This is a genomic window from Pseudomonas sp. LB3P81 (genome assembly GCF_054897965.1).
In genome coordinates this window covers 2164490-2621764 of the sequence record NZ_JBUBVG010000001.1, presented here as the reverse complement: position 1 = coordinate 2621764, position 457275 = coordinate 2164490, and the positions used below count along the sequence as shown (strand labels likewise).

Genomic DNA, 457275 nt, shown 5'->3' with positions numbered 1-457275 from the left:
GATCCTGGGTCATGCCCAGATCGGTGTACAGCGCGTGGAAGTTCTCGGTCACATACCCGCCGAAGTACGCCGGGTCATCCGAGTTCACGGTGACTTTCACGCCACGTTCAAGCATGTCGAGAATGTTGTGCTGGGACATGTGATCGAACACGCAGAGCTTGGTGTTGGACAACGGGCACACGGTCAACGGAATCTGCTCGTCAATGATCCGCTGCATCAGGCGCTCGTCTTCGATGGCGCGCACGCCATGGTCGATGCGCTGGATTTTCAGCAGGTCGAGGGCTTCCCAGATGTACTCCGGCGGGCCTTCTTCACCGGCGTGGGCGACGGTCAGGAAGCCTTCGTGACGGGCACGATCAAACACTCGCTGGAACTTGCTCGGCGGGTGACCCATTTCCGAACTGTCCAGGCCGACGGCCACAAACGCATCGCGGAACGGCAGCGCCTGGTCGAGGGTCTTCTGCGCTTCTTCTTCGCTCAAGTGACGCAGGAAGCTCAGGATCAAACCGCTGGTGATGCCCAGTTGCTGCTCGCCGTCCTTCAACGCGGCGGCGATGCCGTTGAGCACCACTTCGAACGGGATGCCACGGTCGGTGTGGGTCTGCGGGTCGAAGAACGGTTCGGTGTGAATCACGTTCTGCGCCTTGCAGCGCAACAGGTACGCCCAGGTCAGGTCGTAGAAATCCTGGGAGGTGCGCAGCACATCGGCGCCCTGGTAATACAGGTCGAGAAACTCTTGCAGGTTGTTGAAGGCGTACGCCTTGCGCAGGGTTTCGACATCGCTCCACGGCAGGGCGATCCTGTTGCGTTCGGCCAGGGCGAACAGCAGCTCGGGCTCCAGCGAACCCTCGAGGTGCAGGTGCAGTTCTGCCTTGGGCAGGGCGTTCAGCCAATCGTACATTGTTGAAATCTCATCAGGTGCAATGACGGCATTCTACAGATGCTCGCTGCAACAATTGGTAAAACCTGACCAAGCGGTTCATCAAATCTCATCCTGTTCCCGCCGATAAGCATACGTATCGGAAAAGCGTGAAAGCAGGAACCTGGCGCAGGTGGTAGCCGGGTATTTCGCCGGGTGCAATGCATCCTGGCAACCGGGCAGGCATTCGATGCGCGTGTCGGGATGCGGCTCGGCGAAGAACGGCATCGAATATCGATCGACGCCCAGCGGGCTGATCACCCGGTGCGGCGTCGAGCGGTAACGGTCGTTGCTCCAGCGCGCCATCATGTCGCCGAGGTTAACCACGAACGTGCCTTCGATCGGCGGTGCTTCGATCCATTCGCCTTGCACGTTGCGTACTTGCAAACCACCCGCGGAGTCTTGATACAACAACGTGATGCAGCCGTAATCGGTATGCGCGCCGGCGCCTTGTTGCTCTTCGGAACTGGCGGTATGGCGCGGCGGATAGTGGATCATTCGCAACACGCTGACCGGGTCTTTGAAGCGCTTGTCGAAGAAGTCGCGCTCGATGTTCAGCGTCATCGTCATCGCGCGCAACAGGGTTTGGGCCAGAGCCTGCATGTCGATGTAATGCTGCTCCATCAACGCTTCCCAGCCGGGCATCGACGGATGACGGTTGGGACCGCGCAACGGTTTTTCCGCGAGCACTTCAGGGTGTTCGGCCGGCAGGTGCAGGCCCATGTCGAAGGTTTCTTTCAGGTCGCTGGGTTTGCTCGGGTCGAGTTGTTCGGTGGCGATGGCGCCGTAGCCGCGATGGTGTTGGGTCTGGGTGATGTCGATCTTGAGTTTTTCAGTGGTGGGCAGGGCGAAGAAACGTTGGGCTTGGTCGAGCACGGCGTCGATGCGTTCGACGGAAATCGGATGGCCCTTGATGTAGAAAAACCCCCACTCGCGGCAGGCGTGGTCGATTTGCGTAGCGACGGTTTGCCAGGCGGTTTGGTCGTCGGTGTACAGCGGGGCGATGTCGATGATGGGAAGGCTGTTCATCGTGCTTCCTGATGAAGACGCGTTGATCCTCTGTAGGAGCGAGCTTGCTCGCGATAGTGGGTCAGATACATGAGTGCTGACTGACACACCATCGCGAGCAAGCTCGCTCCTACAAGGGGTTGTGTTGGGCGCGGGCTACTTCGGAATATCGGCCTTCATGCCTTCAACGTAGTAGTTCATCGAGGCCAATTCCGCGTTGCTTGCCGTCACACCTGCCGGGATTTTCTCGACGCCGGCCTGATCCTTGATCGGCCCGGTGAACGGATGCAGCGCACCGCTCTTGATGTCTGCAATGATCTGCTCGGCCTCGGCTTTCACCGGCGCGGGCACCAGATCGCTGATCGGCAGTTCAACCGTGCCTTCCTTCAAGCCACCCCAGTAATCCTGCGACTTCCATGTGTGGTCGAGCGCACTTTGGGTCGCCTGAATGTAGTGCGGTCCCCAATCGTTGACGATTGAAGTCAGCACCGCTTTCGGCCCGAAGTGCGCCATGTCCGAAGCGTAGCCGACGGCGTACACACCGCGACGCTCGGCAGCCTGAATCGGCGCCGGGCTGTCGGTGTGCTGGAACACCACGTCCACCCCTTGGTCGATCAACGCGTTGGCGGCATCGGCTTCCTTGCCCGGATCAAACCAGGAATTGACCCACACCACTTTGATCTCGGTGCCTGGGTTGTACTTGTTCAGAGCCAGTTGAATGGCGTTGATGTCGCGGATCACTTCAGGGATCGGGAAGGATGCGACGTAGCCGACTTTCTTGGTTTTGGTCATTTTCGCCGCGAGGAAACCGCCGACGTAGCGACCTTCATAGGTGCGAGCCAGGTAAGTGCCGAGGTTCTTGTCCTGCTTGTAGCCGGTGGCGTGTTCGAAGGTCACTTTGGGAAATTGCTTCGCAACTTTCAGGGTCGGGTTCATGTAGCCGAAGGACGTGGTGAAGATCAGGTCGTACTTGTCCTTGGCCATGTTGCGGATCACCCGCTCGGCGTCAGCGCCTTCGGCGACGTTCTCCACGTAATTGGTCGTGATCTGGTCGCCGAGTTTTTCGGCCAGCGCTTTGCGTCCCTGTTCATGCTGATACGTCCAGCCGTGGTCACCGATCGGACCGATGTAGACGAAGCCGACTTTCAGCGGGTCGGTGGCACTGGCGGTCAGGCTGGCGCTCAGGCCGACGGCCACGGCGACGGCGCACAGCAGCTTCTTCAACGGACGTTTATGCATGAATTACAACTCCATTTTGTTTTGAGGTTGGAGGGGGTAATGCAAATTACTGACCAACAGGACAACAAATAAGTTGAAACCGCGGTACGGCCTTCGTCGGAACGCCGCCCGGAGCAAGCCCGCTCCCACAGGGGAATGCGATCCAATGTGGGAGCGGGCTTGCTCGCGAAGAGGCCCGTAAGACCGATAAAAGTGCATTGCATTGCCTTGCCAGGCTGCATGCCACTGGTGCGCTAAGGTGTAACGAAACGTTAGCGCCGCCCTGCAGTCAGTAGCTCATCACACTGATTGCGCTTCAGTCGGCAAAAAAGGCCCGCGATGCTCACATTTCTCAGGCAAGAAAAGTTTCTGCTGCAGGCCCTGATCGCTGCCTTCATCGCTTACCCGATGGAACACTGGATGCTGCACAGCGGCCAGCCCACAGCCCTGACCGCCGGCCTCGTGCTGATCGCCTTCATCGTCGCCGCGTCCATGCGCGTCGCCCATCACGCCGAACTGCTGGCAGAAAAAGTCGGCGATCCCTACGGCACGATGATCCTGACCCTGGCGGCGGTGCTGGTGGAAGTGGTGATCCTGGCGATCATGATGAGCAATGAAGCGTCGCCAACGCTGGTGCGCGACACGATTTACTCAGCGGTGATGCTCGTCATCAACGGCATCCTCGGCCTTGCCGCGTTGATGGGCGGGATCAAGCACGGCGAGCAGTCCTACAACGATGACTCGGCACGCAGTTACAGCGTGATGATCCTTACGGCCATGGGCGTTTCCATGGTGGTGCCGGAGTTCATTCCCGAGGCGAACTGGAAGATGTATTCCGCGTTCACCATTGGTGCGATGGTTGTGCTTTACGCCCTGTTTCTGCGCATGCAGGTCGGGCCGCACAGTTATTTTTTCAGCTACAGCTACCCGGAAAAACGCCGCAAGAAAATCCCGGAGGAAGAACCTGAGCCGGTCAACCTCGCATTGAGTATCGGCACGCTGGTATTTGGCGTGGTGGTGATCGGCGCATTGGCCGAGGTGATGTCCAAGACTCTCGACCTGGGCCTGGAAGGGACGGGCGCACCGCCGGTGATCACGGCGATTCTGGTGGCGGCGATTTCCGCGGCGCCGGAGATTCTGACCGCGTTGCGCGCGGCGCTGGCCAACCGCATGCAGTCGGTGGTCAACATCGCCATGGGCGCCTCGCTGTCGACGGTGATTCTGACGGTGCCGGTGATGGAAGCGATGGCGCTCTACACCGGCCAACCGTTTCAGATGGCGATGACGCCTGTGCAAACTGTGATGATTTTCCTCACCCTGATTGTCAGTGCGATCAACCTCAACGATGGCGAAACCAATGCCATCGAAGGCATGACGCATTTTGTGTTGTTTGCGACGTTCATCATGTTGTCGGTGTTGGGCTTTGAACACACCACAAAACCAATGTAGAAACGGAGTCAATGTGGGAGCGGCGGTGCGACGATTCGACTTGCTCGCGAATGCGGTGTATCAGTCAAAGTTGATTTCGACTGACACACCGCATTCGCGAGCAAGCCCACTCCCACATTAGATCGTGATCGACTTAGGTGCCCGCGATCAACTGCCGAGCCGCCTGACTGTGATCGGCGATCAGACCTTTGAGATCCAGCCCCTCAACCTGCCCGTCAATCACTCGCCACTTCCCGCCGACCATCACCCGATCCGCCCGGTCCGCGCCACACAACAGCAGCGCCGACACCGGATCATGGCTACCGGAGAAGCGCAGTTCATCCAGCTTGAAGAGCGCCAGATCCGCCTGTTTGCCCACCGCCAGCTCACCAATATCGGCACGCCCCAGCAAGCTCGCCGAGCCCTTGGTCGCCCAACCCAGCACCAGTTCTGGCGTGATCTTCTCCGCGCCATAACGCAGCCGCTGAATGTAAAGCGCCTGACGGGTTTCGAGCATCATGTTCGATGCATCGTTGGACGCCGAACCGTCCACACCCAGCCCCAGCAACGCACCGGCGGCGGTCAGGTCCAGTGTCGGGCAAATGCCGGAGGCCAGGCGCATGTTCGAACTCGGGCAATGGCAAATGCCGGTGCCGGCTGCGCCGAGGCGGGCGATTTCGTCCGGGTTGAAGTGGATGCCATGCGCCAGCCAGGTGCGCGGGCCGAGCCAGCCGACGCTGTCCAGGTAATCGACGGTGCGCAGGCCGAAGCGTTGCAGGCAGAAGTCTTCTTCGTCGAGGGTTTCCGCCAGGTGCGTATGCAGGCGCACATCGAGTTTGTTCGCCAGTTCGGCGCTGGCGGACATGATTTCAGGGGTGACCGAGAAGGGCGAGCACGGCGCCAGGGCGATCTGGATTTGCGCGCCATCGCCGCGCTCGTGGTATTCGGCGATCAGGCGCTGACTGTCGTCGAGAATCACTTCGCCTTCCTGCACCGTCTGCTGCGGTGGCAGGCCGCCGTCCTTTTCGCCCAAGCTCATGGAGCCGCGGGTCAGCATGGCGCGCATACCCAGTTCGCGAACGCTCTCGACTTGCACGTCGATCGCATTTTCCAGGCCTTCAGGAAACAGGTAATGGTGATCGGCCGCCGTGGTGCAGCCAGACAGCAGCAACTCCGCCAACGCGACTTTCGTGGCGAGGGCGAGTTTTTCAGGAGTGAGTCGCGCCCAGACCGGGTACAGGGTTTTCAACCACGGAAACAACGGCTGATTGACTACCGGCGCCCAGGCGCGGGTCAGGGTTTGATAGAAGTGGTGATGGGTGTTGATCAGCCCAGGCAGGATCACATGCTCACGGGCATCGAACACTTGTCCACAGGGCGCGGACGGTTGCTGGCCGGCGGCAAGCACTTCGACGATCAGACCGTCTTGCACCACGAGGCCGCCACGGGCATCGAGGCCATTGGCAGTGAAGATCGCGAGGGGATTTTTTAACCAGGTACGGGTCGCAGGCATGTTGGCCGGCTCCTCTGAAAGTGGGGTTCAGGTTAGCCAGCTCAGTGATTACCCTGTCTGCTGATCCAGGGTCGCCGCGGGGGCGAGGTGCGGAGTTTCAAACAAAACTGGCTTGCGGGCAAGCCTCCTCCGACCAGACGACGCAACTCATTGTAGGAGCGAGCTTGCTCGCGATGGACGTCAACGAATACGCGTGGTGTCTGAATGACCGCGTTGTCCGAACGTTTTTCGCGAGCAAGCTCGCTCCTACACGGGCCTGCGGTGTTACCAGGGAATGGTCTCACCCTTGTAATTCACAAAGTGATGCCCGCCCTTGCCGACATACGCATCCACCTGCTCAACCAGCCCACGCGTACTGGTTTCCACATCGATATCAGCGCCTTCGCCGCCCATGTCGGTTTTCACCCAACCCGGATGCAGCGACAGCACGGTCAGTTTCTGATCGCCCAATTGCGTCACAAAGCTGTTGGTCATCGAGTTCAATGCAGCCTTGCTCGCCTTGTACAACGCCAGCTCCGGCGCGTCCGGCATGGTCACGCTGCCCAATACCGAGCTCATGAACGCCAGCACGCCGCTGTCCGGGCGAATCTGCCCGACAAAACGCTGCGCCAGGTTGATCGGCGCCACGGCATTGGTGAAAAACAACTGACCGACTTCGGCCAGCGTCGCGCCGCCCGGCGTTTGTACTTCCGGTCCCTTGACCCCGGCATTCACGAACAACAGATCAAACACTTCACCCTTGAGTTGCTGACTCAAAGCGATGACGGCCTGCTGATCATCCATGTCGAGTTTTTCGATCCGCACGTTGCCCAGTTCCTGCAAGGCGTCGGCATTATGCGGGTTGCGCACGGTGGCGGTGACTTGCCAGCCGTCGGCCAGCAGGGTTTTCACCAGACCGAGGCCCAGGCCCCGGGAGGCGCCGATGACGAGTGCGGTTTTTGCCTTGGACATGAGTGGCTTCCTTGATAAGTGAGGATCACGGAGTTAAGGGACAACGTTGCCCGAGCCGTTGTTGCAACTCGTGTCGCAGCGCGCCAAGTTCATCCATTCGGGTTTCGATCAGTTTGAGTTTGTCTTGCAGCAGTTGCGTGACGGCGCTGTCCGGGTCGGGCGACTGCCACAACGCGGCGACGCTGTTGCCGATTTCGCCAAGAGTAAAGCCCAGCCGTTGAGCGGTCTTGATGTACAGCACCAGTTGCACCACGTCCGGCGGATAATCGCGATATCCGTTGGCGCTGCGTTGCGCGGCGATCAATCCGCGTTGCTCATAGAAGCGCAGCGTGTCACGGCTGACAGCGCTGGCCAGGGCTAATTCACCGATACGCATCCTGACATCTCAAGAGGGGCTTGACCCTGGAGCATACTCCAGGCTTTAGCCTTGTTGCTCCCTGAATTTATGGAGCAAGGCCGATGTGGACTTCAATGCAGTATCGCCAAGTGGTGCGGGGCAGCGCCTGGTATGACTTGATCGTGACGGCAGCGTTTGTCACGCCGTGGACTTTTGCGGCGTTGCACGGTGTTTTGACGAGTGTGAGCCGGGCGTTCGACTTGCCCGGAGAATTGCCGGCATTCGAGCCGATGCACATGCTGATGGCGAATCTGTTGGGGTCGATCGTGTGCGTGTGGGCCGTGCTGCGGATTCGTGATCCGCAGCAGGTTTACGGCCGTTATGACGCGGTGGGCAGGTTTCTGTTTTCTGCCTGGCAGTTGTATGCCTTGCTGCATGGCGCCAGTTCGCTGTTGGTGATTTTCCTGATCTTTGAATTGGCGTGGGGCGTGGTGCAGGTGTTGCCAGTGCGGACGCCTTCGCGAGCAAGCCCGCTCCCACAGTGATCGAGTTGCCCCCGGGATTTTCGGCCGACACAAAACCCTGTGGGAGCGGGCTTGCCCGCGAAGGGGCCCGCCCGGCTACCTAATGCCCGCCCTGCCACGGCTGCCCCAACGACACCGGCGCATACAACCGTGTGCGCAGCGCATCCCGCGACAACAGCACCAACACCACAATCGTCGCGACATACGGCAGCATCGCCAGCAGACTCGACGGAATCGCCAGCCCCAGCCCCTGCGCCACCAGGTGCAGGATGCTGGCGAGCCCGAACAGATACGCGCCGAGCAGCAACCGCCAAACCCGCCAACTGGCAAACACCACCAGCGCCAGGGCAATCCAGCCACGCCCGGCGCTCATGTTCTCTGCCCACATCGGCGTATAGGCCAGCGACAGATACGCCCCGGCCAACCCCGCCATCGCCCCGCCAAACAACAGCGCCAGCGTACGCACGCCCAACACCGGCAAACCCATCGCACTGGCAGCATCCGGGTTTTCCCCGACGGCCTGAATGATCAAACCGATGCGACTTTTCACAATCACCCACGCCACCAGCGCAAACAACGCGAACGACAGATACACCAGCAGATCCTGCGCAAACAGCATCCGCCCGACCAGCGGAATGTCACTCAGGTAAGGAATCGCCACGGGCTCGAATCCCGCCAGCGGTTTACCGACCCACGCCGCGCCGACAAACGTCGAAAGACCCACGCCGAAGATCGTCAGCGCCAACCCGGTCGCCACCTGATTGGCGTTGAACACCAGCGCTACCAACGCAAACAGCGACGACAGCAACATCCCGGCGAGCATCGCCAGCAGCACGCCGAGCCACAGGTTGCCGCTGTTCAGTGCGACGATAAAACCGATCACCGCGCCAAACAGCATCATGCCTTCCTGGCCGAGATTGAGGACGCCGCTTTTCTCGCAGATCAGTTCGCCCAGCGCCACCAACAGCAACGGCGTGCCGCAACGAACCATGGCGTAGAAAATATTACTCAGCAGATCGATATCCATCACAGCGCTCCAGCGTGTAGGGCGGTGACTGGCGCACGGCGGGCCCAGTGCAGGTTCAAACGCGGTCGATAAAGAATCAGCACATCACTGGCCAACAGGAAAAACAGCATCATGCCCTGGAACAATTGGGTGATCGCTTGCGGCAGATTCAGGCTCATCTGCGCACTTTCGCCGCCGATGTACAGCAGCGCCATCAACAGGCTGGAAAACAGAATCCCGATGGGATTGAGTCGCCCGAGAAACGCCACGGTGATCGCGGCATAACCGTATCCCGGCGAGACTTGCGGCACCAGTTGGCCAATCGGCCCGGTGACTTCACACACGCCGGCCAGCCCGGCCAAACCACCGCTGATCAGCAGCGCCAGCCAGATCAGCCGCTTCTCGCGAAAACCAACGAAGCCCGCCGCACGCTTGTCCAGCCCGAGCACTTTGATTTGGAAGCCGACAAAACTTTTCTGCAACAACACCCACACGGCGACCAAGGCCAGCAGAGCGAAATACACCCCGACGTGAACCCGACCGTCTTCCATCAACAGCGGTAAACGGCTGGCATCGCCGAACATCGCCGACTCGGGGAAGTTGAACCCGGCCGGATCTTTCAACGGCCCATGCACGCAGAACAGCAACAGGTTCAGGGCGATGTAATTGAGCATGATGCTGGTGAGGATTTCGTTGGCATTGAAGCGCGTGCGCAACCACGCTGTCAGGCCGGCCCATGCCGCGCCCGCCAACGTACCGACAAACAGGATCAACACCAGCGCCCAGCGGCTTTGCAGGTCGATGATGTTCACCGCCAATGCACTGCCGGCGAGCGCGCCGAGCAGCAGTTGTCCTTCGGCGCCGATGTTCCAGATCCGTGCTTGATACGCTACGGCCAGACCCAACGCGCAGAGCAGAATCGGCAGCGCCTTGACCAACAATTCGGAGACGCCATAGAGGTCGCTGACCGGTGCGATCAGCAACGTATGCAACGTCAACAACGGGTCGTGGCCCAGCGCGATAAACAGCAGCGAGCCGCAGCCCAATGTCAGGATCGCCGCCAGCAACGGCGAGCACCACAACATCAGGCGCGATTGCTGGCCACGGGGTTCGAGAGAAAGCAGCATGTGAAACTCCGTTAAAGCGTTGCGGGTGCGGGTGATTGAGGGGCGTCGAACTGGCCGGCCATCCAGCCGCCGACATCGATCAGGCGCGTGTCGACGGTGGCCCTGAGCGGCGACAATCGACCGCTGCACAAGGCGCCGAGCCGGTCGCTGATCTGGAACAGTTCATCGAGGTCTTCGGAGATCACCAGGATCGCCGCGCCGGCATCGCGCAAGGCAATCAGCGCGCGGTGAATGGTCGCGGCGGCGCCGACATCCACACCCCAGGTCGGGTGCGCGGCCACCAGCAGTTTTGGTTGCTGGAGGATTTCCCGGCCAAGGATGAATTTCTGCAAATTGCCGCCGGACAGGCTGCGGGCCGGTGTTTGCGCGTCAGGTGTCTTGACGCCGAAGCGGCGGATGATTTCATCGGCCAGCGCTGCGACCTTGCTGCGCTGGATCAACCCGTTGCTGACCAGCCCTTGTTGAAAGGCTGTGAGCAGGGCGTTGTCCGCCAGGCTCAATTCCGGCACCGCGCCGTGGCCAAGACGCTCGGCGGGTACGAACGCCAGACCGAGTTTGCGGCGCGCATCCGGCCTTAAATGGGCGACTGCTTGCCCGCCGAAACGGATCGTCTTGCCGTCATCACGAAGCAGGCATTCTTCGCCGCTGAGCAACGCCAGCAACTCATCCTGCCCATTGCCAGCAACCCCCGCGATGCCGACGATTTCGCCGCTGCGCACTTCAAGGTCTACGTCTTTCAGCGAGCAACCGAACGGGTCCGGGTTATGCCACGACAATCTGCTCACGTTCAAAAATGCATCACCGCCCAATACCTTCGGGTAATCGGCCATCAGCACGGCTGTTTCACCGACCATCAATGTCGCCAGTTGCTGATCCGAGCACTCGGCGGGCACACAATGCCCGGCCACCCGACCGCCGCGTAGCACCGTGGCGCTGTGGCACAAGGCGCGAACTTCACCGAGCTTGTGGCTGATAAACAGAATGCTGCAACCCTCGGCTGCCAGTCGGCGCAGGGTGATGAACAATTCGTCGGCCTCCTGCGGCGTCAGCACCGACGTCGGCTCATCAAGAATCAACAGGCGGATGTCCTGCATCAGGCAGCGAATGATTTCGACCCGCTGGCGCTCGCCAATCGACAGGCTGTGGACAAGTCGCTCCGGCTCCAGCGCCATGCCGTAGCGCCGGGACACTTCACGGATTTTGGGCTCAAGCTGTTTCGGCGTACCGGCGGCCGCGCCCATCGCCAACGCAATGTTCTGCGCCACGCTGAGGGTTTCGAACAGCGAGAAGTGCTGGAACACCATGCCGATCCCCAAGCCGCGAGCCTGAGCCGGATTGCGCATGTTGACGCGCTGGCCGTGCCAGATCATCTCGCCGGAATCGGCCTGGGTCACGCCGTAGATGATCTTCATCAACGTACTTTTTCCCGCACCGTTTTCGCCCAGCAGCGCATGAATTTCACCCGGTGCAATGCTCAGGTCGATGGCATCGTTGGCCAGACAACCTGGGTAGCGCTTGCTGATTCTGCACAGTTGCAAACGGGGTGTTTGATCGGGGATCGGCACGGGGGTGGGCATGACAAACTCGGGTCGGTTGAAGTTATGCCTGTGGATAAAGCAAGTTCCTGGCCATTGAGTCAGGAAAAATGAAAATCCAAGACGACCAAGGCGTTGAGGACGCTGCCTCGTGACATTTCGACGGTCAGTCAGGCACCACTTGAGGGCGAAGCCGTTGACCAGGCTCCACTTTTGCTCATAAAGGTTTGGTCAAAAAACGAGCAACCCATCGCAAGCCATGCCGGACATGGGGCCGCGACAGCCATGAACGGGTTATCCACAGATTGCTCCACAGTATTTGTGCGCAAGCGCAAAGCTCGGGCATAAGCACTGAGCGGCTTTCTTCTAAAGGTGATAAACCAGTCTAACTGTTTGTTTTTACGTGGATTTAGTCGTTGTGATGGCAGATTGGGCGAAAAATGAGCAATGCCTGCAAAGCCGCATGACAGAAGGGTTGCAGCGGTATGTGCTCAGGTTATCCACAGCCGGGTGCACAGTAGATGTGGGCAAGTGTGAGGCGCCTTGGAAATGCTGATGCCCCAAAAGATCGCAGCCTTCGGCAGCTCCTACAGGAAATCGCGATCACACTGTAGGAGCTGCCGAAGGCTGCGATCTTTTGATCTTCAACGTTGCAACAGAATGCGCCCGCGACTCAAATCCGCGAGCTGGGTTTGCAGGGTTTCGATCTGCGCTTCGCCCATCGCCAATTGCAGCTCTACACCGTTGGCCGTGAACGATTCTTCTACAACCAGTCCGCCAAGCTCCGCCACCCGAAGTTTCACCAGCGTCAGTTCAGCAAACCCGCAGGCGCAACTCACAGGCACTCGGCTGATCAGCTCAATCTTCGGCGCCGCTTGCAGGCACTTGTTGGCGCCGCCGCCATACGCTCGGGCGAGGCCACCGGTGCCGAGTTGAATGCCGCCATACCACCGGATCACCAGCACGGCGACCTGATCGCAATCCTGCGCATCGATCGCCGCCAGTATCGGTCGGCCAGCCGTGCCACCCGGCTCGCCATCATCGGTGCTGCGGTATTGAGCGCCGAGCTTCCATGCCCAGCAGTTGTGCGTGGCATTCAAATCACTGTGCTGTTCGATAAACGCCTGGGCTTCAGCAGGACTGCTGATCGGCGCGGCGAAAGTGATGAAGCGGCTTTTGCGAATTTCTTCGCGGAACTCGCAAAAGCCGCTGAGGGTAAAAGGCATAAGTGTCTTATATAGCTGTAGTGAGGCCGCAGCCTTTGAGAATGATGCGGATCAGGTTGTTGCCGGCGTCTTCCATGTCTTGCTTGGTCAACTTGGTGCGGCCGCTGACCCGGCAAATCTGCGTGGCGAAATCTGCGTAATGCTGGGTGCTGCCCCACAACAGGAAGATCAGGTTGACCGGGTCGATCGGGTCCATTTTGCCAGCGTCGATCCACGCCTGAAACACCGCCGCCCGGCCCTGGAACCAGACGCGATAATCCTGGTTGAAATACTCGCTCAGGCATTCGCCGCCGCTGATGACTTCCATCGCGAAAATCCGCGAGGCTTGCGGTTGGCGACGGGAGAATTCCATCTTGGCGCGGATGTATCGCGTCAGCGCTTCGGCCGGATCATCCTCGGCAGTCAGAGTGTTGAAGGTGCTGTCCCACAACTGAAGGATGTTGCTCAGCACCGCCACGTACAACCCCAGTTTGTTGGTGAAGTAGTAATGCAGGTTCGCCTTGGGCAACCCGGCATTCAGGGCGATGGTGTTCATGCTGGTGCCTTTGAACCCGTGTCGGGCGAACTCGTCTTCGGCGGCTTTGATGATGGTCTCTTCGTTCTTCTGACGAATGCGGCTGGCGGGTTTGCCGCCGTGAGCGGGGACTTCAAAGGTCATAGGCACTTCCGAACAAGTGAGTGGGTGCAACCAGTGCGTTGATAGCGCACCCACAGTTTCCAGACAAGTCCCGACACGATAAAACCTGAACACCACAAATCCCTGTGGGAGCGGGCTTGCTCGCGAAGAGGGCGTGTCAGTCGACATTCATATAGCTGACACACCGTATTCGCGAGCAAGTCGAATCGTCGCACCGCCGCTCCCACAATTTTTCACCGTGTTGCGGCCAGGCTCTCAAGGAAGCTTTCCAGCACCAGATGCGGGCGACGTCCCTTGCGTGTAACAGATGCGAGACTGAGGTCATAAAAGCGTGCTTTAGGTTTCAGTGCGCGCAAGCGACCTTGTTGAACCCAGAGGCTGGCGTAGTGATCGGGCAGGTAGCCGATATAGCGTCCGGTGAGAATCAGGAATGCCATGCCTTCACGGTCCGACGCACTGGCGGTGCAGTTGAGTGCCTGGTAATGCGCCTGGATTTCGGCCGGCAAACGGAAGGTCGGGGCGATGGCGTCCTGGCTGTTGAGGCGTTCATCGTCCAGTTGCTTGTCGTCGACGTAGAACAAGGGATGACCGACCGCGCAATACAGCAGCGAACGTTCGCTGTAGAGCGGCTGATATTCCAACCCCGACAGCGCGCTCGCCTGCGGCACCACGCCGACATGCAGGCGTCCGTCGAGCACGCCTTGTTCGACTTCATTGGGCGCGATCATGCGGATCTGGATCTGCACGTCCGGCCCACGTTCCTTCAATTGCGCCAGGGCATGGGTGATGCGCATGTGGGGCAGGGTGACGAGGTTGTCAGTCAGGCCGATGGTCAATTCGCCGCGCAGATGTTGGTGCAGACCGTTGACCTCGGTGCGGAAGCTTTCCAGCGCACTTAATAGCTGCAATGCCGACTGGTAAACCTCGCGGCCTTCCTCGGTCAGGGAAAATCCGGCGCGACCGCGTTGGCACAGGCGCAAACCGAGACGCTGTTCCAGATCGCTCATCTGCTGGCTGATCGCCGAGCGCCCGATGCCGAGCACCGATTCGGCTGCGGAGAAGCCGCCGCATTCCACCACGCTGCGGAAAATCCTCAGCAGGCGAATATCAAAGTCACTGACTTGTGCCAGCGGATCGGGGCGACGGCTGCTCATAGTTTAGTAACGACCTGACTGAACGTTAGAAAAGTTGGATTTCACCGACTTTATCCCCGTGGCAATTTAGCTGCAAGAACGCTTTTCATCTCCACGCCGCTTATTGCCCTGCGAGGTTTTGCCCATGAACGTGCCTGAAAACGCCCCGAACTCCCTGGCCAGCCAGCTCAAGCTCGATGCTCACTGGATGCCCTACACCGCCAACCGAAATTTCCAGCGCGACCCGCGACTGATCGTGGCGGCTGAAGGCAGTTGGCTGACGGATGACAAGGGCCGCAAGGTCTACGATTCGCTCTCCGGTCTGTGGACCTGTGGCGCCGGGCACACTCGCAAGGAAATCCAGGAAGCGGTCGCCAAGCAGTTGGGCACCCTCGATTACTCGCCGGGCTTCCAGTATGGCCACCCGTTGTCGTTCCAACTGGCCGAGAAAATCACCGACCTGACGCCGGGCAATCTGAATCACGTGTTCTTCACCGACTCGGGATCCGAGTGCGCTGACACTGCGGTGAAGATGGTTCGCGCTTACTGGCGTCTGAAAGGCCAGGCAACCAAGACCAAAATGATCGGTCGTGCCCGTGGCTACCACGGTGTGAACATTGCCGGCACCAGCCTCGGCGGCGTGAACGGCAACCGCAAAATCTTCGGTCAGGCGATGATGGACGTCGATCACCTGCCGCACACCTTGCTGGCGAGCAATGCCTATTCCCGTGGCATGCCGAAAGAGGGGGGTATCGCCCTGGCGGATGAACTGCTCAAGCTGATCGAGTTGCATGACGCTTCGAACATCGCCGCTGTATTCGTCGAGCCAATGGCCGGTTCCGCTGGCGTGCTGGTTCCGCCTGAGGGCTACCTCAAGCGTCTGCGCGAGATCTGCGATCAGCACAACATTCTGCTGGTGTTCGACGAAGTGATCACCGGTTTCGGTCGCACGGGTTCGATGTTTGGCGCTGACAGCTTTGGCGTGACTCCGGACCTGATGTGCATCGCCAAGCAAGTCACCAACGGCGCGATCCCGATGGGCGCGGTGATTGCCAGCTCCGAGATCTACCAGACCTTCATGAACCAGGCGACGCCTGAGTACGCCGTGGAATTCCCGCACGGCTACACCTACTCCGCGCACCCGGTGGCTTGCGCCGCGGGCCTGGCAGCCCTCGACCTGCTGCAAAAGGAAAACCTGGTGCAGAGCGTGGCCGAAGTCGCGCCGCATTTCGAAAATGCGTTGCACGGCCTGAAGGGCTCGAAAAACATTATCGACATTCGTAACTACGGTCTGGCCGGCGCGATCCAGATTGCCCCGCGTGACGGCGACGCCATCGTGCGTCCGTTCGAAGCGGGCATGGCGCTGTGGAAAGCCGGGTTCTACGTGCGCTTCGGCGGCGACACCCTGCAGTTCGGCCCGACCTTCAACAGCAAGCCGCAAGACCTTGATCGTCTGTTCGACGCGGTCGGCGAAGTGCTGAACAAAATCGACTGATTTTCCCTTCTATATAGAGGCGCTCTTTGCAGGGCGCCTGTGGACAACTTTTCAGGAGCCCCGCATGAGCCTTATCCCGCATTTGATCAACGGCGAACTGGTGACCGAAGACGGTCGCACGGCCGACGTGTACAACCCGTCCACCGGCCAGGCGATCCACAAGCTTCCGTTGGCCAGCCGCGAAACCATTCAGAAAGCCATCGATTCCGCCAAGGCTGCGTTCCCGGCCTGGCGCAACACGCCAGCGGCCAAACGTGCTCAGGTGATGTTCCGTTTCAAGCAACTGCTGGAACAGAACGAAGCACGCATCGCCCAACTGATCAGCGAAGAGCACGGCAAGACGTTGGAAGATGCCGCCGGTGAATTGAAGCGCGGGATCGAGAACGTCGAGTTCGCTTGTGCCGCGCCGGAAATCCTCAAAGGTGAATACAGCCGTAACGTCGGCCCGAACATTGATGCCTGGTCGGATTTCCAGCCGTTGGGTGTGGTTGCCGGTATTACTCCGTTCAACTTCCCGGCGATGGTGCCGCTGTGGATGTATCCGCTGGCAATCGTCTGCGGGAACTGCTTCATCCTTAAACCGTCCGAGCGTGATCCAAGCTCGACGCTGCTGATTGCTCAGCTGTTGCTCGAAGCCGGTCTGCCAAAAGGCGTACTGAGCGTGGTGCATGGCGACAAGGCTGCGGTGGATGCGCTGATCGAAGCGCCGGAAGTCAAAGCGTTGAGCTTTGTCGGTTCGACACCGATTGCCGAATACATCTACGCCGAAGGCACCAAGCGCGGCAAACGCGTTCAGGCACTGGGTGGGGCGAAGAACCACGCGGTGCTGATGCCGGATGCGGATCTGGATAACGCCGTCAGCGCACTGATGGGCGCTGCGTACGGTTCTTGCGGTGAGCGTTGCATGGCGATCTCGGTGGCTGTGTGTGTTGGCGACCAGGTGGCGGATGCGCTGGTGGCCAAGTTGGTGCCGCAGATCAAAGCGCTGAAAATCGGTGCGGGTACTTCTTGTGGGCTGGACATGGGGCCGCTGGTTTCCGGTCAGGCTCGCGACAAAGTCAGCGGCTATATAGAAGACGGCGTTTCTTCCGGTGCTTCCCTGGTGGTTGATGGCCGTGGTCTGAGCGTGGCCGGTCATGAGGAGGGATTCTTCCTGGGTGGCTGCCTGTTCGATAACGTCACACCGGAAATGCGCATCTATAAAGAAGAGATCTTTGGGCCGGTGCTGTGTGTCGTCCGGGTGAACAGCCTTGAAGAGGCGATGCAACTGATCAACGATCACGAATATGGCAACGGCACCTGCATCTTTACCCGTGATGGGGAAGCTGCGCGGTTGTTCTGCGATGAGATCGAAGTCGGCATGGTCGGCGTCAACGTGCCGTTGCCGGTGCCGGTGGCTTATCACAGCTTTGGCGGCTGGAAGCGTTCGCTGTTCGGCGATCTGCATGCGTATGGCCCGGATGGCGTGCGTTTCTACACCCGTCGCAAGGCCATTACCCAGCGCTGGCCTCAACGTGCGAGCCACGAAGCGTCGCAATTCGCATTCCCTAGCTTGTAAGTAGAAGGGAAGAAGGCCGAGCCCCTTGGGGCTCGGCCTTCGTGTTTCCGGGCTTTTTTTACCTATATGACAGAAATGTGAAAATAGGTGTTGACGGCAGATTCTGGAAGTCTATAATTCGCCCCACTTCCGGCGCAGTCGAAACGGAAAACTCCTTGGTAAACAAAGAGTTACGCAGTTTTCGACAGCGAGTTGCTTCAGATCATCGAAGCCCAGAAGGAGTTGGTAAGGCAGTGTGTTTTCGCCTTATTGACGTTTCGATTGTCTCGGTCGAAAGCGGAGAAAAAGAGGTGTTGACAGCAGCGAGTAACGCTGTAGAATTCGCCTCCCGCTAACGAGAGATCGGAAGCGCAAGTGGTTGAAGTTGCAAAGGAAACTTTGAAAACTTCTGAAAATAACCGCTTGACAGATACAGAGGACGCTGTAGAATGCGCGCCTCGGTTGAGACGAAAGATCTTAACCAACCGCTCTTTAACAACTGAATCAAGCAATTCGTGTGGGTGCTTGTGGAGTCAGACTGATAGTCAACAAGATTATCAGCATCACAAGTTACTCCGCGAGAAATCAAAGATGTAGCCAACGATTGCTGAGCCAAGTTTAGGGTTTCTTAAAAACCCAAAGATGTTTGAACTGAAGAGTTTGATCATGGCTCAGATTGAACGCTGGCGGCAGGCCTAACACATGCAAGTCGAGCGGTAGAGAGAAGCTTGCTTCTCTTGAGAGCGGCGGACGGGTGAGTAATGCCTAGGAATCTGCCTGGTAGTGGGGGATAACGCTCGGAAACGGACGCTAATACCGCATACGTCCTACGGGAGAAAGCAGGGGACCTTCGGGCCTTGCGCTATCAGATGAGCCTAGGTCGGATTAGCTAGTTGGTGAGGTAATGGCTCACCAAGGCGACGATCCGTAACTGGTCTGAGAGGATGATCAGTCACACTGGAACTGAGACACGGTCCAGACTCCTACGGGAGGCAGCAGTGGGGAATATTGGACAATGGGCGAAAGCCTGATCCAGCCATGCCGCGTGTGTGAAGAAGGTCTTCGGATTGTAAAGCACTTTAAGTTGGGAGGAAGGGCATTAACCTAATACGTTAGTGTTTTGACGTTACCGACAGAATAAGCACCGGCTAACTCTGTGCCAGCAGCCGCGGTAATACAGAGGGTGCAAGCGTTAATCGGAATTACTGGGCGTAAAGCGCGCGTAGGTGGTTTGTTAAGTTGGATGTGAAATCCCCGGGCTCAACCTGGGAACTGCATTCAAAACTGACAAGCTAGAGTATGGTAGAGGGTGGTGGAATTTCCTGTGTAGCGGTGAAATGCGTAGATATAGGAAGGAACACCAGTGGCGAAGGCGACCACCTGGACTGATACTGACACTGAGGTGCGAAAGCGTGGGGAGCAAACAGGATTAGATACCCTGGTAGTCCACGCCGTAAACGATGTCAACTAGCCGTTGGGAGCCTTGAGCTCTTAGTGGCGCAGCTAACGCATTAAGTTGACCGCCTGGGGAGTACGGCCGCAAGGTTAAAACTCAAATGAATTGACGGGGGCCCGCACAAGCGGTGGAGCATGTGGTTTAATTCGAAGCAACGCGAAGAACCTTACCAGGCCTTGACATCCAATGAACTTTCCAGAGATGGATTGGTGCCTTCGGGAACATTGAGACAGGTGCTGCATGGCTGTCGTCAGCTCGTGTCGTGAGATGTTGGGTTAAGTCCCGTAACGAGCGCAACCCTTGTCCTTAGTTACCAGCACGTCATGGTGGGCACTCTAAGGAGACTGCCGGTGACAAACCGGAGGAAGGTGGGGATGACGTCAAGTCATCATGGCCCTTACGGCCTGGGCTACACACGTGCTACAATGGTCGGTACAGAGGGTTGCCAAGCCGCGAGGTGGAGCTAATCCCATAAAACCGATCGTAGTCCGGATCGCAGTCTGCAACTCGACTGCGTGAAGTCGGAATCGCTAGTAATCGCGAATCAGAATGTCGCGGTGAATACGTTCCCGGGCCTTGTACACACCGCCCGTCACACCATGGGAGTGGGTTGCACCAGAAGTAGCTAGTCTAACCTTCGGGAGGACGGTTACCACGGTGTGATTCATGACTGGGGTGAAGTCGTAACAAGGTAGCCGTAGGGGAACCTGCGGCTGGATCACCTCCTTAATCGACGACATCAGCTGCTCCATAAGTTCCCACACGAATTGCTTGATTCATTGAAGAAGACGATAAGAAGCAGCCCTGACGGGTTGTAGCTTGGTTGGTTAGAGCGCACCCCATGCTTTGTGGTAAAGAGCAGGGTGAGGTCGGCCTGATAGCTCAAAATTGGGTCTGTAGCTCAGTTGGTTAGAGCGCACCCCTGATAAGGGTGAGGTCGGCAGTTCGAATCTGCCCAGACCCACCAATTTTTGTGTGGGAACCTGTAGCAATACGGGGCCATAGCTCAGCTGGGAGAGCGCCTGCCTTGCACGCAGGAGGTCAACGGTTCGATCCCGTTTGGCTCCACCACTACTGCTTCTGTTTGTTGAAAGCTTAGAAATGAGCATTCCATGGTGATCATGGTGAATGTTGATTTCTAGTCTTTGGCTAGATCGTTCTTTAAAAATTTGGGTATGTGATAGAAAGATAGACTGGATAGCACTTTCACTGGTGTTTATTCAGGCTAAGGTAAAATTTGTGAGTTTAATCGCGAATTTTCGGCGAATGTCGTCTTCACAGTATAACCAGATTGCTTGGGGTTATATGGTCAAGTGAAGAAGCGCATACGGTGGATGCCTTGGCAGTCAGAGGCGATGAAAGACGTGGTAGCCTGCGAAAAGCTTCGGGGAGTCGGCAAACAGACTTTGATCCGGAGATGTCTGAATGGGGGAACCCACCTAACATAAGTTAGGTATCTTAAGCTGAATACATAGGCTTAAGAAGCGAACCAGGGGAACTGAAACATCTAAGTACCCTGAGGAAAAGAAATCAACCGAGATTCCCTTAGTAGTGGCGAGCGAACGGGGACTAGCCCTTAAGTGGCTTTGAGATTAGCGGAACGCTCTGGAAAGTGCGGCCATAGTGGGTGATAGCCCTGTACGCGAAAATCTCTTGGTCATGAAATCGAGTAGGACGGAGCACGAGAAACTTTGTCTGAATATGGGGGGACCATCCTCCAAGGCTAAATACTACTGACTGACCGATAGTGAACTAGTACCGTGAGGGAAAGGCGAAAAGAACCCCGGAGAGGGGAGTGAAATAGATCCTGAAACCGTATGCGTACAAGCAGTGGGAGCCCACTTTGTTGGGTGACTGCGTACCTTTTGTATAATGGGTCAGCGACTTATTTTCAGTGGCGAGCTTAACCGAATAGGGGAGGCGTAGCGAAAGCGAGTCTTAATAGGGCGTCTAGTCGCTGGGAATAGACCCGAAACCGGGCGATCTATCCATGGGCAGGTTGAAGGTTGGGTAACACTAACTGGAGGACCGAACCGACTACCGTTGAAAAGTTAGCGGATGACCTGTGGATCGGAGTGAAAGGCTAATCAAGCTCGGAGATAGCTGGTTCTCCTCGAAAGCTATTTAGGTAGCGCCTCATGTATCACTGTAGGGGGTAGAGCACTGTTTCGGCTAGGGGGTCATCCCGACTTACCAAACCGATGCAAACTCCGAATACCTACAAGTGCCGAGCATGGGAGACACACGGCGGGTGCTAACGTCCGTCGTGAAAAGGGAAACAACCCAGACCGTCAGCTAAGGTCCCAAAGTTATGGTTAAGTGGGAAACGATGTGGGAAGGCTTAGACAGCTAGGAGGTTGGCTTAGAAGCAGCCACCCTTTAAAGAAAGCGTAATAGCTCACTAGTCGAGTCGGCCTGCGCGGAAGATGTAACGGGGCTCAAACCATACACCGAAGCTACGGGTATCACTTAGGTGATGCGGTAGAGGAGCGTTCTGTAAGCCTGTGAAGGTGAGTTGAGAAGCTTGCTGGAGGTATCAGAAGTGCGAATGCTGACATGAGTAACGACAATGGGTGTGAAAAACACCCACGCCGAAAGACCAAGGTTTCCTGCGCAACGTTAATCGACGCAGGGTTAGTCGGTCCCTAAGGCGAGGCTGAAAAGCGTAGTCGATGGAAAACAGGTTAATATTCCTGTACTTCTGGTTATTGCGATGGAGGGACGGAGAAGGCTAGGCCAGCTTGGCGTTGGTTGTCCAAGTTTAAGGTGGTAGGCTGGACTCTTAGGTAAATCCGGGAGTCTAAGGCCGAGAGCTGATGACGAGTGTTCTTTTAGAACACGAAGTGGTTGATGCCATGCTTCCAAGAAAAGCTTCTAAGCTTCAGGTAACCAGGAACCGTACCCCAAACCGACACAGGTGGTTGGGTAGAGAATACCAAGGCGCTTGAGAGAACTCGGGTGAAGGAACTAGGCAAAATGGCACCGTAACTTCGGGAGAAGGTGCGCCGGTGAGGGTGAAGGACTTGCTCCGTAAGCTCATGCCGGTCGAAGATACCAGGCCGCTGCGACTGTTTATTAAAAACACAGCACTCTGCAAACACGAAAGTGGACGTATAGGGTGTGACGCCTGCCCGGTGCCGGAAGGTTAATTGATGGGGTTAGCTAACGCGAAGCTCTTGATCGAAGCCCCGGTAAACGGCGGCCGTAACTATAACGGTCCTAAGGTAGCGAAATTCCTTGTCGGGTAAGTTCCGACCTGCACGAATGGCGTAACGATGGCGGCGCTGTCTCCACCCGAGACTCAGTGAAATTGAAATCGCTGTGAAGATGCAGTGTATCCGCGGCTAGACGGAAAGACCCCGTGAACCTTTACTATAGCTTTGCACTGGACTTTGAATTTGCTTGTGTAGGATAGGTGGGAGGCTTTGAAGCGTGGACGCCAGTTCGCGTGGAGCCAACCTTGAAATACCACCCTGGCAACTTTGAGGTTCTAACTCAGGTCCGTTATCCGGATCGAGGACAGTGTATGGTGGGTAGTTTGACTGGGGCGGTCTCCTCCTAAAGAGTAACGGAGGAGTACGAAGGTGCGCTCAGACCGGTCGGAAATCGGTCGTAGAGTATAAAGGCAAAAGCGCGCTTGACTGCGAGACAGACACGTCGAGCAGGTACGAAAGTAGGTCTTAGTGATCCGGTGGTTCTGTATGGAAGGGCCATCGCTCAACGGATAAAAGGTACTCCGGGGATAACAGGCTGATACCGCCCAAGAGTTCATATCGACGGCGGTGTTTGGCACCTCGATGTCGGCTCATCACATCCTGGGGCTGAAGCCGGTCCCAAGGGTATGGCTGTTCGCCATTTAAAGTGGTACGCGAGCTGGGTTTAGAACGTCGTGAGACAGTTCGGTCCCTATCTGCCGTGGACGTTTGAGATTTGAGAGGGGCTGCTCCTAGTACGAGAGGACCGGAGTGGACGAACCTCTGGTGTTCCGGTTGTCACGCCAGTGGCATTGCCGGGTAGCTATGTTCGGAATAGATAACCGCTGAAAGCATCTAAGCGGGAAACTAGCCTCAAGATGAGATCTCACTGGGACCTTGAGTCCCCTGAAGGGCCGTCGAAGACTACGACGTTGATAGGTTGGGTGTGTAAGCGCTGTGAGGCGTTGAGCTAACCAATACTAATTGCCCGTGAGGCTTGACCATATAACACCCAAGCAATTTGCATGCTTTGAGCTGAAAAGCAGAAGAGGCACCAGATTGCGGTGTGTGAAGACGAAACGAACCGAAAGTTCGAGTAAAAACACACAAACTATCGCATACCCAATTCGCTGGAACGTCGAAAGACGCGTCAGCTCAAGAATTTCTTGACGACCATAGAGCATTGGAACCACCTGATCCCATCCCGAACTCAGCAGTGAAACGATGCATCGCCGATGGTAGTGTGGGGTTTCCCCATGTGAGAGTAGGTCATCGTCAAGATTAAATTCCGAAACCCCTATCTGCGTATGCAGGTAGGGGTTTTGTTTTGCCCGCAGGAAAGTTCGTACAGCAACACCGGACGGCTTCCGGCTGTCACAGTCTCCCGACAATGCTAAGGTTCGGCCCTAGCTTTTGTATTTTTCCAAGGAAGCCTTTATGCCGGACGCGACGTCCCTCAGTGCTGGTTTTATGGTGGTTCACGGCAACCGCCTGGACGAATTGCGCAACCTGGTGGTCGGCTGGATGCGGCGCTACCCACTGGCACCCTTGGAAAATGAAATCGCTCTGGTACAGAGCAATGGCATCGCCCAGTGGTTGAAACTGGCACTGGCTGAGGATCCGAAAGAGGATGACATGGGTGGCTGCGGTATCGCCGCAGCGATCGATGTGCAGTTGCCGGGCAGCTTCATGTGGCAACTCTATCGCATGGTCCTTGGACGAGATGAAATTCCGGTCAAATCCCTGCTCGATAAAGCCCCGCTGACCTGGCGCCTCATGCGCCTGCTTCCGCAGTTGATCGATCAGCCACACTTCGAGCCTCTGCAACGCTTCCTTACCCATGACACCGATTTGCGCAAACGCTATCAATTGGCCGAGCGACTGGCTGACCTGTTCGACCAGTATCAGGTGTACCGAGCCGACTGGCTCGAAGACTGGGCAGACGGTCGTCATCAACTACGCAACGGCCGCGGTGAAGCGAAACCTCTGACTCCGGCCAACTGCTGGCAAGCAGAGCTGTGGCGTGCACTGTTGCTGGATGTCGGTGAACAAGGCATGGCGCAAAGCCGTGCCGGCGTCCACCAACGATTTATCGAGCGTATCAATAGCCTCGACATTGCGCCTGATGGGCTTCCTTCACGAGTGATCGTTTTCGGTATTTCTTCACTTCCCGCTCAGGCTCTGGAAGCGCTTGCCGGGCTGGCCCGTTTCAGTCAGGTTTTGCTGTGCGTTCATAACCCGTGTCGCCACCATTGGGCGGACATCGTCGCCGATAAAGACCTGTTACGGCATCAATACAAACGTCAGGCTCGCAAGAGCGGCATGCCGGCTGTCCTGGATCCGCAAACCCTGCATCAGCATGCACATCCACTGTTGGCTGCTTGGGGCAAGCAGGGGCGGGACTACATCAATCTGCTCGACAGCTACGACGATCCCAACAGTTATCGCTCGGCGTTTCGTGACGGGCGAATCGACCTGTTCAGTGACAGCCAGCCACTGAACATGCTCAATCAATTGCAGGACGACATTCTTGAATTACGTCCTCTGAATGAAACGCGTGAGCGCTGGCCGGCAGTCGATGTGAAAGCGGATCAATCAATCCGTTTTCACATCGCCCATAGCGCCCAGCGCGAAGTGGAGATCCTTCACGATCAGTTGCTCGCCCGCTTCAGTGCAAATCCCGACTTAAGGCCCCGCGATGTCATCGTGATGGTCCCGGATATCGACAGCTACGCACCGCATATCCGTGCAGTATTTGGTCAGCTTGAACGCAATGACCCGCGCTTCATTCCCTTCACGCTCGCGGACCAGGGGCAACGTGGCCGTGATCCGCTGCTGATCGCTGTCGAACATCTGCTCAAGCTGCCCGACAGCCGATTCCCCGTCAGCGAAATCCTCGACCTGCTGGATGTTCCTGCACTGCGCGCTCGCTTTGGTGTGGAGGAGCGCGACCTGCCCACCTTGCATCGCTGGATCGAAGGCGCAGGTATCCGTTGGGGTATGAACGCCGGACAACGAGCGGGCTTGGGCCTGCCTCAGGAACTGGAACAAAACAGTTGGCGTTTCGGGCTGAGACGGATGTTGCTCGGCTATGCCGTGGGAAGCGGCAGTGCCTGCGAAGGCATCGAGCCCTACGATGAGATCGGTGGTCTGGATGCTGCGCTCATCGGTCCCCTGGTTGCGTTGCTGGACGCGCTGGAGATTGCCCATCAGGAACTGTCTCAACCGGCGGCGCCCAAGCAATGGGGTATGCGGTTGCAGGCGCTGGTGCAGTTGTTTTTCCAGGCCAGTAATGAACATGACGACTACCTGCTGGCCCAGCTCGAAGAGTTGCGCGAAACCTGGCTTGAGACCTGCGAGTCCGTCGGTTTGCACGACGAATTGCCGTTGACTGTCGTTCGCGAAGCCTGGCTCGCCGGCCTCGATCAAGGTCGCTTGTCCCAGCGCTTTCTCGCCGGCGCAGTTAATTTCTGCACATTGATGCCGATGCGCGCGATCCCCTTCAAACTGGTCTGTCTGCTCGGCATGAATGACGGCGATTACCCGCGCGCGCAACCGCCCTTGGACTTCGACCTCATGGGCAGCGATTACCGACCCGGTGACCGCTCGCGCCGCGAAGACGATCGCTATCTGCTGTTGGAAGCGCTGCTGTCGGCATGTGACCAGCTCTATATCAGTTGGGTCGGCCGCAGCATTCGTGACAACAGCGAGCGCCCCGCATCCGTATTGATAGGCCAGTTGCGTGACCATCTGGCCAGTGGCTGGCGATTGCACAATGCAGATGAAGATCTGCTTGAGGCCATGACTCAGGAACATCCGTTGCAACCGTTCAGCGCCCGTTATTTCCATGAAGGCGATGAGTTGTTCAGCTTCGCCAACGAATGGCAGGTGCTTCATCAAGCTGTTGAGCCAGCAAGCGATAACAACATGCTGGACCCTTACGTTCAGGAGGAGCCGCTGAGCCTCGGTCAGTTGCAGGATTTCCTGCGCAATCCTGTGCGACATTTCTTCAGCCAGCGGCTGAAGGTGTTCTTCGAAGCCGCTGAAGTGCCGCTGGCCGATGAAGAACCCTTTGTACTCGATGCGCTGCAACGCTATAGCCTCAGCGACAGTTTGCTCGGCGCCGCGCTGGGACAGCTTGAACACGCGGATGAGGTATTGGAAGCACAGGCCAAACGCCTGCAAAACAGCGGGCTCCTGCCCATGGCCGGTTTCGGCGAATGCCTGCAACGAGAGTTGATCGAGCCATTGCCGGATCTGCTGCAACGCTATCAACAGCTTCTGGCGTTATGGCCCACACCACTCACCAGCGCGCTGCCGGTCAATCTCGAGCTTCAAGGTCTGCGTCTGGAAGGATGGCTCAGCAGTCTGCACCAACGTTCAGACGGTGGTTTGCTGTCGATCACCACGATTCCAAACAGCATCGGTTCGATCAAGTCTCGCAAATGGCATCGCCTCACTCGGCCATGGGTCAATCATCTGGTTGCCTGCGCCAGTGGCATGGCAATGACCACTGCGTTGGTGGCCAGTGACGACAGTCTGTTACTGGGTCCGATTGAAAAAGATACCGCATCCCGAATCCTGGGCGACCTGTTGATGGCCTGGCAATCGGGCATGCGCCAGCCTCTGCCCATTGCGGTGAAAACAGCGTTTGCCTGGGTCGCTCAGACAGATCCGGCGAAAGCCGATGCCGCTGCCCGCAAAGCCTATGAAGGCGACGGCATCACCACTGATGGCGAGCGTCGGGAGAGTCCCGCACTTGCCCGGCAGTTCACCGACTACGACGCACTGATGGCCGACGAAACTTTTCCCGATTGGTGCAACGCTTTATACAAGCCAATGCTTGAAGCGCCGTGGCGCTCATTGACCAGCGAGGAGGCGCGCTCATGACCGCGAAAACACCGCTGGCCCTGGCATTCCCGCTGCGCGGCAGTCAACTGATCGAAGCCAGTGCCGGGACCGGGAAGACCTTCACGATTTCCGCGCTGTATCTGCGCCTGGTCCTCGGCCACGGTGGGGAGTCGAACGAATTCGGGCGTGAATTGTTGCCGCCGCAAATCCTCGTTGTGACCTTCACTGACGCCGCGACCAAGGAGCTTCGCGAACGCATTCGAACGCGCCTGGCAGAAGCCGCGCGGTTTTTCCGCGATGAAACACCGCCGCCGGATGCCCTGATTGCGGAGTTGCGTGATCAGTACCTTCCGGAGCAGTGGCCCGGATGCGCGAACCGTCTGGACATCGCCGCTCAGTGGATGGACGAAGCGGCTGTCTCGACCATCCACAGTTGGTGTCAGCGCATGTTGCGCGAACACGCATTCGACAGTGGCAGCCTGTTTACCCAGACCCTGGAAACCGATCACAGCGATTTGCTGGGCGAAGTCCTGCGCGATTACTGGCGATTGTTCTGCTACCCGATGCAAGGCGATGCGCTGAGCTGGGTGCGCGGTAACTGGGGCGGTCCGGCGGCCCTGTTGCCACGAGTCCGTGGATTGTTCGCCAGTGAACGCAACAGCGTTGGAGGCAAAGAACCTGCCGAGCTGATCGTCGAATGCCTGCAAGAGCGACGGGCAGCGTTGATCGAACTCAAAATGCCCTGGCGTCAGTGGGCGGACGAGTTGCTTGCCATTTGTCACGAGGGTGTTGCGAGCAAAAGCGTCGATGGGCGCAAGATGCAGGCGCGCTACTTCGAACCCTGGTTCGAAAAGTTAAAGGCCTGGGCCGAAGACGAATCGCTTGAGCAGTTGGATATTGGCACCGGCTTCACCCGCCTGACCCCCGATGGCATGGCTGAAGCGTGGAAAAAGGGCGAGGTCCCCAATCATCCGGGACTGGACGCCATGCCCGGCCTCAAGGTCAGTCTCGATGGATTGCCGACTCCCGATGCCGCCGTTCTGCAACACGCCGCTCAGTGGGTAGGGGCACGGTTCGAGGCAGAAAAGCGTCGTCGCGCGGAAATGGGTTTCGATGACATGCTGCTGCGCCTCGATGCCGCGCTGCAATCCGAAGGTGGCGAACGCCTGGCGACCTTGATCCGCGAACAGTTTCCGGTGGCGTTGATCGACGAATTCCAGGACACCGACCCGGTGCAATACCGGATCTTCGAAAGCATCTATCGCATCGAAGACAACAACCCTGAATGCGGCCTGTTCCTGATCGGCGATCCAAAGCAGGCGATCTATGCCTTCCGTGGTGCCGATATCTATACCTACCTGCGCGCCCGCCAAGCCACCGCTGGCCGACTGCATACACTGGGCACCAACTTCCGTTCCAGCCATGACATGGTCGGTGCGGTAAACCATGTGTTTGCGCGCGCCGAATCGCGCGAGGCCGGTCGGGGCGCGTTCCTGTTTCGCGAAAAAAATGGCGAAAACCCCGTGCCGTTTCTGCCGGTCGCCTCTCAGGGACGCAAGGAAGTTCTGAGCATCGAGGGGCAGGTTGTGCCCGCGCTGAACATCTGGCACCTGTCCGCCGATCAGCCCCTGTCGGGCGCGGTGTACCGACAGCAATTGGCCGCTGCTTGCGCCACTGAAATCACCGCGTTGCTTAACGGCGGACAGCAAGGCAAGGCGGGTTTCATCCAGGACGGCAAGGACTTCAGAGGCCTGTTGCCGGCGGATATCGCGATTCTGGTGCGCGACGGCAAAGAAGCTCAGGCTGTACGCGCCGAACTCTCCGCCCGTGGTGTGCGCAGCGTTTATCTGTCGGACAAGGACTCGGTGTTCGCCGCCCAGGAAGCTCACGATCTGCTGACCTGGCTCAAAGCCTGCGCCGAGCCGGATGTCGAGCGACCGTTGCGGGCAGCATTAGCGAGCATCACGTTGAACCTGTCGCTGGCAGAGCTTGAGCGGTTGAATCAGGACGAGTTGGCCTGGGAAGCGCGGGTCATGCAGTTCCGTGGTTATCGCGAACTCTGGCGCAAGCAAGGCGTGCTGCCCATGCTGCGACGCTTGCTGCATGACTTCCAGCTGCCTCAGGCATTGATTGCGCGCAACGACGGCGAGCGGGTGTTGACCAACCTGCTGCACCTGTCCGAGCTGCTGCAACAGGCGGCCGCTGAACTTGATGGTGAGCAAGCATTGATCCGGCATTTGTCCGAACATCTGGCGCTGTCCGGTCAGGCGGGTGAGGAACAGATCCTGCGTCTTGAGAGTGACGAGCAACTGGTCAAGGTCGTGACCATTCACAAGTCCAAGGGGCTTGAGTATCCCTTGGTGTTTCTGCCGTTCGTGTGTTCGGCGAAACCGGTGGACGGTAGCCGTTTGCCGCTGCATTACCACGACGAAACCGGCAACGCTCAGGTGACCCTGAAGCCCACGCCCGAGTTGATCGCGCTGGCGGATGATGAACGGTTGGCCGAGGATCTGCGTTTGCTTTATGTGGCGCTGACCCGGGCTCAACACGCCTGCTGGCTCGGCGTCACTGACCTCAAGCGCGGTAATAACAACAGCTCGGTGTTGCACCTCTCGGCGTTGGGTTATCTGTTGGGCGGCGGTGCTCCATTAGCGGAGTCGCAAGGTTTGAAGCGCTGGCTGGAAGACCTGCAGCAGGATTGTCCCGCGCTGAATTACAGTGAGATGCCTGAAAAGACCGACGAGCATTACCATCCACCGCAGAACGAGGCGACATTGCTCGCTCCCCTGATCCCCACGCGCAAGGCCAGCGAAAACTGGTGGATTGCCTCCTATAGTGCCCTGCGCATCGGCGACAGCCTGAGCGTGGGCAGTGATGAGGCACCGGAAAACCCGCAGGCGCAAAAGCTGTTCGACGACGAGCGCCTCGATCCCGAAGCGCCGCGCGAAGTGGTCGCCGGCGGTGCCGATATCCATCGATTCCCTCGCGGTCCGAATCCCGGCACCTTTCTCCATGGTTTGCTTGAGTGGGCCGGTGACGAAGGTTTTGCCGCCACGCCGCAAGCCGTGGAAGATGCGATTGCCCGTCGCTGCAACCGCCGTGGCTGGGAAGGCTGGATCACCACGCTGAGCGATTGGCTTCAGCACTTGCTCAAGTCCCCGCTGCACATCGGCGCCGGACAGGCGCCCGTGATCTTCGGGCAACTGAAACAATACCGTGTCGAGATGGAGTTCTGGTTCGCCAGCCACAAGGTCGATGTACTCAAGCTCGACGAGCTGGTCCGCCAACATACCCACAACGGTGTTGCCCGTGTCGCGGCCGAACCAGTGTTGCTCAATGGCATGTTCAAAGGCTTCATCGACCTGACGTTCGAGCACGATGGTCGTTATTACGTCGCCGATTACAAATCCAACTGGCTGGGCGTCGATGACATGGCCTACACCGAGCAGGCCATGGAACAGTCGATCCTGGACAATCGCTACGACCTGCAATACGTGCTGTACCTGTTGGCCCTGCATCGCCAGCTCAAGGCGCGGCTTGCCGATTACGATTACGACCGGCATGTCGGGGGGGCGGTGTATCTGTTCCTGCGCGGTACGCGAGCGTCCAGTCAGGGCGTGTACTTTGCCCGTCCGCCAAGAGCGCTGATCGAACGTCTGGACCGGTTGTTTCAGGGAAAACCGGAACCCAAGGCTGAACCGGCCTGGGAACAGGGAGTATTGCTATGAGCCGCACCTTCGCCAATTTGTTGCCCACCCCATTGGCAGACGAAAGCCTGGCGAGTCTGGCGCCGTTGAGTCGCGCCGATGATTTGCTGTTGTTGCTGACGCGCTGGGTCGAGCGTGGCTGGTTGCGAGCGCTGGACAAAGCCTTCGTTGCCTTTCTGCACGAGCTTGCTCCCGACGATGATCCACTGGTGTTGCTGGCGGCGGCATTGACCAGTCACCAACTGGGCCACGGTCACGTCTGCCTGGATCTGTTCGAGACGCTCAAGGAGCCGGACTTCGCCCTGTCCTTGCCCCCGGAAGGCGATCTGCAAAGTGGCGCGATGTTACTGCCTTCGCAATTGCTTGAGACGCTGGACGGCGCCCATTGGTGCAAGGTCCTGGCTTCCAGCAGTCTGGTTGCATTGGCGGTCGACAGCAGCGAAACGGCGCAGCAAAGGCCGTTGGTGTTATCGGGAAAACGTCTGTACCTGCGCCGTTACTGGGCGTACGAGCGGCGTATCGATAACGCGCTGCGCCTGCGTCTGGCAGAACACGAATCCACACCGGATGATTTGCCCCAACGCCTCACCGGTCTGTTCGGCCCGGCCAGGCCCGGCAAGGTGATCGACTGGCAGAAACTCGCATGTGCCTTGGCAACCCGCAGTGCATTCAGCATCGTCACCGGTGGTCCCGGGACCGGCAAGACCACCACCGTCGTGCGGTTGCTGGCGTTGTTGCAGGCGCCGGCGGTGGAGGCTGACAAACCGCTGCGCATCCGCCTCGCCGCCCCTACCGGCAAAGCCGCGGCACGGCTGACGGAGTCCATCAGCCAGCAAGTCCGGACACTTGAAGTCGCTGAGGCTGTGCGAGAAAAAATTCCGTCAGACGTCACCACGGTGCACCGTCTGCTCGGCAGCCGTCCCGGTACCCGACACTTTCGGCACCACGCCGGTAATCGCTTGCCGCTGGATGTCCTGGTGGTCGACGAAGCCTCGATGATCGACCTGGAGATGATGGCCAATCTTCTCGACGCGATGCCGACCCATGCCCGACTGGTGCTGCTCGGTGACAAGGATCAACTGGCATCGGTGGAAGCCGGCGCCGTGCTGGGCGATTTGTGCCGCGACGCCGAGGCGGGTTGGTACAGCCCGCAGACGCGCCAGTGGCTGGAAACGGTCAGTGATGAAAGCCTCGAGACCAGCGGTTTGCAGGAAGACACCCACGGCACTCATCCGCTGGCCCAGCAGGTTGTGATGTTGCGGCACTCGCGCCGGTTCGGCGAAGGCAGCGGCATTGGCCAATTGGCACGCTGGGTCAACCAGCAACAACCGGAAGAAGCCCGCAAGTTGTTGGCGGCTCGAAGCCACGACGATGTGTTTTCCCTGCCTCTCAAGGGGGAGCACGACAGGGCGCTGGAGCGCTTGTTGCTCGAAGGCCATGGCGACGGGCCGCAAGGGTATCGGCATTACCTGACTCTGCTGCGCCAGTTGCGACCACCACTCGACAGCACCCTCGATGATCCGCGCTGGACCGATTGGGCACGCGACGTGCTGCAAGCCTTCGACGCCTTTCAGTTACTGTGCACCGTACGCAAGGGGCCATGGGGAGTGGAAGGCCTGAATCAGCGAGTGACCGATGCGCTGCTCAAGGCCCGACTGATCGACAGCAATCAGCAGTGGTACGAAGGTCGACCGGTGCTGATGACCCGCAACGACTATGGCCTGGGCTTGATGAACGGCGACATCGGCATTGCTCTCAGGCTGCCGGAGCGCGAGGGGCCCGAGGCGGGGCGCCACGTGCTGCGCGTGGCTTTCCCGCGTAACGACGGTCAGGGCGGTGTGCGCTTTGTCCTGCCGAGCAGGCTGAATGATGTCGAAACGGTGTACGCCATGACCGTGCACAAGTCCCAGGGCTCCGAGTTCGCCCACACGGCGCTGATTTTGCCGGACGCCCTGAACCCGGTTCTGACCAAAGAGCTGATCTACACCGGTATTACCCGCGCCAAGCACTGGTTTACCTTGATCGAACCTCGTACCGGCGTGTTTGAAGAGGCGGTGCGACGCAAGGTCAAACGCTTGAGCGGGTTGATGCTGGAGTTGGAAGAGGCCATGCCATCGCGGGATTGAGGGAGCAGCGCTGGACGACGGAAACTGTCCGAAGTGCCGTCTTGTGCGGCCTCGCGGACGTTTCGGCGCCATGATATCATTGCGACATCATCCTGTTACGATCGAAGAGAATCCCTGCATGAAGGTGGCTGTCCGGACGACAGAGCGCATTGTTGTCTGCAAGCGAGTCATGCTGGCAGGCATTCTCTGTTTGCTCAGTGGCCTCGTTTTCGCGCAAGCGCAAACGCCCCCCGGCATGGCCGATCAACGCGCCAAAGCCGTCACGCAGGTTGTACTCGGCATACTCAGTTATGCCCGCTGGCCTGTTGAGCCGGCACAACTGCGACTGTGCATATTGGGCTCCACCGAATACACCGACGATCTGGTCAAAGGCACGACCCAGGCCACCGGCCGTCCCGTCACCGTGCGCCGGTTGCTGGCCGCCAATCGATCCATTGTCGGCGAATGCGACGCGGTGTACATCGGCAAACTGACCAGCGAAGTACGCAGCCGGCTATTTGCTTCGCTGGCGGGGCGTCCGGTGCTGAGCATCAGCGAAAGCGACGACCAATGCACCGTCGGCAGCCTGTTCTGCCTGCGGGTCAGCGATGAGCAGGTGTCCTTTGAGGTCAACCTCGATTCCGTCGCCCGCAGCGGCGTGAAAATTCACCCCAGCGTACTGCAACTGTCCCGCCGCAAGCCGGCGGCACCATGAAGTTATTCAAACCGGATAGCCGTCCGACCTTGCGTTCGGTCATCGGACGCGGTCATTTGATCGTCGCGTTGGTGGGCGTGGCCATGGCCAGTGTCTCGCTGACGCTGCTCGGCGTGTTGGCTTTGCGGGTCTATGCCGACCACAACCTGCACCTGATTGCACGCTCCATCAACTACACCGTGGAAGCAGCGGTGGTGTTCAACGACAAGGCGGCCGCCACCGAAGCGCTGGCATTGATTGCGTCCACCGAAGAAGTGGCCGATGCCCAGGTGCTGGACGAGCAAGGCAAGTTGTTGGCGCGTTGGCAGCGGCCGGAAACAGGATTGTTCTCGGACCTCGAAATGCAGATGGCCAAAGCGATTCTGGAAAAACCGATCAGCATGCCGATTGTCCATGAGGGCCAGGAAATCGGCAGCATCCAGCTCATTGGTCACGGTGGCAGCCTGATGCGTTTTTTGCTCAGTGGCCTGGTGGGTATCGTTCTGTGCACCGCTGTCAGTGCCTGGGTGGCGATTTATCTCGCGCGCCGACAACTTCGCGGGATCACCGGCCCCCTGCGCAGACTGGCTTCCGTAGCTCACGCCGCACGTAGCGAGCGGACCTTCGATCGGCGTGTGCCACCGGCCGCCATCGCCGAGCTCGACAACCTGGGTAACGACTTTAATGCCTTGCTTGCTGAACTCGAAACCTGGCAGACCCACCTGCAAAGCGAAAACGAAATCCTGGCTCACAAGGCCAGCCATGACAGCCTCACTGGCTTGCCGAACCGGGCGTTTTTCGAAGGCCGGTTGATCCGTTCACTGCGCAACGCCAACAAGTTCAACGAACGCGTGGCAGTGCTGTTTCTCGACAGTGACCGGTTCAAGGACATCAACGATAACTTCGGTCACGCCGCCGGCGATGCGGTGCTGGTGGCAGTGGCCAATCGGGTTCGCGCGCAGTTGCGCGCTGACGATCTGGTGGCGCGCCTGGGGGGCGACGAGTTTGCCGTCCTGCTGACCCCGCTGCACAAGACTGAAGACGCCGAGCGGATCGCCGAAAAAATCCTGGCGAGCATGGAAATGCCGATCCCGTTGCCGGGGACTTGCCAGGTGTTGACTTCTCTCAGTATTGGCATTGCCGTGTACCCCGAACATGGGGTGACACCGGGGACGCTGCTCAACGCGGCCGATGCGGCGATGTACCAAGCCAAGCGCTTCGCCAGAGGTGCACAGCACACGTCAGGGGCGGAGCACCCTGTCGCCGATGTTCAAACCAGTAGCTAATGCCGGTGTTCTCACTCCCCCTGCGATTTTCACGATCACCCTGTTCATGGCGGTGCTGGCGTTGTCCGGCTGCCAGACGGCGCCGCAAAAAGGCCTGACCCCTGCGCAGGTCGCGGTGCTCAAACAGCAGGGTTTCGAGTTGACCGACGAGGGCTGGGCGTTTGGCCTGTCCGGCAAAGTGTTGTTCGGCAGTGACGTTGAAATTCTGAATCCGCAGAGCACCGAGATCGTCGAGCGCATTGGCAAGGCGTTGCCGGGCGTCGGGATCGAGCGGGTGCGGGTCGATGGTCACACCGACGCGTCGGGCAAGGAACCGTATAACGAACAGCTGTCCCTGCGCCGTGCGAAAAGCGTCGGCAACGTGCTGACCGCGGTCGGCATGAAAGAACAAAACATCCAGCTGCGCGGCCTCGGCAGCAGTCAGCCCGTTACCTCCAACGACACCGCAGCCGGCCGAACCGAGAACCGCCGGGTGTCGATCGTGGTTAGCGCCGGTTAATCGGCGAACAATATGCTCTGTCTACGTTTTACTTGATGGCTGGGATAGTCGGTGACGCTACGCTACAACACCAATAAACATATCAAGGTTACTGGGTATGGCTTCGTTGATGGCAGCACCGATTTGACTTATTTGTTCAGGTGTCAGTGGTAGCTCCCCATCGGCCTCTGCGGCGAGACTTTTCCAGCCCAGTATTTTCATAACTTTATGTTCGAATTCGGGCGCAACGTCCAGCTCATATTTCAATGAGCTATCTTCGGCGCTGTCAGGTAAAAAACCAGTGATGCATAGGTACATAGGCTGCATCGTCATTTTATGCAAGGACGCTGATGCAAATATCAAGGTCGCTTGGTATGGACCGACCGAGCACCTTTTCAATTTGCCTAACTTGCGCCGCTGTTAAATCTACAACGCCATGCCTCACGCCGTCTGCGAGGGAATTCCATCCCACCAGATCCAGCACGGCTTGATTAAACTCAGGTAAGACGTCCAGCTCAAACTGGAGGAACTCATCCGGGTGACCATCTGGAAAGAAGCCTTCAACACATAAATACATAACTACCCCCTATCTTCACTTCGGTGTTGTCCTGCCGGGTTTGGCGGGCTTTGTTTGCGCCCCCGTTTCAGGGTTGAACTCCCCTAAATGCTTACCTTGCTTGTCATACATTTCCACCGCGCCGTGCTGGGTATCCCATTCATAAATTCTTCCCGAGCTATCGACCCAGCGGTGTCTTTTGCCGCCTCCACCTTGGACTGACGATTTTCGTTTTGCACGTGCTGCATCTGGAAACGCTGTCAGTCCTTTAGGCGCTGGATGATACCGATGGTCCCCCATCACGCTCAGCGAAATATAAATCGGCTGAATAGCGGTGTCGGGGAACCAGATTAGCGCGTCGTGGTAGTCCGGTGGATAGACAGGGTTGATGAGTATCTTGTCTGCCTGGTCGGTTGGCGGGTACACCCAGGATCCTGGCTTCAGCGTGACGCCTTCGAGTGCAGGAATGCCCAGTATTTCGTCGGGATTGGCTGCCGGAGTCCAGATGACCTCGATGCCGTTCGCGAGGTCAGCCACCATTTGTTCGCCACGCATTTTTGCTGCGATTACGGGTACCGTCTGCCACTCCCTTTTTGTTCCGGTATAAAACCCGTACACACTTATAGAGCCGTCTGGCAGATATTTCACATTGACCCGCGCCCGAGTGTTTCCAGTGCTCAACTGGGCGTATTGCTCGGATTTATAGAAGGCACTGTCAGGGGAGGTAGTGTCAGGCATCAGCAGCGCAGCGAAGCCTACCGCCGCTGGCGCAGCGACAGTCGCAGAAACACTGCTTATCCCCAGTGCCAAGGTCCCGCGAAGATGACTCGCAAGAGCCGCTGCACTTGCGGAACCACCGATCCATTGCAGCGGAGTACCGCCGGCCGCTACGGCAATGCCTGTGCCCAGTACTGCAAAGTTGCCGTATTGGTTCAGGGATTCGAGTGGTACAAATCCACCTGGATTGCTGTGATTAATTACCCCATCCGGCAGTGTGCAGGACTTGGCGAAGACGCAACCCTTGAACAGGGGCCTCGGTCTTTTATTCGGAAGAGGTGGATCTGCTGTAGGTGGTGGCTCCTTGGCGGCCCGTCTCCGTTTAGCCTGTAAAAGCGCATCGAGTCGTTCTTTTTCCTTAAGATTTTTTTCGTAGCACACACTGCAATGGTGCCCGGTACATTTCCCTTCGGCCATGCAACTACATCATCCTGAAAGTTGGCCGCGCAGCCTACAACGCGACTATGCATGGGCGATGTAGGCCCTTTCTGAAAATGCTCTAAGGAGTCAGTTTTTTGTACAACTCCCTCAGTGTCGAGAGATGATTGTTTCTTGCAGGTCTACACATCAGCAAATTTTAGTTCCCGCGTTTCACCCATCAACAAACCCTGATTCTGCTCAGTGACCGCACGGATGTAATCCCACAACAGGGTGATCCGCTTCAGCTTCCTCAAATCCTCCCGACAGTACATCCAGAACTGCCGGGTGATATTGATCTCTTCCGGCAACACCGGCAGCAATCGCGGATCCTGCGCGGCGAGGAAGCACGGCAGAATCGCCAGCGACCGGCCTTGCTGCGCTGCCACGAACTGCGCGATCACGCTGGTGCTGCGCAGATTGGCACTCGCGCCGGGCAGCACGTTTGCCAGGTACAGCAGCTCCGAGCTGAATGCCAGGTCGTCGACATAACTGATGAATGAGTGCTTGCCCAAGTCTGCCGGGCGGCGGATGGGCGGGTGTTTGTCCAGATAGTCCTGGGTCGCGTACAGCTGCAATTTGTAGTCGCAGAGTTTGCAGCAGACGTACGGGCCGTGTTCCGGACGCTCCAGGGCAATGACGATGTCTGCCTCGCGCTTGGACAGGCTGATGAAGTGCGGCAGTGGCAGGATGTCCACCGAGATCGCCGGGTAGGCGTCGACGAAATGGCTCAGTTGCGGGGTGATGAAAAAGCTGCCGAACCCTTCCGTGCAGCCCATGCGTACGTGACCGGACAGCGCCACGCCGGAACCTGAAACCTGCTCGCAGGCCATGTGCAGTGTGCTTTCGATCGACTCGGCGTAACCGAGCAATCGCTGACCTTCGGCGGTCAGGACGAAACCGCTGGTCCGGGATTTCTCGAACAGCAATGTGCCCAGTGCCGCTTCCAGCGAACTGATGCGCCGCGACACGGTGGTGTAGTCCACTGCGAGGCGCTTGGCCGCGGTGCTGGCCTTGCGGGTGCGGGCGACTTCGAGGAAAAACTTGAGGTCATCCCAGTTCAGCGAACCTAAGGACGTGATGTTTTTTTGCATGATGGACCGGCTTATATGTGCGTTCTTATTAGAAGTTTGCACATCTATACTCCAAAAACAGTCCGACAACCAATTCGCGACACACGCCTCAGCTCAAGGCGACTTTCTCGCCTTGGCTCCTTAGATAGCTCTCTAAACAAGAACAATGTCCCGGAGACCATCATGAACGCATCGCTCACGCCAAACGAAACCACTGTGCAAAAGGTCAAGCTGTTGATCGACGGCGAGTGGGTCGAGTCCCAGACCACCGAATGGCACGACATCGTTAACCCGGCGACCCAGCAAGTGCTGGCCAAGGTTCCGTTCGCAACCGCGCAGGAAGTCGACGCCGCGATCAGCGCCGCCCATCGCGCCTTCCAGACCTGGAAGCTGACCCCGATCGGTGCGCGCATGCGCATCATGCTCAAGCTCCAGGCGTTGATTCGCGAGCACTCCAAACGCATCGCCGTGGTGCTCAGCAACGAGCAGGGCAAAACCATTGCCGATGCTGAAGGCGATATTTTCCGTGGCCTGGAAGTGGTCGAACACGCGTGCTCCATTGGCAGCCTGCAAATGGGCGAATTCGCCGAGAACGTCGCGGGCGGCGTCGATACCTACACCCTGCGTCAGCCGATCGGCGTCTGCGCCGGCATCACCCCGTTCAACTTCCCGGCGATGATTCCGCTGTGGATGTTCCCGATGGCTATCGCCTGCGGCAACACCTTCGTGCTCAAGCCGTCCGAACAGGACCCGATGTCGACCATGCTGCTGGTGGAACTGGCGATCGAGGCCGGTGTTCCGGCGGGCGTGCTTAACGTCGTTCATGGCGGCAAGGACGTGGTGGACGCGCTCTGCACTCATAAAGACATCAAGGCTGTGTCCTTCGTCGGTTCGACCGCCGTCGGTACTCACGTCTACGACCTGGCCGGCAAGCACGGCAAGCGCGTGCAATCGATGATGGGCGCGAAAAACCACGCCGTGGTGCTGCCGGATGCCAATCGCGAACAGGCGCTGAATGCGCTGGTCGGTGCCGGTTTCGGTGCGGCCGGTCAGCGTTGCATGGCCACGTCCGTGGTTGTGCTGGTGGGCGCGGCCAAGCAATGGCTGCCAGACCTGAAAGCGCTGGCGCAGAAGCTCAAAGTGAACGCCGGCAGCGAGCCGGGCACTGACGTTGGGCCAGTGATTTCCAAGCGCGCCAAGGCACGGATTCTCGATCTGATCGAAAGCGGCATCAAGGAAGGCGCCAAGCTTGAGCTGGACGGTCGCGACATCACCGTTCCTGGCTTCGAGAAGGGCAACTTTGTCGGCCCGACCCTGTTCTCCGGCGTGACCCCCGAGATGCAGATCTACACCCAGGAAATCTTCGGCCCGGTGCTGGTGGTGCTGGAAGTGAATACGCTCGACGAAGCCATCGCACTGGTCAACGCCAACCCGTTCGGCAACGGCACCGGCCTGTTCACCCAGAGCGGTGCGGCGGCGCGCAAATTCCAGAACGAAATCGACGTCGGCCAGGTCGGCATCAACATCCCGATTCCGGTGCCGGTCCCGTTCTTCAGCTTCACTGGTTCGCGCGGTTCCAAACTCGGCGACCTCGGCCCGTATGGCAAGCAAGTGGTGCAGTTCTACACTCAGACCAAGACCGTCACCAGTCGCTGGTTCGATGACGACAGCGTCAACGACGGTGTGAACACCACCATCCACTTGCGTTAAGGAGCCGGACATGAAAATCGCTTTTATCGGTCTCGGCAATATGGGCGCGCCGATGGCGCGCAACCTGATCAAGGCCGGCCACGTGTTGCGACTGGTTGATCTGAACAAAACCGTTCTGGCCGAGCTGGAGCAACTGGGCGGCAGCATCAGCGCGACGGCCCGTGAAGCGGCTCAAGGCGCAGAACTGGTGATCACCATGCTGCCCGCCGCGGTGCACGTGCGCAGCGTGTGGCTGGGTGAAGACGGCGTGCTGGCGGGGATCGCCAAAGGCGTGCCGGCGGTTGATTGCAGCACCATCGACCCGCAGACGGCGCGCGATGTGGCAGTTGCGGCAGCCAGGCAAGGCGTGGCCATGGCGGATGCGCCGGTGTCGGGTGGCACTGGCGGCGCAGCGGCGGGAACCCTGACCTTCATGGTCGGCGCCACGCCGGAACTGTTCGCCAACCTGCAACCGGTGCTGGCGCAGATGGGCCGCAACATCGTCCATTGTGGTGAAGTCGGCACCGGGCAAATCGCCAAGATCTGCAACAACCTGCTGCTGGCGATCTCCATGGTCGGCGTCAGCGAAGCCATGGCGCTCGGTGATGCTCTGGGGATCGACACCACCGTGCTCGCCGGCATCATCAACAGTTCCACCGGTCGTTGCTGGAGTTCGGAAATGTACAACCCGTGGCCGGGCATCGTCGAAACGGCGCCGGCCTCGCGCGGCTATACCGGCGGTTTCGGTGCCGAACTGATGCTCAAGGATCTGGGGCTGGCCACGGAAGCGGCACGTCAGGCGCACCAACCGGTGGTGCTCGGCGCGGTGGCCCAGCAGTTGTATCAGGCGATGAGCCAGCGCGGGGAAGGTGGCAAGGACTTTTCGGCGATCATCAATAGCTATCGCAAACCGCAATAGAGAAGGGGGGGGATCAGGCTTTTGTGGCGAGGGAGCTTGCTCCCGCTGGTTCGCGAAGCGGACCCAAACCCGGCGAGCGCGGTGTTACAGGTCAAACGCGGTTGCTGATTTTGCGGCTGCTTCGCAGCCGAGCGGGAGCAAGCTCCCTCGCCACAGGTTTGGTGCTGCTCCGAAAAGTATTTTTGACCGGGAAATCACGTCGGGTGATCTCCCGGTTTTTTTGCATCAGGCAAACACGAAATATTTGCGCACGGTTTCAACCACTTCCCACGTGCCTTTCATCCCCGGCTCAATGACGAAAATATCACCGGCACGCAGATGGATCGGCTCCTTTCCTTCCGGGGTGATGATGCAGTAACCCTCGCGGAAATCGCAGTATTCCCACTTCACGTATTCCACATACCACTTGCCCGGCGTGCAGATCCAGGTGCCCATGATCTTGCTGCCGTCTTCGCTGGTGTAGGCGTTGAGGTTGACGGTGTGCGGATCGCCTTCGAGTTTTTCCCATTTGCAGGCGTCGAGCACCGGCAGTGGGTGAGTGTCGCGAAGAACGGTTATCGGTGCGGACATGATGACTCCGAGCGTGAGGGAGAACTGAAGTCGCACCCTATAGGGCTTGGTGCGACATCAGTTGTCTGTGCTCGACATCGGGGTGTCCAGAAACGCTCGGTCACTGACGCAAGCCATAAAAAAAACGCCCCGGTATTCATGGAATGCCGGGGCGTTTTTTTATTCAGTGTTTATTGAGCCACTGGCAGGTTTCGGTGCCTGGCCATGCGCAACCGGTAGCAACCGTAGATCACCAACACCCACACCGGCATGGCATACACCGAGGCACGCACCGGCGGAATCATCCAGATGACGCAGATGATCACGGCCATGAACGCCAGGCACAGGTAATTGGTGTACGGCGACCAGAAGGCCTTGAAGCCGGGCACGATGCCGCGCTGTACCATGGCCTTGCGAAACTTGAGGTGCGTCAGGCTGATCAGCGCCCAGTTGATCATCAGGGACGCAACCACCAGGGCGAACAACAACTCAAGCGCTTCTTGCGGAGCGACGTAGTTGACCAGCACGGCCAACATCGTGATCAGCGCCGAGACGCCCAGCGCCAGCAACGGTACGCCCTGCTTGTTCAGCTTCATCAAAACCTTTGGCGCATCGCCTTGTTCGGCCAGGCCGAAGAGCATGCGGCTGTTGCAGTAGACGCCGCTGTTGTAAACCGACAGCGCCGCGGTGAGCACCACGAAGTTGAGGATCTGCGCGGCGGTGTCGCTGCCGATCAAGGCGAAAATCTGCACGAACGGGCTGCCGCTGTAGGTATCGCCCGAGGCGCCCAGGGTCTGCAGCAGTTGATCCCAGGGATACAGCGACAGCAACACAGTGAGCGCGCCAACGTAGAAAATCAGCACCCGGTAAACCACCTGATTGATGGCCTTGGGAATGACCTTTCTCGGCTCGCTGGCTTCAGCCGCGGTGATGCCGACCAGTTCCAGACCGCCGAAGGAAAACAGGATGAACGCCATCGCCATCAGCAAACCGTTGGTGCCGTTGGGGAAGAAACCGCCATGGCTCCACAGGTTACTCACGGACGCTTGCGGGCCGCCGGTGCCGCTGAACAGCATGTAGCAGCCGAGGAGGATCATGCCGATGATGGCCACGACCTTGATGATCGCGAACCAGAATTCCATCTCGCCGAAGACTTTGACGTTCAGTGTATTGATCAGGTTGACCAGCACGAAGAACACCGCCGCGCTGACCCAGGTCGGCACCTCCGGCCACCAGAACTGCACGTACTTGCCGACGGCCGTCAGCTCGGCCATGCCCACCAGCACATACAGCACCCAGTAGTTCCAGCCGGACAGGAAACCGGCAAAACCGCCCCAGTAGTTGTGCGCGAAGTGGCTGAAAGAGCCGGCCACCGGTTCTTCGACAATCATCTCACCGAGTTGGCGCATGATCAGGAAAGCGATGAGTCCGGCAATCGCGTAGCCGAGGATCATCGACGGTCCAGCGGACTTGAGCACTCCGGCGGAGCCCAGGAACAGCCCCGTACCAATGGCTCCGCCCAATGCGATCAGTTGAATGTGCCGATTTTTCAACCCCCGCTTGAGCGTTACCTGTTGCAAGATTTCATCCGCCATCTGGTTCCCTTTTGGTTGTTGTGGTCAGGCTTGATTTGAAAGCGCAGATATTACTCTGCGCGGCCTTCGTCATACAGGTGCCTGTGGGGCCAAACACTGGTTTTCATGGGCTCCCGGTCCGGTTTGCAGCGCGCAACGCGTCGAGCAGGGCTCTGGCATAACCGGGCAGGCCAGTGAATGAGCGGGCGCACAGCAACAATTTGCGCTGGGCCCAGTCTTCCTTCAGGGCGAAGATCTTGAACGGTTGATCGACGGCCCGGCGCTGGATCGCCGCCAGCGGCACAATCGCCAGCCCTGCGCCGCGAGCGACCATGCGCATCACCCCGTCGAAACCTTCCGCGCGGATGCGGATTTGCAGGCGCATCCCCGCGTGCAATGCCTGTTCTTCGAGGTACACCGCCAGTGCGCTATTGGCGCTCAGGCCAACGTAATCGTGATGCAGGGTGTCGATGAAACCGGGTGTCGCGCCGTTCGCCAGGGGATGGTCGGGCGGCACGATCAGCACCAGCGGATCATCGCGAAAGGGCAGGGTTTCGAGGGCGTGGGTGTCCACGGCGTCGGAGACGATGCCAAGGTCTGCAGCGCCCTGACGCAGGGCGTGAGTGATACGGGCGCTGGGCAACTCCTGCAGATCAATGTCGAGGTTGGGATGACGGCACAGGAAGTCCGCCAGCACTTCCGGCAGGTGCTCGGTGATCGCTGTGGTGTTGCATAACAAGCGCACCTGACCTTTGACGCCTTTGGCATATTCGGCCAGGTCCTGCTGCATGCGTTCGGCATGTTGCAGCAAGAGCCTGGCGTGTTGCGCCAGGGCTTTTCCGGCAGGCGTGGGGGTGACGCCGCGACGACCGCGTTCGAGAAAATCAATGCCCAGAGATGATTCCATCGCGCGGATTCGCGCGCTCGCTGCCGCCAGGGATAAATGGCTGCGAGCGGCGCCGGCGGTGATGTTGCCGGTGTCGAGGATGTTCAGGTAGAGGCGCAGGTCGGTCAGGTCGAAGTGCATTACAGCAACCTCAGAATATGTGTTGCCTGGAAGGGCGCTTTCGCGAGCAGGCTCGCTCCCACATTTGAAATGCATTCCCCTGTGGGAGCGAGCCTGCTCGCGAAGGCGTCAGTCAAAATGACGAATATATCAGCCTCTTCCTGAGCAAGAGGCACCCTCAGTATATGGCAGATTTTCACGCAGCCATTCCGGGCTCAGGATAAGCCCATGAATACACTCGCCGCGTTCTACCAAAACCTCGGTCTGACCCTTTCCCTGATGGTCATCGCCACCTTCCTGCTGGCCGGAATGATCAAAGGTGTCATCGGCCTCGGCCTGCCAACCATCGCCATGGGCCTGCTCGGTCTGGCTATGGCGCCGTCGCAGGCTGCGGCGTTGCTGATTATTCCCGCGACCCTGACCAACGTCTGGCAACTGGCCTTCGGTGGGCATTTGCAGGGGCTGGTCAAACGGCTGTGGCCGATGTTGCTGGCGATCTTCATCGGCACTGGCGCTGGCACGTTGTGGATCGGCATGGCCGGCGGTCATTGGGTGGTGCGGGGATTGGGCGCGGCGTTGCTGCTCTACGCGCTGAGCGGGTTGTTCCTGCCGATCATGCGCGTCAGTCGTGGCACCGAACGCTGGCTCGGCCCGCTGTGCGGCGTGCTGACGGGTGTCATCACCTCGGCCACCGGCGTCTTCGTGATTCCGGCGGTGCCGTACCTGCAAGCACTGGGTTTGAACAAGGATGAACTGGTGCAGGCGCTAGGCCTGTCGTTCACCGTGTCGACCCTCGCACTCGCCGCCGGCCTGTTATGGCGCGGGGCGCTGGGCGGGGACGAGTTGAACGCGTCATTGCTGGCGCTGATCCCGGCGGTGCTCGGCATGTTGCTCGGGCAATGGCTGCGTCAGCGGATCAGCGCCGTGCTGTTCAAGCGCGTGTTCTTCATCGGCCTCGGCGTACTCGGCGGCCATTTGCTGATCAGCGGGTAGCGGACGACGGGCTGAGCATGTCGATCGCGCGGATCTCGAAATCCTGCTCCAGATAGGCTTCGCGCTGTTCGAGAAACTGCTTCATGTGCGGCAGATTCGAGTGCACGTCGAGATGCGCCAGGGATTGCCAGATCTCGAAGAAGATAAACAGTGTCGGGTCCTGTTTGTCGCGCAGCATGTGGTACTCGATGCAGCCGGGCTCGGCACGACTTGCCTCCACATAGCCGCGGAAGAACGCTTCGAAGGCGTCAGATTTTTCCGGGCGGGTCTTGGCGTGCAGGATGAAGCCTTGCATTTCACTCATTAGAAGTCTCCTCAAGTTCAGAATCGGCGCCAGTTTATGGCAACAATCGCCTATTGATTCGTGCGTATGGGTCAAATGAATTTTGTGAATTCAGGGCTTATTCCGCGCGGGGCCGGTCGCTAACCTGCCGCCATCCAATTTCTGATCCTTTCGAGATTTCTCATGAAAAAAGTCCTGTTGCTCAATGGCGGCAAAAAGTTTGCGCACTCCGATGGCCGCTACAACTCCACCCTGCATGAAGCCGCGCTGAGCGTGCTGGATCGCGGCGGTGTTGACGTGAAAGCCACCTTCATCGACGAGGGTTACGACGTCGCCGAAGAAGTCGCCAAATTCCTCTGGGCCGACGTGATCATTTATCAGATGCCCGGTTGGTGGATGGGCGCGCCGTGGACGGTGAAAAAGTACATCGACGAAGTCTTCACCGAAGGCCACGGCAGCCTCTACGCCAGCGACGGTCGCACCCGTTCCGACGCCTCGCAAAAGTACGGCAGCGGTGGCCTGGTGCAGGGCAAGCAATACATGCTGTCGCTGACCTGGAACGCGCCGCAGCAAGCCTTCGACGACCCGACCGACTTCTTCGAAGCCAAGGGCGTGGACGCGGTGTACTTCCCGTTCCACAAGGCCAACGAGTTTCTCGGCATGACCGGTTTGCCGACGTTCCTGTGCGTTGACGTGATGAAGCGCCCGAACATCGAAGCCGATGTGGCGCGCTATGAACAGCATCTGGCCGAGGTGTTTGGCCTCAAGGCTTGATGCTCGGCTACTATCGATGTCTTGAGCGGACGCTGATTTGTGGCGAGGGAGCTTGCTCCCGCTCGGCGGCGAAGCCGTCGTGATTCAGCCGACGCGATCTGCCAGAACTACCGCGTTCGCTGGTTTTGGGTCCGCTTCGCGCACCAGCGGGAGCAAGCTCCCTCGCCACAGGTTTCCTCTGCACAGTGAAATGGCGCAGGACTATCGATAAGGGACACACGTGAAAGCCAGATCCGATGAGTTGCAGATTTTCGTCTGCGTGATTGAGTGCGGGTCGATTTCGGCGGCGGCCGAGCAGGTCGGGCAGACGCCTTCGGCGGTCAGCCGCACGCTGTCGCGGCTGGAGGCGAAACTCGATACCACGCTGATCAACCGCACCACGCGACGCATGGACCTGACCGAGGAGGGCAAGTATTTCTTCGAGCACGCCAAGCTGATTCTCGATCAGATGGACGAGCTCGAAGAGCGCCTGTCCTCACGCCAGCAAACCCCGTCCGGGCGCTTGCGGATCAACGCTGCCTCGCCGTTCATGCTGCACGCCATCGTGCCGTACATCGACGAGTTCCGCCGGCTCTACCCGGACATCCAGCTCGAACTCAACAGCAACGACCTGATCATCGACCTGCTCGAACAGAGCACCGACATCGCCATCCGCATCGGCACGCTGGCCGACTCGACCCTGCACGCCCGTTCGCTGGGTTGCAGCCCGCTGCACATCGTCGCCAGCCCGGCCTACCTTGAGCAACACGGCACACCGAAGGTGGTCGAGGATCTGAGCGGGCACGCGCTGCTGGGCTTTACCCATAACGAAGGCCTCAACCAATGGCCGTTGCGTTATGTGCATGGCGATCGCTGGCCGATTCAGGCGTCGATCAGCGCGTCCAGCGGCGAGACGATCAGGCACCTGGCGCTGGAAGGTCAGGGCATTGCCAGCCTGTCGCATTTCATGACTATCGAAGACATCCGCGCCGGACGCTTGAAGGTGCTGCTGGCGGATTTCAACAGCGGCTATCGCCAGCCGATCAACGCGGTGTACTACCGCAACTCACAACTGGCCCTGCGGATTCAGTGCTTCCTGGACTTCATCCAGGGCAAGTTGGCGGTTTACGCGAACCCGGATTTCAAGGGCTGATTCATGATCCCTGCGCAAGAGTGAATTGGGTCAACGGGGATTTTTCGTCAGTGACGACTGCTTGATACTCGTTGCATCACTTATTCACGCAGGGAGTTTCTCCATGAACGTATTCGTTACCGGCGCTGCCGGTTTTATCGGCGGCTCCATCGCTACCGGCCTGGTCCGCGCTGGCCACACGGTCACCGGACTGGTGCGCAGCACCGAACAAGCCAATGAATTGAGCGCTTTGGGCATCACCCCGGTCATCGGCACTCTTGACGACAGCGCACTACTGGCCGAGCAGGCCCGCACTGCCGACGCCGTGATCAACGCCGCCAGCAGCGACCATCGCGGTGCGGTGCAAGCCTTGCTCAATGCCTTGCGCGGTTCCGACAAAGTGTTCCTGCACACTAGCGGTTCGAGCATCGTCGGCGATGCGTCGGGCGGCAAGTCCAGTGACGTCGTCTATGACGACGACAGTCTGCCGGAGCCGACGGCAGACAAGGCTGCGCGTGTGGCCATCGACAACCTTATCCTCGCCGCTGCGAAAGACGGGGTGAACTCGGCCGTGATCTGCAACACCCTGATCTACGGCCACAGCCTGGGCGTCAAGCGTGACAGCGTGCAATTGCCGCGCTTGCTGAAACAGGCGCGCAAAAGTGGCGTGGTTCGTCATGTCGGTAGCGGCCAGAACATCTGGTCCAACGTGCACATCGAAGACGTGGTGTCCCTGTACCTGCTGGCGCTGGGCAAAAACGTACCGGGCACGTTCTACTTCGTCGAAAGCGGTGAAGCATCGTTCATCGAAATGACCACGGCGATTGCCCAGGCGTTGAATTTGGGTGAGCTGCAGGATTGGCCGTTGAAAGACGCCGAAGCCGAGTGGGGTTATGAAATGGCCAACTATGGTTTGGGCTCCAACAGCCGGGTGCGCGGCAAGCATGCGCGGGAGTTGTTGGGGTGGGTGCCGAAGCGGACGTCGGTGGTTGAGTGGATTCGGGACGAGATGGTTTGAGTCCACCTTAGACCGCGTCATCGTTCATCGCGGGCAAGCCACGCTCCCACAGGTTATGTGTCGTTCGACAATTTCGTGAACGACACAAAACCTGTGGGAGCGGGCTTGCTCGCGAAGGCATTTTCAGCAGCCCGACAACTGGCCCGGTTGCCCTCAATTCCGTACCATCCGCCCCCCTCTTTCCCTGCTGTGTCCGGTCCCCCATGAAAGCAAAACGTCTGCGCGCCGATGTCCTGGCCGGACTCACCACCTCGTTCGCCCTGTTGCCCGAATGCATCGCCTTTGCGCTGGTCGCCCATCTCAATCCATTGATGGGGCTTTACGGCGCGTAGTCGGCGTTCTACGGGCAGATCGTCGGCGATATCGAGTCCACATTGCGCCAGCATCTGTCGGCGTTCGACGAGTTGCGCTTCGCCGACGCGGTGAAGTTGCTGGGCAAGGCGCGGATGATTCATGCGTTCGGCATGGGCGGTTGCTCGACCTTGTGCAGCGATGAACTGCAGGTGCGGCTGGTGCGATTCGGCTACCCGATTTCGGTGTGCCACGACCCGGTGATGATGCGTGTCACTGCCGCTAGCCTCGGCTCCGAACACGCGGTGATCGTTTGCTCGCTGACCGGCATTACCCCTGAGTTAATCGAAGCCATCGAACTGGCACGCAGCTACGGCGCACGCATTCTCGCCATCACCCGGGCCGACTCGCCGCTGGCGCAATTGGCCGATGTGCTGCTGCCGCTGCAAGGCGTCGAAACCTCGTTCATCTACAAACCCACGGCGGCACGCTACGGCATGCTGCTGGCCATCGACGTGCTTGCCACCGAGCTGGCGCTGGCCAATCCTGAAGACAATCAAGAGCGTCTGCGGCGGATCAAACTCGCCCTCGACGATTACCGCGGCGGCGACGATCACTTGCCGCTGGGAGACTGACATGATGTACGACACGCTGATTCGCAACGCCCTGATCATCGACGGCAGTAACGCCCCCGGTTATCGCGCCGACGTGGCGATTCTGGACGGCCGCATCGAGCGCATCGGCGACTTGCACGACGCCACCGCCACCGAAGAAATCGACGCTGCCGGCCGAGTGCTGGCGCCGGGTTTCATCGACGTGCACACCCACGACGACACGGTGGTGATCCGCCAGCCGCAGATGCTGCCCAAGCTCAGCCAGGGCGTGACCACCGTCATTGTCGGCAACTGCGGGATCAGCGCTTCGCCGGTGAGTTTGAAAGGTGATCCGCCGGACCCGATGAACCTGCTCGGCACCTCGGCGGCCTTTGTTTATCCGACATTCAGCGACTATCGCGCGGCGGTCGAAGCGGCGAACACCACGCTGAACGTCGCCGCACTGGTGGGCCACACCGCGTTGCGCAGCAATCATCTCGACGACCTGTTCCGCACGGCCACGCCGGATGAAATCAGCGCGATGCGCGAGCAACTGCGCGAGAGCCTTGAAGCCGGCGCCTTGGGTTTATCCACCGGCCTGGCGTACGCCAGCGCCTTCTCGGCTTCCACCGATGAAGTGATGCAACTGACCGAAGAACTGGCGGCATTCGGCGCGGTGTACTACGGAATGGATGAGAACGACGTACGAAGCATCCTCGCGCACCCGCTGTCGATGAACGGCTCTGATGGCTTGCCCGAAGACCCGTTTCCGCATCCACGTTTGTGGGGCGCATTCCCACGGGTGCTCGGACATTTCAGTCGCGACGTCGGGCTGTTTCCGCTGCACACGGCGGTGCACAAAATGACCGGGCTGTCCGCGGCGCGATTCGGTTTGAAGGACCGGGGTGAGATTCGTGAAGGACATTGGGCGGACCTGGTGTTGTTCGATCCGGTGACCATTCGCGATGTCGCGGACTTCAATGATCCGCAACGGGCGGCGGAAGGTATCGACGGGGTGTGGGTCAACGGTGTGTTGAGTTACAGCGACGGGCAGGCGAACGGAAAAAGGGAAGGGCGGTTTCTGGCGCGGGAAGGGGATTTGCGCGCAGGTTTTCATTGATCGTAAAGATCGCAGCCTGCGGCAGCTCCTACGTTGAAATGCGTACCCCGTAGGAGCTGCCGCAGGCTGCGATCTTTTGAACTGCGTCACAGTGATGGCACATTGCAATTAAAGAAAGCCATCAGCAGGCCGAAGCGCTGACACCAGCCCAGCTACACTCTGGGCCTTTCCAGTCTGGGAGCAACTTCATGAGCTTCGGAAAAACCACCCCGATTCTGCGGATTTTCGACGAAAACAAGGCCGTGGAGTTCTACGTCGACTTCCTGGGTTTCAAGATCGACTGGCAGCATCGTTTCGAGCCGGATTTTCCGCTGTACTTGCAGGTCTCTCGCGGCGAATGCGTGCTGCATCTGTCCGAACACCATGGCGACAGCACGCCGGGTTCGGCATTGCGCATCGAGACGGATGAGCTGGAGGCGTTTCAGCAGCAACTGCTGGCTAAGGAATACACGTTCTCGCACCCGCAGATTCAGGCGATGCCGTGGGGTAGTCAGGACATGACGATTGCAGACCCGTTCGGGAATCGGTTGGTGTTTACCAATGCGATTAGTGCTTGAAGCCGCTCGGCGGCTTCGTGGTTATTAGTGATGAGAGGTGTGTTAGCCTCAATCAATGATTTCATTGATTGCAGGAGGCGTCATGGCCAGCATCACAATTCGAAACCTCGACGATCAGGTTAAAGAACAACTGCGCATCGCAGCAGCCCACAACGGGCATTCGATGGAAGAAGAGGCTCGCCTGATTTTAGGTAGAGCCTTGTCTACCGTTGATCGCGCTGGAGGGCTTGGAAGCCGGATTCGTAAAAGATTTAGCGCTACCGGTGGGGTTGAACTCGATCTTCCTTCGCGTCACGAGAAAGCAACCGCGGTGGATTTCTCCGAATGATAGTGCTCGATACCAATGTTCTTTCGGAGTTCATGCGCGTCGAGCCCGACTTAAAAGTGCTGGCCTGGGTCGATGCACAACCGTCGATGGATCTGGCAATCAGCGCTATCACCGTGGCAGAAATTCTTCACGGCATTGCGCGGCTTCCCTTTGGCAAGCGCAAGCAGAAACTTGAAGCCCATGCGATGGCGATGTTCGAAGAGGATTTTGCCGGAAGGATTTTACCTTTTGATGCCCACGCCGCCGTTGAGTACGCGACGCTTGTTGCTGGCGCGGAAGCCAATGGTCGAGCGGCGTCGATGGCTGATGCGCAAATTGCCGCAATCTGCCGAAGCCATGGTGCTCCGATTGCGACCCGCAATGTTCGGGACTTCGAATTTTCCGGAGTTGAAGTGATCAATCCGTGGGGGGCCTGATTCCGTTGGTGACGGCAACGTTGATCGCTCCCACATCCTGAAATACAGCCCGTGACGCTCCGCGTCACATGCCGAAGCAGACGCAGAGCGTCTATTGATGCATTCCCACGCGGGAGCGTGGGAATGCATCAATGGGGGGCGACTCAAACCCTGAAGTGACTGACCATCATCTGCAACTGATTCCCCAACCGCGCCAGTTCAACACTGGACTTGGCCGTTTCATCGCTGGCCGCCGCAGTCTGTTCGGACACGTCGCGCACGTTGATGATGCTGCGGCTGATCTCTTCGGCCACGGCGCTTTGCTGCTCGGCAGCGGCGGCGATCTGCTGGTTCATCGACTGGATGTTGGACACCGTGCGGGTGATGTTTTCCAGTGACACACCGGCCTTGCGGGTCAGGGCGACGCTGCTGTCGGTGAGCACGCGGCTGTTGTTCATCACCGCCGACACCTTTTGCGTGCCGTTTTGCAGAGCGGCCACCAGGCCTTCGATTTCCTCGGTGGATTTCTGTGTGCGCTGGGCCAGGCCACGGACTTCATCGGCCACCACGGCAAAACCGCGACCGGCTTCACCGGCACGGGCCGCTTCAATTGCTGCGTTGAGCGCCAGCAGGTTGGTCTGCTCGGCGACGGCCTTGATCACGTCCATGACGCTGCCGATCTTGTCGCTTTCCTGTTGCAGCACGCTCATGGCTTCGGTGGAACGCACCACTTCGCTGGCCAGGCGTTCGATCTGGGCGATGGCTTCGTTGACCACTTTGTCGCCTTCGCGGGCTTCGCCGTCAGCGGCGGCTGCGGCTTGCGAGGCTTCTTCGGCGTTGCGCGCGACTTCCTGAACGGTGGCGGTCATCTCGTGCATGGCGGTGGCCACCTGATCGGTCTCGATCTTCTGGCTGTTCACGCCGGCGCTGGTCTGCCCGGTCACCGCCGACAGCTCTTCGGCAGCGCTGGCGATCTGAGTGACGCCGTCGCGGATGCCGCTGATCAAGTCGCGCAGGGTCACGCCCATGCGCGCGATGCCTTGCTGCAACACACCGAGTTCATCACGGCGAGTCACCTTGACGTCCTGGGCCAGGTCGCCGCTGGCGATGCGCTCGACCACGGCCAGCGTGTCGCGCAGCGGGCCGGTGATCTGACGGGTAATGATCACGGCGGCAATGATGCCCACCAGCAGTGCCAGCAAGGTGCTGATCAGTTGCAGGGTGCGGGCTTTTGCGCTTTCGGCGTCGCGGCGGTCAAGCTGGATCTGATACAGCTGCTCGCTGAGGGTCACGATGGCGGCGCCCTGATCCGTCATTTCCTTGCGTGCCTGCACCCCATCGCTACTCGCGGTTTTATAGGCCTGCAAAGCGCTGCGGTAATTGCTCAACGCCGTTTCCAGCTGACGCAGGGCGTCCAGCTGAGTGTCGGCGAAATGCACATTCAGTTGTTTCAGGCTGGCGATGGCGGCGTCCAGTTGACCGACGGCTTTCTGCTCGGTCTCGACGTTGGTGGTCGCGGTGTAGCCGCGCACTTCGTAGCGGGCCAGCAGGAACGCTTCCTTGGCGGCTGTGATGGCCTGGAATTGTTCGAAGCGCTGGTCGCTCAATGGCATTTGCTGCACGTGGGTACTGATGGCGTCGATCAGCGTATTGGCGGTTTCCGCGTTCGCACTCATGGCATCGCGGGCGCTGTTACCCGTGCGGTAGGCGCTGCGCATTTTGTTCAGGGACGCCTTGTAGGCCTCGATGACCGCGCCTTGCTCTTTGAGCAGCTTGAGGTTTTCCGGACTCTTGAATTTCACCAGCAAGGCTTGCTGCTGGGCGGAGAACGCATCAAGGGTGGTCTGCACATTTTGCGCGGCAGTTTCGTCGCCGTTGGTCAGCATGTATTGCAGGCGAACCACGCGCAGCTTGGTCAGGCCGGCATTGAGCTGGGTGATGTCGCTCATCCAGTTACTGCGGTCGATCAGACTGCCCAGGCTTGTCCAGCCGGTCAGGGCGAGGACACAGGTCAGTGCCAGGACCAGGCCAAATCCCAGGCCCAGTTTCATGTTCACGCTGATGTTGCCGAACCAGCTATTCATCAAATTCCTCCAGGAACGTTGCGCTTTGGGTCGTCGGTTGGCTGGAAGATTGTTTTTTTTGTAGCCAAGGATGTGTAACAGGACTGTATCGGCAGCCATCACGAGAGCTGAAAGGATTTTGCCGGAGCGATGTGTAACAAGGTTTTTGCGGGCGTTTTGTAGGCGCGAGCTTGCTCGCGATGGAGGTTAACGATATCGCGTGTTGTCTGAATAAACGCGGCGCGCTTGAGTCCTTCGCGAGCAAGCTCGTTCCTGCAGCGGCGTCCGCCTTAAGCTTTTTTTCACATCGGTTTCACCACTCGCCGACGCCAGGCTCTCTACCCTCTCGGCATTGAATCAAGTGATGCATGCCGGTGAGGCGGCCTGATGTGGAACTTAGACTGAGTCTGTTCGGGATAACGCGCTCGATTGATCTGAGCCGTTTTGCCCGCTATCGAAATACCGCGGTGGTGCTGGCCTCGGTGTTGCTGGTGATTCCGCTGACGGTCTGGCTGTTGCGGCCTGCTGCTGTGCCAGACCTGGCCCACGGCAATGTCGCCGGCGCCCAGGCGTTGCTGACCGGCTGGGCCAAGGGCGACATGATTGTGCTGGTGCGTCATGTCGAGCGCTGCGATCACTCCAAGGCCGCGTGCCTGAGTGGCAATGATGGCATTACCGATCGCGCTCGCAGCGTCGCGGTGAGTGTCGGTGCACAGTTCGAACAGCTGGGGCTGGACAAGGCTGACATCTACAACAGCCCGATGATTCGTACCGCGCAGACCGCCAGCTATATGTTCAACAAGGTTGGCGTCGATGAAGACTGGTTGATCAGTTGCAAGGGCACGATGCTGCGCGATGCCCTGGCGCACAAAGTGGCGGGTCGCAATCTGATTCTGGTGACTCACAGCGAATGCATGTCGCAACTTGAGAAAGACCTCAAGTTACCGACTGCCACCCTCGGTTATGGCGCGTCTTTGTTTATCTCCGCCGCAACACCACAGGCGCCGAAAATGCTCGGTTTCATCGAAGCTTCCGACTGGCGCACGGTGACCACCCAATGAGTAAGTCCATGCGCTTTTACTGCTTCAACTTCGGCATTCCGCTGGCCTGCGCGGCCGTGGTTTTCCTGTTGTTCGACATGACCAGAATCGACATCGCGTTCAGCAATCTGTTTTTTGATCCGGTGACCCGCACCTTTCCGCTCGATCAGGTGCACTTCTTTGAAAAACTCACCCACAAGTGGGCACGCATCATTCCGAACTGGACCGCTGAAATCGCGTTGATCGGCGCGATGCTGTCGTTTGTCTGGCCGCTCATCAACCCGCAAAAGCGACCGCGTCTCAGCCGTTTTCTGGAGCAGTGCAAAGTCGCTGCGGTGCTGCGGTTTGCTAGCGACCATCGGCGGGATTTTCTGTTTGTGGTGTTCGCGTTTGCCATTTGCACCGGCGTGATTCACTTCCTCAAGTCGCACACCAGCGTGTATTGCCCGATTGAAACGACCCTCTACGGCGGGAAAATTGCCCACATGGAGTGGTACAACAATTTCCAGCTGTTCAAGGAAGCCGGCGATGGCCGCTGCTGGCCGGGCGGGCATGCGTCGGGCGGGTTCACCATGCTTGCGCTGTACTTTGTTGCGCGCCGCTATCGCTGGCGCTATTCGAAAGCGCTGATGTATGGCTCGCTGCTCCTCGGTTTCGTCTACGGCACGACACGGGTTCTGCAAGGCTGGCACTACATGTCCCACACTTTTTGGGCCGGGATCTTCGTGTGGCTGGCGTGTTTGCTGACTGCGCTGGCGTTTTACGGGCGAGCGCGCCTGGACCTGCCGGTTCTGCAAAAACACAAAGAACCGGTAGTTTTAATACAGTCGACCAGCCTTTCCTGAAGGCAAAAAAAAAGCCCGCGGGAGGGCGGGCAAACCGTAGTTTCTTGAATGAGCGAGGGCAATGTACCGGTTGGCGAGGCGCATTGGGGTGAAGAAAAATTCATGTGGCTGAAAGGCCGTCTTCAGTACGACTACGGCAGATGATCCGCCGCAAAATCGGCTTCCGAACGCGCGCGCAACCGGCCTTTGCGGCAGGCCTGCTGAAATCGTTCGAAGTCCTGCTCGTTCTGTTCGGTGTAGCGTTGTGCGTACTTGAACAGCGCATCGGCCAGTGATTCGCTTTTGCCGATATAGCCACTGATCTGCGCGGCTTGCCCCGAAGACTTGGCATGGGCGCGGGCCAGGGCGCGGCCGCAGATCCGTCCATAGGCGGCGAACGCTTCCGCGTCGAAGGTCTCGAGTTCGGCCGAGACTTTCATGTCGCGCAACTGGCGCACATAGAAGTGGCGCCCGCTGGGGCCGGTGGTCCAGCCCAGAAACAGGTCGCTGGCTGACTGCATCAGTCGTTGGCCATCGACCACGCGTTGACCGTTATGCCGCACCCGCGATTGGGTCTTCACGTAATCGGCGAGCACCGAGCGTCGCGCTTCCTTGAATTGCAGGAACAACGGGAATCCCTGATCGTCGGTCAGCAGGGCCACCAGGCACCGGGTGCCCACACTGCCCACGCCGACGACTTTGAACGCCATGTCCTGGACATGAAAACGGGATAAAAGTGCTCGGCGGTCGGCTTGGAGCGTGCCCGGATAATCGCGCATGAATGCGTCGTAAAGCGGCCACCAGTCCGACAGACGCAGCCAGTCATCGTCGGCATCCAGCAGCGTGGTGTGGTTGTGCAGGTGGAAGATTTCCGGCAGGTCATCACGAATGATCAGGCGACCCTGTGCGTCACGCTCACTGATTTTCGGCAGCAGTTCGGCATGGGTGCGCCGCTCGGCTTTTTCGATGGCCCGTTCCACATGCTCCAACGTGGCCTTGCTCGCCTGCTGCCGCAGGTCGTCATAACTGATGGACTCGTACCAGGTTTCCAGCGAGCTTTGTTCGGCACATTCGAGCAGGGTCTGTTGATAGGCGCCGACCACATCGTGGCAGACCGTTTCTTCGACGATTTCTCCATGCCGTAGATCGCGCGCGGCAACCAGAAAGCTCGCCACCAGTCGTTTCAGATCCCACTCCCAAGGGCCGGGGTGGGCTTCGTCGAAATCGTTGACGCTAAACAGCAGATTGCGCTCGGGCGTGGCAAAACCGCCGAAGTTCATCAAGTGGCAATCACCACAGATCGACGACACCAGGCCCATGTCCGGAGTGCCGGCCAGGTCGTGGGCGTGCAACAGAGCATTGCCGCGATAAAAGGTGAACGGCGAGACCAGCATCCGACCGTAGCGTAACTCGACCAACGACTTGATCCGGCCTTCGCTCGACGCCTTGATCAGCGGCAGTGGATCGCGGTGTGTCTTGCTCATCGACGCGTGAGAATTGCGCGGGCAGTTCTTGCGAGCGTCCTTGCCTTGCTTCAAGCGGTCTTTGAGGGTGGTCATGGGGGCTCGGCGTTGGGGGCTTATGCGGATTGAGTGTAGAAGGGCGACAAGATTTCAGTCGGTGGGATACGTATTTTGGGGATTTGGGCAAAACCAGTGGTGGGGATTTTCAGTTGGCGGTCAGGCTCAACGTCAACATGCCCGGATTGGAGGAGGGCGTGAAGCGGGAGTTGGCTGAGGCCGCGCATGAGATCTGCCCTTATTCGCGGATGACGCGGGGGCATGTGCAGGTGGAGTTGAAAGTCGTTTGAGGGATCTGAAGGAGCGAGGCTTGCCCGCGAAAGGGGGATGGCAGGCGACTCATTGTTGAATGCGCACGCCTTCACAATGCCAACCCCCAGATGCAACAAAACCCGCACTTGGCGGGTTTTGTCTTGCTTCGTATTTGGTGGAGCCGGGGGGATTTGAACCCCCGTCCGCCAGTACTCCGCTGTCGGTACTACATGCGTAGCCGTGTCTATTAAGTTAACCCTCAGCGACCCGACGGGCAGGGTGCTTTGGGCGAGTTGTGTAAGTTTTAGCCGCTTCGTCCACAACGTACTGCACGGCGATTCTGTTCTATATGACAATCACTTCGAGTTTACAGACATCCTCTAGTGATTGCTGGACCCGAAGGTACCAGAAGCTCAGGGTCTAAGGCTGCTTACGCAGCGATAGAGAATTCCTGGCCGTAGTTTTCGTCATTGGCAACTATAAGTAGTTGCAACAGTGGATTTACGAGTTCTGTTACCAACTCGGCATGCACCTAAAGTTTCGCAACCGGCGTCGAATCCTAAACGGCCCCGAGCCTGTTGCTCTGTGAATCAAAGTGAGCAACAAGCCTGTGCAGTGTACGCCAACGTGGCTCAGAAGGCCAACCCGAAGGTTGGCCACCACAGATTATGGGATGGGTTCGTTGCGCTGTTTGTCAGCGAGTGCCGATGCCTGGGTGGCCTCGGTGACGCATTTTTTGTCGTCCCCGGAAGCTTGGGAAGCTTCGGCGCTGGACATCAGTCTTTTGATCTCCATTGCGGTGTTGCCGGAGCTCGCCGGCAGTGAATTCACTTTGCTTTTGAGCTCTTGCAGCTTGCTCGTACAAAGGTTGTTGTCCGCAGCAAATACGGGAGAGGCCAACATTGCAGCAGAAATGAACAGACCAGCGAGTGCGGTACGTTTCATGGATATCTCCTTGAACTGATGTTCTCGGTGCTGCCGTATGAGCGTGCGGCTCGGCCGAGGTCGGAAAATAAGCCACGATTGATGAGGCCTACTTAAAAGACTACGACGCTGCGCAGGAATTCGGTTTTTGCAAAAAAAATGGCTATGGAAAAACTTTTTAATAGAAGCAATGGCAGTAAAAAGGGGCAAGATTGCTAATGCCAGTCAGTTAAGCGAATTTGTAGGAGCGAGCTTGCTCGCGATGGACTTCAGGACGACGCGTGTATCCAGAGAATACGCGTTATCGTTGGCGTCCATCGCGAGCAAGCTTGCTCCTACAAGGGGTCAGTTTTCGCTTAACTGATCGGCATTAGGCAAGATTGCCCCTTTTTACTGGTGGCCTCTTCGCGGGCAAATCAGATCGCCGCACCGCTACTACGGGCATCATGCCTTCCGCGGATTTGGGCATGGTGTCAAGCTTTTTACTCAGTGACGCGGGCAGCTCACACATGACCAAACCACAGATGCAGCAAAACCCGTACTTGGCGGGTTTTGGTTCGCTTCATATTTGGTGACGCCGGGGGAAGCAAAAGGCCAACCCGAAGGTTGGCATTGTGCCGGGTTACTTCGCGCCTTTGTTCGCGTTCTTGATTTGCTGGATAGTTTGTTCGGTTTCGGCGATGCAATCATTAGTCCCTTCCTTGGTGCCTTTTGCCTGATCGGCTTGGGCTTTCTTGACGCTTTCCATCACCTGATCACTCATCTCCGGAGGAGTCTGTGCCTTGGCATTTTCGATGGTTTTCAAGTTGACCGCACAGAGGTCTTCGGCGGCAAAGGAGGTGGACGCCATCAGCGAGACAGTAACGAACAGACCTAACAGTACAGAACGTTTCATGTGTATCTCCTTGAACTGAGGGTCCAGGCATTTGCTGGCCATCAGGACGGGCTGCCGAGTTTGGTTAAGGCCCGGCAATGTCCGGGCTCAATCTGTGGACTGCGGCGGCGCGTCAGGGTTCTATTTTTCTTCAGGGGCCCTCGCCCGAGTCACTCGATCCACCAGATAGACCAGCCCGTGGTAGTCAATTCCGCCATGTTGCGTCAGACCGATCTCACAGGTGCGGCTGGTCGAAATCCCCTCGCTGCACTGTTGCACCGCATCCTTGAGCGTGCGCAGCGAATGGGCGTTCAGCTCCGGCGTGGTAAAGCCCTTGTCGCCGGCAAATCCACAGCAGTGGATACCTTCGGGAATGACCACGTTTTTGCTGCATTTACGCACCAGATCGATCAGCGCCTGACTTTCCCCCAGGTGCTGAGTGCTGCACGTAACGTGCACCGCGATGGGCGCTTCCTGCGGCATGAATTCGAGACGTTCCATCAAATGCGTACGGATGAAGCGCACCGGATCGTACAGGTCCAGTCGAGCATCACCCAGGTCCTGAACCAGGCGCAGAGTGCAGGGGCTGGTGTCGCAGTAAATCGGATCGAGCCCGCCACGGCTGGCGTGCAGCAACGCGCCAATCAGTTCCTGGCGTTTGTGTTCGGCCTGCTCGGCGTAGCCCTTTGAGGCGAACGGCTGACCACAGCAGAGATTGTCCTGATTGTCCGGAAAGACTACCTGGTAACCGGCTTTTTCCAGCAAACCACGGGTTTTGTCGTACAGCGACATTTGCTCTTTATCACCGGCTGCGGGCCCCATCACCCGCGAGACGCAGGCCGCCAGGTACACCACTCGCGGACGCGCGTCCGTCACGGTCGGGCTGAAGCGAATGGCCTTTTCCGGCTGCGGCATGGCGTTGGTCCATTGCGGGACCTGACCTTTGGATAGCTTCGTCAGCGTCGCCGAAAGTTTCGCCAGGCGTGGCGCTCCCAGCAGCATCCGCGCACCGTTGGCCACGTGCAGGGTGAAGCGTGCACCTTGCAGTGCGGTGGCGAAATTGCCTTCAAGCCAGTTGGCAGTTTTCGTATGCGTCGCCTTACGGCTGCGGAGCTTTTTCACCAGCTCGCCAGTGTTGATTCCTACAGGGCAACGTTGGGCGCACAAACCAGTGGCGGCGCAGGTGTCGATGCCTTGGTATTCGTAAGCGGCTTCCAGTTCGGTGGTGTCGACGCCTGCACGTTTCTTCGCCTGAATGTCCCGCCAGATCACGATGCGCTGGCGCGGGCTCAGGGTCAGGCCTTTTGACGGGCAAACCGGTTCACAAAAACCGCACTCGATGCACTTATCCACAATCTCGTCGGCGGCCGGCAGCGGTTTAAGATTCTTCAGGTGGATCTGCGGATCATCGCTGAGTACCACGTCCGGATTGAGAATGCCGTTGGGGTCGAGCAGGCGTTTGAGCTGCCACATCAACTGGTAGGCATCGCTGCCCCATTCCAGTTCGACGAAGGGCGCCATGTTGCGGCCGGTGCCGTGCTCTGCCTTCAGCGAACCGCCGAATTCCACGGCGACCAGTTGCGCGACGTCGTCCATGAACGCCTGATAGCGTGCGACTTCTTCCGGGTGGTTGAAGCCTTGGGTGAAGACGAAGTGCAGATTGCCTTCCAGGGCGTGTCCGAAAAGAATCGCTTCGTCGTAGTGATGTTTGTCGAACAGCTCGATCAGACGGTTTACGCCGATGGCCAGTTTTTCCACCGGGAAGGTCACGTCTTCGATGATTACGGTGGTGCCGGTTTTACGCACCGCGCCGACGGCGGGGAAGGTGTCCTTGCGAATGGCCCAGAGGCGTGCGTTTTCGACCGGGTCTTCGGTGAAGTCGACTTGTTTCTCCACCGGGAATGAGGCCAGCGACGCCATGATTTGCGCCAGTTGCTCATGCAGCAACGTGGACGACGCGGCGCGGGATTCGATCAGCAGGGCGCAGGCATTGTTCGACAGATGCTGTACGAAAACCGGCATGCCGGGCTTGTCCTGCACCGAGCGCAGACTGCGGCGGTCCAGCAGTTCCACGGCCGACACCGGTTGGCTTTTCAGCACGGTGACGGCGTTGCAGCAGGTTTCCACATCCGGGAACACGATCAGCGCAGACGCCTTGTTCGGGTGGTCGATCACGGTGTCGTAAGTCACTGCGCTGATGAACCCGAGGGTGCCTTCGGAACCTACCAGCAAGTGACTCAAGATATCCACAGGCTCATCGAAATCCACCAGGGCGTTGAGTGACAGGCCAGTGGTATTTTTCAGACGATATTTGTGGCGAATTTTTGCGGCTAATTCGGAATTGGCGCGGGTCTCGCGGCCCAGTGTCGCCAGACGTTCAAGCAGTGCTGCGTGGCTCTCACGAAACGCCGCGACACTCGCCGCATCTTCGGTATCGAGGCGGCTGCCGTCGGCGAGCACCAGGCGAATTCCGGCCAGCGTGTGATAGGTGTTTTGTGCCGTGCCGCAGCACATGCCGCTGGCATTGTTGGCGACAATGCCACCGATTTTGCAGGCGTTGATCGAGGCCGGGTCCGGACCGATCTTGCGCCCGAACGGTGCCAGCCAGGCGTTGGCCTGTGCGCCTATCACGCCCGGTTGCAGGCGGATTTGCGTGCCTTGACCGCGGATCTCGCGACCGTTCCAGTTATCCCCAAGCACGATCAGCACCGAATCGCTGATGGCCTGGCCGGACAGGCTGGTGCCGGCGGCGCGGAAGGTCACCGGGACTTGATCCCGTTGCGCCAGTCTGAGCAGAGACACCACTTCATCTTCGGATTCGACGCGGATCACCAGTTTCGGAATCAACCGGTAGAAACTGGCGTCGGTGCCGAAGGCCAATGTCGACAGAGGGTCGTCGAAACGTCGCTCTTGGGGGATCAGTTGTTGTGCATCTCGCAGGAAAGCCGCCGGTAGATTCATTGGTCCTCCAGGATCAAAACCACCAGGTCTTTTGGACCGTGAGCGCCGTAGGCCAGGACTTGCTCGATGTCAGCGGTCTTCGACGGGCCGGAGACCAGCAGCGCGTTGGTCGGCATGCCTTGCGCCCAGTTGAATTCCTGCTGCACCTGATAGAAGTTGTCGCGGATTTCACTGGCCTTGAGCAGGGCGAAATGCACCGGCGGCACCAGGCTCATCAAGCGCGGTTCTTCCCGCGTCGGCCAGAGAATCAGACTGCCTGTCGCGGCGATTGCGCCGAAGGTGCCGGTCAGACTGGCCGGGGTGTCGTTGAACAGCTCGGCTTTCCATTCTTCAACCGGACGGTCGTAGGACTTAAGCGTGGGCAGGCCAGAATTTTTCTCCCAGTGCTGAACGATACGTTGACCGTGAGGCGTAGTCGGCGCGATCAACAGGCTTGGCAATTGGCGATCGCGCAGTAATTGCGCCAGCAGCGCTGGCCAACCGTCGCCTGATGTCAGATGGATTTCCGTGTGCACCGCTTCCATCAGTTTGCGCAGTTGCGGAATGCGTTGCTCGGGCGCGTAGGTGTACGGCGCTGTCACCAGATCGACGTCGAATTCGTCAGGCACGGGCGTGGTGCCGGTCAGACTTTTCCGCAACTTGGCGAGGATATTTTGCTTGGCGCTCATCAGCGGTCTCCCTGTTTGGCCAGATGTTCGCGGGCCATGTCATGCAGTGAGCGGGCAGCGGGTTTCGGGGCGCTGTGGTTCTGCGTCCATGGACTCACGTTGCTCGGTGCGAGGGCGCGCAGTCGCGTGGCGAAGAAGCCGAATAGACGATACAGCGTCGGCGAGCTGTTGAGTCTGGCCCAGGCATTCCAGATAAAACGCTCCTTGCGCGAATACTTGCTGCCCTGGCCGCGCATGACTTGATGCGGGCTGTCCGGGGCTTTGACGTTCTCTTCCCGTAGGCGGCGCAACAATGCCGGGATAGGAATTTTTACCGGGCAGACTTCGCCGCAGGCACCGCACAGCGACGACGCACTCGGATGGTCCGGAACATTCGCCAGACCGACCATGTGCGGAGTGATGATTTTTCCGATAGGCCCGGGGTAAACCTCCCCATAGGCGTGACCGCCGATTCGAGTGTAGACCGGGCAATGATTCATACAGGCGCCGCAGCGGATGCAGTTCAGAGTCTGGCGCAATTCGCTGTCGGCAAAGGCCTGGCTGCGACCGTTGTCCAGCAGCACCAGATGCACTTCCTGAGGGCCGTCGAGCTCGTGCGCCTTGCGCGGGCCAGAGATCATGTTGACGTAGGTGGTGATCGGCTGGCCAAGGGCCGAGCGGGTCAGCAGCGACAACAGCGGCACCACGTCGCGCAGGTTTTCCACGACTTTTTCGATGCCGGTGACGGCGATGTGCACCGGCGGCACCGTGGTGGTCATGCGGCCGTTACCTTCGTTTTCCACCAGCAGCAGGGTGCCGGTTTCGGCCACGGCGAAGTTGACGCCGGAGACGCCGATGTCCGCTTCGAAGAACTTCTGTCGCAAGACTTTGCGACCGATCTGAATGAGTTGGTCAACGTCCTTGGTGTACTCCACGCCAAGTTTGTCGTGGAACAAGGACGCGACCTGACCGGCATTCTTGTGGATCGCCGGCATAATAATGTGTGAAGGCTTCTCGTGGTCGAGCTGGACGATGTACTCGCCCATGTCCGATTCCAGGCATTCAATGCCCTGTTCAGCGAGGAAGTGATTCATCTCCATCTCTTCGCTGACCATCGATTTGCCCTTGATCACTTGCCGCCCCTCGTGAGCGCGGATGATCGAGAGGACGATGCCATTGGCCTCGTCCACCGTTTCCGCCCAGTGCACTGTCACACCGTTGCGGGTCAGGTTCTGTTCAAGTTGCTCGAGCAGGTCGGGCAACTTCGATAACGCACGGGCGCGGACAGCGTTGCCCAGCACTCGCAAATGTTCTCTTTCATGGGCATCGCTGAAGGACGTTGCCCGTTTTGTCATCAGTGAATCCATCGCAGTGCGAAAGTTGTTTCGCAGTTGCTTGTCACCCAACGCCTTATGGGCGCGGGTGCGGAAATCTTCTTCTACGGCAACCGTAGGAATAATCGCGGAAGCGTTCATTGGCCACCTCGGGTTCGCTGCCAGAGGAAACTGGCCAGATGCTGACCGCGCAACGCTTCCTTCTGTTTCTCCAGCGAGCCATTGATGTTCATCAAGCAACCGCAGTCGGCACTGATTACCTGGTGCGCGCCGGATTCCTTCAACGACCGGGTCTTGTCCGCCACCATCGCGCCGGAAATGTCTGGCATACGGACGCTGAAAGTCCCACCGAAGCCACAGCATTCGCTTTCATGGCTGTGGTCGACACGTTCCACATTACCCAACTGCGCCAACAACTCGCGACCGTGCAGGTGGGTGTTCATCTCGCGACGTGCCGAGCACGAGGTGTGCAACGCCACTTTTACCGGTTCGCCGCTGTCCTTGAGCTGCACCTTGCAGACGAACAACAGAAACTCGGCCAACTCATAGGTCCGGGCTGCCAGCGCCTGAACCTGTTTCAGTGTTTCCGGCTCGTCCTTGAACAAGTCGGCGTAGTGTTCGCGCAGCATGCCGGCACACGATCCCGACGGCACCACCACCGGATAATCCCCAGCGAACAGCGCCAGTTGCGAGCGTGCCACGGTCCGGGCCTGGTCGGTGTAACCGGAGGTGTAGGCCGGTTGCCCGCAGCAGCTTTGCCCCTGCGGGTACTCGACACGAATGCCTTCGCGTTCCAGCAGGTGAATCGCGTCCATCCCGGCTTCCGGGTAGAACAAATCCACCACGCAGGTTCCGAACAGGTAGACCCGTGGCGGTTTTTCGCTGGGATATTGCCGAGGCTCGGGCAGTGGCGGGGCGACGCGGGTCGCGTTCGGCACGGCATTGTAAAAAAGCTCGCTCATCAGGCGTGTCTCTCGGCCGGTTATCCGTCCGCTGAGGCTGCTGAAATATAGAGAGTGATTCTTTCAGCAGCCTTACAGACCGGGTTGTGGATAGCTGACGCCGGAATCGTGGTCCGGCGTCGGTTTTTGCTGTCTGTCTTGTAGTACTTAGTGCACCAGCATGCCGGTGAACCAGTAAGCCTGAGCCAATGTGATCAGGCCGACGATGGTTGCGAAGAACAGGCTGTGCTTCAGGGTGAAACGAAACAGATCCGACTCCTTGCCCACCAGACCGGTCGCGGCGCAGGCCACAGCGATCGATTGTGGCGAGATCATCTTGCCGGTCACGCCGCCGCTGGTGTTCGCCGCGACCAGCAAGGTGTCGTTGACGCCGATCTGGTGCGCGGTGGTCGCTTGCAACGAGCTGAACAGTGCGTTGGACGAGGTATCGGAACCGGTCAGGAACACGCCCAGCCAGCCGAGGAACGGCGAGAAGAACGGGAACGCTGCGCCGGTGCCTGCCAGTACCAGGGCCATGGTCGACGACATGCCCGAGTAGTTGGTGACGAAGGCAAACGCCAGCACCATGCCAATGGACAGAATCGGCCAGCGCAGCTCGTAGAAGGTCTCTCTAAAAGTGGTAAGACCAGTTCTGATGTTGATCTTCAGTACCAGCATCGAAATCAGCGCGGAGAAGAAAATCGCCGTGCCGGTCGCGGAAATCGGGTCGAGTTTGAATACAGCCGGAATCGCCGTCGGAGCCGTCACGATCGGGGCGACCTTGATCACCATCTGGTCCAGGTGCGGAATGGCGAAGTTGAACACCCAGCTGTACATCGAACCGCCAGCGGCAAACATCGCCTTGAACGGTTTCAGAGTCCAGATGGTGACCAGAACGGTAAGGATCAGAAACGGCGACCAGGCTTTGAAAATTTCACCGAGGCTGTAAGGCGAAGCCACGGTTGTGCGCGGCTGGCCGAAACCGCCGGCGCTGGCGGTCACCACCGAAGCCGAGACAGCGCCGACGATGTGTTGACCCGCAGCGCGTTTTGGCTGCCAGACTTTCAGGAACAGCGTCAGGGAGATCAGGCTGGCCAGGGCCGAGGTGATGTCCGGCAGTTCCGGGCCGATGAAGTTCGAGGTGAAGTATTGGGTGACGGCAAAGCTCAAACCGGCCACCAGCGCTGCCGGCCAGGTTTCCCGCACACCGCGCAGGCCGTCCATCATGAACACCAGCCAGAACGGCACGAACAGCGACAGCAACGGCAGTTGGCGGCCGGTCATGGCGCCGATCTTGAACGCATCAATACCGGTCACTTGCCCGGCGACGATGATCGGAATTCCCAAGGCGCCGAACGCCACCGGTGCAGTGTTGGCGATCAGGCACAGGCCGGCGGCGTACAGCGGATTGAAGCCCAGTCCTACAAGCAGTGCGGCGGTAATCGCTACCGGAGCGCCGAAACCGGCTGCACCTTCAAGGAATGCGCCGAAGCAGAAGCCGATCAGCAGCACCTGCAAACGCTGGTCGTCGGTGATCGACAGGACGGAGCTGCGAATCACCTCGAACTGACCACTCTTGACCGTCAGTTTGTAGAGGAACACAGCGGCCACGATGATCCACGCAATCGGCCACAGGCCGTAAGCGAAACCATACCCGGCGGCGGCGAATGCCATATCGACCGGCATCTGGAAGGCGAAGATGGCGACCGCAATGGACAAGGCCAGTGTGATGCTGCCAGCCACGTGCCCTTTGAGTCGGAACACGGCCAGCGCCAGAAAGAAAAACACGATGGGAATTACGGCGGCGAGCGCGGAAAGGCCGAGGCTGCCGAGCGGGGTATAGAGCTGTTGCCAGGTTTGCATATGGGGTGGCCCCTAATTGTTGTTGGTCAGGCACTGTTCAGCGTTCTTGGATAATTGGTAATACCAATTTACAATCGCTGTTCGCTAGGGTAAAAGCCTTGTAGGCGGTGTGTCAATTTGCCGCCCTAAAACTTTTGTCGAACAAGCGCTGTGGCTTCCGAGTGATGCGCTCGAACAAATGCCGTCTGGTAGGTGCTGGCACAGCGTCGATAGGCCAGAATAGAGAGCCCGGCGAGCCGTCGGGATCGTGGAGATTTGAGTTATGGGGTTTGATCAAATTCGTCAGCGCCGTTTGTCTGACGATATTGTCGAGCAGCTCGAGGGGATGATCCTCGAGGGCACGCTGAAGGCGGGTGAACGCTTGCCGGCAGAACGCGCGCTGGCCGAGCAGTTCGGCGTGTCACGCCCTTCGTTGCGCGAAGCGATCCAGAAACTGGCGGCCAAGGGCTTGCTGGTCAGTCGCCAGGGTGGCGGAAATTACGTGGTGGAATCACTGGGCACGACCTTCAGTGATCCGCTTCTTCATCTGCTGGAAAGCAACCCCGAGGCCCAGCGTGATCTGCTGGAGTTTCGCCACACCCTGGAAGCGTCCTGCGCCTATTACGCGGCACTGCGCGCCACAGATGTCGATCGCGAGCGACTGACTGCGGCCTTTAATGAATTGCAGGATTGCTACACGCGTCACGATGAAGTGAGCCGGGCGGAAGAGGGCGCGGCGGATGCGAAATTTCACCTGGCCATCGCCGAAGCCAGTCACAACGCGGTGTTGCTGCACACCATTCGCGGGCTGTTCGATCTGCTCAAGCGCAACGTGGTGACCAACATCGGTGGAATGTACAAACAGCGCACTGAAACCCGCGACATGCTGATCACGCAGCACCGGGAGTTGTACATGGCGATTATCGAAGGACGGGCGGAACAGGCGCGAGAAGTCTCCAGTCGACACATTTTGTATGTGCAGGAAGTGCTGGAAGAGGTGCGTCAGGAAGTGCAGCGAATGGCCCGGGCGGAGCGGCGCAAGGGGATGTGAATTCAAAAAAAGCAAAAGATCGCAGCCTTCGGCAGCTCCTACAGGGAAACGCGAATCCCGGTGTAGGAGCTGCCGAAGGCTGCGATCTTTTCGCTAGCGCCACAACGTTCAGGCAGAAAGATTAGTCTTCCTTGCCCTTGTTGCGCACCGCACGCTGCAACTCGCGACCGGCGTCGCGTTCGCGTTCGGTATCACGCTTGTCGTATTCCTTCTTACCCTTGCCCAGCGCGATCTCGCACTTGACCATGTGCTTGCTCCAGTACCAGGACAGGCACACGCACGCGTAACCCTTTTGCTGCACAGCGGCGGCCAGCTTTTCCAGCTCGCGGCGGTTGAGCAGCAATTTTCGGGTGCGCGTCGGATCAGCGATGACGTGGGTGCTGGCGGTCGTCAGGGGCGTAATGTGGCTGCCGAGCAGCCAGGCTTCGCCATCCTTGAGCAGTACATAACTGTCAACCAGTTGCAGCTTGCTTGCCCGCAGACTTTTTACTTCCCAGCCGGCCAGGACCAGACCAGCCTCGAACCGATGTTCGATGAAGTAATCGTGTCGCGCCTTTTTATTTTGCGCGATGGTCCCTGTTGGGTGTTTCTTCTGTTTAGCCATAGGGGCGGCATTATAGGGAGTTGCAAGCGAGTCGGCTACGGTGACGCAGCGTGCTTGAGCAGGTTGATTGAATCCCGGACAATGCGCCCTCTTTTTTCAATGCTTGGACGTGGTAACGATGTCGACAGACAAGGTTTCTGTCCACGGCAGTTGGGCTAGCCGCTGGGTCTTCATACTCGCCGCGACCGGTTCGGCCGTGGGCCTGGGTAGCATCTGGAAGTTCCCGTACATGGTCGGGGTCTACGGCGGCGGTGCGTTTGTGTTGATGTTCCTGGCCTGTATCGCACTGATCGGCGTGCCGGTCATGCTGGCGGAAACGCTGATCGGCCGGCGCGCCCGGCAAAGTCCGGCCAACGCGTTGAAGGTGCTGGCGCTGGAGGCGGGGCATTCGGGCAAGTGGTCCTGGGGTGCCTTCGCCGGGATGATCACGGCCTTGTTGATCCTCTCTTTTTATAGCGTCGTCGGCGGCTGGTCGCTGGATTACATCATCGACATGGGGCGCGGCGATTTCCAGGGTGTAACGCCTGATCAGGTCGGCGCGTACTTTGGCAAGGTGATCGCCGATCCATGGCGCCTGACACTTTGGCACACGATTTTTATGCTGCTGTCCGCCATTGTGATCGCCAAAGGCGTCGTCGCCGGGCTTGAACGCAGCCTGCGCATCATGATGCCGTTGCTCTTCGTAATGATTCTGGTGCTGCTGGGCTACAGCATGACCACCGGCCATTTCATGGCGGGTGTGCATTTCATGTTCGATTTCCACCCGGAAAAAGTCCTCGATGGCTTGCTGCCCGCGATGGGGCATGCGTTCTTCTCCCTGAGCGTGGGCGTGGGTTCGATCATGATCTACGGCGCTTACATGCCGAAGGACTCGTCGATTTCCGGCACTGTCGTCGGTGTCGCCTTGCTCGATACCTTTGTTTCTCTTGTGGCCGGCCTGGCATTGTTTCCGATTGTGTTCGCCGCAGGCCTGAACCCGAGTGAAGGCCCTGGCCTGATGTTTGTCAGCCTGCCATTTGCCTTTGGTAACGTAGCGTTCGGCCAGTTGATGGGCGTAGTGTTCTTCGTGCTGGTAGCAATTGCGGCCTGGAGTTCGGCGATTTCGTTGCTGGAGCCGATGGTGGCTTACCTGGTTGAACGTACTAAAGTCAGTCGCGCCTGGGTGACGTTCTGGCTGGCGTTCAGTTGCTGGTTCGTTGGTCTGGGCACGGTGTTTTCCTTCAATATCTGGAGGGAAGCCAAATTTTTCGTGAACGAAGGCGGGATGTTCCATCTCTATCAATGGGGTGCGGCCAGCGGCCTGGATTTCTTTGGTGTAATCGATTTCTTCACCTCGCGGATCATGCTGCCACTCGGTGGTTTGTGTTTCGTGGTGTTTGCAGGCTGGGTAATGGGGCGTGAAGCGGTGCGCGACGAGTTGTCGATCCGCAGCCCCATGCTGTTCAATCTGTCCCTGTTTTTGATGCGCTATGTGGCGCCCATCGGCATTCTCGTAGTGTTTGCCGCCCAGCTTTGGAAGTGACGCTGACATGACGACACACATTCAACGTTCGGCTCTGCTGCCGTATCCGGCGCAAGCGCTGTATGACCTGGTCAATGACGTGGCGCGTTACCCGGAGTTTCTGCCGTGGTGCTCGTCGGCCGAAGTCCTGGAATGCTCTCCCGAGCAAATGCGCGCGAGCGTCGGCGTGGCCAAGGGGGGGCTTAGTCAGCATTTCGTGACGCGCAACACGCTGGTTCCGGGGCAATCGATCGAGATGAACCTCGAGGAAGGCCCGTTCACTCAGTTGCATGGCATCTGGGTGTTCAAGGCATTGACCGACAAGGCCTGCAAGATCAGCCTGGACCTTTCGTTCGATTACGCCGGGCCGATTGTTCGCGCGACCCTGGGGCCGCTGTTCAATCAGGCGGCCAATACGTTGATGGATGCGTTCTGCCAGCGCGCCAAACAGATGCATGGTTGAGGCCGTGATCGAGGTTGAGGTGGTGTATGCCGCCGTGGATCGTCAGGTGCTTCTCTGTGAAACAGTGCCCGCAGGCACGACAGTGCGGATGGCTTTGCTGAAGTCGAGGGTGGCCGAGGAGTTTCCAGAGCTGGATCTGGCTAATTGTCCCGTGGGGATATTCGGCAAAGTGGTCGCGGATCCGGACACTCGTCAGGTTCAGGCGGGGGATCGCATCGAGATTTATCGGCCGCTGCTGGCTGATCCGAAAGAGGTTCGCCGGCTTCGCGCCGCCAAGGCTGCCGAAGCCAAAGCGCGGAATCAGTAATGAACCAAACGCCAGACAATAAAAAACCCGGACATGCCGGGTTTTTTATTGCGTCGCAAATTATTGCGGCGAGGTTTCCAGCGGTTCTGGCGATGGGACCGGAACGGTTTCTACACCGTCGACATCCTTCTGGATCTGATCCAGCAACGAGCCTGGCTTCACCGGTTTTTCCGGCTTCGGCTTCTCGGCGTTTTCAGCAGGTGCGGTCACGTTAGTGCCACTATCCTTGCCGAGAATGGCTTCGTCCCGGCTCACGCCTGGCATGAAATCACCAGAGAGGCTGACAAGTTGATCATTTGGGTTGAAGATAACGCTAATGCGTTCCTGTTGGCGTTCACCGCCACCCGGTTGCAGGCTGTACAGATAATCCCAGCGATCGGCATGGAACGTGTCGGTCAGCAGAGGGTTGCCCATGATAAACCGTACTTGCCGACGGGTCATTCCCGGGCGTAACTGGTCTATCATGTCCTGCGTGACGACATTGCCCTGCTGGATGTCGATTTTGTAAACCCCGGGGAATGAACAACCGGCGAGTGCGAGCAGTCCCACAAAGGTGAAACTGGTTAGCAAGAGCTTGGTGTTTTGCATCGGTGGGCGACTTCCACTATCTTGGCTGGGACAACGTAAACGCCGATCATACCCGCATTAAGAGAAGCTGCGAAGCAGCATCGCGAGAAAGCTGACCATGGTTGAAAATAGCGAACTACGCAAAGCCGGCCTCAAAGTGACCCTCCCACGGGTCAAGATTCTGCAAATGCTCGATTCCGCCCAGCAACGCCACATGAGTGCCGAGGATGTTTACAAGGCGCTGATGGAGGCTGGTGAGGACGTCGGTCTGGCCACGGTTTACCGTGTACTGACTCAGTTCGAGGCAGCTGGCCTTGTGGTGCGGCACAACTTCGACGGAGGCCATGCGGTCTTCGAGCTGGACGACGGCAAGCATCACGACCATATGGTCAACGTCGAGACCAGTGAAGTGATCGAATTCTTCGACGAAGAAATCGAGCGTCTGCAGAAAGCCATTGTCGACAAATATGGCTTTGAGATGGTTGATCACAACCTTGTACTGTACGTGCGCAAGAAAAAGTAAGCATGTCGCGCGAACTTCAGGTTCGCGAAACGAGCGAAGGCGACCCCAGGGTCGCCTTCGTGCTTTCTGCCGTTCCTAAATTTTTGCGGTAACGACCATTTTTTTCGCGTGAGCCAGGGATTCCTTGGTCAGGTCGATGCCCCCCAGCATCCGTGCAACCTCTTCGACACGATCGTTCTTGCTCAGCTTGGACACGGCCGTATGGGTCGCATCCTCGCCACGGACCTTGTGTACAAATAGATGCTGATGACCCTGCGCCGCCACTTGCGGCAAGTGAGTCACCGTCAGCACCTGTCCGCGTTCACCGAGGCGACGCAGCAGCTGACCGACAATCTCTGCAGTCGGTCCGCCGATACCCACGTCCACTTCGTCGAACACCAGTGTCGGAACGCGTGAAGTCTGCGCGGTGATCACCTGAATCGCGAGGCTGATCCGCGACAGCTCACCACCCGAGGCTACTTTGGCCAGGGCTTTCAATGGTTGGCCCGGGTTGGCGCTCACCAGTAACTCGACTTGTTCCTGCCCGTTGGGAAGTAATTCATCGCTGCCATTGGGGCGCAATTCGATGGTGAAACGACCGCCGGGCATACCCAGTCGCTGGATTTCCTGCTCCACGGCGCTGGCCAGACTAGTGGACGCCTGATGGCGCAGATCGCTCAGTTCCCGAGCCTTCTCCTGATAATGGCGGGCATAAGAGGCCAGCTCATCACTCAGCCGCTCAATGGATTCATCATTGGCATTCAAGGTTTCGATTTCATCCAGCAAGCGCTGCTGCATCTCGGCCACCTCGGTGGGCTGGATGCGGTGCTTGCGCGCCATGGTGTAGATCGCATCGAGGCGTTCTTCCAGATATTGCAGGCGCGCCGGGTCGGCATCGAAGTTATCGAGGAAGCGATTCAGCTCGCCCACGGCTTCTTCTACCTGGATTTGTGCACTGGTCAGCAAACTGCTGGCCTCCCCCAGCGCTCCGATCGAGTTGTTTACGCTAGACAGGCGATTGAGGCTGGCGGTCAGGGCATTCAGTACATTGCCGGAATCACTCTCGCTGCATTGTTCGACCACTTGCCGGCAGATGCCCAGCAGGGTTTCGGCGTTGGTCAGGTTCTTGTGTTCCTGTTCCAGCTGTTCCAGTTCGTTTTCACCGAGGCCGAGGTTTTCCAGTTCTTCGAGCTGATAGCTGAGCAGTTGATGGCGAGCGCGTTGCTCATCGCCGGAGTTGGAGAGGCGCTCCAGCTCCTGGCGGGTCTGGCGCCAGCGTTGGGCGGCTAATTGCACCTGGCGTGCAAGGTCCGTGGCGCCAGCGTATTCGTCGAGCAGGCGGCGGTGAGTGTCGGTCTTGAGTAGCGACTGGTGCTCATGCTGGCTGTGGATATCGATCAGCAGTTCGCCCAGGGCCTTGAGGTCACCGAGCGGGCAGGGCGTGCCGTTGATATAGCCGCGCGAGCGTCCTTCGGCGGTTATCACCCGGCGAAGGATGCATGGGCCATCACTTTCGAGGTCGCGTTCGGCCAACCAGGTGCTGGCTTCCGGAATGTCGATCAGGTCGAAGGTGGCCAGGATGTCGGCCTTGTCGGCGCCGGGGCGGACGACGCCACTGTCGGCGCGATCGCCGAGGGTCAGGCCGAGGGCGTCGAGCATGATCGACTTGCCGGCGCCGGTTTCCCCTGTGATCACGCTCATCCCGCGATCGAGTTCGAGATCGAGATGTTCAACGATGGCGTAGTTGTGTACGGACAGGTGCACCAGCATAAAGGCCGCTCCCAGGCTTTAGGTCTGGTTATTTATACAGTGTTTTATTTGCGCCTGACAATGCCCTCGTTTAGCTCGATTTGCTTGATCCGACGAAATCGTTAGCGCGTCGAGGAATGACAATGCAGCTGTTTTTTGTAGGGTTAATCATAACAAGCCCCTTGAAGCTCATTTTTGCGGCCCCATATACCGGGACAGAAGCGCGAGTTGAGCTCGCGGATGAAATTGAAAGGAGAAATCTATGGCTGACGAACAGACAGTGGATACGCAAAATCTAGACGCCGATCAGGCTGCCCAGGATTCGGGTAATGACCTGGCGGCTCGTGTACAAGTGCTCGAAGAGCAACTGGCTGGCGCCCAGGATCAGGCCTTGCGTGTAGCAGCTGATCTGCAGAACGTCCGCCGCCGCGCCGAGCAGGATGTAGAAAAAGCACACAAATTCGCCCTGGAAAAATTTGCTGGCGATTTGCTGCCGGTCATCGACAGCCTGGAGCGTGGTCTGGAGTTGTCCAACCCGGACGACGAAAGCATCCGCCCAATGCGCGAAGGCATCGAGCTGACCCTGAAAATGTTCCAGGACACCCTGAAGCGTTATCAGCTGGAAGTCATCGACCCGGAAGGCCATCCATTCAATGCCGTTAAACATCAGGCAATGGCCATGCAGGAAAGCGCCGACGTCGAGCCGAACAGCGTGCTCAAGGTGTTCCAGAAGGGCTATGAGCTCAACGGTCGTCTGCTGCGCCCGGCCATGGTCGTGGTCAGCAAGGCCCCTGCGCCAGTTTCGCCTTCTATTGACGAGCAGGCTTGAAATTAGCCGCAAGGCCCCCATTTAGAAGTCAAGCGTTTAAGTGCTACCGCAGTTAGCCACCACTGCTGCGGCAACCAAATCCAAAGTTTCGGGAGAGTGAACATGGGCAAAATTATCGGTATCGACCTGGGGACTACCAACTCCTGCGTCTCCGTGCTTGAAAACGGCGTAGCCAAAGTAATCGAAAACGCCGAAGGCGCGCGTACCACGCCGTCGATCATCGCTTACGCCAACGATGGCGAAATCCTGGTTGGGCAGTCCGCCAAGCGTCAGGCTGTGACCAATCCGCACAACACCCTGTACGCGGTGAAGCGTCTGATCGGTCGTAAGTTCGACGAAGAAGTCGTACAGAAAGACATCAAGATGGTCCCTTACAAAATCGCCAAGGCTGACAATGGCGACGCGTGGGTAGAAGTGAACGGCCAGAAAATGTCGCCGCCACAAATCTCGGCTGAAATTCTGAAGAAAATGAAGAAGACCGCCGAAGACTACCTCGGCGAGCCTGTGACTGAAGCTGTGATCACCGTTCCAGCCTACTTCAACGACAGCCAGCGCCAGGCGACCAAAGACGCCGGCCGCATCGCGGGCCTGGACGTAAAACGTATCATCAACGAACCAACCGCAGCCGCTCTGGCTTACGGTATGGACAAAGCCAAGGGCGATCACACTGTGATCGTTTACGACCTGGGCGGCGGTACTTTCGACGTTTCCGTGATCGAAATCGCTGAAGTCGATGGCGAGCACCAGTTCGAAGTATTGGCCACCAACGGTGACACGTTCCTGGGCGGTGAAGACTTTGACATTCGTCTGATCGACTACCTCGTCGACGAATTCAAGAAAGAAAGCGGCATGAACCTCAAAGGTGACCCGCTGGCCATGCAGCGCCTGAAAGAAGCTGCTGAAAAAGCCAAGATCGAACTGTCTTCGAGCATGTCGACCGACGTGAACCTGCCGTACATCACTGCAGACGCCACCGGTCCTAAGCACTTGAACGTGAAAATCTCCCGCGCCAAGCTTGAAGCGCTGGTAGAAGACCTGGTTCAACGCACCATCGAACCTTGCCGCATCGCTCTGAAAGACTCCGGTATCGACGTTGGCGCCATCAACGACGTGATCCTGGTCGGCGGCCAGACCCGTATGCCACTGGTTCAGAAGCTGGTGACCGAGTTCTTCGGTAAAGAAGCACGTAAAGACGTGAACCCGGACGAAGCTGTTGCCATGGGTGCTGCTATCCAGGGCGCCGTATTGGCCGGTGACGTGAAAGACGTTCTGCTGCTCGACGTCAGCCCGCTGACCCTGGGTATCGAAACCATGGGTGGCGTGATGACCGCGCTGATCGAGAAAAACACCACGATTCCTACCAAGAAATCGCAAGTGTTCTCGACTGCCGACGACAACCAGGGCGCCGTGACCATTCACGTGCTGCAAGGCGAGCGTAAGCAAGCGGCTCAGAACAAGTCGTTGGGCAAGTTCGACCTGGCCGAGATTCCACCAGCGCCACGCGGTGTGCCACAAATTGAAGTGACCTTCGACATCGATGCCAACGGCATCCTGCACGTAGGCGCCAAAGACAAGGCTACCGGCAAGGCTCAGTCGATCGTGATCAAGGCTAACTCCGGTTTGTCCGATGAAGAGATCGAGAAAATGATTCGCGATGCTGAAGCGAATTCCGAGGAGGACCGCAAGTTCGAAGAGCTGGCTACTGCCCGCAACCAGGGCGATGCACTGGTTCACTCGACTCGCAAAATGGTCGCGGAAGCAGGCGATAAAGTGACTGCTGAAGAGAAGACTGCAATCGAAGCTGCTGTTGTTGCTCTGGAAGCCGCTGTTAAAGGCGACGACAAAGCTGCAATCGAAGCCAAAGTTGAAGAGCTGTCGAAAGTCTCCGCTCCAGTGGCGCAGAAGATGTACGCCGAACAGGCCCAGCCTGCTGAAGCCGCGGCACCGCACGCCGAAAAAGCTGAAAAGGCTGACGACGTTGTCGATGCCGAGTTCGAAGAAGTCAAAGACCACAAGTAAGTTGTTGGTCGCCCGGTTGACTGCCTTGAGGCGGTGACTGGTAGGATGTCGCCGCGCGGGAGCCTGCTCCCGCGTTGGCGTGTCTGGAGTACGCGAATTTTTACAGCATGCGACAACGTTCGGGTGCTGGTGGTATGGCCGAAGATGCTCCTGCTTTTCGAGCCGAAAGTACCGCAATGAATCAAAGACCAGGATCGTTGAATTGACGTGAGTTGGGTCCGGGCCTGTATTGGGGCTCAACGAGTTTGGCGAGGCTCAGGAGAGGTTTGCCGAACGTCCTTAAGAGTGCAAAGACTTATGGCAAAGCGTGACTATTACGAAGTATTGGGTGTCGAGCGTGGCACAAGCGAAGCGGACCTGAAAAAGGCCTACCGTCGCCTGGCGATGAAGCACCACCCGGACCGTAATCCCGATGACAAAGCGTCGGAAGAGATGTTCAAGGAGGCCAACGAGGCCTACGAAGTACTGTCCGATTCCAGCAAGCGCGCGGCGTACGACCAGTATGGTCATGCCGGCGTCGATCCAAGCATGGGTGGCGGCGGCGCCGGGTTTGGCGGTCAGAACTTCTCCGACATCTTTGGTGATGTCTTCAGTGACTTCTTCGGTGGCGGTCGCGGCGGTGCTCGTGGCGGCGCCCAGCGCGGCAGTGACTTGCGTTACACTCTGGAGCTGAACCTGGAAGAAGCGGTGCGCGGCACGACCGTGAATATCCGCGTTCCGACCCTGGTCAACTGCAAGCCGTGCGATGGCTTGGGTGCCAGGAAAGGCTCCTCGCCGATCACCTGCACGACGTGTGGCGGTATCGGTCAGGTCCGCATGCAGCAAGGTTTCTTCTCGGTGCAGCAGACCTGCCCGCGCTGCCATGGCCAGGGCAAGATCATTTCCGATCCGTGCACCTCCTGTAACGGTGACGGTCGCGTTGAAGAGTACAAAACCCTTTCCGTGAAAGTACCGGCAGGTGTCGACACCGGTGACCGCATTCGTCTGTCCGGCGAAGGCGAGGCGGGTGCTCAGGGTGGGCCTACTGGCGACCTGTACGTGGTGATCAATGTGCGCGAGCACGCGATCTTCCAGCGCGACGGCAAGCATCTGTTCTGCGAAGTGCCGATCAGCTTCGTCGATGCTGCGCTGGGTGGCGAGCTGGAGATTCCGACCCTTGATGGTCGTGTCAAACTGAAAATCCCTGAAGGGACTCAGACCGGCAAACAATTCCGTGTGCGCGGCAAAGGCGTTGCGCCAGTTCGTGGCGGCGGTGCCGGTGACTTGATGTGCCGTGTGGCGGTCGAAACCCCGGTCAATCTGGGTCGCCGTCAGCGCGAATTGCTGGAAGAATTCCGCAGCTCGCTGGCGGACGACAACAGCCATTCGCCGAAAACCACTGGTTGGTTCGAAGGCGTAAAGCGCTTCTTCGGCGATCTGTAAGGAGTGAGCATGCGACGTATAGCTGTGATGGGTGCTGCTGGCCGCATGGGCAAAATCCTGGTCGAAGCAGTGCAGCAGCGGGCACCGCTGACCGGCCTGACAGCAGCCATCGTGCGCCCCGGCAGCACGCTGATCGGCGTGGATGCCGGTGAGCTGGTCTCGTTAGGGCGTATCGGCGTGCCGCTGTCCAGTCATGTGGAAGCGGTGGCTGAAGAATTCGATGTGTTGATCGACTTCACGTTGCCGGAAGTCATGCTGAAAAACCTGGCGTTCTGCCGTAAGGCAGGCAAGGCCATGGTGATCGGCACGACAGGGCTGGATGCTGCGCAGAAGCAGTTGCTGGTCGAGGCGGGCAAGGACATTCCCATCGTGTTCGCGGCCAATTTCAGTGTCGGCGTGAACCTGTCGCTGAAGCTGCTCGACATGGCTGCTCGTGTGTTGGGTGATGATGCGGATATCGAAATCATCGAGGCTCATCACCGGCACAAGATCGATGCGCCTTCGGGTACTGCCCTGCGTATGGGTGAAGTGATTGCTGGTGCGCTGGATCGTGATCTGCAGAAGGTCGCGGTCTACGGGCGCGAAGGTCATACTGGCGCGCGTGAGCGTGAAACGATTGGTTTTGCCACTGTGCGCGGCGGTGATGTAGTCGGTGATCACACGGTGTTGTTTGCCTGTGAGGGCGAGCGCCTGGAGATCACGCATAAAGCGTCCAGTCGCATGACTTTCGCCAAGGGCGCAGTGCGTGCGGCGTTGTGGCTGGACGGTCGCGAGCCTGGCCTCTATGACATGCAAGACGTGCTCGACCTGCGTTAAGATGCAGCCGAAACCGGGTTCCAACCCAGCGATGGGATCCGGTTTTATTACGCCAAGCGACGTCCTGTCGCATTCTCCAGCCTTTAGGGCTCATTGGCGGTAGACCAAAAATGCCTTTTTCTGTAAGCTACAGCTTTAGTGTGTCCACTAAAAGCGCGCAGAATAATTCAGTGAAGAAGCGGGGTGACGTGTCCATACGTCACTCCGCTTTTTTACAACCTGCGATCGCCCTTTCAGGCTTTATTTACGGGAGGTCTTCTTGACTAAGCCAGCCATACTCGCCCTTGCTGATGGCAGCATTTTTCGCGGCGAAGCCATTGGAGCCGACGGTCAAACCGTTGGTGAGGTGGTGTTTAACACCGCAATGACCGGCTATCAGGAAATCCTTACCGATCCTTCCTACGCCCAACAGATCGTTACCCTGACTTACCCGCACATCGGCAACACCGGCACCACGCCGGAAGACGCCGAGTCCGACCGCGTCTGGTCCGCTGGTCTGGTCATCCGTGACCTGCCACTGGTTGCGAGCAACTGGCGTAACACGATGTCCCTGTCCGACTATCTGAAGGCCAACAACGTTGTGGCCATCGCCGGTATCGACACCCGCCGCCTCACGCGCATCCTGCGTGAAAAAGGCGCGCAGAACGGCTGCATCATGGCCGGTGACAACATTTCCGAAGCAGCGGCCATCGCTGCTGCTCAAGGTTTCCCTGGCCTCAAAGGCATGGACCTGGCGAAAGTCGTCAGCACCAAAGAAACCTACGAATGGCGCTCGACTGTCTGGGATTTGAAAACCGACAGCCACGCGACCCTCTCAGCCTCCGAGCTGCCGTACCACGTGGTTGCCTACGACTACGGCGTCAAGCTGAACATCCTGCGCATGCTGGTCGAGCGCGGTTGCCGCGTGACCGTGGTGCCGGCTCAAACGCCTGCTGCTGACGTGCTGGCGATGAAGCCGGACGGCGTGTTCCTGTCCAACGGTCCTGGCGACCCGGAGCCTTGCGATTACGCGATCCAGGCGATCAAGGATGTGCTGGAAACCGAGATTCCGGTATTCGGCATCTGCCTCGGTCACCAGCTGCTGGCCCTGGCCTCCGGCGCCAAGACCCTGAAAATGGGCCACGGCCACCACGGTGCCAACCACCCGGTCCAGGATCTGGACAGCGGTGTGGTGATGATCACCAGCCAGAACCACGGTTTTGCGGTGGACGAAGCGACCTTGCCGGCCAACGTTCGGGCGATTCACAAATCGCTGTTCGACGGCACCCTGCAAGGCATCGAGCGTACCGACAAGAGCGCCTTCAGCTTCCAGGGTCACCCGGAAGCCAGCCCTGGCCCGAACGACGTAGCGCCACTGTTCGATCGCTTCATCAACGAAATGGCCAAGCGACGCTGATCGCTCGCCTTGATGCAGCAAAGCTTGAGGGCGGTCCCGACACCGGCGGCCCCCTCAAGGCTTCACAGATTGAACAAGACGGCTTGCCGACTGACCTGCGGATTTGAGTGACAAACCCATGCCAAAACGTACAGACATTAAAAGCATCCTGATTCTCGGCGCTGGCCCGATCGTTATCGGCCAGGCCTGCGAATTCGACTACTCCGGTGCCCAGGCCTGCAAAGCCCTGCGCGAAGAGGGTTACCGCGTCATCCTGGTGAACTCCAACCCGGCCACCATCATGACCGATCCGGCCATGGCCGACGCCACCTACATCGAACCGATCAAGTGGCAGACCGTTGCCAAGATCATCGAGAAAGAACGTCCGGACGCGCTGCTGCCGACCATGGGCGGTCAGACCGCTCTGAACTGCGCACTGGACCTGGAGCGCGAAGGCGTTCTGGAGAAGTTCGGCGTAGAGATGATCGGCGCCAACGCTGACACCATCGACAAGGCTGAAGACCGTTCGCGCTTCGACAAGGCGATGAAATCCATCGGCCTGGACTGCCCGCGCTCGGGCATCGCCCACAGCATGGAAGAAGCCAACGCCGTTCTTGAGCGCCTGGGCTTCCCGTGCATCATCCGTCCGTCCTTCACCATGGGCGGCACCGGCGGCGGTATCGCTTACAACCGTGAAGAGTTCGAAGAAATCTGCGCCCGTGGTCTGGACCTTTCGCCGACCAAAGAGCTGCTGATCGACGAATCCCTGATCGGCTGGAAAGAATACGAAATGGAGGTTGTCCGCGATAAGAAGGACAACTGCATCATCGTCTGCTCCATCGAAAACTTTGACCCGATGGGCGTGCACACCGGTGACTCGATCACTGTTGCGCCGGCACAGACCCTGACCGACAAGGAATACCAGATCCTGCGTAACGCCTCCCTGGCGGTCCTGCGCGAGATCGGCGTGGAAACCGGCGGTTCCAACGTCCAGTTCGGCATCTGCCCGGACACGGGCCGCATGGTCGTCATCGAGATGAACCCGCGGGTTTCCCGTTCCTCGGCCCTGGCGTCGAAAGCCACCGGTTTCCCGATTGCCAAAGTCGCGGCCAAACTGGCGGTGGGTTACACCCTCGACGAGCTGTCGAACGACATCACCGGCGGCAAGACTCCGGCTTCCTTCGAACCGTCGATCGACTACGTCGTCACCAAGCTGCCACGCTTCGCCTTCGAGAAATTCCCGAAAGCCGACGCACGCCTGACCACTCAAATGAAGTCGGTCGGTGAAGTCATGGCCATCGGCCGGACCTTCCAGGAATCCCTGCAGAAAGCTCTGCGCGGCCTGGAAGTCGGCGTTTGCGGTCTGGACGAGAAGGTCGACCTGAGCAACCCGGAAAGCATGAGCGTGCTCAAGCGCGAACTGACCGTGCCGGGCGCCGAGCGTATCTGGTACGTGGCTGACGCCTTCCGCGCCGGCCTGTCGGTCGAAGACATCTTCGGCATGAACATGATCGACCCGTGGTTCCTGGTGCAGATCGAAGATCTGATCAAGGAAGAAGAGAAGGTCAAGACCCTGGGTCTGGCCAGCATCGACCGCGACGTGATGTTCCGTCTCAAGCGCAAAGGCTTCTCCGACATGCGACTGGCCAAGCTGCTGGGCGTGACCGAGAAGGCCTTGCGTCGTCACCGTCACAAGCTCGAGGTTTACCCGGTCTACAAGCGCGTTGACACCTGCGCGGCCGAGTTCGCCACCGACACCGCTTACCTCTACTCGACGTACGAGGAAGAGTGCGAAGCCGCACCGTCGGGCCGCGACAAGATCATGATCCTCGGCGGCGGTCCAAACCGTATCGGCCAGGGCATCGAGTTCGACTACTGCTGCGTACACGCGGCACTGGCCCTGCGCGAAGACGGTTACGAGACCATCATGGTCAACTGCAACCCGGAAACCGTTTCCACCGATTACGACACCTCCGATCGCCTGTACTTCGAGCCGGTAACCCTGGAAGACGTGCTGGAAATCGTCCGCGTCGAGAAGCCGAAAGGCGTGATCGTCCAGTACGGCGGCCAGACCCCGCTGAAACTGGCTCGCGCTCTGGAAGAAGCTGGCGTACCGATTATCGGCACCAGCCCTGACGCCATCGACCGTGCCGAAGACCGTGAGCGCTTCCAGCAGATGGTTGAGCGTCTGAACCTGCGTCAGCCACCAAACGCCACCGTGCGCAGCGAAGACGAAGCGATTCGTGCCGCCGCCAAGATCGGTTACCCGCTGGTGGTGCGTCCGTCCTACGTACTAGGCGGCCGCGCGATGGAAATCGTCTACGAAGAAGAAGAGCTCAAGCGCTACCTGCGTGACGCGGTGAAAGTGTCGAACGACAGCCCGGTGCTGCTCGACCACTTCCTCAACTGCGCCATCGAAATGGACGTGGATGCGGTTTGCGACGGCACCGACGTGGTGATCGGCGCGATCATGCAACACATCGAGCAGGCCGGCGTTCACTCCGGTGACTCCGCGTGCTCCCTGCCGCCGTACTCGTTGCCTGTTCACATCCAGGACGAGATGCGCGAACAGGTCAAGAAAATGGCCCTGGAACTGGGCGTGGTCGGCCTGATGAACGTTCAGTTGGCGCTGCAAGGCGAAGACATCTACGTCATCGAAGTCAACCCGCGCGCTTCCCGTACCGTACCGTTCGTGTCCAAGTGCATCGGTGTTTCCCTGGCAATGATCGCGGCACGCGTCATGGCCGGTAAAACCCTGAAAGAAATCGGCTTCACCAAAGAAATCATTCCGAACTTCTACAGCGTGAAAGAGGCGGTGTTCCCGTTCGCCAAATTCCCTGGCGTGGACCCGATCCTCGGCCCAGAGATGAAGTCCACCGGTGAAGTGATGGGCGTGGGTGACACCTTCGGCGAAGCGTTCGCCAAGGCCCAAATGGGCGCCAGCGAAGTGCTGCCGACCGGCGGTACTGCGTTCATCAGCGTGCGTGACGACGACAAGCCACTGGTTGCAGGCGTGGCCCGTGATCTGATCAACTTGGGCTTCGAAGTGGTTGCCACTGCCGGTACTGCCAAGCTGATCGAGGCCGCAGGCCTGAAAGTGCGTCGTGTGAACAAGGTGACCGAAGGCCGTCCTCACGTGGTCGACATGATCAAAAATGACGAAGTCACCCTGATCATCAACACCACTGAAGGTCGCCAGTCGATCGCTGACTCGTACTCCATTCGTCGTAATGCCTTGCAGCACAAGATCTACTGCACCACCACCATTGCTGCTGGCGAAGCCATCTGCGAAGCGCTGAAGTTCGGTCCCGAGAAGACCGTGCGCCGCTTGCAGGATCTACACGCAGGATTGAAGGCATGATCAAGTACCCAATGACCGTCCAGGGTGCGAAAGCCCTGGAAGAAGAACACGCTCACCTGACCAAGGTCGTCCGTCCGAAGCTCAGCCAGGATATCGGCACGGCCCGCGAGTTGGGTGACTTGAAGGAAAACGCCGAATACCACGCTGCTCGCGAGCAGCAAGGTATGGTCGAGGCGCGGATTCGTGACATCGAAGGCCGGATTCAGAATCAGGTCATCATCGACGTCACGACCATTCCTCGCACCGGCAAAGTGATTTTCGGCACTACCGTTGAAATCGCCAACGTCGAGACGGATGAGCGCGTCACTTACCACATCGTGGGTGAGGATGAGGCTGACTTCAAACTCGGCAAGATTTCGGTAGGTTCGCCATTGGCCCGCGCCTTGATTGCCAAGGAAGAGGGTGATGTGGTCGCCGTGAAGACGCCAGGTGGCGTTATCGAGTACGAGATTGTCGAAGTCCGCCATATCTGAAAGAAGGCGCCCGCTGCGTGCGGGCGCCATGCTTTGGCAGTTGACTCAGATGTTGTGGGTTGGCGGCCTGTGGCTGTTGCACATCGGTCTGCTGCCGGTGCTGGGCCAAATTGGCCTGGCGCCGCTGCTGATCGACGAAATTGCAGGCGAGCTGAACTCGCTGGTGGTGGGTTTCGCCTCGGCGTGTGTATTTTTTCAGGCTTTGGTGCTGGTTCAGGCCGATGGCCTTGCCAGTCTATGGCGCGATATTCGCGGGCAACTGCTGCTGATGGCGTTGTATGCGTGCGCGATGTTTTTCGCGGTGCGTATCGGCTGGCCGGATGCAGTGCGTTGGCAGGTGTTCAGCTATCTTGTTCTGGGTTTTTCCGGGTTGGTGCTGGTTTTGCAGCCAGTGCCGGGATGGAGCGGCAGGGTGCGCGAAGCACACCCTTGACCCTTGCCATCACTTGAAGCGATGGACGTTCGACAGCTGCTTGTTGACGCTGAAGTTCTTGCGGTAAATCAGTGCCATCTTGCCGATGACCTGAACCAGATCCGCTTTGCCGACCTTGCAGAGTTCTGCAATGGACGCCAGGCGCGATTCGCGATCGAGGATGTTGAGCTTGATTTTGATCAGCTCGTGATCCGCCAAAGCGCGTTCAAGTTCGGCTAACACACCTTCAGTCAAACCGTTGTCAGCCACAATCAAAACTGGTTTCAGATGGTGGCCAATGGATTTGTACTGTTTCTTCTGCTCTTGAGTGAGCGGCATAATCTGACCCTTTCGTCTGTATTCTGTAAAATGGCGGCCATTTTACCCGAGGGTTCGTGGATCCGCCCAATTAATCACGACCCTTATCATCGAGGTGCCCAATGGCGCGTTCCAAGACAAGCCTTGGTTGGCTGAAAAGACATGTCAATGATCCCTATGTGAAGCAGGCGCAGAAGGATGGTTACCGCTCGCGTGCGAGTTACAAGCTTCTGGAGGTCCAGGAGAAATACAAGCTGATCCGTCCGGGTATGAGTGTTGTCGACCTGGGTGCGGCGCCCGGCGGCTGGTCGCAGGTCACTAGTCGGCTGATCGGTGGTCAGGGGCGTCTGATCGCCTCGGACATCCTGGAAATGGACAGCATTCCGGACGTGACTTTCATCCAGGGTGACTTCACCCAGGACGAAGTGCTCGCTGAGATCCTTGAAGCCGTGGGTAATTCGCAGGTGGACCTTGTGATTTCCGATATGGCCCCCAATATGAGTGGTACGCCTGAGGTGGACATGCCAAAAGCCATGTTTCTATGTGAGCTGGCTCTTGATCTGGCGGCTCGGATACTCAAGCCGGGTGGTAATTTCGTGATCAAGGTGTTTCAGGGCGAAGGGTTTGATGCTTACGTGAAGGACGCTCGTCAGAAATTCGACAAGGTCCAGATGATCAAGCCGGACTCTTCCCGTGGCAGTTCCCGCGAGCAATACATGCTGGCTTGGGGCTACCGCGGCCGTAGTGAGTAAATCGAGGCTTTTTTGCGGGTCGATAGGATTTTCGTATTTCGCCCTGTGGGAAATAGCGAATATTGTGTAGAAAGTGTTTCACAAAGGGTTACAGACGGCGCCTGCCAGAGCCGTACGTAATGTAGTAAGTTAGGCCGGTGAATATCATGCGAAGCGCGCGCCATTAGCGGAGCTTGCTTCAGAGGGTAGTTAATTGAACGATATGGCAAAGAATCTGATCCTGTGGTTGATCATCGCGGCTGTCCTGGTGACAGTGATGAACAACTTCTCCAGCCCTAACGAGCCGCAGACCCTCAACTATTCCGACTTCATCCAGCAGGTCAAGGATGGCAAGGTCGAGCGCGTAGCCGTTGATGGCTATGTGATTACCGGTAAGCGCAACGATGGCGACAGCTTCAAGACCATCCGTCCCGCTATCCAGGACAACGGTCTGATCGGCGACCTCGTGGACAACCACGTGGTAGTCGAAGGCAAGCAGCCTGAACAGCAAAGCATCTGGACTCAACTCCTGGTCGCGAGCTTCCCGATCCTGGTGATCATCGCCGTCTTCATGTTTTTCATGCGGCAGATGCAGGGCGGTGCCGGAGGCAAGGGCGGGCCGATGAGTTTCGGCAAGAGCAAGGCGCGCCTGCTGTCCGAAGATCAGGTGAAAACCACCCTGGCTGACGTTGCCGGTTGCGACGAAGCCAAGGAAGAAGTCGGCGAACTGGTCGAGTTCCTCCGTGATCCGGGCAAGTTCCAGCGTCTGGGCGGTCGCATTCCTCGCGGCGTGCTGATGGTCGGTCCTCCGGGTACCGGTAAAACCTTGCTGGCCAAGGCGATTGCCGGCGAAGCCAAAGTGCCGTTCTTCACCATTTCCGGTTCCGATTTCGTCGAAATGTTCGTCGGCGTCGGTGCCAGCCGTGTTCGCGATATGTTCGAACAGGCCAAGAAGCACGCGCCATGCATCATCTTCATCGATGAAATCGACGCCGTCGGTCGCCACCGTGGTGCCGGTATGGGCGGCGGTCACGACGAGCGCGAACAGACCCTCAACCAGTTGCTGGTAGAGATGGACGGCTTCGAAATGAATGACGGCATCATCGTCATCGCCGCAACCAACCGTCCGGACGTACTGGACCCTGCGTTGCTGCGTCCGGGCCGTTTCGACCGTCAGGTCGTGGTCGGTCTGCCGGATATCCGCGGTCGTGAGCAGATTCTCAAGGTCCACATGCGCAAAGTGCCGATGGGTGACGATGTCGCTCCTGCGGTCATCGCGCGTGGTACACCTGGCTTCTCCGGTGCCGACCTTGCCAACCTGGTGAACGAAGCATCGTTGTTCGCTGCCCGTACCGGCAAGCGCATCGTCGAAATGAAAGAGTTCGAGCTGGCTAAAGACAAGATCATGATGGGCGCCGAGCGCAAATCCATGGTCATGTCCGAGAAAGAGAAGCAGAACACCGCTTACCACGAAGCAGGCCACGCCATTGTCGGTCGCGTCGTGCCTGAACATGATCCGGTCTACAAGGTGTCGATCATTCCGCGCGGTCGTGCGCTGGGTGTGACCATGTTCCTGCCGGAAGAAGATCGCTACAGCCTGTCCAAGCGTGCATTGATCAGTCAGATCTGCTCGCTGTACGGCGGCCGTATCGCTGAAGAAATGACCCTGGGCTTCGACGGTGTGACCACTGGTGCGTCCAACGACATCATGCGTGCCAGTCAGATTGCACGGAACATGGTGACCAAGTGGGGTCTGTCGGAAAAGCTCGGTCCGTTGATGTACGCCGAAGAAGAGGGCGAAGTGTTCCTCGGTCGCGGCGGCGGTGGTCAGAGTGCAAGCTTCTCCGGTGAGACAGCCAAGCTTATCGACTCCGAAGTGCGCAGCATCATTGACCAATGCTACGGCACGGCCAAGCAGATCCTCACGGATAACCGTGACAAGCTCGACGCCATGGCTGATGCCTTGATGAAGTATGAAACGATCGATGCCGATCAGATCGACGACATCATGGCGGGTCGTACGCCTCGCGAACCTCGCGACTGGTCGGGTGGCACCGGTACTTCCGGAACACCTCCGGCAGTGCAGGATCCGCGTCCGGAAACACCGATCGGCGGTCCAGCTGCTGACGTTTAAGGTTTGAAATGACTTTTGTTCAGTCCTCAACCCGGTTGCCTTGCGGCAACCGGGTTCTTGATTTGGCCCAGACGCATGTCATGGGCATTCTCAATGTCACTCCCGATTCCTTCTCCGACGGCGGCCAATACAGCCAGCTCGATGCGGCCTTGCGCCACGCCGAAGCCATGGTGTTGGCTGGCGCGACACTGATTGATGTTGGCGGCGAATCGACACGGCCCGGTGCCAGGGCGGTTTCACCCCTCGAAGAGCTGGAGCGCGTAGCGCCGATCGTTGAGCGCATCAATCGCGAGCTGGATGTGATTATCTCGGTCGATACCTCTACGCCAGCCGTCATGCGCGAAACCGCGCGGCTGGGGGCGGGTTTGATCAATGACGTTCGCGCGTTGCGCCGTGAAGGCGCCCTGGACGCAGCGGCAGACACCGGTTTGCCGGTCTGCCTGATGCATATGCTCGGCGAGCCAGGCGACATGCAGGACAATCCGCATTATCAGGACGTGACCAAAGAGGTGGGCGAGTTTCTCGCCGGGCGCATGGCTCAGTGTGCATCGGTCGGAATTCCGGCTGAGCGGATCATCCTGGATCCGGGTTTTGGCTTCGCAAAAAACTTGCAGCACAATCTAAGCTTGTTCAAACATATGGAAGCCCTGCATGTCTTCGGGCGGCCCCTGTTGGTCGGGGTTTCGCGCAAGAGCATGATAGGGCAAGCGTTGAATCGCCCGGTCGGAGAGCGACTGTATGGTGGCCTGGCGCTCGCGGCACTGGCTTCATTCAAGGGGGCGCGTATATTGCGCGTCCATGATGTGGCCGAAACCGTCGATCTGGTGCGAATGATCGCCGCAGTGGAATCAGCCGAATAAGAATGATGGAGTACTTATGACTAAAAAATACTTTGGCACCGACGGGATTCGTGGTCGGGTCGGCGAATATCCGATTACTCCTGAATTCATGCTCAAGCTCGGTTGGGCTGCGGGCATGGCGTTCCGCAAAATGGGCGCCTGTAAGGTGCTGGTGGGCAAGGACACCCGGATATCCGGGTACATGTTCGAATCGGCGCTCGAGGCCGGGCTGACTTCGGCGGGTGCCGACGTGATGCTCCTGGGCCCGATGCCGACCCCGGCCATCGCTTATTTGACGCGTACGTTCCATGCCGAAGCCGGGATCGTGATCAGTGCCTCGCACAATCCTCACGACGATAACGGCATCAAGTTTTTCTCCGGAAAGGGCACCAAGCTGCCGGATGAAGTCGAGCATATGATCGAAGAATTGCTCGACACCCCGATGACCGTGGTTGAGTCGAGCAAGATCGGCAAGGTCTCGCGAATCAACGACGCCTCGGGCCGTTACATTGAATTTTGTAAGAGCAGTGTGCCGACAGGCACCAGCTTTTCGGGCTTGAAGATCGTGATCGATTGCGCTCATGGCGCGGTCTACAAAGTGGCGCCTAGCGTATTCCGTGAGTTGGGTGCCGAAGTCGTTGTGCTTTCCGCGCAGCCGAACGGCCTGAACATCAATGATAACTGCGGTTCGACCCATATGGGTCAGCTGCAGGCTGCCGTGCTGGCCGAGCACGCCGATCTGGGCATTGCGTTCGACGGTGATGGCGATCGGGTTCTGATGGTCGATCACACAGGCGCCGTCGTCGATGGTGACGAACTTTTGTTCATCATTGCTCGCGACCTGCATGAGCGTGATCTGTTGAAGGGCGGTGTGGTCGGGACATTGATGAGCAACCTGGGGCTGGAATTGGCCCTCGCAGATCTGTCGATTCCGTTTGTGCGTGCCAACGTCGGTGACCGTTATGTGATCGCGGATCTGCTAGAGCGCAACTGGCTCGTAGGTGGTGAAAACTCAGGGCATATCGTCTGCTTCAATCACACCACGACGGGTGACGCAATTATTGCTGCGCTGCAGGTGCTGATGGCGCTGAAGCGTCGCTCCGAGGGTCTGGGTCAAGCCCGGCAGGCGCTGCGCAAGTGCCCTCAGGTGCTGATCAACGTACGGTTTGGCGGTGGCGCGAGCCCGCTGGATCATTCGTCGGTCAAAGAGGCCAGTGAGCGCGTGACCAAAGCCATGGGGGGGCGTGGACGCGTGCTGTTGCGCAAGTCCGGCACGGAGCCGTTGGTGCGCGTCATGGTCGAAGGCGAGGACGAAACACAGGTTCGCGGCTACGCCGAAGAGCTGGCAAAACTGGTTACTGAAGTTTCTGCCTGAATTCGGCTTGCCAGCCATGATTGTGTTGGGTAACATCTGCGCCCACTTTGACCGACGAGGTACAGCATGCGTCGCACTATGGTAGCTGGTAACTGGAAGATGCACGGTACCCGCGCCAGCGTCGTTGAGCTGATCAATGGCCTTCGTCAATTGGCCTTGCCGGGCGATGTTGATGTCGCGGTATTCCCGCCTTTCCTGCATATCAATCAAGTGATTGATGGCCTGAAAGGAAAGTCGATTTCGGTCGGCGCGCAGAACTCTGCGGTGGAATCCGGGCAAGGCGCATTGACCGGTGAGGTTGCGCCGAGTCAGTTGGTGGATGCAGGTTGTTCCCTGGTACTTGTCGGGCATTCCGAGCGCCGCCAGATAATGGGCGAGCAGGACGGTATGCTGATTCGCAAGTTCGCAGCGGCGCAGGCATGTGGCTTGATTCCGGTGTTGTGCATAGGGGAAACCCTGGAGCAGCGTGAAGCCGGGAAAACTCTTGAGGTTGTCGGGCGTCAGCTTGGCAGTATCATTGAGGAGCTGGGTGTCGGTGTTTTTGCAAACGCAGTAATTGCTTACGAGCCGGTCTGGGCCATTGGCACCGGGCTGACTGCTTCGCCGCAACAGGCGCAGGATGTGCATGCAGCCATTCGCGCTCAGTTGGCGGCAGAGAATTCTGAGGTCGCACAAGGTGTGCGGCTTCTATACGGCGGCAGCGTGAAGGCGGCCAATGCGGTCGAACTGTTCGGCATGCCGGATATCGATGGGGGGCTCATTGGTGGAGCTTCCCTGAATGCAGATGAGTTCGGTGCGATTTGTCGCGCCGCGGGAAACTGAAAAAATGCTGGAAACAGTCGTAGTCGTTTTTCATCTGCTGGGTGCATTGGGCGTAGTTGCTCTGGTATTGCTGCAGCAGGGTAAAGGTGCGGATGCTGGCGCGTCTTTCGGAGCAGGTGCTTCAAATACTGTGTTCGGAAGCCAAGGTTCCTCTACCTTTCTTAGTAAGTTTACTGCTATACTTGCCGCCGGTTTCTTCATAACCAGCTTGGGGTTAGGTTACTTTGCTAAAGAGAAGGCTCACCAGCTGACTCAAGTAGGTTTGCCAAACCCGGCAGTGTTGGAAGTTCCAAAGCAACAACCGGCTTCTGATGATGTACCGGTGCTTCAAGAGCAAAAGTCGGCTACTCCAGCGACTGACGTACCTCCAGCTCAAGAGCAAAAGTAAGAAGGGTTTCAAACGTAGTATTGCCGAGGTGGTGGAATTGGTAGACACGCAACCTTGAGGTGGTTGTGCCCATAGGGTGTAGGGGTTCGAGTCCCCTTCTCGGTACCAATTATCAGGAGAGCCCGCTGTTGCGGGCTTTCTTGTAGGTGGAAGGTTACATTGACCCTGTCAGGGATCGGTCGTATACTTCCGCCCCAGCTTTGTCGCGGGGTGGAGCAGTCTGGTAGCTCGTCGGGCTCATAACCCGAAGGTCGTCGGTTCAAATCCGGCCCCCGCAACCAGTTTAAGGAGCCCCTTTTAAGGGGCTTTTTGTTAGCTGGACACTTTCTACGCCGCTGTTCGACGGCGTTTCAAGGATGGGCGTTTCGCCCATTTTTTTATTTTGCATAGCATGCACATACATGCACGAGGGGGTTCAGGTGTCGAGCAAGCTAGAAGAGTTGCAGGCCTTGTTGGCCCCGGTGGTCGTGGCCCTAGGCTATGAATGCTGGGGTATTGAGTTCTCGGCTCAAGGTCGCCACTCAATGTTGCGCGTTTATATTGATAAAGAAGGCGGCGTGCTGGTGGACGATTGCGCCATCGTCAGCCGTCAGATCAGCGGTGTCCTGGATGTTGAAGATCCAATCGCCGTTGAATACACCCTTGAAGTTTCCTCGCCTGGCATGGAACGCCCACTGTTCACTATTGAGCAGTTTGCAAAATTTGCCGGTGAACAAGTGAAGATCAGGCTGCGCTCGCCTTTTGAAGGACGACGCAACTTTCAGGGCCTTCTGCGCGGTGTAGAAGAGCAGGACGTCGTGGTGCAGGTTGAAGACCATGAATTCCTGTTGCCGATCGATATGATCGACAAGGCCAACATTATTCCCAGTTTTGACTGAGACGCGGATCCCGCGGATCCAATGGCTTGCGAAAGGCGAGGCGTACGATGAGCAAAGAAGTACTGCTGGTTGTTGAGTCGGTATCCAATGAAAAGGGCGTACCGGCAAACGTAATTTTTGAAGCGCTGGAGCTGGCTCTGGCCACCGCTACCAAAAAGCGGTTTGAGGACGAAGTCGATCTGCGTGTGGAAATCAATCGCCACACCGGTGCTTACGAGACATTCCGTCGCTGGACGGTTGTCGAAGAAGCAGACCTGGACGATCCGGCCATCGAAACCTGGCCGAGCAAGGTTGCCGAAACGCATCCTGGCGCCAAGGTTGGCGATGTAGTCGAAGAAAAAATCGAATCCATCGAATTCGGCCGTATCGCGGCACAGACTGCCAAGCAAGTCATTGTGCAGAAAGTTCGCGAAGCCGAGCGTGCTCAAGTCGTTGATGCCTATCGCGAGCGCCTGGGGGAAATCATCTCCGGCACCGTGAAGAAAGTGACCCGCGACAACGTGATCGTCGACCTGGGCAACAACGCTGAAGCGTTGCTGGCTCGTGAAGACATCATCTCTCGCGAAACCTTCCGGGTTGGCGTGCGCTTGCGTGCGCTGCTCAAGGAAATCCGCACCGAGAACCGCGGCCCGCAGCTGATCCTGTCGCGTACTGCGCCGGAAATGCTGATCGAGTTGTTCCGCATCGAAGTGCCGGAAATCGCTGAAGGCCTGATCGAAGTAATGGCTGCCTCCCGTGACCCGGGTTCGCGCGCCAAGATCGCGGTCCGCTCCAAGGACAAACGCATCGACCCGCAGGGCGCTTGCATCGGTATGCGCGGTTCGCGCGTCCAGGCAGTGTCGGGTGAGTTGGGCGGTGAGCGTGTGGACATCGTCCTGTGGGACGATAACCCGGCTCAGTTCGTAATCAACGCCATGTCCCCGGCTGAGGTTGCGGCAATTATCGTTGACGAAGATGCCCATGCAATGGACATCGCCGTTGGCGCAGACAATCTGGCTCAGGCCATCGGTCGCGGTGGTCAGAACGTGCGTCTGGCTAGCCAGTTGACTGGCTGGACCCTGAACGTGATGACCGAATCGGACATCCAGGCTAAGCAGCAAGCAGAAACCGGCGACATCCTGCGCAACTTCATCGACGAGCTGGAAGTCGACGAAGATCTGGCGCAGGTGCTGGTAGATGAAGGCTTCACCAGCCTGGAAGAGATTGCCTACGTACCGTTGGAAGAAATGCTCAACATCGACGGCTTTGACGAAGAAACCGTCAACGAGCTTCGCGCTCGTGCCAAGGATCGTTTGTTGACCAAAGCCATCGCTACTGAGGAAAAGCTGGCAGACGCCCATCCGGCCGAAGACCTGCTCTCGCTTGAGGGTATGGACAAGGATTTGGCGATGGAACTGGCGGTGCGCGGCGTAATTACCCGCGAAGACCTGGCCGAGCAGTCTATTGACGACCTGCTCGACATCGACGGCATTGACGATGATCGTGCCGGCAAGTTGATCATGGCCGCCCGAGCCCACTGGTTCGAGTAATTAGGCGCGGCCTGAGGAGAGAAGTGCATGACGCAAGTCACGGTGAAACAACTGGCCGATGAGGTCAAAACACCGGTAGAGCGCCTGTTGCAGCAGATGCGTGAGGCAGGTCTGCCGCACACCGCCGCCGAAGAACATGTGACTGACAGTGAGAAGCAATCTTTGCTGACTCACTTGAAAAGCAGCCACAAGGCGAAAGTGGAAGAACCACGCAAGATCACACTGCAGCGTAAAACCACCAGCACCCTGCGTGTTGCTGGCAGCAAAAGCATCAGTGTTGAAGTCCGTAAAAAGAAAGTTTTCGTACAGCGCAGCCCGGAAGAAATCGAAGCCGAGCGCAAACGCGAACTGGAAGAACGTCGCGCAGTAGAAAATGCTGCCCGTCAGAAGGCTGAAGAAGAAGCCAAGCGTCGCGCCGAAGAAGAAGCGCGTCGCCAGCCTGCTGCTGCGCAAACCGCTTCCAACGACGCCGTTGCAGCGCCGGTTGCAGTTGCCGAGCCAGTGCGTGAAAGCGCACCGGTTGTTGCCGCTGCACCTGCTCCGTCTGCTGACGTTCGCAACAAGCAGAACGAACAGCGCCGTCCGGACAAACCACGTGCCGACGATAGCAATCGTCGTGGCAGTGGCGATGGCGAGCGCAAAAACGCTCCGCATCGTGCTTCGGTCAAAGAGAAAGCGCCTGCTCCACGTGTCGCGCCACGTACTACCGACGAAGAAAGCGATGGCTTCCGTCGTGGTGGTCGCGGCAAGGCCAAGCTGAAGAAACGCAACGCTCACGGTTTCCAGAGCCCAACCGGCCCTGTAGTGCGCGAAGTGAAGATCGGCGAGACCATCACTGTTGGCGATCTCGCCCAGCAGATGTCGGTCAAGGCTGCTGAAATCATCAAGTTCATGTTCAAACTGGGTACTCCAGCGACCATCAACCAGGTACTGGATCAGGAAACTGCTCAGCTGGTTGCTGAAGAGCTGGGCCACAAAGTGACCCTGGTCAGCGACACCGCCCTGGAAGATTCCCTGGCCGAGTCCCTGAAGTTTGAAGGTGAAGCGTTCTCCCGTGCTCCAGTCGTGACCGTAATGGGCCACGTTGACCACGGTAAGACCTCGCTGCTCGACTACATCCGTCGTGCCAAGGTAGCTGCAGGCGAAGCCGGCGGCATCACCCAGCACATCGGCGCGTACCACGTTGAAACAGAACGCGGCATGGTCACCTTCCTCGACACCCCGGGTCACGCCGCGTTTACCGCAATGCGTGCTCGTGGTGCCAAGGCGACCGACATCGTGATCCTGGTGGTTGCAGCGGACGACGGCGTAATGCCGCAGACTGTTGAAGCCGTTCAGCACGCCAAGGCTGCCGGTGTTCCGCTGGTTGTAGCTGTGAACAAAATCGACAAGCCGGGCGCCGATCTCGACCGCATCCGTAGCGAACTGTCGGTTCACGGCGTGACCTCGGAAGAGTGGGGCGGCGACACCCCGTTCGTATCGGTTTCGGCGAAAGTCGGTACTGGCGTGGACGAGTTGCTCGAAGCTGTTCTGCTGCAAGCCGAAGTTCTGGAACTGAAAGCAACTCCGTCGGCTCCAGGCCGTGGCGTTGTGGTTGAATCGCGTCTCGACAAAGGTCGTGGCCCGGTTGCAACCGTTCTGGTTCAAGACGGTACCCTGCGCCAAGGCGACATGGTGCTGGTCGGTTCGAACTATGGCCGTGTACGTGCCATGCTCGACGAGAACGGCAAGCCAATTAAAGAGGCCGGTCCTTCCATCCCTGTCGAGATTCTCGGCCTGGACGGTACTCCGGACGCTGGCGACGAGATGAGCGTGGTTGCCGACGAGAAGAAAGCCCGTGAAGTGGCTCTGTTCCGTCAAGGCAAGTTCCGCGAAGTCAAACTGGCCCGTGCTCACGCCGGCAAGCTTGAAAACATCTTCGAGAACATGGGTCAGGAAGAGAAGAAGACGCTCAACATCGTCCTCAAGTCCGACGTCCGTGGTTCGCTGGAAGCGTTGAACGGTGCCTTGAACGGCCTGGGTAACGACGAAGTGCAAGTGCGTGTTGTCGGTGGCGGTGTCGGTGGTATCACCGAGTCCGACGCCAACCTGGCACTGGCCTCCAACGCTGTACTGTTCGGCTTCAACGTGCGTGCCGATGCTGGCGCTCGCAAGATCGTCGAGCAGGAAGGTCTGGATATGCGTTACTACAACGTGATCTACGACATCATCGAAGACGTCAAGAAAGCCCTAACCGGTATGCTGGGCAGCGATGTTCGCGAGAACATCCTGGGTACCGCTGAAGTCCGTGACGTGTTCCGTTCGCCGAAGTTTGGCGCGATCGCCGGCTGCATGGTTATCGAAGGTGTTGTTCACCGTAACCGTCCAATCCGTGTACTGCGTGAAGACATCGTTATCTTCGAAGGCGAGCTGGAATCCCTGCGCCGCTTCAAGGATGACGCTTCCGAAGTACGTGCCGGCATGGAATGCGGTATCGGCGTGAAGAGCTACAACGACGTCAAAGTCGGTGACAAGATCGAAGTCTTCGAGAAGGTTCAGGTTGCTCGCAGCCTCTAACTCGCGCACTTCAAGGGCCACGATGGGCCGCCGCATGCAGATGCGCGGCACAGCGTCAGGACTCTAAACGCAACGCCCGGTCTGGCTTTTGTCAGGCCGGGCGTTTGCCGCTTTCAGACCCCACGGGTTTCACCGTGAGGCAGTAACAGGTAACAAGACATGGCAAAAGAATACAGCCGTACCCAACGTATCGGCGATCAGATGCAGCGCGAGCTGGCACAGCTGATCCGTCGTGAAGTCAAAGATCCGCGCGTCGGCCTGGTCACCATTACCGCTGTTGAAGTCAGCCGTGACGTCGGTCACGCCAAGATCTTCATCACCGTGATGGGCCAGGACAACGCCGAGGACATCGCGCAAAGCATCAAGGTGCTCAACTCCGCCGCCGGTTTCCTGCGGATGCAGTTGGCTCGCGAAATGAAGTTGCGCAGCGTTCCGCAGCTGCACTTCCACTACGACGAAAGCGTCGTGCGTGGCGCGCACCTGTCGGCACTGATCGAGCGTGCAGTGGCTGAAGACAATCAGCACCCGGTTGCGGCAGAAGCCGAAGACGCCAAGGAGTAATCGGTGGCTCAGGTCAAACGTATCCGTCGTAACGTCAGCGGCATCATCCTGCTCGACAAACCGCTGGGGTTCACCTCCAACGCGGCGCTGCAGAAGGTTCGCTGGTTGCTGAATGCCGAGAAGGCCGGGCACACCGGCAGTCTCGATCCGCTGGCCACCGGCGTGTTGCCGTTGTGCTTCGGTGAGGCCACCAAGTTCTCGCAATACCTGCTCGATTCCGACAAGGCTTACGAGACACTGGCGCAACTGGGCAAAACCACCACCACGGCGGATGCTGAAGGTGAGGTTTTGCAGGAGCGCCCGGTGACCGTTGGTCGCTCCGATGTCGAAGCGGTACTGCCGAATTTTCGTGGGCAAATCAGTCAGATACCGCCGATGTACTCGGCGCTCAAGCGTGATGGCCAACCGCTGTACAAGCTGGCACGTGCAGGCGAAGTAGTGGAGCGCGAACCGCGTTCTGTTACTATTGCGCGCTTGGAATTGCTGGCCTTTGAAGGTGATACTGCGCGGCTTGCGGTGGATTGCAGCAAAGGCACCTATATCCGCACCCTGGTGGAGGATATTGGTGAGCAACTCGGTTGTGGCGCTTACGTTGCTGAATTGCGACGTACCCAGGCCGGGCCTTTCACCCTGGCGCAGACGGTCACGCTTGAAGAGCTGGAAGCGGTACATGCCGAAGGTGGCAACGAAGCGGTCGATCGCTTCCTGATGCCATCGGACAGCGGCCTGCTGGATTGGCCACTGTTGCAGTTCTCGGAGCACAGCTCGTTCTACTGGCTCAACGGCCAACCGGTACGAGCCCCGGATGCACCGAAGTTCGGCATGGTACGGGTACAGGATCACAACGGTCGCTTCATCGGTATCGGTGAAGTGAGCGAAGACGGGCGCATCGCGCCGCGTCGACTGATTCGGTCAGAATGACCGGACGAGGGTGGCTGTTAACAGGCACGGTCACTACTCATTTTTAGATACAGGGATTTGTCCCTGGCCTGTTGAAGCTGTTTTTCTGAAACAGTTTCCTGATAAAAGGATTGCCTCATGGCTCTCGACGTTCAAGAAAAAGCTCAAATCGTAGCTGACTACCAGCAAGCTGTTGGTGACACTGGTTCGCCAGAAGTGCAAGTTGCACTGCTGACCCACAACATCAACAAGCTGCAAGGTCACTTCAAGGCCAACGGTAAAGATCACCACTCCCGTCGTGGTCTGATCCGCATGGTAAACCAGCGCCGTAAGCTGCTGGACTACCTGAAAGGCAAGGATCTGGGTCGTTACCAGACTCTGATCGGTCGCCTGGGTCTGCGTCGCTAATAAGCGATTGCGCTAGAGGTTGGTTGTCTGTCGTACGTCAGTGGGTTTCCCGCTGGCGTATGGCAGGCTCCCAGCCTCAAGTTTTATCTGGATACACGTTTTACCCTGGACAGGCGTTGGGCCGATTCCCGACATTGCCCAAGAATTTCGCAAGAAGACAAGTTCCCCAAGAGCCACAAAAGAAGGTAGGACACCGTGAACCCGGTAATCAAAAAATTCCAGTTCGGTCAGTCGACCGTTACCCTCGAGACTGGCCGTATCGCCCGTCAGGCCTCCGGCGCAGTATTGGTCACCGTTGACGACGACGTCAGCGTATTGGTGACCGTAGTCGGTGCCAAGCAAGCCGATCCAGGCAAGGGCTTTTTCCCTCTGTCCGTTCACTACCAGGAAAAGACTTACGCTGCCGGTAAGATCCCTGGCGGTTTCTTCAAGCGCGAAGGCCGTCCTTCCGAGAAAGAAACCCTGACTTCCCGACTGATCGACCGTCCGATCCGTCCGCTGTTCCCTGAAGGCTTCATGAACGAAGTGCAGGTTGTCTGCACCGTCGTGTCCACCAGCAAGAAGACCGATCCGGACATCGCTGCGATGATCGGTACTTCGGCTGCCCTGGCCATCTCCGGCATTCCTTTCGATGGCCCGATCGGCGCTGCCCGCGTTGCGTTCCACGAAAGCACCGGCTACCTGCTGAACCCGACTTACGAACAACTGAAAGCATCGAGCCTGGACATGGTCGTTGCCGGTACTTCGGAAGCCGTTCTGATGGTTGAATCGGAAGCCAAAGAGCTGACCGAAGACCAGATGCTGGGCGCGGTACTGTTTGCTCACGACGAGTTCCAGGTTGTGATCAACGCCGTTAAAGAACTGGCTGCCGAAGCTGCCAAGCCGACCTGGACCTGGGCTCCACAGCCAGAAGCCACTGCTCTGCTGGGCGCTATCCGTGCCGAGTTCGGCGACGCGATCTCCCAGGCTTACACCATCACCATCAAGGCCGACCGTTACGCTCGCCTGGGTGAGCTGAAGGATCAGGTTGTTGCCAAGCTGTCCGGTGAAGAAGGCCAGCCTTCCTCTTCTGAAGTCAAAGCCGCTTTCGGCGAGATCGAATACCGCACCGTTCGCGAAAACATCGTTAACGGCAAGCCACGTATCGATGGCCGCGACACCAAGACCGTACGTCCGCTGAACATCGAAGTCGGTGTTCTGCCAAAGACCCACGGTTCGGCACTGTTCACCCGTGGCGAAACCCAGGCTCTGGTTGTTGCAACTCTGGGCACCGCCCGTGACGCACAGCTGCTGGACACCCTGGAAGGCGAGAAAAAAGACCCGTTCATGCTGCACTACAACTTCCCTCCGTTCTCGGTAGGTGAGTGTGGTCGCATGGGTGGCGCTGGTCGTCGCGAAATCGGTCACGGCCGTCTGGCCCGTCGTTCGGTTCAGGCCATGCTGCCTGCTGCCGACGTATTCCCGTACACCATCCGTGTTGTGTCGGAAATCACCGAATCCAACGGTTCGAGCTCCATGGCTTCGGTCTGCGGCGCTTCCCTGGCCCTGATGGACGCCGGCGTTCCGATGAAGGCACCGGTTGCCGGTATCGCCATGGGTCTGGTTAAAGAAGGCGAGAAGTTCGCCGTCCTGACCGACATCCTGGGTGACGAAGACCATCTCGGCGACATGGACTTCAAAGTAGCCGGTACCGCCAAAGGTGTTACCGCGCTGCAGATGGACATCAAGATCAAGGGCATCACCGAAGAGATCATGGAAATCGCTCTGGGCCAAGCCCTGGAAGCGCGCCTGAACATCCTCGGTCAGATGAACCAGATCATTGGCCAGTCGCGTACCGAATTGTCGGAAAACGCTCCGACCATGATCGCGATGAAAATCGACACCGACAAAATCCGTGATGTCATCGGTAAAGGCGGCGCGACCATTCGTGCGATCTGTGAAGAGACCAAGGCTTCGATCGACATCGAAGACGACGGCTCGATCAAGATCTTCGGCGAAACCAAGGAAGCGGCTGAAGCAGCACGTCAGCGCGTTCTGGGCATCACCGCAGAAGCTGAAATCGGTAAGATCTACGTCGGTAAGGTTGAGCGCATCGTCGACTTCGGCGCATTCGTCAACATCCTGCCGGGCAAGGACGGTCTGGTCCACATCTCGATGCTGAGCGATGCTCGCGTTGAGAAAGTGACCGACATCCTGAAAGAAGGCCAGGAAGTGGAAGTGCTGGTACTGGACGTGGACAACCGCGGCCGTATCAAGCTGTCCATCAAAGACGTAGCAGCAGCCAAGGCTTCGGGCGTTTAATTACCCCCACGCCTGACCGCTTCAACGTTATAAAAAATGCCCTGCAGTGAAAACTGCGGGGCATTTTTTTGTCTGCAAAGATTGGCGACGATTTGTGAATTTGCCCGTCCCCCATCCCGGTGCTAGGTTTAGCTCACCGCCCGTGTAGCTCAGCCGGTAGAGCAGCGCACTCGTAACGCGAAGGTCGCAGGTTCGATTCCTGTCTCGGGCACCATTCCCCCTCTGTTATTTCACCTTTCTGCTCAGATCTTCCACGGTGCGTTTGAGCTGATCGATTGCACGATCCTGATCGCTGACTTCACGCTTGAGATGAATTCCTTGTGAAGTGCCTAGATGGCACATCGCTATGATTTTTGCCTTTTGAGGGTTGGGTGCTGAGGGAATATTTTCAGAAAACCCTATCAACAGTTTTTTTGTAGATTTGATGTAAAGGTCCATATAAATCGTCTTCCAAACGTCCTATATTCGGACCTTGCACAAGCTCCATCCTGCAGTTTCAAATGATCCACGAATGGTTCTGAAGGCCAGACAAATCGGGCTTCACACGGTTTTTCTGCGTCAGAGAGATCCTTGATGATCCACATCCATCTTCCATTCCCCCGATCAGCGAGCACGACATGACCGTTAAAGAATTGACCCAGGAAGCCAGGCACGAAGAAGCGCTGAAGAAGTACGTGCTTGAGTCGCCCCAGTTAGCCGAAGAGATCAAGGACCTGCCAGCCGACGATCAGAAAGACCAGATCCAGTGGGCGTTCGAGGATGAGGCGGAAGCCCAGGGCTTGCAGCCATGGGAACTGACGCTCAAGTACACCTCGAGCCCGGAAGAATTCGAGGCCGCGCGCCTGGCGCTGCACAAGGAGGCGGCCGAGGTATTGGGCGTCGGGTGGGAAGAGTACTGCGAGATGAACAATCTGGTGGTCTGACAAAATCAACGGCGCCAGACGTGTGGGAGCGGCGGTGCGGCGTTCCGACTTGCTCGCGAAAGCGGCGTAACAGTCGACATCAATGTTGAATGTTAGTCCGTCTTCGCGAGCAAGTCGGAACGCCGCACCGCCGCTCCCACATGGGGCAATGCGTTTTTGAATCAGAGGCTTAAACGCATCGACAGATCGACAGCCTTCACGTCCTTGGTCATCGCGCCAATCGAAATGTAATCCACCCCGGTTTCTGCGATCGGCAAAAGCGTGCTTTCGTTGATACCGCCGCTGGCCTCCAGTTTTGCCTTGCCGCCATTCAGGCGCACGGCTTCGCGCATGTCATCCAGGCTCAACTCGTCGAGCATGATGATATCGGCACCGGCTGCCAGGGCTTCCTTCAGCTCTGCCAGGCTTTCCACTTCGATCTCCACCGGTTTGCCCGGGGCAATCTTGTGCGCGGCGTTGATCGCTTCAGGGATGCCACCGCAGGCGGCGATGTGGTTTTCCTTGATCAGGAAGGCGTCGTACAAGCCGATGCGGTGGTTGTGGCAGCCGCCGCAGGTCACGGCATACTTTTGCGCCAGACGCAGCCCCGGCAGGGTTTTACGGGTATCGAGCAGCTTCACCTGCGTTTCGCCAACGAAATCCGCCAGGTACTGCGCGCGAGTGGCCACACCGGACAGCAATTGCAGGAAGTTCAGTGCGCTGCGTTCACCTGTCAGCAGTGACCGCGCAGGGCCTTCGAGGTGGAACAGGGCCTGATTGGGCTTCACCCGTTCGCCATCGCGCACCTGCCAATGCACGGCCACTCGCGGGTCCAGTTGCCGGAACACCGTATCGACCCAGGCAGTGCCGGCGATGACGGCGGCGTCGCGCGTGATGATGGTGGCTTTGGCCAGGCGTTCGGCCGGGATCAACTGCGCGGTGATGTCGCCGCTGCCGATGTCTTCGCGCAACGCACGGCGCACGTTGGCTTCGATTTCGGCGGTCAGATCGGCGAGACGTAGATTCGGCATAACGGACTCCACAAACAAAGTGGCCCGATTATAGGGCCATGGCGCGGGGCAACCCAAGGCGTGAGCGACTTTCCGATCGCTCTGAAACCTGCATTTGGTCGATTCGTCCGAGCAATTAGCGTTAAGCGGCGGTCAATCTGAAACGTCTATTTCAATGAGATGCACAGAGTCCGCTGGCACACGGGACATCTTTTGCAAGATAATGCGCCTTGCGTTTGACGTCATAGCATTGACGCGGCTTTGGGTCCCCGATTATTGAATGACAGCGGATGGGCAGTGTCCACCGTTGAGCGCGGTTGTGAGGCCGGCGCACCGATCTACCGAAGCATTACCGTTTAAGGAGGCCAGGATGCACAACGACGGGAATGTAGTGCCTTTGCACAAGGCGGCTACCGATCACGCGACACCTTCGCCGCTCGCCCGTGTGCCTGTGATTCTGCTTCAGGTTCGCGACAAGGCCGCGCTACAGCTCAGGCATGGTTTGCAGGAACTGTTCGATAACGCCGACGACACGCTGTTCGAAATGGCTGACCGCGCCCGAAACGATGTCGAGCAGAACATCTTCTTCGAAGCCATGCGCGACTTGCGCCTCAAGCGCAAAAGTATCGAGCGGGTTTTCCTTGAACAATTCCTTGAGGCGTTTGTTGGGCTCACCCGCAACGACACTGCCCGGTCTGCCTTGCCCCGGACATCGGTCTTCGACGCTTCGGCTGTGCAGTCCGGCGATGATCTGGAGCGCAGCGTGGCGGTGGAGGCCATGGTCAATAAGGTGCTGAGCCGCGATGGTTTCGGTCTCGATCAACTGACCGCCCGACTCAGCATGTTGCTGGGCAAGAAGTTGGTGGCGCAGCACAACCCACTGGGCCCGACGATGCTGTGTGAATATTTCATGCAGGCCGGGCGTAATCTGGGGGGGGAGATCAAGGTCAAGCTGATCATCCTGAAGCTCTTCGAGCGCTATGTGCTCAGCGACACCGACCAGCTCTATACCGAAGCCAATCAACTGCTGATTGCCACCGGCATATTGCCCGACCTCAAGCCCGCGCCGACGCTGCGTGCGACTGATCGGACGGAGGCCAGTGACCATGCCGAGCCCGCCGAGGCCGGTAGCCACGCCGGTAGTACGCCGATCGACGACGGCGTGCAGGAAGTTTTCGCGGCGCTGCAGGCGCTGCTGTCCCACGTACGCGGCAGTGTCGCGCCGACACTGGAAGTCAGTGCCACGGCGCAGCCGATTTCCACCCGCGACCTGCTGCGCCTGCTCTCGCATTTGCAGCAATACGTGCCGACGCCAGCCGCCCAGGACGATTTCGACCTGCGCAACCAGCTTGAACAATTGCTGACCAGGATCAGCGTCAAAAGCGGCAAGTCGCGCGTGGTCGGCGTGGCCGATGAAGACGTAATCAACCTGATCGCCATGCTGTTCGAATGCATCCTCGATGACCGAAACCTGCCGGACTCTCTGAAGGCGCTGATCGGCCGCTTGCAGATTCCGATGCTCAAAGTGGCTGTGCTCGACAAGAGTTTTTTCAGTCGCAGCAGTCATCCGGCCCGCCGTCTGCTCAACGAAATCGCCGCTGCGGCCATGGGTTGGGGTGAATGCGATGACTATCAGCGCGACAGTCTGTACCTGCGTATCGAGCAAGTCGTTCAGCGTTTGTTAAACGATTTTGTCGATGATCCAGCCATTTTTTCCGAGCTGTTGGCGGGTTTTCTCGCGTTCACCAGCGATGAGCGTCGTCGCAGCGAGCTGCTGGAACAACGCACCCGCGACGCTGAAGAAGGCCGCGCCAAAACCGAAATGGCCCGTCAGCGCGTCGAACAGGCGCTGAATCAGGTGCTGTTGGGCAAGGTTCTGCCGCAGCGGGTGGTGGTGTTTGTCCAGGAGGCCTGGAGCCAGGTGCTGCTGCTGACCTGCCTCAAGCATGGCGATCAGGCGGCCGAATGGCATGCCGATGTGCAAACCATGGAACAACTGGTCTGGAGCGTGCAGCGTCATGACGAACCTGACGCGAGCCTGCGCCTGTTGGCGCTGGTGCCGGGGTTACTCAAGTCCTTGCGTGACGGGTTGAGCCGCGCGGCGTTCGATCCGTTCGCCACCGGAGAGTTTTTCAGTGAACTGGAAAGCCTGCACGTTCAACTGTTCGAACGCCCGGATCAGACACCTGCAACCACCCTCGAGGCCGACGCGCCGGTGATGGTGCAAGTGCAAGAGGAAATCGTTCTGCGCACCGCCGACGAAGGGGCGTTGGCGCCGACCTCGGTACGCTTGTCGACGGATGATGCGGGCCTGATTCAGGTCGATCAACTGCACGTGGGCTGCTGGGTCGAGTTTCAGGAGGATGAGGATCACAACCTGCGCTGCAAGCTGGCTGCGATCATCGAGGCCACGGGCAACTACATTTTCGTCGACCGCACCGGGATGAAAGTGCTGGAGCGCAGCCGTACCGGCCTGGCCCTGGATTTTCGCCGTGGCGCGGTGCGAACCCTGGACGACACCTTGCTGTTCGACCGGGCTCTGGAATCGGTGATCGGCCACCTGCAACGTCTCAATCGCGGCAAGTGATCGCGCGCCGAGGGGCTATCGCGGCATACTGGGCGCCCACACAGTCGACGTTGAAGGAACCTGTATGCAGTTGGACCCCGCGAGCGGTTGGTGCCAGGGCGTGAATGTATGCCCTTCACCCAACTTCAATGCGCGCCCCACGGGCGAAATTTCCCTGCTGGTGATCCACAACATCAGTCTGCCGCCGGCGCAGTTCGCCACCGGCAAGGTGCAGGAATTTTTCCAGAACCGGCTGGATGTCACAGAGCATCCCTACTTTGAAGGGATCGCTGACCTGCGGGTGTCCGCGCACTTTCTGATTGAGCGTGACGGCACTGTCACTCAGTTTGTCTCATGTCTTGAGCGCGCCTGGCATGCTGGCGTGTCGTGTTTCGACGGTCGGGAAACCTGTAACGATTTTTCCGTGGGCATCGAGCTCGAAGGCACGGATGATCTACCGTTCACCGACGCTCAATATGATGCGTTGACGGCCCTGACCTTGCAGCTGCAAAGCACCTTCACGGCCATTACCGCACAGCGCATCTGTGGCCATAGCGACATCGCACCGGGGCGCAAGACCGATCCGGGGCCGGCGTTCGACTGGGCACGTTATCGCACCGCCTTGGCACGCCGCCCCGGCTAAAGCCGCCCTGGCTAAAGAGGAACAAGAATGAGTTTTCTGGTGTTGCTGTTGGCGGTGTGGATCGAGAAATTTTCAGCCCTGCGCCATCGGATTCAACGTGACGGCGGCTGGATACGCGAGCTGCACAAGCTTGAAGTCAGCCCGCGCCTGGTCAATCGTCCGTGGTTGATATTGGTGATTCTGGTATTGCTGCCGGTGGCGCTGCTGGGTTTGCTGCTGCTGGTGCTGGAACCGGTCGCTTACGGGCTGTTGGCGTTGCCGGTGCATTTGCTGGTGGTTATTTACAGCCTGGGCCGCGGTGATCTGCTGGCCGGTCTCGGGCCGTTTCGCGATGCCTGGCGTCGGGAAGACTTGCAAGCCGCCGCTCATGTGGCAAAGCGCGACCTGGATATTTGCGCCGACAGCGGCGAGCAACTGCTGGAACGGGTTGAAGGGCATCTGCTCTGGGAGGCCTACCAGAGCTTTTTTGCGGTGATTTTCTGGTACTTCCTGTTGGGCCCGGTGGCGGCGCTGAGCTATCGACTGCTGGCACTTGCCGAAGAACATGGGCAGAACCTGGCTGTCGCCGAGCGCGCCGCACAATTGCGCCACGCGTTCGATTGGGTGCCGGTGCGTCTGCTGGCGGCCAGCTTCGCGCTGGTCGGCAACTTTGTCGCGGTCAGCCGGGTGATGCTGCACGAACTGCTGAACTGGAACATCAGCGCCGCCCGGTTGATCGAGAAAGTCGGGCTGGTGGCCGGTGAAATTCCTGCACCGGTGGTCGGACCGGACGGCATCAACAGTCTCGACCGGATCTGGGAATTGCTTCTGCGGGCGGCGGTGCTCTGGTACGCCGGTTTTGCGTTGTGGACGGTATTGCCATAATCCGACGTCTGAAGTGAACTCATTGTGGCGAGGGAGCTTGCTCCCGCTGGGTGCGAAGCGCCCCCCCAGCATCTGTTCAGACAGACCTGGTTGTTCAGGTTTGCGACTGCTTCGCAGCCGAACGGGAGCAAGCTCCCTCGCCACAAGGGATATCACTTGTCTGAAAGGACACCCTCTACCTGAAGAGCAGCTCCCCGCCATTTACCTTAAGTTACAAACCCCCCTGCCGATTTAAGCTATACAGAGATTGCACTGAATAGTGGCTATCTGCTGCCTGTCTGTGCCTGCCAATAAAAATAAGAATGCAAAGGGAGACTTCCAGTGAAGAGCTTGCTCTATCCCGCCGTTGCGCTAATGAATCGCCTGAGCTTCGGCATGAAGTTCAGCCTGATCAGCGTTCTGTTCCTGGTGCCGATGCTGGTGACCAACTTTTACCTCGTGCGCGATTCCTATCGTGAATTCCAGGGCACTCAGGTTGAACTGCAGAGCCTCGACTTGCTGGGCAGCAGCCTGGCCCTGCGACGCGATCTGGAAACCCTGAACAACCTGGTGCAGATCAACGTCACCCTTGGCCAGTCCGGCAAGGCAGGCAATGTCGAATCCAAGATCAGTGCCCTGGAACAAAGCGTGCTGGCCCGCCTGCAAGGGCTGGTGGCGATGACCACCGATCCGGAACAAATCACGGTTTTCGATGGCAAACGCGATGAAATGATCAGCGCGTTCAAGGCCCAGCAAACGGAAAACTCCCTGCAAAGCAAAAGTGCGCTGATCGGCAAGTTGCTCGGCAACGCACAGATTTTCAGCCAGATCATCGCCAGTCAGGCAGGCTTGAGCCGCGACAACCAGACCGACATGCGTCAGCTCACTGAACTCATTACCAATGTCACGCCGCCCGTCACCCAGATATTGGGCGATGGCCGCGCGATGGGCTCCTATTCGCTGGGACAAGGGTTCCTCAATTCGTCGTCGAGCACCCGTTTCGATGAGTTGCTGGCGCAGATCGAAAAGCTGCAGGCCGAGTACGGCCTGAAGTTGCAGGACGCGCTGGGCTCAAGCAAAGCGGCGCGTGAAACCCTGAGTGCCCAGGCCGAGAGCAGTAAGGCGTCGCTGAAAAAGGCCAGTGAACTGTTCGAAGAACAAGTGGTAATGGCCGACACCCTCGATGCGCCGTGGCAGGCCTTTTACGATCAGGTCACCGGCCTGATGGACCAGACTTACCAACTCAACGAAGCCACCCTGAAATTCCTCGATACCCAGTTGCAGCAACGATTGACTCAGAACCGTACGCACATGGTCCTGCAGGCCGTCGCGTTGTCGGTAGTGTTTGTGCTGATTTTTTACCTCTATGGCGGCTTCTACGCCTCGACCCGCACCACCCTCAAGCGTCTTGGCGCGATGATGGACAAGGTGGCGGCCGGCGACATGACCGTGACCTTCAATGCCAACAGCCGCGATGAACTGGGCGAGTTGGGCGAGGTGTTCAACGGCACCGTGAAGAAAATCCATGACCTGATCGAGCGTGTCGGCCATACCGTCAGTGAAGTCGAGCGTCAGGCCGGTCAGGTCGAGAGTGTGTCAGCCCAAAGTAACCAGGCCGTCGCGGGGCAGCGCACGCAGATCGAGCAGGTCGCCACGGCCATGAATCAGATGTCGGCCACGTCACTGGAAGTGGCCCGCAGTGCTGCGGCCGCGGTCAGCAGCGCCCATAGCGTCAACGACGAGACCATCAGCGGGCGCGGTCTGGTGGAATCGCAACAGGGCAGCATTGCCGCACTGGCCAACGAGATCGATCAATCGGTGCTGGTGATCAATCAACTGGCCAGCGACAGCCAGTCCATCAGCCGCGTGTTGGAAGTGATCAAAAGCATCGCTGAGCAGACCAACCTGCTGGCGCTCAACGCGGCCATCGAGGCGGCGAGGGCGGGCGAGCAGGGTCGAGGATTCGCGGTGGTAGCGGACGAGGTCCGGACCCTGGCCAAACGCACACAGCAATCCACCGAGGAAATCGAACTGATGATCGCCAAACTGCACAGCGGTGTCGGTGCGGCGGTGAAGGCCATGGGCACTAGCCATCAGATGGCCAACGGCACGGTGGGGCAGTCGGAAAAGGTCCAGCAGGCGCTGGAAAATATCCTCGGCGCAGTCGGCATGATCGTCGATCAGAACCAACAGATCGCTGCCGCAGTGGAACAACAGACCGCCGTGGCGCACGACATCGACCAGAATATCGTCGAGATCAACCGTGCCGGTGAACGCACCGCTGAGGGCGCGCACCAGACCGAAGACGCCAGTCGGGCGTTGTCGGCTCAGGTAGTGGAGCTCAAACAACTGATCAGTGCGTTTAGGGTTTGATGCTGAAAACCGTACCCTGTAGGAGCGAGCTTGCTCGCGATGGACGTCAACGATGGCGCGTGCTGTCTGGATGAACGCGTCGCCTGGACGTTTTTCGCGAGCAAGCTCGCTCCTACAGGAGTGCATCTCACCAGTTAAAAACTTCACACGCATTGGCGGTGCTGACGCTGGCCAACCGTTCCGGGCTGATCACCATGATGTCCGCCAGCGCCGAACAAATCGCCGGCAGATGCGCCGGGCTGTTGCGTTGACCGGGAAACATGGCGGGCGCCATGTCCGGTGAGTCGGTTTCCAGCACCACCGAATCCAGCGGCAATTCAGCCAACACGCGGTGCATGCGCAACGCCTGCGGCCAGGTCGCCGCGCCGCCGAGGCCCAGTTTGAAACCGAGCCTGATGTACTCGCAGGCCTCTTCCTTGCTGCCGGCGAAGGCGTGAATGATGCCCGCGCGTTTCAACTTGAAGCGCTTGAGCGTGGCAATCACTGCCGCATGGCTGCGCCGCACGTGAATCAACGCCGGCAGATTGAAGTCCGCTGCCAGTTGCAGTTGAGCGTCGAACAACGTCTGCTGGCGCTCGCGGTCGAGGGTTTCGATGAAGTAATCCAGGCCGATCTCGCCTACGGCACACAACTGTCGATGGCCCGCTAACCGGGTCAACCAGTCACCGAGAGCCTTCAGATCCTCAGGCCGATGCTCATCCAGATACACCGGGTGCAAACCGAACGCCGCATGCAGATCGGGATCGCTCAGCACCAGATCCCAGACCCGCTGCCAATTGGCCTGATAAACCCCCAGCACCACCATCCGCCGCACGCCGAGGGCGCGGCTCTCGGCGAGCTGCGCCTGACGATCCTCGTCGAAGTCCGGAAAATCCAGATGTGTGTGGCTGTCGATCAGCTCCACGGTTCAGTCCTGGCGAATACGCTGCTTGAAGGTCCGCGCGATGGCTTGCACGCCGGGCTGGTAGTCGGATTGCTCGATGGCGGCGAGGGCCAGTTGCAGGGCTTTGTCGGCGATCAGCTGGTGCTGCTGGGCCATGGCGTTGACCGGCAGCGGCAGGAAGTCCAGCAACTGCGTGTCGCCGAACGTGCCGAGGCGCAGCGGGCGGGTTTTCAACGGGAAGTCGTGCAAGGCGTCGAACACGCCCTGAAGCAGCACGTAGGACGTGGTCACCAGCGCATCCGGCAAATGCCCCAGACGCTGGAGCATTTCTTCCATCATCTGCTTGCCGCACTCGCGGCTGAACGATTCGCCATGCTCGATCAGAATCTCGCCTTTGAAACCGGCCAGTGCTTCCTTGAACCCGGCCGCCCGCTCCTGGCTGATGCTCAGTTCAGGGCGTGCGCCGATCAGGGCGATCTGCTTGGGCAGCGGATCGAGCAGGCTGCGCGTCAGTTGCAGGCTGGCTTCGCGATCATCGCTGATCACCGAGCAGAAATGCTCAGGCTCCATGACCCGGTCGATGGCGATGATCGGGATGCCCTTGGCTTGCAACTGACGGTAACTGTCGTCACCGGCGGGCAGGCAACTGGCGACGATCAACGCGTCGCAACGCCGGGCGCGGAACAGTTGCAGCAATTGCCGCTCGCTGTCCGGCGCATCGTCGGAGCTGGCGATCAGCAACTGATAACCACGGGCTCGTGCACCTTGCTCCAGCAGTTTGGCGATACGTGCGTAACTGGGGTTTTCCAGATCCGGCAGAATGAAGCCCAGGGTGCGGGTGTGCCGACTGCGCAGCCCGGCCGCCTGGGGATTGGGCGTAAAACCATGTTCTTCAACCACCGCGCGCACGCGCTCGACGGTCGCACTGCTGATGCGCTGCTGTTCGGCCTTGCCATTGATGACATAACTGGCGGTGGTCACGGACACACCGGCCAGTTGGGCGATATCACTGAGTTTCAACTCGGGTTTTCCTTGTTTGTCGGCCGACATTTTCGCCAATGCTACCCGATTCAGGCAGGCGACCCTTGTCTCAACGTATCCGACAAGTTGGACTTCAAGGATGGGACATTATCGAGTAACGTGCCAATCATTCTAGATTAAACGTTTCAGCAAGCGTATTTTCTACGTTACAGGTGCATTTGGCCGGTTCTGCCGTAAAACCGCCAAACGTGATGATTAAGCGCCTAAGCTGACTCATTCAAAACAATACCTGGCACCTCAAGGTGCCAAAAAGGAGAAAGCATGCTCGAGCTCACGATAGAGCAGATTTCCATGGGCCAGTCGGCTGTGGATAAGTCCGCAGCGCTGCATCTGCTGGCACAACATCTGGTCGCCGATGGCCTGGTGGCGGACGGTTATCTGACCGGTCTGCAAGCGCGCGAAGCCCAGGGCTCGACCTTTCTCGGTCAAGGTATTGCCATCCCCCACGGTACGCCGGAAACCCGCGATCAGGTGTTTTCCACCGGCGTGCGGCTGATGCAGTTTCCCGAAGGCGTGGATTGGGGTGACGGTCAGATTGTCTACCTGGCGATCGGTATTGCGGCCAAATCCGATGAACACTTGCGACTCCTGCAACTGCTGACCCGCGCCCTCGGCGAGACCGATCTGGGCCAGGCCCTGCGTCGCGCCAGTTCCGCCGAAGCCTTGTTGAAACTGCTGCAAGGCGCGCCGCAGGAACTGGCGCTGGATGCGCAGATGATCGGCCTGGGTGTGTCGGCCGATGACTTCGAAGAACTGGTCTGGCGCGGTGCGCGTTTGTTGCGTCAGGCAGATTGTGTGAGCAACGGTTTTTCCGCGGTGTTGCAACAGGTCGAAGCGCTGCCACTCGGCGATGGTTTGTGGTGGTTGCACAGCGAACAAACGGTCAAGCGCCCGGGCCTGGCCTTCGTCACCCCGGATAAACCGATGCGTTATCTCGGTCAGCCGCTCAGTGGCCTGTTCTGTCTGGCCAGCCTCGGCGAAGCGCATCAAGCCTTGCTTGAGCGCTTGTGCGCGTTGCTGATCGAAGGTCGTGGACATGAACTGGGCCGCGCCACCAGCAGCCGCAAAGTCCTCGAAGTGCTCGGCGGTGAATTGCCGGGGGACTGGCCGAGCGCGCGCATTGCGCTGGCCAACGCCCACGGTTTGCATGCGCGCCCGGCGAAGATCCTCGCGCAACTGGCGAAAAGTTTTGACGGTGAAATCCGCGTGCGCATCGTCGATGGCCAGGACAGTGCAGTGTCGGTGAAGAGTTTGAGCAAGTTGCTCAGCCTCGGCGCCCGTCGCGGTCAGGTGCTCGAATTCATCGCCGAACCGAGCATTGCTGCCGATGCCTTGCCAGCGTTGTTGGCGGCCATCGAAGAAGGACTCGGTGAAGAAGTCGAGCCATTGCCTGCCGTGAGCCAACAGCGCGAAGTAATTGCCGATGTGGCCGAAGTGTTGCTCGCGCCAGCGTCCGGCAGTCTGGTCCAGGCCATCGCCGCGGCACCGGGCATCGCCATCGGGCCGGCGCATATTCAGGTGCTGCAAACCATCGACTACCCATTGCGCGGTGAGTCCGCCGCCATTGAGCGCGAGCGTCTCAAGCAAGCGCTCGCGGACGTGCGTCGCGACATCGAAGGCCTGATCGAGCGCAGCAAATCCAAAGCCATTCGCGAAATTTTCATTACCCACCAGGAAATGCTCGACGACCCGGAATTGACCGATGAAGTCGAGACTCGCCTCAAACAGGGCGAAAGCGCTGAAGCGGCGTGGATGGCGGTGATCGACGCGGCGGCGAAACAACAGGAATCGCTGCAGGATGCCTTGCTCGCTGAGCGCGCGGCAGATTTGCGCGATATTGGCAGACGAGTGCTGGCGCAACTGAGCGGCGTCGAGACCCCGAGTGAACCCGATCAACCCTACATTCTGGTGATGGACGAAGTCGGTCCTTCCGACGTGGCGCGTCTCGATCCGACTCGCGTCGCCGGCATTCTCACCGCCCGTGGCGGCGCTACCGCGCACAGCGCCATCGTCGCCCGCGCGCTCGGTATTCCGGCATTGGTCGGCGCCGGTGCGGCGGTATTGCTGCTGGCGCCGGGTACGCCGTTGTTGCTCGATGGCCAGCGCGGTCGCCTGCATGTAGATGCCGATGCGGCGACCTTGCAGCGCGCCACCGAAGAGCGCGACACCCGCGAGCAACGCTTGAAAGCGGCCGCCCAACAACGTCATCAACCGGCGTTGACCACTGACGGTCATGCGGTGGAAGTGTTCGCCAATATTGGCGAAAGCGCTGGCGTCACCAGCGCAGTGGAGCAGGGCGCTGAAGGCATTGGCCTGCTGCGTACCGAACTGATTTTCATGGCCCACTCGCAGGCGCCGGACGAAGCGACTCAGGAAGTCGAATACCGCCGTGTGCTCGATGGCCTCGCCGGTCGGCCACTGGTGGTGCGCACCCTCGATGTCGGCGGCGACAAACCACTGCCGTATTGGCCGATCGCCAAGGAAGAAAACCCCTTCCTCGGCGTGCGCGGCATTCGCCTGACCTTGCAGCGTCCGCAGATCATGGAAGCGCAATTGCGCGCCTTGCTGCGTGCCGCCGACAACCGCCCACTGCGCATCATGTTCCCGATGGTCGGCAGCGTTGATGAGTGGCGTCAGGCGCGGGACATGACCGAACGCTTGCGTCTGGAAATTCCGGTGGCCGATCTGCAACTGGGGATCATGATCGAAGTACCGTCGGCCGCACTGCTGGCGCCGGTGCTGGCCAAAGAGGTCGACTTCTTCAGCGTCGGCACCAACGACCTCACGCAATACACCCTGGCCATCGACCGTGGTCACCCGACCTTGTCGGCCCAGGCCGACGGCTTGCACCCGGCGGTGCTGCAACTGATCGACATCACCGTGCGCGCGGCCCATGCCCATGGCAAGTGGGTCGGCGTGTGCGGCGAACTGGCGGCTGATCCGTTGGCGGTGCCGGTGCTGGTCGGCCTCGGTGTGGATGAGCTGAGCGTGTCGGGCCGCAGCATCGCCGAGGTCAAGGCACGCATCCGCGAACTCAGCCTGACCCAGACTCAAACCCTTGCCCAACAGGCGCTGGCCGTGGGCAGCGCGAATGAAGTGCGCGCATTAGTGGAGGCCCTGTAATGGCCCGGATTCTCACCTTGACCCTCAACCCGGCGCTGGATTTGACGGTGCAGTTGCCGCGCCTTGAACCCGGTCAGGTCAATCGCAGCGACGACATGCACACCCACGCCGCCGGTAAAGGCGTGAACGTGGCGCAGGTGTTGGCCGACCTCGGGCATCAACTCACCGTCAGCGGTTTTCTCGGCGAAGACAATCTTCAAGCGTTCGAAACCCTGTTCGCCAAACGCGGTTTTGTCGACGCGTTTATCCGCGTCCCCGGCGAAACCCGCAGCAATATCAAACTGGCGGAACGCGACGGACGCATCACCGACATCAACGGCCCGGGGCCAATGGTCAGTGAGGCCGCGCAGCAGGCGTTACTGAATCGACTGGATCAAATTGCGCCGGGGCATGACGCGGTCGTTGTGGCCGGCAGCCTGCCGCCCGGCATCAGTCCCGAGTGGTTGCAGGCGTTGGTTCAGCGCTTGAAAAACCTCGGGTTGAACGTCGCGCTCGATACCAGTGGCGAAGCGTTGCGAGCGGCGCTCAAGGCCGGTCCGTGGCTGATCAAACCGAACACCGAAGAACTGGCCGACGTGCTCGGCTGCGAGGTGATTTCGGTCGCGGCTCAAGCCGAAGCAGCGAGCCGCCTGCACGCGCAAGGCATCGAGCACGTGGTGATTTCCCACGGCGCCGACGGGGTGAACTGGTTCAGTGTCGGCGCGGCGATGCACGCCACGCCACCCAAGGTAAGCGTCGCCAGCACAGTGGGCGCGGGAGATTCGTTGCTGGCCGGCATGCTTCACGGCCTGCTCAGCGCCGACACGCCGGAACAGACCCTGCGCACCGCCACGGCGATTGCCGCGATGGCGGTGACCCAGATCGGTTTCGGAATCGGCGATGCGGCGCAGTTGGCGCGACTCGAACAGGGTGTGCGCGTGCGTCCCCTGACAGAACAATAAGAGGGTTTGTCATGAAATTAGCCATTCTTACGGCCTGTCCGAACGGCATGGTCACCAGTGTGCTGTGCGCCCGTTTGCTCGATGCCGCGGCGCAGCGGCAGGGCTGGAGCACCAGCGTCGAAGTGATTGACGCGGCGCACCCGGAACGTCAGTTGTCGACGGCCACGATCGAGACCGCCGAGTGGGTGTTGCTGGTGACCAGCGCGCCAGTGGAAATGTCGCGTTTCGTCGGTAAGCGCGTGTTCCAGAGCACCCCGGCGCAAGCGCTGCAAGATGTCGAAGCGGTGCTGCGGCGCGGTGCCGCAGAAGCGCAGGTTTACGTCGCCCCCGAAGCCGTGGCCGAGCCAGTGGCCCTCGTTAAAAACGCCCCGCGGCTGGTCGCGATTACCGCGTGCCCGACCGGCGTTGCTCATACCTTCATGGCCGCTGAGGCTTTGCAGCAAGCGGCGAAACGTTTGGGGTATGACCTGCAGATCGAAACCCAGGGTTCGGTCGGCGCGCGCAATCCGTTGAGTGCGACAGCGATTGCCGACGCTGACGTGGTGCTGCTGGCCTGCGACATCGAAGTCGCGACCGAGCGTTTTGCCGGCAAGAAAATCTACCGATGCGGCACTGGTATCGCGTTGAAGCAAGCCGAAGCGACGCTGAATAAAGCGCTGGCTGAAGGCAAACAGGAAAGTGCTGCGACCGGCGCCAAAGGTCCGGCCAAACAAGAGAAGACCGGCGTCTACAAACACCTGCTGACCGGCGTGTCGTTCATGCTGCCGATGGTGGTGGCGGGCGGTTTGATGATCGCGTTGTCGTTCGTCTTCGGCATCACCGCGTTCAAGGAGGAAGGCACGCTGGCCGCCGCGCTGATGCAGATCGGTGGCGAGACTGCGTTCAAGCTGATGGTGCCGCTGCTGGCGGGTTACATCGCCTACTCGATCGCCGATCGCCCGGGCCTTGCGCCGGGGATGATCGGTGGTCTGCTGGCGAGCACGTTGGGTGCCGGTTTCATCGGCGGGATCATTGCCGGTTTCATCGCCGGTTACGCGGCGCAGGCGATCAATCGGTATGTGCGTTTGCCGCAAAGCCTTGAGGCGCTGAAACCGATCCTGATCATTCCGTTGCTGGCGAGTCTGTTCACCGGTCTGGTGATGATCTACGTGGTCGGCAAACCGGTGGCCGGGATGCTCGCGGGGCTCACGCACTTCCTCGACAGCATGGGCACCACCAACGCGATTCTGCTGGGTGTGTTGTTGGGCGGGATGATGTGCGTCGACCTTGGCGGGCCGATCAACAAGGCGGCCTATGCGTTTTCGGTGGGGCTGCTGGCTTCGCAGAGTTATGCGCCGATGGCCGCGACCATGGCGGCCGGCATGGTGCCGCCGATTGGCTTGGGCATTGCCACGTTCATTGCACGGCGCAAGTTTGCCCAGACTGAACGCGAGGCGGGTAAAGCGGCGTTGGTGCTGGGGTTGTGCTTCATCTCCGAAGGCGCGATTCCGTTTGCCGCCAAAGACCCGTTGCGGGTAATCCCTGCGAGCATTGCCGGCGGCGCGCTGGCCGGTGCGCTGTCGATGTATTTCGGCTGCAAACTGATGGCGCCGCACGGTGGATTGTTTGTGTTGGCGATCCCGAATGCGATCAACCATGCGCTGCTTTATTTGCTGGCGATTGTGGCCGGGAGTTTGCTGACGGCGGTGGTGTATGCGGTGGTCAAGCGGCCGGAAGTTGTTGAGCTGGCAATAGAACCAGCCAGCGCCTGACACCTAACCAATGTGGGAGCGGGATTGCTCGCGAAGACGGACTTGCGTTCAACATAGATGTCGACTGAATGACCGCTTTCGCGAGCAAGCCCGCTCCCACAAGAAGCTGGTTCGTTTGCGGAGTTTGGGGGCATTTCCGGTTAGCGCCTCCGAGCTCAATCAGGGCTTTGAATTCCTGATTGGGGTAATCGGAAAGACAGCTTCTGGTTTTCATTAATCAGCTCTGAAACCTGGAAGGCCCTGGGCTGCACGCCACTGCTTCACAGTCTGCGTGATGCCTTCATTTGAGTTGTCCGCACCCTCTTCAAGGTAGTAAAAGAGATCGGTTCCGTCAGGATTCTCTGTAATCTCGCAAAACTGTTTTAGCAAAGGATCGAGAATCTCGTCCGGTGCAGTCTGGTTCGCGGCCCGGATTTCCTGCATGAGTTGAATAAACTCTGCTTCGGTGAAATCAGCAAAATTTTTCTTCAAGGGCGGTCAATTGTGGCGAGGGAACAGGTGGCCTTGCCACAAAAGTGCGTTTTGGATTTACAAAATGATTGTGGCTCGATGGTCAAAGTCACTCGACTTTGAACCCCGGCAAACCTTGAGTGGCACGCCATTCCTTGAGTGTACGAGTAATACCTTCTGCCGAGTCGTCAGCGCCGTCCTCTGGATAGAAAAGCAAATCTGACCCCGCCGGATGGCCACATATAGTGTTGAAGTGATGCACCAGCCTGTTTTCAACTTCTTCACTTTGATCGTTTCCTATGATGCGTTGAAGCAACCCAATGAATTCTTCTTCCGTGTAATCCGAAATGTTGCTTTTCAGAGTCATTATCTGTTCTCCCTGTGAATTTCTGCGTGTCGTTTAGGGGTAAGTACCGTGAGATTGTCGACGTCATACACAGCACCGCCATGCTGTATCTGCTCAATATGATGTATTTCGTAGCGAGCGTTTTCGCCGTTGTGGTCCAGTCTGCGTGCGAAGGGAGCTCTGCCGTTCATGAGTTTGCCAATATTGCTTGGTTTGAATTGAACCAGTAGCTCGGAATCATTTCCCACAGCAGTCCAAAATGCCTTCCTGAAAGCATCAAAGTCTCTGAATTTTTGTCCCCGGAGCACATCCGCAATGCGCGTTGGAATGGGTGAACCCTGCCCAGTACTGGCCCCCGCCAGCCAAACCCCCGCCACATCCTCACCCACCCCCGTAACACCACCCGGTTCATAGCGAGCATTGAGCATGATGTAAATCGGCTCAAGCCCCGAGTCCGCCGGGAACCAGATAATCGCATCCTGATACTCGGGCGGATGCTCTGGGTTCACCAATATCTTGTCGGCTTGTTTGGTGGGCGGGTACACCCATATCGTCGGCAGCGGCGGGGCGCCTTCAAGGGCGGGGACTGTTGGGGCGTCGTCAGGATTGGCGACGGGCGTCCAGGTCAGGCCAATGCCGTTGCCGAGGTCGGCGACAAATTGTTCACCTTCCTTTTCGGCTTTGATGACCGGCACGAACTCCCAGTCTTTTTTCCCGCCGGTGTAGAAGCCGTAGGCGTTGACCGCGCCATCCGCCAAGGTCTTCACGTTGACGCGAACGCGGGTTCGTCCCGTATCCAGTGCCGCGTACTGTTCGTTTTTGTAGAAGGCGCTGTCGGGCGACAGGTTCGTATTTGGCATCAATAGCGCCACGGTTCCCACCGTGGCTCCCGCCATCAATGTCGAGCCGGTCAGTGTGAGGGCCAGAGAACCGCCAAGACGTTGGCCGAGGGCGGTGGCAGTTGCCGAGCCGGCCACCCATTTGAGCGGTGCGCCTTCGGCGGTAATCGTCGCGCCGGTGCCCAGTACGGCCCACAGCCCGTAGTCGGCCAGTCGTTCGACCGGGACAAAACCGGCGGGGTTGTCGTGATTGATGACGCCGTCGGGCAGGTTGCAGCTTTTGGCGAACACGCAACCTTGAGTTTTGAGCTGGTTGGGTTGTTCGAGTGGTTTGAGCCAACGCTCTTCGTCGGCCTGTTGCCGGGCGAGCATGTCGTCGTAGGGCTTTTGCTGAGCCTCGCGTTCGGCGATTTCGGCCGGGGTCATGTCGCGCAGGAAGCGAACGCCGGTGCCGCTACCGCCGCCACCCGTCACATGTACCCAGACTTGGGGGATGTCCTTGTCGCGTGCCATAGGCGTCCTTTTCCGCATGTGTCCGGAGCAGCCTCAAACTTATCCGGGGCGCTCGGGTGCTGGCGTTAGGACGTTTCCTAAAAGCGGCGCTGAAATTTCCTATTTCATGGTGTTGCAGGGGGGCGAGTCAGCACGACCGCGTTATCGTTCTTCGCGGGCAAGCTGCTCCCACAGGGTTCGGCGTTGAACGCAAATCTTGTGTACGACATCGATCACTGTGGGAGCGGGCTTGCCCGCGATGGGGGCGGCGGCAACACCGCTAAATCGTGGCTTTGTACTCGTTCTCCCGCTGCAACGCCCGCGCCTGAACCACATCCAGCACAGCGCAGCCTTCACGCATGAGCAGATGCACGGCGCGGGTGATACGCGTCAGATCACAGTCGGAAGTGTTTTTCAGATTCAGGCTGGATAGCATGTCTGACAAATCTCGAACCACGGTGAAGCGGTGCATGGCGCAGGCGGTGAGTTCGCTTAGTTCTTTGTGGGTGTTGACGAAGAGCACCGGTGTTTCGGCGTCGTAGGTGTCGATTGGGAGGTAACGGGGCATGACTTGGAACATAGGTGTAACTCCAAATAGAGCTACCACCGTTCGCGGCCAAGCGAAAAAGGTGGCAGCTGTGTGCGGGTTGGCCGACCGGCACACCCAACCCCGGCACACCCTAAGGTGTCCCGCGCACAGCTGCCATAACACGACATCCAGACCTGAAAATGTCTAAACAATGACGCTGATGCGTTTGGTGTGGTCGGCGTTTTTCAAGGTAGTTGTCGCGTCAACCGTCTAACTATGCCGCTCTTTTCTCGACCTGTTGCTCTCGATCCGGGTTCAACAGCACGGTGCCGATCGGCTCCCAGTTACGTGTGCAACCCGACCACCGTTCCGGCTTTTTCTCTTTGGCTCGTTCGTACAGCTCATGTCGCCGGGCCAAGACCTGATGGTCCAGTCCTCGATGCCGCTCAGCCGGTGTGACGAACCGGATACGGCTATGCCGGTGTTCGTTGTTGTACCAGCGCATGAAATCCCTCACCCAAGCTCGTGCGGCGTCCAGACTGGCAAAGCCATGCTGCGGCCATTGCGGGCAGTACTTCAGTGTTCTAAACAGCGACTCCGAGTAGGGATTGTCGTTGCTCACCCGCGGTCGGCCCCGCGAGGGCGTGATGCCCAGTTCGTACATCTTGCTCAACAGCGTCACCGATTTCATCGGCGCTCCGTTGTCCGAGTGCAGCACCAGCGGTTCGTGTAAACACTGCTCGCCGATCACGCTGCGTTGCAGCAGCGCGGCGGCTTTCTCGCCGCTTTCCGCGTCGTAGACCTCCCAGCCCACGGCCTTGCGGCTGTAAATATCCTCGATCAGATAGAGGTAGTAATACTTGCCGCGTATCGGCGACGGCAGATACGTGATGTCCCATGACCACACCTGATTGGGCGCTTCAGCCGCATGCGTCGTTGGGGCCGCGTGCCGCCTGGGGCGCTGGCTACGACCTCGATGCTGCTGTTGACCCGCCGCACGCAAGACGCGATAAAACGTTGCCTCCGACGCCAGATAGCGCCCTTGATCGGCCAGGCGCGGCACGATCTGGCTCGGCGGCAGATGGGCGTACTCCAGGCTGTTGCACAGCGTCACAATGGTCTGTCGCTCAGCCTCGTTTAGTGCATTTCGCGGCGTTGGCCGTGTGACAGTCGTTCGGGCATCGGCCTGGATAACGTCTGTTTCAGTCCACCGTTGCAAAGTCCGCAGCGATAGACCGATTTCCAGGCAGGCCCTGATTTTTCTGGCTCCCGCCGCGACCGCGTTGCTCAGCCAGTCCACGAGTAACTGCCGTTCTGGCAAAGACGTCAGTTGTCCTCGTTGTCGGTCCCCCAGTAGTCGTTGAGCTTTTTTCGCAGCACCAACAACGCCGCTGTTTCAGCGAGCGCCTTGTCTTTGCGGCGCAGTTCGCGCTCAAGTTCCTGGATGCGTTTCTTATCTTTGCGAGACTGCTCCCGATCTTCTTTTTGCTGGGCCTTTTCCGATTTCTGGCCGGTGATGAAGGCTTGTCGCCAGGCAGTGATTTGCTCGGGGTAAAGGCCTTTGCGGCGGCAATACTCGCCCAGGTCGATCTCGGACAAACCGGCCGCTTCAAGGACGACAGCAAACTTGGTTTCGGCTGACCAGTTCTGAGCCGATTGCTTGTTTTCGGACACTGCACTTCCTTCAGAACTGAGCTGCTTGCGCCAGTTGGACAAAGACATTTCGCTGACCCCTTCGCGCCGGGAAACCTCGGCCATCGACAGGTTCAGTGGGGGAAGCAGCATCTTGAGTAATGCGGCTCTGCGTTCAGGTGAATAGTACGGCACGACCAGTCTCTTTCCGCCCCCGATATGCTTTTTTAGGAAAAACCGGAGAGGCGACAACTATCCTGACACCGGGGGTGGTCGACCGGCCAAGGTCGTTCGCGGTGTTTTCCGCGAACCTGAACTATGGAGTCGATGCCGAAACGCGGCAACAAGATACGTTGTAGGAAACGTCTTGAAAAGTTGTGTGCCTCATGATGATCATTTCCATGCACCGCGTGGGAACACAATCCTGTAGGAGTGAGCCTGCTCGCGATGGCGATCTTTCTGTCAGCAACGTCGCTGAATGTTAAACCGTCATCGCGAGCAGGCTCGCTCCTACAGGGGATTTGTGGCGTTGGTGGGTTTTGTGTCATGCCCGGGTCATGCAGGCATGTTTTAGTTTTCCTTTTTCAGGGAGATCACCATGAGCGAATTCGACCTCGGTCGCCGTCGTGTCATGCAAGCGGTCGGCGCCGGGCTGTTGCTTCCCGGCCTGGCGCCGGCGGTGATTGCTTCGGTCAAGGATCGGCCGCAACTCACCGATGGTGTGCAGTCCGGCGACGTGCTGGGTGACCGGGCGATGGTCTGGAGCCGCAGCGATCGTCCGGCGCGGATGGTGGTGGAGTGGGACACCCGCAGTGTGTTCAGCAACCCGCGCCGGTTCGTCTCGCCTCTCGCCGACGCCCGTAGCGATTTCACCGCGCGTGTGGAGCTCACCGGTCTGCCCGCCGATCAGGCGATTTTCTATCGCGTGCATTTCGAAGACGCCCAGAGCGGCGTCACCAGCGAGCCCTGGTTCGGTCACCTGCGCAGCGTGCCGCAGACACGGCGCGACATCCGTTTCGTCTGGAGCGGCGACACCGCCGGCCAGGGTTTCGGCATCAACCCGGACATCGGCGGCATGCGCATCTACGAAGCCATGCGTTTACGCCTGCCGGACTTCTTTATCCACAGCGGCGACTCCATCTACGCGGACGGCCCGATACCGGCGCAGCTTATTACTGAGAGTGGCCGCGTGTGGCGCAACATCACCAGCGAAGCCAAGAGCAAAGTTGCCGAAACCCTCGACGACTATCGTGGCAATTACCGCTACAACCTGATGGACGAAAACGTCCGTCGCTTCAACGCTGAAGTGCCGCAGATCTGGCAGTGGGATGACCATGAAGTGGTGAACAACTGGTCGCCCGGCAAGCAACTCGATGAACGCTACAAGAGCAAGGATATCCATGACTTGGTGGGGCGCGGGCGTCAGGCCTGGCTCGAATATGCACCGCTGCGTCTGCAGACCGCCGATGGTGGCGGGCGGATTTATCGCAAGATTGGTTATGGGCCGATGCTCGATGTGTTTGTGCTCGACATGCGCAGTTATCGCGAAGCCAATGACAGCAACCTGGGTGCCGCAAAACCCTTTCTCGGGCGTGAGCAACTGGACTGGCTCAAGCGAGAATTGAAAGGCTCTCAGGCCCAGTGGAAAGTCTTCGCCGCCGACATGCCGATCGGCCTCGACGTGCCCGACGGCGAAGTCAGCCCCGGCGTGGCGCGCTGGGACGCGGTGGCCAATGGTGATCCGGGACCGGCCCAGGGGCGCGAACTGGAAATCGCTGAATTGCTCGGTTTTCTACGGGCGCAACAGGTGCGCAATTTCGTGTTCCTGACGGCGGATGTGCATTACTGCGCGGCCCATCATTACCACCCGGACCGTGCGGCGTTTCAGGACTTTGAGCCGTTTTGGGAGTTTGTCGCCGGGCCCTTGAATGCGGGGAGTTTCGGTCCTGATCCGCTGGATAAAACTTTTGGGCCGGAAGTGGTGTTCGAGAAGGCACCGCCGGCGCAGAACATGTCGCCGTTTGCAGGGTTTCAGTTTTTTGGCGAGGTGAATATTGAGGGGGCGACGGGGGAGATGAGTGTGGTGTTGCGGGATCTGGATGGGGTCAGTGTGTTTGAACAGAAGTTGCAGCCGGTTTGAGACTGTTCTGGGCTGGTCACATCCCCCTTGTGGGAGCGAGCCTGCTCGCGAATGCGCTGGGTCAGTCAACATCTCTGTTGGATGTTAAACCGCATTCGCGAGCAGGCTCGCTCCCACAGGGATCGTGGTGGCTCAGTACACGTCGCGGCGGTAGCGACCTTGTTCGATCAGGCGATCAACCTCTTCAATCCCGAGCACTTCGTTAAGCACGTGATCCACCCCTGAAGCCATTCCTTGCAAGCTGCCGCAGATGTAAATCACGGCACCGTCGGCCAGCCATTTCTTCAGCGTTTCGGCGGATTCGCGCAGGCGATCCTGCACATAGATCTTCTCGGCCTGATCCCGCGAAAACGCCAGGTCCAGACGCTCGATATCCCCCGAAATCAGCCACTCTTCCAGCTCGGCGCGACACAGGTAGTCGTGCTCGCGATTGCGCTCGCCGAACAGCAGCCAATGACGTTGCTGTCCATCGGCGATCCGCGCCTTGATCAAACTGCGCAGCCCGGCCAGGCCGGTGCCGTTGCCCAGCAGGATCATCGGCACCGGTTCGACCGGCAGATGGAAACCGCTGTTGCGTCGTACGCGCAAGCTGATGGTGCTGCCCACCGGCGCGTGCTCGGTCAGCCATCCGGAACCGATGCCCAGACTGCCGTCGGGATGCAGTTCCTGACGCACGATCAGTTCCAGCACGCCGTCGGCGGCTATCGAGGCGATGGAGTATTCGCGCATGGCCAACGGCACCAGCGCGTCCACCAGCGCTTGCGCGTGCAGGCCGACCAGATGAGCGCGGTTCTCTGGCAGTTGTCGACTGGCGAGGGCTTGCTCCAAGGGTTGTGTCAGGCCATCAAGCGTTACCGCCGCGCGGCCGTCGATGCCCAGACCATCGAGGAAATGCTCGATGACCCACGAGCAATTGCGCGGCAACACTTCCACCAGATCACCGGCCAGCCAGCTGCTGGTCGTCGGGGCGATAAGGTCGAGCAAGTAAACCGGCGAACCGCTGCTGTCCGGGTTCATCAATTCGCGGCGGGTGAGTGTCCAGTTGTCGTAGCTCGGTGCTTGCCAAGTGTCCACGGGTGCCTGTCCGGTCAGCAGACCGAGTTGCTGCTGCCAGTGACGCAAGGCGTAAGGGTCGCCGCAATCGACTTCCACTGGCGCGAACAGGTTCTTGCCGCCGTGCTCGCCGAGCCAGGTGTGCAAGCGGCGGGCGAAACCGCAGAAGTGCTGATACTGGCGATCGCCAAGTCCGAGCACCGCGTAATTCAGGCGCTCCAGGCTCAACGCGCGGCCCAGCACCTTGCGTTCGAAACCGCGGGCGCTGTCGGGTGCTTCGCCGTCGCCGAAGGTACTGACCACGAACAGCGCGTTGCTGGAATCACGCAGGTCCTGTTCGCTGACATTCGCCAGCGGCTGAACCTTCACCGGCATGCCGGCGGCCTGCAATTGCCCGGCGGTCTGCCAGGCCAGTTGTTCGGCAAACCCGCTCTGGCTGGCGAAACCGATCAGCCACGCCGGTGCGTCGCTGCCCGGTTGTGCGAGCCCTTTACGGGTGTCCCTGATCTGCTTTTTCTTGCGTCGACGATCGAGGTAAAGCAACCAGCCGGTGATGAAAAACAGCGGCATGGTCAGCGCGCTGATCGTCAGGATGATCCGTCCGACAATCCCGAAGTAACTGCCGACGTGCAGCGCATAGATGCTCGTCAGCAGTTGCGCCTTGAAACTTTTGTCGCTGTAGCGGTCATGGCGTTTGACGATGCCGGTGGCCGGGTCGAGGGTGATCTGGTTCAGCGCGCGGTCGTGCGGCGAGGTGTTCAGCAGGTAAAACACGGTCGCCGGTTGCCCGGCCACTGGCGGCATGCGGATGTTGTAGGCACTCAGTGCCGGACCGGCAGCGCTGTAGATGCTGCTCCACATCGCAGCGTAATCGGCGGTCGGTGCCGCGCCCGCAGGCGCAGGACCACGATTGCGAACCCGCTCGTTCTGCGGCGCATCGGAAAGCAGTTGGGTCAGGCCTTTGTTGTACCACTCGTAAGACCAGGACAACCCGGTCAGCGCCGCCAGGAGGTAAAACACCAGGCACCAGGTGCCGGCCACCGAGTGCAAATCCCAATTGAAGCTGCGACCCTTTTTCTTCCAGTCGAGGGTCAGCCAGGCGCGCCAGCTTTTCCACTGGCGCGGCCAGCGCAGGTACAGACCGGACAGGCAGAAAAACACCAGAATCAACGTGCAGGCACCGGTGATCTGCCGGCCGGTATCGCCCATGGCGAGGAAACGGTGCAGTTGCAGCATCAGGCCGAAGAAATCCTGGCCGGTGGCGTCACCCAAGAACTCGGCGGTGTACGGATCGAAGTAGCGCATCTCCCCGCGACGTTCGCCCGGTGGTGGCGTGAAGATCACCCGCGCGGCGTTGCCGCTGTCGGTCTCGACCCAGAGCATCGAGACTTTCTTGCCCGAGGCGCCTTCGATTTTTTCCACCAGTTCGGCGGGTGGCAGCACGCCGGCGACCTGCTTCTCGACCTGCAACACCGACGGATTCAGTGCGCGCAGGATTTCATCCTGAAACGACACCGTCGCCCCGGTGATGCCCATCAGGGCCAGGACCAGCCCGGCACTGATACCGAAAAACCAGTGCAACTGGAACAGGGTTTTCTTCAACACGTCGCTCGCCTTGTTCGTTCGAAAATTTTCATCACGGCGCGCATTATGCCGTGGGCTGTCGAGAAGCATTCTTTTTTACGCACAAAAGCCCCGTTCATGTGGATGAACGGGGCCTTTGATCCTGTAGGAGCTGGCGAAGCCTGCGATCTTTTGATCTTTAGCGATTTCAGCTCCGCCAAAAATCAAGATCAAAAGATCGCAGCCTTCGGCAGCTCCTACGGGGGTTGGGTTAGAAGTGGAAGTTGGCGCTCAGCAGGGCGGTACGACCCGCCGCCACGTGGGCGTAGTGGTTCTGCAGTATCTGGTCGAAGTAACGCTTGTCGGTCAGATTCTGCACGTTGAGTTGCAGGTCGACGTTTTTGGTCAGGCGGTAGCTGGCCATCGCGTCGTAACGCCAGTAGGACGGGATCTCCACCGAGTTGGCGATGTTGCCGAACTGCGAGTCAACGAAGGTGGCACCGGCGCCGACGGTCAACTTGTCCGGTACCAGGTCGTAGGTCGACCAGAACGTGAAGTTGTTCCGCGGGGTACTCGGCATATGGTTGCCTTCATCGGCGGCGAGGGTGGTTTTGACCACTTCGCTTTCCATGTAGGTGTAGCCGCCGAAGACCCTCCAGTTACGGGTCAGCTTGCCGCTGTAGCTCAGCTCCAGACCGTTGACGGTTTGCTCGCCGTCCAGCACTTGAGTGGTGCCGCCATCCGGATCGTCCATACGGGCGTTGGTTTTTTCAGTGCGGAACAGCGCGGCGGTCAATGACAGGTCATTACCAAAGAAGTCCCACTTGGTGCCGATCTCGTAGTTGCGGTTCTTTTCTGGATCGAGGTCGCTGTTGTTGGCGGCCAGTTCCAGGTTGCCGTTGCCGCTGGTTTCGCCCGCCGGGTTGCTGGAGGTCGAGTAGGCTACGTAGATGCTGCCGTTCGGCAATGGGTTATAGACCACGCCGATCTGGTAGTTCACCAGGTCGCTGGTGTTCTCGCGATCAAAGCTCCCCGCCGGTGTGGTACGGCCAGCGTTAGCGAAGCCGCTGGATTCGACCTGGTAGTTGTCATAACGCAGGCCCAGGTTCAGGGACCATTGTTCGTTGAACTTCAAGGTGTCGAACACATAAGCGGCGGCGGTTTTCGTATCGGTATCGGTGAAAGCATTGCTGTCGGTGATCCTGCCGTTCCAGTTATCCCCAGGCGTCGGGTTGTACAGACTGGTGCAGTCGCCGGAGCGGAAGAGAGCAGGGTTGCACGTCGTGCCGCTGGCGGCCGAAGTCAGGATGTACGGGCGGTTGTGGGTGTCTTGATAAGAGAACTCAAGACCGGTCACCAGGCTGTGTTCGATGGTGCCAGTGTCGAATTTGGCGCTCAGGTCGGTCTGGTTGATCCAGCCGCTGGATGTCGAATTACGGGTCTTGGCGCCACGGTACACACTGCCCTTGGCGACGTTGCCCTTGCTGTCGTCCGGGTTAGTGACGATGTAGTCCAGGGTCGAACGGGACATGCGGAAACTGTTGGACACGGTCAGGTCATCATTCAGATCGTGCTCGATCTTGATGGTGCCGCTGTCATTGGTGGTTTCGCGATAGTCGCGGCTGGTGAGGCCGTAGAAGTTGTCGCGGTCGACATTCGCCGGCTTGTCGACGTTGTACTTGCTGCGAGCCGGGTTCAGGGTCAGCGGAATGCCGTAGTCCGGCATGTCGTCGGTTTCGACGTGGTAGTAGCCGACGGTCAGGCGGGTATCGGTGCCCAGACCGAAAGCGAACGTCGGCGCCACACCCCAGCGGCTGACGTCCACGGTGTCACGGCCGGCGACATTGGCTTCGTGTTTCATCAGGTTCAGGCGGAAGGCCGAGGTGTCGGTCATCTGCTGGTTCAGGTCAAGTGTGGTGCGCTTGGTCTGATCCGAACCCCAGGTGAAGCCACCATTGTAGAAACTGCCCAGTTTGGCGGTCTTGCTCACCAGGTTCAGGCTGCCACCGGTGGAGCCGGCGCCGGTGAAGGCCGACCCCGGTCCCTTGCTGACTTCGATCGATTCAACGTTGAAGATTTCGCGGCTCTGGGACGCCGGGTCGCGCATGCCGTCGACGAAGGTGTCGCTTTCAGCGTTGAAGCCACGAATGATCGGACGGTCGCCCGCCGGGTTACCGCCTTCGCCAGCACCGAAGGTGATGCCCGGTGTCGTGCGCAAGGCGTCGACGAGACTGGTAGCGCCCGTGTCGCGGATCACCTGCTGCGGAATCACGGTGACGCTTTTCGGTGTTTCGCGCAGCGGTGCGGTGTATTTCTTGTTGGCTGAGGTATCGGTCTTGTAGGAGGTATCGTCCTGAGCTTCGCCGCTGATAGCGGTAGCGCCCAGGGAAATCACGTTGCCCGGTGCTTTTTCATCGGTTTTTTCAGCCGCGAAAACCATGTGCCCCGCGGAGCTGGCCGTGATCGCCACGCCAATTGCAGAAGCGAGTAAACGCGGTGAACTGACCGGTAATTGTAATTGTTGGCGTGACATGTGAATTCCCCTCCCCAAGGATTTGAGGCCGCGGAATATAGGGTAGATGCATCCATGTATCAATTGCGAAACGTTACTATTCGCACTGAATTTACATTCTTTACAATTTATCCTTACGGTTTTTGATGTTTCATCCGTCATGGGGGTTTTACACCGGCAATAAGAATCAATACCATTGCCACCCCTTTGCCTTCAGGTGTTTTCCCATGCTGCTGCACATCCCCGGCGTGTTCGCTAAAGAAGAAGTGCAGCGCATCCGCGAGGCGCTGGAGCAGGCGGATTGGGCGGACGGAAAAATAACCGCCGGTTACCAGTCGGCCAAGGCCAAGCACAATCTGCAACTGCCGGAAGGTCATCCGCTGGCCAAGGAAGTCGGCGCGGCGATGCTGGAGCGGTTGTGGAAAAATCCGCTGTTCATGTCCGCGGCATTGCCGCACAAGGTTTTTCCTCCGTTGCTGAACTGTTACACGGCGGGTGGCAGTTTCGACTTTCATATCGACAACGCCGTGCGTCAGCCCAAAGGCAGCATCGAGCGCGTGCGCACGGACCTGTCGGCGACCCTGTTCTTCAGCGAGCCTGAGGATTACGACGGCGGTGAGCTGGAAATCCAGGACACCTTCGGCACCCAGTGCGTGAAGTTGCCCGCCGGCGACATGGTCCTGTATCCCGGCACCAGCCTGCATAAGGTCAATGCCGTCACCCGTGGCACTCGCTATGCCTCATTTTTCTGGACCCAAAGCCTGGTCCGCGAAGACAGCCAGCGCGCGCTGCTGTTCGAGATGGACGGGGCGATCCAGCAACTGACGCAGGACATGCCGGATCACCCATCGCTGATCCGACTCACGGGCACGTATCACAACCTGTTGCGTCGCTGGGTCGAGGTATGAGTTTTCAACTGCGCCGCGAAGAAGTGCTCGACGGCGATCATCTCAAAGCCATGCTCAATGAAAGTCCCGCTCGCGCGGCTCAGGCGATTCTGATCGCTGCCCGCGAAGGCGTGCTCGATGCTCAGGCCTTGCTCGGTCAAATCCTGCTGGATGGGCAGGGCATTGAACTTGATCAAAAACTGGCGGTGCGCTGGTTCCAGATCGCCGCGCAGCGCGGGCACTTGATGGCGCGCAACATGCTCGGCCGCTGTCATGAACATGGCTGGGGCTGCGAGGCCGACGCTTCAGTCGCTGCGGGGCATTATCGCGTCGGCGCCGAAGCCGGACTGGATTGGGCGATGTACAACTACGCCAATCTGCTGGCGACCGGGCGCGGCGTGGATGAGGACCAGATACAAGCGCTGAATCTTTATGGTCGCGCCGCTGAACTGGGCCATGCGAAGTCGATGAATCTGTTGGGACGTTATCTGGAAGACGGGCGGGTTTGCCTGGCAGATCCGCAAGCTGCGCGTGATTGGTATCGACGTTCGGCAGTCGGTGGGGATTTTCGTGGGCAGTTCAGTTATGCGGCCGTGCTGGCGGATGAAGGAAACGTCGAGGAAGCGCTGCACTGGCTACGCAAGGCGCTGGCCGGCGGCAATCTGAATTTCTTGCGGGTGGCGAGCCAGACGTTGTTGAGCGCAACCCAACCGCAAATTCGCGCCTTGGCAACCGATTATGCCCAGCGATCCGCCGAACTCGAGCTGGAACTCGTTCCTTTGTAGGAGCTGCCGAAGGCTGCGATCTTTTGAGCTTGTTTTTAAAGGGCAAGATCAAAAGATCGCAGCCTTCGGCAGCTCCTACAAGGGGAGCGGCGTTTTCCAGACACAAAAAAGCCCATGACACGTCATGGGCTTTTTGATTTCTGCGTGCAGCGTTTTACACGTAGAACGATTTCAGCGGCGGGAAGCCGTTGAATTCAACCGCGCTGTAACTGGTGGTGTAAGCACCGGTCGACAACCAGTACAAACGATCACCAATCGCGAGGTTCAACGGCAGGCCGTACTTGTAGTTCTCGTACATGATGTCGGCGCTATCGCAGGTCGGGCCGGCGATGACGACTTCTTCCATCTCGCCTTTTTTCTCGGTCCAGATCGGGAACTTGATGGCTTCGTCCATGGTTTCGATCAGGCCGGAGAACTTGCCCACATCCGTGTACACCCAACGCTCGACGGCGGTACGGGATTTACGCGCAACCAGTACCACTTCGCTGACCAGGATGCCGGCGTTGGCAATCAACGAACGGCCCGGTTCCAGGATGATTTCCGGCAGGTCGTCGCCGAAGTCTTCCTTGAGGAAACGGATGATTTCTTCAGCGTAGGTTTCCAGGCTGTTGGTGCGGGTGATGTAGTTGGCCGGGAAGCCACCACCCATGTTGATCAGCTTCAGATGGATGCCGTCTTCTTCTTTCAAACGCTCGAAGATCACTTTGACCTTGGCGATCGCCGCGTCCCAGACACTGATGTCGCGCTGTTGCGAGCCGACGTGGAACGAGATGCCATAAGGCACCAGGCCCAGGTCACGGGCGAGGATCAGCAGGTCCATGGCCATGTCGGTCTGGCAGCCGAATTTGCGCGACAACGGCCAGTCAGCGGTGGTCGAGCCTTCGGTGAGGATGCGCACGTAGACTTTCGAACCCGGTGCGGCCTTGGCGATGTTGCGCAGGTCGGCTTCGGAGTCGGTGGCATACAGACGCACGCCCTTCTCGTAGAAGTAGCGGATGTCCTTGGATTTCTTGATGGTGTTGCCGTAGCTGATGCGATCCGGGCCGACGCCCTGGTTCATCACTTTGTCGAGCTCGTAGATCGAGGCGATGTCGAAGCTCGAGCCTTTCTCTTTGAGCAGGTCGATGATTTCGACGGCCGGGTTGGCCTTGACCGCGTAGTAGACCTTGGCGAATTCGAAACCGGCGCGCAGGTCGTCATAGGCCTGGCTGATCATCGCGGTGTCGATCACCACGAACGGGGTTTCTTGTTTGTCGGCGAAGGCCTTCATTTTCTGGAAGGTATCGCGCGCGAAATAGTCTTCGACGTTGATCGACATACTTGGGAGCTCCTACTGGCAAACGTTAGTAATCAATGGGTGCAAATGAACGTCCTCCGTATCCCCACTTTGGTTCGCCTACTTCCCAAGGCATGTCGCCGAAAGCAAAAAGGCCACGGGAGGCGGTGCTTCCCTTGGCCTTGCTGTCTCGTCGTCAGTACTTGAGCCGGATGGATCGTTTCCAGCATGGACGTTCGGCGCGAACTTTAGGGCGTGAGGGGCTTGAGATCAACAAAAAATGTCGCGTTTTTGCACGCTTCCGTCGTGCGGTCCCGGACAGTTACTGATGTAACCGACCTGCATGACAGTGTGATGTTCCCCGGTTGGCCATTTTTTTGAAGGGATCTGCATTGCCTTTGTGGCGAGGGAGCTTGCTCCCGCTGGGCTGCGCAGCGGCCCCAAAATCAGGCAATGCGGTTCTACAGAAACACCGCATCGGCTGACTTGCGACTGCTTCGCAGCCGAGCGGGAGCAAGCTCCCTCGCCACAGGGTTGGTCAGGCCAGCGCTGTCTCGGCCGGCGAAACAATACTGGTCTTGCCCCCACGGGACTTGCCGGAGCTGAGGTATTCGGCAATCGATTCCTGAGTCACCTCCCCGAGGAACACCCGCTCCGCATCCATCACCGGCAACCACGAGCGATTGAACTCGTACATCCGCGACAGCAGGATGCGCAAATGCTCGTCGTACGCGGCAGTGGCGTTGAACTCACGCAGGTACTGCGCGCAGCTCCCGGTCTGACGGTGCAGGTCGCGACGTCGTACATAACCCATCGCTTTGTTCGCACCATCTGTGACGACGACATAACGACGGTCCAGTTCGTCCATCAACTCCAGGGCTTCAGCCACCGGCGTTTCCGGGCTGACGGACGGCGCGTTGTCTGCCGCGTCTTCGGCCTTCACCAGCAACAGACGCTTGAGCGTGCTGTCCTGGCCGACGAAGTTGCTGACAAAGTCATCCGCCGGGTGCGCCAGCAGCGTATCCGGATGGTCGATCTGCAACAGCTTGCCGGCGCGGAAGATTGCAATCTTGTCGCCCAGCTTGATCGCTTCGTCGATGTCATGGCTGACCATGATCACGGTCTTGTTCAGCGCGCGCTGCATCTCGAAGAACTCGTTCTGGATCATCTCGCGGTTGATCGGGTCGACCGCGCCGAACGGTTCGTCCATCAGCAACAGCGGCGCATCCGCCGCCAACGCACGAATCACACCGATCCGTTGCTGCTGGCCGCCGGACAATTCACGCGGGTAGCGAGTCAGGTACTGCTTGGGCTCAAGCTTGATCATGCTCATCAACTCGCGGGCGCGGTCGTGGCATTTCTGGTTGTCCCAGCCCAGCAGGCGCGGAACGATGGTGATGTTTTCCTCGATGGTCATGTTCGGGAACAGACCGATCTGCTGGATCACGTAACCGATGTTGCGCCGCAGGGTCACTGCGTCGAGGTCAGTGGTGTCTTCGCCGTTGATCAGGATCTTGCCCGAGGTCGGCTTGATCAGGCGGTTGATCATTTTCAGCGTGGTGCTTTTGCCGCAGCCCGATGGCCCGAGGAACACACAGATTTCGCCTTCGTTGACGGTCAGGCTGACCGAGTCCACGGCTTTCACGTCTTTGCCGTTGCTTTGGAAGGTCTTGCTGAGGTTTTGAAGTTCGATCATTTCAGGAGTCCTTTTGGAGTCAGCGTGCGTTGCAGCCATTGCAGAAGCAGGTCAGCGAAGATGGCCAGGAGACTGACCAGCACGGCGCCGACGATCAGCATCGACATGTCGCTGCGGCTGATGGAAGCGAGAATGAGGACACCGAGGCCACCGGCGCCGATGGTCGCGGCGATGGTCATGACACCGATGTTCATGACCACGGCGGTGCGCACGCCGGCGAGGATCACCGGCACGGCGATTGGCAGTTCGACCAAGCGCAGGCGCTGGCCGAAGGTCATGCCGATGCCGCGTGCGGCTTCGCGAATGCCCGGTTCAACGCCGGTCAGGGCGAGGTAGGTGTTACGCATGATCGGCAGCAGCGAGTACAGAAACACCGCCGTGATCGCTGGCATCGGACCGAGGCCCTGACCGAACTTGGAGTAGAACGGCAGCAGCAGGCCAAACAGCGCAATCGACGGCACGGTGAGCAGCACGGTGGCGCTGGCTTGCAAGGGACCGGCGAGCGTCGGGAAACGCGTCATCAGAATGCCCAGCGGCACGCCAACCAGAATCGCCAGGGTCACGGCGATGCCGACCAAAGTGATGTGCTGCCAGGTCAGGTGCAGCACCAGCGGCCAGTCGAGATGGGAAAAGGCGTTCAGAAATTCCATGGCTTTTCCTCCTTAGTTGATTGGATGCTGGCGCAGGAAATCGGCGGCAACGGATGAAGGGCTTTCGTGATCGACATCGACCCGCGCGTTGAGCTGGCGCATGGTTTCGTCATCGAACAGCTCGGCCAGCGGTTTGATCTCTTCCGCCAGTTTCGGATGGGCATCGAGGTAAACCTGACGCACCACCGGCGCGGCGGTGTAGTCCGGGAAGTAATGCTTGTCGTCTTCGAGCAGTTTCAGTTTGAAGGCGTTCAAGCGACCGTCGGTGGTGTAGACCAGACCGGCGAACACCTGGCCATTGCGCAGGGCGGTGTAGACCAGTCCCGCGTCCATCTGGCGGAAGTTTTTGCGGGTCAGGTTCATCCCGTAGAGGTCGACCATGCCGTCCAGACCGTCGGAACGGTTGGCGAACTCGGTGTCCAGCGCGACCAGGTGATGGGTCTTCGCTTCAGCCTGCATCACCGTGTTCAGCTCGCTGATGGTGTTGATCTGCGGGTAGGCCTTCGCGGTTTTTTCCGGCAGGGCCAGGGCGTAGGTGTTGCTGAATTTCGACGGGGTCAGCCAGATCAGGCCTTTTTTCGCGTCGAGTTCTTTCACCTTGGCGTAGGACTGAGCGCTGTCGAGTTTTTCGGTGACATGGTTGTAGGCCACCAGCGACACGCCGGTGTATTCCCACATCAAGTCCAGTTGGCCACTTTCGTGGGCGCTGCGAGCGAGGTTACTGCCCAATCCACCAGTCACCTGGGTGTCATAACCCTTGGTGCGCAGGTACTGGGAGGTGATTTCCGCGAGCAGGGTTTGTTCGGTGAACACCCGGGCGCCGATGCGGATCACCGGTTTTTCAGCGGCTTGGGCCAATCCTGCGAGCAGCAGGGCGCAGCCTAATAAAAAGCTACCGCCTTTTAGAAAAAGAGCTTTCATGATTATTCCTTTGCCGAGGCTTAAGACGGGCGCAAGCCGCGTTCGAGCCAGAGGCGGCTGGCGAGTGTCACCAGACCGTCGAGCAGCAAGGCCAGCAGGGCGGTGCAGGCCGCGCCAAGTAGCAGTTGCGGCTGATTGTTCAGGGCGATGCCGGGGAAAATCAGGCTGCCCAGACTGTTGGCGCCGATCAGGAACGCCAGTGGTGCCGTCCCGACGTTGATCGCCAGTGCTACACGCACGCCACCGATGATGATCGGCACCGCGTTCGGCAGTTCGACCCGCCACAGCACTTGAGTCGGTGTCATGCCGATACCGACGGCCGCTTCCTTGAGCGAACCCTGAACATTTTTCAGGCCTTCATAGGTGTTGCGCACGATCGGCAACAGCGAGGCGAGGAACAGGGCGAAGATCGCGGGGCCGCTGCCGATGCCCAGAATCCCCAGAGCGATGGCCAGTACGGCGAGAGGCGGCACGGTGTTGCCGATGTTGAAGATCTGCATGAAGCGTTCGGCGCGTCCAACCATGGTCGGGCGGCTGAGGAAGATGCCGGCGGGTAAGCCCACAACGAGGGCGGCCAGCATGGAAGCGAGGACGAGAATCAGATGAGCTTGCAGGTAAAACAACAAATCGTCGCGGTAATGTTCGATCGTGTTGATGCCAATCCAGTGGACCAGCAGGGCCAGAAGGGCGACGACAACCGCACCTCCTGTCAGCCCTTTGCCATAGCGAATAGCCACAGGCGGACTCCTTTTTTCTTTGTCGGCGAACGCAGTCCCGAGTGGTGGGTGGCCGGGGTAGCCATTCCTGGCTGCCGGGATCAACGTTCGCGAGAAGCAGCTCTTAATGCCGCACGCGTTTTCCTGTAGGAGCGAGCTTGCTCGCGATGGACGTCAACGATGACGCGTACTGTCTGGATGAACGCGTTGTCTGGACGTTTTTCGCGAGCAAGCTCGCTCCTACAGAGGAAGGCGTACGTCTTATCGAGCCATAAGCGCAGCCTCGTCAGGCTAACTTGCTGATTTTTAAGCCCCTGATACGAGTGCTGTAACAGGGGAGTGGACGTCTGCACCTTTTAAAAGGTTCCATAATTAACAGCGATAGCCACCGTAGGAGCTGCCGAAGGCTGCGATCTTTTGATCTTGATCTTCAGCGTTTTTTAAAAAATCCAGATCAAAAGATCGCAGCCTTCGGCACCTCCTACAGGGGGATTCGGTGTTCGGGGGGGCTACGGACGGTGGTCCGTGACGGTCGGTTTGCGCTATACTCGCCGCCCTTTTTTGAATCACCGCCAGGCGATTTCCCATGACCAAACAGGCCGCCGAAGTCGCGAAACGCCGCACTTTCGCCATTATTTCCCACCCCGATGCCGGTAAAACCACCATCACCGAGAAGCTCCTGCTGATGGGCAAGGCGATTGCGGTTGCCGGCACGGTGAAGTCTCGCAAGTCCGACCGCCATGCCACTTCCGACTGGATGGAAATGGAAAAGCAGCGGGGTATTTCGATTACCACGTCGGTCATGCAGTTTCCGTATCGCGAGCACATGATCAACCTGCTCGACACCCCGGGCCACGAAGACTTCTCCGAAGATACTTACCGCACCTTGACGGCGGTGGACTCGGCGTTGATGGTCCTCGACGGCGGTAAGGGTGTAGAGCCTCGGACCATCGCCCTGATGGACGTTTGCCGTCTGCGCGACACGCCGATCGTCAGCTTCATCAACAAACTCGACCGCGACATCCGCGACCCGATCGAACTGCTCGACGAAATCGAAGCGGTCCTGAAGATCAAGGCCGCGCCGATCACCTGGCCGATCGGTTGCTACCGCGACTTCAAGGGCGTTTATCACCTCGCCGACGACTACATCATCGTGTACACCGCCGGTCACGGCCACGAGCGTACCGATGTGAAAATCATCGAGAAGCTCGACTCCGATGAAGCCCGCGCGCACCTCGGTGACGAGTACGACCGCTTCGTCGACCAGCTGGAACTGGTGCAGGGCGCCTGCCACGAATTCAACCAGCAGGAATTCCTCGACGGCCAACTGACGCCGGTGTTCTTCGGTACAGCGCTGGGCAACTTCGGTGTCGATCACGTGCTCGACGCCGTGGTCAACTGGGCGCCGAAACCGCTGGCCCGTGTCGCCAACGAGCGCACCGTGGAACCGGTTGAAGAGAAATTCGCCGGCTTCGTGTTCAAGATCCAGGCGAACATGGACCCGAAACACCGCGACCGTATCGCCTTCATGCGCATCTGCTCCGGCAAGTACGAAAAAGGCATGAAGATGCGCCACGTGCGCACTGGCAAGGACGTGCGGATCGGCGATGCCCTGACGTTCTTCTCCTCCGAGCGTGAGCAACTGGAAGAAGCGTTTGCCGGCGACATCATCGGCCTGCACAACCACGGCACCATCCAGATCGGCGACACCTTCACCGAAGGCGAAGTCCTGGGCTTCACCGGTATCCCGCACTTCGCCCCGGAGCTGTTCCGTCGCGTGCGTCTGCGTGACCCGCTGAAATCCAAGCAATTGCGTCAAGGCTTGCAGCAATTGGCCGAAGAAGGCGCCACCCAGGTGTTCTTCCCCGAGCGCAGCAACGACATCATCCTCGGCGCCGTTGGTGTGCTGCAGTTCGACGTGGTCGCCAGCCGCTTGAAAGAGGAATACAAGGTCGAGTGCTCCTATGAGCCGATCACCGTGTATTCCGCGCGCTGGATCGATTGCGACGATAAGAAGAAGTTTGAGGAGTTCCGGGTCAAGGCCGTGGAAAACCTTGCGGTCGACGGCGGTGGTCACCTGACCTACCTGGCCCCGACCCGCGTCAACCTGGCGCTGATGGAAGAGCGCTGGCCGGACGTGAGATTCCGTGCAACGCGTGAGCATCATTAAGCGCTGAGCCGAAACACCAGAAGCCCCGACGCGAAAGCCTCGGGGCTTTTTTGCGTCCGTTGTTGCTTCCATACGCTCCGCGCGGGTGCCCGGGACCAAAAACGGATCAAAAGATCGCAGCCTTCGGCAGCTCCTACGCTGATCTCTGTAGGAGCTGCCGAAGGCTGCGATCCTTTGATTTTTTTCGGAATAACCCTTATTCAAAACCAATCTCTACATCCACCGCATTCCGTCTTTTCGTTAGCGTCCTATCTGGAGAACCCGGCTGATCGGAACTAGATTTCACAGAGCGCCCAGCCAGGCACATGTGTTTCACCTGCGGAAGGATGGATTCGGCTATGAACAGGTTGCTACGTGTTTTGTTTCTGTTGAAGGTGGTGGTGATGCTGTCCCTCGGCAGTTCGGCGGTGTGGGCCGAATGCGAGGATCACGATACCCAGGCGGCGAGCGGTCAGGTCGTGCAGGGGGATCTGATGCTGGCCAAATCTGAATCCGAGCCAGGCGACCAGGGCCAGGGCGGTAGCGCGGACGATGACGACTCGACCACCGACGAGCCGGACACCGATGAGGAGGAAGGGGCTTAAATAACAAGCAAAAGAAAACCTCTTCTGCCCCGACTGATGCGCAGTCGGGGCAGAAGAGGTTAATGAACAGGTCGCCTACCCCATGTGGGAGCGGGCTTGCTCGCGAAGGCGGTGTGTTAGTGACGGTAATACTGACTGATACACCGCTTTCGCGAGCAAGCCCGCTCCCACATTTTGTTTACGCCGCGCCGTCGAGGAATTGCTCGGCGTAGTGGCAAGCCACCTGGCGGTTATCGAGAGGGCGCAGGGCTGGCTCTTCGGTTTTGCAACGGTCGGTCGCGTACGGGCAGCGCTTGTGGAAAGCGCAGCCCGACGGCGGGTTCAACGGGTTGGGCAGCTCGCCGACGATCTTGATTTTCGGCTTGTTCGGGTCCGGGTGAATGGTCGGGGTGGCCGACAGCAACGCCTGGGTGTACGGGTGCAGGGGACGCTCGTAGATGTCGTTCTTCGGGCCCATTTCCACCGGGCGACCGAGGTACATCACCATCACGTCATCGGCAACGTGCTGCACCACCGCGAGGTTGTGCGAGATGAACACGTAGGCGGTGTTGAACTCTTGCTGCAAATCCATGAACAGGTTCAGCACCTGTGCCTGGATCGACACGTCCAGCGCCGAGGTCGGCTCATCCGCCACCAGCACTTTAGGCTGCAACATCATCGCGCGGGCGAGGGCGATCCGCTGGCGCTGACCGCCGGAGAACATGTGCGGATAGCGCTGATAATGCTCAGGGCGCAAACCCACCTGCTTCATCATTGCCTGCACTTTCTCGCGACGTTCCGAGGCGCTCAGGTTGGTGTTGATCAATAACGGCTCTGCAAGCTGATCACCGACTTTCTGCCGTGGGTTCAACGAGGCGTACGGGCTCTGGAACACCATCTGCACGTCTTTGCGCAGTTGCTTGCGTTGAGCCTTGTCAGCACCGGCAACTTCCTGCCCGGCGATTTTCAAGGAGCCGGAGGACGGTTCTTCGATCAGCGTCAGGGCACGGGCCAGGGTGGATTTGCCGCAACCGGATTCGCCTACAACGGCGAGGGTCTTGCCGGCTTCCAGCTCGAACGACACACCGTTCAGGGCGCGGACGGTCGCATGGCCCTTGAACAGGCCACGGGACACTTCGTAGTGACGGGTGAGGTCGCGGGCGGTAAGTACGACGGCCATTACGCCACCTCCTGGTTCAGCGGGTAGAAGCAGCGGGCGAGGCTGTTGCTTTTCTGGTCAAGGGTCGGACGTTGCGCGCGGCAGTTGTCCTGCACATACGGGCAGCGCGGCGACAGCAGGCAACCTTGCGGGCGGTCATAACGGCCGGGAACGATGCCCGGCAGCGTGGCCAGGCGCGTGGCGCCGAGGCTGTGTTCCGGAATCGCCTTGAGCAGCGCTTCGCTGTACGGGTGCGCCGGAATGTCGAACAGCTGCGGCACCTGACCGACTTCGACCGCCTGGCCGGCGTACATCACGCACACACGCTGGGCGGTTTCGGCCACGACCGCGAGGTCGTGAGTGATCAGCACCAGGCCCATGTTCTGCTCTTTCTGCAACGCCAGCAGCAGGTCCATGATCTGCGCCTGAATCGTCACGTCCAGTGCGGTGGTCGGTTCGTCGGCGATCAGCAGTTTCGGTTCGCCGGCAATCGCCATGGCGATCGCAACGCGTTGGCTCATGCCACCCGACAGTTGATGCGGGTAGGCGTCCATACGGCTGGCGGCGCCCGGGATTTCAACTTTTTCCAGCAGTTCGATGGCGCGGGCGCGAGCTTGCTTGCCGGACATTTTCAGGTGCAGACGAAGGACTTCTTCGATCTGGAAACCGACGGTGTAGCTCGGGTTCAGCGCGGTCATCGGGTCCTGGAAGACCATGGCCAGGTCTTTACCGACGATTTGCCTGCGCTGACGGTTGCTGAGCTTGAGCATGTTCTTGCCATCGAAATTCAGGGCGTCGGCGGTGACGATCCCCGGATGTTCGATCAAGCCCATCAGCGCCATCATGGTCACGGATTTACCGGAACCCGACTCGCCAACGATGGCCAGTACTTCGCCCTTGTCCACGGAGATGTCGAGCCCGTCGACCACCGGAACGGCGTTCTTGTCGCCGAAGCGAACGTTGAGATTCTTGATTTCTAACAGTGACATTTGAATCTCCTCAGGCGGCGTTCTTGAGTTTCGGGTCCAGCGCATCGCGCAGGCCGTCGCCCATCAAGTTGATTGCCAGCACGCTGAGCAAAATGGTCAAACCAGGCAGACTTACCACCCACCAGGCGCGTTCGATGTAGTCGCGAGCCGAAGCCAGCATGGTGCCCCACTCAGGCGTCGGCGGTTGTACGCCAAGGCCGAGGAAGCCCAGTGCGGCGGCATCGAGAATGGCCGAGGAGAAGCTCAGGGTCGCCTGAACGATCAGCGGCGCCATGCAGTTCGGCAGCACGGTGATGAACATCAGGCGCGGCAGGGTGGCACCGGCCAGGCGCGCGGCGGTCACGTAGTCGCGGTTCAACTCGCCCATCACCGCAGCGCGGGTCAGACGAACATAGGACGGCAGGGACACCACGGCGATCGCGATCACGGTGTTGATCAGGCCAGGGCCGAGGATGGCGACAATCGCCACGGCCAGCAGCAGGGATGGCAGGGCCAGCATGATGTCCATCAGACGCATGATGGTCGGGCCGAGCAAGCGCGGGAAGAAACCGGCGAACAGACCCAGCAGGATGCCCGGGATCAGCGACATCACCACCGACGACAGGCCGATCATCAAGGACAGACGCGAGCCATTGATCAGGCGCGACAGCAGGTCGCGACCCAGTTCATCGGTGCCGAGCAGGAACTGGATCTGCCCACCTTCCAGCCAGGCTGGCGGGGTCAGCAGGAAGTCGCGGTATTGCTCGCTCGGGTTATGCGGGGCGACCCACGGCGCGAAGATCGCGCAGAAAATCACCAGCAGCATGAACATCAGGCCGGCGACGGCACCTTTGTTCTTGGAGAACGCTTGCCAGAATTCTTTGTACGGGGACGGATACAGCAGGCTTTGATCGACTGCTACCGCTGGAATTGGAGTGGTCATGGTCATGATGATCTCAGCGCTGATGACGGATGCGTGGGTTGGCAAAGCCGTAGAGGATGTCCACCACGAAGTTGACCAGAATCACCAGGCAGGCGATTAACAGGATGCCGTTCTGCACCACGGGATAGTCCCGTGCGCCAATGGCTTCGATCAGCCATTTGCCGATGCCGGGCCACGAGAAGATGGTTTCGGTCAGGACCGCGCCGGCCAGCAATGTGCCGACTTGCAGGCCGACCACGGTCAGTACCGGAATCAGCGCGTTGCGCAGGCCGTGAACGAACACCACGCGCGACGGCGACAGGCCTTTGGCGCGGGCGGTACGGATGTAGTCCTCACGCAGCACTTCGAGCATCGACGAACGGGTCATCCGCGCAATAACAGCCAGCGGGATGGTGCCGAGCACGATGGCCGGCAGGATCAGGTGATGCAGCGCATCGAAGAACGCACCGACGTCATCGGCCAGCAGCGTGTCGATGAGCATGAAGCCGGTGCGCGGCTCGATGTCATAGAGCAGGTCGATCCGCCCGGACACCGGGGTCCAGCCCAGGGACACCGAGAAGAACATGATCAGGATCAGGCCCCACCAGAAGATCGGCATCGAATATCCCGCCAGGGAGATGCCCATCACCCCATGGTCGAACAGGGATCCTCGCTTGAGTGCCGCGATCACCCCGGCCAGAAGGCCCAGGATGCCGGCGAACAACAGAGCGGCCATGGACAGTTCCAGGGTCGCGGGGAATAGAGAGGTGAATTCGGTCCAGACGCTTTCACGGGTACGCAGGGATTCACCCAGATCGCCGTGAGCCAGTTTGCCAATGTAATCCAGGTATTGGGCATACAGCGGTTTGTTCAGACCTAGGCGTTCCATTGCCTGAGCATGCATTTCGGGGTCGACTCGTCGTTCGCCCATCATTACTTCCACGGGATCGCCTGGGATCATGCGAATCAACGCGAAAGTCAGCAAGGTGATGCCGAAGAACGTGGGGATCAATAACCCCAATCGGCGGGCAATAAAACTAAACATCTTTTGGTGTACCTCATCAGCCGGTTAGGCGTGCCTGGTGTCCCTGGAGTCAGGGACACCGGGAGTTTTCTTATCTACTTCACCTGGGTGGTGGCGAAGTTATTAGTGGTGAGCGGGCTAATGTGATAGCCCTCTACGTTGTTGCGCATTGCGGTGAACATTCTAGTGTGTGCCATGCTGATCCATGGCTGGTCCTGATTAAAAATAACCTGGGCCTGTTCGTACAGCGCCGCCCGCTCGGCCGGATCGGTTTTTTCACGGGCCTGGTCGATCAGCGCCTGGAACTTGTCATTGCACCAGCGTGCATAGTTTTCGCCGTTCTTCGCGGCTTCGCAACTGAGCATAGGCGTCAGGAAGTTATCCGGGTCGCCGTTATCACCCGCCCATCCGGCGGAAACCATATCGTGCTCGCCGTTTTTCGCGCGTTTGAGCATTTCGCCCCATTCCATCACGCGGATGTCGATCGTGATCCCGACCTTGGCCAGGTCAGCCTGCATCATCTGCGCGCCGAGCATCGGGTTCGGGTTGGTCGGGCCGCCACCGTTGCGGGTAAACAGGGTGAAGGTGGTGCCTTCCGGTACGCCGGCTTCCTTGAGCAGGGCGCGGGCCTTGTCCAGATCACGGACCGGGTTTTTCAGGCTGTGATTGTAACCCAGCAGCGTGTCCGGGAACGGGTTGACCGCTACGGTTGCATTGCCTTTGCCAAACAGCGCGCTGACATAAGCCTCTTTATCGAAGGCGATGTCGATGGCTTTGCGCACCCGCACGTCACTCATGTACTTGTGCGAGGTGTTCATGGCGATGTACGAAACGGTCATTGCGTTCAGTTCATCGACGCTCAGTTTGGCGTCTTTCTTGATGCTCGGGATGTCATCCGGCTTCGGATACAGCGCCACCTGGCACTCGTTGGCCTTGAGCTTTTGCAGGCGCACGTTGTTATCGGTGGCGATGGCCAGGATCAACGAGTCCGCCGGCGGCTTGCCACGGAAGTAGTCCGGGTTGGCCTTGAAGCGAACCTGAGCGTCCTTGGCGTAACGCTGGAAAATGAACGGGCCGGTACCGACCGGTTTGTTGTTCAGGTCGCCGGTCTTGTTCGCCTTGAGCAACTGATCGGCGTACTCGGCGGAATAGATCGAAGAGAACGCCATGGCGATGTCGGCCAGGAACGGTGCTTCGCGGCGGGTCAGGGTGAAGGTGACTGTGTTGTCGTCGATCTTCTCGACGCTTTTCAGCAGTTCCTTGAAGCCCATGCTTTCAAAGTACGGGAAGCCCACGCTCGACAGTGTGTGCCACGGGTGTTTCGGGTCCAGTTGACGCTGGAAGCTCCAGACCACGTCGTCGGCGTTCATGTCGCGGGTCGGCTTGAAGTATTCGGTGGTGTGAAACTTGACGCCTTTGCGCAGGTGGAACGTGTAGGTCAGGCCGTCCTCGCTGATGTCCCAGGACTCGGCCAGCGCCGGAATCACGTCCGTGGTGCCGGGCTTGAAGTCCGCCAGGCGGTTGAAGATGGTTTCGGCCACTGCATCGGCTGTGACTGCAGTCGTGTACTGAACCATGTCGAAGCCTTCGGGGCTGGCTTCGGTGCAAACCACCAGGGGTTTGGCCGAGACGCCAACGGCAACACTCAGCAACGCGGCAGCGATGGCCGCACGTAGGGGAAGCATTTTCATCAAGAACCCTCTGCAATCGGTTGAACAGGAAAAAACCGATCGGCCGACTCGTCATGAGTCAGCCGTCGGCTAGCGCTTTTTACAAAATTTTGAACGGGATGGTGGTCACGAGACGGAACTCGTTGATGCTGCCGTCAGCCTGGTTATCGCTGGCGCGGTGGGTGGTGTAGGAAGCGCGAACTGTAGTGGCCTTGAGCGGACCGCTCTGCACGGCGTACGAAGAACCGATGCCGTATTCATAGTGGTTCTCGCCGTCCATGTTGCGCACGTCGTAGGCGGTGCCGGTGTAGTGCGTACCGTCGATGCCCCAGCCGCGAGCCTGGTAGATGTTGAACTTCAGGCCTGGCACGCCGTATTCAGCCATGTTCAGGCCGTAGGCGACCTGGAAGGACTTCTCGTTCGGGCCGTTGAAGTCCGAAAGCAGGGAGTTGGCCAGGTAGATGCCGTTGGTTTCATGCAGGTAGTCGAAGTACTCGTTACCGTTCACTTCCTGATAAGAGAAAGTCAGGCTGTGGGCCTGGTGAGTCAGGCCCAGCGACAGCGAGTAAGCGTCGTTGTCGATCTCACCCATCAACTTTTTGCCTTCGTCGACGGTTTTGTAGTAGTTCAGGCCGGTGCTCAGGCTCAGGACCGAGCTGTCGCCCAGTTCGTGAGCGGCGCCGAAGTAGTACTGGTTCCAGAAGTCTTCGACGTTGGTCGCGTAGAGGCTGGTTTTCAGGCTTTTCAGCGGCTGATAGTTCAGACCTGCGGTGTTTACGTGGTCGGTTTCAGCGCCGTTGCTAGTGTACTCAGAGGTGAATTTCGTCAGGCTCTGCTCGGTACGAGGCGATACGCGGTCGAAGGTGCCGAGGTCGAACGACAGGTTGTCGAACTCTTCGCTGTGGATGGCCACACCTTCAAAGCTCGAAGGCAGCGGACGGTTGCCGATGACGTCTACGATCGGGCTGCTGAAGTTCATGCGGCCGGCAGTCAGCGTGGTGTTGGAGATCCGTGCCTTGACGTTGGCCAGGCCCAGTTTGCTCCACTGATCCACAGCGTCGCCGTTGGTGTGAGCCAGGGTACGGTTGCCACCGCCCTTGATGTCTTCGCGGCTACGATCCAGTGCAACGACGTTGTAAGCAGCGACTTCGGTGCTGAAACCCACGGTGCCTTGGGTGAAACCCGAGGTGTAATTCAGGATGGTGCCTTGAAGCCAGTTGATACGGCGCGTGCCGGTCAGGGTCTCGCCGTGGCGCTCGTATTTGAAGGTGGCGCCTCGCTGTTTAACTTCGTTGGCGTACCAGTTACGGGTGGTGCCCGACAGGCTCTGGCCATCAATGAAGCCCTTGGCTTCCGACTGTGCATTGGTGCTTGCCAGTTGGGTCGGAACGAAGTCCTGGCTTTGGGATTCTGCGTAGGCCGTGGCGGTGACGCTGCTGATGGCCAGGGCCAATAACGCGGTGCTGCTCAGTTTCATGGGTGAAGCTCCTTTCTTTCTCTTTTTAATGCCGGTCTTTTTTGGTGATCCGGCTATTGGTTTAAAACAATCAGGGCATCGCAAACGTTTGCTGCAGGCCTGTTAGGCGAATTACGGCAACACGCTTGCGTGAGGGCGGAATCCGCCCCCAGCGTTTTTGGCTAATCGGTTATTGGTCGATACTGACGCCCGAGAACACGTTGCGGCCGAATGGACTCACCTTGAATCCTTCGACTTTGGTGCTTAACGGCTGGTTGACCGTCGAGTGGGCGACAGGCGTGATCGGCACTTGCTGCTTGAGCAACTGCTGAGCCTGTTTGTAGAGCACGGTGCGCTGGTCACGATCGGTGACGACCTTGGCCTGCTTGATCAGCTTGTCGTAAGCCGGATCACACCATTGGGAATAGTTGTTGCCGCCAATGGCGTCGCAGCTGTAAAGCGTGCCGAGCCAGTTGTCCGGGTCCCCGTTGTCGCCGGTCCAGCCAATCAGGCTGACGTCGTGCTCGCCATTCTTGGTGCGCTTGATGTACTCGCCCCATTCGTAGCTGACGATCTTCACTTTGAGACCGATCTTCGCCCAGTCCGCCTGGAGCATTTCGGCCATCAACTTGGCGTTCGGGTTGTACGGGCGCTGAACCGGCATCGCCCACAAAGTGATTTCGGTGCCTTCCTTCACGCCGGCAGCCTTGAGCAGTTCCTTGGCCTTTGCCGGGTTGTAGGCGGCGTCTTTGATAGTTTCGTCGTAGGACCATTGCGTCGGCGGCATGGCGTTTTGCGCCAACTGCCCGGCACCCTGGTAAACGGCGTTGAGAATGCCTTGCTTGTTCACCGCCATGTCCAGCGCCTGGCGCACTTCAAGCTGGTCGAACGGCTTGTGGCGCACGTTGTAGGCGATGTAGCCGAGGTTGAAGCCGGGCTTCTCGATGAGCTTGAGTTTGGCGTCGTTCTTCAACGCGTCGACGTCGGCTGGGCGAGGGTGCAGGGTGATCTGGCACTCGTTGGCCTTTAGCTTCTGCACCCGCACCGACGCATCGGTGTTGATGGCGAAAATCAGGTTGTCGAGCTTGACCCGGCTCGGGTCCCAGTACTGCTTGTTGCCGCTGTAACGGATGTTGGAATCCTTGATGGTGGTGTCGTAAGACCACTGGGTCGGCGGCATGGCGTTGACGGCCAGTTGACCTGCACCCTGGTAAACGGAATCAATGATCTGCTGCTTGTTGACGGCCATGTCCAGTGCCTGACGCACTTTCAGTTGAGCCATCGGGTTCGGCTGATCGCTGCCCTTGATCTTGTCCATCACGTTGTAGGCGATGTAACCCAGGTTGAAACCAGCCTGGTCAGGCACCTTCAGGGTCTTGTCTTCCTTCAGCGCCTTCAGGTCGGCCGGACGTGGGAACAGAGTGATCTGGCACTCGCCCTTCTTCAGCTTCTGGATACGCACCGACGGGTCGGTGGTGATGGCGAAGATCAGGTTGTCGATCTTGACGTCGTCAGGCTTCCAGTAGTCCTTGTTCCCGGTGTAGCGGATGTTGGAGTCTTTCTGGTAGCTCTTGAACACGAACGGACCAGTGCCGACCGGCTTCTGGTTGATGTCGGCAGCTTTGCCTTCTTTCAGCAGCTGGGCCGCGTACTCGGCGGACTGGACCGAAGCGAAGCTCATGGCCATGTTCTGGATGAACGCAGCATCAACTTCCTTGAGGGTGAAGGTGACGGTGTGGTCGTCGACTTTATCGATCTTGGTGATGTTGGTGTCCATCCCCATGTCGGTGAAGTACGGGAATTCGGTCGGGTACGCCTTACGGAACGGATCATCCTTGTTAATCATGCGATTAAAGGTGAACAGCACGTCGTCGGCGTTGAACTCGCGAGTCGGCTTGAAGTACGGGGTGGTGTGGAACTTGACGCCTTCACGCAGATGGAAGGTGTAAGTCAGGCCGTCAGCGGAGATGTCCCACTTGGTCGCCAGACCAGGAATCACGGCGGTGCCGCCGCGCTCGAACTGAGTCAGGCGGTTGAACATGGTTTCTGCAGAGGCGTCGAAGTCGGTTCCGGTGGTGTACTGACCAGGATCAAAACCGGCCGGGCTCCCTTCGGAGCAAAACACCAGGTTAGTCGCCGCTTGGGCGAAAGGTGCGGCAGCTAACAAGCTGGCGCCGACTAAAAACGGAATGACCGCGTGTTTGAGCATGTTGGCCTCATGATTTGTTGTCATTTTTGGAATTGAGGACGACCTCGTGAGCCGTGCCTGCGGATACTTATGCAGGGGCCATACCCATTGCAAGATCCTGAATGGCTACAAGCCTTAAACAGTGGCACGAACGTACCTTAATGTCGCATATGTATAAATTGACGCGCATTTGACCGTTTGCGCAGGGTTTTTACGGTGCAAACCGTGCACCGGCAGGGGGCGGCCTGGGATGTTTGGTGCACTCCGTTGGAGCGTGGTGTTACTTATTTATACCCACTATGTAATAGGGGGGAGGCCGAATGGACTGACGCCGGTGACGGGCTGGAGCACCGTCGAGTTGGCGAGTGGCGTGATAGGTATTTGTTGCTTAAGGATTTGTTGTGCCTGTCTGTACAGTTTGACTCGTGGCTGTTTGTCAGTGGACACCTTGGCGGCCTGATAGCCGACCAGATTTGCGCTGTTGCCCCGGATCCTGTGGGAGCTGGCTTGTCGGGTCGCCGCATCGCTGCGATGGCGGCCTGACAGCCGACCCATCTCTCTCAGACGTTCGCTGACCCTCTGTGTGAGCGAGCCCGCTCGCGAAGGCAGCGGTGCGATCACCACAAATCAGGCAGTCCCTCTGACTTTTTCAGGCAATAAAAAACGGCGATCACTTCGGTGATCGCCGTTTTTGTGTACAGGCTATCGAATCAAGGCATCAACACTTCAATCGCCCCATCCGCTGTCATGCTGACCTGGCTGGTGCCGGCCTCGACTTCCGGCGTCACCGGCGCGGCATCCATGCTCGCCGCTTTCATCATCATCGGCCCGCGCATGTACGGTTGTGGGTAACCGTTGCTGTTGAGGTTCAGGTTAACGATTTTGTAACCCTTGCCGCCCAGCGCATCGGTGGCCAGTTGCGCGCGGGCTTTGAAGGCCGTTACAGCATCTTTCAATAACGCATCTTCGCTGGCCTTGCGGGTTGGCGTGGCGATGGCGAAGTCCATGCCGCCCATTTTCAGGTCGGTGAGCAGTTCGCCGGTCAGCTTCGACAGCGCGGCGAAGTCGGAGCTTTCCAGGCGCAGTTCGGCACGTTCACGCCAGCCAGTGATTTTCTGGCCCTTGGTGTCGTAGATCGGGTAGCTGTTGCGGCTGCCTTGGCGCAGGGTGATGTCTTTGACTTGCTTGGCCTGGGCCAGCGCCTTGTTCATGGTGGTGCTGACGTCCGCGGCGAGTTTGACCGGGTCGGTGTTTTGTTCTTCGGTGTAGAGGGTCACGATCATCAGGTCGCGGGCCACTTCCTGACTGACTTCGGCACGCAGGGAAATCTGGTTGTAATGCAGCTCGTCGGCGGCCACGGCCGGGAGGCTGGCGACGGTGCCAACGCTGAGGGCGAGAAGGGCGGCGCTGCGGCGGAAAGTGTGCATGAAAACTCCTTGGACGATGCGCAGGGGTTGAGTCCGAGCCTGCGTGAAACCATCAGACTCTAGCTTTGATGATCCGGTTCGCACAGTTACAACTTCTATACAGATGGACAGGTGATCCACTGAAGGGCTTTTGTGGCGAGGGAGCTTGCTCCCGCTGGACTGCGAAGCAGTCCCAAAACCTGCCACTGCGATTCATAACGTAAAACGCGTCAGCCGAGTTGCGTCTGCTGCGCCCGGGCGCGGATCGGCCGGCGGGAGCAAGCTCCCTCGCCACAGGGGGCATCCTCCACCCATACACGCACCTGTGGCCGTTTGCCGCACTTTTGCCTGCCAGCCCCCGCGCTTCGTTATACTCCGTGCGATCCGCCTGGAGCGCTCATCAGGAGAGCTCATGCTCGCCCCCGTTCAAATCACTTCCGCCACTCGCCAGAATCTCTGGCGGCTGACATTCATCCGCACCTTGGTGCTGGCCGCCCAGGCCGGCTCCGTGGGCCTGGCTTACTGGCTCGACTTGCTGCCGCTACCCTGGTTTCAACTGGCCGCGACCCTTGGTTGCTCGATGTTGCTGTGCGCGTTCACGGCGATTCGCCTGCGCACCTCATGGCCCGTCACAGAACTCGAATACGCCGTGCAACTGGCCTGCGACCTTTTTATCCACAGCGCCTTGCTGTATTTCTCCGGTGGCTCGACCAACCCTTTCGTCTCTTATTACCTGGTGCCGCTGACCATCGCCGCCGTGACGCTGCCATGGCGTTATTCGGTGATCCTGTCGGGCATCGCGCTGACGATGTACACCTTGCTGCTGGCGCGTTTCTATCCGCTGCAAACCTTCCCGGTTGCCCGGGAAAACCTGCAGGTTTATGGGATGTGGCTGAGTTTCGCCCTGGCCGCGGCGGTGATTACGTTCTTCGCCGCGCGCATGGCTGAAGAGCTGCGCCGTCAGGAAGAGCTGCGCGCCATCCGTCGCGAAGAAGGTCTGCGCGATCAGCAATTGCTGGCCGTCGCGACTCAGGCAGCCGGCGCCGCCCATGAACTGGGCACGCCGCTGGCGACCATGAGCGTGCTGCTCAAGGAAATGCGCCAGGACCATCACGACCCGATGTTGCAGGACGACCTCAGCGTGCTGCAGGATCAGGTCAAACTCTGCAAAGAGACCTTGCAGCAGCTGGTTCGGGCGGCGGAAGCCAATCGCCGTTTGGCGGTGGAGATGCAGGACGTCACCGACTGGCTCGACGAAGCGCTGAACCGCTGGCACCTGATGCGCCCGGAAGCCAGCTACCGCTTCCAGCGTCTGGGCCAGGGCACCGTGCCGCGCATGGCGCCGCCGCCGGACCTGACCCAGGCGCTGCTGAATTTGCTGAACAACGCCGCTGATGCGTGCCCCGAAGGGCTGCAAGTGACGCTGGACTGGAATGCCGAGGACTTGACCATCAGCATTCGCGACCACGGCGCCGGTGTGCCGTTGGCCATTGCCGAACAGATTGGCAAACCGTTTTTTACCACCAAGGGCAAAGGTTTCGGCCTGGGCCTGTTTTTGAGCAAAGCCAGCGTGACACGCGCCGGCGGCTCAGTGAAACTCTACAGTCATGAGGAAGGCGGCACGCTCACCGAGCTGCGCCTGCCCCGTGTCGCCCGAGGAGACGAACATGAGTGACGAGATCCAAGTCGAAGGCGAAGAACTGCCGCATTTGCTGCTGGTAGATGACGACGCCACGTTCACCCGCGTGATGGCGCGCGCCATGTCCCGCCGTGGTTTTCGCGTCAGCACCGCCGGTTCCGCCGAGGAGGGCCTGACCATTGCCCAGGCCGACATCCCGGATTACGCCGCGCTGGACCTGAAAATGGACGGCGATTCGGGCCTGGTGTTGTTGCCGAAACTGCTCGAGCTCGACCCGGACATGCGCGTGGTGATCCTCACCGGTTATTCGAGCATTGCCACCGCCGTCGAGGCGATCAAGCGCGGTGCCTGCAACTACCTGTGCAAACCGGCGGATGCCGATGACGTCCTTGCTGCGCTGCTCTCCGAGCACGCCGACCTCGACTCCCTGGTGCCGGAAAACCCGATGTCGGTGGACCGCCTGCAGTGGGAACACATCCAGCGCGTGCTGACCGAACACGAAGGCAACATCTCCGCCACAGCCCGCGCCCTGGGCATGCACCGCCGCACGCTGCAGCGCAAACTGCAGAAGCGCCCCGTTCGTCGCTGAACCTGCGCTGAACGAATGCCGGCCACGCCTCGCGACAAACCGAACCGATCATCTATGATCGGTTCGTGCCTGTACTTTTCTTTATCGAGCCTTATCCATGAATCAGAACGCTGAATATTCCGCGGTCAACGATGCTGTGCGCGGGCAGTTTTTTCGCAAAGTCTGGGCGATGATCACGCCCTATTGGCGCAGCGAGGAGAAGGTCAAGGCCTGGACGCTGCTGATCGCGGTGATTGCGTTATCGTTGATCAGCGTGGGGATCTCGGTGTGGTTCAACACCTGGTACAAGGATTTTTACAACGCTCTGCAGCAAAAGGACGAAGAGGCGTTCTGGCGGCTGATTCTGTATTTCTGCGGGATTGCGGCGGTGGCGATTATCGGTGCCGTGTACCGGCTCTATCTGACCCAGATGCTGACCATTCGCTGGCGTGCCTGGCTCACGGAAAAGCATTTCGCCCGCTGGCTTGGCAACAAGAATTACTACCAGCTGGAGCAGGGCGGTTACACCGATAACCCGGACCAACGGATTTCAGAAGACCTCAACAATTTCACCTCCAATACCCTGGAATTGGGCATTGGTTTACTTCGCAACGTTGTCAGCCTGGTGTCGTTCTCGATCATTTTGTGGGGCGTGTCGGGCAGTCTCGATGTGTACGGTTTTACCATTCCCGGCTATATGTTCTGGTGTGTGCTGGTCTATGCCGTGATCGGTAGCTGGCTGACGCATCTGATCGGTCGCCGTTTGATCGGCCTGAACAATCAACAACAACGCTTCGAAGCCGACCTGCGTTTCTCGATGGTGCGGATTCGCGAAAATGCCGAGAGCATTGCGCTGTACAACGGCGAGCCCAATGAAAACCGTCGCTTGAGCAACCGCTTCGGGCTGGTCTGGCACAACTTCTGGGACATCATGAAGGTGTCCAAGCGTCTGACGTTCTTCACAGCAGGTTACTCCCAGGCCGCCATCGTCTTTCCGTTCATGGTCGCCGCGCCACGTTATTTCGCTGGCAAGATCGAACTCGGTGAGCTGATGCAAATCAGTTCGGCGTTCGGCAATGTGCAGGAGAGTTTCAGCTGGTTTATCAATGCGTATCAGAACCTCGCGGCGTGGCGCGCCACCTGTGATCGTTTGCTGAGTTTCCGTCAGGCCATGACCGATAACGAAGAGCGTGCGCCGGCCATCGACGTGCAGAATCAAGGTGATGCGTTGAAGGTGCACAACCTTGGCCTCGATCTGGCGGACGGTCGGCATTTGCTGACTAGCGCCGACATGACCGTGGAAGAGGGCGAGCGCGTGATGCTCAGCGGCCGTTCCGGCAGCGGCAAGTCCACGCTGCTACGGGCGATGGGGCATCTGTGGCCGGCGGGCCACGGCAGCATTCGTCTGCCAGCGGCGCGCTATCTGTTCCTGCCGCAAAAACCCTACCTGCCGATTGGCACGCTGCGCGAAGTGCTGAGTTATCCACAGGCCGGCGACACCTATCCGCACGAGCGTTACGTTCACGTGCTGGAAACCTGTCGTTTGCCGCACCTGGTTTCGCGTCTGGATGAAGCAAATCACTGGCAACGCATGCTCTCGCCGGGTGAACAGCAACGCCTGGCCTTTGCCCGTGCGCTGCTTTATGCGCCGCAATGGCTGTACATGGACGAAGCGACCTCGGCGATGGACGAGGAGGATGAGGCGTCGCTGTATCAGGCGTTGATCGATGAAATCCCGGGGCTGAGCATCGTCAGCGTCGGGCATCGCAGCAGTCTGAAGCGTTTCCACCCGCGGCATGTGCGCATTGAAAACGGACATCTGGTGGATCAGGCCGTGACCGCGTAACACCACTCACCCTGTAGGAGCGAGCTTGCTCGCGATGGACTTGAAAGCGCCGCGTTTACTCAGAAAACACGCGTTATCGTTAGCCTCCATCGCGAGCAAGCTCACTCCTACAGAGGCGATGGTGATCGTACAGCCGCCTTGAACGAAAGCGCGGCCCACGCCAGCGATGCCGTGGCCTCGGACTTCCAGTTCCACCTGCAAATCACGCTGTCGACCGGCAACCGCTATTTCACCGACATCATGACCCACCTGGGCGCCAGTATCATTCCGCGTACGCGCCTCAACTCGGCGCGCCTGGCCCATGATGACCAGCAGCACTACATGAGCCGTCTGAGCCGTGAGCACGAAGAAATCTACGATGCGATTGCCCGGCAGGATTCCGATGCCGCGCGGGCAGCGATGCGCCTGCATTTGACGAACAGCCGCGAGCGGTTGCGCCACGCGCATGAAGAGGCCGAGGCGCAGCGCTGAATCATCACGCTTCGACGTAGAGCTTCAGGCGCTCCGAATACGGTTCCAGACTGGATTCATCAGCGAATTTGTAGCGCAAGTCGACTGCTGAATCCGAGTATTTCTCCAGCACCGCTTTGGGGATGAGCAGCTCGATTCCACTGAGTTTGACCATGTCATCGACGGCGTCATCCCAGACGCCGGTCGGCGCTTTGCAACCCTTCCAGTCGGGCAAATCCGGATCGGCTCCGAGTATCGGGTAAACATCCCAGTTCGCCTCGAAATCACCCGAATCGGGTACAAGAATTTTCAACGTGTCATTCAGGCTCGACAACTTCACGATCGTCACTTCGGATTCGTGAAGAGCCAGCTGCGGAAGAATAGGCGGGGCAAGTGTCATGAGGGGGGCGCTCTCCGTGCGAGGTGGGTCGTGATTCATTCACGACGGGCTTCGCACAGTACGAGCGTTTTGGCGGGTGCGCTGAAAATGATGATGACCAGGCGTTTCAGACAGTGAGTGTCGATACGCCCATGCGCATGGGCGTATCGAACGTGACGGGGCTTAGCCTTTTGTCAGGAACGAGCGATTTGCTGTCTTCGTCGTGCATGAAGCGGGTAATCAACGAGCCCAGATCACTCGGCGTGACCACCGCCGCCAATTGTTTGCGTGGCACGCGCAGGTGGCCAGCGGAAAACAGGTCGGTCAGGTAGTGATCAGCGAAAGCGTTCATCGCGTAAGCCAGTTCAATCGACTTGTCGTCGCCAGTGTTATGGGCGATCACCGCTTGTTGCAATGCGGCCGTGTGCCCGGCGATGTAGGCCAGTAGTGCCCATTCGGCGAAGTGATCGGCGTTGTTGGCCGCCAGTTTCAGGTAGCGGCCCAATGGATACAGGGCCGAGACGACACTGCCGCCGCCGGTGATCTTGTTCCACTCGTCCGAGCTGATCCTCGGCATGCAGTGCGGCGGCAGTGATGCGTTCTCCGGGATCACCGCCAACCCGGCGCTGGGTTACGCCTCGGACCTGTTGCTACGCACGGGCGCGACGGTGATGTTTTCCGAAGTCACCGAAGTGCGCGACGCGATTTACCTGCTGACGTCCCGCGCGGAAACTGAGGAAGTCGCTCAAGAACTGGTGCGGGAAATGGACTGGTACGATCGTTACCTGGCCAAGGGCGAAGCGGACCGCAGCGCCAACACCACGCCGGGCAACAAGAAGGGCGGGTTGTCGAACATTGTCGAGACGTCGTTGGGGTCGATCGTCAAATCCGGCAGCAGCGCGATCAACGGAGTGCTGGGTCCTGGCGAACGCTTCAAGCGCAAAGGACTGATTTTCTGCGCGACCCCGGCCAGTGATTTTGTCTGCGGGACGTTGCAACGGGCGGCGGGGATGAACCTGCATGTGTTCACCACCGGGCGCGGTACGCCGTATGGTTTGGCGATGGCGCCGGTGGTGAAGGTGTCGACCCGGACTGAACTGGCGCAGCGCTGGCCGGACCTGATCGACATCGATGCGGGGCGGATTGCGACTGGGCGGGCTTCGATCGAGGATCTTGGGTGGGAGTTGTTTCACTTCTATCTGGACGTGGCGAGCGGCAAGAAGCAGACGTGGGCCGAGAGGCACAAGCTGCATAACGACATCACGTTGTTCAACCCGGCGCCGATCACCTAAGACTGTGGCGAGGGAGCTTGCTCCCGCTGGACTGCGTAGCAGTCCCAATTTTTGGGGCCGCTTCGCGACCCAGCGGGAGCAGGCTCCCTCGCCATTCTGGGATCGGTCTACCAGACGCCAACGTCCTGGGTGGCTTATCATTAGCCCCCTAACGACGCCCACCCAAGGTAACTCCCGGCATGCTGGCAATCTTCCTCGAAACCCTGAACATCACCGCGCCGGTGTTTGCCATGCTGTTTCTGGGTGTGCTGCTCAAGCGCATCGACTGGATCAACGACAATTTCATCCACACCGCGTCGGCCCTGGTGTTCAACGTCACCATGCCGGCGTTGCTGTTTCTGGGCATCCTGCATGCCGACCTGCACGCCGCGCTGCAACCGGCGCTGCTGATCTATTTTTCGATTGCGACGCTGGTGTGTTTCGCCATCGCCTGGGGCTGGGCGATCTGGAAGTGTCCGCGTGCAGACCGCGGGATTTACACCCAGGGCGCCTTTCGCGGCAACAACGGCGTGATCGGCCTTGCACTGGCGGCGAGCATGTACGGTGATTACGGCATTTCCCTCGGGGCGATTCTCGCGGCGCTGGTGATCCTGTTTTACAACACGCTCTCGACCATTGTGCTGGCGGTGTACAGCCCGGTGATCAAGTCCGATCCGTGGAGCATCTGCAAAAGCGTGATGATTAACCCGTTGATCATCAGCGTGTTTGCGGCGGCGCCATTTGCGTATTTCAAGATCGGTTTGCCGGGCTGGCTCGAGACGTCCGGTCAGTACCTGGCGCAAACCACGTTGCCGTTGGCGTTGATCTGCATTGGCGGCACGCTGTCGCTGGCGGCAATGCGCAAGAGCGGCTCGATGGCGTTGAGTTCAAGCCTGGTGAAGATGATCGGCCTGCCGGTGCTGGCGACGCTGGGCGCGTGGCTATGGGGTTTTCGCGGGGCGGAGTTGGGGATTCTGTTCCTGTACTTCGGCAGCCCGACTGCGGCGGCGAGTTTTGTCATGGCCCGGGCGGCCAATGGCAATCATGAACTGGCGGCGGCGATCATTGTGATTACTACGTTGATGGCGGCGGTGACCACCAATATCGGGATCTTTTTGTTGCAGTGGGGCGGGTGGATGTAGGAGCTGCCGAAGGCTGCGATCTTTTGATTGATTTTGGCGTGCTCGGCAGTGGCAAAGATCAAAAGATCGCAGGCTGCGCCAGCTCCTACACGGGCTTCTGGTAAGTGTCGATCACTTCCTGCGCCGCCCGAAACGCATCGATCGCCGCCGGCACACCGGCATACACCGCGCAATGCAACAGTGCCTCGCGAATCTCTTCCACGGTGCAGCCGTTGTTCAGCGCACCGCGCACGTGACCTTTCAATTCCTGCGGGCACTTCAGCGCGGTCAGCGCGGCGAGGGTGATCAGGCTGCGGGTTTTCAGCGGCAAGCCCTCGCGATTCCACACGCTGCCCCAGGCGTGTTCATTGACGAAATCCTGCAACGGCTGGGTGAACTCGGTGGCATTGCCCAACGCGCGGTCGACGAAGGCGTCGCCCATCACTTGGCGGCGGACTTCAACGCCGGGCTTTTTATGGTCGGTCATGGCAATTCCCTCTTGTGGTGTTGGCGACGCCAGGCGCGCAGCGACGTGAACAACAGAAACGCCACCAGCGCCGGCAGGACGAAAAGCAGCATCAGGTGTTCAAGCTTGCCCGCCAGCGGCATGCCGGTGGTGAACGACACCACGTGCAGACCGTAAGCCAGGTACAAACCCAAAAACAGCAGACCTTCGGCGCGGGTCACCCGATAACCGGAATAGAACATCGGCAAGCACAGCACCGCGACGCCGAGCATCACCGGCAAGTCGAAATCCAGCGCATTGGGCGAGACCGACAACGGTGACGGCGCGATCAGTGCGGTAACGCCCAGCACGCCCAGAAGGTTGAGCAGGTTGCTGCCGATCACGTTGCCTACGGCGATGTCCCGCTGACCACGCAAGGCCGCGATCAACGAAGTGGCGAGTTCCGGCAGGGAGGTGCTGACGGCGACGATGGTCAGGCCGATGATCCTTTCCGACAGCCCCAGGTCAGTGGCGACCGACACCGCGGCGCCCAACAGCAAGTGCCCGGCGTACACCAGCATCGCGAGGCCGGCGACGATCATCAACAGGCTGCTGAACCATGGCACTTGTGGAGCATCATGCGTTGTCGATTGCGGACGGACCGAGTGCCGCGACTGTCGCAGCAACAAGCCCAGGTACAGCGCCAGCGCCGTCAGCAGCATCACGCCATCAACCCGGGTCAGTTCTTTATTCCATGCCAGAACGAACACCAGCAGGCTGGCGCCAATCATCAACGGAATATCCAGACGCACCAGTTCCCGCGAAACCCGCAGCGGGATGATCAGCGCCGAGAGCCCCAGGGTGACGAGAATGTTGAAGATGCTGCTGCCAATCACGCTGCCGACGGCGATGTCGGCGTTCTGCGCCAGGGTGGCTTGCAGGCTGACCGCCATTTGCGGGGCGCTGCTGCCGAGGGCGACGATGGTCAGGCCAATGATCAGCGGCCGCACGTGCAGTCGCGCGGCCAGGCGCACGGCGGCGCGCACCATCAGCTCGGCGCCGGCGATCAGTAAAACCAGGCCGCTGAGCAGTTCAATCAGGCTGAGCAGGGGAATGTCGGCGAGTCCGAAAATGGTTGGGGCTCCGTCAGTCAGTCGAGGGCTTGCACGCGAACCCGTGCGGTGCCGCTTTTGAGCATGCCCAGTTGCTCGGCGGCTTCATGAGACAAGTCGATCAGGCGCCCGCGAGTGTACGGCCCGCGATCATTGATACGCACCACGCAGGACTTGTCGTTCTTCAGATTGGTGACCTTCACCCGCGTACCAAAGGGTAGCTGGCGGTGGGCGGCGGTCAGGGAATTCTTGTTGAAACGTTCACCACTGGCGGTGCGTTTGCCCTGGTGTTTGGCGCCGTAGTAGGACGCCACGCCTGTCTGGTTGTAGCCGTGTGGATCGACAACATCGGTGCTGGCGCAACCGGCCAGCAGAGAGAGCAGGGCGCAGACACTAAACAAACGCTTCATTTGAAAGGCTCCCAAAATAAATGTGGCGAGGGAGCTTGCTCCCGCTCGGCCGCGAAGCGGTCGCAAAATCGGCTGATGCATTCTTACAGAAAGAATACGTTTGCCGATTTGGGTCTGCTTCGCAGACCAGCGGGAGCAAGCTCCCTCGCCACAGGGAATTGAGCCAGTGTTCAGAGCTGGCTCCATTCTCATCAGCCTTCGAGCTTGCTTTTCAGCAGTTCGTTGACCTGTTGCGGGTTGGCCTTGCCTTTGGAGGCTTTCATGGCCTGGCCGACGAAGAAGCCGAACATCTTGCCGCGTTTGGCTTCGTCTGCCGCGCGGTATTGTTCGACCTGCTCGGCGTTGGCCGCGAGCATTTCGTCCAGCACTGCCGAGATCGCGCCGCTGTCGGTAACCTGCTTCAGACCGCGCTTGTCGATGATCTCGTCCGCGCTGCCTTCGCCGTTGGCCATGGCTTCAAACACCACCTTGGCGATCTTGCCGGAGATGGTGTTGTCCTTGATGCGCAACAGCATGCCGCCCAGTTGCTCGGCCGAGACCGGCGACTGCTCGATGTCCAGGCCCTGTTTGTTCAACAGGCTGCCCAGTTCAACCATCACCCAGTTCGCCGCCAGTTTCGCGTCGCCGCTGATGCTGACGACTTTCTCGAAGTAATCGGCTTGCTCGCGGCTGGTGGCCAGGACGCTGGCGTCGTAGACCGACAGACCGAACTGCTCCTGGAAACGCTCGCGTTTCTGCGGAGGTAATTCCGGCAGTGTTGCGCGCACGTCCTCGAGGAACGAGTCCTCGATGACCACCGGCAGCAGGTCCGGATCCGGGAAGTAACGGTAGTCGTTGGCTTCCTCTTTGCTGCGCATCGGACGGGTTTCGTCCTTGTTCGGATCGTACAGACGGGTCTGCTGGATCACCTTGCCGCCGTCTTCGATCAGTTCGATCTGACGCTGCACTTCGCTGTTGATCGCCTTCTCGATGAAGCGGAACGAGTTGACGTTCTTGATCTCGCAGCGGGTGCCATATTCAACCTGGCCCTTCGGACGGATCGACACGTTGCAGTCGCAACGCAGCGAACCTTCGGCCATGTTACCGTCGCAGATGCCCAGGTAACGCACCAGCGCGTGGATCGTCTTGACGTAGGCCACGGCTTCCTTGGCGCTGCGCATGTCCGGCTCCGAGACGATTTCCAGCAGCGGTGTGCCGGCACGGTTCAGGTCGATGCCGGTGGCGCCGTTGAACTCTTCGTGCAGGCTTTTACCGGCGTCTTCTTCCAGGTGCGCACGGGTCACGCCGACACGTTTGATCGTGCCGTCGTCCAGCGCGATGTCCAGGTGGCCCTTGCCGACGATCGGCAACTCCATCTGGCTGATCTGGTAGCCCTTCGGCAGGTCCGGGTAGAAATAGTTTTTACGGGCGAACACGTTGTGCTGGCCGATCTCGGCGTCAATTGCCAGACCGAACATCACCGCCATGCGCACCGCTTCCTGGTTCAGCACCGGCAATACGCCGGGCATGCCGAGGTCAACCAGGCTGGCCTGGGTGTTCGGCTCGGAACCGAAAGTGGTGGAACTGCCGGAAAAGATTTTCGACCGGGTGGTGAGCTGGGTGTGAATCTCCAGCCCGATCACGACTTCCCATTGCATGTGTTTCTCCTCAGAAGCCGGTTGGGGTGCGGGTGTGCCAGTCAGTGTTTAGCTGATACTGGTGCGCAACGTTGAGCAAGCGGCCTTCCTGGAAATACGGGGCGAGCAATTGCACGCCGACCGGCAGACCGTCGACAAAACCGGCTGGCATGGACAAGCCCGGCAGACCGGCGAGGTTGGCGGTGATGGTGTAGACGTCTTCCAGATAGGCAGCGACCGGGTCGCTGTTCTTGGCGCCGAGCTTCCAGGCCGGGTTCGGCGTGGTCGGGCCGAGGATGATGTCGACCTCGTTGAAGGCGGTCATGAAGTCGTTCTTGATCAAGCGACGAATCTTCTGCGCCTTCAGGTAATAGGCGTCGTAGTAACCGGCCGACAGCGCGTAGGCACCGACCATGATCCGGCGCTGCACTTCCGGGCCGAAACCTTCGCCACGGGAACGCTTGTACAGGTCTTCCAGGTTTTTCGGGTCTTCGCAGCGATGGCCGAAACGCACGCCATCGAAACGCGACAGGTTGGAAGAGGCTTCTGCCGGGGCGATCACGTAGTACGCAGGAATCGCGTGCTGCATGTTCGGCAGGCTGATTTCCTTGATCACGGCGCCGAGCTTTTTCAGCTCTTCGACACTGGCCATGACCAGGTCGGCGATACGCGGGTCCAGGCCAGCGCTGAAGTATTCCTTCGGCACACCGATGCGCAGGCCTTGCAGCGAACCGTTGAGGCTGGCGCTGTAATCAGGCACCGGCTCGTCGATGCTGGTGGAGTCCTGCGGGTCGAAACCCGCCATGCCTTGCAGCAGGATCGCGCAGTCTTCGGCAGTGCGGGCCAGGGGGCCGCCCTGATCGAGGCTGGAGGCGTAAGCGATCATGCCCCAGCGCGAAACGCGACCGTACGTCGGTTTCAGGCCGGTGAGGTTGGTCAGGGCTGCGGGCTGACGGATCGAGCCGCCCGTGTCGGTGCCGGTCGCCGCCGGCAGCAGTCGCGCAGCAACCGCAGCCGCCGAACCGCCGGACGAGCCGCCCGGAACGTGTTCCAGGTTCCATGGGTTTTTCACCGCGCCGTAATAGCTCGACTCGTTGGCCGAACCCATGGCGAATTCGTCCATGTTGGTCTTGCCCAGCGTCACAGCGCCGGCAGCCGCCAGTTTGGCAACCACGGTGGCGTCGTACGGTGCTTTGAAATTGTCGAGCATCTTCGAGCCGCAGCTGGTGCGGATGCCCTGGGTGCAGAACAGGTCTTTGTGGGCGATCGGCGCGCCGAGCAGGGCGCCGCTCTCACCATTGGCCCGGCGTGCGTCAGCGGCTTTCGCCTGCTGGAGCGCCAGCTCTTCGGTGAGGCTGATGAAGCTGTTGAGCTGAGGATCGAGCTGGGCGATGCGCGCCAGCAGGGTTTTGGTCAGCTCTTCGGAAGAAAACTTTTTATCGGCGAGTCCGCGGGCGATCTCGGCCAGAGTCAATTGATGCATTGCAGGCTCTTTCCCTTTAGTCGATGACTTTCGGAACCAGGTACAGGCCGTTTTCGACCGCTGGTGCGATGGACTGATAGGCCTCGCGATGATTGGTCTCGGTCACGACGTCTGCACGCAGACGCTGGCTGGCTTCCAGTGGGTGGGCGAGCGGCTCGATACCGTCGGTATTGACCGCCTGCATTTCGTCGACCAGTCCCAGAATGCTGTTCAGGGCCGAAGTGATGTGTGGAAGATCGGCATCATTGAGGCCCAGACAGGCCAGATGAGCGATTTTTTCCACGTCGGAGCGTTCAAGCGTCATGGGATTCTCCAGTGGAAGGAAAACAGAACGGAGGCTATCCGTGTGTTAGATTGTCGGAACACTACCGCATTTCTACGGTCATAAGGCCGCGATTGTGGGGGTTGGTGCACAGAAAAGCGGCCAATTTAACATATTGGCGCCTTGCCCAAAATCCCTGTCGTTGTTAGAGTTTGCCGCACTTTTTTACCCACGCGTTGCCTAGGGTCCCTTTCCCATGTTCAAGAAACTGCGTGGCATGTTTTCCAGCGATCTCTCCATTGACCTGGGCACTGCCAACACCCTTATTTACGTGCGCGAGCGCGGAATCGTCCTGAATGAGCCATCGGTTGTGGCCATTCGGACACACGGTAACCAGAAAAGTGTCGTTGCTGTCGGCACCGAGGCCAAGCGCATGCTCGGCCGTACGCCGGGTAACATCGCGGCCATTCGTCCGATGAAGGACGGCGTCATTGCCGACTTCAGCGTCTGCGAAAAGATGCTGCAATACTTTATCAACAAGGTTCACGAAAACAGCTTCCTGCAGCCGAGCCCTCGTGTGTTGATCTGCGTTCCGTGCAAATCCACTCAGGTTGAGCGTCGAGCCATCCGTGAATCGGCCCTTGGTGCCGGCGCACGTGAAGTGTTCCTGATCGAAGAGCCAATGGCCGCTGCGATCGGTGCCGGCCTGCCGGTTGAAGAAGCCCGCGGTTCGATGGTCGTCGATATCGGTGGTGGTACCACTGAAATCGCGCTGATCTCCCTGAACGGTGTGGTTTACGCCGAATCCGTACGGGTTGGCGGCGACCGCTTCGACGAAGCGATCATCACCTACGTGCGTCGCAACTACGGCAGCCTGATCGGCGAATCCACCGCCGAGCGCATCAAGCAGGAAATCGGTACGGCCTACCCGGGCGGCGAAGTTCGTGAAGTCGACGTTCGTGGCCGTAACCTGGCCGAAGGCGTTCCACGCGCATTCACCCTGAACTCCAATGAAGTGCTGGAAGCTCTGCAAGAGTCCCTGGCCACCATCGTTCAGGCAGTGAAAAGTGCACTGGAGCAATCGCCTCCGGAACTGGCTTCCGATATCGCCGAGCGTGGTCTGGTACTGACCGGTGGTGGCGCCTTGCTGCGCGACCTCGACAAGTTGCTGGCCCAGGAAACAGGTCTGCCGGTGATCGTTGCCGAAGACCCGCTGACCTGCGTTGCTCGCGGCGGTGGCCGTGCATTGGAAATGATGGATAAACACACCATGGACCTGCTGTCGAGCGAGTGATCTCGCCCGATGCATCTATGCTGTTGAGCGCGCAGGCGGCACTTTGCAGTGCTGCCTGTTGGCGTTTATCTTCTGTCATTCGTATCCAGGCCGGTCTGCCGTATGAATAAAGAAAACAATTGCCTGGGAGGAGCGGCTTATTAAACCGCTTTTCACCAAAGGGCCTTCACTGGGCGTGCGCTTGTTGGTGCTGGTCGTGCTATCGGTCGCGCTGATGGTGGTCGATGCCCGCTTCACACTGCTCAAGCCAGTGCGTAGCCAGATGTCGCTGGTGCTGATGCAGTCTTACTGGATCACCGACCTGCCACAGCGGCTATGGCAAGGTGTGGCCAGCCAGTTTGGCAGCCGTACCGAACTGGTCGCCGAAAACGAAAAACTAAAGACCGAAAACCTGCTGTTGCAGGGGCGCATGCAGAAGCTTGCCGCCCTCACCGAGCAGAACGTTCGGCTGCGCGAGTTGCTCAATTCCTCCGCGCTGGTCAACGAGAAGGTCGAAGTGGCCGAGTTGATCGGCATGGACCCCAACCCCTTCACCCACCGCATCATCATCAATAAAGGTGAGCGCGACGGTGTGGTCCTCGGTCAGCCGGTGCTCGATGCCCGCGGCCTGATGGGGCAGGTGGTCGAGTTGATGCCGTACACCTCCCGTGTGCTGCTGCTGACCGACACCACCCACAGCATTCCGGTGCAGGTTAACCGTAACGGTCTGCGGGCGATTGCCAGCGGCACCGGCAACCCTGAGCGCCTGGAGCTGCGTCACGTTGCCGACACGGCGGATATCAAGGAAGGCGATCTGCTGGTTAGCTCAGGCCTTGGCCAGCGGTTCCCGGCGGGTTACCCAGTCGCGACGGTCAAGGAAGTGATTCACGATTCCGGCCAGCCGTTCGCCATTGTTCGCGCCGTGCCGACGGCCGCATTGAACCGCAGTCGTTACTTGCTGCTGGTGTTCAGCGACACCCGTACGCCGGAAGAGCGCGCCAATGATGCTGCTCAGGCCCAGGAAAACCTGGACGCACAGGGCGGCGGGCCAATCATTCCCGCCACGGTGCCGAAGCCTGCTGCCGTGATTGCCCCGGCTGCCGCTGCTGTCCCCGTCGCTCCCGTCGTCGCGCCTGCGACTGCAGCTCCGGCCAAGCCTGCTGCCACCACCCCGGCCAAACCCGCTGCCGCACATCCCGCCGCTGCCAAGCCGCCCGCGACGACGCCGGCCGCCAAACCACCGGCGACGCAACCCGCTGCCGTGAAACCTGCTGCCAAACCGCCTGTCTCCGCGCCGGCTACCACTGGGGGACGAGAATAATGGTCGGTGTCAAAGCCTCCCGAAACGGCTGGATGATTTGGCTGACATTCGCCATTGGCATGCTGCTCAGCGTTTCTCCGCTGCCGCAATTCATGGAAATCCTTCGCCCGCTTTGGCTGGCCTTGTTGCTGGCATTCTGGGCATTGGCCCTGCCGCAGAAAGTCGGCATGGTCACCGCGTGGTGCCTGGGCCTGGCTGAAGACGTGCTGTATGGCACGCTCCTGGGCCAGAACGCATTGATCCTGACGCTCATCACCTACCTGGTGCTGGCACTGCAACAACGCTTGCGGATGTTCCCGATGTGGCAACAGAGCCTGGTGATCCTGGTGATCTTCGGCCTCGCGCAGCTTGTTCAACTGTGGCTCAGCGCCCTGACCGGCAACCGTCAGCCGACGTTGGCGCTGGTCTTGCCGGCACTGGTCAGCGCGTTGCTCTGGCCATGGATCAGCTACGGTTTGCGCGGTCTGCGTCGACGCTACAAAATCAACTGATTCGGTCAGGCATTTGCCCATAACCTCGACAGGGAGATGTCTTGATGAAACTTGTTTATCTCGCCTCAGGCTCGCCGCGTCGGCGTGAACTGCTCACGCAGATCGGCGTGCCGTTCTCCGCCATCAGCGCGGACATCGATGAAACCCCTTTGAATCATGAATCGCCGTCGGCCTATGTCGAGCGCCTCGCGCGCGGCAAGGCTGAAGCCGGGCGCGGCGCGGTTGTGTCCGACGCAGCATTCTGCGTGCTGGGCGCCGATACCGCCGTGGTGCTCAACGGGAAAATTCTCGGCAAACCGGTGGACGAAGCCGATGCGTGCGCCATGCTTATGATGCTGGCTGGTCAAGAGCACGAAGTGCTGACCGCCATTGCCGTGCTTGATGGTGAGCGCTGCGAGTCGCGGGTTGTGCGCAGCCTGGTGCGTTTTCGCCCCATCGATCTCAATGAAGCGGCGGCCTACTGGGCCAGCGGCGAACCTCGGGACAAGGCCGGTGGCTATGGCATTCAAGGACTGGGCGCGGTGTTTGTCGCCGGGCTCGATGGCAGCTACTCGGCGGTGGTCGGACTGCCGCTGTGCGAAACCGCTGAGCTGCTCGGCCATTTCGGCATACCCTGTTGGCAAACCCTTAACGCGCGCTGAGCGTCGTACTGACAAGATGCGGCCATTATCGTGAACATGCCTGAACGAGACCCTGCCATGAGTGAAGAGATCCTGATCAACATCACGCCGATGGAATCGCGCGTGGCGGTGGTTGAAAACGGTGTCCTGCAAGAGGTCCACGTCGAGCGCACGCAAAAGCGCGGGATCGTCGGCAACATCTACAAAGGCAAAGTCGTGCGGGTATTGCCGGGTATGCAGGCGGCGTTCGTCGACATCGGTCTTGATCGCGCCGCGTTCATTCATGCCTCGGAAATTTCCCTGCGCGAAGGCCCTGCGGTCGAAAGCATCAGCGCGCTGGTTCACGAAGGCCAGAGCCTGGTAGTGCAAGTCACCAAGGACCCGATCGGTTCCAAGGGCGCACGCCTGACCACGCAACTGTCGATTCCTTCCCGCTATCTGGTGTACATGCCGCGTACCGCGCATGTCGGTATTTCCCTGAAGATCGAAGACGAAGCCGAGCGCGAACGCCTCAAGCAAGTGGTTACCGATTGCGTGGCCAAAGAAGGCATCAAGGAGGCCGGCGGCTTCATCCTGCGTACTGCCGCCGAAGGCGCCGGGGCCGATGAAATCCTCATGGACATCCGCTACCTGCGCCGTCTCTGGGATCAGATCAACGAACAGATTAAAACCATCAGCGCGCCGAGCGTGATCTACGAAGACCTCGGCCTGGCGCTGCGCACCTTGCGTGATCTGGTGAGCCCGAAGATCGAGAAGATCCGCATCGACTCCCGGGAAACCTTCCAGAAAACCACGCAGTTCGTCGCCGAACTGATGCCGGAAATTGCCGATCGTCTGGAGCATTACCCGGGCGAGCGGCCGATCTTCGACCTGTACGGTGTCGAAGACGAAATCCAGAAAGCCCTCGAACGCAAAGTGCCGCTGAAGTCCGGTGGTTACCTGGTGGTCGACCCGGCTGAAGCCATGAGCACCATCGACGTCAACACCGGGGCGTTCGTCGGCCATCGCAACCTTGAAGAAACCATCTTCAAGACCAACCTCGAAGCCGCGACCGCCATCGCTCGCCAGCTGCGCCTGCGCAATCTGGGCGGGATCATCATCATCGACTTCATCGACATGGAAGACGAAGAGCACCAGCGTCAGGTTCTGCGTACGCTTGAGAAACAACTGGAGCGCGATCACGCCAAGACCAACATCATCGGCATCACCGAGTTGGGCCTGGTGCAAATGACCCGCAAGCGTACCCGCGAAAGTCTCGAGCAAGTGTTGTGCGAACCGTGCACCAGTTGCCAGGGTCGCGGCAAGCTCAAGACGCCGGAAACCGTTTGCTACGAAATTTTCCGCGAAATTCTCCGCGAGGCTCGCGCCTATCAGGCGGAGGGCTATCGTGTATTGGCGAACCAGAAAGTCGTCGACCGCCTGCTGGATGAAGAGTCCGGCAACGTCGCCGAGCTTGAAGGTTTTATCGGACGCACCATTCGGTTCCAGGTGGAAACCATGTATTCCCAGGAACAATACGACGTGGTGCTGCTCTGAATCGCTGTGCTTCACCCTCACTAGAACGGCTGGCCTCAGCTTTTTGCAGTTTTTTTGCCATGGGAGCCAACTGACATGGAGCGTCTGACACGCATTTTGGCCGCACTGACCCGCTGGGGTCTGGGCCTGTGCGCGTTGGCTTTGGTGCTGATGGCGCTTTACGTCAGTCTCGGCCGTGAGCTGACGCCGCTGGTGGCCGAATATCGGGCCGAAGTCGAAGCCAAAGCTGGCGCTGTCCTGGGCATGCCGCTGCACATCGGTGAACTGGAAGGTAACTGGCACGGCTTCGCGCCGATTCTGCTGGCTCACGATGTGATGGTCGGTGAGGGCGCCAACGCCCTGCGTCTGGATCAGGTACGTGCGGTGCCGGATCTGTGGGCAAGCCTGTTGGCTCGTGAAGTGCGCATCGCTCACCTTGAACTCAATGGTTTGAAGATCAGCCTCAAGGAAGGCGAGGACGGTCATTGGGCGCTGGAAGGCTTGCCGGTGCAGCAGGATCAGCCGCTGGACCCGGAACAACTGCTCAATCGCATGCAGATGGTCCAGCAGTTGTCGGTGCTCGACAGCCAGGTGACCTTGCAGCCGCTGGATCACCCGCCGCTGACCTTGACCTACGTTGGCCTGAATCTGAAAACCGGCGTTACCCGTCAGCGACTCGACGCGCGGCTGACCCTGCCCGACGGTCAGCCGGTGGCGATGAGCCTGCGGACACGCATTCGCGCCAGCCAGTGGAAGGACGGGGAAGCGGATGCTTACGTGAGCCTGCCGCAAAGCGATTGGTCGAAATGGCTACCCGAACGCCTGACCCGACAATGGAATTTTTCCGAGATCAAGGCCGGTGGCGAGCTTTGGATCAACTGGAGCAAAGGCGTGCTGCAAAGCGCCGCGATTCGCTTGAATGCGCCGCAGCTCAAAGGCGCCTACGCCGAACGCAAGCCGATCCAGATCAACAACCTGGCGCTCAACAGCTATTTCCAGCGCAGTGCCGAAGGCTTTCTGGTGACGGTGGACTCGCTGTCCATGAACTTCGGCGAAACCCGTTGGGAATCGCGCCTGCAACTCAAACAAAGCCTGGCCACTGACAAGACCGAAGAACTCTGGCATCTGCAAGCCGACCGCCTCGACCTCACGCCGCTCACGCCGCTGCTGAATGCCCTGGGGCCATTGCCCGAAGGCGTCGCCACCGCCGTCGAGCGGCTCAAGGTGACGGGTGGTTTGCGCAACGTGCTGTTCGACTTCCGGCCCAACGCCACCGACGACAGCAAGGTCAGCTTCGCCGCCAACCTCGACCAAGTCGGCTTTGATGCCTATCACGGCGCGCCGGCGGCACGGAATGTCAGCGGCAGCATCAGTGGTGACCTCGGTCACGGCGAACTGCGAATGGACAGCAAGGACTTTGTCCTGCACCTGGACCCGATTTTCGCCAAGCCATGGCAATACATTCAGGCCAACGCCCGGCTGACCTGGAAGCTTGATAAAGAAGGCTTCACCCTGATCGCGCCGTACCTGAAGGTGCTGGGCGAGGAGGGCAAGATTGCCGGGGATTTCCTGATTCGCCTGCATTTCGACAACACCCAGGAAGACTACATGGACCTGCGGGTCGGTATGGTCGAGGGCGACGGAAAATACACCGCCAAGTACCTGCCGGCCGTTCTCGGCCCGGCGCTGGACGAGTGGCTGCGCACGGCGATCCTCAAAGGTGCGGTAGACGAAGGTTTCTTCCAGTATCAGGGTTCGCTGAACCACGGTGCCGCCGACGCCGATCGCAGCATCAGCCTGTTCTTCAAGGTTCACGATGCCGAACTGGCCTTCCAACCGGGTTGGCCGCATGTCAGCAAGGTCTCGGGGGATGTATTTGTCGAGGACAGCGGTGTGCGGATTCTGGCCAGCAAAGGCCAGTTGCTTGACACTCAGGTGCGCGACATTTACGTCAACATTCCCCATGTTCCGTCCGGACAAAGCAGCCACCTGTTCCTCGACGGCGCGTTCGCTGGCGGGCTCGGCGATGGCTTGAAAATCCTCCAGGAAGCGCCGATCGGCACCGCCGCCACCTTCGCCGGATGGGAAGGCGAGGGTGATCTGCAGGGCAAGCTGAAACTGGATATTCCGCTGGCCAAAGGCGAACAGCCGAAGATCCTCGTCGACTTCAAGACCGCCAAGGCGCGCTTGAAACTGGCCGAACCAGTCCTTGAGCTGACCCAACTGAAGGGCGATTTCCGCTTCGACAGCACCAAGGGGTTGAGCGGGCAGAACATCACCGCTCGCGCCTTTGACAAACCGGTCACTGCGCAGATTTTCGCCGACGGCAGCCCGAGCAACATCAAGACCCGTGTCAGCGCCTCGGGCCAGGTCGAGGTGAAGAAACTCACCGACTGGCTAAGCGTGACCCAGCCGTTGCCGGTGTCCGGCCTGATCCCGTATCAGTTGCAACTGAACCTGGATGGCCCCGACAGCCAGTTGACGGTCAATTCGAACCTCCAGGGCGTGGCGGTGGATTTGCCGGCGCCGTTCGGCATGGCTGCCGATGTCGGACGCGACACGACATTCCGCATGACCCTGCAAGGGCCGGAGCGGCGTTACTGGGTCAAATACGGCGAGCTGGCGAACCTCACGTTTGCAGCACCGCCCGGCAATTTTGCCGACGGTCGCGGCGAATTGTTGCTCGGTGGCGGCGATGCCGTTTTGCCCGGTGCCCAAGGCCTGCGGGTGCGTGGGGTGCTCTCGGAACTGGATGTCGGCCCGTGGAAAGACCTGGTGGACAAGTATGCCGGCCAGGTTCCGGGTGGCAGCGTCAAGCAGCTGCTCAGTAGCGCGGACTTCAAGGTCGGCAAGCTTAGCGGCGTCGGTACTACCCTTGATCAGGCTTCGCTGCGGTTGAACCGTAAATCGACGGCGTGGGCCTTGCAGCTCGACAGTCAGCAGGTCAAGGGCACTGCCGCTATCCCTGACGCGAAAGCCGCGCCGATCGCGATCAATCTGCAATACGTGCGTCTGCCGGCGCCGGACCCGACGGTCCTGGCCGATGAAAACTCGCCGGACCCGTTGGCTACCATGGATCCGACAAAAATCCCGGCGCTGGATATCACCATTAATCAACTGTTCCAAGGGCAGGATCTGGTCGGGGGCTGGTCGCTGAAAGTGCGTCCGACCGCCAAGGGCATCGCGCTCAATACGCTGGATCTGGGCCTCAAGGGCATTCTGTTGCAGGGCAGCGGTGGCTGGGAAGGTGCGCCCGGTGCGTCCACCAGTTGGTACAAAGGCCGGGTCAGTGGCAAGAACCTGGCGGATGTGCTGAAAGGCTGGGGCTTTGCGCCGAGTGTCACCAGTGAAGAGTTTCATATGGATGTCGACGGTCGCTGGCCCGGCTCGCCGGCCTGGCTGGCCACCAAGCGTTTCTCCGGCACCCTCGATGCGTCGCTGAATAAAGGCCAGTTCGTTGAAGTCGAGGGCAGCGCCCAGGCCTTACGGGTATTTGGCCTGCTCAACTTCAACTCCATCGGCCGCCGTTTACGGCTGGACTTCTCCGATCTGTTCGGCAAAGGCTTGAGTTACGACCGGGTCAAAGGCCTGCTGGTTGCGACCAACGGGGTTTACGTGACCCGCGAGCCGATCGTGATGACAGGCCCGTCGAGCAATGTTGAACTCAATGGAACCCTGAATCTGGTGGGCGATCATATCGACGCCCAACTGCTGGTGACCTTGCCGGTGACCAATAACCTGCCGATTGCCGCGCTGATCGTCGGCGCACCGGCCATCGGTGGCGCGTTGTTCCTGATCGACAAGCTGATCGGTGACCGCGTGGCACGTTTCGCCAGCGTGAAGTACACCGTCAAAGGCCCATGGAAAGAGCCGAAAATCACCTTCGACAAACCTTTTTGACTCTTTTTTCAGAGCCCCTCTTCAGGCCTATGGAGTAGCATGGCCGTAAGCCCCCTGTAGGAGCTGCCGCAGGCTGCGATCTTTTGATCTTGCAAAAATCAACATCAAAAGATCGCAGCCTGCGGCAGCTCCTACAGGTATGTGTTGATTCCAAATAAGGAAATGGCCATGTCTTTCGCGGTGATTCAAATGGTCAGCCAGAGCGATGTGCTGGCCAATCTGGCCCAGGCCCGTCGGCTGCTCGAGCAAGCGACGGCCGGTGGCGCGAAGCTGGCTGTACTGCCGGAAAATTTCGCCGCCATAGGCCGTCGCGACATTGCCGACATCGGCCGTGCCGAGGCGTCGGGCGAAGGTCCGATCCTGCCTTGGTTGAAACAGACCGCCCGCGACCTCAAGTTATGGATAGTGGCCGGCACATTGCCGTTGCCGCCGGTGGATCAACCATCGGCGAAAGTGCATGCCTGCTCGTTGCTGGTCAACGATCAGGGCGAAACGGTGGCGCGCTACGACAAGCTGCACCTGTTTGACGTGGACGTGGCGGACAACCGAGGGCGTTATCGTGAATCCGATGACTATGCTTATGGCAGTGGCGTGGTGGTCGCGGACACGCCCGTCGGTCGAGTCGGCCTGACGGTGTGTTACGACCTGCGATTCCCGGAGCTGTACAGCGAATTGCGCGCTGCCGGTGCGGAGTTGATCACCGCGCCGTCGGCCTTTACCGCTGTGACCGGCGCGGCGCATTGGGATGTGCTGATTCGAGCGCGGGCCATCGAGACTCAGTGTTATGTGCTCGCGGCTGCCCAGGGCGGAACGCATCCGGGGCCCCGAGAGACCTTCGGCCATGCCGCGATCATCGACCCGTGGGGACGAGTGCTCGCGCAACAGGATCAAGGCGAGGCCGTGCTGCTGGCCGAACGCGATAGCAGCGAACAGGCGTCCATCCGGACGCGGATGCCGGTGTCCAGTCACCGGCGCTTTTTCTCGCAGGGCGCGCAGCGACCTGCCTCAGAACGATGAATTTAAGGCGTAAAGCATATGAGCGAGTTGTTGTCCTCAGTCAGTGAACACCTCCTGGCGCCCGGCGGCGTCACTATCGAGAGCCTGCAAGGTGTGCTCGGCGATCTGGCCGGCCCGGGCATCGATGCCGCCGACCTGTATTTCCAGGGGCAGATTTCCGAGTCGTGGGCACTGGAAGACGGGATCGTCAAGGAAGGCAGCTTCAACCTCGACCAGGGTGTTGGCGTGCGCGCGCAATCGGGTGAGAAAACCGGTTTTGCCTACAGCAATGCGATCACCCTGGAAGCCTTGGGCGCGGCGGCGCGTGCCGCTCGTTCGATCTCCCGTGCCGGTCAGAACGGCACGGTGCAGGCGTTCACCACTCAGGATGTCGCCCAGTTGTACGGGCCGGATAACCCATTGGAAGTGCTGACCCGCGCCGAGAAAGTCGAGCTGCTCAAGCGCATCGACGTCGCCACTCGCGCCCTCGATCCGCGTATCCAGCAAGTCACTGTGAGCATGGCCGGTGTCTGGGAACGCATTCTTGTTGCTTCGACCGACGGCAGCCTGGCGGCGGATGTGCGGCCGTTGGTGCGTTTCAATGTCAGCGTGATCGTTGAGCAGAACGGTCGCCGCGAGCGTGGTGGTCACGGCGGCGGCGGTCGTACCGATTACCGTTATTTCCTCGCCGAAGACCGTGCCATGAGCTACGCCCGGGAGGCGCTGCGTCAGGCGCTGGTCAACCTTGAAGCCATTCCGGCGCCGGCCGGTACGTTGCCGGTGGTGTTGGGATCGGGCTGGTCCGGTGTGCTGCTGCACGAAGCGGTCGGCCACGGGCTGGAAGGTGATTTCAACCGCAAGGGCAGCTCCGCTTACAGCGGCCGGATGGGCGAAATGGTTGCGTCCAAGCTCTGCACCATCGTCGATGACGGCACGCTGGCCGGTCGTCGCGGCTCGCTGAGCGTCGATGACGAAGGCACCCCAACCGAGTGCACCACACTGATCGAAAACGGCGTACTCAAGGGCTACATGCAGGACAAGCTCAATGCGCGCCTGATGGGCGTGGCCCGCACCGGCAATGGTCGCCGCGAATCCTACGCGCACCTGCCGATGCCGCGCATGACCAATACCTACATGCTGGCGGGCGAAAGCGATCCGGCGGAAATCATCGCCTCGGTGAAACGCGGCATCTACTGCGCCAACCTCGGCGGCGGTCAGGTGGACATCACCAGCGGCAAATTCGTGTTCTCCACCAGCGAGGCGTACCTGATCGAAGACGGCAAGATTACGGCGCCGGTCAAAGGGGCGACATTGATCGGCAACGGGCCTGAAGCGATGAGCAAGGTGTCGATGGTCGGCAACGATCTGTCGCTGGACAGCGGCGTAGGGACGTGTGGCAAGGATGGGCAGTCGGTGCCGGTGGGTGTCGGCCAGCCAACGCTGAAAATCGATGCGATCACTGTGGGTGGCACAGGCGCATGAAGAAACACACGTAGGAGTTGCCGAAGGCTGCGATCTTTGTTTTTTAAAGATCAAAAGATCGCAGCCTTCGGCAGCTCCTACGTGGGATGTGTTACTTAACGAAGACCGCGTTGAGTCTCGTCCAGCTCACGGATGTACTTGAAGATTTTACGGCTCGACGCTGGTGGCTTGTTGGTCGCCAGTTCGTGCTGGGCCTGACGGATCAGGGAGCGCAACTGCTGACGATCAGCCTCCGGGTAGTCGAGCACGAACTTCTCCAGGACTGCATCGTCGCCCGCGATCAAGCGATCGCGCCAGCGTTCCAGGCCATGGAAACGTTCGTTGTACTGCCGGGTGGAGGCATCGAGTTGATCGAGCAAAGTCAGAATGGCGTCAGTGTCCTGATCGCGCATCAGTTTGCCGATGAACATAAGGTGCCGTTTACGCGCGATATTCGCGGTGTGCTTGGGCGCATCGCCCAGAGCCCGGCGCAGAGCGTCGGTCAAAGGCAGTTTTGCCAGCAAGTCAGGCTTGAGCGTTGTAAGGCGTTCGCCGAGGTCAACCAGAGCATGTAGCTCGCGTTTAACCTGGGATTTGCTTTTTTCTCCCGTATCGAGGGAGTCGTCGTAAGAATCAACCATGGTGGCCGTCCGCAAAGAAACGCCGCCATGATAACCAGTCGGGGGCCGCTTGTCCGGCCCGGTCGCTCGAAGGCCTTTACCGAAAGCAGAATTTGAGTGGAGAACAGCATGAGTGCAGTTGAAAGCGTCGGCCCACAAGCGTTGCCGGCACTGCAGGAACAAGTCGAGCAGATCATCGCTGAAGCCAAGCGTCAGGGCGCCAGTGCCTGTGAAGTGGCGGTGTCCCTGGAGCAGGGCCTGTCTACTTCGGTGCGCCAGCGCGAAGTCGAAACCGTCGAATTCAACCGCGATCAGGGTTTCGGCATCACTCTGTACGTTGGCCAGCGCAAGGGCTCGGCCAGCACCTCTGCCAGCGGTCCTGAAGCGATTCGTGAAACTGTCGCTGCGGCACTGGCCATCGCTAAACACACCTCCGAAGACGAAGCCGCGGGCTTGGCCGATGCTGCGCTGATGGCCAAGGATCTGCAGGATTTCGACCTGTTCCACCAGTGGGACATCACGCCTGAGCAAGCCATCGAGATGGCCTTGAGCTGTGAGGCGGCCGCGTTTGCCACCGACAGCCGGATCAAGAACGCCGATGGCACCACACTCAGCACTCACCAGGGCTGCCGCGTTTACGGCAACAGCCACGGTTTTATCGGTGGGTACGCGTCGACTCGTCACAGCTTGAGCTGCGTGATGATCGCCGAGGCCGATGGCCAGATGCAGCGCGATTACTGGTACGACGTGAACCGCCAGGGCAATTTGCTGACTGACCCGGCGAGCATCGGCCAGCGTGCCGCGCAGCGTGCAGCGAGCCGTCTGGGCGCGCGTCCGGTGCCGACCTGTGAAGTGCCGGTATTGTTTTCTGCTGAACTGGCCGGTGGCTTGTTCGGCAGTTTCCTTTCGGCGATTTCCGGCGGCAGTCTGTATCGCAAATCGTCGTTCCTGGAAGGCACCCTTGGGCAGAAGTTGTTCCCGGAATGGTTGACCATCGATGAGCGCCCGCACTTGATGCGCGCCATGGGCAGTTCGGCGTTCGATGGTGATGGCCTCGCGACCTACGCCAAACCGTTCGTCGAAAAAGGCGAATTGGTCTCGTACATTCTCGGCACGTACTCCGGCCGTAAACTCGGCATGCCGAGCACCGCCAACGCCGGCGGCGTGCACAACTTGTTCGTTACCCATGGCGACGAAGATCAGGCCGCTTTGCTGCGCCGCATGGGCCGGGGCTTGCTGGTCACCGAGCTGATGGGCCAGGGCCTGAACATGGTCACCGGCGATTACTCTCGCGGTGCGGCGGGTTACTGGGTCGAAAATGGCGAGATTCAGTTCGCGGTCCAGGAAGTCACCATCGCCGGCAACATGCGCGACATGTTCAAGCAAATCGTTGCGGTGGGTAATGACCTGGAATTGCGCAGCAACATTCGCACCGGCTCGGTACTGATCGAGCGGATGACGGTGGCGGGTAGCTAAACCCGACCGTTACACAAAAAGGCGCGCCACCCATTGGGTGGCGCGCCTTTTTTTGGGCTCACGCAAAACCCTGTGGGAGCGGACTTGCTCGCGAAGGGGTCATCACATTCAACATTTTTGTTGCCTGATACGCCGCCTTCGCGAGCAAGTCGAATCGTCGCACCGCCGCTCCCACAAGGAGGTGTGTGTACACTTTCGAGGTTGTTTGGTTCTTGTTTTGAAGGGGCTGTTGCAAAGGAGCTCCCTCGCCACAGGCTAGCCGGGATAAGGTTATTCGCCTTCGTCGAAGAAGTTGTTGATCAACGCCACCAGCGCGGCCATCGCTTCCTGTTCCTGCTCGCCTTCGGTACTCAGATGGATCTTGGTGCCCTTGCCGGCCGCGAGCATCATCATGGCCATGATGCTTTTGCCGTCGACCATGGACGCGGGCGTGCGCCCCGCTCTGATCTGGCAGGGAAACTGACCGGCGACACCGACGAATTTGGCGGAAGCGCGGGCATGCAGGCCCAGCTTGTTGATGATTTCGATTTCCAGAGCAGGCATCGCGATGTGAATCCTTTAGCTGAGGTCGCGGTGGCGGACCTGGACGTTCTTCAGGGATTTTTGCAGGACCTGGCCCAGACGTTCGGTCAGGTAGACGGAGCGGTGATGTCCGCCGGTGCAGCCAATGGCAATGGTGACATAAGCACGGTTGCTGGCGGCAAAGCGGGGCAGCCATTTGAGCAGGTACGTGGAAATGTCCTGGAACATCTCTTCGACGTCCGGCTGGGCCGCCAGGTACTCGGCAACTGGTTGATCAAGCCCGGACTGATCGCGTAGCTCCGGCTTCCAATAGGGGTTTGGCAGGCAACGCACGTCGAACACCAGATCGGCGTCCACCGGCATGCCCCGCTTGAATCCGAAAGACTCCACCAAAAACGCAGTGCCGGGTTCCGGCTGGTTCAGCAGGCGCAACTTGATGGTATCGCGCAGCTGATACAGGTTCAGGTTAGTGGTGTTGACCTTGAGATCGGCGAGGTCGGCAATAGGCCCGAGCAGGTTGGTTTCATCGTTGATCGCCTCGGCCAGCGAGCGATTGGCATTGCTCAGCGGATGACGACGGCGGGTTTCCGAAAAGCGTTTGAGCAAGGTTTCTTCGTCGGCATCCAGGTACAAGACATCGCACTGGATATGTCGGCTGCGCACTTCTGCGAGCAGTTCCGGAAAACGGGTCAGGTGACTCGGCAAGTTGCGCGCGTCGATGGAGACGGCAACCAGCGGCTGCGCCAGCTCAGTGTGAATCAACGCACGTTCGGCCAATTCCGGCAGCAGCCCGGCGGGCAGGTTGTCGATGCAGTAATAGCCGTTGTCCTCGAGAACATCGAGCGCGGTACTTTTACCTGAGCCGGAACGGCCACTGACGATGATCAAGCGCATGATTAATGCCCGTTTTGCTCGTCCAGGACAACCTGATACAAGGCTTCATTGCTCGGGGCGCTACGCAGGCGATCACGGACTTCCTTGCGATCAAGCATGCTGGCGATCTGGCGGAGCAATTCAAGGTGCGCATCGGTAGCCGCTTCCGGGACCAGCAGAACGAAGAGCAGGTCAACCGGGGCACCGTCGATGGCGTCAAAATCGATGGGAGCGTCCAGGTGCATCAAGGCACTGATGGGCGATGTGCAACCTTTCAGCCGGCAGTGGGGGATAGCGATGCCGTTACCAAAACCGGTCGAGCCGAGTTTTTCACGGGCAATCAAAGCCTCGAAGACATCTTGCATCTCCAGAGCCGGCACTTCGCGGGCGATCAGATTGGCAATTTGCTCGAGGGCTTTCTTTTTGCTGCCGCCCGGCACGTTCATCAGGGAACGGCCGGGGGTCAGGATGCTTTCAAGTCGGATCATGGGTTGGGAGTGTTAACGACCGGTCGCGCCCTGGAGGAGGCTCTGGGTCTTTTCCTTATGCTTTTTGAGTTGTTTATCCAGCTTGTCGGTCAATGCGTCGATCGCCGCGTACATGTCGGTATGTTCCGCGTTTGCGACCACTTCATTGCCGGGAATATGCAGCGTGGCTTCGATTTTCTGCTTCAGCTTTTCGACCGTCATCGTGACCTGCACGTTGGTGATCTTGTCGAAATGCCTCTCCAATCGTTCGAGTTTTTCGCCGATGTAGGTGCGAAGAGGTTCGGTCACTTCCAGTTGGTGTCCACTGATGTTGACTTGCATACAGCTTCTCCTTCGTTGCCAGTGCATAAAGCGGTAGACCAGATGATCTACCACTGGAACGCTGTGGCGTGGCTCTACATCAACCGCTTGCGTTCGCTCGAAGGCGCGATCCCTAGGGATTCGCGGTACTTGGCGACGGTGCGGCGAGCCACCTGAATGCCTTGTGCCTCCAGTAAACCAGCGATCTTGCTGTCACTCAACGGCTTTTTCTGATTTTCCGCAGCAACCAGTTTTTTGATGATCGCGCGGATCGCCGTGGACGAGCATTCGCCGCCTTCGGAGGTGCTGACGTGGCTGGAGAAAAAGTATTTCAGCTCATAGATGCCCCGAGGGGTATGCATGAATTTTTGCGTGGTCACCCGGGAAATCGTCGATTCGTGCATGCCCACCGCTTCGGCGATGTCATGCAGGACCAGCGGCTTCATGGCTTCGTCGCCGTACTCCAGAAAACCGCGCTGATGCTCGACGATCTGGGTGGCAACTTTCATCAGGGTTTCGTTACGGCTTTGCAGGCTCTTGATGAACCAGCGGGCTTCTTGCAACTGATTGCGCATGAAGGTGTTGTCGGCGCTGGTGTCGGCGCGGCGCACGAAACCGGCGTATTGGGCGTTGACCCGCAGCCGCGGTACCGATTCCTGATTCAGTTCTACCAGCCAGCGCTCGTTGTCCTTGCGCACGATCACGTCGGGAACGACGTATTCGGCTTCACTGGACTCGATCTGCGAGCCCGGGCGCGGGTTGAGGCTCTGTACCAGTTCGATGACCTGGCGCAGTTCATCTTCCTTGAGCTTCATCCGACGCATCAGCTGGCTGTAGTCGCGGCTGCCGAGCAAGTCGATGTAATCGGTGACCAGGCGCTTGGCCTCGGCCAGCCAAGGTGTCTTGGCAGGGAGCTGACGCAATTGCAGCAGCAGGCATTCACCCAGGTTGCGGGCGCCGATGCCGGCCGGTTCGAATTGCTGGATGCGATGCAGGACGGCTTCGATCTCGTCCAGTTCGATGTCGAGTTCCGGATCGAAGGCTTCGAGGATTTCCTCAAGGGTTTCGTCCAGGTAGCCCTGATTGTTGATGCAATCGATCAGGGTTACGGCGATCAGGCGATCGGTGTCGGACATCGGCGCCAGGTTCAGTTGCCACAACAGATGGCTTTGCAGGCTTTCGCCGGCCGATGTGCGGGTGGTGAAATCCCACTCGTCGTCATCGTTGCTCGGCAGGCTGCTGGCGCTGGTCTGGTAGACGTCTTCCCATGCGGTGTCGACGGGGAGTTCGTTGGGAATGCGCTCGTTCCAGTCGCCCTCATCGAGGTTGTCCACCGTCGGGGCGGTTTCCTGGTAGGAGGGTTCAGACACATCGGCATTGGGTTGCTGTTCGGCTTTGTCGGCCAAGGGGTCGGCGTTATCGAAGTCGTCGCCTTCTTCCTGGCGTTCGAGCATCGGATTGGACTCCAGGGCTTCCTGGATTTCCTGTTGCAGGTCCAGGGTCGACAATTGGAGCAGGCGGATGGCCTGTTGCAGCTGCGGTGTCATCGTCAGCTGCTGGCCCATTCTCAAGACTAGCGATGGTTTCATGGCAGGGGCTTAACACCTTATTCGCCGGCGCACATGCGCCATCCACTACAGGGCGCCGGAGCGCCAAACATAAGCAAATTATATGCCTGAAACCACAACGTTTGCCTAGAGCGTCGTGACAATAAAAAACTGTTGATTTTTTATCGAGACGAGCGCTCGGGCGACTTGCCAGACACCTCAGTGCTTACAGGCGGAACTCGTGGCCCAGATACACTTCCTTGACCAGGTCGTTGGCCAGGATGGTGGCCGAATCACCTTCGGCGATGAGCTGACCATCGTTGACGATATAGGCGGTTTCGCAGATATCCAGGGTTTCACGGACGTTGTGGTCAGTGATCAGCACGCCAATGCCCTTGGCTTTGAGGTGGTAGATGATCTGCTTGATGTCACCCACCGAAATCGGGTCCACGCCGGCAAAGGGTTCGTCGAGGAGGATGAATTTCGGGTTGGTCGCCAGTGCCCGGGCGATTTCCACGCGGCGGCGTTCACCACCGGACAGGCTCATGCCGAGGTTGTCGCGGATGTGGCTGATGTGGAATTCCTGCAGCAGGCTTTCCAGCTCTTTGCGACGATCGGCCTTGTCGAGTTCCTTGCGGGTCTCGAGGATCGCCATGATGTTGTCGGCGACCGAGAGTTTGCGAAAGATCGACGCTTCCTGCGGAAGATAGCCGATACCGGCCTTCGCACGACCGTGCATCGGCTGGTGGCTGACATCCAGATCATCGATCAGGACGCGGCCCTGATCGGCCTGAACCAGGCCGACGATCATGTAGAAGCAGGTGGTCTTGCCGGCGCCGTTAGGGCCAAGCAGGCCGACGATCTGACCGCTGTCGATGGACAGGCTGACGTCGCGCACGACCTGACGGCTCTTGTAGCTCTTGGCCAGATGCTGAGCTTTCAGAGTTGCCATTACTGGGCCTTTTGCTCGTCGGTTTTCTTTTTCGGCTGGATAACCATGTCGATGCGCGGACGCGACTCGGTCACGTTGGTGCCTTTGGCACGACCGGCGGTGGCAAGCTTTTTGTTGGTGTCGTAGACGATTTTCTCGCCTTGGGTAACGTTGCCGTCCTTGTCGATGACTTTGGCACGATCAATCAGCACGACGCGGTCTTGCGAGGCGTGGTACTGGATGGTGATGCCGTAGCCCTGAACCGGTTTGGTGTCGCCGGCGGTCTGCAACTGCTCGAAGTAAGCCAGGTTGCCCACCGAAGTCACCACGTCAATGTCACCGGCCGGGGTACGGGTGATGGTGACCTTGTTGCCGGTAACCTTCATCGAACCCTGGGTAATGATCACGTCGCCGGTGTAGGTGGCAACGCCATTCTTGTCGTCCAGTTGGGCGTCGTCGGCCTGGATGCGGATAGGCTGCTGTTGATCGTTCGGCAGAGCCCAGGCGCTCACGCTTCCCAGTGCTGCGCCCAGACCGAGCAAAATAGGGAGAGTTTTAACGAGCCTCATACTGTCCTCTTACGTTCGATAGCAGGTGTATCCTGCTTTCTTTCAAATACGCTTTCATTCCCTTGCCAGTCGATACACCGCCAGCGCCGTCGATTCTAACGGGTTGATCGGTCTGCGCATATTGCTGTTGCGGGAACACGGTCATGCGGGTGGTGGTAATCAGGGTCTTGCGGTTTTTCTCGTCGAAACGGGTGATGCGCACCGAGTCGATCAGTTCGACCTGGGTGCCGTCCGGGTTGACTTCGCCGTGTTCGCTCTGGACGTGCCAAGGGAATTCGGTGCCGCGGAACAGGTTCAGGTCCGGATTGGTCAGCAGCGTCACTTCGGTCGCTTTCAGGTGTTCAACCTTGTCGGACGTCATTTCGTACTGCAGCTTGCCGTCCGGCAGGTACTGCACGCTGTGGGCGTTGAGTGCGTAATAGTCGATCGCGCTTTCATCGACCTTTGCCACCGGCTGGTCAAGGAAGCGTTCCGGGCTGATGTTCCAGTAGCCGACCGCAGCAAAAATCGCTGTGATGCAGCCGAACACCAGGATGTTGCGAAATTTCTTGCTCAGCATAGTTGGCTCACAGGTACGCAGCGTTGGCCGCATCGAGGCGGCCCTGGGCGCGCAGGATCAATTCGCAGAATTCGCGGGCGGCACCCTCGCCACCACGGGCCTGGGTGATGCCATGGGCGTGTTCACGCACGAAGCTGGCGGCATTGGCTACTGCCATGCCCAGGCCGACGCGGCGAATCACCGGCAGGTCTGGCAGGTCGTCCCCGAGGTAGGCGACTTGTTCGTAGCTTAGGTTGAGTTGGGCGAGAAGTTCGTCCAGCACCACCAGTTTATCTTCGCGACCCTGATACAGGTGGGGAATGCCGAGGTTCTTCGCCCGTCGCTCGACCACCGGGGTCTTGCGGCCGCTGATGATAGCGGTCTGTACGCCGGCCGCCATCAACATCTTGATGCCCTGGCCGTCGAGCGTGTTGAAGGTCTTGAATTCGCTGCCGTCTTCAAGGAAGTACAGGCGCCCGTCGGTCAGGACGCCGTCGACGTCGAATACCGCCAGTTTGATCTGTTTGCCGCGTTGCAGCAGGTCCATGCTCATTACATTACTCCTGCACGCAGCAAGTCGTGCATGTTCAAGGCGCCGACCGGACGGTCTTCGCTGTCGACCACGACCAGCGCGTTGATTTTATGGTCTTCCATGATTTTAAGGGCCTCGGCGGCGAGCATTTCGGCGCGGGCGGTCTTGCCGTGGGCGGTCATGACCTGGTCGATCGTGGCGCTGTGAATATCGATGCTGCGGTCCAGGGTACGGCGCAAATCGCCGTCGGTGAAGATCCCGGCGAGTTTGCCGTCGGCTTCCAGAATAACGGTCATGCCCAGACCCTTGCGGGTCATCTCCATCAGCGCGTCCTTGAGCAGTGTCCCGCGCTGGACTTGCGGCAGATCCTGCCCGGCGTGCATGACGTTTTCCACTTTCAACAGCAGGCGTCGGCCCAGCGCGCCACCAGGGTGGGAAAAGGCGAAGTCTTCAGCGGTAAAGCCGCGGGCTTCGAGCAACGCAACGGCCAGCGCATCGCCCATGACCAGGGCGGCGGTGGTCGACGATGTCGGTGCCAGGTTCAGCGGGCAGGCTTCGTGTTCGACATGCACGTTGAGATTGACCTCGGCAGCCTTGGCCAGCGGTGAGTCGGGGTTGCCGGTCACACTGATCAATTTGATGCCCAGACGTTTGATCAACGGCAGCAGGGTGACGATTTCATTGGTGGAGCCGGAGTTCGACAAGGCCAGGATGATGTCGTCGCGGGTAATCATGCCCATGTCGCCGTGGCTGGCTTCGGCCGGGTGCACGAAGAAAGCCGTGGTGCCGGTGCTGGCCAGGGTGGCGGCAATCTTGTTGCCGATATGCCCCGACTTGCCCATGCCGACCACGACCACGCGGCCTTTGCTGGCCAGAATCATCTCGCAAGCGCGTACGAAATCTGCGTCGATATGGGGCAGCAAGCCTTGTACGGCTTCCAGTTCGAGGCGGATGGTGCGTTGTGCTGATTGAATCAGGTCGCTGGATTGGCTCATGTCAGAAATCGTATAGCCTGATGAAAAGGCGGCGATTATAGCGGTAATGATCGAAACCCTCACGCAAGTTCGTCGCGCTTTGACATTCCCTGTTACCGAATCCCTCTAAATGAAGCCTTTTGCCGGTCAAGTTGCTGAACATGGCCCGGCTTGGGCCTTGGGCGCTTGGCCTTTGCAATGATATAGTTCGCCGCCAGTTCGGCCTGCCCGGGAGGTATGTGCTTTCGTCAGAGAGAAAGGCGTCCGAGTGAGAGGCTGCATCGCAAGGAGTTTAGATGAGTGCCGATAACGCCTACGCGGTCGAGCTGAAGGGACTGACCTTCAAGCGCGGTGCGCGCAGCATTTTCAATAACGTCGATATCCGTATTCCGCGCGGCAAGGTCACCGGCATCATGGGGCCTTCCGGGTGTGGCAAGACCACACTGTTGCGTTTGATGGGCGCCCAGTTGCGTCCGACCAAGGGCGAAGTCTGGGTCAACGGTCAGAACCTGCCGAAATTGTCGCGCAGTGATTTGTTCGATGCGCGCAAGCACATGGGTGTGCTGTTTCAGAGTGGCGCACTGTTTACCGATCTCGACGTGTTCGAGAACGTCGCCTTTCCGCTACGCGTTCATACCGAGCTTCCGGAAGAAATGATCCGGGACATTGTGCTGCTCAAATTGCAGGCCGTGGGCCTGCGTGGCTCCATCGACCTGATGCCTGACGAGCTGTCCGGCGGCATGAAGCGCCGCGTTGCGCTGGCCCGGGCGATTGCCCTCGATCCGCAGATCCTCATGTATGACGAACCCTTCGTCGGTCAGGACCCGATCGCCATGGGCGTATTGGTGCGCCTGATCCGCCTGCTCAACGACGCCCTGGGTATCACCAGCATCGTGGTCTCCCACGACCTGGCCGAGACCGCGAGCATTGCTGACTACATTTATGTGGTCGGCGAAGGCCAGGTGTTGGGGCAGGGCACGCCCGAGGAACTGATGAACTCGCAAGAGCCACGGATTCGCCAATTCATGACCGGCGAACCCGATGGCCCGGTCGCATACCACTTTCCAGCGACGGATTACCGCGCAGATCTTCTGGGGAAGCGTTGATGCGCAAGATTTCACTCATGGAACGCGTGCGCCGGTTCGGCCACGCCGGCATCGACGTGCTGGCGGTGTTCGGCCGTTCGACGATATTCCTGTTTCATGCCTTGCTCGGTCGAGGCGGTATCGGCGGCGGTTTCGGCCTGCTGATCAAGCAACTGCATTCGGTGGGCGTGATGTCCCTGGTGATCATCGTGGTCTCCGGGGTGTTCATCGGCATGGTGCTGGCGCTGCAAGGGTTCAACATCCTCTCCAGCTACGGTTCGGAGCAGGCGGTCGGGCAGATGGTTGCCCTGACCTTGCTGCGTGAACTGGGCCCCGTGGTCACGGCATTGCTGTTCGCCGGACGCGCCGGTTCAGCCCTGACGGCTGAAATCGGCAACATGAAGTCCACCGAGCAGCTGTCCAGTCTGGAAATGATTGGTGTCGACCCGCTCAAGTACATCATTGCCCCGCGCCTGTGGGCCGGCTTCATTTCCCTGCCGGTGCTGGCGATGATTTTCAGCGTGGTGGGTATCTGGGGCGGTTCGTGGGTGGCCGTCGACTGGCTGGGTGTCTATGAAGGTTCCTACTGGTCCAACATGCAGAACAGCGTGACGTTCACTGAGGATGTGCTCAACGGCATCATCAAAAGCATCGTCTTCGCCTTTGTCGTGACCTGGATCGCCGTATTCCAAGGCTATGACTGCGAGCCCACATCCGAGGGGATCAGTCGTGCCACTACCAAGACCGTGGTGTATGCCTCGTTGGCTGTACTCGGCCTGGACTTTATTCTGACTGCCTTGATGTTTGGAGATTTCTGATGCAAAACCGCACCCTGGAAATCGGTGTCGGCCTTTTCTTGCTGGCTGGCATCCTGGCTTTGCTGTTGCTGGCGTTGCGGGTGAGTGGCTTGTCCCCGAGCGCAACCACCGATACTTATAAACTTTATGCCTATTTCGATAATATCGCCGGTTTGACGGTCAGAGCTAAAGTGACCATGGCCGGTGTGACCATCGGCAAGGTCACGGCGATCGATCTGGACCGCGACAGTTTCACCGGTCGGGTGACGATGCAGCTGGAAAAACGCGTAGATAACCTGCCGACTGACTCCACTGCATCTATTCTGACGGCTGGCCTGTTGGGCGAGAAATACATCGGTCTCAGCGTGGGCGGCGAAGAAGGCCTGCTCAAGGATGGTGGAACCATCCACGACACCCAGTCGTCGCTGGTGCTCGAGGACCTGATCGGTAAATTCCTGCTCAATACCGTTAGCAAAGACGCCAAATGAGGAGCTTTTGAATGATCTCTACCTTGCGACGTGGCCTGTTGGTATTACTCGCGGCCCTGCCGTTGATGGCTAATGCCGTGGCGGCGCCTTCCGCGCACGAACTGGTACAGGACACCACTACCCGGCTGTTGGCGGATCTGTCAGCCAACAAAGAGAAGTACAAGCACGACCCGCAGGACTTTTATAAGGCGCTGAACGACATCGTCGGCCCTGTGGTGGATGCCGAGGGCATTTCCAAAAGCATCATGACGGTCAAGTATTCGCGCAAGGCCACGCCTGCGCAAATGAAGACCTTTGAAGAAAACTTCAAAAAAGGCCTGTTCCAGTTCTATGGCAACGCCTTGCTCGAGTACAACAATCAGGGCATCGTCGTCGACCCAGCCAAGGATGAGTCGGGAGACCGCACGAGCGTTGGCATGACGGTCAAGGGCAGCAACGGCGCGATCTATCCTGTGTCCTACACGCTCGACAAGATCAATGGCGAGTGGAAGCTGCGCAACGTGATCATCAATGGCATCAACATCGGCAAGCTGTTCCGCGATCAGTTCGCTGATGCGATGCAGCGCAATGGCAACGACCTGGACAAGACCATCAATGGTTGGGCCGGTGAAGTCGCCAAAGCCAAGGAAGCCAGCGAGAAGCAATCCACCGAGACGCAGTCCCAATGAGTGTGTCGGCCATTCGCATGAATGAATCCGGCGAGCTGATGCTCAGCGGCATGCTGGACTACCGCACCGGTCCTGGCTTGCGCAAGCAGGGCCAGGCGCTGATCAAGGCCAGCAAGGCCATCGCACTGGTGGTGGATTGTTCGGCGGTGTTGAAGTCCAGCAGTGTCGGCTTGTCGCTGCTGCTGTGTTTCATGCGTGATGCCGAGGAGGCCGGCAAGCCGCTGAGCATCCGTGCAATGCCCGAAGACATGCGTGAAATTGCTCAGGTTAGCGAATTGACCGAGCTGTTGGCGCATCCCTAACCGCATCGTTAAGGAAGCCCCCCGTCAGAGTCCTGCTTCGCGGGGTTCGCAGGCGCGGGGCTTTTTTGTATGATGTCCGACCCGCGCGCAAAGGGCGCCGATTGAGGTTGAGCATGCAGGCCGTAGAAGTGAAGAGCTTCCTTGAAGGAAAGCTGCCAAACACAAAGGTGGAAGTTGAAGGCGAAGGCTGCAACTTTCAGCTGAACGTGATTAGCGATGAACTGGCGGCGTTGAGCCCGGTGAAGCGTCAGCAGCAGGTCTATGCCCATTTGAACCCATGGATCACCGATGGCAGCATCCATGCGGTCACTATGAAATTTTTCAGCAGCGCGGCCTGGGCCGAGCGCACCTGAGCCCAAGGGCGTCGAGATTCTTATGGATAAATTGATTATTACCGGTGGCGCTCGTCTTGATGGCGAGATCCGCATTTCCGGGGCAAAGAACTCTGCCCTGCCGATCCTGGCTGCAACCTTGCTGTGCGATGGCCCGGTTACCGTTGCCAACCTGCCGCACCTGCATGACATCACCACCATGATCGAACTGTTCGGTCGCATGGGCATCGAGCCGGTGATCGACGAGAAACTCAGCGTCGAAATCGACCCGCGCACCATCAAGACCCTGATCGCTCCGTACGAACTGGTGAAAACCATGCGTGCGTCGATCCTGGTGCTGGGCCCGATGGTTGCCCGTTTCGGTGAAGCCGAAGTCGCACTGCCTGGCGGTTGCGCCATCGGTTCGCGTCCGGTGGACCTGCACATCCGTGGTCTTGAAGCCATGGGCGCGGTCATCGACGTCGAAGGCGGCTACATCAAGGCCAAGGCCCCTGAAGGCGGCCTGCGCGGCGCGCACTTCTTCTTCGACACCGTCAGCGTGACCGGTACCGAAAACATCATGATGGCAGCCGCTCTGGCCAAAGGCCGCAGCGTTCTGGCCAACGCCGCACGCGAGCCTGAAGTGGTGGACCTGGCGAACTTCCTGATCGCCATGGGTGCCAAGATCACTGGCGCCGGCACCGACACCATCACCATCGATGGCGTCGAGCGTCTGCACACCACCACTTACAAAGTGATGCCTGACCGTATCGAAACCGGCACCTACCTGGTTGCCGCTGCCGTGACCGGCGGTCGCGTGAAGGTCAAGGACACTGATCCGACCATCCTCGAAGCCGTCCTGGAAAAACTCCGTGAGTCGGGTGCCGAAATCACCTGCGGCGAAGACTGGATCGAGCTGAACATGCACGGCAAGCGGCCAAAAGCCGTCAACGTGCGGACTGCTCCGTACCCGGCGTTCCCTACCGACATGCAGGCGCAGTTCATCTCGCTCAACGCCATTGCCGAAGGCACGGGCGCAGTGATCGAGACGATCTTCGAAAACCGCTTCATGCACGTTTACGAACTGCACCGCATGGGCGCCAAGATCCAGGTCGAAGGCAACACCGCCATCGTTACCGGCACCGAGAAGCTGAAAGGCGCGCCAGTCATGGCCACCGACCTGCGTGCTTCGGCCAGCCTGGTGATCTCGGCGCTGATCGCCGAAGGCGACACCCTGATCGACCGCATCTACCACATCGACCGTGGTTACGAGTGCATCGAAGAGAAACTGCAGATGCTCGGCGCCAAGATCCGCCGCGTACCGGGCTAGTTTTTTGCTGCATGGGCATAAGGATGTGCCCGTTGAATTCGTTTCAAGTCGAAGGTGTTTCACCTTCGATGTGTGTCCGGCGCCGTCTGTGACCGGGCACGTACCTTGATAAGGACTGACGTTTCCCATGTTGACCATCGCACTGTCCAAGGGCCGCATCCTTGACGACACCCTGCCGCTTCTGGCTGAAGCGGGCATCGTGCCGACCGAGAATCCGGACAAGAGCCGCAAGCTGATCATCCCCACGACCCAGGCCGATGTACGCCTGCTGATCGTGCGCGCCACCGACGTGCCGACTTACGTCGAGCATGGTGCCGCTGACCTGGGCGTCGCCGGTAAAGATGTGCTGATGGAATACGGTGGCCAGGGCCTGTACGAGCCTCTGGACCTGCGAATTGCCCTCTGCAAGCTGATGACCGCTGGCCGTGTCGGCGACGTCGAGCCCAAGGGCCGTCTGCGCGTGGCAACCAAGTTCGTCAACATTGCCAAACGCTATTACGCCGAACAGGGCCGCCAGGTCGACATCATCAAGCTCTACGGCTCGATGGAACTGGCACCGTTGATCGGTCTGGCGGACAAGATCATCGACGTGGTCGACACCGGCAATACGCTGCGCGCCAATGGCCTGGAACCTCAGGATTTCATTGCCGACATCAGCTCCCGGCTGATCGTCAACAAAGCTTCGATGAAAATGCAGCACGCCCGAATCCAGGCGTTGATCGACACCCTGCGCAAGGCAGTGGAGTCTCGACACCGCGGCTGATTCACCTGCGCGACCTTGAGTCGCGCCGTCTATCCGCCTCATAGCCAGAATTCTCAGGTGCCCAAGCGGAAACGACTGTTACGTTAGGGCGCCTGAGTTTTTGCCAATCCTATGAGGCTCTCGCTATGACCGCACTGACTGCAATTCGCCGACTCAACGCTGCTGACCCGGATTTCGCACATCATCTGGATCATCTGCTGAGCTGGGAAAGCGTGTCTGACGACTCGGTCAATCAGCGGGTGCTGGACATCATCAAAGCCGTACGTGAACGCGGCGATGCGGCGCTGGTGGAATTCACCCGGCAGTTCGACGGTCTGGACGTCGCCTCGATGGCCGACCTGATCCTGCCGCGCGAACGCCTGGAACTGGCCCTGACCCGGATCACCGTGCCTCAGCGTGAAGCGCTGGAAAAAGCCGCGGCCCGCGTGCGCAGCTACCACGAGAAGCAAAAACAGGATTCCTGGAGCTACACCGAAGCCGACGGCACCGTGCTGGGCCAGAAGGTCACGCCTTTGGATCGCGCCGGCCTTTACGTCCCGGGCGGCAAGGCGTCGTACCCGTCGTCGGTGTTGATGAACGCGATTCCGGCCAAGGTTGCCGGCGTGACCGAAGTGGTCATGGTGGTGCCGACCCCGCGTGGTGAAATCAACGAGCTGGTACTGGCCGCCGCCTGCATCGCCGGCGTTGACCGCGTCTTCACCATCGGTGGCGCACAAGCCGTTGCCGCACTGGCTTACGGCACCGAAAGCGTGCCGAAGGTCGACAAGGTTGTCGGTCCGGGCAACATCTATGTCGCCACCGCCAAACGCCACGTATTTGGCCAGGTCGGTATCGACATGATCGCCGGTCCGTCCGAGATCCTCGTGGTGTGTGACGGCAAGACCGATCCGGACTGGATCGCCATGGACCTGTTCTCCCAGGCCGAGCACGACGAAGACGCCCAGGCGATTCTCGTCAGCCCGGACGCCGAGTTCCTCGACCAGGTCGCCGCGAGTATCGCCAAACTGCTGCCGACCATGGAGCGGGCCGAGATCATCGAAACTTCGATCAATGGCCGTGGAGCGTTGATCAAGGTGCGCGACATGGATCAGGCCATCGAAGTGGCCAACCGCATTGCGCCGGAGCACCTGGAGTTGTCGGTCGCTGATCCGCAAGCCTGGTTGCCGCAGATCCGCCACGCGGGCGCGATCTTCATGGGTCGTCACACCTCCGAAGCCTTGGGCGACTACTGCGCCGGCCCGAACCACGTGCTGCCGACCTCCGGCACCGCGCGCTTCTCGTCGCCGCTGGGCGTGTACGACTTCCAGAAGCGCTCGTCGATCATCTTCTGCTCCGAGCAGGGTGCGTCCGATCTGGGCAAGACCGCTTCCGTGCTGGCCCGTGGCGAGTCACTGACCGCCCACGCCCGCAGCGCCGAATACCGCATCGTTGACGACAAGCAGGGGAACTGAGCATGAGTAAATTCTGGAGCCCGTTCGTCAAGAATCTGGTGCCTTACGTGCCGGGCGAGCAGCCGAAGCTGGCGAAACTGGTGAAGCTCAACACCAACGAAAATCCTTACGGTCCATCGCCCAAGGCCTTGGCTGCGATGCAGACCGAGCTGAACGACAACCTGCGTCTGTACCCGGACCCAAACAGCGACTTGCTGAAAAACGCAGTCGCCAAGTACTACGGCGTGCAGAGCAATCAGGTGTTCCTCGGCAACGGCTCCGACGAAGTCCTGGCGCACATCTTCCACGGCTTGCTGCAGCACGATCAGCCGCTGCTGTTCCCGGACATCAGCTACAGCTTCTACCCGGTTTACTGCGGGTTGTATGGCATCACGTTCGACGCGGTGCCGCTGGACGAGCATTTCCAGATCAACCCGGCGGACTATGCCAAACCAAACGGCGGGATCATTTTCCCCAACCCGAACGCGCCGACCGGTTGCCTGCTGGCGCTGGACGCGGTTGAACAGATCCTCAAGGCCAGCCCGGATTCGGTGGTCGTGGTGGATGAGGCTTACATCGACTTTGGTGGCGAAACAGCGATCCCGTTGGTGGACCGTTATCCGAACCTGCTGGTGACCCAGACGTTGTCCAAGTCCCGTTCGTTGGCCGGCCTGCGAGTGGGGCTGGCGGTCGGACATCCGGATTTGATCGAGGCGCTGGAGCGGATCAAGAACAGCTTCAACTCTTACCCGCTGGATCGCATGGCGAATGTCGGCGCTGCGGCTGCGTTCGAGGACCGTGAGTACTTCGACAAGACGTGTCGGTTAGTGATCGAAAACCGTGAATGGGTGATCTCGCAGTTGCAGGCCTTGGGCTTTGACGTGCTGCCGTCGGCGGCGAACTTCATTTTCGCCCGTCATCCGCAGCACGATGCGGCCGGGCTGGCGGCGAAGTTGCGCGAGCAAGGTGTGATCGTTCGGCACTTCAAGCAAGAGCGGATTGCGCAGTTCCTGCGGATTTCCATTGGCACGCCGGAGCAGAATCAGGCACTGATCGACGGTCTGGGCGACCTCTAATCCGTCTTCGCGAGCAAGCCCGCTCCCACACTGGATTTGTGAACGACACAGATCCAGTGTGGGAGCGGGCTTGCTCGCGAATGAAGCACCACCGGCTTCAAGCCTTAATCGTGATGCGGCTCGCCGAGGAATGTCAGCGAACTGAACAGGCCGCGACTGCTCACATCCGGGCTGTCCTTCACCGGAATTTCCACCTTCGCCGCAATCACATTCAACCCTTCATTGCGCACCAGCACCTGGGCGCGGCCATCCTTGTCGGTTTCGGTGCTCAAGGTCTTCGGCGCGCTGCGATAGTCGCCCACCAACTTCACGCCCGCCGCCGGTTTGCCATTCAGTAGCACCCGAACCGGCAGCGACTTGCCCGGCCCAACGGTCAGCGGATCAACCTCCGGCAGAATCAGCAATTTCATCTGGTCGAGTTTCGGCAACTTCGCTCCCGGCTGGTAAATCGCCAGGCTGTATTTGAAGGTCTCGGTTGACTCGATCGCTCCCGGCACCTTGCTGCGTCCTTCGTTGATCCATTTTTTATCGGCGGTCTGCGACCACATGCCATTATCCAGAGCGACTGCCAGTGCCGCGGGTGGTTTGAGTGGCTGCAGGCGCGCATGGTCGGCCAGGCGTTGCACGGTAACCGGGATCATCTTGCCCTCGGCGTCATAGGCCCAGGCGCCGCTGATTTTCTGCGCCTTGAAGGCATCGTCCTCGGCGCCATCACCATAGATGACTTCGATATTGCCGCGACGTTGTTCGGTCCACAGGCCATGGGCCGAGACATGAGTGGCGAACATCGCGCCGAGCAGACCCAGCAGAACCATTGATTTAGCTTGTTGCATGGCGGTTTTTCCTTTTACAGGTTGAGTGTCAGGCTGACAGTGAAATTGCGTGGCTCGCCGGGATTGACCCAGTAATTGCTGTAGGAGCGCTCATAGTATTTTTCGTCGAACAAGTTGTTCAGATTCAGGCCCACGGTGACGTTGTCGCTGGCCTTGTAATGGGCCAGCAGGTCGACGGTGTGGTAGGCCGGCAGTTCGAAATCGCTGCCGGCTTCACCCGAGCGATCGCCGACATAAGTGAACGCGGCGCCGAGGTCCGAACCGCGTAAACGGCCATCCTGAAATTCATAAACGCCCAGCAGACTGCCGCTGCGTTTGGCCACGCCAAGGATGCGGCTGCCGGCCGGAATGACCTTGTCGCCCTCGGTGACTTCGGCGTCGATGTAGGCAAATGCACCGATCACCCGTACGGCGTCGCTCACTTGCCCGGTGACTTGCAGATCAAAACCCTGGCTGCGCGCCTTGCCCATGGCGCGGCTGGTGTCGGTGCCCGGATCGAGGGCCAGCACGTTTTTCTTGTCGATTCGAAAAGCGGCGAGGGTGCTACTCAGGCGGTTGTCGAACAGCTCGCTCTTGATCCCGACCTCATAACCGACACCTTCTTCCGGGTCGAAGGACTTGCCGGCGGCGTCCAGGCCGTTGTTCGGTTTGAATGACGTGGAGGCGTTGGCGAACAGTCCCGTTTCGGGCGTCAGTTGGTAGAGCAGGCCGGCCCGTTGGGTCGGGGCGTCGTGGCTCTGGCGGCTGGTCGCGTTGCGGCTGTGATCGTCGATGCTTTGTTCGAAATGTTCGAGGCGCACACCGAGCATGCCGCGCAGTTTGTCGGTGAAGACGATCTGGTCCTGAAGGTTCAGCGCCTGGCTTTCGACGTGCTCGAAAAAGTCAGTGCCGGAGCGTGCGCCATTGGGTTTCGGCTGGCCATACACCGGGTTGTAAATGTCGATGGCGTATGGGCCGCCGGTAATGGTGGTGACCCGTTCGTTCTTGCGGAAATTCTCGTATTCGCTGCCGATCAGCAGTTCGTGTTGCCAACTGCCGATATCGAATAGCCCGCGCAGTTCGAGTTGGGTGATGCTGTCATGCCAGTGGGTGTCGCGCTCGCGATAGCGACGGTTGAGAGTGTGACCGTCGGCGTTCAATGGACGATTTTCAGAGGCGAAACCCCAGAGCTTGCCTTCCTTGTAATGGCTGGCCAGGCGCAGTTTCCAGCTGTCGTTGAGCTGATGTTCGAGGGCGGCTTGCAGCAGGTTGTTGTGGTTGTCGATGTCGCCGTCGTTGGGTTCGCCAAGGAAGGTCGAACGGGAGACGCCGCTCCAGGTGTTGTTCGGGGCGACGATGCCGCGATCGAATGTCGAGCTGTGGCGGACGAGTTCGCTCTCCACTAAAAGGCTGGTATCCGGGTTCAATTGCCAACTGAACGAGGGCGCAACGAACACGCGCTGGCTGTCGACGTGATCGCGGAAGCTGTGGTCGTCCTCGACAGCCAGGTTCACCCGGGACAAAACGTTGCCGTCATCGTCCAGTGGCGTGTTGACGTCCACGGCGGTGCGGTAACGATCCCGACTACCAGCGCTGGTTTGCAGTGTGGTAAAGGCTTCGGGCTGGGGTTTCTTGGTGACAATGTTCACCGTGCCGCCCGGATCGCCACGACCATAGAGGCTGGCAGCCGGGCCTTTGAGCACTTCGATGCGTTCGATGTTGGCCACATCCGGTGTGCTCGGATAACCGCGGTTGGCGCTGAAACCGTCCTTGTAGAACTCCGAGGTGGTGAAGCCGCGTACGCTGTATTCGTAGAGCGTCAGGCCGCCGAAGTTGTTCTGCTTCGAGACACCGCCCGCAAAATCCAGCGCGCGCTCGACGCTGGTGCTGCCCAGATCCTTGAGCACACTGACGGGAATCACGCTGATCGATTGCGGGATGTCGCGAAGGGCGGTGTCGGTTTTGGTCGCACTGGATGAGCGCGTGGCGCGATAACCCTTGACCGGGCCGGTGGGGGATTCGTAGTCGGAGGTGACGCTGATGGCGTCCAGTTCAACGGTTCGGGATTCTTCGGCGAAGACCGGATCCCCTAGCAGACCGAGGGCCAGGCCTGCGAGGGAAGCCATTGTTCGAGACGACATGTTATGCGTTCCAAGCGCTATTTTGAAACAATATAACATGCCTGATGAGAATGTATGCTTTTAACGGCTTTGGCGTTATGGAACTGTCGAGGACGCAAAAAATCGCAGCCTTCGGCAGTTTCTGCGGGCTTACTCTTCTACTTTCTCTTTGACTGGCGCAGGCGGCGGACGCAAACCGATTTCCGCGGTGAGCTTCAGCTCCTTGCCGTTACGTATCACCTGAACCGTGACCTTATTGGTGGGCTTGATCCGCGCGACCTGGTTCATCGAGCGACGACCATCACCCGCCGGTTCGCCGTCGATGGCGAGAATCACATCGCCCAATTGCAGGCCCGCCTTCTGCGCCGGCCCGTCACGGAAAATACCCGCGACCACAATGCCCGGACGCCCCGACAAGCCAAACGATTCCGCCAGTTCCTGGGACAGCGGCTGCACTTCAATCCCGAGCCAGCCACGAATCACCTGGCCGTGTTCGATGATCGACTTCATCACTTCCATCGCCAGTTTCACCGGGATCGCGAAACCGATGCCTTGCGAGCCGCCGGACTTGGAGAAGATCGCGGTGTTGATGCCGGTCAGGTTGCCGTTGGCGTCCACCAGCGCACCGCCAGAGTTGCCGGGGTTGATCGCGGCGTCGGTCTGAATGAAATCTTCGTAATTGTTCAGGCCCAACTGGTTACGCCCGGTGGCGCTGATGATGCCCATGGTAACGGTCTGGCCGACGCCGAACGGGTTGCCGATGGCCAGGGCCACGTCACCGATGCGGATGTTGTCGGAACGGCCGACAGTAATCGACGGCAGGTTTTTCAAATCGATCTTCAGGACCGCGAGGTCGGTTTCCGGGTCGCTGCCGATGACGCGTGCCAGGGTTTCACGACCGTCCTTCAACGCGACCACAATCTGGTCGGCGCCGCTGGTCACGTGGTTGTTGGTCAGCAGATAACCTTCCGGGCTCATGATCACGCCGGAGCCGAGGCTCGATTCCATGCGCTTCTGCTTGGGCGCGTTGTCGCCGAAGAAACGGCGGAACTGCGGGTCTTCGAACAGCGGATGGTTCGGCTTGTTGATGACCTTGGTGGTGTACAGGTTCACCACCGACGGCGCGGCGGTGTTGACCGCGTCGGCATACGACACCGGACCTTGCTGCATCGTGGTGGTTTGCGGGGCTTGCTGCAGGTTGACGTCGAGGCTCGGGAGCCCGACCCACTGCGGGTAACGCTGGATGATCAATAAAGCGATAAGCACGCCGGCCAACAGCGGCCAGCCGGAAAAACGCAGCGCTTTGAGCATTAAGCACGTCCTGGAAGGTTGCAGGCGGTATGAGACCGCCCATAATGTCGCGCATTATACGAGGCCGCGCGCGCCTCTGAACGGGATATTTAGGAGTCTTTTATGGCCGTCGCCCTGAGCACCCTGGTCGAAGAAGCCGACCGTTATCTGAACAGTGCCAAGATTGCCGATTATTGCCCCAACGGGTTACAGGTCGAAGGTCGACCGCAGGTGATGCGCATCGTCAGCGGCGTCACCGCCAGTCAGGCATTGCTGGACGCTGCGGTCGAAGCCCAGGCCGATCTGGTGCTGGTGCACCACGGTTATTTCTGGAAGGGCGAGAACCCGTGCATCACCGGCATGAAGCAGCGCAGGTTGAAAACCCTGCTCAAGCACGACATCAGCCTGCTGTCCTACCATTTGCCGCTGGATCTGCACCCGGACGTCGGCAACAACGTGCAGCTCGCGCGCCAGCTGGACATCACCGTCGAAGGCCCGCTCGATCCGGACAACCTTAAAATTGTCGGTCTGGTGGGCTCTCTGAACGAACCGATGACACCGCGTGATTTCGCCCGCCGCGTGCGGGAAGTCATGGGCCGCGAGCCGTTGCTGATCGAAGGCAGCGAGATGATCCGCCGGGTCGGCTGGTGCACCGGTGGCGGCCAGGGTTACATCGACCAGGCCGTACTGGCCGGGGTCGATCTGTACCTCAGTGGTGAAGCGTCCGAGCAGACCTTCCACAGCGCCCGGGAAAACGACATCAGCTTCATCGCTGCCGGTCACCACGCTACCGAGCGCTACGGTGTGCAGGCGTTGGGCGATTACCTGGCGCGGAGGTTTGCGCTGGAGCACATCTTCATCGATTGCCCCAACCCGATTTGATATCACCGCGGATCAAAATGTGGGAGCGGGCTTGCTCGCGAAAGCGATTTAACATTCAACATTGATGGCGGCTGACACACTGCATTCGCGAGCAAGCCCGCTCCCACATAGATCGGTGTGGCCCAAACGAGGGGGTATATTCATATGCCCTTTCGATCTAGCCTGCGTCCTGATTAGAAGAGGTCGCTGTGCTAGGATTCCCCGCTCGAACACGGCCCGCTGGCCGTCCATAAGATCGTTTTCGTGAGTAGCCATGGTCGACAAACTGACGCATCTGAAACAGCTGGAGGCCGAAAGCATCCACATCATCCGCGAGGTCGCCGCCGAGTTCGATAACCCGGTGATGCTGTACTCCGTCGGTAAAGACTCCGCCGTGATGCTGCACCTTGCGCGCAAGGCATTCTTCCCGGGCAAACTGCCGTTCCCGGTAATGCACGTCGACACCCGGTGGAAGTTCAAGGAAATGTACGCGTTCCGCGACCGCATGGTCGAAGAACTCGGCCTTGACCTGCTGGTGCACGTGAACCCCGATGGCGTCGCGCAGGGCATCAACCCGCTGACCCACGGCAGCGCCAAGCACACCGACATCATGAAAACCGAAGGCCTCAAGCAGGCCCTCGACAAGTACGGCTTCGACGCCGCTTTCGGTGGCGCTCGTCGCGACGAAGAGAAATCCCGTGCCAAAGAGCGCGTGTATTCCTTCCGCGACACCAAGCACCGCTGGGACCCGAAAAACCAGCGTCCAGAGCTGTGGAACGTCTACAACGGCAACGTCAACAAGGGTGAGTCGATCCGCGTTTTCCCGTTGTCGAACTGGACCGAACTGGACATCTGGCAATACATCTACCTCGAAGGCATCCCGATCGTGCCGCTGTATTTCGCCGCCGAGCGCGACGTCATCGAGATGAATGGCACCTGGATCATGATCGACGACGAACGCCTGCTCAATCACCTGAGCGATGAAGACAAGGCGCGCATCGTCAAGAAGAAAGTCCGTTTCCGCACACTGGGTGACTACCCGTTGACCGGTGCGGTCGAGTCCGAGGCCACCAGCCTGACCGACATCATTCAGGAAATGCTCCTGACGCGAACTTCCGAACGCCAGGGCCGGGTCATCGATCACGATGGCGCAGGCTCGATGGAAGAAAAGAAACGTCAGGGTTATTTCTAAGGGGTTGTCATGTCGCACGCATCTGATTTGATCAGCGAGGACATCCTCGCCTACCTGGGCCAGCACGAACGCAAGGAAATGCTGCGCTTTCTGACCTGTGGCAACGTCGACGACGGCAAGAGCACCCTGATCGGGCGCCTGCTGCACGACTCCAAGATGATCTACGAAGATCACCTGGAAGCCATTACCCGCGACTCGAAAAAAGTCGGCACCACCGGCGAAGACATCGACCTGGCGTTGCTGGTCGACGGCCTGCAGGCCGAGCGTGAGCAGGGCATCACCATTGATGTCGCGTACCGCTATTTCTCCACCGCCAAGCGCAAATTCATCATCGCCGACACCCCCGGCCATGAGCAGTACACCCGCAATATGGCCACCGGTGCATCCACCTGTGACCTGGCGATCATCCTCGTCGACGCCCGCTACGGCGTACAGACCCAGACCCGTCGCCACAGCTTCATCGCCTCGTTGCTCGGCATCAAACACATCGTGGTCGCCATCAACAAGATGGACCTCAACGGTTTCGACGAAACCGTTTTCGAGTCGATCAAGGCCGATTACCTGAAGTTCGCCGAAGGCATCGCGTTCAAGCCGACCACCATGGCCTTCGTGCCGATGTCGGCGCTCAAGGGCGACAACGTGGTGAACAAGTCCGAGCGCTCGCCGTGGTACACCGGTCAGTCGTTGATGGAAATTCTGGAAACCGTCGAGATCGCCAGCGACCGCAACTACACCGACCTGCGTTTCCCGGTGCAGTACGTCAACCGTCCGAACCTGAACTTCCGTGGTTTTGCCGGCACCCTGGCCAGCGGCGTCGTGCACAAGGGCGATGAAGTCGTTGTGCTGCCGTCGGGCAAGAGCAGCCGCGTGAAATCCATCGTCACCTTCGAAGGTGAACTGGAGCATGCCGGTCCTGGTCAAGCGGTAACGCTGACCATGGAAGACGAAATCGACATCTCTCGCGGTGACTTGCTGGTGCACGCCGACAACCAGCCGCAAGTGACTGACGCCTTCGACGCCATGCTGGTGTGGATGGCCGAAGAGCCGATGCTGCCGGGCAAGAAATATGACATCAAGCGCGCCACGAGTTACGTGCCGGGTTCGATCACCAGCATCGTCAACCGTGTTGACGTGAACACCTTGGAAGAAGGTCCGGCCAGTGCGCTGCAACTGAACGAGATCGGTCGGGTCAAGGTCAGCCTCGACGCCGCGATCGCGCTGGACGGTTACGCGAGCAACCGCACCACCGGTTCGTTCATCGTCATCGACCGTTTGACCAACGGCACCGTCGCCGCCGGCATGATCATCGCTCAGCCGTTGAGCCATGGCAGCAGCACGCACCACGGCAAACTGGCGCACGTTGCCACCGAAGAACGCGCTCAGCGCTTCGGCCAGCAACCGGCCACCGTGTTGTTCAGCGGCTTGTCGGGCGCGGGCAAAAGCACACTGGCTTATGCGGTTGAACGCAAGCTGTTCGACCTGGGCCGTGCAGTGTTTGTTCTCGATGGCCAGAACCTGCGTCATGACCTGAACAAAGGTCTGCCACAGGATCGCGCCGGGCGTACCGAGAACTGGCGTCGTGCGGCGCACGTTGCGCGTCAGTTCAACGAAGCTGGTTTGCTGACGCTGGCCGCCTTTGTTGCGCCAAGTGCCGAAGGTCGTGAACAGGCCAGGGATTTGATCGGCAAGGAGCGTCTGCTGACGGTCTACGTCCAGGCCTCGCCGACGGTCTGTGCCGAGCGTGATCCGCAAGGTCTGTACGCGGCGGCCGAGGATAATATCCCGGGCGATTCCTTCCCGTATGACGTGCCGCTGGACGCCGACCTGGTGGTCGACACCCAGTCGCTGTCGCTGGAAGAAAGCGTCAAGCAAGTGCTGGATCTGCTGCGCAAGCGTGGCGCGATCTAAGCGTTAGCCGCTCATAAAAAACCCGCCGATGAGTGATTATCGGCGGGTTTTTTTGTGTCTGGTGATTTCCAAATGTGGGAGCGGGCTTGCTCGCGAAAGCGGTGGGTAAGTCGACATCAATGTTGAATGTCAGTCCGCTTTCGCGAGCAAGCCCGCTCCCACAGGGGATCAACGTTTGCCTGGATACTCGCGATGCATCTGCGCAAGCAGCGCATCCTTGTCTTCCCACATCTGATTGATCCACCCCTGAAACTGCAATCGATACTCCCCATCCTGGTCGTAATTCTTGCCGATAAACTGCGGCGGAATCTTCAGCTCCTGAAAATGCACCACCACATCTTTCACATTCCCGCACAACAGATCCCAATACCCCGGACGCCCGCCCGGATAGTGAATCGTCACGTTGACGATCGACTCCAGTTGCTCACCCATCGCATCCAGCACAAACGCAATACCACCGGCCTTGGGCTTGAGCAAATACTTGAACGGTGATTTCTGCTGGGCATGCTTGCCTTCGGTGAAGCGCGTGCCTTCGACGAAATTAAAGATCCCCACCGGGTTATTGCGAAACTTCGCGCAGGTCTTGCGGGTGGTTTCCAGATCTTTGCCTTTCTTCTCCGGGTGCTTTTCCAGGTAAGCCTTGGAGTAACGCTTCATGAACGGAAAGCCCAGCGTCCACCACGCCAGACCAATCACCGGCACCCAGATCAGCTCTTGCTTGAGAAAAAACTTCAGCGGCTGGATGCGTCGGTTGAGCACGTACTGCAACACCATGATGTCGACCCAGCTCTGATGGTTGCTGGTGATCAGGTACGAGTGCTGATAGTCCAACCCTTCGAGACCGCTGAGGTGCCAGCGGGTGCGACAGACCAGATTCATCCAGGCCTTGTTGTTGCTGATCCAGGCCTCATGGGTATGGCTCATCAGCCAGCGCGTGAAGCGCTGGGTGAGGGCGAACGGCAACACCTTGAAAATCGCCACGCAGAACAGAAACGAGCACAGCAGAATCGTGTTCAGTGCCAGCAACAACGATGCAATTACACCGCGCACGGCGGCAGGCAGGAAATCCAGCATTTAAACATCCAAAGGTCGGTTGGCAGCTTGAATCGCGGTCAACGCGATGGTGTAGACGATGTCATCGACTTGCGCGCCGCGCGGCAGGTCGTTCACCGGTTTGCGCAGGCCTTGCAGCATCGGCCCGAGGCTGACGCAGTCGGCACTGCGCTGCACGGCCTTGTGCGTGGTGTTGCCGGTATTCAGGTCAGGGAACACGAACACCGTGGCGCGACCGGCCACCTGACTGTTCGGCGCCAGTTGCCGGGCGACGGTTTCGTTGGCGGCGGCGTCGTACTGCAACGGGCCGTCGATCAACAGCGAGTTCTGTTGTTCATGAGCGAGCAACGTCGCTTCGCGAACCTTCTCGACTTCTTCGCCGCTGGCCGATTCGCCGCTGGAGTAACTGATCATCGCCACGCGCGGTGTAATGCCGAATGCCGCTGCCGAGTCGGCGCTTTGCAGGGCGATCTCGGCCAGTTCGCTGGCGCTCGGATGCGGGTTCATCACGCAGTCGCCGTAGACCAGCACTTCTTCGGGAAACAGCATGAAGAATACCGACGACACCAAGGTGCACCCCGGCGCGGTCTTGATCAGTTGCAGGGCCGGGCGGATGGTATTGGCGGTGGAGTGAATGACGCCGGACACGAGGCCGTCGACTTCATCCAGCGCCAGCATCATCGTGCCGATCACCACGGTGTCTTCCAGTTGTTGCTCGGCCATCGGCGCGTTGAGGCTTTTGGTCTTGCGCAGGGCAACCATCGGTTCGACGTAGCGTTCACGAATCAGGTCCGGGTCGAGAATCTCCAGTCCTGGCGGCAGCTCGATATCGTGCGCGCGAGCGACGGCTTCGACGTCTTCCGGTTTCGCCAGCAACACGCAGCGGGCAATGCCGCGCGCTTGACAGATCGCCGCCGCTTGCACGGTCAGCGGCTCGCTGCCTTCGGGCAAGACGATACGTTTGTTGGCGGCCTGGGCGCGCTGGATCAACTGGTAGCGGAACACCGCCGGCGACAGGCGCATTTCCCGTGGCGTGCCACAGCGCTGGTGCAGCCAGTTGGCGTCGAGGTGACTGGCGACGAAGTCGGTGATGATCTCCGCACGCTCGCGGTCGTCGATCGGGATTTCCTTGTTCAGGCCGTTCAACTGGTTGGCGGTGTCGTAGGAACCAGTGCTCACCGACAACACCGGCAAACCGGCCTGCAACGCGCCACGGCACAGGTCCATGATGCGCGGGTCGGGCAGGGTGTCGCTGGTCAGCAGCAGGCCGGCCAGCGGAACGCCGTTCATGGCCGCGAGGCTGACGGCGAGGATGATGTCGTCGCGGTCGCCTGGCGTCACCACCAGCACGCCGGGCTTGAGCAGCTCCACGGTGTTGCGCATGGTGCGGGCGCAGATGATGATTTTGCTCATGCGCCGGGTTTCGTAGTCGCCGGCATTGAGGATTTGCGCGCCCATCAGATCAGCCACGTCGCGGGTGCGCGGCGCGTTCAGTTCCGGCTGGAACGGGATGCACCCGAGCAGGCGGAAATCACCGCTGCGCAGCAAGGGCGAATGCTCCTTCAGGCGCGAGGCGAAGGCGTCCATGCTTTCGTCGGTCTTGACCTTGTTGAGGATCACGCCGAGGACTTTTGGGTCTTTCGGACCGCCAAACAATTGCGCCTGCAATTCCACGCGGCCGGAGAGTTCGGTCAGCACTTCGTTTTCCGGCGCGGAGACCAGAATCACATCGGCGTCGAGACTCTTGGCGAGGTGCAGATTGACCCGCGCGGCGTAACTGGCGCTGCGGGTCGGGACCATGCCTTCGACAATCAGCACGTCCTTGCCGATGGCCGCTTGCTGATAGAGCGTGATGATTTCTTCGAGCAGTTCGTCGAGCTGGCCGTCGCCGAGCATGCGCTCGACATGCGCCAGGCCCAATGGCTGAGGCGGTTTCAAACCGTGGGTGCGGGCCACCAGTTCGGTGGAGCGTTCAGGCCCGGTGTCACCCGGATGAGGCTGGGCGATCGGTTTGAAAAAACCGACTTTGAGGCCGGCCCGCTCGAGGGTGCGCACCAGCCCGAGACTGATGGAGGTCAGACCCACACCAAAATCGGTGGGCGCGATAAAAAAAGTTTGCATGCGGATTCTCTGGAGGTGCATGGCAAAGGCGATCATCTATGTTTGACGATCTACCGAAATTCAGTCGCCAAGGTTATCGCTAACCGAGCCTTGTGCGCACCAACCACATTCAAAGGGCTGGCCTATTTTTTCATTACGCAGCAGTGGGTCCATAACCCAGGCGCGGGATTGCCACGGCGGCTGGTGGCGCAGGTGTTGCGTGTGGCCACAGGACAGCTCTGCCACCCAATGCCCGTCCTCGTCCTGATGGAAACCGGTGACCGTCGAGCCTTTCACCGTGATCCGTCTGTCCGGGTTGTGTTCGCTTTCGGACGATTGCTTCGCTAAACTTGGCCTTTCTAAATTCTTATGCAAAAGGTCTCGCCCCATGCTGATCGCCGCCAATAAGGCTGTCTCCATCGACTATACCCTGACCAACGACGCTGGTGAGGTCATCGACAGCTCCGCCGGCGGCGCGCCGCTGGTCTACCTGCAAGGTGCAGGCAACATCATCCCGGGCCTGGAAAAGGCTCTGGAAGGCAAAGCAGTCGGCGACGAGCTGACCGTAGCCGTTGAACCTGAAGACGCTTACGGCGAGTACGCTGCCGAACTGGTCAGCACCCTGAGCCGCAGCATGTTCGAAGGCGTCGACGAACTGGAAGTGGGCATGCAGTTCCACGCTTCCGCTCCGGACGGCCAGATGCAGATCGTCACCATTCGCGATCTGGACGGCGACGATGTCACCGTCGACGGCAACCACCCGTTGGCCGGTCAGCGCCTGAATTTCCAGGTCAAGATCATCGACATCCGTGATGCCAGCCAGGAAGAAATCGCTCATGGTCACGTCCATGGCGAAGGTGGCCATCACCACTGATTTTCTGCGCTAAGCTCAGAGAACTGGAGAGGCGCCCGAGGGCGCCTTTTTAGTCTGCGGCTGTCTTTGGTGGCATCGCCAAGAGGCTGATTCGAGAAGAACACGGGAATTTGGAGTACGTCATGAGTGCTTTTCACGACCTTAAACTGACAGCCCTTGATGGTCAGGATCTTCCGCTGGCGCCCTTCAAGGGGAACGTCGTGCTGGTGGTCAACGTTGCCTCAAAATGTGGCTTGACCCCACAGTACGCGGCGCTGGAAAACCTCCACCAACAATACAAAGGCAAAGGCTTCAGCGTGCTGGGCCTGCCGTGCAACCAGTTTGCCGGGCAGGAACCGGGCACCGAGAAAGAGATCCAGGAGTTCTGCAGCCTCAACTATGGCGTGACCTTTCCGTTGTCCAGCAAGCTGGAAGTCAACGGCCATGATCGTCATCAGCTGTACCGCCTGCTGGCAGGCGAGGGTGCGGAATTTCCGGGCGACATTACCTGGAACTTCGAGAAATTCCTGCTGGGTAAAGATGGTCGCGTACTGGCGCGGTTCTCGCCGCGTACGGCACCGGATGATCCTTCTGTCATCCAGGCGATTGAAAAAGCGTTGAGCTGATATTCCGCAATCAAAATCAAAAGATCGCAGCCTCCGGTGTAGTGGTTCAGTTTTTTTGCACCACTCCGTAGGAGCATTAAGCCGCCTGCTGCTCAAACAGCGCAGGCGGCAAGTTGTTCGAGGCTGAGTGGCAACGGCGATGGTTGTAGTGCGAGATGAAATCCATCACATCCTTCTCCGCTTCGAAATGATTCTGGTATCCGTTTTCCGGCATCCAATCGTGCTTCAACGTCCTGAAGTAGCGCTCGACTACTGCGTTATCCCAGCAGTTACCTCGACGACTCATGCTCTGAACGATCCGGTTTTCTGCCAAGCACTCAACAAAGCGATCGGCGGTGTATTGGCAGCCCTGATCAGAGTGAAATAGCAGTTCAGGCATCGGACGGCGTAGTGCTACCGCAAGCTTCAGCGCCTTCATAGACAGCTCGGCATCCGCTGTTCGTGAGCAAGCCCATCCCACAATCCTGCGCGAAAACAGGTCCATCACCACTGCCAGGTACAGCCAGCCATGTCCCACTCTGATGTAGGTGATATCACCTGCCCAAAGCGTGTCTGACCGGGCTGGATTGAAACGACGATCAAGTATGTTCGGTGCAACGACAGCTGGCTTCGTGGCCCGGCGATAGTGCGCATAACGTGGCCTGCGCCGCTGTAGGTCAAAGGTCTTGATCAAGGTACGCATTCGATAACGCCCTATAAAAACTCCCTCTTTCCTCAACTCCTTGGATAGCCCGCGAGTACCCAATGCTTCTCGATGCTGCTTATGCAACGCACGAAGTTTACTCCCCAGATCTCCCAAAACTGGTCGCTGCCGCACGGCTTTACGTTTCACGTAATAGCTGCTGCGGGCCAAGCCGAACAAGACACACATACGCCGAATCGACATTGCCCCTCTGATGCCATCAATCACTTGGTTCGACCGAACAGAACCTTTAGATGAGAGGGCAATTGCTTTTTTAGCACTTGGTTCTCGGCTTCAAGTAGCGCCAGTTTCGCCTGGAGCGACTCAATCAGCTCCTGATCCTGTAGGCGAGGAGCTTGCACAATTCCTTCCTGCTCCCGGCGCCAGCGTGAAACCCAGCGGCGTAACGCTGTTGGCCCCACACCTGTAGCCTCACAGGCTTTAGGTATGGAGTAATTCATCTCCACAACCAAGCGAATGGCTTCCGCTTTTTCCTCAGAGGTAACAACCCGATATCCCATGATGCTTCCTTAAATCGACGCTCCTACATCATGGTCCAAAAACGTTCGACCACCACACGGCAGCTCCTACAGGTGTTCACATTCCTGCGTAGGAGCTGCCGGAGGCTGCGATCTTTTTGCTTCTGCCTTTTGACTCTTAATCACCCAGATCAATAGTGCTGTGCATCGCTCGACACTGCGCATATTATCGCCGTCATAAAATTCCATCCCGTCGATATCGTTTTCGTGGAGCGCCCCCATGCCTGTCAAAGCCCTGTTCAAACCGTTCCACCTCGGCACCCTTGAACTGCCGACCCGCGTCGTCATGGCCCCGATGACCCGCTCATTCTCGCCGGGTGGCGTACCCAATTCCAAAGTGATCGAGTACTACCGTCGCCGTGCCGCCGCCGGTGTTGGCTTGATCATCACCGAGGGCACCACCGTTGGACACATCGCCTCCAACGGCTATCCGAATGTTCCGCATTTCTACGGTGAAGCCGCATTGGCCGGCTGGAAGAAAGTCGTCGACGCGGTGCACGCCGAAGGCGGCAAGATCGTTCCGCAGCTGTGGCATGTCGGCAGCGTGCGTCGCATCGGCACCGAGCCGGACGCGAGCGTGCCGGGTTACGGTCCGTCGGAAAAATTGAAGGATGGTCAGGTCGTGGTTCACGGCATGACCCAGCAGGATATCCAGGACGTGATTGCCGCGTTCGCTCAAGCCGCCAAAGACGCGCAAAGCATCGGCATGGACGGCGTGGAAATCCACGGTGCTCATGGTTATCTCGTGGACCAGTTCTTCTGGGAAGGCAGTAACCAGCGCACCGACGAATACGGCGGCAGCCTGGCCAACCGTTCGCGCTTCGCCATCGAGCTGATTCAGGCGGTGCGTGCGGCGGTCGGTGAAGGTTTCCCGATCATCTTCCGTTTCTCCCAGTGGAAGCAGCAGGATTACACCGCGCGTCTGGTGCAAACCCCGGAAGCGTTGGGTGAGTTCCTCAAGCCGTTGTCCGACGCCGGCGTGGACATTTTCCATTGCTCGACGCGCCGTTTCTGGGAGCCGGAGTTCGACGGGTCCGAACTGAACCTGGCTGGCTGGACACGCAAACTGACCGGCAAGCCGACCATCACCGTGGGCAGCGTCGGCCTGGATGGCGAGTTCCTCCAGTTCATGGTCAACACCGACAAGATCGCGCAGCCGGCCAGCCTGGAAAAACTGCTGGAGCGTTTGAACAATGATGAGTTTGATCTGGTGGCGGTGGGTCGTGCGCTGCTGGTAGATCCGGACTGGGCGCAGAAGGTGCGTGACGGTCGTGAAGAAGAGATCTTGCCGTTCAGCCGTGAGGCGTTGATGACCTTGGTTTAAGCGGCGCCTAGAAGGACCCCCTTCGCGAGCAAGCCCGCTCCCACAATGGATTTGTGTACGACGCAAAACCAATGTGGGAGCGGGCTTGCTCGCGAAGACTGACTCAAAGTCACCAAAAATTCAGGGTAAGGTCGCTGCACCAGGAACCACCTGCTCCCCAACACAAGCCCCCCGCAACTGCCCCTCAAACTGCTCGATAATCGCCGCCCATCCCTGACGACTCGCATGCTGACGCGCATTGAGCCTTATGCAACGCAAGGTTTCGCGCTCATCCAGCAACCACGCCGCCGCATCGCTGAAGGCCTCTTCATCCCCCGGCATCGCCAGCACGCCGTTGTAGCCGTGGCGGATATGCTGCGCTGCCGCCGCCTGATCGTAAGCCACAACACCCAGCCCCGAGGCCAATGCCTCAAGCACCACATTGCCGAAGGTTTCGGTCATGCTCGGAAACAGAAACACGTCCCCGGACGCATAGTGGCTGGCCAAGGCTTCGCCGCGTTGTGAACCGCAGAAAATCGCCTCGGGCAGTTCCTGCTCCAGCGACGCTCGTTGCGGGCCGTCGCCGACGATGATCAGTTTTATTTTTCGCTGTGGATAAGTCGCTGTCAGCGTGTCGAAACAGCGCTTGAGCAAGCCAATATTTTTCTCCGGCGCCAGACGTCCTACGTGAATCAGTGCAATGTCCTTCTCCGCCAGGCCCCATTGCTCGCGCAGCGATGGCAGGCGTTTGATCGGGTGAAACAACTGACTGTCGACCCCTCGGGACAGTAATGCCAGGCGTTCGAATTGCCGGCGTTCCAGTTCCAGACGCTGGCTGACACTCGGCACCAGGGTCAGGGTCGAGCGATTGTGAAACCAGCGCAGATAATGGGTCAGCAGGCGAGTGAGCAAGCCGAGCCCGTACTGGTTGGAGTACTGCTGGAAATTGGTATGAAAGCCGCTGACCACCGAAATCCCCAGACGCCGTGCCGCGCGCAACGCAGACAAACCCAGCGGTCCTTCCGTGGCGATGTACAGCACGTCCGGGCGCTGGCGCTTCCAGCGCCGCAGCAGTTTGTGCATCGACGACTGACCCCATTGCAATCCCGGATACCCCGGCAGCGGCCAGCCCCGGCACAGCAGCAATTCATCGTCGCTGCCCAGTTGCTGATCGCAACCCTGCCGTGGCCGCACCAGTTCCACCTGATGCCCGCGCGCGCGCAAACCGTCGCACAAGCGGCCAAGGGTATTGGCCACACCGTTGATTTCGGGAGGGAAGGTTTCGGTGATCAGGGTGATATGCAGAGCTGTCGTCATGACCTCAGTATCGGCTGAGGCCATGTCGTCAGTGTGTTGTTTTGATGATGGATTTGTGACCGGCTCAGCGTTGGGTCACCAGATTCTCCGCCCCGCGCTCACGCACCCAAAACAACGTCGCCCCCGCCACAGCCGCCGGCATCATCAGAATGTTGACCACCGGAATCAGCAACACCAGATAAACACTCCCGCCAAAACTCATGCTCTGCCAGCGCTTCTCGCGCAGCCAGGCAAGCATCTCGTTCCAGCCGAGCTTGTGGTTGTCCGCCGGGTAGTCGATGTACTGGATCGCCATCATCCACACCCCGAACAGCAGCCACAGCGGTGCGGCGATGATGTTCGCCACGGGGATGAACGAGAGGACGAACAACCCGATCGCCCGCGGCAGGAAGTAACCGAGCTTGCGCATTTCCCGAGCCAGGGTGCGCGGGATCATGGCGATCAGTTCGCCCCAGCTGAAGGCCGGGAAGTCATCGGTGCCGCGCACCACCACTTCGACTTTCTCCGCGAGGAAGCCGTTGAACGGCGCGGCGATGACGTTGGCGAGCATGGTGAAGGTGAAGAACACCATCAGCACCACCAGCACCACGAAAATCGGCCAGAGCACGTAGCTGAGAAAACTCAGCCAGTCGGGCAGGGACGGCATCAGCGTATCGACCCACAGGCTGAATTGATGGCCGGCCAGATAGATCAATCCGACGAACAGCACCAGATTGATTGCCAGCGGCAACAACACGAACAAACGCAGGCTGGGGCTCAGGACGAGCTTAAGGCCTTCGCGCAGGTATTGCGGGCCGGACAGAACAGGGGCGGGCATATCGTGCTCCGAGCAGAGGGGAAACGCGCCGACCTTACCGGCTTTGCCTTACGGGCGAAAGCGCGGTCGCAGCATCGACATCAACTGTAACAAAGGCGCCTATATATAAGCTGCAACAGGATAGAGACCGCCTATGAGCTGGATTGTTAAACCGTATTTCCTTAATCTTCGCCCCCTCGATACGCTGCACCCATTCTTTTTACAGGACTGTCGAGTTCAAGCCTTCCCCAAGTGCTTTCAACAGTCCTTTTTTATTCCCGCCGGCAACCCGGCGTTCCGCGCCAGGTGTTTCGGGCCGGTCAACAGGAGCAGGTCATGTCTGAAGTCCGTCATTCGCGAGTGATTATTCTCGGTTCCGGCCCTGCCGGTTACAGCGCCGCGGTCTATGCCGCCCGTGCCAACCTCAAGCCACTGTTGATCACCGGCATGCAAGCCGGCGGTCAACTGACTACCACCACCGAAGTCGACAACTGGCCGGGCGATGTCCATGGCCTGACCGGCCCGGCGTTGATGGAGCGCATGAAAGAGCACGCCGAGCGCTTTGAAACCGAGATCGTTTTCGATCACATCAATGCCGTGGACTTCGCTGCCAAGCCTTACACCCTGACCGGCGACAGCGCGACCTACACCTGCGACGCCCTGATCATCGCCACCGGCGCCAGCGCGCGTTACCTGGGCCTGCCGTCGGAAGAAGCGTTCATGGGCAAAGGCGTTTCGGCCTGCGCCACCTGCGACGGTTTCTTTTATCGCAACAAGCCAGTGGCCGTGGTCGGTGGCGGTAACACTGCCGTGGAAGAAGCGCTGTACCTGGCCAACATCGCCAGCACGGTGACCCTGATCCACCGTCGCGAAACCTTCCGCGCCGAGAAGATCCTGATCGACAAGCTCAATGCCCGCGTGGCCGAAGGCAAGATCATCCTGAAACTGAATTCGAACCTGGACGAAGTCCTGGGCGACAACATGGGCGTGACCGGTGCCCGCCTGAAAAACAACGACGGCAGCTTCGACGAGCTGAAAGTCGACGGCGTGTTCATCGCCATCGGCCACACCCCGAACACCTCGTTGTTCGAAGGTCAGCTGACGTTGAAAGACGGCTACCTGGTGGTGCACGGCGGTCGTGAAGGCAATGCGACTGCGACCAACGTCGAAGGTATCTTTGCTGCCGGTGATGTGGCTGACCACGTTTACCGTCAAGCGATCACCTCCGCCGGCGCTGGCTGCATGGCGGCACTGGACACCGAGCGTTACCTCGATGGACTGCAGAACGCTTCGTTCTGATTCTGTTGAAATGAAAAAACCGGCTTCGGCCGGTTTTTTTGTGTCCACGATTTCACTGACACTGCAAGGCAAATGTGGGAGCGGGCTTGCTCGCGAAGCCGGTGTGCCAGTCGACATATTGAGTGCCTGACTCACCGCCTTCGCGAGCAAGCCCGCTCCCACAGGTACTCAGGCGTTCATCAGCCCTTCAGTCGCTCCTGAACGAAATCCATGACCTTCAACGATTGAGTGATCGCATTGGCGGCCACCCGCCCGCTGTTTGCTGTCAATTCAACTTCGCGAGGCACGCCTCAAGGATGTCCAGCCCTTCCTCCAACACAGTCGCTTCAGTGGTCAGTGGCGCCAGCAGCCGGATAATGTGGCGCGACTTGCCGCTGGGCATCAGCAGCAAACCCGCGTCACGCGCCAGAGCCAGCAGTTGCGTCAACTGCGTCGGGGCCGGTGTGCCGTCAGCATGGGCCAGTTCGATGCCGCGCATTGCACCAACGCCGGTCAGGCGTCCGAGAAAGGGTGAAATCTTGTTCGCGCGCCAGGCTTCGTAACGGCTGACGATCGCTTCTTCCTGCTGCGAGCCCCAGGCATGCAGGTTGGCGTCGGTCATTTCGTCGAGCGTCGCCAACGCAGCGGCGCAGGCAATGGGATTGCCCGAGTAAGTGCCGCCGAGTCCGCCCTTGGGCAAGGTGTCGAGCAGCGCTTTGCGCCCGACCACCGCACCCAGCGGCACACCGCCTGCGATGCTTTTGCCGAGCAGGATCAGGTCCGGCTCGATGCCCAGGCGTGAAAACGCAAAGCGCTGGCCGGTGCGGCCGAAACCGGACTGGATTTCATCGGCGATCAACAGGATGTTTTTTTCATCGCCCAAGCGTCGCAACGCTTGGGCGAACTCGACGTCCATCGCCAGGAAACCAGCTTCGCCCTGCACCGGTTCGACGATAAAACACGCCACGTCTTCGACATCGATTTCGACACTGAACAATCGATCCATTGCCTTCAGCGCTTCGGCGCAGGTCACGCCGTTGTCTTTGCTGGGGAAGGGCAGGTGATACACCGGCCCGGGCAGCACACCGACTTTCTGTTTGTAGGGTGCGACTTTGCCGTTCAGGTTGAGCGTGGCGAGTGTGCGTCCGTGAAAGGCGCCGTCGAAGGCGATGACGACTGTGCGACCAGTCGCGCCCCGGACGATCTTCAAAGCGTTTTCCGCCGCTTCCGCGCCGCTGTTGGTGAGCATGCCGCTGACCGGGTAATCCACCGGAATGAACGCGGCCAGGCGATCCATGAGGTCGAGGTAAGGCATGTGCGGAGCCGCGTTGAACGCGTAGTGCGTCAGCCGGGTGGCTTGTTCGCGAATGGCCTCGACGATGCGCGGGTGGCAATGGCCGAGGTTCAACACGCCGATGCCGCCGACAAAGTCGATGTAGCGTTTGCCATCGATGTCCCAGACCTCGGCATTTTTGCCGTGGCTGAGCGTGACGGGATGAACGATGTTGATCGACCGGCTGATGGTTTCGCTGCTCATGGATGACCGACTCTGAAGAAGGGAGGCTTCTTTTTATCTAAGCCGCGAGCAGCGGTGTCCGGCAAACGAAATAAAGTTGCCGGGTCAATCTTAAAAGTCGGGATGTGGTGTAGAAACAGCGAAGATCAAAAGATCGCAGGCTTTGCCAGCTCCTACATGGATCGGCGCTCACCTGTAGGAGCTGGCGAAGCCTGCGATCTTTTGATGTTGACCTTAAATCAGCGGCGTCTCAGCGGTTGCTGCGAGAACTTCACACCGGCCAATCCATGCGCAATCAACGCACGGATATTGCCGTGATCGCTGCCTTCAGGCGTGGCCACGACAGAACGGTAGTGCTCGCCAAACGCCAGCAGTGCTTCTTCATCGCTCAAACCTTCCAGCAGCGCCAGACCCAAGGTCTTGCACGAACCTTCGTTCTGCCCGGCGGCGTTTTCCACGCCGCCGTTATTGAAAGCCTGTGGCTGGTAGTCGTAACCCGCGGCGATGAACGCCAGGGTGTCGGCAAAAACGTGTTCGCCGCTCTGGAGGCTGGCGCGCAGGGTGTTCAAATCACTCATTGGGTTTTCCTTTGGCGAACGCCGCTAGTTGTTCGGCGCTGGCTTCTTGCTGGTATTGGGCTTTCCACTCGGCGTACGGCATGCCGTAGACCATTTCGCGGGCGTCATCGAGGCTGACCTCGATCTGGCGTTCGTCGGCCGCGGCCTTGTACCACTTGGACAGGCAATTGCGGCAGAAACCCGAGAGGTTCATCAGGTCGATGTTCTGTACATCCTTGCGGCTGTCCAGATGCGCGACCAACCGGCGGAAGGCGGCGGCTTCAAGTTCGAGGCGTTGTTGGTCAGTCATGATGGGCTCTGTGCTTTTAAGTCGTGCGCGAGATGATAAAAGCCTGACGCACGATGCGCCAGACGCGCTCAGCGGCTCGCGGCGAGGGTGATCGACACCGACTCGGCGAAACGCAGGGCATGGGGTTTGTCGACTTCGACCTCGGCATACAGCACCGACGCGTTGGTCATGACCAGATCAAGAATTTCCTGGGTCAGGCGCTCAAGCAGGGCAAAACGATTGCCCTCCACGTGAGCAATGATCGCCTTGGTGATGGTCCGGTAATTCAGCGCGTGATCGATGTCGTTGTCACGCACCGCCTCCTGAGCGGCGTACAGAATGGTCAGGTTGATCAGCACATCCTGCTTGTTGAGGATTTCATCCTCGTTGATCCCGATGAACGTCCGCAGGCACAGGTCCTTGACCCGGATACGTGCCATTCCTGGTTGAAGTTGTGGCATTGCTACTTGCTCCGTCCAATCAATTGCAGAAACTCCTGGCGGGTGTTGCTCGACTCGCGGAAGGCGCCGAGCATCACCGAGGTGTTCATGGTCGAATTCTGTTTCTCGACGCCGCGCATCATCATGCACATGTGTCGGGCTTCAATGACCACCGCGACACCCGCGGCACCGGTCACCTGTTGCACCGCGTCGGCGATTTGCCGGGTGAGATTTTCCTGGATTTGCAGGCGACGGGCGAACATGTCCACCAACCGAGCAATCTTCGACAGGCCCAGCACTTTACCCGTTGGAATATAAGCCACATGCGCCTTGCCGATGAAGGGCAACAGGTGATGTTCACAGAGCGAGTACAGCTCGATGTTGTCGACAATGATCATTTCATCGTTGTCGGAGGCGAACAACGCGCCGTTGACGATTTCTTCGACACTCTGTTCATAACCGTGACACAGGTACTGCATGGCTTTGGCCGCGCGCACCGGTGTATCGAGCAGGCCTTCGCGGTCGGGATTTTCACCGAGACCGATGAGGATCTCGCGATAGCTCTGGGACAGGGATAACGTCATGGAACATCCTCGCGGGCCAATCTATTTGAGGTGCCGTCCGCCGTTGACGGTCAGGGTCGTGCCGGTGACATAAGGGTTGTCGAGCAAATAGCGCAGGCTCTGGTAGATCACTTCGCTGCCGGGTTCGATGCCCAGCGCAGACTTGGCCAGGACCTTGGTGCGGTAGGCCGCGTCGTCATCGGGATTGAACAGTAGCAGGGCCGGAGCGATACCGTTGACCTTGATGTCCGGTGCGAACTTCGCGGCAAAGGACAGGGTGAGACTGTCGAGCCCGGCTTTGCTGGCGCAGTAGCCGATGTGCTTGCTGCTGCCCTTGCGGGTGACATCATCGCTGATGTGCACGATGTCGGCCGGGCTCGAGCGTTGCAGCAAGTCGGCGCAATGCAGGTTGATCAGGTAGGGCGCCAGCATGTGCACGCTGAACAGGCGGGTGAAGGCTGCGGCGTCGGTGTCCGGCGTTTCGGTCAGCCATTCGGAGGCGTTGTGGATGATCGCGCGCAGGCTGTCGGCGTGGGTTTTCAGTTCGCTGATGAAGGCGAAAATTCCGGCTTCGGTGGAAAGGTCCGCGAATACCGCCGTCGCGCCCAGGTCACGCAACGCCTGTACGCCGGGGCGTTCAGTGCGATAGCTGAAGATCACGGCATGGCCGTCTTCGAGCAGACGCTGCGCGCAGTGCAGGCCGACACGCTGGCCGGCACCGGTAATGAGGATCGGGGCGGATGAAGAAGTCATGAACGGCTCGCGTCGCGGTAAGAGCAAAACTATACCAGCGACGGGAGCGGTCTACCTATTGGTGCGGCAACCTCTGTGCGAGCCTGTGTGGCGAGGGAGCTTGCTCCCGCTTGAGTGCGCAGCACTCACAAAGGGGCCGCTACACAGCCCAGCGCGAGCAAGCTCCCTCGCCACACAAGCTCGCTTCCACAGGGGGTTATCAGTGGTTTTGAGTGGTGGGCTCGGATGGCAATCGCCGCGTCGGCGTGCTTTGCAGCCAGCCTGCCAGCACCCGGGTCGACAATGGAATAAAGAAGTAAACCATCAACGGCGTCAGGCACAGCGTGCTGATCAACACCCGAGGCAGCAGGCTCATTTCGCCGAGCAGCGGCCCCAGCACAAAGTTGAACAGCAACGACACCGGAAAGAACGCCAGCCAGATCGCCACGGCCTGTTTCCAGCGTGGCGGACGTTGGCCGGCAGCGCCGAACCAGCCTTCGATGCCGCTCACGCGATGTTCCGTCTTATGCGCAAACAGGTCGCTGCCGCGTGCAAGCCAGGCAGTACGAGAGGCGGAATGCTCCCAGGCGTGCATGGTCTGCTCGTTGGCGAAACGGAAAATAATCTGGAATTCGTCGTCGTCGGGCGGCGGGGCGAGCACGCCTGAGCCGAGATAACCCTGGAAGTCGGTGGCCAGTTGTTCGCCTTCGCGCAACCAGGCCATCAGGTCTTGATAACGCCCATCGGTGACGCGGCGCGCAACCATCAGCGTGACGGGTGAGGTAGACATTTTGTATCTCCATATGACAATCGCGAGCCTCCGGGTAGGAGGTTCGCCAGGCGCAGCACCGGGGTGGTGGGCTGCGTCTCGGAACAAGCAAGGATTATTCCGGATTCTACAGGTTATGCCCCTGACAATCGTTGCTCATCCAGGCCTTGAATGATGATGGGGCAAGAGAGTTAGAATGGGATCCAATTTAATGTACGGACTTTGACTGCCCAATGCCTGTCTTGACTGACGATGTCGCTGGTGCTCAGACCGCTGTTCCTCTTGAACGGGAAGAGCTGTTTCCGATTCGCGAGGTGTCTCGGCTGACAGGCGTCAACCCGGTCACGCTACGGGCATGGGAGCGCCGTTATGGTTTGATCCAGCCTACGCGCACCGAAAGCGGGCATCGGTTGTATGCGATGGCCGATATCGAGCGGGTCTTCAGTATCCTTGGCTGGATCGACCGCGGCGTTGCCGTCAGCAAGGTCGGCAAGATCCTGGCCAGGACCGCGCCGCTGCAGGCGCTGTCGCACCTCATCCCCAATGAACTGGTGCAAGCTGACTACGGGCAGTGGCAGGAACAGGTCAAAGCAGCCGTCAGCGCATTTGATGAGGTCCAGCTGGAGCAGGTCTATGGACAGATCTTTTCCAGTTACCCCCTGACGGTGGTGTTCCAGGACATTCTGATTCCGCTCTGGCAGCAATTGCTGCAACGCCATGAAGGGTTCGGTCAGACAAGCGAGTGGCTTTTCCTGGATGGCTTTCTGCGTTCTCGTGTGTTGCAGCGCCTGCTGCTGATGCGTGTCATGCAGCCGCGTCGTGTGATTGTCTGTGCCCTGAACGATCAATGTCGTGAGCTTGAAGTGCTACTCACGGCGCTGTTTCTGAGCAGTGTCGATTCGGCTATTCAATTGCTGGCGATCGGTCATCCCTTCGACGAATTGACCCTGGTTTGCGAAAGAATCAAGCCACAGGCATTGGTGCTGGTGTCCAGTCATGCACCCGCCCCTGAACTATCGCGGCGTTTGAATCGACTGGCCATGAGCCTGGATTGCCAGTTGATGCTGGCCGGTGATGCGTCCGATCTGGCGCAGGAGAGCCTGACCGGATCGTCCATTGGATGTCTGGGGAGCGAGGGAGTGGTGATGCGTCAGCGCCTGAAGCAGTTCCTGGCAGGCAATCTGGATACCTGAGTCAGAGGTGCAGGGCGGGATGCGTCAGCCGGTGCTGCTGAAGGATGTACTGGCGCAGGCGCTCGGTTTCGTCGGTGTCGCTCTGACTCAACTGATACGCGTAGAAACCGCTGTCGGTTTCCTTCTCGAAGGTGCCGCGCATCGCGATCCGTTCATAGCCTGAAGGGCTGAACCACAAGGCGAAATGTTTGGGCGGTTTGGTCTTGTTGCGAACTTCCAGCAGGACGCCTTTGAACGACACCTCGTGCACCCACATCGTACCAGGCTGGCCACTGGCATTTTCCAGGGCGACTGGCTCTTCGAGTACCAGGCGCCATGGCCGGACCATCGGCCCGTCCTCATAGATGCTGGGAACGCCGAGGCGTAAATGCAGCGCATGAAATTCGTCTTCCACCAGATGCAGCGGGAAGGTCATTTGCTGATTTTCGAAATTGGCCTGGATGGTGACTTGCTCATGTGCGGCAAGGCGCGTGAGCAAGTCACGGATTTGCGAACCACCGTTGACGAGCAGGCTCGACGTTGCATCCCGCACATTGAGTTGCGGGTTGTGTTGCATGGTCTGGATGAAATCCAGCTCATCCTGGGTCAGGAGTGCGTCGCGTTGCATAATCTGCTCGAAAAAAAAAGTTACAAAGCCACCGGTGATTCTAGTTAATGACAATCAATTCTTGATTTGGTTTTCGCCGTTCGTCGCTTTTAGTTCGGCAAGCTCTTTTTGAAGCTCGGCCACTTGCGCCTCAAGCTGTGTAACCCGCTGCTGCGCCTTGACCTGAACAGTCACGTCTTTTTGTACGCCGACAAAATAGGTCTGACCGTCGCTGGGGTTTTTCACCGTCGAAAGCGACAGCTCATTCCAGAATGGGGTGCCGTCCTTGCGGTAATTACGCAGGACTTCCCGACAGGACCCGCCGCTGTCCAACGCCTCGCGAATCAACGGCAGTGCTTCCTGATCGCGGTCACCTGACTGCAGAAAGCGGCAATCCTGGTAGAGGATTTCTTCGCTGGTGTATCCGGTCAGACGTTCGAACGCCGGGTTGACGTAAATCAGAATGTTGTCTTGCTCGCCTTCCTTTTCGGCGATCACGATGCCGTCGTTGGACGCATTAATCACCATTTGCAGCAGCTGCGCGTTGATCATTGAAGAATCCCTTCCCGATTGATTGACGTTCTGCATTCTAAAAGAACAATGAGGTCTCTGCTGTTAATATCCCAGTCTTTTACTCAGCTTCAGGATCAGATTGATGAAAGTCGCCATACTTTCCGGCTCGGTGTACGGCACGGCTGAAGAAGTCGCCCGCCACGCTGCGAACATTTTGAAAACTGCGGGATTCGACACCTTTCACAACCCGCGTGCGAGCCTCGCCGATGTTCAGGCCTTCGGCCCCGAAGCCTTTCTGGCGGTGACCTCGACCACCGGCATGGGTGAACTGCCGGACAACCTGCAGCCATTGTATTTTTCCATTCGCGATCAGTTGCCGGCGGCCTGGCGTGGTTTGCCGGGCGCCGTGATCGGCCTGGGCGATGCGAGCTACGGCGACACGTTCTGCGGTGGCGGCGAGCTGATGCGTGAGCTGTTCGGCGAACTGGGCATCCACGAGGTACTGCCGATGCTGCGCCTGGACGCCAGCGAAAGCGTCACGCCGGAAACCGATGCCGAGCCCTGGCTGGCGGAACTGGTCACGGCCCTGCGGGGCTGACTGGCCGTTCGTGCATACGCGGCTTTTGACGGGTGAGGAAGGTTCGGTGCCGAGGTGGATCAAGGTTCTGACGGGGCTGTTGAGCAGGGGTGCTGCGCCGTAGCTGGCGTCGGTACTTTGACTTGGATCCAGGCTGGGTTGCGCACTGACTCGCTAGGCCATCAAGCTGGCTGCCAATGCAACTACACGAACCTCGAGGGCTGACTAGACTCGGTAGTCATTGGATACACTCCATAATAAGAAGCGAGGTTCCTTGACGTGAGCGTAGCCCCCCTCCAATCGCCCCACAGTGTCAAAGACCAGGTCAGCGCCGCCGAGTGGCAGGCCCGTGTCGATCTGGCTGCCTGTTATCGCCTGGTCGCCCTGCATGGCTGGGATGATCTGATTTTCACCCACATTTCCGCCAAGGTGCCCGGCACCGAAGACTTCCTGATCAACCCGTTCGGGCTGATGTTTCACGAGATCACGGCGTCGAGTCTGGTGAAGGTCGATCAGGCCGGCAACAAGCTGATGGACAGTCCTTACGAGATCAACCCGGCGGGGTACACCATCCACAGCGCCGTGCATGAAGTGCGTCACGATGTGGTTTGCGTGCTGCATACCCACACGTCGTCGGGCGTTGCGGTGTCGGCGCAGAAGCAAGGCATTCTGCCGATCAGCCAGCAGTCATTGTTCGTCCTGTCCAGCCTGGCCTACCACGCCTACGAAGGCGTTGCGCTGAACCATGAAGAAAAGGCGCGGCTGCAAGCCGACCTCGGTGAAAACAATTTCCTGATGCTGCATAACCACGGTCTGCTGACCTGTGGCGGCACCATCGCCGACACGTTCCTGATGATGTTCACCTTCCAGCGTACCTGCGACATCCAGGTGATGGCGCAGAACGGCGGCGCGGAACTGATCGCCATCGAACCGCAGGTTCTGGCGGGCGCCAAGGCGATGATCGCCGGCATCACCAAAAGCGCTCAAGGGATGGGCGGCGCGCTGGCCTGGCCGGCGTTGCTGCGCAAACTCGATCAACAAGACGCGGGATACAAACTCTGATGCCTCTCGCCGAGATCCCCCTGTGTGTCTGGCGCAAACGCGGCCAGACGTTCGTATTCCGTGGCCAGACCATTCGTTACTGGACGGCGGGGCAGGGTGAGCCGCTGTTGCTGATCCATGGCTTTCCGACGGCGAGTTGGGACTGGCATTACCTGTGGCAGCCGCTGGCCCAGCGCTATCGGTTGATCGCCTGCGACATGCTCGGCTTCGGTGATTCCGCCAAACCGGTGCACCACGAATACAGCCTGCTGGAGCAAGCCGATCTGCAACAGGCATTGCTGGCGCATTTGGATGTCGAACAACCGGTGCACGTACTGGCCCACGATTATGGCGACAGCGTGGCTCAGGAACTGCTGGCCCGGCATTACGAGTCGAGCATTCATCTGGCCAGTTGCGTGTTCCTCAATGGCGGCCTGTTTCCGGAAACCCATCGCCCGGTACTGATGCAGAAACTGTTGCTCAGCCCGCTGGGCTGGATGATCGGCCGGGCCTTTTCCCGGGCTGCGCTGGTGAAGAGTTTCCGGCGGATCTTCGGGCCACAGAGCCGTCCTACCGAGAGTGAGATGGATGACTTCTGGAGCCTGGTGGACAGCAATCACGGGCCGCGGATCCTGCACAAACTGATTGCCTACATTCCCGAGCGACGCGTCCAGCGCGAACGTTGGGTCAGCGCGATGCAGCGCGGTGATGTGCCGCTGCGGGTGATTGATGGCGCGGCCGATCCGATCTCCGGTGCGCACATGGTCGAGCGCTATAGGAAGTTGATCCCTGAACCGGATACGGTGCTGTTGCGCGGCATTGGCCACTACCCGCAGACGGAAGCGCCAGCGCAGGTGCTGAAACATTATCTGGCGTTTCGCGACCGGCTGATTTTGCCGCCGCGGAAGGCGGCCTGTTCCTGATTATCCCCCAGCCTTATCGAGCACCATTCAGCTTCACCGGTATTCATTGTGACCAGCAACGCCTTGCCTGACACTCGGACTCATTGTCCCTTGGCCTGGAGTCCCCCAATGAATGAGCCTGTGCGCTTCGAAGATAAAGTCGTGATCGTCACGGGGGCCGGTGGCGGCCTAGGGCGCGCCCATGCGCTGTTGTTTGCGAAGCAGGGCGCCAGGGTGCTGGTCAACGATCTCGGCGGCTCGGCTCAAGGCGAAGGCGCAAACGCTTCTGCAGCCGCCCGGGTCGTGGCTGAAATTCGCGAGGCCGGCGGCACTGCCGAGGCCAACCATGACTCCGTCACCGATGGCGACAAACTGGTGCAACACGCCCTCGACGCCTTCGGCCGTGTCGACGTGGTGGTCAACAACGCCGGAATCCTGCGGGACAAGACCTTCCACAAAATGGACGACGCCGATTGGGACCTGGTTTACCGCGTCCACGTCGAAGGCGCCTACAAAGTCACCCGCGCCGCGTGGCCGCACCTGCGCGAGCAAAACTATGGTCGTGTGATTTTCACGGCGTCGACCTCGGGCATCTACGGCAACTTCGGTCAGTCCAACTACGGCATGGCCAAACTCGGCCTCTACGGTCTGACCCGCACGCTGGCCATCGAAGGCCGCAAAAACAACATCCTGGTCAACGCCATCGCCCCCACCGGCGGCACCCGCATGACCGAAGGCCTGATCCCGCCGCAAGTCTTCGAACAACTCAAACCGGAACTGGTCAGCCCGCTGGTGGTGTACCTCGCCAGCGAGAACTGCCAGGAAACTTCCGGGCTGTTTGAAGTCGGTGGCGGCTGGATGGGCAAGGTGCGTTGGGAGCGCAGCCTGGGTGTAGGGTTTGATCCGCGAGTCGGATTTTCACCGGAAGATGTGGCGGCGCACTGGCAGCAGATTTGTGATTTCGAAGGGGCGGCGCATCCGAAGGACAATATTGAAGCATTGAAGGAAATGATGGCGAATTTGCAGAAATACGCCCTCTGATTCCATTAACGCTGTTCACTTAAGCGCGGGCACGCACAATTTGTGGCGAGGGGATTTATCCCCGTTGGGTCGCGAAGCGGCCCCAGCGTCCGGCTAAACAGACTGAATTGTCCGGTTTGGCGACTGCTTCGCAGTCGAACGGGGATAAATCCCCTCGCCACAGATTTCTTGCTCGCCTGAAGATTTTCTTAAGTGAACAGCATAACCCTCTGATTCCATCGCTTTCGGAAGGGCTCGCCTGAGACCTGCCATCCCTCAAAAAACCATCGCCCATAAAAAAGGCCGCTGCAAACGCAGCGGCCAAAGCAAGACGTTGGATCAGGAGCTACAAATCAACGTCAGTGAACACGGGGCAATGAGTCGAAAATCTTCGAATCATTCAAATCGGATGACGATGGGATGAACAACTCACATCCTGTCGCTTTGCGCTTTCTAGCCATTCGACTGAAAGCACGGGCAGATTAACTGCTTGAACCGGAGGGAAACATAGCGATTCGTGACATGAACTGTTGCAGCATAAGTAACAGTGCACGCGGATTCCGTCAGCAGGCCATGCGTGCGGTTGATTGTTCCCTATCCAGCCCGTCCATACCCTGCGCCAACCTTCGCCCTGTGCGGCCATTCATCCTTTAGAGGTACATAACGAATACCTCCTTCGTGCGCTTATCGCCCCCGACCTGCGGCAGTAGGGTGTGGCCTTCTGTCACTCACCGGGGAAGACGCATGACAAAAACAACAATGCGCGCCATCTTCACACCGCAGGCGCTGGCCGCTGCGGTGGCCTTGGGTTGCTGTGCCCAGGCGCAGGCCGTTTCATTCAACATTGGCGAAATCGAAGGGACTTTCGATTCTTCGTTATCCGTTGGCGCGAGCTGGGGCATGCGCGATGCCGACAAGTCGCTGGTAGGCATCGTTAATGGCGGGACCGGCCAGGCATCGACCGGTGACGACGGGCGCCTGAATTTCAAGAAGGGCGAGACCTTCTCCAAGATCTTCAAGGGCATTCACGACCTCGAACTGAAGTACGGCGACACAGGGGTGTTCGTGCGTGGCAAGTATTGGTACGACTTCGAACTGAAGGACGAAGACCGCGAGTTCAAGCCGATCAGCGACCACAATCGCAAAGAAGGCTCCAAGTCGTCCGGTGCGCAGATCCTCGATGCCTTCGTCTATCACAACTACTCCATCGCCGATCTGCCGGGCACCGTGCGCGCCGGCAAGCAGGTGGTCAGCTGGGGTGAAAGTACCTTCATCGGCAACTCGATCAACAGCATCAACCCGGTCGACGTTTCAGCCTTCCGCCGTCCTGGCGCGGAGATCAAGGAAGGCCTGATTCCGGTGAACATGCTGTTCGCCTCCCAGGGCCTGACCGACAGGCTCACCGTGGAAGGCTTCTATCAACTGGAGTGGGACCAGACCGTTCTCGACAACTGCGGCACCTTCTTCGGCGGTGACGTGGCGGCGGACGGATGCACCACGGGATACACAGTTGCCAGCCCTGCGATCGCACCGTTGCAACCAATCGCTGCGGCGTTTGGCCAGGGCTTTCAGGTCGGCCGCGAAGGCGTGATTGTTCCCCGTGGCGGCGACCGCGATGCCCGCGACTCCGGGCAATGGGGCACGGCACTGCGCTGGCTGGGCGACGACACCGAGTACGGTCTGTACTTCATGAACTACCACAGCCGCACGCCGAACGTCGGCACCACCACCGCCGGGCTGGGTACGCTGGCACGGATTCCGGGCATCGTCGCTACCGCGAACGCGATTGCACCCGGTACCGGCTCGGCGCTGGCCCAGAGTGTGATGCTCGGTCGCGGACAGTACTACCTCGAATACCCGGAAGACATCCGTCTCTACGGCGCGAGCTTCTCCACCACCTTGCCCACCGGCACCGCATGGACCGGCGAGATCAGCTATCGCCCCAACGCACCTGTGCAGGTCAACAGCACCGACCTGACACTGGCCTTGCTCAACCCGATCGCCGGCGGCGCAGCTTCGCCGATCGCCACCCGGCCCGGCGCCGACAACAAGGGCTATCGCCGCAAGGAAGTGACGCAGGTCCAGAGCACCCTGACGCACTTCATCGATCAGGTAGCGGGGGCGGATCGTCTGACCCTGGTGGGTGAAGCGGCCGTTGTTCACGTCGGCGGGCTGGAGGACAAAAGCAAGCTGCGTTACGGCCGTGACTCGGTGTACGGCGCATACAATTTCCGCGGTGACACTGACGGTTTCGTGACCTCGACCTCCTGGGGCTACCGCGCCCGCGCCATCCTTGATTACAACAACGTCATCGCCGGGATCAACTTCAAACCCAACCTGTCGTGGTCCCACGACGTCGCCGGTTACGGCCCCAACGGGCTGTTCAACGAAGGCGCCAAGGCGATCAGCGTCGGCGTCGATGCGGACTATCGCAACACCTACACCGCGAGCTTGAGTTACACCGATTTCTTCGGTGGTGACTACAACACCCTGGAAGATCGCGACTTCCTGGCGTTGAGCTTTGGCGTGAACTTCTGATCTGGCTGAGAAGGATGATTTCAATGCGCAAAATGATTCTGCAATGCGGCGTTCTGGCCCTGAGCCTGTTGGCCGCCAATGTGATGGCCGCGGTGTCGGCGGAAGAAGCGAACAAACTCGGCACCAGCCTGACGCCGTTGGGCGCCGAGAAGGCGGGCAACGCCGATGGCTCGATTCCGGCCTGGACCGGCGGCCTGCCGAAAAACGCCGGCGCGGTGGACAGCAAGGGTTTCCTGGCCGACCCGTTCGCCAATGAAAAACCGTTGTTCACCATCACGGCGGCGACGGTCGACAAACACAAGGACAAGCTCTCCGACGGCCAGATCGCGATGTTCAAGCGCTATCCCGAGACCTACAAGATCCCGGTCTACCCGACCCATCGCACGGTGGCCTTGCCACCGGACATCTACGAGTCGGCCAAGCGTAGCGCGCTGAACGTGACGCCGATTAACGATGGCAATGGCCTGGCCAATTTCACCGGCAATCGCTACTACGCGTTTCCGATTCCGAAGAACGGCGTCGAAGTGATCTGGAACCACGTCACCCGTTATCACGGCGGCAATTTGCGTCGCACCATCACCCAGGCCACGCCGCAGTCCAATGGCGATTTCACGGTGATCCGTTTCAAGGATGAAGTCGCGGTGCCTTCGCTGCTGGGTGATTTGAAGCCGGGCAGCGACGAGAACGTCCTCAGTTATTTCAAGCAGGAAGTGACGGCGCCGGCGCGGCTGGCGGGCAACGTGCTGCTGGTTCACGAGACCCTCGATCAGGTCAAGGAAGCGCGCAAGGCGTGGATTTACAACGCCGGCCAGCGCCGTGTGCGGCGTGCACCGCAAGTGGCCTATGACGGCGTCGGCACGTCGTCCGACGGGCTGCGCACCACCGACAACTTCGACATGTTTTCCGGCGCACCGGACCGCTACGACTGGAAGCTGATCGGCAAGAAGGAAATGTACATCCCTTACAACAGCTACAAGCTCGACTCGCCGGACCTCAAGTACACCGATGTGATCAAGGCCGGGCACATCAATCAGGACCTGACCCGCTACGAGTTGCACCGGGTCTGGGAGATCGTCGCCACGGTCAAGCCCAGCGAGCGGCACGTGTATGCCAAGCGTCACATGTACATCGACGAAGACAGTTGGCAGGTGGCACTGGCCGATCACTACGACGGTCGCGGTCAGCTTTGGCGCGTCGCCGAAGGTCATGCTCAGTTCTACTACGATCACCAGGTTCCGGCGTATACGGTAGAAGCACTGTATGACCTGATTGCCGGTCGCTACATTGCCCTGGGGATGAAGAACGAAGAGAAGCGCAGTTTCGAATTCGGTATCGCTGCCAAAGCAGGTGACTACACGCCAGCAGCGCTGCGGAGTACAGGGGTGAGGTAATCATTCCTACAGCTCCTACAGAAAAAGGTGACTTTGCGGTCACCTTTTTTATAGGTGTCGATCAGTGTGTTGAATACTTCTTCAATAAGTTGTGTAGAGAGGACTAGGGTGGCGCCACAATTATAAAAAGGCGCACCACTATGACCGCCATGACCCCGTGTCTGGACCGTCCTGGACTCCTGCCCCGCTTGTCTTCCCATCACCTGTCACGCGACCGGTTGATCGAGCCGTTACTGGCCTCGACAGCGCGGGTGAAACTGCTCTGTGCGCCGGCCGGCAGTGGCAAGAGTGCACTGCTCATCGAATGCCTGCTGCGGGCGCCCGAACAGTGTCACGTCTGTTGGCTGCCGTTGGCGGGTGCGTCGTTGAGTGCCGGCGAATTTCGCCAGCGGCTGGCTCACGCGTTGGGATCGGACTCAGCGGACGAACCCGGATTGCTGGCGTATCTGGCGCAATTGCAAACGCCGACCTGGCTGTGTCTCGATGACTATTGCCGCACGCCCAACCCGGAGCTGGATCTCTTGCTCGACCGGCTATTGGCGATCAGTAGCCCGATGGTTATCTGGTGGCTGAGTGGTCGCCGCCGTCCGCTCTGCAATTGGCCACGCCTGTTACTGGCAGATGAACTGTACGACTGCGAGCGCGCCACGCTGGCCTTCACTGAAACTGAAATCGCCCGACTGTTGCATCATCTTGAGCCGGAGCAGGCCACCAAACGTGCCGGCCGGATCATCGAGCTGAGTGGCGGCTGGTGCGCGGGCGTGCGGATTGCGCTGCTGCAAAAATGCGATTGGTCGCGCAACGAGCAACTGCACGGTCGACCCGATACGCTGCACGATTACCTTCAGCACGAACTGTTCAGCATTCTGACCCCGGAGCTCGCGGAAGCCTGGCGGGTGCTCGCCCACCTGCCGCGTTTCAATGCCCGGCTGTGCGACCACTTGTTCGGTGCGGGAGAGGGCGCCCAGTGCCTGAGCACATTGCAGGCGTTGGGTTGTTTTATCGAGCCTTGGCAAGACTCGACGGACTGGCTGCAGATGTTCGCGCCCCTCACGCAGTTGATGCGCGAAGAGCAATGGCCGGAGGGACGCTCCTGGCATCGTCGCGCCTGTCAGTGGTTCGCCGCCGAACTGGAATGGAAAGCCGCCTTTGAACAGGCCTTGCTGGCGGAAGAGTTCGAAGTCGCGGTCAGCCTGTTGCAGCATTTCAGTTTCGAGCAGCTGTTCGAGGAGCAGACGGTGGTGCTGTTGTTGCGTCTGCATGAGCGACAAGGCGAGGAGTTGATGCTGGGCTCGCCGCAACTGGTGGGGTTGATCACCGCGGCGTTGCTGTTCGCCGGTCGATTCGAGCAGGCGGGCGAATGCATCGAGTATCTATCGCGTTTCCTGCCTCAACCGTCGACGCTACAGCAACGGCAGCTGATCGCACGCTGGCAAGCCTTGCAGGGTTGGCTCCTGCATTTGCAGGGGCGCATGGAGCCTTCGCGGGCGCATTTGCTGGAGGCGCTCAGCGAGCTCGGTCCGCAACTGTGGAGCGCCCGCCTGATGTGCCTGTCCGGCCTGACCCAGCAAGCGCTGCTGCGGGGCGAGCTTGACGTGGCGCAGGCCCTCAACCGTGAGGCGTTGTGCCTGGCGCGCGCGCAAGGTTCGCTGGTGTTTGAAGGGCTGCTGGAACTCGATCACGCGCAGTTGCTCGAGCAACGGGGGGCGTTCGGCAGGGCACAGCACTTGCTGGTGAACATGCACGATTTGCTCGCCCAACGGCAACCGCTGGCCGAACCGTTGCTCGGGCGGATCGCCTTGCGTCGTGGGCGTTTGAGCCTGACTCAGGGGCGAGATGTGCAGGCGGCCGAGTACTTCGAGAGCGGACTGCAGATGTGCCTGCGCAGCCAGGACAAGCGCGTGCTTTACGGGTTCCTCGGCCTGGCGCAACTGGCCGCCAATCGTCTGGACTATGCCCAGGCCTTCGTTCATCTGCGTGACGCCGAACGGTTGATGCAGCAATGGCGGATTCCAGACACGGTCTATCGCAGTGTTCTGCTGCAGATCAGCAGCCATTTCTGGCTACAGCAGGGGCGCCCGGAATTGGCCCGTGATGCTCTGATCCGTGTATTACGTCACTATCGCGGGCCTCACGCGCGCCAGGCTCCCCCGGCAACGCTGGAGCTCATTGCCCGTATCGAATACCAGTTGGTGTTGGCAGAGACTTATCTGCAACAAACGCAGAAGCCCCTGGATCGGCTCCGCCATTTGCTTGATCACGCGCAACAGCACGCCATGCTGGCGTTGGAAACGGAGCTGCAGTTGGCGATCAGCGAAGTGGCGGACCTGACCGGTGAGCCCGGGCTGGCCAGGACGGCACTGGCGGCTGGACTTGCATTGGTTGACCGTTGCAACGCGCAACAAGCGTTGCGCGATCTACGTTTGCGCCAACCGGGTTTGCTTTGCCGTTTGCGAGGGGATGCTTCGGTTGCCGGAATGGCGACCGATGCCAGCCGGCTGAGCATCCGAGAACTTGAAGTGGTCACCCTGATTGCCCAAGGCAACTCCAATCAACAAATTGCCGAGCAACTGTTTATTTCCTTGCACACGGTAAAAACCCATGCCCGGCGAATTTACAGCAAGTTGGGCGTGGAGCGTCGTACGCAAGCGGTGGCAAAGGCCAAGGAAATGGGCGTTGTTACTTAGGTGGGAGAGGAGCCGTTCTCATTTGAACTTTACGATTGCATACAGGTTGCCGGTATGGTTTTTTAAGTTGTTCGCTGTATATTTCAAATCATCGGCAGTTCGAGGCTATTGGTTTTATATGTCCATGCTGTGCCGGTCGAATTAATGTTTCATCTTTATAAAATTTCATCAATTTATTAGCGGGCTTGGCAGGAAGTTTGAGCCTGATAACGTGACAGGAAGTTGATATGAGTGACAGTTTTTACGCGTACAGCAAAATTTCACAATTGAAAAAAACTCGTGCGGATTTCGCAGTGAAGGTGTTGTTGACCGAGCGTTTGCACAAATTCGGAGTCAGCCCTTTCAAAACCTACCTGAGTACGGTAGTTGACATTATTAATTACAACGTGAGTTCTTCGCGATCGTTGTACGAGGAAGCGCTGGAGTACGTCAAAAAGGAAACGCTACCTGATTATGTTCAGGGGACCAGCAATGTTTTCAGTCGACAGTTTTCCTTTGATCCGAAGGATCGGGTTGAAGGGTTGGGATTGATTGAATTTGAAAACATTGTCATTGATATCGTCAGAGGGCTGACAACCGAGCCCTCGATCAATCTTTCCAATCGGTCGATCCGCTCATTAAATGTCGAAGATGTTCACGCGGCATTGAAGTATGAAGTGCCCGAAATAAATGTGGATGAAGTGTATGTGACCAGTTTTGTGATGGTAGGGGGTGAACGAAAGGTGTTTAGCTCCAGAAGTCTGGCTGAAGATGTCCATGCCTCTCTCCAGCATGATGATATTCCGTACTACCACGGCGACGAAGTAGGCGTTTATTCGGTCGCCTACAGTTCGCAGGAACATCATCTTCATCCGCAATTGACAACACGTGATATCAGTAACTTAGTGATCGACGTTGTTCCGCTTTTCCTGATCTGATCCTGAACGATCCTCGTAGCCCATCCGCCAACTCACGGCCCGCGTCGCCGCCAGCAACCGCTGCGCCGCCGGGCCGTTTTCGTCGGCGTGGAACAATGACGTCGGGCCGACAATCGTCATGACCGCAGCCACATTCCCGACGGCGTTGAAAACCGGTGCCGACAAGGCATCGACGCCCGGCATCAACAAACCATGCACATGATGCAGACCGCGCTCGCGGATCTGTTGGCACAACGCGGCATACGCCTCATCGTCCGCCAGCGCATGGGCATTAGCGTTGTGCAGTTCCTGCTCGCGCAGGTCCACGGTTTCTCGCTTCGGCAAATAGGCGCCGAACACAAGCCCGGTCGACGAGCTGAGCAACGGCAACACCGAGCCCAGTTGCGTCACCACCGTCACCGCGCGCACCGCGGGTTCGATATGCACCACGGTCGCGCCCTGATTGCCCCACACCGCCAGAAAGCACGTTTCGTTCAATTCATCGCGCAACTCGGCCAGGGGCAGGGCGGCGACTTTGAGCACGTCCATACTGTTGAGTGCGGCCAACCCCACACGCAAGGCTTCGCGGCCCAGGCCGTAGTGGTTAGTGGCGGTGTTCTGCTCGGCAAAGCCGCTGGCAATCAAGGCCTGCAAATAGCGGTGAACCTTGCTCGCCGGCATCTGCACGTGCTCGGCCAGGCGCGACAAGGACGTCGACGGCGACAACTCGGCCAATGCCTTGAGGATGTCGGTGCCGACCTCGGCCGAGCGGACTTTCTGTTTGTCGTTGTTGCGCGGCGTTTCCATGGAGGCGGCCTGATCCCGGGACGAATGGGCGTCTTTATAGCTTGACGGTCAATACCAATCAAATTACGTTGTGCGTAATCAAATTACGATAAAAATAACCCGGGCGTGCCAGGACCTCTGAAACAGAGTGACAGGCCATTGCCTACTCCCTGTTCAGGAGGCTCCATGAACCTCGATTCAACGGCGCCAGCGCTGGCTTATCAGTCCGGCTTCGGCAACGAATTCAGCAGCGAGGCGTTGCCCGGTGCATTGCCAATTGGCCAGAACTCCCCGCAAAAAGCCCCGTACGGTCTCTACACCGAGTTGTTCTCCGGCACCGCGTTCACCATGGCCCGCAGCGAAGCGCGGCGCACCTGGATGTACCGCATTCAGCCGTCGGCCAATCACCCGGCGTTCGTCAAACTGGACCGGCAACTGGCCGGCGGCCCGTTGGGTGAAGTGACCCCCAATCGCCTGCGCTGGAATCCGTTGGATATTCCGACCGAGCCCACCGATTTCATCGACGGGCTGGTGAGCATGGCGGCCAATTCGGCGGCGGAAAAACCGGCCGGGATCAGTATCTATAGCTACCGCGCCAACCGCTCCATGGAACGCGTGTTCTTCAATGCTGACGGCGAAATGCTGCTGGTGCCGGAACAGGGACGGCTGCGCATCGCCACCGAACTGGGCGTGCTGGAACTTGAACCGCTGGAAATCGCCGTGCTGCCGCGCGGTCTGAAATTCCGCGTCGAACTGCTCGACCCGCAAGCGCGCGGCTACATTGCGGAAAACCACGGCGCGCCATTGCGCCTGCCGGACCTCGGACCGATCGGCAGCAACGGTCTGGCCAATCCGCGGGACTTCCTGACCCCGGTCGCCCATTACGAAAACCTCAAGCAGCCGACCACCCTGGTGCAGAAATTCCTCGGTCAGTTGTGGGGCTGCGAGCTCGATCATTCGCCGCTCAACGTGGTCGCCTGGCACGGCAATAACGTGCCGTACAAATATGACCTGCGTCGTTTCAACACCATCGGCACGGTCAGTTTCGACCATCCGGATCCGTCGATTTTCACCGTCCTGACCTCGCCGACCAGCGTCCACGGTCTGGCCAATCTGGACTTCGTGATCTTCCCGCCACGCTGGATGGTGGCCGAGAAAACCTTCCGTCCACCGTGGTTCCACCGCAACCTGATGAACGAATTCATGGGCCTGATCAAGGGCGAATACGACGCCAAGGCCGAAGGCTTCGTGCCCGGTGGCGCGTCGTTGCACAGCTGCATGAGCGCCCACGGCCCGGACGGCGAAACCTGCACCAAAGCGATCAACGCTGAGTTGGCCCCGGCGAAAATCGACAACACCATGGCCTTCATGTTCGAGACCAGTCAGGTGCTGCGCCCGAGCCGTTTCGCCCTCGACTGCCCACAACTGCAAACCAACTACGACGCCTGCTGGGCCACGCTGCCCGCCACTTTCGACCCGACCCGGAGATAACCCATGACTCAGACTTCCATCACTCGTAGCTGGGTTGCCTCCGCCAACGGTCATGCGGATTTCCCGCTGCAAAACCTGCCGCTGGGCGTGTTCAGCGTGAAGGGTTCTGCTCCGCGCAGTGGCGTGGCGATTGGCGAACATATCTTTGATCTGGAAGCAGCACTGGAGGCCGGCCTGTTTGACGGTGCTGCAAAAACTGCCGTCGAAGCCACCCGTGGCGGTCAGCTCAATGCGTTTTTCGAACTGGGCCGCGAGGCGCGCGTTGCCCTGCGTGAACGCTTGATAGAGTTGTTCCAGGAAGGCAGCACCCTGCACGGCAAGATCGAAGCCCAAGGTGCAAAACTGCTGCCGCTGGCGGCCAATTGCGAGATGCACCTGCCGGCGAAAATCAACGATTACACCGACTTCTACGTCGGCATCGAGCACGCGCAAAACGTCGGCAAACTGTTCCGTCCCGACAACCCGTTGCTGCCGAACTACAAGTACGTGCCGATTGGTTATCACGGCCGTGCCTCGACCATTCGCCCGTCCGGCACCGACGTTCGCCGGCCGAAAGGCCAGACCCTGCCGGCCGGTCAGACCGAGCCGACCTTCGGCCCGTGCGCACGCCTGGATTACGAGCTGGAGCTGGGTATCTGGATCGGCCAGGGCAACGAGATGGGCGACTCGATCGCCATCGGTGACGCCGCTGATCACATCGCCGGTTTCTGCCTGCTCAACGACTGGTCGGCGCGGGATATCCAGGCGTGGGAATACCAGCCACTGGGGCCGTTCCTGTCGAAGAGTTTCATCACCAGCATCTCGCCGTGGGTCGTGACGGCCGAAGCGCTGGCGCCGTTCCGTCGCGCGCAACCGGCGCGTCCTGAAGGCGATCCGCAACCGCTGCCGTACCTGTCCGACAAACGCGATCAAGCCGCTGGCGCCTTCGACATCGAACTGGAAGTGCTGCTGCTCACAGAAGCCATGCGCGAGCAGAACCTGCCGGCCCATCGCCTGACCCTGAGCAACACGCAACACATGTACTGGACCGTGGCGCAACTGGTTGCGCATCACAGCGTCAACGGCTGCCAGTTGCAAGCGGGTGACCTGTTCGGTTCGGGCACGTTGTCGGGGCCGGAGAACGGTCAGTTCGGCAGCCTGCTGGAAATCACCGAGGGTGGTAAGAAGCCGATCGAGCTGGCGTCGGGCGAGGTGCGTAAATTCCTTGAGGACGGCGACGAAATCATTCTGCGTGGCCGTTGCAGCCGCGAGGGTTTTGCTTCCATCGGTTTCGGCGAGTGCCGCGGCAAAGTGTTGCCGGCGCGTTAAGAGGAACGGGTCATGGAACTCTATACCTACTACCGTTCGACCTCGTCTTACCGGGTGCGTATCGCGTTGGCATTGAAGGGGCTGGATTACCGGGCGCTGCCGGTCAACCTGATCGCGCCGCCCGGTGGCGAGCATCGCCAGCCAGCGTATCTGGGCATCAACCCGCAAGGCCGGGTGCCAGCCTTGCGCACTGATGAAGGCGAGTTGCTGATCCAGTCACCGGCGATCATCGAGTACCTGGAGGAGCGTTATCCACAGGTGCCGCTGCTGTCCAAAGACCTCGCCGCTCGCGCTCATGAACGGGGCGTGGCGGCGGTGATCGCATGCGATGTACATCCGCTGCACAACGTCAGCGTGCTCAACCGGCTGCGGCAGTCGGGCCACGATGAAACGCAGGTGGTCGAGTGGATCGGGCACTGGATCGGCCTGGGCCTGGCGACGGTCGAGCAGTTGATTGGCGATGCAGGTTATTGCTTTGGCGATGAGCCGGGATTGGCGGATGTGTATCTGATTCCGCAGCTGTACGCGGCTGAGCGGTTCAACATTTCGCTTGAGGCATACCCACGGATTCGTCGGGTTGCGGCGCTCACCGCGACACACCCGGCGTTCATCAAGGCGCACCCGGCGAACCAGCCAGACACCCCTTAAAAGAAGCAAGATCAAGAGATCGCAGCCTGCGGCAGCTCCTACAGGGCGTACACCATCCCACCGTAGGAGCTGCCGCAGGCTGCGATCTTTTGCTTTTAATGAACGATCGAGTTGGGAGGGAGATGCCCGAGCCGTTCAGTCAGGCGAATCCGCTGGATCGGGTCGTCGCTGAGCAGTAGGGCATGCTCCAGATCGAAACGCTCGGCGTTCGGGCAGTCCAGTCGCTGGTAGAGGCTGGCCCGGGCCAGGTAATCGGAGGCGCTCGCGTTGCCCAGCTCCAGCACACGCTCGGCGTCGATCAGAGCGCCGATGTAATCATCGTGAGAAAGGTGCAACTGGCGCAGGTTGCGCGACAGTCGCTGCAGCATCTGCACCGGTTCGGCAGTCAGCAGATGCTCGGCGCTGAGCTTCATGTTCGGGCCGAATTGGCGTTGCAGCAGTTCACGGCAATCGTTGGGGTACAACCGGCGTCCACCGCAAGGGTCGAGCAAATGATCGGCCCCCGGAACCCGCAGCAGGAAATGCCCGGGGAAGTTGACCCCGACCATGGGGATTTCCAGGCCTCTGGCCAGTTCCAGCGCAATCAGTCCCAGTGCCAGCGGTTGTCCGCGCCGGCGTTCCAGCACTTTGTCGAGCAAGGCCGCTTGCGGGCGCAAGGGGGTAAAGTCGTCCTGGGCGAAACCCAGGTCATTCAGGCGTCGCAACAGCGGTTGGGCCAGTTCGCTCACCGGCAGCATCGGCAGGCCGCAACTGACGCGTTGTTGCAGGTCCTTGAAGTGGGTCAGAATCGCCGCTGGATTCACTTCCTTGTCATGCTCGACGGACATCCACAGCGCTGCCTCGAACAGCGCGGGCGGTGATCGTTGCAGACAGTCGAAGAAGCGTTGGCGGGGCGTCATCAAAATCTCCGGCGAATGCCTCGTTTTAGCCTCGTCTGCGGCGTTCGTCCAGTGGCATGCCGGGTTATGCCCGAAACCGTTGAATAGCAGCGATGCTTATTCCGGTGCGCTTCTGCAATTTTTGGGCGCGAGCCTATACTGGTGGCGAGTACAAGAAGTGATTCGGGAGCCCCTACGATGTTCGCTCTCATGCAAAGCACTCGCCTTGAATCCCTGCATCTGAGCGTCGACTCGGTCACCGGGTTGAAGGCGGTCATTGCCATTCATAACAGCCGTCTGGGGCCTGCCCTGGGAGGTTGTCGTTACCTTGCCTACCCTAGCGACGAGTCTGCGGTCGAGGATGCCATTCGCCTCGCCCAAGGCATGAGTTACAAAGCGGCACTCGCCGGTCTGGCGCAGGGCGGCGGCGTGGCGGTGATTGTGCGACCGGTCCATGTGGAAAACCGCGCGGCACTGTTCGAAGCGTTTGGCCGCTGCATCAATCAACTCGACGGCCGCTACATCACTGCCATCGACAGCGGCACCTCGGTGGCGGACATGGATTGCATCGCCCAACAGACCCAACATGTCACCAGTACCACCTCGGCGGGTGACCCGGCGCCTCACGCGGCGATGGGCGTGTTCACCGGCATTCGTGCCACCGCCATGGCCCGTCTGGGCAGCGATAACCTCGAAGGCTTGCGCGTGGCTATTCAAGGCCTGGGCAACGTCGGTTATGCCTTGGCCGAGCAGTTGCACGCCGCCGGTGCCGAACTGCTGGTCAGCGACATCGATCACGGCAAGGTGCAACTGGCCATGGAGCAACTCGGTGCTCACCCGATCGCCAACGAAGCATTGCTCAGCACGCCTTGCGACATTCTCGCGCCGTGCGGCCTCGGCGGCGTACTCAACAGCAATACTGTTACGCAACTGCGATGCTCGGCGGTGGCCGGTTCGGCGAATAACCAACTGACTCATCTGGATGTCGCGGATCAACTGGAACGACGAGGCATTCTTTACGCGCCGGATTATGTGATCAATGCCGGCGGGCTGATCTACGTCTCGCTCAAGCACCGAGGCGAAGAGCTGACGACCATCACCGCGCACCTGTCGAAAATCAGCTCGAGGCTGACCGAAGTCTTCGCCCATGCCCAGGCGGAGAAACGTTCGCCCGCACGGGTGGCAGACGAGTTGGCGGAGAAAGTGTTGTACCGCTGAAATCAGAGACAAGATCAAAAGATCGCAGCCTGCGGTGTAGTGGTTCAGTTTTTTTGCACCACTCCGTAGGAGCATTAAGCCGCCTGCTGCTCAAACAGCGCAGGCGGCAAGTTGTTCGAGGCTGAGTGGCAACGGCGATGGTTGTAGTGCGAGATGAAATCCATCACATCCTTCTCCGCTTCGAAATGATTCTGGTATCCGTTTTCCGGCATCCAATCGTGCTTCAACGTCCTGAAGTAGCGCTCGACTACTGCGTTATCCCAGCAGTTACCTCGACGACTCATGCTCTGAACGATCCGGTTTTCTGCCAAGCACTCAACAAAGCGATCGGCGGTGTATTGGCAGCCCTGATCAGAGTGAAATAGCAGTTCAGGCATCGGACGGCGTAGTGCTACCGCAAGCTTCAGTGCCTTCATAGACAGCTCGGCATCCGCTGTTCGTGAGCAAGCCCATCCCACAATCCTGCGCGAAAACAGGTCCATCACCACTGCCAGGTACAGCCAGCCATGTCCCACTCTGATGTAGGTGATATCACCTGCCCAAAGCGTGTCTGACCGGGCTGGATTGAAACGACGATCAAGTATGTTCGGTGCAACGACAGCTGGCTTCGTGGCCCGGCGATAGTGCGCATAACGTGGCCTGCGCCGCTGTAGGTCAAAGGTCTTGATCAAGGTACGCATTCGATAACGCCCTATAAAAACTCCCTCTTTCCTCAACTCCTTGGATAGCCCGCGAGTACCCAATGCTTCTCGATGCTGCTTATGCAACGCACGAAGTTTACTCCCCAGATCTCCCAAAACTGGTCGCTGCCGCACGGCTTTACGTTTCACGTAATAGCTGCTGCGGGCCAAGCCGAACAAGACACACATACGCCGAATCGACATTGCCCCTCTGATGCCATCAATCACTTGGTTCGACCGAACAGAACCTTTAGATGAGAGGGCAATTGCTTTTTTAGCACTTGGTTCTCGGCTTCAAGTAGCGCCAGTTTCGCCTGGAGCGACTCAATCAGCTCCTGATCCTGTAGGCGAGGAGCTTGCACAATTCCTTCCTGCTCCCGGCGCCAGCGTGAAACCCAGCGGCGTAACGCTGTTGGCCCCACACCTGTAGCCTCACAGGCTTTAGGTATGGAGTAATTCATCTCCACAACCAAGCGAATGGCTTCCGCTTTTTCCTCAGAGGTAACAACCCGATATCCCATGATGCTTCCTTAAATCGACGCTCCTACATCATGGTCCAAAAACGTTCGACCACCACACGGCAGCTCCTACAGTGGATTCGTGTTCATCTGTAGGAGCTGCCGCAGGCTGCGATCTTTTGATTTTCGGACATGAAAAAGGCCCTGAGCCATTGGACTCAGGGCCTATTCAATTCGGGTGTTTCTTACTTGGGTGCCTTGGCGGCTTTGGCTGGCTTGGTCGACTCAGCAGCTTCAGCTACTTCAACGGGTTCGGCCTTTTCAACCACATCAGCCGGCGCATTCAGCAGCTCGGACAACGCATCCGGCTGACTCTTGAACGCCTTGGCGAACACATCGCGGTTCTTCGCCATGTAGATCCCGGCTTCTTCCACTTGCTGCTCGGTCAGGGACGGAACGGCTTTTTGCAACACTTCAGCCAGCAATTCGGCCAGTTCGAGCATTTTGTCATGACGGTCAGCTTCGGCTTTATCCATGAACAAGCGCTCCAGATCTCGGCTGCTGCGGTATACCACTTCGACGGCCATTCACCACCTCACATGCCTTTACGATAGTTGTCTGTTTCTACTACTGTACTTATATACAGCGAAAAGGATAAGCGAATCCCTGCGCTTTGGGTAGTGGCTTTTTAATGTAGACCGAAATCAGCGTTTGTCAGGTAAACCGTGTGGCCCCCTTCGTCGGAATGCCGCCCAGACCAAGCCCGCTCCCACAAGGGATTTGCGGCGTTCACAAAACCAGTGTGGGAGCGGGCTTGGTCTGGGCGGCATTCCGAGGAAGGCGTCGGTCCAAACACCGCCGACGTGCCTCATGTCACCCCGTCACCATCTCAATTCACAGCCTCTGGCCTTTTTTCTGCATGCAGAACAACCGTCACGTCCAACCCGCATCATCCGCTCGACCGAGCTAAGGAAGAATCATCGTGAAAATCAACTGGGCCGAGAACCTGCGGCAGAACGTACACCAACTGGCCGAGTCCCTGGGCAATCTGTTCGTCGAGACCTTCCACTATCTGGCGCTGTTCGCCATTGGTGCGGTGACCGCGTGGGCCGCGGTGATGGAATTTTTGGGGATGATCGAAGAGGGGCATATCAAGATCGATGACATCTTGCTGCTGTTCATCTACCTCGAACTGGGCGCAATGGTCGGGATTTACTTCAAGACCAACCACATGCCGGTGCGCTTCCTGATCTACGTGGCGATCACCGCGCTGACGCGGCTGCTGATCTCCAACGTCTCACACCACAACCCGCCCGATCTCGGCATCATTTACCTGTGCGGCGGAATTCTGCTGTTGGCGTTTGCGATTCTGGTGGTGCGTTACGCCTCGTCGCAATTCCCTTCGGTGAAGATCGAACACCCGCAACGCAAGATCGGTGCGGGTTCCGGTGAGCATCCAGAAGTGGAGAAAGGTGAACTTTAAAACCGCATGGCTAGCTGTTGCTGGTCTTTGGCGGACGGCGGCGGCAGGTTGCGGTTGTCGCCGTCGGTCATCGCTTCGAGGATGGACATGGCGCTATGGCCCTGTTCGATGGCAATGCCGAACTGGATGCTTTGCACCAGACGTTTGAGGCGCTTGGGGTCATTGCGTTGGTCGGCGCTGATTATCCGTTTGGCCACGATACGGCCACTGTTGGACAGGGTCAGCATGATGCTGCCGTCCAGACCCTGAATGCTCAGGTTGATCTGGTAATCCGGTGCAAAGGCATCGGTGATGAGCTGAAAAGGGTTGTTCATGATGCGTCACCGCTTGATTGAACGTGCAGTAATTGACCGGTCTTGATCGGGTTGGTTCGCGACACCAGAACATCGGCATGTCGCTCGCCGAGGTTTCAAAAGTCCTTTTTGCTCGATAGAGATGTAGCAAGGGGCATGCCGGAAAGACTTTCGGACAGTGATCGCCCCCCTGTAGGAGCGAGCTTGCTCGCGATGGACTCAAGGGCGGCGCGTCTACCCAGAAAACACGCGTTATCGTTGACGACCATCGCGAGCAAGCTCGCTCCTACAAATGAAACCTTTTCCTGCCCGTTTCAGGGCATGAATGAGTAGATGATCACTGACGGTGCAATCAGACCGATCAGCGCCACGAACACGTTCGACGCCTGGCCCGAATACTGGCACAAGGCCGGCACGCGGCGGATGGCGTACATCGGCTGGCGGTGCCGAATCACAAACGTTACGTGTTGCTCTATGCGCCGGGGGCGCTGAGCCATCCGGGCGTGCGCGCGGTGCATGACTGGCTGGTAGAAGAGGCGGGGGTTTTTCGAAGTCTGCACCCGCTGGCGGAGCGGCAGATGTGAGTAATTATGACAAAGAAGTGAAGCGACCCAACTCCCGACCTTAACAGCGCTTTTGCTCCTTGTCCGACTTTTTTTGCGAATGAAAATTTATCTTTTTTCAGGGGTTGAATTGTTCGGCGCACAGACCGATTGTGTAAGTAAGAGGTCACGGTGACGACGCCCAAGGGCCAGCCGAAGGGCCTCTCGCGAGCTAGCTGAAATAAGGGATGAACTATGCAAATCCAAGTCAACAGCGATAACCATATTCAAAGCAGCATCCGACTGGAGGAGTGGGTACGTACTACCATTGAGAGCACGCTCGAACGTTATGAAGAGGACCTGACACGCGTCGAGGTCCACCTGCGGGACGAGAACGGCGACAAGCCTGGTCCCCACGATTTGCGCTGCCAGCTGGAAGCGCGGCCAAAAGGCCATCAACCGATTTCTGTCACCCATAAGGCCGAGAACCTGGAACTGGCGATCGACGGTGCGGCTGAAAAACTCGAACACGCGCTGGAACATCTGTTCGGCAAACTGCGGGGCAAACCACGTGCCGCGGTGGTGCCGTTCGAAAGAGTAGCGGCCGATGCGCTGCTGGAAGACGAGTTTCTCGAGAACGAACAGGCTGCACTGAACGGTTGACGCCTGACTCACTTTTTATCTTTCCACCCCTGAAAACGGGCCTGCTTATGCAGGCCCGTTGTTGTTTCAGGGTTTGGTTGATTCTGCAGGTTGATGAATACCTGTGGCGAGGGAGCTTGCTCCCGCTGGACTGCGAAGCAGTCCCAAAACCTGCCACCGAGTTCTATCAGGTAAACCGTGTCAGTCGGTCTGCGACTGCTGCGCAGCCGAACGGGAGCAAGCTCCCTCGCCACAATGAAGTCCTGCCCCCGAGACATCGTCAGTCTCAAAGGCGCTGATCCGAACTGTTTTGCGTATGAGAATATTTATCATTAGTATTGCGACCTTGTTGGCCTCCTGACTTTCTCGCGGCCTCACCCGTTTCAAGGTCGAAACATGAAAGTACTCCCCGTTTCCTATCGGTTGGCCGTCACGTCGCGAGTGCTGGCCGCGGTGCTCGGCGGCTACATCGTCGCGGCGCTGTCCAGTGTCAGCCTGAGTCTTTGGTTGCCCATGGCCCGCGCCGACGCCGTGGTGACCGGGATGATGACGTCGTTTCTCGCCTACCTGTGCGCGGTACTCTGGTGCTTTGCCTGCCGCAGTGCATGGCAAGCCTGGCTCGGGCTGATCGTGCCGAGCCTGGTGCTGGCGTCGGTGTCGGGACTGGCGTACTGGATGGGCCACTCATGAAGGAGGGCTTTCGTCAGGCGATGGCCTGGCTGCACACCTGGGCCGGGTTGACCTTCGGCTGGTTGCTGTTCGCGATTTTCCTGACCGGCACGCTCGCCTACTTCAAGGATGAGATCAGCCACTGGATGCAGCCGGAAATCCCCGCGCGCTCAGTGACTTCCGAGGCCAGTCTGACCTTGGCGCAGAACTACCTTGAGCAACACGCCGCCGGTGCCTCGCGCTGGCTCATCGACTTGCCCGATGCCCGCGAACCCGGCCTGTCGGTACGCTGGCAGCAAACCCCGGCCAAGCGTGGCGAACGCGGCCAGTTCACGGAAAAACTCCTCGACCCGCAAACCGGCGCCGAAGTGCAGGGCCGCGAAACCACGGGTGGCGAGTTCTTCTACCGCTTCCACTTTCAGCTGCAAATGCCTTATCCGTGGGGCCGCTGGTTGTCGACCATCGCCGCCATGGTGATGTTCGTCGCGTTGATCAGCGGGATCATTACCCACAAGAAAATCTTCAAGGACTTCTTCACCTTCCGCCCGCGCAAGGGCCAGCGTTCCTGGCTCGACGGGCACAACGCGGTGGGCGTTCTGGTGCTGCCGTTTCACCTGATGATCACCTACAGCAGTCTGGTGATTTTCATGTCGATGGTGATGCCGGCGAGCATCCTCGCCTCGTACAACGGTGATGTCCGGGCGTTTTACGATGAAGTGTTTCCCGCTTTCACGACGCCGGAGCCTGCGGGCCAGCCGGCTCGGTTGGCGCCGCTGGCACCGCTGCTGGAACGGGCGCGGGAGCAGTGGTCGGGCGGGCGTGTCGGGCGGCTGACCGTGAACAATCCGGGCGATGCGAATGCCTCGGTCGTGCTCGTGCGTGACGGCGCCGACCGCGTGGTCCACGACTTCGGCAGCGCCGTGAGCTTCAATGGCGTCACCGGACAGCTGCTCGTCACGACGCCCGAGCAATCGCTGCCGAGGGCGATTGCCGGCAGTTTCTACGGCTTGCACATGGGCCATTTCGCCGGTCCGGTGCTGCGTTGGTTGTACTTTATTTGCGGGTTGGCCGGCACGGCGATGATCGGCACCGGGCAGGTGATCTGGCTCGGCAAGCGTCAGCTCAAGCATGCGAAAAGCGGCGTGATGCCGTTCGAGTTGCGGCTGGTGGAAGTGCTGAACATCGCCAGCATGTCCGGGCTGATGGTCGCCGTGGCGGCGTTCTTCTGGGCCAATCGCGTGTTGCCGGTGGACATGGCCGGCCGTGCGGATTGGGAAGTGAACAGCTTCTTTATCGTCTGGGGCCTGAGTGTGCTGTATGCCATGGTCCGCCGTGGCCGTGCGGCGTGGGTTGAGCAGTTGGCGCTGGCGGCGCTGCTGTTTGGCGCGGTGCCGGTGCTGAACGCCCTGACCACGCCGTTTCACTTGGGAATCACGCTGGTGCAGGGCGATTGGGCCATGGCCGGTTTCGATTTGACGTGTCTGGGCAGTGGTCTGTTTTTCGCCTGGGCTGCGTGGAAAATGCAGCGGTCTGGGCAGGCTGAAATCGTCAGACGCCAGCGTGCGCAGCCGATCACCCTTGAGCGAGAGGCGAACTGAATGTTGCTGGCCCTGTTGCTCTGTTACGGCGGTTTCACCGCGCTCTGTTTATCGATGGATCGGCATCACGCCGAGTTGTTGGGCCGCAAGCCATCGGCCCGTCGGCGCCCACTGATGAAACTCGGTGGCTGGCTGTTGCTGGTCTTGTCGCTGTGGGCGGCGGTGTCTTCGACCGGTTGGGGGCTTGGGTTGGTGGAGTGGTTTGCGGTGCTGATGCTCAGTGCATTGCTGCTGGTGCTGTTGATGCCCTATCAACCGCGACTGGCGTTGTCGCTGGCCGGTGTGTGCCTGCTCATCAGCCCCGTTGCCGCACTTGCGCAGTATTGACCCGATGATCAGCAGCCCACCGGATTCCCATGACGAAGAACCTCGCGGAGCGCGTGCGCATTTTCTGCAGGTGTTTCTGTCCCAGCGTTCGCAAATGGAAGCGTTGGTGAACCGTCGCGTGGGGTGTCGGGCAACGGCGGCGGACCTGGTGCAGGATTTGTTTTTGCGCTTCTGGCGCCGGCCGCTGGTGCAGGTCGAAGAGCTCAGCACGTACCTGTTGCGCTGCGCCGGCAATATCGCCATCGACCACTTGCGCAGCGAAGGCACGCGGGTGCGGGTCAATGAAGGCTGGCAACCGGATCAGCCGGACAGTCACGGCAGTGAACCCCAAGCCGCGCTGGAAGCCGGCAATGATTTGCGCCACGTCGAAGCCGCATTGCGCGCGTTGCCCGAGCGCACGCGGCAGATCTTTTTGCTCAACCGCATCCATGGTCGCAAGTACGCCGAGATCGCCAAGGCGATGGGTTTATCCCAAAGTGCCGTGGAAAAACATATGATGCGCGCCCTCGAAGCCTGCAAGGCCAGCCTGCGGGCCCCCGAACCGCGCACGCCAAGGAAAGCACCGTGAATCAGCTTGACCGCGTCACCCCGACGCCCGCTCAGGAACAGGCTGCTTTCGCCTGGCTGAGCCTGCTGCATGACCAGCCGAGCAGCGGCGACCAGGCCAGGTTCAGCCATTGGCTGCAGGCCGATCCCGCGCATGCCGAGGCCTATGCCCAGGCGCAAGTGGTGTGGGAATTGAGCGAAGTGCCGGCGCGCACGTTGGCCAATGAAGATGCGTTTGCCTTGCAGGGCTACCTCAACGCCATGAATCACTCGCGCCGCAGCAGCGTTCGGCGCTGGTCCGGTGCATTGGCCATGGCGGCGTGCCTATTGTTGATGATAAGCCTCGGCTCAGGCTGGCAGCCGATGCGCTGGGTTGATGATCTTGGGGCTGATTATGTGTCGGCTCCGGGGGAAATTCGCACGGTCACGCTGGCGGATCAATCGCAAGTCACCCTGGATGCCGACAGCGCCATCGCGGTGGATTTCAGTCGCGGTGAGCGTCACGTTCAGTTGCGTCGTGGCGCCGGTTTTTTCAGCGTGACGCACACGGGCGATCCGTTTGTTGTTGATGCTGAAAAGGGTCAGGCGCGAGTGCTGGGCACACAGTTTGAAGTGCGTCTGCAGCCGCATGGCGCGCAAGTGACGGTGTTGTCTGGCCGGGTCGGCGTGACGGCGGACAAGCACGCCGAGCAGCAGATTCTGACCGCCGGCCAGCAAGTGGCTTACGGCGGCGGTTCGGCGGAAAAACTGCAGGCCGTGGACAGCGAAGCACAGTTGGCGTGGCGTCAGGGCTGGCTCAATTACTACAAGGCGACACTGGCCGATGTGGTGCAGGATTTGCGGCGTTATTACCCGGGGCGGATTGTGCTGCTCAATGATGAACTGGCGGCGCGGCGGGTCAGCGGCAGCTTTCCGAGCAAGGATCCACAGGCGGTGTTGAGTTCGTTGCAGGGGGTGATGGGGTTTGAGCAGACCAAGGTGATGGGGCATCTGATTATTTTGCGGTGAAGCAAAGTCAAAAGATCGCAGCCTTCGGCAGCTCCTACAGAGGGATGCGTTCTTCTGTAGGAGCTGCCGAAGGCTGCGATCTTTTGATCTTTTCAAATATTTTCAAAATTATGGTGAGGTAAACCCAAGCCCCATCCGTGTAGTGACTGAAACTGCGAGTCATTCGCATCCGTAGCGGTTCTACACAGGTCATGAGCAATGAAGTCCAGGGCAAAATCGGGTTCGGTCAAACAGTGGTTGGGTGCCTCGGCGCTGGTTATCTCGGCATCGGGCATTTCGGCATTGGCGTTGCTGCCATTGAGCGTGGCATTGGCCGCTGAGGCCGACACGACGCAGCAGCGTTCGCAATTCAACTTTGCGATGGCCGCCAAACCGCTGCCCCAGGCCTTGAGCGACTTCAGCCGGATTACCGGCATCAGCGTGGTCTACACCGATGAAGCGCCCTACGGCATTACCGCGCCAGCGGTCAGCGGGCAGATGAGCGCCGAACAGGCGATCCAGCGTTTACTCAGCGGTTCGGGTTTCACTTTCCGCCGCACTGATGCTCACACCCTGGCGCTGGAACCGCTGCCCACCGAAGGCACTTTGAACCTGGGCGCCACCACCATCACTTCGGTGATGGATCAAACCATGAGCTATCAGCCGCCGCCGACCAGCTCGGTCATGCGCTCATCGGCCTTGCTCCAGGAAATCCCCCAGACCGTCAACGTGATCCCGGCCCAGGTCATTCGCGACCAGGCGCCGCGCAACCTGGACGATGCGCTGGCCAACGTCAGCGGCATCACCCAGGGCAACACGCTGGGCAGCACCCAGGATTCGGTGATGACGCGCGGCTTCGGCGACAACCGCAACGGTTCGATCATGCGCGACGGCATGCCGGTGGTGCAGGGTCGTGGTCTCAACGCCACGGTCGATCGGGTCGAAGTGCTCAAGGGCCCGGCCTCCTTGCTCTACGGCATCCAGGACCCGGGCGGCGTGGTCAACATGGTCAGCAAGAAGCCAGAAATTGAGCAGTACAACGCATTGACCGTGCGCGGCTCGACCTACGGTGATGGCAAAAACGGTAGCGGCGGCGGCCTCGACAGCACCGGCGCGCTCGGTGATTCCGGGCTGGCGTATCGCATGGTGCTGGACCACGAAGACGAAGATTACTGGCGCAACTTCGGCACCCACCGCGAGACCTTGGTGGCGCCATCCCTGGCCTGGTTCGGCGAAAGCACCCAGCTGGTGTTCGCCTACGAACACCGTGAATTTCTGACCCCGTTCGACCGTGGCACGCTGATCGACCCGCGTGACAACCATCCGCTGGACATCTCCCGCGACCGTCGTCTCGACGAGCCGTTCAACAACATGGAAGGGCGCTCGGACCTTTACCACTTCGAGGCCGACCACGAACTCAATGACAACTGGAAAGCGCACTTCGGCTACAGCTGGAACCGTGAAACCTACGACGCCAGCCAGGTGCGCGTCACCGCGATCAACACCGCCAAAGGCACGCTGACCCGCAGCATGGACGGCACGCAAAACGCGATCAGCACCGACCGCTTCACCACCGCCAGTCTCGAAGGCAAGGTCAATGCGTTGGGCATGCAGCATGACTTGGTGTTCGGCGTCGATGACGAGTACCGCAAGATCTATCGTGAAGACCTGATCCGCCAGAAAAGCCTGACCACCTTCAGCTACCTCAACCCGGTCTATGGCCGTGAAGTCGCCGGCACCACCGTCAGCCCGGCCGACAGCGCGCAAACCGATCAGTTGCGCAGTGATTCGCTGTTTCTGCAGGACTCGATCCACCTCACCGACCAGTGGATTCTGGTGGTCGGCGGACGTTTCCAGGAGTACGACCAATACGCCGGCAAAGGCGTGCCGTTCAAGGCCAACACCGACAGCAACGGCCAGAAGTGGGTGCCGCGCGCCGGCCTGGTCTATCGCTACACCGACGCGTTGTCGTTCTACGGCAGCTACACCGAATCGTTCAAACCCAACTCGACCATCGCACCGTTGAGCGGCAGCAGCGCCGTGCTCGACGGCAGTATTGCGCCGGAAGAAGCCAAGTCTTGGGAAGTGGGGGCCAAACTGGATATTCCGGGTCGTGTGACGGGGAACGTCGCCCTGTTCGACATCAAGAAACGCAACGTGCTGGTGGCCAATTCCGAAGGCCCGGTGACGCTCTACAGCGCTGCCGGCGAAGTGCGCTCCCGTGGTCTGGAAGTGGATTTGACCGGCCAGCTCAGTGACCGCTGGAGCATGATCGGCAGCTATGCCTACACCGATGCCGAGGTCACCGAAGACCCGACCTACAAAGGCAAAAAACTGCAAAACGTGGCGAAGAACACCGGCTCGATATCGGCGGTTTACGACTTCGGCACTATCGTTGGTGGCGATCAGTTGCGGGTCGGCGCGGGCGCGCGGTATGTCGGTGAGCGGGCGGGCAACGCGGTGAATGATTTTGATCTGCCGAGCTACACCGTGGCCGATGCGTTCGCCACCTACGACACCAAGGTCGAGGGGCAGAAGGTCAAGTTTCAGCTCAACGTGAAAAACCTGTTTGATCGCACCTACTACACGTCGGCGGCGAGCCGGTTCTTTGTGTCGATGGGGGATTCGCGGCAGATCTCCTTGTCCAGCACCTTAGAGTTCTGATCAGAGACCGCGTTATCGTTCTTCGCGAGCACAGACGCCAAATATCTCGGGACTACCGCAAAAACGCCTGCCGATATTCGCCAGGCGTCCCACCGAGAACCTGCCGAAACCGGTTGGTGAAATGACTCGCACTGGCAAACCCGCACGCCAACGCAATCTCCCCCAACGGTTGCGATGTTGCGCGCAGTAACTCCCGCGCCCGGCTCAGCCGCCGCGCCAACACATACTGATGCGGCGGCAAACCAACGCTCTCTCTGAACATCCGCGCAAAGTGATATTCCGACAGCGCACACAACCCCGCCAACTGCCCCAGGCTGATGGCCTCGGCCAACTGACTGTCGATGAATTCGACCAATTGCCGTCGCTGGTGCGCCGCCAATCCGCCCTTGAGCCGCAAGCCGTCGCGCCTCCCGACCTGGCCGAGCAGCACGTGGCTGAGCATTTCATGGGCCAGGCTGCTGGTCAGCAGACGTTCACCGGGTTCATCCCAATTGAGCGTGAGCATCTGGCGAAAACGCCGGGCTTGTTGCGGGTCGTCGAGAAAGGTTCCTTCGCGCAACTGCAGCTCGCGAGGTTCACGGTCCAGCAGCGTGACGCAACCGAGGGCGAATTGTTCGGGGCTGAAATACAGATGGGCCAGGCGAATGTCACCGTTGATCACCCAGCCTGACTGATGGTCGGCGGGCAAAATGCACAGCTTGTCCGGGCCGCCCTTGGTGCCGGGCTGGTCGCGGCGAAAGGTGCCGGTGCCGCCGGCGATGTAGCAGGACAGAGTGTGGTGGCTCGGCGCTTCGTAGTCCTGGGCGTCGTGATGGTTGCTCCACAAGGCTGCAGCCATGCCGTCACCGAGCTCGGCGCTGTGCTCGAGGCGAGCATTGGGCGAGCGGTTGAGGGCTTGAAAGACTTGCAGGGTTTCCAGTGCGGGCATGATCGCTTCTCTTCAACGCCTTGCATCCTACTCCGTAGACATTGGCCTGCCAGCCCGTCGACCGACAAAAGCGCAAGTTTATGCAAGTGCGTGTGTGTTTGGCGCAGCACACTGGATCCTTAATCAGGCAATGCCCTGTGGCGAGGGAGCTTGCTCCCGCTTGAGTGCGCAGCACTCACAGAACTGGCAAAACTGGCCCGAATTTTGGGGCCGCTTCGCAGCCCAGCGTCGGAACGCCGCCCGGAGCCAAGCTCGCTCGCCACAAAAGCAAACAGCATTGCCCTCTCCTGGAGTCTTCGCCATGAACCTTTCGTTGTACCTGCTGACCGTGCTGATCTGGGGCACCACCTGGATTGCCTTGAAATGGCAACTGGGCGTGGTGGCCATTCCGGTGTCGATCGTTTATCGCTTCGGCCTCGCCGCGCTGGTGCTGTTCGTGATGCTGTTGCTCAGCCGCAAGCTGCAAGTGATGAACCGTCGCGGGCACCTGATCTGCCTGGCGCAGGGACTGTGCCTGTTTTGCATCAACTTCATGTGCTTCCTGACCGCCAGCCAGTGGATCCCCAGTGGCCTGGTGGCCGTGGTGTTTTCCACCGCCACGCTGTGGAACGCCCTGAACGCGCGGGTGTTCTTCGGCCAGAAGATCGCCCGCAACGTCCTGATGGGGGGCGCGCTCGGTTTGCTGGGGCTGGGCCTGTTGTTCTGGCCAGAACTGGCCGGCCACACCGCCAGCCCGGAAACCTTGCTCGGCCTGGGCCTGGCGCTGCTCGGAACGCTGTGTTTCTCGGCGGGCAACATGTTGTCGAGCCTGCAGCAAAAGGCCGGTCTCAAGCCGCTGACCACCAACGCCTGGGGCATGGCCTACGGCGCGGCGATGCTGTCGGCGTGGTGCCTGGTCAAAGGCATTCCGTTCGACATGGAATGGAATGCGCGTTACATCGGCTCGTTGCTGTACCTGGTCATTCCAGGTTCGGTGATCGGTTTCACGGCCTACCTGACGCTGGTCGGGCGCATGGGCCCTGAGCGTGCAGCCTATTGCACAGTGTTGTTCCCGGTGGTGGCGCTCAATGTGTCGGCCTTTGCCGAAGGCTATCAATGGACCGCACCGGCGCTGGCCGGGCTGGTGTTGGTGATGCTGGGTAACGTGCTGGTGTTTCGTAAACCCAAGGCGCCGATGTTGCAGGGGAACGGCAAGCTGGCTTGAAGACCTTTCGGATCGAGTGCGTGTGTACTTAGCGCTCGATCCGGAGGGTCAAATAGATCAATAACGGCATGATGAAGTCGACAATATGTCGAGCCCAGTCTTTATAATTCCAATAGGGTGATTCATCCATGTTGAACCACTCTGTGCCGATAACTTGAAAGCAGACGTAATAGATAAATGTTGCGATCAGTAAACCAATAATTGCAAACTTCTTCGCCTCATGAAATTTCTTGGCGCTGGTGTTTATGTTTTTGTACAAGTGGTATGTGCCCACCATGCAAAAGACAGTAAAGAGCACCTCGAGTGTAATGATTGACCAATAAATCCTGTGATGAACCATGGGCGAGGTAATGGCGCGATAGCTGTATTTCTGGCCTTCGCGGATGGTGTCCATGCTGAGGATGTGGGCGATGTATTCGTAGTTGGTGGGGTAATCGGTGAAGTTGCTATACAAAATCAATAAACCCAAAAAGCTTATAAATAGCATCAGAGTGGCTTTGCTGATTTTGATGGTTTGATTGATTGTCAGGTGGTTCAAGGTGGTTCTCCAAATCTGTTTTCCGTTTATGTTCGGATAAGTAAGGAGAGTCTATAGTCTGGTTTGTTTGTTGAGTGATGGACTGAATTGCAAAGTGTGTATTGGCGGTTGTTTTGTTTGGGGGATTAAAGGGGGCATTGTAGGAGCAGCCGGTCGACGCTCGATTGCTCCTACAGGGTCAATCAGTCTTTCCAGATTTGCGGGTTGACCAGATCCTGCGGTCGCTCACCGAGCAAGGCACTGCGCAGGTTAGCCAAGGCACGGTTGGCCATCGCTTCACGGGTTTCGTGGGTCGCCGAGCCGATGTGCGGCAAGGTCACTGCGTTTTTCAGTTGATACAGCGGCGATTCGGCCAGCGGTTCTTTCTCGTAGACATCGAGCCCGGCGCCACGGATCTGGTTGTTTTGCAGCGCCTCGATCAGCGCCGGTTCGTCCACCACCGGGCCGCGGGCAATGTTGATCAGAATCGCGCTCGGCTTCATCAGCGCCAGTTCGCGGCGGCTGATCAGGTGTTTGGTCTTTTCACTGAGCGGCACCACCAGGCAGACGAAATCGGCCTCGGCCAGCAGCTCATCCAGGCTGCGGAACTGCGCACCGAGTTCTTGTTCCAGCGCGGTTTTGCGGCTGTTGCCACTGTAGAGAACCGGCATGTTGAAACCGAGCCTACCGCGACGGGCGATGGCTGCACCGATGTTGCCCATGCCGACGATGCCCAGGGTTTTGCCGTAGACATCGGTGCCGAACAGCGGGGCGCCAACGGTCGCTTGCCATTGGCCGGCCTTGGTCCAGGCGTCCAGCTCGGCAACGCGGCGGGCGCTACTCATCAGCAGGGCGAAGGCCAGGTCGGCGGTGCTTTCGGTGAGGACATCCGGCGTGTTGGTCAGCATGATCCCGCGTTCGTTGAAATAGGCGACGTCGTAGTTGTCGTAGCCGACCGACACGCTGGACACCACTTCCAGTTTGCTCGCGTTCTCCAGTTGCGCCCGGCCGAGCTTGCGACCCACGCCGATCAGGCCATGGGCGTGGGGCAGGGCTTCGTTGAATTGGGCGTTGATGTCGCCGTTTTTCGGGTTGGGCACGATGACGTCGAAGTCCTGCTTGAGGCGTTCGATCATTTCAGGCGTGATGCGACTGAAGGCGAGGACGGTCTTTTTCATGGGAGGAGGGCTCGTCGGGCGTGGAGAATGCCAAGCACGCTAACATTCTTCCCGGACCTTGTGTAGGAGCGAGCTTGCTCGCGAAAAACCTGAGATCGCCGTTGGGTGTCAGGCTTGCTGCGTTATCGTTCACGACCATCGCGAGCAAGCTCGCTCCTACAATAAATAGGGCTCAATTCGCCAACCGCGCCCCAGCCAGACTCCCGCTCAACTCATACGCCGCCAGTTCCGCCTGATGCGCCGCCAGAATCTCCGGCAACGACCCGCGCAAATACTCGACCCAGGTCTTGATCTTCGCATCCAGGTACTGCCGCGACGGGTAGATCGCGTACAGGTTCAGTTCCTGCGACCGGTAGTTCGGCATCACCCGCACCAGCGAGCCGTTACGCAACCCTTCAATCGCCGCATACACCGGCAGCACGCCGACGCCCATGCCGCTGGTGATCGCGGTTTTCATTGCGTCCGCCGAGTTCACCAGAAAAGGCGAGCTATGGATGGTGACCATTTCCTGACCTTCGGGCCCGTCGAAGGTCCACTTGTCCAATGGAATCACCGGGCTCACCAGGCGCAGGCACGCATGGTTCAGCAAATCGCTGGGCTTGTGCGCGCAGCCGTTGGCTTTCACATACGCCGGCGAGGCGCAGACGATGCTGTAGGTGATGCCCAGACGCTGGGACACAAAACCCGAATCGGGCAGTTCGCTGGCGAGGACGATCGACACGTCGTAGCCCTCGTCGAGCAGGTCCGGCACGCGGTTGGCCATGGTCAGGTCGAAGGTCACGTCGGGGTGAGTCTTGCGATAGCGGGCGATGGCGTCGATCACGAAGTGCTGACCGATGCCGGTCATGGTGTGCACCTTGAGCTGTCCGGCCGGGCGCGCGTGGGCGTCACTGGCCTCGGCCTCGGCTTCTTCGACGAAGGCCAGGATCTGCTCGCAGCGCAACAGGTAGCGTTTGCCGGCCTCGGTCAGGGCGATGCGACGCGTGGTGCGGTTGAGCAGGCGGGTTTGCAGGTGGGCTTCCAGGTTGGAAACCGCGCGCGAGACGTTGGCCGTCGTGGTGTCGAGTTGCACGGCGGCGGCGGTGAAGCTGCCGGCCTCGGCCACGTAACTGAAGGCGCGCATGTTTTGCAAAGTGTCCATGGGATGCTCTCGGGTGCGATGGCAAATTGTGACACGAAGTTTCAGAGCCTGAGACCCCGACCAAGGGATTATCGCGCTAACGGTAACAAAGATTCACAGGAATCCCAGCTTATCGCCATTCCGGTCGCCCCCTAGAATTGCACCGACCTCTGTAGGAGCTGCCGAAGGCTGCGATCTTTTGATCTTGCTTCCAAAAAAATCAAAAGATCGCAGCCTTCGGCAGCTCCTACAGGGGGACCTCTCTCCATCTCAGGAAATCGCAGCAGTGCCGCGTCGCATCAGCAGAGCGCTTCAGACGCTCAGTGTTTTGGCTTTAACCCTGGCAATCAGCGGCTGCATCGGACCGGAGGTATTGCCCCGCAGGGCAAGGCGCTGGAGGCCAATTCACTGGCCACCGACGAAGCCATCCAGAGCGCCGCGCAGGACGCTCACTGGCCCACCGCGCAATGGTGGCAAGCCTACGGCGACCCGCAACTGAACCGCTGGATCGACCTTGCACTGCAAGGCAGCCCGACCATGGCCATGGCGGCCGCGCGGGTGCGTCAGGCCAAATCCATGGCCGGCATTGCCGAGTCCGCCGAGTCGCTGCAGATCAACGGCGAATCCACCCTCAAGCGCCACAACTGGCCCACGGATCAGTTCTACGGGCCGGGTGAACTGGCCAACTCGACGACCTGGGACAACAACGCCGCGCTGGGCTTCAGCTACACCCTCGACCTCTGGGGCCGCGAAAGCAATGCCACCGAGCGCGCCGTCGACATGGCGCACATGAGCGCCGCCGAAGCGCGCCTGGCCCAGCTCGAATTGCAGAACAACATCGTGCGCGCCTACATCGAACTCTCGCTGCATTACGCGCAACGGGACATCGTCGCCGCGACCCTGAAACAGCAACAGCAAATTCTCGACCTGGCACAGAAGCGCCTCAACGGTGGCATCGGCACGCACTTCGAAGTCAGCCAGGCAGAAACGCCGCTGCCGGAAACCCACCGCCAGCTCGATGCGCTGGACGAGGACATCGCCCTGAGCCGCAATCAACTCGCAGCCCTTGCAGGCAAAGGCCCGGGCGACGGCGCGCAGTTGCAACGGCCGACGCTGGCATTGGGCGCCGCGCTGAAACTGCCGTCGTCGCTACCGGCGCAGTTGCTCGGTCAACGTCCGGACGTGGTCGCCAGTCGCTGGCAAGTCGCGGCTCAGGCGCGGGGCATTGATGTGGCTCACGCCGGTTTCTACCCCAATGTCGATCTGGTCGGCAGCCTCGGCTACATGGCCATCGGCGGCGGGGCGCTGGAGTTTTTGACCGGCAAGAAACTCAATTACAGCGTCGGCCCGGCGATCTCGCTGCCGATTTTCGACGGCGGCCGTTTGCGCTCCGAGTTGGGTGAAGCATCGGCCGGTTATGACATTGCCGTGGCGAAGTACAACCAGACGCTGGTCAATGCGCTGAAGAACATCTCCGACCAGTTGATCCGCCGCGAGTCCATGGACAAGCAGCAAACCTTCGCCGCCGAGTCGGTCGCCACCGCGCAGAAGACCTACGACATCGCGATGGTCGCCTACCAGCGCGGGCTCACCGATTACCTCAACGTGCTCAACGCCCAGACCCTGCTGTTCAAGCAGCAGCAAGTCCAGCAGCAGGTTCAGGCCGCGCGGCTCAGTGCTCACGCCGAACTGGTGACGGCGCTCGGTGGCGGGCTTGGTGCGGGTAACGATGTGCCGAAGGATAGCCAGACCCAGGCACCGAAAACCCCGGCCCTGCTTAAGAGCCTCTCAAATTGAACACGATGTCTCGAGCTCATCCGCATTTGTGGCGAGGGAGCTTGCTCCCGCTTGAGTGCGTAGCACTCACAAAATTGGCGGTGGCTACCCGAGTTTGGGGGCCGCTACGCAGCCCAGCGCGAGCAAGCTCGCTCGCCACAGAATCTCCTTTTCCTCAAGTTCTTTCAGGATTCGAATGACTCCCTCGCCCGCACCTCTGCGCTGGCTGTATTCCCTTGATTGGCGCCGGGGTTTCTTTGACTGGGCACGCAGCGATGGCGTGACCTGGGTCTACATTTTCAAGGTGCTGTTCGCCGCGTTCCTGACCCTGTGGCTCGCCATGCGTCTGGAATTGCCGCAACCGCGCACGGCAATGATCACTGTGTTCATCGTCATGCAGCCGCAAAGCGGTCAGGTGTTCGCCAAGAGTTTCTATCGCTTTCTCGGCACGTTGACCGGGTCGGCAGTGATGGTCGTGCTGATTGCCTTGTTCGCGCAAAACACCGAGCTGTTCCTCGGTTCGCTGGCGATCTGGGTCGGCATCTGTTCGGCAGGTGCCGCGCGTTATCGCAACTTCCGTGCGTATGGTTTTGTACTGGCCGGCTATACGGCGGCGATGGTCGGGCTACCCGCTTTGGCGCATCCGGACGGCGCATTCATGGCGGCGGTCTGGCGCGTGCTGGAAATCTCCCTGGGGATTCTTTGCGCCACCGTGGTCAGCGCCGCGATCCTGCCGCAAACCGCCAGCGCGGCGATGCGCAACGCGTTGTATCAGCGCTTCGGCGTATTCGCGTTGTTCGTCACCGATGGTTTGCGCGGTCGCAGCAAACAGGACACGTTCGAAGCGAGCAACGTGCGCTTCATCGCCGAGGCGGTCGGCCTGGAAGGGCTGCGCAGCGTCACCGTGTTCGAGGACCCGCACATGCGTCGGCGCAACGGCCGGCTCAGTCGTTTGAACAGCGAATTCATGGGCATCACCACGCGTTTCAACGCCTTGCATCAGTTGCTTGAGCGCTTGCGCAGCAGCGGCGCCGATCATGTGGTCGCGGCGATCAAACCGGGCTTGCAGGACCTCGCGGAAGTGCTCGACGGTTTCAGTGGCCGCGCGTTGACCAGCCCTGACGCGGCACGTCTGGTGATTGCTTTGAGCGCTTATAAGGAAGGGCTGCCGGCCAGGGTTCGCAGCTTGCGGGCGAGCTTTGAGGAAAGCGATCCGAGCGACGCCGAGCTGCTCGATTTTCATACAGCGTATGAGTTGCTCTATCGCTTTGTCGACGACCTGCACGGATATGCACAGACCCACGCGTCCCTGGCCGATCACCGTCATGAACGGGAGCAATGGGACGAGCCGTTTACCCCGCAAACCAACTGGATGGCATCAGCCGCGTCGGGTATTCGCGCGGCGTTCATTCTCGTGGTGCTTGGCAGTTATTGGGTCGCGACAGCGTGGCCGAGCGGGGCGACGATGACGTTGATTGCCGCAGCGACGGTGGGCCTTTCAGCAGCGACGCCGAACCCGAAGCGCATGGCGTTTCAGATGGCCTGCGGAACCTTCCTCGGTGCACTGATCGGTTTCGTCGAGATGTTTTTCATCTTCCCGTGGATCGACGGTTTTCCCCTGCTGTGCGTGATGCTCGCGCCGGTGATCGTGCTCGGTTCGTTCCTGGCCTCGCGCCCGCAGTACGCCGGCATTGGCCTCGGTTTGCTGATCTTCTTCAGTACCGGTTCGGTGCCGGACAACCTCACCGTCTACAACCCTTACACCTTCATCAATGACTACATTGCCATGGTGCTTGGCATGCTGGTGTGCGCGGCGGCGGGGGCGATCATCCTGCCGCCCAACAGTCGCTGGCTGTGGCGTCGGCTGGAGCAGGATTTGCGCGGGCAGGTGGTGTACGCCATCAGCGGCAAACTCAAAGGATTGGCCTCAAGTTTCGAAAGCCGCACGCGGGACCTGCTGCATCAGGCTTACGGTCTCGCCGCCGGGCAGCCGCAGGTGCAGCGGGACTTGCTGCGCTGGATGTTCGTGGTGCTGGAAGTCGGCCACGCGATCATCGAGCTGCGCAAGGAACAGGCGATTCTGCCGGTGCATCCGGCGTACGCCGAATCGCAGCCGTGGCGCCAGGCCATCCGCGTGATGGGCCGCTCGCTGGTGCGGCTGTTCCTGCAACCGAGCCAGAGCAATCTGGAGCGCGGGCTGGTCGCGGTGGACCATGCGATCAGCTGCGTGCAAGCCACTGACGAACCCTTTGCCCCGCACTTCGACACCTCGGCATTGCGTCGGGTGAAAAGCTACCTGCACTTCATCCGCACCTCGTTGCTCGACCCGCAATCACCGCTCGCCGCGTACGTGAACACTGCGCCTCAAGGACTTGAACATGCCTCGTGAAATCGCCTTCCACGGCGTGTACATGCCGACCATGACGCTGATGTTTTTCATCGCCGCGGCACTGGCCTGGGCGCTGGACCGGTTTCTATCCGGGTTCGACCTGTACCGCTTCTTCTGGCACCCGGCGCTGCTGCGCTTGAGTCTGTTTACCTGTCTGTTCGGCGCCTTGGCGCTGACCGTCTACCGTTGACTCTCTACCACTGACTCTCTATCACTGAAGAAGGCCCTGATGAAAAAGCTTTTCAGCCTGCTCGCCACCCTGCTGGTGCTGGCCCTCGCGCTATGGATCGGCCGGACCCTGTGGGTGCATTACATGGACACGCCATGGACCCGCGACGGTCGGGTGCGCGCCGACATCATCAACGTCGCCGCCGACGTCAGCGGGGAAGTGGTGGACGTGCCGGTGCGCGATAACCAGTTGGTGAAGAAGGGCGATTTGCTGATGCGCATCGACCCCGAGCACTACCGCATCGCGGTCAAACAGGCGCAGTCGCTGGTGGCTTCACGCAAATCGACGTGGGAGATGCGCAAGGTCAACGCCCATCGCCGCGCCGACATGGATGCCCTGGTGATCTCCAAGGAAAACCGCGACGACGCGAGCAATATCGCAGACTCGGCCCTCGCCGATTACCAGCATGCGCAAGCGCAACTGGAAGCGGCCGAACTGAACCTGAAACGCACTGAAGTCCGCGCGGCGGTTGACGGCTACGTGACCAACCTCAACGTTCATCGCGGCGACTACGCGCGTATCGGCGAAGCGAAAATGGCTGTGGTCGACATGAACTCGTTCTGGGTCTATGGCTTCTTCGAAGAAACCAAGCTGCCGCACGTGCACGTCGGTGATAAGGCTGACATGCAGCTGATGAGTGGCGAAGTATTGAAGGGGCACGTGGAGAGTATTTCTCGCGGGATCTACGACCGTGACAATCCGGAAAGTCGTGAACTGATCGCCGATGTGAACCCGACCTTCAACTGGGTGCGCCTGGCACAGCGCGTTCCGGTGCGGATTCACATTGATGAAGTGCCGGAGGGGGTGCTGTTGGCGGCGGGGATTACGTGCACGGTGGTGGTTAAGAAACCTTAAGACCGAGTCGCCTGCATTCGCGAGCAGGCTCGCTCCCACACTTGATCTGCTTCGTATGCCTAGTCTGTGTTCACTGCAGATCCAATGTGGGAGCGGGCTTGCTCCGGGCGGCGTTCCGACGAAGGGGGCGACTCGCTTTCAGAGCTGCCCGCGCAACCCGAACCGCTTCATCAACCCCAACTCCAGCAACCCCTTGGGCAACAACCCCGCCATCAACGGCATCGCCCGGCTGCCGTTGCCCAAACGAATCAGTCGCGGCGGTTTTTTTTGCTGCACGGCCTTGAGCAAACCGGCGGCAAGTTCACTGGCCGGGGTCGGGTTGCCCTGAGATGCGTTGGCCCGTGCCCGAATACCTTCACGCAGCGGAAACCAAGGTGACTGTTCGCTGATCGATTGCTCGGCCTCAGCCCCGGCATTCTTGGCAAAACTGGAGGCGATGGCGCCCGGTTGGACTTCCATGACCCGCACACCGAACGGCGCCAGTTCCATGCGCAACGCATCGCTCAAGGCGTGTACTGCCGCTTTCGACGCGCAATACGCGCCGGCAAACGGTGTGACCAACACTCCGGACACACTGCCGATATTCACCACCAGCCCTTTGGCCCGGCGCAGCACCGGAAACAGCGCACGCGTCACGCCGACAATGGCAAACACATTGGTCTCAAACTGCCGCTGCAGGGCCGGCACACCACCGTCGAGCAACGGCCCCATCGCGCCGTAACCGGCGTTGTTGATCAGCACGTCGAGGCCGCCATGCTGCTGATTGATCTGCTCGCTCAACTGTTCGAGCGCCGCGCCATCGTTGACGTCGAGTTGTACGGCGTTGAAACCGGCCGCCGCCAGAACTGCCACGTCTTCAGCCTTGCGGGCGCTCGCCCAGACTTCGTAACCGGCCGCTTTGAAGGTGTCGGCCAGGGCGCGGCCAATGCCGCTGGAACAACCGGTAATCAATGCAATGGGCATGGCGCGTTCCTTGTGCAGATGAAAAAACAGTGATTAGTCAGAGAAACTACCCTGTAATCGCTCGGCGCGAAACTCCTTTGTTTCAGAGCGATATTAGTACGCAGCGGCGGACCGGCAAAAAACTTCTCTGTTCGCTCTGGCCTGCTATTCAACAGGGCGACGGCTGTTTGTCTGATCAGAATTTTCGTAAGAATACACACTGGCGACCATACCGATATTCGTTTCTTGTCAAGCTAGTAGTTCTGCTAGCTAGCGAAAGTTATAGTTCAGGGGTAACTTGATGTTGGCAGGTGTTTAGAATCTCAATTATGTTCTCGTCTGGGAGTGTGTGTTATGGCTAATACGAAAAAAGATTATGAATTTATTTCTATATTTCTTCAGGGAGAAGAACCTCCATCAATTTCGGTGCCAAGATCAACAACAGTTCAGTTGGAGGCTGTGCTGCCCGTTTACGAGGAGGGTGTAGCAGAGGTGAAGTCAGTGGAGTGGCAGTTATTCAAATTTGGCGACGCTAATACCGGGACTATCTCCAATACGGGTGTGTTTAACGCACCTCCTACCCTTGGAAAGGTACTTGTTAGCTGTTACTCACATAACTACGACGTTAAAGGTTTTATGGTTCTAAAAATTGTTTAGTAAATGTCGTTATGCTTTCGCCCAACCATGCTGATGGAGCGCAATGAGTTGGGCGGAGGCTTTTTGTTTTATCTATTAAAGTGGGTTGTGCGTAAAGAAATTAACAGTACAGTGTGTCTGAACGCTGTATACCGATTATCTTCTTTAGATTGTTTTTCTCATGTTGTCCACCGACTGGCGTGAAAAGGATCAGTCAGAGAAACTACCCTGCAAACGCTCGGCGCGAAACTCCAGAGTTTGCGGGCGGTAACCGGGACGCAGCGGCGGCATGGGCAAGCAATCTTCCCAATTCGCCCCGGCCTGCAATTCGCCGGGGCCGCGATAACGCGGCGCAGTGTATTGATTGTCGGCCAGATTGACCGTATCGCCCGGTGCGTACGCGGCGATGCGCCAACGCAATTCGGTCAGCGGCACATCGTTTCCGTTGTTCATTGTCAGTTGCAACGGGCGATCCGCCGGGCAGTGCTCCGGCGCATAGGTGATGCGCAACTCAAGACGTGCCAGTTGCTTGACCTCGCGGTTGTCCATCCAGATCACCCAGGTGGCCACCAGACCCAAGCCAATGGCGGCCGCGACCGAGACGGGCAATGCCTTGGCCGGATAGCGCAGTAACAGGATCAGCCAGGTGATGACCAGCAGGACGCCGATGAACATGTCGCGAAACCTCGGGAGGGCATGCGAGCATCCTACCTAAGCGGAAGTGCGATTGGCGATGGGTATGATTTCTGCGGTGACTGGGCGGGCCTCATCGCGAGCAGGCTCGCTCCCACAGTGGATCTGCTGCGTGCACCAAACCCCTGTGGGAGCGAGCCTGCTCGCGAAGGGGGCATCAGACTCTCTGCAAAACCTGGACAAAAAAAGCCCCCGCCCAACCCGCTGCGGATAGGGAACGCAGCAAGTTGGACGGGGGCTTTTCGTTTTACTGAACGCTTACTGCGCGATGGTTTTCACCGACACGCCACGCTCGACCGGCGTAGACCGGCCATAGATATCTTCAAACCGCTCGATATCGTCCTCACCCAGATAGCTGCCCGATTGCACTTCGATGATCTCGAGCGGAATCTTGCCCGGGTTACGCAAACGGTGAACCGAAGCGATCGGAATATAGGTCGACTGGTTTTCACACAGCAGGAACACGTTTTCGTCGCAGGTCACTTCGGCGGTGCCGCTGACCACGATCCAGTGTTCGGCGCGGTGGTGGTGCATTTGCAGCGACAGGCACGCGCCCGGTTTGACCGAGATGTGCTTGACCTGGAAACGGCCGCCCATGTCCACCGAGTCGTACGAGCCCCACGGACGATAGACTTCGCAGTGGTTCTGGGTTTCGCTGCGGCCCTGTTCGTTGAGGGTGTTGACCATCTGTTTCACGCCTTGGACCTTGTCCTTGTGGGCGATCATCATGGCGTCCTTGGTTTCGACGACCACGATGTTTTCCAGGCCGATCACCGACACCAGTTTGCCGTTGCCGTGGATCATGCAGTTTTTGCTGTCTTGAATGACCACGTCGCCTTTGGTGACGTTACCGTTGGCGTCTTTTTCGTTCACTTCCCACAGCGACGACCAGCAACCGACATCGCTCCAGCCAGCAGTCAGTGGTACGACGCAGGCGCGCTGGGTTTTTTCCATGACCGAGTAATCGATGGAGTTGTCCGGGCAGCAGGCGAAGGTGGCTTCGTCGATGGTGACGGTGTCGGCGTCCTGTTTGCTGCGCTCCAGGGTCAGCAGGCAGGTGTCGTAGATGTCCGGATCGTGCTTCTTCAGCTCTTCGAGGAAGCGGCTGGCGCGGAACAGGAACATGCCGCTGTTCCAGAAGTAACCGCCGGACTGGACGAATTCGGTGGCACGTTTCACATCCGGTTTTTCGACGAAGTGCGAGACACGGCTGACGCCTTCGGGCAGCAGTGAGTCGTTGGTCGATTTGATGTAGCCGTAGCCGGTTTCCGGTTTGGTGGCCGGTACGCCGAACAGCACCATTTCGCCGTTTTCGGCGGCGACGGTGGCCAGGGCCAGGGCGCGTTGCAGGGCTTTCTGGTCTTCCAGCACGTGGTCGGCCGGCAGCACCAGCATCAGCTCGTCGCGACCTTCATTGATCAGCATCATCGCGGTCAGGGCCACGGCCGGCGCAGTGTTGCGGCCGAACGGTTCCATCAGGATGCGCTGGGTTTCCAGCTTACGGTTGCTCAGTTGCTCGTTGACGATGAAGCGGTGGTCTTTGTTGCAGACCACGATCGGGCTGTCCATGCCTTCGAACACCAGGCGTTCCAGGGTTTGCTGGAACAGCGTGTGTTCGCCGGTCAGGGCGAGGAACTGTTTTGGGAACTGCTTACGCGAAAGCGGCCAAAGACGTGAGCCACTACCACCTGACAGGATCACCGGAATCATGTTGTTACTCCTTGAAAATCGAATGGGTCAGAGCTACTGCGTTCTGTCGTTTCACTCTTGTTCTTATTCCGTGTCCGGATTGACGACCCGCTCCCACAGGGGAGGGCGTCAATCAGGAAAATTTGTTAGCGCGTCGAAACCGGGCGTTTTACCCAGACTGGCGACAGGCTGCTGCCGTTACCGGTGATGTACAGCACCGCCGCTTCACCGCGTTCCAGGGCAACCGGCTTCACGTCGCCGACTTTCGTGGCGCCATCGTATAGCGCCAGGCTGACTTTGACCGGGTTGATTTCACGCTCGCCACGGCCCTTGGCGGCCACGGACGGGACCACTTCGGTCTTGCCGTCGGCGGTTTTCAGGGTCAGTGCCTTGTCGCTCAGGTTCTGTACACGAACCAGGGATTTTTGCTTGTTCTTGAACGGCGGCTCTTCGATCAATTGCGGCGCGCCGCTGGCGTTGTTGACCAGGGTGTAATAGTGGTCACCGGCCAGTTTCACCGGCAGGGTCTGGCTGCCGATTTTGGCGCTGTAGTCGCCGCCCGGCATGAAGCTGAAGTCAGTGCTGGACAGCGGCGCGACTTCGCTCAGGTTGGTGCTGCCTACGGTGGCGCTGACTTCAGCGTTGCCCGCGTTATAAACGCGGACGAAGCTCGAACCTTTCGGTGCGGTCGGGCCGTAGAGCGCTGCGTCACCGGCGAAGGCTTGCAGGGACAGCACGCTCATGCCTGCAACGAGTGCAAAGGTCTTGGCGAGACGGCGAGGAGTAGTAGTGAAAGTCATGGAAGTACCTCTCTCTTTCAGTTTTGCGCCCGGTCGGGCGTCTCGGATTTAGTGTTTACGGCTACGTTTTGCTGGCGAGCGCCGGCTTTTTTGAGCGCTGCGACCCACTGCGGGTCGGCGTCGCCGATATCGTTGTTCACAGGCAGATAACGTTCAGGAAACTCCCAGATCAGCACCTGTGGCGGGCTGTTCTTGAAAGCATCACTTTTCAGATAGGTGAGCATCGGCAGAATCGGGCCGTGGCCGTCTTCGGCGTAATTGACCACGTCGCTGTGCAGCGCTTCTTTCAGCGCGCCGACGAAGTTCCAGTTGGGGTTGGCGCTGTAGCTGGTGCCGATCAGGGCCACCGGCACTTCGGTGTTGGCGAACAATGCGTCATCACCACCCGCCTGATCGTCGGCCGCCACGGTGTTACGCTTCTGCAACGGCTCGGTCGCCGGCATCAGGTTTTCGAACAGCGGATCGAGCGGCAGGAACAGGCGCAGGTCACCCTTGTGGGTCACTTTCTCTGCCGGCTCGGTGACGAAACGCTGAGGCTCGCCGCTGAGCGGGGTTTTTTCGGCAATGGTTTTGGCCAGGGTCTCGGCGGCGATTTGCGCGCCTTCCGGGGTCCAGTGGGTGTCGGTGCGCAGGAACACTTGCTGACCGTTCAGCTTGCCCTTTTGCAGCGGGACGAGCAGGTCGGGCGCGATGATCTTGTTGGCCGCCACACGGGCGTGGAAGTCCTCATAGAGGTTGGCGTGAATGCTCGAAGGCTTCGCTTCACCCAAGTGTTCCGGATACAGGCGAGTCTTGGCCGGCACGATCGCCATCACCAGTTTCACGCCTTTCTCTTTCAGTTCCTGGCGCACGCCTTCGACCAGCGCGTAGTTGCCTTGCAGGTTCAGCTCTTCGTTGACGATCGGGTTGAATTCTTCATCGCTGTACAACCACTGGTCGCGACCGAGCACGACGCCCGGACGACCTTCGTTGAACAGTTTGAAATCCAGCGCGGCCCAGAGGTTGGTGCCCAGGCGCTTGATCGGGAACTCGTCGTCGTAGTGCGTTTCGACAGCCTTGGTCCAGCGGCCGTTGAGCACCGTCGCGTCAGCGTTGGTGCTGAAGCCGAGGAAACTGCGCGTCGACCACAGGCCCAGGACCAGCAGGGTCACCAGGAACAGGGCGATGTAGAAGATGCGTAATGAGCGGGTCATGGTCAGATCCCTCAGAACTGGAAGTAAAGGAACGGCGAGAAGCTTTGCGCCGAGAGTTTGAAAATCGAAGCGATGAACAGCACCAGTACCAGCGCGCGCATCACGTAACGGGACCAGTCAGCGGTCCAGTAGGCCGGTTGCACGGTGGCCTCAACGCCAACGGTGTAGCCCGGTTGGTGAATGCTGGCCGGGTTGTCGCCCGGTACGGCTTTGATCATTCCTGGTGTCGCAGCGGCGGGGCCATCGGCCTCGACGTTGACGACCGGTTTGGTCTTGACCGGTGGCTGGTTGCTGTAGAAATCACGGATGCCGAAGAACGCCAGGGTCATGTAAGCCACCACCAGAGTCGCCACTTGCAGACCGGTGAGGCTGGCCTCGTTGAGTTCCGACAGCGACCATTCGCCGAAGCTGAACATCGCGCCGTACATACGGCCGGCGACGTGCAGGTTTTCCGCGCGGAAAATCACCCAGCCCATGACCACGAGCAGGAACGTCAGCGCCCAGCGGATCGGGTTGATGCTGCGCGGCGAGGTGTTCAGGCCCAGCGCTTTTTCAATCGCCAGCCACATGCCGTGCCACGCGCCCCACACGATGTAAGTGATGTTCGCGCCGTGCCACAGACCACCGAGCAGCATGGTCAGGAACAGGTTGCGATAGGTCATCAACGTGCCTTTGCGGTTACCGCCCAGCGTGATGTACAGGTAGTCACGCAGCCAGGTGGACAGGCTGATGTGCCAGCGACGCCAGAACTCGGTGATCGACTGGCTGATGTAGGGCTGTTTGAAGTTTTCCATGAAGCGGAAACCCATCATCAGGCCCAGGCCGATGGCCATGTCGCTGTAACCGGAGAAGTCGAAATACAACTGCGCGGTGTACGCCAGGGCGCCGAGCCAGGCATCGCCCGTGGTCGGGTTCTGCAAGGCGAAGCAATGGTCGGCCACCACCGCGAGGGTGTCGGCGATGAAGACCTTCTTGATGAAACCCTGCATGAACCGCGTGGCACCTTCGGAGAACTTGTCGAGGGTGTGGGTGCGGTTGTTGAACTGGTCGGCGAGGTCGCGAAAACGCAATACCGGGCCGGCGATCAAGTGCGGGAAGATCGCCACGAACGCCGCAAAGTCGATCAGGTTGCGGGTCGCAGGCGTGTCACCCCGGTAGACGTCGATGATGTAGCTGATGGACTCGAAGATGTAGAACGAGATCCCGATCGGCAACAGCACGTGGGTCAGGATGAACGGCGACAGACCGACTGAGGTCATCATCGCGTTGATGCTGTCCACGCCGAAGTTGGCGTACTTGAAGTAGCCGAGAATGCACAGGTCGACAGCGACGCCGAGCAGCAGCCAGCGCTGGGCCGGTTTGGTCCTGACGCCGGCGGCGCCGACCTTGAGGCCGATCCAGTAGTTCCACAGCGTGACGGCGGCGAACAGCGCGAGGAAGTCCACGCGCCACCAGGCATAGAACACATAGCTGGCGATCAGCAGCAGCAGGTTGCGATAGCGTATTCCGCTCAAGTAGTACATGCCGAGAAAGATCGGCAGGAACAAAAACAGGAACACGTTGGATGAAAATACCATCCCGGTCTCTCCATGTTTAACCAACAGTCAAGGGCCGCAGCCCCCCCAAACCCCCCACCGAAAACCGGGGGGCGTATCACACAAAACTCAAGCCTTGCACCGACCCTGTAGGAGCTGCCGAAGGCTGCGATCTTTTGATCTTGATCTTTAAAAGCAAGATCAAAAGATCGCAGCCTTCGGCAGCTCCTACAGAGGGTTGTGTCTGGTCTATGAACCTTTGTTGCCTTTTTCGTTGGCCGGGTCGTAGACCTTGGTCAGGTCACCCCCGAGGCGGAAGGTCTTGAACGGCTGCATCTCGTGCTTTTTCTCAAGCACATCCGGCGAGCAGGTGTAGAGCGTGCAGAACGGTTCGAGCCAGGCGAATTTCGAGTCGACCTTCAGGTCGGTCATGTCCTGTTCCTTGCCGTTCTTCTTCTCGAATTCGTCCGGGTCTTCAACCCCGGCCAGCACTCGATCACCCAAGCGCTTCAGCGCGCCGTTGTTTTCCTGACGCAAGTCCACACCGTTGACCTGAGCGAAACTGGCGATCATCGCCAGCGGCGGCAGGGCGTAGTTGTGGTAGGCGAGGGCGCGTTGCTGGCGCTTCAGTTCGTTCGGCAGGAAACCCTGGGCGTCGACCTGATTGGCGCCGACCTTGTATTCCTTCACGGCCCAGTCGAACAGGTCGCGGCGGTTGGTGGCGATGGACGTTGCCATCACCGACCACGCTGCCCAGTACGAATGGTTGTTAGTTTGTTCCAGCGGCAGGTTGTCCCAGTCGCTGACCACCTGATCGGCCATCTTGCTGAACCAGGCCTCGATCAACTGCGACTCTTGCTGGTGGTTGGCCAACGGATGCGAGTCGGAAAACTTCAGGCGAATGTAAGACGACGCCATGCTGCCCAGTGCCCATTTGCGCATGGACTTGCCGGTGTGGTTGAAGTCCTTGGACATCAGCGCGTCGGCCTTGGCCCACGCGGTCAGCCAGTTCAGCGTGCATTCAAGCTGTTCCGGACGACCGTCACGCATGAACTGCATCACGCGCTTGCTGGTGCCGCGCTCAATCTTGGTGATGTCGGCGGTGCTGTCGCGGAAGGCTTTTTCCGACTGCTCGTTCAGGGTCGAACGAGCTTTGTCAGAGCCTTCGTATTTGCTGCGAAATTGCAGCGAGCCGGTGTACGGCGTCGGCATCGCGTCACAGCCGTCGCTCTTGTCGCCGGTTTTGACTTTCTCGATCGGCGCGAAGTAACCCTGTGGCGGGCGCAATGGCGCGGCGGCCTGAGTGGCGCCGGCAAACATCGCCAGCGTCAGCAGGGAGGGCGCGAGAAATCTTTTCAAGGTTCGGGTTTGCATAATTGCCTCATTGCCCGGCTTGAGCAGTCTTCAGCCCAGCGCCCGGGAACACGTTGCGTTTGCAGATTTTCGCTTCGACTTTCTGCGGCGCGGCACCTGCTTCAGGGCCCTGGACTTCGACGGCCAGCAGATTCTGCGAGGCCCAGTCTTCGTCCGTGCGCAACTCAAAGGCGAAACGCCCGTCGGTATCGGAGGTTTCCGGTTTTTCGATCTTGATGTCCTCGTGGCGCCCGTTCATGTACCAGAGGGTGGCTTGTAAGGTTTTCACCGATGGATCGGCGAAGCGGATGTCGACCTGGTGACTGCTGTTTTGCAGGTTCAGGTTTTTGCTGTTGACCATCAATTCGTTCTTGCCCGGTTTCAGCGTGGCGCTGGCGCTCATCTGTGCATCCTTGCCTTCGCAACCGTTGTCCAGCAGCGCCATCATCTGGCGGTAGATGGTTTCCTGGTCGAGGCGGTAGAGCGGCGAGAATTCCCAGATCAGAATCTTCGGCGGCTTGGTCTGGAACTCTTCGCTGCCCAGGTACTGCAGCATCGAACCTTCCAGGCCACCGCCGGGGAACGCCACGTTGAGGATGTCGGCGCCGATGGCCTCTTCGAGGAAACCGGCGAAGTTGTAGTTCTTGCCACTGTGGCTGGTGCCGACCAGGGTGATCTCGGGATTGCCGGAGTCACTGAACAGATCGCCATCCGCCGCTTCACCTTTTGGCTCGGTGGTGAACTGATCCATGTACTGGATCGCGTAGCTGGTGCCACAGAGTTGACCGGCCATATTGTGTAACGTTCCGGTCTTGCCCATGCGACCCGACTTGTGGCTCTCGAATTCACGCTTCGGAATGCCGGCAAACTCAGGCAGTTGCTTGATTTTCTCGCCGACGATTTTCGCCGTGCGCTGGGCGCCATACGGCGTCCAGTGCTGGTCGCCGCGGAAGTAGAAGTCGTGGGCGGGCAGGGTGTCGGGCAGCGATTCGTTGGTCAGCGGCGACAGGTCCGGCACCACGTAACCCATGGCGGCGAAACGGCCGAGCATGGTCTTGTAGTTTTTCAGCGCCTTGTCGAAATCGAACCTGGCTTTGTCTTCCGGATTGAGCTTGTTGCGGTTCACCAGGCCACGAGTGGGTTGATAAACAACAACGAGCTCCACGCCTTTGCTCTTGAACGCATCGTGCAATTCTTTCATGCGTTTGTAGCCGGCGGGTGTGGTGTCGAATTCGGTGCGCAAGTCTTCCTGCGTACGGAACAGCCAGTCGCCCTGAGCCTGCACCAGCGTGGTGAAGTTCTGCTGATACCGCGTGGTGTAGTTCTTCGCGTCGTGGGCTTCGGGGCACAGGTTGCAGCACGGCTCGGCGTTGAATGCCGGCGCCTTGGCTTCGTCTGCACGAGCGCCCGCGCTGGCCGCGAGAATGCCGGCGGTCAAGGCCGACAGGCTGAGTAATTTGATCAAGTGTGAGTGCATAAAATTATCCTCAGTCCCGCATTTCGGTCTGGCGTTCGACAGGGTCGATCAGCACGGCTTTCTGCTGGCGCACCAGCAGGTCGAGAATTTCATCCTGGCGCTCGCCGAGAATCCCCGAGAAGCTGATGCCGCTGGATTTGGTCGGGGCGAGCATGGACACGCGATACAGCTCGACGCTCAGCGGCGAGTCGATGGACAGCGGGCCGCTGCCGTTGCTGGCCAGTTCGCCGCCCACCACGATCAGGGAAACCTGGGCGTCGAACGGGTCGAGCTTGATGTCGCGGTCGGTGTTGCTCAGGTCCTTGATGTGGCCGTAGACGCCGGTCAGGCCGTTGGCCATGGCGAGGTTTTCGTAAAGGCGGATGTTCACGCTGTTACGAATGCGGATGCCGTGGCGCTTGTTGCTGATCACCTTGTTGCCCCACAACAGGTTGTCGGCACTCTCGTAGAGGGTGATGCCGTCGGTGTGGTTCTTGTAGATCTCGTTGTAGGCGATGATGTTGTTGACGCTGTTACGGTCGATCACCAGCCCCGACAACTTGTTGTCGTAGCTGCGGTTGTTGAAGATGAAGCTGTCGTTGACCTCACGGGAAATAATGATCCCGTGCTTCTTCTTGGTCCCGAACACCGTGTTGTCGGCGATGATCAGACCGTGGGAACGGTCATGCGGGTCGATGCCGTAGACGATGTTGTCTTTGTAGGTGTTGCCCTTGACCACGAAATCACGGGTTTCGTAGCAGTAGAAGCCGTACCACATGTCCGAGAACTCGGAACCGACGATCCAGCCGGTCGGTTCAGGGCGCTTGAGCACTTTGGCCATGTTCGGCGTGTACTGGGAAATACTCACCCCGTACGACTTACTGTTGGCGTAGCCGAAGCTGGCGATCTTGCTGTTGGCGATGTAGGTCTCGGTGCCGCCCCAGGACAGCAGGAACGGACGGAATTCCTTCGGCGACTTGAACGTCGCCGGGCCGTTGTCCTTCTCGCGCCAGCCGGTGATTTTGGTATCACGCACAAACAGCTGACCGTCGTTGACCAGGAACGAACCGGCCTCCTGGGACAGGCGCAATTCCTGGGTCTGCTTGTCGATTTCCAGAATGCCGTGCTTGCCGACCACGATCGGCAACTTCGCCAGGAACACGCCCGGTGAGGTTTCGCTGAAGTACTGCTTCGGCAGCTTGTTCGCCAGATCCTTGAGGTTCATGTAGCCGTCGTCGATGAAGATCGCCTGGGGGATGCCGTGCTGACGCACCACCCATTCGGCCATCTTGTTATCGCCGCCGATGAAGTCCTTCAGCGCGTCTTCCTGCATCATCCGGCGCACGCTGATCTTGCCGGCCTTGGTGCGCACGATTTTCGCGGCGATGGCGTCGGCGGTGTAGCCGGAGGTGTCCGGCAGTATTGGTCTTTCCAGCTCCAGCGGCGCGCTCGGCGCGCTGCTGACGGTGTAGGTCTTGGCCTGCTGCAATTCCTTGCCCATGGTCGCGGGCTTCGGCGCCTGCTCCACATTATTGGCGAAGCAAGCCGAGCTGGCGGCCAGCAGCATCGCGCCGGCCAGCAAGGTCAATGAGCCTCTCTTCGGACTGTTCATGTCAGGAACTCCTTTAGCGGTTCGCATCAGAAGCGCCAGATCACGTCGACAAACGCGCGGTGCATGTACGAGTCGACTTCTTTGCCATAGGCATCGCCCGGCTTGAACACACCACCACGCAAGCGCACGAGGGCCGACGGTTCGTCGATCGACTGGCTCAACGCGGCAGGCAACAGGCCTTGCTTGAAGTATTTGGTGACCACGAGGTCCATTTCCTGACCGAGGTCTTTGTTGCCATCTTCCAGCGGTAGGGACGTGCTGGAGAGAATGGCGCCGGTTGGGTCGGTGTCGTTCTCGACGGCATTGATGCCGTTGCTGCCGACCGGCTTGTTGCCGTCGACGCGCCAGAATTTGTGGTAGATCACACTGGCGTCGTATTCGTCGTTGAGCATCCACGAACCGAACAACGTAGCGGTCTGCATGTTGTTCATTTCGCCACGGAACGCTTCGCCGAAACGGTGAACCCGCGAGCGCGTACCGGTGTAGTTCGAGCGGTTGCTTTCCAGGCCGTTCTGTTCGTAGTCGGCACTGGCGCGGGCATAGGCTGCACCGACTTGCCATTGCGGATCGAGGCGCAGGCGCACACCGATATCTGTCGCCCAGCCGTTGAGGTCTTCACCGCGCTTGGCGTCGGTCGGGCGCGTGCCGTCGGCGTTCAGCTGATTCACCGTGTCGGTGTCGCCGCTCATGCCAGTGACGCTGCCCCAGTAATTGACGGTATTGGTGTTGCGGTAGTTGTACGCATCGCTGTCGGCGGTGAGGCCGAGCCAGCTGATGTCGCCGTTCTGTTTCTTGTCCAGCGAGTCGCCGGCCACACCCGGTTCCGGGTAGTCGAGCTTGCCGTCATCGTGGGTGTGATGACCGCGAATGCCGACCCAGTTGCCCGGCGTCCACTGATACGCTGCATCGGCGTAGACGTGCAGGCGATCCTTGTCCTTCGGTGCCAGTTCTTTCAGGTCGGTGCGGTATTCGCTGAAGCGTTCGGCGACACCGACGTTGGCGCGCAACAGGGTGGTGTCGAAGGTCCAGTTCAGGGCTTCGATGTTGGTGTCGCGCCATTGGCCGTCGTCGTTGCGCAGGCGCTGGCGACCGAGCTTCAACTGCTCGCCCGGATACGGCGTGAAGCCGCTGTAGCCGACCCAGAATTCGCGCATGGCCAGGTAGTTTTTCTTGGTCTTGCGATCACCGTTGTCGGTGGTCTGGGTGCCGTCGCTGTCGGACTGCTGCAAGGTATCGGTTTCGATGATGTCGGTCGACGTCACGGCCTGACCCATGGCGTAGGCGCTCCACTCGCCGCTTTCGCCATAGACCCATGGACGCAGGTCGAGACCGACGCCGTTGACGTCGCCGCCACTGGCGGTGCCGAGGTCACGGTCGTCTTCGGACTGGCCGGTGACTTTCACGTCCAGACCGAAATTCTTGGTTTCGGTCTCTGCCGCCAGGGTTGGGCAAGACCAGATCAGCGCGCACGTCAGACCGATGCCGGCCTTCATGAATGGATTCAACTTCATAGGGATTCCTCGCCGTCTTCTTCTTGCAGGGCATGCAGTTCCAGCGTGTTCTGGCTCAAGGCGCCACGAACGGCCTGTTCTTGTTTCAACAGGCGTTGGGCCTCGGCGAGCTGGGCAGGCGGCAGTTGGGCTTCGAGTGTTTGCGCAAGCTCGGTGGCTTGCGGAGTGTTCTGGGCCTTGGCCAACTGGCTGAACACGTAAGCGTTAAGCGGATTTGGCTTGGTGCCCTTGCCTTGGGAAAACAGCTGGGCGATGGCGAAGTCGGCGCTGTTCTGGCCGTTGCGCGCAGCGGTCAGCAAGTGATCCAGTGCTTTCTGCGAATAGACTTTGCCCAGGTAACCGCGGCGGTAGATCTGGCCGAGGTAGTAATCGGCGGCGACTTCTTTGCCGACGGCTTTCTGGAAATGTGCTTCGGCGACTTTCGCGTCGGCTGGCACCCATTTGCCATCGTAGTAGAGCTTGCCGAGCAACAGTTCGGCGCGCGGCTGGTCGGCGGCGCGGCCGTTGTCCAGGTACTTCATCATCTTGTCGACGTCGCCGAGTTCCGGGAAGTCGTAGAGCAATTGCGCCAGGCTGACCCAGGAAGCGGGGTAGGCGGGGGCGATGTTTTCGAGCAGCGACTGAGCGGTTTTTTCGTCGGTCTTGCCCAGGGTTGCATCACCGAGCACACGAGCGACACTGTCAACGCGCTGAGCGGAAACGGTGCCGCGGGTATGCGCCGCTTGCATCTGTTTGATCAGCTCGGCCTGTTGTTCCGGTTTGCCTTGCTTCTGGTAAACCGTGGCCAGTTCGACGTAGCAGATGTCGGTGGTGTTCAACGCGGCTTTGCAGATGGTTTCGACTTCGGCCAGGTGCTGGTCGTAAGTGCCCTGGGTGCGATAGAGCAGCACTTGGGCCAGGCCCGCTTCCGGCTTGCCTTCGGCGCGCCATTGGCTGATCTGCTGTTGCGCGTTGACGTTCGGGAAACTGTGCGGGTATTGCAGGTACAGCATCGCCAGCGGGATCAGCGTGTTGCCTTCGCCATTGGCCGAGGCTTTTTTCAACAGGCCTTCGGCTTCGTGCTGTTCGGCTTCGGTGGAGCCGGGTTTGGCCACCAACAAACGTCCCAGGCGAGCCTGAGCTCGCGGCGAGACGTCGGCCGCGGCGCGGTAAGTCGCCTCGGCCTGCTTGATCTGCGCGGGGTCGCGGCTGTCGACCTGGATATCGGCGAGACCTACTTGAGCCTCGCTATAGCCCAGGTCGGCCAGTTGCTTGTAGTTCTGCTGCGCCAGCGTGGTGTCGCCGCGCTTGAGGGCTTCATTGGCCAGACGCTGGTCGGGCAGGCCGGCGCAACCGCTTAGGCTGACTGCCAACGCAACTGCACACAACGCATAACCCCTGTAGGAGTGAGCCTGCTCGCGATTCGGGCAACTCGGTGTTTCAGACAGACCGCGCTGATCCCATCGCGAGCAGGCTCGCTCCCACAGGGACTGCGGCGTATTCGAGATATTTGTGATGGTCACGGGCATGTCCTCTGCTTAAATACCGGAAGCCATGGCTTTATCGATCAGCCAGTTCAGGTTCGGGCCACGGTCGCTGTTCACTTCAACCGGGCGGCCGGCAAACTTACTGTCCAGCGGCTCGTCAGGCTGGATCAGCACGCGAATGTCGGACGACAGGTCGGCGCTTTTCAGGCTGGTGCTGCTGACGATCTTGCCGGTGCGGGTTTTGTCTTCGCCGGCGATCTGGAAGCTGACGTTGGTGCCTGGACGCACGTCGCCGAACTGGCGATAGGAGAAGCGCGCTTCAACGTTGGCTTCGCTGCCCTGCGGCACCAGTTGGAAGATCACGTCGCCCTTGGTGGCGTACTGACCGTCGGCGACCAGTTGCTGGGCCACGGTGCAATCGCACGGCGAGGTCAGGGTGCCGGTCATTTGCTTGCCGAAGAGTTCTTCAACCTTGGCCGGTTGCAACTGATCTTCGTCCAGATGGCCCTTGAGCACGTCCAGCATGCTGGTGCTGAAAGTTGCCAGCGGTGCGCCTTTGGCGGCAACGCCGTCAGCCTTGATCAGGCTCTGCACGGTGCCGTCGCGCGGCATGGTGATGCTCATGCCCGGCACGCTGACCAGACCGGCCTGCGCGTGGCTGACGAAGTACATGCCGTACACCGATTTGAAAATGAAACCGAACGCCGTCAGACCGACGAGGAAAATCCCCAGGCTGAAGGTCACTGCACGCAGACGCCCGAAAGCGGTCATGCCGTGGCCGCCATCCTTGACCTTGCGCGCCTTGGTGAAGTTGTCGCGCTGCAGGGTCGCCAGCACTTCACCCATGCTGACGATGTCGCCGGCCAGGTGAGAGGTGATCAGGTGGCGCAGGGTCGAGATGTCTTGCGGTTCCAGGTTCTGGAACTGGCAACCCACACGACCGGTCGGGCGGTCGATGGAGCGCACTTGCAGCTCCACGTCCATGGCCAGGCCGAGGTTATCGATGACGAACTGCAGGCGAGCCTTGTACACGTCGCCGATTTTCAGTGGCAGTTGACCGGCGTTGAAGGCCAGGCCGCCAGCGGAGAGGTCGAGCACTCGAGCTTCCATCGGGGTCCGGTCGGGACCGAAGAAGCGCAGCTTGGCCGGAATTTTCACTCGGGCGTGTTGGCGCTGGGCTTCGGATTCATGCACTACGTTGGCGTTGACGGCGGTATTCATAGGGGCGATTTCCTGGTTAATTCAATAAGGGGGCGGTCAGACCATCATCAGCAGCACGGCGACAAAAATGCTGCCTGCGGAGAAGGTCATGGTCCGAGACGACCAGGTGTTGAACCAACGTTGAAAGCTGGCGAGATCACGGGTCAGAGAAGTGGGCTGGCGAGTCCAGGATTGTTGGTCGAGGCGGAAGAACACGTAGATCTTCACCAGCGCGCCGACGATCTGGTTGTAATAGAGAATCGCCGGGTAGGCCGGGCCGATCTTGTGACCGGAGCAGGACAGCAGCAGGGTCAGGATCAGGCGGGTGATGCCGATCCACAGCAGGTAAACCAGGATGAACTCGGTGCCGTACTTGAAGCTGGCGATCAGCGCCACGGTCAGGCCCAGCAGGGAAGTCCACATCGACACGCGCTGATCGAACAGCACCACCGAGGTGAACAGGCCGAGGCGTTTCATCCCCAGGCCCAGGGCGCGGGAGTTCTGGCGCAGGTTGTTGCCGTACCAGCGGAACATCAGTTTGCGGCTGGCCTTGATGAAGCTTTTTTCCGGCGGGTGTTCCACGGTGTGGATCGCGGCGTCCGGCACGTAGAACGTGTCGTAGCCCAGGCGCATCAGGCTGAACCAGCTCGACTTGTCGTCACCGGTGAGGAACTTGAAGCGGCCCAGGCGCCAGTGTTGCAGCGAGTCGCTTTCCACATCGGCGATGAAGTCCGGGTTGGTGACCACGGTGGCGCGGAACACCGACATCCGGCCGGTCATGGTCAGTACGCGTTTGGACAAAGCCATCGAGCACATGTTGATGTGGCGCTGGGCGAAGCGCAGTTTGTGCCACTCGCTCATGATGTAGCCGCCGCGCACTTCGCAGAATTCGTTGGTGGTCAGGCCGCCGACATTGCCGAACAGCTGGAACCACGGCACGGTCTTGAGCACGACGCCTTCAGCGAGCACGGTGTCGCCATCGATCACGGCAACCACTGCACGGTCGTCCGGCAGGTGGCGGGAGATGGCGCGGAAACCGTAGGCCAGGCCATCACGCTTGCCGGTGCCGGGAATGCGCACGAAGTCGAGCTTGACCCGCTCCGGTGGATTCATCTTGGCCCAAAGGCTTTTCACCAGCTTCTCATCGGACATTTCCACGATGGAGCAGACCATGGTGGTCGGCAGGCCGCAGTCGATCGCTTCGCGAATCACCGAGGCGTAGACCTGAGCAGTGGTCAGCGCGTCGATACGAAAACTGGTGACCATCAAAAACACATGGGACGGGTCTGCCGCTTTACCCAGCTTGCGCACTTTGCGCCGCAGGTGCGGGTAGACCACGTACAGAAACAGCATGCCGCGCAGAAAGTGCGTGGCACCCATCGAGTAGCGCCAGATACCGACGATACCGATAAGGAAAATGAAGTCCTTCGACTCGGAGTCGAACGTGGACACAGGCAGCGCCATGGCGATGCCCATCAGAATACTTAAGTAAAACAGCCAACCGGCGGCCTGAAGTAGGCCGTGCTTTAGCCTGTGCATAATCTGCATCCGTCTCGATCTCGGGCGAGCCTGTGGGGTGGCCCGATGGGGTTAAGGCAGGCTTACAAACACCGTAATGTCACCGGTGAACTTGTAGGAGCTGCCGAAGGCTGCGATCTTTTGAGCGTTCGCTCTGGACTCAAGTGGACCTGGAAAGATCGCAGCCTCGTTTCACTCGACAGCTCCTACACAGCTCCTACAGATGTGTTACCAGCAGATGCCTTCGGTGCGACCGGTGACACAGGTGGCTTGAGACATGAAGCCGACCAGGTCGATCACTTGCTTGCCGTCCGGAGCGTTCTGCGCCAGGGCGCGGAATTTCTCGTCACGGTTGCCGAGGATGATCACGTCGGAGTTGTTGATCACTTCGTCGAAGTCGGAATTGAGCAAGGACGAGACGTGAGGGATCTTCGACTCGATGTAATCCTTGTTCGCACCGTGAACGCGGGCGTATTCGACGTTGCTGTCGTAGATGCTCAGGTCGAAACCCTTGCCGATCAGCATTTCCGCCAGTTCCACCAGCGGGCTTTCGCGCAGGTCGTCGGTGCCGGCCTTGAAGCTCAGACCCAGCAGGGCGACTTTGCGTTTGTCATGGCTGGAAACGATGTCGAAGGCGTTCTGCACCTGGGATTCGTTACTGCGCATCAACGAGTTCAGCAGCGGTGCTTCCACGTCCAGCGAACCGGCGCGGTAGGTCAGGGCGCGAACGTCTTTCGGCAGGCAGGAGCCGCCGAACGCGAAACCAGGGCGCATGTAGTACTGCGACAGGTTCAGCGTCTTGTCCTGGCAGACCACGTCCATCACGACACGACCATCGACGCCAACGGCCTTGGCGATGTTGCCGATCTCGTTGGCGAAGGTCACCTTGGTGGCGTGCCACACGTTGCAGGTGTACTTGATCATCTCGGCAACGGCGATGTCCTTGCGGATGATCGGCGCGTCGAGTTCTTCGTACAGCGATTGCAGAACGTCGCCGGACGCTTTGTCGAACTCGCCGATGACGGTCATCGGTGGCAGGTCGTAGTCGGCGATCGCGGTGCTTTCACGCAGGAACTCAGGGTTCACCGCCACACCGAAGTCAACGCCGGCTTTCTTGCCGGAGCAGTCTTCGAGAATCGGGATGACAACGTTTGCGACCGTGCCCGGCAGAACGGTGCTGCGCACTACGATGGTGTGGCGGGTGGTCTTGTCACGCAGGACAAAACCGATCTCGCGGCATACCGCTTCGATGTAGTTCAGTTCCAGGTCGCCGTTCTTCTTGCTCGGCGTGCCGACGCAGATCATCGACAGGTCGGTGTCGCGAATCGCCTCGGCGAAGTTGGTCGTACCGCGCAGACGGCCTGTTTCGATACCCTTGGCCAGCAGTTCGCCCAGACCCGGTTCAACGATCGGTGATTTACCGGCGTTGATCATATCGATCTTGTCTTTGGCGACATCGACGCCAACGACGTCATGGCCCCGTGCAGACAGGCAACCGGCACATACTGCACCGACGTAACCCAAACCAAATATGCTGATGCGCATCGCAATTACCTCTCGTTAATCAAAACTGTATTTAACAAGCCATTACATGGCCGGAGTTAATGGTGTTCAGCGGTCATAGTGCACTCAGAAGTGCGGCGCACAGGCGCCACAATGCCCTGTACAGGCATGCTAAGTTCCGAGTGTCTAAATAAGTACACTCAAGGTGTGCGCAACTAGGCTTATTGTTATGATTTGCCCTGTTATGCAGCCGAGTCCTCTGGCAAGAGGTCCTTCGTGCAAAGGTCTTGCGCGCTCAATGCCGGGACAATAGCCCGTAAATCAAGCGGTTGGGTGCTCGGATGAGCACGTTTATAGGGGCGCAGCCTTGGCCGTGTAGGGGATAGTAGTGATGCCTTATCTCCTGTCCTTCCTGTGTTGTCCAAATCAGGGATTATTTAGCCGAAGTTAATGTGACAACTTCGCTACGTGAATCTCTTCTCTGCGTAAGTTATCTCGTACATGTTCAGAGATAATCGCTACCGGTGGTATGAGCTACGCATTTGGACATAGTTCCAGTCCGCTCATCGCGAATTCTGAAATTTCTTGAAATATTGAGAAAGATGGCACTGCTTTCAAACTGATGGCACTTGCCGTCTGGCCCTTGTTACACGGGGCGATAAACAGGCGAGATAGTTTTGTGCCACTACCGATAAAAATTTTCAGTGCCACTACTGAAAAAAATGCTCGAAGTCGAGTGAAACTAAAGTTAGAAAAATGACTGGTGGGTTTTTGGCGCCAAGAGATTGGCGATTCAGGCGGGGAATAGTTGGACGATCAGGCGTGGCGCACGACGGGGTTTTGGCTGTCGTGCGCCGATCCGGTGCATTACTCGGGAGCGTGATCGCGAAGAAACACCAGATTGTCCGGTTTAGACTGCTCGGCGCTGTATCGATAGCCCTGGACGTCGAACTGCTTGAGGGCTGCCGGGTCGTTGATGCGTTCTTCGATGACGAAGCGGCTCATCATGCCCCGGGCTTTTTTTGCGTAGAAACTGATGATCTTGTACTGGCCGTTTTTCAGGTCCTTGAACTCGGTATTGATGATGCGGGCATTCAAGGCCGTGCGTTTGACCGCCGAGAAATACTCGTTGGACGCCAGGTTCAGCAGCACGTCATCACCTTGATCGGCCAGGGCCTCGTTCAACCATTTGCTGATCCGCGTGCCCCAGAAGGCATACAAGTCCTTGCCCCGGGCGTTGGGCAATTTGGTGCCCATTTCCAGGCGATACGGCTGCATCAGGTCCAGCGGACGCAACAGACCATAAAGGCCGGACAACATGCGCAGATGCTGTTGGGCGTAATCGAAATCGGCTTCGCTGAAGGTTTGTGCGTTGAGGCCGGTATAAACGTCGCCCTTGAACGCCAGCAGTGCCTGTTTGGCGTTTTCTGGTGTGAACGCTGGGGTCCAGCTACCGAAACGCGCGGCGTTGAGCCCGCCGATCTTGTCGGAGACGTGCATCAGCTCGCTGATCTGCGCCGGCGTCAGGTCGCGCAACTGCAGGATCAGCTCCTGGGAATGGTCGAGGTATTGCGGCTGGGTGAAGCGCTGGGTCGCCGGCGGTGTTTCGTAGTCGAGGGTCTTGGCGGGGGAAATCACCATCAGCATGAAGTCGTCTCCTTTAATCGTGGGGCGATTCTAGGGGGTTGTCCTTGTTGACTCCAGCTATCACGTCCATAGGTGATCGGTGGTGAGCTCGTTTCTCTTGGCCGGTGGAGACCACTGTGGCGAGGGAGCTTGCTCCCGCTCGAGCGCGAAGCGGTCGCAAAATCGATGCACAGGTTTTACCTGAAGGAATGAGGGTGCAGGGTTTGGGGCTGCTTCGCAGCCCAGCGGGAGCAAGCTCCCTCGCCACAATGAGTTCGGCTTGGCTGCGGGAGTTGGCACCTGATCAGCTATAGTGCCGCGCGGGTTTTGTTATGGAGACATCCCATTGCGTATCGTTTTTCTATTCTCGGTCTGGCTGTTGAGTTTCGGTGCCATGGCGGCGCCGGGCGATGTGGCGACGCTCGATCGCAGCACCTGGCCTGAGCAACTCAGCAACCCGACGCTGTTCGATGTCGCCTCGCGGGCCGAGATTCTGATGTTTGCCCGTGTCCTGCTGGCGAGCGAATCGCTGGATCAAGTGAGCCTGGCCCAGCGCCTGGGCCTTCGCACGATCAATCTGGACTCGGTCAACCACCTGCGCCAGCGCATGTGGCAACGGCTGCTGACCAACTACAACTTTGCGCAGCAAAGCTGTGATCAGGATGCCTCTTTCTGTTTCCTGGTCGAAGACATGGACACCCTGCGCCAGCAAGCCGCCAAGTTTCAGATCAGCGACGACAGCTACTACATCAAGTGGGCCGAACCGAGCCGGCTGTTCCATGCGCAGTACCTCGACGAGCAGTTGCGCAAGGCCGCGCTGTTTCCGCAAACCAGCAGCGAAGTCGATCGTTTTGGCGACTACGAGCGCAATGGTGAGCAGATGCATGACCGACTGTTCCTGTTGACCTTCGACAGCGCCGCCAATGCCGCGCCGGACAACACGGCGTGGGTCACCGAGTACCTGCGCAAAGCGAACATGACGGGCACGTTCTTCGTCCTCGGCAAGGATATTCAGGCGCGTCTGAGCGAGCGTTCGGTGGCGAGTCTGCAGGCGACTTACTCGGCGCAGTGCATTGGCGTGCAAGGCTGGGAGTTCCGTTCCCACAGCCACTGGCAGGACTGGCAGGATTCAGTTCGGCGCAGCGCCGAACTGGTCAAAAGCAAATTGCCGGAGAACTACGTGCCGCTGTTCCGTCCGCCCGATGGTCAGCGCCGTTCGGACGCGGAAGGCTTCTTCAGGTCTCAGGGCTTGCAGGTGGCGCTGTGGGACATCGACGCCCAGGACGGCGCCGGCAAGCTCAAGGCCAACCAGAGTGCGCAGCGAGTGTTGACCCTGATGCTGTTGTGGCGGCACGGGGTGATCAACTTCAACATTAAACAGGATGGCGTGAAAACGGCGATGCCCTGGCTTGTCACGCAGACGGCACCCAGCGGGATCGGTTGGGAAGATTGTCAGGACGCGTTTCGCTGAAAATGGCGAAAGCCCGTAAACATTGGGGATGGGGCGAATTTGGAACACATTTCGGTGCAGGCGGACTTCCGACTTTAACGGGGTGATGGCAGTCCGCCAAGTGTTATTGGTCACTCTGAAAAATAAACTTCAAAAAAGCGCCAAAGTACTTTTTTCTGTCACAGGTTTTGGAGTATTACGAAGACAGACCGCCGAAACCTGCAACACAGGTGGCGTCTCCCAAGACCCAGCTGGATGCAGTTCACTTGAGTCCCCGCAGGTGAATTCGGTAGTCACTTCGAGGCGCAGCACCGCCAAGGTATTGCGTCGAATGGCTCCCACAAAGGTGACCGAGTATGGATGATCACGGACGTAGTTCTTCCTCCAACCAGCCAATCCTATATGTACTCGATACCAACGTATTGATTCACGATCCAAACGCCCTGCTTAACTTCGAAGAACACCACGTCGCGATCCCGATGACCGTGCTTGAGGAGCTGGACAAGCTCAAGAGCGGGCATCACAGCGTGGCTGCGGAATGCCGTCAGGCGATTCGCCTGATCGACAAGACCTTGGGCGATTCCAGCCCTGAAGACGTTGAACTGGGTGTGCCGATCCAGCGTGGTAAAAGTGGGCCAAAGGGTTTGCTGTCAATTCTGATGAGCAAACGTGCCGAACCGAACCTCATTCTTCCCGAACACCTGAACGACAACATCATCATCAACCAGTTGATCGACCTGCACGCGCGCGAACCCAAGCTGCCCGTGGTGCTGGTCACCAAAGACATCAACATGCGCCTTAAGGCCCGTGCCTGCGGAATCGCGGCCGAGGACTACAGCACTGACCAACTGGTTGACGACGTTTCGCTGCTGCCTAACGGCTACCACAACATGACCGGGTCCTTCTGGGACCTCGTAAGGAATGTCGAAACCCGCCAGGATCACGGCCGCACCTGGCATCAGGTGAAGATGATCGACAACCTGCCAGCGGTGCACATCAACGAGTTCATCATCGACGAACAGGGTTTTGTCGGCTGGATCAAGGAAATCGACGAAGACAAGCTGCTGATTCTCGACCTGCATCAGGAACCCCTGTTGCACCAGGAAGCCTGGGGCCTGAAGCCGCGTGACATCTATCAGAGCCTGGCGCTGTACGCCTTGCTGGACCCGGATATTCACCTGGTCAACCTGACCGGCGCGGCCGGTTCGGGTAAAACCATCCTCGCATTGGCGGCGGCGATCGAGCAGACCATGGTCAGCAAACGCTATCGTCGGATCATCGCGACGCGTAGCGTTCAGGGCCTGGACCAGGAGATCGGTTTCCTGCCCGGCACCGAAGCGGAAAAAATGGAGCCTTGGCTGGGCGCCATTACCGACAACCTCGAAGCCTTGCACATGGATGACGAAAACACCCATGGCAGCGTCGATTACATCCTCAGCAAAGTGCCGTTGCAGTTCAAATCCCTCAACTACATCCGGGGCCGCAGCTTCCAGCAAAGCCTGATTTTGATCGATGAATGCCAGAACCTCACGCCGCACCAGATGAAAACCATCATCACCCGTGCCGGCGCCGGTTCCAAAGTGGTGTGCCTGGGCAACCTGGCGCAGATCGACACCCCTTACCTGTCCGCGACCAGCTCCGGGCTGACCTACCTGACAGAACGCTTCAAGGATTTCCCGAACGGTGTCCACATCACCCTGCAAGGGGTGCCACGTTCGATTCTGGCCGAATACGCCGAATCGCATTTGTAACTGCCTCACAAGAACCGGACGACCTCAAAGTCGCCCGGTTTTTTTATGCCCAACACAAATCCCTGTAGGAGCTGCCGAAGGCTGCGATCTTTTGATCTTCAGCGATCTCATGATGGCAAAAATCAAAAGATCGCAGCCTTCGGCAGCTCCTACAAAGGCGTGCGGCAGCGTTTAAATCAAACGTGCGGAAAATTGACCCGCAGGTTTACAATCGAGGTTCTTGATCAGGAGTAACCCTGTGCTGACTCATCTCGATTCCCAAGGTCGCGCCAACATGGTCGACGTCACCGAAAAAGCCGTGACGTTCCGTGAAGCGACGGCCCAGGCGCTGGTGCGCATGCTACCCGAAACCCTGCAGTTGATCGTCAGTGGCGGTCATCCCAAGGGTGACGTGTTCGCCGTGGCGCGCATCGCCGGTATTCAGGCCGCGAAGAAAACCAGCGATCTGATTCCCCTGTGCCATCCGCTGATGCTCACCGGCGTCAAAGTCGAGCTCAGCGCTGAAGGTGACGACACTGTGCGCATCGTTGCGCGCTGCAAACTGTCCGGGCAGACCGGCGTCGAGATGGAAGCGCTGACCGCCGCGAGCGTCGCGGCGCTGACCCTCTATGACATGTGCAAGGCCGTGGATCGCGGCATGACCATTGAAAGCGTGCGCCTGCTGGAGAAACTCGGCGGCAAGAGCGGCCATTTCCAGGCGGATCGGCCATGAACGTCACCGTGAAGTTTTTCGCTCGTTATAGAGAAGCACTGGGCGTCGACTCGGTGAAGGTTGAAGGCGACTTCGCCACGGTCGATGACGTTCGCGCGCTGCTGGCCAAGCGCGACGGCGCCGATGTGTTGAGCGAGCAGAACCTGATGTGCGCCCGCAACGAAGACCTTTGCCAACTCGACGAGCCGGTGAGCGACGGCGATGAAGTGGCGTTCTTTCCGACCGTGACCGGGGGCTGAGCCATGGCAATTCGTGTGCAGGCCACGGCGTTCGATCCGGGCGCTGAAGTCAACGCCATGCACGCCGCCAATGTCGGTGTCGGGGCGGTGGTGAGTTTTGTCGGCTACGTGCGCGATTTCAATGATGGGCTCGAGGTGGCGGGGATGTTTCTTGAGCACTATCCGGGCATGACCGAAAAGGCCCTCGGCAAGATTGCCGTGGAGGCCGAGCAGCGCTGGCCGTTGCTCAAGCTGGAAGTGCTGCATCGCATCGGCGCCCTGGAACCGGGCGAGCCCATCGTCTTCGTCGGTGCCGCCAGCGCCCACCGCCAGGCAGCATTCGACGCCTGTGCCTTTGTCATGGACTACCTGAAAACCCGTGCGCCGTTCTGGAAGAAAGAAAACACCAGCGATGGTGCGCGTTGGGTTGAGGGGCGTGACAGTGATCATGCGGCGGCGGATCGCTGGAAGCAGTAAATCCTGCGGCGTCCTTGAGTCAGTCTTCGCGGGCAAGCCCGCTCCCACAGGTTTTGTGTCGTTTACATAACCTGTGGGAGCGGGCTTGCCCGCGAAGAGGCCATCAGAAACACCTTATATCCTCCTGATCCACCACCCGACCACCGGCCGGCACATCCCCATTCCCCCCAATTGACGATCAATACATAAAAGTCCAGTATGGAATTCTAAGTACAAAAAAAGGCGTTCCCCCCGTTTCCGCTCTTCATCTGTCTTGCCAAACCAACAACAACCCGCGAGAGAACGAACATGAAGAAATTCCCCCTCATCACCGGTCTGGCCCTGAGCCTGTTGGCGTGCAGCACTCTGTTTGCCGCCGAGAAAACCCTGCGCATCGGCATCGAAGCGGCTTACCCGCCGTTCGCGACCAAAACCGACAAAGGCGAAATCGTCGGCTTCGACTTCGACATCGGCAATGCCCTGTGTGCGCAGATGCAGGTCAAGTGCGTCTGGGTGGAAGGCGAGTTCGATGGTCTGATTCCTTCCCTGAAAGTGAAGAAAATCGACATGGCGCTGTCGTCCATGACCATCAACGAAGACCGCAAGAAGTCGGTGGATTTCACCCACAAGTACTACTTCACTTCGTCGCGTCTGGTGATGAAAGAAGGCGCAACCGTGGATGATCAGTACGCCAGCCTCAAGGGCAAGACCGTCGGCGTGCAGCGTGCAACCACCACTGACCGCTACGCCACCGAGGTGTTTGAACCGAAGGGCATCAACGTCAAGCGCTACGGCAACAACGAAGAGATCTACATGGACCTGGCGGCCGGTCGCCTCGATGCCATTTTTGCCGACACCATTCCGTTGAGCGACTTCCTGTCGATGCCGCGTGGCAAGGGTTACGCCTTTGTCGGGCCAGAGCTCAAGGACCCGAAATACGTGGGCGAGGGCGCCGGGATTGCGGTGCGCAAGGGCAACACCGAGCTGGTCAGCCAATTGAACACGGCGATCGACGGCATTCGCGCGAGCGGCGAGTACCAGAAGATTTCGGATAAGTATTTCAAGTCTGATATCTACGGCGACTGATCAAGCACGCTTCCCCTGTAGGAGCGAGCTTGCTCGCGATGGAGGTCAACGATAACGCGGGTTGTCTGAGTGAATGCGTTGTCCGGTCATTTTTCGCGAGCAAGCTCGCTCCTACAATGGGCCCGCTTGGAGCATTGCCAGTTAATCCCTTCTTAACCGCCTTATCGTTTATTCCCCGACATCTATTCCATGCGCACCCGGGCTCTCCAAGGTCCGGGCCAGCGTGTAGACTTCCGGTCAATCGATATCTAGAAGGGAAACGCAATGAGCGAGGAAACGATGCGGTTGGGCCGTGAGCGGCGCTACCTGGTGTTGCTGGGCATCATCTGCCTGGCACTGATCGGTGGCGCGCTGTACATGCAAATCGTGCTGGGCGAGGCGCCGTGCCCGCTGTGCATCCTGCAACGCTATGCCTTGCTGCTGATCGCGATCTTCGCGTTCATCGGCGCGGCGATGAGCTCCCGCCGCAGCATTACGGTGTTTGAAACCCTGGTGGTGATCTGCGCCCTGGCGGGCGTCGGGGTGGCCGGGCATCACGTCTATACCCAGTTCTACCCGGCGGTCAGCTGCGGCATTGATGTGCTGCAGCCGATTGTCGACGGCCTGCCGTTGGCGAAAATTTTCCCGCTGGGTTTCCAGGTCGACGGTTTCTGCTCTACGCCGTACCCGCCGATCCTCGGTCTGTCCCTTGCGCAATGGGCATTGATCGCTTTTGTACTGGTGGTGGTGCTGGTGCCGTTGCTCATTTCGCGCAACCGCAAAGCGCTGCGCTGAGGGCATTCGCCACAACGCTGCATGACCCATGAAAACGCCCCGGTCTTCGTTGAGAGGCCGGGGCGTTTTGCATTTCAGGGGCCCGGTTAAAAGATCGTGATGTGTGGCAATAAGAGGTGTGGCGCATGTGCGACATGTTGTCACAGCGCGAGTGTCGCAAGGCATTTCAGTACGCCGGATTGGTACATGAATACGCAAGGAAATTGGCCAATGCCAACAGCGGTCGCCTTCTGTTCACCAATCCCGGAACAGGCAGTTTTAACAGGGCCAGGTAAATTGCCAGAACCCTTGTCGCATGGGGGCTTGGACAAGGTCGAGGGAAGGGGCGGCGCCTTCGATACTGTCTGATCTACGTGTGGTAGACCTACTATTTTTGGTGTTTTTGTTGAGAGTCAATTTCGATAACATGGCGCACTTTTGCAAAAAGCGTCAAGGATTGTTGCTGGAATGGATAAAAATTATTTCGGGATGAGACATGGTTTATGAATCGTTACATATCTACAATCGCCCGCATTGAATTCCCGGCACTGCTCACCCTGACACAGGTGCATGAGCAGCAACAGGGTGTCTAGAGGCCTGATGGCTTCATGTGACGCCCAGATGTCGGTGCCTTCCAACTATCCGCACCAAATGGAATTGGTCTGTAACAAGGCCTTTGACCACGAATTCGAATAAGAACTCACCGCTGACCCAGGATTTGTCGAACAGCGTCTGACGCGCGACGGGCAGCCCTTATTCAATCCAAGAAAATGCCAACCCTTGGCAGGGTGAAGTGTTGGCGATCAAAACCCAACTGCATAGCGCAAGCAGCTTTAGAGGTCGTGAGATGAGTAAAAACAGGTACCCCAGACTACTAGGCTTATTGCCGCTGATCGGCACGTTGTTGCTGTCAGGCTGCAACATGACCTTGCTCGATCCCAAGGGCCAGGTTGGCCTGGACGAGCGAAACCTGATCATCACCGCAACGCTGCTTATGCTGTTGGTCGTGGTTCCGGTCATCGTCATGACCTTCCTGTTCGCCTGGAAATACCGCGCGTCCAACACTGACGCCGTCTACACGCCGAAATGGTCGCACTCCACCAAGATCGAAATCGCGGTGTGGGCTGTTCCAGTGCTGATCATCATTGCCCTGGGTTACGTCACCTACAAGTCGACCCACGCACTGGACCCGTACCGTCCGCTGGAATCCGACGTCAAGCCAATCACCATTGAAGTGGTCGCGCTGGACTGGAAGTGGATGTTCATCTATCCGGAGCAGGGCATCGCCACCGTCAACAAGATCGTGTTCCCGGCGCACACGCCGATCAACTTCAAGGTGACTTCGGACTCCGTGATGAACTCGTTCTTCATCCCGGCCCTGGGCGGCCAGATCTACGCGATGGCCGGCATGCAGACCAAACTGCACCTGATCGCCAACCAGAACGCTGAAATGGACGGTATCTCCGCCAACTACAGCGGCGCGGGTTTCACCGGCATGAAGTTCAAAGCAATCGCAACTTCCCAGGAAGATTTCGACGCCTGGGTAAGTGAAGTCAAAAAGGCACCTAAACAGCTTGAACAAGCTGAATACGCAGCCCTGTCCAAGCAGAGCCAGAACAACCCAGTCGAGCTTTACTCCTCGGTCACGCCAAACCTGTTCCAGATCATCGTCGACAAGTACGAAGGCATGAAACCGGGCAAGCCGCACCACGAGAAGAAAGAGCACGAAGTGGCCGCCATGGAAGGGATGGACATGAGTTCGCATTCAGCTGCCGGGGCAGAGGAGTAAACGATGTTTGGTAAATTAAGTTGGGAAGCGGTCCCGTTCCACGAACCGATCGTGATGATTACCATCGCCATGATCGCGCTCGGTGGTCTGGCGCTGTTCGCTGCAATCACCTACTTCAAGAAGTGGACTTACTTGTGGACCGAGTGGCTGACGTCGGTCGACCACAAGAAAATCGGCGTGATGTACATCATCGTCGCCATGGTCATGCTGCTGCGCGGTTTTGCCGACGCCATCATGATGCGTACCCAACTGGCCATGGCCACCGAGGGTTCGCCTGGCTACCTGCCACCTGAACACTATGACCAGATCTTCACCGCTCACGGTGTGATCATGATCATCTTCATGGCGATGCCATTCTTCACCGGCCTGATGAACCTTGCAGTGCCGCTGCAGATCGGCGCGCGTGACGTTGCCTACCCGTTCCTGAACTCCCTGAGCTTCTGGCTGCTGGTATCCGGCGTAGTGCTGATCAACCTGTCCCTGGGCGTCGGCGAATTCGCCAAGACCGGCTGGGTTGCCTATCCACCGCTGTCGGGCCTGCAATACAGCCCTGGCGTGGGGATGGATTACTACATCTGGGCGCTACAGCTATCCGGGTTGGGGACGACGCTGACGGGGGTCAACTTCCTCGCCACCGTGCTGAAAATGCGTACCCCTGGCATGAAGCTGATGGACATGCCGATCTTCACCTGGACCTGCACCTGGTCCAACGTCCTGATCGTGGCTTCGTTCCCGATCCTGACCGCTACCCTGGCACTGCTGACGCTTGACCGTTACATGGATTTCCACATTTTCACCAATGAACTTGGTGGCAATCCGATGATGTACGTCAACCTGTTCTGGGCTTGGGGTCACCCCGAGGTTTACATCCTGATTCTGCCGGCGTTCGGGATCTTCTCCGAAGTCATCTCGACCTTCACTGGCAAGCGTCTGTTCGGCCACCACTCGATGGTCTACGCCTCGGGCGCGATCTCGATCCTGGGCTTCATGGTCTGGCTGCACCACTTCTTCACCATGGGTTCGGGTGCCAGCGTCAACGCCTTCTTCGGCCTGGCGACGATGCTGATTTCGATCCCGACGGGGGTGAAGCTATTCAACTGGCTGTTCACCATCTACCAGGGCCGTCTGCGTTTCACCAGCCAGGTTCTGTGGACCCTGGGCTTCATGGTGACCTTCGCCATCGGCGGCATGACCGGCGTACTGCTGGCCATTCCGGGTGCTGACTTCGTTCTGCACAACAGCCTGTTCGTGATCGCGCACTTCCACAACGTGATCATCGGCGGCGCGGTATTCGGTTACATCGCAGGCTTCGCCTTCTACTTCCCGAAAGCGTTCGGCTTCAAGCTGCACGAAGGTTGGGGCAAGGCAGCGTTCTGGTTCTGGATCTCGGGCTTCTTCGTCGCGTTCATGCCGCTCTATGCTCTGGGCTTCATGGGCATGACCCGTCGTCTGAACGCCACCACCAACCCTGAGTGGGTGCCGTACCTGTACGTCGCCATGTTCGGTGCGGTGATGATTGCAGTCGGTATCGCCTGCCAGTTGATCCAGCTGTACGTCAGCGTGCGTGATCGCAACAAACCAGAAAACATGTGCGAACACGGCGACCCGTGGAATGCCCACACGCTGGAATGGTCGACCTCGTCGCCACCACCGTTCTACAACTTCGCCGTGCTGCCAAAAGCAGAAACCATCGATCCGTTCACCGAAGCCAAGGAAAACGGCACTGCGTACCAGGCTCCGGCCAAGTACGAACCGATCCACATGCCAAACAACACCGCGACCGGTGTGGTCATGGGTGCTCTGTTGACCGTGTTCGGTTTCGCGATGATCTGGCACATCTGGTGGCTGGCCATCGTGGGTCTGGTTGGCACCGTGGGCTACTTCGTGATCCACGCTGCCCGCGATGATCAAGGCTATATGGTGCCGGTCGACGTGATCGAGCGCATCGAAGCCGAGCAGCACAAGCGTCTGGTAGCGGCCGGGAAAGTTCCAGCCACCGCCACCCGTGTTGAAACCTCGTTGGAACAGGCTTAAACCATGTCGAACTTAGTGACCAATGCTGGACACACCCATGTCGATGGACATGGGCACGATGACCATCACCACGACTCGGGCGAGATGACCGTATTCGGTTTCTGGCTCTACCTGATGACCGACTGCATTCTGTTTGCGTCGATCTTCGCGGCGTACGCGGTACTGGTTAACAACGTAGCGGGTGGCCCGTCGGGCCACGACATCTTCGAGCTGCCATACGTACTGGGCGAAACCGCTCTGCTGCTGTTCAGTTCGATCACCTACGGCTTCGCCATGCTGGCGTTCTTCCGGGGTAACAAAAAGCAGGTCCTGGGCTGGTTGGCCATGACCTTCGCGTTCGGCGCCGGCTTCATCGGCATGGAAATCAACGAGTTCCACGTGTTGATCTCCGAAGGCTTCGGCCCTAGCCGCAGCGGCTTCCTGTCCGGGTTCTTCACCCTGGTCGGCACCCACGGTCTGCACGTGACCAGCGGTCTGATCTGGATGGCGATCATGATGTACCAGGTGCAGAAAAACGGCCTGACGGCGACCAACAAGACCCGTCTGAGCTGCCTGAGCCTGTTCTGGCACTTCCTGGACGTGGTGTGGATCTGCGTATTCACCGTTGTTTATCTGATGGGGACTATGTAAATGGCTAACACTCATTCCCACGACGACGCCGGTCACGGCAGCGTCAAGTCCTACGTCATTGGCTTCGTCCTGTCGGTCATCCTGACCCTGATCCCGTTCGGTCTGGTGATGTACCCGTCGCTGCCGAAAGCCCTGACCCTGTGGATCGTACTGGCCTTCGCAGTGATCCAGGTGCTGGTGCACCTGGTGTACTTCCTTCACCTGGACCGTTCGGCCGCGCAGCGTAACAACGTGATTGCGTTTGTATTCGCCGCGATCGTGATTGTCCTGCTGGTTGGCCTGTCGCTGTGGATCATGTTCAGCATCCACACCAACATGATGGCGCACTGAGGTAAGTCCGGATGTCCTTGAAGCACTTTATCCAAATCACCAAACCGGGGATCATTTTCGGTAACGTGCTTTCAGTGGCAGGCGGATTTTTCCTGGCGTCGAAAGGGCATGTCGATCTGGCCATTTTCCTGGCCGCCATGATCGGCACGTCGCTGGTGGTGGCTTCCGGTTGCGTGTTCAACAACTGCATCGACCGCGACATCGACATCAAGATGGAACGCACCAAGAACCGGGCGCTGGTCCAGGGCTTTGTCTCCCTGAAACTGGCCCTGGCCTTCGCGACCGTCCTGGGTGTCGTCGGCGTTGCGTTGCTGTACAAGGTGGCCAACCCGTTGGCCGCTTTGTTCGCGGTGATTGGTTTCGTCATCTACGTCGGCTTCTACAGCCTGTACCTCAAGCGCAAGTCGGTTCACGGCACGCTGGTGGGCAGTCTGTCGGGTGCGATGCCGCCGGTGATCGGTTATGTCGCTGTGACGAACAGCTTCGACATGGCCGCACTGACGCTACTGGTGATGTTCAGCCTGTGGCAGATGCCGCATTCCTATGCCATCGCGATCTTCCGCTTCAACGATTACCTGGCCGCATCGATTCCGGTGCTGCCTGTGAAGCGCGGGATTCAAGTGGCGAAGAAGCACATCCTGATCTACATCCTGGCCTTCCTCGTGGCGACCTTGATGCTGACCTTCAGCGGCTACGCCGGCATGAGCTACCTCGCCGTCGCCGCGGCCATGGGCATGTACTGGCTGTACATGGCCTGGACCGGCTACAAGGCAGTGGATGACACGGTCTGGGCACGCAAGCTGTTCGTGTTCTCGATCTTCACCATTACCGCGTTGAGCGTGATGATGTCCCTGGACTTCAAAGTGCCGACCGAGTTGCTGCTGACGTACGCGCCTTAAGCGTCGGATGCTGTAAAGAAAAACCCCGCCCTTTGAGAGAAGGGCGGGGTTTTTTGTTGGGTGTTTTTTGGTAGACCGGGTTGCCGCCTTCGCGAGCAAACCCGCTTCCACAGGGGGGAAGTGTCGTGTTCAAAGTTGGCGGCAACACCGATCCCATGTGGGAGCGGGCTTGCTCGCGAAGGCCGCGCCGCGGTGTATCAAGTATGGAAGGGATAAAAAGGTCATAGCGAGAAGAGGCTATAACTTCAGATAAATAGCTAGATGTTTTTTCAAGCCAACAGGCGGCACAAAAAGCCCTGCGCATTGAAAGATGCGCAGGGCTTTTTCATTCAAACGCGGTTGTTACACGGTGCGTCTAGCACCTTCGCCACATCATCGATAATCGCTTTACTCATATCCTGCAAAAAATGCGATGCCCAGGCATGCCGGTCGCTATCGCGAATCATAGCGGCGTCTGAGGCGAGACGTTTGGCGATATGGAGCAGGTCGGAGGCGTGGTAGAGCGCCTGAATGATCGGGACGTCACGGTTGATTCGGAACAGCGGTTGGTTGGCGTGGTAGGGAAGGGGGTGAGGCCGATGGTTTTTAGATCTTTGGGATTGGTCATTGGCCTTCACCGTCCTTTGGTGGGGCGGTTTCGGGGACGACCGATAAAGCAGACAGTTCAATAGCGTGCATCAGCAATACTCCATAACAAAGTAGGGCTGCCACGTTCGTTATCAGGCGAATGGGTGGCAGCTGTGCGCAGGCTGATAAACCGGAGATGCACGACCCGGCAGACCGGAAGGTCTCCCACGCACAGCCGCCATTACACGAAAATTCGGACGTAAAAAAACGCCGACAATCGAGAGGTTGGGCGCAGTGCGTGCGCATCTTACCCGGGTTATCAGGCCCGGTCGCTGAATTGGCAGCGACAACCTCAAGCTATCGGGCATTTTTAGAAGCCGCAATCGTAGCGATCTGGTGGCTTGTGAGCATGTCGGGCGACATATCTTGTAGACGATGACTTTGGTCTGATCCTGTCGGTCGACAGTGTGATCACCGCAATCCTTGTGGGAGCGAGCCTGCTCGCGAATGCGGTGTGTCAGGCGACATTGATGCTGGCTGATACGGCGCCTTCGCGAGCAAGCCCGCTCCCACAAGGTTAGTGTCGGGCAGTTATTTACTTTGTGTGTCGAGCAGGTGGAAGAATCGGTCGCGCACCTGGGTGTTATCGCTGTGGGCGACATTGAACCGCAGGAACTGACTGGCATCCGGCGCTTTGCTGAGCAGCGTGCCAGGCGCCAGCACCAGGTCGATATCCAGACCTTTCCTCGCCAGCGTTTCGGCATGAAACCCTTCGGGCAATCGCGTCCAGAGAAACAACCCTTCATGCGGCAGCGATGAAACCGAGCAACCGGCCTCTATCAGCCAACTGGTCACCCGACTGCTCGACTCATACAGCCGATCCACCGTGCGCCGGGTGTGTTTGGCGTAGCTGCCATCGCTGAGCATCGTGCAGATAATCTGCTCCGCCAGTTCCGACGTCATGCCACCGCAAGCCATTTTCAGGGTGATCATCCGTGCGGCCAGTTGCGGCGAAAGCACCGCGTAGCTGACCCGACTGTTCGCTGTCAGGGTCTTGGAGAATCCGGATACATAACTGACGTTGTCCAGTCCGCCTGCAGCCAGGCGCGGCGTGCTTCGCTGTTGCAAGTCGCAATACAAATCGTCTTCGACAATGTGGAAACCATAGCGGTGACTCAACTCCAGCAACCGGTAAACCTGCGCCGGGGAGAACGAGTGCCCGGTCGGGTTGTGCAGGGTGTTGTTGGTCATGTAGAGCACGGGCCGATGGGCAATCAGCAATCGCTCGAAGGTCTCAAGGTCCATGCCATCAGCCCCACGGGGGATGGTGATGACCCGCGCACCATGCAAGGCCAGGTTGGTGTGCATGGTGAAGTAACACGGATCGTCGAGCAGCACCGTGTCGCCGGGTTTGACCAGCAGGCGCATCAGCATGTCGATGGCCTGCACGGTGTTGGCCGTGGTGACGATCTGATCCACCGGCACTTCGATACCGATGGCCGACAGTTTGACCCGCAACGCCTCGCGCAGCGGCAGGTAACCGGCCGCGACGCCATATTCGCCCATGCGCAGAGAGGTGGCGCGCAGGGTGCCGCGCACGGCCTTCAGCAATTCTTCCGCCGGCAGCCACGAAGAAGGCAGAAAACCGGCGCCGGGGCGCAGCGAGCCATTGTCCTGCAGTACCGCGCGGCGGACCACGCTCAGCGTGTCTTGAGGTTGCAGGTCCGGGCCGGCATCGGTCTTGAGCGTGGTGTTGGAACGGTGCACGTAATGCCCCGAACCCTGGCGTGAAACCACCAGGCCCTTGGCCCGCAAGCGGTCCAGCGCATCCACCACCGTGGACTTGCCCACGTTCATCAACTCGGAGAGTTCGCGAATCGGCGGCAGCCGGGAGCCATGAGGCAGCCCGCCCTGGCTGATCGCCACCGACAATTGATCGACGATCTGCTGGACCAGCGGTACACCCGGCTGGAACTCGATGGCGGCGATCACTGCACGCTGAACCTGCATTTTACTGGTCTCTCCGGCAGTAAACTTCGTTTGATTCTATACGAACTTGCTCTGATGAAAACAAGCGTCTCTCTCTACCATCACCTTACAGACTTTCCTGTTGTTCGCGCTTGGCGCCTGAACAGTAGCTGGTTCCAGAGGTGTTGCATGAGTGTTCAAACAACGATCGCCGTCGCCAAACCGGTGATCAACATTCGCCTGTTCACGATCCGGATCATCACCGCCGTGTCGCTGTTTGCCGTGCTGGGCAAGGCCAACGTCTGGCTCGACACCGCCACCAACAGCGTCCTCGCCCTCGGTTATCGGGCCTTGCTGTTGCTGCTGCCGCTGACGTTATTGATACTCGGCCGTCGTTCCCTGAGCGTCACGCTGCTGTGTGCCGCCCTCGGGTTGGTGTTGCTCGCGGTCACCAGCAACCAGGGCATGGTGATGTTCGCCGCTGCGTTGTTCGCCTACGGCATTGCCATTGCCGGTTACCTGATCAAGAGCGAAGCCGCTCAGACCAAAGAGGGGGCGGCCTACAACCGCGTCGCCATGAACATGGGCAGTCTGGTGGCGGGGCTGATCCTGCTGTCACCGCTGCTGACCCCCCCCCTGTTTTTCCTCGGTGCCGCGGGTTTCGTTCTGCTGTGCCTGCCCATCGCCATGGGCGCGACCTTCACCACCCAACCGGTTGTTGCAAGCCCGGTGACCCATGACGGCAGCGGCTGGCGCAACAAACTGCCGTGGGCCATCGCCGGCATCATCATGGGCATCAAGTTGTTTGGCGTGTTCTCGATTCTGCCCCAGGCGATCCTGCTCAAGACCGGTGAATTGCCGGCCTGGTATGGCTTGATGCTGATCCTCAACAGCGCCGTGGTGGTGTTCGCCCAGGTGCCGGTGATGAAACTGATTGAGCGCACCGGGCGCTTCAAAGTGGTCGCTGTCATCGGGATCATCATCGGCGGCTTCGCCGTGCTCTCGTCACCGGCCGCGTTCCACGTCGAAACCCTCGCCGGCGCATTGATCTGGGTAGCGCTGCTGTCCATCGCCGAGTGCGCGTTCAGCTACCTCGATTACTTCTCGGTCAAGCAGAACAACATGTTCGTCAAGGAAGTGGCCCTTGGCGTCGGCGCCGGGCTGACGGTGCTGATCATGCGAGTCATGCCGCCGCCCTATAACGCCCTGGTGCTGGCTGCCATCGGTGCGGGCGGCATCCTCGCCTGGTACTGGCTCAACCGTAAATCCAACGCGTCACTGCACGACTGAGTCACCGCGTTTGCGTTTTTTACTCCACAGGTCGGAGGCTTCATGAATACGACGTCATGCGTAGTAGTGGTCGGGTACAACGGCAATCGGGTTCACGATATCCAGAAGCTGCGCGACCTCTGCAAGAATCTCTATAACGCCAGGCTGATCCTGGTGGTCGAGCAGATTCAAACCGATGACGATCAGGTGGCGGATCACGTGTGCACGGCCTCGATGGAGCTGCCGGACATCGCCGATTCGGTCGAGCTGGTGGCGGGTTGCCTGAGTGTCGATTGCTGGAAACTGATAGGCGTCCTGCCATTTTCCGACCGTGGCGTGCTGCTCGGCGCCGCGCTGGCCACGCATTTCGGCCTGCCCGGCATTACCCCTGGCGAGGCGCGAGCAGGGCTGGATAAACAGATTTTTCGCAAACTGGAAGCGACCGCCGACACGGCGCCCGAGGATTACCGTCCGGTGTTTTCCGCACGCATCGAAAGCCTGGCCGAACTGCGTCAACGGGTGGTCGAACTGGGCGGCAAAGCCTTCATCAAACCGGCCTGCGAAGGCGCGAGCAGAGGTTGTCGGGTCATCCATCATCCGTCCGAATGCGACGAGGCCTGGCAGGCGCTCAAGCCCTATCGCGAAGGCGGCATCGTCCTCGAAGAGTTGATTCAGAACGCCCGGGAATACAGCTGGGATTACGTCGCGGGCAGCACCTGGGTCACCGAGAAAACCACCACCGAAGGCGCTTATCGCGCGGAGATCCAGCAAGTGGTGCCGGCTCCGTTGGCGGCTGATGTACAGGCTCGCCTGGCGGCTGCCGGTCGGCATATGTCCGGACTGGTCTCGCTGGAAAACGGCGCCTATCACAACGAGATCTTCCTGCGCCACGACGGCCTGACCTCGGCAGTGGAAACCAACATGCGCCCCGGCGGCATGCACATCTGGGATCTGGCGCGTCTGGCGTTTGTCGATTTTGATCCGTGGGAGCGCTGGGTCAGGTGGGCGGTGGAAGGCAAAGTCGAACATCACAATCCCGTTGCCCGTGGTTATTGCGGCATTCGCCTGCTCCGGGCGTCGGCCGGCGGTCTTTTGCGCTACGTGCCGGACATCGAGTCCCTGGCCCGGGAACTGAACATCGAGCTGGTCGAGGCGGTGTATGCCAAGCGCCTCAGTGATTCAGTCACCGCACTGGTGAAAGACAACACGTCGTTTATCGGCCACATCGTGTTGTTCTGCGAAGACTACGGACAGCTCAGCGACAACCTGCTGCGCCTGGCAGAGGCCATCGAGTCGCGCGTCGAAGTTACCTGTCTGGCAGCGCCGGCGAGAGCCGCGGGTCGAGCCTTCGGGATCAATGTTTCAAGCATTATTGGTTAAGAGGGTTGGGTCAATGAACGAAAAAAAAATGTCGTGTGACGAACGCTTCATCGCCCTGGCGAAAGAACTCGACTATGACATCTACGGCGAGAACACGGCTGGCGGGCATTACGCCCCGCTGATACGGCATCACGACGAACTCTACCTCAGCGGTCTGGTGCCGCGCATGAGCGGCAAGATGCAGTACCCCGGCCGGGTGGGGCTGGAGCTCAGCCTGACGGATGCTCAAGCCGCCGCCAGCATCAGCGCCATGCGCGGCCTGGCCTTGATCGTTGACGCCATTGGCTCGCTGGACAAAATAAAGTCACTGATACGCATCACGGTTTACGTGAAGTCCACGGCAGACTTTGTAGACCTCAGTGAAGTCGCCAACGGCGCATCGGATGTTTTCAGTCATGTGTTGGGCGATGCGGGGAAACATACCCGAACCACTGTCGGCGTCTATCAGTTACCGAAAAATGCCGCCGTAGAAGTTGACATGATTGTGGCGTTGCGGCCCTCGGTGTTGTGAGTGTTAGTTGGTCGGCCTTACAGTGATTGATTGTTCACCTAGTGTCTGGTCACTTAAGTCGATAATAAGTCGGTGTTTGCGGATGAATAACATTCAAGGTGGGTTTTTTTCATATAAGGACTTTCGCCAGAGTTTGAACCAGCCGCCGGTCAGTGCACAGGTGTGGAAGGGCGGTGAACTTACAGACATGCGTCAGAGTCTCGAGGCCAGCGAGATCGATATTGTCGCGCTGGCTCACGGCAACAGCACCGAAGGCTGCAAGTTGACGCCAGGGATGGCGGTGTCCATGCAATGGTTGAAACCGGGCACGACGCTGAATGGCCATGCGCATTCGTGGTGGCACCTGTTCATCATTCAGTCCGGCAGCGGCACGTTGACCCTGGGCGATGACGATGCAGTGAGCATCAGCCCCGGCGACGTGTTGCTGGTGCCTGCCTGGACCCGGCACGGCTTCGTCAACACCAGCGCCACTGAACCGCTGGCCATGCTGAACATGAGCAACATGCCCCAAATGGCGCAGCTCTCCAGTGCGGCTGACGCCACCGTCTGACACGCTCAATTTTCCCCTCTGTTGCCCACCAGGGAGTCCGCATTCGCAGACTCCCTTTTTCATTTCTGCTACCCCTCCTGGCCATTTGTGTTTTGAACTTCTGTATCCGTAGAAACAGATAGTTTCTGTATCTGTTCAGCGCTTAATCAACTAACTACGATCGTTTCCAATTCAACGGACTATTGTGGTTAGTGCAAGGGAGCGTTCTATGGACAGTACGAAGCTTAAACTTTATGTCGGCGCAGATTTTGTCAGTGCTTTTGCGATGTCGGCATTTGTGGCGTTGAAGGAAAAGCAACTTTCATTTGAACTTGTCACGCTGGACTTGAAAGCGCGCGAGAACTATCAGGCAAGTTATCGTGATGTATCGTTGACCTGCAAAATCCCCACGCTGGTTCACGATGGTTTTGCACTGTCGGAATCTTCGGCCATTGCCGAATATCTGGAAGATATCGCGCCGGGGCATCCCAAACTGTTCCCGCTGGACATCAAGCAGCGCGCCCGCGCCCGTCAACTCCAGGCCTGGTTGCGCAGTGATCTGCTGGTCATTCGCAAAGAGCGTCCGGCGGACCTCATTTACTTCGGCAAGAAAGAAACCCCGTTGTCGGACGACGCCCAGGCAGCTGTCGGAAGACTGTTCTTTGTCGCCGACCGGTTGCTGGAGGAGGGCGCCGATCACCTGTTCGGTGACTGGAGCATCGCCGACACCGACCTGGCAATCATGCTCAACCGACTGGTAGCCAATGGTGACCAGATTCCTGCGCGGCTCGCGGCGTATGTGCGACGGCAATGGGATCGCGACAGCGTCCGAGCCTGGATGGATATAGAGCGCGTAGCGCCGGCCATCCGCTCTTGAATTATTAAGGCCATCGCCAGGCAATCACCAGGAGCGCTGCCATGCAGGGACTGTCGGAGCAGGAAAGATACAAACCCTATAACTCACGCACCATTCGCGACACGCCGTACTGGCAAAAACTGACGCCAGCGTTGCAGGAAGCCATGACCATCGTCGCCCGGGTCATGCCGTTTCGCACCAATGAATATGTCCTAGGTACGCTGATCGACTGGGACAACATTCCGGATGATCCGATTTTTCGCATGACCTTTCCTCACAAGGACATGCTGTTGCCGGACGAATACGCGTCGCTTAAACAGTTGATCGAGCGCGATGACGCCGTCGCCATCAAGCGCCGGATCGAAGCGATCTGGCTGCGCATGAACCCTCATCCAGCCGGGCAGCTGACGCACAACAGCGCCACCCTGGACGGAAAAGTCCTTCAGGGCATACAGCACAAGTACCGCGAGACCGTGCTGTTTTTCCCCGGTGCCGGTCAGACATGTCACGCCTACTGCACGTTTTGTTTCCGCTGGGCGCAGTTCATCGGCGAGGAAGAACTCAAGTTCAACGCGCGCGAGTCCCAGGAGCTGGTGAACTACCTGCGGGTGCACACCGAGGTTACCGATGTACTGATTACCGGTGGCGATCCGATGATTATGAACACCCGGTCACTGGCGGGGTACGTCGAGCCGCTGCTGGAACTGCCTCACCTCAAAAGCATCCGCATCGGCACCAAGTCCGTGGCGTATTGGCCGCAACGGTTTGTCAGCGACAAGGACGCGCCGGAGTTGCTGGAACTGTTTAAACGGATCATCGCAGCGGGGAAACACCTGTCGGTCATGGGTCACTACAACCACCCGGTGGAGATCCGCCAGGACATCGCCCGTCAGGCCATCGAGCGCATTCGTTCCACCGGGGCGAATTTGCGCATACAGGCGCCGGTGATCCGCCACATCAACGAAAACCCCGCTGATTGGGCGGCACTCTGGACCGAAGGCGTGCGGCTGGGAGCGGTGCCTTATTACATGTTTGTCGAGCGCGATACCGGGCCGAGCCATTACTTCGCGATGCCGCTGGCGCGGGCGTTCGAGATTTTCCAGGCGGCTTACCGAACGGTGTCCGGGCTGGCGCGCACGGTGCGCGGGCCGTCCATGAGCACGTTTTACGGGAAGGTGTTGATCAACGGCATCGAGACCGTGGCCGGGGAAAAAGTCTTCGTGTTGCAGTTCCTTCAGGCGCGCGATCCGCAGTGGGTGTTGCGCACGTTCTATGCGCGATTCGATCCGCAAGCGACTTGGTTCGATCAACTGAGGCCGGCCTTTGGCGAGCGCTCGTTTTTCTTTCAGCCGGAGCCTGTTGCAGCGCCCGAATTGATACCGGTCCTGCTCGAAACGGCGTAGGACGATTCATCAGGAGATAGGGATATGAGCAGTATTCCGTTTGATCAGCGAGAAGGTTTTATCTGGCTCGACGGCGAGTTCGTCGAGTGGTCCCAGGCGCGGCTGCATGTGCTGAGCCATGGTCTGCATTACGCAAGTACGGTGTATGAAGGGGAGCGCGTCTACAACGGCAAAATCTTCAAACTGCGCGAACACAGCGAGCGGCTGTATCGCTCGGCACAGTTGATGGATTTCACGATTCCCTTTGAGCTGGCGGAACTGGAAGCGGCCAGCCATGAACTGCTGCAACGCAACAACGTGGTCGACGGTTATCTGCGGCCGGTGGCGTGGCGCGGCAGTGAAATGATCTCGACCTCGGCCCGTTTCAACCGCGTGCACGTAGCGATCGCCTGCTGGCAATGGCCGAGTTACTTCGACGCGGCGGGGCACATGGGCGGTATTCGCTTGAAGACCGCGCAGTGGCGTCGTCCGCCTCCGAGCAGCAGCCCGTTCGAAGCCAAGGCGTCCGGGCATTATCAGATCGCCACGCTCAGCAAGCACGATGCGGAAAACAGTGGTTATCACGATGCGCTGATGCTCGACTGGCGGGGCCACGTCGCCGAAGCCACCAGCGCCAACGTGTTCTTCGTCAAAGACCGGACGCTGCACACGCCGCTGCCCGATTGCTTCCTCAATGGCATCACCCGCCAGACCGTTATCGAATTGGCCGGGGCGCTGGATTACCAGGTGGTCGAGCGCACGATTCTTCCTACGGAGCTTGGCGACTTCGATGAGTGTTTTCTGACGGGCACGGCTGCCGAAATCACCCCCGTACAGAGCATCGACGAACAGCGCTATCGACCGGGCAACGCCTGTCGCGAATTCATTGTCGCTTACACCTCAACCGTTAACGCCTGATAAACCGCCAGGAACACCACCATGTCAGATCAAGGGATTGTTGCGTCTAAACCTTACGTTTCACTGGGCCACCGCCAAGAAGAATTGTCGTCCCGTGGCTGGACGGTGCTGACACCGGACGAATTTGCCGACGATGTCGTCGGCACGCTGCATGAGTTCGGTCCGGTCATTCCGCAATTCAACGGGCAGACTGCGTTCGCCATTACCCGCAAGCCAGGGTATGAAGCGTTGCCGTACTCCCAGAGCATGAACGGCATCGGCCCGCACACCGAAGCGCCGGTCTATGGACCGCCGCCGCGTTATCTGGCGCTGCATTGTCATCATCAGGCCACGTGTGGTGGCGGGCATACCGGGCTGGTGGACGGGTATGAGTTCCTCGCGTTCCTCGAGCGCACCGAACCCGAGTTGCGTGAATGGATCGACGACACACCCGTGGAGTTCGTGGCCACCGCAAAACCCGGTGAATCCGCGCAAAGCCGGGTCAAGGAATACATCCTGACGCCTACAGAGGACGGGGATATTTTCCGCTTCAGCTACAACCAGTTTCACTACGGCGATGTGAATCCTTCCGTGGACGATCTGCAGCAATCGAAGGTGGCGAACAGTTCATCGCCGCTGGCCAGGTTTGCGATGCTCGGCGAGGAATATTTCATCCAGAACAATACGCCGGTGCTGATTCCCGACGGCTGCATGCTGATTTGGGACAACTGGCGAATGATCCACGCCCGCAGTCGATACACTGACCCGGCGCGAAACCTGACCCGCTACTGGCTGGCCTGATTCATCTGTCGCCCACTATTCCATCGGCGTACCCCTCGGCGGGTACGCGTCCTACAGGTATCGCGTCATGCAAACAGCAATCGAGATCGCCAAGGTCGATCATCAACTGGTCGTGCGGCTCAATCAGGCCTGGACCAAAAGGGCCACGGTGTGTGCGCCGGACAAGGCCTCGGTCAGCGAAGCGTTCGATCCGGCACGCCCGGATTATCCGGAGTGCATGGTGCCGTTTTTCCATCACCCGAAATTCCAGGCCCTGAGCGATGAGCTCAAAAGCACCGTAGTGACCTGGGGCTGGATCGGCTACAACCTGCGCACGGTCACGGCCGAAGAGCACGTGGTGAACCCGGCGCTGAGTGTCATCGCCAATCAGTACCTGGGTAAAAACGACTGGCATTTTCGCGAGGCGATGCAGCAGACGTTGATCGACGAGCACTACCACACGCTCATGCACCTTCGCGCCATCGAGCGAACCAAAGAGGAACGCGCACTCGATCAGGATCTGGAGCTACCGCCGTCGGTCACCTATCTGCGGCTCGTTGCGCTGCGCGAAGCATTGCCCGAGCAGTGGCAGCGTGACCTGGCGGCGATCACCTTTGCGGTGGTGGCCGAGATCAGCGTCAACGCTTATCTGGATCTGCTGGCCGACGATCAGACCATTCAACCGCAAAACCGCCGCGTGGCAGAACTGCATAACCGCGACGAATACGCCCACAGCAAGATTCTCGCTGAGGTGGCGAAGGTCATGTACGCGAACATGCAGCCACCTCAGCGGGCATTTTTCGCACAGACGTTGTCGGTGGCGCTGAGTGCCTTTGTCGCTCAGGACTACTCGATGTGGGAGGCGATTCTGACGCAGCTCGGCGTTGAGGATGCTGCACTGATCATTGCCGACACTCGGGAGAGCAACAAGAACGCCACGATCATGCGTGACTACAGCGGCCTGCATCGTCTGGCGCAGGACTTGGGGATTACCGACGAGATCGATTTCGACTTCCGTCCGACGCTCAAAGCGGCGGCTTTGGCCTGATTCAGGAGGTGAAAATGTCCGTTCCTGTGTACGAAGTATTCGCCATCCGTGTCGGCGCCAATGCCCAGCGCACTGCACGGGAGAACTTTCTTTACGACGCCTGCTGCGGTGATCCCAATGCGTCGATGCCGTTGGACTACTACTTCTGGGTCATTCGCAACGAGCAGCAGGTGATTGTGGTCGACACCTGTTTTCAACCGGCCACGGCAGATCGGCGCAACCGTCAGATGTATCGCCTGCCGGAAGAATCCCTACGTCAACTGGACATTGATCCGGCGCAGGTCGACAACCTGATCCTCACGCATCTTCATTGGGATCACGCTGGTAACCTGGGGTTGTTTCCGAAAGCCACGGTGCATTTGCAGGAAGCGGAACTGCGCTTCTGCACCGGGCCAAAAATGGCCCATCGCACGGTGAACAAAACCTACGAGGTCGAAGATGTGATGTCGGCGCTGCCACCGCTGTTCGAAGGCCGGTTGCGCCTGCATACCGGCACGGTCGAGGTGATTCCCGGCGTGACTCTGCACCCGGTGGGTGGCCATACGCCGGGTAGCCAGGTGGTGCGGGTGAACACCGAACGCGGGTGGATTGTTCTGGCGTCGGATGCTGCACATTTGTGGGCGAACATTCGTCAGCGCAGTCCGTTTCCGATTCTGGATGATCTGGCGCAGACGCTTGAAGCGTTTATCGAAATCGAACGTTTGGCCGACGGTGAAGACCACGTCATTCCCGGTCATGACCCGTTGATCGCCGAGCGATTCCCGCACTGGAATGACGACCCGCACATCATTTGCCTGCACCAAACCCCGACCTGACGACTCGACCCCTGTAGGAGCTGCCGAAGGCTGCGATCTTTTGATCTTGATTTTGAATTTTAAGATCAAAAGATCGCAGCCTTCGGCAGCTCCTACAGGATTGTGGTTAAGCCTGGTTTTTGAGGAGTTGGCCGAGTGTCGCTAACGCTTCCTCTATCTTCGGCGAATACGGTGCCCCGCAACCAATCCGCACAAAGTGATCGAAGCGCTGGGTATTGGAAAAGATATCCCCAGGCGAAATCTGAATGCCCGCCTTCAACGCCTCATGGAAAAGCGCCATGGACGAATAGTGTCGAGGCAGTTCCACCCACAGCAATGTGCCGCCCCGAGGGTCGGTCACGCAGGTGCCCGGTGGGAAATAGCGCTTGATCGCGGCACTCATCTGTTGGCGTTGTTGCGTCAGCGTTTTCCTCAAACGACGCAGGTAACGTTCGTAGGAGGGTGTTTTCATGAACGCACCTACCGCCAGTTGCGATAACGCCTCACAGCCGCGGGTCTGAGTGTGTTTGAGCATTTCCACGCGCTCGTGCCATTTCCCCGCGCTGATCCAGCCCAGGCGCAGGCCCGGCGCCAGGGTTTTGTTCAGCGAGGCGCAATAGATCACGTTGTCATCACGGTCCCAGTGTTTGAGCGTGGACAACGGCTGCACGGTATCTACCAGGTCACCATAGGTGTCATCTTCGATCAGAACCGTGCCGTGCTCGGCGCACAGTTGCACCAGGCGCGCCTTGTTGGCGTCGGGCATGATGCTGCCCAGCGGGTTTTGCAGGTTGGGAATGACGATCAGCGCCCGAATCCGTTCGGGGCTTTGCAACAGGTGTTCCAGCGCAAACAGATTGATTCCCGCGTGGGCCGTCGCCGGGACTTCCTGCACGAGCAGGTTCAGGCTCTCGAGAATTTGCAGCAAGCCGTAGAAGGTCGGCGACTCCACGGCCACCGTGTCACCGGGTTGGGTGACCGCGCGCAAGGCCAGATTGATCGCTTCAGTCGCGCCGTTGGTGATCACAATCTTCTCGGCAGTCAAATTGGCTTTGGCGGTCAGCGCCCTTCGCGCCAGGATGTTGCGCAGTGCGAGGTTGCCGCAGGTCGAGCCTTGAGCACCCAGCAAATGCTGATCCTGACGCAGCGCCTTGATCATATGCTCCTGCAAAATCTTCAACGGATAGAGCTCCGGCGCACAGTAGGCGCTGGCGAAATTGACCTTGATCGTCGCACGCTGGCTGGCCTTGAGCACCGATGACACCTGCTCGTGAATGCCGAGGTAGACGCCGGTGTCGAGGAGCGGGGGAGCGGTCGCGACAGGTTTGGGCAAGGTGTCCGGCTGGCGAATGTAGTTGCCGGAGCGCGGGCGGGCTTCAAGGACGCCGTAGTCCTCAAGCTCCCGGCAAACCTGCACGGCGGTCGACAGGCTGACGGCGTGTTTTTCCATCATCAGCCGAATGGAGGGAAAGCGTTCACCGGCTTTCAAGGTGCCGCTGCGGATCGCGTCGAGGTAGTGGTTGGCTAACTGACGGTACAAAGGGGTCGTGTGCATGATGACCTCAGCAATCGCACCACTGAAGTCTTGGGCTGGAAAGTGAGTTGACGTTCCCCGCAGGCGGACCCGTGGTGCTCAAGGGTGAAGGGAAGTGTTTCTGGCGTCGATACTGAGAGAGTAATCGGGCTTTTGCAGGAATCGCGGGCAATAAAAAGCCCCGCTCTAGGGCGGGGCTCAATGCTGTGCAGTCAGGAGAATTTCGAAGCGAGCGAGAAACCTGTGGAGAGGGTGGACCCGTGGCGAGGGGATTTATCCCCGTTGGGTGGCGCAGCCGCCCCAAGCAGGACGACTGTGTTTTTGCAGAAACACCGCATTATCCGGTTTTAGGCGGCTTCGCCGCCGAACGGGGATAAATCCCCTCGCCACAATTAAACGTGTGTCGTGTTACTGCGCGGCGATGCTGTAGCCCTCGAACGCGGTTTGCTGCTGAAGCGCGGTGATGATGTTTTTGCGGTTGACCGCTTGTTCGGTCCCGGCGCTGTCAAGGAACGTCTCGCTTTCCAGCTCGGCTTCATCGCCCTCGCCGACGAAAGTGAAGCCCAGGAATTCCAGCGCTTCACGGTCGACGTTCAGTCGCGAGCGCGGTGTGCGCAGCGGCAGGGTGACGCTCACGCCATCCTTGCTGATGGTAAACACTTCGACTTCTTTCTTGGCGCGGACCGTTTTGCTCTTGCCACTGGTCGGGTTGCTGATGGCCTGATGCGTCTGGTTCAGCACTTTCAGCGCCAAACCGTAGACGATTTCCTGAAACGCCGGATCGTCCTTGAAGCTGGAGAGAATCCGGCCGATCGAAAATTTGCTGCTCAAGTCTTCGAGCGACGCGATGTCGGCGGCTTCGGCGTCCTTGAGCTGCTTGAGTTCTCCCATCAGTTCGTAGGCTTTGTCGTCGTCGAAGCTGTCGTGAGCCTGGCGAATCGCGGCGCGCAGCTCGCGGATCTGGTCGCTTTCACGGGTGGACTGGAAAGCGTCCAGGACCATCTCGCTGATGGTCTTGGCCTGGGATACATGCTGTGAAAGATTGATGGAGTTTTCGTATTCCGCTTTGGACGACAACGTGACTACGGATTCAGCGGTGTTGGAATCGGACATTGAAATTTCACTACTTCTTTAAACTTGGGTTGAGGCGAGAAAGCGCTAGGCCTTTTCAGGGCGCCTAATCTATTGGACCTGCGCGGCGTTGTCACGGGTGAACAGGCGAGCGGACAAAAGAACTGCCTCCATTCCCCGTAGGAGCGAGCTTGTCTCCGGGCGGCGTTCCGACGATGGTTGTCAACGATGACGCGGCAAGCCTGACACCCCGCAGCGCTCTTGGGTTTATCGCGAGCAAGCTTGCGCCTACAAAGTGGCGGTCTTGAGGGAATGGAACATCTGATAAAACCTGATCGAGCGTCCGCAGAACAAACCGCTCGTAACGCCTGATGCACACGCCTTGAGCAACACCATCGGCAGCGTGGCCGAGTGCTCGGGATCAACCTCGGCCTGATAGTCAAAGTAATAGTTAACAGCGAAAAACAGCAGGTAAAGCGCCAGGGTTTTTGCGGTGCCCGGCACGATCAGTGCGGTTTGCGGTTGATCCAGCTCGATACCCTCGCGGGAAAAAATCAGCAGTGCGACGCCGCTACCCGCGATCACGGCAGCAAGCCAGCAACTTACTGATAGTGAGGGACTGAGCGTCAGATTCAGCGAATAAAGCGACCAGCCCAACAAAATAGGCGGTGTGATCAGCAGTGAAATTTTGCTTTCACGGTTCGGGGAAAGGGCTTTGATGCCGTAGTAACAGAGCAGCAAAAATAGTGCGTAAACCCACAGTGGGGTGTTTTGCAGGGTATTGAGCATCGAACAGCGTCCTTGCCGAAAAAGATGTCGGGATCATAGCCGTTGCGGCAACTATTTCCCCGGCGAATTCAGATTCATCGACCGCACAGCCCATTGCTCTGCCGTTTGCTGATCGACCGGTAACGTGAAGCGAAAGGTCGCGCCACGTCCGGGCACATCGATCAGCTGGATATCGCGCCCGTGCAATTGCAGGATCCGATGGACGATTCGCAGCCCCAATCCGCCATCGCGTCGTGCACCACCAATGTTGAACGGGCGTAGAAACAATCCTTCGCGCAGTTCAGGTGCGATGCCGGGGCCGGTATCGCTGACGGTGACTTCGATAAACGGTCCTTGTGGGCGCAAGCTCAGTTCGATGTCCCCACCTTGAGGGGTATGACGCAGGGCGTTGTCGAACAGGTTGGTGAGGACCCGCTCGATCAACCCCAGGTCTGCGCAAGCGGCCGCCACGTTGGGCGCGAAGCTGGCCTTCAGTTCAACCTGGCGAGCCTCGGCGGTGAGTTCGAATTTCTGAAAGATGTCCTGCACCAGGTCGGTCAGGGAGAAGCGCTCCAGCACGGGCTGCACGAATCCGTGTTCCAGGCGCACCAATTCCAGCAACGATTGCGCCAGACCGCCGACCTTGCGGCTTTGATCCAGAGCGATGCCCAAATAGCGGCGACGGTCGGCGGGGGACAGCGTGGCGTCCTTGAGCGACAGGGTTTCCAGATAACCGTGCAACGACGCCAAAGGCGTACGCAGGTCGTGGGAAATGTTCGCCACCAGTTCGCGGCGCTCCTGATCCTGACGGGTCAGCGAGCGCCACTGTTCGCTGAGGCGCGCCTGCATCTGCCGGAAGGTGGCGTCGAGTATGGCGATTTCGTCGTGGCTGGCGGTTTTTTCCACCGGGACTGGCGCAGGTGTCGTGACCGGGACGCCATCAATGTCGAACTGGCTGACGGTTTCGGTCAGCCGTCGCAAAGGCCGGGTAATCAAGGCAAATGCGGTGAGACCGGCAATCAGGCAGAGCAATGCGACCAGTCCGATAGACAGCAGAGCTGTGTTGAGGGCCGCACTGGTGGCGCCCCGTTCCGCCAGGCGATCGTGGTCTTCGCCGAGCAACACCACGTAAAGATAGCCAGCGGGCTTGCCGTCGACCTTCAGCGGCGCGGCGCTGAACACCTTGCGCGCATCGACGCTGCGCGGGTCGTCGCCGAGAATCGGCAGGGCATCCCCCTTGAGCAGACGCTGGATCGGCGCAAGGTCGACCCGTTCCCGGTGAATCCGGCCTTCGGGCGCCGCGCTGCCGACAATCTTTCCTTCGGTGTCGAGCAGATAAACCTCGACACTGGGATTGACCAGCATCAGTTTGCTGAACAGGTCACGCACGGCATCGGGCATCAGGCCCTGGGTGTCCATCAGCACCGTGTCGCGGGCGATATGTTGGGCCAGATCCCGTGACAGTCCTTGTACCACTTCCTGTTCATGCATCTGGTTGGAACGCACCTGCATCCATGCCGAAGTGCCGCAGCACACCAGCAACAGCACGGCGAAGACCAGAGACAGTCGTTGCGTCAGGGTCAGCCTCATGGCTGTTCCTCCCGGGCCGCGAATTTGTAGCCTCGGCCCCACACCGTGAGGATGCGCACCGGTTGTGCCGGATCGGCCTCGATCTTTGCCCGCAGGCGGTTGATGTGGGTATTGACCGTGTGCTCGTAGCCTTCATGGCTGTAACCCCACACGGCATTGAGCAGGTCCATGCGCGAGAACACCTTGCCGGGCTGGCGGGCGAAGAAATACAACAGGTCGAACTCCCGTGGCGTGAGGTCGAGACGCCGACCGTCGAGGGAGACCTCGCGGGTGATCGGATCGATGGAAAGTCCGTCGGTGATCAGGCTGCCGGCATCCATTTTCAGGTTGCGGGCCATGGCGTCGACCCGCCGCAACAGCGCCTTGACCCGGGCAACCAGCTCAAGCATGGAAAAGGGTTTGGCCAGATAGTCATCAGCGCCGAGTTCCAGCCCCAGTATCCGGTGGACTTCGCTGGAGCGCGCACTGGTAATGATGATCGGTGTGTAGCGGGCCATGGCGCGGGCGCGGCGGCAGATTTCCAGGCCGTCGACACCCGGCAGCATCAGGTCGAGGATCAGTGCGTCCCAGCTTCCTTGCTGGAGCAATCGCATGCCTTCATCGCCATCGGCGCAGTGCACCACCTCGAACTGCTCATCGCGCAGATGCAGGCAGATAAGGTCGGCGATATGCAGGTCGTCCTCGACCACGAGGACGCGTTTGGTCGGTTCCATCAAGCTCAATCCTTCGGCGCAATGAGCGCATTGTGCGGGTTTTCCAGGGCCAGAGTTATCACGAATTATTTAACTTTCCGTGAGGATTCGGCGATCAACCCAAGCCTAGGCTGTGTTCCATGAAAGGCACTTTGGATTTTGGAGACGGCCATGTTTTCACGGCGACAATTTCTTGTAGCAAGCGGCGGGCTGGGGGTTGCAGCCCTGGCGATCGGTGTATTGCCAAAATTTGCTGCCAGCTCTGCGCTGGTCAGTGAAGCCAGCGCGGCGGAGGTTTTCGAGGTGACGCACACTGACAGCGAATGGCATGCCCTGCTAAGCGACGAGCAGTACGAAATCCTGCGAGAAGAAGGGACCGAACGGGCCTACAGCAGTTCGCTGAACAACGAGCACCGTGACGGAACATTTGCCTGTGCCGGTTGCGATCTGCCGCTGTTCTCCTCCGCCACCAAGTTCGACAGCCGCACCGGTTGGCCGAGCTTCTGGGCGCCGCTGGACAAGGCCGTGGCGACCCGCCAGGACCGATCCTTCGGCGTGCTGCGCGAAGAGGTTCACTGTCGGCGTTGCGGGGGGCATCTGGGGCATGTCTTCGATGACGGGCCCAAGCCCACCGGCCTGCGTTATTGCATGAACGGTCTGGCGATGACCTTCAAGCCACAGGCGGCTTGATCCTTTCTCTCACTTTTTACGCAGGTCGACGCTATGTGGCTTCTGGTCCTCGCTTATCTCGGTGGTGTGCTGACGATCGTCAGCCCGTGCATTCTGCCGGTACTGCCGTTTGTCTTCGCCCGCACCGGGCAGCCGTTCATGAAGAGCAGCTTGCCGCTGCTGGCGGGGATGGCATTGACCTTCGCGCTGGTCGCCTCGTTGGCGGCGGTGGGGGGCGGTTGGGTGGTGCAGCTCAACCAGTACGGTCGCTGGCTCGCGTTGGTGTTTGTTGCACTGTTCGGCTTGACGTTGTTGCTGCCGCAACTGGCTGAGCGCCTGACGCGTCCGCTGGTGGCGGCTGGCAGTCGTTTGTCGGAAGCTGCAGGTGCCGATTCGCGGCCGCGCCCCGGTGCTTCGTTCCTGATCGGGGTTGCAACCGGCTTGCTCTGGGCGCCGTGTGCCGGGCCGATTCTGGGCCTGGTGCTGACCGGCGCCGCACTGCAAGGGGCAAGTATCGCAACCACCCTGTTGCTGCTGGCCTACGCGGCTGGTGCCGCCACTTCCCTCGCGGTGGCGTTGCTGCTGGGCGGTAAAGTCTTCGCTGCAATGAAGCGTTCCATCGGTGCTGGCGAGTGGGTCCGACGAGGTTTGGGCGCTGCAATGCTGGCGGGTGTGGCAGCGATTGCCCTGGGGCTTGATACCGGAATTCTGGCACGGGTTTCGACGGCGTCCACGGGTGGTATCGAACAGGCGCTGGTGGGGCGTTTGGTCGGCAAGTCTCCAAATGAAAGTGGGGCGATGATGGCGCGTGATTCCGGCAATGCAATGAAAGCGGCTGACAAAACACCAGGTGCGCTGCCGATTGAAGGCAACCTCCCGCCGCTGGACGGGGCCGTGCAATGGCTCAACTCAGCCCCTCTCTCCGCTGAGGCGTTGAAGGGCAAAGTGGTACTGGTTGATTTCTGGACCTACTCCTGCATCAACTGCCTGCGCACGCTGCCCTATGTGAAGGCGTGGGCCGAAAAGTATCGTGATCAGGGCCTGGTGGTGATCGGTGTCCATGCGCCCGAATTCGCTTTCGAACGAAATGTAGGCAACGTCACCAAAGCCATGAAGGACCTGGGCATCAACTACCCGGTGGCGATCGATAACGACTACAAGATCTGGCGCGCTTTCAACAACGAATACTGGCCCGCCCACTATTTTGCCGACGCTCAGGGGCGCATTCGCTACCACCACTTTGGCGAAGGCGATTACGCCGAATCGGAGCGGGTTATCCAGCAATTGCTGCGTGAGGCGGGTGCCGCCAAGGTGGCCGACGGGCTGATCAATGCCAATGCCGAGGGTGTTCAACTCGCGCCGGACATGAACGAAGTGCAGTCACCGGAAACCTATGTCGGCTACCAGCGCGCGGAGCATTTCGTCCCGGAAACCAGTCTGGTTCCCGACAAGTTGACGACCTACAACCCACCGTCGCAACTGGCCCTGAATGACTGGAGCCTGGGCGGTCAGTGGACTGTCGGTTCGGAGCGGGCCACATCAAGCGCGCCAGCCAGTAGCATCGTCTACCGTTTCCACGCTCGCGATTTACATCTGGTGCTGGGCCCCGCCGCCGATGGCAAACCGGTGCGTTTCAAAGTCCTGATTGACGGAAAAATCCCCGGTGATGCCCACGGTACGGATGTCGCGCCCGATGGCAGCGGAAGTGTGACCGAGCAACGTTTGTATCAACTGGTGCGCCAACCCGGCGCTATCACGGATCGAACCTTCAGCATCGAATTTCTCGATCCGGGTGTCTCGGCGTATGCCTTTACGTTCGGTTGATAGCCCCTTTATTTCTCAGGAGTCAGCCTCATGAAAACCCTGTTCACCTGGCGCCGCACCCTGTTGGGGCTGGCTGCCGCAGGCATCATCGGTCAATGCTCTGCGTTCTCTTTCGGTGCTGCCGAAGAAGCGGTCATCATTCCCCCACCGGTCCTCGACGAAACCACCCAGGCCCACAGTGAAACTGCGGTTTTCGCCGGCGGTTGCTTCTGGGGCGTGCAAGGGGTGTTCCAGCATGTCAAAGGTGTGAAGAAAGCAGTTTCAGGTTATGCCGGTGGTGCGGCCGATACCGCTCAATATGAGCGAGTCAGCGACGGCGATACCGGTCACGCAGAATCTGTCGAGGTCACGTTCGACCCCACTCAAGTCAGCTACGGCACCTTGTTGCAGATCTACTTTTCCGTCGCGCACAACCCGACCGAACTCAATCGTCAGGGACCTGACCGCGGCACTCAGTACCGGTCGGCGATTTTTCCGGCAAACAGCGAGCAGCAGCGTGTCGCCCAGGCCTACATTGCCCAGCTCGACGCAGCGAAATCGTTCAACAAACCAATAGTTACCAAACTGGAAACCTATAACGGTTTCTACCCGGCGGAAGAGGAACATCAGGACTTTCTGACCGAGCATCCGACTTACCCGTACATCGTGATCAACGATCTGCCGAAAGTGGCGCAGTTGAAGCAGTTGTATCCGGAGCGATATCAGGAAAAACCGGTGCTGGTGAAGGTGGGGATGTGAGGGGAGGGGCGAGCACAACGCTCACCCCCGAATCAGCCCGCTACTGCTTGCCCCACATCCCCATGGCGAAGTCGACGAAGCTGCGCAATTTCGGCAAACGGTAGCGATCCTGAGCGTACATCAGGCTCATCGGTCGACTCGGCGGCAGATAATCCTGCATCACGGCCACCAGTTTCCCGTCCTTGAGGTCTTGTTCCACCAATGCGTCGGGCAACAGCACGATGCCCATGCCGGTGCGTGCCGCTTGATGCAAACCTGCGGAGCTGTTGATCAGCATGGGTCCACTGACCGCCACAGCCACCTCGCCTTCGGCCCCGGTCAGGCGCCATTCCTTTTCCACCGATTGCCAGTCATCGCCGGCCGGGTAGGCGAAGGACAGGCAGTCGTGGTGTCGCAGGTCATCAGGTTTTTCCGGGTTGCCTCGGCGCGTCAGATAGCCCGGTGATGCGCACATGGTCAGCGTGTAATCCACGAGTGGCCGGGCGATCAGGTTGGTCTGTTCCATGTTGCCCAGCCGAAACGCCACGTCGATACCGTTTTCAAGCAGATCCGGGCGCCGGTTGGTGAGGACCACATCCAGTTTGACTCGCGGACAAAGCAGGGCGAATTCGCTCAACGCGGGCGCGAGTTTTTCGGTGCCGAACGTCAGCGGAGCGGTGATGCGCAGGGTGCCGCTTGGCTCGTCGAGGGCTTGCTCGGCCAGGCGTTCGGAATCGGCCACCAGCCCCAGTACTTCGAGGCAGCGCTGATAGTACGCCGTGCCAAATTCCGTCAGCCGCTGGCGCCGCGTTGTACGGTTGAGCAAACGCACCCCCAGACGTTGCTCCAGTGCCCGCAGGTGATTGCCCACCATGGTGGTAGACATTTCGCACTGAAAAGCGGCGGCGGTCATGCTGCCGGATTCCACCACTCTTACGTAAACGGTCATTGCCTGGAACAGGTCCATTATCAAGCTCTGCTTTAAAATGATTGAAGTGTTGCAGCGTTTATCCAGCTCAGGTGGTTAACCATACTGCAAAAACACCGACTATTGATGGAGCTTGATGTCATGACCGCCGCCTGCCTGATGAGCACTTACCAACCCCTGGCCTTGAGTTTCACTAAAGGCCTGGGCACGCGCCTGTGGGATCAGGCGGGTCGCGAATACCTGGACGCGGTGGCGGGCGTGGCGGTGACCAACGTTGGGCACTCTCACCCCAAAATTGTCTCCGTGATCAGCGAACAGGCCGGCTTGTTGCTGCACACCTCGAACCTTTACAGCATCGACTGGCAGCAGCGGCTGGCGCAGAAACTCACCCGGTTGGCGGGCATGGAGCGGGCGTTCTTCAACAACTCCGGTGCCGAAGCCAATGAGACTGCGCTGAAACTGGCGCGGCTGCATGGCTGGCGCAAAGGTATCGAGCAGCCCTTGGTGGTCGTCATGGAAAACGCCTTCCATGGCCGGACGCTCGGCACGTTGTCCGCCAGCGATGGCCCGGCGGTACGCCTGGGTTTCAATGACCTGCCGGGGGATTTCGTCAAAGTGCCATTCGGCGATCTCAAGGCGCTGGACAGGGTGCAAAAGGCCCACGGCCCGCGCATCGTGGCGATCCTGATGGAACCGATTCAGGGTGAAAGCGGTGTGCAACTGGCCCCGCCGGGTTACCTCAAAGCCGTGCATGGTCTATGCAGCCGACACGGATGGCTGCTGATGCTCGACGAAATCCAGACCGGCATCGGCCGCACCGGCCAGTGGTTTGCGTTCCAGCACGAAGGCATCGTTCCGGACGTCATGACATTGGCCAAAGGCCTCGGTAACGGCGTCCCCATCGGCGCCTGCCTGGCCCGGGGCAAAGCCGCCGACCTCTTCACCCCCGGTAGCCATGGCAGCACCTTTGGCGGTAATCCATTGGCATGTCGCGTGGGTTGCACTGTGCTGGACATCATCGAAGAACAGGGCTTGCTGGAAAATGCCAAGGTGCAGGGCGAACGCTTGCTCGACAGATTGCGCATAGAGCTGGCCGATAACCCGAACGTCCTGGCGATTCGCGGCCAGGGTCTGATGATCGGCATCGAACTCAAGCAACCGATTCGCGACCTGACCTTGATCGCCGCCCGGGATCACGGTTTGTTGATCAACGTGACCCGGGGCAAGACCATCCGGTTGCTGCCGCCGCTGACGATTGATGAGCGGGAGGTGGAGATGATTGTCAGAGGGGTTGGTCGAGTGGTGAGTGCGGCCTCAGTTTTTACTCAGTAATGATATCTGCACATCACGACGCGTATCTCATCGTCCTCTACTGCGTAAACCAATCGGTGCTCGCCGGTAATTCGACGTGACCAGAAGCCGCTCAAATTGTGTTTGAGCGGCTCGGGCTTCCCGATTCCATCGAATGGCTCGCGCTGAATTGATTTGATCAGCAGATTGATTCGCTTGAGCCCGGCTTTATCGTTTTGCTGAAACCACAGGTAGTCTTCCCAGCCTTCAGAAGTGAACTCGATATTCATTCTTCGATAAGTTGCCTGGTTTTGGTTTTCCCTGCTCGCAGGTTGCCGATTGATTTGATCAGGCGTTCAGCATTGGCGGGGGAGCGAAGCAGGTAGGCAGTCTCTTCAAGGGCGTTGTATTCCGCCAGAGACATCATCACAACGGGTTCGCCTTTCTGGCGAGTGACCAACAATGGAGCGCGGTCTTCATTGACCCGATCCATGGTTTCTGCAAGGTGTGCACGTGCGGTGGTGTAGTTGATGGTTTGCATGTTGTAGTCCTCGCTCAATGCAAAGAACGTACAGAAATGAGTACAGGATGACAAGGCGATACCTACGAATGGTCGTTACGCAGACGATGCATCTGCGTTTGTACTGAGTATCGTTGAAGATCCTTCTGGACGTTTCCGTGATCGATGTAATCCGCATCCGATTTAAAAGCCATCCCTTGGCCGGGTATTCGCAAATGCCGTGATCTCGGAGCGATTCATCAGTTTGATTTTTGAACCTGCGAACCCTTCGAACAGGCGCTGATGCGCGGCAAATCCGCTGGAGCCATCGCGGGTACGGTAACTGCTGGCCCAGCCGAGCAAGGCGATCAGCAACTCGTCCTGCTCGCTCCGATTCACCTCGCGCTGGCGAATATTGGCGACGCATTCTTCATCTTCAACGGACAACCAGATCAACGCCGTGGTCCTGTGGATAAGTTCGCTGACGATCCAGCCGTAAATGCCCTCGATCACCCAGCGCTCTTCATCTGCCGCGATCCGCGCCATGCCCAATGCTTCGGCGCGTGGACGGGCGATGCTGTGTTCGTCGGACAACCAGTAAAGAGTATCCAGATCAACCCAAGGCACTTGCAGTTGCCCGGCCAACCGCTCGGCCAGCCAGCTCTTGCCCGAGCCGGAGTTGCCGATAATCAGTGTCCGAGCGAGATTCATATCCAGTGGCCTGCATTAACGCACGGTACGAGCAAGCCCGCTCCCACAGGTTTTTGGGGGGGCGCCATACCGGCCATACCTTCAGTCCTCACCCTCAGGCGCCACCATCCGCGTCTTCGGCGAACCATCCGAGTTGTGTTGAAAAATATCCTGTGGCTGCCCTTTTTCATTAAAGAACACCTGCCCGATCCCCGCCGAATTCCACAACCGTTCACCCGCCTCAGCATGCTCCGGAACATGGGGAACGATGCGCATCCGCCGGCGCTTGGTCAGCCAGTTCAGCGGCGAGCGCGGCGAGTAGAGCCAGCGATTGAGCCGGTCGAACCATTCAAGCAGCGTCGGTGGAAATTCGTTCTTGATGCCGCTGCTGGTGATCTGCCAAATCCTCGGGCCGGCCTTGCGGTGTCGGATCAACACTTCGTAGACGAAGGAATAATGCACATCGCCTGACAGCACCACGTAGTTACCCGGTGTACGCGAGTGTCGGAAAATGTTCAGGATCACCTGCGCCGCGCCGCGATGGGCCATCCAGTTTTCGGCGTCCACCAGCAACGGGTAACCGAACCAACTGAATACCCGTTGCACGGTTTCGATCAGCTTCACGCCGAACACCGGTGCCGGCGAAACGATTATCGCCGAAGGGTGATCGAGCAATTCCTGTTGCAGCTCGCTCAGGGCTTCCCAATCCAGAAGACCCGAGGGCTGCTTGAGCGTTATCTCACTGCGCCAGCGCCGGGTGCGGGTGTCGAGCACCACCATCGCCGGGGTGGTCGGCAGTACGTAATGCCAGTGCTGAAACTTCAGCAACTCATCGATCAAGGCGTCCTGTACGGGGCTGTCGAGATAGCCATCGTCCCCGGTCACGCTAAAACCGTCAGTCTTCCCAAGCAACGCGCCAAATGCATCCGGATTGTTGCCCCAGCCCTGACACAACATATAAGCGATCAGCGCGTTGCCGATGATGCGCTTGGAGAACGGATGGCCGTAGGCCGTTTCCTCCCATTGCGCGGAAAGATTCCAGTCATCGGTAATATCGTGGTCGTCGAAAATCATCAGGCACGGCAAATGCGCGAAGGCGCGGGCAACACCGCCCAGGCCCGCCTTGAAACCATCGATGCGCGTCTGTTCCAGCGCATAACGCTCGCGTCGTTCGGGAATCAGTTTCGGCGGTTTGGGTGCGATCAACGTCCAGGGTGTCGGCGACCACACCAGCAGGTACATCGCCATGACTTCAGCGAACGTCACCAGATGATTATCGGCGCTGCTGCTGGTGAAAATCGGCTTACGCGCACCGCCGAAAAATCGCTCGCGCAGGGTTTCATTGCTCTGCAGCGCCGGTAACAAATCCGCACGATGGTAGTAGCTGGCAGCATGCTCATAGAGCCTGGCGCTGTCGCTGACCACGGCGCCTTCGAGGTGTTCGCCGAACAGTCCCAACCGCGCGATCAAGGCATGAATGGCCCGCAACATCGGCCCGGCGACATCGTCGGCGTACACCTGATCGCCGCTCATCATCAACAGTGCCGGGCGCTCCGTTGCTTCATGTTCCGAGGCCAACAAGCGATCAACACAGAGCAAGCCGTCGGCGGCAGGGTGGTGAGGTTTGCGGCAGGAGCCATGCAGCAGATGATCGATCCGCGAGCGCAAAACGAAATTCGGAGATCGCGCCTCACCGTACAGCAGATGCGGCGCCCATTCGGCGATGCCCGTCATCGCGTCATCAATCAGCAGGTCGTACTCGATCAGCGTGTCGCAGGGCAGGGCGGTGTCCAGCGGCACATCGATCAAATGAATGAAGGCGTGAGTACCGACCGGGATGATCGTGCATTGCCCGGCATCGAGGCGAATGTCGCCAACACCTTGCAGACGCAGCGTCAGCGACAACGCCCGGGTTCCCACGAGCCACAACACCAGCCGTGTAGGTTCCAGCCGCCGCAGCAGTGGTCCGACCAGAACCGGTGGCAGTGAGGTGCAATCGTCGGGTAATGGCAGAGATACGGACATCCGGGTTCAAGACTCTTGGCGCACAGGTCGCCGATAGTAACGCAGGTGGCTGCGGATGCCTGCGGTGCAATGTTTGGCTTGGGTGGTGGAAGAAGTGATCAATCGCTGAATTCGCAAGCAGGCTACAGTGAAAGTGCCATGCCGTTTACGGCGTGCACAGGTATAGATTCGAGTAGCGTCAACATGGGCATCACTGGCAGCAAAAAAGACTTCACCTCGTTGCCATACAAAAACATCGTGGCGTACTCGGTGGAAACTTCCGGGACGTTTGACCTGGACTCCGAGTTGGAGATTTATTTTTCGTCGTTGGGGAAGGTGAAGTTTGAATTCACCGGCAGGACGTCGATGGTGGAGATCTCGAAGCTGATCTCTCAGCATTTGCTTTGAGCTGAGTGATTAAAAGCCCCGAGAGACTCGTAATACTGTTCGCTTAAGAGAATCTCGAGACGATCGAAAACTTGTGGCGAGGGAGCTTGCTCCCGTTGAGCCGCGAAGCGGCTCCGAAAAAGGGACTGCTGCGCAGTCCAGCGGGAGCAAGCTCCCTCGCCACAAATTGGGTGGTCTCACCCTCCAGTGGTCGACTTTAAAAACCTCTGGACTGTGTAAACCTACGCCTCCCAACCCGCCCCACTGACCGCCGCCTGCGCCAACGGATGCAAGTCCGCCCCTTGATGCTCCGTCTGCCAGGCCAGCAACTCCTTGCGCATGCTGGGCGCCCAATACATCTGCAGATGATTGCGCACACCGAGCACGGCTTGTTGCTGGTCCGGTTCGTTGGCGAAGTACAGGGCGATTTGGTTGGCCATTTTGATCAGGTTGGCGGTGCTCATCGGCGTACCTCCGCTTTAGCGCCACGGGCCTGACGGCGATCCTTGAGCAGACGGTGCTGTTCGTCGCTGAATTCCTGATAGCGTTTTTGCCACTCGGAAGGGTGGTAGACGCGGCTGACTTCCACTGCGGTGACCTTGTACTCCGGACAGTTGGTGGCCCAGTCCGAGTTGTCGGTGGTGATGACGTTGGCCCCCGATTCAGGGAAGTGGAAGGTGGTGTACACCACGCCCGGGGCGACCCGTTCGGTGACCCGCGCGCGCAACACGGTCTGCCCGGCGCGGCTGCCGATGCCGACCCAGTCACCTTCGTTGATGCCACGGCTCTCGGCGTCGGTCGGGTGGATTTCCAGACGGTCTTCGTCGTGCCAGGCGACGTTCTCAGTTCGCCGGGTCTGGGCGCCGACGTTGTACTGGCTGAGGATGCGCCCGGTGGTCAGCAGAAGCGGATAGCGATTGTTGACCTTCTCCTCGGTGGGCACATAACCGGTGAGCATGAAACGCCCCTTGCCGCGCACGAATTGCTCGACGTGCATGGTTGGCGTGCCGTCAGGTGCCGCGGCGTTGCACGGCCATTGCAGGCTGCCGTGGCTGTCCAGTGCGGCGTAGCTGACGTTGGTGAAGGTCGGCGTCAGGCTGGCGATTTCATCCATGATTTCCGATGGGTGTTTGTAGTTCATCGGGTAACCGAGTGCGTTTGCCAGGGCCACGGTGCCTTCCCAATCGGCCTTACCGCCGAGGGGATCCATGACTTTGCGTACCCGCGAGATACGGCGCTCGGCGTTGGTGAAGGTGCCGTCTTTTTCCAGGAACGAAGCGCCCGGCAGGAATACGTGGGCGAACTTGGCGGTTTCGTTGAGGAAAATGTCCTGTACCACCACGCATTCCATGGCCGACAGCGCCGCAGTGACGTGCTGGGTATTCGGATCGCTCTGGGCGATGTCTTCGCCTTGGCAATACAAACCCTTGAAAGTGCCGCCCAGCGCTGCCTCGAACATGTTGGGAATGCGCAGGCCCGGGTCAGGCTGCAGGGTGACATTCCACGCCTGTTCGAACTGCGCCCGCACCATCTCGTTGGATATGTGCCGGTAACCGGGCAGCTCGTGGGGAAAGGAACCCATGTCGCAGGAGCCCTGAACGTTGTTCTGCCCCCGCAGCGGGTTCACGCCCACGCCTTCGCGGCCGATGTTGCCGGTGACCATGGCCAGGTTGGCGATGCCCATGACCGCGGTGCTGCCCTGGCTGTGCTCTGTGACGCCCAGGCCGTAATAAATCGCCGCGTTGCCGCCGGTGGCATACAGACGGGCGGCGGCGCGGATGTCGGCAGCGGGCACACCGCAGATGGGGCCAAGGACTTCCGGCGAGTTTTCCGCACGGCTGACGAACTCGCTCCAGCGGGCGAAATCGCTGCCCTCGCAACGGGCGTCGATGAAGGACTGGTTGAGCAAACCTTCGGTGACGATGACGTGGGCCAACGCGTTGAGCATGGCGACGTTGGTGCCCGGACGCAGGGCCAGGTGCAGTTCGGCGCGGGCATGCACCGAGTCCACCAGATCAATGCGTCGTGGATCGATGACTATCAGCCGCGCGCCTTCACGCAGTCGGCGTTTGAGTTGCGAGGCGAACACCGGGTGGGCGTCGCTGGGGTTGGCGCCCATCACCAGGATCACGTCGGCCTGCATCACCGAATCGAAACTCTGGGTGCCAGCGGACTCGCCCAGGGTTTGTTTCAAGCCATAGCCGGTCGGCGAGTGACAAACCCGCGCACAGGTGTCGACGTTGTTATTGCCAAACGCGGCGCGCACCAGTTTCTGCACCAGATAGGTTTCTTCGTTGGTGCAGCGGCTGGAGGTGATGCCACCGATGGAATCGCGGCCGTATTTTTGCTGCAACCGACGGAATTCGCTGGCGGCATAGGTCACCGCTTCATCCCAGCTGACTTCCTGCCAAGGGTCGTTGATGTTTTTGCGGATCATCGGTTTGGTGATGCGATCCGGGTGAGTGGCGTAGCCCCAGGCAAAGCGCCCTTTGACGCAAGAGTGGCCGTGGTTGGCGTGGCCGTTCTTGTCCGGAACCATGCGCACCAGCTGGTCGCCTTTCATCTCGGCGCGGAACGAGCAGCCCACTCCGCAATAGGCACAGGTGGTGATCACGCTACGTTCGGGCTGGCCGAGTTCGACCACGCTTTTTTCCATCAGCGTCGCGGTGGGACAGGCTTGCACACAGGCGCCGCAGGACACGCATTCCGAGTCGAGGAAGTTCTCGCCACCGGCGGCCGCGACCCGGGATTCGAAACCGCGCCCGGTAATGGTCAGGGCAAAGGTGCCCTGAGTTTCTTCGCAAGCGCGCACGCAGCGGTTGCAGACGATGCACTTGCTCGGGTCGTATTCGAAATAGGGGTTGGACGTGTCCTTCACGTCGGCCAGATGGTTGTCGCCTTCATAACCGTAACGTACTTCCCGCAGGCCGACCTGGCCGGCGACGGTTTGCAGCTCGCAGTTGCCGTTGGCCGAGCAGGTCAGGCAGTCCAGCGGGTGATCGGAGATGTACAGCTCCATGACGTTGCGACGCAGGGTCGCGAGCTTCGGCGTCTGTGTATGCACGCTCATGCCTTCGCTGACCGGCGTGGTGCAGGACGCGGGGTAGCCGCGCATGCCGTCGATCTCCACCAGGCACATGCGGCAGGAGCCGAAGGCTTCCAGGCTGTCGGTGGCACAGAGTTTGGGAATGGTGGTGCCCAGCAGCGCGGCGGCGCGCATCACCGAGGTGCCTTCGGGCACGCTGATGCTGCGGCCGTCGATTTTCAGGGTGATTTGTACCTGGCTGTCGCGGGCCGGTGTTCCAAGATCGATATCGGTTTTCGGGTCGAAGAGAGTGATCATTGGTCGGCCTCCGAGGCTTGCAGACCGAAGTCAGCGGGGAAGTACTTGAGGGCGCTGGCGACCGGAAAGGAGACCATGCCGCCCAACGCGCACAGCGAACCGTATTGCAGGGTGTCGCACAGGTCCTTGAGGATGATGACCTGCTCATCGCGACCGCTCTGGTCAGGCGCGGCCAGCAGACGGTCGATCACCTCCACGCCCCGGGTCGAGCCGATGCGGCACGGCGTGCATTTGCCACAGGATTCCTCGGCGCAGAACTGCATCGCGAAGCGCGCCATGTGGGCCATGTCCAGGCTGTCGTCAGCCACCACCACACCACCGTGACCGAGCATGGCGCCGATGGCGGCGAACGCTTCGTAATCCAGCGGCGTGTCGAATTGCGAAGGTGGCACCCAGGCGCCGAGCGGGCCGCCAACCTGCGCGGCCTTCAGTGGCCGGCCACTGGCGGTGCCACCGCCGTAGTCTTCCACCAGTTCCCGCAGGGTCAGGCCAAAGGCCCTTTCCACCAAACCGCCGTGACGAATATTGCCCGCCAGTTGGAAGGGCATGGTGCCCAGCGAGCGGCCCATGCCGTAATCGCGATAAAACTGCGCACCCTTGGCCAGAATCAGCGGCACCGAGGCCAGAGTCAGCACGTTGTGCACCAGCGTCGGCAGGCCGAACAGCCCCTGCAACGCGGGGATCGGCGGCTTGGCGCGGACGATCCCGCGCTTGCCTTCCAGAGAGTCGAGCAGAGCGGTTTCCTCACCGCAGATGTACGCGCCAGCACCGACGCGCACTTCCATGTCGAAGGCCTGACCGCTGCCGCCGACATTGGTGCCGAGGTAGCCTGCTTCACGGGCGATGTTCAGCGCTGCCCGCAGGGTGGCCACGGCGTCTGGGTATTCCGAGCGAACATAGATGTAGCCGAAGGTGGCGCCGACGGTAATGCCGGCAATGGCCATGCCTTCGATCAGCAGGAAGGGGTCGCCTTCCATCAACATGCGATCGGCAAAGGTGCCGGAATCGCCTTCGTCGGCATTGCACACAATGTATTTCTGAGCCGCTTGGGTGGCGCGCACCGTGCGCCATTTGATCCCGGCCGGGAAAGCCGCGCCGCCACGGCCACGCAGACCCGAATCGAATACCTCAGTCGCAGTCTGTTCGCCACCGATGGTGACGGCTCTTTTCAAACCCTCGAAACCGCCATGATCCAGGTAATCGTCGAGGTACAGCGGCCGGGTGATGCCGGCGCGGGCAAACAGCAGGCGTTGTTGCGTTTTCAAATAGGGCAACTCTTCCACCAGGCCCAAAGCCAGTGGATGAGCAGACGGCTCGCCTTCTAAGGCATCGAGCACTGACGGCACATCGGCTGCAGTCAGCGGGCCGAAGCCGATTCGGCCTTGCGGGCTGTCCACTTCCAGCAGCGGTTCCAGCCAGTACAGGCCACGCGAGCTGGTGCGTTGCAACTCCAGGGGCACAAAGCGTCCCCGGGCATGGGTGATAAGGGCCACCGCAATCTCTTCGGCACCCACGGCACGGGCCACCGAATCAGAGGACAAATAGAAAGCCGGCATCATGCATCCTCCCGGCAAGCGTCGAGCAATGCATCCAGACGCTCGGCACTGAGCCGCGCATGCACCCGGCCATCCAGCTCCAGAGCCGGCGAGCAAGCGCAGGCGCCGAGGCAATAAACGGGGCGCAAACTGATGCTGCCGTCGGCGCTGCTGCCGTGATCGTCCAGTTGCAGCCGTTCGCGCAATTGCGCGGCCAACTGCTCGGCGCCGCGACTCTTGCACGACTCGGCCCGGCACAAACGAAGAATGTGTCGAGCCGGCGGCGCGGTACGGAAGTCATGGTAAAAACTGATCACCCCGCGAATCTCGGCCTGACTCTGATTGAGGGCGTGGGCAATCTCGGGGATGGCAGCATCGGGGATGTAACCGATGCCCGCCTGAATCTCATGAAGGATGGGCAACAGTGCACCCGGAGAGCCTTTGTGGCGCTCCAGCAGACTGTTGACCATAGGCAGATGCAACATCTCATCAGGCATACAGCAATCCTCACGGTCACGGACAAACCAGATGGTTGTCGGTTGTCCGAAAGTGTCGGCTGCGGCACTCACACCACGTCACGGAATCGTGGCAATTTCAGGCCGTTGGCCAGGGCACCCTGAATGGGCATCTTGTTGTGCCCGGCGCGGTCTTCGCCGCACCTCTACTGGGCATAAAGGGCAGCTTGCCACGCTGCTATTGATCGAACTGCACCAAAGCGACGTGTTCGGTTCTGCCTACGACTATCCATTAAGTCTAGATGAGTGGGGCACGGGGTGTTTATTCACTGGCTGCAATGCCCTGCGGACTTGTCGATGGGTGATGTATATCAGGCGCTGCAGGTAAGAAACAGCATCAGATCGGTGGGCAATTTTAGGGAGCAGAGCTGTTCGATTGCGCGGATTTGGTCTGTTGTGAGCTGGTAGTCATAGACGCAGTCATCGTCCTTCACCCAGCCCATGATTGGTTTGAGGTCCGCGACGGAAACCGGGATTTCCATTTCATAGGAAGCGAAATCCTCGCCTTCGGGAACTCCCATAATCACGTGTTTCATGGCTCTGCCTTCCTTTACGTGCCGCTAAGTTTTTTCGAATTCCAGTTTCGCGGTCGAACTCTTGGCATCTGCCCCGAGCTGAGCTGAACCCCGACAATTCGAAGCCGTCCCAAATCCCTGTCAACACGTGAAACCTGTGGGAGCGGGCTTGCCCGCGAAAGCGCCAGACCAGCCAACACAGAACCCCAAACCGAACCCCAACCCCCTGTAGGAGCGAGCTCGCTCGCGAAAAACGCAAGCCAATCACCATTACCGCTGAATGGCCGCCATCTTCGCGAGCAAGCTCGCTCCTACAAGTGCCCTACATATTTCAAACGCCAGACAAAGTCCGGCCCTTTTGCGCGCTACCCCTCAGCCATCCCCTCCGCCCGCTTATTCGCCAACTCATTATCCCGATCCCGCGTCAGCACTTTCGCCACATCATCCACCACCGCCTTACTCATCGCCGTCAAATAATGCGCGGCCCAAGCGTGGTAATCCGTGTCCTTGGCATCCGCCGCATCCTTGGTCAGCGCCTTGGCGAGAAACAGAAAATCAGAAGCCATGGCCAACGCATCGCCGACGGGCACGTTGCGAGTGACATGGAACAGCGCTTGATCGCCGCAGTAGATGGCGGGGGTGAGGCCGATGGTTGTGAGTTCGGGTTGTTCGGTCATTTGCCACCTCCGATGAGGGAGAGGTGGTGGGAGAGGGCGGATGGTGGGGCGTTACGCAACAGGGAGTCGCGTTGAAGGAAAAGCCAAATTTTGTACGGATTGATGCTGCGCATTATCAAACTCCTTGATATGAGGAGCTGCCACGTTCGTTTCCACACGAATGGGTGACAGCTGTGCGCAGGGTGGAAAACCGGGAATCAAGGAAACCGGCACGCCCGAAGACGTCCCACGCACAGCCGCCATAACTCACGCCGCAGGCATAAAAAAAGCGCCGGCAGACGTGATGGTGGCGCTGTTGCGCCTTGAATTACACGGGTTTCCACACCCGGTCGCTGAATTGGCAGCGACGGTGGGAGGGTATCGTGTGGACCTCATTCCTGCAACCTTCGGGCTAGTCGCATCTGCGTCCTGGAAACGCATTGAAACAGGTCAATACCATCTGTCTGCGGGTTACACATTTGCGCTTCGGGTGGTTGATGAATTACCTCATAATCCCGCGCTTCCAACGTCGAAAGCGCCGCTTCTCGACTAGTCTGTAGCCGCTACCGCCAGACTTTTAATCGCCAAGGAGAAAGGCAATGCCAGATAGCCGGAACCAGCGTCAGTCGAATGCAGTCGCCAACTGTGTCCTCGAACGTTTGCCGGCCGCATCTGACTTGCCTGCGACCCTATGAGCCAAGCCGCCTTAGTCAATCCAAGCCTGCTCACTTGGTCTCGTGAGCGCGCAGGTCTCTCCACTGAGCAGGTTGCTAAAAAGCTGCCAGTGAAACCTGATCGAGTACAGGAATGGGAGGCTGGCGAGACCAAACCAACATTCCTTCAGGCTCAAAAGTGGGCGAGTCTCGCTCACATTCCTTTTGGCTTCCTGTTTCTTCAGCAGCCGCCCGTCGAACAACTGCCTTTACCTGATCTGCGGACAGTCGGTGGGATTGCGCCTCAACGTCCTAGTCTGGAACTGTTGGACACCGTCAGGGATTCCATACGTAAGCAGGATTGGTACCTGGAGTATCTGCACAACCAAGAGCATCAGCCGTTGGCATTTGTCGGTCGCTTCAACAGCCGATCTCAAGTCGCCGAGGTAGTGGACGACATCCGCCGGATCCTCGGCGTGAAGCCTGACATTGCTCGATTGGATTACGACAAATACAGCCGTGCCTTGATCGAGGCCGCAGAAGCGGCTGGCATTTTGGTTATGCGCAGTGGCATTGCGCTAGGGAACACTCACCGCAAACTTGAAGTGAGCGAATTTCGGGGTTTTGCCATCAGTAATGCCTACGCCCCCGTTGTATTCATCAACAGTTCCGACGCCCCCACCGCCCGGCTGTTCACTTTGCTCCACGAACTGGCCCATATCTGGATTGGTAGCAGCGGAGTGTCTGACGGGAACACCGCGAATGGTCGAGACGAGGAACGATTCTGCAATGCAGTTGCAGGCGAGTTTCTGGCTCCCGAAGCCCAATTCCGCGCCCTGTGGAACGCCGATGTTAACTGGGAAGACAACCTGGCTCCGCTGGCCACTCGGTTTCACATCAGTAAATTGGCGATCGGTCGCCGTGCATTGGATCTTGGATATCTAAGCCAGGCGCAATACAGCGCTTACTATCGAATGATCCTCAGGGCCTTTCAGGATAAAGAAGGTGGAGCGGGTGACTACTACCGCAACGCCACCGCGAAAAACAGCCCTCGCCTGAGCAAGGCGGTGCTGACTGAAGCAATGAGTGGCCGGATGCTGCTGCGCGATGCGGGACATTTGCTCGGCGTACAACCTGCCAAATTAAGGACTCTCGCCAGCAGGATCACGGAATGAATCATTTGATCGACCCTAACACGCTGATCGAGGCAAAAAATCGTTACTACGGGATGGCTATTCGTCCTGGGTTTTGGCAATGGTTGTTGCTGAAAAATAAAGCGTTGGCTTTATCCAGCGTCACCCTAGTAATGGAAGAGCTAACTTAAGGGAATGACGAACTGGCGGGTTGAGCGAAGGAGAACGCTGGTTTCTTCCACATCACCAACGATGACGTTACCCAAGAAGCATTCGCGCAAGTGGCAGGGCTAGTGGCAGATCAGGCACCGAGTATGAAGATAGGTGCCATGGAATAGTTTTTAGCGGGAGCAGCCCCTTGGCTGATTGCAAAGGCTATGACGACAGGCGTGACTTTGGTAATTCATGAAGTGCTGAATCGTGAGGCTAAACGTAAGTTCATCATCCCCAATATTTGCGAAAATAAACCCGTCCTGTCGGCGCTGATTGAAAACTGACCCACCCTGCCGATTGAAATTTGACCCAGGGCGGATTGCTGATTTTTGCATCAGCAATTGTGGATAAGCTTAGCAGTCGTGTCCCAGTGGACGAGGCATCAAGCCCCACCGCATGCAGGCATGCGGCAGGGTATCTTGGTGCAGATCAAAACGGCTCATCGTCCTCGGCACCATCATCGTCCTTGCGCTTTCGTTCACGTGATTTGATCTTCGTCTGGGCGACCAAGCTGCTGTGTTGCAGGCGGTAGGACTCGTTGCCCGTTTCGACGATGTGGCAGTGGTGTGTCAGCCGATCTAGCAACGCCGTGGTCATCTTGGCGTCGCCAAACACGCTCGACCATTCCGAGAAGCTGAGGTTGGTCGTGATGACCACGCTGGTGTGCTCGTACAGCTTGGACAGCAAGTGAAATAACAGGGCACCACCGCTCTGGCTGAAGGGCAAATACCCCAGTTCATCGAGTATCACCAGGTCTGTGCGAAGCAGCCCTTGAGCGATTCGGCCTGCCTTGCCGTCGTACTTTTCGCGCTCCAGTAAATTGACCAGATCCACCGTGGAGTAGAAGCGCACGCGTTTGTGATGCGTCGTGATCCCGGACACGGCCAAGGCGGTGGCGAGGTGTGTTTTGCCTGTTCCAGGCCCGCCGATGAACACGACATTTTGCGCGGTATCGGTGAACTCCAGGTTGGACAGATCCCTGACCAGGCGGGCGTCAGCGCTGGAAGCGCTGAAGTCGAAGCCGGCCAAATCACGATGCATGGGGAGTTTGGCCATGTGCATCTGATGATTCACAGACCGTACGGCACGATCTGCATGTTCTTGTTGAAGCAGATGTTCGAGCAGCCATTTCGACGAGGTCGTTGAGGCCTCTCCTTGGGAAGCCAGTTCTTCCCAGGCGCTGGCCATGCCATGCAGACGCAGTTCTTTGAGTTCCGCCATAAGATCACGCATTGCGAGTCTCCTCATCGGTGGTACGGAGCCGGTCGTAGCGTGCCGTATTGGCGACAGGCGCTATCTTGAGTTGAAGGCTGGTTTCGGCGGACGGAGGGGCTGCTGTCGATGTCAGTCGAGCCAGGACATTCAGGATGTGGTCAGCGCTCAAGCTGCCTGATTCAAGTACCAACTCCACAGCCACCAACACGGCATCGAGCCCGGCGATGGGAACAGCCGCCAGTACCTGCGTCATGATTCGATCACCGTTGGTGTGACGCCTCAGACCGCGTTTTAGCAGTTGCAACGGCTTCGGCAGATCAGCAAACGGAGCGCCATTGCGCAGCGCTCCGGGCTTGCGTTCGATGAGCGGGATGTAGTGCTGCCAGTCGAAGCTGACCTGGTCTCGATCAAAGAGGCGCTTGTGACTGGCAATCGTCGTTTCATCGGCGATGACTACAATCCGCGAAGGATACAGACGGCTGCTGACCCACTGGCCGACCCGCTCACACGGCACCGAGTAGCGATTTCGCGCCACGCTGATCAGGCAGGTGCTGGAGACCCGCACGGTGCGCTCGACGTAACCATCAAAGGCGGTCGGCATCGGCATCAATTCAGCGCGTTCCAGCTCCAGGACGTCCGCCACTGTCAGCCCGTTGTACTGCGGGTGCACCAGCTCGTCCCAGAGCGCACGGCAGCGTTGGCCGAGCCAAGCATTCAGTTCCTCGAAGGTGTGGAACATGCAGTTTTGAGCATCGAGCCAGATGCGCCGTCGGCTGTCTTGGACGTTCTTTTCAACGATACCTTTTTCCCAGCCGGAGGCCACGTTGCAGAAGTCCGGGTCGAACAGGTAGTGCGCGCACATCACGGCAAACCGGGCATTGACCGTGCGGCCCTTGCCCTTGTTGACCTTGTCGACAGCGGTCTTCATGTTGTCGTAGATGCCGCGACGCGGCACCCCACCTAACGCGCCAAACGAGCGGGTATGGGCATCGAACAACATCTCGTGGCCTTGGCTGGGATACGCAACCAACCAAAATGCGCGACTGGCGCACAGCTTCATGTGGGAGACCTGGATGCGTCGGAACAGGCCGCCAATCAGCAGACCTTCTTCGCTCCAGTCGAATTGAAAAGCCTCACCGAGTGCGAACGTCAACGGTACAAAGGCACGTAAGGATTTGCCTTGCTCACCGCGCCACGAGCGAATGAAGGCGGTGAGCTGGCTGTAGCCGCCGTCGTAACCCTCGGCCTTGATCAGCTCAAGGAGCGCTTTGGCGCTCCTGCGGTTGTGCTTTGCCCGAAACGAATCGGCCTTGAGCGCCTGCTCCAGCGTCTGGTGAAATGGACTGAGTTTGTTGAAGGCTGCGCACCGCTGGTACGCCGGCTGAGTTGCTTCGGGCGCTCTGACCCATTTTCGGATGGTGTTTCTCGACAGCCCGGTACGCTTGGCTATCTGATGCAGCGACAGCTTGTCGCGAAAGTACATCCGCCGAATTTTCCCCAACATTTCCATGCTGATCACCCTGTGTTCTCCTGCTCGGAAAGCGAGCAGAAGCAGTTGAACACCTGGGTCAGTTTTCAGTCGGCAGAACAGCCTTTACTGGGTCAGTTTTCGGTCAGCGGCAACAGACGCAGCAACTCGGGCCGGTCTGCGGAGGCGCCGCTGGCATTCTCCAGATACACGCTAGCGATGACCTTTTTATGGTCGCTGGCGAACTGCTCAAGTGAGGTCTGGGCGCGGCTGGCGTCTTGTTCTTCGGTGGATGCTCGGAGGTATGCGCGGATGAACATGATGGGTGCCTGTATCAGTTAGGGTGTCCTACTAATACTGTTGCACTATGGGTGTTACTTATCAAGCGGAAAGCGCAAATAAATTCGCATTTGCGCGTATCAGCTCAGGCATACCTATAACTGCCGTAGCCGCATGATGGCGCCTGTGATGTCTTGAGCATTCCGGTCCAGCGTTTCCATGGCCGCAATTGCGTTAGCGGCAACGCTCCCCACTCCATTCTCAGAAAGCCACTTGGTCACCTCCTCAATGGCCGCACATATGGCGTGCTGGTTGTGCAGGAGCAGTGTGAGTGCGTCTGCTGTGGCTATGTTGGCTTCAGAGTTATCTGACATGGGTATCGTCCTTGAGTAACTGGTGCGGGAAGACTAGCTGAACTCGCCGCTGGCTCGAGCCACTTCTCCAGATCCGCTGACGCCTGGGCAATTACACTGACTTGACCACCCATTTGCATTCGACCTAACCAGCCATCTGCGCCGGATTTGACCCGCCCCCTTAGCAAACATGACCGGCAGTGAACGACCCAAAGCTGCCCTCTGAGAAGGGCAGCTCACGGCCAAGAGCAGATGTTCTGCCGCCGAACTGGCAAGTACTAAATGAGCACGCAGTGCCGTTATGGCGTCTTCCCGGCTGCTTTTGTCAGAAAAGATGCCAGGCCTGAAAATGACCTTCTTCGTTGGCCACAATGAGCTCTGTGCTAGTGACGCTGGAGGTTGTCCATTGATTTTGCGTCCTCACTCAATGCAGACTCGGGCCACGAGGACTATGCCACCAGGCCGGCCGTCAGAAACAGCTGGCAGAGCTTGGTTGGGAGAATGGCACCACCATCAAAGCCGCCATTGTTCATTCCTAGACCGGCATTCACAAATGCAAGCAGAAGAGACTCATCCATTTTGACTGCGTCTTCGATTTTTTGCCCTGGAAAATTGGCCTATTTTGTCGATGTCGAAAGACGGAATTCGCTCAAGAGCAAATAAGATGCGGCTAGCCGATCACTTGGATTTGGTAGATGTCGTGCCGTTGATCAAAAGTCAACGCCAACTTTTTCGGCAGCAAAAATGGGTAGCGGATCAAGCGTCACCTGCAGCGATTTGTTAGCCCTCGCTGCTCCGTACAGAAAAATCAAATATACGACTAAAGCTCTTCGCGAATGATGATGTCAATTCGTCTATCTAGGGCTCTACCCTCACCAGTAAAGTTATCAGCTACCGGGCGGCGCTCTCCGTATCCCCTGGCGGATATAGCGGATGGATCAAAGCCCTTGGCAATAAGTTTCTTTGCAGTAGCATCTGCCCGACGCTGAGAAAGCGCTAAGTTCATTTCTGACGAACCCGTACTGTCTGCGTGGCCTTCAATAGTGATTGATATACCTGGAATATTTCCAAGCGTAGCGCTCACTTTGTTGGTAACTTCGGTAACGCGGTTGTCCACAACAACATTTGTATCAACCAGAATCGAAATCCAAATCTCATTGTCAAGCTCATCTATAGTAGCGAGCCCTCCAATAGCTTTAAAAAGAGCTTCTACCGGATCCTCTGTGTGTTCTACAAGGTTGCTGCTATCAAGCATTTCTAGTTCGGATAGTTCAATGTCCGGCTTATCGTAGATCAAACTTTTCCATCGCCGGACGAACGATCTCATTTTCTCCTCTCGACATGGAAAAAGCCGAACTCCAAGATCAGTGCCCCAACGCGGCCCACACTGATACACCGCCGCATACATAATTTTTGCCCTCTGGGCACTTACGTCAGAGCACCTCATGGCCTCGTAAAACATTTTGTGGACTGCCCTCCACTTTTGGGTCTTCCTTTCACACTCAACATCGTGAGTGACAGAGGCTTTTCGATACAGCCCCACAAACGGACTTCCAATAAACGACCACAAAGCTTGAGGAACCGAAGCGCCATCGACTACAGACCCTTTCGGAGCAAGCCAGTCTTTCAAATGTGCGTCCGTGTAAACGTAGTCTTCTAATAACTTCATGTTTCGCCCATCTTCCAGCCATTCTGCACGTATCGCCCCATTGCAGTTTCCGAACTCTGCACCTATAGCATTTCCAGCGGCGAGAAGAATTATAAGAGTTAAAGGCCAGGCAAACTCGATACATCTCAGATAACTATGCATCCAATTACTCCCTGTGTTTCGAAAGGGGGCTAACGATTAAGCTAATGGGCAGGCAAAAGTGCAGCTCTTGGCTGTCCAGCGAACGAAGTGACCAATAGCTTAGCGCATTGTTAGGCATTACTCCGACTCTGTTCCAAGACTGGCCATTTCGGCTCATGTCTTGAGTCAATTGCTGCTCTTTTTTGCTTGCATCGGTGCTACTAAGTCCTTCGTGTTTCAGTGCGCTTAGTAGTGATTTTAGTTCATAGTACTTTTCAAAGCACCACTTTACCTTTGTTTCAAAATTGAGATTAATTGATGTTGTCAGTATTGCTGCAGGTAAAGCGCTCAGCACAGCCAGAATGTCTTTCCAAAACCATTCAAGAGCAACTGATAGGCTGGCGCATAAGCTACAGAGAATAGTTGTTACTATAGTTGCGCACTGAGCTATATAGTTGCGCTGGCCACGCTGTTGAACTGCGGCGATCTCAATCTCTATATCAGCCCCTATGTCAGTCATGTTTGATCTCCCTATGCGCCTAGGTATAAGTAAACGAAATAAGTGGCGTAATTATTTCTGCCGTTTGTGTCTGATAACGCTCCTTGCCAATTCATAACTCCCTCTTTTGCTTTAGTGCCGTGCCAGAAGCACGACATGAGGCGGGTAGGAAAGGCAACATGGCTATTGGCTATTGGCTATTGGCTATTGGCTATTGGCTATTGGCTATTGGCTACATCAGGGAGTGTAGCAACGTGTCCACGGTCTGCTTCTGGCCGATTGCTGCCTGTCACGAAGGGCTGCAATCAACCCAGGCTGTGTGAAAACGTTTTAGAGCAAGTTTGGCAGTCAGAATCGGATTGAAAGTCGCGTTCCTACGCAAATTTCAGGCCTGCCGACTAACCAAACGCTGGCAGATTTTACGTAGCAACGCAGACTTCAAAACAGTGCATGCGTTTTCACACGGCCTGGGTCGAATGCTTCATCGCAAGTTGTTGCGGCATCTGCAGGATGTCGGCCTCTGTGACTGGTAATTCCATGACATAGGTGCCGGTTGTTTCACCTGCTATGAGCTTGTGATATTTCATGAGCTATTCCTGTGCAGCATAAAAAATGCCCGGCCAGCAGTAGCTGACCAGGCGCTTCAATAGTTGAGTAGGTGAGGGGGCTAGGCGGCGAGTTGCATCGCTGCGTTCAGTGCGCGTTGTTTGAGGGCTGCGCCGTTACCGAACCATGCTGAGTCCATGCGGTTTTCATTGCTCCGTGCACGGCGCTCGTGATCGACATACTCCGTTACTGCGTTGAGCAAGCCCCACGCAGTTCCTTGGGCCGACTCCAACGTGGCACCGCGACCTTGGCCTTCGTACAGGCTTTGCACATTACGAAGTGCTCGCTCATTCGGCAGGACTTCCGGCAACGGGCTGTGCGGGTTGACATCGCAAAGCACATTCATAAAGAAGCCCATGGCTTCATGCCATTGCACCTTGCGTTCAGCCAGTGCGCGCATGCGGTACATAAACTCATCCCACTGAGAGACGGCGATGCCGAGTTGCTTTTTCACCGCCAGTGGATCAAAGCGAGTGTTGTGCGGCACCTTGATCGCGCGGGTAGCGCCGTTCAGGGAGATGGTCAGGGTATTGTTGCAGACCACGCGAACTGTGGTCGGGGTGGCGGTGGTGGCCAAGGTTCCGTCGCAGGAGGTTGCCAGTAGAAGATATCCATTCACCTGATCATTGCCCTTCAGCGCAGTTGTCTGCCCTGTCCTGGCCAGAGCCCAGAACTTGCGGCCACCTTTGAGTATCCCGGCTGTTTCCAACTCGTAGCCAGAGACCTCAGTCAGATCTCGGTAGAACTCCAGTACCTCGCGAGGCTGCACAACCTGGTAGCGGTTGGAAACCACCGACAAGGGGGTCTTGGTATCGGAGCGATACAGCACCTTCTGTTCCGGAAAGGAGTGGATCGTGCCTAGGTTGCCGACAGTGTCGGCCTTAAAGTGAACAGGACTTTCCTGAATCTGCCAGTTCATGCCGGCTTCGCGCTGCCAAACTTCCAGCGGTTGTTTTTGCGTCAGGCGGTTACCTAAACCATGCCAAGGGGTAGCGCCAACGTATGCCATTTGTTCGACAAGATGAGCCATGGGAGTGTCCTTTGGGGCGGCGCCGGCATAAATGCCGCGCTTGCGCAGCACTGGCCGAAGAGTGTTGTAAGAGGATTAGGTTAGTAGGTTGAAGCGATGATTGCAGACGAGGCAGAGGTTGTTGGCGAATACATGGCGATCGAGTTTTTCTCCGAGCTGAGCACCGAGGGCGCAGCCACCCACGCCCCCAGCGAGTCCGCCGAGAATGGCTCCTGAGACTGAGCCGAAGGTGATACCGATTGGGCCGCCAATAGCAGCGCCGACAGAGGCGCCGGCCTGGCCGCCAGCAAACGCGGCGCTTACTCCGCGTGCGACACCGCCGACTGCGCCAACGGCGGCAGTGATCTTCAAGGCTGGGATGCGATTTGGGGGGAGTGACAGCGAGGGCACTGCAATGACATGGTTTTGAGCTCCATCGGTGGATGTCATTGCAGTGATGTATGACTGAAAATTTTTTAATCGACAGCTCTCACAACTGCTATTTCCGCTACTAATAGCGGAAATAGCAGTGGATGCCTTCCTGACTTGCGCAAGGTGAGTTGGGCGGACGCTTACGAATGCACCTGTCGCGAAGGGCTGCAAACGACCGATTCTGTTGAAAAAGTCGGTTCGCCCAAACGGCCCGAATATTGATCGGTGAAAACGCCTTTTTTACACGCTGCTACGTGAAATCTGAGCTCGGGAAGCCTCTGCCAAAAGTAAAGATTTCAATCTCAGGCGCGTACTTTTCTGCCGAGGAAACCATGGCCGACTTTTTCAACAGAATCGACCCGTAGCTGTCTGTCAGGCTGAATCCTCTGACATGCATTCGCGACTAGACGTTGCTCAAGCCGAGGGCTCGTGGGGATACCGAGAACATGAGTGAAAGAAAGAGGCGTGGAGTCGAATATTGTAAGGTTTGGCACGTGGCTGATGAAGTTGGCGAGCCAGCAGTCTTTTCTTTACTGAGTCTTTGTTCGTGGCGCAAACGTTTCAGGTTCTCGGAAATGCGCTTGCGAGCTGAGGCGCGAGGGAGTGGTACGAGCGACTTTTTCATGCGGCGAGGTTCGCCTGGAGGTGCATATACATCTACAGCGCATCAATCTACTGCTTTTAAATTTTAATGCCTGTAAAAAAGCTCGCTATTGTTAAGGTGACGCCTGCTGACGCCCGTCATGATCAGTTGCAGAAAGGTTTTTAATCGGCTGGCCATACTTCACCATCTAATATGGCTACCTGATCAAGCTGCTCCACCCAATGAATTAAAACCCCCGATCTAGAGAGCTTCTATGAGCAAGCAAGGACAGCTAATCAATCTTGTTAGGTGGGCTTTGCACAAGGAGTTCAACCCGGTCTACCGCACGGCGATCGGTCAGTTTGAAATGCGCGATGCCTTGATCGATGAGTTGCAACAAAGCCAGCGGTCTTATGATGCGCTCTCGCAGGCGAGCAAGGCCAAGGTCAATGCCGTGCTCGAACTGGGCCGCCTGTACAGCACCACCTACCCCGACAAAGCCTTGAAGGACGGCATCGGCCACACGGGCAGCACAACCGGAGTCAAGATCACCGAGGGCGGTACGAGCTTGCGCGTGAAACAGACCGTGCATGCGCTGCTGTCGCAGGTGGGCGAAGTGCATAAGCTCAACGCCGATGAAATCAAGGCCTATAACGGCCTGCGCGCGATGTTCGATGAGGCCTTGGAGAAGTTCAAGGATCAAACCCTGATCGACTTCGGCCTGCCGGAACTGGCGGGCACGCCCAAGGCCGCCGCCGCCGTGATGGCGATGATCAAGCCGACCACCCCGGCCGTTGAACGTGAGCGCCTGGAAGGCGTGGCCCGTTTCATTGAGGAAATCGAGCAAGCCAAGCGCACCGGTTATGTGCCGTTCGCCCGTTACGGCGATTATATGGTGGTGGTCAAGGAGCAACAGCTGCCGCTCAAGCTGATCAAAGAGCCGTACAGCGGTGGCTGGATTACCCGCGACCTGCCGCCGGTCTACAACAGCTTTGTTGAAGGTATCGGTGCGAAGTTCGACAATCTGGAGGGCGGTTACCGCCTGAACGGCGAGCAGAGCAAGGCCCTGTTCAGCAAGAACGAGCGGACGATTTACAGTGCCAAGGTCGAATTCACCCTACGCGACAAGCTGCTGATCAAGCGCGGGCGCAAGATCAAAGAGCTGCCAAATGTAAAGAAGGCCTTGGCCGAAGCGGAGAAATGGAAAAACGGCCAGCCAAATCGGCGCGTGGTGGCCTTCGAGACGATCCAGAAGAAGCCCGAAGGCGGCGTAAAACTGGCCGATGTCGATGCCATGGCCGAGGTGGCGATGCTCAACACCGACACCTGGGACGCCGTGCGCGAGCAATTGGGCGATGCGATCAAGGGCCGGTGCTTCCGCAAGCACTTCTTTCAGGCCGACAACGTGCCTGGCTACACCGCTGACTTTGAGCGGGTTCTACCTGATTTTATAAAAGGTTTAGCCGGATATTTAGCTCGAACGCCCCCCCCTCCAAAATTTTTCAAGAAGTATCCCTCTATCACCACAATGAGGGCCTGGTTAATTAAACCACTTAATATCGCCTTAATTACTACTGCGGCATGCGGCATTACATTTGCCCTTATAACCATCCACATGAGTACGGGCTGTACAAAAAAATGGCAAGTATTAGGCATTGAAGATGCCTACTGGCGAATCAATACAGGATGCATGGTTAAGACCTCCAGAAATGATTACATTCCCGAGGATTACCTACTACATGTGCTTAGGAGACGTTAATAAACTCAGGATATATATCAAAATACCTTTAAACACGGTGAAGGCGCTGAGGCATTAGCTCACGGACGGCTGCCCATCGGCAGGTTTCAAAATCCCCCTGACATCAACCGCTAGCTAGGGCACACCTCTATAAGCAGGATGGTATAGGGAATGTCCGTCCACTTCGTACTACTTTGGAGGAGCCGCATCTGGCGCTGAGCCATTGCGCGTAAGGACGATGCCGCTGCCGATATCATCGAAGTTGAAAATGGTGTCTTCGTCCATGTCGCCTCCTCAGGCGTCCGACTGAAAGGCGACCGGCCGGGTAGGTGTGCCCAACAGGCAGTGATCTGGTACCGCCAATTCAGCCTCGCATAAGTTATACGGGTGCCCCACTTGGTCACACCAGCATGGGGAATCTAGTGCTTGGAGCCCTGTGATGATTAGACCTTCCATCACCTAGGTTGGCAGAAGGCCGGTGAGCCGGCGCCCGAGTTTGGAGCCGCACCGCGGAGCCTGGGGGGCACGCCACCCAACAAACCCCATGGCGCCTAAATCCCGTTATGTTTCAGATGCAACATTAATTACCCCCCTTGTTGCATAACTTCCAAAGTGGGCTCAGTTCTTTTCGAATGACCACTTCTGGCCGGTTGCTGCCTCTCACGAAGGGTTATATCGGCAGTGCTTATTCGACCAAAATAGGACGGCCACGGTTGGCTTTTCAGTGGATAAACTACCTGTTGGTGATATATGCGCGCGCGTCGCGCGCGTACTGCTCCGAAAATCATCAAAACTCTTGCCTAAGGCTTTCAGAGGTCATAAATTTCCTTTTTGGCGCGACTGCTGAATCACTTCATTGGTTCTGAAATCGAACCACTTCAAGTCCAGTTTCTCCTCGATGGAAGCGAGAAGTCATACAGGATGCTTAAGGGGAGTTTGGTTGTACGTCTCGCACAAACTGCCCCGTATTGGTCAAGCCAGGTGTAAACGATGGTCAGTACCAAGCCAATTTTTGCTAATAGACTGGCCCGTTCACTTGGCCGCCTGGCGAAGGTCCACGCTCGTACTGGTTAAGAAAGTATGAGTTTTCACGTCCCTCAGGGGGGCGAGAAATCACCAATCGCTTTGTGACGATTGCTGAAACAGCTCAATGGTTCTGAATTGGAACCACGTTTGCTCCAGTTTCTTTTTGAAAGCGATCAGCACGGGAGTATTCGGCTCTGGGGGGGTAGTTTTATGCGGGCTCCCGATTGCGATGTTTTTTTATTGTCGCGCTGGGAAATTTTAGGTGATTCACTCATTGGGGCGACCCTATCAGGGGCGTTGTCATATCCCCATCGCAGTGTTGTTTTTTAGGTGCACATAAAGTGTTACGCGCAAAAGAATTCAATGGCACTGAAATAAGTGGTTTGTAGGGGAGGGTGAGAAGGCTTTTCCGTTGCAGTAAGTCTGAAGTAGGCAAAGTGATACAGGTATCAGTTTTTTACATTGATCCGTTTTCGAGCTCAGCTCGGAAGGAATTGGAGAGTGATCAGGATAGGAAGGTAGGTCTGCCCCTAGCCAGTCAACCGTTCTGACCTCCCGTTTCGGTATGACAGTCCCCGCTGCTTTGAATTTGAGCTTCTCAATCACCAGTGTCCATGTTCCAGCCAGCGTTCGATGCTTTCTCGCATGGGCCCGGCATCGGCCCAGGCGGCGGCGTCTACACGCTTGAGCTGTTCCACCCTTTGCTCGAAGGTCCGCCAGTGCATGCCCTTCGGCTTTGGGATGTATTCGGCAGGAAAGGTTAGGAAACCTTCGGGGCAGCCTAGGGCGCTGCGCAGCTTCCACGAATGATCTGCAGCACGGTCGCGCTTGTTGGCCTGCTGGCTCTCGTAGTTGAGGTGCAGACAGTGACGGCAGGCGAACACGCGGCTCAAGTACAGCTTGGCGACTCGCCGGCCACAACAGGGACACAGGAACCACGCTCGATTGCCCCCTAAGTGGCAGGGTGTCCAGGTGATCGGGACGGGATAATCCTTCGACTCGGTTTCTCCATTCGTTGTCACTCGATACCGCAGGCGCAGACGGGTCAGGCTTTCGACGTCGATGCCGATTGTCCCGACCAATTCGCCACTGCGCTTCCACACCCATTTGCAGGCAAAGCCAGCGCGCAGCAGCCCGGCACGGTGTAGCGCCCGAATGTCGAGGGAACGGTAGTCGTCTGTCGAGTTCTTTTCCTTGGCTCTGCCCATTTTTGGAACCTAAATCAATTGGAAAATTCAGTATCGATACCGCGAACCCATGGTCCGCTTCTGGCCGATTAGAGCATCCAGAAAGTGCGCTTGCGCCACCAACATGACTTCTGCTCGGCTCATGTCGCCGCGGTTAATTGCAGGCGTCTGCCGACCCAGTTCAAGGACAGCCTTGGGGAACGGCGTCTTGCCGAGCAGGTTGCTGCTGACAAGCAATGCGGCGCTCAGGCACTCCGGAGTCAGGTAATTGCGGGCGAGGGCCTGTTCCTCAGTCTCCGCCATTGCTAACTTTTTTGCCGGGACATCACTCATTCGCTCGTCTCCATCGGGGTGTTGTTATAACGCTGGCGCAGATCAACACCAGCCGCGCAGTAACGGCCCGTTGCCGCATGGCAGTCGCGGCAGCGCATCAGGTGGTTGGTGTGTGCCGCATCAGCCTCTCGCCATGCCTTTGACGCCGTAGCGGCGGTATGGATGGTGGGCTGTGGCTTAACTTCCTCCGGGGCGCGGACCTCGGCCGATTGCTCAACCCGCTGCGGCCGGTAGATCCACGCCGGGCTGTCGCGGATCATGTCGGCCACCAGCACGACGTCCGCACTGGCCAGTTCGACAAGGTCGTGCGGCTCCAAATGCCCCTCTTCCAGCAGTACAGCAGGATGGGTGCCGAGCAGACGCGCGACACGAGGCAGCCAGAGGCTCGACGAAGCAGGTGTAGGCGATGGCGTGGCGAGTGTGCCGGCTAGGGCCTTGACGATCTCCGCTTCAGAGAGCGGACGCTCGAAGCCTGGCACTGCAACTACAGCCAACAGGGTATCGCCGTGCTGCTGATGAGCCATTTGTTTTGTAATACCGGTGTCGATATCGCCGCATGCTTGCACCACTTGCCCGTCGGCCAGCTCCAGCAGGTGCAGCCAGCAAAGGGGCGGATCATTAGCCGCATTCAGCTCGGCAATGAGCTCGACGCGGTGGTCGCGCACATAGATTCGGTCGGCATCTGTGATGCGGTCAGCGGGGCGCAGGCGCAGTTTATTTCCGTTGAGCTCGGCGATGAGGCCGGCCCGGTGCAAGTAGTCCAGGGCGGCCACGATCAAAACTCCTCAAAGTCGACTGCAGGCGACTTGGCATGCTGTCCGTTCTGTGTCCGGTTTTCGTCCGGTTCCCGTCCGGTTTGTCCGGTATTCACTGTCGTTCGGCTGTCCGTCCGGTCCGGCTCCCCTAAGGGCGGCAGGACAGGACGGACAAGAAATACATGCGCACCGTCGATTCGGATTTGCTGACGATCAATCAGGGTTTTCTTCACGTCGTGAAAACGCTGGCGAGGAATGTCTGCTTCTTTACACTTCGATTTCCAAGCGTCAATTGGGATGTGTACCGGGTGATCTTCCCGGCCTTGGCTTTTCAGGCGTTCGGCAATATCCGCGTGCATCTGCTCAAGCGTTTCCAGCGCAGCCTTTTGCTGCTTACCCAAGTTTGCCGACACTGGTGATGCAGACGCGGTGAACTCAGTCAGACTCAGGGCGACGCCGCTGATCAGGCTGCCGCTGTCGTCGCGTACGGGAACGCTGACCAGTTCGAAGGCAAGCGGTGGCGGCTCTTCAGCATCCTTCATCTTGCGCGGGATCAGCCGAACCAGCTTGTCTTCGTCGCTGCGGCTCACTTCGTATTCGGCATCCGCAGCACCTTTCAGCGCCGACGACCCGCGTGCTCCTCGCTCGCCATCCTTGCCGCTGTGGTGGACGATCAAGACAGTGGCCTTCCAGTGCCGACGCAGTGCGTCAACATTGCGGATGAACTGCCCAACGTCCGTTGCGCTGTTTTCGTCGCCTCCGAAATTACGGGCCATGGTGTCGATCACAATCAGCACCGGGGCTTCGCCAGTAGTTTCTGCAATCTGCTTGACCGCTTCTGCCACTTTTGCAGAATTGGTTGCGCTGGACAGATCCGTAGGGGCTTCTGATACGAACAGCAGTTCCGGCAAGGCAGCGTCGTTATGCTGCGCCCATGCGTGAAAGCGCCGAGCGATACCGTTGTGACCTTCCCCTGCGATGTAAATTGAAACTCCCGGTTTCACCGCATGGCCGTGGAACGGGATGCCGCTAGCGATACAGCAAGACAAGTCCAGGGCAACGAACGATTTCCCCTTACCGGGAGGGCCATACATCACCGTCAGTGCGTCTTCCTCGATATAGTTTTCAACCAGCCAGGCAACAGGCTTGATTGGCATATTGCAGGCCGCTACAAAACGGAAGTCGAGAGTGGTGGTCTGCTGCTGGCGCGGCATTAGCTCCGCCCACTGGTTGCGGTAGGGATCTTTTGTTTTCGCATTCATGCTTTCAACTCCAAGCATGCCAAGCGAACACGCGCCAGCTCGAAGCGATGGCGATCCTCTTCAGACAGTTCCGCACCTTGGGCGATTAGGGATTGGCCAATGAGGTGGACCACGCGCTCACGCTCGACGGCCGCTCGGCTCGGACCCAATCGACGTGGCTTGCTGCCGCAATCAGGGAACAGGTCGCGCAACTCCAGCCCGACGGCGGTAACGATCTGGGTCGTCGAACAGCCGGCCCAGCACTTCACCAACAGCTTCCCGTCCTCGACCTCTGTGATATGCAGGCTGGGAGTCTTGTCATCATGTGCTGGGCAGCGAGCCGTCCACTTACCCGGTTTCACTTGGCGAACTTTGTCGAGGAGTGGCAAAAGTTTGTCTGCAGGCTTCATTCAATTACTCCTCGGAGATGATGTCGGAGCGCTGCAGGGCGTTACATGCGGACTTATTGGTGCTGACAGCCTTTTTCACTTCGACTGCTTCACGCATTTCAATGCGTTTGCGTACCCATTCCTGGACTTCAGACAAAACGAAACCCACGGGTGCGCCACGGGACTTACTGTCGCTCAGTTGAACGGGACGAGGAAAGGTGGGGTCGTCTTTGAGGCGTTTGTAGATGGTCGGCCGAGCAAGGCCGGTAATGGCTGCCAGATCGGGCATGCGGATGATGGTGGTGCCGGAGTCGAACGGAAGGCTGGCCGCGCGGCTGGCTGCTTTGAGGGGTTGGGTGTTGTGCATATCTGTTTCCCGCCATTGATTGAGACGGGAGCAGACTGATGACTTAAACGGGCTACAAAAATCCCCGCAACGTGCCGGATATGGGGATATCCGATACGGTTAAGGGGTTTTACGGCGGCGACCTGCTAAACGGGCGTAGTGCGGTGCTATTGGTTTAATCCAGTCCGCCACGCGCCCTATGGCTGGAAGATCAGCCGTTCCCTCTCGCTTCAAAATATCCATGACTAGTTTGGCCATGTCCGTTACTCGGTACTCCTGCCCGGTGTCGACTTGCCATAACTGGCCTGCGATGGTTTTGGCGCGTTCAACAATAATCGACTTCTTCCTATTGGCTTCCAAGAATGGACGCGCTTTTTTGAACTCGGACTCACTAGACTTTAAGATCAAATCTTCAACGGCGCGGACCCCTACCAAAATTATTGCTGTAGCGCTCCCCATAATCAATTCGTCACTTTCCGGGTGCTTCTCCAGCAGCAAGGTCAAATTCACCAAGGCACGACCAAGCATTTCAGCGGTCTTTTCTCGATCCTCCCCAGACAGGTGCTCGGTCATACTCGCTGCGAAAAGCGCTAGATCCTCAATTTCGACGCGTTCGTTATTTTTTTTGATTTCCTCAAATCGTTCTGCGGCTAAATCATGGCTCTCTTTGACTGACCTATATGTTGGCGGTATGTATTCGTCTTTCAATCTCATCGCTTCCAGCGGCAACGCATTAATTTCGGCTGAAAGTGCTCGCGAGTACCCACACTTCGCCCCCTCCCAAAGGGCCGCCGAATTGCACTATTCCTACGTTCTCGGAGCAATGCCGGAGGTCGTCTGATTGGATGCGGTATATCCAAGCAGCGCTGTATTTAGTCTATATCTGTCTATGCGCCATAGGGAAGGTCGGCAATCAACGCACTATGCTTTTTTGTTGAACTGGCCTTGCACCACGTTGCCGGCGGCTAGCGTGTCCAAGTGGTCGGCGTACCACTGCATCATGGTCGTGCGTTGCTCAAGGTACTGGGCCTTGTTGTAGATGCCGGAAATGCCCTCCTCCTTGTGTGCCAGTTGCGCCTCAATGTGATCTTTTTGCCAGCCGTTTTCGCGCAATAGGGTGCTGGCAGTGTGGCGGGTGCCATGTCCGACCAATCGACCTTTGTACCCAATCCCGGCGAATACTTTGTTGATTGTGTTTTCACTGATTGTCGGGTTTTTTGGTCCGACGCCGGGGAACAGCCAGCGGCTACGGCCTGTCACCCTGTGCAGTTCGCGTAGGGCATCGATCGCCTGGCTGGGCAGGGGGGCCACATGATCCCGGCGCATCTTCATCTTGGCGGCGGGTGTCGTCCAAGTGGCGACATCAAAGTCTACTTCCGCCCACTCCGCCAGCCGCACCATTCCGGGCCGGGATGCTGTCCAGATGCAAAGCCATGCAGCGGTCTTGGCAGGCAGGCGGCTAGTTGTAGATTTCAATGCCCGGATGAACTCTGGCAGTTCGGGCTCCAGTAAGTGCGGGTGTTGCTGAGTCTTGGGGGCGGGTGCAGCAATATCGCGCAGCCTGCTGGCCGGATCGTTCTCCGTCAGCCCTAGGCCAATGGCCCGTCCAAATATCTGATTTATCCAAGTGCGACACTTCTCGGCAACGTTATGAGCGTTGCGCGCTTCGAGTGAGGCTTGCAGGGCGGCGCAGTCGGTGCGGGTGATTTCGTCCAACTGCATGTCACCCAGAGCAGGGAGTATGTCCTTCTCCAGATAGGTGCGGATCTTACTCAGGGTGGAGTCGGCCAGCCCTTTATCGACTTTGGCCTTGAGCCAGCCATCAGCCGCTACGCGGAATGTCCGGGTTTTGGCAGCTACAGTGGCAGCCTTGGTGGCGAGCTTTTGTTCCTGTGGGTCAATTCCGTCGCTGATTAGTTTCCTCAGCTTGTCCGCTTCCTCGCCAGCGCGCTTAGCGCTCACTTCGGGATAACTGCCTAACCCCATCCACGCCCATTTACTTGCCGCGTTCTTGTATCGGAGCTGCCACGATTTGCCGCCATTCGGCTTCACCCGAAAGTAAAGCCCGCGCTCATGTAGTTCTCGATATTCCTGTGTGTCTGGCTCAAGACTGCTCAGTACGGTATCAGCCAACGGGCGGCGCTTGATATCGGAACGCTTCATGATTTGTATCCCAGAGTTAGGGCTTTTTCTGAGGATACAAGGTGGGATACACGGAGGGAAGAGATAAGGTGAGATAGGGAGATACAGTCAGAAACAACAAAGCCCGCACTAGGCGGGCTTTGTGTGCTGTTTCGTGAACTGTCTGAGACAGCTAGAAACATATGATTGGTGCCCCGAGGGAGACTCGAACTCCCACTTCTTGCGAAAACGGATTTTGAATCCGCCGCGTCTACCAATTCCGCCATCAGGGCTCAATGGCGGCGAAGTATAGAGATGAGATAACCGTCGGTCAATCAGGTACATGGAGAATTTTCACTATTTCCGCTAGACTTCCCGGCCCTGCTAGACGAACCCCATCATGCGCGTTGCTGACTTTACTTTCGAACTCCCTGATTCGCTGATTGCTCGCCACCCTTTGGCCGAGCGTCGCAACAGTCGCCTGTTGACCCTTGATGGGGTCAGCGGCGCCCTGGCACACCGTCAATTCACTGATTTGCTTGAGCATTTGCGCCCGGGCGATTTGATGGTGTTCAACAATACCCGGGTGATTCCGGCGCGGCTGTTTGGCCAGAAGGCTTCCGGCGGCAAGCTGGAAATCCTGGTGGAGCGGGTGCTCGACAGTCATCGCGTGCTGGCGCATGTGCGGTCCAGCAAGTCGCCGAAGCCGGGTTCGAAGATCCTCATTGATGGCGGTGGCGAAGCTGAAATGCTCGCGCGTCACGATGCGTTGTTCGAGCTGGGGTTTGCCGAAGAGGTGTTGCCGCTGCTCGACCGCGTCGGGCACATGCCGTTGCCTCCTTATATAGACCGCCCGGATGAAGGCTCGGACCGCGAGCGTTATCAGACGGTGTACGCAGAGCGCCTGGGCGCGGTGGCGGCGCCGACGGCGGGGCTGCATTTCGATCAGCCGCTGATGGAGGCGATAGCCGCCAAGGGCGTCGAGACCGCGTTCGTGACCTTGCACGTTGGCGCTGGCACGTTCCAGCCGGTGCGGGTCGAGAAGATCGAAGATCACCACATGCACAGCGAATGGCTGGAAGTCGGTCAGGACGTGGTCGATGCCGTCGCCGCTTGCCGCGCTCGCGGTGGTCGCGTGGTGGCCGTGGGGACCACCAGCGTGCGTTCGCTGGAAAGTGCCGCGCGCGATGGCGTGCTCAAGCCGTTCAGTGGCGACACCGACATCTTTATCTACCCGGGCCGGCCGTTTCATGTGGTCGATGCCCTGGTCACCAACTTCCATTTGCCCGAATCCACGCTGTTGATGCTGGTTTCGGCGTTCGCCGGTTATCCCGAAGCCATGGCCGCTTACAAAGCCGCCGTCGAGCATCAATACCGCTTTTTCAGCTACGGTGATGCGATGTTTATCACCCGTAACCCCGCACCACGTGGCCCTGAGGACAAAGAATGAGTCGCCAAAGTCGTATGTCGTTTGAGTTGCTTGCTACTGACGGCAAGGCTCGTCGCGGTCGTTTGACCTTCCCGCGCGGTACTGTCGAGACCCCGGCGTTCATGCCGGTTGGTACTTACGGCACTGTGAAAGGCATGCTGCCGCGGGACATCACCGCGACCGGCGCGGAAATCATTCTGGGTAACACCTTCCACTTGTGGCTGCGTCCTGGCACCGAAGTGATCAAGAAGCACGGCGACCTGCACGATTTCATGCAGTGGAAAGGCCCGATTCTTACAGACTCCGGCGGTTTTCAGGTGTTCAGCCTGGGTGCGATGCGCAAGATCAAGGAGGAGGGCGTGACCTTCGCCTCTCCGGTTGATGGCGCCAAGGTGTTCATGGGCCCGGAAGAGTCGATGCAGGTCCAGCGTGACCTGGGCTCGGACATCGTGATGATTTTCGACGAATGCACGCCGTACCCGGCTGACGAAGACGTCGCTCGGGTATCGATGGAGCTGTCGTTGCGCTGGGCCCAGCGTTCGAAAAATGCCCATGGCGACAACACGGCGGCGCTGTTCGGTATCGTTCAGGGCGGCATGCACCAGGATTTGCGCATGCGTTCGCTGGAAGGCCTCGACAAGATCGGTTTTGACGGCCTGGCCATTGGCGGTCTGTCGGTGGGCGAGCCGAAGCACGAGATGATCAAGGTATTGGATTACCTGCCGGGCCAGATGCCGGCTGACAAACCTCGTTACCTTATGGGCGTTGGCAAACCGGAAGATCTGGTTGAGGGTGTGCGCCGCGGTGTGGACATGTTCGATTGCGTGATGCCAACCCGTAATGCCCGCAATGGGCATCTGTTCATTGATACCGGCGTGCTGAAGATCCGTAACGCGTTCCATCGCCATGATGATTCGCCGCTCGATCCGACCTGCGATTGCTATACCTGCCAGAACTTCTCCCGCGCTTATCTGCATCACCTGGACAAGTGCGGCGAAATGCTGGGAAGCATGCTCAATACCATCCATAACTTGCGTCATTATCAAGTGCTTATGGCTGGTTTGCGCGAGGCTATTCAACAGGGTACATTGGCCGCCTTTGTCGATGCCTTCTACGCCAAACGCGGGTTACCTGTTCCGCCTTTGGACTGAGTTTCCTGACCCCAAGATTCAACATTTGCAACTGGAGTGCTAAATGAGCTTTTTTATCTCGAATGCCATGGCTGACGCTGCTGCACCTGCTGCAGGCCCAATGGGTGGCGGTTTTGAGTGGATTTTCCTGGTCGGTTTCCTGGTCATCTTCTACCTGATGATCTGGCGTCCACAGGCCAAGCGCGCCAAAGAGCAGAAGAACCTGCTGAGCAGCCTGCAAAAAGGCGACGAAGTTGTGACCACCGGCGGCATCGCCGGCAAGATCACTAAAGTGGCTGACGATTTCGTGGTGCTGGAAGTGTCCGACACCGTCGAAATGAAGTTCCAGAAAGGCGCCATTGCTGCCACGCTGCCAAAAGGCACGCTGAAAGCGATCTAAGTTTCAACTTCTACTCAATCGACGGGGCGCGCAAGGCGCCCCGCGTCATAAGCGGGCGGCGTGATGCTGAACAAATACCCTCTGTGGAAATACATTCTGATCCTGGCGGTGCTGGCGGTCGGTCTGATTTATTCCGCTCCCAATTTATATCCTGATGACCCGGCCATTCAGGTCAGCGGCGCAAGCACTGCGCTGCAAGTCAATCAGGCTGATCTGGATCGTGTGAGCGCAGCGCTCAAGGCATCCGGGATCGAAGTCAAGGCTGCCACTTTGGCAGAGAGCGGCAAGGGCGGTCTGATCCGTCTGGTCAAGGCTGCCGATCAGCTGCCAGCCAAGGATGTCGTGCGCAAGGCATTGGGTGATGACTACGTCGTTGCACTGAACCTGGCGCAAACTACTCCGCAATGGCTGCGCAACCTGGGCGCGCACCCGATGAAGCTGGGTCTGGACTTGTCCGGTGGTGTGCACTTCCTGCTCGAAGTGGACATGGACAAAGCCCTCGACGCACGCTTGAAAGTCTACGAAGGCGATGTAAAAAGCCTGTTGCGTAAAGAGAAACTGCGCTATCGCAGCCTGCCGCAACTCGATGGTGCCGTTCAGTTGGGCTTCACCGATGAAGCTACCCGCGAACAAGCCCGCGCTCTGATCCGCAAAAATTTCAACGATTTCGACATTGTTCCGGCCGACCTCAATGGCCAACCGGTGCTGCGTCTGGCGATGACCCCGGCCAAGCTGGCGGAAATCCGCGAATACTCCATCAAGCAGAACTTGACCACGGTACGTAACCGCGTCAACGAGCTGGGTGTTGCCGAACCGATCGTTCAGCGTCAGGGCGCCAACCGCATCGTGGTTGAGCTGCCGGGCGTGCAAGACACCGCAGAAGCCAAGCGTATCCTCGGCAAGACGGCCAACCTTGAGTTCCGTCTGGCGGCTGAGCCTGGTGCATCGAAAGCCACTTCCGAAAGCTTTGAATTCCGTGAAGGCAATCGTCCACCGGCACTGATCGAGCGCGGTCTGATCATCACGGGTGACCAGGTCACCGATGCCAAAGCTGGCTTCGGTGAGCAAGGCACACCGGAAGTGAACATCCGTCTGGATGGTCACGGTGGCGAGCTGATGAGTCGTGCGACTCGCAGCAACGTCGGTCGCAGCATGGCGGTGATCTTCATCGAGCAACGTCCGGTCACCACTTACGTCAAGCAAGTGGTTAACGGCGTCGAGAAAGACGTACCGGTTCAGACCTTCAAGGAAGAGAAGAAGATCATCAGCCTGGCGACCATCCAGTCGCCGCTGGGTGCTCAATTCCGCATCACTGGCCTGAACGGTCAGGGCGAGTCGTCCGAACTGGCGCTGCTGCTGCGTGCCGGTGGCCTGGCTGCACCGATGTACTTCGCTGAAGAGCGCACCATTGGCCCGAGCCTGGGTGCCGACAACATCGTCAAGGGTGTCGATGCATCGCTGTGGGGCATGCTGTTTGTCTCGCTGTTCATCATCGCCATCTACCGTTTCTTCGGCATCATCGCCACTGTCGCGCTGACGGTGAACATGGTGATGCTGCTGGCCCTGATGTCGCTGCTGGGTGCAACGCTGACCCTGCCGGGTATCGCCGGTATCGTATTGACCATGGGTATGGCGGTCGACGCCAACGTGCTGATCTTCTCGCGGATTCGTGAAGAGATCGCGGCGGGCATGACCGTACAACGGGCAATCAACGAAGGCTTCGGCCGGGCATTCACCGCGATTCTCGACGCCAACCTGACAACGTTGTTGGTCGGCGGGATTCTCTTTGCGATGGGCACCGGCCCGGTCAAAGGTTTCGCAGTGACCATGTCCCTCGGGATCTTTACCTCGATGTTCACGGCCATCATGGTGACCCGCGCGATGGTCAACCTGATCTTCGGCGGTCGTGACTTCAAGAAGTTGTGGATTTAAGGGGCTGCCATGTTACGTACAATCAACTTCATGGGCGTTCGCAACTTCGCGTTCGGCGTCACATTGTTCCTTACTGCGCTGGCCTTGTTCAGCGTCGCCACCAAGGGCATGAACTGGGGCCTGGACTTCACCGGCGGTACGCTCATCGAGCTGACCTACGAGCGTCCGGCCGATGTCACCAAGGTGCGTGAACAACTGGTCACTTCGGGTTATCACGAGGCGATCGTGCAGAGCTTCGGTGCAACCACCGATTTGTTGGTGCGCATGCCGGGTGAAGACCCGCAGTTGGGCCATCAAGTGGCGGAAGCGCTGTTGAAGGTCGGCGGCGACAACCCGGCGTCGGTCAAGCGCGTTGAGTTCGTCGGCCCGCAGGTAGGTGAAGAGCTGCGCGACCAGGGCGGCCTCGGCATGCTGATGGCGCTGGGCGGCATTCTGATCTACCTGGCGTTCCGCTTTCAGTGGAAGTTTGCGGTCGGTGCGATCGTTTCGCTGATCCACGACGTAATCGTGACCATCGGCATCCTGTCGTTCTTCCAGATCACCTTCGACCTGACGGTATTGGCGGCGGTGCTGGCGATCATTGGTTACTCGCTCAACGACACTATCGTGGTGTTCGACCGGGTTCGTGAGAACTTCCGTGTGCTGCGCAAGGCCAGCCTGATCGAGAACATCAACATCTCGACCACGCAAACCCTGCTGCGGACCATGGCGACGTCGATCTCCACGTTGCTGGCGATCGCGGCGCTGTTGTTCTTCGGCGGTGACAACCTGTTCGGCTTCTCCATCGCCCTGTTTATCGGTGTTCTGGCGGGTACTTACTCGTCGATCTACATCGCGAACGTGGTGCTGATCTGGCTGAACCTGAGCACCGAGGATCTGATTCCTCCTGTGAATACCGAGAAGGAAGTCGACGACCGTCCATAACGGCCATCGCTTTTCCGGTTGTAAGCCGAAAAAGGCGCGAGTTGAACTCGCGCCTTTTTTTATGCTCCAAGGCTGGGAGAAGCGCGGGTTTATCCCGCATGTGATGGTCAGGAGGTTCATGTGAACAAGTCGATGCTGGTTGGTGCGGTACTAGGTGCTGTCGGTGTGACTGCCGGGGGCGCTGTTGCCACCTACAGCCTGGTTAAAAGCGGCCCTGAGTATGCGCAAGTTCTAGCCGTTGAACCGGTCAAGACACAAATCAAGACGCCACGTGAAGTGTGCAAGGACGTAGCGGTCACCCGGCAAGCGCCGGTGAAAGATCAGCACCAGATTGCCGGTACGGTGGTGGGTGCGCTGGCAGGTGGTCTGCTGGGTAACCAGATCGGCGGTGGCACCGGCAAGAAAATTGCCACGGTTGCAGGCGCGGTCGGTGGTGGTTACGCCGGTAACAAGGTTCAGGAAGGCATGCAGGAGCGTGACACCTACACCACGACGCAAACTCGCTGTAACACCGTGAATGACATCAGCGACAAGGTTGTGGGCTATGACGTTCGTTATTCGCTGGATGGCAAGGAAGGCAAGGTGCGGATGGATCGCGATCCGGGTAATCAGATTCCGGTCGATAAGGAAGGTAAGTTGATCCTGTCGCAGAATGAGCCGGGTCAGTAAGTAGCTCAGACTCAAAAAGAAGCACCCTGCGGGGTGCTTTTTTTGTGGGCGAGATCTATATGCCGCCACAGATCCCTGTGGGAGCGGGCTTGCTCGCGAAAGCGGTGTATCAGTCGCCATCTCTATCGACTGACACGGCCTCTTCGCGAGCAAGCCCGCTCCCACATTGGTTTTGTGGTGTGGTTGAGGTTGAATTCCAGGCATAAAAAAAGCACCCCGAAGGGTGCTTTTTTGTGGCCGGTCGCTTAGCGCTTCAGCGAGGCCGGCAGGTGCGGCTGGATCGCCGTCAGTACTGCCTTGAAGCACTTGGTGTTACCGGCAACGATGTGGCCTTTCTCAAGGAAATCGTGACCGCCGGTGAAGTCGCTCACCAAGCCGCCTGCTTCCTGAATCAGCAGGGCGCCTGCAGCCATGTCCCACTCGGACAGGCCCGACTCCCAGAACGCATCGAAACGGCCAGCCGCTACGTAAGCCAGGTCCAGGCTCGCCGAGCCAGCGCGGCGGATGCCGGCGGTCTGGCCAACCAGGGCGCGGAACATGCCCAGGTAGTTGTCGAGGTTGTCCATCTGGTCGTCACGGAACGGGAAGCCGGTACCCAGCAGGGCGCCGTCCAGGCTGGTGCGACCGCTGACGCGCAGGCGACGACCGTTCAGTTGAGCGCCGCGACCACGGCTGGCGGTGAATTCTTCCTGGCGAACCGGGTCCAGAACAACAGCGTGTTCCAGGCGGCCGCGGTATTTGCAGGCAATGCTGACAGCGAAGTGAGGAATGCCGCGCAGGAAGTTGGTGGTGCCGTCCAGCGGATCGATGATCCACAGGTATTCTTCGCCTTCGATCCCGGTGCCAGCGTGCATGCCGGTTTCTTCACCCATGATCGAGTGGTTCGGGTAGGCCTTGCGCAGCGCGTCGATGATTTTCTGTTCAGCGGCGCGGTCCACCTCGGATACGTAATCCTTGGCGTCTTTTTCGTCGACCTTGATGGTATCCAGGCGCTCGATGGAGCGGAAGATCAATTCACTGGCGCTGCGGGCGGCGCGCAGCGCGATATTCAGCATGGGCTGCATGGATGTGTCACCTAAGGTTGTTAAAGAAAGCCGGGCATTCTATCAGAAAGTTTCTACAGGAGAAGGTCGGTGTTCGCTTTCATAGCTTAACGGTAGGATGAACTGTAAGATTCTGCTCCCCATTTCTGTGTTCGAGAGCGCCTCCCTTGCTGCATAACATTCGTGTCGTCCTGGTCAATACCAGCCATCCCGGCAATATCGGCGGGGCTGCGCGTGCCATGAAGAACATGGGCCTGTCGCGGCTGGTGCTGGTTGAACCACGGTTGTTCCCGCACCACGAGGCCGATGCCCGTGCCTCCGGCGCCGGGGACATCCTTGAAAACGCGCAAGTCGTCGCCACTTTGGAAGATGCCTTGGTCGGCTGCAATCTGGTGCTCGGCACCAGCGCCCGTGATCGTCGCATTCCCTGGCCGCTGCTCGATCCCCGCGAATGCGGTACGAAAGTGGTCGAGGAAGCCGGGCAGGGCGCCGAGATTGCCTTGGTTTTCGGTCGTGAAGATTCCGGCCTGACCAATGAAGAGCTGCAGCGATGTCATTATCACGTGCACATCCCATCAGACCCTGAGTTCAGTTCGCTGAACCTTGGGGCGGCGGTGCAGGTGTTGAGCTATGAAGTGCGCATGTCCTGGCTGGCGGCCCAAGGCCAGCCAAGCAAGGTCGAGAAGGAAGAAGTGGCATCGGTCAAAAGCGCTGAGCTGGCGACCATGGATGAACTGGAGCGATTCTATGAACACCTGGAGCAAACCCTGGTGGCCATCGAATTCCTCGATCCGGAAAAACCACGGCACTTGATGGCGCGCCTGCGTCGGTTGTACGGACGAAGCTCGGTCAGCCGGGCGGAAATGAATATATTGCGTGGCATCCTCACGGAAACCCAGAAAGCGGCCCGTGGTGAGCTTCTAAAGCGGAAGGATTAATGATGTTCGAGCGTTTGCGTGAAGATATCCAGAGTGTTTTCCATCGTGACCCGGCGGCGCGTAACGCTTTTGAAGTCCTGACTTGCTACCCGGGCATGCATGCCATCTGGATTCATCGTCTGTCGGCGGCGTTGTGGCGCGCGGATCTGAAATGGCTGGCGCGGCTGGTGTCGAACTTCGGTCGCTGGTTGACCGGGATCGAGATTCATCCGGGTGCCAAGGTTGGTCGTCGCTTTTTTATTGACCATGGCATGGGCATTGTCATCGGCGAAACCGCTGAAATCGGTAACGATGTCACGCTTTATCAGGGTGTGACCCTGGGCGGCACCAGTTGGAATAAAGGCAAGCGTCACCCGACGTTGGAAGATGGAGTTGTGGTCGGGGCCGGTGCCAAGGTGCTTGGCCCGTTCACCGTGGGTGCGGGTGCCAAGGTTGGCTCCAATGCCGTGGTGACCAAGGCTGTTCCGGCGGGTGCGACTGTCGTCGGTATTCCAGGGCGGATCATCGTCAAATCCGATGAAGAGCAGGACGCCAAGCGCAAGGCCATGGCCGAGAAGATTGGCTTTGATGCCTATGGTGTCGGCGAAGATATGCCTGACCCGGTCGCTCGCGCCATCAATCAGTTGCTCGATCATTTGCAGGCAGTTGATGGTCGTCTGGAGGGGATGTGCGGGGCTTTGAAGGATCTGGGCAGTAACTACTGTGCGAAAGATCTGCCTGAGCTGCGCGAAGAAGACTTCGCCTGTGTGAAGGATAAGGATCAGAGCCAGGCGAGCTAGACTGCGCGGGCCTCTTCGCGAGCAAGCCCGCTCCCACACTGGATCTCTGTCGAACACAAATCTGTGGCCACTGAAAATCTAATGTGGGAGCGGGCTTGCTCGCGAAGAACGATAACGCGCAATTGCTGGCTGTAACCGCCCAGCCTTTGCTATGATGCGGCCGCTCTTTTGCGGGTAAACCTGACTAAAGTACTAGGTCTTATAGTTGACTTAAATACTCGGGAATTGCATACTCGCCCCATTCCGAACTCCGTGGTAATTGTCCATGCGACTGACTACAAAAGGCCGATACGCCGTGACCGCCATGCTCGATCTGGCGTTGCACGCGCAGCACGGGCCGGTGTCCCTGGCCGATATCTCCGAGCGCCAAGGCATCTCCCTGTCCTACCTCGAACAGCTTTTCGCCAAATTGCGCCGCAGCAATCTGGTTTCCAGCGTCCGTGGCCCGGGCGGCGGCTACCAGCTGTCCCGCGACATGCAGGGCATCCAGGTCGCCCAGGTGATCGATGCGGTAAACGAATCGGTCGATGCCACCAAGTGCCAGGGCCAGGGCGATTGCCATCAAGGCGACATCTGCCTGACTCACCACTTGTGGTGCGACCTGAGCCTGCAGATTCACGAATTTCTGAGCGGTATCAGCTTGGCTGATCTTGTCACTCGCCGTGAGGTGCAAGAAGTAGCCCAGCGCCAGGACCAGCGTCGTTGCAACAGCAAGACGCCACACCTGGACAAGATTGAAGCGTCCGCCGTCGAATGACAGCCAAAGAGCAAGCGGCACGCCAGCCTGCCTGATTTAGGAGATAGTCCATGAAATTGCCGATTTACCTTGATTACTCTGCGACCACCCCGGTTGATCCGCGTGTTGCGCAAAAAATGAGTGAATGCCTGCTGGTCGACGGAAACTTCGGTAACCCGGCGTCCCGTTCCCATGTGTTTGGCTGGAAAGCTGAAGAGTCCGTCGAAAACGCTCGCCGTCAGGTCGCTGACCTGGTCAACGCCGACCCGCGTGAAATCGTCTGGACCTCCGGCGCCACCGAATCCGACAACCTGGCAATCAAGGGCGCGGCGCATTTCTATGCGACCAAAGGCAAACACCTGATCACCACCAAGATTGAGCACAAGGCTGTCCTCGACACCATGCGCCAACTGGAGCGTGAAGGCTTCGAAGTGACCTACCTCGAGCCTCGCACCGATGGTCTGGTTACGCCTGAAATGATCGAAGCGGCACTGCGCGACGACACCATCCTGGTTTCGGTCATGCACGTGAACAACGAAATCGGCACCATCAACGACATCGCCGCCATCGGCGAACTGACCCGCGCCAGGGGCATTCTGTTTCACGTTGACGCTGCTCAGTCCACCGGCAAGGTCGAGATCGACCTGCAGAAGCTGAAAGTCGACATGATGTCGTTCTCCGCCCACAAAACCTACGGTCCTAAAGGCATCGGCGCGCTGTACGTGAGCCGCAAGCCGCGCGTTCGCATCGAAGCGACCATGCACGGCGGCGGTCATGAGCGCGGCATGCGTTCCGGCACCCTGGCGACCCACCAGATCGTCGGCATGGGCGAAGCCTTCCGCGTAGCCAAGGAAGACATGGCTGCCGAGAACGTGCGCATCAAAGCCCTGAGCGACCGTTTCTTCAAACAGGTCGAAGACCTGGAAGAGCTGTACGTCAACGGCAGCCTGACCGCCCGCGTTCCGCACAACCTGAACCTGAGCTTCAACTACGTTGAAGGCGAGTCGCTGATCATGGCGCTCAAGGATCTGGCGGTTTCGTCCGGCTCGGCTTGCACCTCGGCTTCGCTGGAGCCTTCGTACGTACTGCGCGCCCTGGGTCGCAACGACGAACTGGCACACAGCTCGATCCGCTTCACCTTCGGCCGTTTCACCACCGAAGAAGAAATCGACTACGCCGCGCAGAAAGTCCGCGAGGCCGTTACCAAGCTGCGCGCTCTGTCGCCGCTGTGGGACATGTACAAAGACGGTGTCGACATTTCGAAAATCGAGTGGGCGGCACACTGATATCAAGTCGCCGCGAACCGGCCCTGAAGAACCCAGGTTCCCAGGGCTTAAAGAGCGACTCTCTGATGAGTGAGGATTAAGAATCATGGCTTACAGCGAAAAGGTCATCGACCACTACGAAAACCCGCGTAACGTCGGCAAGATGGACGCCGAAGACCCGGATGTCGGCACTGGCATGGTCGGCGCCCCGGCGTGCGGCGACGTGATGCGTCTGCAAATCAAGGTCAACGAGCAAGGCATCATCGAAGACGCCAAGTTCAAGACCTACGGTTGCGGTTCGGCCATCGCCTCCAGCTCCCTGGCGACCGAGTGGATGAAAGGCAAGACTCTGGATGAAGCAGAGACCATCAAAAACACTCAACTGGCCGAAGAGCTGGCCCTGCCGCCAGTGAAAATTCACTGCTCCGTACTTGCTGAAGACGCTATCAAAGCGGCCGTTCGCGACTACAAGCAGAAGAAAGGCTTGATCTGATTTTCAAGATTTTGCGACGAGTAAGGAGTCACCGATGGCTATCAGCATGACAGAAGCGGCTGCTCGACACGTGCGACGCTCCCTTGACGGGCGCGGCAAAGGTGAAGGGATTCGTCTGGGTGTTCGCACCACGGGCTGTTCCGGCCTTGCCTACGTGCTGGAGTTTGTCGACGAGGTGGTTGCAGAGGATCAGGTGTTCGAAAGTCACGGCGAGAAAGTGATCATCGACCCGAAAAGCCTGGCCTACCTGGACGGCACCGAGCTCGATTTCGTCAAGGAAGGGTTGAACGAAGGCTTCAAGTTCAACAACCCCAACGTGCGCGGTGAATGTGGCTGCGGCGAAAGCTTCAACATCTGAGGCTTCTCGTGGGTACTCCTTGTCATTACGCTTTATTTGAGCTGCAACCGAGTTTCAATCTGGACCTCGACCAGTTGGCTACGCGCTACCGCGAGTTGGCGCGTAGTGTTCATCCCGACCGTTTTGCGGACGCTTCCGAGCGCGAGCAACGGCTGGCGCTAGAGCAATCCGCGAGCCTCAACGAGGCCTACCAGACGCTCAAAAGTCCCCCGAAGCGCGCGCGATATCTGCTCGCTCTGAATGGTGGCGAGCTGCCGCTGGAGGTCACGGTGCATGATCCGGCGTTTCTTCTGCAGCAGATGGAGCTGCGCGAAGAGCTCGAAGACCTGCAAGACAGTGCCGACATGGCCGGTATTGCAGCGTTCAAGCGCCGCCTGAAAACTGCTCAGGATGAACTGAACCAGAGCTTCGCAGCCTGTTGGAATGATGCAGCGCAACGTGAACAGGCCGAACGCCTGATGCGGCGCATGCAGTTCCTCGACAAGCTCACCTACGAAGTGCGCCAGTTAGAAGAGCGCCTCGACGATTAACCCAGTGCCGCTCCGGTCGCACGCCTGATATACAGATAAGTCCTGATCACGATGGCCCTACTGCAGATCGCCGAACCCGGCCAAAGTCCTCAACCGCACCAGCGTCGTCTGGCTGTGGGGATCGACTTGGGCACTACCAATTCGCTGGTCGCTGCATTGCGCAGTGGTCTTTCCGAGCCTCTGGCCGACGCTGACGGGCAGGTCATCCTGCCGTCCGCCGTGCGCTACCACGCCGATCGCGTCGAAGTCGGCGAATCGGCCAAGCTGGCTGCCGCTACCGATCCTTTGAACACCGTGCTGTCGGTCAAGCGCTTGATGGGTCGTGGTCTGTCCGACGTCAAGCAATTGGGCGATCAACTGCCGTACCGCTTTGTCGGCGGCGAGTCGCACATGCCGTTCATCGACACGATCCAGGGCCCGAAAAGCCCGGTTGAAGTCTCTGCCGATATCCTGAAAGTGCTGCGTCAGCGCGCCGAAGCGACCTTGGGCGGCGAACTGGTCGGCGCGGTGATCACCGTTCCGGCCTATTTCGACGACGCTCAGCGTCAAGCCACCAAGGATGCGGCCAAACTGGCCGGTCTGAACGTGCTGCGTTTGCTCAATGAGCCGACCGCCGCTGCCGTGGCTTACGGTCTGGATCAACACGCTGAAGGCCTGGTCGCGATTTATGACCTGGGCGGCGGCACCTTCGATATTTCGATTCTACGCCTGACCGGCGGTGTGTTCGAAGTGCTGGCTACCGGTGGCGATAGCGCCCTGGGCGGCGATGACTTCGACCATGCGATTGCCGGCTGGATCATCGAGCGCGCCGGTTTGTCCGCCGATCTCGATCCGGGTGCGCAACGTAATCTGCTGCAAACCGCCTGCGCGGCCAAGGAAGCGCTGACCAATGCCGCTTCCGTTGAAGTTGCTTATGGCGACTGGAAGGCCGAGCTGACTCGCGAAGCTTTCAATGCGCTGATCGAGCCAATGGTTGCTCGCAGCCTGAAAGCCTGCCGTCGTGCGGTGCGTGATTCCGGTGTCGAGCTGGAAGAAGTGCACGCCGTGGTCATGGTCGGCGGCTCGACGCGCGTGCCTCGGGTTCGCGAAGCGGTCGCTGAAGCATTCGGTCGCCAGCCGCTGACCGAAATCGACCCGGATCAAGTGGTGGCCATCGGTGCCGCGATTCAGGCCGATACGCTGGCCGGCAACAAGCGCGATGGCGGCGAATTGCTGCTGCTTGACGTGATTCCGTTGTCCCTGGGGCTGGAAACCATGGGCGGCCTGATGGAGAAGGTGATTCCGCGCAACACCACCATCCCCGTCGCTCGCGCCCAGGACTTCACCACGTACAAAGATGGCCAGTCGGCCATGGCGATCCATGTGTTGCAGGGCGAGCGTGAGCTGATCAGCGACTGCCGTTCCCTGGCACGCTTCGAATTGCGCGGCATTCCGGCGATGGTGGCGGGTGCGGCGAAGATTCGCGTGACCTTCCAGGTCGATGCCGACGGCCTGCTCAGTGTTTCTGCCCGGGAACTGGGTTCGGGCGTTGAAGCCAGCATTCAGGTCAAGCCGTCCTACGGTCTGACCGACGGCGAAATCGCCAAGATGCTCAAGGATTCGTTCCAGCACGCCAACGACGACAAGGTCGCCCGTGTACTGCGTGAGCAGCAGGTCGATGCCCAGCGCCTGATCGAAGCGGTGCAAGCCGCCCTGGAAGCCGACGGCGAGCGTTTGCTCGACGCAGAAGAGCGCATGGTGATCGAGCTGCAGATGCAGGAACTGACCGAACTGATGAAAGGTACCGATGGTTATGCCATCGAGCAGCAGACCAAGCGTCTGTCGCAAGTGACCGATGCCTTTGCCGCCCGTCGCCTGGACTCGACGGTGAAAGCCGCGCTGGCGGGGCGCAACCTGAATGAAATCGAGGATAACTGATGCCGCAGGTCATTTTTCTGCCACACGAGAAGTTTTGCCCGGAAGGCATGGTTGTGGAGGCCGAGACCGGTACGTCCATTCTCGAACTGGCTCATGAGCACCATATCGAGATGGAAAGTGCCTGCGGCGGCGTCTGCGCCTGCACCACCTGCCACTGCATCATTCGCGAAGGTTTTGACTCGCTGGAAGAAGCGGATGAGCTGGAAGAAGACTTTCTTGATCGTGCCTGGGGTCTGGAGGCTCAATCGCGTCTAGGCTGTCAGGCGATAGTCGGGACTGAAGACCTGACCGTTGAAATTCCGAAATATTCGCTCAACCATGCCGCCGAAGCGCCGCACTGATTCAAGGAAGCGACATGAGTCTGAAATGGGTTGATGTGCTTGAAATCGCGATCCAGCTGGCTGAATCCAAGCCGGATGTGGACCCGCGTTACGTGAACTTCGTCGATTTGCACAAATGGGTGCTGGCATTGCCGGAGTTCAGTGATGATCCTCAGCGTGGTGGCGAGAAGGTGCTTGAAGCCATTCAGGCCGCCTGGATCGAAGAAGCAGCGTAGGAGCTGACTCGCGAAGCGAGGCTGCGATCTTTTCCAGTGCCACTTGAATCTCAAGTGCAAGACCAGGATCAAAGGATCGTCCGAACGCGGCCCGAGCCTTCGGCAGCTCCTACAGAGGCAGAGGTCGCGACCTGTAAGCAGTTAGGCAATACTCAAGAACCCGCGTATAATTCGCGGGTTTAATTTTTCACAAATTACCGTTTCTGGAGTTACACCATGGCTGTTCAACGTACTTTCTCCATCATCAAGCCTGACGCTGTTGCAAAAAACGTCATCGGCGAGATCACCACTCGTTTCGAAAAAGCAGGCCTGCGCGTTGTAGCTTCGAAACTGAAGCAACTGTCCAAAGCTGAAGCTGAAGGCTTCTACGCTGAGCACAGCGCTCGTGGCTTCTTCGGCGACCTGGTTGCTTTCATGATCTCCGGTCCGGTTGTCGTTCAGGTTCTGGAAGGCGAAAACGCTATCGCTCTGAACCGTGAGCTGATGGGCGCTACCAACCCTAAAGAAGCTGCTGCCGGCACCATCCGTGCTGACTTCGCTGATTCCATCGACGCCAACGCTGTACACGGTTCGGACTCCGAAGCCGCTGCTGCTCGCGAAATCTCGTACTTCTTCGCTGCTACTGAAGTAACCACTCGCTAAGCATTGGCTTAAGAGTGAAGGTGAATCCATGACTACATCGACTGTAAAAACCAACCTGCTGGGTCTGACTCAACAGGAAATGGAGAAATTCTTCGACTCAATCGGGGAGAAGCGTTTCCGTGCCGGTCAGGTAATGAAATGGATTCACCACCTTGGCGTCGATGATTTCGACGCCATGACGAACGTCAGCAAAGCCTTGCGCGACAAGCTCAAGGCCATTGCTGAAGTTCGCGGTCCTGAAGTGGTCAGCGAGGACATTTCCACCGATGGCACCCGTAAATGGGTGGTGCGCGTGGCGTCCGGCAGCTGCGTCGAGACCGTGTACATTCCCCAGGGCAAACGCGGCACTTTGTGCGTTTCGTCCCAGGCAGGCTGTGCCCTGGATTGCAGTTTCTGCTCCACCGGCAAGCAAGGTTTCAACAGCAACCTCACCGCCGCCGAAGTCATCGGCCAGGTGTGGATTGCCAATAAATCGTTCGGCAGCATCCCGGCGACCGCCGACCGTGCCATCACCAACGTGGTGATGATGGGCATGGGCGAGCCGCTGCTGAACTTCGACAACGTCGTTGCGGCCATGCATCTGATGATGGACGACCTGGGCTACGGCATTTCCAAGCGCCGTGTGACCCTGTCGACCTCCGGCGTGGTGCCGATGATCGATGAGCTGTCCAAGCACATCGACGTCTCCCTGGCGTTGTCTCTGCACGCACCAAATGACGCATTGCGTAACCAATTGGTGCCGATCAACAAGAAATATCCGCTTAAGATGCTGCTCGAGTCGTGCCAGCGCTACATGTCGTCCCTGGGCGAAAAACGCGTGCTGACCATCGAGTACACTTTGCTCAAAGACATCAACGACAAGGTTGAACATGCCGTTGAGATGATCGAGTTGCTCAAGAACGTCCCGTGCAAGATCAACCTGATTCCGTTTAACCCGTTCCCGCATTCCGGTTACGAGCGCCCGAGCAACAACGCGATTCGTCGTTTCCAGGATCAGCTTCACCATGCCGGCTTCAATGTCACCGTACGCACCACCCGCGGTGAAGACATTGATGCAGCGTGTGGCCAATTGGTAGGGCAGGTGCTGGATCGCACCCGTCGCAGCGAACGTTATATTGCCGTGCGTGAGTTGAGCGCCGACAGCGATATGGCGCAAAACGCCGCGAAATAAATCAAGAGAGGATCTCTATGTCCCTGCGCTTCGCGCTGCTTGTGCTGTTGGCCAGTCTTTGTACTGGCTGCGTCCTGTCGGGCGATTTCAACCCGATGAAGACCAGTAAGGGCCGCGATGAAGCGCGTGTCGCCTATGTACAGTTGGGCTTGGGCTACTTGCAGCAGGGCATGACCGAGCGCGCCAAGGTTCCGCTGAAAAAGGCGTTGGAGCTGGACAGCTCGGACCCCGACGCCAACGCCGCATTGGGTCTGGTGTTTCAGGCGGAGATGGAGCCGGAGCTGGCGGACGAGCACTTTCGCAAGGCGCTGTCTTCCCGGTCCAACGATGCGCGCATCCTGAACAACTACGGCAGTTTTCTTTTCGAGCAAAAACGTTACAAAGAGGCTTACGAGCGCTTCGAGCAAGCCGCCGCCGATACCCTGTATCCTGAGCGTTCGCGAGTGTTTGAGAATCTGGGCATGACTGCTTCCAAGCTTGGCCAGCGTGATCTGGCCCGGCAGCAACTGGAAAAAGCCCTGCGTTTGAACCGTCAGCAACCCCGTGCATTGCTGGAAATGGCTGAGTTGTCTTACGAAGACAGGCATTATGTGCCCGCGCGTGACTATTACGACCGTTTTAGCCTGCTCACCGAGCAAAATGCACGTAGTCTATTGCTTGGCGTTCGGCTGGCAAAAGTGTTCGAAGATCGCGACAAGGCCGCCAGTTTTGGCCTGCAACTAAAACGACTCTATCCCGGTACGCCGGAATATCAGCAATACCTGTCGGAGCAATGATGAAAGCGGCGCATCCCGAAGTTGTAGCAGCGAATCGCGTTAACCCCGGTGAGACCTTGCGCCAGGCCCGCGAAAGCAATGGCTGGTCGCTGGCCGAAGTGGCCCTCAAGCTCAACCTCACCGCCAATTCCCTGAGCAATCTGGAAGCTGGCGCATTCGACAAACTGCCTGGGCATACCTTTGCCCGCGGTTATATTCGCGCGTACGCCAAATTGCTCGGCATGGACCAGACCGTTCTGGTTCAACAGTTCGACCAATCCACTGGCACCGATTCCCAGGGCAGCAACGTCCACAGCCTGGGTCGTATCGAAGAGCCGGTTCGGGTTTCCCACACTATTCTGCGAATCGTCAGTCTGCTGTTGCTGATTGCCGTGATCGGCGGTGGTTTTGTATGGTGGCAGGATCAGACCTCGCTGCGTACCAAGGACCTGACCAGCCTGAGCCCGGAACACGTTGAAGTCGAAGGCGCCGACGGCACCACCCAGATCCATCCGCTGGACGAGCCGGAAGACCAGGCTGTCGCGGAAGGTCAGGCTGAAGGCTCGACCGCTCTCGCATTGCCGCAAGCCGAGACTTCGGCTGAAGAGCCGGCTGAAACTGAAGCTGAAGCTGAAGCCACTGCACCTGCTGCCGCTCCGACTGCACCGGTTACCCCGGCGCCTGCAGCACCGACGCACAGCACCGCGCCGGTTGTCGCAACTCCGGCCCCGGCTGCTCCTGTTGTATCGACCCCGCCTGCCGCCGCTTCGGTCACGCCGACCATTCCCGCTCCAGCAGCGGCTGCTCCGGTTGCCGGCCAGGGTCGCGTTCAACTGCAATTCACCGCCGATTGCTGGACGCAAGTCACCGACGGCACCGGCAAAGTGCTGCTGAGTGGTCTCAAGCGTAAAGGCGAAAACGTTTCTCTCAGCGGTAAGCCGCCGTTTTCCGTGCGTCTGGGCTTCGCCCGCGGCGCGCAGGTCAGCTACAACGGGCAGGTGGTTGATGTCGCTCCGTTCACCAGTGGCGAGACTGCTCGCCTGAAGTTGGGTCAATAAGTCATGCACGGCGAATCTCCAATCAAGCGTCGCGAATCCCGGAAGATCTGGGTCGGTAACGTACCTGTTGGCGGCGATGCGCCCATCGCTGTGCAGAGCATGACCAACAGCGACACCAATGACGTCGCCGCCACCGTGGCCCAGATCAATCGACTGGAAGCCGCTGGCGTCGATATCGTGCGCATTTCCGTGCCGGACATGGACGCCGCCGAAGCCTTCGGCAAAATCAAAAAACTGGTGAAAGTGCCCTTGGTGGCCGACATTCACTTCGACTACAAGATCGCGCTGCGCGTCGCTGAACTGGGCGTTGATTGCCTGCGGATCAACCCGGGCAACATCGGTCGTGAAGACCGCGTGCGTGCGGTGGTCGATGCCGCCCGTGATCGCGGGATTCCGATCCGCATCGGCGTCAATGCCGGTTCCCTGGAAAAAGACCTGCAAAAGAAATACGGCGAGCCGACCCCGGCCGCGCTGGTCGAATCTGCCCTGCGTCACGTCGAGCACCTTGAACGCCTGAACTTCCAGGACTTCAAGGTCAGCGTGAAAGCCTCCGACGTGTTCATGGCCGTCGCCGCTTACCGCTTGCTGGCCAAGGAAATCGTCCAGCCGCTGCACCTGGGCATCACCGAAGCCGGTGGTTTGCGTTCAGGCACAGTGAAATCCGCCGTGGGCCTCGGTATGCTGCTCGCCGAAGGGATTGGCGATACTATCCGCATCTCGTTGGCGGCCGACCCGGTCGAGGAAGTGAAAGTCGGCTACGACATTCTCAAATCCCTGCACCTGCGTTCCCGTGGCATCAACTTCATCGCCTGCCCGAGCTGCTCGCGGCAGAACTTCGATGTGGTCAAAACCATGAACGAGCTGGAAGGGCGCCTCGAAGACCTGCTGGTGCCGCTGGATGTCGCGGTCATCGGTTGCGTGGTCAACGGGCCGGGCGAAGCCAAGGAAGCCCATATCGGCTTGACCGGCGGCACGCCAAACCTGATTTACATCGACGGCAAGCCGTCGCAGAAACTGACGAATGACAATCTGGTGGATGAGCTCGAACGCTTGATCCGTCAGAAAGCGGCCGAAAAGGTCGAAGCCGACGCAGCTGTAATCGCTCGCGGCTGATCGAACGAATTTAAGGATTTTAAGTGAGCAAGTCTCTGCAAGCCATTCGTGGCATGAACGACATCCTGCCCGAACAGACTCCCCTGTGGCGTCATTTCGAGGGCACCGTTTCGCGTCTGCTGGATAACTACGGTTACAAGCAGATCCGCATGCCAATCGTCGAGTTCACCGAGCTGTTCAAGCGCTCGATCGGTGAAGTGACCGACATCGTCGAAAAAGAGATGTACACCTTCGAAGACCGCAACGGTGATTCGCTGACCCTGCGTCCCGAAGGCACGGCGGCCTGCGTGCGTGCGGTGCTTGAGCACGGCATCACCGGCGGTGGCCAGGTGCAGAAGCTCTGGTACATCGGCCCGATGTTCCGCCACGAACGTCCGCAAAAAGGTCGCTATCGCCAGTTCCACCAGATCGGTGTCGAGGTGTTCAACCTCGACGGTCCGGACATCGACGCCGAGCTGATCGTGCTGACCTGGCGCCTGTGGGGCGAGCTGGGTATCCGTGATGCGGTCAAGCTCGAGCTCAACAGCCTGGGCACCAGCGAATCCCGTGGTCGTTATCGCGAAGCACTGGTCGAGTTCCTGTCCGCTCACTTGGACAAGCTGGACGAAGACAGCCAGCGCCGCCTGAAGACCAACCCGTTGCGTGTTCTGGACACCAAGAACGCCGACACCCAAGCGATCCTGGTCGATGCGCCGAAAATGGCCGACTACCTCGACGAAGAATCCCGCGTGCACTTCGAGGGCCTCAAGGCTCGCCTGGACGCCGCCGGTATTCCTTATGTGATCAACCCGAAGCTGGTGCGCGGGCTGGATTACTACAGCAAGACCGTTTTCGAATGGGTCACCGACAAGTTGGGCGCTCAAGGCACCGTGTGTGCCGGCGGCCGCTACGACGGTCTGGTGGAGCAGATGGGCGGCAAGCCGACCCCGGGCGTTGGTTTCGCCATGGGCATCGAGCGTCTGGTGCTGCTGCTGGAAACCCTGGAGCAGATCCCGCAAGAGATCTCCCGTCAGGTCGACGTCTATCTCTGCGCTTTCGGCGAGGCTGCCGAGCTGGCGGCCCTGACGTTGAGCGAGAAGGTTCGCGATCAATTGCCCAACCTGCGCCTGCAGATCAATGCCGGCGCCGGCAGCTTCAAAAGCCAGTTCAAGAAGGCCGACAAGAGCGGTGCGCTGTACGCGCTGATCCTCGGTGACGACGAAATGGCCCAGCAAGTGGTAGGTTTCAAACCCCTGCGTGGCCAGGGCGAACAACAAAGCATTGCCTGGGATGCGCTTGCTGCACACCTGGCCACCTGCGTCGTGCAGGGTTGAAGCTGTCTTAAACAGCCGATTTAGCGATTAAGGAGTATTGGGGTGTCGAGTACCGAAGACGAAAACCTGGCGGATTTGAAGGACTGGTGGACACGCAACGGCAAGCCCCTGGTCACTGGCGGCCTGTTGGCGCTGGTCATCGTGTTCGGCTGGCAGGCCTTTCACAAGTATCAGAGCAATCAGTCGCAAAGCGCCTCGATTCTCTATCAGCAATTGCTCGAAACCACGCTGACGCCTGACGGCAAGCCCGACGCCGCCCGTGTTTCGGACCTGGCCGGCAAGCTCAACAGCGAGTTCGGCGGCACCGCCTACGCACAGTACGGCAGCCTGTTCGTGGCGAAAGTCGCGGTCGACAGCGGCAAGCTGGACGACGCTGTCACCGAGCTGAAGGCCATCGTTGCCAAACCAGCCAACCCGGCACTGGGCGAAATCGCCCGTCAGCGCCTGGCACAGGTACTGGGCGCGCAGAACAAGGCCGATGAAGCCCTGAAGTTGCTCGAAGGCGATGCCGATAAAGCCTTCCTGGCCACTCGCGAAGAACTCAAAGGCGACCTGCTGGTGCAGTTGGGTCGTACCGACGAAGCGAACGCTGCATATCAAAAAGCCAAGGCGGCACTGTCGGATGAAGCGGCAGTCGGTGGCCTGCAAATCAAGCTGGACGATCTGGCCAAAGGGGATGCGTGACGTGATCCGTTGGAAACATGCAGCATTGCTGGCTCTGGCCGTATTGGCCGCGGGTTGCAGCAGCAACAGCAAAAAAGAATTGCCGCCTGCCGAACTGGTCGACTTCAAAGAAGAAGTGGTCCTGCAAAAGCAGTGGAGTCGTTCGATCGGTGACGGTCAGGGCGAAACCTACAACATGCTGGTTCCGGCGATCGAAGGCGATACCATCTATGCCGCCGACGTCACTGGCGTGGTGATGGCGATGGATCGCAGCAATGGCGACGTCAAATGGAAGAAAGATCTTGAGCTGCCTGTTTCCGGCGCCGTTGGCGTAGGTTATGGCCTGCTCGTGATCGGTACGACCAAGGGCGAAATCGTTGCGATGGACGCCAGCAGCGGTGAAGAGAAATGGCGCGCTCGCGTGTCCAGCGAAGTCCTCGCGCCGCCGGCCAACAACGGTGACGTGGTGGTGGTTCAGACTCAGGACGACCGTCTGATCGGTCTGGACGCCGCTACCGGCAACCAGCGCTGGTTGTATGACAGCACGCCTGCCGTCCTGACCCTGCGCGGCACCAGTGCACCGATCGTCACCAACCGCCTCGCGGTGGCTGGCCTGTCGACCGGTAAAGTGGTCGCTCTCGATATTTCCAACGGCGTGCCGGTGTGGGAACAACGGGTTGCGATCCCGCAAGGTCGTTCGGAACTGGAGCGCGTTGTCGATATCGACGGTGGTCTGCTGCTGTCCGGCGGTACCTTGTACGTCGCCAGCTACCAGGGTCGCGTTGCGGCACTGGACCTGGAAAGCGGTCGTCAGCTCTGGCAGCGTGATGCTTCCAGCTATGCCGGCGTGGCCCAGGGCTTCGGCACTGTTTACGTGAGCCTGTCTTCGGGCACCGTTGAAGGCGTCGACGAGCGTTCCACCACAGCTTTGTGGAGCAACGATTCGCTGGCTCGCCGTCAACTGTCGGCTCCGGAAGTGTTCTCCAGCTATGTTGCAATCGGTGACATGGAAGGCTACGTGCACCTGCTGAGCCAGGTGGACGGTCGCTTTGTCGGCCGCGAGCGCATCGACAGCGACGGCCTGCGCGCCCGTCCGCTGGTGGTGGATAACACGATTTATCTGTATGGCAACAGTGGCAAACTGGAAGCCCTGACCATCAAGTAACGACTATGCTTGGGGTTTAACCCCCAAGCGGCTTCACTGTTTGTAGGACTGTAGGAGCGAGCTTGCTCGCGATGGACGTCAACGATTGCGTTGGCGACCTGAATAAACGCGTTGCCTTTGCGTTTTTCGCGAGCAAGCTCGCTCCTACAGAAAAACACACAGAGGTTGCCCCGAGCACCAGCCGCTGCCTCGCAGCGGCTTTTGTATTTTCTGAAATAACGAAGTGGAGAGCCGCATGGTTCCCGTAATCGCCCTGGTGGGCCGACCGAACGTCGGCAAGTCCACCTTGTTCAACCGCCTGACCAGGACTCGCGACGCCATCGTCGGCGACTTGTCCGGTCTGACCCGTGATCGCCAATACGGTGAGGCCAAGTGGCAAGGGCGTTCCTACATTCTGGTCGACACCGGCGGTATCTCCGGTGACGAGCACGGTATGGACGAAAAAATGGCCGAGCAGTCGCTGCTGGCCATTGAAGAAGCCGATGTCGTTCTGTTCCTGGTAGATGCCAAGGCCGGTTTCACCGCCGCCGACCAGATGATCGCCGAGCATTTGCGCAAACGTAACAAGCGTTCCTACGTGGTTGCCAACAAGGTCGACAACATCGACCCTGAAATGGCCCGCGCCGAATTCGCTCCGTTGGGCATGGGCCACGCGATCCCGATCGCCGGCGCTCATGGTCGTGGCATCACTCAGATGCTGGAAATCGCCCTGAGCGACTTCCCGAAAGACGAAGAAGAGCTGGAAGAAGGCGAGGAAGAGGACGTTGCCGAAGGCGAGGAAGCCAAGCGCATTCCTGGTCCAAGCGAAAAAGACGGGATCAAGATCGCCATCATTGGTCGCCCGAACGTCGGCAAGTCGACCCTGGTCAACCGCATGCTCGGTGAAGACCGGGTCATCGTGTATGACCAACCCGGCACTACCCGCGACAGTATCTACATCCCGTTCGAGCGTAACGACGAGAAGTACACGCTGATCGACACTGCCGGTGTGCGCAAGCGCGGCAAGATCCACGAAGAAGTCGAAAAATTCTCCGTGGTCAAAACCCTGCAGGCGATCAAAGACGCCAACGTCGTGATCTTCGTGATGGACGCCCGTGAAGGTGTGGTCGACCACGACCTCAACCTGCTGGGCTTCGCCATTGAGTCGGGTCGTGCGCTGGTCATCGCGATCAACAAATGGGATGGCATGACCCCAAGCGAGCGCGACTTCGTGAAGGTCGAGCTGCAACGTCGACTGTTCTTCGTCGACTACGCCGACATCCACTTCATCTCGGCGCTGCACGGCACTGGCGTGGGCAACCTCTACGCCTCCGTACAGAACTCGTTCAAGTCCGCGGTCACCCGCTGGCCGACCAACCGCCTGACCCAGATTCTGGAAGATGCGGTCGGTGAGCACGCGCCGCCGATGGTCAACAACCGCCGGATCAAGCTGCGTTACGCTCACTTGGGTGGCGCGAACCCGCCGATCATCGTGATTCACGGTAACCAGATCGAGAAGGTGCCAAAGTCGTACGTCCGTTACCTGGAAAACACTTACCGCCGTGTCTTGAAGCTGGTCGGTACGCCGATCCGCATCGAGTTCAAAGGTGGCGAGAACCCGTACGAAGGCAACAAGACCTCGCTCACTGACCGTCAGGTCAACAAGAAGCGTCGCATGATGTCGCACCACAAAAAGGCCGACAAGAAGCGCCGCGACAAGCGCTGATTCACAACCCCACACCATTTTGTGTGTGGGGCTGTTGTGGCGAGGGAGCTTGCTCCCGCTCGACTGCGCAGCAGTCGCAAAACCAGCCGACGCGTTCTATCTGAACGATCTCGGTTGCAGATATTGGGACCGCTTCGCGGTCCAGCGGGAGCAAGCTCCCTCACCACAGGGTTATGTGTTGGTTATTAGAAGAAGGGTGCCATTGGCGCCCTTTTTTTATGGGCGCCGTTTGGGCTATCCTCGGGCTCTCCCGCGCCGCCGTTAGAGCCGGGTGTAGAGCAGGGAATCACCGATGATCACCAGTAAGCTGCCGAATGTCGGCATCACTATCTTCACGCAGATGTCTCAGCTCGCGGCGCAAACCGGGGCGATCAACCTGTCCCAGGGTTTCCCCGATTTCGATGCCCCGCAGGCCCTGTGCGATGCGGTTGGCCGGCACATTGCCAATGGCCATAACCAGTACTCGCCGATGACCGGCCTGCCGGCACTGCGCCAGCAAGTTTCGGCGAAGATTGCTCGCAGTTACGGCGTGAATGTCGATGCCGACAACGAAGTGACCATCACCCCCGGTGCTACCCAGGCGATCTTCTGCGCCATTCAGGCAGTTATCCACAGCGGCGACGAAGTGATCGTTTTCGATCCGTGCTACGACAGTTACGAGCCGTCGGTTGAACTGGCCGGTGGTCGTTGCGTGCATGTGCAACTCGGGCTGAATGATTTCTCTATCGACTTCCAGAAACTGGCTGAGGCCATTACGCCGCGCACGCGGATGATTGTGCTGAACTCACCGCACAACCCCAGTGGCGCACTGATCAGCCGTGCCGAGCTGGATCAGTTGGCGGATCTGATTCGTGATCGCGACATCTACCTCGTCAGCGACGAAGTCTACGAACACCTGGTGTTCGACGGTGTGCCTCACGTCAGCGTGCTGAATCACGAAGAGCTGTATCAGCGTGCCTTCGTGGTCAGCTCGTTCGGCAAGACCTATCACGTGACCGGCTGGAAAACCGGCTATGTGGTCGCACCGCCGGCCCTCACCGCAGAGCTGCGCAAGGTTCACCAGTACGTCAGTTTCTGCGGCGTGACTCCGCTGCAATTTGCCTTGGCCGATTTCATGGCTGAGCACCCGGAACATGTCGAAGAACTGCCGGCTTTTTATCAGGCCAAGCGCGATCTGTTCTGCGACTTGCTGACGCCATCGCGTTTCAGTTTCACCCGCGTCACCGGCACCTATTTCCAGTTGGTCGATTACTCGCAGATCCGCCCGGACCTCAACGACGTCGAGATGGCGCTGTGGATGACCCGCGAACACGGCGTGGCGAGCATCCCGATCTCGGTGTTCTACCAGACGCCGCCCGAAGGCCAGCGCCTGGTGCGTCTGTGCTTCGCCAAGCGTGAGGAGACCCTGCGTGAAGCAGCGGCAAAACTATGCGTGATCTGAGTGCACTGCCCAATCTGAACATTGCGCTGGTCCAGACGACCCTGGCCTGGCACGACCGCCAGGCCAATCTGGAGCATTTCGAGCAGTTGCTGCAACAGGCTCGCGGCGCTGACCTGATCATCCTGCCGGAGATGTTCACCACCGGTTTCTCCATGGAGTCCGAGACGCTCGCCGAGCCGGAAAACGGTCCCACCAGCAAATGGCTGCGCGCCCAGGCTGCGAACCTTGATGCCGTGATTACCGGCAGCGTCATCGTTCAGGCCGCTGATGGCAGTCATCGCAATCGCCTGTTGTGGGCGCGACCGGACGGCGAAGTCTGGCACTACGACAAGCGTCACTTGTTCCGCATGGCGGGCGAGCACAATCACTACACTCCGGGCGAGCGCCAGGTGCAGTTCGAACTCAAAGGCTGGCGTGTGCGGCCGCTGATTTGCTACGACTTGCGTTTCCCGGTGTGGAGCCGCGATGCCCAGGACACTGACCTGTTGCTGTACACCGCGAATTGGCCGGGTGCACGGCGTCAGCACTGGAACCGTTTGCTGCCAGCGCGGGCGATCGAAAACCTTTGCTATGTGGCGGCGGTGAATCGCATCGGGACTGACGGAAAGGGTTTTGCCTACACCGGTGACAGTCAGGTGCTGGATTTTCAGGGTGAGACGCTGCTCAGTGCCGGGGAGGCGGACGGGGTGTTTCAGGTAGTGCTGAATGCGGCAGATCTTCAGGCTTACCGCACGCGGTTTCCAGCGAATCTGGATGCGGATACCTTCGAGTTCACCTGAGATTCGGGTGATCCAGAAATGATCGCAGCCTTCGGCAGCTCCTACAGGGGGAGCGCATTCCAATGTAGGAGCTGCCGAAGGCTGCGATCTTTTGATCTTCCAGTAGCACAAACAAAAAGGCCCCGAGGTTCGCACCCCGGGGCCTTTTGCATTGCTGAAGGGTGTTACGCTGCTTTCGCTTCCGGCTGGCTCAACGAGCGGTTCAGTGCGCTGAACAGGGCCTTGAAGCTGGCGGTGGTGATGTTTTCATCGATACCCACGCCGTGCACGGCACGTTCACCGTTCACCCGCAGTTCAATGTAGGCCGCCGCCTTGGCATTGGTGCCCGCGCCGATGGCGTGTTCGTTGTAGTCCATGATTTCCACCGGGATCGGCAGACCGGCCACCAGCGCTTCCAGCGCGCCGTTGCCCTTGCCGCGCCAGTGCAGGTTGGTTTCGCCCTGACCTTTGCCGGAGACTTCCACTTCCACGGCGCTGTGACCGTTTTCTTCCTGCAGGCGATGGCTGACCAGCGCGTACGGGGTGTTGGCCTGCAAGTACTCGCTGTGCAGCAACGCGTGGATTTGCTGGGCGGTCATTTCGAGGCCCAGGCGATCGGTTTCACGCTGCACGACCTGGCTGAACTCGATCTGCATGCGGCGCGGCAGGCTGATGCCGTATTCCTGTTCCAGCAGGTAAGCGATACCGCCCTTGCCCGACTGGCTGTTGACGCGGATCACCGCCTCATAGCTGCGGCCGATGTCGGCCGGGTCGATCGGCAAGTACGGCACTTCCCACAGGGCGTCCGGTTTCTGCTGGGCAAAGCCTTTGCGGATGGCATCCTGGTGGGAGCCGGAGAACGCGGTGTGAACCAGGTCGCCGACGTACGGGTGGCGCGGGTGCACCTGGATCTGGTTGCACTCTTCGACGACTTTGCGAACGCCGTCGATGTCGGAGAAGTCCAGCTCAGGGTGAATGCCCTGGGTGTACAGGTTCAACGCCACAGTCACCAGATCGACGTTGCCGGTACGCTCGCCGTTGCCGAACAGGCAGCCTTCGACACGGTCGGCGCCGGCCATCAGGCCCAGTTCGGTTGCCGCGACACCGGTGCCACGGTCGTTGTGGGTGTGCAGGCTGATGATCACGCTGTCACGACGGTTGATGTGACGGCCGAACCATTCGATCTGGTCGGCATAGATGTTCGGGGTCGCGCATTCGACGGTGGCCGGCAGGTTGAGGATCATCTTGTGCTCGGGCGTCGGGTTCCAGACTTCGATGACCGCGTCGCAGACTTCCTTGGCGAACTCAAGCTCGGTGGCGCTGAAGGTTTCCGGCGAGTATTCGAAGGTCCACTGGGTTTCAGGCTGCTGGGCGGCGTACTTGACGAACAGCTTGGCCGCGCTCACGGCGATTTCCTTGATCCCGTCCTTGTCCTGGTTGAAGACAATGCGGCGGAAGGAAGGGGAGGTCGCGTTGTACAGGTGAACGATGGCTTTCTTCGCCCCGCGCAGGGATTCGAAGGTGCGCTCGATCAGGTCTTCACGGCCCTGGGTCAGCACCTGAATGGTGGTGTCGTCCGGGATGTGGTTGCCTTCGATCAGGGTACGCACGAAGTCGAAGTCGGTTTGCGAAGCGGCCGGGAACGAGGCTTCGATTTCCTTCACGCCGACCTGCACCAGGGTTTTCCAGAAACGCAGCTTCTTGACCGCGTCCATCGGCTCGATCAGCGACTGGTTGCCGTCGCGCAGGTCGGAACTGCACCAGATCGGCGCGGCGGTAATGGTCTTCGACGGCCATGTGCGGTCCGGGATGTCGATCGTCGGGAACGCGCGGTATTTCGAAGACGGGTCTTTGAGCATGCTCATCGGGAAATCCTTATTGTGTGGGCCGAAAAAAGGCGGCCTGCCGGTGGATCAAAGTTCTTGGGGAGAAGCGTGGGGCGAGGCACCGCGATTCAGCCCGGCAGTCGTGCGCTGACGAGGCACAGGCTGCGGTGCTGGCGAAGCTGAATGAGGGTGTGAAAGGTTTTCATGCCTTCAACCCTAACCGCGAGGGTGAAGGATGGCAAGCAGTCGAAAAAAATTGAGAGAAATACTCGCCACGGCCTGTATATCGAGATTTTATTGCTCTTCATCGAACTGATCGTCAGGTTGTTTGCGCGAGGTTTGAGCGATGCGCAATCGGCGTTTTGAGCGCCGGATTCTTTCGGCGGGGCTATTCTTCTTTAAAACCTCGACTGACAAGCGGGAGTCAGCGATGAACGAGTCCGATTGGAAAATGTATGGCGTGTTGCGTCCGGTGGCCCATGAGCGGATGTGTACCCGGATCATGAGCGACGTCGAAAAGATCGTGCTGGACAAGAGCATCGCGCCTTACGAGCGGATCGAATCCAGCGAGGAGTTGCTGAAGGCCGGGCAAAAAGAGCTGTATTGGGCATTTGGCGTCTTCAGGTTTTCACGTCATGAAGCGCGCTCGCATTTGCTTGGGTTATGCGCGCGGGAGTTGATCACGGCGGAGGAGTTGACCTGGTTCTCGGAGGAGACTCAGGAGTGGATCAAACACTGCCTGGCGGATCGGGAAGTCCATGGGATAGAGGATCTGGAGGCTGAATAGGCGGTGTTAGTGATGCCGCCTTCGCGAGCAAGTCGAATCGTCGCACCGCCGCTCCCACATTGGTTTTGTGAACGCCACAGATCAAATGTGGGAGCGGGCTTGCTCGCGAAGAGGCCATCAGCCTCACCGAAAATCTAAGGCTGAAACGCCCCAATAAAAATCGCCGGATCCACCCGCGCATCATTCAGGCTGACATTCCAGTGCATATGCGGACCGGTCGCCCGCCCAGTGGCGCCCACCTTCCCGACCACACCGCCACGCGCCATCTGCTGCCCAACCTTCACATCAATCTTCGACATGTGACAGAACATGCTGATAAAGCCCTGCCCATGGTCGACGAACACCGTGTTGCCATTGAAGAAGTAGTTACCGACCAGGATCACCTTGCCCGCCGCCGGCGTCTTGATCGGTGTGCCGGCGCCCACGGCGAAGTCCAGGCCCGAGTGGGGATTGCGCTCTTCACCATTGAAGAAACGGCGCACACCGAACTTGCTCGACAGCGGTCCGTTGACCGGTTTGTCCAGCAGCAGGTTACTCGGGGTATTCGGGCTGAACGTGCGATAGGCGGCGATCTGCTCGGCCAGTTCGCTCTCGATGCGCTTGAGATTGTCCGGGTCTGGATTGACCTGTTGGGTGTTTTTCAGGGTGATGCGCTGTTCGGGGTATTTCTTGTTGCCGACGGTGAAACTCAGGTTACGGCCGCCGCTGCTGAGGGACTGGGCGCCCGGCTTGACGGTCAACGGCACACCGACAATCGCCAGCCAATTGTTCTGTTCCTTGACCACCAGAACGGGTTTGCCTTGATAACTGGCTTTCGGCGCCTGGGCCGCCGCACCCAGATCCACCACTGCCACGCCGCCCGGCACCGGTTTGTTCAGCAGCCGGGTGATGTAGCTGTCGGCGTGGGCGTTGAAGGTCAGGCACAGCAACAGCAGCAGAGCTAAAAAACGCGGCATGGATCAATCCAGTAAAGAAAGGGTGACAGGCGTCAGGTGATTGTCTTCGACCCGCACGTGCAGTTCGCCTTCACCCAGTTTGGCTTTCAGGCGCTGGCCGTTGTGGGTTTGCGCGGCGTTGCGGATCGCGTTGCCGCGTTCGTCCAGCAGAATGCTGTAGCCACGGGCAAGCGTCGCCAACGGGCTGACCACTTGCAGCGTCTGCACCTGACTTTGCAGTTGCAGGCGACGGGATTTGAGCCCTTCGCGGATGGCCCGGGGCAGGCGTTCGGCGAGGCTGTCGAGGCGCTGGCGCAGCATCGCCAGTTGCCGGCCCGGATGTTGCCCGGCGAGGCGGGTTTCCAGGCGGATCAGCCGTTCACGACGGGTATTGAGGCTACGTTCGAACGCGCGGCGCATGCGCATGTCCAGATCATCCAGACGTTGCGCCTGCTGGCGCAGACGTTCGCCGGGATGGCGCAAGCGCCGAGAGATGCCTTCCAGGCGCAGCCGATCACGCATCAGACGGTCGCGCATGCGCATCACCAGTCGTCGATGCAGGCTTTCGACCCGACGCACCAGGTCACTGGAATCCGGGGCCAGCAGTTCGGCGGCAGCGGAAGGCGTCGGGGCGCGAACGTCGGCGACGAAGTCACTGATCGACACGTCGGTTTCATGGCCGATGGCGCTGACAATTGGCGTCACGCAAGCATCCACGGCACGGGCCACGGCTTCTTCGTTGAAACACCACAGGTCTTCCAGCGAGCCGCCGCCACGGGCCAGGATCAGCGCATCGAAACCACGGGCGTCCGCCAGTTTCAGAGCGCGGACAATCTGCGCCGTGGCCTCGCGGCCCTGCACGGCCGTGGGGATCAGCGTCAACTGCACTTGCGGCGCTCGGCGTCGGAACACGCTGATGATGTCGCGGATCACTGCGCCGGTCGGCGAACTGATGATGCCGATGCGTTGCGGATGCGCCGGCAGCGGCACTTTTCGCTCGGCGCTGAACAGGCCTTCGGCGCTGAGTTTTTCTTTCAAGGCATCGAAGGCCAGACGCAGCGCACCGTCACCGGCCGGCTCAACGGTGTCGAGGATCAACTGATAGTCGCCACGCCCTTCGAACAGTGAGACTTTGCCGCGCACCTTGACCGCCAGGCCGTCCTTCAGCGCCTGACGAACCCGCGCCGCGTTCTGCCGGAACAACGCGCAACGCACCTGGGCGCCGCTGTCCTTGAGGGTGAAATACACGTGGCCGGACGCCGGGCGGGCGAGGTTGGAGATTTCGCCTTCGACCCAGATATTGCTGAACACGTCTTCGAGCAACACCCGCGCGCGGCCGTTGAGCTGGCTGACAGTCAGGACTTCACGGTCCAGGCCGAGTCTTGCAAAGGGATCTTTAATCATGGGGCGCAGTTTAAAGGCATTCTCCAAGGGAATGCACGATCCCCTGTAGGAGCGAGCTTGCTCGCGATAAACCTGAGGACGACGCGTTTATCCAGAAAATATTCGTCATCGTTAACGTCCATCGCGAGCAAGCTCGCTCCTACAGGGGTAGAGTCAGCTTCGGGATTCAAGGACGACTGGGGCGGAATGTGTTTGAGCTGATGAATCAATGGCCATTCGGCGCGATGGATTGGGTGGTCATCGGGGCGGCCATCGCCTTGGCCTACATCGTGTTTGGCATCGCCGGGTTTGGCACCGCGCTGGTGGCGGGGCCGATTCTGATTCTGTTCATGCCGCTGTCGAAGATCGTGCCGTTGCTGGTGCTGCTGGATTTTGTGGCGGCGTTCGGCAATCTGCTGCCTTCGCGGCGGGATGTGGCCAGACCGGAACTGCTGCGGTTGCTGCCATGCATGGCGGTGGGTTGTACGCTGGGCGTGATCTTTCTGCTGAACCTGAAATCCGATGTGTTGCTGCTGTTGATGGGGCTGTTCATCAGCGCCTATGCGGTTTACAGCCTGTGGGTCAAAACCCGTCCGACGCAGTTGTCTGCCGCTTGGGCGGTGCCGATGGGCACGGTCGGCGGGATGTTCGGGGCGTTATTTGGCAGTGGCGGCTTTTTATATGCGATTTATCTGAACAGTCGGTTGACGAAAGACGCGGCGCGCGCGACCCAAAGCGCACTGATCAGTTGCAGCACCGTGGTGCGCCTGAGTCTGTTTGCTGTCGCGGGCGTGTATGCCGAGCTACCCTTGTTGATATTGGCGCTGTGTTTGTTGCCGGCCATGGCGTTGGGGCTGTGGTTTGGCCGGCGGCTGACCATGAGATTGTCCCGCGAGGCGTTCGTGCGGCTGGTGACCTGGTTGGTGCTGGCCAGCGGGATTGCCTTGATTGGGCGGTATTTGAGTACTTGACCGGATTTCGCCAGGGATTAAGCTGCCGCCCGCTCCATAGCCTTCGCGAGCAAGCCCGCTCCCACATTAGAACGCGATCAAATGTGGGAGCGGGCTTGCTCGCGAAGGCGTCAATCGGCGCGCAGCAGAACCTCCATTTAACGCAGCAGGCTTGCACCCATGAACTCCCAAAGCATCATCGTCCCGAAAATTTCCACGCTGCCGGTGCACGAACCCCGGGCCCGGGCGGTCGTGCGTTGGCTGGTGCGCAAGAACATCATCAAGGAAGAGCTGACCACGTGCGGCCGAACCGGCAACCGCATGGGCCACGCGATCGCCGACGGTGCCCGCGCCGTGGTGCTGCACCCGCAAGCGCTGCCGTTCGGCGAGCCAGTCAATGGCCTGGAGATCATTACCAAGCGCTGTATCTATACGCCGGCCAAGGGTTTCCTTGAAGAGGCAGGCTGTGCCGAGTGTCGCAAGGAGATCGGCGAAGCACTGTTCGAAAGCCTGGAAGACTGGATGCCGGGGCGCACCGATAACTTCACTTGCCCCGAGTGCGGGCATGAAGACGACATCAACGGCTTTCTTTTCCTGCAGGAGTGCGGCTTTTCCAATCTGGGATTCATTTTCAACAATTGGGCCGAGGCCGGGTTCAAGCAGAGCTTTATTGATGAGTTCGCCGATTGGCTGGATCAGCCTGTCAGTTGGGTGAAAGTCGAACTCTGAATGACTGTAGGAGCTGCCGAAGGCTGCGATCTTTTGATCGTCAAAAGCTTGCCGCGCCGAAAATCAAGATCAAAAGATCGCAGCCTCCGGCAGCTCCTACGCAAGCAACAATCCCCGTATATCAGTAATGCTAATAATAGACAGAGTTTTACATTGAACCCGAGGGGGTGTCTGACTATAATGGCGCGCTTCCATTTTCCCGCTCGGGAGCCCCCGCGATGCTGCGTATCAGCCAAGAAGCTCTGACATTCGACGACATTCTCCTAGTGCCTGGTTATTCCGAGGTGCTTCCTAACGAAGTCAGTCTCAAGACCCGCCTTACCCGTGGCATCGAGCTGAATATTCCTCTGGTTTCTGCCGCCATGGACACCGTCACTGAAGCCCGTCTGGCAATCGCCATGGCTCAGGAAGGTGGCATCGGCATCATCCACAAGAACATGACCATCGAGCAGCAAGCTGCCGAAGTGCGCAAGGTCAAGAAGTTCGAAGCCGGCGTGGTCAAGGACCCGATCACCATCGAGGCTGACGCCACGGTTCGTGATCTGTTCGAACTGACCCGCATGCACAACATTTCCGGCGTTCCGGTACTGCACGATGGCGACCTGGTCGGCATCGTCACGTCCCGTGACGTACGCTTCGAAACCCGTCTGGAAGCCACCGTACGTGAAGTGATGACGCCTAAAGAGCGTCTGGTCACCGTCCGCGAAGGCGCCAACAAGAAAGAAGTCCGCGAGTTGCTGCACAAGCACCGCCTGGAAAAAGTCCTGATCGTCGACGACAAGTTTGCCCTCAAAGGCATGATGACCGTCAAAGACATCGAAAAAGCCAAGGCTTACCCGCTGGCCAGCAAGGACGATCAAGGTCGTCTGCGCGTTGGCGCTGCGGTCGGCACTGGTAAAGACACCGGTGACCGCGTTGCTGCACTGGTCAATGCCGGCGTTGACGTGGTGGTGGTCGACACCGCTCACGGTCACTCCAAAGGCGTGATCGACCGCGTTCGCTGGGTCAAACAGAATTTCCCTGAAGTGCAGGTCATCGGCGGCAACATCGCCACCGGCGCTGCTGCCAAGGCCCTGGCCGAAGCAGGCGCTGACGCAGTCAAGGTCGGTATCGGCCCTGGCTCGATCTGCACCACCCGTATCGTCGCCGGTGTCGGCGTCCCGCAAATCAGTGCCATCGCCAACGTTGCCGCTGCCCTTGAAGGCACCGGCGTTCCGTTGATCGCCGACGGCGGCATCCGTTTCTCCGGTGACCTGTCCAAGGCCATCGTGGCCGGTGCTTCCTGCGTGATGATGGGCTCGATGTTCGCCGGTACTGAAGAGGCGCCGGGCGAAATCGAACTGTTCCAGGGCCGTTCGTACAAGGCTTACCGCGGCATGGGTTCGCTGGGCGCCATGTCCCAGGCTCAAGGTTCCTCCGACCGTTACTTCCAGGACTCCTCCGCGGGTGCCGAGAAGCTGGTTCCGGAAGGCATCGAAGGGCGTGTTCCGTACAAGGGCAGCCTGAGCGCCATCATCCATCAACTGATGGGCGGCCTGCGTTCCTCGATGGGCTACACCGGCAGTGCCGACATCGAAGAAATGCGCACCAAGCCTGAGTTCGTGCGGATCACCGGCGCTGGCATGGCCGAGTCCCACGTTCACGACGTGCAGATCACCAAAGAAGCGCCAAACTACCGCGTAGGTTGAGGCTTCAAGCAAAACGTTAAGTAACCCGGGGCTGTTCTATTCAGCCCCGAGTTGTTTCTGAATCACGACTGTTTCTGAATTACTTAGACGAGACTGAATCATGGCCCTCGACATTCACGCCCACCGCATCCTGATCCTCGACTTCGGTTCCCAGTACACCCAGCTGATTGCCCGCCGCGTGCGTGAAATCGGCGTGTACTGCGAACTGCATCCGTTCGACATGGACGACGAAGCGATTCGCGAATTCGCTCCAAAAGGCGTCATTCTCGCCGGCGGCCCCGAGTCCGTGCACGAAGCCAACAGCCCTCGCTGCCCGCAAGCGGTGTTTGACCTCGGCGTACCGGTCTTCGGCATCTGCTACGGCATGCAGACCATGGCCGAGCAACTGGGCGGCAAGGTCGAAGGTTCCGAACTGCGTGAATTCGGTTATGCCCGTGTCGACGTGGTCGGCAAGAGCCGCCTGCTGGACGGTATCGAAGACCACATCGACGCCGACGGCCTATTCGGCCTCGACGTGTGGATGAGCCACGGTGACAAGGTCACCAAAATGCCGCAGGAATTCCACATCCTCGCCAGCACCCCAAGCTGCCCGATCGCCGGCATGTTCAACGATGACCTGCGCTACTACGGCGTGCAGTTCCACCCGGAAGTGACCCACACCAAGCAGGGCGGTCGCATCCTGTCGCGCTTCATCCTCGACATCTGCGGCTGCGAAGCGCTGTGGACACCGTCGAAGATTGCTGAAGACGCCATCGCCCAGGTTCGCGCCCAGGTCGGCACCGACAACGTACTGCTCGGCCTGTCCGGCGGCGTTGACTCCTCGGTGGTTGCCGCGCTGCTGCACAAAGCCATTGGCGACCAGCTGACCTGCGTCTTCGTCGACAACGGCCTGCTGCGTCTGCACGAAGGCGAGCAAGTGATGGCCATGTTCGCCGAGAACATGGGCGTCAAAGTGATCCGCGCCAACGCCGAGGACCAGTTCCTGAACAACCTGGCTGGCGAAAGCGATCCAGAGAAGAAGCGCAAGATCATCGGCCGTACCTTCATCGACGTCTTCGATGCCCAGTCCAACAAACTGGACAACATCAAATACCTCGCTCAAGGCACCATCTACCCGGACGTGATCGAGTCGGCTGGCGCTAAAAGCGGCAAGGCTCACGTGATCAAGTCGCACCACAACGTGGGTGGCCTGCCGGAAGAAATGAACCTCAAGCTGGTTGAACCCCTGCGCGAGTTGTTCAAGGACGAAGTCCGTCGTCTGGGCCTGGAACTCGGTCTGCCGTACGACATGGTCTACCGTCACCCGTTCCCGGGCCCGGGCCTGGGCGTGCGGATCCTCGGTGAAGTGAAGAAGGAATACGCCGACCTGCTGCGTCGCGCTGACCATATCTTCATCGAAGAACTGCGCAAGGCCGACTGGTATCACAAAGTCAGCCAGGCTTTCGTGGTGTTCCAGCCGGTGAAATCGGTTGGCGTCGTTGGCGATGGCCGTCGTTACGCTTGGGTAGTTGCCCTGCGTGCCGTGGAAACCATCGACTTCATGACCGCGCGTTGGGCGCACCTGCCTTACGAACTGCTGGAAACTGTCAGCGGCCGCATCATCAATGAAATCGAAGGCATCTCCCGCGTCACCTACGACGTGTCGAGCAAGCCGCCAGCGACCATTGAGTGGGAATGAAATAGGTTTACACCGCATTCCCTGTAGGAGCGAGCTTGCTCGCGATGGACGTTACGACAACGGGTTTATTCAGACAGCACGCGTTACCGTTGTCGTCCATCGCGAGCAAGCTCGCTCCTACAATGTTTTCGACAAAAAGCCGCGTGAAACGATGTTTCACGCGGCTTTTTTGGTTACAGGGGTTTGGACCAATCCGCCAAACTCATGCCTGGTGGAAGCGCCTTGAGTAGCGCTTCGATGCTGTCGAAGCGTTTCTCATGAACAGTCGGCCAGGCCGGACGCTCAATGTAAACGCGGCCGGATTCAAAGTTGATATCTGTCCGTACGATCGCATTATCGCGGCTGCGATGAACCAGAAAAGTTTCGCTCAGTTCCTTTTTCAAGGTGTACATACCCGGTCGGGAGAGCATCTTTTCAATCTCTGGGGTCGACCGTACGTACCACGGCGTTTCAACTTGCAGGCGCAGGTCGCCTTTAACCAGTGCCTCATTCTTGCCTATTTGATCGGAGAGACTTTTGCCCGGATCAGGTTCGATGCCCCCGGATCGACCTTCGGCGACATCCTCGGCGCGCAGGCCGACAGCGCCTTCCAGTTCACTGACACCGGCAACGCCTTCAAACGTGTTCGAGTGGGAGTTCCCCATCAGTGCCACCCAGTTGTGTGGCCCGCGTGCGGCCTGGTCAGCCTCGATGACAGTGTGAGCGTAGAAATTCATCATTTTCTGCCGTGCCGTCGGGTCGGCGACTGTCATGCCTTCAACCCGATAACTGGCCAGGCAGTCGATGGCTTGAACCCGTATGCCGTGGCGGTTGGCTTCCTTGACCAGGTTGAGAAATGTGTCGCGTTGCAGCGGATCGGTCAGCTGGCCTTCGTCGAGTTGGCGCAGGTACAGCTCAAGATCCCGAGGCATCACTGAAGTCCTGGCGAAATTGTCCAGTGCTGCCTGATGAAAGTCCGTGAGCAGGTGTTCGGAGTAGAGGGTCTTCACGCCCTTGTTGGCCAACGCCTCCATATTGTCGATGAGCCACTGCTTGCTGCCGATATCGGCATGGCTTTCACCGATAACCAGCCCACGGAACTCCTCGAACAATCGCTCGATGAACGCTTGCGCGGACAGTCCTGCCTCCAAATGCGCAATCGACGGACGCGTCGGAAGACTCAGTCCGGCATAAAAGCGCGCGGCAGCCTCATACAGTTGTTTTCTCAGCGCCTTGAACGTGTCATAGGACGAGTTACCGTCCAGCGTAGCGATGGAGTCGCTCAACAGGCGAGGGTCACCGCCCAGTACAGCGCTTTTCAGTTCGGCTCGCGCCTGCACCGGGATCTCATAGGGCGAGGTGATTCGAGGTGGGTCCGTTATCGTCAAGTCGGGGGCTTGCGGCGCCACTGTGCCGGGGACGGAGGTCGATGGTTCGATGTCCGGCAGCGTGCCGGGGCCGGCCAATGGATCAATGCGCACCTGCACCTGCGACAAGCCTTCATGTTCGAGGGCCTCGGCCAGTTCATGCATGCTATCGAAGTGACGGCCGCTGACCATGGTCCATCTCGGACGGATGATGAAAAAACCGGCCCCATCCTGCTGGACCGGCGTGTGCACCAAGGTGCCATCGCCACTGCGGTGAACCAGAGTGGACGGCTCCTGAAACATGAACTTGCCGGGCTTGGGCAACGCCTCCTCAAGGGTGCGGACCGTAGCCCTCGCAGGTTCGGCGCGCAGTTGCAGGCGCAGGTCGCTCTTCAGTTCATCGAAGTTCCATCCCATTAAATCCTTGACCTTTTTGCCCGGATCAACCGTCAGCCCCTGTGCCTTTCCCACTGAGACTTCATCAACCCGCAGTGCCACTGTACCTTCCAGTTCGCTGAGTCCGGCGACCTTATCGAACGTACTGGCGCGACCCTCATCCACCAGCGCCACCCAACGGTGAGCCCCCCGGGCGGCCTGATCGGCGCGCAGGGTAGTGGCCGAATAGTAATTCATCATTTTCCGGCTGCTCGCCTCAGTCGTCCCCTCCATGTGCGGAAAGCGCCGGCTGGCCAGGCTATCGATGGCTTGGACGCGGATGTGGTTTTTCTGCGCGGTTTTCACCAGCTCGGTATAGGAATAAGGTCCGGCCGGGTCGGTCTCGAAGCGAGTGTCCAGCGCCTTCAGATAACGTTCAAGTGCGGGCGGCATCTTGCCGGTCTTGTGGAAAATATCCAGATCCGCTTGATGGAAGTCGGTGAACAGGTGATCCATGTACAGGGTTTTGATCTTTTGCTTGTTCAACGCCTTGAGGTTGTCGATCAGCACCTGTCTGGCGCCGATGCCGGAACTGTCTTGTCCGATCACAAGACCGGGGTTCTCCTGGAACAGGCGCTTGGTCATTTCAGCAAACGACGTCGTCGGTTTGAACGCCGGTACGAGCGGACGCGGCGGTAATTCAGGGCCTGCATAGAAGGTGACAGCGTCGTCGTACAGCGTGCGGCGCGATGCCTTGAAGTCTTGATAGAAACGGTCGCTGCTGTCTTGCGGGTCCAGCGGAAAGTAATCGACGTCAGCTTCCGCCACCGGTTGCAGTGCCGGTCTCGACGCGGGTGGCACGTCGTATGCCAGCGGCTGCAATTCCACCTCGGGCAAAGGATCGGCTGTGTGTCCGAAGGGCCACTTGCCGAAAATCTTCCCCCCGCCCCTGAGGCCCGTGCGAGCGGCGGGCTGCCATTCCAGGTATTCGTTCAAACGCACCGGTACATTGCGGTAAAACGAAAAGGGATTGTTCGGATCGATAATCACCCAGCCACGCAGTTGCTCGACATAGCGAACCTGGTAATAGCCGCCGCTCCCCGCGCGGCGCATGTAAATGTAATGCTTGCCCGACGCGGTCTGGAGGATCTCCTTGAACTTGGGTTCGCCCGCTTCGATGCGGGTGCCCTCGGTGATTTCGGTCTTGAAGGACGCGAGAAAATCCTCCGGCTCCGCGGGCAGGATGCGAGTCGGCGCGATCTCTTCCAGAGCAGGCAGCGGCGTGCGGGCGATTGCCGCTTCGGCCAGTTTTTCTTCAGGAACGAAGAAGGCCTCGGCCTCGGCAATTTCCGGCAGACGGCCACTGCCCTTGATAAAGGTTGCGTTGAACAGGGTATCGATCGTCGCGAAAATCGCGCCCAGCGTTGCGGCCTTGCGCTCGCCACGGGTCTTGCCATTAATCGCCTGATCAATTTGCAGGCCGACGTTGGCGATACCGGCACCGACGACCGCCAGCGCCACCGGCCAGCCGACGGCTGCCATGGGCCCAAACATGCGGCCGAAGGCATTGAGATAGCCGACCCACAACTTTTTCCGCAGGTCGCCATTGGTGTGCATCATGAACGTGGCATCGCTGATCATGCGCACATGGGTGGCGCTTGCGAGGAACGTGAAGGCATCCTCATGGAACGCTTCGCTCGTGTGTTCGATCAGGGTGTGATCGGCGCTGTCCCACGTGCTGACCAGTAGGTCCAGGACATGGTTGAGCCCGACATTTTCGATATGCGGTGCGCGCCATAACGTCGAGGCCAAACCCACCACCGGCCCGAATGCCCAGAGCCATTTTCTTTTCGCCACGGCGCGCCAGGAGGTGTCTTCCATGATGTCGTGGTCGGCGACCTGAAAGTGCGCGAGGAAGCGCTTGCGGTCAGCCGGTTTGCGGGTCTGTGACAACACCCACCAATGCAGATCGCGGGAAGTCTGGAAAGCGTGCAGCCCCCAGACTTCGCCGGGTGTGTAGAGAATCTTTCGGCCATGGCCGTCGATGATGCACAGGATATCTGTCGCCACGTAGTCACCGATTTTCAGCAAGCTGAGGCGCAGTCCATCGTCCGGCGGCACTTCCTCTTCAAGCATCTGCAGCGTTATCGGCCAGCTCACATTCCCGGCCACTGCTTTGATTACGGTTCGGAAGTTGTCATCCGACAACCGACCGCCCTCGCGGTCCTCCATGGCTTTGGCCAGGAAGGTGCACTTGGCCAGGGTGCGGAATGTCTTGCTGTGCTTGGTCCAGAACGAAGCGACCTTTTGATCGAAGAGATCAGCAAAGTTGATCGCCCAGAAATCCTTCAGTACTTCATTGCCATGCAGCCGCACTTCATTGGTTTCGTCGAAATCTTCGACCTCCGGCCCCGCCGTGTAGAAGCCACCATCGACGTCCAGCATATCGGCGTTGTCCTGATCGCCGACGCGGAACCGCTGGATCACCAGTTGCGGCAAGGTCATGGACTCAGTGGGTTTTGCGCCATGGTGTTCCCAGCCCGTGAAGGCTTTCCCGCTGCTGCTGGAATATTTGAAACGGTGCCAGTAAACCTGCTCGGGTTCCAGGTGGGTTATGCCGTGTTTGAGCAGAATATCTTTGGCAACCTCGCAGGCCATTTCGTACATGTCGGGGCAGGCCTGGATCAACGTGGGTACCAGACCCTTGAGTGCCAGCCTGTCAGCGGCGTTGGGTAATGCTGTGCTTTCTGAAGTGTCCACAGTCTTTCCTTGATCGTGGTGTTGGAAGTCATCCGATCATTTCAGGGGGCGCGGGGCAGGTCTGTCAGCAATCGGGTTGATCGGTTGTCGTCTCAATAGGCGGGGGGTATGGGAAAACGTCCCGAGGTGGGTGCGATTCCGGTGCGGGCGGGACGCGTACGCCCCGCCCGCGGTCTCGGTTAATGGTGGGTCAGATCGGGATGCGGCTTTGCAGGCTCAGGCCCATTTGATTCAGGCTTTGGGAGAGTTGCTCCAGGCTGTCGAAGGGAACGCCGCTGACTTGACCCCAGGTCGGACGATTAATGGAGTAACGCCCGTCGGCGAGCGTCTGGACCGGTGTTTGCACAAGCTGCTCGGTATGACTGCGGTGAAACAACGTGTAAACGCCTTCCGACCGCTCAAAGCAATACATGCCAGGACGGCTGAGCAGTCTGTCTAGCTGCTGCTCGTTGCGGGTGACGGTAGGTGCCTCCATTTGCAGGCGCAGATCGGCGTAAAAGGTATCGACTTTTCCGCGTGCCAACTCATTCTGAGCGAAGGGCCCCCTTTCTATGGCGATGCCGGGGTCTACTGAAATACGCTCACCTTGTCCCGGATTGACTTCTTCAATTCGCAATCCAATGCCGCCTTCAAGTTCACTGATGCCCGCCACTTCCCTGAACGTGTTGGTATTCTCGACACCGGTCAACACCACCCACTTATTGACCGTATTCATGGATTTATCCATGAACATGATGTCGGCGGTCAGATGGTTCGTACTCATCTGCTCTTGAACCCGCGCGAACGGCCTTGACTTTCTATAGGTGGCTGCACAGTCGGTGGCCTGGACACGAATCCCGTTTTGCCTTGCGGCTTTTACCAGCGCCAGTTCATTGAATTGCCCCGAGGGGTCGGTGCCGAGGCGGGTCAAATATTGTTCCAGATCTTTGGACATGACGCCGCTCTTGAAATAAGCGTTCAGGTCGGCTTGGGCAAAATCGCTGAGCAGGCGTCGCACGTACAGGGTCTTGACGCCTTGCTTGGCCATAGTTGCCAGGTTTTCAATCATGAACCGCATGCTGGTAATGCGCCCCATTGTTTCACTGATGACCAACCCGGGTGAGTTCTGGAAAACCTGAGTGAGGAGGTCCGTTATGGTCGTTGACGCATTGACGGCTGGAACCTGCGGGCGCGGCGGCAGGTTGGCCCACGGGAGGTTTTGGTAAAAACGCAGGGCGGAGGTCAGTAGTGATCTGGCTTTTTCGGCGAAGTACAACGCATACCGATCCACAGTGACCAATCCGCCCATGGGTCCGATCCGCATCCGAAAGTGCGTTTCAGGTACTTCCAGGGCCCACCTACTCAGGCCCGATCGTCGCGCCAAATCGACGTCATAGGGCGTTTTCACCAAACCAATTTGAGTCGATGTCGAGGGCTGAGGTTCGGTGAGCGGCGGGTCAGGCATCGAGCCCGCTTCAGGTGCAGGTTGCTCTGGTTCGCCTGATACGGGTTCGCGAACGTCCATCTCCAGCTCTACCGTGCATTCCTTGCCCAGGCACTGGCCTCCACCCTTGAGTCCCAGTTGTGTCATGCGCTCCCAGTTACCTTCGGCATTCAAGCGCACCGGCAGTGAGTGGATGAACTGGTTCGGCCTGTCCGGATCGACGATCGCCCAAAACCCGTCGCCCTGTGAGGCATCGAAGTAACGCACGTAGTAGGCGGTGTCGTTCATCAGAATGGCGTAGGGAGGATCCGAGTCCAGCCGGTAGATCCCCTCAAACTTTCCGGGTTCAGCGACGGGGGTGTAGCCGTCCAGCAGCTCGTTGGATTGAAAGGTTTGCGGGATCTCGGCTACTTGCACCGTTTCAGACGCGGTGGGTGACACCTGTTCCAGGGCCGGCACAATCCAGTTCGATTCTTCGGATTCGACTTCTCCTGCGGTGCCTTCCATGGGTTGCGCGACTTCAAGGGGCTCGGTGGCTTCCGCCTCCGCGCCGACTTCCGCCAGTGACCCCGTGCCTTTCAAAAACGGCAGGTTGAACAAGGCATCAATGCCACTGAGGATCGCGCCGATAACGCCTGCCTTGCGCTCGGTCGACGTCTTGCCGTTGACGGCCTGATCGATGTTCAGGCCCATGTTGATGAGGCTGGCGCCAATCACTGGCAGGGCGACCGGCCAGCCCACGGCAGCCATCGGGCCAAACACCTTCAAACCGGCGCTCAGGTAGCCGATCCACAATTTTTTTCGCAGATCGCCATTGGACGTCAATGACAGATCGGCCTCGGCGGACATCGCCGACTGGGTCATGTCTCGCATCCAGCTGAAGGCATCGTTCGTCACGAGCTGGTCTTTTTGATTGAGCATGTGGTGGTCGGAATGGCCCCAGGTGCTGACGAGCCGATTCATCAGGTCAGTGATGTTCTGGTTGATGTCATGACGGTCGGCCAGTGGGAAATGGCTGAGGAACAGTTGGCGAGGGGCTTTTTCGTTCAACTGTTGCAAGAACCACCAATGCACGTCGGTCGGGGTTTGCAGCACATGAAACGACTCGGTTTCGCCCGGCGTGTAAATGATTTGCCGGCCCTCCGGATCGGTGATGCGCAGGATGTTGGTCGCCACATGACCGTCGATATCCAGCGCGCAAACACGCAGCCCATGGCCCGCCGGGCTCTCGGATTGCAGCATCTGCAGGCTGACCGGCCAGCTCAACGGGCCGATGACCGCGCTGACCACGGTTTGAAAGTCATCGTCAGTCAATACACCGCGATCCCTTGCTTCAACGGCCTTGCTGAGGAAATTGCACTTGGCCAGGGTGCGGAAGTCGTGGGAGAAGTCGTTCCAGAACGTTTGCAACTTATTGCGGTAAACGTCGCTGAAATTGATGTTCCAGAATTCCCTCAGCACCTCATCGCCATGCAGGCGGATTTCATTGGTGTGGTTGAACTCGTCGGCTTCCGGCCCCGCCGAGTAGAAGCCTGAATCGACATCGAGCATATCGGCGTTGTCCTGATCACCGACGCGGAACCGGTGGATCACCAGTTGCGTCAAGGTCATGGATTCAACGGGTTTTGTGCAGCAGTGGTCCCAGGCAGTGAATGCCTCCGAACTGCTACTGGAGAATTTGAAGCGGTGGAAGTAGACCTTGTCGGGGTCGTGGCCGACCACGCCGAACTTGGTCAGCAAATCACTGGCGACCTCGTGAGCGGTGTCCTGCAGACTCGGGCAAGCGGCGACAACCTTGACGGCGATGGCCTTGAGGGCGGCTTTGTCCGCCGCATTGGGCAGCGGAGTGCTTGGGATAGGGTTCATGCGCGTTCATTCCTTGAACTGTGGGCGTTTGAGGATCCCCGATTGATTGCCGCAAAGTGCGCTACATATGTACTACCTGTCGTGATGGGGGGTCGTGTAAGGCCAGATCCGCCTGCGGCCAGTCGCCGCGCCGCCCTTACTGTTTCTCAACCGCAGGTGTATCGTATTCGCCTTTTACGGGCCTGCGGGCCTGTCGCTGATACGTGAGGTAGTTGAGTTCATGTCCTTTTCCCGTCGCCAAATCCTCGGTGGCCTGGCCGGTCTTGTTGTCGTTGGCGTGGGGGCGGGAGGCGCGTCGCGTTACTGGCTGGGCAAGATGGCCGACGCGGACGCCGGTCATGACTATGAGCTGATCGCCGCGCCGCTGGACGTCGAACTGGTGGCCGGGCACAAAACCGAGGCCTGGGCGTTCGGCCCGTCGGCGCCGGGCACCGAGTTGCGCGTGCGCCAGGGCGAATGGCTGCGGGTGCGGTTCATCAATCACCTGCCGGTGGCGACGACGATTCACTGGCACGGTATCCGCCTGCCGCTGGAGATGGACGGCGTGCCGTATGTCTCGCAACTGCCGGTGCTGCCGGGGGAATATTTCGACTATAAGTTTCGCGTGCCCGACGCTGGAAGCTATTGGTATCACCCGCACGTCAACAGTAGCGAAGAATTGGGTCGCGGGCTGGTTGGTCCGCTGATTGTCGAAGAGCGCGAGCCGACCGGTTTCAAGTACGAGAAAACCTTGAGCCTCAAGAGTTGGCATGTCGATGACGTGGGCAACTTCGTCGAATTCAGCATTCCCCGCGAAGCGGCCCGTGGTGGCACGGCGGGGCGTCTGTCGACGATCAACGGCGTGTCGCAAGCGGTGATCGATTTGCCTGCCGGGCAGATCACCCGCGTGCGCGTGCTCAACCTCGACAATACGCTGACCTATCGCCTGAACATTCCCGGTGTCGAAGCGCAGATCTACGCGCTGGACGGCAACCCCATCGAGCCGCGCCCATTGGGTAAGGAATACTGGCTCGGTCCGGGCATGCGTATTTGCCTGGCGATCAAGGCGCCTGCGGCCGGTGAAGAATTGTCCCTGCGCAATGGCCCGGTTCGCGTGGGTACGTTCCGCTCTGTGGCCAATACCGACGCGCAGACCCCATGGCCGCCCGCGCTGCCCGCCAACCCGGTGGCCGAGCCGGACCTGGCCAATGCCGAGAAACTCAACTTCAATTTCGAATGGGTCGGTTCGGTGTCGGTGAACGTCGACAACGGGCGGCCGCCAAGCCTGTGGCAGATCAACGGCAAGGCCTGGGACATCACCGACAAGACCTGCGCCGACCGTCCGATTGCCAAGCTCGAGAAGGGCAAGAGCTACATTTTCGAACTGAAGAACATGACCCAGTATCAGCACCCGATTCACCTGCACGGCATGAGCTTCAAGGTGATCGCCTCGAACCGGCACAAGGTGATTCCGTATTTCACCGACACCTATTTGCTGGGCAAGAACGAGCGCGCGCAAGTCGCGCTGGTGGCGGATAACCCTGGGGTGTGGATGTTCCATTGCCATGTGATCGACCACATGGAAACCGGCCTGATGGCCGCCATCGAGGTGGCGTGATGAGGCAGATTCGTCCCGCCGCAATTATCGATCGCAGTCGTGATCGCGACTTCATGCGCGAAGCCCTGGCGCTGGCCGCACAAGGCGCGGCGCTGGGGGAAGTGCCGGTGGGCGCGGTGCTGGTACAGGACGGTGAAATCATCGGTCGCGGCTTCAACTGCCCGATCAGCCGCCACGATCCAAGCGCGCATGCCGAGATGGTCGCGATCCGCGCCGCGGCGTTGGCCGCCAGCAATTATCGCCTGCCGGGCAGCACGCTCTATGTGACGCTGGAGCCGTGCAGCATGTGCGCCGGGCTGATCGTGCATTCCCGAATTGCGCGGGTGGTGTATGGCGCGCTGGAGCCGAAGGCGGGGATTGTGCAGAGTCAGGGGCAGTTTTTTACCCAGGGCTTTCTCAACCATCGAGTGTTGTTTGAAGGCGGGGTGTTGGCGGAAGAATGCGGGGCTGTTCTGAGCGAGTTCTTCAAGGCCCGCCGCGCAAAACCAGCAGAATAAACACGGACCCAATGTGGGAGCGGGCTTGCTCGCGAAAGCGGTGTATCAGTCGATATTGATGTCGACTGATCCACCGCTTTCGCGAGCAAGTCGAATCGTCGCACCGCCGCTCCCACATTGGGATCTCCAGTGGTTTGGAGATGGGTGATTTATTTGCGAGCGACGATCACCGCCCGCATCGGCGCCGGCAGTCCTTCAATGGTCTTGCTGTGATCCTCGGGATCAAGGAAATCACTCAACGACTGATATTTCATCCATTCCGTTCCGCGCTGTTCCTCGACCGTTGTCACGCTGACATCCACGCACTTCACGTCCGTGAAACCGGCACGCCGCAACCAGAGCATCAGCGCCGGCACCGACGGCAAAAACCACACGTTACGCATCTGCGCATAACGGTCTTCCGGCACCAGCACCTGCTGCTGATCGCCTTCAATCACCAGCGTCTCAAGCACCAGCTCACCACCCTTGACCAGGCAATCCTTCAACGCCAGCAAATGCTCGATCGGCGAACGGCGGTGGTAGAACACGCCCATGGAAAACACGGTATCGAAACCTTCGAGTTCCGGCGGCAGGTCTTCAAAGGGAAACGGCAAGTGCCAGGCATTCGGCTCGGACAAGTAACGCTGAACCGCCTGGAACTGACAGAAGAACAGCCAGTTCGGATCGACGCCGATCACGCTGTCCGCACCGGCGCCGAGCATGCGCCACATGTAGTAACCATTGCCGCAGCCGACATCGAGGATGCGTTTGCCCTTCAGGTCCAGATGCGGCGCGACTCGCGACCACTTCCAGTCCGAGCGCCATTCCGTATCCACGTGCACGCCGAACAGATCGAAAGGACCCTTGCGCCACGGCGACAACCCCATCAGCGCGGTGCGCATTTGTGCGCGGGTTTCGGCGTCGCAATCGGTGTCCAGCGTCAGGCCGTTAAGCAGGTCGACTTCACTCGGCTGGATTTTTGGCAAGGCGTCCAGCGCACTCTGCCAGCGCTCCAGGTCGCCATGACCTTTCTCCATTTTCTTGTCGAGTTGCGCCTGCAAGGTGTTGGCCCAATCGGCCAGCGGCGTGCCGGCCAGACGGCGGGCGAGGGGGGACAGATCAATCATGGCAAGGCAATCAACGAGGCAAAGTTAAGACACTGGAACCACGGCACGACTTTCGAGAACCCGGCGGCCAAGAGGCGCTCGCGGTGTTCTTCAAGGCTGTCGGGCTTCATGACGTTTTCGATGGCGCTGCGCTTCTGGGCGATTTCCAGTTCGCTGTAGCCGTTGGCGCGTTTGAACGCGACGTGCAGGTCGGTGAGCAGCGCGTGTTCTTCGGGGTCGTTGAAACGCAGCTTCTCCGAGAGGATTAGCGCGCCGCCGGGCAGCAGCGACTGGCGGATGCGGCTGAGCAGCGCGGTGCGCTGGTCCGGGGCGATGAATTGCAGCGTGAAGTTCAACGCCACCACCGAGGCTGGCTGGAAGTCGAGGGCGAGGATGTCGCCTTCGATCACTTCGACCGGCAGCAGCTCCTGGAACATCGAGTCCTGGCCGTTGAGGTACTCGCGGCAGCGTTCGACCATCGCTGCGGAGTTATCCACAGCGATAACGCGGCAGCCATCGGTGCGCACGTGGCGACGCAAGGCTTGGGTCACCGCACCGAGGGACGAGCCGAGGTCGTAAAGCACGCTATTCGGCTGGGCGAACTGCGCGGCGAGCACGCCAAGGTTTTCAACGATGGTCGGATAGCCGGGCACCGAGCGCTTGATCATGTCCGGGAACACCCGCACCACGTCCTCGTTGAAGGCGAAGTCAGGCACCTGGGCCAAAGGCTGGGCGAAAAGGCGATCGGGTTCTTTGCTCACGGCGGTTCCAGCGGCGTAGGTGGAAAAGGCCGGCATTTTAGCCAACTTGGCGCGGGGATGCGCGGGTTGTCTGATAAACCGCCGGACTCACCTCGGCTTAAGAGGGTAAAACCCGTTGTGGCGAGGGAGCTTGCTCCCGCTCGGCTGCGCAGCAGTCGTAAACCCGGGTAGTCGGGTGCATCGGTTCAAACTCGGTTGAATGGTTTTGGGGCTGCTTCGCAGCCCAGCGGGAGCAAGCTCCCTCGCCACAGGGTCAGCGTACTTTCTGGGTGAACGCCGACGCGGTAATGCCCCATTGCCCCAGCCAATAACTGAGGATGATCACGTAGGGCGCGGCATGAAACGGCGCGACAAACCGATTGATGCCAATCACGCTGTCGGAGAACACAAACGCCACCGCGCCTGCCGCCGCCAGCAGCGCCGAGCGTTTGGGCACGTCGGTGCCAAGGCGAGCCAGCGCGCGCCAAAGCATGGCGCTGATGGCCAGACCGTAGACGATCACCGGGACCAGCAGCGGACCCAGACCATTGGCGATCAAAATTCCCAACAGCACTGCACCGACGCCCAGCGCGAGGATCAGCGGCAGCACCGCCAATCTCCGGCAATCGCTCAAGTACGCTTTCAAGTAGGCAAGGTGGGCGACCAGAAACGCCCCAAGCCCGAACACGAACAGATCCCCCGGCCACGCGAGCAACACGTCGCCTAGCAGGGAAAAGATCAATCCAAGGCTGATCCAGCGCCGATACTCACTGGGTGGCGCGTCGTGCAGCCAACCGAGCAAAGCCAGCACGGGCAACGGTTTGACCAACAGGCAGAGCAGCGCGGCGTGCACGCTCAGCCCGTAGAGGAAGGTCACCGCGCCCATCAGCGCCAGTATCAGCCAACCCACGATCAGTTAACCGAGATCGCGCAGTCGAAGGTTTCGACCGGCAACACTTCCGGTGCCCACGGTTGTTGCGAGGTCAGACGCAAGCGCCCCGAACCGGCGGTGAATGCCTGAAAGCGCCAGGTCGACACACCGGCCGCACCCACGACACCGGCATCTTCCGGGTTGCGATAAACCTCTGGCCCCAATGCGCGCAACACGCCACCGGCCGAATCCTGGATCGCCCAGCGGTAACCCGTGGTCGGGTTGCTCGGCAGGGTCAGAATCAGGTTTTGTCCGCTGCTCATTTTCAGCGGGCATTCGCTCTGTTTTTCCACGGTCACGTTGTGCTTCGGTTGCGAGGCACAGGCGGCCAGCAAGGAGAGGGCGAGAGGGACAAACAGGCGGGTGGGGGACATGAGGTCAGTGGCTCCGGCATTCACGACGAACGGTGAGCATAACTGAAGATGAGACAAATTGTGACAGCGCCGGGATTCCGCGTTGTGAGTGCCGACGCCTTCGCGAGCAAGCCCGCTCCCACATTGATCGAGTATTGAGCTGGTTACTCGGTCTAATGTGGGAGCAACTGTCTTCACCATGCCATTCGTCACCGCCACTCGGTGCCGTCGCGTAGCATGGCATTCAGCCTGATCAACAGCACCCGCATGCAGGCAAGAGCGCGACTTTCGCGCTCTTGCCTCGCTCTCGAAGACCGTCATAGCGAGCCTTGAAGTCGGCCTGATGGCGAATTACGACCCAGCAAGACATGTAAAGTGCACGTCTAACACGGGCTCGTCCTCCATATATTTGACGTTTCCCGCGGTGATTGCCGCTGTCCTCGTTCAAGGGCGCGATTCCCGCCAAGGCCGCAATCTCCCGGCGATCAAGTTCGCCTAGCTCGGGTAGATAAACCAGCAAACTGGCAGTGGCGACCGTACCGATACCCTTAACGGAAATGAGCCGTTCGGCTTTTTCTGCATCCAGATCGCGCATGCTCTGATTGATGACTTTATCGAGCTGCTTGATCTGCGCTTGCAGGTAGCGAACATGGTCTTTGATCAACGCGATAACGGCGGGTAGCTGAGCCTGCTGAAGTCGGCGCTTATTGTCGTCTCGTTGCTGGACGAAGTGCTCACGCTGCTGAACCAGTTCGCGCAGCGCTTCACGTTCAGGCGAAATAACCTTGCTGCGTGACGCACTCAGCACTTCAGCGAAGTCCGCTAGAACAGCTGCATCGATAGCGTCGGTCTTCGCGTTCTTGCCTATTGCCACCGCAAAGTATCTGGCTCGGCGAGGATTGACTCTGAGAACTTTGAAGTTTGCGCCTTGCAGGGCTGCCATGGCATTGCGTTCATAGCCCCCGGTGGCCTCTAGCAAAATCATGCCGACGTCAAACTGACTCAATCGTTGAATCAGCTCAAGAAACCCTTCTGAAGTATTTGAAACGTCGAAACCTTCGTTCTGCGGTTTAACCCAGACGACAAGGTTTGATTTTGAGATGTCGATCCCAACCCAGGAAATCATGGCAAAACCCTCTTACACTCAGATGTGAGAGTGCTCTGGCTTTGCCCACGCTTGTGACTTCGAGTGGCTGCTCGTCCAACTGTTCGGGCTTATGGGCCAGAGTGGAAAGGTGGATGGCAGCTCTGCTCCCACACGTGCTTTGAGCACCGCGGACTTACAGCTTGCCATTCACCTCTCTCACCCCAGAGTTTATCCCTAGGCATAGACACAAGCGGGCTTGCTCGCGAAGGCGATCTCGCAGACGCTACATCACTATCAGAACAACACCTTCGCCACATCCGCAAACCGCTTGGCGAAATGCACAGTAATCCCTTCCTTCAAATAATCCGGCAATTCATCAAAACTCCCACGATTCGGCTCCGGCAGAATCAATTCGAAAATCTTCTGCCGCCGCGCCGCGATCACCTTCTCGCGCACCCCGCCAATCGGCAGTACATGCCCGGTCAGCGTCAGTTCGCCGGTCATGGCCACGCCTTTCTTCGGCGCTTGATTGCGCGCCAGCGAAAGAAGCGCGCTGGCCATGGTCACGCCCGCGCTCGGACCGTCTTTCGGGGTGGCACCTTCCGGCACGTGGAGGTGGACGAACGCCTCGTCGAAGAACTTTGGATCGCCGCCAAACGACTTCAGATTCGAACTGACGTAGCTGTAGGCGATTTCCGCCGATTCCTTCATCACGTCGCCCAATTGCCCGGTGAGTTTGAACCCCCGGTTGAGCGTGTGAATCCGCGTCGCTTCGATCGGCAAGGTTGCACCGCCCATGCTGGTCCAGGCCAGGCCCGTGATGACGCCGGTGCCGGACAGCACTTGCTCGTTACGGAACACCGGATGGCCCAGTGAGGCTTCCAGGTCCTTGGGAGCAATTTTGATCACCGCTTTCGGCTCGTCGATCAGCTTCACCACGGCTTTGCGCACCAGTTTGCCCAGTTGTTTTTCCAACTGCCGCACTCCGGCTTCGCGAGCGTAGCCGTCGATCAACGCTTTCAACGCGCTGTCGCTGATGCTCAGGCTGCCTTTGGACACGCCGGCCTTCTCCAGCTGCTTCGGCCATAGGTGACGCTTGGCGATGGCGATTTTTTCTTCGGTGATGTAACCCGACAGGCGAATGACTTCCATCCGGTCCAGCAACGGGCCGGGGATCGAGTCCAGGGTGTTTGCGGTACAGACGAACAGCACTTTCGACAGGTCCAGACGCAGATCCAGGTAGTGATCGAGAAACTCGACGTTCTGTTCCGGGTCCAGCGTTTCCAGCAGTGCGGAAGCCGGGTCGCCTTGATAGCTCTGACCCATCTTGTCGATTTCGTCGAGCATGATTACCGGGTTCATCACTTCGACGTCTTTCAACGCCTGCACGAGTTTGCCCGGTTGCGCGCCGATGTAGGTGCGGCGGTGGCCCTTGATCTCGGCTTCGTCGCGCATGCCGCCGAGGCTGAAGCGGTAGAACGGCCGGCCGAGGGATTCGGCGATGGACTTGCCGACACTGGTTTTACCCACGCCCGGCGGGCCGACCAGCAAGACGATGGAGCCGCTGATCTCGCCTTTGTAGGCGCCGACCGCGAGGAATTCGAGGATGCGGTCCTTGATGTCGTCGAGGCCGGCGTGGTGTTTGTCCAGCACCTTGCGCGCGTGCTTGAGGTCGAGTTTGTCCTCGCCGTACACGCCCCACGGCACCGAGGTTGCCCAGTCGAGGTAATTGCGGGTGACCGTGTACTCCGGCGACCCGGTTTCGAGGATCGACAGCTTGTTCATTTCCTCTTCGATGCGTTTCTGCGCCTGTGCCGACAACACTTTGCCTTCCAGACGCTGTTCGAACTGTTCGATGTCAGCGCTGCGATCGTCTTTGGTCAGGCCAAGTTCTTGCTGGATGACCTTGAGTTGTTCCTTGAGGAAGAACTCGCGCTGGTGCTCGCCGATCTTGCGGTTCACTTCGGCGGAAATTTCTTTCTGCAGGCGCGCGACTTCGACTTCCTTGCGCAGCATCGGCAGGACTTTTTCCATGCGCTTGAGCATCGGCACGCAGTCGAGCACTTCTTGCAGTTCGCTGCCGGTGGCCGATGTAAGGGCGGCGGCGAAGTCGGTCAGCGGCGACGGATCGTTGGGGCTGAAGCGGTTGAGGTAGTTTTTCAGCTCTTCGCTGTACAGCGGGTTGAGCGGCAACAGTTCCTTGATCGCGTTTATCAGCGCCATGCCGTAGGCCTTGACCTCGTCGGTCGGCTCGGTCGGCTGGTGCGGGTACTCGACTTCCACCAGGTACGGCGGGCGATGGTGCTTGAGCCAGGTGCGGATGCGCACGCGGGTCAGGCCTTGGGCGACGAATTGCAGTTTTCCGTTTTCGCGGCTGGCGTGGTGCACCTTGACCAGCGTGCCGTAGAGCGGCAGGGCCGAGGTGTCGAAGTGGCGCGGGTCTTCCGGGGGCGTGTCCATGTAGAACAGAGCCAGGGATTGATGATCGGATTTGCTCACCAGATCCAGCGTTTCAGCCCACGGTTCTTCATTTACGATGACCGGCAGCACTTGGGCCGGGAAGAACGGGCGGTTGTGGATCGGGATGATGTAGACCTTGTCCGGCAGGTTCTGGCCGGGCAGGGCGAGGCCTTTGCCGGTGGAGTGGTGTTCGGCGTTCTCTGGGTCGGCGTATTCGCTCGGGTCTTCGGGGAATTCCTGCTGGTCGCTCATGGGGCACCTGCACAATGGGGTATGGGTCTTAGATGGGGCAGGTGGGGGGTGCTTTCAATGGCGGGGGATATTTCCGGGTGTGCGTTCAGGATCTGGACAGGTCTTGGCGGGCTGGCAGCCGGCCGGTCATTTACTGATGTACATGGTCTCCTGTGGGAGCGGGCTTGCTCCGGGCGGCGTTCCGACGAAAGCGGTCTGACATTCAACATTGATGCCGACTGATCCACCGCTTTCGCGAGCAAGCCCGCTCCCACAAGGTTTTGCGTGGTTCTCTAGAGCGACGACTGGATCTTGATCCCGCCAATCAGCGCGTCATCGACCTTGTCCACGCCACCGGGGTGGCGGATGTATTGCAGGTTCGGGGTATGGTCAGCCAGTTCGTGATGTGCACGCCGTAATAGAGTTCGGCGCTGTATTCGGTGTCTTGCGGTGGCAGGAAGGACGGGGCATCGAAGGCGTAGACCGCACGGGCCTCGTGAAGATTGAATGGCAGAATCGTTTCAGCTTATCGAGTACAGGAGAGTGTTCTGTTACAAATAGAGAAAGCGCTTTTACCGACATGAATTCTTTCGGATCGAAAAAGATCGCAGCCTTCGGCAGCTCCTACATTGGAAGGTGTACGCCTGTAGGAGCTGCCGCAGGCTGCGATCTTTTCAAGGTCACCTACATTTAACAGATAGCGCGCACAGCCCTTCCACCCGACCAGCCCCTCGGCTAAGGTGCGCGCCTTCCATTTCATTCCCGCTCGAAGGCCCGGCATGACCGAACAGAACAACAACCCGCTGCATGGCGTGACACTGGAGCAAATCCTCAATGCTCTGGTTGAACATTACGAATGGTCGGGGCTGGCCGAGCGCATCGACATCCGTTGCTTCAAGAGTGACCCGAGCATCAAGTCGAGCCTGACGTTTCTGCGTAAAACCCCGTGGGCGCGGGAGAAGGTCGAGCGTCTGTACGTGAAGTTGATACGCACCAAGCGACCGCTCTGAACATGGTCATCCCGCCAACCGTGCGACGTCGCTTTGTGGCCGTGGCCGCAGTCCTCGGCTGGGCGGGACTGAGCATTCAGATGTACCTGATTTTCTACTCGCGCTGGACGCTGGGGGCCAGTCTGCTGGGCGGGTTGATGAGCTTCTTCAGTTACTTCACCGTGCTGACCAATACGCTGGTGGCGACGGTGCTGACCTGTGAACTGACGTCACGCGAATCGGCAGCGCGACGCTGGTTTTTGCAGCCGTGGGTGAGCAGTGGAATTGCCGTGAGCATCGTCGTGGTCGGCCTGGGGTACAACGTCTTGTTACGCCATTTGTGGCATCCCGAAGGCTGGCAATGGCTGGCCGATGAGCTGATGCATGTCGTCATGCCGCTGCTGTTTCTGGCCTGGTGGTGGTTGTGTGTGCCCAAGGGCACGTTGCGGTTGCGGCACATTGCGCTGTGGGTGATTTACCCGCTGGTGTACTTCGCTTATGCGCTGCTGCGCGGGCATCTGCTGGCGGTTTATCCCTATCCGTTCATCGGTGTCGACAAATTGGGTTATCCACAGGTGTTTGTGAATGCGGGTGGGTTGTTGGTGGGGTTTGTGATTATTTCGTTGCTGGTGATCGGACTGGACCGAAGACACTGCCGAAGGTGAACGTTACCTGTGGCGAGGGAGCTTGCTCCCGCTGGGTTGCGAAGCAGCCCCACACCTTGAAATCGCGATTCGCCTGATAAGTACGGTTCACAGGTTTTACGATTGCTGCGCAATCGAGCGGGAGCAAGCTCCCTCGCCACAGAAAGCCTGCCAGCCTTGCACTTTTTGTCACTCGTCGTCGCTGTCATCCAGCCGCCAATAGCCGACCGCTTTCACGAATTGATCGTTCAGGCCATGCTCGTCCAGCAGCACCCGGCGAATCTGTCGCGACACCTTGGTCTCGGTCGCCACCCACGCGTACAGATTGCCGCTGGGCACTTGCAGTTGTTTCACGCTGGTCAGCAAGTTGTTCCGGCCACCCTCGCGCAGCACCCAGATCACATTGACCTGCGCCGGGCTTTCAAGCTTCTGCTGCTCCGCGCCGTTTTCCACTTCGATAACCACCAACGCCCGGCGATTGGCCGCCAGGCCCTCCAGGCGTCGAGCGATGGCGGGCAGGGCGGTTTCGTCGCCGATCAGCAAATAGCTGTCGAACATGTCCGGCACGATCATCGAACCCCGTGGCCCGCCGATGTGCAGGAATTGCCCGGGTTCGGCCTGTTCGGCCCAGGTCGAGGCAGGACCGTCGCCGTGCAGCACGAAGTCGATGTCCAGCTCCAGCGTGTCCAGGTCATAGCGCCGTGGCGTGTAATCACGCATCGCCGGCATCGGCCGGTTGTCTTTGCCGGCACCCAATACCATCGTTTCCAGGGCCGCTTGTTCGGCCGCGTTCTGCGGGAACAGCAATTTGACGTGGTCGTCCGTACCGAGGCTGACGAACCCGGCCAGTTCAGGTCCGCCCAGGGTAATGCGGCGCATGCGCGGGGTCAGGTCGACCACTCGCAGCACTTCCAGACGACGGCGTTTGATTTCATGCATGACGCGGTGAATGGTGTGCTCGATCACTTCAGTCATTCGGCGTTCTCCTGAAAGGGTTGCACGAGAGGGCCATCGACGATGGCTTTGGCGGTGTCGTTGAGCAGGTCGCGCACCCGCAGGATTTCTTCCGCGCTCCAGCGCCCATGGTGCATTTGCAGCGCATGACGCAAGTTATGCACCGCTTCATGGATCTCGGCCGGCCTGTCGTGGCCACGCAATGAACGCTTGCTGACGTCGATGCGCATCCGCACGCCGTCTAGGGCAATCGCCTGCTCGCTTAAAGACAGACGTCCGGCGTCGGTCACGCTGTAGCGTTTTTTTCCGCCATCGGCATCGCCCTGAATCATTTCGCTTTCTTCAAGAAACGTCAGGGTCGGATAAATCACACCGGGGCTGGGGCTGTAGGCGCCATCGAACATGCCTTCGATCTGGCGGATCAGGTCGTAGCCGTGGCAGGGCTGCTCGGCGATCAGCGCCAGCAGCAGCAACTTCAGATCGCCTGGGGCGAAAACTCGCGGACCGCGACCGCCGCGTTCACGGCCGGGGCGTTTCTCGAAGCCGTCGCGGCCGTCGCCGTGTTCGCGATGGGGGGAATGATGGTCTCTCATTTTTCTGCTTCTCTCGTCATGTTTAGACATAACTTAAGATATATCTTAATTGGTGGGCAAGGCGTTTTTTGAGAACCTGTCGCATTGGCCGACGAGTGGTGATGCGCGTCCAATCTGCATTGAGAGCGCTGGCGGATACTTTTGATGCCCGCGACCGTGTTCGCGGGGAAGTTAAAGCTATCGCTCTAATATTAGTTGAGCTTATATTCTAAAATATGCGAGGCGGCGGTATCGCTAGTTGAAGTCGCTGTATGGTTTTTTCATTGAAACTGTAGGTAGGGCATAACTTACAGTCGCTATTTTGTATTTCGATATTTTGAACTTTTTTCTTTCCTTTCGTGGAGTAGTTTAACTACGCGTCCATCGGAAGTTGCCTGCTTACATTCCAGAACGAACAGTCGATCATGCCCCAGCGTTGAAAGTCAAAACCAACACGACCCTTTCGGAATGCGTTGTTTGAACTTTCAATGAACCGATCCCTTAAAGAAAACAGGTACTGAATGATGTTCAAGAAATTCGCAATCGCTGCTCCACTGGCTGTACTGGCTCTCAACTCCTCCCTGGCCTTCGCTGCGGGCGAAGCGGCTCATTCCATCAGCCTTGTTGCTCACGTGCCAACTAATGGCTTCTATGTGGTTCCGACTGACTCGGACCTGGTCAACAAGGACCAGGACATGAGCTTCCAGCCGACCACCGGCAAAATGCGTGAAGTCAACGGCTTCTTCGACGTGCGCAACAACAACGGTTCGGTTCACGCCAGCCTGGAAAGTGCGCCGAAACTGATCTCTGGCGCCCAAGCCATTGATTTGAAAGTTGAGTTCAACAACAAGGAACTGACCCTGACTCCACAAATGGTCGTGGGTGAATCCGAGTCCGATGTGAACTACCGCGCGCCGCTGAAAATCAGTGCCAAAGGGACAACTTTCCAACCGGGTGACTACACCGGCGTGGTCGCCATGACCTTCGACGCTGTGCCTCCGGTTGTCACTACTCCTTGATCGAACGATCAGCAATAAGCGCTGGTTCTTGAAGCGGCGTTATCCGGCGGGCAACCCATATGGCTTGGCCGCCGGACTTCAACTTGTTCGTAATCAGAGTACGAGTTCATGTTCCCGATGACACCCATCGCGGCAGCGCTTGCGCTGTTGTTTTGTGCCAGTGCCGTGGCGGCGCCCGATTCTGCCGGTACGACACCGCGAAGTCTGTTGGCTCAGGCCAAAGGTTTGCCGGCGGATTTCGAGGAGCATTTTTTTGATGTGCCCCTGGCCGTGCGGGTGGAGCTCGATCAACAGCCGTTGGGGGAGGCCATGGTGGTGCTGTCTCGCGATGATCGCATCACGCTTCTGGAGTTCACCGACACCAGCGAAAACCGCTACGGTCCTGCCGAGCGGGAAAAATGGGCCAGTTATCTCAAGCCCGGCGTGCCCCTGGGTGCTTGCACCGGCTCCTGCCCGGATCAAGTGCTGGCCGTGCATTACAACCTGCAAAACTCGCTGGTCTCGATCCTCACCGAAAACGCTGAGCGCGACCTCGAGGCCAAGCGTTATTACGAGCAGCCCGAAAGCGGCAGCAGCGGCCTGATGGTGCGTAACCAGCTCAATCTCAATGGTGGCCAGGAACAGGACCTGGGCGGGCGCTTTGGCCTTGAAGCCAGCGGCAGCCTGGGCAACTGGAGCCAGACGTTCAACATGCAAATGGCCCGCCTCGGCGGTCCGGACGACAAGCTCTACCATGCCGTCCATGAGCTCTACACCCAGCGCGAGTTGCAAGGCAATTTCTTTCGCCTGGGTTATTTCACCCCCAATTCCGAAGGGCTGACCCGCCAACCGCGCACGTTCGGCACCAGCCCCGACACCGCCGTCGGCGTGATGTATGGCAGCTCCGACAGCCTGGCCATCAACAGTCCGATGCCCAGCGTCTACCCGATCTATGTCACGGCCAATCGCCAGGGCTCGGTGGAGGTCTATCGCGACGGTTTGCTGATCAACACTCAATCGGTGCCCGCCGGTTTGCAGACCCTCGACACCCGTCCGTTGCCGGGCGGCATCTATGAAGTGGAGGTGCGCCTGATCGAAGACGGCCAAATCACGTCCACTACCCAGGAGCTGGTGTACAAGCCCAGCAACTGGCGCAACCTCGACGAGCGCTGGCGATACAACCTGTTTGCCGGCGAAGAAAGCAAACTGTTCAGCAACTGGGATCAACAGTCTAGCGGCAGCCCCACCGCTGGTGCTTCGGTCAACTACCTGATGCACCCTCGGGTGATTCTCGGCCTGTCGGCGCGGCAGATTCGCGAAAAGCGGCAATACGGCACGTCCATCGACTGGACCCTGGCAAACCACATCAGCCTGTACGCCAATGTCTACCAAACCCAGGATCACGGCACCGGTCTCGACCTGCAAAGCCTTTATAACTACGGCACCGGCAGCCTGGTGATCAGCCACAACCGCAGCTGGCTGGACACTACCGATCTGTACGAAACCCTGCCGGACGGCACCCGCGTACGGCAGCGCAATGTCTTCAAAGGCGAAACCAGCAACTCGTCGCTGGCGATCAACCATCGGCTCAGCAGCAAAAATTCGCTCAACGCGCGGGTGTCCCACAGCGAGGGCAACGTCGAAGGTTTCGGCGTGGACCTGGGCTGGACCCGGCGCACCGAACTGTTTGGCAGCGATGCCAACTGGCGATTGTCGCTGTTCGACCGGCCGGGCAGTTTCAGCAGCGGCAATGATCGCAATCGCGGGGTCGATTTGAGCGTCAACGTGGCACTGGGCGCGCCCGGCGAGCAGATCAGCGGAAGCATCGGTTCGCGTACCGCGCGTGAAGGTGGACGAGACAACAATGCGTCCATCGGCTGGCGCAAGGACCTCAAGGATCACGTGTTGCAAAACGTCTCGGTCACCGCCCTGACCGACACCTATGGCGTGGGCGTTTCCAGCCTGGCCAATTTTCGCACCGACGCAATCAATGGCGATGGGTTCATCCAGCGTTCGTCCTACAACGGCAACTTCACCGGCGGCCTGAACCTGGACAGCACCCTGGTGCTGGGCGGTCAGCAAATGCTCATGACCAGCCAGTACGAAATGCGCGGCGCCGGCATGATTGTCGACGTCGAATCGGACATCGATGACATCGCCCTGCGCGCCGACGACTTCAGCGGCGGCAGCGCGACGTTGAAGCCGGGGCGCAATTTCATCCCGATCACTGCGTACCAGAACAGCTCGGTAAGTTTCGATTTCGAGGGCAACCATGTGCCGGCAGCCACCATCGAGCCGGCGCGCACCCGTTATCACCTGAACAAGGGCGGAGTGGACTACCGCAAGATTCGGGTGATGAAAACCCTGACCGTGTTGGGGCGGCTGGTCAATGAGCAGGGACAACCACTCAAGGGTCACCACGTGATCAACCACGCCAGTCGCGGGGTCACGGAAGTCGACGGTTTCTTCTCGATGGAAATGAATGCCGGCTCGCCAACCCTCGAGGTGCGCCAGGATAACCGGCTGTTGTGCCAGTTCCGCCTCAACGCGAACGAACATCGCAGCGAAAACAACGTGTTGATGATCGGGGATCTGCGTTGCACGCCGGACACCCTGGCCGATGCAACCATTACCGATCAGAAGGCAGGTTGAGGCATGAAAAGATCAACGTATTGGCTGGGCTTGCTCGCGGCGCTGAGCATGACTTCGGCGCAGGCGGTGAATCAGGAAATCAGGGCGTTGTTCCAGCCGGATCCATCACAGCCGAACAAAAATGTGTTCGTCAACAAAACGCCGAACAGTGGTTACTGCGCGAACTTTCCAGGCGAGTGCACCGATAACGGTATGTTCAGTATCCATGTGCCGATTCGATTCAGTACGTTCACCCCTCTGTTTTCGAACAATGGCGTCTGGGTAAAGGTGCCTGCGGATTGGCGAGTCTTGACAGTCACCAATCATGAGACTCAGCAAACGAGCACGGTGGAGGTGCGAATCAGCGGTATCGGCTCCAGATTTCAGTTGAGCAAGCCAGTCACCGAGCTGACGGGCGAGCCCAACCTTTTGGAGGCGCATCGCAAGCTGTGGGTGGGCAGTTCCTGGGTTTATGCACCGCCTCCATGCCAGTACAGCGGTGTCGGCTCCTACTCTCCCACCACTTATCAGTTTTTCTGGAAAACACCCGTGCAAGCGAGTTGTAACAAGGTCGCAGCGTTCGACGTAGGGCAAATGGATTTCGAATTTCTCGATATTGCCTATGAGTTGCGTACGCCAAACCCCTTGACCATGTCGACCGGGTTGTACACCGGCTCGCTGACCTACAGCGTCGGTCAAGGCGGCGCGGACTTCAACATGGGGCCTTTTTTTAGACCGGATGACAGCACCCTGACCCTGGACTTCGTGCTCGACGTGCAGCACACCTTGAAAGTCGAACTGCCGCCCGGCGGGGACAAGGTTGCCATGGAGCCGAAGGGGGGGTGGCAACGCTGGATCAACGAGGGTCGCATGCCGACCGAGATCTACCGCGATCAACCGTTCTACCTGTCAGCGTCGTCGCGCTTCAAGGTCATGATGCTCTGCGGCTCTCAAGGCGGCAGCGAATGTGACATCGGCAACAACCAGGTGGGTTTTTCCAAGTTCGAGGTCAGGCTCACTGTGCCCAAAGGCATCGTCGGCCCCGGCGGTGCTGACGGCTGGACTGGCACGCTGGACTACAACCGCTGGCTGGGGCCATTCGAACCCTCGCGCTACGTGGATCGAAAACCCGGCAACTTGCGCTTTCAGATGCCCTCAAGGTGGATCGCGTCCCTGCTCAGACCCGGCATGAACGGCACGCTCTGGGGCCACGTCACGATCATTTTCGACTCGGAAGTCTGAGCATCCGGGAAGGGCCATTTTTCATTTTCACGAGGTAGAAGACGATGACACGAGTGTTTTTGCTGTTGCTGTCCAGTGTGTTTTGCACGGCGGCCAATGCCGGGCCGCAGATCAATGTCGGCACGGTGTACGACTATCTCGATGGCGACAAAAGTACGTACCTGAAACGGGTTTTCAACAGCGGTGACAGCACCGCGTTCGTCAAGGTCAACGTGCTGGAAATCGTCTACGACGCCGATGGCAAGCCGCAGGAAATCCCTGTCGCAAACGCTGCCGACGGTGCTTCGCGCAACGGCGTCATGGCCAGCCCCGCACGGTTGATCGTGCCGGCCCAGGGCATGCAAGGCACGCGTTTGTTGTACATGGGCGAGCGTGACCGCGAGCGCTATTTCCGCGTGCGATTCGTGCCGGTGGTGCCGGAAAAGGAAGACGAGTTCGTGGTCTCCAATGAAGAGCGCGAAGACTACAAGAAGACCCTGTCGGCCGGGGTCAACGTGATGACCGGGTTTGGCATCGTGTTCTTTGTCAGGCCCAAGGATGCCCGCTATGAAACGGCGATCAATGAAACATCCGGCCGTTATGAATTGCGCAACAACGGCAACACGGTGCTGGTGGTCGATGAGTTCAAAAGCTGCTCGCTGACCAAGGAAACGGACTGTGGCGCGACCACCAAACACCACGTCATGGCCGGCAAGACCTTCGCCTTCGACAAGGAACCGGACCGTGAATACCGTTTCAAGCTGATCGAAGGCGACAGCAAAAAAGACCTGACGGTGGCGCGCCGCTAACGGCCGCTTCCATACACGCGGTAGGTATCGAACATGAACAAGCAATGCGCTGTCGCCGCACTGATGGCTTTGAGCTCACTGATGAGTGTCCCGACCTGGGCAGCCCGGGAAGAGCTGAATTTTGAGGTCACGTTGACCATCCCCAGTCGCCCGTTCTACATCATTCCGGCGGAGCCGGACTGGATTCATCGGCCACAGCGACTCAACTGGGACTACCCCTCGTCGACCATGGGCGGCGTGCAAAAATATTTCGATGTCAGGCATGACACCAGCGCCATTGAAGCGCGCCTCGGCAATTCGCCTTACCTTTCAAACGGCCGCCCGGGCGAGGAGATCGGATTGAAGGTCAGTTTCAACGGAGTGGAGCTGAGCCCGGATATGCGCCCGCGGGAAGTGGTGTCCAGAGCGGAGGCCGCGGTGGGGGCCCGAGTGTTGCTGGACATACAGCCGGTGGAACCCTCCGGTGGGTATAGGCCAGGGGATTATGACGGCACTGTCCTTCTGCTGTTCAACGCCAAGGCTCCGGGGGAATAGCCCAGAGCGCAGTCGGCGAATCAGGAGATCCGGGCGTTGTTCCAGCCGGGTCCGTTGAAACCGGCCGGGGTTACTGCCACATTTCAACACCTGGCCCCAGCAAGCCTGGATCCAGGGTCAAGTCAGCGGGACGAGATTGAAAGCCCGGCATTTGTCAGCGCCGCGCGGGTCAGGTCTCTGGCCAGCCCGTTTCGTGCATTGCCCATGTCGGACACCTGTCGGTTGTAAAACCACGTGGTCATTTCTTCGCCAGTGAACACGTCTTTCTCTGGAATGTTCAACGCCTGAGCCAGGCCTTCCAGTCTTTCCTTCAATGCCTTTGTCTGTGCCAGATCTTCGTGATCGACCCATTCCTTTTGTGTCTCGCGCAGCGCTTTGAGCTGCTCCAGTTTGTCTGCGTAAAGACGATCGTTGGCTGTGAACTCTTCCGGGTGAGTCCTGCGCAGGAAGTTCTCCCAGAACGGATATTCGAATAAACCGAGCATTCCGTTGACCAGACCGTCGCCGTGCTCGCGTTCGATAATGGTGTTGTAGGCCGTATCGATTTTGGCTTGATCAACGCCTGATCGGGTTTCATACGGCATGCCCTCGGGCCGCCAGGGCAGATCCAGGCGATTCGCCAGCCCGGTTTCGTAGGCCCTGTGCACTTGGACGTTATCCGGTGCGTCGTTGCCTGCTGGATCGATCAAATGCTGCTGTCTCTGGCGGCTGATTTCGGCTCTGGCGAGGTCACCCACCCTTTCCAGGCGAGCGGCACTGCGGGCCAGTTTGACCAGATTGTTTTCAAGCTCGGTGGCAGTCGTCCACTCTATGTATGCCTGTGACACCAGCACTCTAAGGCCCATGCGGTTGAACAGTTCCGACCAGGCATCGGCGTAGGTTTGGGGGTCGGCGGTCTGCTTGAACAGTTCCTCGCGTAAATCGCTGTCCACCGCCATGGTCTCGATCATTTGCCAGACCCTCCGTGTGAGTTGCCTGCGCGATCGACTGTCCCGGTAGTCCTGGCTGTCTCGCTGCCGGCGAATGACTCTGAAGAAGCCGCTGGAGCCGGGCTCCGCCATCACATCCTGCCAGGACTCCTTCCTGTACGACGTGTACCTCCCCGAAGGACTGAAAGACAAAGCATCCGTTTCGAAGGGTTTCCAATGGTCCAGTTCATCCTCAACCCTCCCGGAAACCACCTGCTGGCGGGCAAAACCCACGGACTCGCGGTAGTCACCAAGACGCCCCTGATCGGCGGCAGAAAGCTGCGCTGTACTGAAGCGCGAGCGCGCCAGCACGAACGCTTGATCCGAGCCTACCGTGACCTGCGGCAAACTGTTGATCGGACATTGGCGCATGTCGAGCGAGAAGTGTCGCGGACGACTCATCCCATTAGCCCCATCCGTGAACAGGCCGGCCGGCCAGTCCTTGATGCCGGTATTGGCCAGGCGAAGCACTTTCAACTCAGGCATGCCACTGACATCCGGAGGCTGGCGAAGTGGATTGCCGTCCAGTCTCAGCGCTTCCAAGTGGGTGAGGCGACCCAGCTGTTCAAGGGAATCAGGCTCTAGGGCGATTCTATTGTCGGCCAGGTCAAGGGCTCTGAGCTGATGCAGTTCGCCGATAGCGTGCGGCACCCCGGTCAAACCGCCTTCGCGGGCGCTTAACTGACGAAGGTTGGGAAGGTCGCTCAACAGGCCTCCGGTGTTGGTGGAATTACGCGCCCTGTTCAGGTTCAGGACGGTGATCTGGTCCAGAAATTTATTGATGTCGCGCAGCTCGCGCACCTCCTTCCACCAACGCTCAAGATCCGGGGTGGCGGCTTCGGAAGACAGATCCAGCGTATAACCATCGGCGGGATGCACACTGCGTTCACCGAAGGCTTCGCTCTTGCGTTCGAAGCATTCAAGCAACCGTGTCTCGATATGGCGTCCACCGGTTCGCAGGAATTCGAGATTAATGCCAACTTCTACCTCCCCGCTTCCATCAAGTCCGCGGGGCTGAGAGTCTCGCCACGCGCCTAAGGTATGGCGCAGTTGCTCCAGTTCATTCTCGAGCCGTCCGATGGCCTCGTCAGGTCCACCTTTGGCGCGTAAGTGCTCGACGAACGAGGTCACCTGCCGCTCGCTCAGTTTCGGATACAGCTCTTTGATCCTTTGTTCGAGGGTCTTTGTGCCAAAGAACCAGGAAGGGCCGCGCACCAGGTGAGTGGTTTCAACACTAGCGACTGAACGAATCGGCGGCTGCGCCATCACAACGCGGCGCTCGGCCGGTGGCGCGGACTGTTCCATCACCCACAGCTTGAGCAGGCGGCCCTGACCGGTTTGGTAGCCCAGTTGCGAGCGCTTGTCTGCCGGAAGGGCATGCAGGATCGCTTCGTAGAAATCGCCAGCGGATTGTAACGGGCGGTTGTCTTGGTCCACTACTTCGTAGCGGCCGCGCTCATCACGGATCAATAGCCTCACGGTCGACGCGTCATCCGGTCCGACGCTGCAGCGCAGTGGACCGTCATGCGTGCCCCCCGCACCTCTACCTGCAAGTCGCCGAAGCTATCGCTGAAGAATTTCAGGGCGTTCAGCGCCAGTCTCTCGGTGTCGGGGCTCAACAATTCCTCGTGATAAAAACCGTCATAGGCGCGAGAGGTGAGTGCTTCGAAGTTGACTTCGCGGGCCAGGGTTTTCAGCCGCAGGGGCAAGCGGTTTGCATCGACTATCTGTTGTATTTCGTTTGGTGTTGCATCCGCCAGGACCTTTTCCGCGAGCGTGAGCGGCATGTCGGCGAACGTCTGTCTGAGCACTTGCACATCCGCTTTGTTCGACCTCTCTGCAGCCTGGTAGATGAACCGGGATATTTCGCTTCGGCGCAGGTCAACGACATCGGCCAGTTGATTGCGCAAGGTTTGCGCGCGTCCAGTGCGCGGTACGTATCGACCGAGCAGGGTGGTGATTTCAGTCTCGTTCAAAAAAACCACGACGCGCTCGGCAAACTGGCTTGACATCAACTCAGGCATGCCGATGCTCAGTGTGTTGGCGGCGGTCGCCCTGGCGTTGCCGTAGGTGCGCGACTGACCGCTCAGGTCGGAGCCTTCATAGATTTTCAACGCCCGTTCGGCAGGCCAGCCTGGCAACCCGGTCAGCAGCGTTTCGAACCATTCGGACGCGGGAGCGAGCGGTCGCCCGCCACGGAGATTGGCACTGGCGATTCGCGCCTCGTCCAGCGCGCTGAAGCGCTTGACGGTGTCGGCCAGCAGTGGCGGCGGTGGAGCATGTTCGAGGTGCATCCGCCGCAGTTCATTGTCGTCGGTGCCGCTGCTGATGCGGATCTGCTCGCGCTCGACAGGCGAAAAGCGCTCGACGGTGTGGCCGAGACGGCGCATCAGGGTTTCACCTTGCCAGTCACCAGGATTCTCGCCCTCATGGACCCAGGCGCCGTAACCGTTATGGTCGAGTTTCGGTGAGTAGGCATTCGGGCGGTCGGGGTGTTTGATACGGTGCGTTGCGGTCGGATCAGTCTTGGCGGGTGTCTCGATGGCGTACACCTTGCCTTCGAGCGCGAGCATGTGCTGATTGAGATGCCGATGCAGGCCGAGGGCGTCGGGTTTCGACGCGTCGGGCAGCGTCACGCCGGTTTGTTCGTAAGGCTTGAGGTCGGGGTTCCATAAAGAGGCTCTACCGTCAGGCAACCGCACGGGTTTCATGCCTTCGACAAACGGAGACAACTTGAGCCGGAACTCATTGCCGATGGTAGCACCGGCACCGAACGCTGCCAGTTGAATGACATCGGTCACCACGCCTATCACATGCTCCGCCAATTCGGTCCATTGCCCTTCGGCCAGGTCCACAATGCCTTCGACGACTTCGGTGGTCAGTTGATAAGCGGTGTAAGCCAGCATGAGTTCGCCCAATCCCGGTACGAATGGGGTCAGCACCAATAACGCCGCGTTGAAAATGTCCGAGAGCATTTTCTTGAAGTTGTCCCACCAGGCCCAGCGTGCTGCCCGGTCGGTCCAGGCAGTCGACACGGCGATTTCCTGGGCGTCATTGATGATCTTGCTGACGTTGCGCTGATAGAGGTGCTGCCAGAGGTCCTTGTTGATGGGCGAAACCCGAAATTCCAGGTTGGGCTTGTCCACGGGGGTTGACCGCCACGTTGGCCCTGGGTCGAGGGGATCTTTTTCGTGCCATTTGACCACACTCAGGCGTCGATCGAGGTCAGCGAAAAAATGCCCGCGTTGTTGCTGGTCGATGAACTGGCTGAAGTACTGCCAATAGTTGCCCTGCGAGGACTGGATCGTTTTGTTTTCCCGCAACTGGCGAGTCAGCTCCTGCACGAACGCAAGCCCGGAGACATATTCTTTCAGCGGATGTTCGGGGTCATGGGGAACGTAGGCGATCAGCTTGTTAGTGCTGCGGGTTTGGTCTTGGTTCGCCGTGAACAGCACGACACCGGTCAAGGACGCGTCCAGCATCGAAAGCTCGGCGCAGCGCATCACCTTACCGTCCAGCGTGAGGCCCGTTCGCCCTTCGATCGTCCCGAGCACGACGTCGAACGCGTCAGCGCTGATGTCTTTCTTTTTCAGGGCAAGATGCGCGGCGGCTTCCAGTGCCGCTTTCTGATTGCTTGTTGCCTTGAGCTCGAGCAGCGCTTGGGCGACGGGCTCTTTGGTCAGTAAAAATGCTCTGAGGTATCGGTTGTACTGCCCGCCGATGTCCAGTTCTCTGCACAGGATTTTGAATTGCTCGATGGACATCTTTGTTTTGACGGGTTTGACATCGAAGTGTCCATTGGCATCAGGTCTACTAATGAACTCGGAATCCGCGGTAAATGTCTCAGAGGTTGCGAAATTGTGCAGCGCCGCATCCAGTAAGGACACTGTTCGGCTGGCATGGCCCACTTGTGTGTCAATCACATACCAAGGAGTTTTTTTGGGGAAGTAAAGGCGAAGATAAGTAGACTTTACGTCCACTTCAATGTCGTAGGTTTCTTTAAGTTTGGTCTTGAGCAGCGGTTCGGCGAAAGTGTAAATGCCCTGAATTTTCCCGAATAATTTGTCTGCCTGGGTTTGCGCTTTCCAGGCCAGCAGATTGGCAGCCTTCAGCGCCTCGTGATCGTCGCTTTTATACCAGCTTTCAGTTTTTAAAGCAGCGGCGCCCAGCGCCTTTGCTCGATGTAACGATATGTTTGTTAGTTCTTTGCTTGCTGTTTTTTTTATATGGTTGTAATGACGTCCCTTGGGCGGGTTATTGGTGGTTTTAAGTTTTGGGGTGTTTTGATCCGTGTGCGACATGGGTTTTATCTTGTCTGTTGAGAAGATAAATAGCCTATCCAATTTAAGTTGCAATAAAAGTCAGAATTGCTAGTCAATATCAAAGGGTTGACGGGGTGCGATGCCTTTGATTTTGAATATATGTCATATATAAATATGACCTGCGAGGACGCTAAAAACGTTATGGCGCTGTCCGTGCGGACAGCGCCATCAACGCCTCACCACTTCAACAGGCAAACACTGCGTATGACTGCCAGGTTGCAGATACGGCGTCAGGATCGGCGCCATGCCCTTGAGCACTTGCACCGGCAGCGCCGAGGTGAACTTGAAGGCTTCGGCCGTGCGGCCGGGCACAAACGCGGTCATGGTGCCGAAGTGGGTATCACCAATGAAGAACACGAAGGTGGCGGTGCGGTTGATCGACTTCGAACTGAGGATTCGACCGCCGGAACCAATGGCTTCGATGCGGTTGTCCCCGGTGCCGGTTTTACCGCCCATGCCCAACGGTTTGCCATCGGGCGTCATGAAGCTGCCGGAAACGCGTTTCGCCGTACCGGCGTCCACCACTTGTGACAAGGCCTCGCGCATGGCCGCGGCGACTTCGGACGGCATCACCCGTTTGCCCACATCCGGATCGTTGATCAGCTTGGTTTCATACGGCGTATTCGCCGCGAAGTGCAGGCTGTCGATGCGCAGCGTCGGCATGCGCACGCCGTCGTTGAGGATGGTGCCGATCAGCTCTGCCAACGCCGCCGGACGGTCGCCGGAGCTGCCGATGGCGGTGGCTAGCGACGGCACAAGGTGGTCGAACGGATAGCCGACTTTCTGCCAGCGCGCGTGAATGTCGAGGAACGCTTCGATCTCCAGCATGGTGCGAATGCGGCTGTCGCGCGCACCCTTGTGACGGCTTTTGAACAGCCAGCTGTAGACTTCCTGCCGCTCGAATTGACTGGCTTTGACGATCTGGCTCCACTTGGCATCCGGGTTGTTCAGCAGGTAGCCCATCAGCCACAGATCCAGTGGGTGCACCTTGGCGATGAAGCCCTGATCCGGCAGGTCGTAGATGCCGGGGCTGTAATTTTCATAAAGCCTTTGGAGACGTTCGTCCGTCAGTTTTTCGGTGAGCTTGGTGCCGCTGAGGTGTGAGCGCACGAAAATGTTGAAGCTCTCCTGGCTGGCTTGCGGCAGCAGATAGCGATGCACCGCCGCCATGCGAATCGGCGTCGGGCGCATGCTGTCGAGGAAGGTCTCGAGCCGCGCCTGGGTGTCCTTGTTTTTGTATTTCTTCCAGAACTTCAGCAGGAACGAAGTGCCCTCGCGGTCGGCGAACTCGGCCAGGTATTCCTGACGCCGAGGATCGCGGTCGTCCCCGAGCAGTGCAGCGCTGTTGTTTGGGCCGGAGTAGGTGGTGTAGCGCACCAGATCACGCATCAACCGAATGAACGGCAGGTTGATCGATTCGCGCAGGGCATCACGCAGGGTCGGCAGGCGGCCGTTGTCTTCCTTGCGGAAGTTGACGAAGGTGTGCAGCCCGCCACCGGTGAAAAAGGCTTCGCCGGGGCTGGCGGAATACTTGCGGTCCAGCGCGGCGCCCAGCATGGCGGGCAGGTTGCGGTCCTTGGTCTCGATCAGGTAATCGACGGCCCAGCGGCTCAGGCGATCCTGATCCGGGACGTCGACTTTCTTCAAATCCGGGACGGTCATCTCGGCGTACTTATCGTGCAGCTCGGCGATGATTTGCAGATAAGTCGTCAGCACGCGCATTTTCGCGGTGGAGCCCAATTCCAGCTTGCTGCCTTCGTTGATGTCGAATGGCTGATCGGTGCTGTCGGTCTGCACCCGCACCCGGGAACCGTCCGGGGTCAGTTCGAACAGCGTGAAGCTATAGCGCACTTGCGTGGTGCTGGTGGGTGTGAGCAGACGTTCGCCCATCAGGCCGATTTGCGTTGCAAAGACCGGGTCGGCCAGATGCTTGAGGTATTCGGTGGCCTGGGTTTGCAGGTCGCCTTGCAACGTGGTGGTGGCCGACAGATCGAGGCGATCGAGGTCGTACAGCGGCCGGTTGAGCAACCCGCCCAGTCGACTGCGCGCCACACTGATGCCTTTGTTGGTTTCGATCGGTTGAATGGTCGGCTGGGTCTGCCAGTCGCGGTAGGTCACTTTGCTGGCCAGCGCGGCCGCCGCGAATGGCGCGTCGATCACGTTGTTCTGAGCCAGCAGGCGAATGTGGCTGTCGGTGAGGTCGGTCAGTTCGTCGCGGCCCTTGGTCAGGAAGTGGGAAGGGCGGCGCTGGGCGATCATCAGCGACAGCATCTCACGCAGGGCCAGACCTTTTTCCGCCAGGGCCTTTGGGTCCGTGTCGGTGCTGGCCAGCCGTTCGTTGGCCTTGTTGAAATCAGCGCCGTACCAGACGCGCAAACCTTCGGCCATGCCATGCACTTCACCGTGACCCGGCACGGCCGACAGCGGCACGCTGTTGAGGTAATCGCGCACCACGTTTTTGCGCGCCTCAAGGGTTTCCGGCCCGGCCTGATAGGCGCGCACGGTGGCGGAAATCATCTGGCGAATTTTTTCCCCACCCGACATCGTCAAGCCATCCGGTGAGTGACGGTATTTTTCGAGTTGTGTCGCCAGGGTACTGCCGCCCGCGGATTGGCCGGGCACGTGCAGCATTTTGGCAACTTGCGACCACGCGGCCATGCCGAACCGAGGCCAATCCACGGCGGGGTTGGCCCGGGTTTGACGAGGGTCGAGCAGGAAGCGGTTTTCGATGAACAGCAGACTGTTGACCACCACGGGCGGAATGGCATCGAAGCTTGAATAGAGTTGTTGCGGGTATTTGTACTGATACAACGGTGCCGCCCGGCAATCGGTGATCAACAACCCGGCCTGGATCTTCTCCGGATAGGGCACGAAAAGACCCTTGTCGTTGTAGTCCATCAGCGCCTGGGAAAACCGGGTCTGGGCCGAGATGACGTAATCACGCTTGAGCAATCGCGGCAGGAATTCACTCAGCGAGCTGTAGCCCAATCGCATATCGAAAGGTCCGGCGCCGGGGTAGCGAATGGCGTCGCTGGGGCCGGGTTGTACATCATATTTCAGGGTCGCGGCAAACCTGCTGACTTCCCGGGATTGAAACTTCGAGGTGCGCATTTCCTTGGCAGCAGCCAGACCCACGACAATCGCGATAATCAACAGCAACAACCAGAAGGCGCCCCAGCCGTGTTTCGTGCGACTACGGCGAGGTTTTTCAGGTAAAGGCGCTTCATCCACACGTTCAGTCGGAACCACAGTTTTACTCGAATCGGTTTGCCACAAAGCACCCATAGTCGACTGATCCATTCACGCAGATTGATCGGACTTGTCTGAAGCTTAGTCGGTGGTTGGCGATGGGGAAAATATTGTGAACACCCAAATATCGAAAGTGCATCGCCCTGTGTGGCGAGGGAGCTTGCTCCCGCTCGACTGCGTAGCAGTCGCAATCCTGTAGACCGAATCAATCAGACGAACCGCAGGTACAAGGGAATGGGTCTGCTTCGCAGCCCAGCGGGAGCAAGCTCCCTCGCCACAGTGTGAGGCATATCTTTGATTCAGGTTTAGAGCCAGCAGGCATCCCAGAGCGGGTAATCGCCGATTTTTTTCACCAGCCCCGCGCGCAGAGGGTTGGCGACAATGTAGCGAGCGAAGGGGCGCAGATCTTCGTCATCGCGTATTGCCCGGTCGTGGTAGCCGCTCTGCCAGAAGGCGCCTTTACCGTTTAACGCTCGGTTGATAGTGAGCGTGCTACGAGATTTGGTAGCCTGCATGAGTTGACCCAAAGTGCTTTGCTCAAGTTGCACCAACCAATGAAAGTGGTCAGGCATGATCACCCACGCTATCGAGTTGACCCATTCCAGTTCATGGGCTCGCCTCAGTTCCGTGACCAACAAGCGCCCCAATCGCCAATCGGTGAATTTCTGGTGGCGTTGATGCACAACCGCCGTTATGAGATAGGCCCGGCCTTGTTCTGAAAAGCGTCCCTGACGGAGCAAATGTGAGTTTGGTCGTGGATGCATTCCTTTGCTTCCTGGAAATAGTGATTTCCATTCACGCTAGCCACACCTCGACCTACACGACGCCGCAAATACTGAGTGAATCTTCCGAAAGTCCTGACGGATCCAGTCAGGAGCACCATTCCTGTGGCGAGGGAGCTTGCTCCCGCTGGGCTGCGAAGCAGACCCAATCAATGCAATCGCGTTCCTCCAGATAAAACTTGTGTACTGAATTGCGACTGCTGCGCAGCCGAGCGGGAGCAAGCTCCCTCGCCACAGGACAGAAATGGCCTGCGAGGTTCTTGGAGGGCGCTGAATAGAGCCTTCGCAACGTAAATGCTGCGTAGGTAGGGGCATGACGCTGCACCAATACCGTGCAATACTCGGTGCCGTTTTAAATGGCGAAAAATCCTACAAAATCCAGACAATCCATCTCCTGAAATCGCATTTTTCTCGAGATGTACGCCTGAATTTTGTGACTTATAGAGTGAAACTCTCTGACGTCGGCTTTTTATACTGCACACCCCGCTGATCTTGGAGGTTTTGTCCTGCAAGACGGTTCTGCCCACGAAGCAGGTCCGGTTTCAGGCAAGCATTGGCTTATCGGCCAGCGCTTCGACACTCAGTGGTCATATCCAATAACAAGACGAGGTTGTACCCCTATGCCAGTCGGCAATCATCTGCCCCACGGCGAGACCGTTCAGGGCGGCCCGCTTAAACGCGAACTCGGCGAGCGGCATATTCGCTTGATGGCGCTCGGTGCCTGCATCGGTGTCGGCCTGTTCCTCGGTTCGGCCAAGGCCATCGAAATGGCCGGCCCGGCCATCATGCTGTCCTACATCATCGGCGGTCTGGCGATCCTGGTGATCATGCGCGCTCTCGGTGAGATGGCTGTGCACAACCCGGTCGCCGGCTCTTTCAGCCGTTACGCGCAAGATTATCTCGGTCCTTTGGCGGGCTTCCTGACCGGCTGGAACTATTGGTTCCTGTGGCTGGTGACCTGCGTCGCGGAAATCACCGCAGTGGCGGTGTACATGGGCGTCTGGTTCCCCGACGTGCCGCGCTGGATCTGGGCACTGGCGGCGCTGGTCAGCATGGGCTCGATCAACCTGATCGCGGTGAAAGCCTTCGGTGAATTCGAATTCTGGTTTGCGCTCATCAAGATCGTCACCATCATTGCAATGGTGATCGGCGGTGTCGGTGTGATCGCATTCGGCTTCGGTAACGACGGCGTGGCGTTGGGAGTTTCCAACCTCTGGGCGCATGGCGGTTTCATGCCCAACGGCGTGCAAGGCGTGTTGATGTCCCTGCAAATGGTGATGTTCGCCTACCTTGGCGTCGAGATGATCGGTCTGACCGCCGGTGAAGCGAAGAATCCGCAGAAAACCATCCCCAATGCAATCGGCTCGGTGTTCTGGCGGATTCTGCTGTTCTACGTCGGCGCGTTGTTCGTGATCCTGTCGATCTACCCGTGGAACGAAATCGGCACCCAGGGCAGCCCGTTTGTGATGACGTTCGAGCGTCTGGGCATCAAGACCGCCGCCGGTATCATCAACTTCGTGGTGATCACTGCGGCGCTGTCGTCCTGCAACGGCGGCATTTTCAGCACCGGGCGCATGCTCTACAGCCTGGCGCAGAACGGCCAGGCCCCGGCCGGTTTCGCCAAGACGTCGAACAACGGCGTGCCGCGTCGCGCACTGCTGCTGTCGATTTTCGCCTTGCTGCTGGGCGTGCTGCTCAACTACCTGGTGCCTGAGAAAGTCTTCGTCTGGGTGACGGCGATTGCCACCTTCGGTGCGATCTGGACCTGGGTGATGATCCTGCTGGCCCAGCTCAAATTCCGCAAAGGCCTGAGCGCCAGCGAACGGGCCGGCCTGAAATACAAGATGTGGCTGTACCCGGTCAGCTCGTACCTGGCGCTGGCGTTTTTGGTGTTGGTGGTCGGCTTGATGGCGTACTTCCCGGACACCCGCGTGGCGCTGTATGTCGGCCCGGCGTTTCTGGTGTTGCTGACGGTGTTGTTCTACGTGTTCAAGCTGCAACCGACCAATGTGTCGCAAGGGGTGGTGCGTTCGGCTTCATAAGTTGAGCCGTTTGAAATGAAAAAGCCCCGGTCGTGGTGACCGGGGCTTTTGTGTTTCTGGGCGGAGGATTTGCTGTCTGTTCGGCCGTCTTCGCGAGCAGGCTCGCTCCCACATTGAAATACGAACTCCTGTGGGAGCGAGCCTGCTCGCGAAGAGGCCGGATCAGCCGACCATTAGCCCTCAGGTGTACTTACGCTTCTCCGGCGCCGGCGGGAAGTACTGATACAACCAGGTCTCGCTCAACGTCCGGTCATTGGTGCGAATAAACAACCGCAGTTCCACCGGTGCAACGCTGTCATTGGTCGGGAACCAGTCAAAGGTAATCCGGTAGCCCTTGATGTCATCGAGCACCAGCACGTTGAAGTCTTTGACCTGGCCGTTGGAGCACGTGACCACAGGTTCAATGCCCGTGCCTTCAGGCAAGCGATCCAGCCCACCCCCGGTGAAATCCACCGCAAACCGTCGCGCCCAGACTTCCGGATAATGCTCGCCCGGCGCCCAGCCTTCAGTGAAACCACCCATGCCCGAACGAGTCGCACTGACCCGCGCCAGCGGCGTACCCACCGGCGGCAGCGAGCTCCAGTAGAGCTTGTAGCCGTAGTTCAGGGAATCACCCGCCGCGACCGGTTTTTTCGGCGTCCAGAACGCAACGATGTTATCCAGGGTTTCGCCGGTTGTAGGAATTTCCAACAGATCGACAGAGCCTTCGCCCCACGCGGTTGTAGGTTCTACCCACAGACTTGGGCGCTTGCTGTACCAGTCGACGGTGTCCTGATAGCTGGCGAATTCGTGATCGGTTTGCACCAGGCCGAACCCTTTCGGATCGGTGTCGACGAAGGCGTTGAATTGCAGGGTCGCCGGGTTGTTCAGCGGACGGCAAATCCACTCGCCGTTGCCACGCCACATCGCCAGACGATCCGAGTCGTGGATCTGTGGATGAATGGTGTCGCACATGCGCCGCTCGTGAGTGCCGCAACTGAACATGCTGGTCATCGGCGCAATGCCGAGTTGCTCGATGGCGGTGCGCGCGTTGATGTGGGCGTCGACGGTCATGACCACCTGACTGGCCTGGCAATCGATATCGAAACGGTAGGCGCCGGTAGCGCTTGGCGAGTCCAGCAGGGCGTACACCACGAAACGGGTGCTGTCCTTGTCCGGCGTCTCGAACCAGAATTTGGTGAAGTCCGGGAATTCCTCACGCTTCTTGGCGTAGGTATCGACCGCCAGACCGCGGGCCGACAGACCGTACTGCCCCGTGGCGTCTACCGCGCGGAAATAACTGGCGCCGAGGAACGACAACACGTCGTGCCGGTCCAGCTCAGGCGCCTTGAACAGCTTGAACCCGGAAAAACCCAGGTCGCCCGTGAGCTGCTTGGTGTCGACCGTGGTGTTTTCATAGTTGAACAGCGAAGGGCGGAAATGCACCTCCCGCGCCTGACGCGTCTTGGGGTCGACGCTGTACATGCGCACCGGTTGCTTGAAACCCATGCCGACGTGGAAAAACTGCACATCCAGCTGACCCTTCAAATCCTTCCACAGCGAATGATTGCCGTCGTAGCGGATCGCGTTGAAATTTTGTGGGGTCATCGTCGCCAGGGTTGGCGGCAGCACCTGCTTGGTGTCCTGATAGCGGTTGCCGGCAAGCTGCTTGGCCTGGATTTTCAAGGCTTCGAAATCGAAGGCCTGAGCCTCGCCATCAGCCGTGCCGCTACCGGCCCAGGCCCGAGCGGCGAGCAGGCCGCTGGCGGACAAACCGGTGTAGGCAGCGATGGCCATGGATGCTTTGAGCAAATTCCTGCGGTGCATAAGTACAACCTGTCGTGACAATCCCGCGCCGTTCCTGGCACGTGCTGGATCAGAAATGGAGGTTTGGACATGCCTTCGGCCAAACGCAACGGACTTTAAACAGATGCCAAATAGCTTAAACCGTTCGCTCGCAGAGCAAAAATGATTGATGGCGTGGCAATGGCATCGCTATGAAACAAGACATTTCCGGTAAACGTTTCCCACAGTGATTTCTGATTTAAAAGGCATTTCCGCTTTTTTCGACTAATTACTCTAAAAACCGCTTTTCAGCGCCAATTTACTTCCTATTCTATGGGCATGACCGGTTTCTGCCCTCAGGCCGGTGGAATTCAGTTGGCACAAGGAAGCGGCTGAAAAAGGAAGGGCGATGCGGTATCTGAAGTTTTCTTTGACGTAGAGAGGGACATCGTCCATGTCGAAAGTACAAGGCATCACCGAAATGCTGGGAATCTTCCCGTGCCTGGGCATCGGGCGGCGAAGGCGTCGACTTAATTCCGAGGAGTTGAAGCTGGTGGAGCGCTATCGCGAGTTGTCGGAGAGTGACCGGATAGCGATGCGGTATCTGGTGGATGCGATGCGGAGTGTTTCGCGGTTTTGAGTAAGAAACCGAGGGGCGGACTGTGAAGTCTGCCCCTTTTTCATGTGCGTCCAGCATGGGCGCAATCTTGCGGGTGAAAGTCCCGTCGTGAGCTGACCACAGCGAACGAAGTGAAGCGCAACTGCATGAGGGTGACCGAGTGTGGGGAGGAAGCGTGAAGCGAAACCGCGAGCCGATGGACAAGAACCGGATACAAGGCGATGCCGACCAGGGCGAGCGGGCATGTAACCGCGAAGCTCTTGTGGTCAAAGGGCGGCAGCGTAGATCCGGCGGTTGTGCGGGGAAGGATTGCGTTCTTACCTGGGGAGATCTCGCCTCGTGCCTGAAAGGGCGACGGCGCCAGCCGGAGCGAGAAGTCAGCAGAGGCCGTAGTAGTCTTTTTTTGACGAAGGGCCGAACGAGAGAAAGCGTTATAGGCCATGTTGATGCGAGAAACCGGAAGTCAGATGTCAGGATTCTACCGGCCCAGTCCGGTACGACGCGTGGTGATTCCCAAGCTTCGGGCCGAAAAGTGGTGGTGGATGTCGATCCGGAGAAGTTCTTGGGTCGTGCATTGCATTACCTTTTGGTTCATGAAGAGTGTTCGAAGAGGTCAGGTTCGACCGGGTCGACCATGACATTCTGATTGATTGCTTACGCAAACGGATCGCGGATCGGGCGGTTTGCCCGGTGCGGACCCGCCTGCCGGGTGGTGTGGCAGGGGACGGCCTATGAAGGCCGTCCCCTATGCCGATCAACCGCTGAGGCTTTCTATCAGGCTTTCGAGCGCTTCAGTGATATTTTCATCCTGCACCAGTTGCGCTGCTGCAGTCGCTCGGAGTTGGCGTGCCAAGCGGTATTCACTGGGCGTGCAGTTTGCGAACTGCTTGAAGTCACGAGCGAAGTAGGAAGGATCCTTGAAACCGGCCTCATAGCCGATGCTGGTAATCGGCATCTGGCTGTTGTCGAGTAGTTCTTTGGCGAAGTTCATGCGCTTGTCCAGGATGTAATCCGTGAAGCCAAGCCCATTGGCTTCCTTGAACAGGCGGCTGAAGCGAAATGTCGTCATGCCGCAGCGCTGCGCCAATTCCCTCTGATCGATGCTGTCACGAAAGTGCTGTTCGATGTACAGCATGACATTGCTCAGCGCCTGGTGTTTTTGGTGTCCTGAGGTCAGCCGGATGCTGTCCGGCAGGGTCGGGGAGTGGTCGATCTGCGATGACTTGCCCCGGCCGATGGCATTTCGGCGCAGCTCGCAGAGCTGCACCACCGCCGTCAGGTAACGCTTCCTCTCGGTGGTCGAGAGCGGGAGCACCATGTATTCCCAGACGCTGGAGCGCATGGCCCATACAGCCAGTTCCTCCGAGTGCTGCACGGTGAACATGGTGATCGGGATGGCCGGTGTGCTGCGTTTGATCTCCAGCAACAGCCTCAAGCCTGGTGTGTCGGGGCGATCGAAATGGATGCAGATCATGTCTGCGTGTTCCCCGATGGGCAGCACGGAGTTTTTCGCCAGTTTGCAGTCGCAGGTACCCTCGAACTGCGCGATGAGTTCTTTTGTGGATCGATCATGAGTCAGATCGAACCATAGGAGCGTTGGCCTTCTGGTCAAGTTGGACGTCATGTCTCTACTCTGGGATTCTTAGTGACTCACTTCGCTAGTATTGCCAATGTGCTATCACCTTGCAGATTTAATCCCGATAGGAAAGACGGTTTTTAGTTCTATTCGCTCTATGGGTTGCCTGGAAGGCAGCCCGGGCGAGTGTTTGTTGGTGTGTTTTCGACAAACTGCGTTTAACCGCTTGTCGCTTGTGAATCAATGACGATTGCCTTGGCCTTGCCACGCCTTGGTTACCCCGCCCGTTACTTCTGCAAAGGCCAATTCCCCGTTTTTGGCCGCCCCGCAAAAAAGTCCTAACGATGTGCAAAATCTTCCTAACGCCCCTGCCTTGTCCCTGACTAGGGTTGCATCAGGCAGCGCAGAAAGTACTGCCTCCGGAAAAAACAACATTCGAGTGAGGTGGGCAAAATGATCATGCAAACAATCAAGGCTTCGGTAGTGAAGTTCGTCAAAGACGAAGATGGCCTGACCATTGTGGAATATGCGGTGGCGGGCGGATTAATCACGGTAGCTGTTGCCGCAATGTTCACTCTTTTGGGCGGCGCCGTGAACACCAGAATCACAGCGCTGTGCGCTGCGGTCAAAGGCGCTGCCTGCTGATGACAGCAACCCACTGTGGTGGGGCGCGGTGATATCCATGGAGCAACCGGTTTTACAGTTTCTCTGATAGACCGGCAACTCAATGGACTTCGCGCAGTTCCCCGCCAATATATTTTCTGAGTCGTATGACCGCTGAAGCGAGGTATAAAAAATGAATCTGCAAACAATCAGAACTTCGATAATCAAGTTCGCCAAAGATGAAGAGGGTCTGACCATCGTGGAATACGCGGTGGCCGGCGGATTAATCACGGTAGCTGTTGCCGCAATGTTTATTCTTTTGGGTGGCGCCGTGAACACCAGGATCACAGCACTGTGCGCTGCGGTCAAAGGTGCCGCCTGCTGATGACAGCCACTCACTGTGGTGGGGGCGCGGTGATATCCATAGAGCAACCGGTTTTACAGTTTCTCTGATAGACCGGGCAACTCAATGGACCTCACGCTGTCCCCGCCAACGTACTTTCTGAGTCGTATCACGGCTGACATGAGGTATACAAAAATGACTCTGCTAACAATCAGAACTTCGATCACCAAGTTCGCCAAAGATGAAGATGGCCTGACCATTGTGGAATACGCCGTGGCCGGTGGATTAGTTACGGTAGCTGTTGCCGCAATGTTTATTCTTTTGGGTACCGAGGTGAATACCAGGATTACAGCACTGTGCGCGGCGGTCAAAGGTGCTGCCTGCTAACGATAATCCCGGAAGGGGGGGGCGCGCCATGTCCATGGAATTGCTGGTGACGACTGTTTTACTGCTAGGACTATTGGGCGTGGCGGTGGTGAGCGATCTGCTTCGCCACCGTATTCCCAACATGCTGGTCCTGTTGGGCCTTGCCCTGGGACTGGGCGGTCAAATGTATTTAGGTGGCGTCAGCGGATTGGGTGACAGCCTGCTGGGCATCCTGGTCTGTTTTGCACTGTTTCTGCCGATGTACGCCTTTGGTGGCATGGCCGCCGGCGACGTCAAGTTAATGGCCATGGTCGGCAGCTTTCTACCATTCCATTTCGCATTGTGGGCTGCCTTGTTCAGCCTGATAGCCGGTGGCGTGTGCGGTTTTTTGATTGTGCTGTTTCGCGGCCAACTGCTTCAGACCCTGGGACGTTATTGGTTGATTCTGAGGGCGCAGGCCTATCTGGCGCCAACTTCAGATGAAGTAGCCGGCAAGCCTTTCCCTTATTCGATTGCAATCTTGATAGGCACTTTAATCAGCGTCTACTGGCAACTGGTTGCCGGTGGATTGGGAGCTTAGTCATGCACGTCATCGTCGATAGTGATGCCCACCCCTGCGATCGGGGCGCGGTGCAACGACTGGCTCCTCAGCCATGCACAATCCGCGAGACTGGTCTGACCGACAGTTTTCTCGGTGAGTTGGTGTGCAAGCATTTGTTTGATGCCGGCGTGCTGGACATGTCGCGGCTGGTGGAGCGCCTGGCGCTGACCGGCGCGGTACTTGAAGAGGTCCTGACGTTTCTGCGCAAGGATGGTCGTGTCGAAGTGCTTGGCCAGGGGAGTCAAACGGGTGGGCAGATGTTGCGTTATGGCTTGACCGAGCGCGGTCGCAGTGCCGCCCGCGATGCCCTGTCGCGCAGCGGCTATATCGGTGCGGCACCCTTCCCGGTGAGTACCTACCGGTCCTTGATCAAACTACAGACCATTCACCATGGTCGCATCAACGCCAACGATATGCGCAATGCCCTTGCTGGCGTAGTGCTAACGGAGGGGATGCTCGATCAGTTGGGTGTGGCGATGAATTCCGGGCGCGCGATCATGATTTATGGCCCCGCGGGTACCGGCAAGACCTATGTCAGCAGTCGGCTGATCCGTCTGTTCGCCGAGGCCATCTGGGTGCCTCATGCCATCGTCATCAACGAGTCGGTGATCGAAATCTATGACCCGCAAGTGCATAAGCGGCTCGATGATAACGTTCAACAGAACAATCTGATGCTCAACGAAGGGATCGACCGTCGATTGCTGTGCTGCAAACGCCCGATCGTCATCACTGGCGGTGAGTTGAGCATGGAACAACTGGACGTTCGCTATGACCCCTCCACCCGTCAATACCAGGCTGCCTTGCAGCTCAAGGCCAGCAATGGCCTGTTCATCATCGACGACATGGGGCGCCAGCGCATGGCACCCGCCGAGCTGTTGAATCGCTGGATCGTCCCGATGGAAGAGAAGCGCGATTTCCTCAACCTGGGCGGCGGTCGGCATTGCGAGCTGCCGTTCGATCTGATTCTGGTGTTTTCCACCAACCTCAATCCCCTGGAGTTGGCCGATGAGGCCTTTCTTCGCCGGATTGGCTACAAGCTGCACTTCGGTTATCTGAAGCCTGAGGAGTACGAAAAGATCTGGCGTCAGGAAAGCGAGCGTCTGGGCATGCCTTATGACCAGTTGCTGGTGCGTTATGTGCTGCAAAGGCTTTATGCAAGTGAAGGCATGCCCCTGGTGCCTTGCCATCCCCGCGATCTCCTGAGCATGGCGCTCGATCGTCAACGTTACATGGGCGGTTCCGGACCACTGTCACCGCAAGAGTTGGAATGGGCCTGGCGCAACTACTTCGTCCAGCTCGACTTTCTTTGATACGGAGATACTGACATGAGCTCTCGTACTCTTTCCCTGATAGGCGTTTCCCTGGTCATGGGCCTTGGTGCTGCATGGATGGCCGACTCCTGGCTGAGCGCACGTCTCAACGCCAGCCCGGATGACCACCTTCGAAGCGTGGTGGTCGCCACGGTAGAGATTCCATTCGGGCAGATGGTCGAGGCTCAGCAGGTCACGACCGTACGCATGCCCATGGATACGATCCCGGACGATGCCTTCGACTTGAGCGAAAAGGCTGTGGGCAAGATCGCAACGTTCGACATTCTGAAGGGCGACATTGTGCGCGGTGCGCGTCTGAGTGAGCACTTGGGTGGCAGCACCCTGGCTTCGCTGATTGCGACAGACAAGCGTGCCATCTCGGTACGGGTGGACGATGTGGTCGGTGTGGGCGGGTTCCTGTTGCCGGGTAACCGGGTCGATGTACTCGCGACCAAAACCACCAGTGCCGGCAGCAATAGCGCCGTGTCCAGGACCATCCTCGAGAACTTGCGGGTATTGGCGGTGGACCAGACGGCAGGTACCGACAAGACCCAACCGGTGGTGGTGCGTGCAGTGACGCTGGAAATGACGACCGCAGAGGCTGAAGCCCTGGTCACGGCGCAAACGGAAGGGAAATTGCAATTGACCTTGCGCAATCCGCTGAACTCCGAGAAAAAAATCGCGGCCGTTGCACCTGTTGCGCCTGCCGCACCGGTCATGGCGGTGGCCACCGCCACGGTGCCAAAACGCGTGGTGCAGCGCAGCAGCGGCGAAAGTGGTGGGGCTATCACCATCATCCGCGGGATCGAAACCAAAGTAGTCAACATTCGCTGACAGGGCGCAACAGGTCCTGGACACCAGGTCTTGGCGGAGCCGATCCGGATCAGTATCGGCAAATGAGGGCTTGATGATGAATCGTCGTATTCAGCAGCCGTTCACTGCGACGCCAAGGCGCCAGAAAGGATCGGTGAGTGTATTGATGGTGATCGCGCTGGCGGCGATTGGCATGGTGGCGGCACTGGCTTTGGACGGCGGGCACATGATGCTGAACAAAACGCGCTTGCAGAATGCGGTGGACGCCGCGGCCCTGAGTGGCGCCAAAACCCTGAGTCAGGTGGAAGGTGGTACCAATATTGCCAGTACGACGCGGACTGCCGCACTCAATACGCTGACGCAAAATGCGAATGCCACGGGTAACACAGAATTGGCAACGGCTGTTGGTGGCAACGCAGCCACATTCGCGGTGGTGGAACTGGCAAGCAGTGTCTATGGGCCGTTCTCCTATCCCGGGCCAGCGAATGCCAAATACGTTCGGGTGTCGGTACCGAGCTATAGTCTGACCGGATTTTTCTGGAACTTCGCCCAGGTATTCGGTTCTGGCGGCCTGGGGGCCAAAGCGGTGGCGGCAATCGCCACTGCTGGACCCAGCCCTACCAGTCCTTGTGATCTCGCACCTTTGATGGTCTGTGGCGACCCGACTAAATACAACCCTGCCGCTGGCATGTTCTGGGGCTTCCAGTTTGGTGATTTGCAGGTATTGAAGACGGCTGCCGGCAATTCGTCGCCCATTGGTCCAGGCAACTTTCAGTTGCTCGATTTTGGTCCGGGCGGCAGTACCGTCAGGGAGGACCTGGCCGGAGGTGGCAAGGTCTGCCGCACTGTGGGGGACAACGTCCAGACCGCACCTGGCAACAAGGTCGGCCCTACCTCCCAAGGCTTGAACACACGCTTCGGCATCTACCACGGCCCGGTCAGTGCCTCGGACTATCCGCCGGACCTGGTGACCACGTCCAGCAACCCCGCGATCACATACGACGACTCGGTCACACCGGCACAGGTGAAGTACAAGGGGCAAGCCGTCACCTCGAGCAACGGCAATCTCACGGCGGGCAGCGACGCGATATTTGACTACAACGACTGGCGTGCGAGCGTTGCCGCGTGTGTGGCAGGGTCTGGCAGTGGTTGTGAGAGCCATGGCGTGTTCGAGCGCCGGATGATGAAAATTGTGGTGGGCAACTGCACTGGCAAACAAGGCGGTTCAAGCTCGATCCCCGTCCTCGGTTTCGGCTGCTATTACGTGGTGCAACCAATGGATGGCGGTGGCGGGGACGCTCAGATCTTCGGGCAGTTCGTGAAGGAGTGCGAAGGCGACAACGTGCCCGGCCCTACACCGTCAACCGATTCCGGCCCACAGATCATCCAGCTCTACAAAACCTATCTCAACGGCAGCGGTACTCCGAGCACTGACTCATAGGAGGCGTCATGAGACTTCACGCGTTTAAACATCCGCAGCGCCAGCAAGGCCTGGCCATGGTGGAATTCACCCTCGTCCTGCCGGTGTTGTTGCTGCTGTTACTGAGCCTCGGTGAGATCGGCCGCATGCTCTATCAGTACAACGTGTTGCTGCAGGCCAGCCGTGATGCCGACCGTTTTGTCGCCAGCCAGGCCTGGGATTCGACGCTGGGTGCGGTCTCTCTGAGCAATGCGCTGCAGACCCAGACGAAAAACGTTGCGGTGTATGGCGTGCCTGCCAACACCGGCACCGCTGTGTTGTCCGGGTTGACGCCTGGCAACGTGGTCGTCGCCGCGGTGGGCACCGACCATGTGCGAGTCACCATCACCTATACGTTCTGCCCGGTGATTGGCAGTGGCAATTGTGCCGGCTCGATTCCGGGTTTGTTTGGCAATCAGATTGCGCTGAGCATTCCGCTGGTTGCCACTACCGTGATGAGGGCACTGTGATGAATAGAAAACACATGCGCGGAACCTATACGGTGGAGTTTGCCTTCGTTGGTCTGCTGGTGTTCACGCTGTTGTTTGGCGTGTTGGAAATGGGCCGCCTGTACTTCACGGTCAATGCACTGGATGAGGCCGCGCGCCGTGGTGCGCGCCTGGCAGCAGTCTGCAATATCAGCGATCCGGTGGTGTTGCGGCGGGCAATCTTCAATGCCGCGACCGACGCAGGTACGAGCCAGCTGATCAGCAATCTGGCCACCACTAATCTGACGTTGACCTATCTGGACGCAAATGGTGCTCTGGTGGCCAACCCCGCTGACCTGGTCAGCGTCAACGGCTTTCGTGCCATCCGCTATGTCCAGTTGAGTCTGCAAAACTTCGTTTTCAATCTGTTTATTCCCGGGTTCGGCGTGCCCATTACCTTGCCTGCATTCAGGGCAACGTTGCCACGCGAAAGCCTCGGGCGTCATTCCGATTCCGGGGAGATCACGCCATGCTGAATACCAAGGAAGCTCCACTCTCCAGTTCGACCGGCAAAGCCGGGCTCAGGTTGCTGATCAGTAGCCGTAACGCCACCTCTTTGCGCGACCTGCAGAGCGTCTGCCAACGCATGCCCAGCCTGGAGGTGAGTACTCGCCTGGTGAGCAATGGGCATGTCGACCCGCTCTACGGTCTGGACCGGATGCCCGATCTGTTGCTGTTGCGCGTTAGCCACCTGTGGCGTGAAGAGCTGTCGGCACTGTTGCAGCGCCCGGCCCATGAGCGTCCGCCGATGTTGGTATGCGGACTGCTGAGCGAACAGGAAGCCATGCGCCTGGCGATGCAGGCCGGTGCCCGGGACGTGCTGCCAGAGCCCATCGCCGAGACCGAACTGGTCGCCGCCTTGAATCGTCTGGTCACGGAAGTTCGGACCGGCAGTGGGGCAGAAGGAAAATTGATCGCCGTGATGAGCGCCAAGGGCGGCTCTGGCGGAACCCTGCTGGCCTGCAACCTGGCTCAGCAACTCAGCATCAAGGGTGGCAGCACCCTGTTGCTGGATATGGACCTGCAATTTGGCAGCGTGACGCATTATCTGGATGTGGCGCAGACGCACAGCCATCTGGAGGTGTTGCACCAGATCGACGGCATGGACAGCGTCGCGTTACGCGGTTTTTGCAGTCACTTCAGCCCGACCCTGCATGTGCTGGGCGGTCGGGCCGGTGAGCTGTGTTTGCCGCAGGATACCCAACCCGAGCAACTTGACACCCTGTTGCAGTTGGCCCGCGCCAGCTATGGCTGGGTGGTGATCGACCTGCCGCGGCAAATCGATCACCTCACCGGCTCTGTGCTGGAGCAGGTGGATCGGGTGTACGTGGTGGTGCAACAGAGTGTCAGCCATCTGCGCGATGCCAGCTCCCTGGTGCGGATTCTTCGCGAAGACCTGGGCGTGCGTGGGGATCAATTGCAGATAGTGGTCAACCGCTATGACAAGGCGGCAGCGGTCAGCCTCAAAGATATCGGCGAGGCGCTGCGCTGCACCAATCTGTCGAAGTTACCCAACGACTTCAATCTGGTCAGCCAGAGTCAGAACACTGGCGTGCCGTTGGGGCTGCATGCGCCGAGGGCAGCGATCACTGCTGCACTGCGCGACATGACCGAGGACCTGGTCGGTCAACAGGTGGCCGGCAACAAAGGCTTGTTCAAACGTGCCTTCAACCGTTTTTTCGGGGGATGACCCATGATCAGCGACTTTCGTAACCGCTTGCGCAAACAGTCCGGTAAACCCGCCGCTGCCCAACCGGGCGACGACCTGTTGGATCCGGCAGAGGAAATAATGGCGTGGGAGCGTACAACGCCGGACGTTCTTTACGAAACCAGAAGCCAGGTCACCCCGGTGGAGGCCGAGTGGCGGGAAAGGATCTACCAGCAGTTGCTCAAGGTCATGGACCTGTCCTTGCTGGACTCCCTTGAGCAGGCCGAGGCTGCTCGGCAGATTCGCGATATTTGCCAGCGCCTGCTCGATGAGCATACGGCACCGGTGAGTACCGTCAGCCGCCAGTTAATCATCAAGCAGATCACCGACGAGGTGCTCGGCCTGGGTCCTCTGGAACCGTTGCTGGCCGATCACAGTGTGTCCGACATTTTGGTCAACCGGCATGACTCAGTGTATGTCGAGCGCTTCGGCAAGCTGCAACGCACCGATGTGCGTTTTCGCGATGATCAGCATTTGCTGAACATCATTGACCGCATCGTCTCCAGCCTGGGTCGGCGTATCGACGAGTCTTCGCCGTTGGTGGATGCGCGGCTCAAGGACGGTTCGCGGGTCAACGCGATTATCCCGCCGCTGGCCATCGACGGTCCGAGCATGTCGATCCGGCGTTTTTCCGTGGACCTGCTCAATACCGACAGCCTGATCCAGGTAGGGGCGTTGACCCCGGCCATTGCCCTGCTGCTCAAGGCGATTGTCCGTGGGCGCTTGAATGTGCTGATTTCCGGAGGTACCGGCAGCGGCAAGACCACCATGCTCAATGTGCTGTCCAGTTTTATCCCGCACAACGAGCGGATCGTTACCATCGAAGACTCAGCCGAACTGCAGTTGCAACAGCCCCACGTGGTACGCCTGGAAACCCGGCCTTCGAATATCGAGGGGCGTGGCGAGGTGAACCAGCGGGAGTTGGTGCGCAACAGCTTGCGGATGCGTCCGGACCGCATTGTGATCGGCGAAGTGCGCGGCGCCGAGGCGCTGGACATGCTGACAGCGATGAACACCGGTCACGACGGCTCGTTGACCACGATCCACGCCAACACCGCACGCGATGCCCTGGGGCGGATCGAGAACATGGTGTCGATGACCGGGGCGACCTTCCCGATCAAGGCCATGCGCCAACAGATCGCTTCGGCCATCGGAGTGGTCATCCAGCTGGAACGCCAGGAGGACGGCAAGCGTCGCCTGGTCAGTGTGCAGGAGATCAACGGCATGGAGGGCGAGATCATCACCATGACCGAAATCTTCTCCTTCGTGCGCCACGGCGTGGGCGAAAACGGCGAAGTACTTGGTGATTTTCGGCCCAGCGGCATGATCCCCGCCTTCCGCGATGTGCTGGCCAAGCGCGGTATCGAGTTGCCGCTTACGATGTTCAGGCCTGAGTGGATGGAGGCACGGCAGTCATGAACAATATTCCTGGTGAATTCATTCTGATGTTCCTCGGCATGGTGTTTATCGCTGTGTTCCTCCTGTCTCAGGGGGTGGTGGTGCCGGTGTTCGGCGAGGCCGGCAAGATGCGCAAGCGTATCCGCGGCCGTTTGCACGTTCTGGAGAAAGCTAACAATCTGCCCAATATGCAGACGGTGTTGCGACAGAAATACCTGACGCGCTTGACGCCACTGGAGGCCATGCTCGAGCAGTTGCCCTTAATGGCGAGCCTGACCCAGGTGATCGAGCAGTCCGGTCATGAATATCGTGCTTATCGGGTGCTGTTGCTCGGGCTATTCCTGGGCGCCTGTGCAGGCATCTCGATCTTGATGATCTCGTCAGTCTGGTGGATGGCGCTGTTGGCGGGCTTCGGAGTGTTCTGGGTACCACTGCTGAAAATTTCTCGTGACCGTGGCAAACGCTTCGCTGCGTTTGAGGAAGGCCTGCCGGATGCACTGGATGCCATGTGCCGTGCCCTGCGCGCCGGGCACCCGTTCAACGAAACCCTGCGCCTGGTCGCCGAGGAGCATAAGGGGCCGGTCGCTCAGGAGTTCGGTCTGACCTTCGCCGATATCAACTATGGCAACGATGTACGTCGGGCCATGCTCGGCCTGCTGGAGAGGATGCCGAGCATGACGGTGATGATGCTGGTGACCTCAATCCTCATCCATCGCGAGACCGGCGGCAATCTGACCGAGGTGCTGGAGCGTTTGAGTCGCCTGATCCGCGGGCGTTTTCGCTTCCAGCGCAAGGTCAGGACCCTGTCGGCCGAAGGGCGGATGTCAGCCTGGGTGCTGGTGTCGATTCCGTTCGTGCTGGCGATTGCGATCGTTGTCACAAGCCCCACCTACATGCCTGTGCTGCTCAATGATCCCATAGGCCACAAACTGATCATCGGGGCGTTCTGCGCCATGTTGCTCGGGATTTTCTGGATACGCAAAATCATCCGGATTCAGGTTTAAGCGGTATTCGCTACCGGGAGGTACAGGTCATGGACTTTTTGCTCGGGTTGTTCAGTCGGGTCACGGGGAACGAGGAGCTGGCGCGTCTGTTGTTCCTCGGCGCGATCGGTTTGAGTACGGTGCTTGCGGTTGTCGCCGTGATCTTGCTGATGATGGGGCTTCAGGATCCGGTGCAGCGTCGTCTGGCGCTGATCAAACGTGGTCATTTAGGCAACACCGCCGGGCAAGAAGCCCCGGGTAATCTGCAACTGTTACTGGAACGGGTCGGCCAGCGCTTTGCCTCGGCCGAATCGGCTCAGACGTCCGTCACCCAGACTTTATTGACGCATGCAGGGTACCGTTCCTCTTCAGCGGTGCAGATGTACTGGGCCGTGCGCTTGATGACGCCGCTGTTGTTAGTCGGTATTGCGTTGCTGCTATTGCCGATGATTCCCAGGGTTTCCCTGACCATGGGGCTGCTGGCGGTGGTCTTGGCAGCCGGTATCGGATGGTTGGTGCCAGCGCTGTATGTCGCCAAGCGCAAGCAGTTGCGACAAGGTCGGTTGCGTGCCGCGTTTCCGGATGCGCTGGATCTGATGGTCGTGTGCGTGGAGTCGGGCCTTGCCTTGCCCGCGACCATTGAACGGGTGGCTGAGGAGATGTCGGTCAGTCAGGTCGAACTGGCTGAAGAACTGGCCTTGGTCAATGCGCAAATCCGCGCGGGCATTTCCAGTACCGAGGCGCTCAAACAACTGGCTGTGCGCACTGGCCTGGATGACGTACAAGGGCTGGTCAGCCTGTTGGCGCAGAGTATCCGCTTTGGTACCAGCGTGGCCGATACCCTGCGCATCTATGCCGATGAATTCCGTGACCGGCGTACACAGGCCGCCGAAGAGATGGGGGCGAAAATTGGTACCAAGCTGATATTTCCACTGATTTTCTGTCTGTGGCCGAGCTTCTTTCTGGTCGCTATCGGCCCGGCCATGATCGGGGTACTCAAAGCATTCGGGTGAGGTAAAACGGGCGGAGGCTATCGGGTGCGATGGCCTTGCCACCCGAGCCTGATCTGCACTTTCCTGTCATGGATCCACACATTTCCCGCAGGCTGCAATCTTTTGATTTTTCTGGCAGGCAATTCGTTGCCTAGGCCTCTGAATCTGAAGATCGCAGCCTGCGGCCGCTGCGGGGTAATCCGACCAGGGTTGGATAATGTGTAGAGACCACTGCTTTCCTGCACACGACATCAAGCCCGGCTTTGCAGCCAGGCTACTCTGGACTACGCCAGAGGCTGATCACCCATCGACATACCTCAGTTGCCGGTGCTCATGTCTCCCGCTGCATCCTGGTCAAAAAATTCCGGAATCGGGTAGTTGAAGCTATTCAGCCAGCGCTGCATGGCCAGGTCACGTTCGGTGGCCGAAGCGGTTTGCAGTTTAGGGGAGGCAACCACACCGCGAATCTGCAACTGCAACCACTGTTCGGTGCCTTGTTGGTACGGCGAAGAGGGGCCCGGCTCAATAGCCCAGGCAGTGGTGGACAGGCAAGCCATGCACACGATCAACAGCCTTTTGGTATTCATCTCGACTCCTCGTACGTTCTACTTGTTCGCACTGGAAGAGGCATCGGCTACCTCCGTCTTGCGATTCCCCTTGGAAGCCACCACTTTTTTGGCGGAGGCCTTGAGTTTTTCCGCGCGGGTTTGAGCCTCGGCGACTTGCTTGGGGCTCAAGTCGGCGCGGGTCACGAGGTCGGCAGCCGCCTTCCAGTTATCCTGGTAGATCAGCAGCGTCACCATATTGAGTGCCGCCAGTGTGTTTGCCTGCTTGAGCTCCATGGCGGTCATGAACGCAAAGCGTGCTTCAGGGATCCGTCGCTGATTGAGGTAGACGACCCCCAGGTCATTTCGCATCCTGTCGTCGGTGGGGGCCATCTTCACCGCACGCTCAAGGTGAGTGGCAGCGGTGGCGTTATCATTTTTGGAGGCGGCCAACTGGCCCAGGCCATGTTCCCCTTCAGCCGTCAGACAGGTGCCGAGCAAGCTTTCGTACAACGGCTGCGCGTCGCCGCTACGCCCCATCATGCGCAGCACCCGAGCCTTGCGCAGGCGAACCTGGACCAGGTTATCGGGCAAACCTTCCAGATTCGCCAGGCTGGCATACAAACGGCCTTCGTCAGCCATGTTGTCGGCCAGGTTCAGGGCCAGTTCCTGCTCCGAACCGGGCTTGGCACAGCTGGCCGGTCGCGAAGACAGGCCATTACTGGCACAACCTGCGAGCATTAAGGTCGCCGCTATCGCAATGACTGCTTTCATCGAATGTCCTCTGGCTACAACATGTTGAACGCCCGGCCAATGGCAATGAAGCTGGCCCGGCAGGCGTTCAACGTCACCGTTACGAGTGAGGGCGAGGCAAGTCTGGTTCAGGCTTCGGATCATTGCGAGAGCCCGCTGAGACTGTCGAAGTCGCCATTTTCCAGGAAAAACATGCGGTAGAAGTTCGGGTCGTAATTGCGCAGCTGTTCGCCAGGCAATGACGGTAGTTGTGCATTGGCAGCCAGTGGCTGGACCAGATGGGGGGTGACGATCATCAGCAGTTCGCGCTCTTCACGGTTGATGGTGTTGTCGCGGAAAAATGCGCCCAGAACCGGGATATCGCCCAGCCCCGGAAACTTGTTCACCAGGGAATTGTTGCGGGAGCTGATCAGGCCGCTGATGACGAAGCTTTCGCCGTCGGCCAGGGAGATGCTGGTATCGGTACGGCGCACGGTCAGGGCCGGGACTACCGTGCCGGCGATGCTCACGGCGTTGGTGAAGTCCAGTTCACTGACTTCCGGCGCCACCTTCAGCGCGATACGATTTTTCCCGACGATGGTCGGCGTCAGAGTCAGGCGGATACCGAATTCCTTGTACTCAATGGACACGTTATCGCTGCCTGAACTGGGCACCGGAATCGGTATTTCACCACCGGCCAGGAAGCTCGCACTCTGCCCGCTGAGCGCTACCAGGCTTGGCCGCGCCAGGGTGTAGGCGAAACCACTGCCTTCCAGCGCATTGAGCGCCACCAGGGTATTGCCGGTAGCAAAAGTGAGGTTGAAGTTGTTGTTGTTCACCGGCAGCACCGGCGTGACAATGCCGCCGATGGTGGGCAAGGTTCTCGGCGAGCCGAACAGGAAGTTGCCACGGACGCCGAAAATCGAGGCGGAGGCTTCCTTGAGCTTGGTCCGGCTGACTTCGACGAAACGGATATCGGTCTGCACCTGGCTCGGCAGCAGCGGGTCGTCGGAGGGCACCGACGGCACGCTGGTCAGTGCCGATGTGGCTCTACCCTTGACGAACACCATGCTTTGGCGCGGCGTTTTCGAACAGGCAGTCCAGACCATCAGGCTGGTGGTCCCCGGTGCAATGCCCGTGAGTATGAACGCGTTGCTGCCGCTGGGTTGCACGTCGGCAATTTTCGGGTCACCCACCGCCAGTTGCGTTACCGGAACGGGGCTGCGCAGTTCATTCTGCAGCCCCTGACCGACCTCGAACGTTGTCGACCAATTGTCCAGTTGCGAACAATTGGCAGGTGCGGCCTGAGCCGCATTCACGCTGAGACCCGTCCAGAACAGGCCATGGATAATTTGCTTGAAAGCGGGCGCGGGACGAAGGCTCATTTGGTGCATCCGGCGTTTTTCAAGGTAGTTGTCGCGTCAACCGTCTAACTATGCCGCTCTTTTCTCGACCTGTTGCTCTCGATCCGGGTTCAACAGCACGGTGCCGATCGGCTCCCAGTTACGTGTGCAACCCGACCACCGTTCCGGCTTTTTCTCTTTGGCTCGTTCGTACAGCTCATGTCGCCGGGCCAAGACCTGATGGTCCAGTCCTCGATGCCGCTCAGCCGGTGTGACGAACCGGATACGGCTATGCCGGTGTTCGTTGTTGTACCAGCGCATGAAATCCCTCACCCAAGCTCGTGCGGCGTCCAGACTGGCAAAGCCATGCTGCGGCCATTGCGGGCAGTACTTCAGTGTTCTAAACAGCGACTCCGAGTAGGGATTGTCGTTGCTCACCCGCGGTCGGCCCCGCGAGGGCGTGATGCCCAGTTCGTACATCTTGCTCAACAGCGTCACCGATTTCATCGGCGCTCCGTTGTCCGAGTGCAGCACCAGCGGTTCGTGTAAACACTGCTCGCCGATCACGCTGCGTTGCAGCAGCGCGGCGGCTTTCTCGCCGCTTTCCGCGTCGTAGACCTCCCAGCCCACGGCCTTGCGGCTGTAAATATCCTCGATCAGATAGAGGTAGTAATACTTGCCGCGTATCGGCGACGGCAGATACGTGATGTCCCATGACCACACCTGATTGGGCGCTTCAGCCGCATGCGTCGTTGGGGCCGCGTGCCGCCTGGGGCGCTGGCTACGACCTCGATGCTGCTGTTGACCCGCCGCACGCAAGACGCGATAAAACGTTGCCTCCGACGCCAGATAGCGCCCTTGATCGGCCAGGCGCGGCACGATCTGGCTCGGCGGCAGATGGGCGTACTCCAGGCTGTTGCACAGCGTCACAATGGTCTGTCGCTCAGCCTCGTTTAGTGCATTTCGCGGCGTTGGCCGTGTGACAGTCGTTCGGGCATCGGCCTGGATAACGTCTGTTTCAGTCCACCGTTGCAAAGTCCGCAGCGATAGACCGATTTCCAGGCAGGCCCTGATTTTTCTGGCTCCCGCCGCGACCGCGTTGCTCAGCCAGTCCACGAGTAACTGCCGTTCTGGCAAAGACGTCAGTTGTCCTCGTTGTCGGTCCCCCAGTAGTCGTTGAGCTTTTTTCGCAGCACCAACAACGCCGCTGTTTCAGCGAGCGCCTTGTCTTTGCGGCGCAGTTCGCGCTCAAGTTCCTGGATGCGTTTCTTATCTTTGCGAGACTGCTCCCGATCTTCTTTTTGCTGGGCCTTTTCCGATTTCTGGCCGGTGATGAAGGCTTGTCGCCAGGCAGTGATTTGCTCGGGGTAAAGGCCTTTGCGGCGGCAATACTCGCCCAGGTCGATCTCGGACAAACCGGCCGCTTCAAGGACGACAGCAAACTTGGTTTCGGCTGACCAGTTCTGAGCCGATTGCTTGTTTTCGGACACTGCACTTCCTTCAGAACTGAGCTGCTTGCGCCAGTTGGACAAAGACATTTCGCTGACCCCTTCGCGCCGGGAAACCTCGGCCATCGACAGGTTCAGTGGGGGAAGCAGCATCTTGAGTAATGCGGCTCTGCGTTCAGGTGAATAGTACGGCACGACCAGTCTCTTTCCGCCCCCGATATGCTTTTTTAGGAAAAACCGGAGAGGCGACAACTATCCTGACACCGGGGGCATCCTCACTGGATAGGCCATCTATAGGCAGACTAAGTTGTCTCTGATCACTTCACGGGGATCGGACTATCCCCCCCAATACGCCACACCACTTATCCATGGCTTTGGCGTTATTCCTTGCGTGCAACACACGAGCGGGCGCAGTTCGCTGATCTGGCTGGACAGCGAGCGACCTTTGCTAAAACGGTTTTTAGTGAGCCGGTTACCTGGACTGCGCGCCAGAGTGACGCTGGCAGTTACGGACGGTACTGTCCGCCGACCTGCCCCCCCCGAAAAGTAAACGGCCATGCAGGTACAGAGCCGGAAAACGCCTTCCATGATCATAGTGAGCTAACTCCTTTTGCCAATCTGATCACTGAAGCTAACTTGGAAACTGGAGCCGTTATGACTTCTTATTGTTTGACGGTAGTTCAATCAAACCAAAGTGCCATGATTTTAAAAAAATCCATGGGTGCAAAGGCTGGAGAAAGGCAGGCGGGTGAGCGGTGCAGGCAAGGTCGCAGCGCAGTGCGATTGGCTGATACCGAGGGGGGGAGTGAAGGCAAAAAAAAGGCCCATCAGTCAGGCTGAACGGGCCTTTTTCATGTCTCAGCCTACCTTCAACTGCAACTGCAACTGCAACTGCAACTGCAACTGCAACTGCAACTGCAACTGCAACTGCCCATGATCGGAAACGGTCGCTGCGCCTGCACCAGATCTGGCATATCCCGCCACTTGATCCACGCCGAATCTTGCCAGTGCAGCAGCGGCACCGAGAGCCCGCCCTATTGTAATGAACTCAGGCTTGGAACGTTATCCACCGACTCCGCGTTCGACTCACGTAGCGCAGGTATGACTTCGTTACTCAGCCATTGGCGCAGGTTTCGGTTTTCCGGGATGAAATGGTGGACCAGCAATGCGTACATTCCAGATTCGCTGACCATGAGTGATTCGACCGTTTTGCCGTTCTTCAGCAGCCAGACATATCGGCGTTGATCGGGGTCGAGTTTATGGGTGAGTCGTTGGTCCAGCGGATGACCCATCAAACGTCCGAGGTCATGGACGCAGAACCAGGCTTGGTTGGCTTGCATGATGGCGTGGAGGAAGCGGTTGTGGCGGGGAAAAACGGTGGGAACGAAATGAGGATGAATTTCAGACGGATTTAGCGTGTGCATTTCTTCGACTCCATGTTGAGAAAGGAGCCGCCACTAATCCTTCGACAGATTTGGGTGGCGGACCGTGCGGCGTTCGAAGTCGGGACATTCTCGATCAACATGTAAGCCAAGAGGCCCGCGCCACACGGTCCACCATAAAGCGAAACTGAAAGGCAAAAGTCTGCCCCAGTTCTTATGGTGGCGCGGATGCGCCATGTTGATGATTGACCGGCTTCGACTCCGGATCGCTGATTTGGCAGCGACGGGACAAAGCCTATCGGTCAGGCGCTCGCGGCGACAAGTCTACTCTGGCGACGCTTGTCGTAGGAATCAGAGTCTTTTCGGGAAGGCTCGATCTGTAGGAATTTCCTGTTTTTGCGGTCGAGTGGGTGGCCCCCCTTTTCATAGCCTAGGGTCAGAGAGCGCCAAGGATATTCGGCGCCCAACGTCAGGCTTTGAAATGGAGAATGCCTTGAAAGTAACCGTAGTTCCTATGCCGGCCTCGAATGTACGCTTACGTCAGCCAGTTACGGAGGTTGCCTTGGAGTTAGGGCGAATTATCGGAAAGCCTGTATTCTCGGATTTGCTCCGTAAGGCCCCAACGGGAAAATCGCTTAAGGATCTGCATACTAAAGCCGAAAAAGTTGCTGCTATTGGGGCGAGTTTCAGTGTCAATGATGAAATTAAGAATACTGGCTGTTGGAGTGTTTTGGTCGTCGATGATTTGTTTGATAGTGGTGCGTCGATGGACGCAGCCTGTGCTGTCTTACGTCAATATCCAAAAGTAGGAAAAATTTACGCGGCAGCACTAACTTGGAAGTGAGCTAAATGACAACTGTATTTATTGCGGGCTCTATTAATATCAGGCACCTTGATCCAAAGGTGAAAGAGCGTATCGATAATATTGTTGCTTCGGAATTCGATGTGGTTGTTGGGGATGCTGGTGGTGCCGACACTTCTATTCAAGAGTATTTGTTGAGTTTGTCACTTTCTAAAACCACTATTTATTGTAGTGGTGCGACTCCGCGAAACAATCTGGGAAAATGGCCGGCAAGGACGGTGGAGACCAAACACGCCAAGGGGTCTAGAGCCTTTTTTACCGCTAAAGACGTTGTCATGGCAGAGGCGGCTGATTACGGATTGATGATATGGGATGCAAAAAGTACGGGCACGTTGAGTAATGTTATTGAGTTATTGTCTCGAAGGAAGAAATCGCTGGTTTTTGTGAATAAAGAAAAAGCTTTTAAGGTGGTTGGTGATGTGAGTCAGCTTGAGGACTTGGTTGCAGTTATGTCGGATCAAGATAAACAAAAAGCCGACGCAAAAATTAAGCTTTTTGATCGCATCTCTTTGTTGAAGCATGATCAGGCAGAATTATTTATTTAGCGCTTTTTGCATAACCAATATCTGTTGATAATACCCCTTCCTCTAAAAACAGAGGAAGGGGTATTTTTGTCGATACCGGGGCGAACTCAATTACCGACTAACCTTCCAAGCATCCCCCGCCGGCGCCGTACCATGGTCATACGGCTTGGCAATCCACATATAAACCAACCCCAATCCAATCACGATCGCCGTACTCAACACCATCGCATAGTTGATGTACCACGCCGCATCCGGCGTACGCGGCCAGGCCATATTGATGATGGCGCCGACACCGTAGACCAGCGCGCCGATGTTCACCGCCCAACCCCATGCACCGAGGGTGAATTTGCCGCTCGGTTTCCAGCCTTTCAGGCGCGCATAAAGCGCTGCGAGCACGATCATCTGGAACGCGAGGTAGATGCCGATCGCCGCGAAGCTGACGATGGTGGCGACCGCATCCTGCAGGAAGAAGCCCAGGATGATGATCAGCGCCGGCAGGACGCCGGAGACGAACAGTGCCGCGACTGGAACCTGAGTTGTAGGAGAGATCTTTTTCAGCAGTGAGCTACCGATGACCATTTCATCGCGAGCGTAGGAATACAGCAGACGACTCGCCGCCGCTTGCAGGCTGATGACGCAGGAGATGAAGGAAATCATCACCACGCCCATGACCATTTTCGAACCGACCGGGCCGAAGGCGTTGTTGAGGATGGTGCCGACCGGGTCTTTGTCGGTGCCGTTGATGACGGCTTGCATGTCCGGTACGGCGAGGATCAGTGCCAGGCAGGCGAACATCGCTGCGATACCGCCGATGTAGATGGTCATGCGCATGGCCACCGGAATCTGCTTGCTCGGGTTCGGGGTTTCTTCGGCCACGTCGCCGCAGGCCTCGAAGCCGTAGTACAGGAACATCCCCGCCAGCGAGGCGGTGAGGAAGGCCGGCAGGTAGGAGCCGTTGATGCTGATGTCGAAGGTGTTGAACAACACGCTGATCGATTGATGACGTTCGAACATCAACAGGTAAACGCCGACGACCACCGCGCCGACCAGTTCGCAGAGGAAGCCGAACATGGCAATGCGCGCGAGCACTTTGGTGCCGCTGAGGTTGACCAGCGTGGCGAACAGCGTCAGCACCAGGGCGATGACGATGTTGGTGTTGTTGTTCGGTTCAAAACCCATCATCGCGGCGAGGTACGGACCGGCGCCTACTGCAACAGCGGCAATGGTGACGCACAGGGCGATGGAGTAGATCCAGCCGACCATCCACGCCCAGCGCTTGCCCACCAAACGGCGAGCCCACGGGTAGACGCCGCCGGAAATCGGGAACTGCGAGACCACTTCACCGAAGATCAGGCACACCAGCAACTGGCCGCAACCGACCAGCAAATACGCCCAGAACATCGGTGGTCCACCGGCGGCCAGGCACAGGCCGAAGAGGGTATAAACCCCTACAACCGGAGAGAGGTAAGTGAAGCCCAGGGCGAAGTTTTCCCACAGGCTCATGCTGCGGTTGAAGTTGGAGGTGTAACCCAGCTTTCGGAGTTGCTCGGCATCGCTGTCGGCAACGGCTGCGGAGAGTTCGGGTATTGCGCTCATGGTGTGTTAGCTCCGGAAAATCGGCAGATTTCGGATGTCCGAAACCGTGGCGGGGCCTTGATGGCGCTGCCCGGATCGGTGGTTATTGTTTTGTTTTGTGTTGAATCCTTGAGGTCAATCGCCGACATCGTCCGTGTGTCTGCCGAAAAGATCGCAGCCTGCGGCAGCTCCTACACAGGAACGGCGTACATCCTGTAGGAGCTGCCGAAGGCTGCGATCTTTTCGCTTTTTAATGCTTGAACATCACATGCCGCACAACGGTGTAATCCTCCAGCCCATACATCGACATGTCCTTCCCGTACCCGGACAATTTCTGACCGCCATGGGGCATTTCGCTGACCAGCATGAAGTGCGTGTTCACCCAAGTGCAGCCGTACTGCAAGCGCGCCGACAGGCGATGTGCGCGGCCGACGTCGGCGGTCCACACCGACGACGCCAGGCCATAGTCCGAATCGTTGGCCCAGCCGAGCACCTGCGCTTCATCGGTGAATTTGGTCACTGACACCACCGGCCCGAACACTTCGCGGCGCACGATCTCGTCGTCCTGCAGCGCGTCGGCCAGCACCGTCGGCTCGAAGAAGAAGCCATTGCCTTCAACCGTCTTGCCGCCAGTGATCAGGCGGATGTGTGGCTGCGCCACGGCGCGTTCGACAAACCCGGCCACGCGGTCGCGGTGTTGCGCGGTGATCAGCGGGCCGAGCTCGGTCGACGGATCATCCTGCACGCCGTACTTGATGCTGCTGACTGCCGCACCGAGCTTCTCGACGAATTTCTCGTAGATGCCTTCCTGCGCGTAGATGCGGCACGCGGCGGTGCAATCCTGGCCGGCGTTGTAGAAGCCGAAGGTGCGAATGCCTTCAACAGCGGCGTCGATGTCGGCGTCGTCGAAGATGATCACCGGGGCCTTGCCGCCCAGTTCCATGTGCATGCGTTTGACGCTGTCGGCGGTGCTGGAAATGATGTTCGAGCCGGTGGCGATGGAGCCGGTCAGCGACACCATGCGCACTTTCGGGTGGGTGACCAATGGACTGCCAACCGTAGGACCACGGCCAAACACCAGGTTGAGCACGCCGGCCGGGAAAATATCCGACGCCAGTTGCGCCAGACGCAACGCGGTCAGCGGGGTTTGTTCCGACGGCTTGAGCACCACGGTATTGCCGGCGGCGAGGGCCGGGGCGATTTTCCAGGCGACCATCATCAGCGGGTAGTTCCACGGCGCGATGGACGCGATCACGCCCACCGGGTCGCGGCGGATCATCGAGGTGTGCCCGGCCAGGTATTCACCGCCGGCCGAACCGCTCATGCAGCGACTGGCGCCGGCGAAGAAACGGAACACATCGGCAATCGCCGGGATCTCGTCGTTCAGCGCGGCGCTGTAGGGTTTGCCGCAGTTGTCGGATTCCAGTTTGGCCAGTTCTTCGCCGTGTGCTTCGATGGCGTCGGCGAGTTTCAGCAGCAACCGCGAGCGCTCTTTCGGCGGGGTGTGCGACCAGCTGTCGAACGCCGCATCGGCGGCGCGCACGGCGGCATCGACCTGGGCTTCGCTGGCTTCGTTGATTTCCACCAGCACACGACCGAGGGCCGGGTTGAACACCGGTTGGGCGGGGCCTTCGCCGTCGAGCAGTTGGCCGTTGATCAAGAGTTTGGTTTGCATGGCATTGTCCTCTTCGAATCTATTATTTTTCTCTGAAGGAACCGGCCCAAAAATGTGGGAGCGGGCTTGCTCGCGAATGCGGTGTGTCAGCCAGCATCAATGTTGAATGTTAAACCGCTTTCGCGAGCAAGCCCGCTCCCACATTTGATTCGGTTCCGACAGTAGCAATGAGTTGTCAGTTACTTCCCGCCACTGCCCGCAACGCTCTCACCACCACGGGTCAGGTAATAGGCGCCGAGAATCGGCAGCATGGTCACCATCATCACCAGCATCGCGACGACGTTGGTCACCGGCACGTCCCGCGGGCGGCTGAGCTGGTTGAGCAGCCACAACGGCAACGTGCGTTCATGGCCGGCGGTGAAGGTGGTGACGATGATTTCATCGAACGACAGCGCAAACGCGAGCATGCCGCCGGCCAGCAGCGCCGAGCCGAGGTTCGGCAGGACGATGTAGCGAAAGGTCTGCCAGCCATCGGCGCCGAGGTCCATCGAGGCTTCGATCAAACTGTGAGAGGTACGGCGCAAACGGGCGATGACGTTGTTGTAGACGATCACCACACAGAAGGTCGCGTGGCCGACGATGATGGTGAACATCCCCGGTTCGATCCCCAATGTTTTGAACGTCGCCAACAGCGCGATCCCGGTAATGATCCCCGGCAATGCGATGGGCAAAATCAGCATCAGCGAGATGCCTTGCTTGCCGAAGAAATCCCGCCGGTACAACGCCGCCGATGCCAGCGTGCCGAGGACCAGCGCAATCAGCGTCGCAACGGACGCGATCTGCAGCGACAGCTTGATCGCTTCCAGCACGTCCGGCCGCGAGAACGCCACGCCGATCCACTTCAGGGTGAAGCCCTTGGGCGGAAAGCTGAACGCTGCGTCTTCGGTGTTGAAGGCGTAGAGGAAGATGATCAGGATCGGGAAGTGCAGAAACACCAGCCCGCCCCAGGCTGCGATTTTCAGACCTAAAGAAGCTCGCTCAGAGTGCATCGAAGGCCCCCAGTCGTTTGACGATAGTCAGGTAAATGGCGATCAACACAATCGGCACCAGCGTGAAGGCCGCTGCCATCGGCATGTTGCCGATTGCGCCTTGCTGGGCGTACACCATGCTGCCGACGAAGTACCCCGGCGGGCCCACCAGTTGCGGCACGATGAAGTCGCCCAGGGTCAGCGAAAACGTGAAGATCGAACCGGCCGCGATGCCCGGAATCGACAGCGGCAGAATCACCTGCATAAAGGTCTGGCGCGGCTTGGCGCCCAAGTCGGCGGAGGCTTGCAGCAACGACGGCGGCAGGCGTTCAAGGGAGGCCTGAATCGGCAGAATCATGAACGGCAGCCAGATGTAGACGAACACCATGAAACGACCCAAATGCGAAGTCGACAACGTACTGCCACCCACGCCCGGAATGCCCAGCACGAGCTGCAAGACCGGCTCCAGTCCAAGGTGTTGAACGAACCACTGCGCCACGCCGCCCTTGGCCAGCAGCAACGTCCACGCATAGGCCTTGACGATGTAACTGGCCCACATCGGCATCATCACCGCGATGTAGAAAAACGCCTTGGTTTTGCCGGTGGTGTAGCGCGCCATGTAGTAGGCAATCGGGAACGCGACGATGGCGCTGGCGATCGACACCACGACGGCCATGCTCAGGGTGCGCAGGATGATGTCGAAATTCGCCGGCTGGAACAGCGCGGCGAAGTTTGCCAGGGTCAGGTCCGGTGTGACCGCCATGGTGAAGTCGTCGAAGGTGTAGAAGCCTTGCCACAACAACACCAGCAACGAACCAAGGTAAATCGCGCCGAACCACAGCAGCGGTGGCACCAGCAGCAGCGACAGGTAAAAGTTCGGCCGGCGATACAGCAGGTTGGAAAACCTGCGCAACGGCGAGCCGCTGGCCGGGGTTTGAGGGAGAGCCACGCTGGTCATCTCACACCCCGCCGGCAACGGTGTCGTGCAGCGGGATCATCGCTTCCCGCGCCCAGCGTGCGCTGATGCGTTGCCCGGTCTGGTGTTGGGCGCTGACGTCCAGCCATTGATTGTTGGCCTGGCTGATATTCAGGGTCTGGCCGTTTTCCAGTTTCAATTCATAGCGAGTGGCGCTGCCCTGGTACTGAATGTCGTGGAGCAAACCACTGACTTCGATCTCATGGCTGGCCAATGGTCCTTCGGAGAAACGCACGTGTTCCGGGCGAATCGAAAATGGCTGCGGATTGCCGCTCAGCTGCTGCGCCAGATCGCCGCGAATCACGTTGGAGGTGCCGACGAATTCCGCCACGAAAGTGGTCGCCGGTTTCATGTAGAGGTTGCGCGGCGTGTCGACCTGCTCGATGCGCCCCTTGTTGAACACGGCCACGCGGTCGGACATCGACAGCGCTTCGGTCTGATCGTGGGTGACGAAGATGAAGGTGATGCCGAGCTGACGTTGCAGCTTCTTCAGCTCGCTTTGCATTTGCTCGCGCAGCTTCAAATCGAGGGCGCCCAGCGGTTCGTCGAGCAGCAGCACCCGAGGGCGATTGACCAGGGCGCGAGCCAGGGCCACACGCTGGCGCTGACCGCCGGAGAGTTGCACAGGTTTGCGCTCGCCGTAGCCGCCGAGGGCAACCATGTCGAGGGCTTCTTCGGCGCGTTTGCGGCGTTCTGTTTTGCCGACGCCTTTGACTTTCAAACCGTAGGCCACGTTGTCGAGCACGTTCATGTGCGGGAACAACGCGTAATCCTGAAACACGGTGTTTACATCACGTTCATACGGCGGCAGCCCGGCGGCTTCGTTGCCGTGAATCCGGATGGAACCTGCACTCGGTTGTTCAAAACCGGCGATCAGGCGCAAACAGGTGGTTTTGCCCGAACCGGAAGGGCCCAGCATGGAAAAGAACTCGCCGTCCTGGATGTCGATGGAAACCCGGTCTACGGCTTTCACTTCGCCGAAAAGACGGGAAACGTTGGTGAACTGGACTGCAAGCGTCATGGTGCGGTGCTCCGAAAAGGCGCGCTTTCTAAAAATTTGAATCTGCTGTGGCGTCGAAAAGATCGCAGCCTGCGGCAGCTCCTACCGGGTTTGCATAGGGCGCCACATTTGCGGTGCATGCGGTCGGCGTAGGAGCTGCCGAAGGCTGCGATCTTTTGATCTTAAGAGGGCTTAACGACCGCCCATAATCGCGATGTAGTCCTGGGTCCAGCGGCTGTACGGCACGAATTTGCCGCCTTCAGCCTGCGGGGTTTTCCAGAAGGCGATCTTGTCGAACTGGTCGAAACCGTTGGTTTTGCAGCCTTCGGCGCCGAGCAGTTCGCTGTCCTTGCACCCCGCCGGAACCGACGGCAACGAACCGAACCAGGCGGCCAGGTCACCCTGGACTTTCGGTTGCAGCGAATGGTCCATCCACTTGTAAGCACAGTTCGGGTGCTTGGCGTCGGCGTGCAGCATGGTGGTGTCGGCCCAACCTGTTGCACCCTCTTTCGGAATGACCGAGGCCACCGGCTGCTTGTCCGCCACCAGGCCGTTGACCATGTAGCCCCAGCTACTGGTCGCCGCGACACCTTCGTTCTTGACGTCACTCATCTGCACGGTCGCGTCATGCCAGTAGCGGTGGATCAAAGGCTGCTGCTTGCGAAGCAGGTCCAGCGCGGCTTTGTATTGTTCTTCGTTGAGCTGGTACGGGTCCTTGATCCCCAGTTCCGGCCGTTTCGACTTGAGATAGAGCGCCGCATCGGCGATGTAGATCGGGCCGTCGTAAGCCTGAACCCGGCCCTTGTTGGACTTGCCGTCCGGCAGCTTCTGTTCCTCGAACACCACACCCCAGCTGTCCGGGGCGGTCTTGAAGACGTTGGTGTTGTACATCAACACGTTTGGACCCCACTGATACGGAGTGCCGAAAGTTTGTTTATTGACGACGTACCACGGGCCATCCTTGAGACGCGGATCGAGGTTCTTCCAGTTCGGAATCAACGCGGTGTTGATCGGCTGCACGCGCTTGCCGACGATCAACCGCAGCGACGCATCGCCCGACGCAGTCACCAGGTCGTAACCGCCCTTCGACATCAGGCTGACCATCTCATCGGAAGTAGCGGCCGTTTTGACGTTCACCTTGCAGCCGGTTTCCTTCTCGAAACCGGTCACCCAGTCGTAGGCCTTGTCGCTTTCGCCACGTTCGATGTAACCGGGCCAGGCGACGATGTCCAGCTGACCTTCGCCGGCACCGACGGCTTTCAGCGGTTCGGCGGCCTGGATGCTGGCGCTGGCCAACAGCGCGGTGGTGATTGCACTGAGCAGTGCGGTCTTGTGCACGAACATGGGAATTCCCTCTTCTTTAATTATGGTCGGGGCAGTTGTGAACGTGGTGAAGCATGCCGTTAGCGGCTTGTTATTAGCGTAGTCAGAGATGCTGTCCGTGGCGCGCCATGATGTGCCGCACCACGCTGTAGTCCTGAAGCGAATCGCTGGAGAGGTCTTTGCCGTAGCCTGAGCGCTTCAGGCCGCCATGGGGCATTTCGCTGACCAGCATGAAATGGCTGTTGATCCAGGTGCAGCCGTACTGCAGGCGCGCGGCGACTTGCATGGCTTTGTCGAGGTTCTGGGTCCAGACCGAAGACGCAAGGCCGTATTCCGAATCGTTGGCCCAGTCCACTGCTTGCTCGAGCCCGTCGAAGCGGGTCACGGTGACCACCGGCCCAAACACTTCGCGCTGGACGATTTCATCGCTCTGTTTGCAACCGGCCAGCAAGGTCGGCTGGTAGTAGAAACCGGCGCCGGAATGCACCGCCGCACCGGTCACCCGTTCAATGTGCGGCTGGCCGAGGGCGCGTTCGACGAAGCTGGCCACGCGGTCGCGCTGGCGGGTGCTGATCAGTGGGCCGATTTCGTTGTCGGCATCGCGTTTACCGGCGAAGCGCAGGCTGCTGACCGCCGCGCCGAGTTCGGCCACCAGTCGGTCATGAATCCCGGCCTGTGCATAAATCCGGCAGGCGGCGGTGCAATCCTGGCCGGCGTTGTAGTAACCGTAGGTGCGCACGCCTTCGACCACGGCCTGAATGTCCGCGTCGTTGCAGACGATCACCGGGGCCTTTCCGCCGAGTTCCAGGTGGGTGCGCTTCAGGGTTTTCGCTGCGGCCTGGAGGATTTTTTGCCCGGTGACGATATCGCCGGTCAACGACACCATGCGGATTTTCGGGTGACTGACCAGGTGGCTGCCCACGCCTTCACCGCCGCCGCAAATGATGTTGATCACGCCGCGCGGGAGGATCTCGGCCAGCGCTGGCGCCAGGGCCAGAATCGACAGCGGCGTGTGCTCGGACGGTTTGAACACCAGCGTGTTGCCGGCGGCCAGGGCAGGGGCGATTTTCCACGCGGCCATCATGATCGGGTAGTTCCAGGGCGCAATCGAGGCGACCACGCCAATCGGATCGCGACGGACCATGCTGGTGTAACCCGGCAGGTATTCACCGCTGAGCTGGCCGGTCTGGCAGCGCACGGCGCCGGCGAAGAAGCGGAACACGTCGACCGTCGCGCTCAAATCGTCCTGACGGGCCAGGTGCAAGGGCTTGCCACAGTTCAGGGATTCGAGGCGGGCGAGCATGTCGGCCTGTTTTTCGATGGCGTTGGCAATGTCCAGCAGCAGGTTCGAGCGCTGCTGCGGCGTGGTCCGCGACCAACTGGCGAACGCACGGTGGGCGGCGAGGATCGCGGCTTCGACTTGCTCGGTGCTGGCTTCGGCGATGTGCGTCAGCACCTCACCGGTGGCCGGGTTGAGGATCGGCTCGACAAAACCCTGACCCGCGACCAGTTCGCCATCGATTAGCAACGCGGTGAACAATGGGGTCTGCGCACCAGCCATTTTTCGGGTTCTCTTTTCTTGTGTGGCCATGCTGCTCCCTGTGACTGGGGCCCGGCCGTCTTATAGATGTACCAAGACTAGTGCCCGGACCCGAGGTCGACAAATACTAAATACTGAAGGTTGCGTTCGATTAAATAGATGGCTTGCGCCCACCGTGGGGTTGCTCGCGGGCGACGGTCAGGAACGGATCCACCAGCGCCGGGCGTGCCGTGCCCCGGCGCCAGGCCAGGCCGACGTCGAGGGTCTGGCTGAGGTCGGCAATCGGCCGCGCTTCGATGATGTCGCCCTCCAGTGACCATGGGCGATAGGTCATGTCCGGCTGGATCGAAACGCCCAGTCCGGCAGCGACCAGGCTTCGTACCGCTTCGGTCGAGGCGGTTCTAAGGGTGATGCGCGGCTGAAGCGACGCCGCCGACCACATGCGCTGGGCGTTGCGGTCCATTTCATCGACGTTCAGTTGAATCAAAGGCTCACGGGCGACGTCGGCGAGGTTGATGCTGTCGTGTTCCAGCAGCGGATGCTGGGCTGGCAGCCATAACCGATGGGGCGAGTGAGTGAGTACCTCCGTCTGCAACGCGTGGCGGTCTTCGAGGTTGGAGAGGATCAACACGCCGACATCGATCTCGCCGCTGACCAGCAGATGCTCGATATACGGGCGCTCGTCCTCCATCACGCGGAGCTCGACGTTGGGGTAGGCGCGTTGAAAACGGGTGAGCAAATCGGCGAGGTAGTAACCGGCGACGAGGCTGGTCACGCCGATGATCAATTGCCCGGCGACCTGGTCGGTGCTTTGTTGCAGGCTGCGCTTGGCGTTGTCCACTGTCGCCAGAATCAGGTGCGCCTGGCGTAGGAATTGATGGCCCTGGTGCGTAAGCGTCATGCCCTTGGCGTGACGGTTGAACAGCCCGACGCCGATTTCCTGCTCCAGTTGCTGGATGGCCAGGGTCAGTGTCGATTGGGAAATGAACGCGGTTTGCGCGGCGGCCGAGATCGAGCCGGTCTCGGCCACGGCGATGAAATGGCGGATCTGACGCAAAGTCATCATGAAGAATTACCCGGTGGGCGGTTTTTATAGATCCGCTTGAGTGTATATCTTTTTAATCGATGGCTTTGCGGGTGTTACAGGAGATGAGCAACATCTGGAAGCACTCTCCCCAGGAGGCGCTGGGCACTTTCGATCTAGGCTGGGGGCCTTAAGTGTCCGATTAAGCCCTTTCGTGGAGGCTGCAAGAATGAATACCCGTGGATTGCTCGATCAATTACTCAAATCCGGCCAGGACATGTTGCAAAACAAGGCCGGCGGCTCGCAGAGCAAGGCTTCCAGCGGTGGATTGGGCGGGTTGCTCGGCGGCAGTGGTGGTTCGGGTGGTCTCGGCAGCCTGCTTTCAGGCGCGGGCGGCGGTGCATTGGCGGCGGGCGCCATGGGCCTTTTGATCGGCAACAAGAAGGTTCGTAAGGTCGGCGGCAAAGTCGCCATCTACGGCGGCCTCGCGGCGCTGGGCGTCATTGCCTACAAGGCCTACGGCAACTGGCAGGCCCAGCAGGGCACGGCACCGAAGCACGAACCGCAAACCGTGGACCGCTTGCCGGCAGCCCAGGTCGAACAACACAGTCAGGCGATTCTCAAGGCGCTGGTGGCGGCGGCCAAGGCGGATGGTCATGTCGATGAGCGCGAGCGTGCGTTGATCGAGGGCGAGTTCACCAAACTCGACAATGACCGGGAGTTGCAACACTGGCTGCACGCCGAACTAAACAAACCGCTGGATCCGACTGACGTCGCCCGCGCCGCGAGCACGCCGGAAATGGCGGCTGAAATGTACATCGCCAGTGTGATGCTGGTGGATGAGGAGAACTTCATGGAGAAGTCCTACCTGGATGAACTCGCCCGCCAGCTGAAGCTGGAGCCGGGTTTGAAGGCGGAGCTGGAAAAACAGGTGCGCCAGGCTTCCATGTAAGCCTCTATACCGCCATTGCCATACGTTTCTGTCCGGAATGAGAAATGCTGCGCATCGTCTTACAAATGAAACACCGCCCTCGGTTATACTCCGCGGCATTTTGAAATGGCCCCCGAGGACTGACTGTGAAGAACTGGACGTTGCGCCAACGCATTTTGGCGAGCTTTGCGGTGATTATCGCCATCATGTTGCTGATGGTCGTCGTCTCGTATTCGCGGCTGCTGAAGATCGAGGAAAGCGAAGCCAGCGTTCGTGACGACGCGCTTCCCGGGGTGTATTACAGCTCGATGGTTCGTAGCGCCTGGGTCGACAGTTTTCTCCACACTCAGGAAATGTTGGGTTTGAAGGAAGGGCAGGGCTTCAGTGCCGAAGACGCGGCGGACTTCAAAAGCTATGAAGCACATGTTCAAGATGCAATGAAAAACTATCGCACCACCATCACCACGGACGAAGACAAGGTCGAATTCGCGGCCTTCGAAAAATATCATGAGGATTTTGGCAAGCTCCTGGCCGCGGTACTCGACTTGCATAAGCGCAATCAGGAAGCCGACGCCATCAAGTTGTTTAACGAACAACTGACCCCGGCGTGGACTGCGGGGCGCATGAAGCTCAATGACATCCTCCGTGAAAATAAAGTCGTGGCAGACCAGGGCATAGTGATCATCGATGACGCCGTGGTCACCGCGAAAGTCATCATGGGCATTTCCCTGCTGGTGGCGGTATTGGCCGCCGGCCTCTGCGGCCTGTTGCTGATGCGCGCGATCATGGCGCCGATGAACCGCATCGTGCAGATCCTCGAAATCATGCGCACCGGCGACCTCAGCGGTCGCTTGAACCTGGCGCGCAAGGACGAATTCGGCGCCGTGGAAACCGGCTTCAACGACATGATGACCGAGCTCACCTCGCTGGTGTCCCAGGCTCAGCGCTCGTCGGTGCAGGTCACCACGTCGGTCACCGAAATCGCCGCCACCTCCAAACAGCAGCAAGCCACCGCCACTGAAACCGCCGCCACCACCACCGAGATCGGCGCGACATCCCGGGAAATTGCCGCCACCTCGCGCGATCTGGTGCGCACCATGACCGAAGTGTCCACCGCTGCCGATCAGGCCTCGGTGGCTGCCGGTTCCGGGCAGCAGGGCCTGGCGCGGATGGAAGAGACCATGCACTCGGTGATGGGCGCCGCGGATCTGGTCAACGCCAAACTGGCGATCCTCAACGAGAAGGCCGGCAACATCAATCAGGTGGTGGTGACCATCGTCAAAGTGGCCGATCAGACCAACCTCTTGTCGTTGAACGCCGCCATCGAAGCCGAAAAAGCCGGTGAGTATGGCCGCGGGTTTGCCGTGGTCGCCACCGAAGTGCGGCGTCTGGCGGACCAGACGGCCGTGGCCACTTACGACATCGAACAGATGGTGCGCGAGATCCAGTCGGCGGTGTCGGCCGGGGTCATGGGCATGGACAAGTTCTCCGAAGAAGTGCGCCGCGGCATGTCTGAGGTGCAGCAGGTCGGCGAGCAGCTGTCGCAGATCATCCATCAGGTTCAGGCGCTCGCGCCGCGGGTGTTGATCGTCAACGAAGGCATGCAGGCCCAGGCCTCCGGTGCCGAACAGATCAACCACGCGCTGGTGCAGTTGGGCGATGCCAGCAGCCAGACCGTCGAGTCCCTGCGCCAGGCCAGTTTCGCCATCGACGAGCTGAGCCAGGTGGCCGTGGGGCTGCGTGGCGGCGTCTCGCGATTCAAAGTCTGATGAGCGAACTTGCTGTCAAACGCAGCGCGGCGATGCCGGCGAAACAGTCGTTGTTTCTGGTGTTTCGCATCGGCAGCGAGCGCTATGCCCTGCAAGCGATCGAGGTGGCGGAAGTGCTGCCGCGTCTGCCGTTGAAGCCGATTCCCCGCGCGCCGGATTGGGTCGCCGGGGTGTTTGCCTATCGCGGCGCGGTGGTGCCGGTGATTGACCTCAGTGCGCTGACGTTCGGTTTACCGGCTCAGGCCCGCACCAGCACGCGACTGGTACTGGTCAATTACCGTCCAGATGAAACCGTTGAAGCGCAGTTGCTCGGGCTGATCCTGGAGCAGGCTACCGACACGCTGCGCTGCGACCCGGCGGATTTTCAGCCTTATGGCCTGGACAATCGCCAGACGCCTTACCTCGGGCCTGTACGTGAAGATGCGCACGGCCTGCTGCAATGGGTGCGGGTCGCCGATCTGCTGGACGAGCAGGTTCGCGCGCTGCTGTTTCCATCACCGCCGCTGGATCTGGCGTTGCTTGAGGAGCGGCCATGAGCAGCGATCAGCGGTTTTTCGATTTTCTCAAGGAGCGCATCGGCCTCGACGTGACCTCGGTGGGCCCGGCGATCATTGAACGCGCGGTGCGCCAGCGCAGCACCGCGTCCCGGTCGCAAACGACCGACGACTATTGGCACACCTTGCAGGGCTCGCGGGATGAGCAGCAAGCGCTGATCGAAGCGGTGATCGTTCCCGAAACCTGGTTTTTCCGTTACCCGGAATCCTTTGCCACCCTGGCCAAACTGGCGACCAAACGCCTGGCCGACATCAACACCATGCGCGCGCTGCGAATCCTTAGCCTTCCGTGCTCCACCGGCGAAGAACCCTATTCCATCGCCATGGCATTACTGGATGCCGGATTCAAACCGCACCAGTTCAAAGTCGAAGGCATGGACGTCAGCCCGCTGTCGGTGGAAAAAGCCAAACGCGCGCGGTACGGCAAAAACTCGTTTCGTGGCCAGGACCTCGCGTTTCGTGAACGGTATTTCATCGTTGAAGACGATGGCTTTCGCCTCAGCGAGCGAGTACTGGAACAGGTGCGTTTGCAGGTCGGCAATCTGCTGGATCCGGCGTTGCTGGCCAGCGAACCACCGTTTGACTTTGTGTTCTGCCGCAACCTGCTGATCTATTTCGATCAGCCCACCCAGCAGCAAGTGTTCGAAGTGCTCAAGCGCCTGACCCACGTCGACGGTGTGCTGTTTATCGGTCCGGCCGAGGGCAGTTTGCTCGGGCGCATGGGGATGCGCTCGATTGGAATCCCTCAATCTTTCGCATTCAGTCGTCAGAGCGCGCCTGAACCTGCTCCAGCCTTTGTGGCGACCCCGCAGCCGACGCGTCAGCCGGTGCGCAGCGTGACGCCACCGCCCGTGCGCCCGCGGCCTTTCGCAACCGTGACGCCGCTGCCGGTGGCGACCAAAGCTGCCAACCCAGACGCCGCGACGTTGCTGGCAAACATCGCCGCACTGGCCAACGCAGGCAAAAGCGCTGATGCCCGTGCGGCGTGCGAAAGCTATTTGCGCAACCACGAACCGGTGGCCCAGGTGTTTTACTGGCTGGGACTGCTCAGCGATGTCGCCGGCAGTGCCCTCGAAGCCCAGGGGTTTTATCGCAAGGCGTTGTACCTCGAACCGCAACATCCCGACGCGTTGATGCACCTGGCGGCCTTGCTGCAATCCCAGGGCGATACGGCGGGCGCCCGACGATTGCAGGACCGCGCCGCCCGCAGCGAGCGCGCAGACAGTGAGCGCAAACGATGAACGCCGCCGACACCTTTAGCCTCACCCATGAAGATGCCCAGGCCATCGACGATTGCTGGAATCGCATCGGTATCCACGGCGACAAGTCCTGCCCGCTGCTGAGCGAACACATTCACTGCCGCAATTGCGCGGTGTACTCGGCCGCCGCTACGCGTTTGCTTGACCGCTACGCGTTGCAGCAGAAAGACCGCGGACAAGTCTCGGTCGCGGTCGAGAGCGATGTGAAAACCCGCTCGCTGTTGATGTTCCGCCTCGGCGAAGAATGGCTGGGCCTGACCACCCGCAGTCTGGTGGAAGTGGGGCCGCTGCAAGCCATTCATTCCCTGCCGCACCAGCGCTCGCGGGCTTTGCTCGGCGTGGCGAACGTGCGCGGCGCGTTGGTGGCGTGCCTCTCGCTGGTTGAACTGCTGGGACTGGACGCCACCAGCAGCGTGGCGTCTGGCGCGCGCGTGATGCCGCGGATGCTGATCATCGCCGCCCACGGTGGGCCGGTGGTGGTGCCGGTGGACGAAGTCGACGGCATCCATGCCATCGATGAGCGCACCCTCGACGCGGCGTCCCGGTCCGGCAGCCAGGCCAGCGCCAAATACACCCGTGGCGTGTTGCAATTCAAAGGTCGCAGCCTGCGTTGGCTGGATGAAGAACAGCTGTTGTCCGCCGTGACCCGGAGCCTCACATGACCCCCGAGCAAATGCGCGACGCCTCTTTGCTGGAACTGTTCAGCCTGGAAGCAGAGGCCCAGACCCTGGTGCTGAGCGCCGGTCTGCTGGCGCTTGAGCGCGATCCGACCCAAGCCGCTCACCTCGAATCGTGCATGCGCGCGGCCCACTCGCTCAAGGGCGCGGCGCGAATTGTCGGCGTCGATGCCGGGGTCAGCGTCGCCCATGTGATGGAAGATTGCTTGGTCAGTGCGCAGGAAGGGCGCTTGTATCTGCGGCCCGAACATATCGACGCCTTGCTGCAAGGCACCGATTTGCTGATGCGCATCGCGACGCCGAACAACGGGCCGACGCCAGCGGATATTGAAGCCTACGTGGCGCTGATGGCGCGTTTGCTGGACCCGTTGGCACTCGCCGCGCCGATCAGCACGCCGATTGCGCCGCTCATGACCGAGCCAGAAGTCCCCATCGTCGAACTGCTCATTGCGGAAATCGAGCCGGTCGTCGTCGCCCCCGAAGCTCCGGAAGCGCCGGCTGCAGATACCGCGCTACTGCGAAAAACCAAACGAACCACCGAAAACGGCGAACGTGTCCTGCGGGTCACGGCCGAACGCCTGAACAGCCTGCTCGACCTGTCGAGCAAATCCCTGGTGGAAACCCTGCGGCTCAAACCACACCTGGCCACGATGCAGCGTTTGAAGCGCATGCAGAACAACGGCCTGCGGGCGCTGGAAAACCTCAACGTCCACCTCAAAGAGCAGACCTTGAGCCTGGAAGCCCGGGAAGCCCTCGACGATGCGCGTCGGTTGCTGGCCGAATCCCAGCAATTGCTGGTGGAAAAAAACGCCGAACTGGATGAATTCGCCTGGCACGCCAGTCAGCGCGCGCAAGTCTTGTACGACACGGCGCTGGCCTGTCGCATGCGGCCGTTTGCCGATGTGCTGACCGGGCAAGTGCGCATGGTCCGCGACCTGGGTCGCAGCCTCGGCAAACAGGTAAGGCTGGAGATCGAGGGCGAGAAAACCCAGGTCGACCGCGACGTTCTGGAAAAACTCGAAGCGCCGTTGACGCACCTGCTGCGCAACGCTGTCGATCACGGTATCGAATCCCCGGAGCAGCGACTGCTGGCCGGTAAACCGGAAGAAGGTTTGATCCGCCTGCGCGCGACCCATCAGGCCGGTCTGCTGGTGCTGGAACTGAGCGATGACGGCAATGGCGTCGACCTGGAGAAGGTCCGCCGCAGCATCGTCGAGCGGCAGTTATCCCCAGCCGAAACCGCCGCCCAGTTGAGCGAAGAAGAGCTGCTGACGTTCCTGTTTCTGCCGGGTTTCAGCCTGCGTGACACAGTCACCGAAGTTTCCGGGCGCGGTGTGGGGCTGGATGCGGTTCAGCACATGGTCCGTCAGTTGCGCGGTTCCGTGGTGCTGGAGCAAACGGCGGGGGCGGGCAGTCGTTTCCATCTTGAAGTACCGCTGACGCTGTCGGTGGTGCGCAGCCTGGTGGTGGAAGTCGGCGACGAGGCGTATGCGTTTCCGCTGGCTCACATCGAGCGCATGTGCGACCTGGAGCCGGCGGACATCGTGCAGGTCGAGGGCCGTCAGCACTTCTGGTACGAAGGCCGGCACGTCGGATTGGTCGCTGCGAGCCAATTGCTCCAGCGCCCGGCGAGTCAGAACAGTCAGCAAACCCTCAAAGTCGTGGTCATCCGCGAGCGTGAGGCGATCTACGGCGTCGCGGTCGGGCGGTTTATCGGCGAGCGTACGCTGGTGGTTCTGCCGCTGGATGAGCGTCTGGGCAAAGTACAGGACATCTCCGCCGGCGCCTTGCTCGACGACGGTTCGGTGGTGCTGATCGTCGACGTCGAAGACATGCTGCGTTCGGTGGATAAACTGCTCAATACCGGTCGCCTGGAACGTATTGCCCGCCACAGCAATCAGGCGGCCGAAGCGGCGCCTAAACGGGTCCTGGTGGTCGACGATTCGCTGACTGTCCGCGAGTTGCAACGCAAGCTGCTGCTCAATCGCGGCTACGACGTGGCCGTGGCGGTGGATGGCATGGATGGCTGGAATGCCCTGCGTTCGGAGGATTTCGATCTGCTGATTACCGACATCGATATGCCGCGCATGGACGGCATCGAACTGGTGTCTTTATTGCGCCAGGACAATCGATTGCAATCGCTACCGGTTATGGTGGTGTCCTACAAGGACCGGGAAGAGGACCGTCGTCGTGGACTGGACGCCGGGGCCGATTATTATCTAGCCAAGGCCAGTTTTCATGACGACGCCCTGCTTGATGCGGTGGTTGAGCTTATCGGAGGAGCGCGGGCATGAAAATTGCCATCGTCAACGACATGCCCATGGCGGTAGAGGCGTTGCGCCGCGCCTTGGCATTGGAGCCGGCGCACGAGGTAATCTGGGTCGCCAGCAATGGGGCCGAGGCGGTGCAGCGTTGTGTGGAAAACACCCCGGACTTGATCCTGATGGACCTAATCATGCCGGTAATGGACGGCGTCGAGGCGACTCGGCGGATCATGGCCGAAACGCCGTGCGCCATTGTGATTGTCACGGTGGACCGCCAGCAGAATGTGCACCGGGTGTTCGAGGCCATGGGGCATGGGGCTCTGGACGTGGTCGATACGCCGGCGATCGGTGCCGGCAATGCGCAGGAAGCGGCGGCGCCGCTACTGCGCAAGATACTGAACATCGGCTTGCTGATCGGCGACAAGGGCAATCGGGTGCGACCCGCGCCGAGTTCGTTGCGCAATTCGGATTCCCGACAAAAACTGATCGCCATCGGTTCGTCCGCCGGCGGGCCGGCAGCACTGGAAGTACTGCTCAAGGGGCTGCCCCGGGATTTCTCGGCCGCTATCGTGCTGGTGCAGCACGTCGACCAGGTGTTCGCCGCCGGCATGGCCGAGTGGCTCAGCAGCGCCAGCGGTCTGAACGTGCGCCTGGCCCAGGAAGGCGAGCCACCGCAGGTCGGCGCCGTGCTGCTGGCTGGCACCAACCACCATATTCGCTTATTGAAAAACGGCACGCTGGCCTATACCACCGAACCGGTCAACGAGATCTACCGGCCCTCGATCGATGTGTTCTTCGAGAGTGTGGCCAATTACTGGAATGGCGATGCCGTGGGTGTTTTGCTCACTGGCATGGGGCGCGATGGCGCGCAGGGGCTTAAACTCATGCGTCAACAGGGCTACTTGACCATCGCGCAGGACCAACAAAGCAGCGCGGTGTATGGCATGCCGAAAGCGGCAGTGGCCATCGACGCGGCTGTAGAGATTCGCCCGCTGCACAAGATAGCGCCACGATTGCTGGAGATTCTCGTCAAATGACAACGCTTAGTAGCAATCCTGGTCCAGGCAGCACTCAGGTGACCGCACATGAATGACTTACAGCTCGACGACTTCAAAACCGACGAAGACGCCGCCATGGTGTTGTTGGTGGACGATCAGGCGATGATCGGCGAGGCGGTGCGCCGCGGGTTGTCGAATGAAGTAAACATCGACTTCCACTTCTGCGCCGACCCGCATCAGGCCATCGCCCACGCGGTGCGTATCAAGCCGACGGTGATCCTTCAGGATCTGGTCATGCCCGGCCTCGACGGCCTGAGTCTGGTGCGTGAATACCGCAATCACCCGGCCACCAAGGACATTCCGATCATTGTGCTGTCGACCAAGGAAGACGCGCTGATCAAAAGCGCGGCGTTCGCGGCCGGAGCCAATGATTACCTGGTCAAACTGCCGGACAACATCGAACTGGTGGCGCGCATCCGTTATCACTCGCGCTCCTACATGACCCTGCTGCAGCGCGATGCGGCCTATCGCGCGTTGCGGGTCAGCCAGCAGCAATTGCTCGACACCAACCTGGTGCTGCAACGGTTGATGAATTCCGACGGCCTGACCGGGCTGTCGAACCGTCGTCACTTCGACGAATACCTGGAGCTGGAGTGGCGGCGTTCGATGCGTGACCGGACCCAACTGTCGCTGTTGATGATCGATGTCGACTACTTCAAGTCCTTCAATGACAGTTTCGGCCACCTCGAAGGCGACGAAGCCCTGCGCAAGGTCGCTACAGCCATCCGTGACGTCAGCGCCCGGCCTTCGGATTTGCCGGCCCGTTACGGCGGCGAAGAGTTCGTCCTGGTCCTGCCTAATACCTCGCCGGTCGGTGCGCGGCTGGTGGCGGAAAAACTGCGCCAGACCGTGGCCGGGTTGAGGATTCCGCACATTTTCCCGATCGAAGGTTCAAGCCTGACCATCAGCATTGGCCTGTCGACCATGATCCCGCAGCCGGGGAGCGATAGCCGGCAATTGATCCTGGCGGCGGACAAGGGGCTGTACCTGGCGAAGAACAATGGGCGTAATCAGGTGGGGATTGAGTAACCCGCTGAAACACGATGCCCTGTAGGAGCTGCCGAAGGCTGCGATCTTTTGATGTTGCTTTATAGGCGAAAATCAAAAGATCGCAGCCTTCGGCAGCTCCTACAGTTCGGAGCGCGGGCTTGGCAGCTGCTACAAGCGTCAGCCTCTCCATAGCGTTCAGCCAAAAACCATTCGCCGCTAAAGCCGCCAGGCGGGCTGCCGTGACAGTCTGATTACGTTATACTCGCCGGCTTTCAAAAGTTCGCCAACGAGTGCTGCCCGCCATGGAAATCAACCCGATCCTTAACAGTATCAAGGACCTGTCCGAGCGCTCCGAAACTATTCGGGGGTATCTTTGACTACGATCAAAAGCATGAGCGTCTGACTGAAGTCAATCGCGAGCTTGAAGATCCGTCTGTCTGGAACAACCCGTCGTACGCTCAGGAACTGGGCCGCGAGCGGTCCCTGCTGGCGCAGATCGTCGAAACCCTCGACGAAATGCACACCGGCCTGGCCGACGCCAAAGACCTGCTGCTGATGTCCGCAGAGGAAGAAGACCAGGCCGCCGTCGATGACGTTGCCGCCGAAGTCGAGCGTCTGCGCGAGTCCCTGGAAAAGCTCGAATTCCGTCGCATGTTCAGCGGTGAAATGGACGCCAACAACGCCTACCTGGACATCCAGGCCGGCTCCGGCGGCACCGAGGCCCAGGACTGGGCCAACATCCTGCTGCGCATGTACCTGCGCTGGGCTGACAAACGCGGTTTCGACGCGACCATCATGGAGCTGTCGGCCGGTGAAGTCGCCGGGATCAAGGGCGCCACCGTGCACATCAAGGGCGAATACGCCTTTGGCTGGCTGCGTACCGAAATCGGCGTGCACCGTCTGGTGCGCAAGAGCCCATACGACTCCGGCAACCGCCGTCACACCTCGTTCTCGGCCGTGTTCGTGTCGCCGGAAATCGATGACAACATCGAAATCGACATCAACCCGTCGGACCTGCGCATCGACACCTACCGCTCCTCCGGTGCCGGTGGTCAGCACGTAAACACCACCGACTCGGCCGTACGTATCACCCACGTACCGACCAATACCGTGGTCAGCTGCCAGAACGAACGCTCCCAGCACGCCAACAAAGACACCGCGATGAAAATGTTGCGGGCGCGCTTGTACGAGCAGGAAGTGCAGAAACGCAACGCCGCCTCGCAAGCCCTGGAAGAGACCAAGTCGGACATCGGCTGGGGTCACCAGATTCGCTCCTACGTGCTCGATGCGTCGCGAATCAAGGATTTGCGCACCAACATCGAACGCAGCGACTGCGACAAGGTGCTCGACGGCGACATCGACGAATACCTGGTGGCGAGCCTGAAACAAGGCCTGTAAGACATGCAATACAGGATCGGCTGACACAGCGATCCTTGTGGGAGCGGGCTTGCCCGCGATCCCCAGCCGAAGGCTGGGGGCAACGAACCTGTGATGGAATATTTAAAGACATGAGCGACCTAGAACTCGACCCGCAAGCCCTGCAACAGGAAGAAAACTCCCTGATCGCCCTGCGCAAGGAAAAGCTTGCTGCCGAGCGCGCCAAGGGCAATGCCTTCCCGAACGACTTCCGCCGCGACAACTACTGCGAAGACTTGCAGAAACAGTACGCGGACAAGACCAAGGAAGAGCTCGCAGAGGCTGCAATCCCGGTCAAGGTTGCCGGTCGCATCATGCTCAACCGTGGCTCGTTCATGGTGATCCAGGACATGTCCGGTCGCATCCAGGTTTACGTCAACCGTAAAACCCTGTCCGAAGACACCCTGGCCGCGGTGAAAACCTGGGACATGGGCGACATCATCGCCGCCGAAGGCACCCTGGCCCGTTCCGGCAAGGGCGACCTGTACGTTGAAATGACCAGCGTGCGCCTGCTGACCAAATCCCTGCGCCCGCTGCCGGACAAGCACCACGGCCTGACCGACACCGAACAGCGCTACCGCCAGCGTTACGTTGACCTGATCGTCAACGAAGAAGTGCGTCAGACCTTCCGC

Annotated in this window: 392 protein-coding genes, 6 tRNA genes, 3 rRNA genes, 1 other RNA gene and 20 pseudogenes (2 of these 422 only partly in view); 229 read left to right on the top strand and 193 right to left on the bottom strand. The window is 59.0% G+C overall.

Annotated features, from left to right (window positions below):
* The 3 genes from ACYZTL_RS12170 to ACYZTL_RS12160 form a co-directional block, all read right to left on the bottom strand.
* On the bottom strand, positions 1-901 hold the 5' portion of the coding sequence (locus ACYZTL_RS12170; protein WP_461951991.1) for an adenosine deaminase. Its footprint begins 53 nt before the window's first position; only the first 901 of its 954 coding nucleotides appear in the window; it begins with the start codon at positions 899-901; its stop codon lies beyond the left edge, outside the window.
* 81 nt (positions 902-982) lie between these two features.
* Complete coding sequence (locus tag ACYZTL_RS12165) at positions 983-1948, bottom strand: 2-oxoglutarate and iron-dependent oxygenase domain-containing protein (protein ID WP_461951990.1); 966 nt, start codon at positions 1946-1948, stop codon at positions 983-985.
* A gap of 135 nt (positions 1949-2083) precedes the next feature.
* Positions 2084-3166 (bottom strand): BMP family ABC transporter substrate-binding protein, encoded by a 1083-nt coding sequence (locus ACYZTL_RS12160; RefSeq protein WP_461951989.1) that lies wholly within the window; start codon positions 3164-3166, stop codon positions 2084-2086.
* A gap of 318 nt (positions 3167-3484) precedes the next feature.
* Here ACYZTL_RS12160 and ACYZTL_RS12155 point away from each other — a divergent pair, with 318 nt between their 5' ends.
* Entirely contained in the window at positions 3485-4594 is a 1110-nt protein-coding gene (locus ACYZTL_RS12155) for a calcium:cation antiporter (protein ID WP_461951988.1), read from the top strand.
* Positions 4595-4727: 133 nt separating this feature from the next.
* Here ACYZTL_RS12155 and ACYZTL_RS12150 read toward each other — a convergent pair whose 3' ends face one another.
* The 3 genes from ACYZTL_RS12150 to ACYZTL_RS12140 form a co-directional block, all read right to left on the bottom strand.
* Entirely contained in the window at positions 4728-6086 is a 1359-nt protein-coding gene (locus ACYZTL_RS12150) for an 8-oxoguanine deaminase (RefSeq protein WP_461951987.1), read from the bottom strand.
* A gap of 264 nt (positions 6087-6350) precedes the next feature.
* Positions 6351-7037, bottom strand: a complete 687-nt coding sequence (locus ACYZTL_RS12145; RefSeq protein WP_461951986.1) for an SDR family oxidoreductase — start codon at positions 7035-7037, stop codon at positions 6351-6353.
* A 25-nt stretch (positions 7038-7062) separates the two neighbouring features.
* Positions 7063-7413 (bottom strand): MerR family transcriptional regulator, encoded by a 351-nt coding sequence (locus tag ACYZTL_RS12140; protein ID WP_461951985.1) that lies wholly within the window; start codon positions 7411-7413, stop codon positions 7063-7065.
* An 83-nt stretch (positions 7414-7496) separates the two neighbouring features.
* On the opposite strand from ACYZTL_RS12140, the gene ACYZTL_RS12135 reads away from it, so the two are divergent.
* The gene (locus ACYZTL_RS12135) at positions 7497-7919 is read left to right on the top strand and encodes a hypothetical protein (RefSeq protein WP_461951984.1); all 423 of its coding nucleotides are present in this window, start codon (positions 7497-7499) and stop codon (positions 7917-7919) included.
* Positions 7920-7998: 79 nt separating this feature from the next.
* Here the strand turns inward: ACYZTL_RS12135 and ACYZTL_RS12130 are convergent, their stop codons facing one another.
* The 6 genes from ACYZTL_RS12130 to ACYZTL_RS12105 form a co-directional block, all read right to left on the bottom strand.
* The gene (locus ACYZTL_RS12130) at positions 7999-8925 is read right to left on the bottom strand and encodes an ABC transporter permease (RefSeq protein ID WP_461951983.1); all 927 of its coding nucleotides are present in this window, start codon (positions 8923-8925) and stop codon (positions 7999-8001) included.
* The gene (locus ACYZTL_RS12125; RefSeq protein ID WP_461951982.1) at positions 8925-10031 is read right to left on the bottom strand and encodes an ABC transporter permease; all 1107 of its coding nucleotides are present in this window, start codon (positions 10029-10031) and stop codon (positions 8925-8927) included. Before ACYZTL_RS12125 ends, ACYZTL_RS12130 begins: the two co-directional genes overlap by 1 nt.
* Before the next feature lie 11 nt (positions 10032-10042).
* Positions 10043-11608, bottom strand: a complete 1566-nt coding sequence (locus ACYZTL_RS12120; RefSeq protein WP_461951981.1) for an ABC transporter ATP-binding protein — start codon at positions 11606-11608, stop codon at positions 10043-10045.
* Between the two features lie 602 nt (positions 11609-12210).
* Positions 12211-12792: an IMPACT family protein gene (locus tag ACYZTL_RS12115; protein ID WP_461951980.1), complete on the bottom strand. Its 582-nt coding sequence runs from the start codon at positions 12790-12792 to the stop codon at positions 12211-12213.
* 7 nt (positions 12793-12799) lie between these two features.
* Complete coding sequence (locus ACYZTL_RS12110) at positions 12800-13450, bottom strand: TetR/AcrR family transcriptional regulator (protein WP_461951979.1); 651 nt, start codon at positions 13448-13450, stop codon at positions 12800-12802.
* A gap of 212 nt (positions 13451-13662) precedes the next feature.
* Positions 13663-14583, bottom strand: a complete 921-nt coding sequence (locus ACYZTL_RS12105; protein WP_008006295.1) for a LysR family transcriptional regulator — start codon at positions 14581-14583, stop codon at positions 13663-13665.
* Between the two features lie 124 nt (positions 14584-14707).
* Between ACYZTL_RS12105 and aptA the strand changes: the two genes are divergently transcribed.
* From aptA to ACYZTL_RS12040, 13 genes are all read left to right on the top strand, one after another.
* Positions 14708-16057 (top strand): omega-aminotransferase AptA, encoded by a 1350-nt coding sequence (aptA, locus tag ACYZTL_RS12100; protein ID WP_461951978.1) that lies wholly within the window; start codon positions 14708-14710, stop codon positions 16055-16057.
* A 64-nt stretch (positions 16058-16121) separates the two neighbouring features.
* Entirely contained in the window at positions 16122-17615 is a 1494-nt protein-coding gene (locus ACYZTL_RS12095; RefSeq protein WP_461951977.1) for a CoA-acylating methylmalonate-semialdehyde dehydrogenase, read from the top strand.
* 627 nt (positions 17616-18242) lie between these two features.
* A 16S ribosomal RNA gene (locus ACYZTL_RS12090) occupies positions 18243-19779 on the top strand.
* Positions 19780-19940: 161 nt separating this feature from the next.
* Positions 19941-20017 (top strand) — tRNA-Ile (locus ACYZTL_RS12085).
* Positions 20018-20045: 28 nt separating this feature from the next.
* Positions 20046-20121: transfer RNA gene (locus tag ACYZTL_RS12080), tRNA-Ala, on the top strand.
* Between the two features lie 236 nt (positions 20122-20357).
* Positions 20358-23249, top strand: a 23S ribosomal RNA gene (locus ACYZTL_RS12075).
* 160 nt (positions 23250-23409) lie between these two features.
* Positions 23410-23525 (top strand): 5S ribosomal RNA (gene rrf, locus ACYZTL_RS12070).
* Together the 16S, 23S and 5S rRNA genes with 2 tRNA genes alongside form the textbook arrangement of a ribosomal RNA operon.
* 156 nt (positions 23526-23681) lie before the next feature.
* Entirely contained in the window at positions 23682-27134 is a 3453-nt protein-coding gene (gene recC, locus ACYZTL_RS12065) for an exodeoxyribonuclease V subunit gamma (RefSeq protein WP_461951976.1), read from the top strand.
* Positions 27131-30823 carry an exodeoxyribonuclease V subunit beta gene (gene recB, locus ACYZTL_RS12060; RefSeq protein ID WP_461951975.1) on the top strand — a complete coding sequence of 1231 codons (3693 nt, stop codon included), beginning with the start codon at positions 27131-27133 and terminating at the stop codon, positions 30821-30823. Before recC ends, recB begins: the two co-directional genes overlap by 4 nt.
* Positions 30820-32928: an exodeoxyribonuclease V subunit alpha gene (recD, locus tag ACYZTL_RS12055; RefSeq protein WP_461951974.1), complete on the top strand. Its 2109-nt coding sequence runs from the start codon at positions 30820-30822 to the stop codon at positions 32926-32928. Before recB ends, recD begins: the two co-directional genes overlap by 4 nt.
* Before the next feature lie 118 nt (positions 32929-33046).
* On the top strand, positions 33047-33622 hold the full coding sequence (locus ACYZTL_RS12050) for a YfiR family protein (RefSeq protein ID WP_461951973.1): 576 nt from the start codon (positions 33047-33049) through the stop codon (positions 33620-33622).
* Positions 33619-34887 carry a diguanylate cyclase domain-containing protein gene (locus ACYZTL_RS12045; protein ID WP_461951972.1) on the top strand — a complete coding sequence of 423 codons (1269 nt, stop codon included), beginning with the start codon at positions 33619-33621 and terminating at the stop codon, positions 34885-34887. The genes ACYZTL_RS12050 and ACYZTL_RS12045 overlap by 4 nt, the downstream gene beginning before the upstream one ends.
* On the top strand, positions 34868-35386 hold the full coding sequence (locus tag ACYZTL_RS12040; protein WP_461951971.1) for an OmpA family protein: 519 nt from the start codon (positions 34868-34870) through the stop codon (positions 35384-35386). Before ACYZTL_RS12045 ends, ACYZTL_RS12040 begins: the two co-directional genes overlap by 20 nt.
* 57 nt (positions 35387-35443) lie before the next feature.
* Here ACYZTL_RS12040 and ACYZTL_RS12035 read toward each other — a convergent pair whose 3' ends face one another.
* The 4 genes from ACYZTL_RS12035 to ACYZTL_RS12020 all read right to left on the bottom strand — a co-directional run bounded on the left by ACYZTL_RS12035 (position 35444) and on the right by ACYZTL_RS12020 (position 38209).
* A complete protein-coding gene (locus ACYZTL_RS12035) occupies positions 35444-35683 on the bottom strand; it encodes a pyocin S6 family toxin immunity protein (RefSeq protein WP_461951970.1) in 240 nt (79 codons plus the stop codon).
* A gap of 16 nt (positions 35684-35699) precedes the next feature.
* On the bottom strand, positions 35700-35942 hold the full coding sequence (locus ACYZTL_RS12030) for a pyocin S6 family toxin immunity protein (protein WP_461951969.1): 243 nt from the start codon (positions 35940-35942) through the stop codon (positions 35700-35702).
* Positions 35943-35957: 15 nt separating this feature from the next.
* Positions 35958-37115: a colicin E3/pyocin S6 family cytotoxin gene (locus ACYZTL_RS12025; protein WP_461951968.1), complete on the bottom strand. Its 1158-nt coding sequence runs from the start codon at positions 37113-37115 to the stop codon at positions 35958-35960.
* A gap of 143 nt (positions 37116-37258) precedes the next feature.
* Positions 37259-38209 carry a LysR family transcriptional regulator gene (locus tag ACYZTL_RS12020; RefSeq protein WP_461951967.1) on the bottom strand — a complete coding sequence of 317 codons (951 nt, stop codon included), beginning with the start codon at positions 38207-38209 and terminating at the stop codon, positions 37259-37261.
* Positions 38210-38371: 162 nt separating this feature from the next.
* Here ACYZTL_RS12020 and ACYZTL_RS12015 point away from each other — a divergent pair, with 162 nt between their 5' ends.
* Together ACYZTL_RS12015 and mmsB are read left to right on the top strand one after the other, a co-directional pair.
* On the top strand, positions 38372-39898 hold the full coding sequence (locus ACYZTL_RS12015; protein WP_461951966.1) for a CoA-acylating methylmalonate-semialdehyde dehydrogenase: 1527 nt from the start codon (positions 38372-38374) through the stop codon (positions 39896-39898).
* Between the two features lie 10 nt (positions 39899-39908).
* A complete protein-coding gene (gene mmsB, locus ACYZTL_RS12010) occupies positions 39909-40796 on the top strand; it encodes a 3-hydroxyisobutyrate dehydrogenase (RefSeq protein WP_461951965.1) in 888 nt (295 codons plus the stop codon).
* 225 nt (positions 40797-41021) lie between these two features.
* Here the strand turns inward: mmsB and ACYZTL_RS12005 are convergent, their stop codons facing one another.
* From ACYZTL_RS12005 to ACYZTL_RS11995, 3 genes are all read right to left on the bottom strand, one after another.
* Positions 41022-41366 carry a cupin domain-containing protein gene (locus tag ACYZTL_RS12005; protein WP_008024653.1) on the bottom strand — a complete coding sequence of 115 codons (345 nt, stop codon included), beginning with the start codon at positions 41364-41366 and terminating at the stop codon, positions 41022-41024.
* Between the two features lie 170 nt (positions 41367-41536).
* On the bottom strand, positions 41537-42940 hold the full coding sequence (locus ACYZTL_RS12000) for an amino acid permease (protein ID WP_461951964.1): 1404 nt from the start codon (positions 42938-42940) through the stop codon (positions 41537-41539).
* Positions 42941-43043: 103 nt separating this feature from the next.
* A complete protein-coding gene (locus ACYZTL_RS11995) occupies positions 43044-43946 on the bottom strand; it encodes a LysR substrate-binding domain-containing protein (protein ID WP_461951963.1) in 903 nt (300 codons plus the stop codon).
* A gap of 207 nt (positions 43947-44153) precedes the next feature.
* On the opposite strand from ACYZTL_RS11995, the gene ACYZTL_RS11990 reads away from it, so the two are divergent.
* Positions 44154-44918: a sulfite exporter TauE/SafE family protein gene (locus tag ACYZTL_RS11990; protein WP_461951962.1), complete on the top strand. Its 765-nt coding sequence runs from the start codon at positions 44154-44156 to the stop codon at positions 44916-44918.
* Here ACYZTL_RS11990 and ACYZTL_RS11985 read toward each other — a convergent pair.
* Positions 44908-45222, bottom strand: a complete 315-nt coding sequence (locus ACYZTL_RS11985; protein WP_461951961.1) for a putative quinol monooxygenase — start codon at positions 45220-45222, stop codon at positions 44908-44910. The genes ACYZTL_RS11990 and ACYZTL_RS11985 overlap by 11 nt on opposite strands.
* A 162-nt stretch (positions 45223-45384) precedes the next feature.
* Between ACYZTL_RS11985 and ACYZTL_RS11980 the strand changes: the two genes are divergently transcribed.
* The 9 genes and pseudogenes from ACYZTL_RS11980 (at position 45385) to ACYZTL_RS11940 (ending at position 51409) form a co-directional block, all read left to right on the top strand.
* Positions 45385-45975, top strand: a complete 591-nt coding sequence (locus ACYZTL_RS11980) for an NAD(P)H-dependent oxidoreductase (RefSeq protein ID WP_461951960.1) — start codon at positions 45385-45387, stop codon at positions 45973-45975.
* Between the two features lie 220 nt (positions 45976-46195).
* A complete protein-coding gene (locus ACYZTL_RS11975; protein WP_461951959.1) occupies positions 46196-47107 on the top strand; it encodes a LysR family transcriptional regulator in 912 nt (303 codons plus the stop codon).
* 103 nt (positions 47108-47210) lie between these two features.
* Positions 47211-48104, top strand: a complete 894-nt coding sequence (locus ACYZTL_RS11970) for an NAD-dependent epimerase/dehydratase family protein (RefSeq protein WP_461951958.1) — start codon at positions 47211-47213, stop codon at positions 48102-48104.
* Between the two features lie 203 nt (positions 48105-48307).
* Positions 48308-48433: pseudogene (locus ACYZTL_RS11965) on the top strand (SulP family inorganic anion transporter); the annotation flags it as partial.
* Positions 48434-48436: 3 nt separating this feature from the next.
* Positions 48437-49030, top strand: a pseudogene (locus ACYZTL_RS11960) (MurR/RpiR family transcriptional regulator); the annotation flags it as partial.
* Between the two features lies 1 nt (position 49031).
* Positions 49032-50108: a D-aminoacylase gene (locus tag ACYZTL_RS11955; protein WP_461951957.1), complete on the top strand. Its 1077-nt coding sequence runs from the start codon at positions 49032-49034 to the stop codon at positions 50106-50108.
* 188 nt (positions 50109-50296) lie between these two features.
* A complete protein-coding gene (locus ACYZTL_RS11950; protein WP_461951956.1) occupies positions 50297-50665 on the top strand; it encodes a glyoxalase superfamily protein in 369 nt (122 codons plus the stop codon).
* A gap of 82 nt (positions 50666-50747) precedes the next feature.
* Positions 50748-50993, top strand: coding sequence for a FitA-like ribbon-helix-helix domain-containing protein (locus tag ACYZTL_RS11945; protein ID WP_461951955.1), 246 nt, complete (start codon positions 50748-50750; stop codon positions 50991-50993).
* Positions 50990-51409, top strand: a complete 420-nt coding sequence (locus ACYZTL_RS11940; RefSeq protein WP_461951954.1) for a PIN domain-containing protein — start codon at positions 50990-50992, stop codon at positions 51407-51409. Before ACYZTL_RS11945 ends, ACYZTL_RS11940 begins: the two co-directional genes overlap by 4 nt.
* 143 nt (positions 51410-51552) lie before the next feature.
* On the opposite strand, the gene ACYZTL_RS11935 is transcribed toward ACYZTL_RS11940, so the two are convergent.
* On the bottom strand, positions 51553-52266 hold the full coding sequence (locus ACYZTL_RS11935; protein WP_461954296.1) for a methyl-accepting chemotaxis protein: 714 nt from the start codon (positions 52264-52266) through the stop codon (positions 51553-51555).
* 144 nt (positions 52267-52410) lie between these two features.
* Positions 52411-53337: pseudogene (locus tag ACYZTL_RS11930) on the bottom strand (methyl-accepting chemotaxis protein); the annotation flags it as partial.
* A gap of 503 nt (positions 53338-53840) precedes the next feature.
* Between ACYZTL_RS11930 and pmrG the strand changes: the two are divergent.
* Positions 53841-54512, top strand: coding sequence for a lipopolysaccharide core heptose(II)-phosphate phosphatase PmrG (gene pmrG / locus ACYZTL_RS11925; RefSeq protein ID WP_461951953.1), 672 nt, complete (start codon positions 53841-53843; stop codon positions 54510-54512).
* Between the two features lie 8 nt (positions 54513-54520).
* A complete protein-coding gene (locus ACYZTL_RS11920; protein WP_461954295.1) occupies positions 54521-55336 on the top strand; it encodes a phosphatase PAP2 family protein in 816 nt (271 codons plus the stop codon).
* Between the two features lie 131 nt (positions 55337-55467).
* Here ACYZTL_RS11920 and ACYZTL_RS11915 read toward each other — a convergent pair whose 3' ends face one another.
* From ACYZTL_RS11915 to ACYZTL_RS11875, 9 genes are all read right to left on the bottom strand, one after another.
* Complete coding sequence (locus tag ACYZTL_RS11915; RefSeq protein WP_461951952.1) at positions 55468-56874, bottom strand: DUF2252 domain-containing protein; 1407 nt, start codon at positions 56872-56874, stop codon at positions 55468-55470.
* Positions 56875-57260: 386 nt separating this feature from the next.
* Positions 57261-57658, bottom strand: a transfer-messenger RNA (tmRNA) gene (gene ssrA, locus ACYZTL_RS11910).
* A 95-nt stretch (positions 57659-57753) separates the two neighbouring features.
* Positions 57754-58032, bottom strand: coding sequence for a hypothetical protein (locus tag ACYZTL_RS11905; RefSeq protein ID WP_461951951.1), 279 nt, complete (start codon positions 58030-58032; stop codon positions 57754-57756).
* 601 nt (positions 58033-58633) lie between these two features.
* Positions 58634-58906 (bottom strand): hypothetical protein, encoded by a 273-nt coding sequence (locus ACYZTL_RS11900; RefSeq protein ID WP_461951950.1) that lies wholly within the window; start codon positions 58904-58906, stop codon positions 58634-58636.
* A 120-nt stretch (positions 58907-59026) separates the two neighbouring features.
* Entirely contained in the window at positions 59027-61846 is a 2820-nt protein-coding gene (locus tag ACYZTL_RS11895; RefSeq protein ID WP_461951949.1) for an FAD-binding and (Fe-S)-binding domain-containing protein, read from the bottom strand.
* Positions 61843-62514 (bottom strand): LutC/YkgG family protein, encoded by a 672-nt coding sequence (locus ACYZTL_RS11890; protein WP_461951948.1) that lies wholly within the window; start codon positions 62512-62514, stop codon positions 61843-61845. Before ACYZTL_RS11890 ends, ACYZTL_RS11895 begins: the two co-directional genes overlap by 4 nt.
* Positions 62514-63968 carry a LutB/LldF family L-lactate oxidation iron-sulfur protein gene (locus tag ACYZTL_RS11885; RefSeq protein WP_461951947.1) on the bottom strand — a complete coding sequence of 485 codons (1455 nt, stop codon included), beginning with the start codon at positions 63966-63968 and terminating at the stop codon, positions 62514-62516. Before ACYZTL_RS11885 ends, ACYZTL_RS11890 begins: the two co-directional genes overlap by 1 nt.
* Positions 63965-64789 carry a (Fe-S)-binding protein gene (locus ACYZTL_RS11880; RefSeq protein WP_461951946.1) on the bottom strand — a complete coding sequence of 275 codons (825 nt, stop codon included), beginning with the start codon at positions 64787-64789 and terminating at the stop codon, positions 63965-63967. The genes ACYZTL_RS11885 and ACYZTL_RS11880 overlap by 4 nt, the downstream gene beginning before the upstream one ends.
* A gap of 147 nt (positions 64790-64936) precedes the next feature.
* Entirely contained in the window at positions 64937-66631 is a 1695-nt protein-coding gene (locus ACYZTL_RS11875; RefSeq protein ID WP_461951945.1) for a lactate permease LctP family transporter, read from the bottom strand.
* A 262-nt stretch (positions 66632-66893) separates the two neighbouring features.
* Between ACYZTL_RS11875 and ACYZTL_RS11870 the strand changes: the two genes are divergently transcribed.
* Positions 66894-67661 carry a GntR family transcriptional regulator gene (locus ACYZTL_RS11870; protein WP_150639738.1) on the top strand — a complete coding sequence of 256 codons (768 nt, stop codon included), beginning with the start codon at positions 66894-66896 and terminating at the stop codon, positions 67659-67661.
* Between the two features lie 121 nt (positions 67662-67782).
* Here ACYZTL_RS11870 and smpB read toward each other — a convergent pair whose 3' ends face one another.
* Positions 67783-68265 (bottom strand): SsrA-binding protein SmpB, encoded by a 483-nt coding sequence (gene smpB / locus ACYZTL_RS11865; RefSeq protein WP_018929470.1) that lies wholly within the window; start codon positions 68263-68265, stop codon positions 67783-67785.
* A 118-nt stretch (positions 68266-68383) separates the two neighbouring features.
* Between smpB and ACYZTL_RS11860 the strand changes: the two genes are divergently transcribed.
* From ACYZTL_RS11860 to ACYZTL_RS11850, 3 genes are read left to right on the top strand one after another with little or no spacing between them, the layout of a single operon-like run.
* Positions 68384-69787, top strand: coding sequence for a sodium-dependent transporter (locus tag ACYZTL_RS11860; RefSeq protein WP_461951944.1), 1404 nt, complete (start codon positions 68384-68386; stop codon positions 69785-69787).
* A 7-nt stretch (positions 69788-69794) separates the two neighbouring features.
* Positions 69795-70229, top strand: a complete 435-nt coding sequence (locus ACYZTL_RS11855; RefSeq protein ID WP_461951943.1) for a type II toxin-antitoxin system RatA family toxin — start codon at positions 69795-69797, stop codon at positions 70227-70229.
* Entirely contained in the window at positions 70222-70536 is a 315-nt protein-coding gene (locus ACYZTL_RS11850; RefSeq protein WP_461951942.1) for an RnfH family protein, read from the top strand. The genes ACYZTL_RS11855 and ACYZTL_RS11850 overlap by 8 nt, the downstream gene beginning before the upstream one ends.
* Before the next feature lie 60 nt (positions 70537-70596).
* Here the strand turns inward: ACYZTL_RS11850 and ACYZTL_RS11845 are convergent, their stop codons facing one another.
* The gene (locus tag ACYZTL_RS11845) at positions 70597-71124 is read right to left on the bottom strand and encodes an outer membrane protein assembly factor BamE (protein ID WP_461951941.1); all 528 of its coding nucleotides are present in this window, start codon (positions 71122-71124) and stop codon (positions 70597-70599) included.
* 97 nt (positions 71125-71221) lie between these two features.
* Here ACYZTL_RS11845 and fur point away from each other — a divergent pair, with 97 nt between their 5' ends.
* Entirely contained in the window at positions 71222-71626 is a 405-nt protein-coding gene (gene fur, locus ACYZTL_RS11840; protein WP_461951940.1) for a ferric iron uptake transcriptional regulator, read from the top strand.
* Positions 71627-71701: 75 nt separating this feature from the next.
* Here fur and recN read toward each other — a convergent pair whose 3' ends face one another.
* Positions 71702-73375: a DNA repair protein RecN gene (gene recN / locus ACYZTL_RS11835; RefSeq protein ID WP_461951939.1), complete on the bottom strand. Its 1674-nt coding sequence runs from the start codon at positions 73373-73375 to the stop codon at positions 71702-71704.
* 241 nt (positions 73376-73616) lie between these two features.
* Here recN and grpE point away from each other — a divergent pair, with 241 nt between their 5' ends.
* From grpE to ACYZTL_RS11795, 8 genes are all read left to right on the top strand, one after another.
* A complete protein-coding gene (grpE, locus tag ACYZTL_RS11830; protein WP_461951938.1) occupies positions 73617-74183 on the top strand; it encodes a nucleotide exchange factor GrpE in 567 nt (188 codons plus the stop codon).
* A 102-nt stretch (positions 74184-74285) separates the two neighbouring features.
* Positions 74286-76202 (top strand): molecular chaperone DnaK, encoded by a 1917-nt coding sequence (dnaK, locus tag ACYZTL_RS11825; RefSeq protein ID WP_461951937.1) that lies wholly within the window; start codon positions 74286-74288, stop codon positions 76200-76202.
* Positions 76203-76499: 297 nt separating this feature from the next.
* Positions 76500-77624, top strand: coding sequence for a molecular chaperone DnaJ (gene dnaJ / locus ACYZTL_RS11820; protein ID WP_461951936.1), 1125 nt, complete (start codon positions 76500-76502; stop codon positions 77622-77624).
* A 9-nt stretch (positions 77625-77633) separates the two neighbouring features.
* Positions 77634-78440, top strand: coding sequence for a 4-hydroxy-tetrahydrodipicolinate reductase (gene dapB, locus ACYZTL_RS11815; protein ID WP_461951935.1), 807 nt, complete (start codon positions 77634-77636; stop codon positions 78438-78440).
* Between the two features lie 259 nt (positions 78441-78699).
* Positions 78700-79836, top strand: coding sequence for a glutamine-hydrolyzing carbamoyl-phosphate synthase small subunit (gene carA / locus ACYZTL_RS11810; protein ID WP_461951934.1), 1137 nt, complete (start codon positions 78700-78702; stop codon positions 79834-79836).
* 118 nt (positions 79837-79954) lie between these two features.
* Entirely contained in the window at positions 79955-83176 is a 3222-nt protein-coding gene (carB, locus tag ACYZTL_RS11805) for a carbamoyl-phosphate synthase large subunit (protein WP_461951933.1), read from the top strand.
* Positions 83173-83649, top strand: a complete 477-nt coding sequence (gene greA / locus ACYZTL_RS11800; protein WP_461951932.1) for a transcription elongation factor GreA — start codon at positions 83173-83175, stop codon at positions 83647-83649. Before carB ends, greA begins: the two co-directional genes overlap by 4 nt.
* Positions 83650-83677: 28 nt before the next feature.
* Positions 83678-84082 (top strand): MFS transporter, encoded by a 405-nt coding sequence (locus ACYZTL_RS11795; RefSeq protein WP_461951931.1) that lies wholly within the window; start codon positions 83678-83680, stop codon positions 84080-84082.
* Positions 84083-84091: 9 nt separating this feature from the next.
* Here the strand turns inward: ACYZTL_RS11795 and ACYZTL_RS11790 are convergent, their stop codons facing one another.
* Positions 84092-84400, bottom strand: coding sequence for a YhbY family RNA-binding protein (locus tag ACYZTL_RS11790; RefSeq protein ID WP_007942889.1), 309 nt, complete (start codon positions 84398-84400; stop codon positions 84092-84094).
* A 101-nt stretch (positions 84401-84501) separates the two neighbouring features.
* On the opposite strand from ACYZTL_RS11790, the gene rlmE reads away from it, so the two are divergent.
* From rlmE to ACYZTL_RS11710, 16 genes are all read left to right on the top strand, one after another.
* On the top strand, positions 84502-85131 hold the full coding sequence (gene rlmE, locus ACYZTL_RS11785; protein WP_461951930.1) for a 23S rRNA (uridine(2552)-2'-O)-methyltransferase RlmE: 630 nt from the start codon (positions 84502-84504) through the stop codon (positions 85129-85131).
* 202 nt (positions 85132-85333) lie between these two features.
* Entirely contained in the window at positions 85334-87244 is a 1911-nt protein-coding gene (gene ftsH, locus ACYZTL_RS11780; RefSeq protein WP_017336469.1) for an ATP-dependent zinc metalloprotease FtsH, read from the top strand.
* An 8-nt stretch (positions 87245-87252) separates the two neighbouring features.
* Positions 87253-88104, top strand: a complete 852-nt coding sequence (folP, locus tag ACYZTL_RS11775; RefSeq protein WP_461951929.1) for a dihydropteroate synthase — start codon at positions 87253-87255, stop codon at positions 88102-88104.
* Positions 88105-88120: 16 nt separating this feature from the next.
* Complete coding sequence (gene glmM, locus ACYZTL_RS11770) at positions 88121-89458, top strand: phosphoglucosamine mutase (RefSeq protein ID WP_461951928.1); 1338 nt, start codon at positions 88121-88123, stop codon at positions 89456-89458.
* 66 nt (positions 89459-89524) lie between these two features.
* Positions 89525-90280 (top strand): triose-phosphate isomerase, encoded by a 756-nt coding sequence (tpiA, locus tag ACYZTL_RS11765; protein ID WP_461951927.1) that lies wholly within the window; start codon positions 89525-89527, stop codon positions 90278-90280.
* Positions 90281-90284: 4 nt separating this feature from the next.
* The gene (secG, locus tag ACYZTL_RS11760; RefSeq protein WP_017336473.1) at positions 90285-90668 is read left to right on the top strand and encodes a preprotein translocase subunit SecG; all 384 of its coding nucleotides are present in this window, start codon (positions 90285-90287) and stop codon (positions 90666-90668) included.
* 22 nt (positions 90669-90690) lie between these two features.
* Positions 90691-90776: transfer RNA gene (locus ACYZTL_RS11755), tRNA-Leu, on the top strand.
* A gap of 96 nt (positions 90777-90872) precedes the next feature.
* A tRNA-Met gene (locus ACYZTL_RS11750) sits at positions 90873-90949 on the top strand.
* Positions 90950-91087: 138 nt separating this feature from the next.
* On the top strand, positions 91088-91546 hold the full coding sequence (gene rimP / locus ACYZTL_RS11745) for a ribosome maturation factor RimP (protein ID WP_032828556.1): 459 nt from the start codon (positions 91088-91090) through the stop codon (positions 91544-91546).
* A gap of 47 nt (positions 91547-91593) precedes the next feature.
* Positions 91594-93075 (top strand): transcription termination factor NusA, encoded by a 1482-nt coding sequence (gene nusA / locus ACYZTL_RS11740; protein ID WP_007900474.1) that lies wholly within the window; start codon positions 91594-91596, stop codon positions 93073-93075.
* Between the two features lie 27 nt (positions 93076-93102).
* Complete coding sequence (gene infB / locus ACYZTL_RS11735; protein WP_461951926.1) at positions 93103-95631, top strand: translation initiation factor IF-2; 2529 nt, start codon at positions 93103-93105, stop codon at positions 95629-95631.
* A 159-nt stretch (positions 95632-95790) separates the two neighbouring features.
* Entirely contained in the window at positions 95791-96192 is a 402-nt protein-coding gene (gene rbfA / locus ACYZTL_RS11730) for a 30S ribosome-binding factor RbfA (protein WP_461951925.1), read from the top strand.
* A 3-nt stretch (positions 96193-96195) separates the two neighbouring features.
* Positions 96196-97113, top strand: coding sequence for a tRNA pseudouridine(55) synthase TruB (gene truB / locus ACYZTL_RS11725; protein WP_461951924.1), 918 nt, complete (start codon positions 96196-96198; stop codon positions 97111-97113).
* 117 nt (positions 97114-97230) lie between these two features.
* Positions 97231-97500: a 30S ribosomal protein S15 gene (gene rpsO, locus ACYZTL_RS11720; protein WP_003177875.1), complete on the top strand. Its 270-nt coding sequence runs from the start codon at positions 97231-97233 to the stop codon at positions 97498-97500.
* Between the two features lie 195 nt (positions 97501-97695).
* Positions 97696-99801: a polyribonucleotide nucleotidyltransferase gene (pnp, locus tag ACYZTL_RS11715; protein ID WP_008024453.1), complete on the top strand. Its 2106-nt coding sequence runs from the start codon at positions 97696-97698 to the stop codon at positions 99799-99801.
* Positions 99802-99939: 138 nt separating this feature from the next.
* Positions 99940-100015: transfer RNA gene (locus tag ACYZTL_RS11710), tRNA-Thr, on the top strand.
* Positions 100016-100026: 11 nt separating this feature from the next.
* On the opposite strand, the gene ACYZTL_RS11705 is transcribed toward ACYZTL_RS11710, so the two are convergent.
* Positions 100027-100239: a hypothetical protein gene (locus tag ACYZTL_RS11705; protein ID WP_461954391.1), complete on the bottom strand. Its 213-nt coding sequence runs from the start codon at positions 100237-100239 to the stop codon at positions 100027-100029.
* Between the two features lie 179 nt (positions 100240-100418).
* Between ACYZTL_RS11705 and ACYZTL_RS11700 the strand changes: the two genes are divergently transcribed.
* Positions 100419-100724, top strand: coding sequence for a DUF6388 family protein (locus tag ACYZTL_RS11700; RefSeq protein WP_461951923.1), 306 nt, complete (start codon positions 100419-100421; stop codon positions 100722-100724).
* Between the two features lie 161 nt (positions 100725-100885).
* Here ACYZTL_RS11700 and nadC read toward each other — a convergent pair whose 3' ends face one another.
* Positions 100886-101734, bottom strand: coding sequence for a carboxylating nicotinate-nucleotide diphosphorylase (gene nadC, locus ACYZTL_RS11695; RefSeq protein WP_461951922.1), 849 nt, complete (start codon positions 101732-101734; stop codon positions 100886-100888).
* 349 nt (positions 101735-102083) lie between these two features.
* On the opposite strand from nadC, the gene ACYZTL_RS11690 reads away from it, so the two are divergent.
* The 4 genes from ACYZTL_RS11690 (at position 102084) to ACYZTL_RS11675 (ending at position 108138) form a co-directional block, all read left to right on the top strand.
* On the top strand, positions 102084-104300 hold the full coding sequence (locus ACYZTL_RS11690; protein ID WP_461951921.1) for a DUF1631 domain-containing protein: 2217 nt from the start codon (positions 102084-102086) through the stop codon (positions 104298-104300).
* Positions 104301-104364: 64 nt separating this feature from the next.
* On the top strand, positions 104365-104922 hold the full coding sequence (gene ampD, locus ACYZTL_RS11685; protein WP_461951920.1) for a 1,6-anhydro-N-acetylmuramyl-L-alanine amidase AmpD: 558 nt from the start codon (positions 104365-104367) through the stop codon (positions 104920-104922).
* Between the two features lie 27 nt (positions 104923-104949).
* Positions 104950-105786 carry a regulatory signaling modulator protein AmpE gene (gene ampE / locus ACYZTL_RS11680; RefSeq protein ID WP_461951919.1) on the top strand — a complete coding sequence of 279 codons (837 nt, stop codon included), beginning with the start codon at positions 104950-104952 and terminating at the stop codon, positions 105784-105786.
* 321 nt (positions 105787-106107) lie between these two features.
* Positions 106108-108138 carry a methyl-accepting chemotaxis protein gene (locus ACYZTL_RS11675; RefSeq protein ID WP_461951918.1) on the top strand — a complete coding sequence of 677 codons (2031 nt, stop codon included), beginning with the start codon at positions 106108-106110 and terminating at the stop codon, positions 108136-108138.
* A gap of 127 nt (positions 108139-108265) precedes the next feature.
* On the opposite strand, the gene ACYZTL_RS11670 is transcribed toward ACYZTL_RS11675, so the two are convergent.
* Together ACYZTL_RS11670 and cra are read right to left on the bottom strand one after the other, a co-directional pair.
* The gene (locus tag ACYZTL_RS11670; RefSeq protein WP_461951917.1) at positions 108266-109042 is read right to left on the bottom strand and encodes a TatD family hydrolase; all 777 of its coding nucleotides are present in this window, start codon (positions 109040-109042) and stop codon (positions 108266-108268) included.
* A 3-nt stretch (positions 109043-109045) separates the two neighbouring features.
* A complete protein-coding gene (cra, locus tag ACYZTL_RS11665) occupies positions 109046-110041 on the bottom strand; it encodes a catabolite repressor/activator (RefSeq protein WP_461951916.1) in 996 nt (331 codons plus the stop codon).
* 282 nt (positions 110042-110323) lie between these two features.
* Here cra and ptsP point away from each other — a divergent pair, with 282 nt between their 5' ends.
* The 3 genes from ptsP to ACYZTL_RS11650 are packed head-to-tail and all read left to right on the top strand — an operon-like array spanning position 110324 to position 115877.
* The gene (gene ptsP / locus ACYZTL_RS11660) at positions 110324-113185 is read left to right on the top strand and encodes a phosphoenolpyruvate--protein phosphotransferase (protein ID WP_461951915.1); all 2862 of its coding nucleotides are present in this window, start codon (positions 110324-110326) and stop codon (positions 113183-113185) included.
* Positions 113185-114126 (top strand): 1-phosphofructokinase, encoded by a 942-nt coding sequence (pfkB, locus tag ACYZTL_RS11655; RefSeq protein WP_461951914.1) that lies wholly within the window; start codon positions 113185-113187, stop codon positions 114124-114126. The genes ptsP and pfkB overlap by 1 nt, the downstream gene beginning before the upstream one ends.
* A gap of 11 nt (positions 114127-114137) precedes the next feature.
* A complete protein-coding gene (locus tag ACYZTL_RS11650; RefSeq protein WP_461951913.1) occupies positions 114138-115877 on the top strand; it encodes a PTS fructose-like transporter subunit IIB in 1740 nt (579 codons plus the stop codon).
* Positions 115878-116090: 213 nt separating this feature from the next.
* Here ACYZTL_RS11650 and ACYZTL_RS11645 read toward each other — a convergent pair whose 3' ends face one another.
* From ACYZTL_RS11645 to ACYZTL_RS11625, 5 genes are all read right to left on the bottom strand, one after another.
* Entirely contained in the window at positions 116091-116348 is a 258-nt protein-coding gene (locus tag ACYZTL_RS11645) for a bacteriocin immunity protein (RefSeq protein WP_461951912.1), read from the bottom strand.
* A gap of 88 nt (positions 116349-116436) precedes the next feature.
* Positions 116437-116694 (bottom strand): bacteriocin immunity protein, encoded by a 258-nt coding sequence (locus ACYZTL_RS11640; RefSeq protein ID WP_461951911.1) that lies wholly within the window; start codon positions 116692-116694, stop codon positions 116437-116439.
* Complete coding sequence (locus ACYZTL_RS11635) at positions 116694-118025, bottom strand: S-type pyocin domain-containing protein (protein ID WP_461951910.1); 1332 nt, start codon at positions 118023-118025, stop codon at positions 116694-116696. Before ACYZTL_RS11635 ends, ACYZTL_RS11640 begins: the two co-directional genes overlap by 1 nt.
* Before the next feature lie 259 nt (positions 118026-118284).
* Complete coding sequence (locus ACYZTL_RS11630; RefSeq protein ID WP_461951909.1) at positions 118285-118584, bottom strand: hypothetical protein; 300 nt, start codon at positions 118582-118584, stop codon at positions 118285-118287.
* Between the two features lie 223 nt (positions 118585-118807).
* A protein-coding gene (locus ACYZTL_RS11625) for an IS3 family transposase (RefSeq protein ID WP_461950368.1) occupies positions 118808-120360 on the bottom strand; the annotation gives its coding sequence in 2 pieces (ribosomal slippage) (positions 118808-119898 and positions 119898-120360; 1554 coding nt in all).
* Between the two features lie 403 nt (positions 120361-120763).
* Here ACYZTL_RS11625 and ACYZTL_RS11620 point away from each other — a divergent pair.
* On the top strand, positions 120764-122305 hold the full coding sequence (locus tag ACYZTL_RS11620; protein WP_461951908.1) for an alkaline phosphatase D family protein: 1542 nt from the start codon (positions 120764-120766) through the stop codon (positions 122303-122305).
* Positions 122306-122437: 132 nt separating this feature from the next.
* Here ACYZTL_RS11620 and ACYZTL_RS11615 read toward each other — a convergent pair whose 3' ends face one another.
* Positions 122438-124963 carry a PepSY domain-containing protein gene (locus ACYZTL_RS11615; protein WP_461951907.1) on the bottom strand — a complete coding sequence of 842 codons (2526 nt, stop codon included), beginning with the start codon at positions 124961-124963 and terminating at the stop codon, positions 122438-122440.
* Positions 124964-125192: 229 nt separating this feature from the next.
* On the bottom strand, positions 125193-127454 hold the full coding sequence (locus tag ACYZTL_RS11610; RefSeq protein ID WP_461951906.1) for a TonB-dependent receptor: 2262 nt from the start codon (positions 127452-127454) through the stop codon (positions 125193-125195).
* A 206-nt stretch (positions 127455-127660) separates the two neighbouring features.
* Between ACYZTL_RS11610 and ACYZTL_RS11605 the strand changes: the two genes are divergently transcribed.
* Together ACYZTL_RS11605 and ACYZTL_RS11600 are read left to right on the top strand one after the other, a co-directional pair.
* Positions 127661-128341 (top strand): Fe2+-dependent dioxygenase, encoded by a 681-nt coding sequence (locus tag ACYZTL_RS11605; RefSeq protein ID WP_461951905.1) that lies wholly within the window; start codon positions 127661-127663, stop codon positions 128339-128341.
* Positions 128338-129105, top strand: a complete 768-nt coding sequence (locus ACYZTL_RS11600; protein WP_461951904.1) for a tetratricopeptide repeat protein — start codon at positions 128338-128340, stop codon at positions 129103-129105. Before ACYZTL_RS11605 ends, ACYZTL_RS11600 begins: the two co-directional genes overlap by 4 nt.
* Before the next feature lie 154 nt (positions 129106-129259).
* On the opposite strand, the gene ACYZTL_RS11595 is transcribed toward ACYZTL_RS11600, so the two are convergent.
* The 5 genes from ACYZTL_RS11595 to ACYZTL_RS11575 all read right to left on the bottom strand — a co-directional run bounded on the left by ACYZTL_RS11595 (position 129260) and on the right by ACYZTL_RS11575 (position 134385).
* Complete coding sequence (locus ACYZTL_RS11595) at positions 129260-130423, bottom strand: type III PLP-dependent enzyme (RefSeq protein ID WP_461951903.1); 1164 nt, start codon at positions 130421-130423, stop codon at positions 129260-129262.
* A 496-nt stretch (positions 130424-130919) separates the two neighbouring features.
* Positions 130920-132077 carry an osmoprotectant ABC transporter ATP-binding protein OsmV gene (locus ACYZTL_RS11590; protein ID WP_461951902.1) on the bottom strand — a complete coding sequence of 386 codons (1158 nt, stop codon included), beginning with the start codon at positions 132075-132077 and terminating at the stop codon, positions 130920-130922.
* Entirely contained in the window at positions 132074-132727 is a 654-nt protein-coding gene (locus ACYZTL_RS11585) for an ABC transporter permease (protein WP_461951901.1), read from the bottom strand. The genes ACYZTL_RS11590 and ACYZTL_RS11585 overlap by 4 nt, the downstream gene beginning before the upstream one ends.
* A 12-nt stretch (positions 132728-132739) precedes the next feature.
* The gene (locus ACYZTL_RS11580) at positions 132740-133648 is read right to left on the bottom strand and encodes a glycine betaine ABC transporter substrate-binding protein (RefSeq protein WP_461951900.1); all 909 of its coding nucleotides are present in this window, start codon (positions 133646-133648) and stop codon (positions 132740-132742) included.
* Positions 133649-133668: 20 nt separating this feature from the next.
* Complete coding sequence (locus tag ACYZTL_RS11575) at positions 133669-134385, bottom strand: ABC transporter permease (RefSeq protein WP_461951899.1); 717 nt, start codon at positions 134383-134385, stop codon at positions 133669-133671.
* Between the two features lie 565 nt (positions 134386-134950).
* Between ACYZTL_RS11575 and ACYZTL_RS11570 the strand changes: the two genes are divergently transcribed.
* Both ACYZTL_RS11570 and ACYZTL_RS11565 read left to right on the top strand, forming a co-directional pair.
* Positions 134951-136534, top strand: coding sequence for a peptide chain release factor 3 (locus tag ACYZTL_RS11570; RefSeq protein ID WP_461951898.1), 1584 nt, complete (start codon positions 134951-134953; stop codon positions 136532-136534).
* A 338-nt stretch (positions 136535-136872) separates the two neighbouring features.
* Positions 136873-137118, top strand: coding sequence for a hypothetical protein (locus tag ACYZTL_RS11565; protein WP_461951897.1), 246 nt, complete (start codon positions 136873-136875; stop codon positions 137116-137118).
* 178 nt (positions 137119-137296) lie between these two features.
* Here ACYZTL_RS11565 and ACYZTL_RS11560 read toward each other — a convergent pair whose 3' ends face one another.
* From ACYZTL_RS11560 to ACYZTL_RS11520, 9 genes and pseudogenes are all read right to left on the bottom strand, one after another.
* Positions 137297-138277 (bottom strand): peptide ABC transporter ATP-binding protein, encoded by a 981-nt coding sequence (locus tag ACYZTL_RS11560; protein WP_461951896.1) that lies wholly within the window; start codon positions 138275-138277, stop codon positions 137297-137299.
* Positions 138277-139245, bottom strand: a complete 969-nt coding sequence (locus ACYZTL_RS11555; protein WP_461951895.1) for an ABC transporter ATP-binding protein — start codon at positions 139243-139245, stop codon at positions 138277-138279. The genes ACYZTL_RS11560 and ACYZTL_RS11555 overlap by 1 nt, the downstream gene beginning before the upstream one ends.
* 10 nt (positions 139246-139255) lie before the next feature.
* On the bottom strand, positions 139256-140167 hold the full coding sequence (locus tag ACYZTL_RS11550; protein WP_461954294.1) for an ABC transporter permease subunit: 912 nt from the start codon (positions 140165-140167) through the stop codon (positions 139256-139258).
* A 13-nt stretch (positions 140168-140180) separates the two neighbouring features.
* Entirely contained in the window at positions 140181-141191 is a 1011-nt protein-coding gene (locus ACYZTL_RS11545) for an ABC transporter permease subunit (protein WP_075947650.1), read from the bottom strand.
* Between the two features lie 74 nt (positions 141192-141265).
* Positions 141266-142861 (bottom strand): ABC transporter substrate-binding protein, encoded by a 1596-nt coding sequence (locus tag ACYZTL_RS11540; protein ID WP_461951894.1) that lies wholly within the window; start codon positions 142859-142861, stop codon positions 141266-141268.
* A 79-nt stretch (positions 142862-142940) separates the two neighbouring features.
* Entirely contained in the window at positions 142941-144317 is a 1377-nt protein-coding gene (locus ACYZTL_RS11535; protein WP_461951893.1) for an OprD family porin, read from the bottom strand.
* Positions 144318-144486: 169 nt separating this feature from the next.
* A complete protein-coding gene (locus ACYZTL_RS11530; RefSeq protein WP_461951892.1) occupies positions 144487-146505 on the bottom strand; it encodes an ABC transporter substrate-binding protein in 2019 nt (672 codons plus the stop codon).
* Between the two features lie 259 nt (positions 146506-146764).
* Positions 146765-146943: pseudogene (locus tag ACYZTL_RS11525) on the bottom strand (ABC transporter substrate-binding protein); the annotation flags it as partial.
* 251 nt (positions 146944-147194) lie between these two features.
* The gene (locus ACYZTL_RS11520) at positions 147195-147911 is read right to left on the bottom strand and encodes an SIMPL domain-containing protein (RefSeq protein ID WP_461951891.1); all 717 of its coding nucleotides are present in this window, start codon (positions 147909-147911) and stop codon (positions 147195-147197) included.
* 391 nt (positions 147912-148302) lie between these two features.
* Here ACYZTL_RS11520 and ACYZTL_RS11515 point away from each other — a divergent pair, with 391 nt between their 5' ends.
* The 4 genes and pseudogenes from ACYZTL_RS11515 to ACYZTL_RS11500 all read left to right on the top strand — a co-directional run.
* Positions 148303-149565: an ATP-binding protein gene (locus ACYZTL_RS11515; RefSeq protein ID WP_461951890.1), complete on the top strand. Its 1263-nt coding sequence runs from the start codon at positions 148303-148305 to the stop codon at positions 149563-149565.
* Positions 149558-150118 carry a response regulator transcription factor gene (locus ACYZTL_RS11510; RefSeq protein WP_461951889.1) on the top strand — a complete coding sequence of 187 codons (561 nt, stop codon included), beginning with the start codon at positions 149558-149560 and terminating at the stop codon, positions 150116-150118. Before ACYZTL_RS11515 ends, ACYZTL_RS11510 begins: the two co-directional genes overlap by 8 nt.
* A gap of 97 nt (positions 150119-150215) precedes the next feature.
* Positions 150216-151943, top strand: a complete 1728-nt coding sequence (locus ACYZTL_RS11505) for an ABC transporter ATP-binding protein/permease (RefSeq protein ID WP_461951888.1) — start codon at positions 150216-150218, stop codon at positions 151941-151943.
* 135 nt (positions 151944-152078) lie between these two features.
* Positions 152079-152414: pseudogene (locus ACYZTL_RS11500) on the top strand (FadR/GntR family transcriptional regulator); the annotation flags it as partial.
* Between the two features lie 4 nt (positions 152415-152418).
* Here the strand turns inward: ACYZTL_RS11500 and ACYZTL_RS11495 are convergent.
* The gene (locus tag ACYZTL_RS11495) at positions 152419-152793 is read right to left on the bottom strand and encodes a hypothetical protein (protein WP_461951887.1); all 375 of its coding nucleotides are present in this window, start codon (positions 152791-152793) and stop codon (positions 152419-152421) included.
* A 187-nt stretch (positions 152794-152980) separates the two neighbouring features.
* Positions 152981-153334, bottom strand: a pseudogene (locus ACYZTL_RS11490) (phospholipase); the annotation flags it as partial.
* Between ACYZTL_RS11490 and garD the strand changes: the two are divergent.
* A pseudogene (gene garD / locus ACYZTL_RS11485) lies at positions 153327-154064 on the top strand (galactarate dehydratase); the annotation flags it as partial. The pseudogenes ACYZTL_RS11490 and garD overlap by 8 nt on opposite strands.
* Positions 154065-154243: 179 nt before the next feature.
* A complete protein-coding gene (locus ACYZTL_RS11480) occupies positions 154244-155185 on the top strand; it encodes an AEC family transporter (RefSeq protein ID WP_461951886.1) in 942 nt (313 codons plus the stop codon).
* Between the two features lie 85 nt (positions 155186-155270).
* Here ACYZTL_RS11480 and ACYZTL_RS11475 read toward each other — a convergent pair whose 3' ends face one another.
* The 6 genes from ACYZTL_RS11475 to gatC form a co-directional block, all read right to left on the bottom strand.
* Positions 155271-155651, bottom strand: coding sequence for a carboxymuconolactone decarboxylase family protein (locus ACYZTL_RS11475; protein ID WP_461951885.1), 381 nt, complete (start codon positions 155649-155651; stop codon positions 155271-155273).
* Positions 155648-156709, bottom strand: a complete 1062-nt coding sequence (locus tag ACYZTL_RS11470) for a calcium/sodium antiporter (RefSeq protein ID WP_461954293.1) — start codon at positions 156707-156709, stop codon at positions 155648-155650. The genes ACYZTL_RS11475 and ACYZTL_RS11470 overlap by 4 nt, the downstream gene beginning before the upstream one ends.
* 50 nt (positions 156710-156759) lie before the next feature.
* The gene (locus ACYZTL_RS11465; protein ID WP_461951884.1) at positions 156760-157131 is read right to left on the bottom strand and encodes a septal ring lytic transglycosylase RlpA family protein; all 372 of its coding nucleotides are present in this window, start codon (positions 157129-157131) and stop codon (positions 156760-156762) included.
* A gap of 191 nt (positions 157132-157322) precedes the next feature.
* A complete protein-coding gene (gatB, locus tag ACYZTL_RS11460) occupies positions 157323-158768 on the bottom strand; it encodes an Asp-tRNA(Asn)/Glu-tRNA(Gln) amidotransferase subunit GatB (RefSeq protein ID WP_461951883.1) in 1446 nt (481 codons plus the stop codon).
* A 10-nt stretch (positions 158769-158778) separates the two neighbouring features.
* Complete coding sequence (gene gatA / locus ACYZTL_RS11455; RefSeq protein WP_461951882.1) at positions 158779-160230, bottom strand: Asp-tRNA(Asn)/Glu-tRNA(Gln) amidotransferase subunit GatA; 1452 nt, start codon at positions 160228-160230, stop codon at positions 158779-158781.
* A 16-nt stretch (positions 160231-160246) separates the two neighbouring features.
* The gene (gene gatC, locus ACYZTL_RS11450; RefSeq protein WP_008026876.1) at positions 160247-160534 is read right to left on the bottom strand and encodes an Asp-tRNA(Asn)/Glu-tRNA(Gln) amidotransferase subunit GatC; all 288 of its coding nucleotides are present in this window, start codon (positions 160532-160534) and stop codon (positions 160247-160249) included.
* 214 nt (positions 160535-160748) lie between these two features.
* Here gatC and mreB point away from each other — a divergent pair, with 214 nt between their 5' ends.
* The 8 genes from mreB (at position 160749) to tldD (ending at position 172090) form a co-directional block, all read left to right on the top strand.
* Complete coding sequence (gene mreB / locus ACYZTL_RS11445) at positions 160749-161786, top strand: rod shape-determining protein MreB (protein WP_002555108.1); 1038 nt, start codon at positions 160749-160751, stop codon at positions 161784-161786.
* Between the two features lie 139 nt (positions 161787-161925).
* Positions 161926-163086: a rod shape-determining protein MreC gene (gene mreC, locus ACYZTL_RS11440; protein ID WP_461954292.1), complete on the top strand. Its 1161-nt coding sequence runs from the start codon at positions 161926-161928 to the stop codon at positions 163084-163086.
* Positions 163086-163577 (top strand): rod shape-determining protein MreD, encoded by a 492-nt coding sequence (gene mreD, locus ACYZTL_RS11435; protein ID WP_461951881.1) that lies wholly within the window; start codon positions 163086-163088, stop codon positions 163575-163577. Before mreC ends, mreD begins: the two co-directional genes overlap by 1 nt.
* Positions 163578-163621: 44 nt before the next feature.
* Positions 163622-164218 carry a Maf family protein gene (locus ACYZTL_RS11430; protein WP_461951880.1) on the top strand — a complete coding sequence of 199 codons (597 nt, stop codon included), beginning with the start codon at positions 163622-163624 and terminating at the stop codon, positions 164216-164218.
* Positions 164219-164275: 57 nt separating this feature from the next.
* Positions 164276-165733 (top strand): ribonuclease G, encoded by a 1458-nt coding sequence (rng, locus tag ACYZTL_RS11425; RefSeq protein ID WP_461951879.1) that lies wholly within the window; start codon positions 164276-164278, stop codon positions 165731-165733.
* A gap of 75 nt (positions 165734-165808) precedes the next feature.
* Positions 165809-169612: a YhdP family protein gene (locus ACYZTL_RS11420; protein ID WP_461951878.1), complete on the top strand. Its 3804-nt coding sequence runs from the start codon at positions 165809-165811 to the stop codon at positions 169610-169612.
* A gap of 168 nt (positions 169613-169780) precedes the next feature.
* On the top strand, positions 169781-170629 hold the full coding sequence (locus tag ACYZTL_RS11415) for a carbon-nitrogen hydrolase family protein (protein ID WP_461951877.1): 849 nt from the start codon (positions 169781-169783) through the stop codon (positions 170627-170629).
* 18 nt (positions 170630-170647) lie between these two features.
* The gene (gene tldD / locus ACYZTL_RS11410; protein ID WP_461951876.1) at positions 170648-172090 is read left to right on the top strand and encodes a metalloprotease TldD; all 1443 of its coding nucleotides are present in this window, start codon (positions 170648-170650) and stop codon (positions 172088-172090) included.
* A 95-nt stretch (positions 172091-172185) separates the two neighbouring features.
* Here the strand turns inward: tldD and yjgA are convergent, their stop codons facing one another.
* The gene (gene yjgA / locus ACYZTL_RS11405; RefSeq protein ID WP_008026892.1) at positions 172186-172710 is read right to left on the bottom strand and encodes a ribosome biogenesis factor YjgA; all 525 of its coding nucleotides are present in this window, start codon (positions 172708-172710) and stop codon (positions 172186-172188) included.
* A gap of 108 nt (positions 172711-172818) precedes the next feature.
* On the opposite strand from yjgA, the gene pmbA reads away from it, so the two are divergent.
* Complete coding sequence (pmbA, locus tag ACYZTL_RS11400; protein WP_461951875.1) at positions 172819-174165, top strand: metalloprotease PmbA; 1347 nt, start codon at positions 172819-172821, stop codon at positions 174163-174165.
* A gap of 270 nt (positions 174166-174435) precedes the next feature.
* On the opposite strand, the gene ACYZTL_RS11395 is transcribed toward pmbA, so the two are convergent.
* From ACYZTL_RS11395 to ACYZTL_RS11350, 10 genes are all read right to left on the bottom strand, one after another.
* A complete protein-coding gene (locus ACYZTL_RS11395; RefSeq protein WP_461951874.1) occupies positions 174436-174708 on the bottom strand; it encodes an HPr family phosphocarrier protein in 273 nt (90 codons plus the stop codon).
* Between the two features lie 15 nt (positions 174709-174723).
* The gene (gene rapZ, locus ACYZTL_RS11390) at positions 174724-175581 is read right to left on the bottom strand and encodes an RNase adapter RapZ (RefSeq protein ID WP_461951873.1); all 858 of its coding nucleotides are present in this window, start codon (positions 175579-175581) and stop codon (positions 174724-174726) included.
* A gap of 2 nt (positions 175582-175583) precedes the next feature.
* On the bottom strand, positions 175584-176048 hold the full coding sequence (gene ptsN / locus ACYZTL_RS11385) for a PTS IIA-like nitrogen regulatory protein PtsN (protein ID WP_461951872.1): 465 nt from the start codon (positions 176046-176048) through the stop codon (positions 175584-175586).
* Between the two features lie 12 nt (positions 176049-176060).
* Positions 176061-176369 carry a ribosome hibernation-promoting factor, HPF/YfiA family gene (gene hpf / locus ACYZTL_RS11380; RefSeq protein WP_007941242.1) on the bottom strand — a complete coding sequence of 103 codons (309 nt, stop codon included), beginning with the start codon at positions 176367-176369 and terminating at the stop codon, positions 176061-176063.
* Between the two features lie 74 nt (positions 176370-176443).
* Complete coding sequence (locus ACYZTL_RS11375) at positions 176444-177937, bottom strand: RNA polymerase factor sigma-54 (RefSeq protein WP_017336540.1); 1494 nt, start codon at positions 177935-177937, stop codon at positions 176444-176446.
* 184 nt (positions 177938-178121) lie between these two features.
* Positions 178122-178847, bottom strand: a complete 726-nt coding sequence (gene lptB / locus ACYZTL_RS11370) for an LPS export ABC transporter ATP-binding protein (protein ID WP_017336541.1) — start codon at positions 178845-178847, stop codon at positions 178122-178124.
* The gene (gene lptA / locus ACYZTL_RS11365) at positions 178847-179395 is read right to left on the bottom strand and encodes a lipopolysaccharide transport periplasmic protein LptA (protein WP_461951871.1); all 549 of its coding nucleotides are present in this window, start codon (positions 179393-179395) and stop codon (positions 178847-178849) included. The genes lptB and lptA overlap by 1 nt, the downstream gene beginning before the upstream one ends.
* On the bottom strand, positions 179382-179954 hold the full coding sequence (lptC, locus tag ACYZTL_RS11360) for an LPS export ABC transporter periplasmic protein LptC (protein ID WP_461951870.1): 573 nt from the start codon (positions 179952-179954) through the stop codon (positions 179382-179384). The genes lptA and lptC overlap by 14 nt, the downstream gene beginning before the upstream one ends.
* A gap of 7 nt (positions 179955-179961) precedes the next feature.
* The gene (locus tag ACYZTL_RS11355) at positions 179962-180486 is read right to left on the bottom strand and encodes a KdsC family phosphatase (protein ID WP_461951869.1); all 525 of its coding nucleotides are present in this window, start codon (positions 180484-180486) and stop codon (positions 179962-179964) included.
* Complete coding sequence (locus ACYZTL_RS11350; RefSeq protein ID WP_461951868.1) at positions 180486-181460, bottom strand: KpsF/GutQ family sugar-phosphate isomerase; 975 nt, start codon at positions 181458-181460, stop codon at positions 180486-180488. The genes ACYZTL_RS11355 and ACYZTL_RS11350 overlap by 1 nt, the downstream gene beginning before the upstream one ends.
* A 275-nt stretch (positions 181461-181735) precedes the next feature.
* On the opposite strand from ACYZTL_RS11350, the gene ACYZTL_RS11345 reads away from it, so the two are divergent.
* The 10 genes from ACYZTL_RS11345 to hisC all read left to right on the top strand — a co-directional run bounded on the left by ACYZTL_RS11345 (position 181736) and on the right by hisC (position 189689).
* The gene (locus ACYZTL_RS11345) at positions 181736-182545 is read left to right on the top strand and encodes an ATP-binding cassette domain-containing protein (protein WP_461951867.1); all 810 of its coding nucleotides are present in this window, start codon (positions 181736-181738) and stop codon (positions 182543-182545) included.
* Positions 182545-183342, top strand: coding sequence for a lipid asymmetry maintenance ABC transporter permease subunit MlaE (gene mlaE / locus ACYZTL_RS11340; RefSeq protein ID WP_461951866.1), 798 nt, complete (start codon positions 182545-182547; stop codon positions 183340-183342). Before ACYZTL_RS11345 ends, mlaE begins: the two co-directional genes overlap by 1 nt.
* A complete protein-coding gene (gene mlaD, locus ACYZTL_RS11335) occupies positions 183342-183809 on the top strand; it encodes an outer membrane lipid asymmetry maintenance protein MlaD (protein ID WP_046045861.1) in 468 nt (155 codons plus the stop codon). The genes mlaE and mlaD overlap by 1 nt, the downstream gene beginning before the upstream one ends.
* Before the next feature lie 11 nt (positions 183810-183820).
* A complete protein-coding gene (locus tag ACYZTL_RS11330; RefSeq protein WP_461951865.1) occupies positions 183821-184477 on the top strand; it encodes an MlaC/ttg2D family ABC transporter substrate-binding protein in 657 nt (218 codons plus the stop codon).
* Positions 184474-184779 (top strand): STAS domain-containing protein, encoded by a 306-nt coding sequence (locus ACYZTL_RS11325; protein ID WP_461951864.1) that lies wholly within the window; start codon positions 184474-184476, stop codon positions 184777-184779. Before ACYZTL_RS11330 ends, ACYZTL_RS11325 begins: the two co-directional genes overlap by 4 nt.
* Positions 184780-184892: 113 nt before the next feature.
* Positions 184893-185132, top strand: a complete 240-nt coding sequence (locus tag ACYZTL_RS11320) for a BolA family protein (RefSeq protein ID WP_007901566.1) — start codon at positions 184893-184895, stop codon at positions 185130-185132.
* A gap of 22 nt (positions 185133-185154) precedes the next feature.
* The gene (murA, locus tag ACYZTL_RS11315) at positions 185155-186420 is read left to right on the top strand and encodes a UDP-N-acetylglucosamine 1-carboxyvinyltransferase (RefSeq protein WP_017336551.1); all 1266 of its coding nucleotides are present in this window, start codon (positions 185155-185157) and stop codon (positions 186418-186420) included.
* A 127-nt stretch (positions 186421-186547) separates the two neighbouring features.
* Positions 186548-187183: an ATP phosphoribosyltransferase gene (gene hisG, locus ACYZTL_RS11310; protein ID WP_253436407.1), complete on the top strand. Its 636-nt coding sequence runs from the start codon at positions 186548-186550 to the stop codon at positions 187181-187183.
* A gap of 125 nt (positions 187184-187308) precedes the next feature.
* Entirely contained in the window at positions 187309-188634 is a 1326-nt protein-coding gene (gene hisD, locus ACYZTL_RS11305; protein WP_461951863.1) for a histidinol dehydrogenase, read from the top strand.
* Positions 188635-188636: 2 nt separating this feature from the next.
* Positions 188637-189689, top strand: coding sequence for a histidinol-phosphate transaminase (hisC, locus tag ACYZTL_RS11300; RefSeq protein ID WP_461951862.1), 1053 nt, complete (start codon positions 188637-188639; stop codon positions 189687-189689).
* Between the two features lie 104 nt (positions 189690-189793).
* Here the strand turns inward: hisC and ACYZTL_RS11295 are convergent, their stop codons facing one another.
* The 3 genes from ACYZTL_RS11295 to algW all read right to left on the bottom strand — a co-directional run bounded on the left by ACYZTL_RS11295 (position 189794) and on the right by algW (position 193932).
* Positions 189794-190522: a DUF4198 domain-containing protein gene (locus ACYZTL_RS11295; RefSeq protein ID WP_461951861.1), complete on the bottom strand. Its 729-nt coding sequence runs from the start codon at positions 190520-190522 to the stop codon at positions 189794-189796.
* 14 nt (positions 190523-190536) lie between these two features.
* Positions 190537-192642 (bottom strand): TonB-dependent siderophore receptor, encoded by a 2106-nt coding sequence (locus tag ACYZTL_RS11290; protein ID WP_461951860.1) that lies wholly within the window; start codon positions 192640-192642, stop codon positions 190537-190539.
* A 129-nt stretch (positions 192643-192771) separates the two neighbouring features.
* Positions 192772-193932, bottom strand: a complete 1161-nt coding sequence (gene algW / locus ACYZTL_RS11285) for a Do family serine endopeptidase AlgW (protein WP_461951859.1) — start codon at positions 193930-193932, stop codon at positions 192772-192774.
* Positions 193933-194034: 102 nt separating this feature from the next.
* Between algW and ACYZTL_RS11280 the strand changes: the two genes are divergently transcribed.
* The 3 genes from ACYZTL_RS11280 (at position 194035) to cysN (ending at position 197872) form a co-directional block, all read left to right on the top strand.
* The gene (locus tag ACYZTL_RS11280; protein ID WP_461951858.1) at positions 194035-194793 is read left to right on the top strand and encodes a Nif3-like dinuclear metal center hexameric protein; all 759 of its coding nucleotides are present in this window, start codon (positions 194035-194037) and stop codon (positions 194791-194793) included.
* Positions 194794-195046: 253 nt separating this feature from the next.
* A complete protein-coding gene (gene cysD / locus ACYZTL_RS11275) occupies positions 195047-195964 on the top strand; it encodes a sulfate adenylyltransferase subunit CysD (protein ID WP_010463281.1) in 918 nt (305 codons plus the stop codon).
* 9 nt (positions 195965-195973) lie between these two features.
* The gene (gene cysN, locus ACYZTL_RS11270; RefSeq protein WP_461951857.1) at positions 195974-197872 is read left to right on the top strand and encodes a sulfate adenylyltransferase subunit CysN; all 1899 of its coding nucleotides are present in this window, start codon (positions 195974-195976) and stop codon (positions 197870-197872) included.
* A gap of 168 nt (positions 197873-198040) precedes the next feature.
* Here cysN and ACYZTL_RS11265 read toward each other — a convergent pair whose 3' ends face one another.
* Genes ACYZTL_RS11265 through ACYZTL_RS11255 form a run of 3 tightly spaced genes read right to left on the bottom strand, consistent with a single transcriptional unit; the run spans position 198041 to position 201445 of the window.
* The gene (locus ACYZTL_RS11265; RefSeq protein WP_461951856.1) at positions 198041-198946 is read right to left on the bottom strand and encodes an acyltransferase; all 906 of its coding nucleotides are present in this window, start codon (positions 198944-198946) and stop codon (positions 198041-198043) included.
* Entirely contained in the window at positions 198947-201046 is a 2100-nt protein-coding gene (gene pta, locus ACYZTL_RS11260; RefSeq protein ID WP_461951855.1) for a phosphate acetyltransferase, read from the bottom strand.
* Between the two features lie 60 nt (positions 201047-201106).
* On the bottom strand, positions 201107-201445 hold the full coding sequence (locus ACYZTL_RS11255) for a DUF3565 domain-containing protein (protein ID WP_461951854.1): 339 nt from the start codon (positions 201443-201445) through the stop codon (positions 201107-201109).
* Between ACYZTL_RS11255 and ACYZTL_RS11250 the strand changes: the two genes are divergently transcribed.
* On the top strand, positions 201414-201899 hold the full coding sequence (locus ACYZTL_RS11250) for an FKBP-type peptidyl-prolyl cis-trans isomerase (protein ID WP_007901600.1): 486 nt from the start codon (positions 201414-201416) through the stop codon (positions 201897-201899). The genes ACYZTL_RS11255 and ACYZTL_RS11250 overlap by 32 nt on opposite strands.
* 122 nt (positions 201900-202021) lie before the next feature.
* The gene (locus ACYZTL_RS11245) at positions 202022-202504 is read left to right on the top strand and encodes a glutathione peroxidase (RefSeq protein WP_461951853.1); all 483 of its coding nucleotides are present in this window, start codon (positions 202022-202024) and stop codon (positions 202502-202504) included.
* Positions 202505-202580: 76 nt separating this feature from the next.
* Here the strand turns inward: ACYZTL_RS11245 and ACYZTL_RS11240 are convergent, their stop codons facing one another.
* Positions 202581-203375 carry an IS3 family transposase gene (locus ACYZTL_RS11240; protein WP_461950135.1) on the bottom strand — a complete coding sequence of 265 codons (795 nt, stop codon included), beginning with the start codon at positions 203373-203375 and terminating at the stop codon, positions 202581-202583.
* Positions 203376-203410: 35 nt separating this feature from the next.
* Positions 203411-203707, bottom strand: a complete 297-nt coding sequence (locus ACYZTL_RS11235; protein WP_461951414.1) for a transposase — start codon at positions 203705-203707, stop codon at positions 203411-203413.
* Positions 203708-203945: 238 nt separating this feature from the next.
* Here ACYZTL_RS11235 and ACYZTL_RS11230 point away from each other — a divergent pair, with 238 nt between their 5' ends.
* On the top strand, positions 203946-205049 hold the full coding sequence (locus tag ACYZTL_RS11230; RefSeq protein ID WP_461951852.1) for an NADH:flavin oxidoreductase: 1104 nt from the start codon (positions 203946-203948) through the stop codon (positions 205047-205049).
* A 120-nt stretch (positions 205050-205169) separates the two neighbouring features.
* On the opposite strand, the gene ACYZTL_RS11225 is transcribed toward ACYZTL_RS11230, so the two are convergent.
* Both ACYZTL_RS11225 and cysZ read right to left on the bottom strand, forming a co-directional pair.
* Entirely contained in the window at positions 205170-206369 is a 1200-nt protein-coding gene (locus tag ACYZTL_RS11225; RefSeq protein ID WP_461951851.1) for a glycosyltransferase family 4 protein, read from the bottom strand.
* A gap of 40 nt (positions 206370-206409) precedes the next feature.
* A complete protein-coding gene (cysZ, locus tag ACYZTL_RS11220; RefSeq protein WP_461951850.1) occupies positions 206410-207162 on the bottom strand; it encodes a sulfate transporter CysZ in 753 nt (250 codons plus the stop codon).
* A gap of 315 nt (positions 207163-207477) precedes the next feature.
* On the opposite strand from cysZ, the gene trxB reads away from it, so the two are divergent.
* A complete protein-coding gene (gene trxB, locus ACYZTL_RS11215; RefSeq protein ID WP_084318134.1) occupies positions 207478-208440 on the top strand; it encodes a thioredoxin-disulfide reductase in 963 nt (320 codons plus the stop codon).
* Positions 208441-208705: 265 nt separating this feature from the next.
* Here the strand turns inward: trxB and ACYZTL_RS11210 are convergent, their stop codons facing one another.
* The 7 genes from ACYZTL_RS11210 to ACYZTL_RS11180 form a co-directional block, all read right to left on the bottom strand.
* Complete coding sequence (locus ACYZTL_RS11210; protein WP_461951849.1) at positions 208706-209956, bottom strand: 2-aminoadipate transaminase; 1251 nt, start codon at positions 209954-209956, stop codon at positions 208706-208708.
* Between the two features lie 218 nt (positions 209957-210174).
* Positions 210175-210513, bottom strand: a complete 339-nt coding sequence (locus ACYZTL_RS11205) for a HopJ type III effector protein (protein ID WP_461951848.1) — start codon at positions 210511-210513, stop codon at positions 210175-210177.
* On the bottom strand, positions 210506-210802 hold the full coding sequence (locus tag ACYZTL_RS11200; RefSeq protein WP_461951847.1) for a DUF1244 domain-containing protein: 297 nt from the start codon (positions 210800-210802) through the stop codon (positions 210506-210508). Before ACYZTL_RS11200 ends, ACYZTL_RS11205 begins: the two co-directional genes overlap by 8 nt.
* Before the next feature lie 68 nt (positions 210803-210870).
* Positions 210871-211242: a dihydroneopterin triphosphate 2'-epimerase gene (folX, locus tag ACYZTL_RS11195; protein ID WP_461951846.1), complete on the bottom strand. Its 372-nt coding sequence runs from the start codon at positions 211240-211242 to the stop codon at positions 210871-210873.
* 2 nt (positions 211243-211244) lie between these two features.
* Positions 211245-211805, bottom strand: coding sequence for a GTP cyclohydrolase I FolE (gene folE, locus ACYZTL_RS11190; RefSeq protein WP_461951845.1), 561 nt, complete (start codon positions 211803-211805; stop codon positions 211245-211247).
* 21 nt (positions 211806-211826) lie between these two features.
* Positions 211827-212537, bottom strand: a complete 711-nt coding sequence (gene folM, locus ACYZTL_RS11185; protein WP_461951844.1) for a dihydromonapterin reductase — start codon at positions 212535-212537, stop codon at positions 211827-211829.
* 199 nt (positions 212538-212736) lie between these two features.
* Positions 212737-213306, bottom strand: coding sequence for an antibiotic biosynthesis monooxygenase (locus tag ACYZTL_RS11180; RefSeq protein WP_461951843.1), 570 nt, complete (start codon positions 213304-213306; stop codon positions 212737-212739).
* 212 nt (positions 213307-213518) lie between these two features.
* Here ACYZTL_RS11180 and ACYZTL_RS11175 point away from each other — a divergent pair, with 212 nt between their 5' ends.
* A complete protein-coding gene (locus ACYZTL_RS11175; protein WP_461951842.1) occupies positions 213519-214478 on the top strand; it encodes a MerR family transcriptional regulator in 960 nt (319 codons plus the stop codon).
* Position 214479: 1 nt separating this feature from the next.
* On the opposite strand, the gene ACYZTL_RS11170 is transcribed toward ACYZTL_RS11175, so the two are convergent.
* Together ACYZTL_RS11170 and ACYZTL_RS11165 are read right to left on the bottom strand one after the other, a co-directional pair.
* A complete protein-coding gene (locus ACYZTL_RS11170) occupies positions 214480-215085 on the bottom strand; it encodes a hypothetical protein (protein ID WP_461951841.1) in 606 nt (201 codons plus the stop codon).
* Between the two features lie 54 nt (positions 215086-215139).
* Complete coding sequence (locus ACYZTL_RS11165; RefSeq protein WP_461951840.1) at positions 215140-215616, bottom strand: PAS domain-containing protein; 477 nt, start codon at positions 215614-215616, stop codon at positions 215140-215142.
* 103 nt (positions 215617-215719) lie between these two features.
* Between ACYZTL_RS11165 and ACYZTL_RS11160 the strand changes: the two genes are divergently transcribed.
* The 8 genes from ACYZTL_RS11160 (at position 215720) to ACYZTL_RS11125 (ending at position 226650) form a co-directional block, all read left to right on the top strand.
* Positions 215720-216175 (top strand): flavodoxin, encoded by a 456-nt coding sequence (locus ACYZTL_RS11160; RefSeq protein WP_461951839.1) that lies wholly within the window; start codon positions 215720-215722, stop codon positions 216173-216175.
* Between the two features lie 258 nt (positions 216176-216433).
* The gene (locus tag ACYZTL_RS11155) at positions 216434-217216 is read left to right on the top strand and encodes a class II aldolase/adducin family protein (protein ID WP_461951838.1); all 783 of its coding nucleotides are present in this window, start codon (positions 216434-216436) and stop codon (positions 217214-217216) included.
* Complete coding sequence (locus ACYZTL_RS11150; RefSeq protein WP_461951837.1) at positions 217216-218118, top strand: alpha/beta fold hydrolase; 903 nt, start codon at positions 217216-217218, stop codon at positions 218116-218118. Before ACYZTL_RS11155 ends, ACYZTL_RS11150 begins: the two co-directional genes overlap by 1 nt.
* A 108-nt stretch (positions 218119-218226) precedes the next feature.
* Positions 218227-219138, top strand: coding sequence for an SDR family oxidoreductase (locus ACYZTL_RS11145; protein WP_461951836.1), 912 nt, complete (start codon positions 218227-218229; stop codon positions 219136-219138).
* 723 nt (positions 219139-219861) lie between these two features.
* The gene (locus ACYZTL_RS11140) at positions 219862-221655 is read left to right on the top strand and encodes a DUF1302 domain-containing protein (RefSeq protein WP_461951835.1); all 1794 of its coding nucleotides are present in this window, start codon (positions 219862-219864) and stop codon (positions 221653-221655) included.
* 23 nt (positions 221656-221678) lie between these two features.
* Positions 221679-223046: a DUF1329 domain-containing protein gene (locus ACYZTL_RS11135; RefSeq protein ID WP_461951834.1), complete on the top strand. Its 1368-nt coding sequence runs from the start codon at positions 221679-221681 to the stop codon at positions 223044-223046.
* A 140-nt stretch (positions 223047-223186) separates the two neighbouring features.
* Entirely contained in the window at positions 223187-225733 is a 2547-nt protein-coding gene (locus ACYZTL_RS11130; protein WP_461951833.1) for a helix-turn-helix transcriptional regulator, read from the top strand.
* 227 nt (positions 225734-225960) lie between these two features.
* Positions 225961-226650, top strand: coding sequence for a hypothetical protein (locus ACYZTL_RS11125; protein WP_461951832.1), 690 nt, complete (start codon positions 225961-225963; stop codon positions 226648-226650).
* Here ACYZTL_RS11125 and ACYZTL_RS11120 read toward each other — a convergent pair.
* Positions 226615-227436, bottom strand: coding sequence for an IclR family transcriptional regulator (locus tag ACYZTL_RS11120; RefSeq protein WP_461951831.1), 822 nt, complete (start codon positions 227434-227436; stop codon positions 226615-226617). The two genes, ACYZTL_RS11125 and ACYZTL_RS11120, sit on opposite strands and share 36 nt — an antisense overlap.
* Before the next feature lie 165 nt (positions 227437-227601).
* On the opposite strand from ACYZTL_RS11120, the gene hmgA reads away from it, so the two are divergent.
* Genes hmgA through maiA form a run of 3 tightly spaced genes read left to right on the top strand, consistent with a single transcriptional unit; the run spans position 227602 to position 230862 of the window.
* The gene (gene hmgA / locus ACYZTL_RS11115) at positions 227602-228906 is read left to right on the top strand and encodes a homogentisate 1,2-dioxygenase (protein ID WP_461951830.1); all 1305 of its coding nucleotides are present in this window, start codon (positions 227602-227604) and stop codon (positions 228904-228906) included.
* A gap of 3 nt (positions 228907-228909) precedes the next feature.
* Entirely contained in the window at positions 228910-230214 is a 1305-nt protein-coding gene (gene fahA / locus ACYZTL_RS11110) for a fumarylacetoacetase (protein WP_461951829.1), read from the top strand.
* A 12-nt stretch (positions 230215-230226) separates the two neighbouring features.
* Positions 230227-230862 carry a maleylacetoacetate isomerase gene (gene maiA, locus ACYZTL_RS11105; RefSeq protein WP_461951828.1) on the top strand — a complete coding sequence of 212 codons (636 nt, stop codon included), beginning with the start codon at positions 230227-230229 and terminating at the stop codon, positions 230860-230862.
* Between the two features lie 95 nt (positions 230863-230957).
* Here maiA and ACYZTL_RS11100 read toward each other — a convergent pair whose 3' ends face one another.
* Positions 230958-231761, bottom strand: a complete 804-nt coding sequence (locus ACYZTL_RS11100) for a SirB1 family protein (RefSeq protein ID WP_461951827.1) — start codon at positions 231759-231761, stop codon at positions 230958-230960.
* Between the two features lie 177 nt (positions 231762-231938).
* Here ACYZTL_RS11100 and ACYZTL_RS11095 point away from each other — a divergent pair, with 177 nt between their 5' ends.
* A complete protein-coding gene (locus tag ACYZTL_RS11095) occupies positions 231939-232958 on the top strand; it encodes a Glu/Leu/Phe/Val dehydrogenase family protein (protein WP_008025318.1) in 1020 nt (339 codons plus the stop codon).
* Between the two features lie 74 nt (positions 232959-233032).
* Here the strand turns inward: ACYZTL_RS11095 and ACYZTL_RS11090 are convergent, their stop codons facing one another.
* From ACYZTL_RS11090 to ACYZTL_RS11080, 3 genes and pseudogenes are all read right to left on the bottom strand, one after another.
* A complete protein-coding gene (locus ACYZTL_RS11090; RefSeq protein ID WP_461950135.1) occupies positions 233033-233827 on the bottom strand; it encodes an IS3 family transposase in 795 nt (264 codons plus the stop codon).
* A 35-nt stretch (positions 233828-233862) separates the two neighbouring features.
* Entirely contained in the window at positions 233863-234159 is a 297-nt protein-coding gene (locus tag ACYZTL_RS11085) for a transposase (protein ID WP_461951414.1), read from the bottom strand.
* 269 nt (positions 234160-234428) lie between these two features.
* Positions 234429-234683 (bottom strand): annotated as a pseudogene (locus ACYZTL_RS11080) (YebG family protein); the annotation flags it as partial.
* A gap of 395 nt (positions 234684-235078) precedes the next feature.
* On the opposite strand from ACYZTL_RS11080, the gene ACYZTL_RS11075 reads away from it, so the two are divergent.
* Positions 235079-235579 carry a phosphate-starvation-inducible protein PsiE gene (locus tag ACYZTL_RS11075; protein WP_461951826.1) on the top strand — a complete coding sequence of 167 codons (501 nt, stop codon included), beginning with the start codon at positions 235079-235081 and terminating at the stop codon, positions 235577-235579.
* Here the strand turns inward: ACYZTL_RS11075 and ACYZTL_RS11070 are convergent.
* Entirely contained in the window at positions 235576-235893 is a 318-nt protein-coding gene (locus ACYZTL_RS11070; RefSeq protein ID WP_461951825.1) for a DUF3509 domain-containing protein, read from the bottom strand. The genes ACYZTL_RS11075 and ACYZTL_RS11070 overlap by 4 nt on opposite strands.
* A 293-nt stretch (positions 235894-236186) precedes the next feature.
* A pseudogene (locus tag ACYZTL_RS11065) lies at positions 236187-236309 on the bottom strand (HAAAP family serine/threonine permease); the annotation flags it as partial.
* Between ACYZTL_RS11065 and ACYZTL_RS11060 the strand changes: the two are divergent.
* From ACYZTL_RS11060 to ACYZTL_RS11025, 8 genes and pseudogenes are all read left to right on the top strand, one after another.
* A pseudogene (locus tag ACYZTL_RS11060) lies at positions 236310-236456 on the top strand (LysR substrate-binding domain-containing protein); the annotation flags it as partial.
* 213 nt (positions 236457-236669) lie between these two features.
* On the top strand, positions 236670-237077 hold the full coding sequence (locus tag ACYZTL_RS11055) for an HPF/RaiA family ribosome-associated protein (protein ID WP_461951824.1): 408 nt from the start codon (positions 236670-236672) through the stop codon (positions 237075-237077).
* A 375-nt stretch (positions 237078-237452) separates the two neighbouring features.
* Complete coding sequence (locus tag ACYZTL_RS11050) at positions 237453-237746, top strand: DUF3649 domain-containing protein (protein ID WP_461951823.1); 294 nt, start codon at positions 237453-237455, stop codon at positions 237744-237746.
* Entirely contained in the window at positions 237743-239323 is a 1581-nt protein-coding gene (locus ACYZTL_RS11045) for a PepSY-associated TM helix domain-containing protein (RefSeq protein WP_461951822.1), read from the top strand. Before ACYZTL_RS11050 ends, ACYZTL_RS11045 begins: the two co-directional genes overlap by 4 nt.
* On the top strand, positions 239324-239650 hold the full coding sequence (locus tag ACYZTL_RS11040) for a DUF3325 domain-containing protein (protein WP_461951821.1): 327 nt from the start codon (positions 239324-239326) through the stop codon (positions 239648-239650).
* Positions 239651-239654: 4 nt separating this feature from the next.
* Positions 239655-240218 carry an RNA polymerase sigma factor gene (locus tag ACYZTL_RS11035; RefSeq protein WP_461951820.1) on the top strand — a complete coding sequence of 188 codons (564 nt, stop codon included), beginning with the start codon at positions 239655-239657 and terminating at the stop codon, positions 240216-240218.
* Positions 240215-241204, top strand: a complete 990-nt coding sequence (locus ACYZTL_RS11030) for a FecR family protein (RefSeq protein ID WP_461951819.1) — start codon at positions 240215-240217, stop codon at positions 241202-241204. The genes ACYZTL_RS11035 and ACYZTL_RS11030 overlap by 4 nt, the downstream gene beginning before the upstream one ends.
* Before the next feature lie 198 nt (positions 241205-241402).
* Entirely contained in the window at positions 241403-243847 is a 2445-nt protein-coding gene (locus tag ACYZTL_RS11025; RefSeq protein ID WP_461951818.1) for a TonB-dependent siderophore receptor, read from the top strand.
* A 52-nt stretch (positions 243848-243899) separates the two neighbouring features.
* On the opposite strand, the gene ACYZTL_RS11020 is transcribed toward ACYZTL_RS11025, so the two are convergent.
* A complete protein-coding gene (locus ACYZTL_RS11020) occupies positions 243900-244775 on the bottom strand; it encodes a helix-turn-helix domain-containing protein (RefSeq protein ID WP_461951817.1) in 876 nt (291 codons plus the stop codon).
* A 301-nt stretch (positions 244776-245076) separates the two neighbouring features.
* On the opposite strand from ACYZTL_RS11020, the gene ACYZTL_RS11015 reads away from it, so the two are divergent.
* Positions 245077-245979 carry a DMT family transporter gene (locus tag ACYZTL_RS11015; RefSeq protein WP_461951816.1) on the top strand — a complete coding sequence of 301 codons (903 nt, stop codon included), beginning with the start codon at positions 245077-245079 and terminating at the stop codon, positions 245977-245979.
* Between the two features lie 28 nt (positions 245980-246007).
* Here ACYZTL_RS11015 and ACYZTL_RS11010 read toward each other — a convergent pair whose 3' ends face one another.
* The 3 genes from ACYZTL_RS11010 to ACYZTL_RS11000 all read right to left on the bottom strand — a co-directional run bounded on the left by ACYZTL_RS11010 (position 246008) and on the right by ACYZTL_RS11000 (position 248815).
* The gene (locus tag ACYZTL_RS11010; RefSeq protein WP_461951815.1) at positions 246008-246517 is read right to left on the bottom strand and encodes a DUF2165 family protein; all 510 of its coding nucleotides are present in this window, start codon (positions 246515-246517) and stop codon (positions 246008-246010) included.
* 182 nt (positions 246518-246699) lie between these two features.
* Complete coding sequence (locus ACYZTL_RS11005; RefSeq protein WP_461951814.1) at positions 246700-247674, bottom strand: 2-hydroxyacid dehydrogenase; 975 nt, start codon at positions 247672-247674, stop codon at positions 246700-246702.
* Between the two features lie 172 nt (positions 247675-247846).
* Positions 247847-248815 (bottom strand): LysR family transcriptional regulator, encoded by a 969-nt coding sequence (locus tag ACYZTL_RS11000; RefSeq protein WP_461951813.1) that lies wholly within the window; start codon positions 248813-248815, stop codon positions 247847-247849.
* A gap of 265 nt (positions 248816-249080) precedes the next feature.
* Between ACYZTL_RS11000 and ACYZTL_RS10995 the strand changes: the two are divergent.
* The 4 genes and pseudogenes from ACYZTL_RS10995 to ACYZTL_RS10980 all read left to right on the top strand — a co-directional run bounded on the left by ACYZTL_RS10995 (position 249081) and on the right by ACYZTL_RS10980 (position 254043).
* Positions 249081-250591: pseudogene (locus tag ACYZTL_RS10995) on the top strand (efflux transporter outer membrane subunit).
* 175 nt (positions 250592-250766) lie between these two features.
* Positions 250767-252959: an FUSC family protein gene (locus ACYZTL_RS10990; RefSeq protein WP_461951812.1), complete on the top strand. Its 2193-nt coding sequence runs from the start codon at positions 250767-250769 to the stop codon at positions 252957-252959.
* Complete coding sequence (locus ACYZTL_RS10985) at positions 252949-253149, top strand: DUF1656 domain-containing protein (protein WP_007896379.1); 201 nt, start codon at positions 252949-252951, stop codon at positions 253147-253149. Before ACYZTL_RS10990 ends, ACYZTL_RS10985 begins: the two co-directional genes overlap by 11 nt.
* 39 nt (positions 253150-253188) lie before the next feature.
* A complete protein-coding gene (locus tag ACYZTL_RS10980; protein WP_461951811.1) occupies positions 253189-254043 on the top strand; it encodes an efflux RND transporter periplasmic adaptor subunit in 855 nt (284 codons plus the stop codon).
* 138 nt (positions 254044-254181) lie between these two features.
* On the opposite strand, the gene ACYZTL_RS10975 is transcribed toward ACYZTL_RS10980, so the two are convergent.
* Positions 254182-255006 carry an SDR family oxidoreductase gene (locus ACYZTL_RS10975; protein ID WP_461951810.1) on the bottom strand — a complete coding sequence of 275 codons (825 nt, stop codon included), beginning with the start codon at positions 255004-255006 and terminating at the stop codon, positions 254182-254184.
* A gap of 333 nt (positions 255007-255339) precedes the next feature.
* On the opposite strand from ACYZTL_RS10975, the gene ACYZTL_RS10970 reads away from it, so the two are divergent.
* Positions 255340-255642, top strand: coding sequence for a hypothetical protein (locus ACYZTL_RS10970; protein WP_461951809.1), 303 nt, complete (start codon positions 255340-255342; stop codon positions 255640-255642).
* A 189-nt stretch (positions 255643-255831) separates the two neighbouring features.
* Here the strand turns inward: ACYZTL_RS10970 and ACYZTL_RS10965 are convergent, their stop codons facing one another.
* The 14 genes from ACYZTL_RS10965 to yaaA all read right to left on the bottom strand — a co-directional run bounded on the left by ACYZTL_RS10965 (position 255832) and on the right by yaaA (position 274797).
* A complete protein-coding gene (locus tag ACYZTL_RS10965; protein ID WP_461951808.1) occupies positions 255832-256296 on the bottom strand; it encodes a multidrug transporter in 465 nt (154 codons plus the stop codon).
* Between the two features lie 276 nt (positions 256297-256572).
* The gene (locus ACYZTL_RS10960) at positions 256573-258024 is read right to left on the bottom strand and encodes a mannose-1-phosphate guanylyltransferase/mannose-6-phosphate isomerase (protein WP_461951807.1); all 1452 of its coding nucleotides are present in this window, start codon (positions 258022-258024) and stop codon (positions 256573-256575) included.
* 125 nt (positions 258025-258149) lie between these two features.
* Positions 258150-258803 (bottom strand): alginate O-acetyltransferase AlgF, encoded by a 654-nt coding sequence (locus ACYZTL_RS10955; protein WP_461951806.1) that lies wholly within the window; start codon positions 258801-258803, stop codon positions 258150-258152.
* A gap of 17 nt (positions 258804-258820) precedes the next feature.
* On the bottom strand, positions 258821-259996 hold the full coding sequence (locus ACYZTL_RS10950; protein WP_461951805.1) for an alginate O-acetyltransferase: 1176 nt from the start codon (positions 259994-259996) through the stop codon (positions 258821-258823).
* Between the two features lie 11 nt (positions 259997-260007).
* On the bottom strand, positions 260008-261573 hold the full coding sequence (locus tag ACYZTL_RS10945) for an MBOAT family O-acyltransferase (protein WP_461951804.1): 1566 nt from the start codon (positions 261571-261573) through the stop codon (positions 260008-260010).
* Between the two features lie 207 nt (positions 261574-261780).
* Entirely contained in the window at positions 261781-262905 is a 1125-nt protein-coding gene (locus ACYZTL_RS10940; RefSeq protein WP_461951803.1) for a mannuronate-specific alginate lyase, read from the bottom strand.
* Positions 262906-262912: 7 nt separating this feature from the next.
* Positions 262913-264361 (bottom strand): alginate O-acetyltransferase, encoded by a 1449-nt coding sequence (locus tag ACYZTL_RS10935; RefSeq protein ID WP_461951802.1) that lies wholly within the window; start codon positions 264359-264361, stop codon positions 262913-262915.
* A 10-nt stretch (positions 264362-264371) separates the two neighbouring features.
* A complete protein-coding gene (algG, locus tag ACYZTL_RS10930) occupies positions 264372-265952 on the bottom strand; it encodes a mannuronan 5-epimerase AlgG (RefSeq protein ID WP_461951801.1) in 1581 nt (526 codons plus the stop codon).
* 26 nt (positions 265953-265978) lie between these two features.
* The gene (locus tag ACYZTL_RS10925; protein ID WP_461951800.1) at positions 265979-267463 is read right to left on the bottom strand and encodes an alginate export family protein; all 1485 of its coding nucleotides are present in this window, start codon (positions 267461-267463) and stop codon (positions 265979-265981) included.
* Positions 267460-268971: an alginate biosynthesis TPR repeat lipoprotein AlgK gene (gene algK / locus ACYZTL_RS10920; RefSeq protein ID WP_461951799.1), complete on the bottom strand. Its 1512-nt coding sequence runs from the start codon at positions 268969-268971 to the stop codon at positions 267460-267462. The genes ACYZTL_RS10925 and algK overlap by 4 nt, the downstream gene beginning before the upstream one ends.
* Positions 268972-268980: 9 nt before the next feature.
* A complete protein-coding gene (locus tag ACYZTL_RS10915; RefSeq protein WP_461951798.1) occupies positions 268981-270150 on the bottom strand; it encodes a PilZ domain-containing protein in 1170 nt (389 codons plus the stop codon).
* A 36-nt stretch (positions 270151-270186) separates the two neighbouring features.
* Positions 270187-271668 carry a mannuronan synthase gene (gene alg8 / locus ACYZTL_RS10910; RefSeq protein ID WP_461951797.1) on the bottom strand — a complete coding sequence of 494 codons (1482 nt, stop codon included), beginning with the start codon at positions 271666-271668 and terminating at the stop codon, positions 270187-270189.
* Between the two features lie 207 nt (positions 271669-271875).
* Positions 271876-273192 (bottom strand): nucleotide sugar dehydrogenase, encoded by a 1317-nt coding sequence (locus ACYZTL_RS10905; RefSeq protein WP_461951796.1) that lies wholly within the window; start codon positions 273190-273192, stop codon positions 271876-271878.
* Positions 273193-274017: 825 nt separating this feature from the next.
* The gene (yaaA, locus tag ACYZTL_RS10900; protein ID WP_461951795.1) at positions 274018-274797 is read right to left on the bottom strand and encodes a peroxide stress protein YaaA; all 780 of its coding nucleotides are present in this window, start codon (positions 274795-274797) and stop codon (positions 274018-274020) included.
* Positions 274798-275122: 325 nt separating this feature from the next.
* Between yaaA and ACYZTL_RS10895 the strand changes: the two genes are divergently transcribed.
* The 12 genes from ACYZTL_RS10895 to cyoE all read left to right on the top strand — a co-directional run bounded on the left by ACYZTL_RS10895 (position 275123) and on the right by cyoE (position 286884).
* On the top strand, positions 275123-276247 hold the full coding sequence (locus ACYZTL_RS10895; protein ID WP_461951794.1) for a polysaccharide deacetylase family protein: 1125 nt from the start codon (positions 275123-275125) through the stop codon (positions 276245-276247).
* Positions 276248-276582: 335 nt separating this feature from the next.
* Complete coding sequence (locus ACYZTL_RS10890; RefSeq protein ID WP_461951793.1) at positions 276583-277977, top strand: PhoH family protein; 1395 nt, start codon at positions 276583-276585, stop codon at positions 277975-277977.
* Between the two features lie 238 nt (positions 277978-278215).
* Positions 278216-278689: a cyclic pyranopterin monophosphate synthase MoaC gene (gene moaC / locus ACYZTL_RS10885; protein WP_461951792.1), complete on the top strand. Its 474-nt coding sequence runs from the start codon at positions 278216-278218 to the stop codon at positions 278687-278689.
* Positions 278686-278928: a molybdopterin converting factor subunit 1 gene (gene moaD, locus ACYZTL_RS10880; protein WP_214380762.1), complete on the top strand. Its 243-nt coding sequence runs from the start codon at positions 278686-278688 to the stop codon at positions 278926-278928. The genes moaC and moaD overlap by 4 nt, the downstream gene beginning before the upstream one ends.
* 3 nt (positions 278929-278931) lie before the next feature.
* Entirely contained in the window at positions 278932-279384 is a 453-nt protein-coding gene (gene moaE, locus ACYZTL_RS10875) for a molybdopterin synthase catalytic subunit MoaE (protein ID WP_461951791.1), read from the top strand.
* Positions 279385-279672: 288 nt separating this feature from the next.
* Positions 279673-280449, top strand: coding sequence for an ABC transporter substrate-binding protein (locus ACYZTL_RS10870; RefSeq protein ID WP_461951790.1), 777 nt, complete (start codon positions 279673-279675; stop codon positions 280447-280449).
* A gap of 264 nt (positions 280450-280713) precedes the next feature.
* Positions 280714-281223: a disulfide bond formation protein B gene (locus tag ACYZTL_RS10865; RefSeq protein WP_461951789.1), complete on the top strand. Its 510-nt coding sequence runs from the start codon at positions 280714-280716 to the stop codon at positions 281221-281223.
* Between the two features lie 826 nt (positions 281224-282049).
* Positions 282050-282991 carry a ubiquinol oxidase subunit II gene (cyoA, locus tag ACYZTL_RS10860; protein WP_461951788.1) on the top strand — a complete coding sequence of 314 codons (942 nt, stop codon included), beginning with the start codon at positions 282050-282052 and terminating at the stop codon, positions 282989-282991.
* A gap of 3 nt (positions 282992-282994) precedes the next feature.
* On the top strand, positions 282995-285025 hold the full coding sequence (cyoB, locus tag ACYZTL_RS10855) for a cytochrome o ubiquinol oxidase subunit I (RefSeq protein WP_461951787.1): 2031 nt from the start codon (positions 282995-282997) through the stop codon (positions 285023-285025).
* A gap of 3 nt (positions 285026-285028) precedes the next feature.
* A complete protein-coding gene (locus tag ACYZTL_RS10850) occupies positions 285029-285655 on the top strand; it encodes a cytochrome o ubiquinol oxidase subunit III (RefSeq protein WP_461951786.1) in 627 nt (208 codons plus the stop codon).
* Positions 285656-285985: a cytochrome o ubiquinol oxidase subunit IV gene (gene cyoD / locus ACYZTL_RS10845; RefSeq protein ID WP_461951785.1), complete on the top strand. Its 330-nt coding sequence runs from the start codon at positions 285656-285658 to the stop codon at positions 285983-285985.
* Between the two features lie 11 nt (positions 285986-285996).
* Positions 285997-286884 carry a heme o synthase gene (gene cyoE, locus ACYZTL_RS10840; protein WP_461951784.1) on the top strand — a complete coding sequence of 296 codons (888 nt, stop codon included), beginning with the start codon at positions 285997-285999 and terminating at the stop codon, positions 286882-286884.
* Between the two features lie 329 nt (positions 286885-287213).
* On the opposite strand, the pseudogene ACYZTL_RS10835 reads toward cyoE, so the two are convergent.
* Positions 287214-287491 (bottom strand): annotated as a pseudogene (locus ACYZTL_RS10835) (DUF3077 domain-containing protein).
* A 551-nt stretch (positions 287492-288042) separates the two neighbouring features.
* The gene (locus ACYZTL_RS10830; protein WP_461951783.1) at positions 288043-289461 is read right to left on the bottom strand and encodes an aminotransferase-like domain-containing protein; all 1419 of its coding nucleotides are present in this window, start codon (positions 289459-289461) and stop codon (positions 288043-288045) included.
* Between the two features lie 147 nt (positions 289462-289608).
* Between ACYZTL_RS10830 and ACYZTL_RS10825 the strand changes: the two genes are divergently transcribed.
* The 10 genes from ACYZTL_RS10825 to ACYZTL_RS10780 all read left to right on the top strand — a co-directional run bounded on the left by ACYZTL_RS10825 (position 289609) and on the right by ACYZTL_RS10780 (position 298886).
* Positions 289609-290709 carry a hypothetical protein gene (locus tag ACYZTL_RS10825; protein WP_461951782.1) on the top strand — a complete coding sequence of 367 codons (1101 nt, stop codon included), beginning with the start codon at positions 289609-289611 and terminating at the stop codon, positions 290707-290709.
* A 42-nt stretch (positions 290710-290751) separates the two neighbouring features.
* On the top strand, positions 290752-292068 hold the full coding sequence (locus ACYZTL_RS10820) for an ATP-grasp domain-containing protein (RefSeq protein WP_461951781.1): 1317 nt from the start codon (positions 290752-290754) through the stop codon (positions 292066-292068).
* A gap of 13 nt (positions 292069-292081) precedes the next feature.
* On the top strand, positions 292082-292579 hold the full coding sequence (locus ACYZTL_RS10815; RefSeq protein ID WP_461951780.1) for a RidA family protein: 498 nt from the start codon (positions 292082-292084) through the stop codon (positions 292577-292579).
* A gap of 82 nt (positions 292580-292661) precedes the next feature.
* Positions 292662-293129: a cupin domain-containing protein gene (locus ACYZTL_RS10810; protein ID WP_461951779.1), complete on the top strand. Its 468-nt coding sequence runs from the start codon at positions 292662-292664 to the stop codon at positions 293127-293129.
* Between the two features lie 208 nt (positions 293130-293337).
* Positions 293338-293985, top strand: a complete 648-nt coding sequence (yfcF, locus tag ACYZTL_RS10805) for a glutathione transferase (protein WP_461951778.1) — start codon at positions 293338-293340, stop codon at positions 293983-293985.
* 41 nt (positions 293986-294026) lie between these two features.
* Positions 294027-295367, top strand: a complete 1341-nt coding sequence (locus ACYZTL_RS10800) for a KamA family radical SAM protein (RefSeq protein ID WP_461951777.1) — start codon at positions 294027-294029, stop codon at positions 295365-295367.
* A gap of 24 nt (positions 295368-295391) precedes the next feature.
* Positions 295392-296264 carry a branched-chain amino acid aminotransferase gene (locus ACYZTL_RS10795; protein WP_461951776.1) on the top strand — a complete coding sequence of 291 codons (873 nt, stop codon included), beginning with the start codon at positions 295392-295394 and terminating at the stop codon, positions 296262-296264.
* A 21-nt stretch (positions 296265-296285) separates the two neighbouring features.
* Entirely contained in the window at positions 296286-297044 is a 759-nt protein-coding gene (locus tag ACYZTL_RS10790; RefSeq protein ID WP_461951775.1) for a TauD/TfdA family dioxygenase, read from the top strand.
* Positions 297045-297111: 67 nt separating this feature from the next.
* The gene (locus tag ACYZTL_RS10785) at positions 297112-298071 is read left to right on the top strand and encodes a diiron oxygenase (protein ID WP_461951774.1); all 960 of its coding nucleotides are present in this window, start codon (positions 297112-297114) and stop codon (positions 298069-298071) included.
* 14 nt (positions 298072-298085) lie between these two features.
* On the top strand, positions 298086-298886 hold the full coding sequence (locus tag ACYZTL_RS10780; RefSeq protein ID WP_461951773.1) for an N-acyl homoserine lactonase family protein: 801 nt from the start codon (positions 298086-298088) through the stop codon (positions 298884-298886).
* A gap of 106 nt (positions 298887-298992) precedes the next feature.
* Here the strand turns inward: ACYZTL_RS10780 and ACYZTL_RS10775 are convergent, their stop codons facing one another.
* The 5 genes from ACYZTL_RS10775 to ACYZTL_RS10755 form a co-directional block, all read right to left on the bottom strand.
* Complete coding sequence (locus ACYZTL_RS10775) at positions 298993-300420, bottom strand: aminotransferase-like domain-containing protein (protein ID WP_461951772.1); 1428 nt, start codon at positions 300418-300420, stop codon at positions 298993-298995.
* Positions 300421-300807: 387 nt separating this feature from the next.
* Positions 300808-301512 carry a hypothetical protein gene (locus ACYZTL_RS10770; RefSeq protein WP_461951771.1) on the bottom strand — a complete coding sequence of 235 codons (705 nt, stop codon included), beginning with the start codon at positions 301510-301512 and terminating at the stop codon, positions 300808-300810.
* A 246-nt stretch (positions 301513-301758) separates the two neighbouring features.
* Positions 301759-302259: a hypothetical protein gene (locus tag ACYZTL_RS10765; protein ID WP_461951770.1), complete on the bottom strand. Its 501-nt coding sequence runs from the start codon at positions 302257-302259 to the stop codon at positions 301759-301761.
* A gap of 51 nt (positions 302260-302310) precedes the next feature.
* Complete coding sequence (locus ACYZTL_RS10760) at positions 302311-303828, bottom strand: sensor histidine kinase (RefSeq protein ID WP_461951769.1); 1518 nt, start codon at positions 303826-303828, stop codon at positions 302311-302313.
* The gene (locus ACYZTL_RS10755) at positions 303825-304541 is read right to left on the bottom strand and encodes a response regulator transcription factor (protein WP_461951768.1); all 717 of its coding nucleotides are present in this window, start codon (positions 304539-304541) and stop codon (positions 303825-303827) included. Before ACYZTL_RS10755 ends, ACYZTL_RS10760 begins: the two co-directional genes overlap by 4 nt.
* A gap of 150 nt (positions 304542-304691) precedes the next feature.
* Between ACYZTL_RS10755 and msrB the strand changes: the two genes are divergently transcribed.
* The 3 genes from msrB to msrA are packed head-to-tail and all read left to right on the top strand — an operon-like array spanning position 304692 to position 307751.
* Positions 304692-305210 (top strand): peptide-methionine (R)-S-oxide reductase MsrB, encoded by a 519-nt coding sequence (gene msrB, locus ACYZTL_RS10750; protein WP_461951767.1) that lies wholly within the window; start codon positions 304692-304694, stop codon positions 305208-305210.
* A gap of 33 nt (positions 305211-305243) precedes the next feature.
* A complete protein-coding gene (locus tag ACYZTL_RS10745) occupies positions 305244-307013 on the top strand; it encodes a cytochrome c biogenesis protein DipZ (RefSeq protein ID WP_461951766.1) in 1770 nt (589 codons plus the stop codon).
* A gap of 30 nt (positions 307014-307043) precedes the next feature.
* The gene (gene msrA / locus ACYZTL_RS10740) at positions 307044-307751 is read left to right on the top strand and encodes a peptide-methionine (S)-S-oxide reductase MsrA (RefSeq protein WP_461951765.1); all 708 of its coding nucleotides are present in this window, start codon (positions 307044-307046) and stop codon (positions 307749-307751) included.
* Positions 307752-307791: 40 nt separating this feature from the next.
* Here msrA and ACYZTL_RS10735 read toward each other — a convergent pair whose 3' ends face one another.
* Positions 307792-308697 (bottom strand): LysR family transcriptional regulator, encoded by a 906-nt coding sequence (locus ACYZTL_RS10735; RefSeq protein ID WP_461951764.1) that lies wholly within the window; start codon positions 308695-308697, stop codon positions 307792-307794.
* Between the two features lie 102 nt (positions 308698-308799).
* On the opposite strand from ACYZTL_RS10735, the gene ACYZTL_RS10730 reads away from it, so the two are divergent.
* Positions 308800-309990, top strand: a complete 1191-nt coding sequence (locus ACYZTL_RS10730) for an acetylornithine/succinylornithine family transaminase (RefSeq protein WP_461951763.1) — start codon at positions 308800-308802, stop codon at positions 309988-309990.
* Here ACYZTL_RS10730 and ACYZTL_RS10725 read toward each other — a convergent pair.
* The 4 genes from ACYZTL_RS10725 to ACYZTL_RS10710 form a co-directional block, all read right to left on the bottom strand.
* Positions 309984-310238, bottom strand: a complete 255-nt coding sequence (locus ACYZTL_RS10725) for a Txe/YoeB family addiction module toxin (RefSeq protein ID WP_461951762.1) — start codon at positions 310236-310238, stop codon at positions 309984-309986. The two genes, ACYZTL_RS10730 and ACYZTL_RS10725, sit on opposite strands and share 7 nt — an antisense overlap.
* Positions 310235-310489, bottom strand: a complete 255-nt coding sequence (locus tag ACYZTL_RS10720) for a type II toxin-antitoxin system prevent-host-death family antitoxin (RefSeq protein WP_134096615.1) — start codon at positions 310487-310489, stop codon at positions 310235-310237. The genes ACYZTL_RS10725 and ACYZTL_RS10720 overlap by 4 nt, the downstream gene beginning before the upstream one ends.
* Before the next feature lie 162 nt (positions 310490-310651).
* Positions 310652-311158, bottom strand: coding sequence for a P-loop NTPase family protein (locus ACYZTL_RS10715; protein WP_461951761.1), 507 nt, complete (start codon positions 311156-311158; stop codon positions 310652-310654).
* Positions 311159-311239: 81 nt separating this feature from the next.
* Entirely contained in the window at positions 311240-313162 is a 1923-nt protein-coding gene (locus ACYZTL_RS10710; protein ID WP_461951760.1) for an alkaline phosphatase D family protein, read from the bottom strand.
* Between the two features lie 186 nt (positions 313163-313348).
* Here ACYZTL_RS10710 and ACYZTL_RS10705 point away from each other — a divergent pair.
* Positions 313349-313549, top strand: a pseudogene (locus tag ACYZTL_RS10705) (PH domain-containing protein); the annotation flags it as partial.
* 221 nt (positions 313550-313770) lie between these two features.
* On the opposite strand, the gene ACYZTL_RS10700 reads toward ACYZTL_RS10705, so the two are convergent.
* The 6 genes from ACYZTL_RS10700 to ACYZTL_RS10675 all read right to left on the bottom strand — a co-directional run bounded on the left by ACYZTL_RS10700 (position 313771) and on the right by ACYZTL_RS10675 (position 320113).
* Positions 313771-313992 (bottom strand): formate dehydrogenase subunit delta, encoded by a 222-nt coding sequence (locus ACYZTL_RS10700; protein ID WP_461951759.1) that lies wholly within the window; start codon positions 313990-313992, stop codon positions 313771-313773.
* Positions 313989-316871, bottom strand: a complete 2883-nt coding sequence (gene fdhF, locus ACYZTL_RS10695; RefSeq protein WP_461951758.1) for a formate dehydrogenase subunit alpha — start codon at positions 316869-316871, stop codon at positions 313989-313991. Before fdhF ends, ACYZTL_RS10700 begins: the two co-directional genes overlap by 4 nt.
* Positions 316868-318430, bottom strand: coding sequence for a formate dehydrogenase beta subunit (locus tag ACYZTL_RS10690; protein WP_461951757.1), 1563 nt, complete (start codon positions 318428-318430; stop codon positions 316868-316870). Before ACYZTL_RS10690 ends, fdhF begins: the two co-directional genes overlap by 4 nt.
* Complete coding sequence (locus ACYZTL_RS10685; protein WP_461951756.1) at positions 318427-318903, bottom strand: formate dehydrogenase subunit gamma; 477 nt, start codon at positions 318901-318903, stop codon at positions 318427-318429. The genes ACYZTL_RS10690 and ACYZTL_RS10685 overlap by 4 nt, the downstream gene beginning before the upstream one ends.
* 329 nt (positions 318904-319232) lie before the next feature.
* Entirely contained in the window at positions 319233-319457 is a 225-nt protein-coding gene (locus tag ACYZTL_RS10680; protein WP_461951755.1) for a DUF7683 domain-containing protein, read from the bottom strand.
* A 344-nt stretch (positions 319458-319801) separates the two neighbouring features.
* On the bottom strand, positions 319802-320113 hold the full coding sequence (locus ACYZTL_RS10675) for a DUF3077 domain-containing protein (RefSeq protein WP_461951754.1): 312 nt from the start codon (positions 320111-320113) through the stop codon (positions 319802-319804).
* Positions 320114-320783: 670 nt separating this feature from the next.
* Between ACYZTL_RS10675 and ACYZTL_RS10670 the strand changes: the two genes are divergently transcribed.
* Both ACYZTL_RS10670 and ACYZTL_RS10665 read left to right on the top strand, forming a co-directional pair.
* Positions 320784-321920 (top strand): ImmA/IrrE family metallo-endopeptidase, encoded by a 1137-nt coding sequence (locus tag ACYZTL_RS10670; protein ID WP_461951753.1) that lies wholly within the window; start codon positions 320784-320786, stop codon positions 321918-321920.
* Positions 321917-322375: pseudogene (locus ACYZTL_RS10665) on the top strand (DUF4411 family protein). Before ACYZTL_RS10670 ends, ACYZTL_RS10665 begins: the two are co-directional and overlap by 4 nt.
* A 145-nt stretch (positions 322376-322520) precedes the next feature.
* On the opposite strand, the gene istB reads toward ACYZTL_RS10665, so the two are convergent.
* From istB to ACYZTL_RS10625, 8 genes and pseudogenes are all read right to left on the bottom strand, one after another.
* On the bottom strand, positions 322521-323324 hold the full coding sequence (istB, locus tag ACYZTL_RS10660) for an IS21-like element helper ATPase IstB (protein ID WP_461950426.1): 804 nt from the start codon (positions 323322-323324) through the stop codon (positions 322521-322523).
* Entirely contained in the window at positions 323317-324816 is a 1500-nt protein-coding gene (istA, locus tag ACYZTL_RS10655; RefSeq protein WP_461950425.1) for an IS21 family transposase, read from the bottom strand. Before istA ends, istB begins: the two co-directional genes overlap by 8 nt.
* A gap of 110 nt (positions 324817-324926) precedes the next feature.
* A pseudogene (locus ACYZTL_RS10650) lies at positions 324927-325094 on the bottom strand (recombinase family protein); the annotation flags it as partial.
* Between the two features lie 114 nt (positions 325095-325208).
* Positions 325209-325427 carry a hypothetical protein gene (locus ACYZTL_RS10645; protein ID WP_461951752.1) on the bottom strand — a complete coding sequence of 73 codons (219 nt, stop codon included), beginning with the start codon at positions 325425-325427 and terminating at the stop codon, positions 325209-325211.
* A 799-nt stretch (positions 325428-326226) separates the two neighbouring features.
* Positions 326227-327216, bottom strand: coding sequence for a DUF1353 domain-containing protein (locus tag ACYZTL_RS10640; protein WP_461951751.1), 990 nt, complete (start codon positions 327214-327216; stop codon positions 326227-326229).
* 4 nt (positions 327217-327220) lie between these two features.
* Positions 327221-327715 carry a hypothetical protein gene (locus ACYZTL_RS10635; protein WP_461951750.1) on the bottom strand — a complete coding sequence of 165 codons (495 nt, stop codon included), beginning with the start codon at positions 327713-327715 and terminating at the stop codon, positions 327221-327223.
* 461 nt (positions 327716-328176) lie between these two features.
* Positions 328177-328281, bottom strand: a pseudogene (locus ACYZTL_RS10630) (DNA repair protein RadC); the annotation flags it as partial.
* Between the two features lie 80 nt (positions 328282-328361).
* Positions 328362-329330, bottom strand: coding sequence for a DUF932 domain-containing protein (locus ACYZTL_RS10625; RefSeq protein ID WP_461951749.1), 969 nt, complete (start codon positions 329328-329330; stop codon positions 328362-328364).
* Between the two features lie 1268 nt (positions 329331-330598).
* On the opposite strand from ACYZTL_RS10625, the gene ACYZTL_RS10620 reads away from it, so the two are divergent.
* On the top strand, positions 330599-332083 hold the full coding sequence (locus ACYZTL_RS10620; RefSeq protein ID WP_461951748.1) for a hypothetical protein: 1485 nt from the start codon (positions 330599-330601) through the stop codon (positions 332081-332083).
* 1607 nt (positions 332084-333690) lie between these two features.
* Here the strand turns inward: ACYZTL_RS10620 and ACYZTL_RS10615 are convergent.
* From ACYZTL_RS10615 to ACYZTL_RS10575, 9 genes and pseudogenes are all read right to left on the bottom strand, one after another.
* Positions 333691-334296 carry a hypothetical protein gene (locus ACYZTL_RS10615; protein WP_461951747.1) on the bottom strand — a complete coding sequence of 202 codons (606 nt, stop codon included), beginning with the start codon at positions 334294-334296 and terminating at the stop codon, positions 333691-333693.
* Positions 334297-334323: 27 nt separating this feature from the next.
* The gene (locus ACYZTL_RS10610; RefSeq protein WP_461951746.1) at positions 334324-334578 is read right to left on the bottom strand and encodes a hypothetical protein; all 255 of its coding nucleotides are present in this window, start codon (positions 334576-334578) and stop codon (positions 334324-334326) included.
* 26 nt (positions 334579-334604) lie between these two features.
* Positions 334605-335381: a hypothetical protein gene (locus ACYZTL_RS10605; protein WP_461951745.1), complete on the bottom strand. Its 777-nt coding sequence runs from the start codon at positions 335379-335381 to the stop codon at positions 334605-334607.
* Between the two features lie 2 nt (positions 335382-335383).
* A complete protein-coding gene (locus ACYZTL_RS10600; protein ID WP_461951744.1) occupies positions 335384-336625 on the bottom strand; it encodes an AAA family ATPase in 1242 nt (413 codons plus the stop codon).
* Positions 336622-337014 carry a virulence-associated protein E gene (locus ACYZTL_RS10595; RefSeq protein ID WP_461951743.1) on the bottom strand — a complete coding sequence of 131 codons (393 nt, stop codon included), beginning with the start codon at positions 337012-337014 and terminating at the stop codon, positions 336622-336624. Before ACYZTL_RS10595 ends, ACYZTL_RS10600 begins: the two co-directional genes overlap by 4 nt.
* Before the next feature lie 91 nt (positions 337015-337105).
* Positions 337106-337282, bottom strand: a pseudogene (locus tag ACYZTL_RS10590) (helix-turn-helix transcriptional regulator); the annotation flags it as partial.
* Positions 337283-337459: 177 nt separating this feature from the next.
* The gene (locus ACYZTL_RS10585; protein ID WP_461951742.1) at positions 337460-338047 is read right to left on the bottom strand and encodes a hypothetical protein; all 588 of its coding nucleotides are present in this window, start codon (positions 338045-338047) and stop codon (positions 337460-337462) included.
* A gap of 213 nt (positions 338048-338260) precedes the next feature.
* Positions 338261-339502, bottom strand: coding sequence for a tyrosine-type recombinase/integrase (locus ACYZTL_RS10580; RefSeq protein ID WP_461951741.1), 1242 nt, complete (start codon positions 339500-339502; stop codon positions 338261-338263).
* Positions 339503-339668: 166 nt separating this feature from the next.
* Positions 339669-339753 (bottom strand) — tRNA-Leu (locus ACYZTL_RS10575).
* Between the two features lie 107 nt (positions 339754-339860).
* Between ACYZTL_RS10575 and queA the strand changes: the two genes are divergently transcribed.
* From queA to ACYZTL_RS10545, 6 genes are all read left to right on the top strand, one after another.
* Positions 339861-340910, top strand: coding sequence for a tRNA preQ1(34) S-adenosylmethionine ribosyltransferase-isomerase QueA (queA, locus tag ACYZTL_RS10570; RefSeq protein WP_150710071.1), 1050 nt, complete (start codon positions 339861-339863; stop codon positions 340908-340910).
* A gap of 14 nt (positions 340911-340924) precedes the next feature.
* Complete coding sequence (tgt, locus tag ACYZTL_RS10565) at positions 340925-342040, top strand: tRNA guanosine(34) transglycosylase Tgt (protein ID WP_162130630.1); 1116 nt, start codon at positions 340925-340927, stop codon at positions 342038-342040.
* Positions 342041-342083: 43 nt separating this feature from the next.
* Positions 342084-342419 carry a preprotein translocase subunit YajC gene (gene yajC / locus ACYZTL_RS10560; RefSeq protein ID WP_007982729.1) on the top strand — a complete coding sequence of 112 codons (336 nt, stop codon included), beginning with the start codon at positions 342084-342086 and terminating at the stop codon, positions 342417-342419.
* A gap of 63 nt (positions 342420-342482) precedes the next feature.
* Positions 342483-344351, top strand: coding sequence for a protein translocase subunit SecD (secD, locus tag ACYZTL_RS10555; protein ID WP_461951740.1), 1869 nt, complete (start codon positions 342483-342485; stop codon positions 344349-344351).
* Positions 344352-344360: 9 nt separating this feature from the next.
* Positions 344361-345275, top strand: a complete 915-nt coding sequence (gene secF, locus ACYZTL_RS10550; protein WP_461951739.1) for a protein translocase subunit SecF — start codon at positions 344361-344363, stop codon at positions 345273-345275.
* A 120-nt stretch (positions 345276-345395) separates the two neighbouring features.
* The gene (locus ACYZTL_RS10545; RefSeq protein WP_461951738.1) at positions 345396-345944 is read left to right on the top strand and encodes a glycine zipper 2TM domain-containing protein; all 549 of its coding nucleotides are present in this window, start codon (positions 345396-345398) and stop codon (positions 345942-345944) included.
* A gap of 245 nt (positions 345945-346189) precedes the next feature.
* Here ACYZTL_RS10545 and suhB read toward each other — a convergent pair whose 3' ends face one another.
* A complete protein-coding gene (gene suhB, locus ACYZTL_RS10540; RefSeq protein WP_008014726.1) occupies positions 346190-347008 on the bottom strand; it encodes a type III secretion system regulator SuhB in 819 nt (272 codons plus the stop codon).
* Positions 347009-347154: 146 nt separating this feature from the next.
* On the opposite strand from suhB, the gene trmJ reads away from it, so the two are divergent.
* The 21 genes from trmJ (at position 347155) to ACYZTL_RS10435 (ending at position 366364) form a co-directional block, all read left to right on the top strand.
* Positions 347155-347925 (top strand): tRNA (cytosine(32)/uridine(32)-2'-O)-methyltransferase TrmJ, encoded by a 771-nt coding sequence (gene trmJ / locus ACYZTL_RS10535; protein ID WP_008045111.1) that lies wholly within the window; start codon positions 347155-347157, stop codon positions 347923-347925.
* Positions 347926-347927: 2 nt separating this feature from the next.
* Positions 347928-348704 carry a serine O-acetyltransferase gene (gene cysE, locus ACYZTL_RS10530; RefSeq protein ID WP_461951737.1) on the top strand — a complete coding sequence of 259 codons (777 nt, stop codon included), beginning with the start codon at positions 347928-347930 and terminating at the stop codon, positions 348702-348704.
* Positions 348705-348969: 265 nt separating this feature from the next.
* Complete coding sequence (gene iscR / locus ACYZTL_RS10525; RefSeq protein ID WP_461951736.1) at positions 348970-349461, top strand: Fe-S cluster assembly transcriptional regulator IscR; 492 nt, start codon at positions 348970-348972, stop codon at positions 349459-349461.
* A 50-nt stretch (positions 349462-349511) separates the two neighbouring features.
* Positions 349512-350726, top strand: a complete 1215-nt coding sequence (locus tag ACYZTL_RS10520) for an IscS subfamily cysteine desulfurase (protein WP_461951735.1) — start codon at positions 349512-349514, stop codon at positions 350724-350726.
* A gap of 85 nt (positions 350727-350811) precedes the next feature.
* The gene (iscU, locus tag ACYZTL_RS10515) at positions 350812-351198 is read left to right on the top strand and encodes a Fe-S cluster assembly scaffold IscU (RefSeq protein ID WP_003443374.1); all 387 of its coding nucleotides are present in this window, start codon (positions 350812-350814) and stop codon (positions 351196-351198) included.
* Between the two features lie 34 nt (positions 351199-351232).
* A complete protein-coding gene (gene iscA / locus ACYZTL_RS10510; protein ID WP_003227904.1) occupies positions 351233-351556 on the top strand; it encodes an iron-sulfur cluster assembly protein IscA in 324 nt (107 codons plus the stop codon).
* An 8-nt stretch (positions 351557-351564) separates the two neighbouring features.
* Positions 351565-352086: a co-chaperone HscB gene (gene hscB / locus ACYZTL_RS10505; RefSeq protein ID WP_461954291.1), complete on the top strand. Its 522-nt coding sequence runs from the start codon at positions 351565-351567 to the stop codon at positions 352084-352086.
* A 51-nt stretch (positions 352087-352137) separates the two neighbouring features.
* Positions 352138-354003, top strand: a complete 1866-nt coding sequence (gene hscA, locus ACYZTL_RS10500) for a Fe-S protein assembly chaperone HscA (protein ID WP_461951734.1) — start codon at positions 352138-352140, stop codon at positions 354001-354003.
* Positions 354003-354344 (top strand): ISC system 2Fe-2S type ferredoxin, encoded by a 342-nt coding sequence (gene fdx, locus ACYZTL_RS10495; RefSeq protein WP_461951733.1) that lies wholly within the window; start codon positions 354003-354005, stop codon positions 354342-354344. The genes hscA and fdx overlap by 1 nt, the downstream gene beginning before the upstream one ends.
* 14 nt (positions 354345-354358) lie before the next feature.
* Positions 354359-354559, top strand: coding sequence for a Fe-S cluster assembly protein IscX (iscX, locus tag ACYZTL_RS10490; RefSeq protein WP_461951732.1), 201 nt, complete (start codon positions 354359-354361; stop codon positions 354557-354559).
* 216 nt (positions 354560-354775) lie between these two features.
* Positions 354776-355201 (top strand): nucleoside-diphosphate kinase, encoded by a 426-nt coding sequence (gene ndk / locus ACYZTL_RS10485; RefSeq protein ID WP_007916882.1) that lies wholly within the window; start codon positions 354776-354778, stop codon positions 355199-355201.
* 28 nt (positions 355202-355229) lie between these two features.
* Positions 355230-356372, top strand: a complete 1143-nt coding sequence (gene rlmN, locus ACYZTL_RS10480) for a dual-specificity RNA methyltransferase RlmN (protein WP_461951731.1) — start codon at positions 355230-355232, stop codon at positions 356370-356372.
* A gap of 17 nt (positions 356373-356389) precedes the next feature.
* Entirely contained in the window at positions 356390-357148 is a 759-nt protein-coding gene (gene pilW / locus ACYZTL_RS10475; protein WP_084320782.1) for a type IV pilus biogenesis/stability protein PilW, read from the top strand.
* Complete coding sequence (locus ACYZTL_RS10470; protein WP_461951730.1) at positions 357148-358185, top strand: RodZ domain-containing protein; 1038 nt, start codon at positions 357148-357150, stop codon at positions 358183-358185. The genes pilW and ACYZTL_RS10470 overlap by 1 nt, the downstream gene beginning before the upstream one ends.
* A 3-nt stretch (positions 358186-358188) precedes the next feature.
* Positions 358189-359298, top strand: a complete 1110-nt coding sequence (gene ispG / locus ACYZTL_RS10465; RefSeq protein WP_008147751.1) for a flavodoxin-dependent (E)-4-hydroxy-3-methylbut-2-enyl-diphosphate synthase — start codon at positions 358189-358191, stop codon at positions 359296-359298.
* A 23-nt stretch (positions 359299-359321) separates the two neighbouring features.
* A complete protein-coding gene (gene hisS / locus ACYZTL_RS10460) occupies positions 359322-360611 on the top strand; it encodes a histidine--tRNA ligase (RefSeq protein ID WP_461951729.1) in 1290 nt (429 codons plus the stop codon).
* 42 nt (positions 360612-360653) lie between these two features.
* Positions 360654-361295 (top strand): tetratricopeptide repeat protein, encoded by a 642-nt coding sequence (locus tag ACYZTL_RS10455; RefSeq protein ID WP_461951728.1) that lies wholly within the window; start codon positions 360654-360656, stop codon positions 361293-361295.
* The gene (gene bamB / locus ACYZTL_RS10450) at positions 361288-362439 is read left to right on the top strand and encodes an outer membrane protein assembly factor BamB (protein WP_461951727.1); all 1152 of its coding nucleotides are present in this window, start codon (positions 361288-361290) and stop codon (positions 362437-362439) included. The genes ACYZTL_RS10455 and bamB overlap by 8 nt, the downstream gene beginning before the upstream one ends.
* A 235-nt stretch (positions 362440-362674) precedes the next feature.
* Positions 362675-364144: a ribosome biogenesis GTPase Der gene (gene der / locus ACYZTL_RS10445; RefSeq protein ID WP_461951726.1), complete on the top strand. Its 1470-nt coding sequence runs from the start codon at positions 362675-362677 to the stop codon at positions 364142-364144.
* Positions 364145-364436: 292 nt separating this feature from the next.
* Complete coding sequence (locus ACYZTL_RS10440; RefSeq protein ID WP_461951725.1) at positions 364437-365585, top strand: pyridoxal phosphate-dependent aminotransferase; 1149 nt, start codon at positions 364437-364439, stop codon at positions 365583-365585.
* Positions 365573-366364, top strand: coding sequence for an amidohydrolase (locus ACYZTL_RS10435; RefSeq protein ID WP_461951724.1), 792 nt, complete (start codon positions 365573-365575; stop codon positions 366362-366364). The genes ACYZTL_RS10440 and ACYZTL_RS10435 overlap by 13 nt, the downstream gene beginning before the upstream one ends.
* 164 nt (positions 366365-366528) lie before the next feature.
* Here ACYZTL_RS10435 and leuA read toward each other — a convergent pair whose 3' ends face one another.
* A complete protein-coding gene (gene leuA / locus ACYZTL_RS10430; protein ID WP_461951723.1) occupies positions 366529-368208 on the bottom strand; it encodes a 2-isopropylmalate synthase in 1680 nt (559 codons plus the stop codon).
* 391 nt (positions 368209-368599) lie between these two features.
* Between leuA and ACYZTL_RS10425 the strand changes: the two genes are divergently transcribed.
* Positions 368600-368956: a hypothetical protein gene (locus ACYZTL_RS10425; RefSeq protein ID WP_461954290.1), complete on the top strand. Its 357-nt coding sequence runs from the start codon at positions 368600-368602 to the stop codon at positions 368954-368956.
* Positions 368957-369090: 134 nt separating this feature from the next.
* On the opposite strand, the gene ACYZTL_RS10420 is transcribed toward ACYZTL_RS10425, so the two are convergent.
* Both ACYZTL_RS10420 and xseA read right to left on the bottom strand, forming a co-directional pair.
* A complete protein-coding gene (locus tag ACYZTL_RS10420; RefSeq protein WP_461951722.1) occupies positions 369091-369912 on the bottom strand; it encodes a peptidoglycan DD-metalloendopeptidase family protein in 822 nt (273 codons plus the stop codon).
* Positions 369913-369915: 3 nt separating this feature from the next.
* Entirely contained in the window at positions 369916-371295 is a 1380-nt protein-coding gene (gene xseA, locus ACYZTL_RS10415) for an exodeoxyribonuclease VII large subunit (protein WP_461951721.1), read from the bottom strand.
* A 200-nt stretch (positions 371296-371495) separates the two neighbouring features.
* On the opposite strand from xseA, the gene ACYZTL_RS10410 reads away from it, so the two are divergent.
* The 4 genes from ACYZTL_RS10410 (at position 371496) to guaA (ending at position 376319) form a co-directional block, all read left to right on the top strand.
* Positions 371496-372245 (top strand): sulfite exporter TauE/SafE family protein, encoded by a 750-nt coding sequence (locus ACYZTL_RS10410; protein ID WP_461951720.1) that lies wholly within the window; start codon positions 371496-371498, stop codon positions 372243-372245.
* 159 nt (positions 372246-372404) lie between these two features.
* Positions 372405-372953, top strand: a complete 549-nt coding sequence (locus ACYZTL_RS10405; RefSeq protein ID WP_461951719.1) for a sugar ABC transporter ATPase — start codon at positions 372405-372407, stop codon at positions 372951-372953.
* Between the two features lie 218 nt (positions 372954-373171).
* Positions 373172-374641, top strand: a complete 1470-nt coding sequence (guaB, locus tag ACYZTL_RS10400; RefSeq protein ID WP_461951718.1) for an IMP dehydrogenase — start codon at positions 373172-373174, stop codon at positions 374639-374641.
* A 100-nt stretch (positions 374642-374741) separates the two neighbouring features.
* Entirely contained in the window at positions 374742-376319 is a 1578-nt protein-coding gene (gene guaA, locus ACYZTL_RS10395) for a glutamine-hydrolyzing GMP synthase (RefSeq protein WP_461951717.1), read from the top strand.
* A gap of 173 nt (positions 376320-376492) precedes the next feature.
* Here the strand turns inward: guaA and ACYZTL_RS10390 are convergent, their stop codons facing one another.
* Positions 376493-380800 (bottom strand): membrane-targeted effector domain-containing toxin, encoded by a 4308-nt coding sequence (locus tag ACYZTL_RS10390; protein WP_461951716.1) that lies wholly within the window; start codon positions 380798-380800, stop codon positions 376493-376495.
* 190 nt (positions 380801-380990) lie between these two features.
* Positions 380991-384089 carry a membrane-targeted effector domain-containing toxin gene (locus ACYZTL_RS10385; protein WP_461951715.1) on the bottom strand — a complete coding sequence of 1033 codons (3099 nt, stop codon included), beginning with the start codon at positions 384087-384089 and terminating at the stop codon, positions 380991-380993.
* Between the two features lie 220 nt (positions 384090-384309).
* Between ACYZTL_RS10385 and ACYZTL_RS10380 the strand changes: the two genes are divergently transcribed.
* On the top strand, positions 384310-385686 hold the full coding sequence (locus ACYZTL_RS10380; protein ID WP_461951714.1) for a multicopper oxidase family protein: 1377 nt from the start codon (positions 384310-384312) through the stop codon (positions 385684-385686).
* Positions 385686-386183: a tRNA adenosine(34) deaminase TadA gene (gene tadA, locus ACYZTL_RS10375; RefSeq protein ID WP_461951713.1), complete on the top strand. Its 498-nt coding sequence runs from the start codon at positions 385686-385688 to the stop codon at positions 386181-386183. The genes ACYZTL_RS10380 and tadA overlap by 1 nt, the downstream gene beginning before the upstream one ends.
* A gap of 149 nt (positions 386184-386332) precedes the next feature.
* Here tadA and cmoB read toward each other — a convergent pair whose 3' ends face one another.
* From cmoB to ACYZTL_RS10340, 7 genes and pseudogenes are all read right to left on the bottom strand, one after another.
* Positions 386333-387289: a tRNA 5-methoxyuridine(34)/uridine 5-oxyacetic acid(34) synthase CmoB gene (gene cmoB, locus ACYZTL_RS10370; RefSeq protein ID WP_461951712.1), complete on the bottom strand. Its 957-nt coding sequence runs from the start codon at positions 387287-387289 to the stop codon at positions 386333-386335.
* Complete coding sequence (gene cmoA / locus ACYZTL_RS10365; protein WP_174602671.1) at positions 387286-388065, bottom strand: carboxy-S-adenosyl-L-methionine synthase CmoA; 780 nt, start codon at positions 388063-388065, stop codon at positions 387286-387288. The genes cmoB and cmoA overlap by 4 nt, the downstream gene beginning before the upstream one ends.
* Before the next feature lie 217 nt (positions 388066-388282).
* Positions 388283-388918: a lysoplasmalogenase gene (locus ACYZTL_RS10360; RefSeq protein WP_461951711.1), complete on the bottom strand. Its 636-nt coding sequence runs from the start codon at positions 388916-388918 to the stop codon at positions 388283-388285.
* A 2-nt stretch (positions 388919-388920) separates the two neighbouring features.
* Entirely contained in the window at positions 388921-389313 is a 393-nt protein-coding gene (locus tag ACYZTL_RS10355; RefSeq protein ID WP_461951710.1) for a protease inhibitor I42 family protein, read from the bottom strand.
* A gap of 188 nt (positions 389314-389501) precedes the next feature.
* Positions 389502-390418: pseudogene (locus ACYZTL_RS10350) on the bottom strand (IS110 family transposase).
* Positions 390419-390673: 255 nt separating this feature from the next.
* Complete coding sequence (gene lon, locus ACYZTL_RS10345; RefSeq protein WP_461951709.1) at positions 390674-393091, bottom strand: endopeptidase La; 2418 nt, start codon at positions 393089-393091, stop codon at positions 390674-390676.
* Positions 393092-393363: 272 nt separating this feature from the next.
* Positions 393364-393569: pseudogene (locus ACYZTL_RS10340) on the bottom strand (carbohydrate porin); the annotation flags it as partial.
* Positions 393570-393849: 280 nt separating this feature from the next.
* Between ACYZTL_RS10340 and ACYZTL_RS10335 the strand changes: the two are divergent.
* Positions 393850-394080 (top strand): VF530 family protein, encoded by a 231-nt coding sequence (locus ACYZTL_RS10335; protein ID WP_461951708.1) that lies wholly within the window; start codon positions 393850-393852, stop codon positions 394078-394080.
* A 2-nt stretch (positions 394081-394082) separates the two neighbouring features.
* The gene (locus tag ACYZTL_RS10330; protein ID WP_461951707.1) at positions 394083-394724 is read left to right on the top strand and encodes a Pr6Pr family membrane protein; all 642 of its coding nucleotides are present in this window, start codon (positions 394083-394085) and stop codon (positions 394722-394724) included.
* A gap of 168 nt (positions 394725-394892) precedes the next feature.
* Here the strand turns inward: ACYZTL_RS10330 and ACYZTL_RS10325 are convergent, their stop codons facing one another.
* Positions 394893-395678 (bottom strand): siderophore-interacting protein, encoded by a 786-nt coding sequence (locus ACYZTL_RS10325; protein ID WP_461951706.1) that lies wholly within the window; start codon positions 395676-395678, stop codon positions 394893-394895.
* A complete protein-coding gene (locus ACYZTL_RS10320) occupies positions 395675-396250 on the bottom strand; it encodes a PadR family transcriptional regulator (RefSeq protein ID WP_461951705.1) in 576 nt (191 codons plus the stop codon). The genes ACYZTL_RS10325 and ACYZTL_RS10320 overlap by 4 nt, the downstream gene beginning before the upstream one ends.
* 503 nt (positions 396251-396753) lie before the next feature.
* Between ACYZTL_RS10320 and ACYZTL_RS10315 the strand changes: the two genes are divergently transcribed.
* The 5 genes from ACYZTL_RS10315 to ACYZTL_RS10295 all read left to right on the top strand — a co-directional run bounded on the left by ACYZTL_RS10315 (position 396754) and on the right by ACYZTL_RS10295 (position 402422).
* Entirely contained in the window at positions 396754-397248 is a 495-nt protein-coding gene (locus ACYZTL_RS10315) for a CS1 type fimbrial major subunit (protein WP_461951704.1), read from the top strand.
* A 108-nt stretch (positions 397249-397356) separates the two neighbouring features.
* On the top strand, positions 397357-399879 hold the full coding sequence (locus ACYZTL_RS10310; RefSeq protein WP_461951703.1) for a CS1-pili formation C-terminal domain-containing protein: 2523 nt from the start codon (positions 397357-397359) through the stop codon (positions 399877-399879).
* Between the two features lie 3 nt (positions 399880-399882).
* Positions 399883-401100, top strand: a complete 1218-nt coding sequence (locus ACYZTL_RS10305; protein WP_461951702.1) for a hypothetical protein — start codon at positions 399883-399885, stop codon at positions 401098-401100.
* Positions 401101-401144: 44 nt separating this feature from the next.
* Positions 401145-401888 (top strand): molecular chaperone, encoded by a 744-nt coding sequence (locus ACYZTL_RS10300; RefSeq protein ID WP_461951701.1) that lies wholly within the window; start codon positions 401145-401147, stop codon positions 401886-401888.
* A gap of 33 nt (positions 401889-401921) precedes the next feature.
* Positions 401922-402422: a CS1 type fimbrial major subunit gene (locus ACYZTL_RS10295; RefSeq protein ID WP_461951700.1), complete on the top strand. Its 501-nt coding sequence runs from the start codon at positions 401922-401924 to the stop codon at positions 402420-402422.
* A gap of 122 nt (positions 402423-402544) precedes the next feature.
* Here the strand turns inward: ACYZTL_RS10295 and ACYZTL_RS10290 are convergent, their stop codons facing one another.
* From ACYZTL_RS10290 to ACYZTL_RS10275, 4 genes are all read right to left on the bottom strand, one after another.
* On the bottom strand, positions 402545-404869 hold the full coding sequence (locus ACYZTL_RS10290; RefSeq protein ID WP_461951699.1) for an NEL-type E3 ubiquitin ligase domain-containing protein: 2325 nt from the start codon (positions 404867-404869) through the stop codon (positions 402545-402547).
* Entirely contained in the window at positions 404866-407691 is a 2826-nt protein-coding gene (locus ACYZTL_RS10285; RefSeq protein WP_461951698.1) for a dermonecrotic toxin domain-containing protein, read from the bottom strand. The genes ACYZTL_RS10290 and ACYZTL_RS10285 overlap by 4 nt, the downstream gene beginning before the upstream one ends.
* 189 nt (positions 407692-407880) lie before the next feature.
* Positions 407881-410997 (bottom strand): transglycosylase domain-containing protein, encoded by a 3117-nt coding sequence (locus ACYZTL_RS10280; RefSeq protein ID WP_461951697.1) that lies wholly within the window; start codon positions 410995-410997, stop codon positions 407881-407883.
* A gap of 269 nt (positions 410998-411266) precedes the next feature.
* Positions 411267-411725: an REP-associated tyrosine transposase gene (locus ACYZTL_RS10275; RefSeq protein WP_461951696.1), complete on the bottom strand. Its 459-nt coding sequence runs from the start codon at positions 411723-411725 to the stop codon at positions 411267-411269.
* Between the two features lie 638 nt (positions 411726-412363).
* Between ACYZTL_RS10275 and ACYZTL_RS10270 the strand changes: the two genes are divergently transcribed.
* Positions 412364-413785 (top strand): amino acid permease, encoded by a 1422-nt coding sequence (locus ACYZTL_RS10270; RefSeq protein ID WP_461951695.1) that lies wholly within the window; start codon positions 412364-412366, stop codon positions 413783-413785.
* Between the two features lie 180 nt (positions 413786-413965).
* Here ACYZTL_RS10270 and ACYZTL_RS10265 read toward each other — a convergent pair whose 3' ends face one another.
* Positions 413966-415591: a glucan biosynthesis protein D gene (locus tag ACYZTL_RS10265; RefSeq protein WP_461951694.1), complete on the bottom strand. Its 1626-nt coding sequence runs from the start codon at positions 415589-415591 to the stop codon at positions 413966-413968.
* A gap of 412 nt (positions 415592-416003) precedes the next feature.
* On the opposite strand from ACYZTL_RS10265, the gene ACYZTL_RS10260 reads away from it, so the two are divergent.
* A complete protein-coding gene (locus ACYZTL_RS10260) occupies positions 416004-416189 on the top strand; it encodes a hypothetical protein (protein ID WP_017340256.1) in 186 nt (61 codons plus the stop codon).
* 733 nt (positions 416190-416922) lie between these two features.
* On the opposite strand, the gene ACYZTL_RS10255 is transcribed toward ACYZTL_RS10260, so the two are convergent.
* Positions 416923-417792 (bottom strand): helix-turn-helix domain-containing protein, encoded by an 870-nt coding sequence (locus tag ACYZTL_RS10255; RefSeq protein WP_461951693.1) that lies wholly within the window; start codon positions 417790-417792, stop codon positions 416923-416925.
* A gap of 405 nt (positions 417793-418197) precedes the next feature.
* Here ACYZTL_RS10255 and ACYZTL_RS10250 point away from each other — a divergent pair, with 405 nt between their 5' ends.
* From ACYZTL_RS10250 to ACYZTL_RS10190, 13 genes are all read left to right on the top strand, one after another.
* Positions 418198-418389, top strand: coding sequence for a Flp family type IVb pilin (locus ACYZTL_RS10250; protein WP_461951692.1), 192 nt, complete (start codon positions 418198-418200; stop codon positions 418387-418389).
* A 151-nt stretch (positions 418390-418540) separates the two neighbouring features.
* Complete coding sequence (locus tag ACYZTL_RS10245) at positions 418541-418732, top strand: Flp family type IVb pilin (protein WP_461951691.1); 192 nt, start codon at positions 418541-418543, stop codon at positions 418730-418732.
* Positions 418733-418885: 153 nt separating this feature from the next.
* Complete coding sequence (locus ACYZTL_RS10240) at positions 418886-419077, top strand: Flp family type IVb pilin (protein WP_461951690.1); 192 nt, start codon at positions 418886-418888, stop codon at positions 419075-419077.
* Positions 419078-419105: 28 nt separating this feature from the next.
* A complete protein-coding gene (locus ACYZTL_RS10235; RefSeq protein WP_461951689.1) occupies positions 419106-419636 on the top strand; it encodes an A24 family peptidase in 531 nt (176 codons plus the stop codon).
* 2 nt (positions 419637-419638) lie between these two features.
* Positions 419639-420967, top strand: a complete 1329-nt coding sequence (locus ACYZTL_RS10230) for an AAA family ATPase (RefSeq protein WP_461951688.1) — start codon at positions 419639-419641, stop codon at positions 420965-420967.
* 15 nt (positions 420968-420982) lie between these two features.
* Positions 420983-421801 carry a Flp pilus assembly protein CpaB gene (gene cpaB, locus ACYZTL_RS10225; RefSeq protein WP_461951687.1) on the top strand — a complete coding sequence of 273 codons (819 nt, stop codon included), beginning with the start codon at positions 420983-420985 and terminating at the stop codon, positions 421799-421801.
* Positions 421802-421874: 73 nt separating this feature from the next.
* On the top strand, positions 421875-423221 hold the full coding sequence (locus tag ACYZTL_RS10220; RefSeq protein WP_461951686.1) for a TadE/TadG family type IV pilus assembly protein: 1347 nt from the start codon (positions 421875-421877) through the stop codon (positions 423219-423221).
* Positions 423222-423229: 8 nt separating this feature from the next.
* Complete coding sequence (locus ACYZTL_RS10215) at positions 423230-423709, top strand: TadE/TadG family type IV pilus assembly protein (RefSeq protein ID WP_461951685.1); 480 nt, start codon at positions 423230-423232, stop codon at positions 423707-423709.
* Entirely contained in the window at positions 423709-424203 is a 495-nt protein-coding gene (locus ACYZTL_RS10210; RefSeq protein ID WP_461951684.1) for a TadE/TadG family type IV pilus assembly protein, read from the top strand. Before ACYZTL_RS10215 ends, ACYZTL_RS10210 begins: the two co-directional genes overlap by 1 nt.
* Positions 424197-425417: an AAA family ATPase gene (locus tag ACYZTL_RS10205; protein ID WP_461951683.1), complete on the top strand. Its 1221-nt coding sequence runs from the start codon at positions 424197-424199 to the stop codon at positions 425415-425417. The genes ACYZTL_RS10210 and ACYZTL_RS10205 overlap by 7 nt, the downstream gene beginning before the upstream one ends.
* A gap of 3 nt (positions 425418-425420) precedes the next feature.
* A complete protein-coding gene (locus ACYZTL_RS10200; RefSeq protein WP_461951682.1) occupies positions 425421-426854 on the top strand; it encodes a CpaF family protein in 1434 nt (477 codons plus the stop codon).
* Positions 426851-427837, top strand: coding sequence for a type II secretion system F family protein (locus ACYZTL_RS10195; RefSeq protein WP_461951681.1), 987 nt, complete (start codon positions 426851-426853; stop codon positions 427835-427837). Before ACYZTL_RS10200 ends, ACYZTL_RS10195 begins: the two co-directional genes overlap by 4 nt.
* A 29-nt stretch (positions 427838-427866) precedes the next feature.
* Positions 427867-428829, top strand: coding sequence for a type II secretion system F family protein (locus ACYZTL_RS10190; RefSeq protein ID WP_461951680.1), 963 nt, complete (start codon positions 427867-427869; stop codon positions 428827-428829).
* Between the two features lie 296 nt (positions 428830-429125).
* Here ACYZTL_RS10190 and ACYZTL_RS10185 read toward each other — a convergent pair whose 3' ends face one another.
* From ACYZTL_RS10185 to ACYZTL_RS10165, 5 genes and pseudogenes are all read right to left on the bottom strand, one after another.
* Positions 429126-429395, bottom strand: a complete 270-nt coding sequence (locus tag ACYZTL_RS10185) for a DUF3613 domain-containing protein (protein WP_461951679.1) — start codon at positions 429393-429395, stop codon at positions 429126-429128.
* Between the two features lie 18 nt (positions 429396-429413).
* On the bottom strand, positions 429414-430127 hold the full coding sequence (locus ACYZTL_RS10180; RefSeq protein ID WP_461951678.1) for a tetratricopeptide repeat protein: 714 nt from the start codon (positions 430125-430127) through the stop codon (positions 429414-429416).
* Between the two features lie 119 nt (positions 430128-430246).
* A complete protein-coding gene (locus tag ACYZTL_RS10175; protein ID WP_461951677.1) occupies positions 430247-431470 on the bottom strand; it encodes a type II and III secretion system protein family protein in 1224 nt (407 codons plus the stop codon).
* Positions 431471-431518: 48 nt separating this feature from the next.
* Positions 431519-433071, bottom strand: a protein-coding gene (locus tag ACYZTL_RS10170) for an IS3 family transposase (protein ID WP_461950368.1) whose coding sequence is annotated in 2 segments (ribosomal slippage) — positions 431519-432609 and positions 432609-433071 — 1554 coding nt in all. Because the reading frame shifts where the segments join, the coding sequence is not laid out codon by codon here.
* Positions 433072-433745: 674 nt separating this feature from the next.
* A pseudogene (locus ACYZTL_RS10165) lies at positions 433746-434300 on the bottom strand (BRO-N domain-containing protein).
* 451 nt (positions 434301-434751) lie between these two features.
* Between ACYZTL_RS10165 and ACYZTL_RS10160 the strand changes: the two are divergent.
* Positions 434752-435102, top strand: coding sequence for a ComF family protein (locus ACYZTL_RS10160; RefSeq protein ID WP_461951676.1), 351 nt, complete (start codon positions 434752-434754; stop codon positions 435100-435102).
* Between the two features lie 5 nt (positions 435103-435107).
* Positions 435108-435665 carry a hypothetical protein gene (locus ACYZTL_RS10155; RefSeq protein WP_461951675.1) on the top strand — a complete coding sequence of 186 codons (558 nt, stop codon included), beginning with the start codon at positions 435108-435110 and terminating at the stop codon, positions 435663-435665.
* A 90-nt stretch (positions 435666-435755) separates the two neighbouring features.
* Here ACYZTL_RS10155 and ACYZTL_RS10150 read toward each other — a convergent pair whose 3' ends face one another.
* From ACYZTL_RS10150 to ACYZTL_RS10115, 8 genes are all read right to left on the bottom strand, one after another.
* Entirely contained in the window at positions 435756-437240 is a 1485-nt protein-coding gene (locus ACYZTL_RS10150) for an APC family permease (RefSeq protein ID WP_461951674.1), read from the bottom strand.
* Positions 437241-437469: 229 nt separating this feature from the next.
* On the bottom strand, positions 437470-438894 hold the full coding sequence (locus ACYZTL_RS10145) for a gamma-aminobutyraldehyde dehydrogenase (protein ID WP_461951673.1): 1425 nt from the start codon (positions 438892-438894) through the stop codon (positions 437470-437472).
* Positions 438895-439073: 179 nt separating this feature from the next.
* A complete protein-coding gene (locus ACYZTL_RS10140; RefSeq protein ID WP_461951672.1) occupies positions 439074-439883 on the bottom strand; it encodes an ABC transporter permease in 810 nt (269 codons plus the stop codon).
* A complete protein-coding gene (locus tag ACYZTL_RS10135) occupies positions 439873-440820 on the bottom strand; it encodes an ABC transporter permease (RefSeq protein ID WP_461951671.1) in 948 nt (315 codons plus the stop codon). The genes ACYZTL_RS10140 and ACYZTL_RS10135 overlap by 11 nt, the downstream gene beginning before the upstream one ends.
* 1 nt (position 440821) lies before the next feature.
* Entirely contained in the window at positions 440822-441859 is a 1038-nt protein-coding gene (locus ACYZTL_RS10130) for an ABC transporter ATP-binding protein (RefSeq protein ID WP_461951670.1), read from the bottom strand.
* Positions 441860-442030: 171 nt separating this feature from the next.
* On the bottom strand, positions 442031-443182 hold the full coding sequence (gene ydcS / locus ACYZTL_RS10125; RefSeq protein WP_461951669.1) for a putative ABC transporter substrate-binding protein YdcS: 1152 nt from the start codon (positions 443180-443182) through the stop codon (positions 442031-442033).
* Between the two features lie 82 nt (positions 443183-443264).
* Entirely contained in the window at positions 443265-444752 is a 1488-nt protein-coding gene (locus ACYZTL_RS10120) for a gamma-aminobutyraldehyde dehydrogenase (RefSeq protein ID WP_461951668.1), read from the bottom strand.
* 100 nt (positions 444753-444852) lie between these two features.
* Complete coding sequence (locus ACYZTL_RS10115) at positions 444853-445767, bottom strand: LysR family transcriptional regulator (protein WP_223486575.1); 915 nt, start codon at positions 445765-445767, stop codon at positions 444853-444855.
* Between the two features lie 187 nt (positions 445768-445954).
* Between ACYZTL_RS10115 and ACYZTL_RS10110 the strand changes: the two genes are divergently transcribed.
* The 10 genes from ACYZTL_RS10110 to lysS form a co-directional block, all read left to right on the top strand.
* On the top strand, positions 445955-446677 hold the full coding sequence (locus ACYZTL_RS10110) for a tellurite resistance TerB family protein (protein ID WP_461951667.1): 723 nt from the start codon (positions 445955-445957) through the stop codon (positions 446675-446677).
* Positions 446678-446802: 125 nt separating this feature from the next.
* Positions 446803-448425, top strand: a complete 1623-nt coding sequence (locus ACYZTL_RS10105) for a methyl-accepting chemotaxis protein (RefSeq protein WP_461951666.1) — start codon at positions 446803-446805, stop codon at positions 448423-448425.
* A complete protein-coding gene (locus ACYZTL_RS10100) occupies positions 448425-448961 on the top strand; it encodes a chemotaxis protein CheW (RefSeq protein WP_461951665.1) in 537 nt (178 codons plus the stop codon). Before ACYZTL_RS10105 ends, ACYZTL_RS10100 begins: the two co-directional genes overlap by 1 nt.
* Positions 448958-450220, top strand: a complete 1263-nt coding sequence (locus ACYZTL_RS10095) for a CheR family methyltransferase (RefSeq protein WP_461951664.1) — start codon at positions 448958-448960, stop codon at positions 450218-450220. The genes ACYZTL_RS10100 and ACYZTL_RS10095 overlap by 4 nt, the downstream gene beginning before the upstream one ends.
* Positions 450217-450900, top strand: coding sequence for a chemotaxis protein CheW (locus ACYZTL_RS10090; protein WP_461951663.1), 684 nt, complete (start codon positions 450217-450219; stop codon positions 450898-450900). Before ACYZTL_RS10095 ends, ACYZTL_RS10090 begins: the two co-directional genes overlap by 4 nt.
* The gene (locus ACYZTL_RS10085; RefSeq protein ID WP_461951662.1) at positions 450897-453209 is read left to right on the top strand and encodes a response regulator; all 2313 of its coding nucleotides are present in this window, start codon (positions 450897-450899) and stop codon (positions 453207-453209) included. The genes ACYZTL_RS10090 and ACYZTL_RS10085 overlap by 4 nt, the downstream gene beginning before the upstream one ends.
* A complete protein-coding gene (gene cheB, locus ACYZTL_RS10080) occupies positions 453206-454216 on the top strand; it encodes a chemotaxis-specific protein-glutamate methyltransferase CheB (RefSeq protein ID WP_461951661.1) in 1011 nt (336 codons plus the stop codon). Before ACYZTL_RS10085 ends, cheB begins: the two co-directional genes overlap by 4 nt.
* Before the next feature lie 48 nt (positions 454217-454264).
* Entirely contained in the window at positions 454265-455266 is a 1002-nt protein-coding gene (locus ACYZTL_RS10075) for a diguanylate cyclase domain-containing protein (RefSeq protein WP_461951660.1), read from the top strand.
* Positions 455267-455529: 263 nt separating this feature from the next.
* Positions 455530-456625, top strand: a protein-coding gene (gene prfB, locus ACYZTL_RS10070) for a peptide chain release factor 2 (protein WP_139272976.1) whose coding sequence is annotated in 2 segments (ribosomal slippage) — positions 455530-455601 and positions 455603-456625 — 1095 coding nt in all. Because the reading frame shifts where the segments join, the coding sequence is not laid out codon by codon here.
* Between the two features lie 110 nt (positions 456626-456735).
* On the top strand, positions 456736-457275 hold the 5' end (the start) of the coding sequence (gene lysS, locus ACYZTL_RS10065; RefSeq protein ID WP_461951659.1) for a lysine--tRNA ligase. Its footprint extends 963 nt past the window's final position; the window shows 540 of its 1503 coding nt (coding positions 1-540); the start codon lies at positions 456736-456738; its stop codon lies off the right edge, out of view.

What these genes read in the sequence shown, in the direction of transcription:
- ACYZTL_RS10435 (WP_461951724.1), top strand. Translation starts at nt 365,573, where the DNA reads ATGCGTGATCTGAGTGCACTGCCCAATCTGAACATTGCGCTGGTCCAG.
- nadC (WP_461951922.1), bottom strand. Translation starts at nt 101,734, where the DNA reads ATGCCGAATCTACGTCTCGCCGATCTGACCGCCGAAATCGAAGCCAAC.
- ACYZTL_RS10300 (WP_461951701.1), top strand. Translation starts at nt 401,145, where the DNA reads ATGACACGAGTGTTTTTGCTGTTGCTGTCCAGTGTGTTTTGCACGGCG.
- cyoD (WP_461951785.1), top strand. Translation starts at nt 285,656, where the DNA reads ATGGCTAACACTCATTCCCACGACGACGCCGGTCACGGCAGCGTCAAG.
- pmbA (WP_461951875.1), top strand. Translation starts at nt 172,819, where the DNA reads ATGAGTGCAGTTGAAAGCGTCGGCCCACAAGCGTTGCCGGCACTGCAG.
- ACYZTL_RS10720 (WP_134096615.1), bottom strand. Translation starts at nt 310,489, where the DNA reads ATGCAAACCATCAACTACACCACCGCACGTGCACACCTTGCAGAAACC.
- carB (WP_461951933.1), top strand. Translation starts at nt 79,955, where the DNA reads ATGCCAAAACGTACAGACATTAAAAGCATCCTGATTCTCGGCGCTGGC.
- ACYZTL_RS11495 (WP_461951887.1), bottom strand. Translation starts at nt 152,793, where the DNA reads ATGACACTTGCCCCGCCTATTCTTCCGCAGCTGGCTCTTCACGAATCC.
- ACYZTL_RS11850 (WP_461951942.1), top strand. Translation starts at nt 70,222, where the DNA reads ATGGTTGAGGCCGTGATCGAGGTTGAGGTGGTGTATGCCGCCGTGGAT.
- ACYZTL_RS10770 (WP_461951771.1), bottom strand. Translation starts at nt 301,512, where the DNA reads ATGTCCGATTCCAACACCGCTGAATCCGTAGTCACGTTGTCGTCCAAA.
- xseA (WP_461951721.1), bottom strand. Translation starts at nt 371,295, where the DNA reads ATGATTAAAGATCCCTTTGCAAGACTCGGCCTGGACCGTGAAGTCCTG.
- ACYZTL_RS11085 (WP_461951414.1), bottom strand. Translation starts at nt 234,159, where the DNA reads ATGGGATATCGGGTTGTTACCTCTGAGGAAAAAGCGGAAGCCATTCGC.
- ACYZTL_RS10970 (WP_461951809.1), top strand. Translation starts at nt 255,340, where the DNA reads ATGGCTAATACGAAAAAAGATTATGAATTTATTTCTATATTTCTTCAG.
- ACYZTL_RS10420 (WP_461951722.1), bottom strand. Translation starts at nt 369,912, where the DNA reads ATGCCGCGTTTTTTAGCTCTGCTGCTGTTGCTGTGCCTGACCTTCAAC.
- ACYZTL_RS11100 (WP_461951827.1), bottom strand. Translation starts at nt 231,761, where the DNA reads ATGACGCCCCGCCAACGCTTCTTCGACTGTCTGCAACGATCACCGCCC.
- ACYZTL_RS10780 (WP_461951773.1), top strand. Translation starts at nt 298,086, where the DNA reads ATGTCCGTTCCTGTGTACGAAGTATTCGCCATCCGTGTCGGCGCCAAT.
- ACYZTL_RS11150 (WP_461951837.1), top strand. Translation starts at nt 217,216, where the DNA reads ATGCCTCTCGCCGAGATCCCCCTGTGTGTCTGGCGCAAACGCGGCCAG.
- ACYZTL_RS11590 (WP_461951902.1), bottom strand. Translation starts at nt 132,077, where the DNA reads ATGATCGAACTTCAAAACCTCAGCAAGACCTTCCAAAGCAACGGCAAA.
- ACYZTL_RS11635 (WP_461951910.1), bottom strand. Translation starts at nt 118,025, where the DNA reads ATGGCACGCGACAAGGACATCCCCCAAGTCTGGGTACATGTGACGGGT.
- ACYZTL_RS11170 (WP_461951841.1), bottom strand. Translation starts at nt 215,085, where the DNA reads ATGCAACGCGACGCACTCCTGACCCAGGATGAGCTGGATTTCATCCAG.
- ACYZTL_RS10240 (WP_461951690.1), top strand. Translation starts at nt 418,886, where the DNA reads ATGACTCTGCTAACAATCAGAACTTCGATCACCAAGTTCGCCAAAGAT.
- ACYZTL_RS10635 (WP_461951750.1), bottom strand. Translation starts at nt 327,715, where the DNA reads ATGACTGACATAGGGGCTGATATAGAGATTGAGATCGCCGCAGTTCAA.
- ACYZTL_RS11935 (WP_461954296.1), bottom strand. Translation starts at nt 52,266, where the DNA reads ATGCACGAGATGACCGCCACCGTTCAGGAAGTCGCGCGCAACGCCGAA.
- ACYZTL_RS11180 (WP_461951843.1), bottom strand. Translation starts at nt 213,306, where the DNA reads ATGTCTACCTCACCCGTCACGCTGATGGTTGCGCGCCGCGTCACCGAT.
- ACYZTL_RS10120 (WP_461951668.1), bottom strand. Translation starts at nt 444,752, where the DNA reads ATGGCCACACAAGAAAAGAGAACCCGAAAAATGGCTGGTGCGCAGACC.
- ACYZTL_RS11090 (WP_461950135.1), bottom strand. Translation starts at nt 233,827, where the DNA reads ATGTGTGTCTTGTTCGGCTTGGCCCGCAGCAGCTATTACGTGAAACGT.
- dnaK (WP_461951937.1), top strand. Translation starts at nt 74,286, where the DNA reads ATGGGCAAAATTATCGGTATCGACCTGGGGACTACCAACTCCTGCGTC.
- ACYZTL_RS11040 (WP_461951821.1), top strand. Translation starts at nt 239,324, where the DNA reads ATGTTGCTGGCCCTGTTGCTCTGTTACGGCGGTTTCACCGCGCTCTGT.
- ACYZTL_RS10830 (WP_461951783.1), bottom strand. Translation starts at nt 289,461, where the DNA reads ATGCAGGTTCAGCGTGCAGTGATCGCCGCCATCGAGTTCCAGCCGGGT.
- ACYZTL_RS10815 (WP_461951780.1), top strand. Translation starts at nt 292,082, where the DNA reads ATGAACGAAAAAAAAATGTCGTGTGACGAACGCTTCATCGCCCTGGCG.
- ACYZTL_RS11095 (WP_008025318.1), top strand. Translation starts at nt 231,939, where the DNA reads ATGTTCGCTCTCATGCAAAGCACTCGCCTTGAATCCCTGCATCTGAGC.
- moaD (WP_214380762.1), top strand. Translation starts at nt 278,686, where the DNA reads ATGAACGTCACCGTGAAGTTTTTCGCTCGTTATAGAGAAGCACTGGGC.
- ACYZTL_RS11980 (WP_461951960.1), top strand. Translation starts at nt 45,385, where the DNA reads ATGAAAAAAGTCCTGTTGCTCAATGGCGGCAAAAAGTTTGCGCACTCC.
- hisG (WP_253436407.1), top strand. Translation starts at nt 186,548, where the DNA reads ATGTTGACCATCGCACTGTCCAAGGGCCGCATCCTTGACGACACCCTG.
- ACYZTL_RS10100 (WP_461951665.1), top strand. Translation starts at nt 448,425, where the DNA reads ATGAGCGAACTTGCTGTCAAACGCAGCGCGGCGATGCCGGCGAAACAG.
- ACYZTL_RS10725 (WP_461951762.1), bottom strand. Translation starts at nt 310,238, where the DNA reads ATGAATATCGAGTTCACTTCTGAAGGCTGGGAAGACTACCTGTGGTTT.
- cyoB (WP_461951787.1), top strand. Translation starts at nt 282,995, where the DNA reads ATGTTTGGTAAATTAAGTTGGGAAGCGGTCCCGTTCCACGAACCGATC.
- ACYZTL_RS10305 (WP_461951702.1), top strand. Translation starts at nt 399,883, where the DNA reads ATGAAAAGATCAACGTATTGGCTGGGCTTGCTCGCGGCGCTGAGCATG.
- ACYZTL_RS11885 (WP_461951947.1), bottom strand. Translation starts at nt 63,968, where the DNA reads ATGAACGCTTCCGCGATTATTCCTACGGTTGCCGTAGAAGAAGATTTC.
- ACYZTL_RS11015 (WP_461951816.1), top strand. Translation starts at nt 245,077, where the DNA reads ATGAACCTTTCGTTGTACCTGCTGACCGTGCTGATCTGGGGCACCACC.
- ACYZTL_RS12105 (WP_008006295.1), bottom strand. Translation starts at nt 14,583, where the DNA reads ATGAGCAGCCGTCGCCCCGATCCGCTGGCACAAGTCAGTGACTTTGAT.
- ACYZTL_RS12155 (WP_461951988.1), top strand. Translation starts at nt 3,485, where the DNA reads ATGCTCACATTTCTCAGGCAAGAAAAGTTTCTGCTGCAGGCCCTGATC.
- hmgA (WP_461951830.1), top strand. Translation starts at nt 227,602, where the DNA reads ATGAACCTCGATTCAACGGCGCCAGCGCTGGCTTATCAGTCCGGCTTC.
- ACYZTL_RS11395 (WP_461951874.1), bottom strand. Translation starts at nt 174,708, where the DNA reads ATGCCTGCTCTGGAAATCGAAATCATCAACAAGCTGGGCCTGCATGCC.
- ACYZTL_RS11955 (WP_461951957.1), top strand. Translation starts at nt 49,032, where the DNA reads ATGATGTACGACACGCTGATTCGCAACGCCCTGATCATCGACGGCAGT.
- ACYZTL_RS10850 (WP_461951786.1), top strand. Translation starts at nt 285,029, where the DNA reads ATGTCGAACTTAGTGACCAATGCTGGACACACCCATGTCGATGGACAT.
- smpB (WP_018929470.1), bottom strand. Translation starts at nt 68,265, where the DNA reads ATGGCTAAACAGAAGAAACACCCAACAGGGACCATCGCGCAAAATAAA.
- dnaJ (WP_461951936.1), top strand. Translation starts at nt 76,500, where the DNA reads ATGGCAAAGCGTGACTATTACGAAGTATTGGGTGTCGAGCGTGGCACA.
- rpsO (WP_003177875.1), top strand. Translation starts at nt 97,231, where the DNA reads ATGGCTCTCGACGTTCAAGAAAAAGCTCAAATCGTAGCTGACTACCAG.
- yjgA (WP_008026892.1), bottom strand. Translation starts at nt 172,710, where the DNA reads ATGGTTGATTCTTACGACGACTCCCTCGATACGGGAGAAAAAAGCAAA.
- ACYZTL_RS10950 (WP_461951805.1), bottom strand. Translation starts at nt 259,996, where the DNA reads ATGACCCGCTCATTACGCATCTTCTACATCGCCCTGTTCCTGGTGACC.
- iscA (WP_003227904.1), top strand. Translation starts at nt 351,233, where the DNA reads ATGGCTATCAGCATGACAGAAGCGGCTGCTCGACACGTGCGACGCTCC.
- ACYZTL_RS11130 (WP_461951833.1), top strand. Translation starts at nt 223,187, where the DNA reads ATGACCGCCATGACCCCGTGTCTGGACCGTCCTGGACTCCTGCCCCGC.
- ACYZTL_RS11790 (WP_007942889.1), bottom strand. Translation starts at nt 84,400, where the DNA reads ATGCCGCTCACTCAAGAGCAGAAGAAACAGTACAAATCCATTGGCCAC.
- ACYZTL_RS10915 (WP_461951798.1), bottom strand. Translation starts at nt 270,150, where the DNA reads ATGAATACCGCCGTCAACGCCAACGTAGTGCATGAATCCGAAGCCCAG.
- ACYZTL_RS11690 (WP_461951921.1), top strand. Translation starts at nt 102,084, where the DNA reads ATGCACAACGACGGGAATGTAGTGCCTTTGCACAAGGCGGCTACCGAT.
- ACYZTL_RS11585 (WP_461951901.1), bottom strand. Translation starts at nt 132,727, where the DNA reads ATGGAATTTCTGAACGCCTTTTCCCATCTCGACTGGCCGCTGGTGCTG.
- secF (WP_461951739.1), top strand. Translation starts at nt 344,361, where the DNA reads ATGTTACGTACAATCAACTTCATGGGCGTTCGCAACTTCGCGTTCGGC.
- ACYZTL_RS10955 (WP_461951806.1), bottom strand. Translation starts at nt 258,803, where the DNA reads ATGACTTTCACTACTACTCCTCGCCGTCTCGCCAAGACCTTTGCACTC.
- ACYZTL_RS11950 (WP_461951956.1), top strand. Translation starts at nt 50,297, where the DNA reads ATGAGCTTCGGAAAAACCACCCCGATTCTGCGGATTTTCGACGAAAAC.
- ACYZTL_RS10440 (WP_461951725.1), top strand. Translation starts at nt 364,437, where the DNA reads ATGATCACCAGTAAGCTGCCGAATGTCGGCATCACTATCTTCACGCAG.
- mreB (WP_002555108.1), top strand. Translation starts at nt 160,749, where the DNA reads ATGTTCAAGAAACTGCGTGGCATGTTTTCCAGCGATCTCTCCATTGAC.
- algG (WP_461951801.1), bottom strand. Translation starts at nt 265,952, where the DNA reads ATGAACAGTCCGAAGAGAGGCTCATTGACCTTGCTGGCCGGCGCGATG.
- ACYZTL_RS11870 (WP_150639738.1), top strand. Translation starts at nt 66,894, where the DNA reads ATGGGGTTTGATCAAATTCGTCAGCGCCGTTTGTCTGACGATATTGTC.
- ACYZTL_RS12035 (WP_461951970.1), bottom strand. Translation starts at nt 35,683, where the DNA reads ATGTACCTATGCATCACTGGTTTTTTACCTGACAGCGCCGAAGATAGC.
- ACYZTL_RS10775 (WP_461951772.1), bottom strand. Translation starts at nt 300,420, where the DNA reads ATGCACACGACCCCTTTGTACCGTCAGTTAGCCAACCACTACCTCGAC.
- lptB (WP_017336541.1), bottom strand. Translation starts at nt 178,847, where the DNA reads ATGGCAACTCTGAAAGCTCAGCATCTGGCCAAGAGCTACAAGAGCCGT.
- ACYZTL_RS11990 (WP_461951962.1), top strand. Translation starts at nt 44,154, where the DNA reads ATGAATACACTCGCCGCGTTCTACCAAAACCTCGGTCTGACCCTTTCC.
- ACYZTL_RS11555 (WP_461951895.1), bottom strand. Translation starts at nt 139,245, where the DNA reads ATGTCACTGTTAGAAATCAAGAATCTCAACGTTCGCTTCGGCGACAAG.
- ACYZTL_RS12030 (WP_461951969.1), bottom strand. Translation starts at nt 35,942, where the DNA reads ATGTATTTATGTGTTGAAGGCTTCTTTCCAGATGGTCACCCGGATGAG.
- ACYZTL_RS10940 (WP_461951803.1), bottom strand. Translation starts at nt 262,905, where the DNA reads ATGCAAACCCGAACCTTGAAAAGATTTCTCGCGCCCTCCCTGCTGACG.
- ACYZTL_RS11205 (WP_461951848.1), bottom strand. Translation starts at nt 210,513, where the DNA reads ATGAGTGATTTGAACACCCTGCGCGCCAGCCTCCAGAGCGGCGAACAC.
- ACYZTL_RS11235 (WP_461951414.1), bottom strand. Translation starts at nt 203,707, where the DNA reads ATGGGATATCGGGTTGTTACCTCTGAGGAAAAAGCGGAAGCCATTCGC.
- istA (WP_461950425.1), bottom strand. Translation starts at nt 324,816, where the DNA reads ATGGAAATGTTGGGGAAAATTCGGCGGATGTACTTTCGCGACAAGCTG.
- ACYZTL_RS10255 (WP_461951693.1), bottom strand. Translation starts at nt 417,792, where the DNA reads ATGACGTCCAACTTGACCAGAAGGCCAACGCTCCTATGGTTCGATCTG.
- ACYZTL_RS11915 (WP_461951952.1), bottom strand. Translation starts at nt 56,874, where the DNA reads ATGACCACCCTCAAAGACCGCTTGAAGCAAGGCAAGGACGCTCGCAAG.
- ACYZTL_RS10425 (WP_461954290.1), top strand. Translation starts at nt 368,600, where the DNA reads ATGAACGAGTCCGATTGGAAAATGTATGGCGTGTTGCGTCCGGTGGCC.
- ampD (WP_461951920.1), top strand. Translation starts at nt 104,365, where the DNA reads ATGCAGTTGGACCCCGCGAGCGGTTGGTGCCAGGGCGTGAATGTATGC.
- ACYZTL_RS11415 (WP_461951877.1), top strand. Translation starts at nt 169,781, where the DNA reads ATGTCTTTCGCGGTGATTCAAATGGTCAGCCAGAGCGATGTGCTGGCC.
- tpiA (WP_461951927.1), top strand. Translation starts at nt 89,525, where the DNA reads ATGCGTCGCACTATGGTAGCTGGTAACTGGAAGATGCACGGTACCCGC.
- ACYZTL_RS10275 (WP_461951696.1), bottom strand. Translation starts at nt 411,725, where the DNA reads ATGCATCCACGACCAAACTCACATTTGCTCCGTCAGGGACGCTTTTCA.
- cmoA (WP_174602671.1), bottom strand. Translation starts at nt 388,065, where the DNA reads ATGCCGGCCTTTTCCACCTACGCCGCTGGAACCGCCGTGAGCAAAGAA.
- cysE (WP_461951737.1), top strand. Translation starts at nt 347,928, where the DNA reads ATGTTCGAGCGTTTGCGTGAAGATATCCAGAGTGTTTTCCATCGTGAC.
- gatC (WP_008026876.1), bottom strand. Translation starts at nt 160,534, where the DNA reads ATGACGCTTGAACGCTCCGACGTGGAAAAAATCGCTCATCTGGCCTGT.
- ACYZTL_RS10210 (WP_461951684.1), top strand. Translation starts at nt 423,709, where the DNA reads ATGAATAGAAAACACATGCGCGGAACCTATACGGTGGAGTTTGCCTTC.
- ACYZTL_RS12045 (WP_461951972.1), top strand. Translation starts at nt 33,619, where the DNA reads ATGAAGTTATTCAAACCGGATAGCCGTCCGACCTTGCGTTCGGTCATC.
- lon (WP_461951709.1), bottom strand. Translation starts at nt 393,091, where the DNA reads ATGAGCGACCAGCAGGAATTCCCCGAAGACCCGAGCGAATACGCCGAC.
- ACYZTL_RS11210 (WP_461951849.1), bottom strand. Translation starts at nt 209,956, where the DNA reads ATGAGCAGCGAAACCATCAGCCGGTCGATCAACATCGTTCATCCCGTC.
- ACYZTL_RS11430 (WP_461951880.1), top strand. Translation starts at nt 163,622, where the DNA reads ATGAAACTTGTTTATCTCGCCTCAGGCTCGCCGCGTCGGCGTGAACTG.
- ACYZTL_RS10700 (WP_461951759.1), bottom strand. Translation starts at nt 313,992, where the DNA reads ATGAGCACCGCCAACCTGATCAAAATGGCCAACCAAATCGCCCTGTAC.
- yfcF (WP_461951778.1), top strand. Translation starts at nt 293,338, where the DNA reads ATGGACAGTACGAAGCTTAAACTTTATGTCGGCGCAGATTTTGTCAGT.
- ACYZTL_RS12000 (WP_461951964.1), bottom strand. Translation starts at nt 42,940, where the DNA reads ATGGCGGATGAAATCTTGCAACAGGTAACGCTCAAGCGGGGGTTGAAA.
- ACYZTL_RS11265 (WP_461951856.1), bottom strand. Translation starts at nt 198,946, where the DNA reads ATGCTGGATTTCCTGCCTGCCGCCGTGCGCGGTGTAATTGCATCGTTG.
- ACYZTL_RS11795 (WP_461951931.1), top strand. Translation starts at nt 83,678, where the DNA reads ATGCTTTGGCAGTTGACTCAGATGTTGTGGGTTGGCGGCCTGTGGCTG.
- ACYZTL_RS10990 (WP_461951812.1), top strand. Translation starts at nt 250,767, where the DNA reads ATGACTCCCTCGCCCGCACCTCTGCGCTGGCTGTATTCCCTTGATTGG.
- folE (WP_461951845.1), bottom strand. Translation starts at nt 211,805, where the DNA reads ATGACGTTATCCCTGTCCCAGAGCTATCGCGAGATCCTCATCGGTCTC.
- der (WP_461951726.1), top strand. Translation starts at nt 362,675, where the DNA reads ATGGTTCCCGTAATCGCCCTGGTGGGCCGACCGAACGTCGGCAAGTCC.
- ACYZTL_RS11280 (WP_461951858.1), top strand. Translation starts at nt 194,035, where the DNA reads ATGGCCGTCGCCCTGAGCACCCTGGTCGAAGAAGCCGACCGTTATCTG.
- ACYZTL_RS10260 (WP_017340256.1), top strand. Translation starts at nt 416,004, where the DNA reads ATGTCGAAAGTACAAGGCATCACCGAAATGCTGGGAATCTTCCCGTGC.
- lptC (WP_461951870.1), bottom strand. Translation starts at nt 179,954, where the DNA reads ATGCTGAGCAAGAAATTTCGCAACATCCTGGTGTTCGGCTGCATCACA.
- ACYZTL_RS11505 (WP_461951888.1), top strand. Translation starts at nt 150,216, where the DNA reads ATGAATCAGAACGCTGAATATTCCGCGGTCAACGATGCTGTGCGCGGG.
- ACYZTL_RS10690 (WP_461951757.1), bottom strand. Translation starts at nt 318,430, where the DNA reads ATGATGCCGGCTTTCTATTTGTCCTCTGATTCGGTGGCCCGTGCCGTG.
- rapZ (WP_461951873.1), bottom strand. Translation starts at nt 175,581, where the DNA reads ATGCGCTTGATCATCGTCAGTGGCCGTTCCGGCTCAGGTAAAAGTACC.
- ACYZTL_RS10595 (WP_461951743.1), bottom strand. Translation starts at nt 337,014, where the DNA reads ATGAAGCCTGCAGACAAACTTTTGCCACTCCTCGACAAAGTTCGCCAA.
- ACYZTL_RS10150 (WP_461951674.1), bottom strand. Translation starts at nt 437,240, where the DNA reads ATGAGCGCAATACCCGAACTCTCCGCAGCCGTTGCCGACAGCGATGCC.
- ACYZTL_RS11540 (WP_461951894.1), bottom strand. Translation starts at nt 142,861, where the DNA reads ATGAAAATGCTTCCCCTACGTGCGGCCATCGCTGCCGCGTTGCTGAGT.
- ACYZTL_RS11550 (WP_461954294.1), bottom strand. Translation starts at nt 140,167, where the DNA reads ATGACCACTCCAATTCCAGCGGTAGCAGTCGATCAAAGCCTGCTGTAT.
- gatB (WP_461951883.1), bottom strand. Translation starts at nt 158,768, where the DNA reads ATGCAATGGGAAGTCGTGATCGGGCTGGAGATTCACACCCAGCTCACC.
- ACYZTL_RS12165 (WP_461951990.1), bottom strand. Translation starts at nt 1,948, where the DNA reads ATGAACAGCCTTCCCATCATCGACATCGCCCCGCTGTACACCGACGAC.
- ACYZTL_RS11255 (WP_461951854.1), bottom strand. Translation starts at nt 201,445, where the DNA reads ATGGAGACAGCCTTATTGGCGGCGATCAGCATGGGGCGAGACCTTTTG.
- ACYZTL_RS10095 (WP_461951664.1), top strand. Translation starts at nt 448,958, where the DNA reads ATGAGCAGCGATCAGCGGTTTTTCGATTTTCTCAAGGAGCGCATCGGC.
- lptA (WP_461951871.1), bottom strand. Translation starts at nt 179,395, where the DNA reads ATGAGGCTCGTTAAAACTCTCCCTATTTTGCTCGGTCTGGGCGCAGCA.
- ACYZTL_RS10250 (WP_461951692.1), top strand. Translation starts at nt 418,198, where the DNA reads ATGATCATGCAAACAATCAAGGCTTCGGTAGTGAAGTTCGTCAAAGAC.
- ACYZTL_RS10765 (WP_461951770.1), bottom strand. Translation starts at nt 302,259, where the DNA reads ATGCTCAATACCCTGCAAAACACCCCACTGTGGGTTTACGCACTATTT.
- ACYZTL_RS11600 (WP_461951904.1), top strand. Translation starts at nt 128,338, where the DNA reads ATGAGTTTTCAACTGCGCCGCGAAGAAGTGCTCGACGGCGATCATCTC.
- rlmE (WP_461951930.1), top strand. Translation starts at nt 84,502, where the DNA reads ATGGCGCGTTCCAAGACAAGCCTTGGTTGGCTGAAAAGACATGTCAAT.
- ACYZTL_RS10320 (WP_461951705.1), bottom strand. Translation starts at nt 396,250, where the DNA reads ATGAGAGACCATCATTCCCCCCATCGCGAACACGGCGACGGCCGCGAC.
- recD (WP_461951974.1), top strand. Translation starts at nt 30,820, where the DNA reads ATGAGCCGCACCTTCGCCAATTTGTTGCCCACCCCATTGGCAGACGAA.
- ACYZTL_RS11230 (WP_461951852.1), top strand. Translation starts at nt 203,946, where the DNA reads ATGCCTGTCAAAGCCCTGTTCAAACCGTTCCACCTCGGCACCCTTGAA.
- ACYZTL_RS11650 (WP_461951913.1), top strand. Translation starts at nt 114,138, where the DNA reads ATGAAATTAGCCATTCTTACGGCCTGTCCGAACGGCATGGTCACCAGT.
- ACYZTL_RS10710 (WP_461951760.1), bottom strand. Translation starts at nt 313,162, where the DNA reads ATGTCCGTATCTCTGCCATTACCCGACGATTGCACCTCACTGCCACCG.
- aptA (WP_461951978.1), top strand. Translation starts at nt 14,708, where the DNA reads ATGAACGTGCCTGAAAACGCCCCGAACTCCCTGGCCAGCCAGCTCAAG.
- ACYZTL_RS10935 (WP_461951802.1), bottom strand. Translation starts at nt 264,361, where the DNA reads ATGCACTCACACTTGATCAAATTACTCAGCCTGTCGGCCTTGACCGCC.
- nusA (WP_007900474.1), top strand. Translation starts at nt 91,594, where the DNA reads ATGAGCAAAGAAGTACTGCTGGTTGTTGAGTCGGTATCCAATGAAAAG.
- folM (WP_461951844.1), bottom strand. Translation starts at nt 212,537, where the DNA reads ATGACTTCTTCATCCGCCCCGATCCTCATTACCGGTGCCGGCCAGCGT.
- ACYZTL_RS10975 (WP_461951810.1), bottom strand. Translation starts at nt 255,006, where the DNA reads ATGCCCATTGCATTGATTACCGGTTGTTCCAGCGGCATTGGCCGCGCC.
- ACYZTL_RS10215 (WP_461951685.1), top strand. Translation starts at nt 423,230, where the DNA reads ATGAGACTTCACGCGTTTAAACATCCGCAGCGCCAGCAAGGCCTGGCC.
- ACYZTL_RS10960 (WP_461951807.1), bottom strand. Translation starts at nt 258,024, where the DNA reads ATGATTCCGGTGATCCTGTCAGGTGGTAGTGGCTCACGTCTTTGGCCG.
- ACYZTL_RS11515 (WP_461951890.1), top strand. Translation starts at nt 148,303, where the DNA reads ATGCTCGCCCCCGTTCAAATCACTTCCGCCACTCGCCAGAATCTCTGG.
- ACYZTL_RS10620 (WP_461951748.1), top strand. Translation starts at nt 330,599, where the DNA reads ATGAGCAAGCAAGGACAGCTAATCAATCTTGTTAGGTGGGCTTTGCAC.
- ACYZTL_RS11250 (WP_007901600.1), top strand. Translation starts at nt 201,414, where the DNA reads ATGCTGATCGCCGCCAATAAGGCTGTCTCCATCGACTATACCCTGACC.
- hisC (WP_461951862.1), top strand. Translation starts at nt 188,637, where the DNA reads ATGAGTAAATTCTGGAGCCCGTTCGTCAAGAATCTGGTGCCTTACGTG.
- ACYZTL_RS11620 (WP_461951908.1), top strand. Translation starts at nt 120,764, where the DNA reads ATGAGCGAATTCGACCTCGGTCGCCGTCGTGTCATGCAAGCGGTCGGC.
- ACYZTL_RS11985 (WP_461951961.1), bottom strand. Translation starts at nt 45,222, where the DNA reads ATGAGTGAAATGCAAGGCTTCATCCTGCACGCCAAGACCCGCCCGGAA.
- ftsH (WP_017336469.1), top strand. Translation starts at nt 85,334, where the DNA reads ATGGCAAAGAATCTGATCCTGTGGTTGATCATCGCGGCTGTCCTGGTG.
- ACYZTL_RS12120 (WP_461951981.1), bottom strand. Translation starts at nt 11,608, where the DNA reads ATGCCCACCCCCGTGCCGATCCCCGATCAAACACCCCGTTTGCAACTG.
- guaB (WP_461951718.1), top strand. Translation starts at nt 373,172, where the DNA reads ATGCTGCGTATCAGCCAAGAAGCTCTGACATTCGACGACATTCTCCTA.
- ACYZTL_RS10205 (WP_461951683.1), top strand. Translation starts at nt 424,197, where the DNA reads ATGCTGAATACCAAGGAAGCTCCACTCTCCAGTTCGACCGGCAAAGCC.
- fahA (WP_461951829.1), top strand. Translation starts at nt 228,910, where the DNA reads ATGACTCAGACTTCCATCACTCGTAGCTGGGTTGCCTCCGCCAACGGT.
- ACYZTL_RS10385 (WP_461951715.1), bottom strand. Translation starts at nt 384,089, where the DNA reads ATGAACCCTATCCCAAGCACTCCGCTGCCCAATGCGGCGGACAAAGCC.
- glmM (WP_461951928.1), top strand. Translation starts at nt 88,121, where the DNA reads ATGACTAAAAAATACTTTGGCACCGACGGGATTCGTGGTCGGGTCGGC.
- ACYZTL_RS10380 (WP_461951714.1), top strand. Translation starts at nt 384,310, where the DNA reads ATGTCCTTTTCCCGTCGCCAAATCCTCGGTGGCCTGGCCGGTCTTGTT.
- ACYZTL_RS11465 (WP_461951884.1), bottom strand. Translation starts at nt 157,131, where the DNA reads ATGAAGCGTTTGTTTAGTGTCTGCGCCCTGCTCTCTCTGCTGGCCGGT.
- pfkB (WP_461951914.1), top strand. Translation starts at nt 113,185, where the DNA reads ATGGCCCGGATTCTCACCTTGACCCTCAACCCGGCGCTGGATTTGACG.
- ACYZTL_RS10925 (WP_461951800.1), bottom strand. Translation starts at nt 267,463, where the DNA reads ATGAAGTTGAATCCATTCATGAAGGCCGGCATCGGTCTGACGTGCGCG.
- ACYZTL_RS12150 (WP_461951987.1), bottom strand. Translation starts at nt 6,086, where the DNA reads ATGCCTGCGACCCGTACCTGGTTAAAAAATCCCCTCGCGATCTTCACT.
- ACYZTL_RS10140 (WP_461951672.1), bottom strand. Translation starts at nt 439,883, where the DNA reads ATGCACTCTGAGCGAGCTTCTTTAGGTCTGAAAATCGCAGCCTGGGGC.
- ACYZTL_RS11145 (WP_461951836.1), top strand. Translation starts at nt 218,227, where the DNA reads ATGAATGAGCCTGTGCGCTTCGAAGATAAAGTCGTGATCGTCACGGGG.
- ACYZTL_RS10075 (WP_461951660.1), top strand. Translation starts at nt 454,265, where the DNA reads ATGAATGACTTACAGCTCGACGACTTCAAAACCGACGAAGACGCCGCC.
- ACYZTL_RS10145 (WP_461951673.1), bottom strand. Translation starts at nt 438,894, where the DNA reads ATGCAAACCAAACTCTTGATCAACGGCCAACTGCTCGACGGCGAAGGC.
- ACYZTL_RS11295 (WP_461951861.1), bottom strand. Translation starts at nt 190,522, where the DNA reads ATGCAACAAGCTAAATCAATGGTTCTGCTGGGTCTGCTCGGCGCGATG.
- iscR (WP_461951736.1), top strand. Translation starts at nt 348,970, where the DNA reads ATGCGACTGACTACAAAAGGCCGATACGCCGTGACCGCCATGCTCGAT.
- ACYZTL_RS10200 (WP_461951682.1), top strand. Translation starts at nt 425,421, where the DNA reads ATGATCAGCGACTTTCGTAACCGCTTGCGCAAACAGTCCGGTAAACCC.
- ACYZTL_RS11565 (WP_461951897.1), top strand. Translation starts at nt 136,873, where the DNA reads ATGAACAGGTTGCTACGTGTTTTGTTTCTGTTGAAGGTGGTGGTGATG.
- ACYZTL_RS10175 (WP_461951677.1), bottom strand. Translation starts at nt 431,470, where the DNA reads ATGAGCCTTCGTCCCGCGCCCGCTTTCAAGCAAATTATCCATGGCCTG.
- ACYZTL_RS11595 (WP_461951903.1), bottom strand. Translation starts at nt 130,423, where the DNA reads ATGTCGATCAACGTCGAAGACTATTTCGCGCGCGATACCTTCCAGAAA.
- mlaE (WP_461951866.1), top strand. Translation starts at nt 182,545, where the DNA reads ATGCGCAAGATTTCACTCATGGAACGCGTGCGCCGGTTCGGCCACGCC.
- ACYZTL_RS11135 (WP_461951834.1), top strand. Translation starts at nt 221,679, where the DNA reads ATGCGCAAAATGATTCTGCAATGCGGCGTTCTGGCCCTGAGCCTGTTG.
- ACYZTL_RS11225 (WP_461951851.1), bottom strand. Translation starts at nt 206,369, where the DNA reads ATGGCCTCAGCCGATACTGAGGTCATGACGACAGCTCTGCATATCACC.
- ACYZTL_RS11125 (WP_461951832.1), top strand. Translation starts at nt 225,961, where the DNA reads ATGAGTGACAGTTTTTACGCGTACAGCAAAATTTCACAATTGAAAAAA.
- greA (WP_461951932.1), top strand. Translation starts at nt 83,173, where the DNA reads ATGATCAAGTACCCAATGACCGTCCAGGGTGCGAAAGCCCTGGAAGAA.
- ydcS (WP_461951669.1), bottom strand. Translation starts at nt 443,182, where the DNA reads ATGTTCGTGCACAAGACCGCACTGCTCAGTGCAATCACCACCGCGCTG.
- ACYZTL_RS11355 (WP_461951869.1), bottom strand. Translation starts at nt 180,486, where the DNA reads ATGAGCATGGACCTGCTGCAACGCGGCAAACAGATCAAACTGGCGGTA.
- ACYZTL_RS12020 (WP_461951967.1), bottom strand. Translation starts at nt 38,209, where the DNA reads ATGCAAAAAAACATCACGTCCTTAGGTTCGCTGAACTGGGATGACCTC.
- ACYZTL_RS11020 (WP_461951817.1), bottom strand. Translation starts at nt 244,775, where the DNA reads ATGCCCGCACTGGAAACCCTGCAAGTCTTTCAAGCCCTCAACCGCTCG.
- ACYZTL_RS10985 (WP_007896379.1), top strand. Translation starts at nt 252,949, where the DNA reads ATGCCTCGTGAAATCGCCTTCCACGGCGTGTACATGCCGACCATGACG.
- ACYZTL_RS12095 (WP_461951977.1), top strand. Translation starts at nt 16,122, where the DNA reads ATGAGCCTTATCCCGCATTTGATCAACGGCGAACTGGTGACCGAAGAC.
- trxB (WP_084318134.1), top strand. Translation starts at nt 207,478, where the DNA reads ATGTCTGAAGTCCGTCATTCGCGAGTGATTATTCTCGGTTCCGGCCCT.
- mreD (WP_461951881.1), top strand. Translation starts at nt 163,086, where the DNA reads ATGGTCGGTGTCAAAGCCTCCCGAAACGGCTGGATGATTTGGCTGACA.
- ACYZTL_RS10220 (WP_461951686.1), top strand. Translation starts at nt 421,875, where the DNA reads ATGATGAATCGTCGTATTCAGCAGCCGTTCACTGCGACGCCAAGGCGC.
- cysN (WP_461951857.1), top strand. Translation starts at nt 195,974, where the DNA reads ATGTCGCACGCATCTGATTTGATCAGCGAGGACATCCTCGCCTACCTG.
- ACYZTL_RS10285 (WP_461951698.1), bottom strand. Translation starts at nt 407,691, where the DNA reads ATGTCGCACACGGATCAAAACACCCCAAAACTTAAAACCACCAATAAC.
- ACYZTL_RS10670 (WP_461951753.1), top strand. Translation starts at nt 320,784, where the DNA reads ATGAGCCAAGCCGCCTTAGTCAATCCAAGCCTGCTCACTTGGTCTCGT.
- ACYZTL_RS11570 (WP_461951898.1), top strand. Translation starts at nt 134,951, where the DNA reads ATGACCAAACAGGCCGCCGAAGTCGCGAAACGCCGCACTTTCGCCATT.
- ACYZTL_RS10235 (WP_461951689.1), top strand. Translation starts at nt 419,106, where the DNA reads ATGTCCATGGAATTGCTGGTGACGACTGTTTTACTGCTAGGACTATTG.
- rlmN (WP_461951731.1), top strand. Translation starts at nt 355,230, where the DNA reads ATGACTACATCGACTGTAAAAACCAACCTGCTGGGTCTGACTCAACAG.
- ACYZTL_RS11705 (WP_461954391.1), bottom strand. Translation starts at nt 100,239, where the DNA reads ATGGACCTTTACATCAAATCTACAAAAAAACTGTTGATAGGGTTTTCT.
- ACYZTL_RS11545 (WP_075947650.1), bottom strand. Translation starts at nt 141,191, where the DNA reads ATGTTTAGTTTTATTGCCCGCCGATTGGGGTTATTGATCCCCACGTTC.
- ACYZTL_RS11240 (WP_461950135.1), bottom strand. Translation starts at nt 203,375, where the DNA reads ATGTGTGTCTTGTTCGGCTTGGCCCGCAGCAGCTATTACGTGAAACGT.
- rng (WP_461951879.1), top strand. Translation starts at nt 164,276, where the DNA reads ATGAGTGAAGAGATCCTGATCAACATCACGCCGATGGAATCGCGCGTG.
- fdhF (WP_461951758.1), bottom strand. Translation starts at nt 316,871, where the DNA reads ATGATCACTCTCTTCGACCCGAAAACCGATATCGATCTTGGAACACCG.
- ACYZTL_RS11905 (WP_461951951.1), bottom strand. Translation starts at nt 58,032, where the DNA reads ATGAAACGTACCGCACTCGCTGGTCTGTTCATTTCTGCTGCAATGTTG.
- ACYZTL_RS11900 (WP_461951950.1), bottom strand. Translation starts at nt 58,906, where the DNA reads ATGAAACGTTCTGTACTGTTAGGTCTGTTCGTTACTGTCTCGCTGATG.
- ACYZTL_RS10610 (WP_461951746.1), bottom strand. Translation starts at nt 334,578, where the DNA reads ATGGCGGAGACTGAGGAACAGGCCCTCGCCCGCAATTACCTGACTCCG.
- ACYZTL_RS11520 (WP_461951891.1), bottom strand. Translation starts at nt 147,911, where the DNA reads ATGCACACTTTCCGCCGCAGCGCCGCCCTTCTCGCCCTCAGCGTTGGC.
- ACYZTL_RS10110 (WP_461951667.1), top strand. Translation starts at nt 445,955, where the DNA reads ATGAATACCCGTGGATTGCTCGATCAATTACTCAAATCCGGCCAGGAC.
- ACYZTL_RS11005 (WP_461951814.1), bottom strand. Translation starts at nt 247,674, where the DNA reads ATGAAAAAGACCGTCCTCGCCTTCAGTCGCATCACGCCTGAAATGATC.
- cmoB (WP_461951712.1), bottom strand. Translation starts at nt 387,289, where the DNA reads ATGATTGATCTGTCCCCCCTCGCCCGCCGTCTGGCCGGCACGCCGCTG.
- ACYZTL_RS10580 (WP_461951741.1), bottom strand. Translation starts at nt 339,502, where the DNA reads ATGAAGCGTTCCGATATCAAGCGCCGCCCGTTGGCTGATACCGTACTG.
- ACYZTL_RS11140 (WP_461951835.1), top strand. Translation starts at nt 219,862, where the DNA reads ATGACAAAAACAACAATGCGCGCCATCTTCACACCGCAGGCGCTGGCC.
- cyoA (WP_461951788.1), top strand. Translation starts at nt 282,050, where the DNA reads ATGAGTAAAAACAGGTACCCCAGACTACTAGGCTTATTGCCGCTGATC.
- ACYZTL_RS11120 (WP_461951831.1), bottom strand. Translation starts at nt 227,436, where the DNA reads ATGGAAACGCCGCGCAACAACGACAAACAGAAAGTCCGCTCGGCCGAG.
- ptsP (WP_461951915.1), top strand. Translation starts at nt 110,324, where the DNA reads ATGCTCGAGCTCACGATAGAGCAGATTTCCATGGGCCAGTCGGCTGTG.
- mlaD (WP_046045861.1), top strand. Translation starts at nt 183,342, where the DNA reads ATGCAAAACCGCACCCTGGAAATCGGTGTCGGCCTTTTCTTGCTGGCT.
- ACYZTL_RS11580 (WP_461951900.1), bottom strand. Translation starts at nt 133,648, where the DNA reads ATGAAAGCTCTTTTTCTAAAAGGCGGTAGCTTTTTATTAGGCTGCGCC.
- ACYZTL_RS10715 (WP_461951761.1), bottom strand. Translation starts at nt 311,158, where the DNA reads ATGAATCTCGCTCGGACACTGATTATCGGCAACTCCGGCTCGGGCAAG.
- ACYZTL_RS10790 (WP_461951775.1), top strand. Translation starts at nt 296,286, where the DNA reads ATGTCAGATCAAGGGATTGTTGCGTCTAAACCTTACGTTTCACTGGGC.
- murA (WP_017336551.1), top strand. Translation starts at nt 185,155, where the DNA reads ATGGATAAATTGATTATTACCGGTGGCGCTCGTCTTGATGGCGAGATC.
- infB (WP_461951926.1), top strand. Translation starts at nt 93,103, where the DNA reads ATGACGCAAGTCACGGTGAAACAACTGGCCGATGAGGTCAAAACACCG.
- ACYZTL_RS10980 (WP_461951811.1), top strand. Translation starts at nt 253,189, where the DNA reads ATGAAAAAGCTTTTCAGCCTGCTCGCCACCCTGCTGGTGCTGGCCCTC.
- ACYZTL_RS10405 (WP_461951719.1), top strand. Translation starts at nt 372,405, where the DNA reads ATGAACTCCCAAAGCATCATCGTCCCGAAAATTTCCACGCTGCCGGTG.
- bamB (WP_461951727.1), top strand. Translation starts at nt 361,288, where the DNA reads ATGCGTGACGTGATCCGTTGGAAACATGCAGCATTGCTGGCTCTGGCC.
- msrB (WP_461951767.1), top strand. Translation starts at nt 304,692, where the DNA reads ATGTTTTCACGGCGACAATTTCTTGTAGCAAGCGGCGGGCTGGGGGTT.
- ACYZTL_RS12130 (WP_461951983.1), bottom strand. Translation starts at nt 8,925, where the DNA reads ATGGATATCGATCTGCTGAGTAATATTTTCTACGCCATGGTTCGTTGC.
- ACYZTL_RS11000 (WP_461951813.1), bottom strand. Translation starts at nt 248,815, where the DNA reads ATGGACACTTTGCAAAACATGCGCGCCTTCAGTTACGTGGCCGAGGCC.
- ACYZTL_RS10745 (WP_461951766.1), top strand. Translation starts at nt 305,244, where the DNA reads ATGTGGCTTCTGGTCCTCGCTTATCTCGGTGGTGTGCTGACGATCGTC.
- ACYZTL_RS10865 (WP_461951789.1), top strand. Translation starts at nt 280,714, where the DNA reads ATGAGCGAGGAAACGATGCGGTTGGGCCGTGAGCGGCGCTACCTGGTG.
- ACYZTL_RS10130 (WP_461951670.1), bottom strand. Translation starts at nt 441,859, where the DNA reads ATGACGCTTGCAGTCCAGTTCACCAACGTTTCCCGTCTTTTCGGCGAA.
- ACYZTL_RS10870 (WP_461951790.1), top strand. Translation starts at nt 279,673, where the DNA reads ATGAAGAAATTCCCCCTCATCACCGGTCTGGCCCTGAGCCTGTTGGCG.
- ACYZTL_RS10470 (WP_461951730.1), top strand. Translation starts at nt 357,148, where the DNA reads ATGAAAGCGGCGCATCCCGAAGTTGTAGCAGCGAATCGCGTTAACCCC.
- ACYZTL_RS10335 (WP_461951708.1), top strand. Translation starts at nt 393,850, where the DNA reads ATGACCGAACAGAACAACAACCCGCTGCATGGCGTGACACTGGAGCAA.
- cysZ (WP_461951850.1), bottom strand. Translation starts at nt 207,162, where the DNA reads ATGCCCGCCCCTGTTCTGTCCGGCCCGCAATACCTGCGCGAAGGCCTT.
- hisD (WP_461951863.1), top strand. Translation starts at nt 187,309, where the DNA reads ATGACCGCACTGACTGCAATTCGCCGACTCAACGCTGCTGACCCGGAT.
- yaaA (WP_461951795.1), bottom strand. Translation starts at nt 274,797, where the DNA reads ATGCTGATGGTGATTTCCCCCGCCAAGACCCTCGACTACGAAACACCG.
- recC (WP_461951976.1), top strand. Translation starts at nt 23,682, where the DNA reads ATGCCGGACGCGACGTCCCTCAGTGCTGGTTTTATGGTGGTTCACGGC.
- ACYZTL_RS11945 (WP_461951955.1), top strand. Translation starts at nt 50,748, where the DNA reads ATGGCCAGCATCACAATTCGAAACCTCGACGATCAGGTTAAAGAACAA.
- ACYZTL_RS11475 (WP_461951885.1), bottom strand. Translation starts at nt 155,651, where the DNA reads ATGACCGACCATAAAAAGCCCGGCGTTGAAGTCCGCCGCCAAGTGATG.
- ACYZTL_RS10625 (WP_461951749.1), bottom strand. Translation starts at nt 329,330, where the DNA reads ATGGCTCATCTTGTCGAACAAATGGCATACGTTGGCGCTACCCCTTGG.
- ACYZTL_RS11025 (WP_461951818.1), top strand. Translation starts at nt 241,403, where the DNA reads ATGAAGTCCAGGGCAAAATCGGGTTCGGTCAAACAGTGGTTGGGTGCC.
- ACYZTL_RS11880 (WP_461951946.1), bottom strand. Translation starts at nt 64,789, where the DNA reads ATGAGCGAGCTTTTTTACAATGCCGTGCCGAACGCGACCCGCGTCGCC.
- hpf (WP_007941242.1), bottom strand. Translation starts at nt 176,369, where the DNA reads ATGCAAGTCAACATCAGTGGACACCAACTGGAAGTGACCGAACCTCTT.
- ACYZTL_RS10315 (WP_461951704.1), top strand. Translation starts at nt 396,754, where the DNA reads ATGTTCAAGAAATTCGCAATCGCTGCTCCACTGGCTGTACTGGCTCTC.
- ACYZTL_RS11045 (WP_461951822.1), top strand. Translation starts at nt 237,743, where the DNA reads ATGAAGGAGGGCTTTCGTCAGGCGATGGCCTGGCTGCACACCTGGGCC.
- moaE (WP_461951791.1), top strand. Translation starts at nt 278,932, where the DNA reads ATGGCAATTCGTGTGCAGGCCACGGCGTTCGATCCGGGCGCTGAAGTC.
- fdx (WP_461951733.1), top strand. Translation starts at nt 354,003, where the DNA reads ATGCCGCAGGTCATTTTTCTGCCACACGAGAAGTTTTGCCCGGAAGGC.
- ACYZTL_RS10135 (WP_461951671.1), bottom strand. Translation starts at nt 440,820, where the DNA reads ATGACCAGCGTGGCTCTCCCTCAAACCCCGGCCAGCGGCTCGCCGTTG.
- ACYZTL_RS11175 (WP_461951842.1), top strand. Translation starts at nt 213,519, where the DNA reads ATGCCTGTCTTGACTGACGATGTCGCTGGTGCTCAGACCGCTGTTCCT.
- ACYZTL_RS11070 (WP_461951825.1), bottom strand. Translation starts at nt 235,893, where the DNA reads ATGAACAACCCTTTTCAGCTCATCACCGATGCCTTTGCACCGGATTAC.
- ACYZTL_RS10090 (WP_461951663.1), top strand. Translation starts at nt 450,217, where the DNA reads ATGAACGCCGCCGACACCTTTAGCCTCACCCATGAAGATGCCCAGGCC.
- ACYZTL_RS12125 (WP_461951982.1), bottom strand. Translation starts at nt 10,031, where the DNA reads ATGCTGCTTTCTCTCGAACCCCGTGGCCAGCAATCGCGCCTGATGTTG.
- ACYZTL_RS12015 (WP_461951966.1), top strand. Translation starts at nt 38,372, where the DNA reads ATGAACGCATCGCTCACGCCAAACGAAACCACTGTGCAAAAGGTCAAG.
- gatA (WP_461951882.1), bottom strand. Translation starts at nt 160,230, where the DNA reads ATGCATCAATTGACTCTGGCCGAGATCGCCCGCGGACTCGCCGATAAA.
- ACYZTL_RS10520 (WP_461951735.1), top strand. Translation starts at nt 349,512, where the DNA reads ATGAAATTGCCGATTTACCTTGATTACTCTGCGACCACCCCGGTTGAT.
- ACYZTL_RS11630 (WP_461951909.1), bottom strand. Translation starts at nt 118,584, where the DNA reads ATGTTCCAAGTCATGCCCCGTTACCTCCCAATCGACACCTACGACGCC.
- msrA (WP_461951765.1), top strand. Translation starts at nt 307,044, where the DNA reads ATGAAAACCCTGTTCACCTGGCGCCGCACCCTGTTGGGGCTGGCTGCC.
- ACYZTL_RS10890 (WP_461951793.1), top strand. Translation starts at nt 276,583, where the DNA reads ATGGATGATCACGGACGTAGTTCTTCCTCCAACCAGCCAATCCTATAT.
- ACYZTL_RS10295 (WP_461951700.1), top strand. Translation starts at nt 401,922, where the DNA reads ATGAACAAGCAATGCGCTGTCGCCGCACTGATGGCTTTGAGCTCACTG.
- ACYZTL_RS10270 (WP_461951695.1), top strand. Translation starts at nt 412,364, where the DNA reads ATGCCAGTCGGCAATCATCTGCCCCACGGCGAGACCGTTCAGGGCGGC.
- queA (WP_150710071.1), top strand. Translation starts at nt 339,861, where the DNA reads ATGCGCGTTGCTGACTTTACTTTCGAACTCCCTGATTCGCTGATTGCT.
- mmsB (WP_461951965.1), top strand. Translation starts at nt 39,909, where the DNA reads ATGAAAATCGCTTTTATCGGTCTCGGCAATATGGGCGCGCCGATGGCG.
- ACYZTL_RS10730 (WP_461951763.1), top strand. Translation starts at nt 308,800, where the DNA reads ATGACCGCCGCCTGCCTGATGAGCACTTACCAACCCCTGGCCTTGAGT.
- ACYZTL_RS10355 (WP_461951710.1), bottom strand. Translation starts at nt 389,313, where the DNA reads ATGTCCCCCACCCGCCTGTTTGTCCCTCTCGCCCTCTCCTTGCTGGCC.
- ACYZTL_RS12005 (WP_008024653.1), bottom strand. Translation starts at nt 41,366, where the DNA reads ATGTCCGCACCGATAACCGTTCTTCGCGACACTCACCCACTGCCGGTG.
- ACYZTL_RS10905 (WP_461951796.1), bottom strand. Translation starts at nt 273,192, where the DNA reads ATGCGCATCAGCATATTTGGTTTGGGTTACGTCGGTGCAGTATGTGCC.
- ACYZTL_RS12160 (WP_461951989.1), bottom strand. Translation starts at nt 3,166, where the DNA reads ATGCATAAACGTCCGTTGAAGAAGCTGCTGTGCGCCGTCGCCGTGGCC.
- ndk (WP_007916882.1), top strand. Translation starts at nt 354,776, where the DNA reads ATGGCTGTTCAACGTACTTTCTCCATCATCAAGCCTGACGCTGTTGCA.
- ACYZTL_RS11325 (WP_461951864.1), top strand. Translation starts at nt 184,474, where the DNA reads ATGAGTGTGTCGGCCATTCGCATGAATGAATCCGGCGAGCTGATGCTC.
- ACYZTL_RS11320 (WP_007901566.1), top strand. Translation starts at nt 184,893, where the DNA reads ATGCAGGCCGTAGAAGTGAAGAGCTTCCTTGAAGGAAAGCTGCCAAAC.
- ACYZTL_RS11560 (WP_461951896.1), bottom strand. Translation starts at nt 138,277, where the DNA reads ATGGCCGTCGTACTTACCGCCCGCGACCTCACCCGTCACTACGAAGTG.
- ACYZTL_RS10810 (WP_461951779.1), top strand. Translation starts at nt 292,662, where the DNA reads ATGAATAACATTCAAGGTGGGTTTTTTTCATATAAGGACTTTCGCCAG.
- dapB (WP_461951935.1), top strand. Translation starts at nt 77,634, where the DNA reads ATGCGACGTATAGCTGTGATGGGTGCTGCTGGCCGCATGGGCAAAATC.
- cyoE (WP_461951784.1), top strand. Translation starts at nt 285,997, where the DNA reads ATGTCCTTGAAGCACTTTATCCAAATCACCAAACCGGGGATCATTTTC.
- cpaB (WP_461951687.1), top strand. Translation starts at nt 420,983, where the DNA reads ATGAGCTCTCGTACTCTTTCCCTGATAGGCGTTTCCCTGGTCATGGGC.
- ACYZTL_RS12110 (WP_461951979.1), bottom strand. Translation starts at nt 13,450, where the DNA reads ATGACCTTTGAAGTCCCCGCTCACGGCGGCAAACCCGCCAGCCGCATT.
- ACYZTL_RS11345 (WP_461951867.1), top strand. Translation starts at nt 181,736, where the DNA reads ATGAGTGCCGATAACGCCTACGCGGTCGAGCTGAAGGGACTGACCTTC.
- ACYZTL_RS12115 (WP_461951980.1), bottom strand. Translation starts at nt 12,792, where the DNA reads ATGCCTTTTACCCTCAGCGGCTTTTGCGAGTTCCGCGAAGAAATTCGC.
- folP (WP_461951929.1), top strand. Translation starts at nt 87,253, where the DNA reads ATGACTTTTGTTCAGTCCTCAACCCGGTTGCCTTGCGGCAACCGGGTT.
- ACYZTL_RS10155 (WP_461951675.1), top strand. Translation starts at nt 435,108, where the DNA reads ATGACAACTGTATTTATTGCGGGCTCTATTAATATCAGGCACCTTGAT.
- ispG (WP_008147751.1), top strand. Translation starts at nt 358,189, where the DNA reads ATGCACGGCGAATCTCCAATCAAGCGTCGCGAATCCCGGAAGATCTGG.
- ACYZTL_RS10115 (WP_223486575.1), bottom strand. Translation starts at nt 445,767, where the DNA reads ATGATGACTTTGCGTCAGATCCGCCATTTCATCGCCGTGGCCGAGACC.
- ACYZTL_RS10675 (WP_461951754.1), bottom strand. Translation starts at nt 320,113, where the DNA reads ATGACCGAACAACCCGAACTCACAACCATCGGCCTCACCCCCGCCATC.
- ACYZTL_RS11605 (WP_461951905.1), top strand. Translation starts at nt 127,661, where the DNA reads ATGCTGCTGCACATCCCCGGCGTGTTCGCTAAAGAAGAAGTGCAGCGC.
- ACYZTL_RS10330 (WP_461951707.1), top strand. Translation starts at nt 394,083, where the DNA reads ATGGTCATCCCGCCAACCGTGCGACGTCGCTTTGTGGCCGTGGCCGCA.
- ACYZTL_RS10190 (WP_461951680.1), top strand. Translation starts at nt 427,867, where the DNA reads ATGGACTTTTTGCTCGGGTTGTTCAGTCGGGTCACGGGGAACGAGGAG.
- ACYZTL_RS12140 (WP_461951985.1), bottom strand. Translation starts at nt 7,413, where the DNA reads ATGCGTATCGGTGAATTAGCCCTGGCCAGCGCTGTCAGCCGTGACACG.
- hscA (WP_461951734.1), top strand. Translation starts at nt 352,138, where the DNA reads ATGGCCCTACTGCAGATCGCCGAACCCGGCCAAAGTCCTCAACCGCAC.
- ACYZTL_RS11610 (WP_461951906.1), bottom strand. Translation starts at nt 127,454, where the DNA reads ATGTCACGCCAACAATTACAATTACCGGTCAGTTCACCGCGTTTACTC.
- iscU (WP_003443374.1), top strand. Translation starts at nt 350,812, where the DNA reads ATGGCTTACAGCGAAAAGGTCATCGACCACTACGAAAACCCGCGTAAC.
- ACYZTL_RS10820 (WP_461951781.1), top strand. Translation starts at nt 290,752, where the DNA reads ATGAATACGACGTCATGCGTAGTAGTGGTCGGGTACAACGGCAATCGG.
- ACYZTL_RS11890 (WP_461951948.1), bottom strand. Translation starts at nt 62,514, where the DNA reads ATGAGCGCCAAGCAAAATATCCTCGCCAAGTTGCGGAAAAGTCTGACC.
- secD (WP_461951740.1), top strand. Translation starts at nt 342,483, where the DNA reads ATGCTGAACAAATACCCTCTGTGGAAATACATTCTGATCCTGGCGGTG.
- ACYZTL_RS11165 (WP_461951840.1), bottom strand. Translation starts at nt 215,616, where the DNA reads ATGATCAACGCGCAGCTGCTGCAAATGGTGATTAATGCGTCCAACGAC.
- ACYZTL_RS10600 (WP_461951744.1), bottom strand. Translation starts at nt 336,625, where the DNA reads ATGAATGCGAAAACAAAAGATCCCTACCGCAACCAGTGGGCGGAGCTA.
- ACYZTL_RS10195 (WP_461951681.1), top strand. Translation starts at nt 426,851, where the DNA reads ATGAACAATATTCCTGGTGAATTCATTCTGATGTTCCTCGGCATGGTG.
- yajC (WP_007982729.1), top strand. Translation starts at nt 342,084, where the DNA reads ATGAGCTTTTTTATCTCGAATGCCATGGCTGACGCTGCTGCACCTGCT.
- secG (WP_017336473.1), top strand. Translation starts at nt 90,285, where the DNA reads ATGCTGGAAACAGTCGTAGTCGTTTTTCATCTGCTGGGTGCATTGGGC.
- ACYZTL_RS10680 (WP_461951755.1), bottom strand. Translation starts at nt 319,457, where the DNA reads ATGAAACACGTGATTATGGGAGTTCCCGAAGGCGAGGATTTCGCTTCC.
- iscX (WP_461951732.1), top strand. Translation starts at nt 354,359, where the DNA reads ATGAGTCTGAAATGGGTTGATGTGCTTGAAATCGCGATCCAGCTGGCT.
- algW (WP_461951859.1), bottom strand. Translation starts at nt 193,932, where the DNA reads ATGCTCAAAGCGCTGCGTTTTTCCGGCTGGCCGCTGTTGGCCGGCGTG.
- ACYZTL_RS11245 (WP_461951853.1), top strand. Translation starts at nt 202,022, where the DNA reads ATGAGTGCTTTTCACGACCTTAAACTGACAGCCCTTGATGGTCAGGAT.
- ACYZTL_RS11290 (WP_461951860.1), bottom strand. Translation starts at nt 192,642, where the DNA reads ATGTCGTCTCGAACAATGGCTTCCCTCGCAGGCCTGGCCCTCGGTCTG.
- ACYZTL_RS11970 (WP_461951958.1), top strand. Translation starts at nt 47,211, where the DNA reads ATGAACGTATTCGTTACCGGCGCTGCCGGTTTTATCGGCGGCTCCATC.
- ACYZTL_RS12025 (WP_461951968.1), bottom strand. Translation starts at nt 37,115, where the DNA reads ATGGCCGAAGGGAAATGTACCGGGCACCATTGCAGTGTGTGCTACGAA.
- pilW (WP_084320782.1), top strand. Translation starts at nt 356,390, where the DNA reads ATGTCCCTGCGCTTCGCGCTGCTTGTGCTGTTGGCCAGTCTTTGTACT.
- ACYZTL_RS11940 (WP_461951954.1), top strand. Translation starts at nt 50,990, where the DNA reads ATGATAGTGCTCGATACCAATGTTCTTTCGGAGTTCATGCGCGTCGAG.
- ACYZTL_RS10645 (WP_461951752.1), bottom strand. Translation starts at nt 325,427, where the DNA reads ATGTCAGATAACTCTGAAGCCAACATAGCCACAGCAGACGCACTCACA.
- folX (WP_461951846.1), bottom strand. Translation starts at nt 211,242, where the DNA reads ATGCCACAACTTCAACCAGGAATGGCACGTATCCGGGTCAAGGACCTG.
- tadA (WP_461951713.1), top strand. Translation starts at nt 385,686, where the DNA reads ATGAGGCAGATTCGTCCCGCCGCAATTATCGATCGCAGTCGTGATCGC.
- ACYZTL_RS11050 (WP_461951823.1), top strand. Translation starts at nt 237,453, where the DNA reads ATGAAAGTACTCCCCGTTTCCTATCGGTTGGCCGTCACGTCGCGAGTG.
- leuA (WP_461951723.1), bottom strand. Translation starts at nt 368,208, where the DNA reads ATGAGCATGCTCAAAGACCCGTCTTCGAAATACCGCGCGTTCCCGACG.
- tgt (WP_162130630.1), top strand. Translation starts at nt 340,925, where the DNA reads ATGTCGTTTGAGTTGCTTGCTACTGACGGCAAGGCTCGTCGCGGTCGT.
- rbfA (WP_461951925.1), top strand. Translation starts at nt 95,791, where the DNA reads ATGGCAAAAGAATACAGCCGTACCCAACGTATCGGCGATCAGATGCAG.
- ACYZTL_RS10230 (WP_461951688.1), top strand. Translation starts at nt 419,639, where the DNA reads ATGCACGTCATCGTCGATAGTGATGCCCACCCCTGCGATCGGGGCGCG.
- ACYZTL_RS12145 (WP_461951986.1), bottom strand. Translation starts at nt 7,037, where the DNA reads ATGTCCAAGGCAAAAACCGCACTCGTCATCGGCGCCTCCCGGGGCCTG.
- ACYZTL_RS10785 (WP_461951774.1), top strand. Translation starts at nt 297,112, where the DNA reads ATGCAAACAGCAATCGAGATCGCCAAGGTCGATCATCAACTGGTCGTG.
- tldD (WP_461951876.1), top strand. Translation starts at nt 170,648, where the DNA reads ATGAGCGAGTTGTTGTCCTCAGTCAGTGAACACCTCCTGGCGCCCGGC.
- pta (WP_461951855.1), bottom strand. Translation starts at nt 201,046, where the DNA reads ATGCAAACTTTTTTTATCGCGCCCACCGATTTTGGTGTGGGTCTGACC.
- ACYZTL_RS10825 (WP_461951782.1), top strand. Translation starts at nt 289,609, where the DNA reads ATGAGTGTTCAAACAACGATCGCCGTCGCCAAACCGGTGATCAACATT.
- ACYZTL_RS12135 (WP_461951984.1), top strand. Translation starts at nt 7,497, where the DNA reads ATGTGGACTTCAATGCAGTATCGCCAAGTGGTGCGGGGCAGCGCCTGG.
- ACYZTL_RS11640 (WP_461951911.1), bottom strand. Translation starts at nt 116,694, where the DNA reads ATGACTCTGAAAAGCAACATTTCGGATTACACGGAAGAAGAATTCATT.
- ACYZTL_RS10325 (WP_461951706.1), bottom strand. Translation starts at nt 395,678, where the DNA reads ATGACTGAAGTGATCGAGCACACCATTCACCGCGTCATGCATGAAATC.
- ampE (WP_461951919.1), top strand. Translation starts at nt 104,950, where the DNA reads ATGAGTTTTCTGGTGTTGCTGTTGGCGGTGTGGATCGAGAAATTTTCA.
- ACYZTL_RS11330 (WP_461951865.1), top strand. Translation starts at nt 183,821, where the DNA reads ATGATCTCTACCTTGCGACGTGGCCTGTTGGTATTACTCGCGGCCCTG.
- cysD (WP_010463281.1), top strand. Translation starts at nt 195,047, where the DNA reads ATGGTCGACAAACTGACGCATCTGAAACAGCTGGAGGCCGAAAGCATC.
- ACYZTL_RS11700 (WP_461951923.1), top strand. Translation starts at nt 100,419, where the DNA reads ATGACCGTTAAAGAATTGACCCAGGAAGCCAGGCACGAAGAAGCGCTG.
- ptsN (WP_461951872.1), bottom strand. Translation starts at nt 176,048, where the DNA reads ATGATCCGACTTGAAAGCATCCTGACCCCCGGCCGTTCCCTGATGAAC.
- ACYZTL_RS10735 (WP_461951764.1), bottom strand. Translation starts at nt 308,697, where the DNA reads ATGGACCTGTTCCAGGCAATGACCGTTTACGTAAGAGTGGTGGAATCC.
- ACYZTL_RS11535 (WP_461951893.1), bottom strand. Translation starts at nt 144,317, where the DNA reads ATGAAACTGAGCAGCACCGCGTTATTGGCCCTGGCCATCAGCAGCGTC.
- ACYZTL_RS11920 (WP_461954295.1), top strand. Translation starts at nt 54,521, where the DNA reads ATGCGCTTTTACTGCTTCAACTTCGGCATTCCGCTGGCCTGCGCGGCC.
- ACYZTL_RS10265 (WP_461951694.1), bottom strand. Translation starts at nt 415,591, where the DNA reads ATGCACCGCAGGAATTTGCTCAAAGCATCCATGGCCATCGCTGCCTAC.
- ACYZTL_RS10245 (WP_461951691.1), top strand. Translation starts at nt 418,541, where the DNA reads ATGAATCTGCAAACAATCAGAACTTCGATAATCAAGTTCGCCAAAGAT.
- algK (WP_461951799.1), bottom strand. Translation starts at nt 268,971, where the DNA reads ATGCCCGTGACCATCACAAATATCTCGAATACGCCGCAGTCCCTGTGG.
- ACYZTL_RS10640 (WP_461951751.1), bottom strand. Translation starts at nt 327,216, where the DNA reads ATGCATAGTTATCTGAGATGTATCGAGTTTGCCTGGCCTTTAACTCTT.
- ACYZTL_RS11055 (WP_461951824.1), top strand. Translation starts at nt 236,670, where the DNA reads ATGCAAATCCAAGTCAACAGCGATAACCATATTCAAAGCAGCATCCGA.
- ACYZTL_RS10800 (WP_461951777.1), top strand. Translation starts at nt 294,027, where the DNA reads ATGCAGGGACTGTCGGAGCAGGAAAGATACAAACCCTATAACTCACGC.
- ACYZTL_RS10410 (WP_461951720.1), top strand. Translation starts at nt 371,496, where the DNA reads ATGAATCAATGGCCATTCGGCGCGATGGATTGGGTGGTCATCGGGGCG.
- ACYZTL_RS11350 (WP_461951868.1), bottom strand. Translation starts at nt 181,460, where the DNA reads ATGAGCCAATCCAGCGACCTGATTCAATCAGCACAACGCACCATCCGC.
- fur (WP_461951940.1), top strand. Translation starts at nt 71,222, where the DNA reads ATGGTTGAAAATAGCGAACTACGCAAAGCCGGCCTCAAAGTGACCCTC.
- ACYZTL_RS12050 (WP_461951973.1), top strand. Translation starts at nt 33,047, where the DNA reads ATGAAGGTGGCTGTCCGGACGACAGAGCGCATTGTTGTCTGCAAGCGA.
- alg8 (WP_461951797.1), bottom strand. Translation starts at nt 271,668, where the DNA reads ATGCACAGGCTAAAGCACGGCCTACTTCAGGCCGCCGGTTGGCTGTTT.
- ACYZTL_RS11035 (WP_461951820.1), top strand. Translation starts at nt 239,655, where the DNA reads ATGATCAGCAGCCCACCGGATTCCCATGACGAAGAACCTCGCGGAGCG.
- ACYZTL_RS10310 (WP_461951703.1), top strand. Translation starts at nt 397,357, where the DNA reads ATGTTCCCGATGACACCCATCGCGGCAGCGCTTGCGCTGTTGTTTTGT.
- ACYZTL_RS11510 (WP_461951889.1), top strand. Translation starts at nt 149,558, where the DNA reads ATGAGTGACGAGATCCAAGTCGAAGGCGAAGAACTGCCGCATTTGCTG.
- ACYZTL_RS11895 (WP_461951949.1), bottom strand. Translation starts at nt 61,846, where the DNA reads ATGAATCTACCGGCGGCTTTCCTGCGAGATGCACAACAACTGATCCCC.
- ACYZTL_RS11860 (WP_461951944.1), top strand. Translation starts at nt 68,384, where the DNA reads ATGTCGACAGACAAGGTTTCTGTCCACGGCAGTTGGGCTAGCCGCTGG.
- ACYZTL_RS10280 (WP_461951697.1), bottom strand. Translation starts at nt 410,997, where the DNA reads ATGGGTGCTTTGTGGCAAACCGATTCGAGTAAAACTGTGGTTCCGACT.
- ACYZTL_RS11160 (WP_461951839.1), top strand. Translation starts at nt 215,720, where the DNA reads ATGAAAGTCGCCATACTTTCCGGCTCGGTGTACGGCACGGCTGAAGAA.
- ACYZTL_RS11875 (WP_461951945.1), bottom strand. Translation starts at nt 66,631, where the DNA reads ATGCAAACCTGGCAACAGCTCTATACCCCGCTCGGCAGCCTCGGCCTT.
- guaA (WP_461951717.1), top strand. Translation starts at nt 374,742, where the DNA reads ATGGCCCTCGACATTCACGCCCACCGCATCCTGATCCTCGACTTCGGT.
- ACYZTL_RS11855 (WP_461951943.1), top strand. Translation starts at nt 69,795, where the DNA reads ATGACGACACACATTCAACGTTCGGCTCTGCTGCCGTATCCGGCGCAA.
- ACYZTL_RS10085 (WP_461951662.1), top strand. Translation starts at nt 450,897, where the DNA reads ATGACCCCCGAGCAAATGCGCGACGCCTCTTTGCTGGAACTGTTCAGC.
- ACYZTL_RS11530 (WP_461951892.1), bottom strand. Translation starts at nt 146,505, where the DNA reads ATGCTCAAACACGCGGTCATTCCGTTTTTAGTCGGCGCCAGCTTGTTA.
- ACYZTL_RS11845 (WP_461951941.1), bottom strand. Translation starts at nt 71,124, where the DNA reads ATGCAAAACACCAAGCTCTTGCTAACCAGTTTCACCTTTGTGGGACTG.
- ACYZTL_RS10795 (WP_461951776.1), top strand. Translation starts at nt 295,392, where the DNA reads ATGAGCAGTATTCCGTTTGATCAGCGAGAAGGTTTTATCTGGCTCGAC.
- grpE (WP_461951938.1), top strand. Translation starts at nt 73,617, where the DNA reads ATGGCTGACGAACAGACAGTGGATACGCAAAATCTAGACGCCGATCAG.
- ACYZTL_RS10180 (WP_461951678.1), bottom strand. Translation starts at nt 430,127, where the DNA reads ATGAAAGCAGTCATTGCGATAGCGGCGACCTTAATGCTCGCAGGTTGT.
- ACYZTL_RS10185 (WP_461951679.1), bottom strand. Translation starts at nt 429,395, where the DNA reads ATGAATACCAAAAGGCTGTTGATCGTGTGCATGGCTTGCCTGTCCACC.
- ACYZTL_RS12040 (WP_461951971.1), top strand. Translation starts at nt 34,868, where the DNA reads ATGTTCAAACCAGTAGCTAATGCCGGTGTTCTCACTCCCCCTGCGATT.
- suhB (WP_008014726.1), bottom strand. Translation starts at nt 347,008, where the DNA reads ATGCAGCCCATGCTGAATATCGCGCTGCGCGCCGCCCGCAGCGCCAGT.
- ACYZTL_RS10965 (WP_461951808.1), bottom strand. Translation starts at nt 256,296, where the DNA reads ATGTTCATCGGCGTCCTGCTGGTCATCACCTGGCTGATCCTGTTACTG.
- ACYZTL_RS11375 (WP_017336540.1), bottom strand. Translation starts at nt 177,937, where the DNA reads ATGAAACCATCGCTAGTCTTGAGAATGGGCCAGCAGCTGACGATGACA.
- ACYZTL_RS10615 (WP_461951747.1), bottom strand. Translation starts at nt 334,296, where the DNA reads ATGGGCAGAGCCAAGGAAAAGAACTCGACAGACGACTACCGTTCCCTC.
- recN (WP_461951939.1), bottom strand. Translation starts at nt 73,375, where the DNA reads ATGCTGGTGCACCTGTCCGTACACAACTACGCCATCGTTGAACATCTC.
- recB (WP_461951975.1), top strand. Translation starts at nt 27,131, where the DNA reads ATGACCGCGAAAACACCGCTGGCCCTGGCATTCCCGCTGCGCGGCAGT.
- ACYZTL_RS10945 (WP_461951804.1), bottom strand. Translation starts at nt 261,573, where the DNA reads ATGGTATTTTCATCCAACGTGTTCCTGTTTTTGTTCCTGCCGATCTTT.
- maiA (WP_461951828.1), top strand. Translation starts at nt 230,227, where the DNA reads ATGGAACTCTATACCTACTACCGTTCGACCTCGTCTTACCGGGTGCGT.
- ACYZTL_RS10760 (WP_461951769.1), bottom strand. Translation starts at nt 303,828, where the DNA reads ATGAGGCTGACCCTGACGCAACGACTGTCTCTGGTCTTCGCCGTGCTG.
- ACYZTL_RS11995 (WP_461951963.1), bottom strand. Translation starts at nt 43,946, where the DNA reads ATGCACTTCGACCTGACCGACCTGCGCCTCTACCTGAACATCCTCGAC.
- ACYZTL_RS11480 (WP_461951886.1), top strand. Translation starts at nt 154,244, where the DNA reads ATGCTGGCAATCTTCCTCGAAACCCTGAACATCACCGCGCCGGTGTTT.
- ACYZTL_RS11200 (WP_461951847.1), bottom strand. Translation starts at nt 210,802, where the DNA reads ATGACTGACCAACAACGCCTCGAACTTGAAGCCGCCGCCTTCCGCCGG.
- ACYZTL_RS10685 (WP_461951756.1), bottom strand. Translation starts at nt 318,903, where the DNA reads ATGCCTGATGAGATGTTGCATCTGCCTATGGTCAACAGTCTGCTGGAG.
- cheB (WP_461951661.1), top strand. Translation starts at nt 453,206, where the DNA reads ATGAAAATTGCCATCGTCAACGACATGCCCATGGCGGTAGAGGCGTTG.
- ACYZTL_RS11420 (WP_461951878.1), top strand. Translation starts at nt 165,809, where the DNA reads ATGGAGCGTCTGACACGCATTTTGGCCGCACTGACCCGCTGGGGTCTG.
- ACYZTL_RS10755 (WP_461951768.1), bottom strand. Translation starts at nt 304,541, where the DNA reads ATGGAACCGACCAAACGCGTCCTCGTGGTCGAGGACGACCTGCATATC.
- istB (WP_461950426.1), bottom strand. Translation starts at nt 323,324, where the DNA reads ATGCGTGATCTTATGGCGGAACTCAAAGAACTGCGTCTGCATGGCATG.